The sequence below is a fragment of the Paenibacillus hodogayensis genome (assembly GCF_039536325.1).
Taxonomy (GTDB): Bacteria; Bacillota; Bacilli; order Paenibacillales; family NBRC-103111; genus Paenibacillus_AB; species Paenibacillus_AB hodogayensis.
Genome location: NZ_BAAAYO010000021.1, coordinates 288,358 through 620,814 on the forward strand (window position 1 = coordinate 288,358; position 332,457 = coordinate 620,814).

The window sequence follows — 332,457 nt, forward strand, 5'->3', positions numbered from 1 at the left end:
ATGGGCAAGCTTCCCGTGCGAAGCGATCCTGGTTGACCGCGAGACGGGCAAGTTTTCCGATCCGGAGCAAGTTTCGCCGATCAATCACAACGGCGAGTTTTTCACGGTCAAGGGACCGCTTACGCTTCCCGCTCACCAATCGGGTACGATTCCTTTATTTCAAGCGGGCGCCTCGGATATTGGACGAGATTTTGCGTCTTCGGTAGCGGATGCCATTTTCGCGGCAATGCCCGATCTCGAGTCGGGGGTGGAGCTTCGTCACGATCTGAGAAAAAGAGCGGAAGAGCATGGCCGCGTTCCGGACTCGATCAAGGTTTTGCCGGGACTCTACTTTTTCCTGGCCGACACGCGCGTGGAGGCGCAGGCATTATTCGATGCAACCAACGCCCACTTAAGTACCGAGCGCAGACTGGCTTCGCTGAAATCGGTTCTGGGCCTGGATTTATCCGATGTGGAGCTCAAGGATCGCGTGACGGCCGACATGCTGCCCGACCCGAATCAACCGGTTCGCAGCCGGACGCATGCCGAGCTGCTGCGCAGATATATTAGCAACCATCAGCCTACAGTAGCCGAGGTTTTGGCAAGGCCGGAAGTTGTCGGATCGGCACACTGGGTTTCGGTAGGAACGGTTGAGGATGTGCTGAACGATATTATCCAGCGATTCGAAGCAGGGGCGATCGACGGATTTATAGCGCTGCCGGGCGGGTCGGAAAAGTCGATGGAGTTGTTTTTTGAGCAGTTGATGCCGAAGTTGGTGGAACGGGGATTGTTCAAAAGCGAATATGCTGGCTCGACTTTGAGGGACCATTTAAGTATTTAGCAGCCGGTAGGGATGAAACATAAGTATGCGAGACTATTTGGAGGAAGCCAGATGAAAAGATGGATTTGCTTGATTGTTGCGCTTATTATTTCGATAGGAGTACTGGCCGGATGTTCCGGAGCGCCTGCAGAGAACACGCCTTCCACAAGCGCCAAAAGCGAGCAGCCAAAAGGTGCGAGCACGCCTGAAGCCGGCGAGTCCAAGAAGGGCGCATGGCCAAGAACGATAACGGACTCTACCGGTAATAAAGTAGTGCTCAAGGAACGGCCGGGGCGTATAGCGGTGCTCCATCCCTTGTATTTGGATTACTTTTTCGCGTTGGACACGCCTCCGATCGCCTCGGGCAATGCAGCGAATGTGATGAAGGAATTCGCTACTTTGCAGCCATATAAAGGGAAGGCCGAGATAGCAGACTTGGGCAACGGCAGGGAATTGAATTTGGAGGCGATTATCGCTTCAAAGCCTGATGTGATTGTAACCTTTAAAGGTCATATTGACTCGAAGTATGAAGAGTTAAGCAAGATCGCTCCTATTATCCAAATCGACTATAGCGATAAATGGGAAAATGCAACGATGATATGCGCCCAGATTATTGGCAAAGAGGAATTGGCGGAGCGGCTTATCCAGGAAACCAAAGATATGATCGAGAAAACGAAAGCGCAGATGGGTGATTTGAAGAAGAAAAGTTTTGCCTTGCTGAGGGTGGACGGAAAGTCCAATTTTACCGCCCAGGGGACCGCAAACACGACGTACTATAACGAAACGACGGGCTTTGGTCTGGCGAAGCCGAATGGATATCCGAAAGACGGCGCCGTGCTTTCCCTGGAAGCATTGGTGGAAATGAATCCGGATTATATCATTATCCAGCATGATCTTACCGTTGCAAAGGCAGCGTTCCAAGAAAAGGAAGCTCTGGCCGTGTGGCAATCATTGAATGCCGTGAAAAACAAGCATGTCCTGTTTTTTGATAATTCCCTCAATACAGGCAGCGTTTTGGCTATTCGTTTGGCCGCCGAAAATTTCATGAAATTGGCGGGTACAAAAGACCCGGGCTAAACCAGACAGATTCGAGTAAGTTCGGCCGTCTCGAAGTCAAGCCATTATGAACGAACAAGATGAACGAATTTGAGAACCCTCGTGCGCTTCGCCAAGGGATAGCTTGTTATGTCCAATTATACCAAGAGGACGCGCCCATCCATCCTTTGGCGGAGGCACCATCCAGAAGCAACCGAAGGCTGCCAGCTCGACTTTGAAGCGGTTACGAATTTTCCGAAACAATCTTTTACTCATCAAAAAAAATTGATGGTTGACTGTTTGATATCCATTTGTTACACTGAACACATCAATAAAATTTGATGAATTGCTAAGAAGGTGATAACGTGAACTCCCCGTCAATCGATGATGCAACCTTAAATACGTATGAGCAAAAGTTTAAAGCTTTGTCGGATAAGAATCGTTTAAAAATCATACATGAACTGAATCGAAAAGGGAAAGTTTGCGTATGCGACCTCACTGATCTTTTGGAACTGCCGCAATCTAAGCTCTCTTATCACCTCAAAACTCTGTTGGATGCGAATCTGATCCTGATGGAACGAATTGGAAAGTGGAATTATTATGAACTAAACAAAAAGGAAATCAAAGGATTATTATCAGAAAAGCTATGCTGCATATTTTATCCGGATCCAAATTAAAAAATCTTTTTTTAAATAACGAATCAAAAAAAATTGATGCGTATTTTAGGGAGGCAATGATTGATGAAAAACATTGAATTCAAAGCAGTTACGAATAGCTGCTGTGGTCCGACACCAACCGACTGTTGTTCAGTACCTGCAAACACCGAGGAGTCTCAATTAGTTGGACTATCTTCCGAGCACGCGGGGCTCCCGGTTGCCATCATTGGCGCAGGGCCGATTGGACTGGCTGCAGCAGCGGAATTGGCCAATCGCAATCAGAAATTCATTCTTCTCGAATCTGGGCTCAAGGTTGGCCACAACATCCGAGAATGGGGACATGTTCGTCTTTTTTCGCCTTGGCAATACAACATCAATAAGGCAGCCCGGTCTCTTCTTCTTGACCAAGGCTGGACAGCGCCATCGCCTGACGAACTGCCGCTTGGGAAAGAAATTGTGGAGCAGTATCTCGAACCTCTTGCGAACTTGCCTCCAATTAAGCCGAATATCAGGTTCAATTCTAAAGTCGTCGCCATCAGCAGAAGAGACATCGACAAAATGAAATCTGTCGGTCGCGAGAAACAACCGTTCGTGCTTTATGTGGAGACAGAAGGCGGTACCGAAACAATAGAGGCAAGAGCTGTCCTGGATGCATCGGGGACTTGGGGACATCCAAACCCTTTGTACGCCAGCGGTGTTTGGACCAAAGATGAGCAATCCGTACAGCAGCATGTCTTCTACGGAATTCCCGAATTAACGACCGCAAATCAAGCTAAATACAAAGGCAAGCGTGTTGCAGTGGTCGGGAGCGGACACTCCGCACTGAACACTTTGCTGGATCTGGTACAGCTTAAAGAAGTGGACCCTAGAACCGATCTCGTCTGGATCATGAGGAAAAAACGAGTTGAGGAAGCCTACGGCGGGGAAGAGAACGATCAACTGGAAGCGAGAGGCGAGCTTGGGAGCCGGATACACCAGCTTGTGAATGCAGGTCAGATCCAAGTGATCACCCCTTACCACATTGAACGCCTCAAAAAAATAGGAGAACAAATTCAAGTTTTAGGAACTACGAATGGCGAAAAGATGGAAATTAACGGAATTGATCAGATGATTGTAAACACAGGTAGCCGTCCTGACTTCTCCTTCTTAAGGGAAATTCGACTAAACATCGATCCGACTACTGAAAGCGCCGAGAGTTTGGCGCCATTGATCGACCCGAACATTCATAGCTGCGGGACGGTTAGACCTCATGGTCAGAAGGAGCTGCAACATCAAGAGAATGACTTTTATATCGTCGGCATGAAAAGTTATGGCCGGGCTCCAACATTTCTGATGGCTACCGGATACGAACAGGTCAGGTCCATTGCCGCTTATCTTGCCGGTGATCTCGAAGACGCGGCCAAGATTGAACTTGAACTTCCTGAAACAGGGGTCTGCAGTGTGAATAAATAGCACAGCAAATCTCGTCCTGTTGCAACCAATTAAGGGGAGAGAAAAGTGATGCACAAATCCATTATTGTTGGAACAGGTCCAGCAGGACTGACCGCGGCTATTTATCAGGCTAGAGCTAATCTTAATCCTTTAGTCATCGAAGGCCCACAGCCGGGAGGCCAATTAACAATAACTACAGAGGTAGAAAACTTCCCGGGCTTCATTGATGGAATTATGGGACCCGAGCTTATGGAAAAGATGAGGAAACAAGCAGAACGATTTGGTGCCCGTTTTTTAAGGGGATGGGTTACTGAAATTGAATTGTCTAAACGTCCATTTGTATTAAAGGTTGACGGCATGGAGGATATGAAAGCAAAGTCCATTATTTTATCGACGGGTGCTTCTGCAAATTTACTTGGAGGCATCCCAGGGGAAAAAGAATACATCGGTCGAGGTGTCAGCACATGTGCTACTTGTGATGGTTTTTTCTTTCGCAATAAAAAAGTTCTGGTTGTTGGCGGTGGAGACTCCGCTATGGAAGAAGCCAACTTTTTATCCCGTTTTGCCTCAAAGGTTACGATTGTACATCGGCGTAACGAACTACGTGCGTCAAAAATTATGCAAAATCGAGTCCGGCAAAATAATAAAATCAGTTGGGCACTTAACAAAGAGCCCACCGAAATTATGGCAGATGGTCGGGGAGTGACAGGTCTTCGGGTTAGAAACTTGGAATCTGGAGAGGAGGAAACTATCGTAACTGACGGAATATTTATTGCTACTGGTCATACACCCAATACCGTTTTTCTTAATGGGCAGATTGAAACAGATGAAAAGGGTTATATCAAGGTCATGCCGGGCACAACCCAAACAACAATCCCAGGTGTTTTTGCTTGTGGAGATGTGCAGGATTCACATTATCGTCAGGCCATTACTGCGGCCGGTAGTGGATGTATGGCTGCGTTGGATTGTGAGAGGTTTCTCGAAAGTCCGCCCGCATCATATCCAAGAATAAGAGAGTAGTCAGCATGACTGGAACCTATCACGATTGAATCGTGACTAATAATTGCCGATAGCATTACTGCTTGTTGCTTTTTAATGCCCGTCCATCGATTTGCCGTTTAGCAAATTCCGAGAAAAAAAGAGGACGAGCGTGAGTCGATATTTTTTTTGCACCCCCGCAAAAAAACCGCGAAGCCCGATGCTACGCGGTTTTTCCCCGTGATTAGCCTATTACTTTCATTATTCTTTCATTCCGATTCGCTAAACTGAATGTATGCGGGTGGGTCGAGTTTGTCAGGAGGACAGCTTCGGCGGACCGCTATCGCGATTTCCAATAATGAGGTGGGTTTCATGGATTTCCAATCCCGTTCCGCGCATCAACCCAAAAAAACAGGTCCGTCTCCTACGCCTGCTTCTCCCCAATATGAAGCCGAATCGATAGGAACGGTCGAGTACGGCGGAGGTTTAAGCCGCGGTTCCATGATGTCCGCAGGACACATTATGCAGCTGCAGCGCACGGTCGGCAATCAGGCAGTGCAGCGCATGCTGTCGGGGGTCGCAGGACAGGGAAGGGCGCAGCGGGCGCCCGACCGGACGAGCGACGGGGCCCAGGCTGCCGACGGCCCGGCCTCGGCACGATCCAATGTGATCCAACGAGAAGGGGAGGCTGCCGCCCCTGTTCCGCCAAGCGCCGCCGCGCCAAGAACAGATGGAAATTTGCGCTCCATGGGCGAATACTACACGATCTACAAATGGTTGAAAAGCGAGGCGGAGAAGGCAGGCAAAACGGCATTATTCGGCTACTTCGACAGCCTCGATCCCGGACAAAAGATGACCGCCATTCGTGCGATGGCCGGCAATGCCAGACATCCTGATCTGGATAAAGTGAAAGATACGATGATAACAGGCTTTTTTAGAAAAAGTTTCGATTGGAACCGCTTCTCCGAAGTATCGCGCGAGGCGAATCAGACCGATACAGTCAATTACAATGCCGATCAGGCACGCGACTACGCCAGCTATACGGCGATCGGTACATCGTCCGCCGCAGGGGGAACGGGCGGCAGCGCCAAGATCAGCGCGGAGCTGGGCGCGCGCAGTGCGGTTCCCGTGGCGGCGAATGCCGCGCCGGTGGCAGCCGGCTTAAGCGGCGCAGCCTCGCTCTCTCAAATGTACAACGCCACGCAAAATTACGATTCCAGTCTATCCGCCGCCGACAAAGCACAGCTTGTCGTCGGGGAAGGCGGTGGAGGAGCGGCCGACTTCGCGAGGTTTGCGGCTACCGCCTCGGACGGTCCGACTACAGTGGCGAGCGGCGCGGCTACGATGGCGGCGGGAGTGGGAGCCGTCGTCGGGGGAGCCGCCTATCTGGTCAGCGGCGTAGCCGGGTATCGGGAAGGACGCAAAAATGCGGCCAAGCTGGAAGGGCTGGAGAGCGGCTTCGGCGAACGGGCAGACGACGCACATGCGACCCAGCTCGGTCATGCGGCGCATTTGGGCGCGTCCACCCAGCATTTGAACAAAAACAAGAGCGCCGCGACGGCGGCGAAGGGAGCCCTGATGATCGTCGGCGGAGCGATGCTGCTGGCGGCTGCGGCTTCCCCGATCGGGCCGTTGCTTATTACGGCAGCCGCTATCCTGGGCGGGATCGCCGCAATCATCAAATTTTACAAGAAGAGCAAGCGCAAGGAGGCGTTCGTCGATCGCGTGCTCGACACCGAGACGGAAGCGGCGAAGCCGGAAAATGCCGGTTTGGGCAAAGAGAAAGTCAGACAACGGATGATGGAGGCGCGCGGGTTCAACAGCCTCGATCAATGCTACAGCCAGATCGTAACGGACTTGGCCGGTATGCTGTTCGACGGCGGCGTCAAGGGCGAAGACGAGGAATGCAAACAAGTTCTGGAAGCCATGGGGCTCAAAATCGATAAGAAGCAGCAGAAGCCGAGCAAAGAACTGATCGCCAAAAAATTGAACAATTGACGGAGGTCGCTATGGTCAGTACGGAGAGGATGCCGGATTCGTTCTTGCAGGAATGTTGCCGTTACTATGAAACGGCGGGGCTGACCGTCCGTTTGGCGGAGCCTGCCGAGGAATCCCCCTTTTACTCGTTGCTTGTCCGCTTTGACGACATTGGCGAACGTGGCATGATCGTCGATATGGAACTTTGTTTTGTACCTGGATTGGAACCGTTTGCCCAGGAAGGCGTGTACATTTTACAATCGTTTGCCGTTCTTGCCGATGGCGTACCGGCGGACAAGGCCGCCGAGCTGCACTGTGCGACGGCACAGGTCAACATGCTGCTGCCGCTCGGCGCGTTCGGTTTGTACGAGTCAAGCGAAACGCTTTATTTCAAGCACAACACGATGTTGCATCGCGATTGGTTGACGGACGGGACAGGCGTGAACAAGATCGATACACAGAACGGATTGCTGTTGCACCAATTGCATCAATATGCCGAACGTCTGCTTGAGGTCGCGGAAGGCGAGCGGGCCGCAGAAGCGATATTACGAGACGCCTTGGAGTAGCCGAATTTTCCTAATATGTCCGGCAATAGTTTCAGGGAAAAGCTTCAAATCATCCTATTCGGCACATAAACAAACGTTAAGCGAAGGCCGTCCCGATGTGGGGCGGCTTTTTGGCATAAGCGGATATTGATGAAGGATTCAAGCGACCGGATTGTAAAAAATGAATGGATTCATTTTCTCCGCTTTTATTTGATAGCGTAATGCCCTAAAATGATTGAAATATATCGAAACACTCTATCGGATGCACCGAGGTGGAAATGGCGATAAGTTAAATCGATTTGGCATGGAGTCCAATTAACGAGAAGAGGGAATGAAATGAACGTCACAGTTGTAGAATACAATCCAAATTGGGAAACCGACTATCTGCAAGAGGAACAATCCATCAAGGAAATTCTTCAAGATGAACTAGTGAACAGTTTCCATATCGGGAGTACTTCTGTTCCGAATTTAAAAGCAAAACCGATCATTGACATTTTGCTCGTCTTGAACGATATCTGTGAATTGGATGCTTACTCAACCCGATTTGAAAATCTTGGTTATGAAGTGATGGGGGAATTCGGAATGAAAGGAAGAAGGTATTTCCGTAAAGGCGGAGATGACCGCACTCATCAAATTCACGCTTTCCAGTACGATTCTATTCAAGAAATCGAAAGACATATAGCATTCAGAGATTATCTTCGCCAACATCCGGAAATATGCAAGGAGTACGGAGAATTAAAAAGCAAATTAGCTGAAAAATATCCAACCGACATTGATAGCTACGGCGACGGAAAAGACAATTTTGTTAAAAGAATCGAAAAAGAAGCACTCAAATGGCATTGGACAAATCGCTGAAAAATAGCAATTTGTTACATGAAAAAACCGGTCCCTTTACACTACAAGGAATCCGGTTTTCTTAATCACGTACCTAGAGCGAAGTTGTTGAACTAACGTTTCCGTTAGTGGAATGAGCAATTTAACTCAAATTATTAAAACTTACGTTTATGATAGGAGAGACCTTCACCCTCTTCACAATAGGATTTGAGACTATAAAGGAAAATAGCCCAGTTGTAGTTACATGAGCGATAAAATGGCGTTACTTCTTTCCAGTTCATATGACGTAAAGTAATAAAAGATTTCCCGTTCTTCTCATCAATATCAAAGGAAATAATGGTACCAATCCATTCTGGATCTGAATCTATACACTGCCACACGACTTTTTTATTAGTGATCAATTCCTCTATTCTCATCTTAGTTATATCATTGCTGCCGAATCGAAATTCATTAATAAAGCCAATCTGATTATTGATAATGAGTTCATTGGTCCATATTTCCGACAGTCCCTCAGCGGTGGTTAAAGTTTCATACACCTTCGACGCTGGAACATGTACGGTTTGCAAGTGCTCGATATTTGCCATGCCTTACCCCTTTCTATACCTTGGATATGATACTAACAGTTGATATTTACCTGTCTGCAATAATTTATGCATGATGCTTATGATAACATATGATGAATATAATAGTTTCTTTTGGATTGCTATGTCGCAATTATTGCAATTTTTTGTTCAACCAACCTGTCCGTTAATCCCCCACTGAGTCAGTGTAGTGATGCATAGCATGGCTCTAGGCGCCTTGGTTTCGCTTTTATCAATTGTTGGCAGGACATTGATCAAAGTCGACTTCCCTGACCTTGGCTAAACGGGTGACAAGTCTAATTCCCAACTCGCGTTATGTTGTAGTACCTGGCGGTAGTCATACAACTCATATGAATCGAGAAAGTCCTGTGTTTGTAAACGATACGATTCTTCGGTTCTTAAAAGCACGAATGGCAAAGATGCGGTATAGAAGAATAGGAACCTCTCAAACAAAATGGGCATAAGCTGATACTATATGTCGAAATGAGAGGATGTCTTGTACATGTTTCCTTACCCCCAACCCATTCATCCATTCGCCTATCCCGATTACAGGTTTATACCCCCCGGTTATTATTACTCCCCTTATTCTGAAGGAAGTTGGCCCTGGATCAACGGTACCCTGGAATCGGATGAAAGATACCGTTTCCCCGCACAGCAACGGCTTACCTTCGTGCTCGTGCATGGCTCTTGGGCTGACGCTCACTTCTGGGACGGCGTAGCGGCGGTGCTTCGCAGTCAAGGGCATGCCGTCTATACCCCGGAATACGCAGGTCACGGCAAAGATCCGAACAAGGATGTCACGCATGCGATGATCACGAAGTCCGTGGTTGATTTTATAACGAAACTGAACCTCCGCAACTTCGTTCTCGTCGGGCACAGCTTCGGCGGAACTGTCATCCAGAAGGTTGCGGAACAGGTGCCGGATCGCATCAAGCGCCTCGTCTTCTGGGACGCGTTCGTACTGAATGATGGCGAATCGCTTACCGACGAGTTACCGCCCCAAACGCGACAAGGCTTCGAACAACTCCGAGCCGGCTCGAAGGACGATACGATCATGCTTCCGTTTCCGCTGTTTCGGGATTTGTTCGTCAATACGGCCACATTGGAGGAAGCCAGACAGATGTATGCAGACGTTACTCCGGAACCGGCTAGACCGCTTTTCGAGAAGCTGGATCTTAAAGCGTTCTATGCGTTGCCTACACCGAAAAGTTATGTATATTTTTATCAGGACAATGCGTTGCCGCAAGGAGAGGGCTTCGGCTGGAATCCGCATATGTCCACACGGCTCGGCCAGTTCCGTCTGATCGTTGGCGATGGGGACCACTTTACGGATACTCGCACAAGGCCGGACATGGTGGCGCAGAAAATTTACGAGGCGGGTCGGGACTGACAGACCCTTAACTGCGCATATAGACAACGCGTCGACAGCCGGTCCGAAAGGATCGGCTGTCTTTGCTCAAAACGTCGCTGTGAGCAAGGGAGGGCTGTGCCGTTTTTTGTACGACAAGGGCGTCTCGTTCACCAGCCTGCGGAATTCCCGATAGAAGGAGGAGGCGCTCTGGAATCCGCATTGCTCGCAGATGGCTTCGATGGTCAAATCCGTCTGTACCAGCATTCGCTGGGCAGCCTGCACGCGCTGATGGAGCAGGTACGTTTTGAATCGTTCCCCCATGACTTCCGTAAAGAGATGACGGGCGCGCGAAGGGCTGAGCGACATGGCTTTGGCGACGTCGTCGAGACGTATGTTCTCGCGATAATGCGTTTGCATATAGGCAAGACCTAAGCGGACCGCTGCGTATTTGGCATAAAAAGGCTGCCATACGCCATTCGTTTCAGCGTCGTAATGACGGGCAAGCAACGAGCAGATGTGGAACAGCAAGCTCTTGATCAGCGTGCCGTAAGCAGGACGGCGCTCTGCAAGCTCCTCCTGCATGCGCGCGATCAGCTGGCCGATTTCGCGAGCGACGGGGAGCTGCGCCGGGATGCGATGCACAAACCGATCGCGGTCGTACAGGAACGGGCGGAGCAAGCGGAAATCCAACTGCTCGATCGTCGAGGCATTGAAAAATAAAAACAAATTCGAGCAAGTGAACCCTCTGTACGATTTCGACGTATGCCGCTCGATATGGTTGACAATGACCAGATCGCCCGGACCGATGTCGTATTCCCGGTTTTTGAAATAAAACACTCCTTTGCCGGAAAGGCAGCAGCAAATTTCCAACGCGTCGTGCCAATGCGGAATTTCCGGAATGGTCGGCAGTGTCCATGGAACGAGAGCAATCCCCGTCTCCGCGCTCGGTGCATGGTTGTTCCGTATCGCCTCGACGGACTGAATAATGTCCACTTGTCACAGCCTCCTTGTTGTTAGCCCCTTCACCGTTCCAGTATAGGACCAAATCTTTCGCTATTCAATCCATCCCGATGGAAGCAGCCGTTTTTGGGAGGAAAAGGGACGCTGCCGCCATTGTTGCCGCCCCTAAATGTTTCTAAGATGGAGTTGAGATCGGCGATGGGAAGAGACGGTCGGCGGTTGAAAAAAAGGAGGTCTGTTCTTGACTATGCATGCGACATTGCCTTATCGCTTCGAATTCGATAAGAACGAAGTACAGAACATCGTGGAGTGCAACCGGCAGCACGGCTTTGCCGTCGTAAAAGGGATGCTGCCCGAAGGTATGGTGGAGATGCTGAAAGCGGAGGTGCGCCGTGTGCTTGAGCCTATTGTGCAAGCATCCGGGGTTATTACGCACACGCACACCCATTTCATCGAGCTTTCTCCCGTTTACGCGTCTATGCTGACGTATGAGCCGTATATGCGCATCGCCCGTGCTCTGAACGACGACGAACCGATTACGCTGAACCGTTCCGCCGCCATTTACAAACAAGCGGGCTGCGGTCCGATGGCTTGGCATACGGACTGGGGACCTCTCGAGCACCCGTATGATACAAACGCGGTCCTCAACAATTCGGGCGCCAGCTCCATGTGGTTTTATTTGAACGGCATCGACGACGTGCGGGGAGGATTGGCGATTATCCCGGACTCCCATACGGAGGATTGGGAGGCTCCTGAAGGCTTTGCGTTTACGGACTGGAATAAGTCGTTTTACAAAAAGAACGCCGCACCGGCGCCTCATGTGCGGATGGACGATGTGCCGGGAGCCATGCCGGTCGTCGCCGAGCCCGGCGACATGATTGTGTTTGCGGAACGGACGTATCACGGAGTCTATCCGCATCGAGGAACGGAAACGCGGCTGAGCTGCGGCATGAGCTTCCGCAAACAAAGCTACAAGCCCGGAACGGTATGGCCGCTGCCCGAATCGGCGAAGCAGTTTATCGACTTTTGCCCGCCCGAGATCAAGCCGTTGGTCGATGGGTATATCGGAATGGGAGGGGATTGGAGAAGCGTTCCCCGTTAAAACCTCTTTTTCGCGGGAGCGCCACTCCGGCTAGCGGCGAAGAGCACGGTCGCGAAAGCGGCGGAAACAGGCATCGGGACACGGCACGACCGTTCCGGGCCTGTTTTTCGCTGGGGGAGCAGCCGCCGATTCATGCTTGGCTTTTGGCCTCAGATGCGGTGGCTTTTCCGGTAATGCGACGGTGTCGTATGCTCGTGCTTGACGAACATCCGATGCAAATAAAAGCCGTTTTGGTAGCCGCAATTTTCGGAAATGTGTTCGATCGTCAAATCGGTTTCGATTAACAGTTGTTTCGCCTTGGCCAGGCGAAGCGAGGTGAGATAACTTAACGGATTCATGCCGAAGGAGGCGCTAAATTTTTTGGTGAGCTGCACCGGGCTGATGCCGAGCGCAGCGGCGATATCCTTCAAGTTGAACACGCGGAACGCCTGCTGTTGGATCATGAGCTGCGCTTGATGCATGAGCGGTTCGGGCTTCCGAGCGCCTCCCGGTTCACCGGGCAAGCTGCCTTCCCCACATTCATCGCCATAAATCAGCCATATGTCCTGGATATAATGTTTGTATTTAAGCGCTTTCACTAGAATTGGCCAAGATTTCCACTTTTTCATCACCGTGAAGTTTTGCGCAAGACGCGCCGTGTTGCGTATGCTAACTTTTCCCGAGGGGATAAACGCCTCCCTGTCAGTCCCTTCCAAGAACAGTTCGAAATAATAGAAAGTGAGCGGTGTCACGATCACCCTGCGAAAAGGAGTGTCCGGCGGACAAATGACCACATCGCCGAACGTCGCCGTGCCTCTCGTTTCTCCGATTTCAAAGTCAAAAGAGCCCGATTCGACCATAAACATAACCCATACCTTGTAAATATCTTCATAGTGGAGAAAAGCGTCCTTGTTTTCCCAATAGACGATGCTTCTTACCTGCAAGTTGGATATCAGCGCACCTTGCATAAAATCGCCTCCGAGCTAGTATGGAAATTTTGGATAAATAATGAGCTAATAATGTATATGTTCAGATAGGAACCGTTCATTTATGATAAGTATACAACAGAAAGAACAGATAGACTGAATAAAAATGAAGCAGGTTGGACGCCATGAACCAGTGGAAGGAGGTGATACGGGACAAGAAGCAGCATCGGGGCAAGCAGGATCGTTTCGCCCGAATAACGGGCGGGAAGGAAAAGACGGCTAGGGTAAGCGCTTCTTCCGGATGAACGCTGCATGCCGCATTGAAAGCGTTTACATTTTTAGAAAACTGAACTTGGGGGAACTGGATATGCATTACAAAAGAGGATTATCGGCTGTCGCGCTGGCGCTCATGATCGGAACGACGGCAGCGTGTGGACAAGGCAATCAAAGCTCGAACAACGCGGGTGCCGACGGGTCGAAGACCCAGAATGGAGCAGTCAAGCAGGAAGCACCGCCGGAGCCGGTTACGATTAATATGTTGACAGGCTGGAAAATTACGGACGAGGATTTGGATCAAATTTTCTATAAGCCGCTTGCGGCCAAATATCCGCACATCAAGCTCAATGTGATCACCTCGTCCAACACGACTAATATTACATCGATGATCGCTGCGGGAGAAGTTCCCGATATGCTGCTCACGGGCACCGAGGGCTTTCAGCAGATGTTGGATCTGGGCGTAGCGCTTGATTTGAACGAGCAAATCCGGCTGCAAGGATTCGATATGAACCGACTCGATCCGATTATCGTGCAAACGATCAAAGGTTTCGGCAAAAAAGGTGAGATTTACGCGTTGCCGTATGGCATGAACTATAACGCCTTGTATTACAATAAGTCTCTTTTCGACCGTTTCGCCGTCTCCTACCCGACGGACGGCATGACATGGGACGCCGTCATCGAGTTGGGCAAAAGAATGTCGAGAAACGATGGAGGCGTGCTGTACCGCGGACTCGCCGCAAGCCATCTGGTCAAAATAGCTTCTCCGCTCTCCTTGAACCGTTTTGATCCGGCTACGGACAAGGCCGCCATCAACACGGATCAATGGAAGCGGGCGTACCAAGTATTTCAATCGATTGTTTCGATCCCCAACAACGCGAACGATAAGAAGAACGGCGACGAGCTTAACGCGTTCTTGTACGATAAAACGATTGCCATGTACCCCTATATCGGCTTATTTCATCGGATGGCCGACGCGGTCAAGGGAGGATTGGATTGGGATGTAGTCACGTATCCGACATTTCCGGACAAACCGGGCATATACGGCGAAGCAGACGCTTATTACTTATTCGTCACACCGAAGAGCAAGCATCAGAAGGAAGCTTTCCAGGTAATTTCCACCGTGTTGTCAGATGACGCGCAGCTCTCCGCCTCTAAGAAGGGCACGATTGTAACCCCGTTATTGAAGAAGGAAGTGCGGGACAACTTCGGCAAAGAATCGGAAGTGCTGAAAGGCAAAAACGTGCAGTCTATTTTCAAAAGCCGTCCCGTCCCGTACCATAGCAACCCCAGAAAGTATGACGCTATTGCAGATGCTGAACTGAATGCAGGATCTCTGCAGTTGTACGGCAATGCGAAGGACATCAATACGATCATCCGGGAAACGGAAGAAAAGATCGCGAAGAAGGTTGCGGAGAAAGAGGGCAAGTAAGTTCGGATCATTCGGCAGCAGTCGGGCGAAGGCTGCATGGCTGCAAACGGGAACGTTGCGTAAGCGGACGGCAGCCGTTGCCCGAATTGATTCATGCGAGAGAAGCGGGGAGATAAGGGATGAAGTTGGAATCATTGACATGGACCGGAACGGTCAAACTGGAAAGCCCCGGCAGCCGGTTGACGGCAACCATCGGAGTCGATGAGACGGGCAGGCTTCGCTATGCAGTCGAGAGAGCCGGACGGAAGGTGATCGAACCGTCCGAGATGGGCATTATCGTAGACGGGACGGATTTGGGAGAAGGCGTCCGGATCGGAACGACCAGTAGGGTCGCGATCGACGAAACGTATCGGACGAGAGGGCGTCATGCAATGGCGATCAACCGCTGCGCCGATCTTACCGTCGAGATCAAGCACGAGTCGTCAGAGCAACGATGTGTTGTGCATGCAAGAGCGTACGATGACGGCTTCGCTTACCGGTATATCGTACCGGGAGACGGATCGCGGACAGTGGGAGGGGAACGATCAAGCTGGACGATTCCGACGGATAGCAAAGTATGGTTTTTCGAACGGAATTCCGGCTGGAAGTTGAAGAGCTATGCGGGCGAATGGATACATACGTCTCCGGAGCACCTCTCTATCGTTTCGAGTCAGGGACCGGTTCAAGGGACTCCGCTCGTGCTGGAGTTTCCCGGCCCGTACGGCTATGCGGCACTCATGGAGGCCGCCTTGTACGATTATAGCGGTATGCGGCTTGAAGCCGTAGGCAATCGGACGGTGCGGGCGAATTTTACGGAAGGCGCGGATGGCTTCCGCGTACAGGGACGTATCGTTACGCCATGGCGCGTAACGATGGTCGCTTCGGACTTGAACGGTCTTGTGAACAGCGATTTGATCGAGAACTTGAACCCGCCTCCGCTGCCCGGGTTGTTTGCCGACCCTTCGTACATCAAGCCGGGCCGTTCCGTTTGGCGTTGGTGGAGCCAAGGGACGGGAACGCCGTCGGAAGAACGCGAATATGTCGATTATGCGGTCCGGCTCGGATTCGAATATACGACCGTCGACGAAGGCTGGGAGCTGTGGCCGGATACGTGGAACGAGCTGCGGGAGCTGACTTGTTATGCGGCTTCCCGGGATATCGGGGTGTTCGTCTGGAAGCGGTCCAAGGAAATCGACGATCCGGCCGACGGCTATAAGCAAATGCGCGATTTTTTCGACGCGGTCCGGGAAGCCGGAGTGACCGGCCTCAAAATCGATTTTATCGACAACGAAACGAAAGTCGCGATCGATTTTGAAACGAATGCGCTGCGGCTGGCGGCCGAACGGAAGCTGATGATCAATTTCCATGGCATCTCGAAGCCTACGGGCGAATCGCGTACGTATCCGAACGAAATAACGCGCGAAGGCATTCGCGGGCTCGAGCTGAACAAGATGAAGGAAGGACCGATCCCGGCATTTCACAACGCGGCGCTGCCATTTACCCGGTTCGTTGCCGGACACGGCGATTATACGCCGGTCGGGTATTCGAACCCCGGCCCCACGACTTTCGCCCATCAGCTCGCTACGGCGATCGTGTTCACCTCCCCGCTGCAAGTCATTGCGGACAACCCGGCCGTCCTGCTGGAGGATGAACGGGTGATTCCGGCGCTTGACGTACTGAAGGCGATCCCGCCGGTATGGGACGAAACCGTAGTGCTCGCTCCCAGTGCGATCGCGGAATTAGCCGTGTTCGCCCGCCGTATCGGAGCATGCTGGTTTGTAGGGGCGCTGAATGGTACCGAGGAAACGAGGACAATCGACTCGCTCGAATTAAGCTTCCTCGGTTCGGGACCGTACGAGGCGGTTCTGCTGTCCAGTCCCGAGCCTAAAGCTTTCGAACGGATCGAGCGCATATTGGGCAGCGTGGAACGTTCGCTCGCGGTGACAATGGGGCCGGCTGACGGATTTGTGGCCATGTTCGCGCCTTCCGCCGATAAGGAATGACAAAAGTCCATTCTGAAGGAGGACTATGATGAAAACAAAGACTGCAAGGACGAGCAGGATGAAAGTCGTCTGCTCGGTTGTGCTACTGGCTGCCAGTCTGACTATTGTGCCACTGCAGCCTGCTTATGCCGATGGAGACTACATCGATCAAACCTTTGATCATGCCGCAGTAGGACCCATTTCTGGAAAAACGTTTGTATCCGATGAAACCGCATACGGGGGGAGTTCGACGGTGTGGCAGTTGAGCCAAGCGAACAGTACGGCCATTATCGCCTCGGATACGGGGAACAGTACGCCACATTTGCGCGCACAGGCAGGAAATGTGATTTCTACGGAGCCGACCGTGCAGAATGACGGCGTGCTCGTATTCGAAGCGAGAGTGAAGACGGCGGATGCCCAGACGGCCGCCAATGCGGAAACGATCAAGTTCGTGCTGGACGATACGCAAACGCCAACGCGCAAGAAGCTGTGGTGGCTGTCGCTGTATCCGGATTCGCTTCGTTGGGGAGGCGGGGCCGATTTGGCAACGGCCGGGCTGAAGCTGGTCAGCGGCTTGTCGCCCGATACCTGGTACTATTTGAGGATCGAGTCCAATTTGGCAACGCTGAAAAACAACATTTATTGGGGGACGGACCGCAATGCGCTTGCTCTTGTGAAACAGACGGGGGTGTTTGACACTACGGCGCCGGTATATAACAATCCGGTCAATCCGCGCTTGCGTCTCATGGCCATGAGACAGGTCGCGCTGGACGACATTCGTCTTTATCATGTACCAGCTCCGGAAGATCCGAATCCGCCAACGAATCCGGATGTGATCGATGTCGATACGGTTCCCGAATTCGATGTGAGCGGGAATTGGTTTTGGAGCTCGACGGTCAAAGGCCCGATTCTAAAAAAGCCAGAGACGATCTGGACAACCGAACAGGGCGCTACCGCTACGTATAATCCACCGATCGATCAGATGGGCAACGTGCGGATTTCCATCTACAAGCTGCGCCTAAATGAAAACAATGATCCGAATGTGCAATTCGATATTCACCACGCCAATGTCGTCGATACGGTATATGTCGACTTCACGACGGGGAACACGGGATGGTATGAGCTTGGAACGTATCCGTTCTCGGGGAATCCGCAAGAAGAGTTCGTAAAGCTAACCAAGCTGACAAGAACAGGGAGTACGAGAGCTAGTGCAGTTCGGTTCGAGGTTTTAAACGGCGCTACCGGCAACCCTCCCGTTTTGCAGACCTTGTATGTGAACTCGGACACGATAACGAACAGTGCCATCACGAATCCTCCCACCAAGTTCGAAGATATTGCCGATCATGCAGCGAGGAAAGATATCGTCTACTTATCGAATAAAGGCTACGTTCAGGGCACGACGGAGACGCAATTCGAGCCGAATAAGACCATAAGCCGCGGAGAATGGATTACCGTTCTCGTTCGGGCGATGGGACTTGAAGCGAATGCGGCCGGAAACATCTATCCCGATGTTCCTGCCGGCAGCCAACTTGCAGGAGCAGTAGGAGCCGCTCAAGCGGCGGGTCTGCTTCAGCAGCTTCCGCTTGCAAATGGCAATCTTCAACCGGCCTCCTTTATAACCCGGGAAGAAATGGCTCTGCTGCTGGATCACGCCGTCACGTTCAAGGGAAGAAATCTCGACTGGCTGGCATCGAGGCAGAACCCGTACTCCGGGTATACCGATCTAAGCTCCATACAGCCTTGGGCGAGGAATGCGGTGGAGCGCATCGTCGGTCTAGGCATCATGGGATCACCGGGTGGCGCCTTTCAGCCGGCAGGAACGGTGACGCGCGCTCAGATGGCGGTCATGACGAAGCATTATTTGCAAACGATCGAATGGGCCGGCCCGCCAACGGACAGTAACTGGGAGCTTTCCTTTCAAGACGAATTTGACGGAACCGATCTGGATTGGAACGTATGGAAGCCGCAAAACGGTTTCCCCGGGCATATTCTCTCCAGCCGGTGGAAGGAGAATGCCGTAGTCGAAGAAGGGCTGCTTAAACTGGTGACCAAGAAGGAGCAGCGCGGAGGCGCGGATTGGACCACCGCTTCCGTATGGGTAAAGAGCACGGTGTTCGAGCAGACATACGGGTACTGGGAGGCGAAATACCGGTACGCGGCCGCTACCGGATTGAACCAGTCGTGGTGGATGATCGACGGCGCAGACCCCGGAGCCGCGAACAGCTTGTTCGAGATCGACATCAATGAAGGCCATTACCCCAATCGCATCAATATGAATTTGCATACCTATATCGACGGGGTCAGAAAGCAAAATCAAATCCTGTATCGATCCGAGGATGACCTCAGCGCGGACTTCCATACGTACGGACTGGAGTGGAACGAGCAAGAACTCATCTATTATTTGGACGGGAAAGAAATCGGCCGGCGGCCGGTGGCCAACGCGAACCTTCCGGTCTATCCGATCCTGTCCACGGCGCTGCTGAATGGAGCGGGTCCGATCACCGACGCGCTGGACGGCAAGAGCATGGACGTCGATTACGTCAGAGTGTATCGGAAGAAGCCGGCCAACTTCAACTGAATCTCTTCGCGCCGCAAGTAGCGACGAAGATGGCGTATATTTCAAATGAATCTAGCCCTTTCGCTTCCGAATAGGAAGTCGAGAGGGCCTTTTTTGTGTTCTATGCGCTTCGGCGCAACCGACTAAAACGTAATATGATCATGGCTCCGCTCTTCATTGGAGCGGAACTGGTGCGGGGTGACGCCCAGGATGCTGCGAAACACCTGGCAAAAATAACTGCTGTTGGCGTACCCGATCTGGTGCGCAATGTTCTCCACGGACAAGGGCGTCGTCCGCAGCAGACGAACCGCCTGATCCATCCTGATCTTGGTCAAATACTGCACGGTGGTCAGCCCTGTAAACCGGCGGAACGTCCGCAAAAAATGGTATTTGGACATGCCGGACATGGCCGCGATCTGCTCGAGTCCTTCCGCTTGCGCATAGTTGTCGTGCATGTACATGACAGCATGGACGATAGCGGGAGGCCAGCCTTCCGTATTGGGACGAAACGTAAAAAAGTGCCGGCAGCATTCCATCAGAAAACGATAGCTCATCTCGGAAGCGCGATAGCCGTCCCGAATTTGAAATTGGCTCGCCTGCCGATGAATTTCGAGCAAGGTGCGGATCGGCGAGCTGTCGATATCCAGCGTCAACACATGTCCGAACTGGGACGTGATGCGCTGCCAGCATTCCTCCACATAGGGCCCGTACAGGTTGATAAACAGAAACGCCCACGACTCGCTGTGCTCCGGCAAATAATATTCGTGATCGCTGGGGATTTTGACAAAAATCGCCTCGTTCGGATGCAGCTCATGCACGGCGTCTCGGACCCTGCAACTCCCAAACCCCGACAACGTATATTGAAACACAAAGTGGCCATCCATGCCGCGGCGGGTCAGTCCATGTTGCCGGTATTCCGTTGTAAACCGCTCATCAATGCCGACGGAATCCATCTGCACCAGTGTTCCGGGCGTATTGCGCACAAAACGAAAGCTGAAGCATTGCAGGGAACCATCCGCATAGGATAATTCTTGTTCCGTCGGGATATGCGGCGGAAACCATTGCTTTCCCATTAGCAGCCTCCTCGTTCATGCCAGGAGAGACGGTCACCCGCATGAGCAATTTTGTATTATTTTCAGCAGAAACTTATCGTTGTGATTCGTGAAACAGTTGTTTATATTAAACATATCCTATCATTTACAAATGAGGATGAAAAGCTGAAAAGCGCAATATTACGTGGTTTTTCAAATGTCGATTGGACTGCATCGGCGAGGCCCGGACAGGGAAACCGGCGGGCAACACTACAATCGCATAGAGGGGGAAAGTCGTTCGGACATGACGTATTCGGGCTTATTTGGCATGCACTTTTCAGTAATCGATTTCCAAAAAGGAACTAGCCAATCACACAGATGAAAGGGGATTTTCAAAACCATGACGATCACATCACGCAAAAGCAGCGCCAGCGCAATTGTAGCTTCGGCACTCCTTGCCTCCTTGGCCTTGACCGCTTGCGGCAAGGAAGAGACAAGCAATGTCAACCGCCCGGATCCAACGGAACCGCAAACCAAAGTCGAGGACAACAAACCGGTAACCGTCAGTATGTACATTCATGCCAGCATGGTCGATGACGCGGATTTGAAGACATATTTCATTGAGCCGCTCAAAGCAAAGCTGCCGCACGTAACGTTGGATGTCATTCGCGACGGCAAAGGATTTCAGGTGGAAGAGGTGTTGGCTACGGGAACGTTCCCGGACCTGATCGTCACCAGCAATCCGAATATCCCGATATTTAAAGATAGGGGTCTGGTACGGGATATCTCGAGTCTCGTCCTATCGCATAACATCGACTTGAACCGGATTGACAAGACACTGGTCGATGCGATCAAAATGAACAGCCCGACGGGTGAATTGTACGGCTTGCCATTCCGCCAAAACCTGGGCGTGCTGATCTATAACCAGGATATTTTCGATAAATTCGGTGTCCCGTATCCGACGGATGGCATGACGTTTGAGGAGGTGGTGGAAAAAGCAAGGAAGCTGACGCGTGTCGAAGGGGATACGAACTATATCGGTTACGATCCCGGCAACGTCCCGAACAACGTGTCGACGTCGCTCTCTCTCCCGTTTGCCGATCCGAAGACGCACAAAGCTTCGTTTGACAGCGACGGCTGGCGCACGGTGTTCGAGTTTTTGAAAACGGCGTACGAGGTGCCAAACTTTATCGGGCCGAACAAGGAGTTCAAATACCCGAACGGATTCCAAACGGAAAAACGGATGGCGATGCAATCGACATGGGTGCTCGGCGTCGCCGTTGCGGCAAGCCAAAACAAATACGACGGGATGAAATGGGATCTGGTCGCCAACCCGAACTTCAAAGGGCATGTCGGCGAAGGGCGTGAAGCGGATGTGCATCTGATGATGCTGTCCAAATTGAGCAAACAGCCGGATGCAGCGATCGAGGTCATGAAGGTGCTGCTGTCGGAAGACGTTCAGACCGCCTTCTCCAAAAACGGACGCCGCAGCGTGCTGGTCGATGACGCGATCCACAAGCAATATGCGTCCGGCATCGAGCAGTTCAAAGGGAAAAACATTGCGGGCATTTTCAAAACAAAGCCGATTCGCCCGCATGAAGTGTCGCCATACGATGCGAAGCTGCGCGCCCTGGTGGAAGCGACGAAGCAGGAGTTTGCCATTGGAGGCAAAGATTTAAATACGTATGTGCGTGATTTGCAAGAACAGGCCAATAAAGAGATTGAAGCGATGCGGAAGTAGCGGATAGGGGAGAAGCGCCGGGAGAAACCGACAACGATGTAAAGGAGGAAACATGTATGATCTCATTTGTAAGACAAAAATGGTTGACGATTGTGACTGCCTTGTGCATGCTGCTGTCATTGGCCGGTGGCTTTGCACCGAAAGCAAGCGCGAATGCAGACTCAGGAGCAACGAATATGATCGTTAATGCGGGCTTTGAAGATGTAACAGACGGCATTAAGGCGCTGCCATGGCGAGTAAGCGCGGCATGGGGGACCACGGTTAAGCTGGGGCCGGAATCGGCACACACAGGAAGCAATGGGGTGTCCGTCGAGACAGCGACGAATAATAACCCGTGGGTTGCCCAGCTTATTCCGGTCGAAGAAGGGGCGACATACCGGTTCAATGGATCGGCGCTTATGAAATTGTGCGCGCCCTGGATCCGGACCATCCGATCTATATGGTGGAAAACCAGGCAGACGCGTTTGTTTCGACCGGGCAAGCCACGGATATTTTGGTCAGTGATCAGTACCCGTTCCGCCCAAGCGAAACATTGCCGATTCGCCTTGTCGGCGACGACGTTCGCAAAGCGATTGCAGCGGTGAAGGAAGACAAGCCGGTATGGAGCATCCTGCAGACGTTCCAGTCGGGAGCGTGGAACTATTTGCCGACGATTGCCGAAGTGCGCAACATGGGATACCAATCGTTTTTGGCGGGTGCAAAAGGACTCGGCTTCTATGCGATCACCGATCCGGGATGGCGCTTGAAAGATTCGGTTTTGTGGCCGGGCATGGTCGCCTTCAAGGATGAAATCGGGCTGATGCGCGACTTGCTCGTCGACGGGACGAAAACGAATGAATCGATCGGAAACGATGTTCAATGGGGCGTCTGGTCGAAAGGAAACGCGCAGTATGTAATCGCGATCAATACATCGTCCCAACAGCAGCAGGCGAGCATTCCGCTAGGCCAGACGGGAAGCCGCGTCGATCTGCTCCATGGCGATACGCCGTCGCAATTCGGCGTACTGACAACCGAGCTGCAAGTGACGCTCAAGCCGTTGCAAACTAACGTGTATCGTGTCGTATCCTTAATCGATGATGCGAGTAATGTAGGAAGCACGGTGAGTTCCTTGCAAGCGGCAGGCAGCATCCATGCGCAATTCGCCAGTCAATTGGAATACCGGATGAGCATCATCCAGCTGCTGCTCCGGCAGGGGAATTTTGAACAAGCAGTCTCGTACATCCAGGACTTTATCCGTTATATTCATGATCCGTCCGTCCTTGCACAGCTGCTGATTACACCAGAAGCGGCTGAACAGTTGGGAGGACAGTTAGCGGCATTGCTGCACAGTATGACTCATCAGTAAGCATATGCAAGCGCTTACTTTACTCGCCATCTTTTAAATACGGGGACTGACGGTGCATTTTGCGGTATTCCTTCGGCGACATGCCCTCGAACTGCTTGAACACGAGTCCGAAGTAAGAACTGTCCGTAAAGCCGATCCGCGAACAGATTTCGGAGATAGGCAGGTCGGTAAACACAAGATCGTGCTTGGCTTCGCATACACGGGTATGTGCGATGAAACGGGTTACGGTTTCGCCGGTTGTCTTCTTGAACAAACGACATAAATAGTAGGGCGAAATATAGAAATGTTTGGCCAACGCCTCAAGCGAAATGGTTTCCGCGTAATGGACGGACAAGTAATCGATAATTAGCCGGACGACAGGGTGGTACTCGCCAACATGGTCGGCGGCAGGATGAAGATGGTTGAAGCGGAGAAAATGAATTTCTTCAAGCAGCCGGGTCAGCAATATGCAAATCATTTGCACGAAACCGGTTTGGCGAGACTCGTATTCGACACGCATTTGGACGAGCAGCGCATAGATGCGTGCATGCTGTTGCTTGCACAGCACAAAATGCGCATGCTCGGCCTTATGTTTTGTTCCGAACAGTTGGACGACCTGTTTATTCGTTTCGGGAGTCAGGCATTCAGGCAAAAAGTTAATAAATGAGCGCGTGAAACGATTTCCGGGTGTCGGAACCGATCTATGCATATGCTGTCCATCGATTAAAATCAGATCGTTTCCATGGAAGGTGTGCACGTACTCGCCGTTGATGTAATGACCGGAGCCTTCGTGAAGAAAAAACAGTTCGTATCCCCGATGAGAATGGGCGTCCATCGTGAACTCGGTCGTGGTGTGACGGTATCTCATGAAGAAGGGCAGTTTGTGCAAATGCTTATTGGTAAACTGATCTTCAAATTCGGGCCGATTGCCGGATCGCATAGCTCATCCCTCCCATTGCAAACGATTAGCACCATTTCCTTTTATTTCCGTATCTACTATAAGCATAAAGGAGGTCCGGCGTTTTGACAAGCAATGGGAAGGCGAGCTATGGACGGGACAGTTCCTAGCACGTTGTCAGGCGAGTTCCGGACCGGCCGTGATGCAGTCCAACAGGAGTCCTTCTTGTACGCTTTCGTCCTGAATGCCGATCAGGGTGCCGACATCGGCAGCGGGAATCGTGACCGATACGGTTTGCCAAGTTCCGGTGCCGACACCTTCTACCGTCCGGTTTTGATTCGTTCCGTTAAGTATGAATGTCAGGATGAGACGGTATGCGGCTCCGTTGTCCATTTTGATCCGCGCGTAATATGTTTGCGGGTAGGGCAGCATATTCAGCATTCTGCCTATGGCATTGCCGTTGTGATTACCGATTTTGCGCCGCAACACGACGGTTTGTTTGGACAGGCTGTCGGAGGCGTAATGCAGCCGGCCGTTAATATAGTTTAAATCGGCTGCAAACAGCGTATGGTAGCTGTTATGATGCGCCACGCTTTTGTTTTGCAGACTGCCGAAATGGATGTTGTTCACCAGCAAGTCCGATCCGTACCATTTGAAGAGCGGCCGGATCAGCAGCGTTTCCGTTTTGCAGCTGATGTTATTGATCGTGAGCGAGTTGCGCTGGTTGTAGCTGGTTTCCACAATTGCCGTGTCTTTCTTGGGCGTGCCGTCGAGCAAGATGTTGTTCACGACGACATTTTTGAAGATCGTGTTGGAGGCAAAAACAATGCCGACGATATGCTTGCTTCCGTTCGCCATAGTGTGCAGCTGATGATTGAAATGCTGTAAATTGATCGTATCGAATACGACGTTATCGGTAATGGAGCCCCTGAATATGCAGCGATACTGCCAATCCTGATCGGCTTCCTCGAATGTAGCCGCCCTGACGGTTCCCGTATCCTTGAAAAGGTTGTACGGTGAGCATTCCGCGTTAATGTTGCCGAAGTATGTATGCGTAAATCGCGAACTCCTGCTTTCGATATAATCCCCGTTGCAAACTTCAAACATCAGCTCGCCGAAGCTCAACGCCGAGAAATTGCTATCCGAGTAGTTGTAATGTTCTTCAAAGAGCAGGCAAGGTTTGCTGTAGTCCAGAATCCATCGGAAGTTCATCAGCGGGAAATACAGTTCCCAGCAGCTCTTCAAGGCAAGCCCTGTTCCGTCTATGAAAAGGAAGTTGATATTTCTGAAGACACCGAAGGCCACCCAATCCAAGAAAAGGACGGCCCGCTGCACGCTGTAGATTTCTCTAAAACTCCGCGCGTTGTCTGAAATGTCGCCGTTGAAGGACGTGAAGGTCAAATTGTCCAGCCCGATATCGGTCATATGGTACTTATCGTACGAGTTTTCGGCGGCGCCTTGGGCGAACGGGTCCGAAAAATCGGCCAGACCGCCCAACTTCCATACGTATTGCTGGTTGTTCTGCATCGGCGCAATTACCGTCTTGTTGGCTTTGGTCGCGACAAAGCCGTTGTAGCCGGTAATGTGGATGCCGTTTCTTCTGAAAATATGCGTATCCGAGAAGCACCAGATCCCTTGGGGAATCAGGAGCGTGATCGTCGGATCATTGGTGACGCTCTTACCCCAGCTGTTCAAAAAACGCATCATGTGGGGCTTGTTGTCGTACTTGACATTCTGATTGTCCTGCAGGGACTTGGCTCCGAACTGCCGGAAATTGACCTGGCCGTTCTCAATGACGAGTACCGCTTTCAAACCGTTGTTCAACTGGTGGCAAAGCCCCCCGTTATCGACAAGATTGCTGTCGTTTCGAATGACGTAAGTACCTTGGCCTCCGTCATTGCGATTGTAGTAGCCGAGCGTGACCACAACGTCATTTTCCTTCAGCGCCTCCAAAGCTTTCATCTCCGCAATGCTCGCGGCGTACGTGACTTTCTGCGCTAACCGGCGGACATTTTCATTGATAGCGCTTACGAAATTGGACTTGTCGGCCGTCTCCAAATCATGGAGATCGCCTAATGGATCGTTGGGATTGCCGGAGGCTTGGAGCGTCTGAACCAAGCCGCCCGAGACGACAGCCGCGCCCGCCAGGCCGATCGACGCGATCAGCGCCCGGCGGCTGAACGGTTTGCCGCTTGGCTCCTGTCTTGCCTCCGGCCTTGAATGCCGCCTATTTTCCGCGAGCTCGTTCGGCTTCACACCTTGTTTATCCATCTGTAAATTCCCTCCATATGGTTCAGATAAGCGGCGCTTTTGACGCCAGCTTTCCATGAATTATATAGAATGATGGAGTCGGCCAGCTATAAAGATATTGCTCTATCCTATCAGAAAATTGACTAGTACAAAGTCGGACCTCAAACGGTATCCGCTGACTTTGTATTAGTGCTCTCAGAAAATCAAATTGGACAGTTTGAAATGACGAGCAGCCCTCTCGCTTCCGATTAGGAAGTTGGGAGGGCGTTGTTTGCGTTCGATGAATCTCGCCAAAGCTCGTCCAGCCCCAAATATCCCGGGCGTGTCGTTTTCAGCTCCGCGACTGACTGAACGACATGCTCTTCGAGCCGTTTAGAGGCTTGATCGATATTTCCGGCACGCAGAGCGGCTAAAATCGCTCTATGCTGTTGAGCGCCTGCCGGTATCGGGTCCGTAGTTGCGTGATATTGCCTGTCATAAAAAAGATCGTACAGCATGACATATATATTCGTTTTCTCTAATAACTGATCGGTCATACCGACCAGGAAACGATTGCCGCTCCTACTGACAAGCAGTTGATGAAACAGCTTGTTTGCTGCGAGATAAGCGAGCATATCGCCGCGCTCCAACGCGGCAACTTCGTCCTGGCAGGCGTGTTCCATCCGTTGAAAGTCCGCCTCGGTGAATTGGCCGGCTCCCAGTTCGAGCCCCATCAGCTCAAGCCTGGCGCGCATCTGGTACGCCTCCTGAATTTCCTCTTGCGAAGGCTGAATGACGAAGGCGCCACGATTCGGAACGAGGTCGATCAGCCCCTCCTGCGCCAATCTGCGCAGCGCTGCCCGGATAGGCGTCCTGCTTACCTGCAGCCGTTCCGAAATCGTCGTTTCCAACAGTTGTGTCCCGGGACGGAGCTTGCGCTTCAAAATCGCTTGCTTTAAATCTTCATAGATAACCTGCTCCATAGACGATTTTACCGATTGTGTCATAATGACCCCCTTTGCTTGGAGACATGGCTTCATTATACACCTTTGCTTCCGGCATGATCCACTCTTCCGTTGACGAGAACGGTATCTTCATTTAAGATATTGTAGAACAATATTGTTCTACAATATTCAATGCGGAAGAGGGGCTTCGTGGATGTTACAAGCAAGCGGCTGTACGGAAAGATGCTTAGGTGAACGTAGCGAGGAGCGTACATATGCAGGCTGAGAAGTGGGTCGTTTACGCCCTTTTGGTTCTGAAGGCTTTCATTTATGGATTATCTGTTCTATGGATTGGTAAACTGCTGCAAAGCATCGGGGTCATGGATGTATTAGCCCTGCGTTTTCTTTTAAGCGCGCTGGGCATTCTTGTGTTGGTCCGGCTTGGTGTAATCAAGCTGCGTTTTCAACGGAAGTCCATGAAACTTTTGCTGCTTGTATCCATCTTCGAGCCGATCGGCTATTTTTTGTTCGAAACATTGGGGATTCAGCGAACCTCTACGGTAACGGCCGGCATTATTTTAGCCTTAATGCCGCTATCGGCCCTCGTAACGGAAAGTCTCATTTTGCGGGAGAGAACGACCTTGCTGCAAAAGCTGTTTTTATGCCTCGGGATTGTGGGTGCCGTCGTTATCGTTCTGCTGAATTCAACACAAGGAGGAAGCAGCGAATGGATGGGAATCTTGTTCCTGCTGTTGGCGGTAATCAGCGGAAGTCTGTTTCTCGCCTTTTCGCGCAAGGCTTCGGCTTCCTTTAGCTCCATGGAAATTACGGCATTTATGAGCTTTGCCTCGGCCATAGTCTTTAATGCCATTAATTTGTTTAAGCACGCGATTCAAGGGGACTTGCACCGGTATTTCGTTCCTCTAGGGGATTTTGGCATTTTGAGCGGCCTCCTGTTCCTTGCCTGGATCTGTTCGCTTGCCGCTACGGCCATCAACAATTATGCTTGCTCCAAAATACAAATCTCTTCCGTTTCGGCGCTGGGCGGGCTTACGATGGTCGTTACGGTGCTTGCAGGCGTTATGGTCAATCAAGACCGCTTTACCTTGGCGCACTTGATCGGCACTGTTTTGATTCTGGCCGGCAGCGTGGGGGTCAATGTTTTTGGCGGAAACTTCAGCCGGAAGCAGGGGAGCGGGATGCAAACGGGTATGGAGCATCACGGGAACTAAGCCAATGCGGTCTGCAAGACGAACTGCACACTCTGACGAACCAATCCGCTTACATTCGACTTGCATCAGGATGAACGAAAGCTCCAGGGAAACCGTCCTGGAGCTTTTGCCCTTACCCGCAGGACTGATTCGAGGGAGGCTTGTTCAGATGCGGAATGCGGGGAGCAACAAAATCGGGCACAAACTGTTTCGCTTGCGGGTATGCGGCTGTTTTATACTATAGGGAGGGGGGAAGCAGATGGATTGGCTGACCAAGATGAACCGGGCCATGGATTATATCGAAACGCATTTATCCGGACGAATTGAACTGGAGCAGGTAGCTCAGCAAGCTTGCTGCTCTTCCTACCACTTTCAGCGCATGTTTTCTTTTATTACGAATGTGACGCTGGCCGAATATATCCGGCGCAGACGGCTTACGCTCGCAGCCCTGGAGCTGCTTACTAATGGGAATGCGAAAGTGATCGAGGTGGCGATGAAATACGGCTACGAGTCGCCGGTTTCCTTCGCCAGAGCATTCCAGCAGGCGCATGGCGTAACACCAGCCATGGCACGCCAACAAGGCGTTTCGCTCAAAGCTTATCCGCGGCTTTCCTTCCTCATCTCGATTAAAGGAGAAGAGGCGATGGATTACCGAATGGAGACGAAGGAGGCTTTTGACGTATTCGGGATTGAACGGGTGTTTGATTGGAGCGACGAGACATCTACACCTTCCATGCTATGGCAGGAAAGCGAAGCAAACGGCGAGGTGCAGCGGCTGAGCGAGAATGCGGGACCATTGCCCCCCTTCGTCAATCCCGTCATGGACAACGTACATGGCATTTACAGCTACCGGGAGACGGGAGAGAACACATTCCCATATATGATCGGCGCTTTCAAAGGCGCCGGCAGCACCGCCACAGAGGATTATATAACGGTTACGATTCCTGCCCATACATGGGCGATATTTCCCTCGAAGCCATTCGAGTGGAGCAGCTTTGACGAAACGATCGATACGCTTTATAAGCGTGTATTCTCAGAGTGGTTCCCGACATCAGGCTATGAGCCGGAAGGTACGCAGCTGGAAGTGTTCGGCGATGAAGGCGCGCTTGGTTATTTGGAATTATGGTTTGCGGTTAGAAAGATAATAAAATGAAAGCGAACAAAAACGGATGAGGTGCAAGCAGCATGAATTCCCTTACAATCGTTCCCTACCGTCCCGAGCTCGCGGCCGCAGTCGCTGATATGTGGAACGCCAGCCGCGATGGATGGGGGGGCGGAAGCTCGATGAAGACGGCGGAACAAATCCGTCAGGAAGAAACGAGGTCGGATGCGCTCGTCGTGTACTTGGCGATGGAGGGCGAAACGGTGGCCGGCTATTGCAGTCTGGGAGAATATAAGGAGGAGGCAGGCGCCCTTTACATTCCGCTGCTCAATGTCCGCCCGGAATACCAAGGAAAAAAGTAGGACGGATGCTGCTTGCGCGAGCGCTTGAGCAAACGATGCAGCTCGGCTGGCCGCGTCTTGATTTATATACATGGGGAGGCAACACCAAGGCGGTTCCGCTGTATAAAAAGTTCGGCTTCTTCTGGGAAGATCGGGACGATAGTACGCATTTGCTGAACCTGATCCCGACTGTGCTTTCCACGGAGGCCATCTCCCCTTACTTTGAAGAAATAGATTGGTATCGCGACTCTACTCGCCAAATTGCGGTGGAGCCGGACGGGCGAAAAGAAAACGGCTTTGACTACTTCACCTACTCTTGGGTAAAAGGAGAAACGAGTCTGCGCGTCGAGTTTGAGCGCCAAGGTCGCGGCCTGCGCTTGATCGAGACGGATGACTATCTGCTGTCTGCCGAGGCAGAAAAGCCGGAGCTGGTGTTTGGCCGTGACTATCGGATTCACTACCGGATCATCAATAAATCCGGCAAGCCGCTGCACGTATCGCTTCAGGGAGAATCATCCGATACGATCCGCTTCCATTATGACCGGGAGCTGGAGGTGACGGGGGAAACGACACTGACTGCCAGCTTTTATGTAGATGAAATCACGGAGAAGCAAAGCGTTTGGCGCACGCATTCCTGCGTCTGCACATGCATCCTGATCAACGGCAAAAAAGCATACTTTCGGATCGGGATTGTTCCCCAATTCCCTGCAGCTCTTACCATGCATGTACCGGGCTTCACTTATCCGGGACAGAAAGTCCGGTTTTATTTGGATGTAGAAAACAGCTTTGATGAAGAAGCGGAGTTTTCATTCGAGCTCCCCTCTCGGGCGTTTCTGAATCTCGATGAACGGCAGTGTACTATACAGTTAAAGGGCAAGGGGCGCACTTCGCTGGTATTGACCGCGGATTTGCATGAACACGGCTTTTATGAAGCGAATGTACAGGTGAAAGCAACCCTTGCAGATGGCAGCTCGGTCTCCTTTGCCAAAAAGATTGGGGCCGCATTTACCGGACTGGGCGCGATGCTGGGCGGGGAAACAGAGCTAGCCTGGCACATTCACCACGGCAGCCATACGCTCCGTTTCAACAAGGACAACAATGAAGTGACCATCGTCAGCGGTACGGGTTCACGGCCAACCCTGCTCTCTTATCCGAAAATCGGCAAGCCGTATTCCAGCGAGTTCTCGAAAAAACGTGCCGAACACGTAGACGTTTTCTTCGAAAAGGGAGCGATCGGTATTCGCGTCACGTATTGCTCCGGAGCCTATCCCCAGCTTTCCCTGACCGGAAAGACACGCCTCTTCGGAGACGGCACTGTAGTGCATGAGCTGGAGCTGATAAACCTTTCTGATGAAAAGATTGCGTCAGAGCTATGGCTAGGACAAGGCTTCGCCCATTCTCTTTCCCGCCCCATTTTACCGTATTTAGGGCGTTACGTCGAAGTACCTTCCTCCTACGGTAGCGATGCAGCCTATTGGGATGGAGAGCTGCTCAGTGAAAACTGGGTGTTTGCAAGAGAGGAAGCAAGTCCATGGGCAATGTGCTGGCCGGAGGAGTACCACAGCGATTTTCAAGAATACTTCGGCAGTTTTCACGGCTTGCAGGTGGCTCTGGACACCCGTATTGCGGAATTGGAGCCGCAGGGCAAAGCCATGCTCGGTCCAATCTACGTGATGCACGGAAGCTTTACGGACTGGAAGGAGTTCCGCGCCTTTGCACGAAAAGAAGCAATGCCGGCGGACTTGTCTCTGACTCCTCATCTGGAGCTGATTGCAAACAAGCACAACCCATTCCTTGATCGTGGAGAAGTAGAGGTACAGGTACAAGAGTACAAGCTGCAGCATTTGGAGGGGGAGCTGACTGCTTCATTGGAAAGTGATCCTGCTTCCAGGCAAACGCGCAGCTATACGGAGGAAGAGGAGGCGACCGAAACAAGCTTCTCTTTCGCCGCTTCGGGGACAACGTACGAGCTGGTGCAGGTAGACGGGCATTTCGCCACCCATGCAGCGAGGCTGCGCAGCGCCGTTTTCCCTATCGGAAGCGGCACGGTCACGCAAGAACACGTGGAGGAAAAAGGACAGCGCGTCTTTATCGCCGACAACGGCCTAGTACGCATCAAGGCAGCGCCTGATTTTCATCCCACGCTTTACTCTCTTGCAAGCAGCGGTCAGGAGTGGCTGGCCAGCTCCTTTCCGGAAAGGCGGCCCAAATCATGGTGGAATCCGTGGACCGGCGGAATCAGCAGTTCTATTGAGGAATTGAGAGGATTTTCTCTGGTCAAGGAAGCATGTACAGCGTCATTCGTCGAATTGAAAGACAATCGGCAAAACAGGTGGCAGGGCATCAAGCTGAGCTACACGGTGAACAAGCAGGACAAGCTTCGCGGTCTGACATGTCATCAGTATTACTTGCTTCTGCCTGGGGTGCCGCTGCTTTGTCATACCGTTGAGATCGAGCAGCACACCGGAACCTATTTCGCCGGCAAGAGATGGTCGACTGACATCTTTTTGCAAACGGAAGACACAAGTGATGCCGTTTGGCTGAAAACGATCGGGTCTAACGGCGAGCCATTGAGCTACAAGCTGGCGCAAGGGGAGCTGTCCGTGACCGAAGCCTCCGACTATTTGGTCGGGTCTGCTTCTCGCAAGGATCAGCTGCAAATCGTTACCGATCTGGATACGGCGGAGCCTCAAGTTTACTCCAACAAGGAAGTGGCTGTCGCTTCATTCGTTCGGGAGCTGAACCTGCCCCATACTGGCACGGCCTTTACTGCGCCCCTCTTTTTCCTGTTCGCGGACAAGCCGATTCCTTCCGACTCCTTGTCCGCCTTGCGCGCAATCCGTTTCGAGCATTGATGCCGAGCGCATGGATCCCGCATCGGGAAGGAGACGGTTAGCGGCATAGAAGCCGTTCGTTGTTTGCTCTTCGCGGCGCTCATGATGGAGAACATGAAAGGACTTTAACTTCCACTGTAAAGTGGAAATTGAAGTCCTTTTTTTCGAGAAGAACGGTTCTAGGTAAGAGGGGTTTGCATTTTCAACGTATGGGAAGGGGGATGGCCGACTATTTTTTTGTACATATAGTTGAAGTACGTCTGGTCGCAATAGCCGAGCGATTCGGCAATTTCCCCGATCGTCATCGTACCGGTCAGCAGCAGATCGCGGGCGGCGGAGATCCGGACTTCGTGCATGTATTCGATCGGCGCTCGTCCGGTCACCTCCTTGAACATGGCGGAGACGTGCGCGGGCGACCGGCTGACGACTTGCGCCATGTCGCTTAGGCGAAGCGGCTCGCGGTAATGCTGCACGATATATTGCTGGATGCGCAGGGCCAAGCTTCGCCGGGAGGAGGAGTGGCTGTCGCCGGACCGTTCGCGTTGGACGAGGCCGAGCATTTCCAGTAGAATCCCGCGAGCGATCAAGGCGTAGCCCGGCATTTTGCCGATCCAGTGTTCGTTCAGCAAGGAAAAGCGCTGTTTCAAATAATCGTAGCCCAAAGGACAAATATGCACAAACGGCTCTCCCCGCAAAGGAAGCTCGGCGACCGATAGATCCCTAAAATGTGCGGAGTACAGCTTCAGCGGTTCCGCCGCTTGGTCGGATTGCGCCGAACGCAGCGTGCCTGTCGGGAAAAACAATACGTCCCCCTTGCGAATGTAAACGGTTTCCTCGCCGATCAGATAGGTGGCGGCCCCTTTCGTAACGAGAATGAATATATCGTGCCTGACGATTTTCCGCGGCACCCGCCAGTTGCCGTTGACGGCTTGCTGAAAGGCGATATTGTCGATTTCCATAGCCGCCGCAGCTCCTTCTTATTTGGAATGAACCGTAAAATCACTAAAAAAACAATATGATTACCAATCGTAAACGAGATGCGGCCTCGTTACAATAGGGATAAGAAAGAAAGCCGACAACGAGAGGGGTAAAGCCTATTATGAGCAATCGGGAAATGAACGTCATCGACGTCGACATCCATAATTCGTTGAAATGCGACCAGGACCTGGTCCCCTATTTGCCGGAGCCGTGGAAATCGCGGGTGGAGAGAGCGGGGCTGGGGCTGCCCGGGCACGGCTACCAAAGTCCGATCGGGGTCGTTCGCAAAGATTGCAAGCCGCCTTCGGGTGGGCCGTCGGCTTCCGATCCGCAGTTTCTGATCAAGGATCTGCTCGATCCGTTCCATATCGAGTACGGCATTTTGACCGGAAACTTGATGGGCGTCTCGACGATGCACGATCCGGACCATGCGGCGGTCATCGCCTCGGCTTACAACGATCATCTGGTGGAAAACTGGCTGGAGAAATATTCTCGCTTCCGCGGCTCGATCCTGATCTCCGCTTACGACCCTTTTCTGGCGGCCAAAGAAATCGACCGTATGGCCGATCATCCGCGCATGGTGGGGGTCATCATGGGGAGCGGCCAACGCGCGCCGCTAGGCCAGCGCCAATTCCATCCGATCTACGAAGCCGCGGAGCGCCATGGCCTTCCGGTGGCGATTCATCCGGGTACGGAAGGAGCCGGGGGATCGAATCCGCCGACGCCGTCCGGTTATCCGACACGCTATTTGGAGTGGCACACCGGGTTGTCGCAAAACTATATGGCGCATTTGACCAGTCTCGTCTGCGAAGGCGTGTTCGAGAAATTTCCAAATTTGAAGTTTGTCCTGCTTGAGGGCGGTGTCGCCTGGTTGCCTCATCTGATGTGGAGGCTCGACAAAAACTATAAAGGGCTGCGCTCCTCGGTGCCGTGGCTGAAACGGTTGCCGAGCGAATATATCCGCGATCATTGCTTCTTCTCGACCCAACCGATCGAGGAGCCGCAAGATCCGAAGCATCTGCTCTCCATCTTCGACATGATCGACGCCGAGAACATCCTTATGTTCTCAAGCGACTACCCGCATTGGGACAATGACGTGCCCACAGAAATATTGAAGAGGCTGAGCCCGGAGGCAAAACGTAAAATTTACTACGAGAACGCGAAGACATTATACAACTTGTAGAGCGAGGGGAGTTTGATGACCGTTCATTACGTAGCCGAAGCCGACGATATCGCCGAAGGCAAACGAATTATCGTGGAAGTAGAGGGAAGATCGATCGGGGTTTACCGCGTAAAGGGCGAGCTGTACGCGTTGCACAACAGATGCCCGCACGAAGGGGCACAGCTGTGCAAAGGGCGCATATGCGGCACGACGCTGCCGTCCCCGGTATACGAATACGAGTACGGCCGGCACGGCGAGCTTGTCCGTTGCCCTTGGCACGGCTGGGAGTTCGAGATTAAAACCGGCAAATCCGTGTTCAGCGATAAAGTGCGGACACGCTCCTACAAAGTGCGGGTCGATGCAGGCAAAGTCGGCATTGTCCTATAGATCCGTTTAGGACGAATTAGACGTTTCGGCTCTCGGCTTCCGCTTCTTTGCGCTCCTTGCGCAGCAGCGAAGGCGGATGGCCGGTCATTTTACGGAATACCCGATTGAAGTAGGTCGGGTCGCAGAAGCCCAAGTAATTCGAAATTTCGTGGATCGTCATATCCGACTGGAGAAGCATGTCGCGGGCAACGGAAATCCGCGCTTGGTGAATATAGCCGAGCGGAGTTTGATTGAACACTTCCTTGAAGATGCGAATCACATAATTCGGTGACAGTTGGACAAGCTCGCACAGCTGCTCGAGACGGATGTCCTCTTTAAAGTGTTGGAGAATGTATTTCTCGATTTGACGGGCAATTTTTAATTTGTAAGAAGAAATGTCTTTTCGGCCCAACTCCTGAAGCATGGAGCCGAATATTTCCGAAATGAGCCCATGGCAGACAAATTCGTGGTAGTCGCTTTTGTCCATCCAAGCCCGGTGGAGTGCGTGGAAGCGCTGACGGAAATATTCGGCTCTGTTCGTTTTGAACAGCTCGTACCCTTTCTCGCACCCGTGTGGGGCGGACAGCAGCTTGGAAGGTTCGTCGAGCTGGAAGTGGGTGACGTATTTCTGATGCGGAGGATGCGGCCCGTTCGTGCCGGATCGATAAGGCCCCGGGCGAACGAACAGCATGTCCCCTTTGGTCAATTCGGTTTCGTGGTCGTCCAATTGGAACTGAAACGTTCCCTGTACGACAAAAATGATAACATGCCTCATCGATTTGATTTTGGATCTTCGCCAATTGGGGATTTGGTCGTCAAATATTACATTTTCCAATCGAAGCATTCACAGTCCTCCAGGTCGGCCGCTTGATATTGCCCTCTATCGATGATCTTACAGTCGTTTGCCAAAAAATACAATCACCTTTACATAGTTTTAATAGTGATATCATTAAGATTTTGTGAGAACCTTTATGGTCTTCATCTCGGAAATGTCTAAAATGAAAAGTAAGTCGGGTGGAGGAAATGCCTTGTTTCATCGCGCATTTCCCCCGTGGTTTGGTTTGTTAAACAGAGGGGGAATGCTTTTTGTAGTATTTCGAGAAAAAGTCCATAGAGAAGGACATTTACAAATTGTTAAGCTTTTTACTCATTCATGATTAGCAGTGAACTGGAGGCTATACGGTGTTAAAAAACGATACGGTTGCGTATTATCCGGCGAAGCTCTCCAACACCCATGCGGCAGGGGCGCTTCCCGAGGGCAGAAGGACTCCTCGCGGGTGGAATGCCGTTCGAGTCGACAAAGATGACGGCCTTGTGCTGGATTGGAAGAAGAACGCCCCATTCATGGATTGGCAGAGTGCAGGCGAGGGCAGGCTACGGATTTCGGCAGCGCTCGATTACCGGGAGGCAGGACAGGTAGAGGTGTTTCTGGGGAGGTCGGGTGAGAGGATCGGCAGCTTCGATATTCGTTATGCGTACACGTTCCAGCCGTTCGAGCTCGTTCTTGACGGGGAACGGACAGCGGCGGTTGTTCGCGAAGGCGTGGTGCTGCGGACGAACGGCGAAGGGCGGCCGTTGTGGATATTCGATGAGCTGCAAGGCGACGAGGCGCGCCAGTTATTCGCTCCCCATCTGCTCATCGGAAGGAGCGAGCGGCGGATGGAGCTGTTTTTGCACAGTATCGCCTCGCTGTCCTCGCTGCAGCCCTTCGGCTGGCTTGAAGGCTGTGTGCTGGACGGGCTGTACGCTCTGCGCCAGACGGTTGGAGGGGAACGAATCGATCTGGCGATCGCGAAGCATCTTGAGCAATATTTCAGCGAGGACGGAAGGCTTCTGTATGAAGACCTGCATGGAAAGGTGGCGGACGACAAGCTGACGACCATTGAAGCGACACTGCCGCTCGCGGTCATCGCCAAGCTGCGGGTCGACCATCCTTTCGTAATGCGGGCGATCTCGTTCTGGGAATCGCGATCGGTGGCGGGCGGCGGAGCGATCGTGGACGGCGACACGGTCACGGCGGAAGGCGCGTATACGGTTGCCTATCCGCTGGCCGTCATCGCTTCGCGGCTGAAGCGGGAGGACTTGGCCGAACAGGCGATAAGCGAAATATTGCTTCGCCGGGACGCTCTGACTAGTGGCGAACATTTGTTCTTGAGATACAACCGGAAGATGGGAGCGCATGTGTTCCGCAACTGGTCCAGGGCTTATGCCTGGTACATGCTCGGCATGACGAAGGCATGGCACGAATTGAAGCATGCGGCATTCGGGCACTTGCCGGCGCTCGGCGAAGTGGAGCGGGAAATACGGCGAATCGCCGATGTCGCCTTGCGTTGGGTGCGGCCGGAAGGGCTGTGGACGGCATTTCTGGATGAGCCGGGTACTGGTGCCGAAACTTCCGGATCGGCGGGAATCGCCGCAGCCCTCGCCTTGGGAGCGGGGTACGGCCTGCTGGATCGCCACCATGAAGACGCGGCGGCGAGAACGTTCGCGGCGCTTCAACCGTATTTGACGCCGGACGGCATTTTATCGGGCGTCACCCAGCACAATGCCGGCGGGATCGAGCTGCAACGTTGCGGTTACCGCGTATTGTCGCAGATGGGTATGGGGCTGATGGCCCAATTGTATGCGGCCCTGCACGAATTTAAACGAGCATGAGGCTGGAAATAGGAGAGGAGAGCAGCTGCATGATGAAGCTCAGGGGGAAAAGCGTAAGGTTGACGATAACGGTGCTTGCTTCGGTATCGGTATTGTTCGGATGCGGGACGCGGCAAGACAATCCGGAAACGAACAAGCCGGCGGCGAATCCGATGAAGTACGACGAGGCGTTCTCGATTACCTTTTTTAATGCGACCGGCAGCAATGAAGCATATTTCCGTGAAAATACGGAGCCTTTCATGAAAAAAGTATTTCCGAACGTGACGATCAACTACATTCAAACTGCCAAAGGGTCGACGATTCAGGAATTGATAACGGCTGGGAATATACCGGACATCATGTTGATCAATAGCTCCCAGGTCATTTCCTATAACAATTTGGGACTACTGGAAGACTTGACTCCGCTTGCAAAAACAAACAACGTCGATCTTTCCAGATTCGACGACCATATGATGGAGACGATCAAAAAATTTACCCCGAAGGGCGAGCTTTATGTTCTTCCATGGAGCCATCTGCCGATGGCGCTTTATTACAACAAAAGCATATTCGACAAATTCGGCGTCGCTTATCCGAAAGAGGGAATGACCTGGGACGACGTTGCCGCCTTGACCCGGAAGCTAAGCAGAATGGATGGAGGCGTTGCTTACCGCGGCTTCGATATGAATCGCAGCACCTTTCTCCGGTTAAATCCGTTGTCGCTGTCCTACGTCGATCCGAAGATGGAAAAGGCGATTGCGAATACGGACGGATGGAGGGAGTTCATCACCACATTTTCCGATCTGTATAAAATTCCCGGAAATGAGCTTCCGGCCAAAAGCGTCACCTCCGACCAGGCCTTCTTTAAAGATAAGACGCTGGCCATGAACGTAACGTACGGCAACTTCCCGACTCCGGAAAACGCCGAGATGATCGAAGCGTGGCAATCGATCGATCTCGTATCGCTTCCTATGTTTAAAACGGCGCCGGATACGGGTACTCAATATTCGGGGGCTTCGCTCGCCGTCTCGAAGACAAGCAAAGTGAAGGATAAAGCGATGCTGCTCATAGCCGCCGCCACGTCCGACGAAGCGCAAAAGCACGGAGCCGCGATCGGCAGGTACCCGACTGTGAAAAACAAGGACGTGCTCGACCAGTTCGGCCAAGGCACCCCGCAGCTTTCCTCCAAAAATTTAAAGGCGCTGCAACGGTTGAAAGTAGCGGCCACTACGTTCTCGAGCGAGTACGATGCGGCGACTTTGCCTATTATTACGTCCACGTTCGACGACATTTTGAAAGGGACGGTTGATATGGCGACAGGGCTGCGGGAAGCCGATGAAAAAATGAATGCCAAAATAGCGGAAGAGAAGGCAAAAGCAAAATAAGAAGATTTATTAAGAGACGGCAGATGTAGTGCCGCACCGAACGAATCGACGTTTTTAGAAGTGAAGCTCCATGCCGAGAAAGGCACAACGTGAAAAAAGATAAAGGATGCGTCCCGATGATAGGGACGCATCCTTTATCTTTAGCTATGGTTGCTTACCGTGGTCGGAATATGCCCTTTGGAGCTTCCGATCCCGGCCAGCTTGATTGACAGGCCGCGCAATACGCCGAATGCTCGTTGACCGCCGTCTTTCACCCCCTCTATGCGTTGACGCTTGGAGGGGGTTTTGCTGTCAATCGGCTTGCTGTTGGGAGGGCCTCGTCCCTATGAAATTTGACACGGAGGAACGACATGTGCGACTATTTATGAGTAGGTACTAATATCTGATAATAAAAGGAGGTTCCAAGCTTGAAACACTTTATCATCACCGGTACTTCAAGAGGCATCGGAAAGGCCATAGTCGAACAATTAGCATCTCCGCATCATTTTATCCACTGTATTTCCAGGGAAAGAAACACGGAATTAAAAAACAACAGTAGCAACATCATGCACTATCCGTTTGATTTGAATGAGACCGAGCGGATTGAAGTGGTAATGGACCGCATTTTTAGTTCGATCGGTACATCTAACGTTGAGGGCGTATATTTAATAAACAATGCCTCCATGATTGCACCCGTGGCTTTTATCGATACTGTAGCTATTAACGACATAACAGGCAACCTTACTGTTAATTTACTCGCGCCGATTATTATGACGTCACTATTTATTAAACATACCAATAAGCTGGCAACTGAAAAACGAATAATCAACATCTCTTCTTCTTCTGCGAAACATCATCATCCTGGTATGAGTTTGTATTCAGCGGCTAAAGCGGGTCTTGACGTTTTTTCTCAGTGTGTAGGACTTGAACAAAGCAGCTCGTCCGCTCCTGTTAAAATTGTTTCGATTTGGCCGGGTATGGTCGATACCGCTCTGCAAAGAGAGGCGCGAAGCAAGGACGCAACGGTATTTCCATCTGCAGAGCTGTTTGGAATGTTAAAAGATGGAGGGGTGCTTTCAACACCGGAGGAAACAGCAGTACAAATCATTGATTTTTTGTTTAAAGAAGACTTGGAACATGGGTCCATCGTAGACATTTTTGACTATTCAAGGTTGAACAACTTGGCCTCACCTTCAAGTTGAGGGCTTATCCGTTCATAAATGACCCCGCCGGTGACAGGAATAATCTGCCCGGCGGCATCCCTGCGACCATCCCCGGGCTTATCCTTCTTGAGGGATCGGACATAGCTTCGTTCTTCTTGTATTATTATATATAACAAATATACAATTGAATTAGATGAATCGGGGAAACAGCGCAGATGTTGATCGATTTTTCGGGAGCGCAGGCAGTGCGAATAGTTTTTGCGTGTTCTGAGCAGCATCTTCTGTTATATAGCCTTAATATAAACAACCGCAAGCTTGATTTAGCCGCGTATATCGCGGATTTTTTTTGTTATAAGACAACTGCAAACAAAGACACTTATTGTTTTAATTGAATATACAACATATTTACAATGATATTTATTGATGTTATAATCGCATCAATCCAGTTAAAGCGCATTCATAAATCTGAATCACACCAAGGGGTTTAATGGAGAACACAAAATCAAAGGAGGTGAACCAAGACAAAGACAGCCAAAGTGAAGGAAGGCACAGTGATGAGTTCCATTTTACTCTTAGGAGGGGTATTCCTATGATCAAAAGCACTCCGTTTGTTAAAGCGCTTTCTTTTTTTGTTGCCGGTTCTTTGTTTTCTGGTTTACTGGCAGGCTGCAGCGATCAACGCACTCCCGACCCCGCGTCTTCCGACGTCAAACCGAAAGAGCCCGTTCCTGTCGAGCTTACGTTGACACCTTATTTTCTGAATATGACCGATCAAGAATTTGACCAGGTGCTGATCAAGCCATTAAAGGCGAAGTACCCCCACATCACGTTGAAGATTGTTAAAGATGATATTACCAAAATGGTCATTGCCGGCCAGACGCCCGATATTATTTATTCGGCCAATTCCAGATTTCCCGTTATTCAGGAAATGGATCTTCCCTATGATCTGAGTGAATTGGTAAAAACGCACAAAGTGGATCTTGGCAAATTTTCCAGTCCAAATATCGATTGGATCAAGGAACTTGGCTCGAAAGGTGAAATTTACGGACTGCCGTTTGCGTTAAACCAAATGGCTTTATTTTACAACAAGGACTCCTTCGACAAGCGTGGCGTTCCGTATCCGAAGGACGGTCTGACGTTGGACGATTATTTCGCGCTTGCCAAAAAGATGACGTATTACGAGGATGGCATTCAGTATCGCGGAAGTCTCCCCACGAATCCCGAGTTCTATGCCAGAATGAATTCGTTGTCCTTCGTCGATCCGAAAACCAATAAAGCGTCAATTAACAACGATCAGATCAAATCGATCATGGAGCTTGTTCAGGCATTTTATCAAATACCAGGGATGGTGCAGAATGGGCAGAAGCCGCCAAGCTGGGATAGCTTCACGAAAACGCAGCAAACGGCCATGTATCTGAATTGGATTCCCGATACGGTAGGCTTCATTCAACAAGCCGGATCGACCTTAAACTTCGACCTTGTCGGCGCTCCCGCATTCAAGGATAAGCCCGGATTCACCATTGACCACGGCGCTCAGATGATGATCGTTTCCAAAGCTTCCAAGCATAAAGAAGAAGCCTTTCAAGCAATTGAGTTCTTTGCCTCTACGGAAGTACAATCGATCTTAAACAAACGGAGTCGTTTGACCGTGCTAAATGATGAATCGTTGATCAAAGATTTCCTTTCCGAAGTCGAAGTGATGAAGGGCAAGAACATCCAGGGTGCATTGAAAGTGAAGTCCGTCAAAATGGCGCCTCCGAATCCGTACCACGTCATCGTCGCGGGGAAAATCAATGCGGCGGCCGAAACATTCGTTACCGGACTGAAGGATGTTAACACTTTGCTTCGAGAAACGCAGGAGGAATCGGATAAGGCGATTGAAGAGGAAATGGCCAAGAAGAAGAAATGATGCTGAAGCTTGGAGAATGGAGATAGAGAGAACTACAAAACGAAACCTGCGAAAGCGTTTACTCCAACAAAATACGATTCCATAGCAAGTGCCTCTATCAACGAAGCGCTGAAAGAAATAGTCGAGAAGGGGAAAGACGAGAACACGGCCTTAAGAGAAGCGGATGAGAAGGCGAATCAGCGAATACGCGAGAAAGAAGCCACCGCCAAATAACGATGTTTACACCAAGGAGCGCGATTCGGATGATCCATAAAAATCATATCCAAAAAACGTTGAACAAGCTGAGAAAGCTGGAAAGCATTTACGAAAATCGGATCTACTACAAGGTGGATGAGGTGCAGGTTCGTTATTTTGAAACGGCAGAGCATCTATATACGGTGCCCGGAGAGGAAGCGGAGTGGCTTCCGGCTGACAAGGATCTCGTCTGGGGCGAGCCATGGAGGTCGGCCTGGTTCAAGGGACAATACCGAATTCCTGAGAGCCTTCGCGGTCAAAAACTGTTTGTTCAAGCGAAGACGGATGGGGTGGAAACCTTTTTCTGGGTCGACGGGCGGCCCAAAGGCATTTTCACGCACCCGAAGGATGCCGAAAACCGGGGCAATCACCGGACGCTGCTGCTCGCCGAAGAAGCCGGTGCCGGAGTTGTCTATGAGCTTGCGTTCGAAGGCTACGCCGGCCATCCTTGCGTCGGCACGCAGCCTTATCAGTCGTACGAAACAGGGGATGGAAGCGCGATCCGCTATAAACGGGTATTTCGGTCGATCGACGTTGTGCTTTGCAGGGAGGATGTGCAGGACTTTGTATTCAATCTGCGAACGTTAAATCAGATCGTTCGTTCCGGAGCAGTAGACGATTTTCGCAAAGGGAAAATAATGAATGCTCTGCTGGAGGCGTTCACCTACTTGCTGCAATCCCCGGACGAGGAGCACGAAGAAGAGTGGCGCTCCGGAATGGAACTTGCGGCGAAGACAATCAAGCCGCTGCTGGAACCGAACAACGGTCCGTCAGGACCCCGCGCGGGCTTGATCGGCCATTCCCACATGGATACGGCATGGCTGTGGACCATCGACGAAACGATCCGCAAGTGCGCGCGCACGTACGCCAATGCGCTCAGCCTTATGGAGCAGTATCCCGAATATACGTTCGTGCAAAGCTCGGCTTTTCACGCGGAGCTGATGCGGCGGCATTATCCGGACATTTTCGAAGGGATCAAGCGCCGCGTGGCGGAAGGTCGCTGGGAGCCGAACGGCGGCGTGTGGATCGAATGCGACTGCAACCTCGTAAGCGGAGAATCGCTGGTACGCCAGTTTCTCAAAGGGCAGCGCTATACCAAAGAGCATTTCGGCTACACGGCGGATACGTTCTGGCTGCCGGACACGTTCGGCTACAGCGCGGCGATTCCGCAGATCATGGCGGGAACCGGTATCCGCTATTTTCTGACGACGAAGTTGTCCTGGAACGATACGAACGTATTTCCTTACGATACGTTCGTATGGCAAGGCATGGACGGGTCGAGGGTGCTGACTCACTTCAATACGATTCATTGCTGGCCGGATGCCGAAACGGTGCTGAACCGAATTTACGAGGGTGGAAAAAACGGTATTCAACATCGGCAGGTGAACGATCGGAGACTGGTGTCGTACGGATTTGGCGACGGCGGCGGCGGTCCGCAACACGAGATGCTGGAGATGGCCCGGCGAATTCGGGATACGGAAGGCGTGCCGCGCTCGGAGCATACGACCGTCAGCCGGTTCATGCGGGAACTGGAAGAGACGTCTGTCCGTCCGGCGGTTCATGCGGGAGAGCTCTATTTCGAGGGGCACCGCGGGACGCTGACGCAGATGCATCAGATCAAACGAAACAACCGCAAGGTGGAGATCGCGCTTCGCAGCCTGGAGCTGGCCGAAGTGCTGCACTGGAGCAGCGGCTTAGGCAGGCCGTCGGCACGTACGGCCGAACTGGTTGAATGCATGCTCATCAATCAGTTCCATGATATTTTACCAGGCACTTCCATCCCGGAAGTCCATGACCGCGCCATTCGCGAGGTCCATTCCATCATAAGCGAAGCCGGACGAATGACGGACAATCTGCTCGCCGCAGCAGTTACGCCGGACCCGAACCGGATCGCGGTTCTAAACACGCTCGGCTGGGATCGGAAAGGAACGATCGCCCTGGACATCGAAGACGAAGCCATTCATTCGGCCGACCCGTCACTGTCCAGCCAACGGATTGAAGATGTGTTCGGCAGACGGAAGCTGTTGGTCGGGGGCGTAACGCTGCCTCCACTGGCGGTAACGGAGATCGCGGCAGCGCCGCGTATGGAAGACGAGGACGCATCTCCTTTCCGTTATGACGGCGAGCGGTTGGAGACGCCCTTTGCCCATGTAGTCTTTGACCGGCACGGATATATCGCCTCCTTCGTGGACAAGGCGTCAGGCCGGGAGCTGCGCGGCGGCGGCTATCCGCTCAATGCGTTCTTGTTGGGCGAGGATCTGCCGAACGCTTGGGACAACTGGGATATCGACCGGGATCAGTCCGGCAAAATGCGGCTCCAGACGTCGCTCGAGAGTCGGGAGCTCGCGGCCGACGGTCCGCTGCAGCTGCGCATTCGCAGTGTGTACCGCGTCGGAAAATTGTCTTCCTTGAAGCAGGATATGGTGTTTCACAGCGATACGCCTCGCGTGGACTTCGAAACGGCCATCGACTGGAAGGAGAAACACCGGCTGCTCAAGGTCGGGTTTGACGTCAATATCTTGGCTCCGCAGGCCCGCCATGAAATCCAGTTCGGGTATGTAGAGCGACCGACGCATGACAACACGCCTTACGATCAAGGGATGTTCGAGGTATGCAACCACAAATGGACGGATTTGTCGGAAAATCGGTTCGGCATCGCCCTGCTAAACGATTGCAAATACGGCATTTCCGTATCCGGTTCGGATATGCGGCTCACGCTTCACAAAGGAGGGACGCACCCGGATCCGCGCGGCGACGAAGGGTTGCACGAGGTCGTTTATGCGCTGTTGCCGCACGAAGGGGGCTTTGGCGCGGAGACGGTTATTCGCCCTGCGTACGAATTGAATGTGCCGCCGCTCGCCGTATTCGGCCGCTCTGCGCGTAACGGGGATTCCCTGGTGACGATCGACGCGACAAACGTTATTCTAGAGACCGTAAAACCAGCCGAGGAGGGGGATGCCTACGTGTTGCGCCTGTTTGAAGCGGAGCGTTCCGCTGTAAAGGGAGCGAAGCTGCGCTTCGGCAAGCTGCCGTCCCGGGTGGCGCTCAGCGATATGCTGGAAGAGGAGCTGCAGGATATCGCTTTAGACGGTGCGGAAATTTCGCTCGACTTTCGGGCGTTTGAAATCAAAACGGTAAAGGTTTACTTATGATTTAAATCGACCTCAAACCATCTCGCATTGTACATGCGAGATGGTTTTTTATGGTTTCCGGTAGTTTCACATTCTCCGCCACAACTGACGACAAACCTCGTTCGCTTTGTTTCTGACAGGAGCCCCCACGCAACACCCAGAGAACGTTGTTCATCAATAACGCTTTATGTGCGTCGAGTCTTGGATTAAGTACCCGTCGGAAGATACGAGTGTTTTTGCTTGACAGGAAATTAAACCTGCCTTATATTTAAACATGTAGTTAAATAACCAAATGGTTAAATATAAAGGCGCTCATTTCAAACATTTAACGGAAGGTAGGTTTTCCATTATGGCAACCGTACTGTATATCACAGCAAATCCGAACGATCAAGAAACGTCTTATAGCTTGGCCGTAGGAAAAGAATTTGTAGAGACGTACCGCTCCGCAAATCCGAATGATGAGGTTGTTCATCTTGATCTGTATAAAGATGATATTCCGCAGCTGGATGCCGACATTTTTAGCGGCTGGGGCAAGCTGGGAGCAGGGACAGCGTTTGATCAATTGACCGATGCAGAGAAAGCGAAAATCAGCCGCCTCGCTGAACTGGTGGAACAATTTGTTGCGGCGAATAAATATGTTTTTGTAAATCCGATATGGAACTATTCTTTTCCGCCGGTTATGAAAGCATACATCGACGCTGTCTGCGTGGCAGGCAAAACGTTCAAATATACGGATAAAGGTCCGATTGGCTTGATGAGCGACAAAAAAGCGGTACACATTCAAGCAAGCGGAAGCGTCTTGTCTGCAGGCTCTGATTTTGCGGACTTTGAGATGGGTCACCGCCACCTGGATGCCATTATGAAGTTTTTTGGAGTTCCTAGTTTTGAAGGCATCTTTGTTGAAGGGATGGCTAAGTCTCCCGACCAAGCGCCAGCGATTAAAGAAAAGGCAATCCGCCAAGCGCGGGCAGTCGCACAGAGCTTCTAACGGTTTTGCCACCACGAGCCGAGCGAGTTTCAGGATCCATTCCTGAACCGTTCGGCTCTTATTTCGTTTCGTCCCTCTGTCTTGCCCGATCGGAATTCGCAGATGCCACTTCTTGACAATAGATTAGAATCGGCATAAAATTAAACACATGGTTAAATACGATGATGAACTATTGGATAATGTTTTCCACGTGCTTTCCGATCCGACGAGAAGAGAAATTCTCAGACGTTTGGCTGTCGGAGAGATGACGGTTATGAATTTGGCTAAACCATTTGAAATGTCATTGCCAGCCATTTCTAAACATCTACGGGTGTTGGAAAAGGCTGGTTTGGTTTCGATTCGGAAGGAAGGAACTTACCGGTACTATTATTTAAATCCCAAGACGGTGGACGGAGCGTACGAATGGTTAATGGAATTGAGGAGCTTCTGGACTTCGCAATTGGCTAACCTTGAACATTTTTTGGGCGATCAATCAAAAGAAGACTAGTGGAGGCACCAATTCATGATTACAATGCTGAATGGAAAATTTTTGCTCACGCTGCAGCACGTTTATAACGCGAGCAAGGAAAGAGTGTTCCTTGCTTGGACGAAGGAAGAGCAGTTAAAGCAATGGTGGGGGATTACGGGCTTTACGACGACTATTGAACAAATGGACGTAAAAGTCGGGGGGAAATACCGTTTTCATATGCAAGCTCCGAACGGTAACGTTCATACTTTGGAAGGTCGGTATATCGATATCGTTCCGAATGAAAAGCTATCGTTTACCTGGAAATGGATCAATGAAGGAGACGATTCAGAGGAAACGCTGGTGACGATTCATTTTGTCGAAAAGGACAAGAAGACGGAGCTGGAGATGACGCATTCCGCCTTCTCCACGATGCAAGCGGCGAAAAGACACAATAAAAACTGGAACAACTCCTTAGAAGGCGGCTTGTCGAATTTTTTTTAAAATATAGCCGTATTCCGCAGTCCCAATAAACGTCATAGGGAAACGAAACAAGCTTGGTGAGCTGCCAAGCTTGCCGATGAAGAGACGGCGTTCGCCGCGAGTACGACTCATCGGGTAGATTTGGTCAAAGTCAATCGTTCCAATGCCATTATGAAAGATCGCCCTTAACAGCTTGCCAGCTGATTAAGGGCGATTATTGCGAGAGGCCGATCGCGACTGACCTGCATCAAAAGAAACGAACCTTTTCGGTTACGGTTTCTGCTTGTCATAATTATCTGACGTAAAAATAACGTCATCATTTCCTAACCGAAGAATGATTTTATAATCAGACTTGGTAAAGCTGTTAATCGTGCTGCCAAACATAAAAGAATTATTGTCGCCTTCCAAGAGCGGTGAAGGCAGCACTTGGTACGGTTTTAAGAGGACGCCGACAATCGGTTTGACCCCCGAGCTGTTTTCTTCACCGTAGATCGATTCTGTTCTTACTAACAATGCCTTGCCGTTTGTAAGCTCCATATTGATTCGCCACTGGTCCCCGTCAACACTGGTCGTATAGATGAGATCCTTCTTGCTCACGGGGGAGCCTATGGCTAGAAAATAAGTCAACGCTGCAACAAGTAGCAAAAGTGCTGTAAATCCCGCCAACATTTTTTGGATCGTTTTTTTTCTTACTTTTTTCAGAAAGTCAATTTCCTTTTTATCGGATTGGGAAGAAGTGTTCTCAATGGGAGCGGACAACTTGGCATGAAGGGCACGGCATGCATCGCAGTCCTGCAAGTGTTGACGGATGTCGGTTTCTGTTTCCGCGCTGACCAATCCATCTAGATAACTTGGTAATAGATCTTGGACAATATGGCATTTGGTCATTTATAACACCTCCATAAGCTTTTGTTTTGCTCGATAGAAAGTGACACGAGCCCAGTTTTCGCTTTTTCCGAGTATTTCGCCTATTTCTGCGAAAGAAAACTCGCCTGATAATCGCATATGTACAATTTCCCGCATAGGCTCACTCAATTGGTGAATGGCTCTATACAATTCCATTTTGTTGCTTTGAAGCAGCGTAGCTTCCTCTGGTGACACGTTCGGCGAAGGGATGTACTCGTGCAACTCATGGCTTGAATACTTTTTCTTTTTTTCAAGCTCCTGATACCAAATATGTTTGGCAATCTGGCAAAGCCAAACACTTATTTTGCAGGAGCCGTTGTAAGTATGAATAGAGTATACAGCCCGATAAAAAGTTTCCTCCGTTAATTCCTCGGCTAAATCAACATCATGAGTAAGGCTTAGCAAGTATTTGTAGACGCTTTTTGCATAGTCTTTGTAGATTTTCTCCATATCCTCCGCCACTTTCTCACCCCCTTAACCTATATATCTTAAAAAAATAGATTTCGTTACAATTGCATTAAAATTTTTTTGTTTAGATCATAGGCAATGACAAGTGTCAAAAGAAAAACGATAGAGCAGGGGGTAGCGTTACGCCTAACGGTCTGCGTATCGTGGATTGGGCGCTCCGGCCCCTGCGGGACATGCCACTGAACGATTACGAGAAAATGTCCATCGTCCTTCTGCTGAGCGGCTACGCCCGTAATTTCGGGATGCTTCAGCGGGACATCGATCGCGCCGTTCAGGCCGGCTCCACCGAGGAAGAGTTCAGCGGGCTGAAATATTTGAACCGGAAATGAGCGAGTTCCCCATACTCAAAAGCCCTGCGGCAATAAGGAACGTCAGTTCCTTGGCCTGCAGGGCTTTTGTTAACCGACTCGCTTGAATTGGCTCGTGTACAGCTCGTAGTAGAAGCCTTGCCGCTCCAGCAGCTCCTGATGCGTTCCGCGCTCGATAATTTCGCCGCCGTTAATGACGAGAATTTGGTCGGCCTCGCGGATCGTGCTGAGCCTATGTGCGATGACGAAGCTGGTCCGGCCGCGCATCAGCGATTTCATGGCTTCCTGGATGTGCATCTCCGTACGCGTATCCACGCTGCTCGTCGCTTCGTCGAGAATGAGGATGGCCGGATCGGCGAGTATCGCCCGCGCGATCGTAATGAGCTGGCGCTGCCCTTGGCTCAGGTTGCCGCCCTCCGCCGAGAGCTGCGTGTCGTAGCCGTTGGGCAGCTTGCGGATAAAGGCGTCGGCGTTGGCGAGCTTGGCGGCCGCCTCGATCTGCTCGTCGGTTGCGGTGAGCCGCCCGTAGCGGATGTTCTCGCGGATCGTCTCCGAGAACAAGTAAGCGTCCTGCAAAACGATGCCCAGCTGTTCGCGCAGCTTGCCTTTGTCCCGGTCGCGAAGGTTGATTCCGTCCACGGTAACGGTTCCTTCGTCGATATCGTAGAAGCGCGTAAGTAAATTAACGATTGTCGTCTTACCGGCCCCGGTTGGCCCGACGAGCGCAATCGTCTCTCCCGGCTTTGCGATCAGCGAAACGTTTTTCAGGACGGGCACGCTTTCCTTGTAACAGAACGTGACATTCTCGAAGCGGACTTCCCCGCGTATCGGCTTGTCGTCGTTCGCAGAGGAGTTGTCTTCGTATTCGGTACGAGTGTCGAGCACCTCGAACACGCGCTCCGCGCCCGCTATGGCCGACTGGATCATGTTGAACTGGTTGGCCAGGTCGTTGATCGGCCGGGTAAACTGGCGCGAGTAGTTCAGAAAGCTGACGACGATGCCGATCGTCGTATAGCCTCCAATGGCCATCCAGCCGCCAATCGCTGCGATCAGGGCGAAGCTGATGTTGTTGATGACGTTGTTGACCGGGCCCATTAGGCCGGATAAAATTTGCGCCCGAATGCCTACGTTCCGCAAGCTTTCATTGTGCGTTTGAAATTGCCTCATCGTTTCTTTCTCGCGATTAAACGATTTCACGACCTTCTGCCCGGTTACCGTTTCCTCGATATAGCCGTTGAGCTCTCCCAAGTGACGCTGCTGTGCCAAAAAATGTTTACGCGTCCGTTTTGCGATCTGCCCGGTAACGACCATGGTCAATGGGATGGTGACCAGGCTGACGATGGTGAGCCAGACGTTTAGGCCGAGCATAAGCGCAAGAGCGCCTATGACGGTCAACAAGCTGTTGATGAGCTGGGTTACGCTCTGGTTCAGCGAATTGGAGACGTTCTCGATGTCGTTGGTCGTCCGGCTCATCAGCTCGCCGTGCGTTCGGCTATCGAAGAAACGAAGCGGCAGCTTCTGCAAATGCTCGAACATGTCGCGGCGAAGCTCCTGAACTGTGCGCTGGGAAACGCCGGCCATCACGTAAGCCTGGATCCAGCTCATGATTGTGCTAAGCACGTAGACGCCCAGAAGCGACAAACAGAGCCACAGCAACCCGTCATAATCTCTTGGTATAATGTACCGGTCGATCGCCCGCCCGAGCAGGTAAGGGCCGACCAAAGTGAAGCCCGAGCTTAACGCGGTTAGAATGAAAACGGCGATTAAACCGGAACGCTGCCGGCCGATATAGTTCCACAGCCGCTTCAACGTCGGGCCGAGCTGTTTCGGGCGGACTTTCGGCATCATCCCCCGGGTTCCGGGGCCGCCTCCCATTCCCATCGGCCCGGGTCCCCCTGCAGGCGGCATCGGCCGCGCCCCTGCATCCGCACCCCGATTAGGCGATTCCGCCATGACGAATTTGCTCCTTCCCAAGTTGGGATTCGTAAATATCTTGATAGACGTCGCAATCGCGCATCAACTCGTCATGCTTCCCGATCGCGACGATGCGTCCTTCTTCCATAACGACGATTTTGTCGGCGTCGATGACCGAGGAGATACGCTGCGCGATAACGAGGGTAGTGCTGGCGCCCATCAACTCCTTGAGAGCGCGTTGAATGCGCGATTCGGTGCCAAGATCGACTGCGCTCGTACTGTCGTCCAGAATGAGAATCGAAGGACGGACGAGCAGCGCGCGAGCAATCGACACCCGCTGCTTTTGGCCTCCGGATAAATTGACGCCGCGCTGCCCGATGATCGAATCGTAACCGTCCGGCATCCGCGAGATGAATTCGTCCGCCTGAGCCGCGCGCGCCGCTTCCTCGATTTCCTCCTGCGCCGCCTCCGGCTTGCCGTACCGAATGTTATCGCGGATCGTGCCGCTGAACAAAACGGCTTCCTGCAGCACCATCCCGACTTGTTTCCGAAGATGCTCCAGCTGCATGGCGCGAATGTCGACTCCGTCGATTCGGATCGCCCCGCTGCTCACATCGTACAGCCGGGAGACGAGACTCACGAGCGTCGACTTGCCCGAGCCGGTGGAGCCGAGAATGGCGACCGTTTGGCCCGGTTCGGCCGTAAAGGAAATGTCCGTCAGCTCGCTCCCGCGGCTCGCTTCGTAGCCGAACGATACGCGGTCGAATTCGATTCGTCCCGAGCGGATCACGTTTGTTTTGGCCCCCGCCGCTTCCACGATTTCCGGTTCGGTTTCGAGCACTTCGCGGATGCGGTCGCCGGATGCCTTTGCCCGCGAGACGGATACCATCATCATGCCGACCATAAGCAGAGACGAGAGCAGCTGCGTCACGTAGTTGATGAAGGCGATCAGATCGCCGACGGCAAGCCGACCGCTCCAGTTCAAATCGGCTCCGAACCATAAGACGGCGACGATGCTTGCGTTCATAATGAACATCATGATCGGCATATTGACGGCGACGATCCGCGACGCTTTCACGGCGATGTCGGTAAAATCGGCGTTTGCTTTGCCGAAACGGCTGTTCTCGTAGGCGGAACGTACGAACGCTTTGACGACGCGGATGCCGGACAAATTTTCCTGCAGGACTGTGTTGACCCCGTCCAGTCTGTTCTGCACTTTCGAGAACAAAGGAAACGAAGCGCGGATGAGGTAATACTGGGCGACGAACAACACCGGAACCGCCACAACGAGAATAATGGCGAGCCGGGGGCTCAGCATAAACGCCATAATGCAGCTGCCGATCGCTAGAAACGGGGCACGGACCAGAATGCGCAGCGTCATTTGCACAAGGTTTTGCATTTGCACGATATCGTTCGTCAGCCGCGTAACCAGCGAGCCGGCTTTGAACCGGTCGAGGTTGCGAAACGAGAACGATTGCACTTTGGCAAACACGTCTTTGCGCAAATCCGTTCCAAAATGCTGCGAAGCGATCGTCGAGTAGATGGAGCAGCCGATGCCACCTATAAGACCGATTACCGCGACGACGAGCATGAGCAGCCCCGTCGATCGGATATACGCCAAGTCTCCTTTCATAACTCCGTCGTTGACGATGTTCGCCATCAGCTTCGGCTGCAGCAGGTCCATGAACACTTCCACGAGCATGAGCAGCGGGGCGAGCAGCACCGGGAGCATGTAAGGCTTTAAATAGTTAGTCCATTTGATTTTCGTCACGGCCTCGTTCCTCCTTCGTTTGCCGGCTAATGATCTGCTCGTACTGTTTCACGTTATCGAACATATGCAGCAGCAGACGGCGCAGCAGCATTTTTTCTTCGGGCGTCACCCCTTGCAGCGCATACGCTTCGCTGGCGTTCAGCGCTTCGTGCACTTCCTTCACCGCGGAGCGGCCTTTGTCGGTCAAGTAGACGCGCCATACGCGCTGATCGCTCGGGTCTGCCCGGCGTTCGACATGGCCGTTCTTGACCATCCGGTTCAGCATTACGGTAACGGTGGCGGGCTTGACGCGCATTTTGGCGGCCAGCTCGTTCTGGCGAAGCCCGTCGTGTCTCGAAAGCTCGAACAATACCGGCGGCTGGCCGGGATGCACGTCCTGGTCTTTGAGCGACAGGTGGGAATTGTAGTGATGCTGCCGCATAAGTCGAGCCATCAAGCCCATCAGGGGGGCTTCGGGAGGATGATTCGGTTCCAAACGATATGCGCCTCCTTCATAGGCTATGTATAGGTTTAGCCTCGCGAAAAATCGCAAAAATGGGGAGTTGGAAAATTAGCCGACTAACTATAAGAGTAGTAGGCGCGTCGACAGCTGTCAACCTATTTTCGCCCGAAATGGTGACTACAGTAGCCAGCAGAGCCAGGCGACTGGCTTGCTTCTACTTGCTTATTCATCCGTATTGCGCATGCAAAGCTGCCGGAGATGGAGGATGACGATCTGCTCAATAGTCTCTGGTGTGTATAGCTCGGGGCGAAGCAATGCGAGGATCGTCAAGCCTTCGACGACCGCGGCCAGTCTAAGCGTTTCGAGTTCTATGTCTATCGACGGGGGAAGAAGCTCCGCACTAACCAGTAGATCGAGGACAGTTTTAGTCAGGTGGCGAAGTCCATCTGTGAGCTCGTCTTTTTTAACCTGCAACGTCGAACTTGTGAGGGAACGGATGGCAAATGCCCACCAGACACCGGTTGCAGTTCGTTTTTCTGTATCCATAGGGAGTAGCTCCAAAAGCACTTCCTTCGCGGCTTTCATCGGAATACGGCTTAGCTCCAGCCCCTCTGCCTTGTCGGCTCCTTTCGTCAAATAATAATCCACAATAAATAACAACAGCTCGTCCTGCGTTGAAAAATAATGCCGCAAGGCGCCAGGCGGCAGCGCGGAGAACCGTATCACAAATAGAGGAACTTTCTCTGAAGAAAAACGTGCAGAAGTCTGTATTTACAGAATGCGGACCCTTAAGAGTAGGTTAGGTCAATCTTTATGAAGTATATTGTGTAAACAAGCTTATGCGCGTTTTTTATTGTTATACAACATATGGATTTGGTTTGATGACAGACTCATTCTTTAAAATAGGGCGTAATCCCTCTTGAATATAGGTTCTCCACTAACTTGAAAAATTCTTCCGACGATAAATCCTTTTGACGCTGGAGCCAAAGACGAAATAAAGAAAGGGAAGTTGTCATGTAAAATTCAATGAAGTATGGCGTTAAGGAATGGTTTTGCGGAACGTTTAATTCTAATTGATCCAAATTGATTTCTTTTTTTAAGCGTTTTAAAAAACGGGCACTTCCATAATCACCCAAGAGGGCATTAAGAACCAGGAGATGTTCTCTTTTGTCCAGACAATAGAACGTATCTTGAAACGTATGCATCGATAGCTCTTTATTCGCCATTTCTTTTTTCATGTCATTCAATAAGTCATTTTCAACAGCGTCTAACAATTCGTAAATGTCAGTAAAGTATTGATAAAAGGTGCTGCGGTTATATCCTGACTTATTCGCAATTTCCTGAACCGAAATTTTCTCAATCGGCTTTTGGCTATATAACTCACAAAAAATTTCTACAAACTTTTGTCTTGTTTTCTCCGTTATTTGGGGTTGCTTTTTCATGTTTCCCTCCTACTAGCGAATAAGAATATCATCCGACAAATCATAAAAAACTGATGGTTGATCAAGGAATAATAAAGATTTACAATCACATCATACAACATGTTGTCTGATAATCAAAAGGAAATGGAAAGGAAATGTTAATAAGTAGGGGTGGTTTTAATGTCAGCAAAACAAGATCGAATTTTAATTTTTGGTGCAGGTGTTATCGGGAGCATGTACGCAATTAAGCTCATTGAAGCAGGGTTTGACGTTACCCTGTTTGCACGTTCTAATAGATTTAAATCATTAAGAGAAAATGGCCTGCAATATAAGGAAAAAGGTACGGTTAAATCGATACAAGTGAATGTCATTGATACGCTGGAAAATGACGATGTATACGATTTTATTTTCGTTACCGTTCGTTATGATCGGTCTGAATCAGCGTTGTTAGCGCTAAAAGATAATCAAAGCAAAAATATAGTTACGATGACTAATAATTCAATTGGATTTTCTTCGTGGCTGGATATCGTAGGGGATAGGCTTTTACCAGCTTTTCCCGGCTTCGGCGGACAGATTAAAGATGGAGTATTGCAAGCTCGATTTCTACCAAAGATTATAGTGGCAACTGTATTTGGAGAAATTAATGGTGTAGTGACAGAACGCATAGAAAACCTCGCAAAATTATTTAAAACAGCAAAGCTTCCTTACGTTATTAAAAAGGATATGCAAGCGTATCTAATCACACATTCCGTATCAGACATTGCCATGATGAGCGTTTTGTATTCTGAGAATAAAATAATTGACAAAAAAGCAGTCAGAACCAGAAAGACGGCACGCATAATAACAGTCACTTTAAAAGCGTATCTAAGGGCAATACAAAAAGCTGGCGTTTCAATTGATCCACCAATGCTTAAAATGGTGCTTAAATTTCCAAACTTATTTTTGGATCTTTTCTTTATGACATGGCTGCGAACTAAAATGGTTAGGGATATGATGTTGCCGGATTATGCGAATAATGCTTACAATGAGATTGTTCAGCTGAATAATGATTTAATGAAATTTTTAAGTCAAAATGATATCAAATCGGAAATACATGTTCAGTAATTTTTAATTTATTTTCATTAAATCCTTCAATTGGGCATTTTTTCGTAGCATCCTTGACTAAACTCACGGGAAACGATAATTAAACAACAACAGCGGCAGTCTAAGACTTTATTTATCAAGTCTTGTTCTGTCGCTGCTTTATTTATTAGACCCAGTCTAAAACTTATTTTTAAGAAGCTGATGAAGCGACACTATGATCCGCACGTGCTGGCTGGCACAACCGGATAATTACGTTCTATCGAACGGACAACAATGTTCCTTATTCCTCCCCATTTCCCTTGTTACGATATAGAGGGCATCGAGCCAATTGGGCAGGAGTACGACGTCGTATGCGCCGGATATGAGCTTGCGTTTGATCCGACTCGGCGAACTCGGCGAGAGTTGATGGAAGAGACGAAACTATACCGAGGAGTTAGACATAGGGGGGATATCATGAAAGAGACGAATACGCGAAGTACGCCTCTTAAAGCGATCGTTGTCGGCGCGGGGAACCGCAGCAAAACGTACGCTTCCTACGCACTCACGCACCCGGACGAATTGCAAGTCGTCGGCGTCGTCGATCCGGACGAAATCCGGAGGCACCAGCTGGCGGATATCCACGGAGTAGCCGCGGATCGCAGATTCGCGAACTTGGAGCAGTTGTTCGCAATCGGTCCGATCGCCGAGGCGGCGATCAACGGAACGATGGATGCGATCCACGTGCCGACCAGTCTCCAATTGCTCGCGAACGGGTACGATATTTTACTGGAGAAGCCGATCGGAATTTCCCGGGAAGAAATCATGGAGCTGCACAAGGCTGCAACGGAACGCGGAAGAAAGATCATGATTTGCCATGTGCTGCGGTATGCTCCGTTCTACCGGGAAATCCGCCAGCGGATCGCCGATGGCGTCATAGGCGACATCGTCAACATCCAGACGACGGAGCATGTAAGCTACCATCATATGGCCACCGCTTTCGTCCGCGGCAAATGGAGCAACAAAGAGCAATGCGGGTCCTCGATGCTGATGGCGAAATGCTGTCATGACATGGACCTGCTCACGTGGTTGAAAAGCGGAATTCCGCCGGTCCGGGTGACGAGCAGCGGGAGACAGTTGTTCTTTCGCAACGACAGGGCGCCGGAAGGAGCAGGGACACGCTGCCTGACCGATTGTCCCATCGAGGCGGAATGCCTGTATTCGGCACGCAGGCAATATATCGAGCTTGATCGTTGGGGCGTGTATGTATGGAGATCGATCGAACATCTTGGGCCAACGGCTTCCGTCGAACAGAAGTTGGAATCTTTGCGGACGGATAACCCTTATGGACGATGCGTTTGGCATTGCGATAACGATGCGGTCGATACGCAGTCCGTAGTGGTGGAATATGCGGACGGCTCGACCGCCACCCACAACCTTGTCGGCAATACGTCAAGACCTTGCCGATCCGTGCATATTATCGGAACTAAAGGGGAAATCAGCGGCGTTATGGAGGAGGGGGCCTTTACAATTCGACACCCCGTCTCTGCTGCCGGCAGCGTCTATTCGGAGGAACTTGTCAAGCTGAAAGTGTCGATGGATATGCACGGAGGCGGCGATTTGAGGCTGGTCGAAGACTTCATCCGCATTCAGAGGGGCGAGGAAGCTTCCTTGTCCACGACGTCGCTGGAAGATTCGATTTACGGGCATCTGCTAGGATTCGGCGCGGATCAAGCGATGGGACAGAACACGTGGGTAACTCTAGAAAGTTTGTGAGTATTCGGATCGGAGATGATTCATTATGGCGAAGTATATAAAGATCAGCTGCTTGGGACCGCAGCCGTATCGGATCGACCAGGCCGTCCCTTACCCCGAAGCTGTCGAGATGATGGCGGCTCATTGGCAAAGAGAATTGGATCGGGTGCTGCCCGACCGGCCCGATTTAATCGTAGTACCGGAGGCGTGCGACCGTCCCTACCAGCATCCCATTGAGAAACGCAATGCATTTTACCGGACTAGAGGCAATCGGATTCGCGACTTGTTTGCTGAAAATGCCAAGCGGCATCAATGCTACATTACATACCCGGCTCACATCGAAATGCCTGACGGCACGTGGCGAAATTCGGTGCAATTGATCGGCAGGGACGGGGAAATCGTGGGCTTCTATCACAAAAATCATCTCGTTCCAAGCGAACAGTCGGACGGAGGTATGACCTACGGCCAAGATGTACCGCTCGTGGAGACCGACTTTGGACGCGTCGCGTTCGCCATCTGCTTCGACCTGAACTTCGAGGAGCTTCGGCTGCAAGTGGAGAAGCTGCAGCCCGATCTGATTGTGTTTCCCTCGATGTATCATGGCGGGCTGATGCAATCGTATTGGGCCTACTCGTGCAGAGCCTTCTTTGCCGGGGCGGTTGCGAGCCTGCCCTGTACAATTGTCTCGCCGACCGGAGAAACCGTCGCAACGACTACGAACTATTACCATTTCGTGACGGCGACGGTCAACCTCGACAGTGCGATTATCCATATCGATGACAACGGAAGCAAATTCAAAGAAATCAAGGATCGTTACGGAACAGAAGTAAAGATACACGATCCCGGCTTGCTCGGCTCCGTCCTGCTGTCGAGCGAATCGGACCGGTTTACGGTTCAAGACGTGATCGACGAATTCGGATTGGTCCGTTTAAGCGAATATTTCGATAACTGTCGTCAGCATCGTTGTACGCTGGTACATGAATAATATATTAATGAAGAAACGATTCAAAACAATAGCCTGTTGAGGGGTTCTCAACAGGCTGACCTTACAGATCGTGTGTAGACCTTTAACCTCTCGTTTATTTATTCTTGAACTCGGCGATCACTTTGACCGCTTCTTCCTCGGCGGCGCGCAGCGCGCTGTTCAGATCGGTCTGTCCGAGGGAGGCCGCTATGAAATGCTTCTGGTAAATCGCATTAAGCTGCGAGTAATAAGCCGGTCTGAGGGCTAGCGGAGCGAACTTGTATTGGACGAGCGCATTCCAGTTGCGGTCCTTGTATAGGGAATTTTTACCCAGCTCCTTTTTGACCTCATCGGACGTGACGATCGGCGTGATGCCTTTGCGTGCCAGCTCCTTCTGGTGTTCGTCGGACAGCAAATATTGGATGGCAATCATCGCTGCATCCTTATCCTTGGCCATGGACGTAATCCCGAACAGCTTCGGCGTTGCCATACTGCCGACTCCCGGCTGTCCGGGCAATGGCGGAAGCGCGACTATATCCCAATTCAACGCTTTCAGCTGCTCTTCCCAAACGTTGATCAGCCCGGATTGGTAGGCGAACATCGCTACGGTCTGGTCTTTGACGAACATATCGAGGGTAGGGAAGCCTTTGGTCGCCTGAATCGCATCCTGATAGCCCGGTATTTTGTTCGGCTGCTCGTAGAAATAGTCATAGAACCGTTTCCACCGTTCATCCTTGTTGATCGTCGGCGTATCCGTCTTCGGATCGGCCAGTGGGATGGAGAGCGGGTTCATGCCTTGAATCGTACTGGTGTTGGTACCGAAGCCGAAATATTGCACCCCGCCTTCCTTGCGCGTCAGCTGCTTCGCCTTGTCCCACATCTGCTCCCACGTCATCCCGTCGGAAGGGTAGGGGACGCCGAATTTGTCAAACAATGACTTGTTGTAATAAAGCACCATGCCTTCCAACTGGATGGGCAAAAAATAAGCTTTGCCTTCCGAGCTTTGCTTGACGTACTCTACGGACGCTTGGTCCAGCCTGTTCAAATCGAGCTGATGCGTCTTGATCAAAGCCGACATGTCGTACTGGATGCTGGCCGGATAGGCTTGCGATTCGAAGAATCCCGGACCTTGCATGAAGACGTCGAACCGGGTTTTGGAAGCGAGCAGCGTGTCCAACGACTGGCCCTTGGCGCCGCTCAAAATGTATTTGATCGTGTATTGCGGAAACTTCTTGCGCAGCGCGTCGCCGTACAATCGGTTGAAGTTTTCTTCGGAGTCCCCGTTGGACGTGTAAAAGACGATTTCTGCGGGACCTTCCGCCGCTTTTTTTACCGCTTCCCGCGCGGCGTCATCGGTTCCGGCGCTTTGTTGTGGCGACGCTTCGAGGCCGCAGGCGGCCGTTACCGCGGCGAGCGCAAGGGTTAAAGCAATTCCGGTCATTTTTTGGGCAAGCATCGTGATTTCCCCCTTGATTGATAGGATCCTTATGTCCGCCATCCGCGCAAATCAGGCAAATCGCAATGCCGCAGCATGCCGGGCAATACATATTCGCCGATGCCGGTGTTGTCGTAATACTCCGAACGCACCCATGAGGCGACGGATTCCCATTCTTGGGCGATATCCAGCGGCACGGAATCGTTCCCGAGCAGCGGATGGGCCCATTCCGCGTATACGCCGAAGCGCCCCTCGGCATACAGGCGGATTTTCGCAACGTCTACGCCTTGCAGACTGCGGGCAAACTCGACGGCACGCAGCACGTCATAAGCGCGCAAGGCAGCCAGACTGTCGCCAAGCCACAGCAAATCCATGTTCAGCTTGTGCAAAGTGCCGAATACGCCGCGAAGCGGCTTGCCGTTGATCGCATTCGGCGCGAGCGCCCCGCTGCCGACGACGTCCAGTACGAGGACCATCTCCCCGGCAGCACAGCGGCCGCTAATCCAGTCCTCATGCGCTTGCAGCCGTGTCGTTCCGTCCTCCCAGAGCGCGATCGTCAGCGGACGGTTTGACGGCCCCGGGTTATCTGAGGCGAATAGGAAGCCATGGCCGAACACGCCAGGCTGCGACCACCAGATACTGCTCTGCAAGGTCAGACCTTGCCACGAGCCGAGCCGCTGATGGCGGGGATTCAGGTCGCAGACGGGGCGCGGATCGCGTATACGGCCGCCGAGCCAGGATATCGTCTTCGCCTGCAGCTCCGCTTCGGGCAATCCTTCGCGGTCCCGCTCCAGTTGAGCCAGTCGGCAGTCATTCTCGTGGAATACTTTCCGCGCATCGGGATAATCGTCGACAATTTGCCCGCTCGCCGTGCACCATACGTCGCTTCCTTCCTCTGTGACGAGTCCCTCGGTATTCACCTCGATCGGTTTGCCGAGCAGATGGAGAGAGAAGAACGAGGCGGCCGCCTGGGCTAGCGGGAGCGTGTACATGTGCGGAGATTCGTCCTCCGCGAGCAGGAGGCAGTCGCCGCAGCCGTACATGTCCCAGAACCGTCTGCTTCGCTCTACCGTCCTGCGAGTGCCTTCGATCGGGAAGATGTCGCCGGTGACGGCGAGTACCATGACCGGGCGGGGGGCCATAGCGAGCAAAATATCTTCATGGTCGAAGCCGCAAGCCGACATGTTCGGCCATATTTGCTCTGCATCCTGTGCTTGGCCGGCAAATAAATACGATTCCCGATTCATGATGAACGTCCCGGGAGCGGCGACGGCGATCCGCGGCTCGCAGATCATCGCGAGCGCCGTTTGCGTGCCGCCCCCGGAGCTGCCCGTCATACCGATTTTGGCCGGATCGACCTCGGGACGGGAACTCAAATAATCGACGGCCCGAACGATATCGTGGATAAAATAGCGCGCCAGCCCGTCTCCAAGCGGCCAGCACTGCACGCCAGCATGCTCGTGCTCCGCTACCCGCCGGGCGAACGGCTTGTCGGATCCGTGATCGAGATAGCCGAGCCGTTCGCCTTGACCCATCGGATCGATAGCCAGCACGACAAGCCCGGCGCGCACGAGGCATTGGCAGACATGCTGGTAGCTCGGATACAGCTTGCCTTCCGGGCCGTGGCCGCAGACGAACAGTACCGCTCCGCCTGGCGATACGCGATCGTCTGAAATATACAAGTGCGCGGTCACGTACATGCCGGGCATGGATTGAAAAATAACTTTCTCGATGCGATACCCGTCTCGCTTCGCAATTCCGGTCGTGACCGGGCGAAGCGGCGTGTCCCGGGGCGGCAGGCCGCCGATTCCGGCGAGCAGCAGTTCTCGCATCTGCAGGCGACGGGCTTCCAACTGCTCCGTATTCGCCACCGCATCACGAGCTTGATCTCCGGCAGCAAACGCTTTCAAAGAGTGGTTGTACACGTGGTCCCTCAACTGATCTTTTACATCATGAATGCCGATTCGAAATTGTTCCCAGTCCTGCAGCATTGCTTTCTCTCCCTTTTTTTTCCTTCTTTCATGTCCTTATGGTAATCGATATCTTTGTTCCGTGGTAAGCCAAGTATAGAAGATGCGGAGAGGTCTCGTATATGGCATTTCATAACGGGATGATGTGAATAGATAACTGATTTGGCAGTGCTTTTTCGTGTGATTTGATAACATTTTTGGGGCAGAAATGTTATGATGGAAGCAATGGAAAGCGCAGGGGGGCTTGGAGATGGATATAGTGACGGATACCCGGATTTTGTTGGAGAACGGGGGATGGATAGTGGCGGAGGCGATAGCTGACTCCACCTTCCGGATTCGGATGAATGAAACGGGGCATTTCCCGGAATCGCCTTTGATCCGGTACCAAATTGTAAACGCTAACATCGGGTCGGCAAACGAAAGCCGCTTTGTGGAGGACGGCAACGTCACGGTCGTTCGGGCCGGTAGGGCCATGCTGCAAATCGATGGGAATGATGGGCAGCTTCGTCTGTACGGTCCTGACGGCAAGGAACGGCTGCACACCTGCTGTTCGCCCTGGTCTGGCTCGGCATCGGGTTTCGGAGCACGCTTCTCGCTGAATGCCGACGAGTCCTTCTACGGGCTCGGCAACGTCGTTCCCGAACAGCTGGATCGACGCGGCCTGTGCGTATCGATGTGGGCGGAGCAGAATCTGTGGACGAGCGCGCCCATTCCTTTTCTGATGAGCTCCAGAGGATGGGCCGTCATGGTGAATACGACGTGGCGGCATACGTTCGACATCGGTGCAGCGTCCGATGACATTCTAAGCATAGAAGGGCCATCGGGCGAACTGGACCTGTTTCTTTTCGTCGGAGCCGGATACGCCGAGCTGCTAGAAGCGTATACGGACGTTGCGGGAAAGCCGCAGCTGCTGCCGATCTGGATGTACGGTCTGAATTTCTGCCCGCGAGTACAGTCGAGCGCCCGGGATGTGCTCGACGACGCCATCAAATTTCGCCGGTCCGGTACGCCCTGCGACCTGATCGGACTGAGCGCGGATTGGATGGAGACGGTCAACGACTATTCGACCGCCAAGCACTGGCATCCGGAACGGTTCCCGATTAGTACGAACGATCTTCTCCGACAAGTCTCGTTTATCGGCATCCTGCAAAAGCAGGGTTTCAAGCTTAGTCTGACTCTCGGCTGCGATTACGATCTGACCCTGCTTGAAGAACGGTTGAGCGAGGGGATTGCGGGCGGGGAGGACAACGATTCGGAAGAGGTGTGGTACGATCATTTGCGCAAGTTTGTCGATGACGGTATCTCCGGCTTCGTGCTGAGCTTGAAGAACCCGATGTTTAGCCATCCCGATCGGATATGGGGCAACGGCATGACGAGTGCGGAGCTTCACCATTTGTATCCGGTTCTGCTCGGCAAACAGATGCATGTCGGCTTCCGCCAGCAGACGAATACCCGGCCGGTCATCCATATGGAGAAAGGTTATTTGGGCATGCAGCAGTTTGTGGCCAGTACGGCGGGTACGTTTTATAACGCCAGACATGCGATCGCGGCCATATTGAATTACGGGCTATCCGGTCACGTCAACACGTCGACGAATATGCACCTGATTACCCGCGAGGGCATTCATGCCGATTTTTTGCTCGCATGGTCGCGGATCCACAGCCAAGATCATTTTCATCATCCGGATTTTCTGGAGCAGCCGCTGCACGAGCTATTCCAGAGGTATGCCCGGCTGCGCTATCGTCTCCTTCCCTACTTGTATGCCACGGCGCATGTCGCCGCCCGAACCGGCATGCCGATTACCCGTGCCATGCCTTTGCTGTACCCCGATGATCGGAATTGCCGGGAGTTGAGCAGGCAATACATGCTGGGGGATTTTCTGCTCGTTGCTGTGTATACCGATCAAGTATACTTGCCTGAAGGGAACTGGTTCGATTACTGGACAGGGGAGCGTTACAGCGGTTCGCAGTGGATCAGCTATACCGTTCCTGCAGGAGCGGGCGGTCCTCTATTCGTGCGCTCCGGGGCGATCGTTCCGATGTGGCCGTCGTTAGACTACATCGGCCAAGTGCGGATAGAGACGCTAACACTGGATATTTACCCTGGCCCTCTAGGCGAGTTTATGTTATACGAGGACGACGGAACCACCTTCGACTATTTGGACGGACGTTTCGCCCGAACGAAAATGTCGTGTAAAGCCACTCGTGAAATGACGACCGTGTACATTGCGCGGCGCGAGGGGGATTATTCCGGCATGGTCCGCAACCGCAGCTACGAGCTGATCGTCCATACGGACGGCAAGCCGGCGGCTGTCCGGGTGGGAGGTCAGCGTCGTCCGGATCGGACGAGGAGAATCAAGACGGATCCGTTCCGCAGCTGGCGATACGACCGAGTGGCAGGTACGGTGAGACTGCATGTGGAAGAGAACGGGCCAGGGGAGCCGGATGTGTGCATCCAAATCGTGCATCCGCCAAAGCGCATTCCCACCGTCGTAGGCCACTCCGGGACAGAGGTGGCCGACGTCGGAGGAGGGGAAGACGGAACGGATGAAGCGTTCGTTTCTGCCTTGGATACGGGCGAAGAGCATAGGGCGGAGTCGGCTCTCGAGGCATGGTGGAAGGAGAAAATGAAGACCGGATCGTCGGGTGCGGTTTGGCCGCTGCACGTCATGAATGCCTGCCACCTGATCGTACGGCATACAGAGCGGCGCGGATGGACCATCGAGGACGTATTCGGCGGAGCGGCGGATTCGACAACTATGCTATCGCAGCTGCAATCGTCCGAGCAAGGCTATGAACTGTTGCAGCAGCTCGTAGGTCGGCTCGTTCTACTTTCCAAGGAGCGCCGCCCCGCGGCAAAGCATCCGGTCGTCCGCGAGCTGATCGCCATCGTGGAGCGCGAGCCGGACAAAGACTTGTCGTTGAATACGATGGCCGAGCGATTCGCTCTGCACCCGTTTCACTTGAGCCGCCTGTTCAAGAAAGAAACAGGAGCCGCCTATTCCGACTTCGTCATGGAGATTCGGATGACGAAGGCCAAGAAGCTGCTGAGCGTCGGTCATAAAGTATACGAGACCGCTTCCCTCTGCGGCTTCAAGGATGCCGGAAATTTTTCCAAGGCGTTCAGCAAATATTGGGGCGTCCCTCCGGCGGGTTTCAAAGCGAAGCGCGAGTAAACGGACGGAGAATAAACAGCATCATGAAAAACAGCCTTTGGAGTCATTCCGAAGGCTCGTTTGCATGCTCGAAAGGCACAAAAGGTTAACTTCCCGTCTTGTTTGTCCCATTGTGCGCTTTTGCACGGCGGGCTATTATCGTTTTGAAAGCGATCACAAGGGAAGGGACGTTCGGCAGGGCGACAAAAGCTAAGGTTCACGCTTCGGCGCCTCGGGACGATCTTTAAATTCCAACAGGGGGGATGTACCCATGTTCAAAAAAACGACGGGAAGTTTGGTTGCGGTCACAATGTTAGGTTTGTCTTTGGCTGCTTGTGGAGGCACTGCCGAAGAAGGGGCGTCACCCGCCCCGAGTAACGAGGCGACCACGCCTCCCAAGCAAGCAGAGCCGGTCAATCTGGTCATGCTGCAGGACGGCGCAACGATTACGGACGACGAGTTCAAAAACTTGATTGCCGCGCCGATTCACGCCAAATATCCGAACATTACAGTCGAGATGCGCAGAAACACGGCGGGCGATAAAGGAATCCAGGACTTGATCGCAGGGGGAGATTTTCCGGATTTCATTTTTACGACCTACCCGAGAATTACGCTTCACCGGGATTTGGGAACAACCCACGATTTGACAGAGCTGGTCAAGACGCACAACATGGATCTCGGTAAATTCGATCCGGCGGCAATGGAAACGTCGAGGGTGTACGGCGGCAAGGACAAGTTGTACGCGATTCCGTTCTCGCTCAATTTCTTTGCATTGTTTTACAACAAAGATTTGTTCGATACGTTCGGCGTCACTTACCCGACGGATGGGATGACTTGGGACGATGTGTACGAAATAGCCCGGAAATTTTCGCGCGTAATGGACGGCGTCCAGTACAGAGGCGTGGTTCTTCCGGGGCTGCTGGACCTGAGCACGCAGCTCACGCTTCCCTACGTGAGCCAGACGACCGGAAAAGCGAACGTGGAAACGGACGGCTGGAAAAGACTGTTCGCCATGGTCAAAAAGTTCAACGACATTCCCGGCAGCAAGGGCGGCACGGTCAACCATTTCCTCAAGGACCAAACGGTGGCGATGTCTCCCGGCTACGACGTGCGGATCACCTCGCTGGAGGCGTTAAACAATACGCCGCAGCAGTTCAATTGGGACCTCGTCCAGTTTCCGAGCTACCCGGATTTGCCAAATGTGGCGGGAGCCTCGTCAGGCCATTTCCTGATGCTTTCGGCTTTAAGCAAGCATAAGGAAGAAGCATTTCAGGCGATCGAGCTGCTGACCGGCGCGGAAACGCAAAAACTAATTACGAACAACGGCAGGTTCACCTCGCTGAACGACCAGGCGCTGAAAGAGCTGTATGGCAACACCATCAAATCGCTGCAGGGGAAAAACACGAAAGGCGTATTCAAAAGCAAATTCGCTCCGCCGTATGCGCCTTCGAAATACGACTCGCTGGTTCAGCCTTATTTGAATACCGCGATGACCAAAGTGATCAACGACGAGACCGATATCAACAGCGCGCTTCGCGAAGCGGGAGAAACGGCCAATCGGGATATCGCGGCCAAAAATCAATAGCAAAAAACCAAGACAGGCCCGCTGCCATTGGCGGGCCTGTTTGGTTTACTCTTGAACCATGGGTTGCGCCGGTCCGACGACGGCCGCGCCCGATGAGGCAAACCGGTCGATGAGATCGAGCGGCAAATGGTCGGTCACCAGTTGGCCGTAGTGGGCGACTTGGATGACGCCCTGCGAATCGATCAAAAATTCGGCCGGGATGCGGTGGAAGTTGGCGCCATCCTCACGGGTCAAGGCAAATCCTTCGGACGCCGCTTCGGCCACAACCGTTTCCGTATGCGAATCGCGCATTGTCTCCTGCACTTTTTCCTCCGACACTTCGACGCCGTAAAGGTCGTAAAGGCGAGCATCGGGATCGGCAACCAATGAAAAGGGAGCCTCCTGCCGGCCGACATGCAGCGACAGGCTGGACTCCGGCGATTCGAACACCGCCACTACCTCCAGACCTTGGCTTCGCCACTCTTCGTAACGCCGAATAAAGTGCCGAATCCGCAGGTTGCACAACGCGCAGGCGGAGTTGCGAAAAAACGCAAGCAGCACCTTTCGGCCGCGCATCTCAGACAAAAGTTGGGCCCCGTCGGAACGGGAGATGGCAAAGTCGGGAGCGAACGTTCCCGGGGACAGTTCGTTTTTCATAAATGAGCCTCCTGGCAAGGTTGAAGTCGTCCTCCGTTCGGAGGAACTGCTTTCATCTTACCAGGAAGCTTTTTCTTTCTCTGTGACCGGGTCACCAACAAAGTCGGTCAGCGCATCCCGCCGACGCACTGCGATCCAGCCGCGTCCCGTCTCGATCCAGCCATGCTTCTGCATGCGAGCCAGAATACGGCTGACGACCTCGCGGGCGGACCCTAGCTCGACCGCCAAATGCCGGTGCGTGATCCGGAGCACCGGCTGAGACTCCGACGTCTGCCGGAGAAGCGCCTCCGCTAGCCGCAGGTCGACTGGCATCGACGTTTTGCCGGAGAGCAGGCTGCCCATGCGGATCAGTCCGTCCAAAATATTGCCGAACACGGCGTTTCGCACTGGCGCATACAGCCCGATCCAGCGCAGAAAGGCGCTTTTTGTCACGAACAACGCCGTTGCTTCCGTTTCGGCCGTAATCGTGCCGGGATAATCCCGTTCGCTCAAGCCGCTCAGCACCATCATGGCGCATATGTCACCAGCTGCCAGCCGGTTGGATAACGCCTCGCGCCCTGCTTCGGTCGCCGTCGAGATTCGTACGGTGCCGTCCAGCAGGAATACCGCATATCGGGCAGCGTCCTCGTTGGAAAAGAGGGTCGTTCCAGCGGGGAAAGTACGAATGTGGGGCTGCGCCACCGCCCAGTCCTCCTCGGAAAGAACCCGGAAGCAGGGGAACGTGTCCGCCAGGCGATGCAGCATGGGTATCGTTTGCGTCATGGTCACAACTCCAGTCGAGGCTATTCCGATTCAAATGCCGTCTCCATCTACTATATCTTGCCATCCATTCGGAATCCATTCCGAATGGATGGCAAACGGGTACCGTTTGGATACTTGTTTCGTTCATTCAGGTGTACGGTTTCAAACCATGAGGGACCCGGTATGCTTGGGCCGGAAGCGGCTCGGCGGCATCCCGGTCCAACGGTGAAATTGCCGCGAGAAATGCTGGACCGAGCTGAACCCGAGCCGTCTGGCGATTTCTTCGACCGTCACATCCGTTTGCACGAGCAGCTCTTTGGCCTGCTTGAGCTTCAGCTCGCTTACGTATTGGCGGGGAGAAATGCCGTACACCTGGGTGAAAATTTTCGTGCACCGGTTGCGGCTCATATGGAGCTCCCTGGAAATATCGCTGATGCTTATATCGGAATAAACGGTTGCGGACAGCTTCTGCTCGATTTTATGGGCAATATTCGTTTGGAACAAAGAAGGGGAACGGACATCCGTTTCCTGCCCGCAGGCGGCCTGCTGCTCGTCCAGGCGCAATTGGGCGATTTCCCGGATCAGCAAAAGGCTGTGTGCCTGAAGCGCCAGTTTGCCGGTAAGCTGGCGGATTTTATGATTCGTGTCGGCCGCGGTCGCCGCCTGCGCCTGATTGTCGCGAACGGTTTGTTCCATTTCGCGAAAGCGTTCCGCCAGGCGGGAGCCGTCCGCTTTTTCTTTGGCAATGTGATGGTAGGGGGTGGAATTGAGCATTTTGCGGAAATCCGGATCGTCGATGTCGAAATGCATGTTGAAAAAAGAATAGTTTGTCTCGAAATCGTTTTCAAAACGATGCCGCACTCCCGCCTTCAGGAACAGCCAGTCGCCGGGGCCGAACGCCAGCTTCCGGTTGCCGACCCATACGTGGACGCGCCCGTCCCGACAGTACAACAGCTCGCACATAGGATGATGGTGCTCCCGGTACGTCCATCCCGGCGGTTTGACGCCGAACTGAAAGCCCAACATCTGGAATGTGTAGACCATCCTTTCCCAAAACATTTCCATAACCGATCACCTCCGCCTAAAGTCCGAAACATTCCGCACCATTATATCACGCTATCTCCGATGTGGTAGCTCCGATGTGGGGCTCAAATGGTTAACTTCTCGCTTTGTTTGTCCCCTTATATTCACGGCTCCGGAGAGCTATCATCGAATTTGTAAGCGATTACGAACCTTTGGAGGAGGGAATGGTATGAACGATTTAACGATAAGCAGAAGAAAACTGTTGGCTTCGATCGGGGCGACAGGAGCAGCGGCGCTGCTTTATGGAGCATCCGCGGGAGTGGCCTACGGCGGTGGCGGATCGTCGGTTGGGGGAGCGGTCTACGGCGAGGGCGGCGACGGTTTGCTGCCGGATTCGGGCGCTTGCTGCATCGTCACCACGATAGCGCAGTTGAGGGCGAACACGTCGCCGGTGCTCGGGGCTTCCTACTTCGTGACGGACTTCGGACAGGAAGGGCATTTCTATTACGACAGCGCCGACACGACGACCGCCGACGATACGGGCCTCACGCTTGTCTCCACCTCGGGAGCGAGATTCAAACGGGTGCACGACGCCGGCACGGTCAACGTAAAATGGTTCGGGGCGAAGGGGGACGGTGTGACCGACGATACGCAGGCGATCAACAACGCGATCGGCGGCGGGAGCGTCACTGCCTACATTCCGCAAGGCGTCTACCTGATCAATGCGGACGCATCGGGCATCGGGGATTTTTCCGCCGGCATCGAGGCGAAGGATCATACGACGATCGTGATAAGCCCGCAAGCGGTGTTGAAAGCAAAACCGACGTCCGCCGGTCGATATACGATCATCAACATTTTCGGCAAGCAAAATGTAACCGTCGAGGGCGGCGGGAAAATGATCGGCGAGCGGGACGAGCATACAGGGACGACCGGCGAGCAAGGGTACGCCATTGGCATCGGCGGCTCCACGCACGTGCGGATTCGCAACCTGTACCTGGCCAATTGCTGGGGCGACGGGGCGGTCGTCGGGCAGGACAAGGTAAAAACAGGCAGCAAGGATGTCGCTTTCTTCAACGTACGCTGCGACAACAACCGCAGGCAGGGAGTCAGCGTGACGTACGGAGAGGACGTGCTCTTCGACGGCTGCACGTTCGAGAATACGAGCGGCACGCTGCCCCAATGCGGGATGGATATCGAGCCCGACACAGGAGGGAACTGCCGAAGAGTGACGATCGTGAACTGCCTGTTCCAAAACAACGCCAATTACGGTTTGAGCTTGAACGGGAGAGTCGGTACGGTCGAAAACATCGTCGTCGATTCGAACCGGTTTGTCGGCACGGGCGCATTTAACTCGGTTTGGAACGTTAATAACGTTACCTTCAAGAACAATGTCGTCGACGTGCTGTATACGTATCAGGGGGCCGTTTACATGTCGATTATTAAAAATCATTTGGTGGAGGGGAATTTGATACGCAACCCGAACGGAGTTGCCATGGACGTGAAAACGTCCTCGGGCGTGCAGGTGGTCAACAACCTGTTCACGAATGTGAAATCGACCAGTGTGCGCATGGCGGCGGTTACCCATTGTCAGGTCTTTGGCAATTGCATCGATGAAAGCGGTATTACCGGCGGGACGGATATATCGCTCGCGACGGCGTCGAACTTCAACAGCATCCAGGGCAACATGGTCCGCAATCGGCTGAAAAATGCGGGCACCGCCACGGCGGGCGGCGTCAATTCGATCACTCTGGCGACGACGGCGTCCGCGGTATCGAGCGAATATAACGGGATGCTGCTCTTTGTCGTGGCGGGAACGGGGATCGGACAGAAGCGAAATGTTGCCTCGTATAACGGCACCACGAAAGTTGCAGTTATGACCACGGCCTGGACGACCGTTCCGGACGCGACCTCGAAGTATGAAATCCGCTACGGGTCGGACCATGCGATCAAAGTAAATGCAGCCGAAGACAGCTACAATCGGATTCACGGAAACCAGTTGATCTTTGGGACGAGGTTGCAAAGCTCGACCGGCATTGTCGATTCGGGGACCGGCACGGTCGTAACCGACAATACGTATTTCGATCCCGTTTAAGATTCGCGCGGGGAAGCGGCACTTCCCTTGCAGCAGCCTCGTCGGCGAATGTCGATCCAGCCGATCTGCACCGATATCGAGGTTCGCAGCGAACTGAGCCGTGAACCCGTTCCGCTTCGGTTTCGTCTAATTGGGTAATAATCGGAAAGAGTCCCAAACAAATTCGGAACCGGAGAGGATGGAGAAAAATGAATCGAGAACAAACAAACACCACGCAGCCGAAGCAAACGGCCCGTCATGTTCGAAGCTGGCTGCTGGCTCTCTTCGCGGGAGCGCTGATCGCAGTCGGTCCTGCCGTTGCCGGATTTTCTTCCGCCCCGGCTTATGCGGAAACGGCCAGCCCGCTTGTGGTCGTTTCGCAGCCGTTCGTGATCGACGGAACGCCGAAGGCGCTGCCGGCCGCAAACGTTAACGGCAATACGTATATCGGTTTGCGAGAGTTGAATGAGCAGCTCGGGTTGAAGACGGAATGGAATCCGGACACGCGGATCGGGACGGCAAGCGGGCGGGGACGCACGATGACACTGGGAGCGGACTTCGGCACTTATACGCTGAACGGGCAAGACATCTACGGCTTGCCGGCGATTTTGCAGGACGGCACCGTGTATATGCCGCTGCGGTTTTTGCTGGAGCAGATGGGCTACGGCATTTCGTACGACCCGGTCACGCGTGTGATCGGCATCGAAACGATCGAGGAGAACGCACTAACGATCCAGACGTCGACGATAGCCGACTCGCAGGACAAGCAGACGCTGCTGGTTCAGTACCCGCAATTGGCGGGCTTCGCCAATGCCGAGGTGCAGCAGAGCATCAACGCTTACCTGAAGGAAGAAGCCGAAACGTACGCCGACTGGGGACGCGAGGAGCTGGCCAAGGCGGCGGCTGCCAATGTGGAGTTGGAAGCTAGCGACGAGAGCATCAAACTTCCGCCGGTAAACTACGAGGCCTATTACCGGATCACGTATAACGAGAAAAACCGGTTGAGCCTATACGTCGATTATTATTTGTATACCGGCGGTGCGCACGGCTCGACGCAGCGGCATCCATACACGTTCGATCTTGCGACGGGCAAGCAGTTGTCCTTGAAGGAGGTCGCCGAAAACAATCCCGATTACGTGTCGATCGTCAACGAGACCATCCGTACGCACATCGAAGAAACGGATTTGCCGATGCTCGCGACATTCGAGACGATCGAGCCGGAACGACCGTTTTTCCTCAAAAACGATTCGGTTGTCGTCTATTTCGAGCAGTATGAATACACCCCGTACGCTTCGGGGATGCCTGAATTTGAAACTCCGTTCGAGGCTTTCCGGCAATCATGAAGAAGTCAAACCAAAGGACAGCCCTCGGCTAATGGCCGGGGGCTGAATTTGTTTCGGCCATGGACGGGCCATGACGCGGCGGCACGGAAAGCGATCCTGCGCGGACGGCATACTCGATACCGGCATGGCAGCCGCCGCATGTGAAACGGCCCTGCAGGCTCCCGGTTGGCATGGGCCGGCCGTCTGGCTTCACGGCTCCCTTCATCCGGGCAATCGAGAACCGGCTAGCGACCTGATGACCGCGTGAAGGCTGCTATCGCAGAAAGCCGCGAATTATCCCGCGCGCCGCGCTGCCGGCCGCCGCTCGGGAGCGGGGCCGCTGTTGGGCGAAATTAGGCGAAATAAGTTTACATAATAATTGTTATGTAAATAATAAATACTTTGCTAAAGCACCCAGATGTACCTCCGTACCCGTAACCCCTTGGGCAATACCGTTTGCGGTACTCGCCGAGGAGGTGTCCTTCAGTTCACGAAACATGCACAGGAACGAAATTCAAGCGCTACTCAGGATATCCTTGATAACAGTGAAGTTTTACAAAGATTTATATCATAAATAATTAATGCCATTAACTTATTCCATAACCGGTAGCGACAGAGTTGATTTCCCCATTACACCAACCGCTTCATGTGCGGAGCGTGCCGCATAGAGGGGTTATCTTTTTACGGCTCAATGAAAAGCGGGCAGCATAATCACAGTGCGCTTCGAAGTCGTCGATCGACAGCTCCGCTGGTGGCAGATCGCGACATAGGTCGGGGTGTCGCCGCTCGCGTCGACGATGCACGGCCCCTCCACGCAGCAGTCGCTGGGAAACGGCTATATGGAGTTCTGCAGTTTCCCGAACCGGAGGAGAGGGATGATTATGCTTGCAAAATCCGGCCTAGAGGGGCATGATGAAAGGAATAGTGCTGCAGAGCGCCGGTGAAGCGGGATGGTGGAAGGGGCGGCGATCAACCCGATAGCGGGCGACGGGGATTGGACGGTTCTGTTCGCAGGCGCAAAACAATTCAAACCGGACAGTGTCCGGAGCAGGGAGGCTTGGAGCGGATGCCTGTCATTCGGACTTCGGTATTCATTCGGGCGGAGCCGGAAGTGTGCTTCGATATGGCCCGGTCGATCGACATTCATATGGAGTCGACGTCGCAGACGAACGAAATTGCAGTTGGGGGAAGACGGAGCGGTCTGATCGAGCTTGGCGAAACCGTAACCTGGGAGGCGACGCATTTCGGTGTCAGACAGCGCTTGACGGCGAAAATTACTGCGTTTGACCGGCCGCACCGGTTTGTGGATGAGATGGTCAGCGGGGCGTTTCGGCGCTTCGAGCATGAGCACCGGTTCGTGAAGGAGAACGAGGGTACGCGGATGGAAGACACGTTCGATTATTCGTCGCCCTGGGGGCCGCTCGGACGACTGGCCGATCAACTTTTTCTGTACCGGTACATGGAGCGACTGCTGCTTAAACGGAATCAGTATATAAAAGACTGCGCGGAATAGCAAAAATCCGACCACAGCCCATTCCAGCGGATCGGGTTATGTTTTTTTTAAGCTAATTTTCACTCCTAACTCACAGGGCGAAATATAAATGCCTATCTGAGAGAAGAGCCTGTCATAACCGACCTCCATGGATAAAGAGTGCAACCGGGAAATCAAAAAAAACCTGGACGGTTTTCACCAGGTTCTTTTAATTTGCATATAAACAGACGCGATGATATAATCAGATCACGACTTTTATGGAAAAATGAACAAATTTATGACATCTTACACTTTAAGTGTACCATGCAGGTGAAGTCTTGTCAAATGTTTTTCTCAATTTAACGGTTAGGAGAGATGTTGAATGAGTTCTTTGGTTCTCGGTTTTCAGGAAATGGAAAAAACGCAGCTTTTGCTAGTAGGCGGAAAAGGATTAAATTTAGGGAAATTATCGAAAATGGAAGGAATACAAGTACCGGAAGGATTTTGTGTTACAACGGTGGGATATCAAAAAGCCATCGAACATAACGAGACGTATCATGCTCTGTTGGATCAACTAACCGTGCTAAAAGCAGAAGATCGGGATCAAATCGGCGAAAACAGCAAGAAGATTCGAGAAGTCATTATGGAAGTAGAGATTCCTTCCGATGTTGTGAAAGCAGTGACTCACTATCTCTCACGGTTTGGCGAGGAACACGCTTATGCAGTTCGGTCTAGTGCGACTGCTGAAGATTTACCGCATGCCTCTTTTGCTGGTCAACAAGACACATATTTAAATATTATCGGCAAAGAAGCGATCTTGCAGCATATCAGCAAATGCTGGGCTTCCTTATTTACGGATCGCGCGGTCATCTACCGCATGCAAAACGGATTCGACCACAGTCAAGTGTATGTATCCGTTATCGTTCAAAGGATGGTTTTCCCACAGGCTTCGGGGATTTTATTTACCGCTGATCCGATTAGCTCCAACCGAAAGCTGTTATCCATCGATGCCGGCTTTGGACTTGGAGAAGCGTTGGTCTCCGGCTTGGTATCTGCCGATTGTTATCAAGTACAGGAAGGGCAAATCGTTGATAAGAGGATAGCTGCTAAAAAAATGGCTATCTATGGACGGAAAGAAGGAGGAACGGAAACCCAACAGATCGACCCCGATCTGCAAACGCTTCAAACACTAACTGATCAACAAATCTTACAATTGGCACGCATCGGAAGACAGATCGAAGCTTATTTGGGCTGCCCGCAAGATATCGAATGGTGTTTGGCTGACGATACGTTTTATATCGTCCAGAGTCGGCCGATTACGACGTTATATCCGATCCCTGAAGCGAATGATCTAGAAAATCACGTCTATGTATCGGTTGGCCATCAACAAATGATGACCGACCCTATAAAACCATTGGGATTGTCTTTTTACCTGTTAACGACTCCTGCGCCCATGCGTAAAGCTGGTGGAAGGTTGTTTGTTGATGTTACGCCTATGCTGGTTTCACCTGTTAGTAGAGAAACCCTACTAAATACCTTGGGACAATCCGATCCGCTCATAAAAGACGCGCTTATGACCATCATCAAGCGAGGAGATTTTATAAAATCATCACCAGAAGATAGTAAACAACAGAGCCCCGGTAAAAGCAATAAAGGTATTCCGCCTTCGGCTTCTCAAGCGCAATTCGACAACGATCCGACAATCGTTTCCGATTTGATTGAGAGTAATCAAGCATCGATAGAAGAATTAAAACAAAACATCCAAACGAAATCCGGAGCGGATCTGTTAGATTTTATCCTGGAAGATATTCAGCAATTAAAGAAAATCTTATTTGACCCCAAGAGTTCGGCTGTGTTTATGGCGGCTATGAATGCTTCATCATGGATCAATGAAAACATGAACAAGTGGTTGGGTGAAAAAAACGCAGCCGATACGCTTTCTCAATCGGTACCAAACAATATTACTTCGGAAATGGGTCTGGAACTATTGGATGTCGCAGATGTGATTCGTCCTTATCCGGAAGTCATTGCTTATTTACAACATGTAAAAGACGACAGCTTTTTGGATGCGTTGATCAAGTTTGAGGGGGGACGGGAAACCCGAGACGCTATCTCTGCTTATCTCGGCAAATACGGAATGAGATGTGCCGGAGAAATCGATATTACAAAAACGCGTTGGAGCGAAAAACCAACTACGCTCGTCCCCTTGATTCTTAGTAACATCAAAAACTTTGAGCCTGGCGCCAGCAAGCGGAAATTCGAGCAAGGGCGGCAGGAGGCTTTGAAAAAAGAACAAGAGTTATTAGAGCGATTGAAGCAATTGCCGGATGGCGATCAAAAAGCGAAAGAAACAAAACGAAAGATCGACCTGATCCGGAATTTCATCGGTTATCGGGAATATCCGAAGTACGGCATGGTCAGTCGCTACTTCGTTTATAAGCAGGCTTTAGTGAAAGAAGCCGAACGACTCGTCCAAGCGAACGTTATCCATGAGAAAGAAGATATTTACTACCTCACTTTTGAAGAACTGCACGAAGTCGTACGCACGAATAAACTGGATGACCGGATCATCGGCAAACGAAAAGACGAGTACAAATTATATGAAAAACTAACTCCGCCACGCGTTATCACGTCTGATGGCGAAATCATTGCAGGGGAGTACAACCGAGAAAATCTCCCGGCCGAAGCGATTGCAGGCCTGCCTGTTTCTTCCGGTGTGATAGAGGGGCGAGCGCGTGTCATCTTAAACATGGAAGATGCCGATCTGGAAGATGGGGACATATTGGTCACCTCCTTTACCGACCCTAGCTGGACACCGCTGTTTGTATCCATAAAAGGTCTGGTCACCGAAGTTGGCGGACTGATGACCCATGGAGCAGTGATCGCACGTGAATATGGCTTGCCAGCCGTTGTCGGAGTGGAGAGTGCTACCAAACTGATAAAAGATGGTCAACGAATTCGCGTGCATGGGACAGAAGGGTATATCGAAATTTTGTAATGGCTTTTTCTGCTAACGAGGTGCAATAGTCAATTCCAAAAAGCTGTCGTGACGAACGGCAGCTTTACTTCACTAAAACGGGCAGCATTCCTATAAAGGACAAGCAGGATACAAAGTCACCTTTGGAGGGAGTTCCTTTAAATATTCCTTGACAAGAATATTCCTTAATGGGTATATTGTAATCAACAAGATGAAATCTACACTAAAAAAGGAGATGATTAGACAAGAAGCCATTAATTACAGAGGTGAGCAACATGTCCGGCAATAGTCCGGGAATGGACATAACGATTCTGAGTGCTTTAGCTGAACCGAATCGTATGAATATCGTTCAACTGTTGCGCGACGGTCCTCTGGCCGTGGGCGAAATCGCCGATCGGCTGGGCCTTCGCCAACCGCAAGCGTCGAAGCACTTGAAAGTGCTTAGCGATAGCGGGATTGTGGAAGTGCGAATCGATGCGAACCGTCGGATCTACATGCTCCAGACTGAGCCCTTCCAAGCGATGGATTTTTGGGTGCAGTCCTTCCGGCATCGTATGGAAGATAGGTTTGATAACTTGGACATTTACTTGCGTGAACTGCAGAACAAGGAAAAACCATAACATCATTTCATAGGAGGAGTAATAACAATGTCAGACAATGTAATGGTTTCGAGCGTAGAGAACGATCGAGTCTTGGTACTGGAGCGCGTATTCGATGCGCCGCGCGATCTTGTATTTCGGATGTTTAAGGAATCTGAGCATCTCAAGCGTTGGTGGGGGCCGAAAGGGTGGGAGATCCCGGTTTGTACCATCGATTTCCGTCCGGGAGGCGTGTGGCACTACAGCATGAAGTGCGTTGATCAGAATCAAGGTCAATTTTACGGCATGGAATCATGGGGGAAAGGCGTTTATAAGGAAATTGTCGAGCCGGAGACGATTACCTACACCGATTACTTCTCGGATGCCGAAGGCAATATAAACGAGTCCATGCCAGCGTCGCAAATCACGATGAATTTTATCGATCTCGGCAACAAGACCAAGTTGGTAAGCCGTTCTGAATATGTGTCGGCAGAGGCCCTTAAAACCGTCATGGACATGGGCATGCTGCAAGGAATCACCGAAACGTGGAATCGCCTGGACGAGCTGTTGGAGTCGCTAAAGTAAAGATCCCATAAGTCGACCATCATCGTTAGTTAGAATGAGAAGCTCCGGGCGCCCGTTTATCATTAAGGATCCATGTTCTGTCCTGAGCCAAGGACAGGAATATGGATCCTTTTTGACGTTTTGGGGACGCGAGGTACATTCGAAATCGTATGAATAAGACGAATATCCATGTTTTTAATTGTTATCTTCATTCTCAACCGCTATTGCAAATCCTATAGTTAAGGTGAATCCATTTACTGCCGGAAAGGAGGATAAAATGCGTGAAATACTACCCGCTACTCGTCGTTGGAGCTACCTTTGCAGGAGTGGGCATTGCCATCGCGGCAAAGCGAGAAACTTTAATTGTCGAGCCGTTCTCGCAGCCCGGCTCTGAGTTTATCAGCAGCTACCGCCCGGGCGAGCACTGGGAAAACCCGGCTCGCACTTATCCGGGTAAACGATTACTCGAACAGTTGGAGCAAAGGAACGTGCTCGACGAGAACAAAAACTTGCACATTCCCGCCGTGCTGCCTGTATGGTGCCAATACATCTGTAAGGAGCATCTTTCGCTGCTGCTTATGACCACCATTACGAATATAACGCCGCATCCGGACGGATATGAAGTGACGATGTCGCATACTTCCGGACTGCAGACGATCGTTGCCGGTAGCATTATCGACACGACCTCGCATGGCTTGGTTCACTTAGGCGCGGTTCAGCCCGCTCTTATCAGCAAAAGCATTAACGCGATGATCCACAATCCGGAACCTTCGGGTTCGATGCCTGAACCGTTCGATAAGGATATATCGTTTGTTAAGGGAAGATTCGATTCTGAACTGATTTTGAAAGTGGAGCTGGCTTTCGACGCCGATTGGATCTCCGCAAGGCGAAAGCTGCACGACATATGGAGAGATCGCCCTGAGGCTTTACGTCCCTGGACGATAGCCGCTACAGCAGATACGTTCGAGCTTCATGCCGGCAGAGGAGCTGCGGAAGTAAGTCCGAACTGGCTCCGCCTGCCTTCCTGCGCCTATTCCAATCTGCTGGAGGCGTTTGAAGAAGGGGTGTTGTTCGCAAAACATAAAGGGGTAGAACATGAACCTATCGCAGTGGATCAATAAGCAAAGCATACAGTCAGAGGCAGCAGGACAGCGTTTTGACCGAACCTATGATGTCGTTGTAGTCGGTTTGGGTACGGCAGGGGCGATCGCTGCGATCGCAGCAGGGCAGCTTGGCTTGGACGTACTTGGCATCGAGCAACAGAACAGCATGGGAGGAACGGGCACGAACGGACTTGTAGCGAACTACTACTTCGGTTCCAAGGGCGGCTTGTTCGAGCAGCTCGACGAGCAAGCCAAACAAATCGAGCGGGAAGGCTACATGCTGTACGGGGTGAACGTCGAAGCGAAGAAGCTCGCGTTGGAGCAAGCGGCCCTCCAGGCAGGTGTAGCTATTCATTACGAATCGGTCGTGACTGGCGTTTATACGGACCAGAGGAAGGTAGCCGGTATACGCTGGATCGGCCAAGGCGGTATCCTTGAAGCCGGCTGCCGCATCCTGATCGATTGCTCCGGGGACGCTTCAACCGTTGCCAGGGCAGGTTGTCCGACTCGCTTCGGCAGAGACAGCGACGGGACGACGCACGCTTTCTCCAGTGCAATCTCATTCATCACGAACGGCCGCTTGAAATCATTTTATACGGATTCGGGCTATGTGGATCATACGGATGCGGCGGACCTGTCGAAAGAGCTGATCCGTTCGGCAACTTTGCCGACACATTTGAAAGAAACGTATCACGACGATGTTCGGTTGCTGAAAGTCGCCCCGCAATTGGGGGTCCGCGAAGGACGATTCATTGTCGGGGAAGAAACGGTTACATTCGACCAGTTTGTCCGCGACAAAGGGACGAATAAACCTTTGTTCCATGCCTATGCGAATCTGGACAATCACGCCAAAGACTTCGCGCTGGAAAGCGATCTGCAGCAGGAGTGGACGGTCGTATGCAGCTTGTGGAGTATGAAGATGGCCGTGCCGATCCCTCTCGGGGCGCTAATCCCGCTGGGGCTCGACAATGCGCTTGTCGCCGGACGCAGCTTGGCTGTCGATCACGACATCGCCTCATGCGTCCGTATGAAGCGGGATATGCACAAGTGCGGGGAAATTGCCGCTAAAGCTGCTTATTTGGCGATCCGTCACGATACGACCGTTCGTGATGTTTCGTACGACCGATTGCTTGAAATGCTCGAACAAACGGGTTGCGGCGGCCGGGAGCAATCTGAGCCCGTATGGTTGACAGAATTGTCCACGATTCGGGAGGGGCTGCGCTCCGACAAGCCGGGAATCGCAATCTGGTCGGCCAGAAGAATGGAAACTGCCCTTATCGGCGAACTGACGCAGTGGTGCGAGCAGCGTGAGGATGACCATTTACGCAAGCATAGCGCATTGGCTTTGGCGCTTCTCGGGGAGAAAAGCGCGATTCCGGTGTTGCGTGAAATGGTGTCGGGTCGCGACGATTTTTTACCGAAGACAAGCCACATGTACAGTCAGTTGCGCAGCCATGCAGCCATTTACTTATTGGGCAAGCTGGGCGACGCCGGAATCGTCTCCGAACTAATGCGGATCATGAAAGAGCCGCCAGTCCGGGAGCCGGAAGAAAGCTGGCTGAGCAATAAGTTTATCGTCAGCGCGGAAGATTATCGGTTTCAATATATGTCCTATGCTCTTATGGCTCTGCTGCGGATTGGGGACATTCATGCCGCTTGCCGACAAGAAATCGCCGAATTTCTTCGGCAGGTTGTATTGAACGACCGTTTTAACACGCATTTTCTATTGAACAGCACCCCGGATTACAAGCTCTCGCAGCCGATGACGGAACGCCTGCAAAAGCTGACAGCGGCCCGTCTCGCTTCATGGTAAGATCTTTTTGAGGCTGTCGACAGCCATCACTGAAGCTTATCGGCAAGGGGCGGATCGTTATGGAGCATGAATACGACTATTGGAATCAGTTTCATCCTCATGTCTGGTTGATTACGCAAAGAGGGCTGCCGTTCTGGGAAGAAATGAACTATGAGTTCGGCGAACAAATAAAAATTCATAAGCTATCTTTTTTTTACGGTGGTGCAGGCCGTGTTGTCTATAACGATTTTGAAACAGACCTGTTCCCCGGCATGTTCGTCTATTCTTCTCCCGGCAACTGGGTTCAATTCGTGAGTTCCAAACACGATCCGTTGCAGTTTTACTCGGTCATGTTCAACTTCGCATTGGTGAAATGGGAGGGATGGAATATCCCTTCGCTTCATCGAGACGAGCGGGAGCTGCCGCTTCCAACGATTAGTAACCTGAAGCCCAAAAATCTCGCCACCACCATTGTGCAGCAGATGCATGCTTACTGGAGCAATAAAAAGGTCGGTTACGAATGGAAAGTAAACCTCGGCTTCAAAAATCTTATAGCCGAACTGATCAGCAAGCAAATCCAGGCCAAAGGTGAAGACGCTGCACTCGATATCGTGAATACAGTTATCTCCTATATCAATGAACATTACCACGAAACGATAGATCGGAGCTCGCTCTCCGAGTATGTATCGCTCTCGCACAGCCATTTGTCACTGTTGTTTAAAAAATATACCGGCTGGTCTCCGGTGCAATATATTATCAAGATTCGCATGGATAAAGCGAAGGAATTGCTGCGCGATACCCGCAAAAGCATCAGTACGATCGCTTGCGAAGTCGGATATACAGACCCGTTCTACTTCTCAAGAGTTTTCACAAAGCATACGGGTCTGGCTCCGCGAGACTACCGTAACGCCTGAGGAATGACAAGTTGATAAGGAGAGTTTACAATCATGAGAACGTCGAATAGATGGCGATTTATTGTGCCGGCTGTTGCAATAGCCACGATCGTATCGGGCTGCGGAGCCGGAAGCACTACCAAGGAACAGTCTAACCCCGTAGAGCAAGCCAAAACAGGAATCGATTACAATGAAGCGGTAGAGTTGTCGATTTATGCCAGCAGCTCCTCTTTCACGGAGGAACTATTTAAAACGAGAATAGAGGAGCACGTTCGCAAAAAATTTCCGAACTACAAGCTCAAATATGTCAAACCAGGATCCATGACAGTTCCGGATATGATCGCAACGAACAATGTACCAGATATTTTCTTGTTCGCTTTACCGGAGATGCAAAAAAACTTGTTTCCGAACGGGCTTCAATACGATTTAACGGAATTGATCAATAAGTATAATGTTGACTTGAACCGGTTTGAGCCCGGTCTTTTGCAAACGTTCCGCGAAGTGTCGGGCGAAGGAAAGCTATACGGTTTGCCGGAAAGCACAAATCCACACGTCATGTTTTACAACAAAGACCTCTATGATAAATTCGGTGTTCCATACCCGAAAAACGGAATGACATGGGACGAAGCTTACGAGATGAGCCGCAAGCTGACGAGCTTTCAGGAGGGCGTTTCATACAAAGGGGTAGCGCTTTTCTTTCGTACCGTTCTCTCTAATAACGAAGATTCGTTGCCGCTGATCGATGCAAAAACGGAACGGGCTTCTGTCAATACGGCGCAATGGAAGAAGCAGTTCGATAATCTGAAACGGTTTTACGAATTAAACGGTATGCTGACCGGATACAAGCCCGGATCGGATGGAGGGACCGAGCTGACGTCCTTCTATACGGATAAGAATATGGCTGCCATCGTTTCTCCTTTTTCCGGATACACGAGAGACGGCATGAAGGATATGAACTGGAACATGGTTTCCGTGCCGGTACATTCTGAGAATAAGGGGGTTGGACTGCAGGTAGAGCCTAGAGGGATATTTATTGCAAACACAAGCAAAGTGAAGGAACAGGCCTTCCATGTATTGATGCATGTATTGTCCGACGAGGTGGAATTGGCCAACAGTAAGGCCGGGAAAACGACAAGCTTAAACAATGAAACGATTGTAAAATCGTTCGCCTCCGAGATTGATTTGCTGAAGGGCAAAAACACAAGCGCCGTCTTTTACAACAAAGTTGCTCCCAGTCCCCAAGCTCCCGCATTGTCCACGAACGCCGGCAATTTGCTCAGCAAGGAATTCGACGCAGTCATTCAAGGCAATAAGGATGTCAACACGGCCCTCAGAAATGCGGAGGATACGATTAACAAAGCTATTGAAGAGGAAATTGCAAAAACGCGTAAATGAATTGATATGTGATTCCTTAAACACAACTTAAGCACAATCAGCGGCAGTCTACGACTTATTTTCGAGTCCTAGTCTGCCGTTGCTGCTTTTAAGAAGTCAGTCCAGTCCGCCATAATATTTTTGCGCATGTTGACAAAAGAATGGAGTGAGTCTAATATTATATACGTTAAATAAATCTAACAACGTTAAAGGAGCTGTTGAAGGATGCGTACATTTTCTGTAGCTATTATTGGAGGCGGGCTTGGCGGGCTTGCTCTGGCCCAAAGTTTAAAGAAAAATAATATCGACTTTCATGTCTATGAAAAAGAGCCGTCCACTACATTTCGCCAAACAGGATACCGCATTAAATTGAATCCTAATGGTACCGCTGCGCTTGAAAATTGCTTGCCGAGTCATCTATACGAACTTTATCTCGCTACTTCCGTTATGACCCCGCCCCATCCTGTATTCCTAGACGCTGATTCCTTGAAACCGAGCGGGGAACCTCGAAGAATGAATGATGATCAAACTAAAAAAATCCTTCCTTCCGTGAATCGGTTTACCTTTAGAGAAGTGCTGCTTGGAGAATTGGGTGAAAATATTCATTTTGGCTACCGGTTCACGCACTACGAGAAGTTGGACAACGGGCAAATCAGAGCTTGGTTTGATAATGGGGAGCACATCGACGCAGATATACTCGTGGGAGCTGACGGCGGTGCGTCCAGGATTCGGAATCAATATAAGCCGGGAATTGAAATTTTCGATACGGGAGGTAGGGTATTATATACAAAGGTTTTCTTGGACGAACAACGAAGAAAGGAATTGAACTTACTTACCGGCCCAGAAATGCGAGGAGTCCGGAATCCGGATGAAGAAGCTCCGGCCATGCTGCTTTTTGAGGATATGGCCTTCCAACAGCCTCTGGAGAAGATTACGGATTCCTTGGCTCCTCAGGTGACAATCACTCCGCAAAAAGACTATCTTTATGTTGCATTTGCCGGGTCGCCGGAATGGTTCCAGATTCCTGATGAACAGCTTTTCCATCTAAGCGGTTCAGAATTGTTGCAACTCGCACAAGAGAGAACCCGGGAGTGGCATCCGCAAGTCAAACGCATGCTTGAATTGGCCGAACCCGAATTAACGGGAGTCTACCATCTTCGTAATGTGACGCCATATAAGCCGTGGAAGGAAACGACGCAGGTCGTACTGCTCGGCGATGCTCTACACCCAATGACTCCTGTCGGTATCGGGGGAAATGCGGCATTGTTTGATGCAAGCGAGCTGTCCAGGGAACTGGTTCAAGCGAAAAACGAAAATAAAGAATTGATGGCCGCACTTCGGGATTATGAATTATCCGCAATCCAACGAGGCACGAGGGATGTTCGACTATCTGCGCAAGCTGGCGAGCAGATGTTTAATCAAAAGCCATTGCCAGATGAAGATATGGTTATCGAGGATTAATTTCAGCCTTTCGGCCATACGTTCTCCATCCCATTCGCTTATCTCGTTGCGCTGGTGTTGGGCTTGTTTTACCAAACCCTGGCCCACTTAAGCTATAATAAGGTGTAAAAGAAATGCGATTGGAGCTGACAGAATGAAGCCGCAGCGCAGGCCCCATATATCTGAAGAGAAAATCACAGAAGCTTCTTGGAAGCTGCTTGCTTCCCAAGGTATCGAGCAATTTACGATGAGAAGTCTCGCCACAGAACTCCATGTTCAAGCGCCAACGATTTATTGGTATTTCAAGAACAAGCAAATTTTGTACCAAGCGCTCGCGAACGAAGTCGCACGAGAGATCATTCGCGATCTTCCTGAGACCGGAGCATGGAGGGAACGGCTGCTGGTAAGCATACAAGTCATTCGCCAGAAGCTGAAAAAGTTCCCATGCTCCGCTCAGATTCTCGTGAAGTCGCGTCCCGAGTCCGATTATTTGCAGTTGTTCGACTGCCTGCTGCAACTGATCGAGCCGACGCCGTTATCGGACAAGCAAAAGTTTTCATATATGACTTCTGTGTTCAATTTTGTGATCCATTATGCCATAGACGAGTATGAACAGCGTACGTTGCATTTGACTCTTGAAGATGAGGGCGAATCCGAAATCAATCTCTCCCAATTCAGTCTGATCGAGCGAATGCATGATGCTCAACTATTCAAGTTATTCGGATCTGACGAGATGTTCGAGTCGGGAGTTGCTTTGTTGTTGGACGGGATCGAGCAACGAGTGATCGCCTCCTCGGGAGGGACCGCATAGACATTGGGTGATCTGCGGTTACTACTTGATGATGAAATTCGCGAACTTAATGAGGAGGTGAAAAAATGACCACCATCTATATGGTTAGGCATGCGGAATCGCCGTATACAGAAGGTACCGAAAGAACAAGGGGACTAACAGCCGAAGGCAAGAAGAAGGCCCAAGAAGTTACAAAAGCCCTTATGACTGAAGGGATTAATGGGATAGTATCCAGTCCGTATTCACGAGCAATTCTAACACTTGAGGAACTGGCTCGAATATTAAAATTGGAGATTAAGATTTACGAGGATCTAAGAGAAAGGCAGTTTGCGGGAGAAAATGTTTATATCTCGGATGACGGCTTTATGCCAGCCTTACAACGAAGTTTCAGTGAGCCCGATTTTTCGTTGCCCGGAGGGGAATCCAACAAGGAGTGTCAGCTTAGAGCAGTTGCCGTTTTAGAAACCATTTTGGAACAATTTAAAGGAATGAATATAGCACTGGGAACCCACGGGAATATTATGACTTTGATGATGAATTACTTTGATTCAAACTACGGGTTTGATTTTCTAACTCAAACCAGGAAGCCGGATATTTATAAACTGCAAATAGAAAATCATAAATTAAAAGAAGTGACAAGACTTAAAATTATGTAAGGGAAAGAGCATCTTTCCGAGCAAAGTTGACTGTATCAAGTAATTTTTTCGTGCCAGATGAGCCATGCATTTGGGGGGCTTTGTGCAGTCCTCTTGCGTGGCTCGTCAGCTTAATGGATGAGCGCCGGGGTTTCTTGATCCCCGACTCGTGCTGCGATTTGCTATAAAAACGCCCGTGAGGATGAGTGCAGCACCGATATAGCTGTTTAGTCCGACAATCTCCTTTAAGAAGATAAAGGCAAAGATCGCGGAGAAAATGGGTTCGAGCGAGAATAGAAACCCTACACTGACGGCCGTAGTATACTTTTGAGCGACAGATTGCATAACAAAACCATAAGCGCTGCATATCAGCGCTAAACCAAGAATTGCTAACCAGTGGATAGGGCTATCCGGCAAAATGGGTTTTTCAAACATAAAGGTAAACACAGTGGCATAAAGGGCAGAAAAGCCAAGTTGATAAATGCCTAATTGTAAAGGGTCTACTTCTCGTACAAAATGGTTTGAGACCATAATATGGACAGCATAAAGCAAAGCAGCAATCAAGCAATATAGGGCGCCGACATCAAATGTCAACGGATTGCGAACGGTCATGAGTATGAGTCCAATAGATACGATCACAACTCCAACAATAATATTTCGGGATGGAAGCTTTCGTTGAAGGAACGCTTGAAGGATAGGAACCATCACTACAGTGGTACTCGTCAAAAAACCTGCGGAGGTCGCAGATGTATGCAGCACTCCATACATCAGCATGGCAAAAATGCCTGCCAGTAAAGCACCGGAGATAGAAGCATATTTCAATAGATTCGTATTGATTTTCATCATTTTTTTACCAAAAATCAGCATGGTTACAAGGAAGGCAATGCCGCAACGCAATGCCACAATGGTTGCCGGCGGTATTCCGTCAATGCCGAGCTTCATGAAAATATAAGACAGGCCCCAAGCTATGGATACCGTAGCTAAAACGAAGTTTGCTTGTTTTTGTGTCATTCGAATCACCTTAGCCTCTACTGTCGTGTCATGAACAATATCTTACTCATGTTCAAAACATAAGAAAAGTGAATATATGATATACTCAGAATAAGAATATCTTATGATCGGCTGGAGGCACTATGAAAAAATCGAAATACGAAGTGTTTATGAAGGTCATTGAACTTGGAAGCTTGTCACGGGCCGCAGATTATTGCAATTATTCTCAATCGGCCGTAAGCCAAATCATTATTTCTCTGGAAAATGAGTTTGGTATCAAGCTTTTGAATAGAAGTCATGCTGGAGTTTCGGTTACTTCAGACGGCGAAGAACTGCTGCCGCATATTCAAAAGGTAAGCCAAGCCTATAATGAGCTTTCAGACAAGGTGTCTGAATTGCGTGGAATAGAAAGCGGCCTTATCCGGATCGGAACGTTCTCCAGTATTTCGTGTCATCTGCTTTCCCCGCTTCTTAAAGACTTTAAAATCAAGCATCCGAATATAAAATTTGAACTGATTCAAGGGGACTACCGTCAAATCGAAAACTGGATTTCGGAAGGGACGGTCGATTTCGGTTTTGTGGATTTGCCTACTTGGAGAGAATTTGAAGTGATTCCGATCATGGAGGACCGGATGCTCGCTATTTTGCCCGCCAACCATGCCTATGCTTATGAAGAGTCCGTGCCCTTGAAAATTTTTGAGCAGGAATCCATGATCCTTTTGGAAGAAGGGACAAAAAAAGAAGTGTTAGAAATGTTTCGCCAACATCATATCAAAGCAAAGATCGAATACCGCCTCGATGATGATTACACGATTATTTCAATGGTCGAAAACGGACTAGGTATAAGTATTTTGGCTGAACTTATTCTAAAAAGAACCCAGTACAATATCGTCAGCAAAGAAACATCCCCCAGTTTCTCCCGAAGCATTGGAATAGCCATCAAAAATAGAAAACAAGCCTCAATGGCTGTGAGATGCTTTCTTGATTTTATTGTAGAAAACAAAGAAAGGTATATTCGTCTTGTCAAATAACAGTAGACTTACTGTTCGCAGTCGTTGAACGGGACATGCCGCTTGACAGCTATGCTGCTGAACGATCGATCATTGGATGGTTCATTCGGTCATCATAGTCCATGATGATGTCATAGGGTTCATCTGGCGATGGAGGCGGGGTTTTCCTACAATATAGTTATCCCGATGAAGGCATTTGACGTGAAGGGACGTTTAACCATATGGTGCTTGCAAATGGGAAAGGGATCGCAATTTTGTTGGGGATGGCATGTATACTGGCGGGCTGCCGCGGGGACATCGACGCGAATCGGGCTCGCGATAAGGCAGCAAGTTCGCTGGGCTCGGGTTGGCCCGTCGTTCGCGTAGTCACCAATGGGCTGAACGCCAAATTTCCGGAGAGCACGGATATCAACCGCAATCCGTATATCGAGTACATCCGCAACGGCACCAAGCTCGACGTCCGTGTTACAGCTCCGCCGAGCGAAGGCTTCGACACCAAGCTAAGCGTCATTATGGCGTCCGACGACGTCCCTGACCTGGTCAGCACAAGCAACGCGAGCTGGTTCGTCAACTACGTGAATCGGGGTGAGCTGCTGCCGCTCGACGATCTCATCAACCGGTTTGCGCCACAACTTATGAAGCGAATCCCACAGGAAGCGTGGGACAGCGTGACGATCAACGGTCGAATTTATGCGATTCCGAGCCTGAACGAGGCGCCAGGCGGCTACTTGATGTACGGCCGCAAAGATTGGCTCGATCGTCTCGGCCTCAAGCCGCCTACAACGCTCGACGAATACTATTCGGTAATCAAGGCGTTTGCAGAGCGCGATCCGGACGGCAACGGCAAGCCGAATACGGTCGGCCTTTCGATCCGCGAAAACTTGGGTGGCACCGGTCCGATGTTCGGGGCATTCGGCACGCAAGTATCGTTAACGGCCTGGTATGAGCGGGAAGGCAGACTCGTGAATGGAACCGTGCTGCCCGAAACGAAGGAGGCTTTGGCCTTCATGGCCAAGCTATACGGCGAAAGGCTGCTGGATCCGCAATTTATGTTGAATAAAACGGCAGTGTTCAACGAAAAAATCGCCGCCGGCCAAACGGGACTGTTCGTCGCCTCATGGTCGGATACGCGCGGTCCGATCGAGGACAATCGCCGGAACGACCCGCAAGCGGAATGGATTCCGCTCGATTACCCGACCGGCCCGGACGACCGCAAAGGTACGGGAGCCTCCCAGCTTGTACGGTATTACAGCGTCTTGCCGGCCAAAGGCGGCAATGCCGCAGGCGCGGTCCGTTTGCTCGATTTTTTGTCCGAAGAAGGCTACCGCAGCGTCAAGCTCGGCTTCGAAAACGAAGTGTGGACGCAGATGAACGGCAAGATGGTCATCGATTTTGCCGAGCACAACAAGCATTTCTATCGCGGCATATATTCCAACCTGGCCGACCCCGCCGACCCGCAGGTGACGAGAGAACGGCTAGACGGCTTGGGAACGCAATTCCGTCTGAACGAAAATGTACAGCGTATCCGTGAAAATTTGATCAAAAGCGCCTTTACCGGAACGCCGACGCCGGCGATGGGCAAATATGGAGCCAATCTGGAAAAGGACATGCAGGAGACGTTTACGAAGATCGTCGCCGGAGTGGCGCCTTTGTCCGAATTCGACGCCTTTGTCGCCCGCTGGTACAAGGAGGGCGGCGGCGAATTAACGGACGAGGTGAACGCGTGGTATGCAAACCGCAAAAAATGATTCGTGCAGAAAACGAGGCGTTCGGAAAACGCGAAGGAACAGACAGAATCCTCCGTGGTCAACCGACGCGCGCAAATTAGAAATCGATTTCTTTCATTCATGAAGGGAGGTGAACGCACCATTCTGCCGCAGCGGTGACACGACGAACCGGCGTCAGATTCGGAGCAATGGAAGAAGTAGCGGTAAAACCCGCATGCTTGGACAAACTCGGTGGGCAGATGCGAAAGGGGATTATCGGTATGCATCGGAAAACAGGAACGGCCGCGTTGCTTCTTTTAACGGCTGCAATCGTAAGCGCTTGCAGCGGGGGGGCGGGGATGAACGGGCAAACGTCAAAGGGAGGAGACCAGCCGGATCAGGCTCCGGCTACTACCCCCTATTCCAAGCTCAACCAGCCGCTCGAGCTGACGTACTATTTGAATGCTGGCGGATACTCTCAAGACGCGTTCATGAAAGGAGTCGGCAAAGCGCTGAAGGAAAAATTCCCGAACGTTACTTTCAAGGTGTATTGGCGGGACAAAGGGACGATGCTGGCCGATTTGATCGCTTCCGGCACAAGCATCGACATCATCAATGCTTCATCCGGCACGGTGGCGGACCTTGTGGAGCTGGGACTCGGTCAGGACATCTCCGATCTGATTGCGAGCAACCGCTACGATTTAAGCAAGCTGGAACCGATGGCGGTGGAAGGGATGCGCAAGCTGTCCGGCGGCAAGCTCTATGGGTTGCCGGTGCAAGTCTCCACGACGGCGTTGTTTTACAACAAGGACTTGTTCGATAAGTTTGGCGTGGCTTATCCGAAGGACAACATGAGCTGGGATGAAGTGTACGAGCTGGCCAAGAAACTGACCCGGACCGACGGCGGCAATACCTACAAAGGCTTCGGCGTGTCATTCAGTCATCTCGCGCTGATGAACCAGTATGCGCAGGAATTGATCGATCCGAAAACAGAGAAGGCGGTTCTCAATAACGACAACTGGCGAAAAATATTCAATAATGTGGCGCGGTTTTACCAAATTCCCGGAAACCAACCAACGATCGACGAGCTGAATTCGCCAAGCACGGCGTTCAACAAAAACAAAAATGTCGCGATGATGGCGATGATCGGAGGCTCCTCGTTCCCACCGGAGACGACGAACTGGGATGTCGTGTCGCTGCCGATGCTGCCCGAGGCGAAGGGCGTCGGTTCCGCTCCGTATTCGACCTACTATGCTGTTCCGAACACAAGCAAACACCGGGATGAGGCGTTTCAGGTCATCTCCTGGCTCACCTCCGAGGAATATCAGCAGACATTGATCGATCAAGGCTTTATCCCGGTTCTGAAGAACAAACAGTATAAGGAGCAAATGGGCAAGAACGTGCCGGCATTGAAGGGGAAACATGTCGACGGCGTTGTTCCCGATCAATATGCTTCGCCCATCACGATCAGCCCGTACATGAATTTGGCGACCGCCCCGTTATACGCGGCGTTTAATTCGGTTGCCCTCGGCGAAAAGGACGTCAGCACGGCGCTTCGGGAGGCTGAGGAGAAAGCGAACCTCGACATTGCGGCGAAAAAAGCGGCAAGTAAATAAGGGATGGTAAATGTTGTCGTCGGTTTTCCCGTTCTCCTTTACAATAGATGCTGAATGGTCTGTCTCCCAAAGGAGACAAACGCTGAAAGGAGCACCGGTCGTGACGGAATGGGGACGATGGCTGTACGACAAATTTACGCGCCATATTCAGGTGAGGCTGACCTGTTATTTTTTGCTGAGCTTGCTGCCGCTTGTGGCGGTAAGCTTATACGCCAGCGTTCGCTCCCAAGATATTTTGGAGGAACAAATTTCGCTTAGAACCAAAGCCGCTCTCGATTCGGCGATCGGCTATATCGACCAGGCGCTGCGCAACGTGGAGGAGTTGGCCGAGCTGATCTCAACCGATCCGCAAACGATAGCCGCGATCGAACGCGCCGGCGTCCAGCCTTCCACGGAATCGCTGCTGCAATTCGCCCAGCTGTTGAAAAACATGTCCGGGTTCACGTCGGTCAATCCGCTGCTGTCCCAGCTGTCCATGCTGCTTTCACCGTCGCGGACCCTGTTATCCACCAACTATGGGGGAAAACAGTTCGGGGATTCTGCAGCTTATGACGGCGTGGCCGGACGAATTGTGCAAACGGGCGGCAAGCTTTCTGTACTGAACGTTCCCGAAGATGCGGCCCGGCCCGGCGGCCGCGACGAATGGAACGGCATCTTCGATCCGGCGTACGTGTCGATGGTGCGCTCGATGGACAGGGTGCCGCAGCATGACAAGCCGAATCTGTTGATCGTCACACTCCGCAAGCAAACGCTGCTGGAGCTGATTCGGCCGCTCCTGCCGAGCGGAAAGGCGCGCATTTACTTGTACGCTGCGGGCGGCGTACTCGTGACCAAAACCGGCGGCTCGGCCGCCATCCCCGGCTGGGACGACGGCAGCCGGGATACCATCGTCCGAGCGTCGCCGGAGACGGGCGAGCGGATGCTGATGGTCCGCTCGATGTCGGCGGAGACCGGCTGGTCGGTTGTGTTGGCGCAGCCGGAGGCAGAGTTGAACCTTCCCGCCGCGCCAGTGCGACTGTTCACGTATCTGATCATCGCGATCAGCGTCGTGCTCGCCTTCTGGATTTCGTGGGTCGTGTATCGCAGCATTTCGTCGCCGCTCGAGCGGCTCGCCTTCGGGATGCGGCAACTGCGTACCGGCAATTTGCAAATCCGGCTGGCCGACGGCCGGCAGGACGAACTCGGTTATTTAATCGCCTCGTTCAACCGGACCGTCGAGGACCAGCGCCGTCTCATTCAGGACCATTACGAGCAGCAGCTGTTGCTTTCGAAAACCGAGCTGAAATTTTTGCAGTCGCAAATCAATCCGCATTTTTTGTATAACACGCTCGATTCGATTTATTGGTCGGCCAAGGAGTACGAAGCCGAAGAAATTAGCGAAATGGTGCTGAATTTGTCCAAATTTTTTCGACTAAGCCTGAACAAAGGGCAGGAGACGTTTACGCTCGGCGAGACCGTGCGTCATCTGCACTATTACGTGCGCGTGCAGCAAATCCGCTTCTCGGAGCAATTTTCCGTCGAATACGACATTTCCGACGATAGCCGCGACGTACAGCTGCTCAAACTGCTGCTCCAGCCGCTGGTGGAAAACGCGATACTGCACGGATTCGCCGAGCTGGAGCACGAAGGCTTGTTGCGCGTCGTCGGTCGCATTGCGGATGGCATGCTGCTTGTGGCCGTGGAGGACAACGGTTGCGGAATAGCCGCGGAGCGGCTCGACGACATCCGGAGACGGCTTGATCGACATATGCGTACCGGTCCGTCTTTATCGTTTACCGCTCCGGACGCTGCTGCCGAAGGCGACGATTTGTTCGGCCTGCGCAATGTGGCCGCGCGGATGAAGCTGTATTACGGGGAGCGATCGACGCTTGCGATCGAAAGCGCCGAGGGGATCGGTACGAGGGTAGAGCTGTACGTTCCATTGGACGGGTGCTCAGGCGACTCCGAAAGCGACGATAGTGAGCGGATAAACCGTGCTGACGAAGGTGATGCAAGCGGTGCAGACGATGCGGGGACGGGGGAAAGGGAATGAAGCTGCTGATTGTCGAGGACGAGAAAAAGCTGCGAAACAGCCTGGCGAACAATATTCAGTGGGAGCAGCACGGCATCGAGATTGTCGGTATGGCGGCGAACGGCCGCGAGGCTCTGCAGTGGATTGAATCACGCCGACCCGAGCTGCTGCTGCTCGATATTCAGATGCCGAAGATGAACGGGCTGCAGCTGGCCGAAGCGACGCGCGCGCTGGACCCGACGATCCGCTGTGTCGTCCTGAGCGGTCACGACAGCTTCGCCTACGCGCAGCAGGCGATGACGCTCGGCATCAGCCACTATTTGCTGAAGCCGGCCGGGGAGGCGGAAATTTTGAGCGCCGTGCTGAGTGCGGCCGACCATGTGCGCAAGGAGCTGGAGCAAAAGCACGGCCTAGCGCGGCTGCGCGAGCGCTGGAGTCAAAACCTGCCCTATTTGCAGGAGATGCTGCTGCAGAATTGGATTTCCGGCACGTGGGACGAAGCCGAGCTGGCTGAACGCGGGCGGGAGCTGCAAATCGAATGGCCGGTCGGCTCGCTGCTCGCCGTCGCTGTCGTCGACATGGATGAATGGGACGAGGGGGCGTCGTCGCTGCAAGGCTCGTACCCGATGCTGCAATTTTCGCTTGCGGACATTGCCAGGGAAACGTTGGCCGGCGTGTCATGGCGCGTGTTTCGCGATAGGGAAGGCGCGACCGTAGCCGTATTCGCCGCTCCGCCCGAAACGGGAGCCAACGCGCTATTGCTGCACGTCCATACGGCAGCCGTCAAATTTATCGGAACGGTCCGGGAATGCCTGAAGGTGACGGCCAGCGCCGGCATCAGCGGCGTGGCCGATAGGCCGGTGCACCTGCCGGACTTGTACCGGCAGGCGCGCAGATCGCTCGGGGAGAGGATCGCACACGGCAACGACATCGTCATTCCATACCGCGATTTTGGCGCGGGCGGACGGGATTCGGCGCCCCCGGTATCGCCCCTGAACCGCTTCGAGGCGAGTCTGCAAACCGGCCGTGGTGACATAGCCGGCGGGCTGCTGCGCGAGCTGCTGGCACGGGACGTAACAGAGACGGATTCCTCGTCGGCGGGCGACGTCCAGGAACGGCTCATCGCGTTAAGCGGTGTCGTGGCCCGACTCATTCACCAGCAGGGCTGGTCGATCCGCGACGTGCTAGAGGACGATTTTGAGTTATACGTTCACCTGGACCGGCTGAAGTCGAGGGGTCAGGCGCTCGACTGGCTGTTGCGGCTCGTCGCCCGGTATTGCACCTATTTGCAACGGGAACGAAACACCGCTATCCACGAAACAGTGCGACGCATGCTGGCGATAGTCGACGAACAGATTGGCAAAGATATTACGCTAAACGACGTCGCAGAACGACTGTTCGTCAACTCGTCTTACTTGAGCCGACTGTTCAAGCAGGAGATCGGCAAGCCGTTCTCCACCTATGTCATCGATAAAAAAATGGAGCGGGCCAAGCAGCTGCTGCAGGAAGGGTGCAGGGTGTACGATACGGCCGATCAAGTCGGCTACAAGGATGTCGGTTATTTTTCCCGTTTGTTTCACAAATATTGGGGCGTAACGCCGGGCGAAGTGAAAGACAGCTCACGCTGAGAACGTTTCGTCAAGAAAGCGATGAGGAGGCTGATCATGAGGAAGGAACTGAAGGCGGATATAGCGATAGTCGGTGGCGGGCTGGGAGGCTGCGCCGCCGCGCTGGCGGCGGCGAAAGCCGGCCGGACCGTCGTGATGACAGAAGAAACCGCCTGGATCGGCGGGCAGGCGACCAGTCAAGGCGTTCCGCCCGACGAGCACCGCTGGATCGAGAAGTTTGGCTGCACCGCCTCTTACCGGGCGTTTCGCGACGGCGTGCGCGCCTACTACCGTGCGCATTTTCCGCTGACGGCAGAGGCGCGCGCGGAGCTATACTTCAACCCGGGCGGCGCGCTCGTCAGCCGGGTGAGCCATGAGCCGCGAACGGCATTGGCCGTGCTGCAGCACATGCTGGCCCCCTTTATTCACAGCGGCCGACTAATCGTGCTGACGCGCCACGAGCAAATTGCCGCGGAAACGGACGGGGATCTCATCCGCTCCGTGACGTTGCGGAGCCGGGACAGCGGGGAGCGGATCGTGCTGACCGCACCATACGTGCTGGACGCGACCGAATGCGGCGACCTGCTTCCGCTCGCGGGCATCGAATATGTCGCTGGGTCAGAGTCGCGCAACGATACCGGGGAGCCGCATGCGCTGCCCGGAGCGGCAGACCCGAACGATATGCAGGCCATTACGCATTGCTTTGCGATGGATTATCGGGAAGGGGAGGATCATACGATCACCCGGCCGGACGATTACGCCTTTTGGCGCGAGTACCGTCCGGCGTTTTGGCCGGGGCGGATGTTCGATTGGGTCGGCCCGCACGTCATTACGCTGGAACCCCGACAGTACACGTTGTTCTCGGACGGCGACCTGTTCCCGCTGTACCCGTACCGGCGAATCGCCGACAATCGACATTTTGCGCCCGGCACCTATGAAAGCGATATCACGATGGTAAACTGGCCGCAAAACGATTATTTCATCGGGTCCATTATCGACGTTTCCGCAGAAGAAAAAGAACGACATCTGCTTGCCGCCAAACAAATGAGTCTTTCGTTTCTGTACTGGATGCAGACCGAAGCGCCGCGGCCGGACGGCAAAGTCGGCTATCCGGGGCTGCGACTGCGCGGCGACGTGTTCGGTACCGAAGACGGACTCGCCTTGGCGCCCTATATCCGCGAATCCAGACGAATCCGCGCGGAGACGACTGTGCTCGAGCAGCATATATCGAGGGCGTACCGGAGCGACGGGGCAGAGCGCTACACTGATTCGGTCGGCATCGGCTACTACGCGATCGATCTGCATCCGAGCACCGGCCAGCGTCACTATCTGCATATCGGTCCGTATCCGTTCCAAATCCCGCTCGGCAGTTTGCTGCCAGAGCGTGTCGATAACGTGCTGGCGGCGGGCAAAAATATTGGCACGACCCATATTACGAACGGCTGTTACCGACTGCATCCGGTCGAGTGGAACATCGGCGAAGCGGCTGGATCGCTTGCCGCCTTCTGCGTCGAGCGGGGCGTTCGCCCGCGACAAGTGCGGGCAGATCAGGAGCTGCTCGACGAATTCCGCAAGCGGCTCGTCCGTCAGGGCGTCGAATTGGAGTGGCCGTTCGTCCCGGCATAAGCGAGCGCTGTGGCTGGTATCACCACTTTTTTCTATAGGAAAGGTGCGTGTTTATTCATGAATAGACGTTTCGGTCAAAGAGTCCCATTACCCATACGAGCTGGGGTTGCTCCGGCATGTCAGTCGCTCGTGGAAGACCGGACAAATAACGACTCATTTCACCGCACAGCCGGGTCCGGGAAAGCGCCGTTCACCTGGGGCTGGCTCGCCGTTCTGGCGGCGGTACTGGCTTCTCTCGTCCTGCTGGCGTCCCCGGCGCAAGCCGCGGGAAGTCCGCTCGATATAGTGGTCGACGGGCAGCCGCACGCCGTCGTGCTGATTCCCGAGCCTGCCGGCTTCTCCGGCTCGATCCCCGGTTGGTCTCCGACCGCCTCGAACGGCGGTAAAATCACCTTGTCGAAAGCGGTTGTCCACAGTGGCGCCTACAGCTTGCGGATCGACGACAGCGACGACAAATCGTACGCCATGCAAAGCGATTACGTCGCGGCGGAGGGCGGCTTGTCCTACACGGTTAGCGGCTCCGTATACTTGCAGTCGGGCACAAAGCCGCTCGTATTTATCCGTTTCTATAACGCCAGTCATACGATGCTGGCGCAAAGCTCGGTCAGCGTCGGTACGCTTGGCGGGTGGACCGGCTTTACGCTGACGAAAACCGCTCCGGCGGGAACCGTCTACGCGGCAGTGCTGCTGTACACGGACACGGCGGCCACCCGGCTCGTCTACTTTGACGACATCGCATTGACCGGACCCGGTTCGATCGGGCTGCCGCTCGCCAATCCCGGCTTCGAGCTGCTGTCCGACGCCGCCTCCGGCTTGCTTGTCGAATATGTGCGCAAAGCGACCGGCGCGACGCTTCCAGTCATGACCGAGGCGGGTCTAAACGGCCAAGGGACGGCTTACGCAGGCTTCACGAAGCTGTATGTCGGAGCGACGCCCTCGGCAGGCGACCCCGACATCGTCCTCGGGCTCGATGGGCTGGACGAGCAGGGCTTTCTGCTTCATCCGCACGGAGACGCCATAACCATCATCGGCCCGACGGAGTACGGCACGTTGAACGGGGTAACGGAGTTTTTGGAGCGGTACGTCGGCGTCCGCTGGCTGCTTCCCGGTCCAAATGGAGAGGATGTGCCGATAGTCGACGACCTAACCGTGCCGTGGGAGGACGTTCGGGAGCAACCGGTTTTTGCCAATCGTGTCATCAGTCCGGCATGGGGGGATCCGGCATCACCGGGAAGGACGAAGGAGCTGAATGTCTGGGCGCAACGCAACAAGCTGCAAGGGTTCTACAACCAGCCATACGAATACAAAGAAAACCTGCATGCGCTGTTCCCGGTGGAGAAGTATGGCACGACGCATCCCGAATATTATCCGAACGGGAAGCCGCCCGCAACCGGCGTTACCGCGGGCTGGCAGCCGTGTTTCTCGGTACCGGGAACGGTGGATGCGGCGGTATACGGCATATTGCAATATTTCCAGAACAACCCGGGCAAGCGCTCTTATTCGCTGGGAGTAAACGATACCGGCGGGTTTTGTGAAGCGAATCCGTCCCATCCGAGCTATCCTAACAAAATCAATTCGATGGGTTATGTCGACATGTCGGACCTGTACTACAATTGGGTGAACCAGGTCGTGGAACGGGTGCGGCTGGTGTACCCGGACAAATGGTTCGGGCTGCTCGCCTACCGCGAGGTCAACGATCCGCCTGCGTTCGCCCTGAACGATCACGTGATTCCGTTTGTGACGAAGGATCGGATGGCCTGGATCGACGGGGTTGTCGAAGCGGACGAGCACGCGCTTACGGACGCATGGAACGCGGTAGCCGCGCAAATCGGCTGGTACGACTACATGTACGGTACGCTTTATTTGCTGCCCCGGATCTATAACGGGCAAACGATTGAAAACTGGCAATATGCGGCCGATCATCAGGTGGTTGGCACGTATACGGAGATGTACCCGAACGCCGGCGACGGTCCGAAGGCGTGGCTATTCGCGAAGCTGCTATGGAATCCCGATCGCGCCCCCGAGGCTATGTTGGACGAATGGTATGAGCGGGCAGTGGGGCCTGCTGCCTCAGCGGATTTGAAAGCGTATTTCGATTTCTGGGAACAGTTCTGGACCCAACGGGTGATGGGATCCGCCTGGTTCGAGAAGCGCAAAACGAACATTTATTTCGATTTCCTGAACCATGCGTACTTGAACCTGTTGACTGAGCAGGATTTGCTGGATTTGGAAGATTTGATCGACGCTGTCGTTGTAAACGCCGGCACGCCGCAGCAGCAGGCCCGGGCCCAGTTGTTCCATGATGCATTCGAATACGTAAAACGGACGGCGCGCAGCTTTCCGCGCAAAGAGACGGGGATCACGGATGAAGCAGAAGCGCTTGACATCGTCGACCGGTTGCCCGATTCAATCAACGCGCGTCTGCAGTTGGCCCAGGACCGGCTGGATTTGATGACCGCATTCGAAAGCGAGCCTGCACTGCGCATGATTACAAAGCCGGCGGCGACGTGGTCCGGTTGGAACGGGTTCGAATTCGCCGCGCTTGCCGACTATTTGGCAGTCCGCGAGTCTGGCGGCGGTGCGGTGACCGACGCAGTATACGCTTTGGCTGCTAGCGCCACGCCTTCAAGGGAGCGGAATTACGCGCAACTGCTGCTGAAGGCGAAGGACGGTACGACCGGCTCGCTGACGGCGAACCCGTCGTTCGAGTCTGGCAGTGGCACAACGGCGACCTCCTGGCAGCCATGGATCGACGCGACCGGCACCGTGCAGCGGGTGACCGGGACATATGCCCACAAAGGCTCGGCCAGCCTGAAGGTGGCCGGTTTGAAGGCCGGAGCGAAGCGCGGCGGTGCGATCCAGTCGTTCGCCGCTCAGCCGGGATTGACGGCGGCTTCGGTATACTATTACACGCTCGCAGGCACCGAAACCGGCAATATTCAATTATATGTGTATCCGAGGGACGCAGCGGGCAAACGGCTGGCCACGTACCAGACCATCCGCGTCGATCTCGCCGGTACTGCAGGCGAGTGGTCCGAAATCGGTCTGCTGGAGGAAGTTCCGTCGTCGATTAACGGCAGTGCAGTGGCAGACTTGCAAATTGTCATCGCGATCGACGAGTGCGACGAAATTTATTTGGACGACGCGGCAGTCTATCAACGATGAACAGTGGAAAAGAGGACGATAGCAGATGACCTTGCGAAAGCTGGCCGTCATTACGGCTGAATCGAACGATTTGCTGCAATACTTGCAGCAATTGCACGGCGATATCGAAGTCATTCGCCCGGAGGCGGTCGCATCGGCCGATCTGACGCCGTTTGCTGCGATCGCCCTGCTCGGCGGGGTCTCCGATAAGCCGATGTTGCTGCGGGCTGCGGCGAGGAATGCGGTGGAGGCCGAGCTAAAGGCAGGCAAACGGGTGTTTGCCGAATATGTCGGCAGCATCGGGCATGTCTACAGCGCGCCGCCGGAAAATACGCGGTTCGAACGGCTGGCCGTGTGCGAGGATGGCGTTATCCGTGGACTGGGCCGGGGCGAGCTGCTGGACGATCAGTGTAATATGCGCGTCAAGCCGTATGCGGTGTCTTGCGCGCAGGATACGCCGATATTGCAGTATACGCGAGTTCAGGCTCACGATCGAACGGACGCGGGACCCGAGTTGTGGCAGAACGTGTCCGACCGCGCGCTTTGGTTCGACCGCCCGGACGGACGGCTGTTGATCTGCTCGTTCCGGCTCGCTAACCTCGTTCGGGCCCGCTTCGCTCCGCTGAGTTCGGCGGGCAAGCTCGCCGCTTTTATCGCGGAATGGCTGCTTGGGGAGACGGCGCACCCTGCGCTGCTCCCCGCGGCCTATTCCACCGGACCGGCACGTACCGGGCTGTCTGTGGAGGAACAAATTCGCGACTGCACGGAGCGAGCGCTGCGTTGGTTCGAGCAGTCCGGCGTATTGGTCGATGACGGGGCGGACGGAGCGTTGGAAGGGCCGGCAACGGAGATCGATCCGGACGGACAACAGCGGATGAGCGACATTCGCCGAGTCGACTGCATAGGAGAAATTGCCCTTCCATACATGCTGGAGCATCTGCGAACAGGCGAGGAGCGTCCGCTTCGGGTCGCCGCCAATTTGCAAAACCTCGTCTTCGGACCATTCCTGTGCCGGGATAAGGACGAGCCGTTCTATGGCATGATCCGCTGGACGGAGGAAGCGTGGGGAGTGTGTTATCAGGATGACGCCGCTCGCGCGATGATTCCCCAACTCCTGAAATGCTTGTATATGGATTCATCCGAGCATTTGGACGAAATAACCGCCGCGCTGCGCTTCCTCGTGCGGACAACGGGCACGGACGGCACGAGGGTGTTCCGCACGGTGAACGCCAAACTTGATGCAGAATCGCTGCGGCGATTGGCGGAGTCGCCGGGCAACCTGCCTAGTGCGCACTACAACGCCTATTACCATGCCGCTTTATTATTGGCTTACAAGCTTACCGGGATCGGCGAGTTCCGGGATACCGCGGTGCGGGGATTAACGACGCTCATGACGGCATACCCCGGCACGAAGCGGGAACAAAGCGAGACACAGGAATACTGCCGACTTCTTTTGCCTTTGGCCTGGCTGTATTGGGTGACTGGGGAGCAGGAGCATCGCGGCTGGTTGTACCGGGTCGCGGAGGATTTGCAGCGATTCCGTCATGCGTCCGGCGCCTATGTGGAGTGGGACGAAGGTTATCGCGCGGCGATGCGCCATTCGGCCGGCACCGGCGAAAGCTCGCTGCTGAACGAGAACGGCGATCCGGTTGTCGACTTGCTGTACTCGAATAATTGGCTGCCTGCCGCTTTTATCCAAAGCTATTTTGTGACGAAAGATCCGCTGTTCAAATCGTTATGGGTGGCGCATGCACGCTTCCTTGTCTCCGCCCAGATCAAAAGCGATAATCCGATGATTGACGGGGCGTGGGGCCGGGCATACGATGCCGATAAAAAGGAAGTGTTCGGCTCGCCTGCCGATGTCGGCTGGGGGCCTTGGTCGATTGAATCGGGATGGACCGTGGCCGAAATTGCCTCGGGTTTGCTAATGGGCTTGCTGGAGGAACGACTAATTCCTTTTTACAGTACGGATCACTAGCGCCGCATTCTCTAGTGTTACACATCATATGTGGACATTCGTTTCAGAAAACGGATGTCCTTTTTTTTGAAAAAACGCACCGTCATAGTGTAGGCCACAGCCGTCGCATCGGCATATGCCGAAAAAGCGTCGTTCACCTGTTCGGTGTCTCTGGCGCAAGCGCAATAAAGTAGACAACATAAGTTACATAGTCATTTATTCTCAGGATATCCTCGATAATAGTGAAGTTTTACAAAGATTTATATCATTAATAATTAATGATATTAATTATTTCATGACAGGCAGCGTCGCAATTGCTTTCCCCATTACACACCCCTTCATGTGCCGAGCCGGCCGCATGGAGCGGGTGTTTTTTTGATGCTCATTGAAAGGCGGTCATGCCCAGTTTTTCGAAACAGGATGGTGAAGCAGACGATACAGGAAGGCTGCAAAGAGCTTTGGGGTGCATAATCTATTGACGCTATTAGGAATGTAATACTATTATTAGGATAATCATGGGAATAGCTATATATTCGAGCTCGATTTCGTGTGACACGAATCCGGGAATTGTAAGTATAGAGTCTACAATGGGAACCCAAGCTTTCGAAGAATCCCGACCGCGTACATGGGTGTAAAACTCCGGCCATTAACTTTTAAGGAGTGATAACATGAAGTTCCCTTCGATTGGAGTAGGGCGAATTGTTTTGATCGGCGGTGTTTTAGCGATTGGTGTTGTCCTAGGGTCGCTCACCGTAAAAACTACCACTGCTTCGCTGTTGGATAAAAGGTCAGAGGACACAACTAATTATTCAAAAAATGAGAGCGGTCAAACATATGGTTCAGCAGTAAATGCCCTTACGGCTGAAGAAAAACCGGATTTAATGGAAGCGTATGGAGAAGGTGGAGTAAAGGGCTACGTTCGGAAAAAAGACTTAGCGGGTGAAGACCCAAAAACCCCGGAAGAGGCTATCGCTTTGATGAATAAACAGATAGCAGAAGGCCCGAAAACAATCCCCTTGTACAAAGAAGACGGTAAAACAGTAATTGGCGTATATAAGACCGGTGTAGGTAAAGTGGTTGAGAATCAAAAAGAAGAGCGTTGATTTAGAACTGAATTAAATAAAAACAGCGGCCTTAGACGTAAATGTCTCTTGGCCGTTGTTTTTATTTTGTAAAATTCAGGTTGCCGGGGAAATATCGCTGCGGTCGAAGGGGCTGCTCCTTTTTTCGGGAGTATAGCCCAAAAGTACTATTTTTTTACTCGAATCGTGATATTATAGAATAGGAAAAATTGGGACTGCTACTTGCATATTGCACATGGAGGATGAAATGAATGGTGAAAAATAGAGTATTGATTACTACAACTTCTGTTAATGACTTAATACAACTCGAGCATTACAAAGGAATAGTGTCTGCAAGAGTCGTGACTGGGGTCGATCTGTTCTCAGATATATTTGCCAGCTTAGCGACGTTTTTGGCGGCCGTTCCGCCACGTATCAGAAACAGTTGAAAAGCATTTATGACGAAGTCATGAATCATTTGACCGAGGAAGCCGTTAAATTAGGAGCCAATGCCATTGTAGGAGTGAAGATTGACCATGATGAGGTTTCCGGGAAAGGCAAACAAATGTTCATGGTCACGGCTAACGGAACAGCAGCCTTTATCCCGGAATACAGTCAAGAGAAGGAAATCCCAGCGTCCGAACAGTTGGTCGAGATCTCGTTTGAGAAGTACCAGTACGAACAAAAACGATTGAAATTGATCTTCAACGTCAATCAGGATTACAATGCAATACCGAACTATTGGCAAACCATATTCGAGTACTATTCTCCTGAAATAATGGGGCAAATATTCAAGCTATATTCGGAGACCGATATAGATTACAACAATACGTTTTCCAATGTGTTTGAATATTTCAACGGAGTCGATGAGTCACTTGCTAAGACATTCTTATATCAAAACCTCCAAGATAGAAAAGCGAGGACTATTATTCATCAAGCGAAGCTGACGGACTATGATAGGATCGAGAATATACTCGTGAACAATACGGAATGGATTGTGAAAAAAAATGCGCTCGCCCTGGTTACAGGAGACAAACGCAAGTATCATGCGGACGACATTGCCAAGCTTGAGAAGCTGAAAAGCCTTATCATGACAACGTTTGTTCAACGGGCGAAGTACGATTCAGACAGATGGACCTGCGAATGTGGGAAGGTAAACAAGTCCAATGTCATCTATTGCAAGTCATGCGATCATGACGATCGAGGATTCAAAAAGGGCGAGGTCAGCGTTGAAGAGACTCAGACTAAGCTAACGGAAAAGCTATATGTGTTGAAGCATATTTTCGGGCAGGTATGAGAGTCGAAGCCTATTAGAAGTTGATTGCGAGGTTGTACAGGGCCTTGCAGTCGGAAAAGCGATTTGAAGTCATGCGGCATCTTCTCTTATTTGCAACAGGATTTGCCGCTACTTCCCGATATTTCGAGCTGTCGGAGCTATATCTGCCGGAGGGCAGCAGCTCTCGACCGTGCCGTTCGGAAAGTTTGTCGATTGACCTGTTCTTTAATTGGAACTATACTGTGTAGCAAAGAGGGTGAGTAGAGTGAAAAAAATTAGCAGTCGTTTTTCGATGGCAGTCCATATACTCTCGATGATCACGTTGGACCCGCTATATAGTACAGGCGATCGAATAGCACGAAGCATCAATAGTAACCCTGTTGTAATTAGACGGATCATGGCTCAGCTCAAAAAAGCTGGGTATATTGAAACAAAATCTGGAGTTGCCGGTGCCTCCCTTCGAGTATCTCCCGAAAGATTAACCCTATTGGATATATACCGGGCGGTCGAATCCGTGGAAGGAAACCAGCTTTTCAATTTTCATAAGGACCCAGACCCCAATTGCTCTGTAGGAATGAACATTGAATCGGTTCTTGTACCTCAACTCACTCATGCGCAGATGGCAATGGAACATGAACTGGCTTCCGTTACCCTGGCTCAGATTGTTGAGCAATTACGTACAAAAGCGAATGTAAAATAAAGCTGCTCCCTACGTGCCGTGGAGCAGCTTTATTTTACATTTTTTTAATTTGCGCCAGTCAAACAGTAAGCTGTGCAGGCTCTACATATTCAATAAAACTGCCATCGGGATGTTGTACAAAAATGCTTGGACCAATAGGACCATGCTGATCCCTTATTATAAGGGTATTTTGCTGTTTTAATCTGTTCTTCAATTTGTTCATGGAATCCACGTACACTACGGCACGGAGCGATCTAGCAGGCTCCAATGCCTCCGGACTTCCAGATACGATAACATAAGGATATACTGTGGCTAAAGACAAGCCGGCTTCGGGAATATCCCATCTGCGATCCACAGGTCGGTTCGCAAGAGATTCATAATAAGCAACGGTTTTATCCAGTTGACTGGTAAAAACGGGGATAAAATGATCTGTGATTTTCATAGTAACCTCCAAATTTTAATTTTAACCTATAACCAAGATGGTTATATCAAGTATAGTTATATATAAATATCTTAATTTTGTCAAACTTTTTTGGTGAAGATTCTTCAAGAAAACATGGGATTTAGATGTTTATGAACTCATACTTCGCAGCGCGAAATTGTTATTCGCAATTCGTAATAGATCGATATTTTGGAATAACTCGTCGACACTTCCCCGGCTCAAGTTGTGATAAGGTTGGGATATCCGTTACGACGGAATAGCATCGGACAAAACAAAGGAAGAGGGATCTTGCTATGCGGAACATGGCTAAACCGGCAATGATGTTAGGGGCTGTCGACAAGGGTGGGCCGAAGGCGGTTGTGGTTGGCCAGACCGACCGATGGTCGATCATTCCGCGAATCGGCGAGGCTCCCGCAATCGACGGAAATCTGGATGAGGCGGCGTGGAGCGAGGCATCCCGAATGAGCGGTTTTCGGGCGATTTATATCAACGAGCCTGTGAGCCCAGACATGGACACGGAAGTGCGGTTTGCTTGCGATGACTATTGTCTGTATATCGGCATAGCGGGAACGGGAGCCGTCGGGGCACGCGCGGCGGCGGAGAGGATCGATATTCTTTTGTCCGCCCCGCAGCGGTCTGACCGATTTTTCCATATTCCGCTGGACATCTCGACGGGGACGCGCGAAATGAATACGGTGTACGGACACGGCGTCGCCTTTTTGGAGCATCCGGAGCGCGTCCGTTCCGCCTTACGGCGCGATAGTGAAGGCTGGACTCTGGAGGTCGCGGTTCCCGTTTCTTCCGTCATGGATCGGGAGCCGATGCCGGGCGACGAATGGCGAATCAATGTGATCCGCTGTTCCGGCATTGCGGCTCCGCGACCGCTCAGTTCACTCGTTCCCGTTCGGCAGTCCGCGATTATCGATCTGGGCCTGCCGTCGTCCGGCTATAGCGTGCGAGTCGATATGCTGCCGGAAGGCCGGATGGCCCGGCTGTACTGGCAGCGGCTTCCTGGGAAAGACGAGGCGGCCCGGCCTGAGCCGTGGCTGCCGATTTGGGCCGAGCTGATCTATGGCGGATTTACCGAAAAACGATTGCGTCTGGATGCGAAGGAGTTTGGCGGTTGCGACTTGGCTTCCGCCAAGCTGACGTGGAGAACGCCTTCCGACGAGCGGATCGACATCTCGGAACTCGAGTTGGATGCCGCAGACAGCACCATCGCATTCCGCCACCCGAAGCCGCTCAAGACCGGCTGGTACGAGCTCCAAATAAACATAACGGACCGGGGAGGGCGGCAACGTCTTCTGGTGCTGTCTTTCGACAGCCACGCGCTCATCGAGGCCGGGGAAAGCTTGTACGTCCCGCCACCGGTGGCCGGCGTGCGGATTGTGGTGGAGGAGGAGCCTTCGGAGGAGGTCAGCCGGCTGCTGGAGCTGATCCCGCCGCAACCCGGTTTCATTTTCGGGGGAGACCCGGAGTGTCCGGAATTGTATGCCGGAGACAAGCTGTTCCGCTGGGACCCCGGCGATCCGTTTGCACTCGTTTCGCCCCGCACGGGAACCCGACATCCGAACGAACGGTTCCCGGAGGATAAAGCTTTTGTCGTCCATAACCGCAAGGGGGAAGAGGTATGCGTTCCGTACTTTGAAGATGCCGATGGCAGACATTACTCGCTGACCGGGCTGCTCTGGTACGAGCAGAAAATATATGCTTTGAAGCAGACAAGCAAACTGGCTAAGTATGACCCGCTGGGTGCAGCTAGATTGTTGAACCGGTGGGCCGATGCATACGCAGGCTGGGTCCCGACCAACGATTATCCGTGGGGCTGTTATCCGACAGAAGGGCATGCAGGTCCGCCTTATCATTACTGGGGAGGCGTATGGTCCCGCTGGTCGACCTCCGATCTCGGGGAACTGCGGCATTTGGCGGAGGCGTACGCCGAGGTGAAGAAGACGAACGCGTTCGAGGTACTGAGCGAGGAGACCGGCTTCGACGTCGACCGCAAAATGGTGGAAGGCATGTTCCGGCCGTCGTACGCGTTTTTCGACAGCTTTTCGAACGGAAACCATAACAACGACTACCACAACTGGATCGGACTGATCGCGCTAAGCCGGGCTACCGGACACCCGCGATACATGCACCAGGCGCTGGAGCGAATAAGGCTGTTCGTGGCCAACCGCTTTTTATTCGACGGCTTCTTCGGCGAAGTGTGCGTTTCGTATCATCTCCAGTCGACCGGAGGGCTCCAGGCAACCATGGAGGCGGCAAAAGGATGGACCGATCCGGACGGCTACGTCTCGCCTCGTTCCGGCCAAAGAGCGGACGATCTCGACTTGGAGCGCGATTATCCGGCGCTGCAGGCTTTCAAGCGCGTTATCCGCGGCATAACGTATCCAAACGGACATTATTTTCCGATTCAGGATACGTGGGCTTTCAGCATATCGAGATCGCCGGACCCGAACGGAGCATCGTTGTTTCTACCCGCGGCGGGCATCGCCAGATTGACGCTGGGCTCGGGCGAGCAACAGATGCAGCTATATATGAGCTGCGTCCCGAAATACGGCCACGACCATCTCGATCCGCTCAATCTGGCACTATTCGCCTGCGGGCAGGAGCTTTTGCCGGATATCGGCTATACGCATACGCTGTACCGGCAATGGACGAGATCGACGATGTGCCACAATACGGTTGTCGTGGACGGCAAAGATATGGATCGGAGCAGCGGCGTCGACGGAGGCAGCTTGCGCTTGTTCGCCTCGGCCGGAGCGGACGTACAAGTGATGCGGATGAGTCAGGAAAATGCGTATCCGAGTCTGAGTGAATACGGCAGAGAGGCGTGGCTGATCGGGTTCGGCGGCGATGCCTGTGGGGCCGAGGGAAACGGCCGACACGGTTACGTGGTCGATCTCTTCCGGATACAGGGAGGCACCCGCCACGAATATACGCTGAACGGAGACGCCAACCGCGACAGCATCATGGAAACGAATGTGCCGATGAACCCTTACGGGCCTTATCTGCTTCCTCCGGGAACGAAAGTAACTCCGCCAACCGGCGAACTGGAGCAAGGAGATGCCCAAGGTCATTATTACGGATATATGTATGTGCAGGAAGTACAGAGAGCGGAAATCGGGAATAGCGGCTATGAATTGATGCTGAGAACATCGGGAGAAGGACGGCTGAAGGTAATCGGACTGGACGGCTCGAACGGTAACGGAGAAAGAAGCGAGCTGTTTCTCGGCAAAGCTCCGTCGCTGCGGTCCACTCGTCTGCATGACAAGTCGAAGGATAACAACGTTGAGGCGGTCCGCTATTCAATGCCCAAGCTGGTAGTCCGCAAAGAAGGCGCCGATCTGCGCAGCCGGTTTGTCCATGTGATGGAACCATATGCCGCCGACGGCGATCCGCGCATTATGCGCGCCGAGCTGCTTCGGCCGGAGCGGGCCGGGGAAGGCGCTGTCGCATTGGCCGTCGCTTATGGCATCACGACGGATATTGTTCTCAGTTCCGGTTCTGCCGATCTAAGGCAGCCTCTGGTCGTAGGCGATATCAGCTTGACGGGCGGTATCGGCTTCATCCGGATCGAGAACGGCGAGGTTGCGCAGATGGTGCTGATCGGTGGCACGATGCTGCGCAAGGGCGAGCTCGAGATTCGTGGCGACGGACCGACGGAAGGAGTGATTGATAGCGTGCTGCGTAAGGCAGATGGCGAACCGGTCGACGCTTTGGTCACGAGCATGTCCGTTCCCTACGATGCGACGAGGAGCTGCGTCATCGTGACTCATCCCGACGGGAGTACAAACGGATATCCGATACGCGGCATCGTGCGCGAGGAAGGGCGGACACTCCTGCTGGTCGAGGGTACGGACCCGGGCTTTACGATCCGCGAAGACGGGGGCTCGGAAATGAAGTTTTATCCGTTCAAAAAATGGTGCGGACCGCACCGTTTCCGGATCGATAATGTTGTCCGGCTCCGATGATCTTACGTTCGCAGCGGCGGCTGAGAGCGGAATTGACCGGGCGTCATCCCCATATGTTTTTTGAACGTCTGACAAAAATACGAGGAGTTCGGATAACCCGACCGTTCTCCGACCTCCTGAACGGACAAGGAAGTCGTCTGCAGCAGCAGCGACGCTTGCTTCATGCGGCGGATCGTCAAGAAATCGGTAATGGTCTTGCCGGTCGTTTTCTGAAACAAATAGGAAACGTGATTGGGCGACATATGGGCAACGCGCGCGAGCGCCTCTAGCTGGAATTCTTCCGGGTAATGCTCGTCGATCCATTTCAGGATACGCACGACGAACGGGTCGACCGTTGGCTGCTGCACGTCGGGTTGGCTATAAGACTGCCAGATGGGTTGGACATATTGGAAAAACGACAGCAAAAACAGCGCGTTTCGCTCCAGATCGTCGCTGACGGGACGCGACCGGAAGCGGCGGTCGAAATCCCGGACCCAATAATCCAGCTCTATGGGAGCCGGTATCTGCTGAATTTGCAGAACGGAGTCCGAGTGAAGCAAGTAATCGTGAAATTTATACAGGGATGGAAACGGTTTCAAGAAATCCGAGAAGTAGCTCGGACTGTATTTGAACAGCGACCGGATATAAGGCTGCTCCGGGCCGACCTCCATCTGCTGGTAGTGCGGCTGAAACGGCCGGAAAAAGAGCAGGGAGCCGGATTTCACTTCATACATGCGCTGCTCGACAATCACTTGCCCGGCACCATCGTGAATATAAAAAATTTCGGCTCCGGGATGGAAATGGAACACTTCTTTATAAGGCGCGGCCCGGTCCACGACAAGTTGGAGCTCGATCGGACGTTTCAGCGTATCCGCAAACAGCATTGTTTTTCGCCTGCCTTTGCACAATTCGTAATTGAGCAACATTATAGCAGATATACGGAAGGCCGGCACTCCAAAATACCGCAACGGGAATGGAACCGTCCTTGAAACAAAGAAGCAGGGAGGGATTGCGATGACGAAAACGCATATAAACGTATACGTAACCGGAGGCTCGTCCACCCAAAGCTTTACGCAGGACAAAGCTCCGCTTGCCGGCTGGGGTCAGGCGTTCGGCCCCTATTTCGATGAAAGCGTAACGGTAATCAACCACGCGATTACGGATAGAAGCTCCAAAAGCTTTATCGAGGAGGATCGTCTCGCAGCAATCGACCAAGTCATCGGAGAGGGGGACTACTTGTTCGTTCACTTCGGACACAACGCGCTGCCGCTCGCCGATCGGCTTCGCGGCGGAGTTGTCGCGAAATCGTGAGCGGCGGAAACAAACGTTTAGGCAAGGGGAAGGCTGCCGTATGCCGACGGTGGTCTTCTCTTGTTTGTCGTTCCATCTGCCCGATGAAGCCGGCATGACGACCGGAAGACGGGGCGTTCCGATCGGGAGACGATACGGGCGGACCATAGCTATGAAGCAAAGAGACGGATGCAAACACGGGGAGACGTATTCGATACTTCGCGATATGGGGAGCGACGGATTCGTAATTGAACAACATAGATTCGTGTCTGAACCAAACCGGGCCGTCGCCAAACGTGGTACGCTTGAAGTGTCGAATTTACGGTCCCTTTAGTACGGCGCTTTACTCTAGAGGGCATCGGAAATGCTTCAGTAATCGCCGGCCATCCGGCATCGCAAGACATTCGAATAAGAACCATAGGGGGATCGGGTGTGGTCAAAAAAACGTTGCATTGGAACTTGGCCGTTATCATGCTGGGAAGCGTCCTGACGGCTTGCTCGGGGGGACAGCCGGTGAGCGGCAAAAGCGAAGGGCTGCCGTCCGGTGAGAAAGAGGCGGAGAAGAAGGAGCCGGTCGAGCTTGTCTTCTACATCACGTCGAGCGGGTGGTCGGAAGAACGGTTTATGGAGGAGTACGGGAACGCCGTCGTCGCGAGGTATCCCCATATGAAGCTGAAATTTATTCCGACCGGCAAAGGAACGCTGATTCCGGAGCTGCTCGCCGGCGGTACGACGATCGATGTGGTGATTTCGTCCATCGGAGTCACACAATCGCAAATATTGGACAACAATCTGCAGTACGACCTGACAAGCTTGATCCAGTCGCACAAGCTGGATCTGAACCGGTTCGAACCGACGACGATCGAGCTGATCAAGCTGATTTCGAACGGCGGGATCTACGGGTTGCCCTTGAACAATACAGTCGGCCTGCTGACGTACAACAAAGACTTGTTCGACAAGTTCGGCGTGCCGTATCCGAAGGACGGCATGACCTGGGATGAAACGTACGAGTTGGCCAAGCGGATGACCCGCGTCGAGAACGGCGTCCAATACAGGGGCTTCATCTCCTCCGTCAGCCATTTGTCGCAAATCAACCAGCTCTCGGTCCCTTACGTGGATCCGAAGACGGGCAAGGCGCTCTTCGAGCTCGACGCTAGATGGCAGCGCTTTACTTCCGATCTGGCCCGGTTTTACCAAATACCCGGCAATGAAGTGGATGCGAAGACGGTCAGCTTGGCCGAGCAGTACAAGGCGTTCACGGAAACGAAGACGGTGGCGATGATGGCGCATATCGGCACGCCGGGAGCAGAATTCCAGGCGAACTGGGATATGGTGACGATGCCGGAATACAAGGAACGTCCCGGACTCGGTCCGCAGCCGTATCCGACCTATACGTTTGTGACGTCGTCGAGCAAAAACAAGGAGGCCGCTTTTGAGGCCGCCGCTTTCTTGGCGTCGGAGTCATTCCAGACGACATTGTCGAAGAGAGGGCTCATGCCCGTGCTGACCGACAAGGCGATCAAAGACGTCTATGGGCAGGAGACGGACTATTTAAAAGGCAAGAATCTGATGGCCCGCTTTCCGAAGCAGCTTGCCTCTCCGATGCCGATGACGCCTTACGACGCGATTGCCAAATCGAAATGGGCGGCCCAAATGGACATGCTGATCCAAGGGCAAATCGATGTAAACACGGCTATGCGGGTAGCGGCGGAAGAGACGAATAAAGCGATAGAAGCCGAAAAGGCGAAGAAAAAGTAAAGCTCCGGCTGACGTCCTTTGCGGCGGCAAGAGCGGCTTCGGAAACAGAGAATCGCGATGAGGATAGCGACTTTTGGAGGGAACCGACTGATGAATCAAGCGCGGCAAAATCACGAAATGTTCATTTGGACCCCGTTAATCGGCTTTAACAAGGAGAGCGAGGACAGGGGGGTGGCCGACTATTACTCGACAATCGGATTTCAGCCGGACGGGATCTCCTTGTTTCTGTTCAGTCCCGATATCGTCCATCACCATGAGGACGGCATGGAGTCGGAACGGATACTTCCCCCGGACAATTGCAACTACTACGGCAATGTCCGCAACGAAATACGGGATATTCAGGAGTGGACCAATTTCGAGCTGAGGGAGCTGGTGGCGGGGCTGGAAAGCCGCGGGGCCGCGACGTATATGGGCCTTATGGGGGTATATATCGATCAAGATCCCCGGCATCCGAGCCATTACAATACGGGGCATCGCGAATGGCTCACAGACCATAAGGAACTGATGGGGGTATGGACCATCGGCAATGCGAGTCTGAATGTGCTGAAGCGGTTTGAGGACGGCACGTACTACGAGGATTTTTTTCTTGTCAAGGTACGCCGGGCGCTTCAAGATTACGGCTTCTCCGGCCTGCACGTGGCCGACAACTTCTGTCCGCCGGGCTCCGGCGGCTCGGCGAAAAACGGCGATTATTCCGACGACATGATCGACCAGTTTACGGCTCATACCGGCATCAAGCTCCCGGATGAAATAGGCGCTCCCGTCGATGACCGGGACCGTGAAGGAATCCGAAAACGCGGCACGTACATCTGGAATCGATACAAGCGGGAATGGCTGTCGTTTTTGACATGGCGCTGGGCGGCGTTCTGGGAAAAGGTGTGCCGGGGGCTGCACGAGGACGGCAAGAAGGTGATCGTCAACAATGCCTGGTGCAGCGAACCATTCGAGGCGATATACCGGTACGGGATCGATTACAAAAAGCTGTATGAGGCCGGGGTCGATTATATCGCCGCGGAATCGGTGGCGACGAGCGTGCATATGGCCAAGGAATTGGGTCCGTATCGGATGTACAACTATATGACGATGCCAACGTTGATGAAGGCTTACGTTCCCGAAGGCAAGCTCATCTGCCTGAACGGCGTGAAGGACTCGACCGAGGAATGGAGCACTGTGGGACATTTCGCCTCCAACGTAGAGAGGGAGATTTATTCGCTGACCCACTATTTCGTGCATACGCGTGACGGTTTGAAGCGTTCGATGGATGGCTTCCTCGTCTGTCTGGGAGACGGGCTGACGCGGGAGGAGTGGGCATGGCTGAGAGAACGATGGGATATCGGCTTTGCCGAGCTTCCCCGGACCGTATTGACTCCAACGTTCATTTGGTCGGATCATGCGATGCATGCTTTGCTGCCCGATTACATTGCGACAAAACGCTGGTCGATGCACAAGACGATATATGAATTCGCCAAAGCCGGCGGCCAGATCGGAGCCGTTGCCCGCATAGAAGATTTGGAAACCGTGTCTGGTCCGATTTTCATCCCGAACATCGATCTGATGTCCGAAGCGGAGATCGACCGCATCTCGGCTTACGACCGCGGACCGGTCATTTGCACGAGCCCGTCCGATCGCCGGTTCGGTCTGCCCGGTTCACTGGAGCCCGACATTTCCTTCCAGGATCCGATAGCCGACTTCAAGATGCGCATTTCCGGCTACCGGATGGGTTACCTCGATTATGCCGATATCACGGCGAGTCTAGGCGAGGACGACGGCAGCCCGGATGTGGAGGGCGATCCGCGTTATGCGGAGGACCCGGGAATATGGCGGCTGGACCTCGTCTACCGCAAAGCGTCGACCGGCTTCGTCCAAGCATGCGGCAAGCTGCTGCGGGCGGCTTATGCAAGCGCGGGCGACCTTTCCGCCGATATCGAGCACCCGTTGCTGTCGATGCGGATGAGCGACGGGACGTTTCGGCTCCTGATCGGCAACGACAATCGGCTGCAATATCGGCTGCCGGTCGTGCGGACGAAGCGCGCCGTCAAGCGAGTCGCGAGCAAAAGCAAATTTCCGGCGTTGCCCGTCAAGCGGGTCGACCGGGAGGGCCGCACGATTCTGCCGCGATCGGACCGCTCGCACGAATCGATTGCGAACGGCGGCTTTATCGCCAAAATCCCGCCCGGCGGTATGACGATATTCGACGTGGAGTTGGCGGATGGGGAATGAGAGGAGGCTATCCAAATGTCCGTCATGACTGTAACCGGCAAGGTGAATGCCGATAGCTTGGGTTGGGTACTGCCGCACGAACATGCCTTTATAGACCTGAGAGCGCTTGTTCCCGCGCCGCACAACATCTCGGCCAAAGTGCTGGCGAGGGAGAACGTATCGCTCGCCAACTCGGGCGCGCTGCGTCGGAATCCTTATGCCGTTCTGGACAATGCGGTGATCGACGACGAAGCAGTGATCCGGGAGGAACTGCTTGCGTTCAAGCAAGCCGGAGGCACGACGCTGGTCGACCTGACTTTGCGGGAGATCGGCCGCGACCCGGCTTTGCTCGCCCGTCTGTCGCGTACGCTCGATATCCGCATCGTCGCCGGCTGCGGCTATTATATCAAGGCGACGCATCCTCCAGATATGGACGAGAAATCGGTCGAGTCGATCGCGGAGGAGATGTTGACCGACATCCGGCACGGCATCGACGGAACCTCGATCAAGGCCGGCGTCATCGGCGAGATCGGCACAAGCGAGATCATCTACCCGAACGAGCGCAAGACATTGATCGCCGCAGCCGTCGTGCAGCGGGAAACCGGACTCGGCCTGCACGTGCATACGGACTTGTGGGCAAGGAACGGCTCTGAGGTGGTTCGCATTCTCGTGGGGCACGGGGCCGACCCGGGCAAAATCTGCATCAACCATATCGATGTCGATATCCGGCCCGATTATTTGAAGGAGCTGTTGGACCAAGGCGTTTACATCGAGTTCGACAACTTCGGCAAAGAATTTTATGCCGACCGCAGACACCGCAGCGTACTGAAAGGGCTGTTCGCCCGGGACATCGAGCGAGTGCTTGCGATCAAAGCTTTGATCGACGCTGGCTACGGCTCCAGCCTGCTTGTATCGAACGACGTCTGTCTGAAAACATGCCTGCACCGCTATGGCGGCTGGGGATACGATCACGTCATTACCAATATCGTCCCGATGATGGAGGACGAAGGCATAACCCCGGAGCAAATCCGAATGTTGTTTTGCGACAACCCGGCGGCATTTCTCGACGACGGGAAATAAAGGAGGTACCCCATGAAATGGATCGATTGCAGCTGCGGAATCGGTTATAGAACCGTCAATTCCGACATCGTCAATCACGAGTTTTTCCTGATTCGGGAACAAGTCGAGCAAGCTCGCCACGCGGAGGAACTGCTGGAGATATTGGACTTTTGCGGCATCGCGGGCGCAGTCGTCTACCATGCGACGATGATCGATGTCGATCCCGGCTATGGGAATGCGAAGCTTTTGGAGGAAACGGCCAAAGCGCCGGAGAGGCTCCTCCCGACTTGGACGATTTTGCCCGCTATCACGGACGAGGAATTTGCCCCGCAGCCTCTGTTCGGCCGAATGAAACAAAGCGGCGTACGCCTGCTGCGGGCTTATCCGGAGCGCAATCGCTATTTGCTCAACGCGGTGACGATGGGAGAGCAGCTCGATGCGATCGCCGCGGCGCGTATCCCGCTGTATTTGTCCCCGAGTACGGGGTGGGAGCCTATTTACAGCGTGCTGGAACAGTTTCCCGAGTTGACGGTCATCGTCCACAATTACGGCTTATGGAGCCATGCGCGCTTTTTGTACCCGCTGCTTCGCACGTACCGCAATGTGTATATCGAGTGCGGCGATATGCAGACAGCCGGCGAATTGAAGCATCTATGCGGCAAATTCGGCTCGGAGCGGGTTTTGTTCGGTTCCGATTTTCCAAGCAACAATATGGGCGGCCCGCTGGCGACCGTCATCGGATCGGGGATCGGTCAAGCGGACATTGCGAATATCGCCTTCGGCAATATCGAGCGTTTGTTAAGCGAGGTGCGGCTATGAACAGAGTAGGCATCAAAATGACGAATCCGTCGAAGCTGGCCGAAGAGTTTGTGGAGACCGGCAAACTGGGCAGCCTGTCGATCATCGACATGCATACGCATATGGGTCCGTTTTACGGCACGTTTTTGCCGGAAGCCGGATTGGATCGGATGATCCGCATGATGGATATGGAAAACATCGAGTGGATCATCTCCGCTCCGCACAGCGCCTTGTTCGATCCGGTTGCCGGCAATAGCGAGATCGTACAGGCAATGGTCCAATATCCGAAGCGTATATACGGTTACTACACGTTTAACCCCAATTACCCGGACGGGCTGGAGCGCGATCTCGCCGATTTCGTCCGTCATCCTGGATACGTCGGCTTCAAGCTTTTGCCGGATTACCACAAGTACCCGTTGACCGGCGATAAATTAACGCCGCTGTACGAGTTCGCCAACGATCACGGACTGCTACTGCTCTCGCATACATGGGGCCATAGCCCGTATAACCCGCCGTGGATGATTGCCGAGCTGGCTCGCCGCTATCCGAGGATCCAGTTTCTGATGGGACATTCGGCCCCCGGCGAATGCGACCGGGCGATCGAGCTTGCGGCCGAGCTGCCGAACGTGTACCTGGAGCTGTGCGATACGCATCGGCTGAACGGAATCGTGCGGAAGATGGTGCGGGCCGCAACCTCCGAGAAGGTGCTGTTCGGCACCGACATGCCGTGGTACGATCCGCACTACGGTCTGGGCAGCGTCCTGTTCTCGGGCATCGATGACCGGGAGATCGCCAATATTATGCATCACAATGCCGTCCGCTTATTGGAGGGAATCGGCAAATAACAGAGACATCCAAGCAACGTTCGGAGAGGGGAGCAAGGGTATGAGTGAAGCGATCCATGCAAGACCGGAAGCGTCAAAACAGAGCGAGCCGGAGGTGATCGAATCGTTCGAGGTCGCCAAAGGAAAGGTATTCGGCGATTTGCTGAGCAAGCGGTCCGAGCCGCGTACATTGAAGGTAGGTTTGGTAACAGTCGGTTTTTTCGAATACTGGCGAATGTTCCCGGCTTCTTTTCAGGAAGAGGTCCGCAACGATATGACGCTTGTGTACGAAAACCTGAAGCGGCATGTGAAGCATGTCGTCTGGCCGGGACTGGTGCATACGCTCGATACGGCGGACGCGGCGGGTCGGCGGCTGAAAGAAGAACAGGTCGATCTGGTCGTATATGTGGCCGGCACGTACTGTCCGGACTATATGGCCATCCAGGTGTTGTCCCATATCCGGGAAGTTCCGGTCCTCCTGTTCAATACCCAGGGGTCGAATCGCGTCAATTTGTCGGGAAGCTATGCACATATGATGCGCAACAGCGGTCTGATCGCCAATACGCAGCTCGCCGCCACCTTTCGCAAAATGGGCTGGTACCCGGATTTGAAGGTGGTCGTAGGGGCGCATGAGGAAGAGGCGGCTTATGCTGAAATTGGCGCTTACGTGCGCGCCTACGAAACGTATGTCGGCCTGCAAAGCTTGAATATCGGCGTGATCGGTCATGTGTTTCGGGGGATGTACGATTTCGAGTACGACAAGACGATGATCAAGGGAACGTTGGGGCCGAATGTCATCTCCATCCAGGTGGATCACCTGCTGCGGCAGTTTCGGGAGTCCCCCGAAGACGATATTCGCGAGATTGTCTCGGCAACGAAAAACCGGTTTAACATTGTCGGTCTCGGCGACGACGATATCGAGCGCTCGGCGAAGTTCTACTATGCGCTGCGCAGCACGTTTGAACGGTTCCGTCTGGATGCCGTCACGCTGCTCGGTCAGCACTACACCGAGGAGAAGACGGGGACGACGCCATATTTGGCGAACACGATGCTGCACGAGGAAGGCCGGTATGTGGTCAATACCGAAGGCGACGTCCACGGCCTGATCATGATGTGCATCATGAACCGGCTGACCGGCCAGACGCCGGCATTCGCCGAGTGGGGGGAATACGACGAGACGTTGAATGCGATCCTGATGATCCACCACGGCTATGCCCATACGGGTTACGCGACGGACCGCGGCACGATCAAAGTGAATCGTTCGCCGGAACAGTGGGGCCTGGCGGGGAAAGGATTCGGCTTCGAATATACGCTAAAGCCGGGCATCGTGACTCTCGGGCACCTGATCAACGATAAGGAAGGCTACAAAATGCTGATCGTCCGCGGCAAGGCGCTGCACGTCCCGGACAATATCCCTTGCGAAGAAATTACAGCGCTGATCCAGCTGGAGAGTCCGGTCAAAGCGTTTCTCGCCGCGTTGATCAAGGAAGGGTTCGCGCATCATTGCATTATCGCTTATGGCGATCTGAGCGAGGAGCTGAGCCAGATTGCCCGATTTATGAACATCCGGGCATGCGTGTACTGAAGGTCCGGCGATAGAGCCATGTTTCGGTCATACACATCCAATCCAAGAAGGAGTGAAGGCAATGAGTGCCATTCCGGCCGAAGAATTCGCCGCGAGAGCGGAAAAGCTGAAGCAGCTCATGCGGGAACACGATATTCAAGTATGCTTGATTTACGGGGACGAGTACCGCAAAGAAAACTTGCGCTATATAAGCAATTATTGGCCGTTGTTCGAACGGGGGGCGGCGATCGTACCGCAGGACGGCGAGCCGATCGTGATTGCGGCGCCCGAGGGCGATATGCTTTGCCGCGAAATGAGCGCCTGGACGGATATCCGGCTGCTTCCCGAATTTACGTGCGTAACCGTCCCGGAGGCGATCGATTATCCGTTGGCGCAATATACGAGCTTGCAGGCCATTTTTCGGGAATTGGGCGAAAGGCAAGGGTTGCGGCGCGTAGGCATCGTAGGCATGGACGCGATGTCGGATGCCCTGCTCCATACGATTGAAAGCAGTCTGGACGGCGCGGAAACTGTCGATGCGGGCCATCTGTTCTTCAAGCTGCGTATGACGAAAAGCGAGCATGAAATCGCTTGCCTCCGGCAAGCGGCGGCGATTGCCGACGCGGGCTACCGGCTGATGATCGAGCGGGTCAAGCCGGGAATGACGGAGCTGGAGCTTGCCTCGTTTGCCTACGGCGAATGCACCCGGTTGGAGGCGGAATGCTTGCCGTTCTGCGTGTTGACGAGCGGCGAGCGGGTGAAGACGATCATCGGCAGACCGACGAACAAGGTCATCGAGGACGGGGACATGGTGATGGCCGCGATTGCCGTGCAGATCGAGGGCTATGTGGCCACGATCGGATTCCCGTTCGTCGCCGGCGAGATGAGCGGCGAACAGAGGGCGTTTATCGATATGCTGGTGGAGGCCGAGGAACTGGCTTTGTCCAAGCTGAAGGCGGGCGCGAAGCAAAGCGGTCTGGTACGCGCGGTCAAAGCTTATTTTGCCGACAAAGGCGTTACCCCGTACGACCTGTATCCGCCGCTGCACGGCTGCGGTCTGTCTGAAGCGGAATCGCCGTATCCGGACGAGCATGCCGATGCCGTCTTCGAAGCGGGCATGACCGTGAATACGGATGTCAGTCTGTTCGGCCACCCGCACGGCTCGAACCGGATCGAGGAAAGTTTGATCGTCACGCGAGACGGTTATGAGTCGATGTCGAAGCTGGTGCGGGAGTTAAGCGGCGAGTGGCGCAGGAACAAGGCCGCTTCACCAGGTCAAGCGCTCGAGTAAACAAGACAAGACGTCCGCTCTTCAGTCTGGCGGCGAGAACGGACCAGCGTACAGTCTACCATCTGTTTCATAGAACAAAGGAGGAATGTTGGATGACGGATGTAAGCGGGACAAGGACAGCGTCGGGAGAGCATACGGCGGATGAGCGGATGACCGCGATACTCACTCGAAGAAAGCTGCTTGCTTCGTTCGGGATCACGGGGGCGGCGTTAGCGGCGGCGGCGCTGCTGCCCGGAGGGATACCGGAGGCGGCCGGTCAAGCCGGCAGCGTCGGCATGTCTGTTTACGGAAACGGGACCCCGTACTGCCACGACTGCGTTCGGGACATCACGCTGGCGGAATTAAGAGCGACTCCGGATACGTCGGAAGGATATGTGTACTATGTGACCGATGCGGGACAGGACGGGCATTATGGCTACGATCCGAACGATACGGCCTCATCCGACGACACGGGCTCCGTCGTCGTTTCGAGCACGGGTCAGCGGTTCAAGCGGATCGTATCGGACGGGACGGTCAACGTCAAATGGTTCGGTGCGAAGGGCGACGCCACGACGAACGATACGGCTGCGCTAACGCTTGCAATCGCTTACGCCTCGTCGATCTCCTCTTCGACCAACATACCGACGATTTTCTTTCCGCCTGCCGCGGGGTATGCCGTGGACTCGACGGTGACCGTCCCGGCGAACATGCATATAACGATGGAAGCACCGCTTGTCTATACGGGAACCGCGAATGTCGCATGCCTGGAGATCGGCGGCACATCTTCGATCAACTCGCTGCTGACATTGAAACTGCAGGTGCAGCGGGCCGTCCAAGCCGATTGGCTGAGCGAGGACAGTGTCGGCATCCGGGTGATCAATTGCTACTCCTCCGACATTCATATCGTCGAAGCGAGAGGCTTTACGATCGGCGTCCAATGTCTCGGCGCTTCGGCCGGCTTCGTCTATAACGAAGTGCATCTCGGTGCGCTGACGAACAACAAGATCGCGATCGACCTGACGAATCGCAATGCCGGAAGGGGTATCGGCTGGTGCAACGAGAACGTGTTTCTGAACGGCCGGATCTGGTGCACGAGTACGACGAACCTCGGCATGGGACGCATCGGCGTGCGGATTACGTCGCAGGACGGAACGTATACGAATAACAACAACAACGTATTCTACAAGCCGAGCTTCGAGCTGAACGCCAACCGGGCGAATCCGCAGGAGGCGCTGCCGGTTCTGATCGAACACGGCGCGTTCAATTTCTTTGCGGACATTCGCAACGAAGGCAATAGTCCGGTCACAATCCGGACGTTGAACCAGTCGAACGCCAACGAGCTGCAAGCCGGATACGGCAACGCAAAGGCAGACGATTTGTCCCAGTATCCGTCGACCGTCGTGAAGACTCGTCTCGGCTGACTGATCGAATTCAACGCGATGATCTTCAACTCCGGCCCGCTTCATCGGAAGGCATGTTATTACGACGGAAGCACGGCTGTGCATATTCCGGGCATCGGCTTCGGCTCGTATCAGACGGCGAACGTGTATCCCGCTTATCAGCTAAGCCTGCATGCGGAATATGTGGCTGTCCCCAGCTCCGCGTACGGTGCCCCGGGCGTGTTTGTCGATACGTCGAAGTGCAAAAGGTTCGTCGTCAAGCAAGATTGCGAACCGGGATACGGAGGACGGATTTATCTCGTCTGTTACGATGCCGCCGGGCAAATTTTGACGCAGCCGGGAGGGACTAATCCGGAGCTCTACGTCAAAACGTATGCAAACCGAACCGTATTCTGGCGAAGCAACTATTTCGGCGGCAGTTATTCGACCGGCAGCGACAGCGTAGAGGACTTGTTCTTCGCCGTGAACGACGCGGTGAAACGAGTGAGAGTGCTGTTCTGGCGGGGAAGCGCCGACTTGCGTATGCGCTCGTTCTCCCTGTATGCCTTGGACAAATACTCGCCGGCAGTTTGGTCGGGCTATGATGAGCCCGCGGGCGAGCTGAATATCGGGATCGCCGCTCCGAGCGCCGGAGAGTGGGCGAAAGGGAAAGTAGTGATCAACGCCAACCCGGTGAAGGTAAACGGGACGGGAGGGGCGTATATCGTGGCGGAGTGGCGGAAGGTGACGACGGGCAGCGCGAATGTGCTGGGGACGGATTGGCTCGAGCTGCGAACACCGGTCGGTCCGTAATAGGAGGTTGCCATGGGCAAACAAGGAGCAAGAAACTGGTATATCGTCGACGGCTACATGCCCTACAAAGATAAAGTGGACGAGGCCGCCTTCAAAGGGCATGAAGCGGTCATGATTCTGAACTGTCACGATGTCGACGCGGAGATCGCGATGGACATTTATTACGAGGATCGGGAGCCGGACCAGAACATTCGGATTGTAGTTCCGGCGCGAAGAGTCAAATGCTTGCGTATGGATCAGCCGAACGATATCGGCGGTGTCGTGCTGGATAGACAGATGCAATATTCGTTGCGCTTCAGAAGCGGCATCGAGGTCATTATCCAGTATGGCAGAATGGACATCGCCCAGCCGAATCTGGCTTACATCGGCATGATGGGCTATTCGGAATAGCGGACCCACACATGCAACAAATCGCACATTGGAATCCGCTCGGGTGTACGGGACGAAAGACCCAACCGGGGCACTCGGGCGAAGTCGGCCGAGTTTCACAAAAAATGGCTGTATGTTTTGGAGCGATTATAGCAAGGAGGTTCATGCCAATCTTGTGCATGACGAATGGATAAGAGCTTAATATGAAGGGAAGCCGCAAGGTTTCGCCGAGTTTTTGCGGGATGTGATTTGGGCTTTACTGGATTACATAATGGACGAAAATGGAATTGGTGCGCCGAAGTCTTAAATGACTTCGGCGCTTTTTTTGCGATTTTTGGCGTACCCGGATGTCTAGTCCGAGTCGGGAGGGCTTAAGTAGGATTTTGGGGAAGCGACCGTATATTTACAAAAACATTTCATTCGGAGGTAAGAAACCGTGTTAGAATGAGGGCGATTTGATCCCGGTGCTTCGTGACCGGAAACGAAGGAGGAAGATGATGGGAATGAGGACAGGCTGGAAGTCAAAATGGTTGAAAGCCGCGCTTGCGCTGTCGGTCGCCTTGCCGATTCAGAGCTTGCTTGCCGGAGGCTGGTCGGAAGTCCGGGCGGAGGGGCCAAGCGATCCCGCACCATACATCGAGGCTAAGGTCGTTAATGAAAACGCCGGCAAAAAAGTGCTGTTCGACAATACGCACGAGCAGACGGCCGGCGCCGCGGACTGGGTCATCGACGGAGGGTTTTCGGATTTTGCAAACGCCCTGGCGAACAATGGCTACTACGTCAAGGAGCTTCGCAAATCGGGGCCGATCGAGCTGGCCGATTTGAACAGCTACGACGTTTTTGTCGTGGCCGAATCGAACGTTCCCTACAAGACGAGCGAGCAGCGGGCCATGGAGCAATACGTCAAGAACGGCGGCAGCATCTTCTTCATAGCCGACCATTATAACGCGGATCGCAACAAAAACCGGTGGGACGGCTCCGAGGTGTTCAACGGCTATCGGCGCGGAGCGTGGAGCGATCCGGCAAAAGGGATGAGCGCGGAAGAAAAAAGTTCGGAGGCGATGTTGGACGTCGTCAGCTCGGACTGGCTGGCCACTCATTTCGGCGTGCGTTTCCGCTACAATGCGCTCGGGGATATTAACGCAAACCAAATTGTCCGGCCGGATCAGGCGCTGGGAATTACCGAAGGAGTCTCCAGCGTAGCGATGCATGCCGGCTCCACCTTGGCAATTCTCGATCCGACAAGAGCCAAGGGCATCGTCTATTTGCCCCAGACGAAGGATGCTTGGGCGAACGCGGTCGATCAAGGCGTCTATAACGGCGGGGGCTTCGCCGAAGGCCCGTATGTGGCGGTTGCCAAAACGGGCGCGGGCAAAGCCGCCTTCATCGGCGATTCGTCTCCGGTGGAAGACGCCACGCCGAAATATTTGCGCGAGGATACCGGCGCCAAAAAAACGACCTACGACGGCTTCAAGGAACAGGATGACGGCAAGCTGCTCGTCAATATCATCAATTGGCTGTCCAAGAAAGAAAGCTATACGAGTTTGAACGAAGTGAGCGGGCTTCAACTGGATCAGCCAACCGCTCTGCTGCCCTTCGAAGAGCCGGCCGCGTCGACCGAGCCCCAGCCCGAGCCGTGGGCGGCGCCGAACGCCGGGTACAAATGGTACGACCGGAACACGTTCAAGCCCGGCTCGTACGGAAGCTCGGTCGTCGTCGCCAATCCGGTGTACAGCTTTGTGCATCAAGCCCAGTTGCCTAATGCGGAGGAGTTTCAAATTCGCGTCGCGGCCGATCGGCTTGCACCGAACACTACGGTAACCGGCTTCAGCGCAGGCGTGTATTTGGCCGGCGGGACCCAGGTGGCGATGGTTCGGAATGCGGACGGCACTTGGCCGGCCTCGTACGGCTACAGCTCGGCGTTCAGTTTGACCTCCGACAGAAACGGTTACGCGTTTGCGGATTTGACCGTGCGCATCAAGCCGGGTACGTCGGCCGCGGCCAGCCTGCGGCTGCGCCAAAACGGCAACAATTTGATAACCGAAGCGGTTACGCTGGCTAACGTACCTGCCGAGCCTTTGCCCGGGGTTCCCGATCCGAACCCGTCGACCATTCCGGTAGCGCAGGCGCGGACGAAGCCTTCCGGCACGCTCGTCACGGTCGAAGGCGTCGTAACGACGGAGCCGGGCTCGTTCGGAGGCCAGTCGTTTTATTTGCAGGATGCGTCCGGCGGTTTGTACGTATTCCAGAGCTTGAGCGGATTTCATCTTGGAGATCGGCTGAAGGTTACCGCCTCGACGGCTCTTTACAATACGGAGATGGAGCTGGAAAATCCGATTCAAGTCGTTAAGACTGGCACGGCCGCTCTTCCCGTCCCGGTCGTCGTCTCCTCGATCGCAGACGACAATCAAGGCCAGCTCGTGGAGCTTCGCGACGTAACGATTCAGAATATCGTCTCCGCTACGCCGGCGGGATCGTTCGAGTTTGACGCGGTTAACGGCGGAGTCAGCAACCATATTCGCGTAGATGCCCGCACAGGCTTGACGCAAAGCGATTTTCCGCTTGCCGCCGGGCAAAAAACGAACATAACGGGCGTGGCCTCCATATTCAAAGGCGTTTATCAGCTGAAGCCGCGGGGGATTCACGATTTCTCCGCTCCGGCCGATGGAGAAGCTCCTGTTACGACTCCCGTTTTGTCGGCCAGCCCGAACGCAGCGGGATGGTTTAACCAAGAAGTGACGGTTGGCTTGTCAGCAACCGACAATTCGGGGCAGCCGGTCACGACCCGGTTTGCGGTAGACGGAGCGGCGGAAGCGAATTATTCGCAACCGATCCGTATAGCAGAGGATGGCATTCATACGATCTCTTATTATTCGATTGATGCGGCCGGCAACACGGAAGCGGCCAAAACGCTGCAAGTGAAGTTGGACCATACGGCTCCAACGGTCGAGCTCACGAATGCAGGACGTCCTGTTGCCGACGTATCGATGCAGGACACGCTGGCGTTCGAGGTAAACGGCACGGACCTTTTGTCCGGCTTAGCGTCGAAGAGCCTGCTGCTGGACGGCAAGGTAATCGGCATCGGACAAACGATCAAAGCGTCCGACCTCGGCGCGGGCGCCCATACGGTGACGGCCCGTGTTTCGGATGCGGCCGATAACGCTGCAGAGCGTTCTTATACGTTCCAGGTGCTGGCCGAGCAAGGTCCGGCAACGGGCAAGCCCGGCAAGCCCGTACTGTCGGACGATAGCGGACAGGCGAACGGACTGCGCGACGGCAACTTTACGATCAAGATGAACATGTGGTGGGGGAATAACGGAACGGTGCTCAAGCTGTACGAAAATGGCGCCCTCGCGGCTACGGTGGACTTGAAGGACGCTTCTCCCGCCGCCCAGGAAGCAAAGGTCGCGATTCGCGGCAAAACAAACGGGACCTACACGTACACGTGCGAGCTGACCAACCGTTTCGGAACGACTTCGTGCGATCCTTATACCGTTCGCATAACGGACGCAGCCCCGGGCAAGCCGGTGCTGTCGGAGGACAATTGGGATGGAGACGGCCGATATACGGTCACAATGAACATGTGGTGGGGGACGAACGCAACCGAGTACCGTTTGTACGAAAATGACAAATTGATCGACAGCCGAAGCTTGAAAGCTTCCTCGCCGAACTCACAGACGATGACGACGGCACTGGAAGGAAGGGCGATCGGCACATACGAATACCGCTGCGAGCTCGTTAATGCGGCGGGAGTCACAACGAGCGACAAAATCGTCGTCAAAGTAGTGAAATAACAAGCCGCACCGCTTATGGCGAGGCTGTCCCGAAGGTTTGAACAAAACCTTCTGGGGACAGCCTCTTTTTCATCCATATTAGCCCCGCAGGATGGCCCCGTCGTGCTGATTCCCGAGCCTGCTGGATATCGCCGATCAGATGGAGCGCTGGCTGAATGAACGGGGAGCGGACGGTTTCAACGTTTTGTTCCCGTATTTGCCAGGAGGCATGGACGACTTTGTCGATCATGTCATTCCGGAATTGCATATCCGTTTCAAGTCTCCACCATTTCCGCATCCGGGGGCATAGTGACGGCATCGAGGGGACGGCTTATGTCGATGAAGGGACAGTTCTTACGTCCGCCGGTGTTTCTGCGGGCATTCAGCTCTCTCTTTACCTGGTTGGCCGGATGCTGGATGCGCCGACTGCGCTCCATACGGCGAGATTGATGGAGTACCAGTGGCGTCCGGAACAGTAAATGCGACTGACCGTTGACCACCGGGAGCATGCGGCTATGCATGGCTGTTGCAGGTAAGAGGTCTAGCTAACGTAACATTTGAAGCAAATAACTATCCGTTACGTCAAACATGAAACGCGTATTTCGCTGCTTCTAAGCATCGACATTGCCTTCCGGCTGAATGATGCGGAAAATGCGAGAATCGTGTGAAAAACTATCCCCTTCAATGTTCTCCATTAGGAAGATAATGTGAAAGACAGGGTGTCGCCCGGATGAACCGAGTTAGTAAAAGGGCAATTTCGGCAGGGGGGAGCATTTTATCGGTCATGAACCAATGCTGGATCAGACCAAACTGGGCTGAGCCAAGATAAGCTATAATATAAGCCGCAGGCTGAGCAGACCAGCTAGATTTCGGATGGTCATGCTTCGTACTATTTTCATACATATGCTTTCCAATAAGGTACTGCAGCTGGTCTCTTAATTCGATGGGAGCAGACGAATGAAAGACTGCCTTGAAAAAATAAGTGTAACGGTGCATATAGTCAAACGCTTCAGTGTTGCCGGAAAAGGTAATTGCTCATCCGAAAGCTGCATCAATTTCTCCAGCAGGCGCGTACTGGTATACAAGTTAGCCTTTATGCCCTGGGCGGCGGAATGTATGGTTTAATTGAGAAAACCTTAAGTTTCAGGGGTTGTGTTTACTTGACTAAATGGTCATCCACTATTTACCATATCGTGGTATGATGAGGTTTAGATATTGCTTTGGGATACGAAGGAGTGGGAAGGAGGAGGGATGCAGCGTGTGGGCCCGATGGGGGCGTTATCAGAAAGAACGCATGTTCTGGCGTGTTGTGGGCAGTTTGTTCGTCAGCCTGATTGCACTGGTAATCGTTGTGGCAGCCAGTATGCATCACTTATTTGGGTATACGTATCAGAAAGTGATCGACTATGAGCGCTTCCAGACGGCGGCAGAGCTTGCTGCAGCTTCCCCGGTCATTGTCAAAGCGACTGCAACCGCAGATGCGGCGCCTTACGACCTCCCGTATGATCACTATACGAAAACGAAAGTTACGATCAACGAGGTACTTCAGGATGAGAGCGGTTCGCTGCAGCCCGGCGGAACAATGACGGTGCTAGAACAATATTGGATCAAAGGGCGGGCGATGTTTCCGAAACAAACGGTCTACAATGGCAACTACTATTCGAAGCTGGTTCCGGGTGCATCTTATTTGCTCTATTTAGCGGAAGCGCCGCAGCATGATAGCTACTGGACCGTAGCGTTCCATCAGGGGAAATATAATCTCGATCGCAAAGACATGCTGGAGCGGCGTATGGAGAAAAAGGATCCGCGCTATGGCAGATTGAAGCAGTCGGTGCTGGCGGCGTATGCCGCAAGGCGTGAAACGGCCTCACCGCCGAGTCTATAGAGGGGCAACAGAGTTCATAATGCATCCAAAGCTAGCGAGCAAAAATCATTAACTCTAATGACTTGACCCAGTAAAAGATGGGTCAAGATTACGGCTAACCATTGCAAGGATGTAAATTTGTTTGCATAATATATATTATGTAAACAAAAGCAGCACAAGCTTGAACGCAAAAATAAAGCATGCGAATCATGAAGTTGATTCGTATGCTTTACTTTTGTTACAAGGAACCTTGCGTTCCGCTATCTCGATATTCGCTATCGGCGGTTTCCGGCGGTTTGCCGCGTATCCGCTCCGCACGGGCGGTGATCGATCGGGCATAGTCGGAAGGCGTCATGTCCATGATGCGTTTAAACTGTTTGGAAAAATAATGGAGACTGCTGTAACCGAGCCGTTCGGCGATTTCCGAAACGGTCGCCGAGCCTTCGCGGATGAGCCGTTTTGCCTGCTCGATTTTCAGCCTGTTGAAATATTCCATGACGCCGATGCCGTGCTTCGCCCGAAAAAGCGCTTTCATACGCGTGCGGCTAATCGCGAACTCCTCGCAAAGCTGATCGAACTTGAAGCTGCGAGCGAGATTGTTTTGCAAATAACCAACCACGGAGGAGACGAATTCGTCCCCTTGCTGCTCGACCGAGACGGAAGACAGCTTGGCTTCGTCCTTGCCCGTATCCCCTTTACGGATCAGCTCGATTAGCAGAATTTCCAAGTAATTGCGGATTAACTGATCGCCGCCGAATGCGGCCCCGTTCCGCTTGCTCGGGCATCCGGCCAAATGGGGCGAGTTGATAGGCGGATCGAACGACTGCATCCCTTCCTGGACGATGCGGGACAGCAGCAGCCGCTCATTCTCATGCAGACGGAACGACTTGTCCTCGAAAAAAGCCATGCACGGCGCATTACATTCGAAAGAGAGAATAATGAGATTGGGTGCGGTGCTGTTAAATGCCCTCCCCCCGTGGAACAAGTTCGGCTTGTAGAAAATGATGTCCCCCTGCGTCAAATGGCGCCGTCCCGAGTCCGTAAACACTTCCAGCTCTCCATTATCGATATAGACGAATTCCCAGAAGTCATGCTTTTCCCCGCTCGTGTAAAACCACTTGGGCATCTCTCGGTAATAAAAAGTAACCAATTTGCGAATAGCGAGCTCTTCCCCGAGCACGTATCTCGGACGATCCGAACTTTCCATCACAATCGCTCCCCGACCAAAATGGCAAAAGGTTGGACCCAGGCCGCAAAGCCATACGGCCGGCATGCCCTTATTATATTTCATAGGGTGGCATATTGAAATATAGGGAAAGGGTGGTTGGCATGGAAATGATCCGGATCGGATTAATTGGCTGCGGCGGAATGGGAGGAGGCGGGCACGCCAGCGGCTTGCTGGCGCTCGGCGACCGGGTGAAGGTGACGGCCGTCTGCGATATCGATCCTTCGCGGGCGCAGGCCGCGGCCGAACGGCTGGGGGCCCAGGTTGCGGTAACGGATTACAGAAAGCTGTGGGAGCATGTCGATGCGGTCTTGATCGCTCTGCCTCACGATCTGCATGGCGAGATCGGTCTTGACTGTCTGGAGGCGGGCAAGCATGTGCTGATGGAGAAGCCGCTTTGCAATACCGTGGAGGAGTGCCTCCGGCTAATCGAGAAAGCCGAGAGCAAGCGGCTCGTGTTGATGACCGCGTATCCGGTCCGCTTCTGGCCGATCATCAGGGAGATGAAACGTCTGGTCGAGGCGAAGACATACGGGGAAGCGTTTCATATGTCGATCTGGACCGAGCAGTTCACGCAGTTTCCTCCGGGGCATTGGACCGGTTCGGCCGATCAACTGGGAGGGGGCCAGTTGTTCAGCCACGGTTGCCATTATATCGATTTGATGCTCTGGTTTCTTGGGCGCCCGGTCAAGGGCTTCCATATGGGGACGAATTTTGGCACCCCTTGGATGGAGCGCGAAGGAACGAGCGATCTGGCGATCGAATTCGAGAGCGGAGCCGTCGGCTATCATTTCGGCACGTGGGGTGCACGCGGGACGCGGCTCGGCTACAGTATCCATATTCACTGCACCGCAGGCATGCTGGAGTACAACCGGGCGGAGGGCAAATTGTATCTGCACTCCAACATCGCGGCGGAGAAAGCCGATCTCGACACGTCGTCGAAGACGCGCTTGCTGATGGAAGACAACCATCCCGGCAAAAAGACGCAGTATGAGACGGAGCATTTTCTCGAATGCATCCGGACGGGCAAGCGGCCGTTGACCGACGGTCCGGGCAGCCTGCAGGGGCTTCGGGTCATTTGGCGGCTGTACGAAGCGGAACGCGATGGCAAAGCGGCCGACTTGAGAGGACTCGGATTGGAGGAATACGCCTATGCCGACGCTTAATCGAAGCTTGCTCGGACTATCCGGCCTCGCCGCGGCCATGGTGCTGATTGCCGGCTGCTCGGACGGTAAGGCGGGACAAACTCCTGCCGATCCGGGCGGGGCGAGCGAGAAGAAAAGCGCAGAGCCCGTCGAGCTCGTGTTTCACACAAACTCCGGAGGGGCCGTAGAAGGCTTTAACAAAACGTTCGGGGATCGGATCAGCGCCAAGTTCCCCGACTACAAAATCTCCTACGTCCAGAGCAAGCAGGGCAGCACTCTTGCGGAGCTGATGGCGCAAGGCAAACCGGTCGATATTCTGTATCAGACCGACGCCTACTACTTTGAGCTGGCAGATAGCGCCAAGCTGCAATACGACATGACCGAGCTGGTCAAAAAGCACGGAATCAATCTGGGCGCCATCGAGCCGCAAGTGCTCGAAAGCTTGCGGAAATCGGGAAGCGGCAAATTGTATGCGCTGCCAATAAGCAACTTGACTCAGGTGATGTATTACAACAAAGGCATATTCGATAAATTCGGCGTCCCTTATCCGAAGGACGGCATGACCTGGGACGAGACGCTAGAGCTCGCCAAAAAGCTGGACCGGGAAGAGCAGGGGCAGCAATATTTTGGTTTCGCCGCTTCGCCCGCGCACATATTGGGCAACAACCAGCTGTCCCTTCCTTATGTGGACATACAAACCGAGAAGGCGACGTTTCTGAACGAAGGCTGGAAGCGGCTGATCGACACGTATATCGTCCGCCCCGCGCAAGGTCAAGGTTACCAGAAATATATCGCCGAGAAAAAGAAGCTCCCGTACCGGCTTGAATTTACCGATACGCCGCAAATTGCCATGTTCGTGTTCAACTCCAACTTCCCGTTCTCGATCCCGAATATCGACGCCATCGACTGGGATCTGGTCTCTCTGCCCACATTCGCGGATAAGCCAAAGATCGGGTCGCAATCGATGCCCGTCGTATTCGGCATTACATCCACCTCCAAGCATAAGGACGCGGCCATGGAGGTTATCCAGTTTCTGATATCCGAGGAGACGCAAATCTCCGAGTCGAAAAAAGGCATCATGCCCGTCTCCACAACCGACGCGGCCCGCAAAGCGTTCGCCCAAGATACGCCGTTCAAAAACAAAAACTGGAATGCCCTTTACTACAACCAGATCGCCCCGGGCGTACCCAAAAGCAATTACCAACTGACCGTGGAGAAATCGTTCACCTCGTTCGTCCAGCAAATCGTCGAAGGGAACAAGGACGTAAACACGGCAATGCGCGAGGCGCAGGAGCAGGCAGACAAAATTATCGCCGAAGCCAAGCAGAAGAAATAACGTCAAGCGCCCTCGTCCCTTTTGGACGGGGGTCTTTTCCGCATGCGGTGAAAGTTCTCGACTCTATTCATAGGCTGCAGCGGTGAATCAAACTCCCGACTAAATTGGCAAAACGTTGGCCCTAGGCGGCAAAGCTTTATGCACCCGTTCGATTTACTATAAAGAGAGACCTGACGATAGGACGATACCTGAAGGGCAGCACGGACGGCTCGGGGCAAAACATCGTAGTCGGGCCGGGATCGAGCAGGTTTGGTCAAAGGAGGTGAACATCGATCGGCGCAACGAGCAAAAATCGCCAAGTCAAAGGGATTTTGTAAGCGTTATCATTATGGAAAACTATTATTTGGAGGGAAGATCATGTATGGGTCCAATTCAAATTCGAACCTTATGAGGAAAACCGGACCGGTCGGCGTAAAGGCGGCTCTGCTCGCCTGCTTGCTGTCGCTCCTGCTGCCCTTGCTCGTTCCGACAGCCATTCCACGTGCGTTCGCGGCCGAAATCGGCGACGATCTGATACACAACGGCGGATTCGAGCAGAGCGAAGACTCCATTCCGCTAAGCTGGATCCCATTCCAGAGCTGGAGCAATCCGGAGCTGGCGCTTACGCCAGACGCCGCCCGCACGGGAACGAACGGCTTCCGTATCCAGACGCAGCAGCAGACGAAGCCGTGGATCGCCCAAGACATTGTTGTAGAGGAAGGTGTGACGTACGAATTGTCGGGCTGGCTCAAAGGCTTTGACATGGAAGGAGCCGGCGCCGGCTTCAAGCTGGAGTTTTACAAGAACGGCCAGCGGACGAGCGCCAATCATATACTCGGCTACGATTCGACGTACAGATTATTGCCGCCGGATATAACAGGGGATTGGCAAAACCTGAAGCTTACGTTCACCGCTCCTCCGGAGGCGACGATCCTGTGCCTCTTTGTCCGGCAGTACGGAACGGGCACCGTTTATTTCGACGATATCTCGATCGTGCTCAAAAAGCAGCGGGCCATGATCGAGCTCACGACCGACGAGTCGTTCTATTACGCGGAGCTGACGGAAGGCCGGGTCGGCGCCTCTTTCTTCTCGAAGGATGGACATTTGGAGAACAAGTCGGCGGAAGCGCGCATTTATCGCGAAACGTCGGGCGTTACGATCGCGACGTACGGTCCGGTCGCCGCGGATCAGCCGCTCGACTTTCTATTCGATCCGACGCTCATGCTCAAGAACGAGCCTTATCGCGTAGAGGTCCGGTTGCTGGACGCGATCGGTACGGAGCTGGAGAAGGCCGGGGAGACGGTGTACCGGATTGACAGGCCGACGATGCTTCGCGAGGACGGTACGATCATGGTGGACGGCGAGCCGTTCTTTCCGATCGCGGCTTACCATGTTCGCCGGACCGATTACCCGTATGTCGGCCTTGCCGGGGTCAACACGGTACAGGGCGGCGTCACCGACAAAGTCAGCGTCATGAGGGGCACGCTCGATGCGGCCCAGCAGAACGGCCTGAAGGTGCTCGTCCCGCTCTATGCCAACATGAACGTGAAGGAAAACGTTTATTTGACCCAAGATTTCGTGACCAATCTGAAAGACCATCCGGCTGTACTCGCTTGGATGATTATGGACGAGCCGATTCAGAACAACAAGACGAAGCAGGAGCTCGCCGATGCGTACCGGCTCATCCGCTCCCTCGACAGCAAGCACCCGACCTATATGGTCGAAGCCCCTGCAGCCGCCTACGAGACCGTGTCCAAGCTGACGGATCTGTTCGCCACCGACGTTTATCCGTTTCCGTATAGTCCGATTTCGGCCGTCGGGGAGAGCGCGATCCAGGCCAAGCAAGCCGCGGGGAACCGCAAGCCGGTCTTGAACGTCCTGCAGGCGATGTACAACCCGCCGGTTTGGCCGCATTTGCCGACGATCGGGGAGCTGCGCAATATGGCTTACCAATCGCTGCTGAACGGCGCTCAAGGCATGGCCTATTACTCCTTCAACGAGAACGGCTTCGAGTTGCGGCAATCCGCGCTATGGCCGGGTCTCGTCGAATTCCGCGAAGAAGCGGAGTTGATTGGCGCACTAATCACGGGCGCAGAGCGCATCGGGCATGGACAAGGACAAGATACGTATTGGACGCTGTGGCGGGATGGCGACGAGCTGTATGCCTCCTCGGTCAACACGAGCGGGCAAGCCCGCCAGGTTACCGTTCCTCTCGGCATAACGGGGTACCGTTCCGAACTGCTGTATGGCGATTCGCACACGACCCGGGACGAGCAGGGCGATGAGCTTGTGATCGGACTCGGTCCTCTGCAGTCGCTCACGTATCGAGTTACTCCTTTCCTGACCTTGATAACACAAGCGTCCGACACGGCCGACGGGGCTGCCGGACTGTCGAGCGACGCGTATTGGAGCACGAGAATAAGCCAGCTTGAGGCCAAATCCAACGACATGGCCGCTTCGCTGCAAAGCTCCGTACCGGATATGGCGTCGGTATCGGGAGATGCGGTCGATGCTCTCGGTCTCGTCGGCGAGTTGACCGATTGGGCGGCTCAACTCGCGGACGGAAGTACAAAGCAGCAAATCGTCGCCGCATTGAAGCAAATCGGGCAAGCTCTGTCTCCGATTGCCGGAGCGTACGTCAAGGCGAAACTCGATTTGGCGGGCGGCCGAATCGTCGGTCAGGAGCAGCCTAACGGACTGACGGTCAGCCTTGACAATGGCGCTTCCGTTGATTTGCTGAATGTGCAAGTCACCGTGAACTATCCGGAACCGTTCGGCGCGCAACCGGGCGTTTGGACGAAGCCCCTGCTCGGCAGCGGCTCGGCAAGCTCGGAGACGTTCGACTTCCGAATCGGCTCGCCCGTGCCCCAAGGACGCTACAGCCTGAAGGCGAGCATCGAATTCGAGTACGCGGACAAGCCGGGCATTCCGATATCCGTCGAGCATTGGATTACCTACGACTATATGGATTTACTCGTGGCCGAATCGCTCACACCCGTCATCGAAGCGAATAAAGGCGGCGAATATCCGTTTACGGTAAGCTTGTCCAGCAATGTCTCCCGGGATTTGCAGGTTATGCTCGAGACGGAATCGCCGCCGGGATTCGCGATGCAGCTGCCCGCCGGGCTGACGCTTTCCTCCGGCCAACAAACCGCGGTTACCGGAACGGTTTATTTGCCGGCGGGCGTCACCGACGGCATATACGAAGCCGCGATTCGCGTCAAAGCCGACGGCAAGCTGGTTCGTTCGCTGCCGCTTCCGATTGTCGTAAATCACAATCTGTTGGCTAACGGCGGCTTTGAAAAGGCTACCGCACTCGGCACGGCGCCGGAAGGCTGGGTAATGCGCCAAGGCGTATGGACGCGTGACGCGTCGCACACTGGCGACTACTCCGTCTCTTTGCTGCCGGACCCTTCCAATATTTGGAATATCATAGCATCGGGCATCATCCCGGTACAAGCCGGCAACAAATATGCTTTGCGCGGATGGGTCAAAAACGGCTCGGCAACAGGGGAGGTCGCGATCGGACTCCGACAGAGCAATAACAACAGCTCCACCACGATTAGCTATACATGGAAACCCGTGCAAACTTCTTCGAATTGGACGCTGTACGAGCTGGAAATCATGCCGGCTCCGAACGCCCAATACGTGCAAGTATTTCTGAAGATGGATCAGCAGACCAATGGTGCGGCCTGGTTCGACGATTTGTATGTCGAGGAAATCCCTTATGAGCCCGAATACGCATTCGATGCCGAAGCGGTGCCCGCTGCCGTTGTCGCGAGGGAGGGAGGCCAGTTCCCATTCTCCTTAAACGTGACGAGCAACGTTCCCCGCAGCTTGCAGGTGACGCTCGATGCGGATGCGCCTGCGGGTATGACCGTGCAGCTGCCTTCCCAAATTTCGTTGCCCGCCTATCAGCTGACGACCGTAACCGGCACCGTTTATGTGCCGTCAAGCGTTACCGGCAGCGTGTATCAGGCGACGATTCATCTGACTGCGGAAGGACAGGTCGTCCGCTCCGTGCCGTTCGCGGTCCGGATCGACAGCAATTTGCTGAAAAATCCGGGCTTCGAGCAGCCAAACGCCCAGGCGACGGGACCCGCGAACTGGCTGATGCGGGCCGGCTTGTGGACGCAGAGCGAGAAACGAAGCGGTTCCTACTCCGCCTCCATTGCGCCGGACCCCGGCAATGCGTGGAACATCATCGTATCCGACCTTATCCCGACTGAGCCGGGAAGCCAATATATCGTGCGCGGATGGGTGAAAAACGGCTCGACGACGGGCAGCGTATCTCTCGGTCTGAGACAGGTCAAGGAGGATCTCGTCTCCACCGTCAAATACACGTGGCACGCGACCCGGAACAATACGGACTGGACACCCTATCAATTCGAAGTAACGCCGTCCTCGACGGCCAAATATGTACAGCTTTTTCTTTGGTCGGACGCGGCTGCGAACGGAACTTCTTCGTTTGACGATCTGGTCGTGGAGCGTATTCCGCTTCCTTGACAACCATACCAGCACCGTACGTAAAGAATTATAGGGCGGTCGGGTTATAGAGGTGTGTGATGGACAACCTAAGGATGAGGAAACTCGAACACTCTGGGCTATAAAGATTTATGAACAGCTTCAGTAGAATAAATGCCACGTAAAACGCGGCTATTGGGTTCTATAGGGATAAAGTTCTTGTCACATCGATGTGACAAGAACTTTATCCCGTTGGCGCTCTTTTAGGCTTGTTTCGACCACAGGAGTATGACTGTAAGCTTTGCAAAGTTTACTTTTTTCTCGTAAAACCGTGTCTCTTCGCACCCCACGCAATAATTAACGCAATAAGAAGCAGAATGATTAATACGCTCGGGAACGACTGGACTCCAACGAGCTCCAGTAATGTACCACCTACAATACCTCCGCCGGCGATAGCCAGGTTCCAAACCGTAGTATTAATCGGCATCACGATATCCACGCCTTCTTCACCGCTTGCTTCGGCAAGCGCGGTTTGCAACAGTGTGGCAGCACCGCCAAAAGTAAGTCCCCAAAATGCTACAGCCGCATAAACGAAGGATGCAGATGTGGCACCCGTCCATAGGGCAGCGGACACCAGCAGGAAACCGAGAAGACTGATCAATACGAGCAGGCGTAGGTGACGGTCGACCAGCAGGCCAACGATCCAGATGGAGAAAAGCGCCACGATTCCAAAGACCAGCAAGACTAGGTCAACACGTCCTGCGAGTCCCAAGGGCTCAAGAAACGGTGCAATATACGTATATAAAATATTGTGTGCCAGCATCCACGTCAGCACCACCATGAGAATCGGACGGATCCCTGGTAAAACAAACACCTGACCGATGCTCATTCTTTTATCGGCAGGCTGCCCTGGATAATCCGGCACCTTCCACTGTACCCATGCAAGTAAACCAAGAGTCAGAAGAGACATAAGTCCGAAAACGAGTCGCCAACCGATCAAATCGCCGAGCAGGGTGCCGACCGGTACACCGAATGTAAGAGCAATTGGCGTTCCCACCATCGCGACTGCCAAGGCTCGTCCTCTTAATGTATCGGGTACCATGCGCCGTGCGTAACCGGCAATCATTCCCCATGCAGCACCGGCAGAAACACCGGCGAAAAACCGGGCGATCAGTGTTAGAACATAACTGCTCGACAAAGCGGTTATCGAATTGAAAATGAGAAAACCTACTATGATAGCGAGCAGAAGCGGACGACGCCTGAACCTGCCGGTAAACATGGCAAACGGAATCGCCGCTATGATGGAACCAACAGCATAAGAAGTTACGAACTGACCAGCCATCCCTTTACTAATATTTAACCCTTCGGCGAGATGCGGTAGCAAGCCAGCCGGTATGGTTTCGGTAAAGATGCAAATAAATCCTGTCATCGCAAGTGCGAGTAGTGAAAGCCAGGGGAGTCTGGCAGGGAGGTTGTCCGATTGAACCACACTCGTTGATGATGAAAATTGAGACAAAATAATTCCCCCTTAGAATGAATATACTTATGGATCGTTCGTTCTATATATTAAATTCAATGACCTCCCCTTGTCAATGACTTTTGGATCGATTAGTATAAAAATAATAAAGGGGGTCATTTTATGCCACGAACAGGACGCCCTCGCGCTTTTAATCGTGAGGAAGCGGTTGTTGCTGCGATGCTTCTGTTTTGGGAACACGGTTTTGAGGCCACTTCACTTGCTCAGCTGCGCGCAGCGATGGGAAATATATCGGCAGCGAGTTTTTATGCGGCGTTCGAATCCAAGGAAGGGCTGTTCCGCGAAGCAGTGGATTTCTATATCTCAACTTATGGACAGGTATCGGAAAGTTTCAGGGATAGAAGCGTGACATCGAGAGCAGCCATCGAGGAGGGGTTACGGCGATCCGCACAGATGCAGACAGAGAGGTCGCATCCTCTAGGCTGCTTGATTAATTTGTCCGCTGTGGCCTGTTCTCCTGAGCTGGAACACATCCGAGAGCTGCTCTCCAAGGAACGAGAGAAGGTACGCGGCTGGCAGAAAGATTGTATAGAACGGGCCATAGCAAATGGCGAGCTGCCCGAATCTACGGATATCCTTATGCTGGTTACCTTGTTTGACACCTTTCTTAGAGGGATGTCCTCACAAGCCAGGGATGGTGTTCCTCTTGAAGTAATGAATGCTGCCATAACGCAGCTAATGAGTATATGGGATGGGCTATCAGTAAGGGTGGGGGATCGAAGCAACGTTTAAGATGGGACAAGTCAGGGGAGAGTGATGGGAGGTAGAGAATAAGGGGGTATTATGACGAATGATAAGACCATGCAGCCATACAGCCGCATGTGGTTAGCGAGGAGGGGCATAATGTGTATGTACAGCCGCTAGTGCGGGCGCGCGTTAAGATACGTAACTGGACAAAAAAAGGACTCTTGCGGAGTCCGGTCTTTGTGGAGTTTCTGGTATAGCCCCCTCTGACCTCAACGGCCGGAGGGGGGGTGTATGGGGGCAAGGAGGAATTGCAGGTCGCACTTTAAACTATGCAACAGACGGTACTAAAGACTGGGCGGCAGATTAAATAAGAAATCCTCTCGAAATGACTACCAGAAGAATGAAGAGAACGAGGATGATTGCTGTCGATGTCCCAAAACCTCCACAGCTAAAACCGCCAATTCCGCCAATACCACTCATGCTTATTCACCCCCCCATTTTCCTTTTTAACTACATCCACATCGTATGAGCGAGAATTTATTTGGTTTGGACTGTTGCACACGATGCGAATGATTTAGGTATTTGTTGAAGTTGGGAAATCCGCAGCCATACGACCATCAGGTTACACCTCGACGCTTTTATCCCGCGCAAGCATTACTGTATTCAACCACGTCAACTCCGTCTGCGTCAGCTCACCGCGCGATCCCGATATACCCACCTATGATAGTCCCCAACCAGCTCCAGCAAATACAGGCCGTGCAGAGCCTTACCGCATTGCCATTCTTCCAGCTTCATGATCTCGTCCTCCTCCGAATCCGGCTCCGGGCCGGTCAACTCTTGCCAGTACGCAAGATCGTTCTTGATTTAGCCCTTAATCAGAAGCCGTACCAGGAGGGAGAAGAAGCCCATCTCCCCAATATGGTTCTGTTGGAAACGCTCGAAACGGCTGATGTCGAGATTTGGGATATCTTCAGCCCGGAGGCAAAGGTGTTTATTCGACCAAACGCAAGTCTGAGCGATCTACGGCCGGACATTCACAAAAATGTCCTCGCCTTCCCTCCACGGAAGGTACTTCATGAGGGCGCGTCGCTCAAATATATTACGACAGCCGTTTCTATGCCTGACAGCGACTTTTCCGGGATTACGGGTTTCAAGTTGAGCGGGAGATACCCGAAGGCGATATACGAAGAGACCATCAAGCCGGTATTGTAAGCCAGCAGGGGAGGTGAATATATGTCCACACCTGGAAGAAATGATCATGAGGATCTGGACAGGTATCACGAATCTCATGCTTGTTCTATTCTGATATCATACAATGACCCCTATGAATGGTAGCTGTCGATAAAAAGACCGTAGAATATGGGAAATCATGAATACTGGAAATGAATATATTAATGCAGATGGGGTGGTTGAATGGTTACCATTAATAAGGTATTGGTTGTGAACAGAGGAGACGAAAATGATGGAGAACATTAATGACAGGTTAAAAGAAATACAGCGAAACATTGACGAAATGAATATCGGTGATTTTTATGTCATTAGTACCGACAATGCTGGGAATGTTGTTGTGGCTGGCAGCTTTGATTTTAGCTACTATCACAATATCGAGATTAACTTCCACAAAGTTTCATTTGTTTCTTGTCCTATTAGCCTGTTTAAGATTGATACAATTCGTTTAGCAAGCGAAGAAGAGTCCAAGCAACTCGGTGATTGGTCTTACGGGTATCACGAAGGGACTGTCATTTGTCTTGAGGATAAGGTCTATAAACACAAGTTTTTTCTTGCTTGCTCAAATGTTACTTATACCAAAAGAACAGTCTATTACTATAAGCGGAATGACCTTAAGCATGATGAGACTATAGCGAACTGGGTTCGATAAATAATTGAACTAACGGAGACGATTGTTATAACTGAATTGAGGCTAAGGAGGGTCAAACAATTTGGTATCGTTTCTTCCAAATGCTGAGACGCGATCTAAATGAAAATGTTGAAGGCTGGGAGAATCCAACATTGGAAAGCTTTCTGGAAGCAATGGCTACCTGGTTGTATGATACTGAAACCATTCCTGATACACCAACTTGGGGAACCCTCGCAATTTATTTACTGGCTGATAAGGTATAATTTGAGCGGGATCGATCAAAGAGTCGTTCATTGAATTTTTTCGATTAAGGTGGTTATATATGTCACTTAAACATGTGCCACTCCGAGTTCCTAGCGGTTGGAGAGTAAGATTTAATGAATTTACCGAGGCAGATTCTGACTCTTTTGTTGACGAGTATCATGAGCAATTGTGGGAGTTTAAGGAGGATCTCCTACAGTTTGAGTATGATGATAAACGAATTCTGGATTTAGGTTGGTATCCTGAATTTAATCCCAAAGGGAGATATAAGCTTGTGCTAATTGACTCGGCGAATAATGGAGAACGTGATCGGGAAAATCCCATTTATGTTTTTGAGTCGAGAAATGTTAAGGAAATTATCGAAAAAGTAGAATTTTTATTAACTGAGGTAAGTAACGGTAGGCTTTAAACGGCCGTTCCGTTCATTTGCCTAGGCGGTGTAATATGGGATTTGAATCGCAACTTCGCCTATTACCATAAGAAAACTGGTAAATTGGTTGGTATGGATTCCATTCACCATGAGCATTTTCAACTTAAGGAAGATCATGAAGGACTCAACTAACGGGAACGATAGTTCAACCAAAACAGGTGCAGACCGCCCCGTGGCAGCTGTTCCATATTTATTAAGCTCCAACCCGGATGCTAATTTTATGCTAAAATGGTCTTATTACAATTCGGAGGGAAGCGCCATAATGCGCGAGGCACAGCGGAACCAAATTCGGAATGTAGGCATCTTCGCCCATGTCGATGCGGGCAAAACGACGACGACCGAGCACATCTTATACGAAAGCGGACGCATTCGCACGCTCGGCAGCGTTGATGACGGCACAGCGCAGACGGATTGGTTGGACGTGGAGCGGGAGCGTGGTATTTCGGTGCGCGCTGCGGTTACCCGATTCGTCCGGAACGGTGTTCAGGTGAATCTTCTCGATACGCCTGGACACGTGGATTTCCTGTCTGAAGTGGAACGGTCGCTGCGAGTAATGGACGGAGCGGTTCTGATCGTTTCCGCGGTTGAGGGCGTGCAGGCACAAACAGAATTGATTTGGCAGGCGCTACGAGATCTCCGCATACCGACGATCGTGTATGTCAATAAGCTTGATCGAGTCGGGGCCGACCCTATGCGCACGTTCAAAAGCATCCGCCGCCTGCTGTCGGACGGAGCAATACCGATTCAGGCGCCGATCGGGGCTGAGGAGGATTTTGCCGGATGCGCGGATTTGCTGCGGGAAGAAACGGACACACTCCCAAGTGAGGCCGAGTTGTACCGCGAACTGCTTGTCGAGACGGTGGCCGAACAGGCCGAAGAGTTGTTGGGGCGTTATATCGAGAAAGGGTATCTAACCACGGCAGAGTTACTGCGGCCGATTAAGGATGGTATTTTCCGTTCGGAGCTATTCCCGGTGCTGTTCGGTGCCTCGAATCGGGGGATCGGCATTCCTGAGCTTATGGAAGCAATCTTGCGATGGCTGCCTGGCCCACTAGGGGACTCTGCGGCACCGGTTGCGGGTATCATCTTTAAACTCGAGCGTGACCCGGACATGGGCAGAATCGCTTATGTGCGCTTGTACAACGGCACGCTTCGCAACCGCGATACAGTACATAATGTGACGCAAGATATTCAGGAGAAGGTTACCCAAATCCGGAAAATCGATGTCCGTAAGTCGGAGGACGTTGGAATTCTGCAGGCCGGGGATATAGCAGCGGTTTACGGTTTGAGCCGAGCGCGTATCGGCGATATCGTCGGCACAGCTACAGGAGTTCCCGATGAGCGCAAGCTGGCCGTGCCACTGCTGACGGTGCAGGTGCGATGGCGCAGCGAGGCTGAGTATCCGAAGGTGGTGGCGGCGTTTCAGGAATTGGCCGACGAGGACCCACTTCTCGACGTGCAGTGGCAGCCAGAGGACCGGGAGCTGCATTTGAAGGTAATGGGACCGATTCAGATGGAAGTGCTCGCTTCGGTGCTGAAGAGCCGGTTCGGGCTCGAAGTCGCCTTCGATCGTCCTTCAGTCATCTATAAGGAGACTCCAACCATGGCCGGCGAAGGGTTTGTTGCTTATACGATGCCAAAGCCGTGCTGGGCCATTTTGCGTTTCCGGATTGAGCCAGGGGAAAGGGGGACTGGTCTGCAGTACAGCTCTATGGCGAGGCCGGAACGCCTACTCGAGAGTTACCAGAACGAGGTCGCGCGGCGTGTGCCCGAGGCGCTGCAGCAAGGGCTGCGCGGTTGGGAGGTCACCGATTTGAAGGTTACGCTCGTGGAAGGCGAACATCATGTGTGGCATACGCATCCGCTTGATTTCGTAGTAGCGACGCCGATGGGCATTATGAACGGTCTCGTGAACACCGGTACCAACCTGCTCGAGCCGCTTCTGCATTTTCGCCTATCCGTTCCGGAGGAATACGGCGGCAAGGTCATGACCGAACTCATTGTCATGCGCGGCGAGTTGGATTCGCCGGTGATCCGCAGTGGGCGGTTGGAACTCAAGGGTGTGATACCAGTCGCGACGTCGCTCGATTTTCCGGCTCGGCTCGGATCGATGACAAAGGGGCGAGGCATTCTGTCTACAACGTTTGCGTACTACAGGGAATGTCCGCCGGAAGTTTACGCGGAGCGTAAACGCCAAGGCGTCAATCCGCTAGATCAAGCCAAATATATTTTGTCCGTACGTAATGCACTATGACTGTACTAATGTTTGATCAACTATCGAGAAGAAGAATTTAATAAACAACCAGAACTAGGCTGCCGGCATGAACGCAGCCTAGCCTACGTTCACCTAACGGGCAGCATTCCTATAATGAAGAAATGCGAGGAAAGCTCCCCGCCAAGTTCGAAGCCGCAACTTTGTGTCGTCCCGACAACAATTTCCTTTGGGGTATATATAAGCTAAAAAAATTGATTACATACTTTAGACTTTAACACAAACTACTTCAACCTTAATTATCGGTGTAGACATCGCTAAATTCAAACATGTCGCTCGAGCACAAGACTACCGCGGAGTCGAGTTTGGGAAGTATGTATGCGGTGGAGGGGCAATGGATGTATTTCTAGGTAAGCAAACAAGAATTCATAAAGACTTGGATATTGCGGTGTTTTGGGAAGATAGATATTCGATCGTCGATTTCATGTTATCTGTAGGTGGCTGGAGGGTATTTGAAGCATGTGGCGGCGGCATTATCCACGAATTATTGGATAAACAGCAATCTTTTGAAAAGCGAAATTTATTTTGTTTTACATCAAATGAAAATCGCTGCACATTAGAATCAATCGGTAATGACAGGTACAGATTTGGTTTACAAACAAAGGAACAAAAGGATTTTACCTACGAAATACGAGAGCTCAATAAAGACGTGAACCGGAGCAGGAGGACAATCCGGAAGCCGGGTTGTCCTATGCCATCGACTCTGACTCTGAACAGGGAGCGTCCTGCGAATAGGCGTTTACGACGAGCTCGATAAATTTGTTTGCGGCGACGGGGAGAGGGGCTTCCTTCAAACGTACGATGCCGAAGTGGATCATCGGCAGCGGTTGCTTCAGCTTCACCTCATATAGAATGCCGGCCTTCAGCTCTTCTTGGATAAATTGCTTGACCACGCACGAGATGCCCAATCCGGCTTTGGCAAAATCGATCAATATATCCCGGCTGCCGATTTCGAATGCGGGTTGAAGCGTCAAGCCATGAGAGGCGAAAAAGCGAACCAGTGTTTTTCGGGAAGTCATGTGGGCCGGGAAAACGTTCAACGGATATTGAATCAACTGCTCCAAGGAAATGGTGTTTTCGCAAACGCTCCTATACTTTTCGCCGGCCACGAAACAATCCTGTACGGTCAACACGTTCACGGATGTCATCATGTTGTCGTCTACGGGTGTGCGGACCAGGCAGAAATCGACGGTCCCGTCTCTCAGATGCTGCAAGCAGCCTAGCGTCGAGCCCGTGACCAGCTTGATTTTAACCCCCGGGTAATGCTGCCTGAAATCTTTCAGAAACGGCAACAGCACAAATCGGATGGTAGAATCGCTTGCCCCGATTCTTACTTCCCCGCTGTTCAGATTGACGACCTCACCCATCTTTTTCTCCGCCGACGAAATAAGCCCGTATGCTTGTTCGACAAAAGAAAAGAGCATCTTGCCATCGACCGTCAGTTCGACGCCTTTCGGTGTCCGCACAAACAGATTCAACTGCAAAGCTCCCTCGAGCTGTTTGATCGCCAGACTGGCGCTCGGCTGGGTCATATGCAGCTGCTTGGCCGCTTTGGAAATCGAGCCGGCTAAGGCCGTAAAATAAAAAATGCGGTAAAGCTCCAAATTGATGATGGTTATATCCCCCCGTAATACCCGTTATCCAATATATATATTTTCTTATATCTTACATTCGGGATAAGATGGTTACAAGAACCATCGACTTATTCATCATTCGAAGCGGAGGCGTTCCATTCATGCCAGAACAAGAAGTGGTACTCGGAATAGACGGAGGAGGGTCTTACACCCGAGTCATGGTCAGCGATTTGCGTGGGCGTATTCTCTCTTACGGAAGGAGGAGCATCGTCCATCCATAAAGACGGCAACGCCGCCGAGAACGTGCGCTCGGCCATACGGAGCGCTCTGGCAAACGCCGGATGCCGGCCGGGAGCAGTCAAAGGGCTTTGCGCGGGGGTAGCCGGTTACGACTCCGAGCGGGACTTGGAGTGGGTCGAAACATTGACCGCCGTCGAAGGGTCCGCCCATGGAGGCAGCCGTCTGGCCCTGCTCGTCTGCGACAGGGCGATCGACCAAATCGTCGTAGGCGTGGAAATGCTCGGCTCCTGCTTCCAAAGTGACAGGGTCGCGGTGGCGGGCATCGGCAGCGTCATCAACAGTCCGTACATGAAGTCGGCGCTTGCCGCCAAGCTGGAACACGGGCAAAACAAGCAGTACTGCCTTGCGGACGCTGCGCTTTCCGCGGTGTCCGGTGTGGTGGTAATGGCGCTGAAGCATGTCCGCGCTCCGATCGGCCCGGAAACGTTCCGGGAAATCGGCAAGTACCCCCGATCGGTTTATTGATCATTGGAGAAAAGAGGTTTGACGAGTGGCCGTTCTTATCGAATTTGCCAAACAATCGTTCAAACAGCGTTTCATCTACCGGATGAATGCTTACATGATGGTCGCGAGCTCGTTCGTCGGCTTGATCATCATGATGAGCGTGTGGAAAGCGCTTTATAGCGGAAAGTCGTCCGTAGGCGGCATTACTTACGAGGATATGATTCATTATGTCATCTTGAATATGCTTGTCCAGGCGTTGATTCGGTCGCGGATCGGGCAGAAGGTGGGGGAACGCGTCGAGAATGGCGCCATCAGCATCGATCTCATTCGGCCTGTTTCGTTCAAAGGGTATTTTTTGGCCGATCAGTTTGGCGAAAATTTGTTCAGCTTTGTATTCACGACCTTGCCGGCCGTCTTGGCGGCCATGCTGGTTTGGGGATTTTCCGTGCCGGACAGCGCGCTGCGGGCCGCTCTTTTTGCCGTTAGTCTGCTTGGCGGCATCGTCTTGATGAATCAGATCAACTACATGTTCGGGATGCTGGCGATATGGCTCAAAACCGCCTATTTCATCAACTTCATTACGGGCGCGGTCATATCGCTGTTTGCCGGGTCTTTTGTGCCCTTGTGGTTTTATCCGGATATTCTGCATACCATCAGCATGATGCTGCCGTTTCATCTGGTCGGCTTTCAGCCGATCGCCATCTTTCTGGGCAAGCTGTCCGTCCAGGGGGCCTTCCTAGTCATCGCCGCCCAGGCGGGCTGGCTCGTCCTGTTGCTGGCGATCGAACGGTGGATGTGGAACAAGGCGCAGGCTCAACTCGATATCCATGGAGGGTGAATCGCGATGGAGTACGTTTCTTTATACTGGCGGTTCATCCGGATCCGGTTGAAAGGAATCGCTCAATACCGCGGCGCGTTTTGGCTGAATTCATTGTCGAAAGCATCGCTGTGGATTGTCGAGGTTTTTTTGATCTGGGTGCTGGTGGACCGCTTCAAAAGCATCGCCGGCTGGGGACCTTACGAGGTGATGCTGCTGTACGCCTTGAATTTGGGCTCCTATGCGTTGGCCGGTTTCTTTTTTTATCATCCGTTTACCTCGCTGCCGAGGCGCATCCAGACGGGGGAGTTCGACGAGATGTTGACGAAGCCGCTCAACCCGTTTCTGTATTTGCTCAGCCGGGAGTTCAGCACCGGTTACTTCAGCAATTTGACGGTTGCGCTCGCAGTGATGATCTTTTGTTTTCGCCGGCTGGATCTGACTCTCGGCGTGACGGATGCGCTCTTTTTGGCGCTCGTGCTGCTGGGCGGAGCGTTGATCCAGGCGGCCGCCTTCGTGTATACGGCCGTGCCGGCCTTTTGGATGGTGCAAAACAACAGTCTGGTCAGCCTGATCTTCGATCTGAAAGATTTCGTCAAATACCCGATAACCGCTTACCATTGGATCGTGCAAATCGTGCTGACGCTCGTCGTTCCTTTTGCTTTTATCAATTTTTACCCGGCGCAGCGCTTTTTGGGAAAAGTGGATGAAGGGTTGTTTCATCCCGTATTCCAGTTCATGACTCCGGTCGCGGGAATGGTCCTGTTTGCCGGAGAGTACGCGTTTTGGAAAATCGGAATCCGTCAGTACCATAGTACGGGTTCGTAGAATAAGGGGAATGGCATGACATGGCGCTCATTGAAATGAAGCATGTATCAAAGCAGTTCGAGGTATTGGTTCGGCAGGATCGGTTCTGGGGCATCGTCCAATCACTCTTTCGTCGCGAATACGTAAAGAAGCGGGCTGTGAACAATATTAATCTTACGATCGACGAAGGCGAACTGGTCGGGTATATCGGACCGAATGGAGCGGGCAAATCGACTACGATCAAAATGTTATCCGGCATTCTTACCCCTACCTCGGGGGAAGTGCGCGTAAACGGACGTATTCCGTATGTCGACCGGAAAGAAAACGCGAAACAGATCGGCGTCGTCTTCGGACAGCGTTCCCAATTGTATTGGGATTTGCCGATGCGGGATACGTTCGGATTGTATCAAAAAATGTACAAAATCGAGGACGCCGTATTCAAGCGAAACGTCGAATTTTATACCGAAATGCTGGAAATGCAGGAATTTATCGATCGTCCGGTCCGCCAATTGAGCTTGGGACAAAAAATGCGCGCTGAATTGGCCGTGGCGCTGCTGCATGATCCGAAAATCGTCTATCTCGACGAACCGACCATCGGGCTCGATGTGATGGCGAAAAGCCGGATTCGGACTTTTATTCGCGAAGTGAACAAGGAGAAGAAAACGACCGTCTTGCTGACGACCCACGATATGGACGATATCGAACAAATTTGCAACCGCATTGTCCTGATCGACAAGGGCGCCTTGATCTACGACGGAGCTTTGCACGACTTCAAAACCAATTACAGTCCCGGTCATCTTCTATCCATGCAGTTCGAGGAGGAAGACGTCCGAATCGCGGACGAACGGCTGCAAGTCGTCGGGGAGGAAGGGAAGACGAAGCATATTTTGTTCCGGCAAGACCGGATATCGGTCGGGGAAGCGGTCAGCCTGCTGACGCGGCAATATAAGTAACGGACATACGCCTGAAGGAGCCGAACATCGAGGATATTATCAAGCAAATTTACAGTGGCGAAGCGGAGAGAACGGTACAGTTGATCGGTTGAACCTCCGGGCCTTTGAACTAAGCCAGCTTGGAATACTTTGCCGATGAATTTGTACGTAACGGTACCCGGGAATTTGACGAAAGACGAAATCCTGGAAATCGCCAACAAACTGAAATAAACGGAGATCGTCGATCGAGTCGAAAACCGGTATCCGCTGTAATCGGCCGACCGGCAAAAGTGATATCAATATTACGGTTCCATAAGGCTGGTAAACCCTTAAATCCTTCTACATTGGTAAAATCAACCGGTCCTTATTCTAGTATCCGTATTCGGGTTGTTACTATGGATGGAGCATAATTCAAGTCTTCAGTCGCGCGGTGAAAGACTCCGTGGTTGACAATATTACTTGACGCAAATTAGTAGCTGGTGTACTATTAGTCCGATAATGGCGATGGGAATTAATTAAATAAAACTGACCAGACAACTGGAAGTACATGTAACACTCGATTTTTCGTGTGTTTTATGTACTTTTTTTAATTTCATCGCCCCTTTATCCTTCCGACGGAAACTTGGCTTAGGTGAACTAGAACGAACATCAGGAACCCACACCAAACTTCACTCTTTGTCAAGTTATTTTGTGTTTTCCGTCATCATCATGCAAATCTACTAGGAGGCACGTTTCAATGAAAACACGGCATTTTTTTGGTAAGTTCGCATTTGTGATTGCAATTCTGTTGGTACTGGCGGCATGCTCGAACACTGGAAGTTCGACTTCAAGCACATCCAAACCAAGTGCCGGCAACACACCTCAGCAAACGGATTGGCCGACAAAAAATATTGAATTGATCGTTCCTTTTGCTGCAGGCGGCGTATCCGACATTCTTGCTCGCTCTTTCGCTGAAGCGGCTAAAGGCATTATTAACCAGACAATCACGATTAAGAACGTCGGCGGCGGATCGGGAACGGTCGGCAACTACGAGCTGGTCAAGGCGAAGCCAGACGGTTACACATGGCTCTGGGCGGCATCGGGCCATATTTCTTCGGCTTTGCACGTCACCCCGGCGCAATATAAGAAAGACGATTTTACGATCGTCAACAAAGTCGGCGATATGGTCGTGACCGCCGTCGTTCCTAAGGATTCTCCTTTCAAAACACTTCAAGACTTGATCGTTTATGCGAAAGAGCATCCGGGCGAAGTAACGGTCGGCAATCCGGGCGAGGGTACGGTCGTCGCGATGCTGGCCACCATGTTGGAAGACAGTGCGGGTATCAAGCTGCAGCACGTTCCGTTTCAAGGAAGCGGCACACTCCTTCCGGCTGTGTTAGGTAAACACGTCATGGTAGGCTTCATGAATGTGCCGGAGATTCGCGGTCAAGTCGAAGCCGGCGATCTGCGCGCGCTCGCCGTTATGAGCGAGAAGAGGGTCGACCTGCTGCCAAACGTTCCGACCAGTACCGAGCAAGGCGTTAAAGGCGTCACCGGCGGCGCGGGCCACTTCATTATCATTCCAAACAATGTACCGGGCGACGTTGTTCGAAAAATCGACGAACTAACTAAGGCCGTTTATGAATCGGACAAGTTCAAGCAATTGATGAACCAAGCGGGGTATCAACTCGGCTACAAAACCGGCGCCGACGCCAAGACCGAAGTGGACGCATGGTATGTGACGACGGGCGAGATCTATAAGAAGCTCGGTCAGATTAAATGATGAGCAGGACCGTACATATTGCGCGATTGTTGACCGCGCTACTGTTTTTGGCGATAGGGCTGATTACGCTATGGCACTCCCACGAACTGCCGTTCGGTTCGCTGCGTCAACTGAAACCCGGTTTTTTTCCAAACGTGTTCGGTGGGCTTCTGACGGGCTTAAGCGTCTTGATGCTGATCGGCCTGGTGAGAAACCGGCCGCACCACACGGATGGCGTGGGGGCACAGGAAGCGGACGAGCCTGTTCACTGGAAAGGTTTGTTGTCGTTCATAGGAATATTCGTTCTGTTTTTGGCGATAACGTATGCGCTCGGATTCGTGATAGCGATGTTTGTTGCTTTGGCGGCGTCGGGTTTCGTGCTGGGACTCAGAGGTTGGCGGCTTGCCGTTCTCGCGATTGCAACGACGGCGGCGATCTGGCTCATTTTCGACTTATGGTTGGGGGTTTCTTTACCGCCCGGCATCTGGTTGTAAGCTTCGATTGACGATGTTGGGGGGAGAACGACCGTGACCGGTATGGAAGATATACTTACAGGGATAATGTCTGCGTTTTCGTTCTTTAATTTATTAGTATGCTTGCTCGGGGTGGCGCTCGGCACTCTGGTCGGCGTATTGCCCGGATTAGGGCCGGTAGGCGCGATCTCGATGCTGCTGCCGCTTACTTTCTCAATGGAACCGACTTCGGCGCTTATTCTTGTCGCGGGTATTTATTTTGGAGGGATGTACGGGGGATCCACGACATCGATTCTCGTGAACGTGCCCGGGGAGGCCGCTTCGGTCGTGACGACGCTCGACGGCTATAAGATGACGCAGAAAGGGAGGGCGGGAGCCGCGCTGTCCATCTCCGCAATCGGATCGTTTGTGGCGGGAACGCTGGGCATGGTGCTGCTGACCTTGCTCGCGCCGCCGATCGCCAAGATGGCCTTGAAATTCGGCCCGCCTGAACATTTCGCGATCGTTCTGGTCGGTTTGCTCGTGCTTTCCAGATTGACCGACACCTCTTTGATACGGAGCTACATGCTGATCACACTGGGAGTAGTGCTTTCCTTGGTCGGAATCGATCAGATGAGCGGTTCGCTGCGGCTCACTTTCAATTCGCCTTGGTTGATCGACGGGCTGGACTTTGTGCCGATTATTATGGGGTTCTACGGCATGGCGGAAGTTCTCGGAGCGCTCGAACAGTCGTATCAGAAACCGATCAAAGCGGATCTTTCACTAAAAAAGCTGATGCCCAGCAAATCGGAAATGCGACGCAGCACCGGCCCGATCGTACGTGGAGGCTTGATAGGTTTCGTAATTGGGTTGCTGCCCGGACCGTCCAGCATTATAAGCACATACGCTTCTTACGGCTTGGAGAAAAAGCTGTCGAAGCATCCCGAAGAATTCGGCAAGGGAGCGATCGAAGGCGTCGCCGGGCCCGAATCGGCCAACAACGGCGCCAGCACCGGCGCTCTGGTGCCGTTGCTTTCATTGGGCGTTCCGTTCTCCCCGCTGCCGGCGATTCTGCTGAGCGCATTTATGATTCAAGGCATTACACCGGGACCGCTATTGATCAAAGAGCATGCTTCCTTGTTCTGGGCGCTTATCGCGAGCATGTACATCGGGAATGTCATGCTGCTCGTGCTGAATCTGCCGCTCGTCGGCTTGTTCGCGAAGGTCGCGCATCTTTCTTCGAAGGTGCTGATGCCGATCGTTATGATGTTTTGCATTATCGGTGCTTATTCCGTCCGCAGCAGCATGTTCGACGTCATTGTGCTAATGATCTTCGGCGTATTAGGATATTTGTTGAAAAAAGCGAAGATGGAGCCGTCGCCGCTAGTGCTCGGACTTCTTCTGGGGCCGGTGCTGGAAAATTCGCTCAGTCAATCGGCTTTGATCTTCAGGGGGGACTTGTGGCAATTGTTCAACCGTCCGATTTCCGGCACGCTGCTGGTCGTCGGACTGGTCGTGACAATTTGGCCGATCGTGCGTCGACTGATCCAATCGATCCGGTCAGGTCGGAGCAGAGCCTGACCTACAATAAAGGAATGAGGCAGCTATGGAAATCACGCGGGAACGATACGATGTCGTCATTGTCGGAAGCGGCGGTGCCGGCCTCCGCGCGGCTTTGGCCGCGGCGGAGTCAGGTGCCCGCCCGGTTTTGTTGACCAAAGGCGAACCGCAACGGTCGGGGGGAACCCTCTCCGCTCATTATTCATTTTGCGCAGTATTGCCTACAGCCAAGCCGGGGGATAGCCCAGACGTGTTTGCGAGCGATATTTTCCGATCTGGAGAAGGATTACCGGATCCGCGTCTTGTTCGCGTGCTCGCCGAGCAGGCGGGCGATGCAGTCGCCTTCGCCGAGCAGCTCGGTGTCGCGTTCGATCTGGAGGAAGACGGCTCGAAGCCGCATCTGGGCTGGTTGGCCGGCCATACGCACGCACGGGCGGTACACGTCGGGAACGCCGTTGGCCGCGAGATGGTACGCGTCCTGATGAAGGCCGTCAAACGAGCCCGTATCCCGATGCACGCTTTCACCCATGCGACGGACTTGATCGTGGACGACGGAGTCGTGCGGGGCGTCGCCGCTTATCATCAGCCGAGCGGAGAACTCCGCATGTACGAGGCGCCGGCCGTTGTCGTAGCGACCGGGGGAGGGAGCCAGATTTACGAATTGAACACGAATCCGTTCGAAGCGACGGGGGATGGATACGGGCTCGCGCTTCGAGCCGGAATCGAATTGACGGACATGGAATTCGTCCAGCATTATCCGACCGTAATGGTGTCTCCGCCGGGGGCCAGGGGATTGATGTTCAATTCCGGAATATTGATTCCCCAGGGAGCGCGCTTATTGAACCGCCACGGGGAAGATTTCTGGGACCGGTATGAAGTGGGAGCGTTACTAGACGCGACCCGCGACGTCATGTCCCGGGTCATGTACCAGGAGATCGCCGCTGGCAACGGAACGGATGCCGGAGGCTTGTATATCAGCACGAGGGGAATGGATCCGGACAAATTTCCGCAAATGCAGCAGAGGCTGCTGGAAGACGTTGGCGTAGACCGGGATGCGGTCGACCGGGAAGTGGCACCCGGAGCTCATTATTTCATGGGCGGTTTGCGCATCGAGCCGGACGCGTCGACGAGCTTGCCAGGGGTGTTCGCTGCGGGCGAATGTTCGGGCGGTATCCATGGCGCGAACCGGTTGGCGGGCAACGCCTTATCCGAGAACCAAGTGTTCGGGGCGATTGCCGGACGAAGTGCCGCCGCTTATGCATTGCGCCATCCGCTGCCACCGTGCGCCGGAGCGGATGGAAATGCAATAGAGGAAGCTTTAGAACCGATTCGACGCATACTGAGCCGCGTATCCAAGAGAGAGTGCGAACTGAAGCCAAGCGAAGGCTGGGCGGAGGTTCAAACGCTCATGCAGCGGAACGTCGGCGCGACCCGGACGGAAGAAGGGCTGGAGTGTGCGCTCCAACGATTGTCTTCGATGAGGGAGGAGCTGCCCGAGCGGCTCGGCCTCCGGGAGTCTTCGCTGGCTTATAACAGGGATGCAGGCAAGGCGCTGGAATTGCGCAATATGATCGATACCGGCTGGAGCGTCGCCGCTACCGCGTTGGAACGGCGGGAAAGCCGCGGGGCGCACGTGCGTTTGGACGCTCCAAAAAAAAGCGAGAATTGGGCTTGCAGCTTGGCTATCCGCTTGTCCGCCGGCTCGGGTTGCATCCGAAAACTGCCGAGGAAACCGGGGGATCGGACATGACGAACGAAGCTGTCTTAAGCTGCGAAGTAGCACGCAAGGAATCGGCTGCGGCCGAGGCCGTCTTCGTCTCTTATGCGGTTCCTTATCGGGAAGGGATGACTGTTCTCGATCTGATGCGCTACATCGCTGACGAGCTGGACGGGTCCTTCGCTTTTTACGATCATGCTTGCAAAAGAGGATTTTGCGGTAGCTGCCTGGTGAAAGTCAACGGAACAAACAGTCTCAGCTGCAGGCATCTGGCGCCGGACGGGCCGCTGCGCCTCGAACCAGCTTTGAAAACGACGAAAGATTTTTGGCCAGCCGACTGATGATGGCCAAGAGAGAAGGAGCATGCAACCATGACTACGATATCGATGACCTTCAGAAAGCAAGCCGCATCGCTTCAGCCACAATTAGTCGCGATGCGTCGGGAGCTTCATCGGTTCCCCGAACTGTCGAACGAAGAATACGAGACGACATCCCGAATCCGGGCTTGGCTGACCGAAGCGGGCATACGGCTGCTGGACCTGAACTTGCCGACCGGCGTTTTGGCCGAAGTGAAGGGCGCGCGGCCGGGTCCGACTATTTTGCTACGGGCGGATATAGACGCGCTGCCGGTGAACGAGGAGACGGGGTTACCGTTCGCTTCCGAACAACCGGGGAAGATGCACGCGTGCGGGCACGATTTCCATACGGTATCGATGATCGGAGCGGCGAAGTTGCTTCAGGAGCATGCCGACGAACTGGACGGAACGGTGCGCATCTTGTTCCAGCCGGCCGAAGAGCTGGCTATCGGCGCGCGTGCGGCGATCGAGGCGCGCGTCCTGGAAGGAGTGGCGGCCGTATTCGGCATGCATAACAAGCCGGAGCTGCCTGTCGGTACGGTCGGAATCCGCATGGGGCCGCTGATGGCTTCGGTCGACCGCTTCGAGATCGAAGTCCTCGGCAAAGGAGGCCATGCCGGTATTCCCGATGCCGCCATCGATCCGATCGTGATCTGCAGCGCCATCGTGGGAGCGCTTCAAACGCTGGTAAGCCGGAACGTCAGCCCGCATCATTCGGCGGTAGTGAGCGTGTGTAAGCTGCAGTCCGGTTCGACCTGGAACGTCATTCCGGATTCAGGTGTTCTGGAAGGAACCGTGAGGACGTTTCAGCCCGAAGCGAGGAGAGCGATTCCGGAACGCATGAAGCGGATCGTCGAGAGTGTCGCCGATGGGTACGGGGCGCAAGCGAGGTTGACCTGGACATCGATGCTGCCTGCAGTGAACAACGACGAACGAATGGCCGAGATCATGCAGGTGACCGCGACTGCGCAGGGTCTCCATATCGTGGAAGCCGTTCCGACGATGGGTGGCGAGGACTTCGCCCTTTACCAGGAACGCGTGCCGGGCTGTTTCGTCTGGATGGGGACCGGTGGTACGGAGCAATGGCACCATCCGAAATTTACGCTGAACGAGGACGCCTTAGCGATCGGCGCGTCGTTCTTCGCCGAAGCGGCCGTCCAAGCGCTGAAATCGGTTCGATGAGCGACGGTTCGTTGACATGGGAACAAGTATGCGGATGCGGCAAGGAACCTTCCCGACGCATGGAAACGATTGCCGGACAAGCTTGCCCGGCTTGAACGAATACAGAACTTATCGCATTTTATTCCCGACATCCGACATCTAGAGGAGGACAACAACATGCCGTCACATGTTATCGATATGATCATGCTTCAGAACAATTTCGGTACGGCGGAGATGCGCAAAGTCTGGGCGGACGAGAGCCGGCTCCAGAAGCACCTAGACGTCGAAGCGGCGCTAGCGCTTGCGGAAGCGGAGTTGGGCCTCGTGCCGCCCGAAGCGGCGGAAACGATCGCCGCCAAGGCAAAGGTTGAGCTGATGAATATTGAGGAGATCGCCCAGGAAGTGTTTAAGGTCAAGCATTCCTTGATGCCGACGCTCAAAGCGTTGCAAAAGCTGTGCGGGCCCGAACACGGGGAGTGGGTGCACTTCGGCGCGACAACGCAGGATATCGTCGATACGGGAATGATGCTTCAATTGCAAGAAGCTCACCGCATCATCGTGAGGGATCTTCGCGCAGTTGCCCGCGAGCTGGCCAAGCTGGCGCGCGAGCACCGGGCGACGCCGATAGCGGGACGCTCTCATGGCATGCAAGGGCTCCCGACGACTTTCGGCTTTAAGGTCGCCGTCATGCTCGACGAAGTCGTCCGCCACCTAGAGCGGCTGCGCGAAGCGGAGCACCGGGTGTTCACCGGCGTGCTCAGCGGCGGCGTGGGCACACACGCTTCCTTCGGGCCGCTTGGGCCGGAGGTAGAGCGCAGGGCAATGGAACGGCTGGGGCTGCAGGCTCCGCACATCTGCTGGCATTCGTCCCGCGACCGGTCGGCGGAGTACGCCGGCGTGCTCGGGATGATCAGCGGCACGCTTGGCAAACTGGGCAACGAGTTTTACAATCTGATGCGCACCGAGATCGACGAGGTCGAAGAGCCGTTTACTTCCGGGAAAATTGGCTCCACGACGATGCCGCATAAACGGAATCCGGCCGCACTGGAAGGAATGGCGAGTTTGACCAAGCCGATCCGCTACAACGTCGCCCTCGTCCAGGAATCGATGATCGTCGAGCATGAGCGCGACGCGATGAGCTGGCGTGGCGAATGGATCGCACTTCCGGAAAGCTGTATTTATCTTGCGTCCCAATTGGCTTCCGCCAAAGCAATCCTCAAGGGCCTCGTCGTCAAACCGGACCACATGCTTCGCAACCTGAACTTGCTCGGCGGCTTGCTGCTCTCGGAGCGCGTCATGTTCGTGCTGGCGAAGCCGATGGGCAAGCAAACGGCACACGAGATCGTCTATGAATTGTGTATGAAGAGCGTGGAAGAAGGGATTCCTTTCCGCGAGGCGCTGATGGCCGACGAGCGGATTCGCGAAGCGGTCAACTTAGAAGAGCTGGAAAACCTGATGGATCCGGCGACATATCTCGGCTCGGCCCCGGAAACCGTCGATCGGGTACTGGCCGCAGCCGAAACGGCGGGCTGGCTGCGAGAGGAGGAAGCGGAATGAGCAAGCGGATCCTATCTTGGGGGAAGCTGCAGGCCGCTCCCGGAGAGTACGCCGCCGGAAACGTAAAGGTAGCGGAGCTGTCCCACCGCGGAGCCGTCGAAATGCCTGTTCTGATCGTCAACGGCGAGAGACCGGGACCTTGTCTCTGGTTGAACGGAGCGATCCACGGGGACGAGTTGAACGGTCCAATGGCTATTCGCGGCTTGCTCCCAAAGCTGGACCCTAGAAAGCTGGCGGGTGCGATCGTAGCTACGCCGATCTCCAATCCGCTCGCTTTCCAAGCAAGGCAGAAAAATACGCCGCAAGATGGTCTGGACATGGACATGCAGTTTCCTGGGAATCCAATGGGAACGCTCTCCGAGCGGCTCGCGCACCTATTGTTCGAGAAGATCCGGAGCACTGCGACGCATCTGATCGATTTTCATACGCTCGGCACGCCTTACGACGCGCTGCCTTACACGGTATTCAAGCGTCTGCCGGCCGCTTCGGCGGACGTTTGCGAGCAGGCGGAACAGATGGCTCGAACGTTCGGCGGAACGGCCCATTGCCGCGTCGATTTGGGCGGCAGTGTGAGCGAATTGCCGGGCAATGTGGCCGGGTTCCTCGACGTGCAGTGCCTGAAGCACGGCATCCCGGCCTTTATGTCCGAGCTTGGTTCGGGCGGCCGGATTCAGCCGGAGATGGTCGCCCTGGGGGAAAGAGGCATTCTTGCAGTTATGCATGACCTGGGAATGTGGCCGGAAGCGCCCGAAGCTTGGAAAGGCTACTCCGCGGCCAAGCCGCCTACGATTACGAAGCGCCGGTTTCTCTACGCAGACCGGGGAGGCCTTGCTGTAGACGTCGCCCCGAGCGGCTCTGTCGTGAAGCCGGGGGAGAGGATCTGCAGCATCGTCGATATGTTTGGCACCGTGCAGGAGATTTTCGCCGAACAGATGACTTATATGATCGCTGCCAGAAGTAACCCTCCCGTAGACACCGGAGACCGGGTAGCTTTTGTGGGCATCGAATGGGAGGAGGAAGAACGACTTGGCTGATTTTCGTCAAGCAACCCTAGAGGACGCCCCGGCTCTGCTCGATTTGTCGCTGCGCGCTTACGCGCCGATCCGCGAGCTCGGCATCCACTTCGCAGCTGCGACGGCCGATCTGGCCTTGGTGGAGAAGAACGTCCGGGAAAATATGTGCTTCCTAATGGAAGAAGAAGGCAAGATTATCTCCACGATCTCGGCGAGAATGCCGTGGGGGCCGTCTCCAGGCCCTTATGGCGTCCCCCATCTGTGGTGGTTCGCCAGCGATCCCGACACGGGACGAAGTGGCATTGGCCGCGAAATGATTACATGGGCCGAAGATGCGATGATCCGGGATACGCTCAAATCCCCGGCCGTCTCGCTCGGAACGGCGGACCGCCATCCCTGGCTGATCGATATGTACAAACGGCGCGGTTACGAAATCCAAGGCTCCAACAATTTAGGCAAAGGACATTTGACTGTCTATATGAAAAAAATACTGATTCCGGATATGCCGGGGCAAGGAGGACATTGATGGATCGCTTTACCGTCGACGGGTTGCCCGCATTCGAGGCGCTGCGGAGCCCCGTCATTGATCAGATCGTACGCCATTCGTCCGTCCGCAGCTTCGATCCGGGTCGCGCGCTTCCCGAAGGGCTTGTCGAGACGATGGCTGCCGCGGCGCAAAGCGCGCCGACATCATCCAATTTCCAATCGTGGAGCGTCGTTGTCATCCGCGATCCCGAGCGGAAAAGCAAGCTGCAAGAGCTGTGCGACAATCAAGCCTTTATCGGTCAGGCGCCCTTGTTCCTCGTTTTCTGCGCGGATTCGAGCCGCCATCGGTATGTAACCGAGAAGCAAGGGTATCGTTTCGGTTCCGACTACCTGGAGCTGCTGCTCGTCTCCGTCATTGACAGCGCTCTGGCGGCCCAGAACGCAGCGCTCGCCGCGGAAAGCCTCGGTCTGGGATGCTGCATGGTCGGCGCGATCCGCAACCGGGCTCGAGAAGTTGCGGAGCTGCTCGACCTGCCGAGAGGCGTGTTCGCGACGGCGGGTTTGGCGGTAGGCTATCCTTCCCGACCGGTCAGTGTGAAACCGCGCTTGCCTCAATCGGTCGTCGTGCATGAAGAATCATATTCGACCGAAAACATGAAACGAGGCATCGCTGAGTACGATGAGCGAATGGCGCGATCGGATATTTATATTGGGCGCAGGGTTCGCATTCCCGGCGTGACCCCGGAACCCGAGGAGGATACGGGAGATTACGGATGGGTGGAGCATACGGCGCGGCGGATGGCGCGTGGCAACGATTTTCGTCGCGGGCTGGCGCTTTTCCTTCGAGAACACGGATTCGTAATGGAATAATAGTTTCCCGGATACGTTCATAACTGACATCGCATACAGGAAGGAGCCGGTATCATGAGCACCGTCTTGGGAAGAGACTTGCTGTTTCAACTGCTCCAACATTACGGAGTGTCGCATGCGTTCGGAAATCCCGGCACGTCCGAACTGCCCTTCATCGACGGATTCCCGAAATATCCGGGGATCGAGTACGTTACCGCGCTGCACGAAGCGAATGCGGTCGGCATGGCCATGGGCTACGCCAGACAGACGGGCAAGCCCGGGGTCGTCATCCTCCACGTCGCACCCGGCTTGGCGAATGGTATGGGCAACTTGTATAACGCGTTTCGGGCCGGCATTCCGCTTGTGGTGATCGCAGGTCAGCATCATACCCGCATACTGATCGAAGAGCCGATTTTGGCAGGGGACCATGTCGGCCTCGTGCGCAGCATGACCAAGTGGGCGCACGAGGTACGGCACGCTGAAGAGCTTCCGATCGCACTACATCGCGCCTTCAAAGTGGCTCTGACGCCGCCACACGGCCCGGTCTTCCTGTCAATCCCGTACGATGTCTCTCTGGCGCCGGCGACGATCGACCGGATGGCTCCGTCGACGAAGGTCGCCTCCGGTTTCGTCGCGGAGCAGGCCGTTCTCGAAGAAATCACTCAAGCTCTCCTGACCGCAAAACGGCCGCTTATCGTGGCTGGCGATGGCGTCGGAGATGCCGGTGCCCACGAAGAAGTGGTGCGTCTTGCAGAACTTCTGGGTATCGGCGTGATCGCCGAGGGTATGCCAACGCGGCAAAACGCGGACAATCGTCATCCCCTTTTCCTAGGAACCCTTCCTCTTAACGCCAAGCAAATTCGGCAATCGCTTAGCGGAAGCGATCTACTCTTTTATATCGGCGTTAGCGCCCAGGCGCCTGTGACGCTCTACGATAACGGCGGAAGCTTGGTCTCGCCGGGTACGGAGATGGCTTACCTAAGCGACGATCCGTGGGAGATCGGCAAAAACGTCATCGGCGGCATCGGCGCTTGGGGAGAGCTGAAGGCGAGTCTAGAGGCGTTAATCGCTATCGTAAAAAGAAGTTCCGGTCCATACCGGCAAACGATTGAGGAAAGGCACAAGAAGGTGGAGGCGCTGGCGGGGGCAAGGCGTGAGAGACTGGACACCGCGTTGATCGCTGATCGCGGTACCGGACAAATCTCCGCGAAGCTCGTTGCGGCGGAGCTGGCGAAGCTTCTGCCACAGGACGGCAAGTTCACGATCGTGAACGAGGCGGTTTCGGGCTCATCCGCTTTCTCGGATTACGTTCCTCTCTGGGAACCTAAACAATATACAGCCGGTAAGGGTGGCGGACTGGGTCACGGAGCCGCCCAAGCGGTCGGCGCGGCAATCGCCGAACCGGATCGGATTGTCGTGAATGTGTCGGGAGACGGCACTTTCCTATATTACCCGCAAATTTTGTACAGCGCCGTAAACAGCAAAGCTCGCGTATTGTTCATCATCGTGAACAACCGTGCTTACCATGTGCTGAAGACGGGGATGCAGGCGATGGGCGCTCCGCTCGGTGCCGATTTCCTAGAATGTCTGGATTTGAACGGTCCCGCGAATCTGGTCAAGATCGCGGAAGCTTTCGGCGTGACTGCGGAGAGAGTGACAAAGCCCGACGAGCTGGCCGATGCCTTGCGTAGGGGGCTGGAGGCGCCGGGACCGTATGTACTGGACGTAGCGGTGAAGACCTGAAGGAGGCTGAGATGAACGCGAACTTATATATCAACGGACAATGGATCGAGACGGAGAGGCGGATCAAGGTGGAAAATCCGGCCACGCTGGAAGAGGTCGGAACGGTTGCTTATGCAGGAAAAGAAGAAGCTTTGATGGCGGTAGAGGCCGCGGAAGCGGCGCTTCCCGCTTGGAGAAGCAGAACCGCGGGCGAACGGTCGGCTCTGCTAATGAGATGGCATCAGCTCATTCTGGAAAATAAAGTAGAGATCGCCCGTATCATGACGCTGGAGCAAGGCAAGCCGCTGCAAGAAGCGGTCGGCGAAGTCCTCTATGCGAACAGCTTCGTTTCCTGGTTTGCGGAAGAAGCCAAACGCATCTACGGGCAGACGGTGCCTGCGTCCGCACCGAACAAGCGCATTCTTGTGCTGAAGCAGCCCGTCGGCGTCATCGCCGCAATCACGCCATGGAACTTCCCGGCGGCTATGATCACCCGAAAGGTCAGTCCGGCGATCGCGGCCGGCTGCACCGTCGTCGTCAAACCCTCAGAATTGACGCCGCTCACGGCATACAAGCTGGCCGCGCTCGCGCATGAGGCGGGTATACCGGCAGGCGTGATCAACATCGTGACCGGTAACGACCGCGAAATTGGCGAAACTTGGATGGCGGATGAGCGGGTGCGCAAAATTTCCTTCACGGGCTCAACCCGTGTCGGCAAGTTGCTGATGCGTCAAGCTGCCGACACAGTGAAGAAGGTTTCGTTCGAACTCGGCGGCCATGCACCTTTCATCGTGGCGCCAAGCGCGAATCTGGATCTGGCGGTGAAGGAGCTTATTGCCCCTAAATTCCGCAACGCCGGGCAAACGTGCATGTGCCCAAACCGAGTGTTCGTCCATGAGTCGATCCGGGACGAGTTCGTAGACCGGCTAAAGGCGGAAGTAGAGAAGCTGACAGTCGGGAACGGCATGGAGACGGGCGTGACCATCGGTCCGCTCATCAGTCAAGCCGCTGTTGACAAGGTGAAAGAGCATCTGCGGGATGCGCTATCCAAAGGAGCGAAGCTGGTAACCCCGGAGGATTCGGTATGTGGGAAGGGGTATTTCGTCCGACCTGCGGTCCTCACGGACGTTAGCGACGACATGCTGTGCATGCAGGAGGAAACGTTCGGCCCGATCGCACCGATTGCGACTTACCGGACGACGGAGGAAGTCATACGAAGGGCAAATTCAACTCCATACGGCTTGGCGGCATATGCGTTCACCCAAGACCTTCAAGAGGCTTTCAAGTTCTCGGAAGGCTTGGAGTACGGCATTGTCGGCTTGAACGACGGTTTGCCCGCCACAGCCCAAGCGCCGTTCGGAGGCATGAAGGAAAGCGGCATTGGCCGAGAGGGCGGACACTGGGGCATTGAGGAATTCACCGAGGTGAAATACGTTTCTCTGAACATTGGATGATAAAAAATCGGAGGCGAACTTCTCATCGATCGCCTGCCTAGTTAACCTCCCTTTCATCAAGACTAGATCGTCCCTCTGCCACTGGTATGGTTTTAGGGGGATGATTTGGCTGTAGTTTGCTGTTTATCCGGACAATACATGGGAAGTCTGCGGATGAGAGCCGACCAGCTAAAATGGGAATAACGAAACAAAACGCGGCTATATAGAACGCAAGTAACAAACGAACAAAGTCACGCCAAGCACCAAATGGGGTAATGAATAGTAACAAAAACCCGGTGGTGATGAAAAATGAGTGCTGCAAAAATCGAGCAACTCAATGTGTTCATGAGAGAAACATCAGATAAACGACTTTACGAGAGGTACCTTGCAGTCCGCCTTCGCTTTGAAGGTCACTCGTTTGAGGAGATTGGCCATTTACTCAATCGGACGCGCCAAACAATCAGCCTTTATTGGCAAGCCTATCAGGAGCATGGTCTTGCCGGGCTGGAAATGGACCATTCTCCCGGACAACCGCCGAAGCTCACGAATGAGCAACGTAGTGAGCTCGGCGCCATGCTGGAACAAAAGACACCAGTCGATGTTGGCTTTGAAGCGCGCTATACCTGGACCCTTCCGCTGGTAGCCGAGTGGATCAAGATGACGTACGGCGTCAACATGAGTGTACGTGGCATCAGTGCGATGCTCAAACGGATGAACTTCAGCTTTACCAAAGCGACTTATTCGTTGGCCAAGGCCGATCCGGATGCCCAAGCTGTTTTTCGTAAGCAAACCTTTACTGCGCTCAAGAAACAAGTGGAGGTCGAAGAAATCGATCATCTGTTATTTGAAGATGAATCCATGATCCGTTCCTATCAAGCGCTGCAATACAATTGGTTCCCGCGCGGCAAACAACGTAAAGTGCCGACATACGGCAAGCATGAAGGAGCCAAGTTGTTTGGAGCGATTAACTACGAAACCGGTCAGGTGCATCACCGGGAAGAAGAGAAAGCGGATGTAGCGGCTTTTGTTCGCTTTCTTGAAGATCTTCTCACGGCGTACCCGACTGGAAAAATGGCTCTTGTTCTGGATAACAGTCGAATTCATCATGCCATAGCCTTACAGCCGTTTCTCAAAAAACATCCTCGTTTACAGTTAGTCTTCCTGCCGCCTTACAGTCCAAACCTTAACCCCGTTGAAGGGCTATGGCTGTGGCTCAAAGCAGACGTGGTCAATAACATCTTCTTTGAAAAGTTCTATACGATCAGGCTTCATGTGAGCCAATTCATGAAGCGGATCAATAAGCATCCCATGCAAACCATCGATCGTCTGCTTGTTCGGTTATGATCTTAATTGCGTTCTATATAGTTGTTTTTTTAAAGCTGCGCCTTCATTCCCCTGGGAGAAGGATGACATGAACTGCGGGGATGGGTACGAAAGTTAAAAAAATGAACCAGAATAACGTGGGCTGCCAGCATAAAGACTGGCAGCCCTATTCACGTTCAGATCAGGATTTTTTTCAGATCGAAGTACAAGTACGCTCAGTCATTCTAAGTCCATCCCGAATTGTGGATTGCTGTGACTGTTGATTAACTTTCTGTCCCGCCGGAACGCGGCTCCGTACGCCTCTTTGACGCACTTGGCCGGTTCCTCGCAAAGCCGAACTCTCCGAACGTTCGCTTCATGCACGGCCGTCGGCGCCGCGGCTACGGATTCAATATGCACGCGACCGGCTGCCACCGTACGGATCCGGAAGCCCTCACCGAGCAAACGGCTGTCGTTACCGGTGCGCCTCCAATAGCCGGGCAGGATTGGGATCGTAACTTTCGAGGAAGCGGAGCGTCTAACATAACAAGAAATGGATTTGATGCTACTGAAAGGAAACGAATAGTCATGAAGACTGTTTGCCGGGCATGGGCATTGATGATGGGGAAATACGGTACAATTTTCGGCGTGCAGTGCCCGGAAATCGTCAATGGCGCAATGACTGAAAAGGCCGGGTATATCGTAGCTCTTAAGCGGGATATGGGACAACTGTTGTGGGATCATGTGATGGAGCAGCGCTTTCCGACCAATTCGGTAACGCCGTACTTCGGAGCCGGGGACGAAGAAGGCAATCTCATTTTGGAAACAGGCGGGGGAGTCGTTTCGGTCGGACCCGTCGGCGTGAATTGGTCCTTTCAGAATATATACCCTGCAGGAATCGAAGTGATGCAAGCCGGATTGACTTTGGATGCTTCGGGAAACGTATATGCACTAGTAAGGCCGTCTGTATCCATCTCCGGGCCTTCCTTGTCTTTGCTTTGCCTAGATCGGAACGGAAACCTGCTATGGCGGCAAGACAATGCGGTGCAGGGTGGGGCCATCTGGATGAACCTTCAGATGCTGCCCGGCGGAAAGCTCTACGGAGTGAACTTTTACGATATATATGCATGGGACGAGCAGCAAAAACTATTGGTCCAGATCAAGCAGCCGTCTACGGAGTTACTGGACGCCCTTGATCGTCCGCGCTTTTCAAGAGGTTGGAGTCGGTCAGGCGGATACCGTTCTTATTCATTCTTCATTAAAAAGCTTAGGCCATGTAGACGGAGGCCCGCTAAGCGTGATCGACGCGATCAAAGAAGTTGTTACGGAAAACGGCACCGTCGTATTTCCGACGCTCGTGCAGCGTGATTTTGCCAATGCTTATCGCAATTGGGATATTCACACTTCCCCTTCCGACGTGGGCCATATAACCGAAACGTTCCGTCTGCTGCCGGACAGTTTTCGGAGCGATCAGGCCACGCATTCGGTTGCCGCATGGGGGAAACGGGCGGCCGAACTTACAAGCGAGCATTCCGCCTACGGTCCGCGAATGGGTATTTTCGGCGACTACTGCTTCTCCTATTCGTCGCCGTGGCAGAAGATGTATCTGCATAAAGCGAGAATCGTCTTTATCGGCATCGATACGGTGTACAACACGTTCAAGCATTTTGCCGAGTATGCGCTTGTTGAGCATTATTGCAGTACGATCAGGGACCCCGGAAACAAATGCTTGGCCATGTCGAAAATAGCGAGACATAACGTTCCGGGAGTTTGGCCGTTTCACGATGCGATCAAAACGCAAGCCATGCTGGATGAGCTTGGCCTAGTCGCTTATACGACATGCGGCAACTCGCTTTTCACGAGCGTCAAGGCCGACGAATACGTCGACAAGGTGCTGGAAGTATTTAAGAACAATCCACAACAATGGTTTAACGATGCGTTTCTTGCGTGGCTCGAACAGGATGTAAACCATTAGATGAGTTGAACCAAGAGGAGGAATTTTCATGTTTATCGATATTCATGCCCATGCATACCGAAAGCCGGTACCTTTCGTCGTTCAGTTCTGCACGGCGGAGGAACTGATTCAGCGCTACGACGAGCTGGGGATCGAGAAGGGCGTCCTGCTGCCGGTCGTCAGCCCGGAAATCTATTTCCCGCAAGCCAATGAAGACATTCTGGATATGGCCGAGCAATATCCCGACAGGTTTATCCCGTATTGCAATATCGATCCGCGCGCGTTGACCAATTCGGCGGAGGCTCCGCTCGATAAGGTGCTTGCTTACTATAAGGAGAAAGGCTGCAAAGGGGTCGGAGAAGTAATGCTTAACGCCGAATTGATGGACCCCCTTGTACAAAATTTATTCCGGTGTGCGGAACGGGTAGGCCTTCCGGTTGTCTTCGACGGCTCCGATCAGAAAACGGGAGATTTCGGCTTATATGACGACCCTGGTTTGCCGCAGCTGGAGCATACGCTGCAAAGGTTCCCGAATTTGGCCATCTTCGGGCACGGTCCGGTGTTCTGGGCGGAAATCGGCCGGCTTCGGACTCCGGGAGAACGCTCGTTTCTATTCAACCTGAAGGGCGGTCAAGTGGGCCGATTGCCTAGCGGTCCGATCGAGGAAGAAGGGGTCGTGCCTACTTTGTTCCGCAGGTACCCGAATCTGTACGGAGATTTGTCGGACTTTACGGCTCATAACGCCATAGCCCGCGATCCCGAATACGGTCCGAAGTTTCTCACCGAGTTCCAGGACCGGCTGTTTTTCGGAACCGATATTTGCACGAAGACTATGCCGGTGGATTTGGTCGATACGCTGATTCAATGGCGCGATTCGAAAAAAATCAGCGAAACCGTATTTAATAAAATTGCCCGGGAAAATGCGATCGCATTTTTAGGATTGTAAGATTGGAATCATCCCCGACAAGCTCAAGTGTGCTTGTCGGGGCTTTTTTTCATTGCTGGAGCGTCGGCGACAAATTCAGCGCCGGCTTTAGCCGGCATTGAATTTGTATGTCGAATTAAAGCGCAAAGAGGATGTTGGCGTAAGGGAGCGCTTTCAGTTTCCCGTTGTCGGAGTTCGCGACGATCGTGTCCTCGTAACGGGGAGCCTCGCCGCTATTCCAGCGAAACGTTTCCGAGTACGGACGTACCGGTTCCCTGATCGGCGACCCCGTTGGAATTGTAGAGCGTTGCGGCGAACAGAAGCTGGTTGTTGTGAATGACGTTGTATTTGGCCGACGGCAAGTGCACGCGTATACCGTCCATTGGGCCGTAGCGAATTTCAAATTCGGACGAAGTGTCCGGGGCGACGGCCCAGGCCGGCGTGCACACGGCGGTGTGCGTCGTTCCGTCGTAGGATGAAATTTTTCTTTTTTGTCCCGCGCCGGTTCCGCCAACCAAATAAACCGTCATCGTGTTGTATTCTCCGCTTGAGGCGGAAGCGTCATTGTCCAGCACAATCGAAGCGGTTGTTCCGCCCTGAGCCTGTCCGGCGTGCTTGAACCGGTTTTGCACCGTGTTGCCCTGGATGGTATTGAAGCTTGCGCTGTCCGTCACCATAATGCTTGTGCTTGATGCCGCGTTTCCGCTTTCTTCAATCACGTTGTTGGCCACCAAGCAATATTTGGTGTTGAGGGAAAGCCGAATGGTGTTGGTCGCAATATTGTAGAGATGGTTGTTCGTGACGCTGATCGAGCTTACATTTTCCAGCCAGATGCCGATGCCGTCGCAATTTTGAATCAGGTTTCCCTCGATCGTACAATTGGTCGATTTGCTGATCCACAACGATCGGTTGGTCGAGTCGGACAGAATGTTGCCTTTCAGTACGGTGTTTTGCGTCAGCAGCCCGCTAATACGGGCTTTGGGGCCGATAAGCGTGTTTCCGACAAATTCGATGGTTTCGACCGCTCCTAACGTACCGTTCATCGTAAAGCTGCCGCCGGCGTTGTTTTGGAATAAGCAATTGGCAACGGTCACGCGGCGAACAAAGCTGCCGGGGTCCGGTTCGAGATCAATGCCATGTTCGGGGGCTTGTCCGTGTGTGTTGGCGAACGTACAGCTCTCGATCCGTACGTTCTCGGCGCAAGTGACGCTGATTCCTTGTCTCCGGTTATTGTCGCAGTACACATTTTGGAAGGTGATGTTGCGGGCGGCGTTGCTCTGGGTCAAGTAGTATCCGACCACGGAGGCGTCTCCCCAGCAATCCGCGATATGCAAGTCGCGAACCAGCACGTGGTCCGATCCGCCGATGGCAATGCCGTAACCCCATTGTCCCGTCGTGCCCGAATGCTCGTTTCGCTCTCCGCGAATTTTGCCTCCGCCTTCGATGGTGACGTTGGTTTTGCCGAAAACGTTGATGATCGTATACCTTGGCGTCGCCGCCGGTAGCGCTTTCAATACGGCCGACGGGCTGATCACGATGGTCGTGTTGTCCTTCGCCTGAATGCCCGCGCTCAATTGGCCCACGCTTGTGGCGTCGGCCCGGATCATATACGTTCCTTTCGGAATATATACCGTCACATTGCCGTTGCCGATAGCTGCGTTGATCGCCGCCGTATCGTCGGTCGTGCCGTCCCCCGCGGCACCGAACCATTTCGCGTTTACAAACGACTGCTCCACAATCCGTTTGAAGCGGGCGCCCGATGTCGAGACGAGAACCGTTCCGGTATTGTCAGGCGATGCGGTGTCTGCGGGATCATAAAGGAAAAACCCTTCCTTTCCCGGTTCGGTGACATAATAGCCAACCCCTTCCACTGGGGCTGTTTCCGCCCTTAATTCGCTGATGGTTGTCGAAACGCAATGTTTGGATGCCAATCCACCGCCATAGGTCGCCTGCCAAACCGATTGCTCCACTCCGCTTGTCGCACCAACGGAAGCTTTGTAAAACAGGGTCGCCGCACCTGTGGCGCCGATGGCGGCCAGCAGCTTTCTTCTCGTCAAGTTTGCCATCCTCATGCTCCTCCTTCTAATAATAGAATGAGATACCCGGTAATCGATATCTGAAGATTGCCGCAATTCAAGTATAGAGGACCTCTAGGAGAGCCGTACATGGTATTTGCAGACGGGACAATGTAAGTTTTTAACCAAATCATCGTTCATTTTTCATGTGAATTTTAAACATCGTCGTTTCGCCATGCTATAATGGAGGCAACGGAAGGAGGCTTAGGGATGGGGGAGCGGAAAGATTTCTTGCTATCGCTTGCGAACGGAGGATGGATGCGCGTACAGACGGTTGCGCCAACCATTTTCCGGATCCGGTTGAATGAAACGGGGCTTTTTGCGGAGCCCGCTTTAATGCGTTATCAAATTGTAAGCGCTGTCTTGGGGTTGGAGGAAGATATTGGCGTGATGCCTCCCGCCACCGTCGCGGAACTTCGGACCGAGCAGGCGGTGCTGCGAATGGACGGCAGGGACGGGCAGTTTCGCTTGTTCGGGGCGGATGGGGATGAGAGGGTTGCGACGAGCGCCTCTCCCTGGTCGAGCGAGAAGTCCGGGTTCGGCGTACGCTTTCGGCTGCAGGGCGACGAGGCGCTCTACGGGCTTGGCAACGTAGCCCCGGAGCGGCTGCAACGGCGCGGCCTGCGCGTCGAGATGTGGGCGGAGAAGCAGTTGTGGGCGAGCGCTCCGATTCCTTTCCTCATGAGCTCGTGTGGCTGGGCAGTTATGGTGAATACGACATGGCGCCATTTGTTCGATATTGGAGCTTCGAGCGAAAACGAGCTGCGTATCGAAGGGGCGACCGGGGAGCTGGACTTGTTTCTTTTCGTCGGAGGCGACTATGCGGAGCTGCTTAACGCTTACACGGACGTTGCGGGAAAGCCGTCCCTGCTGCCCATCTGGATGTACGGTCTGAACTTTTGTTCCCGGATCGGGTCCAGCGCTCGCGATGTGCTGGACGATGCGATCAAATTTCGCCGCGCCGGGACTCCGTGCGATCTGATCGGCCTAAACGCCGATTGGATGGAGAAGGAAAAAGACTACTCGACCGCCAAACGATGGCATCCGGTGCGATTCCCGACAAGCGCGAACGATCTGCTGCGACAAGTCTCGTTCATCGGGATTTTGCACAAACAAGGGTTCAAGCTGAGCCTGACTTTGGACTGCGATTACGATTTGACGGTACTCGAAGAGCGGATGGCCCGAGAACATTCGGAAGCCGAACGGGAAGCTCGGAATGACGGTTACAGAGAGGGCGGGGAGCTTCTTCGCGAGGAGTCGTGGTACGATCACTTGCGCAAGTTTGTCGATGACGGTGTATCCGCATTCGTGCTGGACATGATAAAACCGCTGCACGGCGATACAGGGCGAGAATGGGGCAATGGCATGAGCAGTGCCGAGCTGCACAATCTTTATCCGGTTTTGCTCAGCAAGCAAATGTATCTCGGCTTCTTGAAGCAGACGAACAGACGGCCGGCGATCCATATAGAGAAAGGTTACTTGGGGATGCAGCGGTTTGCGGCCAGCACGACGGGGACGTTTTACACGGCGAAGCATGCGATCGTGGCGATACTCAATTACGGCCTTTCCGGTCATGTCCATACGTCCACGAACATGCATCTCATTTCGCGCGAAGGCATCCACGCCGATTTTTTGCTGGCATGGTCGCGAATCAATAGTATGGATCATTTCCAGCATCCGGACTTTCTGGAGCATCCGTTGCACGAGCTGTTTCAACGCTATGCGCGATTGCGCTACCGTCTGATCCCGTATTTGTACTCGACCGCTCACGAAGCCACACGCACCGGAATGCCGATTACGCGGGCTATGCCGCTGATGTATCCGAGAGACCGGCATTGCCGGGAGTTGGACGGGCAGTATATGCTGGGCGATTTTTTGCTCGTCGCCGTTTATACCGAAAGCGTGTATTTGCCGGAAGGAGACTGGTTCGATTATTGGACGGGGAAACGATATAGTGGTCCGTGCCGAGTCGATTGCAGCGTCCCTCCGGAAGCGGGCGGGCCCCTATTCGTGCGCGCCGGGGCGATTATTCCGATGTGGCCGCCGATGGACTATGTCGGGGAGCAACCGGTCGAGACGATAACGTTGGATATATACCCCGGCGCTCACTGCAGCTTTCTCTTGTATGAGGACGACGGCGTCACGTTCGACCACTTGGCAGGGGCTGCCTCCTGGACGCGTATGGAATGCGCGTCGGATCAAGCGGCGACGACGGTGCGCCTCGCAAAGCGCGAAGGGAATTATGCCCGCATGGCGGTCAAGCGCAACTATGAGCTCATTATCCGCGCTAGCGTCAAGCCCGCAGCGGTCCGTGTAGGCGGGGAGAGACTTCCGGACCTGACGGCGCGGAACAAAGCCGATCTGTTCCGCGGTTGGCGATACGATCGAATGGCGGGGGCGGTCAGGCTGCATGTGACGGAAACGGAGTTCGACGAGGCGGGCGTATGCATCGAAATCGTGTATCCGCCGAAAAGCGGCCGTTCGGCCGCCGCTCGCGATGGGGTCAAGCTAAGAACAACGGCGCCAGTCGATCCGTTCGGCGGGCAAACGGCCCGTGCTCATGGCCGGGGGATGGGCGCTGCCGCCGGTGACGGGGGTTGCGCCGCTTCACATGACCTTGAAGCGGACGATGCTTTTGCCGCCGCTTTGGACTCAGGTGAGCTGAGGATGGCGGAATCGGCATTGGCCGTATGGTGGGAGGCGAAAATGAAGCAAGATTCGTCCGCAACCACCGCCGTCTGGCAGTTGCACGTTATGAAAGGCTGCCATCTGATCGTTCGGCAGGCGGAGCAGAGCGGATGGGCCACAGCGGATGCGTTTAAGAGCATGGAAGAGGAAGCATACGAGATGGCGCAACTGCAAATGTCCGAACAAGGCTACGAACTGCTTCAGCGGCTCTTGCGCCGGCTCGTCCGGCATATGGAAGCGCACCGTCCCGCGGCGAAACATCCGGTTGTTCGCGAGCTGATGGAGCTGGCGGAACGGGAGCCGGAGCGGGACTTGTCGCTGAATGCGATGGCCGAACATTTTGCGCTGCATCCGGTTCATATTAGCCGGCTGTTCAAGAAGGAAACCGGCGGCAACTATTACGACTATGTCATCTCGATGCGGATGATGCGGGCGAAGAAGCTGCTGAGGGACGGTCACAAAGTATATGATGCCGCGGCCCGTTGCGGCTTTAAGGATACCGGAAACTTCTCCAAAGCATTCAGCAAATATTGGGGGGGACCGCCGGTCAGCTTCAAACAGGAACGGGACTATGGGGAGCGATAACCTCTCGCATCAAATCACCGATCAAAAGGAGAATGCCAAGCGGTAACGCAGAGATTCGGATCATGTTCTGCAATTTACTTAAACGTTATAGTTTTTATAATGAATTTACGTTTATAAAATTAAGTTATTGAGTTTTGATTTAACGTGTGCTATCCTTGGCTTAAAATACAAGGATGAAGGAAGAGATCGCTTGGTTACGATCAAAGATATCGCCAAAGCTGCCGGAGTCACATATGTAACCGTATCCAGAGCGCTGAACGACGAGCCGGGGGTTGGCGAGAAAACGCGGCAAAAAATTAAAGAGCTCGCGGAGGAAATGAACTACGTCCCGAGCCTTGCGGCCAAGAAGCTCGTTCAGCGTCAGCCGGATACGGTAGGTCTTATTTGGCCGCGAATCAAAGGAATGTTTTTTTTCGATCTCAGCTTCGAGCTGCAGGAGGAAGCGGCCCGCCGCGGCTTGAAGGTCATATTGTCGATGGCGAGACCGGAAGAAGCGCTGCGGACGTTCAACCAATACTTTGTCGATTACATCATTTTTTGGCGGCCGGGTTGGAACCCGACTCTCGAGTTTTTGCAGGAGAAGGAACGGTTTCGCGGAGAGATGCTGCTGCTGGGCGGCTGGAGAACGGATAAAACCCACAGCATTACGATCGACCGGGTCGGCGCATTTCGCGATGCGGTCCGCCATCTGGCCGATCTCGGTCATAAGCGGATTGCATTTGTCGGTATCGATATACCCGACCTCGACAAGTACCACGGCTATATACAATGCATGGCGGAGCTGAAGCTGGATTACAATCCCGATCATACGGTGACCACGGGCGATCCCGATTGGAAATCGAAGCTGGGCAATATGATGCGCAGCGATAACCGGCCGACTGGCATCGTCGTCGATTGCCACGGGACGCTTCATCAAATATCCGGGGAACTGCGCAAGCTGGATATCCGGATTCCCGACGATTTATCGATGGTCGTCTACGACGATACGCAGCTGCAATTTTTCGACGTTCCGCTTACGACGGTCGGCCCTTCCATTACCGAGCTTGCGACAAGATCGTTCGATATATTGACGGGAACGGGCCCGGCGGCCGGGCCGCGCTGGGTAGAAGAAGAGATCAAGTCGAGGCTTACTCCGAGAAACTCGACTATCCCATACAGAGGCCTGTAGAGCCTTAGCTTTTGCGCATCTAGTAATCGGTTACTGTCGGCAATAAAGAAATGCCAATACGAATTTGAAACAGTACTTACAAAATCAGGGAGGGTATCTTCAATGAAGAAAAGCTTGCATATGATCGTCATGCTCACGATGACGGCCGCACTGCTCGGAGCTTGCTCCGGCGGCGCCGGCACAAATGACGGCAAGGAAAGCGAAGGTCAGGGCGCGGAGAAGCCGGTGAAGGACATTACGAAGGAGCCGGCGGAAATTATTTTTTATTCGAACAATGGCGATCCGACGGAAAGCTTCGATTACCGGTTCGGCGATTCCATCCGCAAGAAGTTCCCGAATTATACGATCAAGTACATCATGAAGGGGCAAGGGACGAATTTGCCGGAGCTGCTTGCATCCGGTACGCGTTTCGATATTTTTTTCCAAACGATCGGCAATTTTGAAAGTTCCGCGTTCGACAACGGCATCGAGTACGATATGTCGGGCCTTATCGCCAGCAGCAAGCTCGATTTGAACCGGTTCGAGCCGTCGATCATCGAGGCCATTAAGCAAACGTCGGGCGGCAAAATGTTCGCCTTGCCGATCTCGAACACGAACTTGATTCTGTACTACAACAAGTCGTTGTTCGACAAGTTCGGAGCCGCCTATCCGAAGGACGGCATGACGTGGGAGCAAGTGACGGAGCTGTCCAAGAAGCTGAGCCGCAACGAAGGCGGGACGCAGTATTACGGTTTGACCCAATCGTCGACACATTCGGTGAGAATGAGGCAGTTATCGATTCCGCTGGCGGATTTGAAAACGGATACACCAAGCATCAACACCGATGACAGATGGAAAACGTTTTTCCAAACCGTCTTTATTAACCCCACTCAAGAGGCTAGCGTGAAGGAAGCGATCTCCAAGGAAAACAAGGTGCCGTCGGCGGCGGAATTCGCCAAAACGAAAAATGTCGCGATGTTCAACTATGTCTCCACCCTTATGACCGTCTGGGAAAAAGAGTTCAAGGAGCTCGATTGGGACATGGTGTCCATGCCGACCTTCCAAGATATGCCTGGCATCGGCTCGCAGTCGTATCCGGCTTACTTCGGCATTACGAAGATGGCGCAAAACAAAGAAGCGGCTATGGAAGTGTTGAAATATATGGTGTCGGACGAATTCCAGACCGAGCTTGCCCGCAAAGGCATTATGCCCGTACTCAAAAACGAAGCGATCCAGAAGGAGATGGGCAAGGATTCGCCGTTCAAGGACAAAAACTGGGGGGCCGTCTTCTACAACAAGTTCGCGCCGATCCCTCCGCTCGTTGCATACGAAGCGCAGCTTGCCGGCGTGTATCAAGCATACGGCACGAAGGCGCAAATCGGCACGGTCGATCTGAACACCGCGATGAGACAAGCGGAAGAGGACGCGAAGAAACAGATTGCCGACTTCAAGCAGAAGCAGGGCAAGTAAGCGAATCGGTATGAACGTCGTGCAAAAAGAAAACAAGCCCGTGCATCGGAGTCGATCGCGCGGGCTTCGTTTTCATCACAAACCGTACTTATAACGCTTGCTTAGTCGCCTGTAATACAGCCAAGTTCGGATTGAGAATGCACCAAAATTTAGAATCAATAGTACAAACAAAGTCATGTTTATAATCTGCAATTTATCCAGAGTGTGATTGGACATCAGGTGAATATTTGACCCTATGTTTAAAATATAAAAAATGACCAGTGGAAGAAACATACAAGAATAGGTAATGGCTATGCGCCTAGCATGTTTTAATTGATCTGATTTATCACTGTAGATTTGTGGCTGTTCCTCGCCCATTGAATATTCACGGCTCCATAGGGTCCATTTTTGAATAGATGAATTGGAAGTAAAAGCACTCTTCCAGCCGGCATCTCTGTGAATGTAGAAGTAGCCTTCATCAGCAATATTTTGATAATCGGCACAATAACTTACTTTACGAGGATTTCCCGTTGTAAAATAAAAAACGGTTCCTGTTTTACCAACACGATAAAGATTAAGCCCCTGTTCTTCCATTGCTTCGAGCCACTTTTCAAGCTTATCCGGAGCATACATCCATCCAAGTCTTCTCTTCACAATGAGTTGACCTGAACGTCTTAACCGCTTCTCTTCATCCTTGCTTAGCCTTCTTTCAACTTGCCCCTTCCCCTGCAGTTCCTTCCGTTGTCTGTTTTCTCCGATCAATGTATTGTTGGTCTGATTAATTTTAATAACAGAATAAAGTGCAAGTACCCATAGGGCAATTCCCATTCCTATTGAAAAGTAGGTTAAGAGCCAAAGAGGACTTTCGACAAAATGACCAGGTATATCTTGGAAAAATAATACCGAACCGAGGATAAGATTAAATGCAGCAATGACCGTTAAATAAAGTAAAACACTCGCGAAAATGTACAGCATCGTCCTATTATGTTTGACTATACTCTCGCGTACCGGGAAGGTCTTGATTTGATCCAGAGGTTGTTCATTCGCCGTTACATACCAGTTTCCACACTGCAAAACCATCACCCATCTATCATCTAATAAAACTCTAGACAGCGGATTGGTTTTCATTTTATTGAACCCGATCCGGTACGTTCTTTTTGTTGGCTCGCCTTGCTGAAAGAAAAAATGCCGTGTTCCTCGATTTATTTTTACGACTTCATGACCTTTTTCTGCCATAGAGGAGAGCCACTCTTCGGTTTTCTGCACATCGTAGCTCCAGAATGGCCTAAATACTTTTGTAATCATGAAAACCCTCCCCGTATTTCAATGCATTGTGGTACAGCTCTTTAAGTCTATCGATCTCAGCAGTGATTAATTTATGTCCAATCTCAGTCACTTCGTATACCGTTTTTCGTTCCTCGTCGGCAAATACGGTTATAACCCCGTCTTTTTGCATTTTTGTTAAAGTTCCGTATACGGTGCCTGAGCCTAATCGAATTCGCATATCGGTCATTTCTTCCACGTGTTTAACAATTCCATATCCGTGACACGGTTGAACTAAAGAAAGGAGAATGTAAAACGCCGTTTCTGTCATGGGTACATACTTTTTTAGCACCTTTTCAGTGTCCAGAATAGCCACCCCCCGTGTCTTTGTACCCGTTTGACTATGTCGCAGGTAAATACGTCGTGCTTCGACTATATCACGACGTGACATAGTATTCAACAATAAAATACAAAAAGCAGCGAGATGTCCATGCTGGGAATCCACGGCTTGCGGCATGCGACTCATGATCCGCGTTAGTTGAACGATGGTGGGAAGTTGAGTCAGAATGCGCGGCTGCACTCCTGGCATATATAAATCAGTTGTTGTAAAATGATAGATCGTCGAAAAGGAGGGATGCTCGTGTCTGCCAGAAAAGCCGCCTTACAAACTGTAAGGACAGTGTCAGCAGCCGACCTCGCATGTAGTGAAACCGATTTCCTTGTAGACAAGGTCACAGTAAAAAAAGCGGAAGTAAGAGCGGGGCATCCAATTATCCGACAGGAAGCATCGCGCCCGGCGGGAAAGTCGTTCAGCTCATGCGAAGCTGTCCGAACCTATACTGCGATTTGTCCGCAGGATCGGGGCTTAACGCTTTGAAACGCGACCCCTTGTTCGCCGCGCAGTTTTTGCTTGAGTTCCAGGATCGTTGCGTATACGGTCGGGATCAGTTCGACAATGAGCGGCTTTTTATTTTTGTGGAATCAAGCTGGTACATAGGAGCGAGTCCTCGTTGCATTAATCCCGGATCTCGTTTCATTTTCAGTCGGGAGTTGAATATTCGCCTTCGCCGTAATAAGCTGGTAGCAAGCGGACAAACGTTTCATGCTTATCGAAAGTGAGGATTGCGGATGGATTGCGAGTCTGTGGAAGCGAAGCAGGCGATCGACATTTGCCTGCTAGCCGGCAAAATGATATTACAAAGCGGGGGAGAAACGGTTCGCGTCGAAGATACGATGATGCGCCTGACGTCGGCGCTCGGCTATCCGAACGCGCACAGCTTCGTGACGCCGACGGTGATATTGTTCTCGATCGACGGTCATGAGCCGAATACGCGCATTTTCCGGATTTCGGAGCGTTCAACCGACTTGCGCAAGCTGGCCGAGGTCAACGACATTTCGCGGAAAATCGTCGAAGGCGGGGTACGGCCGGAGGAAGCGTACGAACGGCTGAAGCGACTGGATGAAGAGAAGCGGTCTTATCCCTTAGCGCTGCAGGCGGCCGCCGCGGCGCTCGTCAGCGGCTGCTTCCTGATCATGTTTCGTGGCGGTTGGCCCGACTTCATCCCGGCTGTGCTTGCCGGGGCAGCGGGCTATGTCGCCTTCGTATGGATTCACCGTTTCGTGGCGGTCAAGTTTTTCGCCGAATTTTTGGCGGCCTTTGTACTCGGGGCCATTTCCCGCCTATTTGTCTATTACGGACTCGGGCACGATTTGGACAAGATCATTATTGGCTCGGTCATGCCGCTCGTTCCCGGTGTTCTGATCACGAACGCCGTGCGGGACTTGATGGCCGGCCATCTGCTATCGGGCACGTCCAAGGGAGCGGAGGCGTTTCTCACCGCATTTGCGATCGGAGCGGGTATTGCGCTCGTATTATCCATTTGACCGCATTTTGCGGTAGATAAGGAGGACGGCCTTGGGTATCGATCAATGGGTCACAAGCTTCATTGCTTCGGCGGGATTCGGAATCCTGTTTAACGTTCCCGCCAAACGCCTGGCGCATTGCGGATTTGTCGGCATGCTCGGCTGGATGCTGTATGTGCTGTGCGGTCAGGCCGGGCTTAATGCGATTGGGGCAAGTCTGGCGGCGGCATTTGCGGTCGCCGTCTCGAGCCAGTTGCTGGCGAAGCTGTACAAAATGCCGGTCATCGGTTTCAGCGCGGCTGGCATCATTCCTCTCGTGCCGGGCGGCACCGCCTACGACGCGATGCGCAACGTCGTGGAAAACCATTACGACACGGCGCTTCAGCTTGCGTCGGAAGCGCTGCTTATCTCCGGCGCAATCGCGCTCGGGCTAGTCTTTTCCGAGGTGCTTAATCCGTTTGCGCGGCGCAGGCTCAAACTGTAGGGGGACTCCAAATAGGCAGAGAATGACACATAGAGCGAGCGGAGAGATTTTCTCTTGTTCGCTCTTTTTGTTTTTTGGTTTTGTGCCTTTGCCTTTATACCTTGAACAAAAATACAACTTTTTTGTACGGGTTAGCGAAGTATTGCGATGTCCGCCATGCTATAACTAACTAAACGTTACAGTAGGGGGGATAACCGTTGCAGCTTTCCACGTTCGCACGATCCGATGAAAACATAAGCAGGCTCGGCTTTGGTGCTATGGGTTTGGACGGCATTTTCGGCAAACAAGATGACGATGCCATGATCCGTTCCATTTTGTATAGCTTGGAGAATGGTGTGAATTTTATTGACACTGCCCGAGTATACGGACGATCGGAAGAAATTATCGGTAAAGCCTTGAAGGAATGGAAGGGGGAACGGCCGTTTATCGCTACCAAAGCCGCCGCCTCCGCGACTCCTCATTCGCTTCCGGGAGCAGGCTTTCATTTTCCGGCTCCGGTCGATACGGCCTATCCGCAAGGTTCGATTCGGGCCAGCGTAGAGAAGTCGCTTCAGCAAATGGACATTGACGCCATCGACCTCATTCAACTGCATATTTATTGGCCGCAGTGGGACTCGTCCGACTATTGGATGGAGGAGCTGCTTCGGCTGAAGGAAGAAGGGAAAGTTCGATACATCGGCGTCTCCCTTCCGGATCACCGGCACGATCATGCGATTCCGCTAGTGAGAGCGGGTGTTATCGATTCCGTTCAGACAGTCATTAATATTTTCGATTCCGTGGCATTGGATTGTTTGGTTCCGATCTGTCACGAACATCAAGTAGCGGTCATTGCAAGAGTGATTTTAGACGAAGGCGGATTGACCGGTTTTTTGAAGGAAGATACCGTGTTCCCGAGTACCGATTACCGGTATAACTACTTTGATTGCTTACCGAGACATGTCTATCTGGAGAAGGTTGAACGGCTTCGTCGGTATATCCCGCAATATGCAGAAACCTTGACGGAACTGGCCATTAAATTCGTGCTTCATCATCCCGGCGTAACGGTTGCCATTTCTTCCATGCAGGTAAAAGAATATGCCGCGCAGAACATTGAAGCAAGCCGTAAAGCTCCTCTGCCTGACGATATTTTCGAAACGATGAAGATTCGAGAGCGTTGGATTCGTCACTTCTACCATGCGAGGAGACACTTATGAGAAGTATATCGGGAGACACTCCGAAAGTAGTATGGGCTGAGCTTTTTCCGTCCGAATTCAAAAGCCGGTTGCAGCAATGTCCCCTTGTCTACATGCCGCTAGGATTGTGCGAGCCGCATGGGCAAATTAGCGCATTTGGATTGGACACGTTCAAAGCGGAGCACTTGTGCAGAAGCGTTGCTGAAAAAATCGGCGGCATCGTTGCTCCGACGATGGGTTACCACATCCACGAAGTCGGACCTTCGGCGAGATTTTTGGAAGAGAATGTCGGGGAGAACAACCCGCATATGACGTCCGTGCCTTCCTTTATCTTTTACCATTTTTACCTCTACCAGCTGCGGGCGTTTTATAATGCCGGCTTTCAGCACGCTATTATTTTATCCGGGCATGGCGGTGCTCATCTGCACGATCTTCGAAACATAACGAATCTGTTTATGGAACGCGTGAACATGCGGATTTGGTATGGAACGGATTTCGATTTGACTCAAGGAACTTTCGTCGGCGATCATGCAGGAAAATACGAAATCTCCGCTCTGATGCACATTCGCCCCGACCTCGTCGATCTGTCCAAGAAACCGTTGGAATCTGTGGCAGGCGCCGGGGGGAGGCTTGCTGTCGGACAAGATGCGGAGGAAGCTACGCGAGAATACGGCGAGCAGATCATTTTGGCTTGCGAAGCTGAGTTAACACGAGTCGCTGCCGATCTGAATCGTCAAACCGGACCTAGCGAGGAGATTACCCCGCTCCCTATAGAGCTTATAGAAGAGATCTGGCAGCAGATCGTGCGTTCTGCCGAAAGCAATCCGGAGCAATGGGCGACGTTGCAACCGAGGGCAGGTCAAGAGTCAGTTTCGGAGCTGTCGCGTTGGAAGCCTCACGAGCGCGTACAAATGCAATACGGCTCTGGTGCAAAAGCGAAGGCTTGTGGCCGATGTGCATGTAAAACTTGCAAACTATAGATTATAAAAGAACTCCAGCGACATTCACATGTTTCTGGAGTTCTTTATCTTAAAGAAGGAATAGACAACCCCTCGGTAGTACTCTTAAAGAAGAGGCAATTCATTCAACAGGTATAAGGATAAGCAATAACTAAAGCAGCATTGAACAAGGAGGAGGTGTGGCCAGGGATGACAAATAATTTAACGAACTTCCCGACTTTAAATCAGCCGATGACTAGTGGAACAGTCTCATGGAAATTTGTGCTAAATTCTCAATTTGAAGAATCTTTGGTCAGTAATATTAGTATTGTTCCGACCGTTATGGATCAGTATGTCATGATGAAATTATCCAATGGAGACTGGGAGTTAGCCGGTGGAACATTAGAACCCGATGAAGCTTATTTGGAGTGCTTAAGGCGAGAAGTAATGGAAGAATTGGGAGCTGAATTGATTCATTATCGTATATTTGGTCATTTTGATTGTTTCAATCATGCGAAGGAACCGTACAGACCCCATCTTCCTTTTCCGCATTTCGTAAGAGTTATGGGAACTGGGGAAGTCAACATCGTTACCAAACCATTGAATCCCGAAGGCGGAGAAGAAGTTGTTGCAGTAGAAGTAGTTGATATTGAGGAAGCAGTAAAAAGATTTAAAGAGATGGGTCGTTCTGATCTTGCCGAGCTATATTGGTTAGCCCATCAAATCAGAAATTCAGTTGAAGAATAATGTAATCGGTTCCGCGCCGGTACGCTAGAAGCCCAAATTTCAGAAAGCAGAGGTGTACGGACGATCGCGCATCGGTGTGGCAGACTCCGTTTCTCCATACAGCGTTTTTTAATACCAGGCGGAAAACTTGGATTAAACATTGACTGGTGACCGATTGCGTGCTACTATTAGTCAAATTCGATTATTCCAAGTTAATCTATTTGTTTACTATATTACAAAACCGCGTAGCAGTATGTTTGACCGGACAGCCGGAAGAGATACAACCGTATACATTCGGTCGTATCTCCTTTTTTTTGCCTTCCAGCCGCTAGGGGCCGGGAATCGAACAGCCGATCCGCTACGACAGGGCTGCCCGGCATCGATCGATCAAAGGCCGCAAAAGGCCGTTACCAGCTGTTGGAACGAATCTTGGTCAAGATCATAAAAAGGCAGTTGTCAGATGACATGAACATATATTCGTAAATTGGCCGCCAAAAGGCGGATTTTTTGTGCATGAACATGTTGTGAGTTACTCGGAAGGCGGTCAGAGGCGCGTGAAAAGATCCCTAAGTCTAAAACAGAAAATTTGGCTGACTTATTTTTTAATTTATACAATTCCTTTTCTGATTTTAGGAGGAATGGTTTATTACAACGCCGTTGTGAGTCTTCAGCATGAAATCGAACGAACCAATATGCGCCAATTGGAGCTTGTGCGCGATGAAATCGATAAGCTTATGCAAGAGATGAATACCCTGACTACGCATTTGTCCATGGATCCAGAGTTAACGCCTCTCATGGTTGGCCGAAACGGATACGCTCAACTTGAATCTGTACGTGAATTGGCACGGTATCAATCCTATAATCCCCATCTAGAAGATATCCTCTTATATTATTATGGGAACGAGGAATTGTATTCTACGCTTGGTACGATGTCCAAAGATACGTTGGCGAATGAGTATTATCGTTTTTCCGATCGTGATATATCCCAGTGGTTAGAAGATTCGGATATCATGCTAGGTTCCGAATTCATCCAGGCGGTCAATTTAAAACTTAAAGGCCAGTATTCCAATTTGATTGCCTATGTTTCTCCTATTCCTCAGAATAGCTTTTTGCATTATGGCAAAGTCGTCTTGTTACTCAATGGTGAAAGTTTGACGAATCAGATTGGAAATTTGCTTGGTGATCTTCGCGGAAGCATCTTTGTCTTGGATGAAAGCAAGCGGGTAATGGCGTATAAGAACAGCGGCTTGCCTATAACGGAATCGATGTTGGCGGACGTATGGCAAGAGAACTGGTCGCCAGGCATCAGGCAAATTGCCTGGAATAGCAAGAGCTATTCGCTTGCATATGTCGACTCGGAGCGTACCGGATGGTCGTTCGTCACGCTGATGCCGACGGAGCAATTTCTTTCGCGCGTTATCAGCATGAAGATTGTAGTTTATTTTGTTTTAGCGACCCTCATTTGTGTTGGTATTTTAGGTACTCTGGTCATTTCGAGAAGACAATATAGACCTATCGATCGTTTATTCCAGAATGCGCTTAACATTTTACCAAGATCCGCCGAACAACTCGCTGAAAACGAGCTGGACTTTATCGGGAATACGCTTCGCACCACACATAGAAGCAATTTGGAGTTAATTGAACGAGTTGATTTGCAGAAGGAAATCGTGAAAGAGAAGTTTCTGCTTCATTTGCTGCAAGGCAAGCTCAGCAATGAGCAATTAGAAAAAGGCATTTCCATGCATGACTTATATTTGCAGGGGAACTGCTATTTTGTCCTGATCGTGGATTTGGAGAACGGGCCTATCGGATTGCTTTCCGCCGAGCACAAGGAAGAAGTTTCGCGTATATTGAATCATTTCGTATTCGATGGCGGCGTAGCGTACGGTGCCAAACAGGACTGGGAGACCGAAATGGTACTCATTGTTGCATTGGAAAATGAGTATGAAGATACGAAGCGAATGCGGCATAAGGTGGTGATGGAATTGCAGCAGCGAGTGGTTAGTCGCATTGACGCTCGGCTAACGGTTTCTGTAGGACAAATGTATTCAGAGCCCAAGCTAATCAATCGGTCTTATATCGAGGCTTCGGGGGCAATGGAATACCGAATTCGCGAAGGAAGCGGGGGCGTGATCTTTTTTGACGATATCCAAAACGGGAATCACGATGATTTATGGTATCCGATTGAGGATCAAATCCGGTTCATTCAAAGCTTAAAGCAGGGGGATGCCGGGATTGCAACGGAAACGTTGCGTATTATTATCGAAAGCATCGCGCAACGGGGGCAGTCGCTGCCGATACTACGGTTGAAATACTCCGATCTGATCAATTCAGTATTTAAATTGATGAGAGAGTTGAGGATCGTAGACAACACGGATAAAATTCGCGACATTGCGGAGTTCACATCGCTATCGGAGCTTGAAGTGCTGCTTCGCCATTTGGTAGAGGATATTTGCAATCACGTTGTCCGGAAGCGTGAGAGCAATAATACGCGATTACAGAATGAAGTCATCACGCTTATTCAGTCCCGTTTTCAATCCATTGACTTTTCGCTGGAGCAGCTTGCCATACATTTCAGATTATCTTCATCGTATCTTAGTCGATTTATTAAAGAACAAACAGGGATGACTTTCACCGATTATGTGCAACAGCTGAGGCAAGAAGAGGCGAAAAGGTTGCTAGTCGAAACGGACTTTTCGGTAAAGGAAATTGTTGGACTTGTTGGATACATCGGTGTTTCGAAATACATCGAGAAATTCCGCAAGCAAGAAGGCATTACACCTGGTGAGTATCGTAAGCTTTATTCCAAGAACTAGTACGACGCGACCCCTAATAGGCGGAAATTGTGGAAGAAAGACGGGCTGAAATGCTCGGCTTTCTTTTTTTTACCATGCGGAACATGCTCGATCATCTGCGGAACATCCCGGAATACGGCATGTCACCATCGGAACATTCGAAAATGAACGGTATATTTACGCGTATGGCTCCGGATGTTTATACTTCGTGTGATGAATGTTGCGCCACAGTATAAAGGGGGTGAAGAAGATACACGTATCACGATTGAGTCGGACTTGGCCATTGTACATTTTGGTAATGCCGGCGATCCTTTATTTTATTGTTTTTCAGTATGTACCCATGTACGGCGTTCAAATCGCATTTAAGAATTATGTAGTCACCAAGGGAATATGGGGAAGCGAGTGGGTAGGATTCGCACATTTTGAACGTTTTTTTCAGTCCGTTTATTTCGGTCGATTGATCCGAAATACGTTGCTCATCAGTTTATATCAGTTGGCTTTATTTCCGGTATCCATCATTGTGGCGTTGTCCTTGAACGAACTTTCGAATAACTGGTACAAGAAAACGGTGCAGACGGTTACATATGCGCCTCATTTTATCTCGGTTGTTGTGATGAGCGGGATGATCGTTGCTTTCTTAAGCCCATCTACAGGAATTGTGAACAAATTCGTAGGTTTGCTCGGCGGAGATGCGATCTCATTCATGACCGAACCGGGATGGTTTAAGAGTATTTTCGTGCTGTCTGGCGAATGGCAGAACCTAGGGTGGGGGGCCATTATTTATTTGGCGGCCTTGACTGGGATTAATCCGGAGCTTCATGAAGCGGCGACTGTCGATGGTGCGAGTCGACTTCAACGCATTTGGCACATCAACATCCCTGGGATTATGCCTACAATTATTATCCTACTGATTCTCAATACCGGCAGCTTCATGTCGATTGGCTTCGAACGAGTCTACTTGCTGCAAAATTCCTTAAACCTGGAGGCATCCGACGTCGTTCAAACCTATGTGTATCGAAGCGGACTTATGGAAGGTCAATACAGCTTCTCGAGTGCGGCAGGTTTGTTTAATTCGGTCATCAATCTAATTTTGCTGCTGACTGTCAACCAGATTGCCCGTAAATTCAGCAGCACAAGTCTGTTATAGAGGTGAGCGAATGAACCGCAGTTTGTCAGACAGAATGTTTGTCACGTTCAATTTCGCCTTTACGTTGATTCTGCTGGCGGTGGTCTTATATCCACTAGCTTATATTTTAAGCGCATCTATCAGCAATCCATTGGCTGTCAATTCGGGGCAAATGTGGCTTTGGCCAAAAGGCATTACGTTCGAAGGGTATGCACGGGTATTTCAAAACGCGGAAATCTGGATGGGATTCCGAAATACGCTCCTGTATACGCTCTTGGGCACAGCTATCCATCTTGCCATTTTACTTCCATGTGCTTTCGCCATGTCGCGCAAAGATATGCGAGGCAGAAGCGTCATCCTGGTTTTTCTGCTGGTGACCATGTTTTTTAACGGCGGGCTCATTCCCAACTACTTATTGATTAAAAATCTCGGAATGATGGATAGTTGGTTAGCGATTGTCCTACCCAATGCGATAGGGATTTGGTCCATTATTGTAACCCGAACATTTTTCACCATGAACATCCCGCATGAGCTGCAGGAGGCTGCAGAAATAGACGGTTGTCATCTATTCGGCGTGTTTTTACGCATCGCCCTGCCGCTTGCCGGTCCGATCATTGCAGTCATGTCTTTGTTTCATGCAGTGGGTTTGTGGAATCAATATTTTGCAGCGATGATGTACTTGTCTGATAGGAGTCTGTTTCCGCTTCAACTGATTCTAAGGGAAATCCTGATCCTTCAGGAGATGAACACCACTATGCTCATGAATGGGGATCAGTTGGATAGCTTGGCGGAGCAAGCCAGAATCTCGGACATTCTGAAATATGCGGTGATGATTGTGTCCGCCTTGCCGTTATTGATTGTCTATCCGTTTCTCCAACGCTTTTTTGTAAAGGGCGTGCTCATCGGCTCACTGAAAGGGTAAGAACACAAAGAAAAGAACCATCTAAAAAAGAGGAGTCTACCCATGAAAAAGAGAACATGGCTTCCGGCGATCCTGGCGACGATGCTGGCAGCAAGCGTCATAGCAGGATGCAATGAAACGAATAAGAAGGCAGCTGAACCGGAACAAAAAAAGGAAGCGACTCCGGAAAATTTGAACAAAACGGGATTTCCGATTGTGACCAAGCCTATCACCCTAAAGATGATGGGGGCCAAAACGGCCAACCAGTTAATATGGGGGGAAATGGCGTTTTTTAAGGAAATGGCGAAACAGACGAACATCAATTTCGAATTTGATACCCCTGCAGTCGAGAGCTATAAGGAGAAGTTACGATTGAAATTTGCCAGCGGGAGCTTGCCAGATGTGCTGTTTGGAGCGAATCTGCTTCCGGAGGATGAAATATTATTCGGCAGTCAAGGCCAACTAATCCCTCTGGAAAAGCTCATTGCGAATTATGCGCCTAACCTGCAGAAGCTGCTGGCAGACTATCCGGATATTCGCCGCAACATTACCACCCCGGACGGACATATTTATTCGCTGCCTTTTGTCGATACCCCCGGTGCTTTCGGCGTTTATCCTAAGCTATGGATCAATGAAAGTTGGCTGACGGCCCTGAATTTGCCAATGCCCAAAACCACGGACGATTTGATTACGGTATTGAGGGCGTTCAAGAATGACGATCCGAACAAGAACGGCAAGCAAGACGAAATTCCGATGTCGTTCCATCTGGTCGCTGGCACCGGCATACCCGATATTCAATCGATTCTGCTGAATGCATTCGGGTTTACCGGCAATTTGACGATAGATCGGGACAAAGTGCGCTTTGCGCCATATGAACCGGAATACAAAGCTTATCTATCCTTCATGAATCGGCTCTATGCAGAAGGACTATTGGATAAGGAAGGGTACTCTCAGACGGTTCAGCAAAAAAATGCTAAAGGCAATGGCAACAGAATCGGTGTGTTAGCAGCAGGCGGACCGTTCCAAGTCGTCGGCAATAACCTTGACAAAGACTATAGCATCCTGCCTCCACTAACGTCTGCATTAAATGAAAAACCGTTTGCGATACGAAACAACTATTTGACGAAGGGCACTTTTGCGATTACTTCAAGTAACCCGAATCCGGAAGCGACGATTCGTTGGGTGGACTATCTGTACAGCAAAGAAGGAGCGATTCTCGCCGCGCAAGGGGTTGAAGGCAAGCATTTCGAGTACATCGACAACAAGCAAGGATTGAAAGCTTTGGTTCCGGAGGGTGCGAATCCTGCTGAATTCCGGGGGACGATTTCACCGAATGCGGGAATCTTTATTCCTCGTATTCATGAACCGGTTTCAAAATTAAACGAGTATAAGCTCCAGGAAACAAACCCGTTGAATTATCACATTGCTACGGAAAGCAAGAAGAAGCTCGAGCCGATCGCTAGAGACAGCTACCCATTAACCTATTTCACTTTGGAGGAGCTGCAGCAATTGAAAGTGCTGGAGACCGATATTACAACGTACATCAGCGAGATGTCGGGCAAATTTATTGTCGGTGATGCGTCATTGGACAATAAATGGAATGAATATGTCGCCATGCTAGAGAAGATGAAAGTGAAGCAGTATGTGGAGCTTTATCAGAAAGCGTACGATCGTTGGAAGTCGGCAAGTAAATAACTTCGTGGCATAGGAGAGGAGTTGTTTGTGTGAAGAAGAAGCTGCTGATTGGTGTGTTAGGGTTGTCCACGGTCTGGGGTGCTACGGTTAGCAACGCTGCGCCGATTACCGAGACGGTGAGCTACAGCGGGTTTACGGGATTCACTTCGGTGGATTATACAAGTGAATTTTACGGTTATCAAAAGGCCATGAATCGGGACTTTACGAACTACGGTTTCAATTTCGGCAACGAATCTGCAAATGTGATGAATATCGTCTGGAACAGCAATATGCGGTTTCGCCTTGCCGATGTTGATGGCGACAAATTGGATGATGCGTTGTTTTACGATGTTGTCAGCGGTCAACTCCAATGGTTCCGCGGTTTAGGGAACGGCACCTTTGGAAGTGCAAACACCTTTCAGTGGAATGACGGGAAAAATAGCGCATTTGTCGCAGCAGACTTCAATGGCGACGGTTACGCTGATTTAGCTGGTGTCAAGGTTACCGGCTCCAGCGCCACTATTACAATCAGCTACGGGAACGGATCCGGTGGATTCAGCGGAACCACGATCGCTTCGGGCGTACCGATTTCAGGCGGGCAGATTGTAGCCGGCGATGTAGATGGGGACAAAAAGGCTGACTTCGTCGTCTACACAGGAACTACGGGCTCCATCGATATAGGGTACGGTGATGGTACTGGGCAATTTCCTAGAATATCGAGCACTAGCTGGAACGGAACGATTGTCGGTGGGGAGATTGTGATCGGCGATGTAAATCAGGATGGATTGGCGGATATCGGGCTGTACCGCAGCAGCACGCATTCGACCGGATTTGCGTTCCGTATGGGCAGAGGAGACGGTACATTCGGGCCGAAACCGGGCGAGATCGGTACCAAAAGCGAATATCACTTAATATCAAAGCACACTTGGGACAATGCTTCGGCAATTCCCCGTATCGGTCAAATCAATGCTGACGGAGCAGTGGATCTGGTGGAATTCATTCCTGGCAATTTGTATTTCCGAACAAGATTCGCCTATGGACTCGATGCCTACGATTATTCCGCCCATTTGATCAAAGACGGAACAGGCTATAAGCTTTGGACCGGCGGCCGCTGGAAGACGGTGGATCAGAACGGAGATCCCATTCTCGTGAACAATGAGAATGTGTACGACGGGGATCATATTCTATATTCCCATTCGTCTGACGGGTATCAATGGTTTCGCCAAATCGAGCGGCCGGCCTTCTATAAAGGGGAAGAAGAAGGCTACTCCGGCTGGTGGACGGACAATACGTTGGAGCCCGAAGTCATCAAGGTTGACGGCACTTATTACATGTTCTGGCAGGCGCAAATTTTTCCGGGTCAACAGGTGGATACGGGGGAAACGGCTACGGTATTGGCAGATCGAATTGGGCTCTCTACCTCAAACGACGGGGTAAACTGGACAAGAAAAACCGATCGGGGCGTCGTCATCCATTTGGCTTCTCCCGAATCGACGAAGCTGACGCATCAGGAAATGGTATATGTCCCGGACGACCCCGATGGCAAGAAGTGGTGGATGTATGTGTACTACTATGTGAATGGCGCTGCTCAATCGCATGTCAGAATCCGTTCGGCCGATCCGACAACATTCGATTGGCTGGAGCGTGAAACTGTTACAGGCATGGGGCAGTTGGGCAATCAGATCGGATATGCGAATGAAGCTCCGGGAGGACGGGTGTTCGTCCGCATTTCATTCGTCAAGAACCCGCTTACGAATCAAACCCACCCGACCATCGAGTTGTCGCGGGAAGGACTATTGTGGGTAAGGGATGCCTCGCGTCAATATCCGCTTTTGGCTACCAGTGACGGACCTGCAACAAATAGCAACGTGTACTTTCTTGGTCTGTCTACGATCGATGGTACGGGACAGCTGGAGTATTTGGGCAATGACACATTCCGTGCCCTGTATGTCGCGGCAACCTCAGAGGCGCCGACTCCGCCTAAGATCTTTAAGGCTGAAATCGGGTTAGGCGAGTTGCAATTTACGTTTCAGTGAGAAGTAATCTTAAACGGTGGAGGATCGGATGAAGAAACCGAATGTGCTGCTCATTGTGTCTGATCAGCTGCGCTATGATTGCATCGGATACAGTCGAAAATATCCTGTCCGTACGCCGAATATTGACCGATTGGCCGGTGATGGTGTATGGTTCTCCAACGCCTATACGCATATTCCTTTATGTTGTCCGGCTAGACAAAGCTTGCTGAATGGCAGGCGACCCGAAACGTTCGGGTCGCTCTGGAATTATGATTTGGGTCCCCCAATTCCGGCCTTGAACCCGAACTCGTATTCGTGGCCCAGGGAAATGCAGAGATCCGGTTATGCGACGGCATACCTGGGTAAGTGGCATGTACATCCCACATTCGATCCGACGCATTACGGATATGAGGAATACGTCTCCTTGCAGGACTATAAGCTCTTCCGGGATGAGCGTTATGGTGCGACTGGATACCGCAACGGATTTTTTGGCGAAACGGAACCGGTCCCGGTAGAGGATGCCCGCACACATTGGATGGCAGATCAAACGATCGAGTTGATGAAGCGGTACGAACGGAATCCCGCTGTGCCGTGGCATATCCGCCTGGATTTCGACGAGCCGCATCTTCCGTGCAGACCAAGTGAGCCGTTCGCTTCCTGTTACGATCCGGACGAGGTGCCGAAGTGGGACAATTTCGACGATTCTTTCACGAACAAGCCGTACATCCAAAAGCAGCAATTGTTTAATTGGGGCGTCGAGAACTATGAATGGCCGGATTGGTCCCCGACCGTCGCCTTGTACTATGCGTTTATTAGCCAGATGGACGATGCGATCGGGAAGATCGTCGATTATTTGGATCGATCGGAGATGGGACAGGAAACGCTGATTATCTTTACCGCCGATCATGGCGATATGTGTGGTGCACATAGGATGATGGATAAGCATTGCGTCATGTATCAGGATGTTGTTCACGTTCCTCTGATCATTCGGGGGAAGGGCGTCACCCCCGGACAAGTGAGGGAAGAGATGGTCTATAACTTGTTGGATCTTCCGCCGACGCTTTCCGAATGGACAGGGTTTGCGCCTGGTGATTTCCAAGGACAATCGTTGGTGCAGCTATGTCGAGGATCTGCTCAGGAATGGCGCAAGGAAATTGTCTCTACCTACAACGGGCAGCAGTTCGGTTTGTTTATCCAGCGGATGATTACGGACGGACATTGGAAACTGGTATGGAAACCGACGGATGTTGATGAGCTGTACGACCTGCAAAACGATCCTGCGGAGTTGAACAACTTGATCGGCAATACCGAACTGAAGGGTGTTGTTGCCCTGCTTCGAAATCGGCTTTACGAGATTCTGATGCAAGAAGGCGATACGATGGTAGCGAATCCGTGGATGAAACGCCAGTTGCAGAAAGGGATAAAGCAGTAAGCATCCAAGCTTTCCTCGCTTAACAATGAAAGGGTGAAAACAAGGATGCAACATTCGTTATATGAACGATTCCTAAATCCACCTAATTCATTCCGCGGCAAGCCGCTATGGTCATGGAACGGAGAATTGGATCGGGAGCAATTACTAAAGCAAATCCATACGTTCAAATTAATGGGTTTCGGCGGATTTTACATGCATTCCCGAGTTGGTCTGAAGACCGAATATTTGGGAGACGAATGGATGACGTTCACCCGTGAATGCGCGGAAGAAGCGAAGCGCATCGGAATGGAAGCATGGCTCTACGACGAGGACCGCTGGCCAAGCGGGACTGCTGGAGGCAGCGTGACACAGGAGCCTCGTTACCGGTTGAAATTTATTAAAGTGGATGCGGTTGAACCGGATGCCTTCCAGTGGACGGAAGCCGTAGTTGCAGCCTTTCATTGCCATATGGATGGCATTGCTATCCGACAATGTGTGCAATTGAGGAAAGAATCTATGGAACGACTGCCTCATGAAGGTGCTGTGCTCGTTTTTACCGTGACGGAAATGCAATCGACCTCCTTCTATAATGGCTCGACGTATTTGGACACCCTCAATCGGGAAGCGACGAATCGGTTTCTGGAGTTGACTCACGACAAGTATAATCAGGTGTGCGGAGATCTGTTCGGCAGCCATATACAGGGGATTTTTACAGATGAGCCGCACCGGGGGGCTTTGCTTGATGGGTTCGGGATCCTCAATCCAGACAAGGAAAGACACGCGCCGTGGACCTATGATTTGTTCGACCGGTTTCGCAGCACATTCGGATATGATTTGATTCCCCATTTGCCTGAGCTTTTCTACCGGTTGGACGGCAACGTTGTTTCCCAGGTGAAATGGCATTATGTCGAACTGCTGCAGCGGATGTTTCTCGACAACTTCGCCGTTCCGATGCAAGAGTGGTGCAGGAAGCACGGCCTTCGATTGACCGGCCACGTCCTTCATGAAGATTCGTTGACTGCCCAAACGGCGATGTCCGGTTCGGTCATGCGCTATTATGAATATATGGATGATCCGGGAATCGACGTGCTAACGGAAGGGAATCGCTGCTATTGGATTGCCAAGCAGCTGTCGTCCGTCGCTCGGCAATTTGGAAAGCAGTGGTTGTTCTCCGAACTGTACGGTGCAACCGGCTGGCAGATGTCGTTTCAGGGGCACAAAGCAGTCGGAGATTGGCAGGCATTGTTCGGGATCAACGCTCGAAGCCACCACCTCGCGTGGTACACGATGGAGGGCGAGGCAAAACGTGATTTTCCGGGGACTATCGGACCGCAATGCTCTTGGTGGCAAGAATATGAGAAGGTCGAAACGTATTTTTCGCGAATAGCTGTGGTCATGTCGGAAGGGAAGGCGGCATGTGATGTACTGGTGCTGAACCCCGTCGAGAGCGTTTGGTGCCAAGTATACAGCGGGTGGTCTTCCATGCTTGCGGCGAATTCTCCCGAGGTCATTGAAATCGAACGACAGTACAAGGAATTGTTTCATTGGCTTTCGAGCGCGCAGATCGATTTCGATTATGGAGACGAACATCATCTTTCAAGGTACGGGTCTGTTGAAGCGGACGAATCCGGTGAACCTGTCCTTCAGCTCGGAGCGTCGTCTTATCGCCTCATTATCGTTGCAGGGATGCTGACGATACGTTCTTCTACGCTGCAACTACTGCAAGCATTCCTGCAAGCGGGGGGCCGTGTTGTCATCGCCGGCACGCCGCCGGCTTATGCGAATGCGCTGCCTTCGCAAGCCATCGTGCAGGCTTTGGGACGGGCCATTGATGTGGAATGGAGTCAGGCAGCTATAACGGAAGCCTGTTCGCCATCTCTGCGTGTGCGCGCTCAAGCGAGCGAAATGAAGACAGAGGAGCCTGTTCGGGACATTTATTGCCAGATTCGTAAGTCGGATGACGGATATCTTGTGTTGTTTCAAAATATGGATCGCGGCCGTTGGCTGCGTAACGTGCGTTTACGTTTGAACATTCGGGGTATTGCGGAACAATGGAACGCGCTTACAGGTGAGAGATTACGAGTCCCCGCAACCGACACGGCAGACGGTCTGGATATCATTGCAGATTTCCCTCCGTCGGGAGAGCAGCTTTATTTCGTTCGAACGTTTCCTGACGATTCGGTTCCACTTCAGCCTTCTTATGAAGAGACCGTAGTCAGGCAGTGGACCGGGCCGTTTGCGTATCGATTGAGCGAGCCCAATGTATGTTTGCTTGACCGAGCTGCATACCGAATAGATGACGGTGATTGGCAGGAAGAGGATGAAATCCTTAAAGTGGATCGTGCGCTGCGTGATCATTACGAGGTAGAGTGGCGCAACAATAAAATGATCCAGCCGTGGTACGCTCGCGCACACGGTCAATGGCCGAGCGAGCCGCTAGGCCGTATTTCCCTTGCATTTCGATTTCAAATCGATCATTTCCCCACGGAGGGGCAATGGTATTTGGCGATGGAGCATCCGGAAAATTTCACTATTTTGGTGAATGACGCCCCATTGCCGAATGGTCCGGTACCGGGAGAGTGGGTGGACCCTTGCTTTCAATTGCTCCCTTTGGCTGCCTCCTTGCTCAGTGTGGGCGAGAACCGAATCGTGCTAGAAACGGCATTTCATGAGCGCGTTGATTTGGAAGCCGTCTATATACTTGGGAATTTCGGCGTGAAGCTGCAGAATACGGAAAAGCAGATTGTAGCACTCCCGGAGCGAATGGAAATGGGTGACCTGGCGGAGCAGGGGCTCCCCTTTTACGGGGGGATGATTGCTTTTTTATTCGATGCAGATGAACAACGGGGACGGAGCTATGAGGATCGGACTGCGGATGTCCATATCTTGCGGCTTCCGGCTATTAACGGTGCTTGCGCGAAGGTCGTCTTTGGGAATGGAGGGACACAAACGATGCCTTGGATGCCGTATGAAGCCGATATTACGCAGCCTATGCAAACGGGCGGCAGCTTCGAGCTTCAGCTCTTCTTGACCCGGCGAAATACGTTCGGTCCGCTCCACATGGTACCTGCTCATAGCAACGCATACTCGCCCGATCATTTTCATACCATAAACGATCGTTATTCCGAAGACTATATGCTGTGGCCAGCCGGAATTCCTATGCCGCCGCAGCATATTATAAGGCGCAACGTTTCGCAAACGACTCGTACTTGAGAGAGAGGATTTGGACGATGATTCATGTACCGGCGTTCTGGCATCCCAATCCGTCGCGTGAACAAAATGTGTATGTAGCGTTTCAGACAAAGCTGGTTATTCCTGTGCCGGAGCTTGTAACTCTTCATCTATTTGGATGCGACGTGTACCGCGTTTATTGCGGAGGGAAGGAGATAGGGGAAGGGCCGGCCCGATTCGCCGAACGTTGGCCAGAATACGATGTGTATGCGTTGGACCTTCCGGAAGGGGAGCATACATTGACGATCGTTGCTCACTATTACGGTGTTGCTACACGGATGACTTCCAACAAGCTCCCTCCGTTTGTCCAGGTAGAGGCGATGGACGCAAACGGTCCCATTTCGTTGTCATGGATTTGTCGGGAATTGGATGCTTATTTGCCGATGGGACGCAGAGTGAACGGACAACTCGGTTGGGCCGAGTATTGCGATGTGCGGTTGCTTCCGGATTGGTGCGAGTATGGGGAGGGGGATTCATCAGCCCGTGACGACAAGTGGCAACCTGTCGCTTACAAGGAACCGTGGAACGGTCGAGAGCAACCGGAATATCGCTCTGGAAATCAGGTTGCTTGCCGAAGCATCCCCATGGCCGCCGATTCAATCGGTTCAGGCTTGTATGTGAACCGCTTCGGCTATGAGAAGGACGACCCGCCCGTTCGTTTCCTTCTGCGCGATTTGCAACCGACCCTATCTCCGGATGGAATCTGGTATCGTTTTGACTTCGGCAAGGTCGGGCTGTATCGACCGATTCTGGACCTGAAGCTGCCTGAGGGAACGAAAGTGGAAACCGGGTACAGCGAGTATTTGACGGACGGCAGAGTCATACCGGTCATCACGTATTCCGCCAGCTCTTCTTGCCATGTAGATCGGTGGATTGCACAAAGCGGCAGGCAAACGTTATCGACTTACTCGCCAAGAGGGTTCCGTTTTCTTGAGCTCCATATCGAGGCACCGCCGAACACAATCTTCGTTCATGAAGTTGCCGCTGTGCAAAAGTCTTATTTTGCTACTCCGAGCGGCCGATTTAACAGCAGCGATCCGCTGCTGGATCGGATTTGGAACGTGTGCGTGGAGACGTTGCAGTCTTGCAGCGAGGATGCGCTCACCGATACCCCGACACGCGAACGGGGACAGTGGCTTGGTGATGCCGTAGCGGTCGGAATGGAGACGCTAAGCGTTGCTTACGGCGATCTGAACCTGATCCGCAGAAGCTTGGAACAGGCAGCGCTTTGTCGATTTGACGACGGCATGATTGTGGGTTGCTACCCCGGTCAGATCATTCCCGTCTCTTCATATGCCATGCTGTGGGTGGCTGGATGCCTGCGATACTTCAGGCTATCCGGGGATAAACACTTTCTCCAAACACACTTTGCCGCAGCAAATGATGTCGTCGACTGTTATTTATCGTTTTTGACGGAAGATGGGATTGCTCACTTTCCTCATTGGGACTTCGTGGATTGGGGGCATATCGTCTCAAAGGATAAAGTGAATATTGCGCTTAATGTATTAACGTGGAAAGCGATTGTCGATATTGCGGATTGGGCCGACCTACTAGGTGAAGTAGCGCTGCGTAAGCGTAGGATCGAACAAAAGGATCATCTGGAAGCGATTATTCGCAGGAAAATGACAACTTCTACTGGTATGCTTCTGCCTTCCATTCCGATCGCATGCATAGACGAGGATCATCTACATAGTGAACCGGGATTTCATGCCAATGTGCTTGCACTTCGATTCGGATTGTTCCGCGGCGAAGAGCGAAGGAGTGCCGTCGAACTGGTGAAACGACATATGATGAACTGCTTTCCCAATCTCGGGGACGCCCCGCGTCTCTCTCATCCTGCAGCCAACAATCCGCAGCTCATTACACCTTATTTCGGGCACTTTGCGCTGGCGGCACTACTGGAAGAGAGAGAGACGAGTTTTGTACTGGATCAGTTCAGAACATGTTGGGGATGGATGTTGGAACAGGGAGCCACGACCTTGCTGGAAGTTTTTGACCACCGCTGGAGCCATTGCCATGCTTGGTCGGCATGTCCGTCTTGGCAGTTATCCCGCTATTTTCTTGGTTTCCATGCGAGTGGGGATGGAGATCCTTTGGCTTTCGAATTCAGACTGCAAACTGGAGATCTGAACTATGCTTCAGGCACATTACCGATTATCGGAACTGAACATGCAGTGCGAATTTCATGGTTCCGAAATTCGGAGGGTATCCGATATGAATGCGAGAGCGATCAGGATATTCTTGTCTACCTTCCATCCGATATGCCCTATCACATAGTATTCATCGATGATCATGTGGAAGTTCCGTCGTCTGGATATTTCCATACAAGGGGATTTCGGGCGATTTTGAGTGATCGGCTCCTTTGATAGGAGGTGCCTCGTACCGATTGGGCTCCGATCCGCATGAACAAGGTAACCTCTCAGGTGTTCCCGAATACGTCCGTTGGCGGGCTTTCATGAAAGATCTCTTGGAGCCGATTGGAAAGGATGGCTCCATCATGGATGTTGTGGATAACGAAGTTTTTTTCTTAAGGAATGTTACCTAAGTAAATCAGTGCTACAAAATCTGTATTTCCTAGAGCTAGATCATTGAATGCGGCTCACATAGACTATTATTTCTCAGGAAGTGAGGTTTGTTAAAAATGGTTTCATTAGCACCTATTAAGCAAATCTGCAAACCTAGAGTCGGGCTGTATTCGTTTGGTCTTAGAGCTTATTGGGGGCAATTCCCTGGTACCCGTGAAGTCTCATTGACTACGGTCGGTTTATCGAACTACCTCGGAGCTTATGGAAGCGAAGGTGCAACCGCTCCGCTCGGCTCCAAGGACGCGGGGGAGAAAAGACTGTACGCCCTGCTGCGCAGGATTGAGTCAATCGGGGCGTACGGGACATAAAGAGATTGCAAATGGGCGGCCGCCGTTAGGGGGTCGCCTTTTAAGCGCGAAATACCTATTTGCAACCAACAATACATTTGCTTCGTCAATTGAATAGGGAAATTTTCCATTTGAAGAGGAGAGGACGAATTGAAGAAACATGTTATTGCAGGTGTGTTGTGCGGTGCCTTCTTAATGGCAACAACTTCTGTATTTGCTTCGAGTGTAATTGAAGCAACAAGCTTTCCAAGTAAAGTTACTTTTTTTCTAGCTAACGGACTCTCCAAAGAAGTACAGCTACAGGAAGGCAATGAGGTGCTTGCCTATAATGTTGCTGAAGAGGCTCACTCCGAGCAAGCTTCAGATGCAGATGGGAATAAGTCGCTTGAGGACTCAAGGGAACAGCAGCTGCAAGATATGCTTGTTTTAACTCTACTTCCGCATTTGAAAGAGAAACTTGACGAGGTATACTCAGATGTAATTTCAATACCGCCAGTTATTTCTCCGGATTCTGTAAATGTGAAGAGCATTGAAAGGGTAGCTGCTTTCCGTGGTTTTGATTTTTTAATCACAATAGATGCCCAACCAATAGTCGGTCCTCATATACCTGTCGGCGAAGATGTACTTACCTATCGGATCTCGTCGGATGGAGTTGAGCTTAAACATTTTGAACATCTTAAAGACCCCGATATGGAGGACTTCCTCCCCAATTACCAAAATCTTTTGAAGTAACGGGAAACCAACTATGAGCCGGCGACCTGAATTTTCGTCTTGGGAAGAGTATTTCATGCGACCGCCCGAGCAATATGCTATGAAATGCTTCAGAACATGGATCTCGCCGGTAAGACTGTGATTGCCGATCGAGGCTATGACATGAACAACATCCTGGAACTGATTAAGGAACAACAAGCGGTCGCCGTTCCTCGGCAACAAATCCGTGACAGACAGGAGCGCACCGAGGAACAGGCCCACACTCATGCCGGCTATCAACCAAAGAAATCCTCGCAGAAATCGGGGTTGTTTTGTTTATACGGGACGGTAACCGAAGTCTACTCAACCGGCAAATGAATAGTAATCACTGGTTCGAATAGAAATGTTCCATTGAAGACAATGTATACCATTCACCTTTCTTCATTTTTTATTCACCATTTATCATCAGCCACAATGCAAAATGCTCAAATATAAAGGGTTCCCCATATTAGTTATAAGTGTGTTTATTCGCGCCATACTTTCGTTTTTTCTTTCAGATGAGTAGACGGCGGGACACCGGTGAGCTTTTTAAACACTTTATTGAAATGAGACTGCTCACAGAATCCCAAATATTCGGAAATCTCCCCGATCGTCATCTGCGAGTTGATCAGCAAATCGCGGGCCGCATTAATGCGGATTTGCTGAATGTATTCGGTGATGGTCTGGCCAGTCGCTTGACGGAAGACGGCGCTGATGTAGTTGGGGGTCCGATCGACCTGCTTGGCCAGGGCGGCAACCGTAATCCGTTCGCGGTAATGGTTCACGATGTATTCTTGAATTAGCATGACCAAATTCATCGTAGCAGTGGGAAGCTGATGGGCGTCCGCTTCGTCGTTGACGATTGCCAGCATTTCCAGCAATATGCCGTGGCAGATCGCTTCGTAATATTTCGTCTTCCGCAGCCAATGCTGGGTGAGCAGGGAAAAGCGGTGCTTTAAGTAATCGGCGTTAAACAGCTTCAGATGACGGCAGCATCCCTCCCGCAAAATAGACGTTTTGTCCCCGTCCCCTTCGTAACTGAAATGGGCCACGTACATATGATGAGGTTGATCGGGCCTGTTCTTGCCCGAACGGACTGTTCCTTTCGGTACGTACAAGACGTCCCCGCTGATCAAGGATAGTTCCTCCCCATTTGCCACGTAAGTGAACGACCCGTCGGTGACCAGCAGCAAAATATGGTTTTGCGTTACGCTTTGCGGAAACGACCAATTCGGCTCGCAACGCTCGAAATAGACGGCAACCGGCGAAATCATAGTCTCGACCTCCCGCCTCCATTATAACCCGCATCGTAGTTTTATTCAAAATATTGTTGCCACAATCATGGCTTACGGCCAGATGAATAGCTATGATTAGATTATAAGGGCCCTTATGCATGAGATATAAATTCAAACGCTTGGCTCCTGCTTCCGCACTCCAATCGAGGGAAATGGGAATTTGGAAAAAAGAAAAGGGTGGCTATCTGTTGTTTGTTTAAGCGCTCTCACGTTGTTGGCGGCAAGCTGTAGCCAAAACGCTCCGGCGGGTGACAAGGGGACAAGCTCCGAACGAGGGGAACGCTCCCTCCGCGATCAGCACGGAGCCGGTTACGCTCACTTTCTTTTGTACGTGAACAAGATGGCGGAAACGAAAGTGGTCACCAAATACGACGATACGGTAAAATCGCAGCTTGTCCAGCAATACTTGGAATTCGCCCAAGGAAAAAAAGACGTCAACTCGGCACTTCGTGATGCCGAGCAGGCGATCAATAATAAAGTCCAGGAAGAAAAAGGAAAATGAAATTGACGGGTTTTTATAGGTTTGCGGCAAGGGCCGCAAACCGCCGATATACCAACGCAGAGGAGAGAGAGTCATGCGACAATGGGAGAGGAAACCGGCACGAATTGGCATCGTTACGGTAGGACACGAGCCATACTGGGGGCAATTTCCGGGATTGAAGGAAGAATTGGAAGGCTACGGCAAGCAGTTCGAGCAAATGGTAGTCGGACTAGGAGTGGAGGTGGTGTACGCTGGGTTCGCGGACAACGTGGACCGGTCGTTTCAAGCGGCGCAATATTTGAAGACGCAGGATGTGGATCTGCTGTTTTGCTTCCTGAGCACCTACGTTACGTCCTCCACGGCGGCGACCGTCATTTTGCAGTCCGGCATTCCGGCGGTGCTGGTGGCGCTGCAGCCGCAAAGTCGGCTGGATTACCGTAACACGACCACGTACATGCAGCTTGCCAACGACAACATTTGTTCGCTTCCGGAAATCGGCGGCGTGCTCGTTCGCGCGGGCAAGCCGGCCATGGGGATGGTCGTCGGCACCTTGCACGACGACGAGCGCGCCTTAACCGAGCTAAAGGAATGGTGCCAGGCGGCGAGAGCGGCCCGGGCGTTCAAATACGCCAAGATCGGTTATCTGGGGCATACGTACGAGGGTATGTACGACATGAACTCGGACCCGACGGCATTCACGACCGCGTTCGGGGCGCATGTGCGCATGTTGGAAATGTGTGATTTGGCCAAGCTGGTGCGCGAAGTGAAGCCCGCGGAAATAACCGAAAAACTTGCGGAGATCCACAGTATGTTTACGATCGCCGATCCGTTTATCGATCCGGTTACCCGGCCGGTACGCCAGGAGGATCTGGAGTGGGCGGCACGCGTGGCGGTCGGGATGGATAAGCTTATCGAAGAATTCGATCTTACGGGCATGGCGTATTACTATCGCGGGCTGGATAACAACGAATACGAGCGGATCGGCTCCAACATGGTGCTCGGCAACTCCCTGCTAACCGGCAAAGGCGTGCCGCTCGCCGGCGAGGCGGACTTGAAGACGTGCGCTGCCATGCTGATCATGGAGCGGCTCGATGCCGGGGGCTCGTTTGCGGAGCTGCATCCATGCGATTTCGAAGACAATATTGTATTGGTTGGCCATGACGGTCCGCATAACGTGAAGATCAGCGACGGCCGTCCGGTTATCCGGGGACTGGAACTGTTTCACGGTAAGCGCGGCTCCGGCATCGGCGTCGAATTCAGCATAGCTGCCGGTCCCGTGACGATGCTCAGCATTTCCCAAACCGGCGACGGCAAGTACAAATGGATTGCGACGGAAGGTGAATCGATCAAAGGACCGATCCCGCAAACGGGCAACACGAACACCCGCTGCCAGTTCCGCGTCGGCGCCGCCGAATTTGTCGAGCAGTGGTGCATGGCCGGGCCGACGCATCATTTTGCGCTCGGCGTAGGGCGGATGAATTCGCAACTCGCCAAAGTATCCCGGATGATGGGAATGCCGCTTGAAATCGTTTGATCGGGGGAGGAGAACAAGAAGATGCACGCAGATCGGGAATCGAAATTGGAAAACGATGCGGCGGCAAATACGGGAACGTATGCCGAAGAAGCGGGAGGTAAGCGGCCGCTTCGCCGCGTCTCGCTGGAGATGAGCCTGAAGCCGTTTCGCAGTATGGAGCCGGCGCATATCGAGCAGGTATGCGCCGAGGCTTTCCGGCAATGGCTTCCGCTTATTCGGATGGGGGACATGTGCACCATGCTGCTGTGGGTAGCCGACGGCAGCGAAATATTGGAGTGGGACGGCAACCTGGAACGGGAGGTGGAGTGGGCCAAATACATCGGCTTCGCCAATGAGGAGATGTTCGGCCATACTCCCGGCGACGGCAATCCGATGACGGCAATCCCTTATACGGACAACCCGGCGACGATCACTTACGGCGATTTGCGGGAAATTGCAAGAACCTTGAAGCGCGTTGCCGCCGACCAATTCGGGGTGAAGCTGGAGGTGGGAGCGACCTTCGACGCCGGGCCGGAATTCGCCTATTCCGACTTCAAATACAAGCGGCATCCGGAAATTAACCGCGCCTGGCTGGGCGGACGCGAAATCGCCCTGAAGGCCCACTATACGGTCGTTTGCCCGTGGTCGAAGCTGAAGGCCGACCCGACGCCGTATGCCGGCTTTCCTCAGGGAATCGGGGAAGGAACTTCGTTCGGAACGTTTCTCGGTCGCCAATGTGAAAGCTTTCTCCCCGAGCTTGAGTTTGACTATATTTGGTTTTCCAACGGTTTCGGATTATCTTACTTTCCGTGGACGTACCTCGGCGCAAACTTCGACGGGAGCGAGATGCCGCTTGCCGATTACCGCGAGCTGAGCGGTCTCGTGATGTCGTTCTGGGACGATTTCAAGCGGGAGTGCCCGGGCTTCCGCACGGAGGTGCGCGGAACGAACTACGGCTCGGGCATGGAAGTGGCCAAGGATCATATTCCGTTGCGCGAGCTGTACGACAAGCAGTACCTGGAGTTTCCGCCTCCCAACTCGCCGTGGGCGGCCTTGGACTACGATTTCGGCCTGGAGCTTGCCGGGTATATGTCCCGGATCGCCTATCTTCCGAAGGAAACGTTTATGTTTCGATTTTACGCCAACGATCCGTGGTTTTGGCAAAATCCGTGGTGGGATTTGTACGACCGCGAGCCGCATGACATTTATTGCCCGTTGTCGGTAGGCCGCTTGAATGCGGACGGTCAAATCGAAGGGCCGGGCATCGTGCAAATTTTGACCATCGACACGGAGAAGGGAGAGATGTGGGAGGAAGGGCCGAACGAAGTGATCCCGCATATGCAGCGGGCGCTCCGCGATTTCCCCGACAGGCCCGGCTTGCTGACATGGCTTTACCCGTTCCGGGATTACCAGGAGGCCGTTGCCGAAGACGGCGGTCGGTCGGGGACGATTTTTTTCGAGGAATGGCTGATTCGCAATGCCATCAATGAAGGCTTGCCGCTAAACACCGTTGTGAGCACCGACGAATTCGCCCGTATGGACGAACAGCGGCTTGAGGAGCTGAAGAAGTCCACGGTACTGCTCGTTCCCGGCTCGCTGCTGAAGGGCGCATGGTCCGAACGGGCGGCGCAGTATATTCGCAGTGGCGGCCGGATGCTCGTATACGGCAAGGTGGAAGACGATGAACTGTGCGGGATGCTGAACTTGCGTCATGCGGAAGGCGGCTTCGAGGGAGAAATGGAGCTCGATCTGCTAGTGGAGCGAGCGGATTCGTACCGGCTATCCGGGCCGGCGTTGCGGCTCAAGCACGGCTTGACGATGTCCGACGGAGCGATTGACGAGACGATCGCGCAGCTTGACGATCCGTCGACAACTGTACGTGCCGAGGTCCGGCAAGGCGGCAGCTCCCGCGTGTTCGCGCTGACCCGGGCGCTGCCCGAGTGGCAGGGGGGGCGCGTCAGCTGGGTCAGAGGCTCGCTGCCTTTCGTTGCCGGAGCGAAGCCGAGTAATCTGCCTGTACGGCAGGAAAGCACGTTCGCGGATTCGTCGGTTCTGCTGCGCTACGCGCTTGACGATTTCGGCTGGACGCTGCGTCAAGATCGAGTAGACGCCGGGGCCCGTGCGGTGCTGCTGTTCGTCGCTCGCAGCGACAATGCTTACTGGTTTACCGGCTGCGCCCAAGACACGACGGCCGCTGTCCGGCTGGGCACTCTCGAAGGGGCGCCACTGTTCCCGGGACAGACGGCGTACGTGGAAGACGGGATCGCGGAGTATCGGCTGGGGCGGACGTTCCATGACGAATGCCGCGTCTTCGTGAGGCAGCCGCAGCCCGGAATTGTATTTTGCCAGGAAAAAAGCCCGTATCCGACTCGGTTGAAGCGCACGGTGCGAACGATCGGCGTATCCCGTTTGGAGGAAGCGGACTTAACGATATATCCGCCGCAGGAAGCTTTGCGGAAAGGCTTGGTGGAAATCAGCCATAAAGGGGCATTGTTAGAGCCGGAGCTTCATCCGGCCGGCGATCGCCTGATCGTGAAGAAGGTCAGCGGATCGATCGAGATTTCATGGTAGATTAACCTCATCCTTTATTGAATGGCAGGTGTATGGCGATGAACGATCAACACGAAGCGCAGAAACTGGACCGGGCGCTAGCGATCGGGCCGGTAAGCGATGGCATGTGGCGCTGGCGTTCCGCCGCAGAAGCTCCGTTTTTGCTCACGGGGCTGCCCTGGTTCAAGCAAGACGGCGTTTACCGGCGACTTCCCGTTAAGCCGGCCTACCCGATCCGCGCGGAAGTGGACCGGCTGGCGAATTATCCGACCGGCGCGCAGATCCGGTTTCGCACGGATTCCCCGAAGTTATCCGTCAACGTCGAGCTCGCCGGACCTGCCGGCATGTATCAAATGTCGCCGCTCGTGCAGTGCGGCATCGATTGCTACATCGGTCCCGTGGGCGATCAGCGCTATATCGCCACGACCAAGTTCGACCAAGCGGCGACGGCATACGAATCCATGCTTTTTGAAGCAAAAGGAAACGACATGAAGGACATTACGTTGTATTTGCCGCTGTATCAGGGCGTCAAAGCGATTCATATCGGCGTTGATCCGGATGCCAGCATGATCACGTTTCCCGGCTTTGCCAGCACCAAACGGGTCATCGTGTACGGCACGTCGATCGTGCACGGCGCGTGTGCGTCTAGGCCTGGCATGGCCTATCCGAATATGATGAGCCGGCGCCTGCCGCTCGAGTTCATCAGCCTCGCCTTTTCAGGCAATGCGCAAGGCGAGCCGGAGCTGGCACATCTAATCGCGGAAATTCCCGAGCCAGGCTTGCTCGTGCTCGATTACGAAGGCAACACGCCAAGCACGGAAAGGCTGGCGGAGTCGCTGCCGGCGTTCATTTCCATCTATCGCACCGTCCATCCGGATGTGCCGATACTCGTGATTTCCCAGATCCGGTTCGGCAAGGAGGTGTTCGAAAAGCAATCCCGCTTGGAGCGCGAGAAGCGGCTTCGGCTGCAGCAGGAAATTGTTGAACGGTTCCGCAGCGAGGGAGACCGGAACGTCCATTTCGTGAGTGGGGCTGATTTGCTCGGCGACGATTACGGCGAATGCTCGGCGGACAGCATTCACCCGAACGATCTCGGCTTCAGAAGAATGAGCGACAAGCTGCAGCCCGTCTTTGAGCGGCTGCTGCAGCCGTTGCTGTAACGCCGGCTCCTAACAGCCTCCTTAAGTAAACATAGCGAAGGCCTGCCTGTGCAGGCTTTTTTTGCTTTTGCATGAGAGCTGGTTCTTTCCTGAAAGTGTAAACCAGAATCTAGCAACTGGTGAGCGGCAACTTGACCTGGAGCTTCTGGCGGGTCCGGTGCACGGGCGATGGACGAAGGGGAGTTAAGGCTGTTCTTGCGCCGGGCGGGCAGCCTACCAGACCCTCCCCCTCCACCTCAAGTCGCTTTAGCGGACCTGAACGCGGTCCGGGTAACAAACGGTTAATTGCAGCAGGATTTGTCCCCAGTTCTGTACGCTCCGGTCCATTTGCGCACGCCGCCCATCGTGACCAGGTACAGCATTTTGAGCAGCGAATTGTCATTGGGGAAAATGCTCATGGGGACCAAAAAAAGGAGCCAAGTAAATGGGCTCCCTAGGGGTTAACGATGATAGTTTCGATTTTTATATATCCATGATCTTAGAGTCAATTGTTTGCAGTATTTCTAAGATCAATGGTCGGTAGCGTGATTCCAGCCATTCGCTTACTGAGAAACTCTTCAACTAATTTGGATCTGCTACACTGAGTTGGACAGAAAAAAAGAGGGGGCGTAGAATAGACAAATGATAGGGAGCGGATGAGTCATGTCTCAAGCTAGATGGACATTTACAAATGAGTTTAAGAAGCAGAAGGTCCAGCTATAAGAGAGCGGAAAATCGAGAACGAGTATCGTCAAGGAGTACGACTTAACGGCGTCCGCCTTGGATCGCTGGATTAGCCAAAGCCAGAAAACATGTTCCTTTTCGGCTAAAGACAATCGTTCGCCGGAAGAGAATGAACGCATCGCCTTCCGTACGTGCACAAATACTCAGTATCCGCAAAACGGCAGGGCTAGTCTATGAGGCGATCGCAAGCCTTTCCGTGCGGCTGGATCGGATCCAGATGTTTCATACCGATCGCGGTAGCGAGTTTGACAACCGACTGATTTCGGAGCCACTAGAAACCTTCGGCATTCAGCGCTCGCTGAGCAAGAAAGGTTGCCCGTATGATAACGCGGTTGCAGAAGCCACCTTTAAGATCTTCAAGACGGAGTTCGCCAACCAGCGACAGTTCCACAGCTTGGAGCAGTTGGCTGTCGAGCTCCGTGATTACGTCCACTGGTTTAATGAACATCGGATTCATGGGACGTTGGGTTATCGAACCCCGGCTGAAGTCAGACGATTGCCCTCATAAAAATTGTCCAGTTTAGTGTTGACAATCCAATTCAATAAGAATTTGGCGTCGGAGAAAGGGCGCTAACCACCGGTCTGATCAAGATTGTAGTTAGCAAGCCTCTGCTTGAATATCCTACTTCCCACCTTGCTGCAGCACCAAATTGTTAATTTTTTCTTCGGCATCACGAAGCGCTGTGTTGATGTCAACACCTTCCAGAATGACTTTTTTGGTCGTCTCCGCTGTAATGTAGTTGTTGGCCAAGTAATCCCACTTGGTAACGGGTACCGGATTGGTCGGCGTCGTTTGGAAAGCTGCCTGAATGTTTTTCGATTTGGCGAATGGCAATTGTTCGCCGAATACTTTGCGGATGTTCGGATCTTTCAAAATCGACTTCGTGCCGTTTTTCGAAAGTTCCGTTTGCACTTCATCGGAGGTAAGCACTTGAATGACCTGGAACGCTGCATCCTTATTTTTACTTTGCGCCGTCACAACAGCAACGTGCATATCGTAGAGCTGTCCTTTGCCCGGCGCATCCTTAAATGTCGGATATCCGACCATGTCCCAGTTCAAATCGGGAATTTGCTGAAGGAGAGGGATCCGGTTGGAATGGGCATACATGGCCCGCGTCCTATCTTTTGTAAACGATTCCCAAGCCTTTGCGCCCAGCACGAACTCGTTGCCGGGAATGGTGAACACATCCCGGTACATTTCCAGTACTTTTTTCCATCCATCATTATTGACGACCGCTTTCTTCGTGGCCGGATCGATATATTGGAGGCTCAGTTGCGTAGCCGGACGGAATATCCCGTCAGCATGCAGTCCGCTGTATTGGATGCCTCCCTCGGAGCGGGTCACTTTTTTGGCCAGTTCGATCGCATCGTTCCAAGTCATCCCATCCTTCGGATAAGCGGTGCCGAATTTATCGAATATGTCTTTGTTGTAATAGAGCGCGCTAAAGTTGCTGTTGTACGGAATACCCGCAATATAGGAGCCGCCGGAGACCAACTTGATCGTATCCATGCTACCGTTCTCGAATCGGCCCAAGTCGAGGCCGTGCTTTTTGATCAACGGCTCGATATCGTGGGTAAAGCCCATTGCTACAAGCGGGTCCATGACTTGGCTGGAGGTAAAGATGAGATCGGGATACGTTCCGCTCGCAACCATTTCCTCCAGTTTTTTCTCTTCGTGAGGAGCTATTTTCAGCCTTTCGAACGAGATATGAGGATATTTTTTCTTCACGGGCGTTTCTACGTATCTGTCAAACTCTTCGTCGGACAGCCATACAAATTGCGCCTTAAGCGTTACCGGCTCGGATGCCGCCTTAGGCACTGTTTGAGATTCCGTTTCCGCCGACTTCTTATCGGCACCGCTGCATCCCGCTGCGACCAACACTGTGCCAACTACTGCCGATATGACCCACTTTTTCATTTTTATCACTCCTGTGTAACATGGATTCGAACCTAAAGGGTTCGTTAGGTATGCGCTTTCAATTTGATTCAAATTTTTCAGTTATGAACGATCGCATAACGCCATATATCGCTACCGCGATGTATCGATCGCACCGATACCACGCCCAATCACTCTGCATTACGCCGCAAAGTCCAGAACAGTGCCGCGCTTCCAGCCGGGCAAACTGCGTGTAAGAGAGAAACCGCTTTCCCTACATTTAGACAACACCTCCTGTATATGTTCTCGATGCCGGCATTCGCTCAAGCATCCCGCGGAAATGATACATCAGAATATCTGATACGTTTTCAGTTTAGCCGCAGCAAGATAGCAAAACAATGAATCGTACTACTATTATTTGAGTAATTCTTTGAATTCTATTGGAAGCAGAGATTATTTTCGACGACTGAACCCGGTAGGATATAGTAGGTCGAAAATGGACAAGGATTCCCATAGGCAAAATCTTGACCTCCCCCCATGCTTCCATTGTTGCTCCAATCGTAGTTTAATTCAAAAGATTGTAGTCACAAACATGGCTTGCCGCTGAAGAATTGACTATGCTTAAAAGTATACAACGACAGGCCGGCTTTGCTTGTTCGGTTCTGGCTTCCAAACGGTGGCTCGGCTGCGACACAATTATATGGCCGGTCCGACGCATCATTTTGAGCTTGGCGTAGGCAAATGAATGCGCAGCTTGTCAAAGTGTCCCGCATGATGGGAATGCGCTGGAAATTATCTAACTAAAGGAGAATCCAGGAAATGGATTATTAACGGGAACATGGATTGCGAAACGGTGTCACGGCAGACGAAGCGACGAGCACGAGCATAGCGGGCAAGCCGAAAGCGATGGCGGAAGCGTCAAAGCTTGAAGCCTTTCCGCAGCATGGATCCGGCGCATATTGATGAAGTATGCTCCGAAGCGTTCCGGCAATGGCTGCCGCTCATCCGAGAGGGAGAAACGTGCTCGATGCTGCTGTGGGTCGCCGACGGCAGCGAAATTTTGGAATGGGACGGAAATTGGGAACGCGAGATGGAGTGGGGAAAGGTTCTTCAAATAGATAACCATTCCAATGAACCTGAAGAAGTGATAAAAACCGCACAATAACGACTGTGTCCAATTTCCGCGCCATTTTCTACAATGAAGTTGAAGCCAAATATTGCGGAGGAATGATGGAATGAAATCGCTCGATATCGTTTTCGCGGATAAACAAGTTGTCGAAGTTCGGGAGCAGGAAGTGCCGGCGCTAGCGCCCGAGCAAATTCGCTGCGCCGCCAAAAAATCGCTGATCAGCACCGGTACGGAGACGATCTGCTTGCGAGGAGTGTTCGATCCGAATACGAACTGGGAATCGTGGGTCAAATACCCATTTTACCCGGGATACAGTATGTCGGCCGAAGTAATTGAGGTTGGAAGCGAAGTGAAGGGCATTAAGCCCGGCGACAGCGTATTTGTCGGGATAGAGCACCGGCAGTTTTTCAACGTCCATTATAAGAACGTGATGGTGCTGCCCGATGGGATCGATCACGAGATGTCCGCTTGGACGGCTTTAGCCCGAATTGCGCAGGTCGGCGTCCGACGGGCCGAGCTTAAGCTGGGCGAGACGGTCGGAGTAATCGGACTCGGCATCCTCGGGCAATTAGTCGTGCAATATTTGCGCGCATTCGGGGCGCGTCGTATCGTCGCGATCGACCCTGCATCTTCGTCCCGTATCGAAGCGGCCAAGCGGAGCGGCGCAACGCACCTGCTGCAGACGGATGTGGCAAACGCCCTCGAAGAGGTGAAGCAAATAACCGGCGGCAAAATGCTCGATGTCGTCTTCGATGTGACAGGCCACCCTTCCGTACTGGCACCTGCTACGCTGCTAGTCGGCGAGATGGGCCGGGTCGTGCTGCTCGGCGATACGTCCACCCCTTCCCAGCAGCATCTAGGCCCCCGCGTATTGTCCAATTCCGTCGCAATATTGGGCATTCACGCCAAAATGTCCAGCAACTACAACGGCATAACCGCGAACGACATGAACAGCTTGTACTACGATTATTTGCTGCAAAATCGAATGGATGTAAACCATCTGATTACGCACCGCCACTCCCCGCTGGAAGCGCCGCAGGTGTACGATTGGCTTATGAAGGATCGTTCGTCGGCGCTCGGTGTCATTTTCGACTGGGAAAAGCTGTAGTTGCCATTCTAAAGACGAATGGGGCTGTCCGAAAAGAGGATTTTGCTTCGAAGAGACAACTGCTTACAAAGTAGGAAATAGGTTTTACACAAAGAATGGTTGAGCAGCGCACTATACCTGCTCAACCATTCTTCTTTGTACGCCCAGCAATCGATTTTTGAATGCTGCGTCTTGCTTATTGTACGATTTTTCGTACAAGAGGAATTAATTGGAATCGCTTTAGAGAGAACTTGTGTAAAAAATCGTACAAATCTCTTCATGCTTCATAAGACGTTAGGGACGAAGAGGCTCTCTGGAGCTTCACATCACGTCAAGCACTGATTCTGAGGTTGAGCATTTTTTTTGTTTGGGTACACCTCATAAGCCCTTGCCAATTGAATAAAAATACATTTTTTTCTCCGTCGGTTAAAATGGTGGGCCGGGTGGTATGATGCTCGCGCTTCTTCTGCAGAAAAAGGGGATTCGTTCGACCGTTTATGAACGTGAAAGCAGCGATAAGAACGCCCAACGGGGCGGATCGTTGGACATTCATGAAGATTCCGGGCAGCTAGCGCTTCGAGAAGCAGGGTTACTCGAACACTTTCAGGCGATAGCCAGGTATACAGGACAAGACCTTCGCCTTTTCGATAAACATGGCGAAATCCAAATCAACAATGTTGCGGACGACAAAGTGCCGGGAAACCGTCCGGAGATTGATCGAGGAGTATTGTGCGGACTTCTGCTGAACGCGTTAGAACCCGGTTGCATCCGTTACGGCTACAAACTGGTCGATGCGTTGCCTTTGGGCGATGGCAAACAGGAGTTGCACTTTGAAAACGGACATACCGACATCGTCGATCTTGTCGACGGAGCGGATGGAGCCTTCTCGCGTGTTCGTCCGTCGCTAACGGATGCCGTGGCTGAGTATACGGGGATCAGTCGTGTAGATCTCGGCATCGACAGCATGGCGCATCCTGAGTTGGCCGCCTTTAACTCTCGGGGAAGCATGTTTGCTCTTGGCGATCATAGAGCTATTAGCGGACAACTCAATGGAGATGGCCGTATCCGAGTCGGCTTGTCGTTTAGAGCGGAACGTAACTGGTTGGATACCTGCGAGATTCCGTTTGATCAGCCCGAGGAGGCAAAGCGACAACTGTTGGCTTACTTCGACGATTGGGCAGAGCCGCTGAAAAACTACATTCGTTGTGCCGATGGAGCAGTCACCGCCAGGCGTATTTATACACTTCCCATTGGGCTTAGATGGGATAGCAAGCCGGGTGTTACACTCTTCGGTGATGCAGCGCATTTAGCTCCCCCAGCAGGTGACGGGGTCAATCTTGCGATGCGCGATGCCATGGAGCTAGCCCTTTCGATCATCCTTCACAACGGGGACCTTAACAAAGCGATTGAAGCCTATGAAAACCAAATGTTTGCTTATTCTTCAGGGAGTGCCCGAATGTCGTATGACAATTTTAAGCTCATGTTGTCCGACGATGCTGTAACCAAGGTTAAAACTCTCCTTGAGCAGTTCCTTGCTTAATAGCTATCTGGTCCGGTCTCCGGCGCAATCGTGCTCGGGCTTGTCTTACTCGAGCTGCTGAATCCGTTTGCGCGGCGCAGGTTCAAATTGTAGATGGGACTCCAATAGGCAGGGAAGACAAATTGAGCAAGCAGAGAGATTTCTCTTGTTCGCTCTTTTTGTTGTGAGGACTATTCATCCTCAAAGCAGGACGCTTTAATACAATCGTAATACTTCGCTTAGAGAATTGTAAGAAATTTAGCTTACTCTGCTTTTGCAAGATAATTTAAATGGAGTGTGATAAAGATGATTAGAGGTACAAAAGGCAAGACGTTCATTCTGCTGGTAGCACTTGTACTATCCCTGGCCTTTGCCGGAGTGGCGAGTGCAGCCACGCCCAGGACAATCATGAAAGATGGCATGGAGCTTGTTTACCTGAGACAAGCAGCAGAGATCTATGGCTACAGCGTGAAATGGGATGGCATGGAACAGTCGGTAACATTGATTTACACAGGCAAAATGATGGACAACAAGATGATGGACCAAAAAGTGATGGATGACACGAAGATGGACGACAAAATGATGGACGACACGAAGATGGACGACAAAATGATGGACGACACGAAGATGGATAACGGTATGAAGCAAGTGGGACAAACCATTAAAGTATGGATCGGGTCAAAAAAGAGTATGGTGGACGGCAAGCAGGTTGATCTGGATGCTGCTCCTATACTTGATCACAATAATACTTATGTTACCGCGGTATTGGTAACGAAATATATGAAGCCGTCATCGATGACGGAATGAACATACAGTCTAGCTGAGCATTTTTTTTGGCATGATCTTATCGGTCGTTAGGGGTGGGCCGGATTGAGCGAGCGCGTAGTGGTCGCAGATGACAAATACGAATGTACGGATGAATGCCGCAGATACGGCGATTAACCAGATTATCGATGAGATTCCAGCTGGCTACCTAACATAGAAAAGACGCCGCCCAAACCACTGTGACAGTGTGTGGAGCGGCGTCTTTTGTTTGATACGGGTCAAGCGATTAGAAGGAAAAATATGCAAGTCTGTAGAACCACATAGAACGATTGGAAGCCGAAAGGAGGAGCGAGGGTGAATTTACTATTGGTCGATGACGAACCGCTGATTCGCAAAAATTTGATATCCTCCGTCGATTGGCAAAAGCACGATATTCAAATTGTTGGCGAAGCGGGGGACGGCATAGAGGCGCTCGCAAAGATCGAGGAGCTGCGTCCCGACATGGTCATCATGGATGTGCACATGCCTAGAATGGATGGGATCCAGGTTGCGGAAATGATCAAGGACAGCCCGTATAAGCCGAGCATTATTTTTTTAAGCGGGATCAGGGAGTTCGAATACGCTCAGAAAGCGTTGTTGTTCGAAGCCGAATGTTATTTGCTGAAGCCGATCAAGAGCGACGAATTGTGCGAAATGGTCGAGAAAGTAAAAAACAAGATTTGGCGCGAAAAGTATCGCGACGAATATAGCAACCGGTTGAAGCGGCAAATCGCCGAAAACTTGGATGTGCTGCGGGAGCAATTTTTGAACCGATGGATCCGAAACGAAATGGATGCCGGCGCCTTGGCGGAAAAGTTCGCCTTTTTCGGAATGGATTTGCCAAGCGATGCGTATGTGCTTGCCTTGATTGATGTGGAACAATTGCAGGACGCCAACCGCTCGGAAGAAGAGCGGCAAATGTTGAAGTATACGATCAGCGATCTCGCCCGGAAGGTGACGAGCCACCAACCCGATCGTATTTTGTTCGTCACGTACGAGGAGCAATTGGCGCTGCTCCTGACCGGGGATCATACCGATAGCGGTACGGTTACCGATACATGCACGAGTATCATGAATACCTTATCCGATGTGTTGGACATACGCGTTACGATCGGCGTGAGCCGTCTGGTCAGAAACCCCGGCCAATTGCCAACCTGCTTCAAGGAAGCGCGAGAAGCGCTGAACCATCGATTTTTTCGGAACGGCAGCAGTATTTTGCATATTTCCGATATTCGGGTGAAGCAAGAGGGTCTGCCGGAAATCGTTATCCATTACGAAAACTTGGCCATCAGTCTCAAGCAAGGCAATACCGACCTGATATCGACCGCTCTGGCGGATATTTTTGTGCAAATTCGGGAGCAGCCCTCTCTCGGCTATGATTACGTCATTACCGTTGCACTCCGTATAGCGTCCTCCTTCCTGAGCGTCATTCACGAGCTGGGGTATACGCAAGAAGAGGTTTTCAACGACGGCCCCAATCCGTATATCGAGCTGCTTGGTCAAAAACATATCGCCGATCTGCAGCGATCCGTCGAAACCGTCTCCGAAACAATCGCCGCGTTTATCAACGGCAAAAAAAGCCATAAAAACGCCAAAACGATCCAAAAGGCCAAAGATTACATCGAATCCCAATTAAGCAATAGCGAGCTGACGTTAAAGCTTGTTTCCGAGGAAGTTGCCATGAGCTACACCTACTTCAGCCATTTGTTCAAGCAGCTTACGAACGAAAGCTTCAGCGATTATGTCAATAAAGCAAGAACCAAAAAAGCGAAGGAGCTGCTGGAGTCCTCCGAGCTTCGGGTTTTCGAAGTCGCTTTCGCGGTCGGCTTCAAAGATCCGTATTATTTCAGCCAGTGCTTCAAAACGATGTATGGGCTGGCGCCTACCGAATACAAGAAGAAACATTCGAACCGGGAAGGGGGGGAGCTATGAGGACGTTTTTCGCGTTTCCAAACCATTGGCCGCTGCGAGTACGATTGATCATTCTTTTCTTGCTCATTGCCATCCTCCCGCTTGTTTTTCTGATGCAAGTCTTCTATGCCAATTCCAAAGAAATGATCGTCGACAATTTCACCGCCAATACCAAGCTCTCGCTCGAGATCATAAACAGCAAGCTGGATTCCGTCTTGGACAGCGTGGAGGAAAATACGGTAAGGCTGTATGCGGACCCCAACATCCAAAGCTTGTTGAGCCGCTCGGGCCGCGATGCCGTCGATATCGTCACGTTTAACAACGCGATGGGCTTGATCAACACGATTAAATCCAGAAAAGATATTTATTCGATCGAAATCTACGATCAAGATTTGCATATCAGGGCGCAAACCCAAGAATGGGTGCTGCATGACAATGGAAGCTTGGCTAACGCCGCTTGGCTGCAAGACGTGCTGAACGGTGAAGGCAAGACGAAGTGGGTCAAGGCGCTGCCTAATGGCGGAGGGCATCTGCTGCTCGTATCCCGGGCCATCAACGATTTGATCGCCTTTCGTAATGTGGGGGTCATGCTGCTATTTTTTGATGAGGGCGAGATTCGGAGCATTTTTACGGGGTTGCTTGAACATCCGCTGCAGGTGATATTCGTCGCGGACGAGCACGGGACCGTATTCTCCAGCAGCCGCGAGGAGATGATCGGCAAGCCGCTAACCGAGTTCTACGATCTGCTTCCCGCCTCCGCTGCCGGCTTGGGCCAAAGCCAGGACGCGAGAAACAGGTATTATTACACGACGAATGAAAAAAACGGCTGGCGGATGGTCAACGTCATTCCGAACAAAATGATCGAGCAGAAGCTTCTGCAAACGAAATATTTTGCTCTCGGCTTAATGATGATCGGGATCGCCGTTATCGTTTTTCTATCCGTCGTGACCTCGAAATGGATTACGAAGCCGATCACTTCTTTAAAAAACTTGATGCTCCAAGTACAGGATGGCGACTATACGGTTCGCTCCGATATATATAGACGGGACGAGATCGGCCGGCTGTCGCACGGGTTTAATGTCATGATCAATCGGATAAACGAGCAGATGACGAAAATAGTCGATGAGCAGCAGCAGAAAACCGAATTGGAACTGAATGCGATGCAGATGCAGATCAACCCGCATTTCTTGTACAACTCGCTGGAGATTATAAAAGGCATGGCCGAGCGTCAATCGGTACAGACGATCAGCGAGATGACGTTGAATTTGGCCGGGTTTTACAGAATCGCTCTCAGCCAAGGAAGAGAAGTGATCACGATACGGGACGAGCTGCGGCTGCTCGACAACTATTTGAAATTACAGAGCATGTATCTGGAGCATACGTTCGATTATTATGTCGAGGTAAACGAAGACGCGCTCGATTGCAAAATCTTGAAGCTGATCTTGCAGCCGTTGGTCGAAAACTCGATTCAGCACGGCATCAAGGGGCTCGGCCGCAGAGGATACATCGAAATCGTGGGAAGTGTGCAAGACGACTCCGTCCGTTTCGAAATTACCGATAACGGGCACGGCATCGAAAGCGGCAAGCTGGCCGACATCAATCGATCGCTTGCAGGCAGCGGAGACCGCGATGCCGACAGCTACGGCATTTACAACGTGAACCGGCGCATCCGACTGTTTTACGGCAAAGACTGCGGTCTGCACTATACCAGCATCGAAGGGGAAGGCACGACCGTGACGACCGTTATCGGCAAAATCGAAAAATAACCATGCAAATCGAAATTCACTCTATTCTGATGCCACTTCTATTGCGGTAAAGTTGATTTATCGAAAGCGGATGATCGATTTGGCGGCGGCTCCAAGCCGGAAACGCCTTCTCATCTATCATCATCGATGTAAAAAATTTATAAAAATGTTTATTTCTAATCTTTAGACAAAGTCCTGAATCCGTGAAATGTAAGCGCATTAATGAAGAGAGTCTAGAACAAGGAGGGTCACTATGCAAAAAGTGATGAAGAGCGGCATCGCTCTCGCTTGCGCTTTTTCGTTTGCGCTCACGGCGTGCAGCGGAGGACAGAGCGGAAATAAGAGGAGCGAGCTTTCATCCGGAACGGCCGGCGCCGGTTCGACGGGGAAAAATGTGACGATCGAATACTGGTCCATCCCGATCTATCAGAATGTCGAAGGCGCTCCTTCTCCCAGCTCGGGCGAATGGGAGAAAATGAAAATCAAAGAGTTCGAAGCGCAACATCCGTCGATCAAAATCAATTTTCAACTCATTCCTTTTGACCAGTCGCAAAACAAAATCGGCATAGCGGTCGCGGGCAACAATGCGCCGGACGTCGTCCTGGAATCGGTCGACCGGGTCTTGATGAAGTACGTGGAGAGCGGGAAAAGCGAACCGATCGGCGACTTTATCGAAGACGTGAAAAGCGATTTCAATCCGGAGATGCTGAAAAAAGTAACGCGCGACGGCAAAATTTACGGTGTCCCGGTTACGCTCAATCCCGAATATTTCTTTTTGAACGCCGCTTTATTCAAGGCAAAAGGCTTGGAACACTTGATTCCGAAGGACGACCGGATGTGGACGATCGAGGAGATGCAAGACGCACTCAAGCGGGTTTCCGGTAACGGGGTGTACGGCACCGCCATGTGGGCGGCCAACGAGCAGGGCGATGAAATGAATTTGATGCGCCTTTTCGGAATGGGCGCGGAGCAGTGGGACGAATCGTCCACGAAAATCGTGCTCGATCAATATCCCCAGGCGGTCGACGGGCTGAGCAAACTCGTGAGCATGCTGGACCAAGGCATCGTCGCCCCCGGACCGGCCACCACGGCGGCACTGGACGCGGTGGAGTTGTTCAAGCAAAACAAAATCGCCATGATGCCGTTCGCAAACGGACTATGGTCGCTCGTGGAAGCGGGGAAAAAAGACGGGTCGACCGACCCGAAGGTAGAGCTGTTCGGCATGGCGCCTCCGCATTCCAAAGGAGTCGTCCCGAAAGTCGCATCGGCCATTCACGGGTATCAAGTATTCAAGCAAAGCGATCCGGAAAAGCGGGAGGCGGTCAAAAAGTTCGTGCGCTTCATGATTCAACCCGAACATATAAAGGCGGTGTCGAAATCGGGCAATTATGTCCCCTCCAGACAATCCGCAAGCTATCGGTACGACAACCCGGAAATCCAGGCGGCGATGGATGTCGTCTCCAAATTGCCTTTGGCGAACACGGGCGTATCGTCCCCTTACTTCCTTGATGTCAGAAAAATGTGGTACCCGGAGCTGCAGGCGATCTTGCTCAAGAAGAAATCGCCCGAACAGGCGCTAAAAGATTATGCGAAGAAAGCGAACGATTTCCTGGCGGAGAAGCAAAGGAGGTGATGCAAGTCCTATGAGGGGACAACTTGGCGCCCACAGAAAATGAAGCGGACATTTTCGAAGGAGGTATTTTCAATGGGAAGGTTTACGAGAACGGCAGTAATCGGCCTCGTCACGTTTTTGCTATCGGGCATCGTCATATCGGGACCCGCCGGCGCCGCGCCGCCCCAAGCGGACGACCCGACCGTGCCGGATGTGGTGATCGTGTCCCCGGAAAACAGCGCATGCTTGAAATGGGATCGCAATAAGAAAATCGACGGTGATGAGCGAAAAGGGAATGAGACCGTGCCCTGTCCCTGGTTTCCGTCCATTGCCAAGCTGGCCAACGGGGATCTGTATCTTGCCTACAGTTGGTCAATCAGCCATTCCGCCTACAGCAAAATCGCGGCCAGACGCAGCACGGACAACGGGCTGACTTGGTCTGAGCAAGCCATCATCGTGAGCGATTCGATCGATGACAAAGAGCCGAGCTTGACGGTTCTCCGCAACGGCCATATCCTGTTGACCTACTATGATTACGTTCCCAGCCGGACCCACCGTCGTCAGGCGTATATTCGCCGCTCTACCGACAACGGAGTAACTTGGGGACCGCCGATCATACCCCCCACGCTTTTGTACGACCACCCGAGAGGTTACGCCGCGATTAATGGCGAGATGGTGGAACTGGACAACGGCGACCTCTTGATGCCTATCTACGGACTGCGGAATTACGACGGTACAATGGGCGCTTTCGGTACCTACGTGCTGCGCAGCCGGGACGGCGGGTATACCTGGCTTAAAGCGGATGAACGGGTTGTGATGTGGGACGGTTACGACTATGAAGGCTACTCCTACGAAACCGCAACCGGGTATACCGAGCCGGCGTTGGCCGACTTGGGCAATGGCCATATCATGATGGTGGCTCGTACGAATCGTCCCAAAGGGGACCCCAATACGGACGTCATGAAGGTAGGCCATTCGTACGATTACGGCAACACTTGGAGCACCCCGGCAGACGAACCGACGCTCAAAGGCCATGCTCCCCATTTCCTGAAACTGAAAGGGGGAACCCATTTTCTTACATACGGCGATCGCTCCAACGCATGGACGCAGGGAAGGCCGGTCATCGGGCGGATGTATGTGGATTCCAAAGGCTGGTCGTACACGCAAAGCAAGCTGCTGTACCGCAATCCGGGCGTATTTTCCGATATGGCTTACCCCGGCAGTGTGGAACTGGATGACGGTCGTATCTTTACCGTCTACTACGACCGGGGCGAAGGCATTCTCGCGGGAACGTACACCCGGCCCGATCCGTATCAACTCGACCTGTGGAAAATGTTTCTGAACGGGCAAATCACCTATCAGACGGACATGACCCACACGGCATCCAGCAAACCGATGATGCAGCCTTGGGGACCGCTGGACGGCAATACCTCTTACTGGTATACGGCAGCAAGCGATGCGGGGGCTCCTCCCGTCAAATACTGGCAGCTTTCCTTGGATAAAGCGTATCCGGTCACCGATATAGGCGTCGTGTTGAAGCCGGGTTATCGGGAATCGGCAAGCGTGGACGTTTCGGTATATGGAAGCGGCGATTGGCAAACCGTCCGAAATTATACGATGCAGCAAACCGACGATTACGACTGGACCGCCTTGAGACCGGAGCGGGATGTGAAGCATGTGCGCGTCAACATTACCGATTCCCGAGGCAACGGCGACGCTACCTTTAACGATTTGGCTATTCGGGTAGCTCCGACTACGTTCAATCGATCCCGGTCACTGAAAATGGATTTGTGGCAGATGAAACGCACTGGTAAAGCCGCAATCGGCGGCAATATGAATGCTCTTGACCCGACCGGCTCGCATCCTGGACTAAACCCAGCGGGCCCGATCGACGGCAAAGCCCAGTCCGAGTACGCCGCAACAGCCGATTGCTCGGGCTGCACGGGAACTTGGCAGGTATCGCTGGATCGGCTTTACACCTTCAACAAAGTCGGCTTGATGCTCAAGCCGGGCTACCAGGAATCCGCCGTGGTGGAGGTCTCTGCCGACGGCACCGCTTGGACCCAAGCAGCCGAGCTGAACATGACGGATACGAACGCCATTCAGTACTTGACCTTCTCGCCGACGACGGCCCGATATGTGCGCGTGCGCGTCCCGCAAGTCAGCTCCGGTTCGCCGCAGCTGACCGAATTCGAGCTTTATACCACAAGCCCGATGATTCAGCCTTAAACTTAGCAACGGCGGGGCGCAGCCTTCGGAGAGCGAAGAGCCGCCCCCCGCTCTATCCAACTAGCAATCGGAAAGAATGATACGGGGAGGAAGCGACCATGAAACATGCAGTGGAGATTGGAACAAGAGTAGAAATGTTTGTCGACGACTGGCTGATCGAAGAAAGGAAAGGAACGAAGCTGAAGCTGAATCCCCCGGTCAAACGGGAAGCGGTGCTGGTGCTCGATCGGCCGTGGGAGGACAGCCAAGGCTGCTTTTTTTCCGTCATTCCGGAAAAGGATCGAATCCGTCTTTATTACCGGGGCGCATGCCTTCGCGATACGGACGACGACACGCAAGTGACCTGCTATGCGGAAAGCGAGGACGGTATTCACTTTGAACGGCCTTCCCTCGGACTTTACGATCATGAAGGCTCCAAGGATAACAATATTATGCTGGTCGGGACGGACGCCCACAACTTCGCTCCGTTTCTGGATGCGAGTCCGGACGCTCCGCCGCAATTGCGCTTCAAGGCCATAGCCGGGGTCGGACCGAAGGCGCAATCGATTTTTTTGAATAAAGGGCATTTGAACGGCTATTATTCATCGGATGGCATCCATTGGCACAAGTGGGATGAACCGATCATTTACAACGGAGCCTTCGACAGTCTGAATGTGGCCTTTTGGGATACGAATGTCAAGGAGTACCGCTGCTATTCGCGGTATTTTGAAGATAAAGTCAGATCCGTGCAAGTTGCCTCTTCCGGCGACTTTGTTCATTGGGGGGAGCATCAGCCGAACCGGTATGCCGAAGGCGTTCCGCTCGAGCAATTTTATACGAACGCAACCGTGCAATGTCCGGGCGCCGAGCATATCTACTTGTCCTTTCCGATGCGAATCGAGGTGGAACGCAAAAAGAATCGCAAAAGCATGTATCCTGGCGTTTCCGACGCCGTCATGATGAGCAGCCGGGACGGACACCACTGGGACCGTCCGTTCATGGAAGCATGGGTCCGGCCCGGTACGGACCCGAACAACTGGATCGATCGCAATCAGATGGTGGCCCGCGGCATCGTGGAAACGGCTCCCGACGAATTCTCGCTTTATATCAGCGAGCATTACCGCTGCAACGATAACCGGCTGCGCCGGTTGACCGTCCGGAAGCACGGGTTCGCGTCGGTGAATGCGGATTATGCCGGCGGAGAGTTCATTACCCGTCCGGTCGTCTTCTCGGGCAATCGCTTATTGCTCAATTATTCCACTTCCGCGGTCGGATCGGTGAAAGTGGAAGTGCAGGATGCATCCGGCGTTCCGATTGACGGTTTTTCGCTTCACGATATGGACGATATGTATGGAGATTCGATCGCCGAAGCGGTCAAATGGAACGGAGGACACAGCTTGGAGGAACTGAAAGGGGAGCCGGTCCGATTCCGGTTCGTACTAAAAGACGCCGACTTGTTCTCCATCAAAACGGCAAATTAACGCGGCGCGCCGCGATTGTCCGCGGGCTAAAGGGCCGGGGGGGCGGCGATTCGATAGCTGCCGCATCCGGCTCTTGCCATTCATATAACAGACGAGGATGAGGTGAGGGCGGCATGCTGAGACAAAAGGCAACCGTTGTAAAGGATTCTCCGCCTGCTGCTATTAGAGAACGAAGCGCGGGTTGGAAATGGAAAGAGGTTTTCTCGGGGTACTTGTTCATTTTTCCGAATTTGGCTTTCGTTTTGATCTTTTTTGTTTATCCGCTGTTGGATACGATCAAGCTGAGCTTTTACAAGTCCGATCTGGCGGGACAATCGTTTATCGGTTTGCAAAATTACTTCACAGTATTTTCCGATCCGATCTTCTGGAACTCCCTGAAAAATACGGTTTACTTCGCGATCATCATCGTCCCCGTCGTCGTGGCCGTTTCGTTTACGCTGGCCGCTTTGATGCGGGATATGAGGAACAGCTCGAAAGCGTTTTTCAGAGTCATGTTTTATTTGCCCGTTATCAGCACGCCCGTCGTCCTTACGATGATCTGGTCCTGGATTTACAATACGAATTTCGGCATTTTGACTTATTTCCGCAGCTTGCTCGGCTACGCGCCGACGGAAATATTGGGGACCCCGACTTCGGCGATTCTCGCGGTTTCCGTCGTCGTCGCCACATGGTCGATCGGCCAGCCAGTCATTTTGTATTTGTCTTCCGTGGACGGGATTCCCCAAGATTATTATGAAGCGGCGGAGATCGACGGAGCGGGGCCGCTGCGCAAATTGGTCGCCATCACGCTGCCTCTTGTCGCCCATACGACGCTTTTCGTGACGATTACGACGACCATCGCCGCATTCCAAATCTTTGCGGTCATCTATTTGTTGACCGGCGGCGGACCTTATTACGGTACGGAAACGCTCGTTTACACCATTTACCGGACGGCGTTCAATTCCTACGATTTCGGCCTTGCCTCCGCGCAAGGAGTCGTGCTCTTCGTCATCATCATGGCGATCGCGCTTGTACAGCTGCGATTATTGAAAGTCAAATAAAAAGGGGAGGAAATCGATGAAAGCCGCTATCGTCTTGCGTTATCTCCTTTTAATTGCCGCGTCCGTCGTTTTCGCTTTTCCTTTGTACTGGATGGTGACGGGATCGGTCAAGCCGATGCTGTCCATCTGGTCCATGCCGCCCGAATGGTTTCCGAAGCATTGGCAGTGGACGCATTACGAGAAATTGTTCGGAGAGCTTCCTACGCTCCGATGGATGTGGAACAGCATCTTTACCGGTGTGCTTGCCGTTTTGTTTATCCTGCTTTTTTGTTCGATGGCAGGCTACGCTTTCGCGAAGAAAACATTTCCCGGCAGGGATCTTCTCTTTTTTATCATCATTGCGACGATGATGATGCCGCATCAAGTCATTCTGGTGCCTCTGTATATTTTGATTTCCGACATGAACCTGCTCGACACCTACGGGGGAGTCATTTTGCCCGTAATCGGCTATCCGTTCGGCGTATTTCTGATCCGCCAATTTGTCCGCTACATTCCGGACGAATTGTTTCAGGCGGCCAAAGTGGACGGCGCCAAGGAGATTCGCATCTTCGTGCAAATCGTTCTTCCGCTCATCGGACCCGCTCTCGGAGCGTTGGCGATCTTTTCGTTCCTATACGTCTGGAACGACTATTTATGGCAGCTGATCGTGCTGCAATCGGACGGGATGAAAACATTGCCCTTAGGGATTTCCACCTTGATTCGCCACGAATCGTCCGTCAATTACGGACTGGCGATGGCCGGCGGGACGGTGGCCGCGGTGCCGCTCATCCTCTTCTTCCTATTGTTTCAGCGCAGCTTTATTCGCGGAATTACGCTCGGAACGGACAAATGAAAGGGGAGAAAAGCAATGGTTCAAGCAGCCGTAATCGGCTTGGGGAAAATCGGTCTCATGTACGACATCGTGTCGTCGGAAGGCAGGCCCGGCACTCATGCATTGGCTTATCATCTTCATCCAGAAATCGACTTTGCAGCGGCTGTAGGCGTTCGTCGGGAACAGGGAGAGCATCTGGCGAAGCTGGCTCCGGAGGCGGCTTTCTACTTAAATACGGAAGAAATGCTCAGCCGTCATAAACCGGATATAGTAAGCATTTGCACGCCCGCACACGTCCGGTACGATCTCATCAAGTCCGTCCTCGAACAATCCTCCGCTCCCGTCCTATTTTGCGAAAAGCCGGTAGCCCGATCGATCGAGGAAGCGCGGCGAATTTCCGCTTTGATGGCCGCCCACAAGGGACGGATGCTGATCCCGAACTTATCCCGAAGGTGGAACGAGGGGACGGAGAATGTGCGGGCAAGGATTGCCGATCGCTCTTTCGGCACGCTGAAAAAAATGCATTTGCGCTACACCCGCGGCATTTACAACTCGGGGGCGCATCTGTTCGATTTGGTCCGCTATTTTGCCGGGACGATCGACGAGGTGCAGGTCATCGGGCAAGTTCCCACATCGTTGGACGAGCAGGGCGACTGGACGTACCGGTTTCTTTTCAAGGCGGGGGGAGGTCGGATTAGCGGTTTTGCCGAAGCGTTCGACGATCGGGATGATTACTACATATTCGAGATGGACTTGTTTTTCGACCGGGGAAAAATCGAAATCAGGGACAGCGGCGACGTTATCCGCTATTTCGGAGTCGAGGAGCATCCGCATTTGAAGCCGTTGCATCTTCTCCGTCTCGACCGGGAGGATGAAGGGATGCTCGCCAAATCGAATAATATGCAAAACGCAGTCGCCCATCTGGTCGATGTGCTCGTCCGCAAAGCACAGCCGGTCTGCGCGCTCGAGGACGCAACCTACCCCCTATACGTTGCCGAAGCGTTGATCCGTTCGAACGACAATGGGGGGATAGGCGTCCCGGTCGGGGAAACAAAAACGAGATCCATATAATTCATTTAGCGGACATCCCGATACCCCGAACCCCCGACTGCGCGTTGCTCGTGCAGCGGGGGTTTGCTGCGTTGCGGGCGTGCATGCAAAAGAAGCTTCGGGCATCGATCTGAACGGGACTGTTTTGGGGATATTCGGCCCACGTAAACGTTCTGTTAAACTTCAGCCGTCCCGCATGCGCGGTCAAGCGGACGAAAAGCCCGTCAGATCTCGGCCAAATCCAGATAAACAAACACTTGTGGCATCGACCGCCGTCTTCATAATTTCTTATCCTCCGCTTGATATTCAACTTACATACAACCTGCATAATGAAGCTTGTCAGCAATTTCATACTTCAGGACAAAGGAGCAGACCATGCAAACCAAAGATTGGATCAACCCCGGTTTCACCATGTTGGAGGACTCCCGCTTTATGACCAGCAAACGGCCATGGTTCGGCGAGCTTCCGGCAGCAGTAACGGACGACTATTGTTTCGCCGTCGTGGGCGACCGCTGTGGAATGGCGACCGAGGGCGTGTTTGAGAAAGCGCTCGAGGTGCTCAAGGATTTGAAGCCGGCGTTCGTGCTATCGGTCGGCGATTTGATAGAAGGGTATTGGTCGAACCCGAATTCCGCGCATGAGGAATGGGATGAGCTGGATGCGATGGTTCGCGACACGGGGCTGCCGTTTTTTCCGACGGTCGGCAACCATGATTACAGCAATGCCATGATGGCGGAAGTGTGGAGCGAGCGCAAGGGCTTGGATTATTATGCTTTCCGCGCCGGCAACGCGCTCTACATCACGATCAATACCGAGCGTACGCCGGATGAGCTGCCGGAGGCGTTCGTGAACGTGATCAAAACGATAACGGAGCAAATCAAGCGTGACCCGGCCGGCGCTAAGCAATATCTGAGAGCGTTCGGAGAGGGGATGACGCCGGAGCAGCTCCAAAGCATGTCGCAAGTCAAAATGACGATTGGCGAAGAGCAGTTTTCTTTTATCGAAAACGTTCTGAACGAGCATCAGGATGTATCCTGGACCTTCATCAATATGCATAAACCGGGCTGGAAAACAGGCAGTGAAGAGTTCCGGCGTCTGGAACAACTACTCGCAGACCGTCCGCACACGATATTCGCAGGACACCTGCACGAGCTTGAATATACCCGCGAGGGGAACCGCGAGCGGATCCAGCTCGGCCGTACCGGCGGACTGCCGCACGGGGAAGAGGAGACTGGCGCGAATGCCAACTTGATGCTGTGGGTCACGATGCGCGCCGGCGCTCCGACCTACCGCGTCATTCATCTGGACGGCGTACAAGACATAACGGCCTATCCGCCGCACACAGCCAAACACATAAAGGAGTAGAGGACCATGGAACCTATTTTCTTCGTCCATATCACGGATATTCATCTCAGCAAGCCGGGCAAGCAGCCCTTGTTCGGACTCACGATGTCCGACAAACTGCACCGTGTTTTTACGTACATCGGCAAACTGGAGACGAAGCCGGCTTTTGTCGTCATCAGCGGCGATTTGACGCATGACGGTGATCTGGAGGACTACCGCTTTCTGCGCAGCTTCCTGCAAGAAGAGGAGCGGGCGCTCGGCGTGCCGATCCATGTGGCTCTTGGCAATCACGATACCCGCGAGCCGTTCCGCGAAGGATATCTCGAGGAGGAGCCTTCGGACGCTTCGTACTACTACAGCTTTAGGAACGCCGGGCTGCGCGTGGTCGTGCTCAATACGCAAGTACCGGGCACCCATGACGGGCGGCTGGACGCCGAGCAGCTGGACTGGCTGAAGCAAGAGCTGGCCGAGCCGGCGCCGGTCGGCACGATTCTCGTGCACCATCACCCGGTCGTGCTGACGCCGACGGCGATGATGGACAGCCACTTGCTGCAAAATCCGCAGGACTTGGCTGCGGCTATCGAAGGCAGTGACGTGATCGGTCTGCTGTCCGGCCACATTCATTTTCACAACGTCGGCGCGCTTGGCGGAGTTCCTTGCGCTTCGGCGGACGGCGTCGCATTCGGCTTGGATCCGATAGCGGAAGGGGTCATGCGCATGCTGGACCGTTCGGGCTTCAACTTCGTCCTCGTCAAGAACGGACAAATGATCGTCCAGCCGATGACAATGCCGGGCGAACAGCGTTTACTCGTGGAGTATGATCTGAAGAAGCTGCAGGCAGCGCATAGCTAAATGTGAGATAGGAGAGGGAGAGATCATCGTGATCAGAAAAATCACAACAGCCGGCGTTGTAGCCTTGACGATGCTGACCTCAGCGGCATGCGGAAGCGCGAATCAGGAGAAGGGCGGTTCGGAGAACTCCTCCGGACAACCGACGAAAATTACGTTCTACAGCTACAACCTGGCGATTGCCAGCCAGAAGGAGGGCGTGCTGCAGCTCATTTCCGAATTTGAAGCGGCCCACCCGACGATTAAAATTGATCCGATTGCGATTGCTGCGAACGAAGTCAACACGAAGGTGCAGGCGGATATTGCGGCGGGCTCGCGTCCCGATGTGGCGCAGCTTGTCTTCGACGGGCTGGACTATGCCGTGCAAAATTATGGAGCAAAGGCGCTCGAGGATGTGGTGCCCGCCGATGAACTCAAAAAGAACTTCGAAGGCTTCTCTCCGAACGGGCTGAAGCTGGGGCAGCTCAAGGGCAAAACGTACGGTATGCCTTACACGTTCAGCACGCCGGTCTTATTCTATAACGCGAAAATCTTCCAAGATGCGGGGCTTGATCCGAGCCAACCGCCGAAGACGTGGGACGAAGTCAAACAAGCCGCTTTGCAGATTACGTCCAAAACGAATGCCGCGGGCGTTCACATCCAGGGGATGACCGGCGCGGATTGGGTTGCCCAGGCGCTGGTCGGCAGCAACGGCGGCAAAGTGCTCTCCGATGACCGCAAATCCATCCAATTCGGCGAGCCTGCGGCCGTCGGCGCGATCACCATGTGGCGGGATCTTATCCAGAGCGGCGCTCACGACAAGTTGAACGACGGCGACGTGACGCAATCGTTCAGCGAAGGAAAGCTCGGCATGCTGCTCACGACCAGCGCGCTGCAAAGCGGCTTCATCGCTGCGGCGAAAGCGGGAGGCTGGGAGCTGAAAAATGCGGCGATGCCTTCCTTCGGCAGCAAACCGACGACGCCGGTCAATTCCGGCAGCGCCCTGTTCATTTTGTCCGATGATCAAGCGAAGCAGAAGGCGGCGTGGGAGTTCGTGAAGTTTGTAACCAGCGAACGCGGCTACACGATCATCACGACCAAAATGGGCTACTTGCCGCTGCGTCCCGCCATCGTCGACGATCCCCAATATTTGAAGGACTGGGTCGCGCAAAATCCGCTTGTGAAACCGAATCTGGAGCAGCTTACGCGCCTGCAGCCTTGGGTTTCCTATCCGGGCTCCAAATTCAGCCAAGTAGAATCCACCTTCCTGGATGCCGTGCAAAAATCGCTGCAAACGACCGGCGATATTACATCGATCATGCAGGATGCGCAGAAGCGCGCGCAGACGCTGATTCAATAGCTTGTACGGGATAAGCAGGGCCGCTTCCTTTACGAGGCGGTGCCGCCCCTTATCCGTGGAACATGGAAAGGAGAGAGAAATTCCATGCATAACACGCTTGCAGGGGGAGCGCTCACGGAGCGGTCCAACCCTGTTCAGCGGGTACGCCGCAAGCGCTCGCCGAGCTGGATCATGCCGTGGCTTTACTTGCTGCCAGCGCTTCTGTCCATCGGCTTCTGGGTGTACCGTCCGCTGCTGCAGACGGTTCGGCTCAGCTTCTACGAGTGGAACATGCTGCCAACCTCGCCCCAAGTCTGGATGGGCTTCAAAAATTACCTGCTGTTGTTCACTCTGCCGGATATGAGCCAGGCGCTGCTGAACACGCTGGTGTACACCGTGGGAGTGCTGCCGTTCTCGCTCCTCATCCCGCTCGCCATTGCCATCTCCACCGACAACATCGGCAAACGATCGCGCACCCTGTATCGGGCGCTTGTCTTTGTGCCCATGATCATGGCACCGGTCGCCGTGTCCGCGGTGTGGAGCTGGCTGATGAATCCGATGGGCGGCTTCATCAACAAAATGCTGATGGCGCTCCATCTGGTTCATGATCCCATTCGTTTCTTTTCCGACGCCAACTATGCGATCTGGTCGGTCACGTTCATAACCGGCTGGAAGCTGATCGGCTTCAGCACCTTGATCTTCTCGGCCGCCTTGTCCGGGCTGAACAAGGAGTATGTGGAAGCCGCAAGAATGGACAGAGCCGGCCGCTGGCAAATTATTTGGCACGTGCTGCTGCCGCTGCTTTCGCCGACCATCATCTTCATGGCGATGCTCAGCACGCTGTTCGCGGCCGAATGGAGCTTTACGTACATCAATGTGTTGACGCAGGGCGGACCGATGAACTCCACGACCAATATTTATTACTTGCTGTGGACGTACGGCTTCAAGACGTTCTCCGTCGGATCGAGTTCGGCGGCGGCGGTCGTTGTCGTATTCGGCTCGAGCCTGATCGCGCTTGGTTTTATGAAGCTGTCGAACAAGCTGTCGTTCTACGATAACTAAGGAGGGACGGACGTGAAGAAAACGTCTCTGGCCGTTTCCCGCAAAGCGCTGGCCGGCAAGCATGTCCTGCTGATCGCGCTGAGCTTGCTTGCTGTGTTTCCGTTCTACTGGATGCTGAATACGTCGTTCAAAACGCCCGGCGACATTTATTCGACCTCATTGCTGCCGAAACACTGGACGTTCGACAATTACATTTATGCGTGGAAGGCCATTCCGATGGCGCGCATGATGGGGAACTCGCTGACCGTGGCGATCGTTCAGACCGTTACGCAACTGCTGACGAGCGTGCTGGCTGCCTATGCGTTTACCCGCTGGCAGTTCCGCGGTCAGACTGCGGTGTTTGCGCTCATTTCCCTTACTTGGCTTGTACCGTTCCAGGTCATCATGATTCCGAATTATGTCGTGATCAGCGGCTGGGGGCTGCGCAACCATTTGCTGGGGCTCATTATACCGAACATCGTCTCGGCCTTCGCGGTGCTCCAGATGTATCATTCCTTCAAAATGTTCCCCAAAACGCTGATCGAAGCGGCCCGTCTCGACGGCGCCTCCGATTGGAGCGTGCTGTGGCGCACCATGTTTCCGAATTTGCGGGCGACGATCGCCTCGACTGGTGTCCTCTTGTTCATCTCGGCGTGGAATGACTACTTCTGGCCGCTGCTCGTCACGAATAAACCGCAATTCTCTACGTTACAGATCGGTCTGCAATCCTTTATGTCGACGGAAGCGAATCAATGGGGGCCGATGATGGCCGCTACGACGATGGCCAGCCTGCCGATTCTCGTAATTTACCTGGTTTTGCAGCGACACATTATCGATTCTTTCTTAAAAGGCGGCTTGCGTTAATGAATTCACTTGTACCCGGTGAACGGGAATATCCACAACAAACGGGCTTGGCTAAGCCTTCCTTGGAAAAGTTAGCCTATCAACAAATCCGCGAGCAAATTATTAACGGGCACTATTTGCCCGGCATGCTGCTCTCGGAGAATGAACTGGCCGAACGGTACGGCATGAGCCGGACACCGATTCGGGCGGCAATCTCCTTGTTGGAGACGGAGGGCTTCGTCGAGTCGATCCGGGGGCGCGGCGTCTTCGTGAAAGACATCTCGTTCCGGGAGTTTCACGAGATGTTTGAGGTGCTGTCCTCGCTTCAGCTGTACAGCCTGGACATCGCCGGTCTGCGGCAGCTTAGCTTCGACTTGCCGGCGCTGGAAGCCCATCTGGAGCGGCAGCTGCGCGCCTCCGAGGAGGACGACTACCGCACCTATTATGAAAGCGGGATTCTCTTTATTCAAACGATGCTGCTCGTCGTCAAGAATGCGAGCATGCTGCACATGATCGATCAAATAAAAGGCAAATACATGTTCAAAATCATTTCGTACCGCAAGCTGCATGTCCACACGCTGCCGAAGCCGCAGCAATCGGGGCATTTCAATAAACGCATTTATCAGGCGCTGGCAGCGGGAGACCATGACGAAGCCAAACGGATCGTCCTGGAACTGATTGAGCGAACGCGCCAGCAACTGCAATATTTTGACATCTAGTACAAAGTCAGACCTTCAACGGTATTCTTGGAATAGACTGACTCCCTTGCACCCCAAGGGATCGGGCCTTCCCGAATACACAGGATTAGCTCTGACTTTGTACTAACCGAGCAGTCATCCTATAACAGAAACGGTGATTACACGTGATGAATCCATTGGTGAAAACAGGGGAGCGCATCCTTTCCGTGCAGGGCGCCTATAATGTGCGCGATTTGGGCGGCTACGCGACGAAGGAAGGCGACACCACGAATTGGGGAACGTTTTATCGGGCGGACGGCTTGCACCAGCTGTCGGATGAAAGTCGGGCGCATCTCACGGAGAGGGGCATTGCGAGTGTCATCGATCTTCGGCACGCCAAAGAGGTGGAGGAGAAGCAGAACGTATTTGCGGACTATGCGGGTGTCGACTACCACAACATTTCCTTGATCAATCCGACCTCGCTCGCGAACAGCCAGGTGCGCAGCCTGGGGGACTTGTATATCGGCATGCTGGAAGGCTCGCAAACGGAACTGGCACAGATCTTCGCCTTGCTGGCAGAAAGCGGCGACAGCGCCGTCCTGTACCATTGCACGGCAGGTAAAGACAGAACAGGCGTTGTTTCCGCGCTGCTGCTGGCATTGGCAGACGTGCCGCAGGAGACGATCATCGAAGACTACAGCTTGACGGCCGATTGTTTGACGCCATTGATGGATGAACTGCGTCGCGGTCGTCCCGACGGGATACCGGCGGAGATGTACGAGCATTTTATCGGCTGCGACGCCGGCAATATGGTCATGATGCTGGAGCATCTCACCGAGAAGTACGCGAACGCAGAGGGCTACCTGTGCGCGATCGGGCTTTCAGAGGCGCAAATTCTGGCGCTGAAGGGGCGTTTGGTCGGTTAAGGAAGGCGTCATTTGCGCCGAACATAGAGAGGCACGCCCCTGGTTGAAGAGGCGTGCCATTTTTTCGTGATGCTTTACGCTTCTTCCTGTTTATAACTTAATTATGAATTGCGAAGTCCCTTTATGTGTGTTAGAATGGCAACTAATTAAAGATGTTTAATAAGTGAGGGGTGGAGGAAATAATAAATCAATCTTTTATCAATCCGAAAATGATGGGAGATATGATTCGTCAACATATTCGTGCAACGCTTTATCAAGAAAAAGAGTCGACTAAGGTTGAGATTGCACAAAGCACGGGCATTAGCTTTCCAACAATAAGTAAAACAATCGATGAGATGCAAGATGCGGGTGAGGTGTTGTTGGTTGGTTTGGGCATATCAAGCGGCGGTAGACGACCAAGCACCTATAAGTTGAGTCCCACCTATATGACGGGGCTGGCCGTATGCCTTGAGAAAGATTTCTCTTCATACTTGGTACTTGACTACGAGGGGGAAATCATTCGGCGGGAAATACTTCCTGGGGTGCTGCAAGTCGGCCCTGAACTCCTGACTGAACAGATTGGCACGTTTTTGGCGCTTTACCCAAATCTGCGCGTTCTTACACTAGGTGTCCCTGGTGCAGTGAATAACGGTTGTACATTTCACATTCCTGGCTATGAACGATTTAAGAACTTCAACTTCAAGGCCTTTTATGAGGAGCGCTTTTCTCTCCGGGTCCAAGTTGAAAATGACATGAATGCCACGGTTATCGGTTATTATGACCACGTAGGCAATGATGATTCACTCTCTCTTGTGTACCTGTACTTGGGTAAGAACGGACCAGGTGCCGGAATTATTGTAAATGGGCATGTAATTAGAGGCAGAACTTTTTTTTCAGGCGAAGTTTCTTATGTACCGCTGTCTGGTAATCAGAACTTTGTTCAACTGCTTGATGATGCTTTTGCAACACAGGACATTAATGAGAGTCGTCTAAGGCTTGTGGAAGCCATTAGTCGCCTTGTTGTAGCCTTCACAGCTACTATTAATCCACATAGTGTCATCTTCTGCAACTCAGAACTAACCCATAACGATCTTGTCCAAATTCGACATAAAAGTGCTTCGTTTGTACCTGAAGAGAATCTGCCCGATCTTATTGTTAGTGACTGGCAACAGGATTATTTTCACGGACTGCATCAGATGACAGTGAGAAATATGCTAGTAGTGAATTAAAACGGGGGAACAATTATGAACCGTTCATTAAACAGCCGACAAATTCAATTATGGCGGATTGCCATTTATTTTATTTTTGCCCTCCCTGGTTTTGCTATCGCATCATGGGTATCTCGTACGCCAAATATAAGGGATGCCTTGGGAGCTACAACCGCACAAATGGGGTGGATTATTTTTGGGCTTGCTGTAGGCGCAATAATTGGACTATTGGTTGCCAGCCATCTTATTGCAAATAGGGGCGGGCGATTTGTAATGATAGCGGGCTTAGTGGTGAGCTCGGTTGGACTGATAGTTGTAGGATTGGCTGGTACTTGGTTAACTAGCGGGATCATCTTGTTTTTGGGATTAGCTGTATTCGGTTTTGGGAACGGAATTTGTGATGTAGCGATGAACGTAGAGGGAACGGCAGTTGAGAGAGCCGCTCAAAAGTCGCTTCTAACCGGTTTTCATGCCACGTTTAGTCTGGGTACACTGCTTGGGGCAATGACAGGATCAGCAGCAATTAAAGCGGGTGTCTCCGTTACAGTCCACATGATGTTAGCGGTGATAGTTATTATACTTTCTATTCTATTTTTATACCGACTGGTGCCGGCAGGTACCGGTCAGGAAAATGACGATGATTCTAATGATCCACCAATGAGCGCTAGGGAAAGAATGGCCATATGGAAAGAGCGTCGTACGGTTCTGATTGGTATTATTGTGCTTGGAATGGCTTTTGCTGAAGGATCGGCAAATGACTGGCTACCGCTTATTATGGTGGATGGTTACAAAGTTACGCCAGCAATAGGATCATTCGCTTTTGGTCTATTTGTGGCAGCTATGACGATTGGCCGTGCCGCAGGGGGGATGTTGCTGGACCGATTCGGAAGAGTAGCTGTTCTAAGGGCGTCCGCTCTTTTTGCGATTGCAGGGCTGCTTTTAGTTATAGCGGGGCTGAACTACGGGGTAGCATATATAGGAATTGTGTTATGGGGTCTCGGTGCTGCATTCGGCTTCCCTGTGGGCCTATCTGCCGCAGGAGACGATCCGCGTGGAGTAGCGGCAAGAGTGGGCGCAGTGTCAACTGTTGGTTACCTTGCTTTCCTTGTTGGCCCACCCGTTTTGGGGATTATCGGAGAGTCGGTTGGTTTACTCCGTGCCCTGATTTTCGTTCTTATCGCAGTAACTATCGCTGGCTTGTTGTCACAAGCGGCAAGACCCATTGCACAGGATAACAAAATAAAAAGAGTATGAAGCTCAAATTCCCATAAAGATAGTCCAAAGGTGAAATTGTGAGCATAGCAAGGATGCGGTGGTCGCTTTCACCGAAGGCTACCGCAGTGTGCGCCCAGCGACAGAAACGGGTGCGCGGGCATTGATGCGAGTTAGCTCCTGAACAACTTGACATGACCGCTTGCCTCTCATGGATATGGCGTTAGACCACATGATCCTGTTATTTGCTCATGGGGTGAATGTGGTGCGCTTATGTTTTTTTATGGTATGATCATCATACTAATATATTTGGATGTGTGATATATGGATCTAACCGAGAAAACAACACTACCGCAAATAGCAATTGAACGGATCAAGTTATATATTGTGGAACATGAGCTCAAGGCGGGAGATAAGCTTCCCTCCGTGAATCAATGGATCGATATGTTGAAGGTCAGTCGAACCGTCGTGCGTGAAGCGCTGAAAACGTTGGAGTCGCTTGGCGTTTTGCGGATTAAGGCGGGAAACAGTGGTATTTTTTTGAATGCCCCCTCTCTTAAGCCATTTGTGGACCAGGTATCCTTTCAATGGAAAAATAACGAGTTGAAGCTCAAAGAACTTATCGCTACAAGAAGGGCGCTGGAACTCTGTGCCGTAGAGATGGCCATTGAGCATTATGATCTTGGTCTGTTGGAGCAACTTGATCTAGCAAACAAGCAAATGGAGCAGAGCATTACTGAAAGAAAGCTTCCGATAGAGGAGGATTTGGCATTTCATCGAGCACTTTTCAAGGCGACGGGAAATCAGACATTTTTCGAGTTAAGCAATGTGTTAAGCGAGTTTTTTAGCCAAATCCGAGAGCGGCATTTCGTCGATGTCAGAAATAAGATTACTTCCTTTGAAGAGCATAAGCAAATTATAGAGCAAATTCGGAAGAAGAATGTGGACGAGGCGAAAGCGATCATGAAGAAGCATTTGTTGGTCTTGGATATGTTGATTTCGAACACAGCAGAGCAGTAATGAGCTATGGATAACGGTTACGCCGCTATCATTGTAATAATCTCACCGTTCGCCAATGCAGCTAAATCGGATAAAAGACAGCCTTTAGCCCTTAATGAAGCCCTGTGTCTTTCCCTCCCACCAGATGGTGGGATTTTTTTGTTGTAAAATCGAGTCGGGATGGTATTGACGTGTAATAAATAAAGGTGTATATTATCGGTAACATGGTATGACCATGTTACCGATAATGATGAGCAGTACGAGTAACTACTGGCTTCAGAATCTGTCCAGAGAATAAGGAGAAGGGGGAAACAGAATGAAATTAGGATTCTATTCGGCAATTGGAACGCCGTTAGATGAAGTTGAATCTAACTGCTGCCAAGTCAGGATTTTGTAAGCGTTTACCCTGAGATGCACTAATATGATCACCGCCGAAATCGGGTTCAATGGGTTCGATCCGCTGCAGGCGGTAAATGGAAGAAGTTCATTACATTATAGAGAGAAGGGGAATTACAATGTCAAAAAGAAATAGACCGTTGATGTTGGGTTGTGCCATTACCTTGAGCAGCATTTTGCTTGCTGCATGCGGGGGAAGTAAGCCTGATGTGGGAGAACAGAAGACAACTGCCGTTCCTCAGGAGCCGACAGAGGTATATTTTCTGAGCACGAGTACATATTGGTGGGATGAAGCCACGTTTATGAAAGAATTTGGCGAGCCGCTGCAGAAAAAATATCCTCATATTATTCCTAAAACGGTTAAACTTACCGGGATGAATACGAAGGTCATGGAAGGTCTCATTGCTGCTAAACAGCCAATTGATGTGATTCTTGCCGCCAATGCGAGTTATCTCCTCTATCTGAAACCGTATGAGCTTTCCTCAGATATTGAACCGTTTATCAAGCAAAATAAAGTGGATTTGAATCGGTTTACTCCGGAATTTATTGATATGAACAGGAAGTTGGGCGACGGTAAGCTGATCGGGCTGCCGCTGCAGGATAGTCCAACGCAAATATTGTATAATAAAGGGATTTTCGATAAATTTGGTGTTCCTTATCCGCCCCATGATCAGTGGACATGGGATGAGATGTTTGCTTTGGCCAGCAAGGTGACGCGTATGGATGACAGGAACCAATATTACGGCGTCCGAATGCACTCCACTTTTTTTCGCAGAAATCCCTATTCACTTGAATATGTAGATCCAAAAACGAATAAGGCGATATTCAATAACGATGTCGGCAAGAAGGTAGCCGAGATGTACCTCAAGCAATACGAAAAATCGGATATTCCGGGATTAGCCCCGGATGGAGCGAAAATGTTTTTCGAAGACAGAGTTCTGGCGATGTGGATGGGATTGGGAGCGAGTTACAATACACCGGAACGTTACATAGGGTTGGATTGGGATATGGCACCGATTCCTGTATTGCCGGAAAGAGGCCCTGTAAGCGTGCAGCCCTATCCAGACTATATGTATTTATCCAGCACAAGCAAACAGAAGGAACTGGCCGTGCAGGCGATGGAGTTCTTTACGTCTGATTCATTCCAGATGGAACGCTCTAAGAATGCCTATACGACTCCTCTGAAAAGCAGCCAGATTAAAGCGGCTTTTGGTCAGAACGCCGAACTGTTTAATGGCAAGAATGTAAGCGCTATGAGTCCTTTGAAGTACGCTCCCGTAACTACGTACAATCAGTATACGAACCAGGCGGCAGCAACCATAATACCAAAACATATAAATGACGTGAGGGACGGCAAAACAGATATCAATTCCGCATTGCGCCAAGCCGAGGAAGAAGTAAATAAGTATATAGAAGAAAATCGGAAATAAACGAATCCAAAATCGGTGGAGGTGCGTTTTTGTGATCAAGGATCGAAAAATGTTCATTTTACTGCCTCTTATCTTTTTTCTCTCGTTCTTTTCATTGCAATGGAATGGAATCACGCTGTCACTGCAAGAAGCCGCCGCAGCTGCGGTGGTGGTTCTCGATGATGATGCTTCTCAACTGGCAGGATCGGGGTGGTCGGTAACGAGTGCCAGCAATGGAACTTACATTACAGACCATACCGGCTCCTTGGCAAATCCTGGCGGTGTGACGATGAAGCCTGTCCCTGAAGGTCAATACTTGATCTACGGAGATGAAGTCGCTGCTGCGAATAACAAGTACACGTTTATGACCAAGGTATTTCCGATAGGTGCAGGCCCTTGGCTGTTGGAATTTGATGCTCGGATCGCAGATCTAATTGAAGTAGATGAGGCTCCATCATTAGGGATAATCAGGGGGGTAAGCTTTGAAGTGAAGGCAGCGGGGAGGACAGCAAAGCTAACCCTCCAGCGAGACAAGGTGCTGGTAAAGTCGAGCAGCATTCTGGTTGCGGATTATGAACATTTAATACCTGACGATGAACTGTTTCATCGGTGGGCGATTGCTTACGATGGCAGTGGAAAATTGCTGCTCGCCATGGACGGGATGAAGATCGTTTCCTTCAACGTAGCTAACCCTGTTTCAAGCGGTGCGGACTCACTCAAAATAATCAACGCCTCGATGAATAGCGTATCCGGACATAATGAAATTTACCTGGATAATCTGAAACTGACGGTTGGAGATTTACCGCAGTGGACGCAAGTCGAACCGCGAATTAATGGTTTATCGGTGCTCCCTTACTCTGATTCGCAGGAAATAACACTCGGGGGAGGATTGGATCAAATTCATCCCGACTGGTTGTCCCGAGGAGAGCTGGAGATCAGGACGAAGTTGGTGAAGGACGATCAAATCATTGCTCAGCATAGCGAGATGATTTCTTCTCTCCGATTCCAGACTCCGCTTGCACCTGGGGGACAGTCAGGAATCATGACTGCTGTAGCTGAATTGTATTATAAAAATCGTAAAATGAATGAATTAACGAGTGACTTCTATGTATATCCTTCAGTTAGTAAGGTAAACCCCGGTGATACACTGGTTTCTGTGCCAGGTAGTGTTTACATGTACAGCGATATGCTCTGGCTGGAAGACAGTGAAGGACTCAAGGCAACAAAAGCAGGCTGGAAGACAGGCAAATATCATTATTTGGGCAGTAATGAGGACGAATTGTGGATCGCGAACGAACCGGGCGCCCATTCGTTGGAACTACCGCTGGAACTCCAAGGGCGGTATGCTGTCTATGTCGGTTATGTAGCCAAGGCTGGCGGGTTCCAGGTTTCTTATGGAGAGGAAGCAAGTGGACAGGTTGCAGGAACCACGACAGTGACCGGAACAACTTACGGTCTCAAGGCTATCGAAGAGCAATTTCTATTTGCGGGTCAATTCGATGGAGAACGCATACGGATTACTCCGCTTCCAGATCAGCAGGCTTTCATTACCTATTTTAAGCTTAGAAGCCTGACAGAGGATGAGTTGACGTTGTATGACTCGCCCAACGAAGGCGCTGCTGGCAATCGAACCATCTACAACAATGATGGATTCAGTAATTTCTACCAGGGATTCTTTCCTACGCCAAGCAAGCTGGAGGAAAGAGGGGTCGAGATTTACGCAGGCAAGGATGTCAGGCAGATTGACTGGCAGTTGATGACCACCTTTACTTTAAATCATAATAGTCAGTATGCAGGGATTCCATTTGCTGGATCTGAGGCCTATGAGCATCAGATGAGGGACGGGGATAAGCTGGCACGACAACAAATTACTGCAATCAACGCCAGTGGCCGATCACCGCTGCAGATCGTAGCAGAGAAAGCTGACCAATTAGGCATAAAGACGAATGCTTCAATGCGAATGAACGCTGTCTATAATCCTGCAGTAAACGGATACTTAAACGGTGCCGTCTATGACAATCAAATGCTTCCCTATCGCATAGTGGAGAAGAATGGGACCGTGAATTTCAGAGTTGATTACGGGAATCTCATCGTCCGGGAGTATATTAAAAATGTCCTGCTGGAGGCCGCCGCCTTCCCTGGAGTGGATGGAATAAACCTCGATTTTAGCAGGTATCCGTATCTTTTCGGTTACCAATCCGAACTAACCAATGCCTACCTGCTGCAGTATGGAATCGAGCCGAAAGATGAAACAACCGTTGCAGGGTTGGAACGTTGGGACCATTACAAAGCCGAGGTGATTACGCAGATGCTGCGCGAACTCCGACTGGCCTTGCCAACGAAACAGATCACGGTACGTTTTCCTTACAATGGTTATAAACAATACGGGTTGGATATCGATGCCTGGATCGCCGAGGAATTGGTTGATATGATCATCCCTACTACCCTCAGTCATGAAGAATTTTTTGATATCACTCCATTCGTGGAGGCTGTAGGCAATTCCGCTACCCAATTGTATATCGGTACGACTCATTCCTTAAGCGGGCATGATTTGACGAAGGCGGAAGAAGATTTGATCAAGCAAGGTATTCCAGTCAACCGGGCTAGTACGGCAATGAGCGAGCTGCAATATCGTCTTAGAGCTTACGAAGCCTATCAGGCCGGTGCAGATGGTATTTACTTGTTTAACAACTGGACCGGAAGCAATAGTCTAGATAAGATCGGTGATAAGATCGATATTGAAAAATGGCATTATTTCGCTTACCCTGCTGATTTGGTCACGAATCTGATCGAGGCGGAAGCACTTGTTCCTGGAACCAATTCAGCGCCTAAAACACGCGACCTGACGGTTACCACCCAGGTATACAAAGCGGTTGTGGGTACGTTACGCGCTGCGGATGCCGATGGAGATGAATTAACGTATAGTCTTGTTGAGAACGGTCAGAAAGGAACGGCGAGTGTGACGGATTCCGCCTATGGGACGTTTAGTTATTCGCCCAATACAGGACAGACGGGCATCGATACCGTAACGTATCGTGTTTATGATGGTCGCGAATACTCGCTGCCCGCAACATTAACGGTCATTATTGAACCGATTCAAGTAAACGATATGCGGATGTCCGTGGATCGCTATATGGAAGAGAACGCGATTCAATCCAGTTTTGCAATCAATCTGAAGTATCGGCTGGATATCATTCAACTGCTCTTGAATCAAGAGGCCGGGCAACTGGTGGTTGCTTACATGGAGGATCTTATAAGCTACATCGATGATCCATCCGTTCGAGCTCAGCATCTGATAACCACCACGGCTGCAGAGGAGCTTGGACAGCAAGCGAGTACATTTATTACCGCACTGAAAGCGATGCAGGTATGATACTAGCCAAAGCGTAAACAGAGATGAGAGGAGCATGAGCATAAATATGCAGGTGAGAAAAGAGCTATACGTCGAATCCCCGGATAAAAAAACGACAGATCAGAGATCGCAGCGTTATCTAGACAGTACGGGACTTAGGAGAGTGGAACGCAGGAGCTTGCAAGGTGAATCTGATTGGAGCAATGCAGTATTCGAGCGATTCTCCGATGATAACGGGCGAACCTGGGGGAAATGGCAAGATGTTTACAGCAGAAGTGTTGAGACGAAGGGCGAAGACGAAATCGCTACTTATAATGGGAAAGAGACATTCAATCCGCAATTCGGGCATTTTGTATCAGTTGACATGCGCAGGGTTTTCTTTGACGGCCATCATAAAGCCTATAAGCGATTTTGGGGACATGGCGAAGCAAGTTTTGTTGACCACAGCATGCTGTCGATAAGAAAAGAGGGGAGTGATGAGCGAACAACCGAATTGGTCAAGTATGAGGAAGGCGCCGATTTTGATCCAGATAACTGGAGAAACCCGGCATATACTAACAACAATCGGGCCTATCTTGGTTGCGGTGTCGATGTTCTGGATAACGGCGAAATTATCTTTCCGATTGGCGCTTCCATGCACGCCTGCTTGCGTATTCGCGGCCTTGACGCAGCTGAGATTTTCCCCTCTTGTTCCGAAATCATGCACGGCCTGATTGTTGTTCGTGGCGTATTCAATGAATCTCGCGGGCATTATGACCTTACGTTCTCCCGACCGATCGTGATCAGTGACTTAAAATCTTCCAGAGGGGTAGATGAGCCAGCCGCCATTATGCTGCCGTCGGGCCGGATATTGGCGGTGTTCCGCGGGTCCAATATGGAAAGCAAAAATTGGAACACACGCATCGAACCTGGAACGCCTGCGCATAAGTGGTACTGTTATTCCGATGACGGAGGAAGAACGTTCACCGACCCTGTCCCGTGGCATTTTGACAATCGGGAGGTGTTCTACTCAGCAGCGACCATTTCTGCTTTTGTCAGGAGCATAAAGAACGACAAGATCTACTGGATCGGCAATATTTCTGATCATGCAACCTATAGCAACTTCCCCCGTCATCCGCTCATCATCGCAGAGGTAGACGACCGCGGCTTGCTCATGAAGGAGACAATTACAACGATTGATAAGCGTGAAGAGGGTGATTCCGATAAACTCCAACTATCCAACTTCAGCATCGTACAGGATCGTGAGACCGGAATGATCGAGGTATACCTTGCAAAGCTTGGTCAACGGGAAGGCAATACATTTTGGGCCGACTGTTATCGATATTTTATCGATGTTGATTAATTATGATTTCAATTATTTAATGAAAGAGCATAATACTAGGGAGCTTCCTAGATATTATGCTTCTTTTTTCTGTTTCCTCTTCACAAATCGTTTTTATTTGATGTGAGTATAATCACATAGGCGGAATCTCTTTCTTTATATACTTGGTTTATCCCAGCATATAAAAGTGAGGAGAATTTCATGCTAAGTGAGAGAACGATACAAATCATTAAGTCTACCGTTCCAGTGTTAGAAAAACATGGAATCCATATCACGAAGAGGTTCTACCAACTTCTGTTTACCGCTCACCCGGAGTTGCTGAATATGTTTAACCACGCGAATCAGAGCCAAGAAAGACAACAGGCTGCTCTTGCCAATGTCGTATATGCGGCTGCTCAGCATATCGATAAGCTGGAGACCCTTTTACCGGCAGTGAAGCAAATTGCGCACAAACACCGTAGTCTTGGCGTTAAAGCAGAGCATTATCCGATTGTTGGAGAACATCTTCTTCTTGCTATCAAGGATGTTCTCGGTGAAGCGGCTACAGAAGAAATTTTGCAGGCATGGGCTGAGGCCTATGGTGTCATAGCAAAGGTTTTTATTGAAGCCGAAGCTGAGATGTATCAACAATCAGAGCAGCAACAGGGTGGGTGGACCGGATTTAGAGGATTTCGAGTGGAAAACAAAGTCAAGGAAAGTGACGTCATCACGTCGTTTTATCTAGTACCGCAGGACAGGGGAGCGCTTCCTTCATTTGAACCGGGGCAATATGTCAGTGTAAAGATGGAAATACCGGGGGAAGCTAACACGCATATACGTCAATACAGCTTGTCCGATGCCCCGGGTAAACCTTATTATAGAATCTCCGCTAAACGGGAGGATGCGATCGGAGGAAAGCCTGAAGGAAAGGTATCGGTTTACCTTCACGATCAGATCAATCCGGGGGATATCCTTTGGCTCTCAACCCCGGCCGGTGAATTTACTTTGGACCAGCAGGATTCTAAACCGGTCGTTTTCATCAGCGGAGGGGTTGGATTAACGCCACTGGTCAGCATGCTCAATACGATCGTTGATAACAGACCTGATCGTCCTGTCACATTTATTCATGCAGCACGGAATGGTAACGCTCATGCTTTCAAACAACAAGTGGAAGAAGTTGCTAACCGTTCTCCGCAAGTATCCGTTTATTGGTGCTATGCGAAGCCTACCGATCAGGATAGAGAGATAAACGCTTATGATAGAGAGGGTTATATCGATTTGCCTTGGCTCCAAAAGGTGATTCCGACAAAAGAGGCAACCTTCTATTTTTGCGGTCCCGTACCCTTTATGAAAACGGTGTACGGGTTTTTGAAAGAATGGGACGTGGCCGAAGCCCATATCCATTATGAATTTTTCGGTCCGTCCGGTAGTTTGGAAAATCCGGAAGAGGCAACGCTGAAGAACGTTGTCCCGCAACACGAAGGCTAGGATTGTTTCTTCGTATTCGTTTGACTGCGCAGCAGCCGATTAATGGTCTCGCGACGAAGACCGAGGAATTGTCCAATCTCGTCTTGGGTCAACACATCCGTCAGAGTGGCCGGTGTGATGTAAGAATGGAACCAGGATTGAAGCTTTTGCAGTTTTTTGGCAGGCGAAACCTCGGTTAACTGGTCGATCCGCTGCTGCATCATTCGTAATTTGTCTTGCAACAGCAAAGCGATAGATCGACAACGATCCGGATCTCCATTCAGTTCCTGGTACCACTTCGCTTCTGGCAAAACATCAATCTCGCAGGTAACGAGAGCTATGGCCGTCCCAAAATAAGGGTTGGGGCTAATTAAGGAATGATGAGGTATGATTTCATCGGGCACAATGAGATTAACCAAGATCTGTGACCCGTCTTGATGGACCCGAATAATTTTTAATAAGCCGCTCCTTAGGTGATAAAGAGGTCCTGTTTCTCCCTGCCTAAATAGAGTTTCACCTTTGTGTAGTATCATAAACAGCCTCCATAAGTAAAAATAGCGAAGGCCTGCCTGTGCAGGCTTTTTTGCTTTTGCATGAGAGCTGTTAAATTATATCACTCTTGATAAGCGCAGCGTTCCTCTTTTCTTCCGCCTCAACTCGCGTCGGATAGTCATTGTCCAAGCAAGCCAGACACATGCCACGATTGTATTCCCCGTCATTGCCACCGACCGCTTCAATAAACCCTTCTTTGCTAATAAATTGCAACGTATCCGCATGGATCAAACGCCGAATTTGCTCCGTCGAGTTGGATGAGGCGATCAGTTCCTTACGGTCAGGGGTATCGATGCCGTAATAACAAGGGTTCGAAAATGGCGGCGAAGCGACGCATACATGCACCTCGGTTGCTCCTGCTTCACGCAGCAAAATGACCGCTCGCCGCGTGGTTGTCCCCCGGACAATCGAATCCTCGATCATAATGACGCGTTTGCCTTCGACAACTTTGCGTACCGCACTCAGCTTCATCTTCACGCCTTGTTCCCTCAATTCCTGGGAAGGCTGAATGAACGTCCGACCGGTATATTTGTTTTTAATCAAGCCGAGCTCATAAGGAATGCCTGTCTGCTCCGCATAGCCGATCGCTGCCGAAATACTGGAATCGGGTGCACCGGTCACCACATCGGCATCAATAAACGACTCCATCGCCATTGTGCTGCCCATCCGCTTACGCGCGGAATGAAGGTTAATGCCATTAATATTACTGTCAGGACGAGCAAAATAAATATATTCCATCGCACAGATCGCGCGGCGCTCCATCGGCGCAAAGCGTTCCGAGCGCAGACCGTCCGCGTCGAGCACAAGTAATTCGCCCAGCTGAACATCGCGCACATAATGAGCTCCTACTGTTTCAAATGCACATGTTTCCGAGGAAAATACGTAACCGTCCCCGAGCTCGCCCATCACGAGCGGCCGCAGGCCATTCGGGTCCGACGCGACCAGCATTTTGTCATTGGTCATAATGAGGAAAGCATAGCCCCCTGTAATCCGATGCAGGGCATCCTTGGCCGCCGATACAAAATCTTTTCTGGAGCGAGCGATCAGATGGGCAATAACCTCGGTGTCGCTCGTCGTTTGGAAAATGGAGCCTTGCAGCTCAAGCTCGCGGCGGATTTCCGGCGCATTGACAATGTTGCCATTCGTCGCGACAGCCAGATCACCGTCCCGGTATTTGAAGATGAGCGGTTGCGCATTGGCAATGCCTTTGCCGCCAGCAGTTGAATAACGAACATGGCCGATCGCCCGATCACCAGGCAAAGCTCCAAGCTTCGCCGGATCGAATACTTCCTTGGTCAAGCCCATGCCGCGATGATAGTGAAAACCTTCATTGGCCGTATCCACCGTACAAATACCGCAGCTTTCCTCGCCGCGGTGCTGCAGGGCATGCAGGCCATAATAGGAAAGCATAGAAGCGTTCGGATGACCGAACACTCCGAACACTCCACACTCTTCCCGCAATTTGTCGAACAAATCATCGCGGCCGTTGCCTTCGTTATAATAATTGCCTGTCCATAGCTTCGGCTGAAGTTGAACTGTTTCTTTAGACATGGAATCGCATCCTTCCAATCCTATTCCAGTATTAAACAGATCATTCGAATTCGGGTCAATTTCCAAATATATACGATGCTTTAACCTTCTCAAGCTTATCAATGCTAACACGGCTTGTCAACAATAAAAGCGAACATTATTTAATATAAAAGAAATATAGTTCGTGTTTTATGGGTTTTTTATGTGGTTTATTTCAATTTCAGCCCATTTCAATGCCTTTTTATATGTAGGAGAGCAGGCGTAGCGACACTTTCATGTAACGCTATAACTCGTACAGGGGAGCGGAAGAACTGCATGTGAGCGTGCGCTGGGAAGTTCGGTTGAACTTGTTGGCGAGTAGTTGGCTCATATCATTGGAGGCGGATCGAGGGTAACTTAAAGCGGTTGATACCAGATGGGTTAACAACGAAGCGCTGACAGGAGCATTTGGAATGTAAAGATACGCCCTTCCGATCCTCTAGAGGGACAATTGCAGCAGATCTACAAAAGAACGCTAGTTTGCCGTCAGCCCGATGTTTTTTGCAGCTAGCAGGAACGATAGCACAAAAGGATACCGGAATCAAAATAATAGCGTATTGCCTATAGTCGAATTGGAACCGTTACACGTGAGCGAAAACATACCGGAAGGGTAGCTTGTGGCATTACGCCAGCACAGCGGGGCTGTGTTTGTTTCACGAGAGCAAGCCTAAAAGGCACCCTGATACGACCCGGAAGTCGAAGTAGAGGGTGCCTAGGGTGCAGCCAATGGTCTTCTTCTGACGCTACACGATTAAAGTCTCGCCAAGAAGCAGTGTCTGTAGTCTGTGAGCTTCAAGATCGAGCCTCTCCCACTCCTGATGCAGGCGGGAAAGCGCCTCGTCTGCAGTATCGTCAGCCAGCCTGAAGGCTCCATAGTGCATGGGGATGAAGACTTCCCCCTTAACATCCATAAATGCTTGTACGGCCTCCTCGGGTGTTACATGTTGCATGGACATGAACCACTCCGGCTCATAAGCGCCAATCGGCATCAGCACATATTGCAGACTTCCATAACGCTCGCCAATCTGCTTGAAACCGTCAAAGTAGCCGCTGTCGCCGGCGAAATAAATGCTGCCGTCTTTGCCCCCGGTGGAGTTTCTCTCATCTCCCTCGCCTTCAATGATCCACCCGCCCCAGTGAGAGGTGTTGGTGTCCCAGAGCGTACGGCGCGTCCAGTGCTGTGCGGGCACAAAATGAAACACTGCTCCACGGACCGCAATGCTTCCCCACCAGGGAAGCTCTGTTACGGCCGTAAAGCCCTTGCGCCGCATCATGCCTCCGAGTCCCTCGGGCACGAGCAGCTGCGGGCGGCCCGGCATGGCCCGCAAGGAGCTGACATGCAGGTGATCGTAATGGCCGTGCGACAACAGAATTACGTCGATCTCCGGCAGCTCACTGATCGAGAGGCCCGGCTCCGTGAGCCGCTTGGCAAAGCCCATGCGGGAAGCCCAGACAGGATCGGTCACGATATTGAGACCTGCTTTCTGCAGCAGGAAGGTCGAATGTCCAATCCAGGTAATCGTCGTTTGTTCACGGTTCGTTCGCAACAAATCAAGCTGTTTGTCCGGGCTTTGCGATACAGTAAAGCTGAGATCCTTTACCTTCGCCTTCCGCTCCTTTTGCCACTTGCGCACATCCTGCAAAGAATTAACCTTCGCCTCGGCATTCATATTGGCATATCTTTTTCTGGCCACGCTCCGAGCCTCCCAAATAGGTATATACAAGCATCATAACATGACCTTCTCATGGAGGAAAATTCGGCATACGCAAGATTAACTCGCATAGGACGATACAACGGTAGGAGATTAGGTTGCCAGTCGCCGCTCCTGCCGGAAAACATCTCCCTCATGCGCAAAATGGATGACAACTAAAATAAAACTAGGGAGAGGGGATTCATGTGCTCAGGAAGACAAGTAAACGCCGGAATCGGAACATAACGTCTTTGCCTCAAGAAAAATTAATTAATGCCATAAAATATTAATAATACGAAGTAAAGCCATGGAAGGAAGAGCGATGGGGTGGAGCGGATGAACGAAAGAAAGGTCCGAGTTGCGATTGTCGGTTGCGGAGGCATTTCGTCCAGCCAGTTTATCGGCATCGAGCGGGAACAAAATACGGGGTGACGGACTTCACGGATTACGAAAGGCTGCTCGCCGACCCGGGCATCGACGTCGTCTACCTGCACACTGAGCGGGCTGCTCGCGGAGCAAGCGATCCGGGCCGCCGAGGCGGGCAAACATGTCGTATGCGAAAAACCGCTGGCGATCCGGGAATCAATTCGCAATAGAGGATAGCATTTTAGGATGGTTGGTGAACGCCATACAGATCATATCATTGTTTATGCGTCGCAATTGCGCTAGGGCTTGTCTTTTCAGAGGTGCTCCATCTGTTTGCGCGGCGCAAGTTCAAATGGTAGACGGGACTCCAAATAGGCAGGGAACGACACATAGAGCGACTTGAGAGATTTCTCTTGTTCGCTCTTTTTGTTGCGCGGACTTTTCATCCTCCAAGTAGGTTGTTGAGCACGGAGGCGGATTGTTCCGCCTCCGGCACACGATTAGCCGGCAATATGCAGATCGTTCGTTTTTATGCGGATCATCCGAAAATACGACATTGCTGCGATTATATACGGTACAGGGGTCAGCGGATACACTTGGAGATGGCCGGCACGGTTCGATTGCGCCTCAGGTATAAGCCCGGCAAAGTTATTTGCGGAAAGGAGGTAAAAAGAAAGCGGCGTATTGCTAACAGCTTGTTGCACGATAAGCATATTCGATCCGGAACGAACGATTTGAGCTAGGGGGCTTACCCACCATGAGTAAAAAGCGGGCTGGTCGCGGCGGAAGTCCTTGTGTCCGCCACTAACGGATGATGAGTGGCTGCGAACGGGAACAGGCGGCGATGCGATGAGCCAAACAATTTAAAGCGCTTACTTTTACGTTAAACTACAGGAGATGATGAACATGGATCGTAGAAAAATGTTGGCAGCGATCGGTGTCGCAGGAGCTTCTGCTCTATTGGGGAAGTCGCTGCAAACGGTACAAGCCTCTTCGGTAACGGAAATGGTGTATGGAACAGGCCCTTCTCAAGCGGACGAGGTGAATTATAAGTATGCAAGCGAAGCGGTCTAGCGGAACGAACGGTTGCCGAACGGTTGCGAGACCGGGTTAGTGTCAGAGATTACGGGGCCCGCGGCGATGGGAACACCAACGACACGGCGGCCATCAATGCGGCGATTAATGCCGTTTTTGCGGCAGGGGGAGGCACCGTTTACGTTCCGAAAGGAACGTATCTGATTGATGCCGTACGGCCAACCGGGAATATAGCAGGCGGTGTGCAATTAAAAAGCCGTGTGACGCTTGTTCTTGACCAGGGCGCTGTGCTTCAAGCTTTGCCCAATAACCAAACCCTTACCATGGTTATTGCCATGTTCAATTGTGTCCGTGCAGGTGTCATTGGCGGCACAATAATCGGAGAACGGGACACCCATATCGGGACAACCGGGGAATGGGGCATGGGCATCTATTTGAATAACAGCAAGCAATCGTTTATTCAGGGGGTACACATTCGCAATTGCTGGGGAGATGGAATCTTTGTGCGGGCGTCTTTGGGTACGATTGCCCATTGCGTATGCGATAACAATCGGCGACAAGGCATGAGCATCGTAGACGCCAACGATTTGTACATCTACGACTGTATCTTCCAATTACGAAAGGAACGGCTCCGGAAGCAGGGGTCGATATTGAACCGGACTACACAACGGATCGCATTCGCCATATCGTGTTTGAAAAATGCCAGTTTCTGAACAATGAAGGTCGCGGCTTTGTGGCAGATATTCGGAATAGTGCCGTTTGCGAGCATGTGCAGTTGATCGACTGTGTGTCGCAAGGAAACAAGAAGCATTCTGCTGTCATCTTAACACGGGGAGGTGCCACAACGCGTCATTTTACGTTTCGAGGCTGCCATTTGGAGGACATTCGCTTGGGCGTGACAGCAGGTCTGGAACCGCTCGACTCCATCGTTATGGATCAGGTGACCTGCAAAGGGATTGAGTGTTGGAATGTCCATAGCACCGTGATTGCAAACAGCTTCGTCATCAGCGGCGGCGTCACCTTTCAGGATTCAAGCGATGTCGTCCTGACACAGACGACCATTGCAAACGCTCCTGCAAATGCCGTTTCATTTTTACCGGGCATGAGCAGATGGATCACACTGAATCAGCTTACGATTCGTCAAGCCGTCGGCTCCGGCATCGTAGGTGGCGGGCATCATGGAGCGATCGCCAACAATGTGATCGCCAATCATCAACTGTACGGTATCGATGCAGAACCGAGTCTGCAATCCAATCTTGTAACAGCGAATCGAGTATCGGGGAACGGTACGGCTGCAGTTCGGGGCTTAACGGATCCGAGTCACGTGATCGCCAATAATATCGGCTTCTAATTCAATTTAATAGGGGGTACATACAAATGATACGCAAAAACTTGATGTGGCTGTTGAGTATGTTGGTCGTGACGTCGATGGCTGTCGGCTGCAGTAAAACGGAGCCTGCGGGGACAGTTAATCCCGATGCGCAGCAGCCTGCGGCAGAAAAACAGCCGGATCCGGTGAAGGTTAGTCTTTACATTCACAATAACATTGTCGATGATGCGGATTTGCAGAAGTATATTGTGGAGCCGTTGCAGAAAAAGCTCCCCCATATTACTCTTCAGGTGACTCGTTCCGGTGCGGGAACGACCATCCAGGATGTATTAGCGACGGGGAGCTTCCCGGATCTCATCATCACGAGCAATGCTTACATGACAGAGTTTACGGATGTCGGTTTGCAATCCGACATTGCTAAGGAAATCAAATCGCAAAATGTGGACGTAAGCCGTGTGGAGCCGATCCTGTTGGAAGCCATGCGAATGAACAGTCCGTCAGGCCAGCTGTATGGTCTGCCGATTCGCCAAAATTTGGGCGTGATGATCTACAATCAGGATGTGTTCGATAAATTCGGTGTTCCGTACCCGACCGATGGCATGACATTCGAGCAGGTGGTGGAAACGGCCAAGAAGCTGACACGTATCGAAGGGAATACGCAATATATCGGTTTCGATCCCGGTAATGTTCCGAACAACGTATCTACATCTCTTGCCCTTCCGTTTGCCGATCCGAAGACGCACAAGGCTTCGTTCGATGCAATCGACATGGGTGCTCGGCGTCGCCGTTGCGGCAAGCCAAAACAAATACGACGGGATGAAATGGGATCTGGTCGCCAATCCGAACTTCAAAGGGCATGTCGGCGAAGGGCGTGAAGCGGATGTGCATTTAATGATGATTTCCAGTCTGGCTAAACAACGTGCTGCTGCGATGGACGTAATGAAGATGATGATATCGGACGATGTCCAGAAGATGTTTTCGGAGGATGGACGCCCGAGCGTATTGACGAGCGGGGAGATTCAGAAAAAGTACGCAGCTAATATCGTGCAATTCAAAGGGAAAAATATTGATGCGGCGTTCAAAACAAAGCCGATTCGTCCGCATGAGGTGACGCCGTATGATACGAAATTGAGAGCTTTGGTGGATAATGCCAAATCCGACATTGCGATTGGCGGCAAAGATCTGAACACCTTTGTACGCGATTTACAAGAAAAGGCGAACAAAGAGATTGAAAGCATGTTAAAGAAATAAGGAAAATGTTGTAAAAAGATGTCGCGTAACGCTAACAGGTTGTTGTACGATACGCATATCCAATCTGGAACGAGCGATTTGGGCTGGGGGGCTTATCACAATGAGAAAAAACGGGCTGATCGCTGCGACAGCCCTTTTGTCCGCCGCAGCATGGATGATGTGCGGCTGCGAACGGGAAGCGGGCGGCACCGACGGGACTGATGCGATAAAGAGCGATATGCCCGTGCTGCGGGTGGCGACGCTCGACAACTATTTTTCTTCCAAAAGTTACGCGGATAATTTGCCCGTATGGCGGGAGATCGAGAAGCGCACCGGCGTCAAAATCGCCTGGGAAGTGGTCCCGAGAGATCAGTTCGGCGATGTGATGAGGCTGAGGCTGTCGAAGGGGACGGATCTGCCGGATATTTTCCATATCCCGGAGATCGATCCCGTCCGGCTGGCGGGCAAAGGAACGATTCTTCCCCTCGATGAGCTGATCTCGAAGCATGCCCGAACATTGCCGCCTTTTTGCGTGAACATCCGGAAGTCGACAAAGTGATGCGTTTACCGGACGGAAAGCTGTATGCGCTCGCATCCGTTGTGACCGGTGTCGTCTATACCGATCCGTACAGTCTGATGATCCGTAAAGATTGGCTCGACCGACTTGGACTCCGAGAGCCGACAAATTTGGATGAATGGTACGCCGTCTTGAAGGCGTTCAAGGAACACGACCCGAACGGCAACGGATTGGCGGACGAAATTCCGCTGTTGCCCGATACGGGTCTGAGGGGGCTGATGCTGTTCGGCAGCTCGGTTGGCCATCATTTGTTTTACAGTGAAGGTTTTTATCCGGATGCGGACGGCAAGGTGAAGTACGAATGGCTGTCCCCGGAAACGAAGCGGCTGGTGGAATGGTGGCGCCGCTTGTATGGCGAAGGGCTGCTGGCGCCCGATTTTTTGACGAAAACGCCGGATTCGTTTGTATCCGAGGTGGCGGGAGGGCGTGTAGGCGCACTTAACGGATTTTTGAACACGCGGTCGAAATACGAATCGGGCAACCGCGAGGCCGGCTACCCCGGATCCGAATGGGAGATGACCGCTCCGCCCGGAGGTTTGGGACGCGACGGATTTTATGAAATATACGGCCCTATCAGCTCGTGGTTCGGCATATCCGCGAGCAGTCCGAGTCCGGAGCTGGCGATCCGCTGGCTCGATTATATTTACGCTAGCGAGGAGGGCAGCCGAATCATCAATTTCGGCGTCGAAGGGCTGAGCTTTACGATGTCGGACGGAAAGCCGAAATTTACCGAGTATGCGGTCCACAATCCGGACGGTCTGGACTTGACCCGATTCCTGCGCTCTATCGGGGCGATGCCGACATTGCCGTGGATTCGCGCGGATCATGGCCCCTTGTCGCTTGAGCCGCAGGCGATGCTCGATTCCGATCCGGTCGGGGCGGAGCAGGCTCGTAAAATCAAGCCCTATCTGATCAACTCGATCTCGATCTCTCTCCCTGCTCCCGAGGAGAAAGAAACGGAGGTGCTGTATGGCGAACCGCTGCGCACCTATGTCGATTCGACCCTGATGCGCTACATCACCGGAGCGGAAGCCATCGATTGGGACCGGTTCGAGAAAACGGTATATTCGCTCGGGCTGAAGCACGTGCTTCAGGCGAAGCAGCGGCAGTATGACCGGTATAACGGAGTACCATAACGCTAAAACTTTCCGAGATCCGCGGTGAACGTCACGAACCGCGTCCGTGCATATGCTGCAACGACGCCCGGCGGTATTCACCGGGAGTGATCCCGCATATTTTTTTAAACATGCGAATGAACGAATTGACGTTCCGATAGCCGACCTCGGCCGCCACCTCGCCGATTAGGATATTTTCGCCGGAGCCAAGCAGCTCCTTCGCCTTGCTCATGCGCAGCGCATTCAAATAGTCGGTGAACGTCATGCCTGTTTTGTCTCGGAAATAGGTGGACAAGTAGCTGCGCGACATTTGCAACTGCTCGGCCACCGACTCGAGCGACAGGTCCTCGCGATAATGGCTGACGATGTAATCCAGCACGAAATCTTTGACCGGGTCGTGACGCGCCTTCTTCTCCTGGACTAGCATACAGAGTTCCCCGATCATCCGAGCAAGCAGACGCTCCAGTTGGCCGGCTTCCGTACATTTCCCGATCTGCTCGAAGGGGGAGTGGCGCTCGTCGAAGAGCTTCGTATCGAGTTGGTAGAACAGCAGCACTTTCTCGATTTTTGCGGTAATTTCGCGAGCGAACAGGGCAAACCGATGGGCGCTGGCACCCTTCTCCTCCAGCCGGCGCATGCATTTGCCAAGCAGCTCCAACGCGCGCTCCCGTTCGCCGGCTTGCAGTTGAATCGACAGCTCCTGGTCGTCGGCCGGCGAGATTAGCAGGTCCAAAGCAGGGGCCGAGACGCTCGTAACGATTTGCGTTTCCCCCACGAAGCGGCGCTCCAGCAGCATGCGGCATGCCACCTCGTAAGCGGAGGATAGCTCGCTTGGACCGCACGAATGCGGATAGACGGCCACGGTCAGCAGGAACAGCTCTCGGTCCAGGTCCGCCATTGCCTTCAAACGGCCGAGGACGTCCATCAGCGCTTCGTGGGAAGCATCGCCTCCAATAAGCGTCATCACCTGATTGTGCTCCACCTGCAGCGTGGTCGATTCGGGGAAGCTTTGGCCAAGCTGGAGGGCGATGAGCTCCTGGATATAATAGGACGCCTTTTCGCGTTCCTCTTCGGTCAGCTCGTCGAACTGGTCCGTAAACGTCAGTCTGAACAACAGGAGCCGTAATGGCTTGTCGGTGTCGATCAGCTCGTTGAGACTTTGCTGATGCATGTTTTTCACTTTGCTCAAGTAGCCGTAAGATTTGAGCAAATCGTTCTTCAGATCGAGCCGGGTGCGAATTTCCCGCTCGGAGCGCACGATGGCGTCGATTTGATCTCTGATCCAATCGAGCTCTCGAATGTTGCTTTTTGCGATTCGAGGCGAGCCTTGTTTCTAAAAGCCGGATATCATTTTGCGGATCGGGCGATTGAACTTGATGCTAAGCGCGACCGAGAGCAGGAAGCCGATCAGCAGCGCGCTGCCCAGCACGGCGGCGAGTACGGTGTTTAGCCGCGATATCTGGCTCGCTAAATGCGAGAAAGGGACGATGTTAATGTAGGTGAAGCCGGTGTCGACGCCTTTTCGATAGAACAAGTAATTGTCGCCGATGCGCACATGGCCTTCTCCCGCCGAGAACGTAACGGCCGACAAGTCCACATCCGCCGTATCGTCGTTTCGGAACAGCAGCTTGCCGGCCGAATCGAGAATGACGAAATGGCCGTCGGAGGACACATGGAACCGGTCGAACAGACTGCCCGCGTCGAGAAAGGAAAGGATCGTATAAGAGCCGGATTGGACCGCGATCGGAAACAAATTTCCTTTATCGGAGACGCCGTTGATCGGAATATCGGAATAAAAATGTGCAGCCGGATAGAATCGGAACGTCGAGGCGTTTCCAGGTAGCTCCTTCGCCCAGAAGGCCGTGTCGTAGGTGGTGCTGACGTATTGCTTGACGAACAGCTCCGATGTTTTACCGGTGCCGTTTTTTTCGAGAAAGAACGGACGATTCGCGGCATAGAGGAAGATATTATTAATAAATAACAGCGGATTGCCGGTCAAGGTCCGAATTTTCTCGATCGCCTGTGAGGCGACGTTGTAATCATAGTTGTCCGCACTTTTGTCCAGAGCCGCAATCGGCCGGCTAAGGCCTAGCTGAAGCAGATTGATTTCGATCAGACTGAAATGCTTCTCATAGCTTTCGACCGATTTGGCCATACCAAGCATATTGTAGCTGACGATGTCCTCATGGATGTTGGTTTTAAAGAAAGCAAACGAAAACAGATTGAACGAAAGCAGCAGGACGACCAGCAGCAGGAACGATGAAAGCAGTTTGACGAATAAGGAGTTCCACCTAAGCGAGAGAGGCAAGCGTTTCATTACAAGAGTTTCCTCCTTACGTCTCAGTAATCGATTTCCGTTTAAGCCGGAAAGCGTTTTCCGAATCCCTCGCAACATTCATCTTACAGATTATCCCGATCAGTTCAATAGGTACACTCTGCGCTATCGATCTCAAAATAACGTACCATTTTTCTATGAACAAATCCATCTAAAATTATCCATTCGGCGTCTATTTGATCTCGCAAACATGACGCACCATCCTGTGACAATGCATCATGGAATGAAGGGAGAGGACTTTTTCAGTGGCATAAATGTCATGAACGAAAGGAAGAAACGTTCCCAGTTAGCATAACTGGCATAAGCCCTCTCATTATCCACAGATTAGTCCCTAGATGTCCTTGATGGATGCCGCTTGCGAAATTCTTTCGCGAATGGCTTCTTCAGTTCGTGGGACAAGAAAATCTACCATCATTTCCGCGTTTGCTTGCACTTCCTCGATGAAAGGGCGGAAACTCTTATTATATTCTTGGAACGCAAGTTCAAAATTCCCATGGTTTTTGTTTATAATGAGATTATCTCCGAGAAGAAAGGAAAAAAGATACGATATGGATATTACTCCACAAGAAGAAATCATGATTAAGGCTCTCCGTGAGGCCGTATTACCTCCTTTATTTGTGCTCATACGAATTAGAAATGATATTTCAAATGACACTGTAAATGTTGAAGAGAGCCGAAGAGATGACGTCGTAAAAACATTAGAAAAATACATCGGCCCACTATGGGAAGACTATCATGAGGGGAAGAATGTCAAAGCCAAAGAAAGACCTTAACGAATTAATCTTAACTATACAGTGGCTGCAAACCCGCACCACTTTGATTGATATCATTACGAACGGACAGAAGAGTATAACAACGAGGAAGGAGCAGCCGGCCATCTTAAGAGCCAGTACGTCGTATTGGAATAGTTTCTCATTGCTCAGGAAATAATTGGGATAAACTAAATCGCATATGGCAAAGAGGGTAAGATATGGGAGCGTTTCCGAGAGACTCTGCTGAATTATTATTAATACGTAAGAGTCACGTTGGTCGGAGAAGTCTGCCTAACCCGGCGAACCGGGTAAGGCTGACGGACGAGAAAGACGAGTACGGAGTGCCGCGCGCAAAAGTGACGTTCTTGGGTATTGTCGGGGGCGGTTCTTTAGGAAAAACCTGCGCCCACTCCTCAAAGTGTGAACACGAATGATTCTAGGCTCAAAACAATCATGGAATTATTTCGAAAACAGTACCTTGGTTAAAATCAGCCACTTTCATAGAGCCATAAACCCCTAAATAAAGTCTTGTTTGATTCAGGTTCGTTCCCAAACTAACATAATAAGCCGATTGAGATCCGAAATTATAATCGGTTTCAATAATACTGAAATCATTCTGTATACAATCTGTTTTTACCCTAGTATAGGCTAAAACCCCTCTAACCGGAGATTCTTTACCCCGAGCTAGATCGATAAACACAACGTTCCCCGATAACTCATGGATTTCATTTCCCATATAGGGCTGTACACCCGTAAGTGCAGTGGCTCTAAACTTATCGGTTCGGGGATCTTCATGAAAGTAACTAATGAGAGGTTGAAGACACCGAATTGACGTTTTTACAGCTTCATCGTAATAAGCAATTGTTTTCTCATTCAAAGCCGGGTTTGTAGAGCAGTCTGTTATTATCGAAGTAGGAAAAGCGCCTTCCCATCCCCGCCAGCCAAAGTTCACAAATCCTTCTTGGTCAAGTTCAGAGTTCTCTAAAGAAGCCTTGATGAGCTGGGTAACCGGTATTGGTTTATAATGAACGAATGAAAAAATCGACTCTACCAAGTCCTGACCGACATTCCCTGCGTATTTGATATACTGATTATCATGAAACCTTTGAAATGAAATGCCTGGTATATTGCGAACTCCTTTGGCAATGACCGTGAGCGTTTCCTGAATAAGCACGGGTAACTCATTAAAACGTGTAACTACAGGCGGATTATCGATGTATGTATGCTTCGTGACATCTATTTCAATGATTTTACCTGCGATTTCCATGACATCTTGGCTTAAATTAAAGGGGTCGTAGCCTGATCCGCCATCTCCGGTTGTCAAAACAAGTTTTCTTGTTTCAGGTGAAAAGTTTAGGCTATTGACACCATTATGGTTTAAAAATGGTCTTCTTATATTAAGCAATGTCCGCCGTTTTTGAGGTTGGCCATTCGAATGCAACATCCATTCTTCAACAGTATCGATATGATCGTATTGTATTTCTCTATTTATCCATTTTAAGCTTAATGTTCCAGGATCACACGGTTTAGGCTTAAACGATTCAAAAGTACCTGGAAGAGCACCTGGACCTTGGGTTCCGGCTACTGAATAATGGAGATAAAACAAACGATTATAATAAAATTCGGGATGAAATGCTAGCCCTAGCAATCCCCGTTCATCATATCCACCACTAGAAACACCTAGCTTAATGATTCGCGGGCGAATATCTAAAAAAGTCCTTATAGCTCCGTTTCCTATGTAAAAGATCTCTCCTACCTGGGTTGCAATAAATAATCTTTCGATCGAATCGCCCGGAAGTATAGCTGTTTTCAAAACAGTGGGTAGATTTAGCTTACTAACAATGGGACGCAATCTAACTTTAACTTTTTTCAAGTCAGCTTACCCTCCTTTTTATTGCTTTCTTTTATAAGAATATGATTAGAGCTTATTATTATTACCAGAAGTACCCAGCTACTACGGCAGCGGAGAGTCTTCACTGAATAAGGAAATCATTAACATTCATTGCAACTAAGTCCACCCATTAACGTCTAATGATATAAACATAAAAAGAGGTGCGTTAATGAAAAAATTTGTCGTGGGCTTATGTTTCGGTTTAGCCATTGCATGTTCTTCTATAACATTTGCGTCAGATTCCATCCAGGCGATATTATTTCCTGCCCATTTCGAAATAAACGGAAATAATACTTCCTTGGACGATGATTATAAAGTACTTAATGTAGACGGTCATGCGTACGTTCCGATTCGATTTGTAGCCGAGCAATTGGGTGCAACGATCGACTATGACCAGGAGCAGCAAAAGATTTTTGTCAAAAATCAAAAGCTTGACTTATCGGATCCGGATTACAAGGGGATATTTGTTGGCAATGTAATCTTAACTAAAAACGGTAGCAACACCAAAGTTACCGGTCAATTGCAAATCGAAGGTGTAGGGAGTACCAAAAATTCCGTTGAGGCCGTCCTTATGTTTTATAACGATAACAGTGAAAAAATCGGCGAGGTTGCGATTCATGGAGATGATTTTGGGGTAGACGCTCAAACGTTCGTTTCGGAGGGCTTGGGGGATTTTAGAACGTATTCGACGGTTACGCTCCATGTGGGTCGTGTAAATGGCCATATCATGGGTGCGGCTCCAAGCATCGTATATGAAAACAAAAAAAACAACTTCACCCTCCAGCTTCCCAAGAGCTGGGAGGGGAAATATGATGTGGTGGAAGTCTTAGATGAAGCTTCAAAATTCGAAAATATTAGTTTTATTGATAAAGCAAACAAAGAATACGGGGGAATTGTTTTTTCGATCGGCATATGGACCAAAGCGGATTGGAGTCAGAACGGTCAAACGGCTATGGAAACCGGTCATGTATCGAAAATTGGAGAACGGGGAGACAGAGTATTCGCGATAAGCACTCCAGGCGATGTACAATATGATCCGCACAAGGAGGAGCTAACGGCACAATATAACTCCATGTCGAAATACGTAAATACGATTAAAACCAGTTTTCATGTAAATGGAAAGCTTAGTGACAATGAAGTAAAGGATATTCTCAACCGGCTTATACCGAAGGCAACAGGCGTTTATGGAATGTTTAACGGATCCGGATGGTTTGCGGAAGATGCGACGAAAACCATTCCCGGCGAAGAAGAGTACTCCCTTGTAACCGGGGAAAGATGGAAAACGGGACTGGATACCGAGAACGTCAAATCCATAGCGGATTTAAAAAAAGTAGTAGAGGATGTATTTACAAAAGAGCTCGCTCAAAAGCTATTTTACGCCCATTATCTGGAATCCAAAGATGCAGGCCTTCCTCTGTATAAGGAATATGAAGGGCGGCTTTATGTAAACACAAACAATGGAGGACACGGGTCGGCATCAAAGTATTTCATGGATACCGCCAAGATCATCAGCCAAGAAGGCAATGTTGTTGTCGTTGAGTTCCATACCACCGAGTATGATTCTCCGTACAAAATGACCGTAAAACTAGAAAAGGTAAATGACAAGTGGTTGCTGGCATCGGGTGCGAACGCCGATAATGAAGTGATGATAAACTATGACTATATGTTGAAGTATCAAGGTGAAGGTAGTCTTTGGTCTGCTGCATTAGAAGATACGGTTTGGGACTTCGGAAATGGAAAAAACAAGGTTTACAGTAGGATAATACTGACTTATAAAGGATCCGATATGAAAAAGGTGGGCACAGTAGACTTTACATATGGGAACGCAGGCAATAAAGGAACGGGCTATACCCTAAGTTCAGACGGGAAAATCATATATGATGAGTATGATGATAATATCGTATTGCCTACAAAAGATGACATTGTGAAGGTAGCAGTGGAATGGGACGGAAAACTGGATTCTTTTGTTTTGAGCAATTCTGGGCAAAACCATTAAATAAACAGCATATCTTTACATGTAATGAAGCAGACTTGTGTCGTTTTATGTAGACGCAAGTCTGCTTCATTAATGATATTCCAAGGGCTTATTCACGCCATACTTTCGTTTTTTCTTTCAGATGAGTGGAAGACTGCTCGCAAACCCCAAATATTCGGAAATCTCCCCGACAGTCATCTGCGAATTGATCAGCAAATCGCGGGCCGCATTAATGCGGAGGAGCCGAATTGCTCGGCGACGATTACGGCGAATGATCGGCGGACAGCATTCACCCGAACGATCTCGGTTTCAGAAGAATGAGCGACAAGCTGCTGCACGTCTTCGAGCGGCTGCTGCAGCCGTTGCTGTAACGCAGGCCGTCTTTGCTGCCGGGAAGACGAACGAAATCAAGGGAAAGTTTGGGTAAGGAGGTTGCGACGTTCTTCTGGCACATCATCATGGCGCAATTGAAGCACTCTTGGAAAGCTATAACAAAAACAAAGAAAACTTGCGATTCCAAAAGACTATCCACAGGATGGTCTTTTTCAAACTATGAAGTCTGAAGAAGTGCCTATGGACTTTAGAGGGCCGACCTTGCCCTCCTTATACAAACGAATAGCAATTATAATCGAAAATTGAAAAATAACGGTTCTGGTCTAACTATAAGGTCAACATTTCTTGGCTTATGTTTAGTTAAGAGTTCAACCATTCTAAACCTTCCAAATGGGTTAGCAGAATGAATAACAATCTTTTTTGGGTATGTTCTGTTCTGTACCATGTATTTTACTACTTCGTAACCAGATGGTTTGCCAAAACCTAGATCATGGTCTAATGACAATGCATTTACCTTATTGTCTGTAATCAGTTTTATACATTCGTCGGCAGTTTGAGCATATTTATATCCTTTTGGGCATGGACGTAGATCGTCCAGAAACACATTGATCATGAGTTAGTCACCTACAATGTAAATAACAAAATGTGCTTTATTGTATGAAGCAGCAATCATAATTGTTTGGGCAAATGAATTTGATAAAATTCCAACGGAAAGCCAAGTGGGGGAAAGCTGGAATCGTTGCCGGTCGAAGAGGCCGCAGCATCAGCCGTCCGGTGCGGCGTACTTTCCGTCCGGCTCGAATGTGGCTCCATTGGACCGGTCCAGCTCCACGTGGGTGGTTCCGCGACCGTCGGTCAGCACGAGCATGCGCGAGCCCACGACGGGGACGCGGTCGGCGGTGGTGCGCATCTGTGCTGAGATGACACGAGGAGCACCGTCGACGATGTAACCTACCTCGACCGTGAACATCGGGTAATTAGAGAGCCAGCGGTTCGTGAAGCTCACGACGGTCAGCGTCCCGGCGAATGACGAGCCCTCCGCGCGGAGGCGCTCGATGTCCGACTGACGCCGTCGGGCGTGGGCGATCGAGCCGGGCAACCGCAGGAGCGCGATGGTGGCCCAGAGGGCGAAGCCGGCTCCGATGAGGGCGCCGAGCTCTTGCGGGATCGTCGGCGACGTCGCGATGGCCTCGAGGTCGAAGGGGCGCGACGAATCGCTTGTCAACGTCCAGAGCAAGAGGACTCCCGCATCTACGGCGAGTCCTCCTGCGACCGCGAGCGTCGCGAATAGGCCAGCGACCCTGATCTGTCCGAACTGCTCGATCGCTCGCGAGTACAGTCCGACGGTCACACCGATCGCGACGAACAGCAGCGCCACGGCGACGCACACCGTGACCGGATGACCGAGGAGCATGTTGATCGCCGGTGTCGGCGCCAGGCCGAGCAGGGCGCCGAACGGCACGGAGCCTGTCAACGCCCACAGTGCAGCGGCTACGAGCAACTGCGGCAGCAGCGGAGCCGCGCGTCCGACGCGACGTCCCGGCCGGAGCAGAGTCATTCGTCCGTTCGTGTCCGTGGTGGAGAACAGCGGCAGCGTCTCGATGTGCTCCTGCTGCTCGTGCTCCTGTTGACCCTCCGCAACATTCCTCATCGGCATGGCCCTTCCGAGGAAGATTCCCCCACCATTAGCGGCAGAGGGCGAGTCCTCGCGGCGCGGCCGGGCCGATCAACTATAAAATGGAGGAGTTGAATGTATTGGGGTTCCATTAATCTGTCCGATAGTATTCGTTCGCATTGACGCTGATTATTTGTAGCCATACACACCTTCACCTCCATAATTTTCTAGCTATATTTTACATCAAGTTCTTGTCCTATCACAGAGAGAAATCTAGGTCATTGCGCTAACGGGCAGTTTTTGTTGCAATAAGTGCTATTATAGAGAATAGGCGAGGGAACTGAAGAAGGGGATGTATTTCATAGATGTTTGCTATTATTGCGGATATACACGGAAACTTACCTGCTTTAAAGGCAGTACTCCAAGCAATTGATCAATTAGGCGTAAAGCGTATATTTTGCCTTGGCGACATGATCGGAATTGGTCCGGATAGTAATGAAGTTCTCGATATGTTGTTTTCTAGGGATGATATTTCAATGGTAACAGGTAATCATGATGAGGCTGTTCTGGCATTACTTCATGGCGAAGACTATCCAACTAGTCACTCCAATGTTAGGAATCATCATGAATGGATAGCAAGTAGGATTGATGCTTCCTTTATTGGAAAATTGAAGCGTTTGCCGAGGGTTATAGAACTTACACAAGATAACATTGAAATCTTAATGACGCATTACCACATTAATCAAGAAAAACTGTATGAGCACATCAGTAAAGATCCATTTAGCTCGATTGTGGAACCAAGTCTGGATAATTTATCAAAGTTATTCGCTGATCGTCAAGAAAACCTCATTTGTTTTGGTCATCATCATCCTGTTCATTATGTTAATCACCGCTCTCGAACGTATGTAAACCCGGGTTCGCTTGGATGTAATGATAAACCAACCGCTCGTTATGTACTTGTACATATAGCCGGGAATCAATCAAAGATTGAATTAAACGAAGTTAGTTATGACAATACAGACTTTCTGAAATCCTATTCAAGGTTGAAGGTTCCGGACCGTGAGTTTATCCTAAAGGTTTTTCATGTCGGTCAACTCGGGTAACTTGTTCACTCCGCAACACCTCTGCTTTTTGTGCAGAGGCAAGGATAAGCAAGGCTCGTCGAACCTCCACCGATTCAGTACCTCTGCGGGCGATATGAAGGAGTATTTCCTTCTTCATTCGTTAGCTCGCGAACAAATAGATTCATAGCCAGCTACAATCTCAGATGGGGCACTAGTCATGATGATTAAGCTATCGGATACTATAGTTTTCTTGCCTTGACTACAAAAGTTACAGGAAGCATCTTTGCTTTTTTTGCAAAATCGCTGTTATCGTCCCGCGATTGCATAATTTCATCATCAGATTGCTCAATCATTTGCTCAATGACAAATCCCGCTTTTGCCAACGCATTCACATAGGTGGATAGTTTCCGATCCGATAATGTTAGCGCACCTTCATCAAGAGATACCGAATACCAAGACTCATCGAAATAACATTTTTTAAAAGCAAGCATATTATTTTCTGCAACCACACATTTGTGTACAGGGTGAGACCAACTGAAAATAAATACACCGTCTTTTTTAAGGTAAGAAGCGATCCGGCAAAAAGTACCCTCAAGGTCGGTCGTCCAGCCTATGGCATAAATGGAATAAACAAAGTCAAAATAATCCACTGGTATGCCACATTCTTCTTCCATGGGAGAACAGATCAATTTGGCTGAAAGACCGCATGCCGTCAAATGTTGCGTTGCCTTTTCGATTTGTTTTTCTGATATATCCACAGCCCATAGTTCTGATGCTTTGCGTTCCCCGTGATATTGCAAGGATTGACCGTTTCCACAGCCTATCTCCAGCATCTTTTTCCCGGAGACATCGCCAAAAAGCTGGCATTTTTCTTCTGAGACAAATGCTCCATAAAAAGGAAGCACGATTGCTCCTAAGAAGTCATTTCCGTTTGTATCCCAATAGAAGCTGTTTGTTTTATAAACAGAATTCTTATCCATGTCGACCGAGATCGCACAACCAACCTCGCCAGCGCCTATAATGTTTGTTTTATAAACAGAATTCTTGTCCATGCCGATGCCCTCCCCAAAAGTCTAAACGTATATCACGACTTGCGCGTATCTCAACAACACATATCGAACATGAACACTCTGCGCTATTGATCCCAAAAAAATGTACCATTTTTAGATGAACAAATCCACCTAAAATCATCCATCCAGCGTCATTTGATCTCGCAGACATAGAGCCGATTTTTATTGAATAATGCCTCCCAGAATCCCCGTCAGAACCAAGAGAAAGATCGGATTCATTTTCCATTTTCTTAATACAAATAAAGAACCTGTAAATATAGCTGCGGCAATCCAATCCACATCAGCAACTGCGCTTATTTCTGATTCCCCAAGAAACGTCAATAGCAATATTGTTGAAGCAGCGGACATAATAAGCCCCAGTGAAGCCGACCTCAAGCCTTTCAAAGCTTCTACCACATAGATCGATTTATTGTGTCTTTGGAAAAAGCGATATAGCAAAATAGAAATGCCAACACCTGAAATCACGCAGCCGAATGTTGCGATTATTGCACCTGGTATCCCTGCAATCTGTATTCCAACAAACGTTGAGACATTCACTGCTAAAGGGCCGGGCGTCATTTGCGATATGGTAATGATGTGGGTGAAAATCTGTTGGGATATCCAGTCGTTTTTTTCAATTACCTGTTCCTGAATAAGCGGGATGATTGCGTATCCTCCGCCGATACTGAAGAAACCGATTTGAAAGAAGACAATCACCAGTTGCCATAATTCCCCCATTATTTCTGCCGCCTTTCATTCAGCCACACTCGCATCATGCACAAAGAACAACACACTGCGAGGATAATTGCCACATTGATTTCAAAGATAAAGTTTGCCAAAAATGCCGTCGGAATCACCAGATTAAGAAGTAAAGAACGTTCCTTGATCATCATACTGCACATATCAACAACGAAATCAACGATAAGTGCTGCCACGCCTGCCTGCATGCCTCTCAAAATTGTTGAGATTAAAGGATTCATCGCAAAAGCAAAATAAAATAGGGATATGAAAACTAGTATGACGAGCGGCGGAATAACAGCGGCAATACAACTAATCACAGCCCCCGTCATCCCTGCTGCACGAAAACCTGCGAGTGTTGACAAGTTGATTGCAATTGCTCCTGGTGAAGACTGTGCAATAGCAGCCATATCGACGAGATCATCTTCGCTGAATAGTTTTTTTCTGGTTATAAAATATTTCCGAATCATCGGAACAACAACATATCCGCCACCAAATGTAAATGTGCTGATAAATAAATTTATTCCCAGAAGCCAGATACATAGTTTGGTTCTTTGGCTTATCATCTGATCACCTCCTTATCACCCTTATTATTGAGGTTGTCGAACTATTAGTAAAATGATATTATTTTGCAATAGTGATTAGTTTTACTCATATGAGGAGAAACATAATTATGACGCTTCGGCATTTTGAAATATTGCGGGCAGTAGCAGAAACGGGAAACTTTACAAGAGCTGCGGAAAGGTTATATATCACGCAATCGGCTGTTTCCCATGCGATACGAGAACTGGAGGAAAGGGCAGGGACGGCATTATTTGACCGTTTGTCAAAAAGTGTTCAGCTTACAAAAAGCGGCCGGCTTTTGCTGGAGGAAATTTTACCGATTTTAGCTTCATGCGAAGCTTTAGATGCGCGTATCAACTTTTTGGAAAAACGAGCCCCCCTGCATATTGTTTCCAGTATTACAATTGCAGCTTTCTGGTTACCTAAAATATTGAAAGCCTTTCAAAAAGATTGGCCTGATATACCTATCAATGTCGATGTGGTGAGCGCAGCAAATGCTATTGAAATATTGAGGAACGGTAAAGCTGATATTGCTTTGATTGAGGGTGCGGCTCCCCAAGGTCCTTTTATAAGTATCCCTTTTGCTTCCTATCCGTTATATATTGTGTGCGCTCCGGACTATCTCATCACTCACAGGGAGTTGACTCTGCAAGAATTTTGCACTGAAAAACTATTATTGCGTGAAAAGGGCAGTGCGATCCGCGATACTTTAGACAGTGTTCTTTATTTGGCCGGACATACCGCGCAACCTGTATGGACAAGCGTAAATTCCCTAGCATTGATAGAGGCTGCGAAGGCTGGATTCGGCATAACGATTTTGCCGGATGTTCTTGTAGGTGAGCTGCTCTCGCAGGGGAAATTGATTTCACTGTCTGTTCAAGATCTCTTGTTGAAAAATGATTTGATTGCAGTTCACCATCGAGATAAATATCTGACAGCTCCGTTGAGGGCCCTTCTTTTCCACATAGAATCTACGCAGTCTCTGGGGCCTTAAATGTTTGAAGCTTGAGGTACAAGGGATTCGGTCCATCCCAAGGATACCGTTTAAGGTCTGACTTTGTACCAGAACCATTCTGGTACTTTTGATTTTTAACAGTAGGCCACTTCGTTTCTCGTTCAGCTTGCAGGAGGAGGCACTTATTTGCCTAGTCTCAAGTCGATCGAAGGAGGAGGCTACGGCTCAATCCCGGCGAATAATCCGGTCGGCGCGGAGGCGGGGAAGCAGCTCGTGGATAGGACGGTGCGAGAATTGCGAGACATGTGGGACAAGTGATGAATAGAAGCGGGAAGGGACTGGCACCCGTACTCACTCTTGGAGCGCCAAATAGTATAGTGCCACTTGAAACATCGGGTGAATATTAACCCGAATGGCTCAAATATCGAAATTAAATAGAATCATCAAAATAAGGATATATGACGTAGGTTTCCGAGTTAACAGAGTACGAAAGCTTAATAAAAATACGAAGGCAGCCACCTAGAAAGATCGGCTGCCTGTGCTCAACGGACAGGGTAATTCTAACGAATGGGAAACTTATCAGGAGTATAGTGTACTAAAAACAAGTAATCTTTAGGATTATCGATTATAACTATGGAGGAAGCAGTTTTTCAAACACTTCAGCTGCCTCGGGTCGATCTGAAGACGAATACGGCGGCGATTGTTTCCGACGGCTGGCGGCGGGTGTTTGACGTGATCAAGGCCGCCTCTGCGGCTTTCAAGTATAAATATAGCACTCTGCAAGCTTGTCATTTTCGGCGGAAGCTGACGGGAGGGCGTCCCCAATAACGGCTGTATATGCGCGAGAAATGACTGACATCGGCAAAGCCGCTGAGTGAGGCCGCTTCGTACACCTTCATGCCGGATTCGAGCAGCGCCTTTGCGCGTTCCATACGTCGTTGCATCACATAATCGGTGAATGATAGACCGGTTTCTTTTTTGAACAAGCGGCTTAAGTAGACGGGATGGAAGCCTGCTTGATCGGCAAGCTCTTGAAGCGACAGCTTTTTATGCAAGCTTTGCTGCACATGGGTTATAACCTCGCGGATAACCGGGTGTCCGACCGATTCGGAGGTTTTTATCGCTGCTGCAATAACTTCTCTTGCTAACCGCCGCAGCAACTCCAAGCCTTCCTCCGGAGATTTCGTTTCCAGTTGGGCCAGCGGGTTGTCTGCGATTCCGAAGCTTTGACCGAGACTCCAGCCACGGCGCTCGGCATGACGGACGATCAGCAAGCACCCTTCCAGCAGCAGTACCCGCCAGTTATCGGGTCCGGTGGAAGCCCCGATCCGGTTGCTCCACCAAACGTTCAAGGCTTCGCTCACCTCGTCATAACGGCATGTGTCAAGTGCGATATGGAGCCATCGCTCAGAATCGCGTCGTACTGCGGCGCTACCGTTTCCTTCAATTGGAGAAGGGACTGTATCGCTTCTCCCTATTGCCTGCATGCCGGGTTGTTTGTGAGCAGCGGCGGCGTATGACAGCTCGATCCGCACAGGCTCTCCGTTAACCAAAGACTCCTCCGCATAAATGCGCACAATACCCGTTAGCCGGTCGTACTTCCAGCCGGATAGCGGTTTTTTTTGTGCGGAGCGCGACGTTTGCTCCGGACACCGTTCGCCGTTTAAATGAAGCGAGGCCGGCTTGCTGCCGCTATGTACGAGAATCTCATAACTGCGACGCTCCGGCATGTTTGCATACGCGCCTTCTCTTGGCCAAATCTGCAGGATGGTACGGTCATGGTTTGCATCGCAAAGAAAACGAGTGACTGCCACTTCACCGACCTCATACTGAAACGACTCTCCGTCATCCTCATACAGCAGAGTATCGCTTTGCTCGTAAGGATAAATATGGACAAGCAATCGATCGATAGGTCTCTGACCGACGTATTCCATATCCGGCCACATAGGCAAAATCGCTCCCGCACGCACGAACAACGGCCCGCCTGCGTGTTCCGAAGGGCGGTATTCGATCGTTGCTGGCCCAACGTATCGATCTCCGGTCCAATAGTCAATCCATCGACCTTCAGGAAGATAGACGCGTTCGCTGAAGACGGCTACGAGGAGGTAGTCTCCAAGCATAAACTGTTGGAACAAATTGCGGCAGCCGGAATCGCCAGGAAACATAAGTGGCATTGCCCTTGCGATCGGCATACCTGTGAGGGCAGCGTGATGTGCTGCGGAGTAAAGATAGGGCAGGAGACGATATCTGAGCTTGGCATACATTCGGAATAAATTACGCTGATTGTGCTCCAGAAAGCAAGGATGTCGGAAATGTCGGCCAGAATTACTCTGTGCCCAAGGCTGCAAAAAGCCGGCATGAATGCCTTCAGGAGTATCGACATGAATATGAATGGCCGTATGGACATGACCGGACAAACCGGAATTGAGTGCGGATACAACCGCGGTCGCGCGCAAGCCGTATTTGCCACTTTCGGTAGCGGTAAATTGCTGCATGCCCGTGTAACCAACGACAGCGTGAATCATCGGCCGTTTCCGGGTCTGACTGCGGTATCCGTTGTACATTTGCTTGCCTAGCATAAGAGGGTACAGATTGTGCAGTTCATTGTCATGCATACCGTTCATCCATGACCGGGCAGGTTGTGGCAGCGTTTGATGAACGCTATTGACCTTGAAGGAGTCCACGCCTTCGGAGACGAACTTTCGCACGTAATCAAACCATGATTTTATGGGTGCGTTCCCATCGGTCGAAAGTACACCCACTTGCTGTTCCTCGTATTCAGACAAGTCGTAATTGCATTCTAGCGACAGGCTGAGCTTGAAGCCATGCCGATGAAGGGTATCGATAAAATTAAGCGATCCTTGCATGTCCTGCGAAGAGACGACCAAACGCCGGGTATCCCAGCGTAACGGAGCGGAAGCCTCCTGTCCCGGATCCATCCATCCATCGGCGAGTCCAATCAGATCACAAGGGATGCCCTCCTGGCGGAATTTCAGCGCATCCTCCAAAACTTGCCGTCCGCCCGATTCCGCCGTGCAATAATAGTGCATACCGTAAGCCCATAGCGGCAGAAGACGCGGCTTTCCGGCAATATCGGTATACCGGTTCAGCAGTTCCCCATAGTCCTTGCCGCTATAGAGATAGAAATCAAGCTCACCCTCCGGACCTTCTACCCGGATCTGGTCGCTATCCTGACAACCGATGTCGATCGTATGTTTCCATGTCGTATTCATTAACAACGCCCAGCCCCGGCTGCTCATCACAAAAGGAATCGGAGCATGATAATTCGTTCCGGCTACCCACATATCCACCTTCTGACCGCGCCGTTCGATCCGGTCAGGTGCGACATCTCCCATTCCGTAAATAGACTCGTCGTCGCTAAGGACGAGCCAGACCCCGAAGCCACCGGCGTCAGACGACCATGGCGGAGCCGCAGTACGGAGGCTCATCTGGCTTTGAATCCCGCACCACGTAAACTGTCCGTCGGATAGGGCGATACGGAGCTCGCATTCCTCGGTGCGGACGACAACGGACTCTCCGTCCATGCTTGTCGTGATCGGGCAACGGTGCCCAGACTGCTTAAGGATGCCGTAGCGAATAAGAGCAGAATCGGAGAACGTTCCGCCGCTGGAGTATTGGATCCGAAACGTATGGGACGAAACGGGGCTGACTCGCACCCAGCCTCCTTGATGCAGTTCAAATTGCAAGCTGTTCGATAGCTTATCCGTAATTCTCACCTCCGTTACCTTCATCTTACCACCTGCTGTAACGAATGAGTTATAAATGTTATTAAAACTCATGAAATAAGTTTATTTAGTTATTTGACGCAATGGAAATGTCATCTCAATCACGTATACGGTTTATTGGAACTTTGTTAACCTGATGTTGTAAGCAGCTACATACGATAGAGAGAGGGGAAGCAGAACAAGATGTCGTATCAATTTTCAATCATCGGCTGTCGTCACGGGCATATTTCCAACTTTATCCAATGGATGCTCGACAATGGTCATACTTGCACAGGGATATACGATCCGGAAGATTGGAAGCTGGCGCGCCTGTATGCAGAGAAGTATGGAATACCTCTAGTGGACGAAAGGGAGAAGCTGCTATCGCCTGATGTACAGATTGTCGGCTCCTCCGCGGTCAACAATGAGAAAATAGAATTAATTGAAGCTTGTGAACGGAGAGGCATCCATATTATGCTCGACAAGCCGGCCGTCACGGACCGGTCTGGACTGAAACGCCTGGAAGCGGTCGTAGCACGGGGGAACATTCAAATTGGTCTTATGCTCCCGAAGCGTTTCTCTGGCTGGATGAACGCGCTAAAGAGTCAAATTGACGCCGGTGCAATCGGAAAGCTGGCCCACATTCATATTTCCAGCCCCCACAAGCTGATGCCGTCCACCCGGGATGCGTGGCATTTTTCCAAAGAGCGGAATGGCGGCGTACTGATCGATCTGCTCATTCACGATATGGATTTGCTGCGCTGGCTGACCGGACGTGAGATCATTTTGATACAAAGCGTTCTTGCTAAAAACATGTTACCGGAATATCCGGATTTTTACGACGTGGCATCGGTTCAGGTTGTGATGGATAACGGGACGACCGCACAGCTGTACGCAGATTGGCACACGCCGGGTAACAATACGGACGGACGATTCAGCCGGATCGTTGTCGCGGGTACGGAAGGGTATGCGGAGTGGGATGTCGGTTATGATGCATCAGACGGAAAGAAGAAGAGGCAGCTGCGTATCACCCGAGGGGAAGCACAGGATCAGAATGGTTATGTTGACGCGCAGGCTGAGGTAGTGGTATCAGCCTCAAGTGATTTTATCGATCGCATTAATGGCAAACCGGGTTTATTTACGCACCGCGATATACTAGAAGCTAGCCGAGCCGCCATCGAAGCGGACGAACGAGCCGTACGAAGAACTTGTTATGAATAAATCATCAGGTGACGAGTTAACATCTAATCCGAGTAGGAGATAGTTACATGAACAAAAAACGAAATCAAGCAAGTGTAGGTGCGGCCGTTGTTGGGCTGGGTAGAGGACAAACGCACATCCATGCACTTCTGCGTGCTGAAGGAGCAGAGCTGCTCGCGGTATGCGACAAAAACAAGGAAACGGCAGAACGTTCCGCAGCGCAGCACGGGGTGGATGCTTATACGGATCTCAGCGAACTGCTGCAACGTGATGATATCGATCTCGTACACGTGTGTACACCGAGCGGGCTGCATACCGATATGCTGCTGCAAATCGCCGAGTCCGGCAAACACGCGATTACCGAGAAACCGCTTGATATTACGCTGGATCGGATAGATCGTGCACTTGCCGCATTCGAGCAGCGCAAGCTGCAACTCGGCTGCATTTTCCAAATTCGGCTAATGCCAGCTGTCCGTCATATGAAGCAGGCTGTTGAAAGCGGACGACTGGGCAAGCTCGTATTGGCGAACGCTCATATCGAATTATACAGAACCAAGGAATATTATGAGCAAAACGGAGGCTGGAGAGGAACATGGGCTTGGGATGGGGGCGGCTCGCTGATGAATCAGGCGATCCATACGATCGATCTGCTGCAGTGGATGATGGGTCCGGTCCAATCGGTCATCGGTCACACGCAGGTCAGCACGCACCAAATCGAGACGGAGGATACGGGAGTAGCTCTGCTAAAGTTCGCAAACGGCGCTTGCGGAACGATTGCCGGGACGACGTCAGCATATCCGGGATTTGGCACATCGCTCGATATTTTCGGTGAGAACGGCGGAATCGGGATGCGGAACAACCAAATTTCGACTTGGAAAATCCATGGCGACAACATGGTGGCCGAAGAGGCGGATGTTATCGGAAACGCCGAACTAAACGTTACGAGCGATACGACTAACATTCAAATTCAGGATATGGTCGATGCCGTCCGCTACAACCGCCCGCCGCTTATTACTGGCAAAGAAGGCCGGGACGCTGTCGAGATCGTGCTCGCCATATACGAATCGGCACGTAAGAGTAAAGAAGTTTGGCTGTGTTGACTAGCTAGGGCTTTCTCAACAGTCTACGACCCTTGATTAGAGGGTCTTTTTTATTTTTTTGCTTAGAAAAACGTCATCTGGTGAAGTAAAATAGTGAAAAGTGGAGATATCCCTACGTCTGTTAACCGGGCGGAGGTGCACCTCCAACGTCGGAACGAAATTCAATCTGGAACGGCTACCGGCGGAAACGCAGATTTTATACGCTGGAGGGAGGATACGATATATGCTGGTAAAATCATTGGCTCATTATAAGCATCCCGACAATTTCCCTTTTTGGATTCAGCGAAACCGTCATGACCAAAGAAGCATGCCTCTTTTGCACACTCACGAATTCGTCGAACTGATTTATGTGGAGTGCGGTCAAGCGACGCATTTGTTCCAAGATACTTCATACGAGATCAATAAAGGCGATATTTTTATGATTAACCCGGGCGAGAAGCACGGTTACATCGTCAATGAAGGTCAGACCATCGAAGTGATCAACTGTTTGTTCCATCCGGATTTTATGGCGCCGTATGTGCTTCGTGAGTTACGGTTGGGCGATTCGTTCGATTTTTTTTACGTACAGCCTTTTTTAAATCGCGAAATCAGGTTTAACCACAAGCTGAATTTGGGTGCGGCTGACGCGGACAAAACGCAGGACATTCTGGAGGAATTGCATCAGGAAATGACGCAGCGGGATTCCGGTTATCAAGCTCTAGTGCAGCTGCGAATGACCGAACTGTTCATCCTGCTGTCCCGCTACTACAACAAGGGGAAGCACAAGCTGCAGATCCCTTCTCCGAACGAACTGCTTGTACGTCGGGTCTGTGGTTATGTGGAAAGGCATTACAACCAGAAAATCACGTTGCCGATGCTGTCGAAACTGTTTTACGTCGGGGAGCGCCAGTTAAATCGGCATTTCAATCGGTATCGAGACACCAGTGTATACGAATTTGTGCAGTTCGTCCGGATCGAAAAGGCAAAGCGATTGCTGATCGAAACCGACGACATTGTGTCTGTTGTCGCGCATCGGGTCGGCTATGAGGACGCCGCTTCCTTCGGGAGATTGTTTGTTCGCCAATGCGGTTATTCGCCGGGCAAGTACAGAGAACAGAATAGGTAGCCGCATCGAAACCAGAAAGGATGCTTAACCGTTGTCTGAAGCAGATCGATCCTGGAAAGCGGGAAAGTGACCGGATCCGCACAGTGTCTGTCCTTTTCCGCAATAGCCTCTCCTTTCCGTGTTTTATATAGTAGAGGAAAGCCTGTAGCCCTGACAAGTTCTTCGACGGAAGGACTTGAAGGGAAGAAAGGAGGCCATACAAGTCCTGCATGCGACTTTACTGCAGGGGCAAGGTCTCGGATGGCGAAGCCTATCGTTTCAAGATAAAATGAAATCGCTTACATTTTAGATTCATGACTGATGCGCAAGAGAAACGAAGGAGGACTGTATAGTGGAGAACAAGAGGATGAGTCGCAGGGCTTTGCTCGGTACCGCCACAAGCGCGGGCGCAATGTTGGTAGCGGGCAGCGTGCTGGGCCAAACCCAAGTGCAGGCGACCGGCGGCGAACAAGTGATCGTAGTCGATGACATCACCGCGATGAAAAGCTTGTCATCGCCGGAGGACGGCCAACTCGTTAGGACGCGCGGCTATTTCGCTTCCGGGGACGGCGGCGGGGCCTGGTACTTCATTACGTCAACTGCCAGTTATACCGGGTCGCCGGACGGCTATGTCGATCACGGGTTGATCGCATCGGGCAAAGTCGCCGTATTGGAAATCTCGCAGGGAATCGATATGTTGCAGGTCGGCGTCCAGACGGGCGTCGACTGCACGGCACGAGTCCGGGCCGCGTATGCCAAAGGGGCGAAGAATTATTTCTATACCGGGGACATAGCGCCGGTCATCGATTGCGACGACCCCGCTTATCCGACAACCAAGTTCAACGGGGGCATCCGACCACCGAGCGACAGCACCCATTGGTTCGACGGTCGGTTTCGATTTCAAGCAAAAGCGAGTCCTTACGGCGAGCATGTGCTCTTTAACTTGCAAGGCTGCGAGCACGTTACGATGTGGCGTCCCTGGGTGATCGGGGATATCGGGACCCATACGGGGACCGGCGGAGAGTGGGGGTTCGGTTTTTATATCGCTTCCGGCAGCAAACATGTCGCCATCCATAACGGAACTGCCGAGAGGTTTTGGGGCGATGGATATTATATCGGCGTATACCCGCATAATTCGGCGCTGCCGATCCCCGAGCATATACTGCTTCAGGATTGCATTGCCGATTCCAATCGCAGGCAAGGGTTGTCGATCGTCACCGTCCAGAGTGGACGGATCGTCGGGGGAGATTACCGCAATACCGGGAAGATCGTTTTGACAAACCCGGGTTACGGCATCGATATCGAACCTAACAGTCAGCTCGGGAACAAGATAGACGTATCGCTTATCGATGTCAAGACCAGCAACAACGGACGAGGCGGTCTGCAGCTCGTACCAGGGTTCCTGACCGCCTCGAGTACCGTAAATCCGTTATTTGATGTTTACATCGCCAACTATCGTTCCGAGTCGGACGGTCCGGTCGGGGGGCTTCGCTTCGCCTTTCCCGGACTGAGCGGCGGGGTTAACCTCACGAAAAAGATCCGGGGTTCGATCGTGATCGAGAAGGCGACGATCGTGCGGCCGGCACGCAAAGCGGTGGAGTGGGCGCGTTGGGGACCGAATGCGCCCGAAGTGATCGCGACCGATGTCGCCGTACACGACCCCAACGAAGCGGGCGTTGCCGGCTCTTCCTACCCGCAGGAGCGGAGCGCGTTCTCGATCGATATCGTCGCCTCCCATGTGACGAGCGGTCAAGTCCGTATCGGCAAAATAACGCTAATACGTCCGAGGGCCATCGATACCAGAAGCACGCCGCAGATGCTCGTCCCCTTTTGGGCAAATGCGGCATCCGGGGCGTCGATCAACGGCCTGCACATTATCGATCCGTATTCGGAAAACGACCTGGAAGGCGATCGCGGTTTTTTGCGCCTTAACGTCTCCGACGATAGCCGGCTGACCTATACGGGCCCTCGCCCCAGATACGTACTGAATAACAACCTTACCTTGAGCGGCGGATTGTTCGCAGGGATCGAACTGATGCTCCCGTCCGCCGAAACGGGGACGAAGGATGTGCAACTGCCCGATTCCGCAGTATCGATCGGGTTGGAGTATGCATTCGCCAACGCTTCCCAGTCCGGAGGAAAGATCCGGCTGCTGGCATCCGGATCGGATATCTTGCAGCTGCCGGGAGCGGCCGGAGCGACAAGCTTGCTGATCGAACCGGGCACGGTCTGCAAAGTGAGAGCGCTGCTGCCCGGCGTCTGGTCGATCTGAGCTGCTCAACAGAAAGTAGCCTCTAATCCGCTTCAAAGCGGATTAGAGGCTTTACCGTCCCTGCCGATTTATTTCGCGTTTTGTCTTAGCGCGTTAATCTCTTTCGTCGCCTCTTCCTCCGCTTGGCGGAACAGGGAGTTGATGTCGGTTTGTCCTTGTGCCAGCTGCAAGGCACCGTTTGTATGAAATCTGTCGATGGCGGCGCCGTAAGGCGGAGTTTTAAACGCAATCGGAGCCACCTTGTTGTAAAAAAGGGCCGAATAATTTTTATTGCTGAAGGTGGTTTTGCTGCCGAATGCTTGCTTTACGGTTTCCAGTTTCAATACCGGCATTTGTCCCTTTTCGGATATTTCTTTCTGATACTCTTCGGAAAGCAGGAATTTCAAGGCTGTCATCGCGGCATCCTTGTTCGCGCTAAATGAAGTGATGCCCATCTGGAACGGATAAGGCTGCGCGCCCACACCCGGTTTTTCGCGAAAAGTAGGCAGCGACGCGATGTCCCAATCGATCTGTTTCATTTCCTCGCCCAAGGCGGAGATGAGCCCCGACGAATAGCCGTACATGGCTAACGTTTGGTCCCGTACGAAGGTGTAATGGTCGGGTATTTTTTTCAGTCGGATCGTTTCCGCGCGGGCGATTTCCTGTTCGAACGGACGAACAAACAACGTTTCGAACAACGGTTTCCAAAGCGGGTTGGTATTAATCGTCGGCGTCATCGTCAATGGATCGACGCTCGGCAGCGAAAACTGGTTCTGATTGGCGGTGTTGGCCGGATTTACGGTCAAACCGACGTAGGAGGTGCCGGCTTCCTGTCGGGTCAGTTTTTTCCCCAATTCGATCGCTTCATCCCAGGTCATACCGTTTTGCGGAAAGGGGACGCCGAATTTCTGAAAGAGCGTCTTGTTGTAGAACAAGGTCATTACGTTGTTTTGAATCGGGAATCCGTAGATCGGACCGCCGGCGGCACCATTCATGTAATCCACATAAACCGGATCCAGATCGGACAAGGGGACGTTATGTTTCTTGATCAGCTCGCGCATATCGTATTCCATGCCGCTTTCGATCATATAACGTTCGAAGTTGCCGATGGTATTGAAGAAAATGTCGAATTTCGTACCCGAGGCCAGTAAATCCTGCAACGATGTACCCGTTGCGGCCCGGATGTATTCGATCGTGTAGTTCGGAAATTTTTTTCGCAATGCGTTGCCGAAGGATTGATCGAAGCTTTCTTCGGAGTTTCCGTTATTGGAGTAAAATACAAGCTTGGCTTGTTCATGCTGGCCGTCTTGCGGCGGGGTGTCCCCAGCTTCGCGATTGGTTTCAGCCGGAGCGGGAGTACAGCCGGACGCAAGTACCAGCAGCAAGGCTGCCATGGCAGTCGAGCAACTGACGGCTCGCTTGGCTTTACTTGAAATGGTCGGAATGGGTTTCACGGATTTCACGGATTTCCTCTCCTTCATCACCGATGGTTTGTGATTGCATTCGAATTCAACAACTCTTGGATCGTTACTTTCCGTTGCTCCTGGATCGAGATATTCGCGGCCGCTCCGATGAGCATGGATAGGGCGCCTTCCCAGGAGCCGGCCCGCTGCTCCAACGAATCGGTCGGCTCGTTCTGGACGAACATTTTGCGGATCCGGTCGTCGCTCCCGCCGTGCGAACCCGTTGCTTTTCGGGCTTCATACACGACTTTTTCCCCTTTTTGATTGAAAAGGTGAATCTGTTGCGTTGGTTCGTCCGCTCTATCGCCGGTATAATATTCGCCAGCCTCGATTCTGCCCTTGGTGCCATTGAAGGTGGCGGTCCAATTTTTATACGGGCTATGCGCAACGAGGGAATAATTCAAGACAGTACCTTTCCGGTATCGGACATGGACAGACATCGTATCGTAAATATCGATATCTTCGCCGAACACGCAGCGATCGCGAATGTAGCCGTCGTCCGTCTCGCATTTATGAAAATAGTCGTTGTTGAACGGGTGTTGCGTAATATCGAAATAAAACTCGCACGTGCTTGCAAAGCTGCAATTCAAGCAACGAAAGCCGCGTTCTTCGCGCGTAGGGCCGAAAAAGCGCCGTTCACCGAAGGCGCTTACTTCAACGGGCTCGTCGCGCAGCCACCAATTGGCCAAATCGAAATGATGGGTCGACTTATGGACGAGCAGCCCGCCGCTGTTGCTCATATGGCGATGCCATCTCCGGAAATATTGTGCGCCATGGTTCGAGTCCAAATACCAGTTGTAGTCCACGCTGAGGATGTCTCCGATCGTACCGGCGTCCAGCAGCTCTTTTACCCGCATCATGTAGGGCATATAGCGGCAATTGAAAGCGACCTTGATGTTGCGACCGGTCCGTTTCTCGGCATCCAGAATGGACTGGCATTTCACGGCATCTGTAGTCATCGGTTTCTCGGTAATGACGTCGAGTCCGGCTTCCAATGTCCGGATAATGAAGGAGTCATGCGTACTGTCCATCGTCGTGATCAATACAAGATCAGTGCCGCTCTTCTGCAGCATGCTGTCAAAGCTGTCGTAAACCGGAACATGGCCGCATTCTTCCGCGAGCAAGCGCGCTCTGGACGGATTCTGATCAAAGACGCCTACCAGTTCGACCTCTTCGCGAAATTGTGTGGCCAACGGTTTCACGAGAATATGAGCACGCGCTCCCGCTCCGGCAACCGCTATTTTCTTCAACTTGTACGCCCCCTTGGTTTAATTTGATTTGAATGTACACCCTCAGATTAGCAAGTATGAAGAGGGGTGTGTAGGTGCGTACGATAACCATTGTTTGACGATCGATAATCAACTCCTCTGTTATCATGGATGTTCATAACCTGTCCATCCGTTTGCCAGCGGAATTATCGGATCAGAAAAGGAGAGTGAACGGGACATGTGGAGATACGATGGCGACGGTCCGGCGGTCGATGACGGACACGGCTTGCAAATGGGCTGGTCAAACCGTGGAAAGCTGGCGGCCTTCGCGGTCGCGCCCCGTACGTTTCGCATCCGGGCAAAGGTTGGCGGAGATTTTGCCGAATCGACGCTTCATCGATACGGCATTTTGCGGAAGACGGGCCAGACCGTTGCGACGGAGACGGAAGAAACGGCGCACTCGTTCACCGTAAGTACCGAACAGGCTTGCCTGCGCATCGGACGTGCCGACGGAACGCTAACGTTCTGGAGTTCGGGTAAGGAAAGCTTGCCGCTTACGATGTCGAACCTGACGATCGGCGCGGAAGGGGGATTTGATATCCGTTTTGCCTTGACGGAGGGGGAGCGGCTCTACGGCTTGGGGAATGCTGTGCCCGATCGCCTTCAACTGCGCGGCAGCCGAGCTGTCATTTCGGTCGCGCCAGGCGCCAACCCGGTACCGGTTCCTTTCGTGATGAGCAGCGGCGGTTGGGCCTTATTGATCAATACGACATGGCCGCACGCCTTCGATCTAGGCCAAACGAATCCAGACGAGATGAGGATCACTGCCGAAGAAGGGGAGCTTGATCTTTACGTATTCGGCGGAGACGATTTCCGGGAGTTGTTGGAGCGATACACGGATATCGCCGGCAAGCCCAGGTTGCTGCCGATCTGGGCGTACGGTTTGGCCTACATCCGCGACATGACGACCCATGATCGGGAAGTGCTGGACGATGTGCTGAAATTTCGACAGGAAGGCATCCCTTGCGATCTCATCGGTCTGGGCAGCGGCTGGAACGAAACGGGCAAAGGGGATGCGACGGATATGCGCTGGCATTCGACGCGTTTTTCCGCGCCGACCACCGGCCAGGACCGCTCGTTCACGTTTATGGACATGCTGCAGCGACACGGCTTCAAGCTCGGTCTGCTCATGCACTGCATTAACTATGATCTGACAGCGTATGCGGAAGTTTCTGCGCGCCAAGCAGCCGGAAGCGGAACGGATGTCGCGCCGGAGCCATGGTATGCCCATTTGCGTCCGTTCGCCGGGGAGGGGGTCGTGTCCTTTCGCTTTTCCTCCTACAGTCAGATGGACAGGGAAACGGAACGGGATCAGAAGTGGGCGAATGGCATGAAGGATCGGGAGCTGTGCAATTTGTATCCGGTGCTGCTGGGCAAGCAAACTTATGAGGGGTATGCGGAGCAAACGGGGAAAAGACCGTTTATCCATTGTGTTTCGGGGTATACCGGCATTCAGCAGTTTACTGCTTTGGAATCGGGTAGATACAACAGCGGCGTCGTAGCGGTTGTTCAGGCGCTGAGCATGGGCTTGTCGGGTCATGCGCACACCGCTTCCCATATCAATGTGGATATGCGCGAAAGCATCCATGCCGGTTTTTTGCAGCCCTGGTCGTTTATCAATAGCGGCAGCTACTTCCGGAATCCGTGCGTTCTGGAAAAACCTCTTCGGGACATTTTCCGCAAGTACGCCAGATTGAGGTACCGGCTGCTGCCATACGTGTATGCTACGGCACACGTTGCCGCTCGTACGGGAATGCCTATTGCCAGAGCGATGCCGCTCATGTTTCCGGACGACCCGCATTGCGGGGAGCTGCGGCAGCAGTACATGCTGGGACCGTTTTTGCTGGTAGCCGTTTTTACCGATCGCGTTTACTTGCCTGTAGGCCGTTGGATCAACTACTGGACAGGCGAAACGTTTAATGGCGGACAAACGGTTTCTTGCACAATCCCTGATGAGGCGGGAGGCCCTTTGTTTTTACGAGAAGGCGCGATTCTACCGTTGTGGCCGGAAATGGAATACGTTGGGCAAACGGAGATTAGACGCATGACGCTGCATATTTATCCGGGAGAGCGCAGTCGGTTTACGATATATGAGGATGACGGAATTACGCTGGCCCATGAGCAAGGCCATATGGCCACTACAGAAGTTTCCTGCGAATCGGACGCCGGACAGATCACGGTGAAAATCGGGCCTCGAACCGGAGCGTATGCAGGAATGCCGGACAAGCGGAGCTACGAGCTGTCCGTATTCACCGGCGGCAGACCAGCCGGCATCGAACTGAACGGGATGCCGATGCCGGAAAAAAAGACGGGGGACAAGGCGAAGTCGCGAACCGGATGGCAATACATCCCACATACCCGATGCGTTCAGTTGCAGGTAACAGAGGATGTGCGGACAGGAGCGCGGGTGAAGCTGAGCCTGGACGATCCGCTTGCGAGTCCCTGCAAAGAACGGAGTATGCCAGAAAGAGGTGAAGCGACAGCTACCGCGTCGAGGTCGGTTTCCGACGAGGAATTGATTCTGGGATTGGAGACAATGGACAGGGAAGAGATCGGAATTCTACTGGTGAGCTGGTGGAATCATGAGGGAGACGATTGGCGGCTGCGCCTGCTCCACGGCTGCTCCTTGTTCATCAGCCATGTGAAACGCCGTGGTTGGACGGCTTCGGAGGTATGGGGCAAAGATTTGGAACCCGTGTACACGATGCATCGAATCCGGACACCGGCTCAGGGACTCGCTTTGCTGAGCCGCCTTGTCCGGCGGATGATGGATTTTGCACGCCCGCCGGGCGGCGCTGACATCCACCCCGTAATCCGACAAGCGTTGGCTATAGTGGAGGCCGAGCTGAAGCAAAAGCTTTCTTTACAGCAGGTCGCGCAACGAACCAATGTGCATCCGTTTTATTTGAGCCGCCTGTTCAAACGGCATGTCGGGCAACCGTTTTCCAGTTACATTTTGATGCAGCGGATGAACAGAGCGCGATCGCTTCTGGAATCCGGCATGAAAGTGTACGAAGCGGCCGCCGAAAGCGGCTTTCAGGATCCTAGCCACTTTTCGAGAGTGTTTGCGAAGTATTGGGGCTCCCCGCCTGAAACGTTCAAACGCCCGAGGCGCTTGTAAGCTGACTGGAACAACTATGCAGTACTAAATTTTAATAAGCACCACCGACACCTATCATACGGATATCTGGACGGAACATTCAAGCAGAACGGCAGCTTTCCACGGATCTTCAGAGCATGAATGCTGGGGAGTTCACTCGAACGATCTTAGGGCAAAGACAGTATTGCCATTATGGAAAACGTTTGGTATTATTAATCACGTCGAATAAAACATTTGTATAAAGGTATTATTCAGTTTTTTAATGTATTCTTAGAAAACGTTAAAGTAGGTGCTGAAAGTGAAAAAGTACTCAATTGTCGGAACAGGGGACAGGGCGGCTGCATTCGGAAAACCGATGGCGGACGCTTTTCCAAACGAGGTCGAGCTTGTAGGCGTGTTCGATATCAATCCACTGCGAGCCAATAAGTTCGCGCAGGAGCATGGCGGAATTCCCGTTTATGCCGATTTCGATACATTGCTTGCTCAGAGCGGCGCCGAGCTTTATATCATCGCAACGCCGGATAATACCCATCACGAATACATCATCCGAACGATGGAAGCCGGTTTTGACGTTGTTACCGAAAAGCCGATGACGACAGACAGCGACAAGTGCAAAGCGATATTGGAGGCGGAACGACGTACGGGGCGACAAGTAACGGTCGCCTTCAACTGCAGGTTCATGCCCTATATGGCCCAATTGAAAAAAATCATCGAAGAGGGAACGATCGGCCGGCTGTTGAGTATCGATTTTAACTGGTACCTCGATACGACTCACGGAGCGCAATATTTCCGCCGTTGGCACCGACATATGAATCAAAGCGGCGGGCTGCTCGTTCACAAATCGACCCATCATTTTGATTTGGTCAATTGGTGGCTGGACGATCAGCCGATGCAAGTCAATGCGATGGGAACCCGACAATATTTCGGGCCCGCAAGGGAGCAAAGAGGGGAACGCTGCTTGACGTGCGACTTCACAAAATCTTGCGAACATTATTACGATATTCAAGCCAACAAATATATCCGCGAGCATTATTACGATAACGAGAAGAAGGATTGCTATATCCGGGACAAATGCGTGTTTGGAGACGACATAGACATCTATGACACGATGTCTGTCCAAGTCCAATACACAAGAGGCGCCTTGCTGAACTACACCTTGGTGGCGCACAGTCCTTATAAAAATTGGACCGCCACGTTCAACGGAACGGAGGGGAGAATGGAAGCGGGCGAGTATTTCAGGGGACCGCTAGCCGAAGTGCCCATGCACCAAATTCAAATCTATAACCGCGTTGGGGAGGTGATCAGCCGCCAGACCAAAAAAGCGACGGGCTCGCACGGAGGCGGTGACTACCGTCTTCAACAGATGATCTGCACGCAATCGAAGGATGAACTGCGGCAGCGCGCCGGTTCCATGTCGGGAGCCATGTCCCTGCTAATCGGTGTTGCCGCCAATCGTTCCATTGTGGAAGGAAAGTGTATACGGATTCAAGACTTGCTGGATTGATTCCATTAGACGAGGTGGTAGAATGGTCCCATAACCGCCGTGGATGGCAATGTCCCCGATTCTCATTTATAATGAAAGCATAGACCAGAACTTTCATGAATTGGGTGAATCCGTGGTTACGATTAAAGATATTGCTCAAATGGCGGGCGTCAGTTTCACGACGGTGTCTAAAGCGCTTAACGGCGAACCGGGTGTCCGCGCGGAAACAAGAAACAAAATCATAGCAATCGCCAATAAACTGAATTATGTTCCGAATCTTGCCGCCCGTCGCCTAGTCGACCGCAAATCGGACAGCATCGGCTTGATTTGGCCGAACAAGTCCGGTCTGTTTCTTTATCACTTGTTCGAGCAATTTCAAATCCAGGCCGAAAAGGCAGGATACTCGGTGATGGTTGCGTTAGGAAACCCGGCGGCGGCGGTTCGAACATTCATGAAACATTTTGTCGATACTATCGTTGTATGGCCGACTGCAGAGAATACGTCCCCGGAATTTATCCGGACGAGAGAATCGTTTCAGGGAACGATGGTGATGTTCAACAGTTCTCCAAGTCCTGACTACCATACCATATCCATTGACCGACAAGAGGCGATTCAACAAGCTGTGGATCATCTTTCCGGACTCGGCCACCGCAAGATCAGCTTTATCGGCTACAATTCGGAGAAGATCACAGGGTTTGACCGGGCCGCACAGCTTCTTCAACTAGAAGACCATCCCGACCGTCTCATCTTTACTCCGCAAAACGCTCCGGAATCGTGGAATCGGGTAGCGGATATGCTCCGCAAAACGAAATCGCAGCGCCCGACGGCGCTCATAGTCGACAGCTACATCGCGATGTTCAAACTGCTAAAGCTGTGTAGAATGTGCAATGTGAGGATCCCGGAAGATCTTTCGCTCATCGCCTACGATGATGTTCCGGAACTTGAAGAAATGACAGACATTGTGGTTACGACAGTTGGGCCCAACGTCGAGCATTTGGCGAGCGCGGCACTGGATATTTTGGTCGGACTCGGGCACGGGCATCCCGCGGAAGGCGGGTATCGTCATGTAAAAGTGGCTTCTCAATTGACCGTCCGTGGAACGACCCGACCGGTCTCGGACTATGCTTTGTGACCGACTGCAGGCGTTCGTTCCAAAAGTAAAGCGCAGCAGTTGTTGCATACAGCCCTCTATAGTATTGGAATTTGAGCTTCTCATCCTATATATCCGAGCATCCTTTTCCGCTTAAAACGCGGATTTTTTAGGTTCTTATCCTCGGCCGGCGAATCACTCGGCTGCTTCGTTTACCTACAATGAGTGGGGAGGTTATCCAAGGGAGGATGGAACGTGCTCTGATCGACAAATATGTGCCGCGGCTTTTTTACTCCATGTACTGGAGACGCAAGGACCGTTTTTTGCTTTACGAAGATTTGTGCCGGGAGTGGACGATTTTAGCTGTTGAGGATGGATCGTTTTATTACGAGTTTGGGGACCAGAAAGGAATCGCGACATTTGGCGATTTGGTCGTATGCCCGGCTAAGACCGTTCTGCGAAGAGTCGTCATTCAACCATTAACGTTTTATGTATTCCGGCTGCGGTGGACCGATTTGGACGGGAAGGAAGTGGTGTTCCATTCCGAGACGCCTCTTATTGCCGGTAAAATCAGTTTCCAGAATACGAAGCGGCTCTCCTCCAATTTCGCGATGATGCGAGAGGCGGAGGAGCGGAACGAACGTCATCGTATGACGATCCACAACCATTATGTGCAAGATATGTGGTATTTGTATGGCAAAGAATACAGAAACACGTACGGCCTGTCGTCTGACGAAGCAGGCTGTTCCACCGCGGATCCCGTCATGGTTCAGGCAGCTGCGATGCTGCAGCAGCGGGCGTTCGAGCCGTTTGAATTGAGGGAGATTGCGTCCGCTCTGCAGCTCAGCCCAGCGCGGTTTACGCAAAAATTCAAACAGCAGTTTTCGGTCACCCCGAATCAATATCTTGTTTCTTACCGGTTGAAACGGGCAAAAAGCTTGCTGATGGAAACCAAATTGACCATGAATCAGATTGCGGAATGTATCGGCTACCAGGACGGCTACTATGTCAGCAAAATGTTTCGTAAATATTTTAATGTGACGCCATCGATGTACCGCAGCACACATTCTGTCTAACCGATTAAATTGGATACATTCGCGCGTAAACGGAAGCCATTCATTATGAAAACGATTTCAACTATGCTGAAACAGAAGCGCACCCCCGATGGGAAGCGCCATATTTCATGCAGGGAGGAATCGAAGATGGATGAGCATCAAGCAAACAAATGGGAGGACAGTGAACGTTCTCGTGTACAACTAAGCAGAAGAAAAATGCTTGCTTCTGTCGGCATGGCAGGAGCTGTGCTCGCATCCGGAGCGTTTATGACCGATGTGTTTGCTAAGCCTGCACAGACCGTGACAGAGAATGTGTACGGAACAGGGCAACCGTGGCTGGCGCATTGGGCAAAGCTTGGGGCGGTGAATGTTCTCGATTATGGCGCAAAGGGGGACGGCGTGGCAGACGATACAGCGGCTTTTGCTGCTGCTGCAAGCGAAGGGAAGCCGATTCTCGTCCCGAAGACGGCGGCATGGTATGTGCTGCAAACAACGATTCATTTGACCAACTCGATCATCGGCATCGGAATGCCGGACATTCGCATGCAGCAGCCGGACGGATCGGATAACAAACGGATGTTTTCCATTGTAGGCTATCGCGGAGGCGGCTTGCATATTACCGGTTTACGTTTGGACGGGCAGTATACAGGCGGGGAACTGGGAGAGCAATCGCACTTGCTACGCATCATTGATTCGCGGCACGTCCACGTTCATCATAACGTCCTGGTCGATCCTTACGGAGACTGTGTCTATTTGGGATCCCATAACGGTGTCTCGTTTACGGACCCTTGCGAGCAAATCTACATTTATGACAATGAAATGTCGGGTCCGAGGCGATGCGTCGTTGCAATCGTATCGGCTCGCAGCGTCTGGATTCGAAATAACGTGATGAATCATCCGCACAACTACGTGGCGTGCATCGATATAGAGCCGAATAAAACTTCGACGGGCAAGGAACTGGTGGAAGATGTATGGATTGAGGGGAATACGTTTTACTCCGCCGGGCATTTTGTAAACTCGTTGACGCCAAATGTCGGCCTGCCCAACAAACGGATTACGGTTCACAACAATCAAGGGAGATCCCGTTATTTGTTCCGCTGCAATTCCAATTATGAGGGCAATACCGAAGAGGTTCGCATTACGAACAATTTGTTTTACGGGTCGGTTGGCGAGGCACGGATGTTATCCATCTCGAAAATTTTAAAAGGATTGGTGATCCGCGGTAATCAGGATTACGCGACAGGAGCTCAAGGATGGGTGATTCAAAATGCGGTCGCACCTGTTATTGCTGATAACTGCATCGAGGCAAGCCGGGCTGTTGCGATGGCGTTGTGGAACTGCAAACAAGTCAAGCTGTTTGGCAATCAGATCAAAGATGTGTATTCGTCGTACGGAGCTGTGCAGTTTCTGGGCAATCCTTCGAGCGGGCATCACATTAGCTCCAACTCGCTGGTTCATACGGACTACGGATTTGTGTTCAAGGAAGTGGTGACCGATACGTTATTCGAAGGGAACATCATTGACGCGAAACGGTTTGCGATCAAAATGGAACCGGAGAGCCAACCTTCCGACATCAAGATCACCGGAACCAATTTGTTTACAGGAGAGGGGATTCCTGTCGGGGGCGCGGATGCACTTTCCCGTCTCTATACTCCGGAAGCCATATCGAAAGGGGCCGGGGTCACATGGGCAGACGCCATTCCGGCTTCAGGGACATGGAGTCAAGGCAGCACCGTGATGAACCGCCTTGCACAATCGTCAAGCACTCTGGGGTGGATTTGTGTACAAGGAGGAACACCGGGACAATGGCAGCCGTTTGGCATTGTCGGGGAAGAGCGGCTTGTGCTGAAGGCTCCGGGCGGCAGCCGGTATTCCATCCAAATTGACGACACAGGTACGTTGATGACACAGCCGTTGTAACAGACCCGTATGGGCAGCAGGACAGCAGCACAGCAACAAGTGGTTGGGCAGCGGTTTCCGCAGTTCAACCGCTTGTTTTTCTGCGTACAGCCAAATCTCCTTCATGGTCCCCGGCACCATCATGCAGCGCAGTACTTGATCCTTACTTGCAAATGATGTATATTGTTTTTACATTGACATTACAGCAGGTCTAAAAAAGGAGTAGCCATGTCACCTCGTACCAAAGAACAGAATGATGCGATCCGGGAAATGCGGATGAACCAAATTATGCAAGCGGCTGCGGAAATATATTTGGAGAAGGGCATTCAATTAGAAGTACGCGATGTTGCGGTCAAGGCAGAGCTCGGCTACGGAACCGTGTATCATTATTACAAAAATAAGCACATGCTTTTGGAAGATTTACTGTGGGATGCCCTGAATCGAACGGAGTCGGCAGTACTGCTCGCTTTGACGGGGGAAGGCGGCAGCTTGCTTAAAGCGGAGTCGTTCTCCAGGCTGCTCCTGCGGACGTGTATTCAGGATCCTTCCGTATTTATTTTACTTAAAACGGTTGCGGATAATTTTCATCACTTTCCGGGAAACCGGTTCATCAAGTTGTATGACGAATTTCAGGAACGGATCTATGTGCCGTTTGTAGAAATGATTCGTGAAGGAATCGGCTCCAAATCACCGGAGAAAACAGCTAATTTGATATTTGGCTCGCTTGTTGGATACACAGCATTGAACATCCACCACAATATGCGGAACGAGATGGATGTGGAAGGGATCGTCGATATGATTTTTTCAGGCATACAGTCAAAGGAGAAATGAATGGAATGGTCATCCTGAAATCAAGAGCAGAAATTGAAGAAATGAAAAAAGCCGGCCGAATTGTCGCTGCTTTTCATCAAGCAATTGCAAGCATGATCCGGCCGGGTGTCACGACGCTCGAAATCGAGTCGTTCGCGGTGCGATTCCTGAAGGAGAATGGCGCCAAGGCTTATACGATAGGCTACAACGGCTATCCGTTTGCGACATGTGCGTCTGTCAACGACGTTATTGCGCATGGTTTTCCTAGCCGGAAGCCGCTCAAGGAAGGCGACATCGTCACAATCGACATCGTCGCGGAGGCGGATGGCTGGATCGGCGATTCAGCTTGGTGTTATGCGGTCGGCGAAGTGTCGGAAGAAGCTCTCAAGCTGATGCGGGTAACGAAGGAATGCTTATATCTTGGTATTGAAAAAGCTGTCGTCGGAAACCGGATCGGTGATGTGATGCACGCGGTTCAATCCCATGCCGAGCGAAACGGATTCTCGGTAGTCCTCGATCTGCTCGGTCATGGCGTAGGAAGGAAGATGCACGAGGAACCTAATTATCCCCACGTCGGGAATCCGGGCAAAGGGTTCCGCTTGAAGGAAGGGATGGTTTTTACGATCGAGCCGATGCTAAATGCCGGAAAAGCGTTCATGACGATTGATGCAGACGGATGGACCGCCAGAACCGCGGACGGCTCGCTTTCCGCACAGTACGAGCATACGATCGCCATTACGGCGGACGGCCCGATCATATTGACTTCCTCTTCCTGATTTCTATTTTGCCAGAGTCACACATCCGCTCCGCCTACAATATGATGAGTTTAGAAATCTAAAGAGGTGAGCCCATGGCAGTCGTGAAAGCCAGGAAACAGGATGTTGATATGTTGGCAAGGTTGCTCCGAGCTGAAGCTGAGACCGAAGGCGAAACGGGTATGCTCCTTGTTGGCAATGTTGGCATTAACCGAATAAGAGCGAATTGCTCCGATTTTAAAGGAATCCGGACAATTCCCCAAATGATCAATCAGCCGCATGCGTTCGAAGCGTTGCAACATGGTTTGTACTATCAAAACGCAAGAGAGAGGGAGCGCCGTCTGGCGCAACGGGCTGTGAATGGGGAACGGAGTTGGCCAGGAAAATTCTCCCTATGGTATTTCCGCCCAGGAACGTTCGAAAATCCCGGACCATGTCCGGAAACTTGGTATAATCAGCCGCTCGCAGGACGATTCAGAAAGCACTGTTTTTATGAGCCGACCGCGGAAGAATGTGAGAATGTATATAATACGTTTTAATTTTATAAACGAAAAGAGCTCAGGATCTCTTATCCTGACTTGTCAAAGCCATGTGTACGTTGACAAGGACTTTATCTCATTAAGCGCCGCGTAAATCGCGGCTTTTGTGTTTTATGGGATAAAGTTCTTTTTGGTTTTGACAAAAACTTATTCCATTCCCGACGAACGTTTTTTTTATACGCTGTATCCAATTATTTTCTTTCAAAATTCTTTCATTTCACTATGATAAGATTCAATTCGAGGAACTAGGTCAAGTAAGTATAAACAGCCTAGAGAAACGGCTTTTCGTATTGTGAGGAGTGATGCTAGAGAATTCCAGTACTAGAGAAGGAATAGATAAAAACGAATACTAGGAGGAACCCTTTGTGAAGTCCAAAATACGGACAAGGATGAGATTCGTTTGCCTGCTTCTATTCGCAGTTTTGCTGTATGTTCCAGGCGCTTCAGGCAGAGCGGATGCGGTAGCTACGGGAGTGGCCGACGGCACTTATGATTTCGGCGGCACCTTGGCGGCATATGACAATACCTATAAAAAGACGGGCGACAAGTTTCTTGTGAACAAGGACCTTGTGAAAAGCGGAACCAGCTTATGGCCGCAAACGCAAAAGAACGGGGAGAACCCGGGTTATATGCTGCTCACGGCCGAAGGCACAACGACGCTCGGCAGCTTTACGTTTCAAGATTTGGGCTTTAGCGCCACAAGCGATAACCTGAGGCTTGATTTTATTCATATTACTTTAATGGATGCGGCAGGCGCCACAATCACTACGATCGATAATTATCGATATGGAGGGACCAACCGCGGCGTCGGAAAAAGTACAGTTAAACTTTCGGCGATGTTAAATTTCAATAAGCTTTTTCAGTTCAAGAATGTGAAATCGATTAAAATATTATGGATCTTTGCAGATGACGCTGATCCATCCCGATTAAAGCTGGACAACATCACAATAGCCAATGCGCAAAAGGGTAAATATAATGTTACGTTTAACAGCTACGGCGGTACGGCGGTGAATAGCCAAAGTATATTTTATAACGAGAGAGCAACAGCGCCTACCGCTCCGACGAGGCCGGGCTTCACGTTCGGAGGCTGGTACGCGGACCCTGAATTGACAAAACCGTTCGCGTTTACGACGGCGATTACGGGGAACACGACGCTGTATGCGAAGTGGACAATGATCATGTACACGGTAACATTCAATAGCAAAGGCGGTCCGGCGGTGAGCAGTCAGTCGGTATTCTACGGCGGCACTGCATATGATCCTTCGTATAGTCCTCCGATAGCGCGAACGGGCTATGGGTTCGGAGGGTGGTACATGGATGAAGCGCTGACGCGTCCTTTTGATTTCGACACGGTGATTACAAGAGATATGACGCTGTATGCGAAGTGGACAGCGATCAATTACTCGGTCACGTTTGAAAGCAACGGCGGTACGGCGGTAAACAGCCAGACGGTGAGCTATAACAACAAGGCGACAGCGCCCGCCAATCCGACGCGGACGGGTTATACGTTCGGAGGGTGGTACACGAACACGGAGTTGACGACGGCGTTCACATTCACGACGGCGATTACCGGAAATACGAAGCTGTATGCGAAGTGGACATTGAACAATTACGCGGTCACGTTTGAAAGCAACGGCGGTACGGCGGTGAGCAGCCAGACGGTGGGCTATAACAACAAGGCGACAGCGCCCGCCAATCCGACGCGGACGGGTTATACGTTCGGAGGGTGGTACACGGACCCTGAATGGACAAAACCGTTCGCATTCACGACGGCGATTACCGGAAATACGAAGCTGTACGCGAAGTGGACGTTGAACAATTACACGGTCACGTTTGAAAGTAACGGCGGTACGACGGTGAGCAGCCAGACGGTAGGCTACAACAACAAGGCGACCACGCCTACGGCTCCGACGCGAACGGGCTATACGTTCGGAGGGTGGTACACGAACACGGCCTTGACGACAGCGTTTGCATTCACGACGGTGATTACAGGGGATACGAAGTTGTATGCGAAGTGGACGTTGAACAATTACACGGTAAAGTTTGAAAGCAACGGCGGTACGACGGTGAGCAACCAGACGGTGAGCTATAACAACAGGGCGACAGCGCCTACGGCTCCGACGAAGCCAGGAAATACGTTCGGAGGGTGGTACACGAATACGGGATTGACGACAGCGTTCGCATTCACGACGGCGATTACAGTGGATACGAAGCTGTATGCCAAGTGGACGTTGAACAATTACACGGTCACGTTTGAAAGCAACGGCGGTACGACGGTGAGCAGCCAGACGGTGGGCTACAACAACAGGGCGACAGCACCTACGGCTCCGACGCGAACGGGCTATACGTTTGGGGGATGGTACACGAACACGGGGCTGACGACAGCATTCGCATTCACGACGGCGATCACGGGGGATACGAAGCTGTATGCGAAGTGGACGTTGAACAATTACACGGTCACGTTTGAAAGCAACGGCGGTACGCTGGTGAGCAGCCAGACGGTGAGCTATAACAACAGGGCGGCGGCGCCTCCGGCCCCGACGCGAACAGGCTATACGTTCGGAGGGTGGTACAAGGATGCGGGACTAACGGAAGCGTTCGCATTCACGACGGCGATTACCGGAAATACGACGCTGCGTGCGAAATGGCTGCCCAATTACACGGTCAAGTTTGAAAGCAACGGCGGAACGCCGGTGAGCAGTCAAACCGTAGCCAGCAACAGCACAGCCGCAGCGCCTGGCGCTCCAACCAAATTAGGCCATACGTTTGGCGGGTGGTATACGAACGCGGGATTGACCACACCGGCTTCGTTCGGCACAGCGATTACCGGAAATACGATTTTGTATGCCAAGTGGATACCCCATATATACACGGTCACGTTTGACACTTACGGTGGTACGACTGTGGACAGTCTGATGGTGAGCTACGGCAGCATGGCGACAGCGCCTGCCGATCCAACGAAAACCGGTTACACGTTTGGCGGGTGGTATACGAACGCTGCGCTGACCATGCCGTTCTTGTTCACCACAAGTATTACGGCGGATACGACCCTGCATGCGGGATGGGCGACAGACAGCTTTGCGGTGACGTTCCACAGCAACGGCGGTACGTCCGTAAACAGTCAAGCGGTGAGCTACGGCACCTTGGCCACAGCGCCTGCAACTCCGACGAAGGTAGGCCATACGTTCGCAGGCTGGTATATGGATGAGCATTTGACCGCGCCTTTCCAGTTTACGACCGCGATTGCAGGAGATACCGGGCTGTATGCGAATTGGACCGAGGATGAGTATACGCTCACGTTTGACAGTAAAGGCGGTACGCCCGTCACGGTTATGACAGCAACCTATGACGACCTCATTCTGGCGCCGGTAGACCCAACGAAAACGGATTACGCGTTCGCAGGCTGGCATAGCGATGAAGAGCTGACGGTACCTTTTCCATTCCCTGCGATGATTACAGTCGATACGACGGTGTACGCGAAGTGGGTAGAGGAGCGCTACACGGTTACGTTTGACAGTAACGGCGGCACGGCAGTCACGGTTGTGACAGCGACTTATAACAACACGATCGCGTCACCCGGAGACCCGACGAAAACGGGCTACACGTTCGGAGGCTGGCATACGAATGAAGAGCTGACGCTTCCTTTTGAATTTACATCAACGGTGATCACGGGGGATAGGACGCTGTATGCGAAGTGGACGGAGGAGGAATATACGCTCACGTTTGACAGTACCGGCGGTACGACCGTGAGCAGTCAGCCGGTGAGCTACAACCATACCGCTGTAGAACCTCCAGACCCGACCCAGTCCGGTTTTACGTTTGGCGGCTGGTTCATGAACAGCGGCTTGACCGAGCCTTATACATTTTCGATGGCGATTACGGGGGATATGGTGCTGTATGCGAGCTGGTTGGCGGACAGTTACACCGTAACGTTCGACAGCAACGAAGGTTCGATCACACAAGTGGGAGTGCCTTATAACGGCTTGGTCACAGCACCTGCTGTTCCGGTGAGGACGAGTTACACGTTCGGAGGCTGGTATACGGATGAAGAGCTGACGCTTCCTTTTGAGTTCACAACAACGGTGATTACAGGGGATAGGACGCTGTATGCGAAGTGGACGGCGGAAGACTACACGGTCACGTTTGAAAGTAACGGCGGTACGCCCGTGAGCAGTCAGACGGTGAGCTACAACAACGTAGCCTCGGCACCGACTGATCCGACGAATATAGGGAATATATTCGCAGGCTGGTACACGGACATGGGGCTGACGGCATATTTTTCATTCGCCACGGTCATTACAGGGGATATGACGCTATATGCGAAGTGGGCTACTGATAGCAACGCAGTCACCTTCGACAGCAATGGCGGTACGGCTGTAAGCAGTGTGATGGTGAGTTACAACAGTACGTTCACAGCACCTGCCGATCCGATTAAATCAGGCTATACGTTCGGCGGCTGGTATGTGGACGAGGATTTGACAGCCCTGTTCGCTTTCTCGACTCCGATTATGGGAGATACGACGTTGTATGCGAAGTGGGCGACAGACAGCTATGCGGTAACATTCAACAGCAACGGCGGCACATCCGTAGGAAGCTTGGCGGTGAGCTACAACGGCACGACACCGGCGCCTGTTGATCCGACGAAGGCGGGATATACGTTTGCAGGCTGGTTTACAGACACGGCATTGACGGAATCCTTCACCTTCACGACGGCGATTACAAGCGATATGATGCTGCATGCGAGTTGGACGACGAACAGTTATAAAGTGACGTTCGACAGCAAGGAAGGCAGCGCGGTGAGCAGTCAGGAAGTGGGCTACAACGGCATCGCCACGGCACCGGCAGACCCGGTCAAGGCAGGTTATACGTTCGCAGGCTGGTATGCAGACGACGAGCTTACGGTACCTTTCCCATTCACCACGGTGATCATGGGAGATTTAACGGTGCATGCGAAGTGGGTGACGGACAGCTACGCGGTGACGTTCAATAGCAACGGCGGTACGGCCATTAGCGGTCAGGCGGTGAGCTACAATACCACGGCAACAGCGCCTGCTGATCCGACAAAGACGGGCAGCACATTCGCAGGCTGGTATATGGACGCGGAACTGACGGCACCTTTCTCGTTTGCAGCGATTATTACCGGAAATACGACGCTGTATGCGAAGTGGACGACAAGCAGCAGCGCGGATTTGAGCAGCTTGGTCGTGTCGGACACGATGCCGAACCCGGCCTTTGACCCCGACACGACCTATTATTCGGCAAATGTGTTGAACAGCACCACGGCGGTCACCCTGACAGCATCGGTGTACGACAGACATGCCTCTATCAAGGTGAATAACACGGCGGTAACAAGTGGTCAAGCAACTGAAGTGCTTCTGAACGAGGGGAACAATACGATCGTTGTCGATGTGACGGCGCAGGACGGTTCGGCTAAAGCGTATTCGGTATCGGTAACGAGAGCGCCGAAAGCGCCTGTCGGACTTGAGGGATATGCGGCTGACGGTAAGGTCGCGTTAAACTGGCAAAGCGTGCCGGGTGCCGTGTCCTATAGTGTGTACGGCGGAACGGCTTCCCGTTCCTATGGCGCAATTCCTATGGAGACGGTTAGCGGCGCAACATACAGTTATATGGCATCCGGACTGACAAACGGCACCGGCTATTATTTCACGATTATGGCTAACAACATAGGAGGAACGAGTCTGTACTCCAATGAAGTCATGGCAATGCCTCTCAGTGAGGATGCGAGTCTGGAAAGCTTGCGCTTAACGGACGTTACACTAAGCCCGACGTTTGAGCGAAGCGTATTTTCGTACGAGGCCCGTGTCGCGAACCTTGTTTGGACCACCACGGTAACGGCAATGGTGTATGAGAAAAATGCTTCCGTAATCATTCGTGTGAACGGTATGGAAGTTAGTGATGGTCAAGCAGCCTTGAATGTCGGCAGAAATACGATCGATATCGTGGTCGTAGCTCAGAACGGGACGACGAGCACCTATATAGTGACAGTCGATAGAATGTCTTCCGGGTCTTCCGGGTCTTATCCGTCATACGGCGAGCCTCAAGAAGTTCAACTAATGATTGACGGCCAGTCCTATGATCACTTGGCAAAGGTCACTAAGACAGGGGAACATGAGTTGACGGTAACGATAGATGCTGCCCAAATGCAAGGTTACCTGGATAAAAACGACAACATATCGGTAGTCGGTATGCGCATCTCGTCCAAGGTGGACGACATATCCGTGCTTCTGCCGGGGGACATCGTCAAAGCGATGGAAAGAAAGCATATCGTATGGGAAGTTCGCGCACCTTACGGAGGTTACAGTCTGCCCGCTTCAGAAATAGGAATCGACCGTTTAGTTGCCCAGCTTGGAGCAGAAGCACTCACGAATGTTAACGTACAGGTACGTATCGGCAAGAGTAGTTTCAACTGGGAAAACTGGAATGGAGCTGCAGTTGGAGACGGTATTGTCGGGCAGCCGGTGGATTTTCGGATAACGGCCGCGTATAAAGAACATACAGTGACAGTAAGGGAGTTCTTCTCGTACATAAAGCTGGAAATCCCGCTGCCTGACGGGACCGAACCGAATGAGATCACAACGGCTGTTGTGATGAATGAGGATGGAACGTTTCACCATGTACCTACTTACGTGAGGTCAGAAGACGGGAGACACTTTGCAATTATCCATAGTTTCACAAATGGTGTTTACGCTCTTGTGAAGAATCACAAGACGTTTGCGGATGTGGATAAGCATTGGTCAAAAAATGCAGTGAATGACTTGGCTTCGCGTTTCATCGTGAATGGAATCGATGAAACGCATTATAATCCGGATGGAGCGGTAACACGAGCGGAGTTCGCGGCAATTATTGTGAGAGCATTGGGGTTATCCAATACAGGAGGCAATGCTGCATTTACAGATGTGAAATCCGGCGACTGGTATGCAGGGGTGGTGTCGAAGGCACAGGAATACGGGATCATCGATGGGTATGAGGATGGGTCGTTCCGCCCTGCGAACACGATCACACGCGAGGAAGCGATGGCCCTTGTCATACGGGCAATGAAGCTGACAGGATTGGAAACAGCTATTACTACGACTGATATCGAAGCGACGTTATCCATGTTTTCGGATAGCGAAGCCGTAAGCGCATGGGCTAAACCTGCCGTTGCTTTGGCGGTAAGGAATGGAATCGTCAACGGTACCGATGCTGGATTGATGCCTGCGAGCGATATCACAAGAGCGGAAACGGCTGCCATCGTTCAGCGGATGTTAAGGAAGGCTAAGCTAATTGATTGATTGAATATCCAAAACGATTTATAAAGGACTGTCCGCAGGCAGACATGCTGCTTGTGGACAGTCCTTTCCATATCCATAGGATGTGCAGACAAATGGGAGGTGTCCTTTTCTCTCCCTACGGCTCTCCACACGCTCACCGATACATGAATACAACATGTCGGCTACGAGCTGCTCCACATAATTCGTTTCCACCAGAAACGTTCTTGCGCTATGCAACGGCGATCCCACCTTGATCTGCAAAAAAGTATAAGAAAAATAGCAAGCGGGTGCATGTTCTTTATAATTATAAAGATATACGATACGGATAAGAAAGAAAATAACAAACAAAAAAGTGAAGGAGTCTTGCGAAATGAGCAGCATTTTATCGTACGCGCAGTTGAACGAATTCAAGCAAAAGGGGTATCTCGTTCTCCGCAGTCAGTTCACCCGCGAGGAGACGCAACTGTGGCGAGCCGAATGCAACAGACTGCTCAGCCTGGACGAGAAAATAATAAACCCGCTTAATGTCCGGGTCGGTTTTCGGAAATCCGGCGATACGAATACGGTCGAGAAATTCGACCCGCTGATCGATATTTCCCCGGTGTTTCATGAGTTGGTGAAGGATGAGCGCATCTTGACCCCGCTGCGCGACATCTACCTTGACGAGCCGCTGCTGTTCAAAGACAAGCTCATATTCAAGCTTCCCGGCATGAGCGGCTATACGATGCACCAGGACGCTGCCTACTGGCAAGGGTTTCCGTATGAAGGGCTCATTTCGGTCATGGTCGCGGTCGACGGAGCATCCCGCGAGAACGGCGGGCTGGAGCTGTTCCCGGGCTACCACGACCGGTTCCGCTCCACTCCCGGGGAGCTGCGCAATATGAACGACGCGGAAATCGCCGAGATCGACCTCGGCAAAGGAGAGCTGGTCGAGACAGCTCCCGGCGACATCATTCTGTTTCATTCTCTCGCCCCGCACCGCAGCGGTCCGAATACAGCCGATTACAGCCGAACGCAGCTCTATTTGACGTATACCCCGTCCAAAAACGGGCAGCTGTACAAGGCGCATTACCAGCATTTCGTTCGCTACGGCTCGAGACACAAAACGGACGACGTCATCAAGCAAAATTATTTTTTGTAACGGCCAATATGGCCGCGAGCGGAAAACCGGCAAAACGCGTCGGTTTTTCTTTTTCCACGAGTTACAAAAAAGTATATGCACATTGCGGATTTTATGAATGTTCGTTGTCCCGCGGTAATTGTATGATTAGAAGGAAACAGCAGATCAATCGGACCAAAAACGAAGGAGGGGTTGCTCATTGAAAGCTCTCGATCGGGGCAAGATGAGGACGACAAAGAAGTACATGCTGTGGCTTGCAGGGGGCATCATGTCTTTGCTTCTCGCGGCATGCGGAAGCTCGGGAGGCGGCAAAGAAAATACAGGAGGAGACAAGAGCGCCGAACAGAACGCAGACAAAGGGCCGGTCAAGCTTGTGTTTTACTCCACCGCAGGCTGGTCGCAGGAGGCGTTCAACGAGCGATTCGGCGACGCCATGCGCAAAAAATTTCCGAACTATACGATTGAGTACATCCAATCGGGCCAAGGGGCCGGTCTAGCGGATTTGATGGCCGCCGGACAGCAGATCGACGTATTTTGGCAAGCGGTCGACGTCACGATCCAGCAGATGCAGGAGTACAAGCTGGATTACGATATGAGCGATTTGATTAAAAAGCACGGACTGGATTTGAGCACGCTGGAGCCTTCATCGATCGATGCGGTACGGTCTTTATCGGGGGGCAAAATGTATGCGCTTCCACTAGTTATCAATACGGCCGCTCTTTACTATAACAAAGATTTGTTCGACAAGTTCGGCGTCCCTTATCCGAAGGATAATATGACCTGGGACCAGGTGATCGAACTGGCGAAACGGATGTACCGGACCGACGGCGGCCAGCCTTATTTCGGACTCGGCACTTCGATCACGCACAATTTCAGCCTCAATCCGCAGTCGGTACCTTATGTCGACCGCAAGACGGAGAAGGCGACCATTCTGACCGATCCGAAATGGAAATCGATATTCGAGATTATCGTCGAAGCGTACAAAACGACCGGCGGGACGGCGCTCGGGCCGACGCAGTTCGTACAAAACAAAAACATCGCCATGACCGAAGGGCTTGCCAATCTGTTTCTCAATATGGACATGACCGCGATGAACTGGGACATGGTCACGTATCCGACTTACAAGGAAGCGCCCGGCAAGGCGCCGCAGCCTTACCCGACACTGTTCGGCATTACGTCGACGAGCAAGTTCAAGGACGAAGCGTTCCAGGTGCTCCAGCATATGCTGAGCGAGCAGGAGCAGCTTAGCTTGTCGGAGCGGGCCGTCATCCCCGTGCTGCAAAAAGAGAGCGTACAGAAAGCGTTCGGCACGAAGAGCAAGTACCAAGGCAAAAATTTTCAGTCGATACTGAGCCGGAGATTTTCGCCGATGCCGGATAAGACAAAATACGACTCCAAGGCGCAACCGATCTACAACAAATACGTCCCGAATATCGCCAAAGGCGAAATGGATCTGAACACCGCCTTCCGCAGCATCGACGAAGACATGACCAAAATGATTGCAGAAGAGAAATCAAAATAGTCGTTCGGATTATGGGGGTAAGCGCTCGATCCCATGAACGGGATGAACAATGCAAGCACCCGGCGAAAGAGTAGAAATCGACTTTTCCTTGGGGGCCAGAAATGTAGTACCGAAAAGCACTGCCGACGAAACGTCAGGCTGTGCTTTTTTCTATTCTTGAGAAGAATGCGAACTATTGTTCGTATACAGCGATTATACGTTTAAGTACAAAAAATATTGCCTAAGGACATTTCGCCGGCGGCTCGTCCGTAGTACACTGAAACCAGTATCCGATTGGGTAATTGTGGCGATTACGGCAAGTGTGGGTGCTCACCGTGCCGGTGCAGCGTTGCAGCGGGTTTAACGAGCTAAAGTCGTTTCCCGAAGCAGGATATCCGACGCCGCTACTCGAAATTAGGAGCAGGGCTATGTTGCTGTAGCCGGATGAAATAACTAACGCCGAATGTAGACCATCAATACGGTATGAGAGAGGCTGTGAGCGAAATGGCTGTGGCAACAGGCGGATTGCGCTATGAGTTGGTTGAAGGCTGGGAGAAACTTCCCGAATCGTTTGAGTTTGGCTACACGCATGGCATCGAGGTCGATCATGCGGACCGGGTTTATGTGCTGCATACGAAATCGCCGAATCTGGTCGTTTTTGAGCGCGACGGCCGTTTCGTGGCCGGTTACAATGTGGAAGGCATCGGCAGCGGCGCTCATGGCTTTTATTTGCATCGCGAGAGCGACGGGGCAGAGTATTTGTATATAACCGATACGAATGCGGCTACCGTCATTAAGACGACGCTGCAGGGCGAAGTCGTGCTCCGGCTCAACCCGCCGATACTGCCGGACGTATACGTAGAGGGAAAAGCGTATAAACCGACCGATCTGGCAGTTGCGCCGAACGGCGATATTTTTGTCACAGACGGCTACGGGCAAAACTGGATTCACCACTATTCGGCTGCCGGCGAATATTTGCGCTCCTTTGGCGGTACGGGTAAGGAGCCGGGCCAATTGAAATGCCCGCACGGCATTTCCGTAAAGCTGACAGGGGCGGAGCCGGAACTGTATGTGGCCGACCGAGGCAACAACCGCTTTCAAGTGTTTACGTTGAACGGGGAGCATAAGCGGTTCATTGACCATAACATGGATAAGCCTTGCAGCTTTTACATACGCGACGGCTTGACTTATTTTCCTGACCTCAACAGCCGCATTACGATATTCAACGACGAGGACCAATTCGTCACGCATCTGGGCGAGGATCAGCAGGCGTACAAGCAGCAGGGCTGGCCGAATTTGCCGAAGTCGTATTACCGTCCGGGCAGATTCAGCTCCCCTCACGGACTTTGCGTCGACTCGCACGGCGACATCTATGTGGCCGAATGGATTTCCGACGGCCGGTTGACGAAGCTGAAGCGGCTGAGCTAAACGCGGCCTATACCGCCACGTACATAACGAAGAGCCTTCGCAGCTGCGGCCGTACGCCGTAACTGCTAAGGCTCTTTTTTCTGAAATGCAACGGACTCGCGACAGCGTTTCGAGCCGTAACGAACATCCAGCAAAGGAGGTGCCGATGGAAAGCGGCGGTGCAGAAACAGTTTTTAGTAAGCGCTATCATGAAACTTGTGCGGACTAGACTGGAAACAAACAGGATTCATGAGAGTGCGCGGCAAGCATCAAAGCTCTCCTTTTTTTTGTAAAAATCGATCGACTAATTATTTTCATATTAGTAAAATTGCAAGTATTTTTCAACTTGAGTTGGACTTTTGATTTGAATAAAATCGGAATTAAATCCGGTGCAAAAGTAACTTGCTTTCGGATTTTGAAAGCACTTACAGTTTGACGACAAAGGAGAGAATGCAAGATGCCCGACGAACGTAAAATTAGCAGAAGGACCGTGTTGGCCGCGATCGGCATGACTGGTGCCGCAGCGGCGATGTACGCTTCTTCCATCCATGTGGAGGGAGCGAAGGTTCTGGATTCGGTTTATGGTCAAGACAGCAAGAAAAAGAAGCAGCTCGTTACGGATTCCGTTTTTGCAACAACGGTAGCGGAGCTGCGGGCGGAAACAAGCCCACTTGAGGGGGTTGTTTATGTTGTCATCGACGCCGGGCAGGAAGGATCGTTTCTATACGATGCTACCGATACGACATCCGTCGACAATACCGGAACGGTAGTCGTTTCCGTTTCCGGAGCTCGATTCAAACGCATTCGGGAACCGGGATTCGTGGATGTCCGATGGTTTGGGGCGAAAGGGGATGGGGTGACCGACGATACGGAAGCGTTTAACAAGGCGATCGGCAATGGAGGGGTTACGGTGAACGTCCCGGCGGGTACTTATTTGATCAATGCGGATACAAAACTGCCGGGACAACAGTATGCGGGCATTAACGTGAGGGACGACACAACGATGATTATTAACAAACATGCAACGTTAAAAGCGCGGCCCACAGACAAAAGTCTCTTTCAGATTATCAATATATACGGAAGGAAAAATGTAACCGTAAAAGGCGGCGGAAACGTTATAGGGGAACGTGACCAACATCTAGGTACGACGGGAGAAGGGGGAATGGGTATCGCGGTCAAAGGTTCGGATCGCGTCTGTATTCAGGATCTGTATATTGCGAATTGTTGGGGGGACGGCGCTTTAATTTCCACATTAGGCGCCCAAAGCTCGAGTAACGTATTGGTTCAAAATGTACATTTTTACAACAACCGCCGTCAGGGGGTGACTGTCGGAGGCGCGGATGACGTCGTGTTGCTCCATTGTATTTTTGAGAAAACGAACGGGACGAATCCACAGTCCGGGGTTGACATCGAACCGAATGCCGGTGATGAAGCGTTTCGAATCCGTGTCGCCTCCTGCCTGTTTAAAGACAATGCGAAGCAAGCTTTAATCTTGAACGCGATGAACGGCCCCGTTCGCGATGTGCAGATTGACGACAATCGCTTTCTCGGCTTGCAGCGTGCCATCCAATCCCAACGCGCGTCGGAGGTGAAAATCAGGGGAAATATGATCAACGTCAGTCGCACGGGCGTGTTTGTCCGGTTATGTACAGACGTTCTTGTTGAAGGCAATATGGTGAAAAATATCGATTTCAGCGGAACGGATAATAGCGGGATTGAAGTCCAGGCGTCCAGCGCTGTCCATGTTGCAAACAACCAGTTGTTTAACGTTCGCGGCCCTGCGTTAAAAGTAACGGATGCGCGCCATTGCACGCTAGCCAACAATAAAATAGAGGAATGCGGGCAAGAAAGCAACAAAGGGGATATTTTACTTGATTCCGCGTCCAGCTATAATCATATTCACGGCAACAGCGTTCGCAACCGTCTCAAGCATGCGGGAGCAGCCAAAGCGGCCACAGCAGGTACCCTTCAGTTGGCAGACGAAGCGTCCGCAGAAGACAATGCATACAAGGATATGCTGGTGTTTATTACGAAAGGAATGGGAATCGGTCAGAAGAGGACCATAACGTCGTTCAGCGGCGTGAACAAAATAGCGCAGTGCAGCCCGAATTGGAGTACAGTACCTGACAGCACGAGCGAATACGAAATTCGGTACGGGTCCATTGATGCGATCCATATCGCTTCGAATACAGAAATGTTCAATCGTGTGGAGAACAATCAAATTCTATTTGCGACAATAACCCAAAACTCAACCGGGCTTCTCGATCTTGGGCTTCATACATCAATAAGTGAGAATCATTCCTTCGATCTGATTTAGAGCATATCCCTAATGAATTATTGGGTAATACAAGGGTAGAGGTGATGGACGATGCGAACAAAACCTGGACCTTCGTCTATGGATTCCTTGGACTGCAAGCATATGACGAAATGGAAGGGATCGGCTAGGAAGGGCAGAGTATCGACGGCAGCCTGATTATTGCTTCAGATTATGGACGCATATCGGGAGTCACAATCATTGTTACATTACAAGTCGCGTAAATCGCGGCTTTTTTGTTTAATGTCACAAGCTTCTTGGCATTGAGCGATGACAAGAAGTTTGTGACATTCCCGACGAAAGATGAGATTATCCTTTGCCGAACTCAATCTTGACCCGTTGAGACATGAGAGTGATAATCGCATTTTAGGAATGAATTGAAATCTAAAGAATGAGATCCTGCGAATGTTGTTGGAACTTTAATCCTCGTACACTGAAAAAAATACATCATTAAGAATCGCTTTCGCTTTCTTTACGTTACGTTTATCCAACTTATTGAGCAACTCAATAACTTCGTTCATTTCATCGGAAACTGTTGTTGCCTTGTCAGTGTCTGACTCTACATTTTTGTGCGGCGCTCTATTACTGAGTGCGTTGGATTCTTCGTTTGTCTCCGAATGAATCCATGATGTGTGCAAAGTCTCTTGAAGGACATTGACTAGAAATCGCAATTCATCTTCGTTATACCGTTGCAAGAAATGATTGACCCCGATATCGATTTGATCATGTAGGGTAAATGGCTGAGAAGATTAAAAGCTATCTGAACACCAATAAAAAAGAAACGTATTTGATTGCACTTGGAGCTTCGCATATTTCGGGCGACTCTGGTCTTGTTACATTGCTGGAGAAGGAAGGCTTTAAGGTGGTAAAACAGAAGCATTTAGCAGCATCATTCATAACACTACAGGGCTAACCGTGAGGTCAGCCCTGTTCTTTATTTTTCAAGATAATAAACCACCCACAAATTAGGTAACTTAATATACAAGCGGCAAGACTACTGTCTGGATGCGGCAAACCGACTGTATCGGGTGCGAGGGCATTGTGAATAGGGGACCGCCGTGCCATAATCGAATCATCATAACCATTACTCCGGGTTGGACGTGATCTCTTTGATCGACCTGAACAAGATTTCGTTCCGCGGCAAGCTGCGATCGGCTTTTTTGGCCGTTACGATATTGTCCATTTTAATTACGGGCGTCTTCTCCTATTCGATCGCGGCGAATCGGATGGAGACGAATGCGATGAAGCTGACGCAGGATGCGGTCGTCAAATCGGCGCAGATCGCCGACGAGAAGCTGAGCAAGCTGATGATCGTCATGATGACCTTCATGATCAGTCAACCGTTCCAATCGATGCTCAAGGACGTATTGTTCGGGGAGAAAGGCCAGTATTTCACCCATCTGGCCAATCTGGACAACGTATTTTCTCAAGCGCGAATGGCGGAGCCGCTCATTCATTCGATTTACGTATCGACCCCGATCGGGGAATTTTACCCGCTGTCGATGAACCGCAACCGGCAAACGTCCTTTGCGGATACGCCGTTGTTCGGGCGCGTATCGGAACAGAAGCGGAACGTCTGGGTGGAAGGGCATGAGGACAGCCTGTTTCTGGGCAAGGCGCGCGTCGTGTCGCTTATTTTGGAGCCGATAGCGGATTTTCCGCTTAAGGACGTATATGTAGTCGTCAATATTCGGGAGGAAGGGCTGCGGAAGCTGGTCGCTCCGGATACGGCGGAGATGGCATCACGGTTTCTGCTCGATTCGAACGTCCAACTGGTCGCTACCGAGCCGGATACGTTGGTCCGACAGGCGGTCGGCAGCGGCATCCTGGCTCCTTTCGTTCATAATCGCGATCAGGAGACGGGGTATTCGTCGGAAATACTGAACGGCGATACGTATTTGATCAATTACGCCCGTCTAGGCATCAACGATTGGACGATCCTGTCGATCCAATCCAAAGCCGACGTGCTGAAGGATATGAACGACGTGAAATGGCTCATACTGCTCCTCACCGTCTGCTGCTTTATCGTAACGGTGCTCGTTTCCGATGGGCTCACCCGGTATTTGCTCAAGCCGCTGCTCGGTTTACAAAGAGTCATGAAACGGGTGGAGGGCAACGATCTGACCGCACGCTTCGAAAGCCGTTCGAGCGACGAGCTGGCGCAGGTCGGACACCGGTTTAACCGGATGCTCGAGCAAATCGTGGTGTTGATCGAAGAGGTCCGGCAGGCAGAAGCGAACAAGCGTTCGGCCGAGATCAAGGCGCTGTCGGCGCAGATGGACCCGCACTTTCTATACAATACGCTCAACACGATTTATTGGAAGCTGAAGCTCGGTCAAGTGGAGCCATCGCAGCGGATGGTGGTGGCGCTGTCCAGGCTGTTCCAGATCGGGCTCAATAAAGGAAACGAAATTACGACGCTGGACAAGGAACTGCAGCATGTCCGCCAATATTTGGAGCTGCAAGCGTTCTGCTATGAGAGCTTGTTCGAATACGACATTCAGGTTCGCGTGCCCTGGCTGACGGACCTCGCCGTCCCGCGCATTATGCTGCAGCCACTTGTCGAGAACAGCATTCTCCACGGCTTCGGAGGCATGGAGAGCGGCGGACGCATCACGATCGAGGCGGACGGGGATATGGAGCGGCAACGATGGTTTATTACGGTGAAGGATAACGGACGCGGTATGGACGAGACGACGGTACGCTCGCTGCATAGGCCGGAGCCGGAGAGAGGTTATGCGCTCGGCAATATGTTCAGCCGGCTTCGGCTTTATTACGGCGACGAGGCGGACATCACGATCGAGAGCGCGCCGGACGAAGGAACAACTGTCCGTTTGTCCATGCCCTTGAAAGGAACGAATCCGGATGCACAATCATGAGCAAATCACCCTTTGTATCATAGATGACATCAAAAGCGTAGTAGAAGGGTTGACCGCGATCGAATGGGCGCAGCACGGCATTGCGTTCGCGGGATCGGCGGCCAATGGCGAAGACGGGCTGGAGCTGGTGAAACGGACAAAGCCGGATATTATTATTACCGATATCCGCATGCCGAGAATGGACGGGCTGACGATGCTGCGGGCCATCCTCGAGCTGAGCTTCTCGTGCAAGGTCATCCTGATCAGCGGCTACGCCGATTTCGATTATGCAAAGCAGGCCGTTCAGCTGGGCGCATTCGATTTTGTCGTCAAGCCGTTTACCGAAGAGGATATTACGGAAGCGACGCTGCGGGCGAAGGAGCAGATCGGGCGGGAGCGATCCAGACTGCTGGGCGTCCGGGACTTGGAGCTTAAAGTGCGGGAGAGCATGCCCGTGCTCAGACAGGAATATTTCGCTCTGTTGGTCAACCACCGGACGCCGTGGGAGCTCGCCGCCAAACGTTGGGACTATTTGAAGGTCGATTTGGAGCATCGCGGTTTCGTCGTGCTGCTCCTGGAAATCGATCGGTTTCATGAGCGGGCCTTCGGGTTGTCGGTTCATGATGTGGAATTGATCCGGTTCATGATGCAGAACATTGCGGAGGAGACGATCCGGGAGCATGCCCGAGCGGTCGTGTTCCGGTCCAAAGACAACCGGTTCGTCGCCGTCGTGAACGATCCGGAAACCGCGACGGTGGAGCAAATCGCCGAGAGCTGCTGCCGCAACATCGCGCAGTATACGAAATTTACCGTATCGATCGGCACGGGACGTAGAGTCGAATCAATTAGCGAGCTGCCCGATTCTTATAGACAGGCGAAACTGGCGCTGGCGTATCATCTGTTCACGGAGGGCAATGCGGCGATCGGCTACGATGAAATTCCGCAATCGGACAAGCAAGCTCCTTTCGCGCTGGAGCATAAGGACGAGCTGCTGCTCGCTCTGCGCTCGGGCAACGGCGACCGGGCGAACGCCATACTGGCCGACATCGCCGCGTTCAATACGGTCAAGCCGCGGCCGAATCCGGATTATTTGCTCAGCTTCTATGAGGAATTGGCCGCATCCGCCATCCGCACCTTCTACGAGCTTGTCCCGTTCCCGGATATTCAGCCTGTCGTTCAACGTTTCAAGATGATGCGAGCGGGGCTCGGGCTGACGTTGTCCGGTCTCGAGCAGCAGGTATCGGAACTGTTCAGGGACGGAGCCGAGCTCGTGCGCAAAAACAGCTTGTCCGAAGGACAGGCCATCATCTACAAGTCGCTCGACTATTTGAAGGGCCAGCTTCACCGGGAAGTCACGGTGGCCGAATGCGCCGCGCACGTTCATTTGAGCGCCAGCTATTTTTCCAGCCTATTCAAGAAAGTGACCGGCATGACGCTGACCCAATACGTCTCGGGCGAACGGATTCAGAAGGCGAAGGCGATGCTTGTAAGCGGAGTGCCGGTTCAAGACGTGGCGTCAGCCGTGGGCTACGAGGAACGGCGTTATTTCAGCGACATGTTCAAGAAAATGACCGGCATGACGCCGTCGGAATTCCGGGCCAGCCTTCATCCGGACGGTCCGGATGGGGCAAAACAATGATTTGACATCCCTCGAGAGTGGATCTACCCCACTCTCTTTTTGCTGCAAACGCCCTATACTGACTACAAGGCAACGACAACTCAAACAAAAAGGGGTAAACGCTTATGCTGAAAAAGACGATAGGCTTGGGACTTGGCGCCGTATTGGCCGCCGGACTGGCAGGCTGCGGAAGCACGGAGCCGGTCAAGGAAACGGAAGGCGGAGCGGCGCCGGCGAAGAAGATTATCAAGTATTGGACGGACGACCGCCACGATCAGGAATATATCAAGGAGCTCGTGTCGAAGTTCAATTCCACGAACAAGGACAATATCGAAGTGGAACTGACGATCATGTCGGAAAACTACAACCAGAGCGTGGACATCGCCTTCTCCAGCAACCAGGCTCCTGACGTGCTGCGGCTGAAAAGCGCGAACACCGAAACGTTCGTCAAAAAAGAGTATTTGGCCCCGATCGATTCCTATATGAACGACGCGCTGAACAAAAAGTTTTCCACCGTCATTTTCGACGGAGTAAACCGGTTCGACGGCAAGCTGTACTCCCTCCCGAATACCGGCTTGACGCTGCGGCTCGTCTATAACCAGGAGCTGTTCGAGAAGGCCGGCATCCAGGCTCCGCCCGCATCGCTGCAGGAGATGGTGGAGGCGGCCAAAAAGATTACGGACATCGGCAAAAAGGACGGCATTTACGGCTTCGCCCTGAACTTCAAAAATCCGAAGCAGGCATTCGACCGGTCCGTCCGCGAAATATTGTCGCTCAGCGGCTATCAAGGACTCGGCTACGATCTGAAAACCGGCAAATTCGACTTCGCGCCCTATTCGCAGGTAATGGGCTATTTCAAGCAAATGTACGATAACGGCAGCATCCTGCCTGGAGCCGAATCCCTCGATATCGACCCGCTGCGAGCCCAATTCGCAGCTGGCAAAATAGGCATGTACCTTTCGTTCTCGACCGAGCCGGGCGTATACAAGGACCAGTTCCCTACGAAAGTCAAATGGGCGGGAGCATTGCCGCCGACGATTGACGGCAAGCGGAACGGTACGTCAGAAATCGTATCGGCCGGCACATGGCTCGGCATCAGCAACAAATCGCCGAACAAGGATGCGGCATGGGCGTTCATGCAGTACATGTACGGCGACGACATCATGAAGACATACCATGAGAAAGGCTTCGGCATCGCGGTTGTGCCGAGCATCGCGGAGAAGGCCGGCAAACCCGATATTCCGGGCATGGAGGGATTCCTCGTCGGCAAGCTCGACTCGCTGTGGCCGGTTTCTCCAAACGTGACTCCCGAGGGAGCCAACTACGCGGACGCCTTCTTCAAATACGTGGTAGGCGGCGGCGATTTGCAAAAAATTACCGATGACTTGAACACGCGGTACAACGCGGCTTTGACCAAAGCGGTAGAGAAGGGCAGCGTGCAGGCGAAGCCGGACCCGACGTTTGATCCGGGCAAGCTGCAAGGCAAATAATGGGCGGATTCGGGGCTTTTGTGGAAGATTATGCGAAAGCCCCTTTCGCTTGTCCCGAAAGGAAAGGAGGAGGACTGTATGGCCAAGTGGATGCGACTGCGCGAAAATTCGCTATTTTTGCTGCCCAGCGTCGTGCTCACGCTCGCCTTGGGCATTTACCCGCTGATCTGGGTACTGCGGTATATGTTTTACGATTACCCGGGCTACGGCAGCGAGTTGTTCGTCGGCCTGGACAACTTCAGCAGGCTTGCAAGGGACACGCAATTTTGGGAGTCGGTGCGCAATACGTTTGTTTTCGCCGGCGGCAAGCTGCTGCTGACGATCCCCTTATCGCTTCTTCTGGCGGTGATCCTGAACGGCAAATTGCGGGGACGCAACTTTCTGAGGGCGATTTATTTCATGCCGACCGTTATCAGTACGGCGGTCATTTCCGTCGTGTTTTATATTATTTTCAACTCTTACAACGGCATGGTCAATCAGCTGCTGCTCAAATACCATCTGATCGGGGAGCCGATCGATTGGCTCGGGCCGAAGCACGCGATGCTGACCGTCATACTCGTCGCGGTATGGGGGGCGATCGGCAACTATATGCTGCTGTTCCTCGCCGGCCTGCAGAGCATTCCGCAGGACTTGTACGAGAGCGCGTCGATCGACGGCGCGAATGCCAGTCAGCGATTCTGGCATATTACGGTCCCGATGCTCGGCCCGGTCATGCAGATGATCATTATGCTCGCGATCATTGCCTCGCTCAAAGGCTATGAAAGCATCATGGTCATGACCGAAGGCGGCCCGATCGGCAAAACCGAAGTGATGTACTTGTATTTATACAAGCTGTTGTTCCCCGTATCCACGGGCTCCCCGGTCGATCAACAAATCGGCTACGGCAGTGCGGTAGGCTTCGCGACCGCGGTAATCGTCGGGGCCATTACGGCATTGTACTACTGGTTCAGCCGCAGAATGAACAAAGTTTTCTAAGTCCGGTGAATCGCCGGACTTCCAGAAGGAGGCGAAATTCGCATGAACGGACAAGCGACACTGGCGAAACCGCCCTTGCGCTTATGGTCCTGGATCGGAAGAACGGCGATGTGGCTGTTTCTGCTGGTCATGGCCGTCTTGACTGTGTTCCCCGTGCTGATGACGGTAGCCGGATCGCTTAAAACCAGCGCCGAGCTGATGACTGGCGGCGGCTTGCTGCCGAAGTCATGGCAATTTTCCAATTATGCGGAGGCGTGGAAGCAAACGAACTTCGCCCGGTATACGGTCAACAGCGTTTTCCTTAGTGTCATGTCGACAGTAGGAACATTGCTCGTGGCCGCGATGGCCGCTTATGTGGTCGACCGGCGCGATTTTCCCGGCAAAAGACTGTTCGTGATGCTGCAGGCTTCCACGATGTTCATATCCGTCGGGGCGGTCGTGCTGCGGCCCCAGTTCGATTTGATGGTCAAGCTGCATTTGAATACGACCCTATGGGGTGTCGTGCTCATTTTGGTAGCAGCTCACGCAAGTACATTTTTTATTTTGCTCAGCTTTTTCAAGGCGATTCCGCGGGAGCTGGACGAAGCCGCTATGATGGACGGCTCGGGCTTTACCCGAAGCTTCTTCAAAATCATTCTCCCGCTGCTTGCCCCGGGACTCGGGGTAACCGGACTGTTCGCGTTCCGGCATGCCTGGAACGAATATATACTGCCGCTCGTGTTCACGATGACGAACCCGAAGCTGCAAACGTTGACCGTGGGCCTCGCGAACTTGCGCTACGGATCTTCCGCCGCCATGCAAATTCATCTGATGATGGCCGGGGCATGTCTGTCGATATTGCCGATGCTCGTCATCTATATGATCGCGAACAAATCGTTCATGCAGGTGACGGCGGGTTCGATCAAGGGATAGCACGAAGCCTGACATTGCAAAAGGAGAATAGAAAACGATGAGTCATAATACGATCGGCATCCTGCGCTCCAGTCCGCTTGTGACCCGACATCCGGCCAATCCGCTATTGTCGCCGAAGGACGTGCCATACGGCCCGGCGATGGTGTTCAATGCGGGCGTGGCGAAATATGAAGGCAAATATGTCATGGTATTCCGCAACGATTACGGAGACGCCGAGAAGCAGACGATTTTGCCTTTCAGCACCACGAATTTGGGGCTTGCTACGAGCGATGACGGCATCCATTGGGACGTGAAGCCGACGCCATGCTGGACATGGCACGATGAAGAAGTAATCCGGGTATACGATCCGAGGTTGACCGTCATTGACGGCAAATGCTATATGTGCTTTGCGGTCGATACGAAGCATGGTCTGCGCGGCGGGATCGCGGTAACGGAAGACTTTGACAAGTTCGACATCCTAAGTCTGTCCCTACCGGATAATCGCAATATGGTGCTGTTTCCGGAGAAGATCGGCGGCCATTACGTTCGCTTGGAACGTCCTTTCCCGGTATACAGCCGGGGTGGCGGCGACCGGTTCGACATGTGGATGAGCGATTCGCCCGATTTGCGGTATTGGGGCAATTCCAAGCTCGTGCTCGGGGTCGAGCATGTGCCGTTCGCCAACGACAAGGTCGGTCCGGGAGCACCTCCGATCAAGACGGACAAGGGCTGGCTGACGACATTTCACGCGGTGGATCTCGACCGCAGCCGGGGCAAGAACGGCTGGGAAGCTTCTTGGCAGAAACGGTATACGGCGGGAATTATGCTGCTCAATTTGGAAGATCCGAGCCGCATTGTCGGGATGTCGAATTCTCCTCTGCTCGCTCCCGAGGCGCCTTACGAGGTCGATGGCGGCTTCCGCAATAACGTGATTTTCCCGGGGGGCATGATTATGGAGCCGTCCGGCGAGGTGAAAATATATTATGGCGCTGCCGATACAGTAGAGTGTTTGGCAACCGCGGACGTTGACGATTTGATCTATCTTTGCCTGAAAGGCGAGTAGGCGAGGAGGAGGAGGATGGTTATGAGTTTCGACCGAGTGACATTGCCTGCGGAGAGCATCCCCGTATCCCGCAATGTGGATGTCGTTGTCGTCGGAGGGGGAGCCTCCGGAATCGCGGCGGCGATCAGTGCAGCGGCGAATGGCGCCGACACGCTGCTGATCGAACAAAGAGGATTTCTTGGCGGAATGGGGACGGTCTCGCTTGTCCCGGCGTTCTGCCCGTTCACGGACAAGGAAAAACCGATTATCCGCGGCATTGGCTTGGAACTGATGGACCGGATGAAGCAGGCGTGCAACGCCGACTACCGCAAGGAATACGAGCATACGCTGGACTGGGTACCGATCGACCCCGAGATCCTTAAGCGGGTCTATGACGATGCCGCTCTCGAGAACGGGGTATCGCTTTTGTTCCATACGTTCGTCTATGATGTCGTGTTGTCGCAAGACAAGCGGAACATCGAGGGGATCGTCATCGTCAACAAAAGCGGGCGATCGATTGTCCGCTGCAAGTATGTCATCGACGCGACCGGTGATGCGGATATTTCCGCCTTGGCGGGAGTACCGTTCCAGAAGGGCGGCGAGCAAGGCGAGCTGCAGCCGGGGACGATGTGCTACCTGTTGGCCAATGTGGACCGGCGGCAGTTCCATGCCTTCTTGAAGGAAACCGGGGACACGGAGCAGCTGCACGCCACAGTGGAACGGGCGATCGCGGACGGCGCGCTTCCGGAAGGACGCAAGTCCATTTCCGGCCTGGCCTGGGTCAACGACTACTTGGTCGGCGTCAACTTCGGACACGTGTTCGGCGTAGACGGCACGAAGGCGGAGGACTTGACTCGCGGATCGATCGAAGGACGCAGGCTGGCCGAGCGTCAGGTCCGGTTTTTCCGCGACTTTGTACCGGGCTTTGAGCAGGCGCATATGGTTGCGAGCGGCGAGCAGTTGGGCATCCGCGAGACGCGGCGCATACAAGGCGATTATGTGCTTACGGCGGAAGATTTTATGGAAGCCCGTTCGTTCGAGGACGATATCGCACGGAACGCTTACTATATCGATATTCATTTGGCCAACAGCAAAGGCAACATGACGTTCACTCATTTGCCCCCCGGCAAATCCCACGGCGTCCCTTACCGCGTGCTCCTGCCAATCGGCATTGACAACATGTGGGTGCCTGGGCGGGCCGCTTCATCCGACCGCGCGGTTCAAGGCTCGTTGCGGGTCATGCCGAACTGCTTCGCAATGGGCCAGGCTTCGGGTGCCGCTGCGGCCATGGCGCTGAAGACTTTGGCGACATCGCGCGGCGTGTCCGTCTCCCGTCTTCGCGAGCTGCTGTTGGAACAGGGGGCGTGGCTAGGAGAAGCGCATAGCTACGAGGCCGCGAAGCCATCAAACGCGTAATCGCATTGCGGTTCAGACGGACGGTCACACTGAAGAGGAGTCCTGCTGCCGTTGAGAACGCAAGCTTCATACCCATATTCCGCGCTGCAGAGCACCGGTTATCCGTTGCTCTGTTTGGCGTTGCTTCCAATGCCTTCATTTTGGCATATACGGTTCAGAGCGGTTTGAACCAGACAGGATGCCGTTAGACGGAAGGATGCATGTGCAGATAAGCTTGCTGCTGCATTGGTTTGCCGCAAAAGCCCATGACAAACATGGAAGTTTTATGTAAGATTGAGAGTGGAAGCAACCTGCGGAACAGAAGGGACAAGGATAAGCTGTGTGGACACGCGAACAATTAAAAACGAGAGCAAAGGGCGTTCTGAAGACGTCTTACTGGAAGGCATTTCTGGCCAGCTTACTGCTGGCGCTCGTAAGCGGCGGACTTCCGAGCTGTAATGCAAGCACCGGCGCCGGGGGAAGGCGCGATTGGAACCCGTTTAGCCCGAACGAATTCGGAGGCGGATTCGATGTCGAATGGGACGGGATTTTTATTGCCATTATAGCGATCATCGTGCTGGTAGGAATTGTCGTCTTTTTGGCGGCGCTTGCGTTTTCCATCTTTGTCAGGTTTCCGCTGGAAGTTGGCGTCATGCAGTATTTCAAACAGGCTGCGCAAGACGACGTGAATCTGAATTACTTAGGTTATTCTTTTGGCAAAGGGAAGTATATGCCGATCGTCAAAGGGATGTTATGGGCGAGATTCCTCAATTTCCTGTGGTACTTGCTTCTCTTCATACCGGGCATCGTCAAATCGTATGCATACAGCATGGTCCCCTACATACTGGCAGATAATCCGGAGATCGGCTCGAAGCGCGCGGTAGAGCTGAGCAACCGGATGACCAGGGCCCAGAAGTGGGATATGTTCGTGCTCGATCTGAGCTTTATCGGCTGGTATTTGCTTGGTACGCTCGCCCTCCTGGTCGGCGTTCTGTTCGTCCTGCCTTATACAAACGCGACCAAAGCGGAGCTGTATGTCGTGCTTCGTCAGCAGGCGCTCGATGAGGGGATATGCAGGCGGGAAGAGCTGAATTTGATCTGAAAGAACGGTTTCGCCAAGTTCCTGTACGGGGCTTGGCGGTTTCTTTTTGCCTCGTGATGTAAGCGTTTTACAAAAAGTGCAAAACATCGGACCGATAGGGCAAAGATCAGGTCGGGGCTGTTGGTTTATGATGAATGTACATTCCAAACACATGGAATGAGGTGCAGCAGAATCGGTACGTTTATTGCTCTTATCGATGCATACTCTCGTTCGGACGGACACAACGCCGTCGGTTACGCATGTATGAATGAATAGGGGAGTGACGTGAATGAAAACGAGTCATACGCTGGCAAGTGCAGCAGTCGCCGCTCTGATGGTACTCGCAGCCGGCTGCACCGGGGGGCAATCGGCAAGTACGAACGGGCAGACGGACAAACAGGACGGGCACACAGCCAAAGCGAATCCGGAACCGGTCAAGCTGACGCTGCAGCCGGTTGGGGCCGGTTACTTGTACGAGGAAGATTTTCAGATGATGGTCGCCGAGCCGCTTAAGAAAAAGTACCCGCATATTACGGTCGAATATGTCATGCCCTCCAAAGGCACGATGATCGAGGATCTGGTGGCGGCGAAGACGGTGCCGGACATTCTGCTGTACGGGATCGGCAACTATACGCAATATCGCGATCTCGGCATTTTGACCGACATTACCCCCACGCTGACGAAAATGAAAATAGACACGAGCCGGTTCAAACCGTGGGTGCTTGACAATATCAAGGTCGACGGCAAGCTGTACAGTTTACCGTATGCGATGAATACGAATGCGATTTATTACAACCTCGACCTGTTCGACAAGTTCGGCGTCGCATATCCGAAGGATGGAATGTCCTGGGATGATATCATCGAGGTGACGAAGCGGCTCAGCCGGACGGACAACGGCACGGCGTACAAAGGCTTTATGTATTTGAACAGCTATTGGGTCGGCTACCAGTTGTCGCTGCCGTTCACCGACGCCGCGAAGAAGAAATCGGCGATCAACTCGGACGGATGGAGCCGCGTGTTCCAGATGATGAAAACGATCGATACGATTCCCGGCAACGAACGGGGAAGCCCAGTCGCAGACTTTTACGACAAGCGCATCCTCGCGATGGTCGGCGCCTACAACCTTGTGCCGACGCTCAAGCAGGACAAGTACCAGACGCTGCGCTGGGACGTCGCCGGTTATCCGAGCTTCAAGGAAAAGCCCAACATCGCCCCGCCGGTCGATTTGCATCAGGTTACCATATCGAACAGCACGAAGCACCCGGAGGAAGCGATGCTAGTCGTCGATTTGTTGACGTCCGAGGAAGTGCAGCTCATCAGCGCTCGCCGTACCGGCCGCGCCTCGCCCTTGGCGAATAAGAAGATCGAGCAGGAGTTAGGCGCCGAAATGCCGCTCATCAAAGGAAAAAACGTCACGTCCTTCTTCGCGTCGCAGCCGGCGCCGAATGTCGTCTTCGCGAACGAGGATATCGCGGTGCAAAAAAGCATCGACAAATTTTATAAAGACTACAGCAGCGGCTCGATTGACGTCAACGTGCTGATGCAGAAGATCGAGGAAGACGCGAATCAGGCGATTAGCGTTATTAAAAGTAAGTAATGAGGAAGTACAGGCAGTCCGATCTTGCGATCGGCTGCCTTTCGCGTTTAGTTGACAATGATTATTATTATCATTTATAGTGACTTAGGAACGAACCGGTTTACGTGTGTGTTAAGGGGGAGAAAAGGATGGCACTATTGACCCGATTCAATCATTATCGCAACAGGCATCGCCCTCTTTGAAATGTCCGGACCGCTCGATTTTCGTTTTCAAGTATTTCTCGTTATATTCGGAGACGTCTCCCCACAGCTGCACACGTTCTTCGACATCGAGTCCGGCTTTTCGAAGCGCCTCCAGCTTTTTTGGATTGTTCGTGATCAAAGTGACCGGCTTGATCCGCAGCGTTTTCAATACTTGAATCGCATCGCCGTAATCCCGGGCATCGTCCGCGAAACCAAGCTGCACATTCGCGTCGACGGTGTCATAACCATTTTCTTGAAGAATGTAAGCAAGCGCCTTGCTGAACAGCCCGATGCCTCTCCCTTCGTGATTGGCCAAATAAAACAACGCGCCGTGTCCGTGCTCGGCAATATGCTTCAATGACTGCTTCAGCTGGTATCCGCAGTCGCAGCGCTTGCTCCCGAAAATATCCCCGGTATGACAGATGGAATGAAACCGGATCAAAGCATGCTCGGCCTGTTGAAAATCACCATGGACCAGCACGCTCGATTGCTGCAGCTCGGCTAAGTTCGCAGCGGATAATTTGGCGACGATCCGTTCGAAATCTTCCGTCACCTCGTTGCAGTTCAGCCAGCAGTACCATTGAAACAGATAAGTTTCCCCGAATAGATTAACCGGCAGCTTGATCGGGCCGACGAGATAGATGGCGCCTTTATCCGTTTTGATCAGCTGTATCTTTTGTTGAAGAAGCGAGATCACGTTCGGGTCAAAGCTTTTTACCACAGACATGGGACCGTCTCCTTATTGTTCGGACTTGTGCGCAAATGGCTCGTGCTGTTAATGTGTGCAAAAAATGTCCTGTTATGTGCAATTAAACCAATGCGGGTGCGGCAGCCGATTTTTTGTTGTTAGCGGTCAAAAGCGAGTTATAATGGATACAAGACGGATCGCCACGATCGATATAGCGTTATGAAAGCGGTTTCTTAAGCAATATTGGTCCGTGAAAAGGAGTTGGGACATGGGTAACGATCTGTATAAAGAACCTATTCCGTATCAGGACAGTATGCTCAGCATCAAAATTTCTCAGCAGATACGCGCTTATTTCTCGACGTCTCCGGGAGCCTTGCAGCACTACCATAAAGAAATTGAACTGCTATACGTTCAGGAGGGCAGCTTGGGGATGTGCATCCAAGACGAGCATCATCAACTGGAGCCCGGAGATGTATTGCTCGTCGGCTCGTCCCAGCCGCACTTTACCCAAGGCGTAGCGACAGAAAGAGCCGTTTACTTGACCTTGCATTTCGATCTCCAACCTTATTACGACCCTGCCATGCTGATCTATTACCGATACTTTGCCGAGATCGACAGCCCGTTAAGCCACATCAATCAACTGTTTCGTACAAACGCTACATTTCGCAGCGCTATCGGTCAGGCGATAGTAGATATTTATGGCGAGATGGACAGCCGGTCGAGAGGCTATACGATGGCCGTCAATCTTCTGGTGAAGCAGCTGATGCTGACCATTTTGCGGAACGATCCGGACAAAGCGGCCCAAACTCACGACCGGCTTCCCGCTTATCCGCTTCATCCCGTTTTCGAATACGTAGATCGCCACCTGTCCGACAAAATCGAAATGGAAGCGATCAGCAAGATGATGAACATGAACTACTACTATTTCTCCAAATATTTCAAACGCGTGATGGGTCTTTCCTTTATCGAGTATGTCAATATCCGAAGAATTAAACAAGCGGAGCGGCTGCTTCTAACCAAAGACGCCAGCATTGCCGCAATCGCCGAACAAGTAGGCATTCCAAATATCGCGCATTTCTACGAATTGTTTAGACGGTATAATCGCTGCTCTCCAAAAGAATATATCCAGAAGCTGCCGACTCCGCCTTTACGGAAGTTTGAAGCCCACGAGTAACGGCTGGTCGGGGAGGCACCTTTCCTTCGCTTTAAACCAAAAATGGATATAAAGCAGCCAAAAACGCTAATATCCGAAGGGTCTAAAAAAAACTATGATGACTATAAGCCTTTAACCGAATTGGAGGGGTTGGATGATCAAGCATCGCACAGTTGCCTTAATGGTCGCTCTCCTTTTAGTGCCGAGCTTTATGGTCGCCTGTAGTCAAAAAGGGGGAAATTCGGACGGAGGCGTGCAAAAGGCAGATCAGAGCACGCCAAAAACGGAACCAACCGTGCAGAAGACGGATTACAAAGGAGGCCCGGCCGAGCTGCTTGTGCTGGATATTAACTCCGGCACGACGGACGAGCAATTTCAAAAGTTTTTCCAAGATCCGATTAAAGCCAAATACCAGGACATCAAGCTCACCATATCGCGGGACGGCCTTGACAAGCTGATAGCGGCAGGCACTTTCCCCGATCTTTTGCTGGTCAGCAACGCTTCCTTGGCAACCGTACTGGAAGCCGGCATTCCCGAGGATTTGACGGCTATGACCAAGACGTACAATATCAATCTCGGCCAGCTGGAGCCGGCGGTTGTGCAGCAAATGCAAAAGCTCGGTGATCAAAAGGCATTTTACGGAATGCCGTTTGCCATGAACTATGGCGCGATGGTTTATAATCAAGATATTTTCAATAAATTCGGCATTCCTTATCCGAAGGACACGATGAATTACGACGAGTTGCTGGAGCTTGGCAAAAAGCTGACGCGCACCGACAGCGGTACCAACTATATCGGCGTGATGCCTCCCGACTTAAGACAAATGTACTGGCAATACGGCGTTCCGGTCTTTGACAAAGCCAAAGGAAAAGCATTCTTGACCTCCGATCAGCACGCCAAAGTGTTTAACCAATTGAAGCAATTTTACTCCATCCCCGGCTATATGGAGAAAAGCAATTACATTCATTCGACCGATCTATTCTTTATGGAACAGCGCGTAGCCATGTATCCGAACTGGATTGCCGCATTCATTACGTTCTTTAACAAAGCCGGTAGCAAAGACAAGTTTAACTGGGATTTGACCGCCCATCCGAGCTACAGCGATCGTCCGGGTCTCGGGAAAGAGGTCGACTTCCATATGGCCGTCGTCAACAAATCCGGCAAACACCGGGAAGCGGCTTATCAGGTACTACTGAGCTTATTAAGCGTAGAGGTGCAAACGCAGCTGAGCAAAGCGGGTCGGTTGTCCGTATTGAAAAACGATGACATTCGAAAAGCGTTCGGTTCGGACAGCGATATTTATAAAGGGAAAAATTTGCAAGCGATTTTCAAAGTATCGCCTTCTCCTCTTCCGGAGGCTTCCAAATTCGATCCGAAAATTAACGCTCTCCTTAACGGCGAAGTTTCGAAAAACGTAATGGTGAACGGAACTGATATCAATACGGCGCTGCGAAACGGCGAAGAGAAGGCCAACAAAGAAATTGTCGAAGTCGCTCAGTAGGAACAAACATACGAAGGCCGCCCGGGTAATCCGCGGCGGCCTGTGCGCATTGGATAACGTATTTAATACCGCCGAAAGCTGGATTGAATGAGCAGGAGAAGCTTCTGGAACAAGAGATTGGATTGCGTCCGGGTATCGGGCAAAAGATTGATTTCATGCAGTGATTTGATTTCAGGCTAAATGGACGTAGGTCCTTCAACTCGATAGATCCGGGCGGGGAGCAATGCGGGATCTGCTGATGTCTGCTCCCCAATCCAGCGATCTCCTTGCCTCAATAACGAAATCGTTTGAAAGTTGATTGTAAAATATTGAAGGATATTCTTGAAAAACAAGGACAAAGTTATGGTCTATCAGTCGTTGGAGAGGCAACCAGTGGAGAAGAAGGAATAGCTAGATATGACGAACTTAAGCCAGACGTTGTCATTTTAGACATCGGTTTACCTGGGATTGATGGCATAAAAGTAGCTAAAAAGATTAAGGAAATAGATGAGAATTCAAAAATTGTGATGTGCTCCGCTAAAGGTCAACTCTTCACAATACTTGAGAGCTTACAGGCTGGGGCAAGCCACTTTGTAGTAAAACCATTTAGAGCGGAAAATCTTCTTGAAGTAACATAAGTTCTCTCGGTGGAGGGAGGATTACTCATGAATTATGAATTTAATCGTAATTGGTTAATTGCAAGAAGATTTAGAGAACTTCAAGGTAGTACGCTAAAAGTGCTGTGCTCGAACAACTAGATGATGAACATGTAAACTGGCGACCAAATAGCTATAGCAATAGCATTTCAAACGTAGTGATGCATATTAATGGTTACATAAAGGAACGTATCGAAAAGGGAATCTTGCATAGAGCGATAAGTCGAAGCCGGGAGGAAGAACTAGGAGCAATTACAGTAGCTAATAAGGAATTGCAGCAGCTTATTAAGGAACGATTTGACTTTGTCATCTCAATAATCGAAAGCATTACTGAGGAACAGCTAGAAGCGACTCAAGTTGTGAGAGGTACTGACAGAACAAATTTAGACATGTTACATCAATGTGCTGCTCATTTTTCTGAACACTTTGGGCAGATTTTTTATTTTGCTAAAATAATATTGGGGGAACAATATAAAAGTCTTACGGGACCAATAAAACCCGTATATAAGGATGGTATGCAAAACTCTAATGAATCGTTTGCGGATATGGATTATTATGGTATTATAATGGGTACAAATGTTCTTATTATGGAGAGGTGGCAAACCTTGAAGCAGCATAAATTTATATCGTCCTATTTAGAGTCAGACACCAGCTTCACATGGCTTCGCGGCAATCATCACGGACATTCGACGAGGTCGGATGGCACCGACGAGCCCTTAACAATTATTCGTTCCTATGAGGAAGCCGGATACGATTACTTCGCTCTTTCCGAACATGATTTTTTACTCAGACGAGAAGAACTACAGCCCTATACCAAGATGTGTGTAATTCCGGCCGTTGAGGTCACAGCTAAAGACAAACAAACTCTTCTCTACCTTGGAGCTGACGAAGTACTTCCTGTACGGGCATGGACACCTAAGCAAATTATGGATAGAGTGCATCAGGCCGGAGGACTTTTCATTTTCGATCATCCAAACTGGAAACCCTTTCAAGAATATGCTATGGATCAATTGCTCGATTCAATGGAAGGAATTAAAGGTATAGAAATCTATACTGGGGTTATCGAAAGACTTTACGGACAGGCTTTAGCAACTGATCGATGGGATTATCTGTTGAGCAAGGGATGGAAGGTTTTTGGCCATGGAACGGATGACCAGCATCATCAGAGAGATCAGTTTATTGCTTGGAACTGTGTGCAGTGGCCTAATTCGCAAGCCATTGATCCGAAGGGAATTATCTCCGCACTTTCAGAGGGACGCTTTTATGCTTCAACAGGAGTATCCATTTCAAAAATCGAAACAAAAGATGACAATCAGTGTATATCAATAGATTCCGATGGTGATGAAGTTCATTGGATCTCTCGAAATGGGGTTATATTGAAAAAAGTAAATGGAGGGTCTTCTTCTTTAACCATGAAGGAATTGCGTGAGAATCCCAATTTGCCCAAGAAAGATCTTAGTGAAGCAATATATGTACGTATCGAGTGCTTGGGGCGTGGTAACCGTATTGCGTGGTCCCAGCCATTTTGGATTGTCCCCGAAGAGTGAGGGTATTCTTTTACATGATATTTTTCGCTTAGTATGGATTCAGTAGCCCCAAAAGTTAATTACTGTTCAACGGGAACGTTAGATTAACGAACAGGCTGCAATTGGTACATTTATTACTCATAAAAGGACTCTCCAGACTCGGAGGGTTCTTACATTTTTATCCAAGTGTTTGCGGGTCGTGTCAGCTACGCTGTAATACCATGAGGATGCACCATTTGTCTTGAAGGACATTTCGTTATCGCTCCCAGTCGGTAAAAAAATCGCTTTTGTTGGTGCAAGCGGAGGCGGTAAGTCGACGATTGCCCAAATGCTCGTAAGATTTTATGAGCCGACGGGCGGACGGATTCTTGTCAACGGCATAGTAATTGAGCAAATCGAGCGGAAAGACTGGTGTGACATAGTCAGCATGGTATTCCAAGAACCGTACTTGTTTCCTGATACGATCCGCAACAATATTACTTTTGGCCGCAGCGTATCCAATGAAACTTTGGTGGAGGTTTGTAAAAAGGTCCAAATCTACGATACGGGCCGAATTTATAAGTAAATAAATCAAATGTCTCAGAGAGAAACCAAAAGAAGATTATTCCCAAGTGATAACCAGGTCGCATCGCATTACATGTTCACAAAACCCGTATTTTATACATATGTCTGAAAGCATTGGCTAGTAGTATTTAATCATTATTTAATCATTGTCGGATGACAAGAAAGTTATCGGATTATTGACAAGAATATTATCCGATTATTCAGTCCTCTCCTCACACCACCCAAAGCCGGCAAATAATTAATTTAAAAATAGCACTCAATGCCCGCCAGCGAAAACACCCCGCGCGCTGAGAGCTGTTGCGCGCGGGGGGTAAATACAAAAAAAATTGAATTTTTAATGCAAACCTTATAAATTTTCATTATTAGACGGGAAACTCGCTCCACTCTTTACCATCTAGTAACCGTCCGGTTAAATGTTTATGAACTCCACCCCATTGCTTAAAGAAGAAGGCCACTTCGGAAGCAGCACATTGTACTTGAATGTCTCTAACCCACTGTTCCTCCATCTTTCGTGAACCGGGTCCAGACTCACCGCCAACAATAACCCAATGTATACCTAGTAAATTCAAATCATTAAGCGGACCAATTAACGGTTCGCATGATATGAATCTTACTTTTGCTGGTATTTCGCGTAGAATATCAATTCTGCCGGTTACTCGATTATTTTCTACACTTGTTCCTTGCCAGATGTTGTTTGTCCATTGAACTTTGTGTGATACTTCTAAAGCTCGTTCAGGTCTTTTCGTAAGTATTTGATAAGTATGCATTGGGTGGCTTGCCGATAATGGGAATCCTGAACGTCTCCGCAAGCAAATACGCCTGGAATCGCCGTTTGAGTTGTACCTGGAATGACCTTGATATAGCCTTTTTCGTCTGTTTCAATTTGCCCATTTAGAAAAACATTATTAGGAGTATGGCCCTTAGCAATAAAGACCCCGTCGGCTCTGATAGTTTCTTGTGCTCCGGATTCCACATTTCTGACTCGAAGGCCAGTCACTCCCCGGTCATCAGCCAAAATCTCAGTTGGCTCTTTGCTTAGTGCCCAGCTGATTTTATTATTTTGACGGGCACGATTTTGCATGATTTTTGATGCTCGTAGTTCGCTACGCCGATGTACAATCGTCACTTTCGAGGCAAACCGGGTTAAGAAGTTAGCTTCTTCCATTGCGGAGTCTCCACCACCTACAACCAAAACTTCTTTATTACGAAAGAAAAAACCATCGCACGTAGCACATGTGCTGACGCCCCGACCAATGTACTCTTTTTCCCCTGGAATGCCTCCTAGTAAATTTGCAGAAGCTCCAGTCGATAATATAAGGGATTCTGCTTTCATTTCTTCCATGCCATCCACCTTTAACACAAATGGACGTTTCTCATCCAATTCGACTGCATTTGGACTGCCGAATTGCCTCGACCATAAATCGTCGTCCGTTGCTTTCCCATTCGTTTAAGCACCCCATTTGATTCCCAGTCGCCTCTCCAGCTTCTCCCATAGTGTAAGGCAAGCCGAGGTACATGTCCTTATATACCGCGACTTTGCGAAGAGAAAATGAATGAAGATCGAAGACACCACTCCGATAATAGCTCCCATCATCACATCCGTTGGGTAATGTACACCCGTCCAAATGCGGGAAAACGCAATGCAGACGGCCAAGCCGAGCCATACCCATCCTTCCTTTCTGCGAAACGTCCAGATCGACACGGAAATGACGAATGCACCGATCGCATGATCACTTGGAAATGAAGCGTTGGCCGCGTGCTCAATCAGTTGATGGACCGAATGAACAACGAAGGGCCGGTCGCGGTATACAATATGGCTAACGAGAAAGCCCACGCCAAATGCGGTACATGCCGACGTTAACGCTTCCAGCACCATGAGCCGATTCGTCTTCGAACGGGTCAACCAATAGACAAGGATGCCTATAAAGAATAAGTATTCCGCCTGTTGTGAAAAAAAACGCATAGTGCCGTCCAATACATTTGAATGTCCGGCTAAACCATTAATGAATCGGAACATGTCGTAATCGATTTGCAGTAAAGATATCATCTCGTCCTCCTCCAGTCTCAATCCAGCTTTAATTTAATAATCGATTCACAAGATGCGTCTCCGTGTCCGGAAGGCATGGTAAATCCAGAGCGCTAGTGAAATCGCGATCACTCCTGCTATGAAGTAGCTGACTGGCCGTAAGTATCGATCTACCGTCTGCCAATTGGAGCCGAGCTTGAGTCCTAGAAACGCAAGGGCCCAGTTCCATGGAATGCAACCAAGTACCGTATACAGTATAAATTTCGGGAATCCCATCCGCGCGAGTCCAGCGGGCAATGAAATAAAGGTACGGATGAACGGCAAATTTCTCGTAAAGAAAACGGTCCATTCTCCATATCTCGCAAACCATCGTTCGGCTTTCTCCTTATGGCGTTCTCGAAAGAAGATGTATTTCCCATACTTGCCGAATAAGTTTCTGCCCATAGTGGCGCCCGCGAAATAAGCGATTGCGGAACCTGTGACATTGCCGAGTACCCCGGCAACGACGACCTCCGTTAACGTAAGGCGGCCTTGTCCCGCCATTACTCCCCCGCTCAGCATAATGACTTCGCTCGGAATCGGGATACAAGCACTCTCCAGCGTCATCCCAATAAATATCCCCCAAACACCCATTGTGTTGGCCAACCAAGAACGCCAACCTGTAATGAATTCTAATATCGCATGCATAATCTCATTCCACTCCCGTTCTAGTGATGAATAAAGGACAGCATATGCCATCCTTTTCCAGCCATAACCCCGACGGTTACGAACAGGAATGTCCACATGGCAGCACCGGTATAAGCGCCAATCGCGAATCTCCGATAAGACATGTGGCCGATACCAGCAGAATACGCGGTCAGCAGACGAAAAACGGGGACAAAGTAACCAAATAGAAGCGTCCACTTCCCATGTTTTCTATTCCATGCTTCCAGCTTGGTCCATCTTTCATCGGAAATGCCGATTTTGCGGCCGACCTTCCTAATGATGTTCGGTCCGAGCCATCTACCAAGCATATAAGCGGACGTCATCCCGATGACCGTCCCAAGGAAAGCCGCTGATAAGCCCGTGGCGTACTTCATCGACCCGTGGGCAATCAAAACGCCCATTACAATCATATACGTTTCTTCCGGTACGGGAAGAATCCCCATGACACCGAATACGAACAGGAACAAAATGGGTATAAAGCCCAGATGCAGTAAATAGGCGCTCCAGTCCATCAAACCCGCCCCCTTTGTCTTTTCCTCCAAATGTATAACCCTCCAATCAACAGAAGCACGACAACCGGCATGCCAAACGTGACGATGTTCGCGAGGGCAGGGTCCATAGTCGAATTGCCGATAATCGCGACCGGAATGGACAGACTCGATTGGATACCCTCTAGTTGGGAGGAGACCGCCGTCACGTACAACAAGTAATGACTTATATACACGAAGCGAACCGGCAGTTCCACGGTTTTCGATTCGTGCGGACTCAAAGTACCGATCAAGACCGGCTTATCCGCCCCGTAATCTTCCAGATTAACTGTCATATGCTTGCCAAGATCGGCCATCGTAATATAAGTCATTACATCCGAAATGGTAATGTCAGAGCTGTTCGTAATCTTGGCTCGTATCGTTTGATCGATACCAGGAACTCCATCCACACGCTTGGGAGCAAGCAACTCGACGTTCAGAGCGGAATCGCCGGCATATACGGTAGGCTCCGGGTGAAGCGATATGCCTAACAAAAGGAATAAAGCCAGGACGACAACCGATTTGCGCAACATCATCATTCACCACCCAACAATGTTAATTTCTTTGCGGCAATCCCGAGGCAAATGAATGCCGCCAAGGCGAATATCGGAACCGATAACGAATGCGCTAGCGCGAAACCGATCGACTGCTTGTCGACTAGCAAGCTCTTCATGATTCTCATCACGCCGGATAAAGGACTGACCGCGTCGAGGTAGGACCCGAATCCCGTTCTCTTCATCGTTGTTCCGAGAAAAACGGGCAACACCAGCAAGAAAAATATCGATACCGATAACAAAATCGCGTTTCGGCTCGAATGAAGCAGCGAGGAGATCGAAATCGCAATGGCCGAGAATGCCGCCACGACAAGCGTACCAAAGCCGAACCATACAATGGCAATGATCGGAAATAGCGAAGTTCCTAGGGAAAGGGCGACCATGTACGGCGCAGCGATCGCCGCCACGACCGACCATACACCGAGAATGCCCAACCATTTTCCCGCAATCAAATGAAACCGGGTCAACGGGGCAAGCATCAAGCTTTCCAACGTCCCTTGCTCCTTCTCGCCGGCAACCGATCCCGCGGCGATGATCACCGTGACCAATAACCCGAAGCCGAGCGCTGCTTTCATAAATGTCATTACAATCTCTACCTGAGCGAGCCTGCTTAGTTCCTTTACCGTAACAAAGCTATAGGTTAAAGCACTAAACAAAAACGTGGCGATCAGCAGCCAAATCGCTCCTTTGACCGAAAACAACAGCTCCCTCATTTCTTTACGCAGCATATTCCCATACATGGCTTTACCCCCTGTCCGAAGCGGTCAACTTGAGGAACACTTCTTCCAGCGAAGGAATTTCCCCATCCCGACTATAGTTTGCTTTCAAATCCGTTACCGTTCCTTCTTCAAGCAGCATGCCGTTTTTGACGATCGCAATGCGGTTACAAATTTCGTCAATTTCTTTGAGCAGATGTGATGTGATGAACACAGTAACGTTCGTGTCTTCGTTCAATTCCCGAATCAATTGTTGGATATCTCGTTGTCCTTGAGGATCGAGCCCCAAAGTCGGCTCGTCCAAAATCATCAGTTTCGGCTGATGAATCATCGTTTTTGCAATACCAAGACGCTGCTTCATACCCCGCGAATATTGTTTGACCGGTGAATGCCGTTTGTCCTTCAGACCAACGCGTTCCAACAACTCGTCGGCCCGACTTCCCGCGAGCGAACGGGGCAATCCGTACATGCTCGCAAAGAACAGTAAATATTCACGTCCTGTCATCCATCGGTAAAAACCGTGGGATTCCGGCAGCACTCCAATCATTTGGCGAATTTCCGTTTGCCGTCCGGATATATTAACGCCATCCACCCAAATACTTCCTGAAGTTGGCTCAACAAGACCGGTCATCATCCGTATTGTGGTCGTCTTGCCGGCGCCATTCGGTCCAAGAAAGCCGTAAACGTCCCCTTTACGTACGTGGATGCTCATTTGCCGCACTGCCATAAATCCGTTTTCGTATCTTTTTGACAAAAGCTCTGTTCTTAACATCGTTTCGTCACCTCTCTACCGTTCATCATCGTATTGTATCGAATCAATCTGATAGGACTATAAGAACAATATGAGAAATGGATGAGAAAAAAAGAACCCTCTCTACTGAGAGGGCAAAAATACGATAACTTCCGTTCCTTCATGCTCTTCGCTTTCAATGCGGATTGCTCCGTCATGCCGATGCACGATCGCTCTAGCGATCGATAACCCTAGTCCCGTACCTCCGGTTTTGCGGTGCCGGGCTTGGTCTACGCGATAAAATCGTTCGAACACGCGCGTAAGCTCATCCCGCGGAATGCCAATTCCATAATCCTTTATACGGATTTCAACACCCGGAATAGTGGTGTCCCCGAAGGTTGCTGAAGTCAAGATGAGGTCGATTCGCTTTTGACTGTATTTGATGGCGTTATCCAAGATGATCATTAGCAGTTGCTTAATCTGCACTCGGTTCCCCTTTATCGTTAAGCGGTTGTCTGATGGTATAATCCGGATTTCGCGGTGAAACAATTTTCGCAGCATACCAGCAACCTCTTCACACATCGACACAAGCTCTACTTCCGTTTTGACCATCTCAAATTCATTTTCCAGCTTTGCGAGATCGAGAAGCTGTTGTGCGATCGCTTTCATTCGGACGGCTTCCCCATAAATCGAGTTGACCGCCTCCTGACCGACTTTTTCGTCCTTCAATCCCCACCGCTGAAGCATTTTGGCGTAGCCTTCGATGACCGTTATCGGCGTCTTCAGCTCATGTGACGCATCGGATACGAATTGATGCTGGCGCAAGAAGCTCTGCTCGATGCGATCCATCATCCGATTGAAGGTTGCGGCCATCATATAAAGTTCGTCTTTGCCGCCGTCCGTGAGCGGTATTTTGTGAAAAACAAGACTTTGTTCGATTTCTTCCATCGTTCGAACCATGTTCGAAATCGGCCTAACAATCAATTTGGAAAGCATTACTCCGCTTAGCAGCGAAACGCCGATCGCACATATGGTGGATACGACCAAGATGGAGATCAAAATATTGATGTTACCTTCCAGCACCTCCAACTGCTCAGCCATTTCCAACGTACCTAGCACGAGACCATCATCCTCTTGTATCGGCAGTCGGGCAACTAATATTTGCTCATCGCCTTGACGGTACAGCTCCGTCTCCATAGAACGGACGTACTCTGAATCGACGCTGATCGATCCGTCATCGCTCCGCGCGGACTGCACTACAACTCCATCCCGATTTACGATGCGCAGCAGTCCGTTGTCGGGCAAGAAGTAGGCCAGTGAATCGGACAAATCGCCTTCCAGCAAGTCGGCGGCGGAAAATTTTTGAAGAAGACTCTCCGCCTTGTTAATAAGCAGCTCCCGTTCATTATTGGTGGCTATATGTATAAAGGAAACATACACGATACAATTAACTACAACCAAAATGCCGATTAGCCATATAGAAGTCAACAGCGTTACCTTCGTTTTAATGCTCATTCTCGGACTCCTTGATGGAATATCCGACACCCCTGTAAGTTTGAATCAGTTGGTCGTCAAACGGATAGTCGATTTTTTTGCGCAAATAACGAATATACACATCGACCACATTGGTATCCCCGATAAAATCGAATCCCCACACGTGACTAATAATCTGCTCGCGCGACAAAACCTGATTTCGATTCTCCATCAAGTACAGAAGCAGGTCGTACTCTTTGGGTGTCAAATCGATACGTGCACCGTCCCGTTTCACTTCTCGTGTTTTTTTATGAAGGGATAACCCATTCAAGGTAATCAGAGCTTCGTGATCGATCGTTTCCTTATCCGATAAACGGTTGCTACGAATACATGCCCGTATTCTCGCCAGCAGCTCCTCGATTTCGAACGGCTTCGTCATGTAATCGTTCGCACCCTGGTCCAGTCCACTGACGATATCGGGTATCTCATCACGAGCCGTCAACAAGATGACGGGCGTCCGGATATCCGTTTGTCGGAACCGGCGAAGTACCTCAAGACCATTCATCTCCGGAATCATGATGTCGAGTAGTATCAGATCCCAATTATCGCTAAGCGCCTTGCTCAAGCCACTCTTTCCTGTGTCCGCTCGTCCGACATGAAAGCCTTCATAGCCAAGTTCCAGTTCTAGCAATCGGGCGATGTTTTCGTCATCTTCTACGATCAAGATTTGGAACGACATTACGTTTTCCGTCCTCTCCTATAGTTTTTTGCTGCTCTCATTCCTAACCAATATAGGAAGAACATCATCTTCCCGCAATTAGCACAAACTTTGGATCACGAGCGTGTCACTTGCGCCAGTATTCATATCTTGGCTCACGGTATGGTATCAAAGGCCAGAACTTTCTTACCCTCCAGACAGATAGTATGCCCTCGTCTTCCAACGATATCAGATTTTGTCTTCCTGATTACAAACGACAAATATCACGAGGCGTAAAACGTCGGTTGGATTTTGACAATGCATTCCATCTGACTGGGGTTTTATCTGCTAGAAGATGCGCACTTCGATGCACACCGTTCAACAAAAAAAAGCACTTGGAGTCATCCAAAGCGCTTCGTACCATACTATTACCTTGTAACATACTTTTTGTAGTTGTTTACCTTCGGATGATCCGAACTTGTTTACCGGAAAGGATCTTTCGATCACTTACAATCCAAGTGTGTCCCTTTGAATGTTTTCGTCGGACTGCAACGAAATTGTACTTCTTTGTGGAAAAAATCTTAAATCCTCAACTTTCGCAGCTTTCATTACTGAATAAACTCTTTATGTACAAGGGCAATGTATGGTCAAACACCTTGGCAAGCAACTCCACCTTTTTACTGCGATTACGCTGCAGGGTGGAATCATCAATGATGAACACTTTTACTCGCTTGGACGAAGTAAGCGATGTGAACTGCCGAACCACTCGTCAAGAAGCCAAACGAATGGAGAAAAGCCCGTCATGGACATGGCTGTTTTTAGAACTGATATTGTAAGGATTGTGTTCCGTAGAGTAGCTGGCGTTAGAATAATTCGAATAATCCGTATTGTAGGTAGTGCATCTCCATGTAGACGGTTCTTAGCTGTAGGAAGCAGAGTACTGGCTGCTGAACGCTGCCTATTGGCTAATGGTTTCCGTCTTGTGTCGTCTAGAGGAAATGTTCTGGTATTTAGACGGAGAAGATAATTTTGCAGTTAAAGGTAGTCCGTTCTGGGCTACCTTTTTGATTACTTACTGTTGCAAACAGTCGTTCTCGATCATATTTGACATGACATTAAAGCTTCATCAGTAGCACTCCCGTTAGGATGCCCATTTTAATGGGAAAAATAACGAAATGTCTTGTTAAGCAATATCCTAACGAGAAAACACTAATGAAGGCGGGGGATGAGTGATGGGCACTGAGCTGGTTCAACTGGTTTTATTCCAAAAAGACTACTTTTCGAGACGCAAAAGAATCTTCAACCGAATCCAACTACTAACACGCAATAATATCAAATATATTCCATTAAGGGACGTACTCGAAATATTGGAGTATGATATTAAACGAAGATCTGGGCGCTATATTACCGTAACCGATGGTTCAGAATTGGTGTCGATTCCCCAAAGAGGCAGTGTTGCGATTCGTGAAGGAACTTCCTTCTCCGTCGATTCTCTTGTAAACGATGGCAATACCGCGTATGTCAGTCTCCGCTCCATTAACCGACTATTCAACGTCGGCATAATGAAATGCCCTACCCGAAAACAAGTCGTGATTCGGCAACCCGGTAAGTACATCATTACGATGGCCGGAGATACGTTAAGAAGTCTTGCCAGATTGCTGAACACAACAGTTAAGAAACTTCTTTCTGTCAATAAAAATTTGAAGGAGCCGATACGCCCCGACACCAAGGTCATCATCCCCACAATCGATTTCGATGCCATTCTTCCCGCCGGTACCCGAAAACCCGTGAGGGTTCGACAGCATGTGGAGTTGGCGCCGGCCATACTGAGACTAGGAAGATCTCTGCTCGGCACCCCTTATCGATTCGGAGCCGGTCCATATCCAAGAAGCAAGCGGTTCGACTGTTCCTCTTATACCCAATATATATTTGGCAGGAATGGAGTACAGCTTCCACGAACAAGTACGCAGCAATCCCGACGGGGAAAGCCGATTCAACGAAGCCAAATCGAAGCCGGTGACCTCATTTTTTTTCGGCGCGACAGGTACTCCGATAACAGGGTAGGCCATGTCGGAGTCGACATCGGCAACGGGAGAATGTTCAACACCTATAAATCGCCCCCCGGCGTTACCGTTACGAGATGGAGGAGCCCGTATTGGCTAAAGCGATATATCACAGCCCGTGAACTATTATAATCTTGTAAAGAAGCCAAGGAACAGAGCTAAGCAACTCTATTCCTTGGCATTATTTGCATACATTTAATGTTCACCTTGATCGTTTCCATTATCGGATTCATGACCGGAGGATTGGGAAGGTTTCCCCTGGTTTGATTTTTTAACGGAATCTGGCTTAGTAACGGAACCCGAATTATTAGGTGCTGGTTGTGCTGCTACTTGTCCATTGCTCGGAAGCACGCGACGGGCTGTATTATAGTTCCTGTTCCAATTTCCGGAGTTAAGATCGGAAATGGTGACTCCGCCTTTACCGTACGTGTGTAAAATTTTTCCGTTCCCCATATAGATCGCTACATGGTGAATAGGCGAGTAAAAGAAGACCAAATCTCCGGGCTGCAGCTGATCGCGAGGTACATAAGTTCCCGCTGTAGACTGCTGCCGGGACGAACGAGGAATCGATACACCGTTTAGTTTATATACGTATTGCGTGAACGACGAACAGTCGAAGGTGCTTGTATTTCCGGTTTTAGATCCGAATTTGTAAGGGACCCCCATAAACTGTTGGCCAGTCGAAATAATATTGCTTGCAAGAGACGAAGACGATACGGTGGCTGCATGCGCCGAGTTAGAAGTCAGGAACAAGCTACCGGAAAACATCATAGAAAGACTCATGCTGGCGACAACAACCGCTTTTGCAAAAGTGTGTTTTCTCGTGTTATTCATAATATCCTCCTAGGGTATGGTTTAGGTGATCACCTGCTTATACCGTAACACATTCTGGTCCCCCTAAAATTTGGAGTCGTTCGCTATAAGCTTTTACACGTATGGATTTTCTCGGTATTATGAGAAATCCATTAAAAAACAATTAGACCATTTTTATTGACAAACAAAATTATCATTTCAATATTGTTGAAAATTATTTTTGAAAAGCGCATTCATCCAATTGCAATTTCATCTATCCTTTATCTCGTTGTTCTAAAGAATATCCTCGAGACAATTGTTTCTACAGCAGGATCCGGCACCGGTATGGGTGCCACCGAAGCAGGAAACGGTGCCACTCTTCTTTTTAGTCGAGACCAACTGTTCTGATCTTGATTCATGAAGAAAATATATTTCTCTCTCGGGCATCGTTTCCAAAAGCCAGCTCATTGCGCTGATCGTCTGCTTCATGCTGTCCCCGACTGCTGCTCACGCCTGTTTGCTGGCCGCAGCTGTATGTAATGGGTTGTCATTGTCTTTGTTAGATCCGCCTTTAAGACGTATACTCTTTTGAAGGTTCGGCGACAGTCCATTGGATGGTGATGGTTAATTGCCGCCACGGACTTCGGAATGTCTTCGGGCCTTTTTCCGATGGCTGGCTGAACGCACTCATCTACCGGGGAATACTAGGAGCGGCTGCTGGCTTCGGTGGCGTTGATTCGGGTTTACGGCCTTACCGGTTATTCAACTATCGTATCCGTCGTATTATGAACTAAGCAATAATTTCCCACTCACTTTTTTTAAGCCTGTAATAAATATATCTCTCGTTATCAACCTCGATAATATTTTTAAAAATAAACCCGCATTTTTGTATTACTCTATTTGACGATACGTTACGAAAGAGAGCAATAGCATTAAGCACCTCGACGTTCGTATTTTTAAATAAATACTTGATTAACCCTTGTGCTGCTTGCGTAGTATAACCCCTACCTCTATGGTCCTTCGAAATTGCAAACATGATCTCACGGTTTGGAGTCGGCAATTCGTCTTTTATTCCAGTACAGCACCAACCGATAAAGTCTCCCGTACCTTTCAATATAATTCCCAAACGAAGACGGAGTTCACCAATGTCCCCATCTTCCGATACAGCATTTAGAAACTGTTTGTTTCCTGGAATTTCGTAGTTTATAAACCAATCTTCTTCTTTGCTCCTTAGATACGTTCCAACCTGGCAAGTATTCATGTATTTCAGGTTGCCATGATAAAGAATGGAACTTTTCCAAATCATCAAGTATGTACTCCCTTAGGTAGACATCCTTACAGTCAATCATAAAGAAATTATCTTCGAAAGCATTATTTGCGCTCAATATCTCTTCACCCGCAGTTCAATTGGTATGAGTTTCCGATAGTATCATAACGTACCCCGATAGCCTTATAATTGGTAAAGATAAATTCTTGCTGAGCTGCCCGTTACTTCAATGAACATTGCGGTTAGCATAGAAAGTGGACACCGAATAAGGAACGTTAGATAATTAACGTAACGAA

255 protein-coding genes and 8 pseudogenes (1 of these 263 only partly in view) are annotated in these 332,457 nt (G+C 51.8%); 200 read left to right on the plus strand and 63 right to left on the minus strand.

The window, feature by feature from the left end; translation table 11 throughout:
• The 8 genes from ABD796_RS34285 to ABD796_RS34320 form a co-directional block, all read left to right on the plus strand.
• Nucleotides 1-820, plus strand: the 3' portion of a protein-coding gene (locus tag ABD796_RS34285; protein WP_379116143.1) for an NtaA/DmoA family FMN-dependent monooxygenase. 434 nt of this gene lie to the left of the window's left edge; the window shows 820 of its 1,254 coding nt (coding positions 435-1,254); its start codon lies off the left edge, out of view; its stop codon occupies nt 818-820.
• Nucleotides 821-871: 51 nt separating this feature from the next.
• Nucleotides 872-1,876 (plus strand): ABC transporter substrate-binding protein, encoded by a 1,005-nt coding sequence (locus tag ABD796_RS34290; RefSeq protein WP_344917053.1) that lies wholly within the window; start codon nt 872-874, stop codon nt 1,874-1,876.
• A 323-nt stretch (nt 1,877-2,199) separates the two neighbouring features.
• Complete coding sequence (locus ABD796_RS34295; protein WP_344917055.1) at nt 2,200-2,511, plus strand: ArsR/SmtB family transcription factor; 312 nt, start codon at nt 2,200-2,202, stop codon at nt 2,509-2,511.
• Between the two features lie 63 nt (nt 2,512-2,574).
• Entirely contained in the window at nt 2,575-3,942 is a 1,368-nt protein-coding gene (locus ABD796_RS34300) for an NAD(P)-binding domain-containing protein (RefSeq protein ID WP_344917057.1), read from the plus strand.
• 48 nt (nt 3,943-3,990) lie between these two features.
• Complete coding sequence (gene trxB / locus ABD796_RS34305; RefSeq protein ID WP_344917059.1) at nt 3,991-4,941, plus strand: thioredoxin-disulfide reductase; 951 nt, start codon at nt 3,991-3,993, stop codon at nt 4,939-4,941.
• Nucleotides 4,942-5,271: 330 nt separating this feature from the next.
• Nucleotides 5,272-6,897 carry a hypothetical protein gene (locus ABD796_RS34310; protein ID WP_344917061.1) on the plus strand — a complete coding sequence of 542 codons (1,626 nt, stop codon included), beginning with the start codon at nt 5,272-5,274 and terminating at the stop codon, nt 6,895-6,897.
• 11 nt (nt 6,898-6,908) lie between these two features.
• Complete coding sequence (locus tag ABD796_RS34315) at nt 6,909-7,442, plus strand: hypothetical protein (RefSeq protein WP_344917063.1); 534 nt, start codon at nt 6,909-6,911, stop codon at nt 7,440-7,442.
• Between the two features lie 315 nt (nt 7,443-7,757).
• Nucleotides 7,758-8,276, plus strand: coding sequence for a GrpB family protein (locus ABD796_RS34320; protein ID WP_344917065.1), 519 nt, complete (start codon nt 7,758-7,760; stop codon nt 8,274-8,276).
• A 134-nt stretch (nt 8,277-8,410) separates the two neighbouring features.
• On the opposite strand, the gene ABD796_RS34325 is transcribed toward ABD796_RS34320, so the two are convergent.
• Nucleotides 8,411-8,839 carry an SRPBCC family protein gene (locus ABD796_RS34325; protein WP_344917067.1) on the minus strand — a complete coding sequence of 143 codons (429 nt, stop codon included), beginning with the start codon at nt 8,837-8,839 and terminating at the stop codon, nt 8,411-8,413.
• A gap of 499 nt (nt 8,840-9,338) precedes the next feature.
• Between ABD796_RS34325 and ABD796_RS34330 the strand changes: the two genes are divergently transcribed.
• Nucleotides 9,339-10,226, plus strand: coding sequence for an alpha/beta fold hydrolase (locus ABD796_RS34330; protein WP_344917069.1), 888 nt, complete (start codon nt 9,339-9,341; stop codon nt 10,224-10,226).
• Between the two features lie 66 nt (nt 10,227-10,292).
• Here ABD796_RS34330 and ABD796_RS34335 read toward each other — a convergent pair whose 3' ends face one another.
• Nucleotides 10,293-11,180, minus strand: a complete 888-nt coding sequence (locus ABD796_RS34335) for an AraC family transcriptional regulator (RefSeq protein ID WP_344917071.1) — start codon at nt 11,178-11,180, stop codon at nt 10,293-10,295.
• Between the two features lie 214 nt (nt 11,181-11,394).
• On the opposite strand from ABD796_RS34335, the gene ABD796_RS34340 reads away from it, so the two are divergent.
• Nucleotides 11,395-12,249, plus strand: a complete 855-nt coding sequence (locus ABD796_RS34340) for a phytanoyl-CoA dioxygenase family protein (protein WP_344917551.1) — start codon at nt 11,395-11,397, stop codon at nt 12,247-12,249.
• Nucleotides 12,250-12,398: 149 nt separating this feature from the next.
• On the opposite strand, the gene ABD796_RS34345 is transcribed toward ABD796_RS34340, so the two are convergent.
• Nucleotides 12,399-13,196: an AraC family transcriptional regulator gene (locus ABD796_RS34345; protein WP_344917073.1), complete on the minus strand. Its 798-nt coding sequence runs from the start codon at nt 13,194-13,196 to the stop codon at nt 12,399-12,401.
• A 325-nt stretch (nt 13,197-13,521) separates the two neighbouring features.
• On the opposite strand from ABD796_RS34345, the gene ABD796_RS34350 reads away from it, so the two are divergent.
• From ABD796_RS34350 to ABD796_RS34360, 3 genes are all read left to right on the plus strand, one after another.
• Nucleotides 13,522-14,859: an ABC transporter substrate-binding protein gene (locus tag ABD796_RS34350; RefSeq protein ID WP_344917075.1), complete on the plus strand. Its 1,338-nt coding sequence runs from the start codon at nt 13,522-13,524 to the stop codon at nt 14,857-14,859.
• A 119-nt stretch (nt 14,860-14,978) separates the two neighbouring features.
• Entirely contained in the window at nt 14,979-16,841 is a 1,863-nt protein-coding gene (locus ABD796_RS34355) for a glycoside hydrolase family 97 protein (RefSeq protein WP_344917078.1), read from the plus strand.
• A 28-nt stretch (nt 16,842-16,869) separates the two neighbouring features.
• Nucleotides 16,870-19,398 (plus strand): S-layer homology domain-containing protein, encoded by a 2,529-nt coding sequence (locus ABD796_RS34360; RefSeq protein WP_344917080.1) that lies wholly within the window; start codon nt 16,870-16,872, stop codon nt 19,396-19,398.
• Between the two features lie 122 nt (nt 19,399-19,520).
• Here the strand turns inward: ABD796_RS34360 and ABD796_RS34365 are convergent, their stop codons facing one another.
• Nucleotides 19,521-20,450: a helix-turn-helix transcriptional regulator gene (locus tag ABD796_RS34365; protein WP_344917082.1), complete on the minus strand. Its 930-nt coding sequence runs from the start codon at nt 20,448-20,450 to the stop codon at nt 19,521-19,523.
• Nucleotides 20,451-20,808: 358 nt separating this feature from the next.
• On the opposite strand from ABD796_RS34365, the gene ABD796_RS34370 reads away from it, so the two are divergent.
• Both ABD796_RS34370 and ABD796_RS34375 read left to right on the plus strand, forming a co-directional pair.
• Nucleotides 20,809-22,149 (plus strand): ABC transporter substrate-binding protein, encoded by a 1,341-nt coding sequence (locus ABD796_RS34370; protein ID WP_344917084.1) that lies wholly within the window; start codon nt 20,809-20,811, stop codon nt 22,147-22,149.
• Between the two features lie 406 nt (nt 22,150-22,555).
• Entirely contained in the window at nt 22,556-23,494 is a 939-nt protein-coding gene (locus ABD796_RS34375) for an FIMAH domain-containing protein (RefSeq protein WP_344917087.1), read from the plus strand.
• Nucleotides 23,495-23,513: 19 nt separating this feature from the next.
• On the opposite strand, the gene ABD796_RS34380 is transcribed toward ABD796_RS34375, so the two are convergent.
• The 3 genes from ABD796_RS34380 to ABD796_RS34390 form a co-directional block, all read right to left on the minus strand.
• Nucleotides 23,514-24,413 carry a helix-turn-helix transcriptional regulator gene (locus ABD796_RS34380; protein ID WP_344917090.1) on the minus strand — a complete coding sequence of 300 codons (900 nt, stop codon included), beginning with the start codon at nt 24,411-24,413 and terminating at the stop codon, nt 23,514-23,516.
• A 135-nt stretch (nt 24,414-24,548) separates the two neighbouring features.
• Nucleotides 24,549-26,642, minus strand: coding sequence for a hypothetical protein (locus ABD796_RS34385; protein ID WP_344917092.1), 2,094 nt, complete (start codon nt 26,640-26,642; stop codon nt 24,549-24,551).
• Between the two features lie 227 nt (nt 26,643-26,869).
• Nucleotides 26,870-27,607, minus strand: coding sequence for a GntR family transcriptional regulator (locus tag ABD796_RS34390; protein ID WP_344917095.1), 738 nt, complete (start codon nt 27,605-27,607; stop codon nt 26,870-26,872).
• Between the two features lie 212 nt (nt 27,608-27,819).
• On the opposite strand from ABD796_RS34390, the gene ABD796_RS34395 reads away from it, so the two are divergent.
• The 4 genes from ABD796_RS34395 to ABD796_RS34410 all read left to right on the plus strand — a co-directional run bounded on the left by ABD796_RS34395 (nt 27,820) and on the right by ABD796_RS34410 (nt 33,053).
• A complete protein-coding gene (locus tag ABD796_RS34395; protein ID WP_344917098.1) occupies nt 27,820-28,776 on the plus strand; it encodes a DMT family transporter in 957 nt (318 codons plus the stop codon).
• Nucleotides 28,777-29,014: 238 nt separating this feature from the next.
• Nucleotides 29,015-29,908, plus strand: a complete 894-nt coding sequence (locus ABD796_RS34400) for an AraC family transcriptional regulator (protein WP_344917100.1) — start codon at nt 29,015-29,017, stop codon at nt 29,906-29,908.
• Nucleotides 29,909-29,940: 32 nt separating this feature from the next.
• Nucleotides 29,941-30,219, plus strand: a complete 279-nt coding sequence (locus ABD796_RS34405; RefSeq protein ID WP_344917102.1) for a GNAT family N-acetyltransferase — start codon at nt 29,941-29,943, stop codon at nt 30,217-30,219.
• 5 nt (nt 30,220-30,224) lie between these two features.
• Complete coding sequence (locus ABD796_RS34410; RefSeq protein ID WP_344917104.1) at nt 30,225-33,053, plus strand: GNAT family N-acetyltransferase; 2,829 nt, start codon at nt 30,225-30,227, stop codon at nt 33,051-33,053.
• Nucleotides 33,054-33,211: 158 nt separating this feature from the next.
• Here the strand turns inward: ABD796_RS34410 and ABD796_RS34415 are convergent, their stop codons facing one another.
• On the minus strand, nt 33,212-33,991 hold the full coding sequence (locus ABD796_RS34415) for a helix-turn-helix transcriptional regulator (protein WP_344917106.1): 780 nt from the start codon (nt 33,989-33,991) through the stop codon (nt 33,212-33,214).
• A 140-nt stretch (nt 33,992-34,131) separates the two neighbouring features.
• On the opposite strand from ABD796_RS34415, the gene ABD796_RS34420 reads away from it, so the two are divergent.
• Together ABD796_RS34420 and ABD796_RS34425 are read left to right on the plus strand one after the other, a co-directional pair.
• Nucleotides 34,132-35,193 carry an amidohydrolase family protein gene (locus ABD796_RS34420; RefSeq protein ID WP_344917108.1) on the plus strand — a complete coding sequence of 354 codons (1,062 nt, stop codon included), beginning with the start codon at nt 34,132-34,134 and terminating at the stop codon, nt 35,191-35,193.
• Between the two features lie 15 nt (nt 35,194-35,208).
• Nucleotides 35,209-35,559, plus strand: a complete 351-nt coding sequence (locus tag ABD796_RS34425) for a Rieske (2Fe-2S) protein (protein WP_344917110.1) — start codon at nt 35,209-35,211, stop codon at nt 35,557-35,559.
• 16 nt (nt 35,560-35,575) lie between these two features.
• Here the strand turns inward: ABD796_RS34425 and ABD796_RS34430 are convergent, their stop codons facing one another.
• Entirely contained in the window at nt 35,576-36,382 is an 807-nt protein-coding gene (locus ABD796_RS34430; RefSeq protein ID WP_344917113.1) for a helix-turn-helix transcriptional regulator, read from the minus strand.
• A 338-nt stretch (nt 36,383-36,720) separates the two neighbouring features.
• On the opposite strand from ABD796_RS34430, the gene ABD796_RS34435 reads away from it, so the two are divergent.
• The 9 genes from ABD796_RS34435 (at nt 36,721) to ABD796_RS34475 (ending at nt 47,907) form a co-directional block, all read left to right on the plus strand.
• The gene (locus ABD796_RS34435) at nt 36,721-38,193 is read left to right on the plus strand and encodes a glycoside hydrolase family 88 protein (protein WP_344917115.1); all 1,473 of its coding nucleotides are present in this window, start codon (nt 36,721-36,723) and stop codon (nt 38,191-38,193) included.
• Between the two features lie 29 nt (nt 38,194-38,222).
• Nucleotides 38,223-39,554 (plus strand): ABC transporter substrate-binding protein, encoded by a 1,332-nt coding sequence (locus tag ABD796_RS34440; protein WP_344917117.1) that lies wholly within the window; start codon nt 38,223-38,225, stop codon nt 39,552-39,554.
• Nucleotides 39,555-39,961: 407 nt separating this feature from the next.
• Nucleotides 39,962-40,735, plus strand: a complete 774-nt coding sequence (locus tag ABD796_RS34445; RefSeq protein ID WP_344917119.1) for an SDR family NAD(P)-dependent oxidoreductase — start codon at nt 39,962-39,964, stop codon at nt 40,733-40,735.
• 550 nt (nt 40,736-41,285) lie between these two features.
• The gene (locus tag ABD796_RS34450) at nt 41,286-42,605 is read left to right on the plus strand and encodes an ABC transporter substrate-binding protein (protein ID WP_344917121.1); all 1,320 of its coding nucleotides are present in this window, start codon (nt 41,286-41,288) and stop codon (nt 42,603-42,605) included.
• A gap of 9 nt (nt 42,606-42,614) precedes the next feature.
• Complete coding sequence (locus tag ABD796_RS34455) at nt 42,615-42,818, plus strand: hypothetical protein (protein ID WP_344917123.1); 204 nt, start codon at nt 42,615-42,617, stop codon at nt 42,816-42,818.
• Between the two features lie 29 nt (nt 42,819-42,847).
• Nucleotides 42,848-45,991: an alpha-mannosidase gene (locus tag ABD796_RS34460; protein WP_344917125.1), complete on the plus strand. Its 3,144-nt coding sequence runs from the start codon at nt 42,848-42,850 to the stop codon at nt 45,989-45,991.
• 328 nt (nt 45,992-46,319) lie between these two features.
• The gene (locus tag ABD796_RS34465; RefSeq protein WP_344917127.1) at nt 46,320-46,958 is read left to right on the plus strand and encodes an NAD(P)H-dependent oxidoreductase; all 639 of its coding nucleotides are present in this window, start codon (nt 46,320-46,322) and stop codon (nt 46,956-46,958) included.
• Nucleotides 46,959-47,106: 148 nt separating this feature from the next.
• Entirely contained in the window at nt 47,107-47,445 is a 339-nt protein-coding gene (locus ABD796_RS34470; protein ID WP_344917129.1) for an ArsR/SmtB family transcription factor, read from the plus strand.
• A gap of 15 nt (nt 47,446-47,460) precedes the next feature.
• The gene (locus ABD796_RS34475) at nt 47,461-47,907 is read left to right on the plus strand and encodes an SRPBCC family protein (RefSeq protein WP_344917131.1); all 447 of its coding nucleotides are present in this window, start codon (nt 47,461-47,463) and stop codon (nt 47,905-47,907) included.
• A 249-nt stretch (nt 47,908-48,156) separates the two neighbouring features.
• On the opposite strand, the gene ABD796_RS34480 is transcribed toward ABD796_RS34475, so the two are convergent.
• Both ABD796_RS34480 and ABD796_RS34485 read right to left on the minus strand, forming a co-directional pair.
• Complete coding sequence (locus ABD796_RS34480) at nt 48,157-48,774, minus strand: zf-HC2 domain-containing protein (protein ID WP_344917133.1); 618 nt, start codon at nt 48,772-48,774, stop codon at nt 48,157-48,159.
• On the minus strand, nt 48,775-49,254 hold the full coding sequence (locus ABD796_RS34485; protein WP_344917135.1) for an RNA polymerase sigma factor: 480 nt from the start codon (nt 49,252-49,254) through the stop codon (nt 48,775-48,777).
• A 179-nt stretch (nt 49,255-49,433) separates the two neighbouring features.
• On the opposite strand from ABD796_RS34485, the gene ABD796_RS34490 reads away from it, so the two are divergent.
• Nucleotides 49,434-49,589, plus strand: coding sequence for a hypothetical protein (locus tag ABD796_RS34490; protein WP_344917136.1), 156 nt, complete (start codon nt 49,434-49,436; stop codon nt 49,587-49,589).
• Nucleotides 49,590-49,658: 69 nt separating this feature from the next.
• Here ABD796_RS34490 and ABD796_RS34495 read toward each other — a convergent pair whose 3' ends face one another.
• The 5 genes from ABD796_RS34495 to ABD796_RS34515 form a co-directional block, all read right to left on the minus strand.
• Nucleotides 49,659-51,476: an ABC transporter ATP-binding protein gene (locus ABD796_RS34495; RefSeq protein WP_344917553.1), complete on the minus strand. Its 1,818-nt coding sequence runs from the start codon at nt 51,474-51,476 to the stop codon at nt 49,659-49,661.
• 28 nt (nt 51,477-51,504) lie between these two features.
• Nucleotides 51,505-53,214 (minus strand): ABC transporter ATP-binding protein, encoded by a 1,710-nt coding sequence (locus ABD796_RS34500; protein WP_344917555.1) that lies wholly within the window; start codon nt 53,212-53,214, stop codon nt 51,505-51,507.
• 16 nt (nt 53,215-53,230) lie between these two features.
• On the minus strand, nt 53,231-53,728 hold the full coding sequence (locus tag ABD796_RS34505) for a MarR family winged helix-turn-helix transcriptional regulator (protein ID WP_344917138.1): 498 nt from the start codon (nt 53,726-53,728) through the stop codon (nt 53,231-53,233).
• A 189-nt stretch (nt 53,729-53,917) separates the two neighbouring features.
• Complete coding sequence (locus ABD796_RS34510) at nt 53,918-54,421, minus strand: TetR family transcriptional regulator C-terminal domain-containing protein (RefSeq protein WP_344917140.1); 504 nt, start codon at nt 54,419-54,421, stop codon at nt 53,918-53,920.
• Nucleotides 54,422-54,585: 164 nt separating this feature from the next.
• The gene (locus tag ABD796_RS34515; protein WP_344917142.1) at nt 54,586-55,137 is read right to left on the minus strand and encodes a TetR/AcrR family transcriptional regulator; all 552 of its coding nucleotides are present in this window, start codon (nt 55,135-55,137) and stop codon (nt 54,586-54,588) included.
• Between the two features lie 159 nt (nt 55,138-55,296).
• Between ABD796_RS34515 and ABD796_RS34520 the strand changes: the two genes are divergently transcribed.
• The 3 genes from ABD796_RS34520 to ABD796_RS34530 all read left to right on the plus strand — a co-directional run bounded on the left by ABD796_RS34520 (nt 55,297) and on the right by ABD796_RS34530 (nt 58,915).
• Nucleotides 55,297-56,220: a ketopantoate reductase family protein gene (locus tag ABD796_RS34520; protein ID WP_344917144.1), complete on the plus strand. Its 924-nt coding sequence runs from the start codon at nt 55,297-55,299 to the stop codon at nt 56,218-56,220.
• A 432-nt stretch (nt 56,221-56,652) separates the two neighbouring features.
• Nucleotides 56,653-57,951, plus strand: coding sequence for a Gfo/Idh/MocA family protein (locus ABD796_RS34525; protein ID WP_344917146.1), 1,299 nt, complete (start codon nt 56,653-56,655; stop codon nt 57,949-57,951).
• Nucleotides 57,952-57,976: 25 nt separating this feature from the next.
• Nucleotides 57,977-58,915, plus strand: coding sequence for a carbon-nitrogen hydrolase family protein (locus tag ABD796_RS34530; protein ID WP_344917148.1), 939 nt, complete (start codon nt 57,977-57,979; stop codon nt 58,913-58,915).
• Between the two features lie 94 nt (nt 58,916-59,009).
• Here the strand turns inward: ABD796_RS34530 and ABD796_RS34535 are convergent, their stop codons facing one another.
• Nucleotides 59,010-60,350: an ABC transporter substrate-binding protein gene (locus tag ABD796_RS34535; RefSeq protein WP_344917150.1), complete on the minus strand. Its 1,341-nt coding sequence runs from the start codon at nt 60,348-60,350 to the stop codon at nt 59,010-59,012.
• 29 nt (nt 60,351-60,379) lie between these two features.
• On the minus strand, nt 60,380-62,320 hold the full coding sequence (locus tag ABD796_RS34540; protein WP_344917151.1) for an acetylxylan esterase: 1,941 nt from the start codon (nt 62,318-62,320) through the stop codon (nt 60,380-60,382).
• Between the two features lie 229 nt (nt 62,321-62,549).
• On the opposite strand from ABD796_RS34540, the gene ABD796_RS34545 reads away from it, so the two are divergent.
• A complete protein-coding gene (locus tag ABD796_RS34545) occupies nt 62,550-65,474 on the plus strand; it encodes a TIM-barrel domain-containing protein (protein ID WP_344917153.1) in 2,925 nt (974 codons plus the stop codon).
• Between the two features lie 250 nt (nt 65,475-65,724).
• Nucleotides 65,725-67,038, plus strand: a complete 1,314-nt coding sequence (locus tag ABD796_RS34550; protein WP_344917155.1) for an ABC transporter substrate-binding protein — start codon at nt 65,725-65,727, stop codon at nt 67,036-67,038.
• A 45-nt stretch (nt 67,039-67,083) separates the two neighbouring features.
• Here ABD796_RS34550 and ABD796_RS34555 read toward each other — a convergent pair whose 3' ends face one another.
• The 3 genes from ABD796_RS34555 to ABD796_RS34565 form a co-directional block, all read right to left on the minus strand.
• A complete protein-coding gene (locus ABD796_RS34555) occupies nt 67,084-67,674 on the minus strand; it encodes a peroxiredoxin family protein (RefSeq protein WP_344917157.1) in 591 nt (196 codons plus the stop codon).
• A 57-nt stretch (nt 67,675-67,731) separates the two neighbouring features.
• Nucleotides 67,732-68,436 (minus strand): Crp/Fnr family transcriptional regulator, encoded by a 705-nt coding sequence (locus ABD796_RS34560; RefSeq protein ID WP_344917159.1) that lies wholly within the window; start codon nt 68,434-68,436, stop codon nt 67,732-67,734.
• Nucleotides 68,437-68,577: 141 nt separating this feature from the next.
• Nucleotides 68,578-69,480 (minus strand): AraC family transcriptional regulator, encoded by a 903-nt coding sequence (locus tag ABD796_RS34565; protein ID WP_344917161.1) that lies wholly within the window; start codon nt 69,478-69,480, stop codon nt 68,578-68,580.
• Between the two features lie 187 nt (nt 69,481-69,667).
• Here ABD796_RS34565 and ABD796_RS34570 point away from each other — a divergent pair, with 187 nt between their 5' ends.
• On the plus strand, nt 69,668-71,530 hold the full coding sequence (locus tag ABD796_RS34570; protein ID WP_344917163.1) for a right-handed parallel beta-helix repeat-containing protein: 1,863 nt from the start codon (nt 69,668-69,670) through the stop codon (nt 71,528-71,530).
• A gap of 188 nt (nt 71,531-71,718) precedes the next feature.
• The gene (locus ABD796_RS34575) at nt 71,719-72,852 is read left to right on the plus strand and encodes a PdaC/SigV domain-containing protein (protein WP_344917165.1); all 1,134 of its coding nucleotides are present in this window, start codon (nt 71,719-71,721) and stop codon (nt 72,850-72,852) included.
• 728 nt (nt 72,853-73,580) lie between these two features.
• Here ABD796_RS34575 and ABD796_RS35830 read toward each other — a convergent pair.
• A pseudogene (locus ABD796_RS35830) lies at nt 73,581-73,660 on the minus strand (family 4 glycosyl hydrolase); the annotation flags it as partial.
• 237 nt (nt 73,661-73,897) lie between these two features.
• Here ABD796_RS35830 and ABD796_RS34580 point away from each other — a divergent pair.
• From ABD796_RS34580 to ABD796_RS34630, 11 genes are all read left to right on the plus strand, one after another.
• On the plus strand, nt 73,898-74,344 hold the full coding sequence (locus tag ABD796_RS34580) for an SRPBCC family protein (RefSeq protein WP_344917167.1): 447 nt from the start codon (nt 73,898-73,900) through the stop codon (nt 74,342-74,344).
• Nucleotides 74,345-74,684: 340 nt separating this feature from the next.
• Nucleotides 74,685-77,300, plus strand: coding sequence for a phosphoenolpyruvate synthase (gene ppsA / locus ABD796_RS34585; RefSeq protein WP_344917169.1), 2,616 nt, complete (start codon nt 74,685-74,687; stop codon nt 77,298-77,300).
• Nucleotides 77,301-77,554: 254 nt separating this feature from the next.
• Entirely contained in the window at nt 77,555-77,899 is a 345-nt protein-coding gene (locus ABD796_RS34590) for an ArsR/SmtB family transcription factor (protein ID WP_344917171.1), read from the plus strand.
• Nucleotides 77,900-77,926: 27 nt separating this feature from the next.
• Nucleotides 77,927-78,442: an SRPBCC domain-containing protein gene (locus tag ABD796_RS34595; protein WP_344917173.1), complete on the plus strand. Its 516-nt coding sequence runs from the start codon at nt 77,927-77,929 to the stop codon at nt 78,440-78,442.
• Nucleotides 78,443-78,702: 260 nt separating this feature from the next.
• Nucleotides 78,703-79,542 carry a hypothetical protein gene (locus ABD796_RS34600; protein WP_344917175.1) on the plus strand — a complete coding sequence of 280 codons (840 nt, stop codon included), beginning with the start codon at nt 78,703-78,705 and terminating at the stop codon, nt 79,540-79,542.
• Nucleotides 79,517-81,337 carry an FAD-dependent oxidoreductase gene (locus ABD796_RS34605; protein ID WP_344917177.1) on the plus strand — a complete coding sequence of 607 codons (1,821 nt, stop codon included), beginning with the start codon at nt 79,517-79,519 and terminating at the stop codon, nt 81,335-81,337. Before ABD796_RS34600 ends, ABD796_RS34605 begins: the two co-directional genes overlap by 26 nt.
• Nucleotides 81,338-81,396: 59 nt before the next feature.
• Nucleotides 81,397-82,230, plus strand: coding sequence for a helix-turn-helix transcriptional regulator (locus ABD796_RS34610; protein ID WP_344917179.1), 834 nt, complete (start codon nt 81,397-81,399; stop codon nt 82,228-82,230).
• 33 nt (nt 82,231-82,263) lie between these two features.
• Nucleotides 82,264-83,604, plus strand: a complete 1,341-nt coding sequence (locus ABD796_RS34615; RefSeq protein WP_344917181.1) for an ABC transporter substrate-binding protein — start codon at nt 82,264-82,266, stop codon at nt 83,602-83,604.
• A gap of 204 nt (nt 83,605-83,808) precedes the next feature.
• Nucleotides 83,809-85,044: an FAD-dependent oxidoreductase gene (locus tag ABD796_RS34620; RefSeq protein WP_344917183.1), complete on the plus strand. Its 1,236-nt coding sequence runs from the start codon at nt 83,809-83,811 to the stop codon at nt 85,042-85,044.
• A gap of 133 nt (nt 85,045-85,177) precedes the next feature.
• Nucleotides 85,178-85,834 (plus strand): TetR/AcrR family transcriptional regulator, encoded by a 657-nt coding sequence (locus ABD796_RS34625; RefSeq protein WP_344917185.1) that lies wholly within the window; start codon nt 85,178-85,180, stop codon nt 85,832-85,834.
• 65 nt (nt 85,835-85,899) lie between these two features.
• On the plus strand, nt 85,900-86,469 hold the full coding sequence (locus ABD796_RS34630) for a histidine phosphatase family protein (RefSeq protein ID WP_344917187.1): 570 nt from the start codon (nt 85,900-85,902) through the stop codon (nt 86,467-86,469).
• Nucleotides 86,470-86,574: 105 nt separating this feature from the next.
• Here the strand turns inward: ABD796_RS34630 and ABD796_RS34635 are convergent, their stop codons facing one another.
• Nucleotides 86,575-87,459, minus strand: coding sequence for a DMT family transporter (locus ABD796_RS34635; protein WP_344917189.1), 885 nt, complete (start codon nt 87,457-87,459; stop codon nt 86,575-86,577).
• A 122-nt stretch (nt 87,460-87,581) separates the two neighbouring features.
• On the opposite strand from ABD796_RS34635, the gene ABD796_RS34640 reads away from it, so the two are divergent.
• From ABD796_RS34640 to ABD796_RS34690, 11 genes and pseudogenes are all read left to right on the plus strand, one after another.
• Complete coding sequence (locus ABD796_RS34640) at nt 87,582-88,469, plus strand: LysR family transcriptional regulator (protein ID WP_344917191.1); 888 nt, start codon at nt 87,582-87,584, stop codon at nt 88,467-88,469.
• A gap of 200 nt (nt 88,470-88,669) precedes the next feature.
• Nucleotides 88,670-90,196: an extracellular solute-binding protein gene (locus ABD796_RS34645; protein WP_344917193.1), complete on the plus strand. Its 1,527-nt coding sequence runs from the start codon at nt 88,670-88,672 to the stop codon at nt 90,194-90,196.
• Between the two features lie 239 nt (nt 90,197-90,435).
• Nucleotides 90,436-91,770 carry an extracellular solute-binding protein gene (locus tag ABD796_RS34650; RefSeq protein WP_344917195.1) on the plus strand — a complete coding sequence of 445 codons (1,335 nt, stop codon included), beginning with the start codon at nt 90,436-90,438 and terminating at the stop codon, nt 91,768-91,770.
• 100 nt (nt 91,771-91,870) lie between these two features.
• Nucleotides 91,871-93,802, plus strand: a complete 1,932-nt coding sequence (locus ABD796_RS34655) for a histidine kinase (protein ID WP_344917196.1) — start codon at nt 91,871-91,873, stop codon at nt 93,800-93,802.
• A complete protein-coding gene (locus ABD796_RS34660) occupies nt 93,799-95,409 on the plus strand; it encodes a response regulator (protein WP_344917198.1) in 1,611 nt (536 codons plus the stop codon). The genes ABD796_RS34655 and ABD796_RS34660 overlap by 4 nt, the downstream gene beginning before the upstream one ends.
• A gap of 36 nt (nt 95,410-95,445) precedes the next feature.
• Nucleotides 95,446-97,014 carry an FAD-dependent oxidoreductase gene (locus tag ABD796_RS34665; protein ID WP_344917200.1) on the plus strand — a complete coding sequence of 523 codons (1,569 nt, stop codon included), beginning with the start codon at nt 95,446-95,448 and terminating at the stop codon, nt 97,012-97,014.
• Nucleotides 97,015-97,143: 129 nt separating this feature from the next.
• Nucleotides 97,144-100,179, plus strand: a complete 3,036-nt coding sequence (locus ABD796_RS34670) for a DUF4838 domain-containing protein (RefSeq protein ID WP_344917202.1) — start codon at nt 97,144-97,146, stop codon at nt 100,177-100,179.
• A 25-nt stretch (nt 100,180-100,204) separates the two neighbouring features.
• The gene (locus tag ABD796_RS34675; protein WP_344917204.1) at nt 100,205-102,136 is read left to right on the plus strand and encodes a hypothetical protein; all 1,932 of its coding nucleotides are present in this window, start codon (nt 100,205-100,207) and stop codon (nt 102,134-102,136) included.
• 647 nt (nt 102,137-102,783) lie between these two features.
• Nucleotides 102,784-103,218 (plus strand): peptidase M56 BlaR1, encoded by a 435-nt coding sequence (locus tag ABD796_RS34680; protein WP_344917207.1) that lies wholly within the window; start codon nt 102,784-102,786, stop codon nt 103,216-103,218.
• A gap of 325 nt (nt 103,219-103,543) precedes the next feature.
• Nucleotides 103,544-104,473: pseudogene (locus tag ABD796_RS34685) on the plus strand (YbjQ family protein); the annotation flags it as partial.
• Between the two features lie 244 nt (nt 104,474-104,717).
• Nucleotides 104,718-105,152: an Rrf2 family transcriptional regulator gene (locus ABD796_RS34690; RefSeq protein ID WP_344917210.1), complete on the plus strand. Its 435-nt coding sequence runs from the start codon at nt 104,718-104,720 to the stop codon at nt 105,150-105,152.
• 58 nt (nt 105,153-105,210) lie between these two features.
• Here ABD796_RS34690 and ABD796_RS34695 read toward each other — a convergent pair whose 3' ends face one another.
• A complete protein-coding gene (locus ABD796_RS34695; protein ID WP_344917212.1) occupies nt 105,211-105,573 on the minus strand; it encodes a VOC family protein in 363 nt (120 codons plus the stop codon).
• Nucleotides 105,574-105,866: 293 nt separating this feature from the next.
• Here ABD796_RS34695 and ABD796_RS34700 point away from each other — a divergent pair, with 293 nt between their 5' ends.
• Nucleotides 105,867-109,550 (plus strand): heparinase II/III domain-containing protein, encoded by a 3,684-nt coding sequence (locus ABD796_RS34700; RefSeq protein WP_344917214.1) that lies wholly within the window; start codon nt 105,867-105,869, stop codon nt 109,548-109,550.
• A 2-nt stretch (nt 109,551-109,552) separates the two neighbouring features.
• Here ABD796_RS34700 and ABD796_RS34705 read toward each other — a convergent pair whose 3' ends face one another.
• Nucleotides 109,553-110,413, minus strand: a complete 861-nt coding sequence (locus ABD796_RS34705) for a helix-turn-helix domain-containing protein (protein ID WP_344917216.1) — start codon at nt 110,411-110,413, stop codon at nt 109,553-109,555.
• 130 nt (nt 110,414-110,543) lie between these two features.
• On the opposite strand from ABD796_RS34705, the gene ABD796_RS34710 reads away from it, so the two are divergent.
• The 13 genes from ABD796_RS34710 to ABD796_RS34770 all read left to right on the plus strand — a co-directional run bounded on the left by ABD796_RS34710 (nt 110,544) and on the right by ABD796_RS34770 (nt 127,104).
• Complete coding sequence (locus tag ABD796_RS34710) at nt 110,544-110,840, plus strand: SGNH/GDSL hydrolase family protein (protein ID WP_344917218.1); 297 nt, start codon at nt 110,544-110,546, stop codon at nt 110,838-110,840.
• 411 nt (nt 110,841-111,251) lie between these two features.
• Nucleotides 111,252-112,577 carry an ABC transporter substrate-binding protein gene (locus ABD796_RS34715; RefSeq protein ID WP_344917220.1) on the plus strand — a complete coding sequence of 442 codons (1,326 nt, stop codon included), beginning with the start codon at nt 111,252-111,254 and terminating at the stop codon, nt 112,575-112,577.
• A gap of 90 nt (nt 112,578-112,667) precedes the next feature.
• Nucleotides 112,668-114,797 carry a hypothetical protein gene (locus ABD796_RS34720; RefSeq protein WP_344917222.1) on the plus strand — a complete coding sequence of 710 codons (2,130 nt, stop codon included), beginning with the start codon at nt 112,668-112,670 and terminating at the stop codon, nt 114,795-114,797.
• A 15-nt stretch (nt 114,798-114,812) separates the two neighbouring features.
• On the plus strand, nt 114,813-115,856 hold the full coding sequence (locus ABD796_RS34725) for a phosphotriesterase family protein (RefSeq protein ID WP_344917223.1): 1,044 nt from the start codon (nt 114,813-114,815) through the stop codon (nt 115,854-115,856).
• Between the two features lie 12 nt (nt 115,857-115,868).
• Entirely contained in the window at nt 115,869-116,654 is a 786-nt protein-coding gene (locus tag ABD796_RS34730; RefSeq protein ID WP_344917224.1) for an amidohydrolase family protein, read from the plus strand.
• On the plus strand, nt 116,651-117,478 hold the full coding sequence (locus ABD796_RS34735; RefSeq protein ID WP_344917226.1) for an amidohydrolase family protein: 828 nt from the start codon (nt 116,651-116,653) through the stop codon (nt 117,476-117,478). The genes ABD796_RS34730 and ABD796_RS34735 overlap by 4 nt, the downstream gene beginning before the upstream one ends.
• A 40-nt stretch (nt 117,479-117,518) precedes the next feature.
• A complete protein-coding gene (locus ABD796_RS34740; RefSeq protein ID WP_344917228.1) occupies nt 117,519-119,042 on the plus strand; it encodes a hypothetical protein in 1,524 nt (507 codons plus the stop codon).
• 61 nt (nt 119,043-119,103) lie between these two features.
• Nucleotides 119,104-120,312 carry a M24 family metallopeptidase gene (locus ABD796_RS34745; RefSeq protein ID WP_344917230.1) on the plus strand — a complete coding sequence of 403 codons (1,209 nt, stop codon included), beginning with the start codon at nt 119,104-119,106 and terminating at the stop codon, nt 120,310-120,312.
• Nucleotides 120,313-120,404: 92 nt separating this feature from the next.
• Nucleotides 120,405-121,712, plus strand: coding sequence for a glycosyl hydrolase family 28-related protein (locus tag ABD796_RS34750; RefSeq protein WP_344917233.1), 1,308 nt, complete (start codon nt 120,405-120,407; stop codon nt 121,710-121,712).
• Between the two features lie 78 nt (nt 121,713-121,790).
• Nucleotides 121,791-122,483, plus strand: a complete 693-nt coding sequence (locus ABD796_RS34755) for a hypothetical protein (RefSeq protein WP_344917235.1) — start codon at nt 121,791-121,793, stop codon at nt 122,481-122,483.
• A 12-nt stretch (nt 122,484-122,495) separates the two neighbouring features.
• Nucleotides 122,496-122,873 carry a sensory rhodopsin transducer gene (locus tag ABD796_RS34760; protein ID WP_344917237.1) on the plus strand — a complete coding sequence of 126 codons (378 nt, stop codon included), beginning with the start codon at nt 122,496-122,498 and terminating at the stop codon, nt 122,871-122,873.
• Between the two features lie 476 nt (nt 122,874-123,349).
• Nucleotides 123,350-126,646: an OmpL47-type beta-barrel domain-containing protein gene (locus tag ABD796_RS34765; RefSeq protein WP_344917238.1), complete on the plus strand. Its 3,297-nt coding sequence runs from the start codon at nt 123,350-123,352 to the stop codon at nt 126,644-126,646.
• A gap of 218 nt (nt 126,647-126,864) precedes the next feature.
• Nucleotides 126,865-127,104, plus strand: a complete 240-nt coding sequence (locus tag ABD796_RS34770; RefSeq protein WP_344917240.1) for a type 1 glutamine amidotransferase family protein — start codon at nt 126,865-126,867, stop codon at nt 127,102-127,104.
• A gap of 202 nt (nt 127,105-127,306) precedes the next feature.
• Here the strand turns inward: ABD796_RS34770 and ABD796_RS34775 are convergent, their stop codons facing one another.
• Nucleotides 127,307-127,621, minus strand: coding sequence for a TetR-like C-terminal domain-containing protein (locus ABD796_RS34775; RefSeq protein WP_344917242.1), 315 nt, complete (start codon nt 127,619-127,621; stop codon nt 127,307-127,309).
• Between the two features lie 262 nt (nt 127,622-127,883).
• Between ABD796_RS34775 and ABD796_RS34780 the strand changes: the two genes are divergently transcribed.
• Nucleotides 127,884-128,510: a hypothetical protein gene (locus tag ABD796_RS34780; protein WP_344917244.1), complete on the plus strand. Its 627-nt coding sequence runs from the start codon at nt 127,884-127,886 to the stop codon at nt 128,508-128,510.
• Between the two features lie 217 nt (nt 128,511-128,727).
• Here the strand turns inward: ABD796_RS34780 and ABD796_RS34785 are convergent, their stop codons facing one another.
• On the minus strand, nt 128,728-129,696 hold the full coding sequence (locus tag ABD796_RS34785; protein WP_344917247.1) for an AraC family transcriptional regulator: 969 nt from the start codon (nt 129,694-129,696) through the stop codon (nt 128,728-128,730).
• A 122-nt stretch (nt 129,697-129,818) separates the two neighbouring features.
• Between ABD796_RS34785 and ABD796_RS34790 the strand changes: the two genes are divergently transcribed.
• From ABD796_RS34790 to ABD796_RS34800, 3 genes are all read left to right on the plus strand, one after another.
• On the plus strand, nt 129,819-130,880 hold the full coding sequence (locus ABD796_RS34790; protein ID WP_344917249.1) for a Gfo/Idh/MocA family protein: 1,062 nt from the start codon (nt 129,819-129,821) through the stop codon (nt 130,878-130,880).
• Nucleotides 130,867-132,195: an ABC transporter substrate-binding protein gene (locus ABD796_RS34795; protein WP_344917251.1), complete on the plus strand. Its 1,329-nt coding sequence runs from the start codon at nt 130,867-130,869 to the stop codon at nt 132,193-132,195. Before ABD796_RS34790 ends, ABD796_RS34795 begins: the two co-directional genes overlap by 14 nt.
• A 357-nt stretch (nt 132,196-132,552) precedes the next feature.
• On the plus strand, nt 132,553-136,680 hold the full coding sequence (locus ABD796_RS34800) for a carbohydrate binding domain-containing protein (protein WP_344917253.1): 4,128 nt from the start codon (nt 132,553-132,555) through the stop codon (nt 136,678-136,680).
• Between the two features lie 268 nt (nt 136,681-136,948).
• Here ABD796_RS34800 and ABD796_RS34805 read toward each other — a convergent pair whose 3' ends face one another.
• Nucleotides 136,949-138,154: an MFS transporter gene (locus ABD796_RS34805; RefSeq protein WP_344917256.1), complete on the minus strand. Its 1,206-nt coding sequence runs from the start codon at nt 138,152-138,154 to the stop codon at nt 136,949-136,951.
• Between the two features lie 123 nt (nt 138,155-138,277).
• Here ABD796_RS34805 and ABD796_RS34810 point away from each other — a divergent pair, with 123 nt between their 5' ends.
• Complete coding sequence (locus tag ABD796_RS34810; RefSeq protein ID WP_344917258.1) at nt 138,278-138,907, plus strand: TetR/AcrR family transcriptional regulator; 630 nt, start codon at nt 138,278-138,280, stop codon at nt 138,905-138,907.
• Between the two features lie 318 nt (nt 138,908-139,225).
• Here the strand turns inward: ABD796_RS34810 and ABD796_RS34815 are convergent, their stop codons facing one another.
• The gene (locus ABD796_RS34815) at nt 139,226-139,342 is read right to left on the minus strand and encodes a YjcZ family sporulation protein (RefSeq protein WP_344917260.1); all 117 of its coding nucleotides are present in this window, start codon (nt 139,340-139,342) and stop codon (nt 139,226-139,228) included.
• Nucleotides 139,343-139,699: 357 nt separating this feature from the next.
• Here ABD796_RS34815 and ABD796_RS34820 point away from each other — a divergent pair, with 357 nt between their 5' ends.
• From ABD796_RS34820 to ABD796_RS35785, 6 genes are all read left to right on the plus strand, one after another.
• Complete coding sequence (locus ABD796_RS34820) at nt 139,700-140,074, plus strand: hypothetical protein (RefSeq protein WP_344917262.1); 375 nt, start codon at nt 139,700-139,702, stop codon at nt 140,072-140,074.
• Between the two features lie 250 nt (nt 140,075-140,324).
• A complete protein-coding gene (locus tag ABD796_RS34825; protein WP_344917264.1) occupies nt 140,325-140,741 on the plus strand; it encodes a hypothetical protein in 417 nt (138 codons plus the stop codon).
• Nucleotides 140,742-140,800: 59 nt separating this feature from the next.
• Nucleotides 140,801-140,983 carry a DUF7660 family protein gene (locus ABD796_RS35780; protein ID WP_425566979.1) on the plus strand — a complete coding sequence of 61 codons (183 nt, stop codon included), beginning with the start codon at nt 140,801-140,803 and terminating at the stop codon, nt 140,981-140,983.
• Between the two features lie 59 nt (nt 140,984-141,042).
• A complete protein-coding gene (locus ABD796_RS34830) occupies nt 141,043-141,390 on the plus strand; it encodes a hypothetical protein (protein WP_344917266.1) in 348 nt (115 codons plus the stop codon).
• Nucleotides 141,391-141,673: 283 nt separating this feature from the next.
• Complete coding sequence (locus tag ABD796_RS34835; RefSeq protein ID WP_344917268.1) at nt 141,674-143,665, plus strand: GTP-binding protein; 1,992 nt, start codon at nt 141,674-141,676, stop codon at nt 143,663-143,665.
• A 352-nt stretch (nt 143,666-144,017) separates the two neighbouring features.
• On the plus strand, nt 144,018-144,440 hold the full coding sequence (locus ABD796_RS35785; protein ID WP_379116665.1) for a hypothetical protein: 423 nt from the start codon (nt 144,018-144,020) through the stop codon (nt 144,438-144,440).
• Here ABD796_RS35785 and ABD796_RS34840 read toward each other — a convergent pair.
• Nucleotides 144,373-145,287 (minus strand): LysR family transcriptional regulator, encoded by a 915-nt coding sequence (locus tag ABD796_RS34840; protein ID WP_344917270.1) that lies wholly within the window; start codon nt 145,285-145,287, stop codon nt 144,373-144,375. The genes ABD796_RS35785 and ABD796_RS34840 overlap by 68 nt on opposite strands.
• 204 nt (nt 145,288-145,491) lie before the next feature.
• Here ABD796_RS34840 and ABD796_RS34845 point away from each other — a divergent pair, with 204 nt between their 5' ends.
• The 20 genes from ABD796_RS34845 (at nt 145,492) to ABD796_RS34940 (ending at nt 166,806) form a co-directional block, all read left to right on the plus strand.
• Nucleotides 145,492-146,022 (plus strand): hypothetical protein, encoded by a 531-nt coding sequence (locus tag ABD796_RS34845; RefSeq protein ID WP_344917272.1) that lies wholly within the window; start codon nt 145,492-145,494, stop codon nt 146,020-146,022.
• Nucleotides 146,023-146,047: 25 nt separating this feature from the next.
• On the plus strand, nt 146,048-146,839 hold the full coding sequence (locus tag ABD796_RS34850; RefSeq protein ID WP_344917274.1) for an ABC transporter permease: 792 nt from the start codon (nt 146,048-146,050) through the stop codon (nt 146,837-146,839).
• A gap of 6 nt (nt 146,840-146,845) precedes the next feature.
• Nucleotides 146,846-147,646: an ABC transporter permease gene (locus ABD796_RS34855; RefSeq protein WP_344917275.1), complete on the plus strand. Its 801-nt coding sequence runs from the start codon at nt 146,846-146,848 to the stop codon at nt 147,644-147,646.
• A 35-nt stretch (nt 147,647-147,681) separates the two neighbouring features.
• On the plus strand, nt 147,682-148,578 hold the full coding sequence (locus ABD796_RS34860; protein ID WP_344917276.1) for an ABC transporter ATP-binding protein: 897 nt from the start codon (nt 147,682-147,684) through the stop codon (nt 148,576-148,578).
• A gap of 715 nt (nt 148,579-149,293) precedes the next feature.
• Nucleotides 149,294-150,319, plus strand: coding sequence for a tripartite tricarboxylate transporter substrate binding protein (locus tag ABD796_RS34865; RefSeq protein ID WP_344917278.1), 1,026 nt, complete (start codon nt 149,294-149,296; stop codon nt 150,317-150,319).
• Nucleotides 150,316-150,792 (plus strand): tripartite tricarboxylate transporter TctB family protein, encoded by a 477-nt coding sequence (locus tag ABD796_RS34870; RefSeq protein WP_344917279.1) that lies wholly within the window; start codon nt 150,316-150,318, stop codon nt 150,790-150,792. Before ABD796_RS34865 ends, ABD796_RS34870 begins: the two co-directional genes overlap by 4 nt.
• 42 nt (nt 150,793-150,834) lie before the next feature.
• A complete protein-coding gene (locus tag ABD796_RS34875; RefSeq protein ID WP_344917558.1) occupies nt 150,835-152,331 on the plus strand; it encodes a tripartite tricarboxylate transporter permease in 1,497 nt (498 codons plus the stop codon).
• A gap of 25 nt (nt 152,332-152,356) precedes the next feature.
• Nucleotides 152,357-154,060, plus strand: coding sequence for an L-aspartate oxidase (locus ABD796_RS34880; protein ID WP_344917281.1), 1,704 nt, complete (start codon nt 152,357-152,359; stop codon nt 154,058-154,060).
• Complete coding sequence (locus tag ABD796_RS34885) at nt 154,057-154,368, plus strand: 2Fe-2S iron-sulfur cluster-binding protein (RefSeq protein ID WP_344917282.1); 312 nt, start codon at nt 154,057-154,059, stop codon at nt 154,366-154,368. Before ABD796_RS34880 ends, ABD796_RS34885 begins: the two co-directional genes overlap by 4 nt.
• A gap of 30 nt (nt 154,369-154,398) precedes the next feature.
• A complete protein-coding gene (locus ABD796_RS34890) occupies nt 154,399-155,565 on the plus strand; it encodes an amidohydrolase (protein ID WP_344917283.1) in 1,167 nt (388 codons plus the stop codon).
• Between the two features lie 156 nt (nt 155,566-155,721).
• Nucleotides 155,722-157,101 (plus strand): adenylosuccinate lyase, encoded by a 1,380-nt coding sequence (gene purB / locus ABD796_RS34895; protein ID WP_344917284.1) that lies wholly within the window; start codon nt 155,722-155,724, stop codon nt 157,099-157,101.
• Complete coding sequence (locus ABD796_RS34900; protein ID WP_344917285.1) at nt 157,098-158,135, plus strand: M14 family metallopeptidase; 1,038 nt, start codon at nt 157,098-157,100, stop codon at nt 158,133-158,135. The genes purB and ABD796_RS34900 overlap by 4 nt, the downstream gene beginning before the upstream one ends.
• Nucleotides 158,128-158,640: a GNAT family N-acetyltransferase gene (locus ABD796_RS34905; RefSeq protein WP_344917286.1), complete on the plus strand. Its 513-nt coding sequence runs from the start codon at nt 158,128-158,130 to the stop codon at nt 158,638-158,640. Before ABD796_RS34900 ends, ABD796_RS34905 begins: the two co-directional genes overlap by 8 nt.
• On the plus strand, nt 158,640-159,470 hold the full coding sequence (locus ABD796_RS34910) for a nitroreductase family protein (RefSeq protein WP_344917287.1): 831 nt from the start codon (nt 158,640-158,642) through the stop codon (nt 159,468-159,470). The genes ABD796_RS34905 and ABD796_RS34910 overlap by 1 nt, the downstream gene beginning before the upstream one ends.
• 54 nt (nt 159,471-159,524) lie before the next feature.
• The gene (locus ABD796_RS34915) at nt 159,525-161,192 is read left to right on the plus strand and encodes a thiamine pyrophosphate-binding protein (RefSeq protein WP_344917288.1); all 1,668 of its coding nucleotides are present in this window, start codon (nt 159,525-159,527) and stop codon (nt 161,190-161,192) included.
• 11 nt (nt 161,193-161,203) lie between these two features.
• A complete protein-coding gene (locus ABD796_RS34920; protein ID WP_344917289.1) occupies nt 161,204-162,625 on the plus strand; it encodes an NAD-dependent succinate-semialdehyde dehydrogenase in 1,422 nt (473 codons plus the stop codon).
• Nucleotides 162,626-162,913: 288 nt separating this feature from the next.
• Nucleotides 162,914-163,948 (plus strand): IS630 family transposase, encoded by a 1,035-nt coding sequence (locus tag ABD796_RS34925; protein ID WP_344917290.1) that lies wholly within the window; start codon nt 162,914-162,916, stop codon nt 163,946-163,948.
• Nucleotides 163,949-164,494: 546 nt separating this feature from the next.
• A complete protein-coding gene (locus ABD796_RS34930; RefSeq protein ID WP_344917291.1) occupies nt 164,495-165,274 on the plus strand; it encodes a hypothetical protein in 780 nt (259 codons plus the stop codon).
• Nucleotides 165,204-165,881, plus strand: coding sequence for an AAC(3) family N-acetyltransferase (locus tag ABD796_RS34935; protein ID WP_344917292.1), 678 nt, complete (start codon nt 165,204-165,206; stop codon nt 165,879-165,881). The genes ABD796_RS34930 and ABD796_RS34935 overlap by 71 nt, the downstream gene beginning before the upstream one ends.
• Before the next feature lie 28 nt (nt 165,882-165,909).
• Entirely contained in the window at nt 165,910-166,806 is an 897-nt protein-coding gene (locus tag ABD796_RS34940; protein ID WP_344917294.1) for an amidohydrolase family protein, read from the plus strand.
• Between the two features lie 212 nt (nt 166,807-167,018).
• Here the strand turns inward: ABD796_RS34940 and ABD796_RS34945 are convergent, their stop codons facing one another.
• Nucleotides 167,019-168,851, minus strand: coding sequence for a right-handed parallel beta-helix repeat-containing protein (locus ABD796_RS34945; protein ID WP_344917295.1), 1,833 nt, complete (start codon nt 168,849-168,851; stop codon nt 167,019-167,021).
• A gap of 219 nt (nt 168,852-169,070) precedes the next feature.
• Here ABD796_RS34945 and ABD796_RS34950 point away from each other — a divergent pair, with 219 nt between their 5' ends.
• From ABD796_RS34950 to ABD796_RS34960, 3 genes are all read left to right on the plus strand, one after another.
• Nucleotides 169,071-172,133, plus strand: coding sequence for a TIM-barrel domain-containing protein (locus ABD796_RS34950; protein ID WP_344917297.1), 3,063 nt, complete (start codon nt 169,071-169,073; stop codon nt 172,131-172,133).
• A gap of 190 nt (nt 172,134-172,323) precedes the next feature.
• Nucleotides 172,324-173,301 carry a LacI family DNA-binding transcriptional regulator gene (locus tag ABD796_RS34955; RefSeq protein WP_344917299.1) on the plus strand — a complete coding sequence of 326 codons (978 nt, stop codon included), beginning with the start codon at nt 172,324-172,326 and terminating at the stop codon, nt 173,299-173,301.
• A gap of 102 nt (nt 173,302-173,403) precedes the next feature.
• Nucleotides 173,404-174,750, plus strand: coding sequence for an ABC transporter substrate-binding protein (locus tag ABD796_RS34960; protein ID WP_344917300.1), 1,347 nt, complete (start codon nt 173,404-173,406; stop codon nt 174,748-174,750).
• A 75-nt stretch (nt 174,751-174,825) separates the two neighbouring features.
• Here ABD796_RS34960 and ABD796_RS34965 read toward each other — a convergent pair whose 3' ends face one another.
• A complete protein-coding gene (locus tag ABD796_RS34965; protein WP_344917302.1) occupies nt 174,826-176,034 on the minus strand; it encodes a DUF2812 domain-containing protein in 1,209 nt (402 codons plus the stop codon).
• The gene (locus tag ABD796_RS34970; RefSeq protein ID WP_379120859.1) at nt 176,015-176,323 is read right to left on the minus strand and encodes a PadR family transcriptional regulator; all 309 of its coding nucleotides are present in this window, start codon (nt 176,321-176,323) and stop codon (nt 176,015-176,017) included. Before ABD796_RS34970 ends, ABD796_RS34965 begins: the two co-directional genes overlap by 20 nt.
• A gap of 797 nt (nt 176,324-177,120) precedes the next feature.
• On the opposite strand from ABD796_RS34970, the gene ABD796_RS34975 reads away from it, so the two are divergent.
• The 15 genes from ABD796_RS34975 (at nt 177,121) to ABD796_RS35045 (ending at nt 198,268) form a co-directional block, all read left to right on the plus strand.
• A complete protein-coding gene (locus ABD796_RS34975) occupies nt 177,121-177,876 on the plus strand; it encodes a threonine/serine exporter family protein (protein WP_344917303.1) in 756 nt (251 codons plus the stop codon).
• Nucleotides 177,877-177,907: 31 nt separating this feature from the next.
• A complete protein-coding gene (locus tag ABD796_RS34980; RefSeq protein ID WP_344917305.1) occupies nt 177,908-178,339 on the plus strand; it encodes a threonine/serine exporter family protein in 432 nt (143 codons plus the stop codon).
• Between the two features lie 197 nt (nt 178,340-178,536).
• Complete coding sequence (locus tag ABD796_RS34985) at nt 178,537-179,532, plus strand: aldo/keto reductase (RefSeq protein ID WP_344917307.1); 996 nt, start codon at nt 178,537-178,539, stop codon at nt 179,530-179,532.
• Nucleotides 179,529-180,491: a creatininase family protein gene (locus ABD796_RS34990; protein ID WP_344917309.1), complete on the plus strand. Its 963-nt coding sequence runs from the start codon at nt 179,529-179,531 to the stop codon at nt 180,489-180,491. The genes ABD796_RS34985 and ABD796_RS34990 overlap by 4 nt, the downstream gene beginning before the upstream one ends.
• A 168-nt stretch (nt 180,492-180,659) precedes the next feature.
• Nucleotides 180,660-181,196, plus strand: coding sequence for an NUDIX hydrolase (locus ABD796_RS34995; protein WP_344917311.1), 537 nt, complete (start codon nt 180,660-180,662; stop codon nt 181,194-181,196).
• A 533-nt stretch (nt 181,197-181,729) separates the two neighbouring features.
• Nucleotides 181,730-183,991, plus strand: a complete 2,262-nt coding sequence (locus ABD796_RS35000) for an AraC family transcriptional regulator (protein WP_344917313.1) — start codon at nt 181,730-181,732, stop codon at nt 183,989-183,991.
• 196 nt (nt 183,992-184,187) lie between these two features.
• Nucleotides 184,188-185,117: an ABC transporter permease gene (locus ABD796_RS35005; RefSeq protein ID WP_379120774.1), complete on the plus strand. Its 930-nt coding sequence runs from the start codon at nt 184,188-184,190 to the stop codon at nt 185,115-185,117.
• A 10-nt stretch (nt 185,118-185,127) separates the two neighbouring features.
• The gene (locus tag ABD796_RS35010; protein WP_344917317.1) at nt 185,128-186,018 is read left to right on the plus strand and encodes a carbohydrate ABC transporter permease; all 891 of its coding nucleotides are present in this window, start codon (nt 185,128-185,130) and stop codon (nt 186,016-186,018) included.
• Nucleotides 186,019-186,099: 81 nt separating this feature from the next.
• The gene (locus tag ABD796_RS35015) at nt 186,100-187,692 is read left to right on the plus strand and encodes an extracellular solute-binding protein (RefSeq protein WP_344917319.1); all 1,593 of its coding nucleotides are present in this window, start codon (nt 186,100-186,102) and stop codon (nt 187,690-187,692) included.
• A gap of 29 nt (nt 187,693-187,721) precedes the next feature.
• A complete protein-coding gene (locus ABD796_RS35020; protein WP_344917321.1) occupies nt 187,722-189,707 on the plus strand; it encodes an FG-GAP-like repeat-containing protein in 1,986 nt (661 codons plus the stop codon).
• 28 nt (nt 189,708-189,735) lie between these two features.
• Entirely contained in the window at nt 189,736-191,118 is a 1,383-nt protein-coding gene (locus ABD796_RS35025; RefSeq protein WP_344917323.1) for a sulfatase family protein, read from the plus strand.
• A 45-nt stretch (nt 191,119-191,163) separates the two neighbouring features.
• Nucleotides 191,164-194,310, plus strand: a complete 3,147-nt coding sequence (locus ABD796_RS35030; RefSeq protein WP_344917325.1) for a glycosyl hydrolase — start codon at nt 191,164-191,166, stop codon at nt 194,308-194,310.
• A 17-nt stretch (nt 194,311-194,327) separates the two neighbouring features.
• Nucleotides 194,328-196,694, plus strand: a complete 2,367-nt coding sequence (locus tag ABD796_RS35035; RefSeq protein WP_344917327.1) for an alpha-L-rhamnosidase-related protein — start codon at nt 194,328-194,330, stop codon at nt 196,692-196,694.
• A 656-nt stretch (nt 196,695-197,350) separates the two neighbouring features.
• Entirely contained in the window at nt 197,351-197,932 is a 582-nt protein-coding gene (locus tag ABD796_RS35040; protein WP_344917329.1) for a DUF3888 domain-containing protein, read from the plus strand.
• 141 nt (nt 197,933-198,073) lie between these two features.
• On the plus strand, nt 198,074-198,268 hold the full coding sequence (locus ABD796_RS35045) for a hypothetical protein (protein WP_344917331.1): 195 nt from the start codon (nt 198,074-198,076) through the stop codon (nt 198,266-198,268).
• A 146-nt stretch (nt 198,269-198,414) separates the two neighbouring features.
• Here ABD796_RS35045 and ABD796_RS35050 read toward each other — a convergent pair whose 3' ends face one another.
• Nucleotides 198,415-199,203, minus strand: coding sequence for a helix-turn-helix domain-containing protein (locus ABD796_RS35050; protein WP_344917333.1), 789 nt, complete (start codon nt 199,201-199,203; stop codon nt 198,415-198,417).
• A gap of 181 nt (nt 199,204-199,384) precedes the next feature.
• Here ABD796_RS35050 and ABD796_RS35055 point away from each other — a divergent pair, with 181 nt between their 5' ends.
• The 4 genes from ABD796_RS35055 (at nt 199,385) to ABD796_RS35070 (ending at nt 204,928) form a co-directional block, all read left to right on the plus strand.
• Nucleotides 199,385-199,726, plus strand: coding sequence for a hypothetical protein (locus ABD796_RS35055; RefSeq protein WP_344917335.1), 342 nt, complete (start codon nt 199,385-199,387; stop codon nt 199,724-199,726).
• A gap of 73 nt (nt 199,727-199,799) precedes the next feature.
• Complete coding sequence (locus ABD796_RS35060) at nt 199,800-201,239, plus strand: L-arabinose isomerase family protein (RefSeq protein ID WP_344917337.1); 1,440 nt, start codon at nt 199,800-199,802, stop codon at nt 201,237-201,239.
• Between the two features lie 21 nt (nt 201,240-201,260).
• Nucleotides 201,261-203,789: a hypothetical protein gene (locus ABD796_RS35065; protein ID WP_344917339.1), complete on the plus strand. Its 2,529-nt coding sequence runs from the start codon at nt 201,261-201,263 to the stop codon at nt 203,787-203,789.
• Nucleotides 203,790-203,827: 38 nt separating this feature from the next.
• Nucleotides 203,828-204,928 (plus strand): SGNH/GDSL hydrolase family protein, encoded by a 1,101-nt coding sequence (locus ABD796_RS35070; RefSeq protein ID WP_344917341.1) that lies wholly within the window; start codon nt 203,828-203,830, stop codon nt 204,926-204,928.
• A gap of 246 nt (nt 204,929-205,174) precedes the next feature.
• Here ABD796_RS35070 and ABD796_RS35075 read toward each other — a convergent pair.
• Nucleotides 205,175-205,323, minus strand: a pseudogene (locus tag ABD796_RS35075) (IS256 family transposase); the annotation flags it as partial.
• Nucleotides 205,324-205,805: 482 nt separating this feature from the next.
• Between ABD796_RS35075 and ABD796_RS35080 the strand changes: the two are divergent.
• Nucleotides 205,806-206,159: pseudogene (locus ABD796_RS35080) on the plus strand (transposase); the annotation flags it as partial.
• Between the two features lie 114 nt (nt 206,160-206,273).
• Here ABD796_RS35080 and ABD796_RS35085 read toward each other — a convergent pair.
• Nucleotides 206,274-207,569, minus strand: coding sequence for an ABC transporter substrate-binding protein (locus tag ABD796_RS35085; protein ID WP_344917343.1), 1,296 nt, complete (start codon nt 207,567-207,569; stop codon nt 206,274-206,276).
• A gap of 985 nt (nt 207,570-208,554) precedes the next feature.
• Between ABD796_RS35085 and ABD796_RS35090 the strand changes: the two genes are divergently transcribed.
• From ABD796_RS35090 to hmpA, 26 genes and pseudogenes are all read left to right on the plus strand, one after another.
• Nucleotides 208,555-208,692: a hypothetical protein gene (locus ABD796_RS35090; protein ID WP_344917345.1), complete on the plus strand. Its 138-nt coding sequence runs from the start codon at nt 208,555-208,557 to the stop codon at nt 208,690-208,692.
• Nucleotides 208,693-208,762: 70 nt separating this feature from the next.
• Nucleotides 208,763-209,764, plus strand: coding sequence for a zinc-dependent alcohol dehydrogenase (locus tag ABD796_RS35095; protein WP_344917347.1), 1,002 nt, complete (start codon nt 208,763-208,765; stop codon nt 209,762-209,764).
• Nucleotides 209,765-210,179: 415 nt separating this feature from the next.
• Nucleotides 210,180-211,283 (plus strand): annotated as a pseudogene (locus tag ABD796_RS35100) (FAD-dependent oxidoreductase); the annotation flags it as partial.
• 285 nt (nt 211,284-211,568) lie between these two features.
• Nucleotides 211,569-212,069, plus strand: a complete 501-nt coding sequence (locus ABD796_RS35105; RefSeq protein WP_344917349.1) for a stalk domain-containing protein — start codon at nt 211,569-211,571, stop codon at nt 212,067-212,069.
• 312 nt (nt 212,070-212,381) lie between these two features.
• Entirely contained in the window at nt 212,382-213,998 is a 1,617-nt protein-coding gene (locus tag ABD796_RS35110; protein WP_344917351.1) for a response regulator, read from the plus strand.
• Nucleotides 213,995-215,743 carry a cache domain-containing sensor histidine kinase gene (locus tag ABD796_RS35115; protein WP_344917353.1) on the plus strand — a complete coding sequence of 583 codons (1,749 nt, stop codon included), beginning with the start codon at nt 213,995-213,997 and terminating at the stop codon, nt 215,741-215,743. The genes ABD796_RS35110 and ABD796_RS35115 overlap by 4 nt, the downstream gene beginning before the upstream one ends.
• A 232-nt stretch (nt 215,744-215,975) precedes the next feature.
• Nucleotides 215,976-217,355, plus strand: coding sequence for an ABC transporter substrate-binding protein (locus tag ABD796_RS35120; RefSeq protein WP_344917355.1), 1,380 nt, complete (start codon nt 215,976-215,978; stop codon nt 217,353-217,355).
• A gap of 72 nt (nt 217,356-217,427) precedes the next feature.
• Entirely contained in the window at nt 217,428-219,563 is a 2,136-nt protein-coding gene (locus ABD796_RS35125) for an exo-alpha-sialidase (protein ID WP_344917357.1), read from the plus strand.
• Between the two features lie 98 nt (nt 219,564-219,661).
• Nucleotides 219,662-221,023, plus strand: a complete 1,362-nt coding sequence (locus ABD796_RS35130) for a glycoside hydrolase family protein (protein WP_344917359.1) — start codon at nt 219,662-219,664, stop codon at nt 221,021-221,023.
• A 113-nt stretch (nt 221,024-221,136) separates the two neighbouring features.
• A complete protein-coding gene (locus ABD796_RS35135) occupies nt 221,137-222,063 on the plus strand; it encodes a carbohydrate ABC transporter permease (RefSeq protein ID WP_344917361.1) in 927 nt (308 codons plus the stop codon).
• Nucleotides 222,064-222,079: 16 nt separating this feature from the next.
• Nucleotides 222,080-222,895 carry a carbohydrate ABC transporter permease gene (locus ABD796_RS35140; protein ID WP_344917363.1) on the plus strand — a complete coding sequence of 272 codons (816 nt, stop codon included), beginning with the start codon at nt 222,080-222,082 and terminating at the stop codon, nt 222,893-222,895.
• Between the two features lie 15 nt (nt 222,896-222,910).
• The gene (locus ABD796_RS35145) at nt 222,911-223,945 is read left to right on the plus strand and encodes a Gfo/Idh/MocA family protein (RefSeq protein WP_344917365.1); all 1,035 of its coding nucleotides are present in this window, start codon (nt 222,911-222,913) and stop codon (nt 223,943-223,945) included.
• A 411-nt stretch (nt 223,946-224,356) separates the two neighbouring features.
• Nucleotides 224,357-225,289, plus strand: a complete 933-nt coding sequence (locus tag ABD796_RS35150; RefSeq protein WP_344917367.1) for a metallophosphoesterase family protein — start codon at nt 224,357-224,359, stop codon at nt 225,287-225,289.
• Between the two features lie 6 nt (nt 225,290-225,295).
• Nucleotides 225,296-226,120 (plus strand): metallophosphoesterase family protein, encoded by an 825-nt coding sequence (locus ABD796_RS35155; protein ID WP_344917369.1) that lies wholly within the window; start codon nt 225,296-225,298, stop codon nt 226,118-226,120.
• A 28-nt stretch (nt 226,121-226,148) separates the two neighbouring features.
• Complete coding sequence (locus ABD796_RS35160; protein ID WP_344917372.1) at nt 226,149-227,456, plus strand: ABC transporter substrate-binding protein; 1,308 nt, start codon at nt 226,149-226,151, stop codon at nt 227,454-227,456.
• 84 nt (nt 227,457-227,540) lie between these two features.
• Complete coding sequence (locus ABD796_RS35165) at nt 227,541-228,497, plus strand: carbohydrate ABC transporter permease (RefSeq protein WP_344917374.1); 957 nt, start codon at nt 227,541-227,543, stop codon at nt 228,495-228,497.
• Between the two features lie 12 nt (nt 228,498-228,509).
• On the plus strand, nt 228,510-229,340 hold the full coding sequence (locus tag ABD796_RS35170) for a carbohydrate ABC transporter permease (RefSeq protein WP_344917377.1): 831 nt from the start codon (nt 228,510-228,512) through the stop codon (nt 229,338-229,340).
• The gene (locus ABD796_RS35175; RefSeq protein WP_344917379.1) at nt 229,340-230,038 is read left to right on the plus strand and encodes a GntR family transcriptional regulator; all 699 of its coding nucleotides are present in this window, start codon (nt 229,340-229,342) and stop codon (nt 230,036-230,038) included. Before ABD796_RS35170 ends, ABD796_RS35175 begins: the two co-directional genes overlap by 1 nt.
• 146 nt (nt 230,039-230,184) lie before the next feature.
• Entirely contained in the window at nt 230,185-230,922 is a 738-nt protein-coding gene (locus tag ABD796_RS35180) for a tyrosine-protein phosphatase (RefSeq protein ID WP_344917381.1), read from the plus strand.
• Between the two features lie 221 nt (nt 230,923-231,143).
• Entirely contained in the window at nt 231,144-232,130 is a 987-nt protein-coding gene (locus ABD796_RS35185; protein ID WP_344917383.1) for an ROK family transcriptional regulator, read from the plus strand.
• A gap of 15 nt (nt 232,131-232,145) precedes the next feature.
• A complete protein-coding gene (locus ABD796_RS35190; protein WP_344917386.1) occupies nt 232,146-233,363 on the plus strand; it encodes an MFS transporter in 1,218 nt (405 codons plus the stop codon).
• 282 nt (nt 233,364-233,645) lie between these two features.
• Nucleotides 233,646-234,341, plus strand: coding sequence for a FadR/GntR family transcriptional regulator (locus tag ABD796_RS35195; RefSeq protein WP_344917388.1), 696 nt, complete (start codon nt 233,646-233,648; stop codon nt 234,339-234,341).
• Between the two features lie 494 nt (nt 234,342-234,835).
• On the plus strand, nt 234,836-236,146 hold the full coding sequence (locus ABD796_RS35200; RefSeq protein WP_344917390.1) for an ABC transporter substrate-binding protein: 1,311 nt from the start codon (nt 234,836-234,838) through the stop codon (nt 236,144-236,146).
• Between the two features lie 31 nt (nt 236,147-236,177).
• Nucleotides 236,178-239,498, plus strand: coding sequence for an Ig-like domain-containing protein (locus ABD796_RS35205; protein WP_344917393.1), 3,321 nt, complete (start codon nt 236,178-236,180; stop codon nt 239,496-239,498).
• 46 nt (nt 239,499-239,544) lie between these two features.
• Entirely contained in the window at nt 239,545-240,819 is a 1,275-nt protein-coding gene (locus ABD796_RS35210) for an arginase family protein (RefSeq protein ID WP_344917396.1), read from the plus strand.
• Between the two features lie 180 nt (nt 240,820-240,999).
• Nucleotides 241,000-242,265: an NO-inducible flavohemoprotein gene (gene hmpA, locus ABD796_RS35215; protein WP_344917398.1), complete on the plus strand. Its 1,266-nt coding sequence runs from the start codon at nt 241,000-241,002 to the stop codon at nt 242,263-242,265.
• On the opposite strand, the gene ABD796_RS35220 is transcribed toward hmpA, so the two are convergent.
• From ABD796_RS35220 to ABD796_RS35230, 3 genes are all read right to left on the minus strand, one after another.
• Nucleotides 242,262-242,777 carry a Crp/Fnr family transcriptional regulator gene (locus tag ABD796_RS35220; protein WP_344917400.1) on the minus strand — a complete coding sequence of 172 codons (516 nt, stop codon included), beginning with the start codon at nt 242,775-242,777 and terminating at the stop codon, nt 242,262-242,264. The two genes, hmpA and ABD796_RS35220, sit on opposite strands and share 4 nt — an antisense overlap.
• A 70-nt stretch (nt 242,778-242,847) precedes the next feature.
• Entirely contained in the window at nt 242,848-244,347 is a 1,500-nt protein-coding gene (gene purF / locus ABD796_RS35225) for an amidophosphoribosyltransferase (RefSeq protein ID WP_344917402.1), read from the minus strand.
• A gap of 761 nt (nt 244,348-245,108) precedes the next feature.
• Nucleotides 245,109-246,035: an MBL fold metallo-hydrolase gene (locus ABD796_RS35230; RefSeq protein ID WP_344917562.1), complete on the minus strand. Its 927-nt coding sequence runs from the start codon at nt 246,033-246,035 to the stop codon at nt 245,109-245,111.
• 543 nt (nt 246,036-246,578) lie between these two features.
• On the opposite strand from ABD796_RS35230, the gene ABD796_RS35790 reads away from it, so the two are divergent.
• From ABD796_RS35790 to ABD796_RS35265, 8 genes are all read left to right on the plus strand, one after another.
• A complete protein-coding gene (locus tag ABD796_RS35790) occupies nt 246,579-246,659 on the plus strand; it encodes a hypothetical protein (RefSeq protein WP_379120862.1) in 81 nt (26 codons plus the stop codon).
• Between the two features lie 669 nt (nt 246,660-247,328).
• Entirely contained in the window at nt 247,329-247,496 is a 168-nt protein-coding gene (locus ABD796_RS35235; RefSeq protein WP_344917404.1) for a hypothetical protein, read from the plus strand.
• 23 nt (nt 247,497-247,519) lie between these two features.
• On the plus strand, nt 247,520-248,170 hold the full coding sequence (locus ABD796_RS35240; RefSeq protein WP_344917406.1) for a glycosyl hydrolase family 28-related protein: 651 nt from the start codon (nt 247,520-247,522) through the stop codon (nt 248,168-248,170).
• Nucleotides 248,171-248,352: 182 nt separating this feature from the next.
• Nucleotides 248,353-248,808, plus strand: coding sequence for a right-handed parallel beta-helix repeat-containing protein (locus ABD796_RS35245; RefSeq protein WP_344917564.1), 456 nt, complete (start codon nt 248,353-248,355; stop codon nt 248,806-248,808).
• Between the two features lie 26 nt (nt 248,809-248,834).
• On the plus strand, nt 248,835-249,662 hold the full coding sequence (locus ABD796_RS35250) for an ABC transporter substrate-binding protein (RefSeq protein ID WP_344917408.1): 828 nt from the start codon (nt 248,835-248,837) through the stop codon (nt 249,660-249,662).
• Complete coding sequence (locus tag ABD796_RS35255; protein WP_344917410.1) at nt 249,604-250,038, plus strand: type 2 periplasmic-binding domain-containing protein; 435 nt, start codon at nt 249,604-249,606, stop codon at nt 250,036-250,038. Before ABD796_RS35250 ends, ABD796_RS35255 begins: the two co-directional genes overlap by 59 nt.
• Before the next feature lie 100 nt (nt 250,039-250,138).
• Nucleotides 250,139-250,576, plus strand: coding sequence for a hypothetical protein (locus ABD796_RS35260; RefSeq protein ID WP_344917412.1), 438 nt, complete (start codon nt 250,139-250,141; stop codon nt 250,574-250,576).
• Nucleotides 250,576-251,730, plus strand: coding sequence for an extracellular solute-binding protein (locus ABD796_RS35265; RefSeq protein WP_344917566.1), 1,155 nt, complete (start codon nt 250,576-250,578; stop codon nt 251,728-251,730). The genes ABD796_RS35260 and ABD796_RS35265 overlap by 1 nt, the downstream gene beginning before the upstream one ends.
• A gap of 31 nt (nt 251,731-251,761) precedes the next feature.
• On the opposite strand, the gene ABD796_RS35270 is transcribed toward ABD796_RS35265, so the two are convergent.
• Both ABD796_RS35270 and ABD796_RS35275 read right to left on the minus strand, forming a co-directional pair.
• The gene (locus ABD796_RS35270) at nt 251,762-252,967 is read right to left on the minus strand and encodes a helix-turn-helix transcriptional regulator (RefSeq protein WP_344917414.1); all 1,206 of its coding nucleotides are present in this window, start codon (nt 252,965-252,967) and stop codon (nt 251,762-251,764) included.
• Between the two features lie 75 nt (nt 252,968-253,042).
• Entirely contained in the window at nt 253,043-254,026 is a 984-nt protein-coding gene (locus ABD796_RS35275) for a hypothetical protein (RefSeq protein ID WP_344917416.1), read from the minus strand.
• A 566-nt stretch (nt 254,027-254,592) separates the two neighbouring features.
• On the opposite strand from ABD796_RS35275, the gene ABD796_RS35280 reads away from it, so the two are divergent.
• The gene (locus ABD796_RS35280) at nt 254,593-254,817 is read left to right on the plus strand and encodes a hypothetical protein (RefSeq protein WP_344917418.1); all 225 of its coding nucleotides are present in this window, start codon (nt 254,593-254,595) and stop codon (nt 254,815-254,817) included.
• A 430-nt stretch (nt 254,818-255,247) separates the two neighbouring features.
• On the opposite strand, the gene ABD796_RS35285 is transcribed toward ABD796_RS35280, so the two are convergent.
• Complete coding sequence (locus ABD796_RS35285; protein ID WP_344917420.1) at nt 255,248-256,669, minus strand: PQQ-dependent sugar dehydrogenase; 1,422 nt, start codon at nt 256,667-256,669, stop codon at nt 255,248-255,250.
• 187 nt (nt 256,670-256,856) lie between these two features.
• Between ABD796_RS35285 and ABD796_RS35290 the strand changes: the two genes are divergently transcribed.
• Nucleotides 256,857-258,683 carry a stalk domain-containing protein gene (locus ABD796_RS35290; RefSeq protein WP_344917422.1) on the plus strand — a complete coding sequence of 609 codons (1,827 nt, stop codon included), beginning with the start codon at nt 256,857-256,859 and terminating at the stop codon, nt 258,681-258,683.
• Nucleotides 258,684-259,284: 601 nt separating this feature from the next.
• Here the strand turns inward: ABD796_RS35290 and ABD796_RS35795 are convergent.
• Together ABD796_RS35795 and ABD796_RS35295 are read right to left on the minus strand one after the other, a co-directional pair.
• The gene (locus ABD796_RS35795) at nt 259,285-259,608 is read right to left on the minus strand and encodes a cyclic-phosphate processing receiver domain-containing protein (protein WP_379120811.1); all 324 of its coding nucleotides are present in this window, start codon (nt 259,606-259,608) and stop codon (nt 259,285-259,287) included.
• A gap of 150 nt (nt 259,609-259,758) precedes the next feature.
• Entirely contained in the window at nt 259,759-260,646 is an 888-nt protein-coding gene (locus tag ABD796_RS35295; RefSeq protein WP_344917424.1) for a hypothetical protein, read from the minus strand.
• 329 nt (nt 260,647-260,975) lie between these two features.
• Between ABD796_RS35295 and ABD796_RS35300 the strand changes: the two genes are divergently transcribed.
• Nucleotides 260,976-261,713, plus strand: coding sequence for a metallophosphoesterase family protein (locus tag ABD796_RS35300; RefSeq protein WP_344917426.1), 738 nt, complete (start codon nt 260,976-260,978; stop codon nt 261,711-261,713).
• Nucleotides 261,714-261,913: 200 nt separating this feature from the next.
• On the opposite strand, the gene ABD796_RS35305 is transcribed toward ABD796_RS35300, so the two are convergent.
• From ABD796_RS35305 to ABD796_RS35315, 3 genes are all read right to left on the minus strand, one after another.
• Nucleotides 261,914-262,726, minus strand: coding sequence for a class I SAM-dependent methyltransferase (locus ABD796_RS35305; RefSeq protein ID WP_344917428.1), 813 nt, complete (start codon nt 262,724-262,726; stop codon nt 261,914-261,916).
• A gap of 180 nt (nt 262,727-262,906) precedes the next feature.
• On the minus strand, nt 262,907-263,461 hold the full coding sequence (locus tag ABD796_RS35310) for a chromate transporter (protein ID WP_344917430.1): 555 nt from the start codon (nt 263,459-263,461) through the stop codon (nt 262,907-262,909).
• Nucleotides 263,461-264,027, minus strand: coding sequence for a chromate transporter (locus ABD796_RS35315; protein ID WP_344917432.1), 567 nt, complete (start codon nt 264,025-264,027; stop codon nt 263,461-263,463). Before ABD796_RS35315 ends, ABD796_RS35310 begins: the two co-directional genes overlap by 1 nt.
• Before the next feature lie 107 nt (nt 264,028-264,134).
• On the opposite strand from ABD796_RS35315, the gene ABD796_RS35320 reads away from it, so the two are divergent.
• Complete coding sequence (locus ABD796_RS35320; protein WP_344917434.1) at nt 264,135-265,019, plus strand: LysR family transcriptional regulator; 885 nt, start codon at nt 264,135-264,137, stop codon at nt 265,017-265,019.
• 147 nt (nt 265,020-265,166) lie between these two features.
• Entirely contained in the window at nt 265,167-265,298 is a 132-nt protein-coding gene (locus ABD796_RS35325) for a hypothetical protein (RefSeq protein WP_344917436.1), read from the plus strand.
• 470 nt (nt 265,299-265,768) lie between these two features.
• Here ABD796_RS35325 and ABD796_RS35330 read toward each other — a convergent pair whose 3' ends face one another.
• Nucleotides 265,769-268,732 carry a TIM-barrel domain-containing protein gene (locus ABD796_RS35330; protein ID WP_344917438.1) on the minus strand — a complete coding sequence of 988 codons (2,964 nt, stop codon included), beginning with the start codon at nt 268,730-268,732 and terminating at the stop codon, nt 265,769-265,771.
• Nucleotides 268,733-268,909: 177 nt separating this feature from the next.
• Here ABD796_RS35330 and ABD796_RS35335 point away from each other — a divergent pair, with 177 nt between their 5' ends.
• The 4 genes from ABD796_RS35335 (at nt 268,910) to ABD796_RS35350 (ending at nt 274,361) form a co-directional block, all read left to right on the plus strand.
• Entirely contained in the window at nt 268,910-269,926 is a 1,017-nt protein-coding gene (locus ABD796_RS35335) for a Gfo/Idh/MocA family protein (RefSeq protein WP_344917440.1), read from the plus strand.
• A 47-nt stretch (nt 269,927-269,973) separates the two neighbouring features.
• Nucleotides 269,974-271,005, plus strand: a complete 1,032-nt coding sequence (locus ABD796_RS35340; RefSeq protein WP_344917442.1) for a Gfo/Idh/MocA family protein — start codon at nt 269,974-269,976, stop codon at nt 271,003-271,005.
• A gap of 223 nt (nt 271,006-271,228) precedes the next feature.
• Nucleotides 271,229-272,110, plus strand: a complete 882-nt coding sequence (locus ABD796_RS35345) for a helix-turn-helix domain-containing protein (protein WP_344917444.1) — start codon at nt 271,229-271,231, stop codon at nt 272,108-272,110.
• A gap of 331 nt (nt 272,111-272,441) precedes the next feature.
• Entirely contained in the window at nt 272,442-274,361 is a 1,920-nt protein-coding gene (locus ABD796_RS35350; protein WP_344917446.1) for a hypothetical protein, read from the plus strand.
• A gap of 68 nt (nt 274,362-274,429) precedes the next feature.
• Here the strand turns inward: ABD796_RS35350 and ABD796_RS35355 are convergent, their stop codons facing one another.
• A complete protein-coding gene (locus tag ABD796_RS35355; protein WP_344917448.1) occupies nt 274,430-275,803 on the minus strand; it encodes an ABC transporter substrate-binding protein in 1,374 nt (457 codons plus the stop codon).
• Nucleotides 275,804-275,820: 17 nt separating this feature from the next.
• Entirely contained in the window at nt 275,821-277,053 is a 1,233-nt protein-coding gene (locus tag ABD796_RS35360) for a Gfo/Idh/MocA family protein (protein ID WP_344917450.1), read from the minus strand.
• 196 nt (nt 277,054-277,249) lie between these two features.
• Between ABD796_RS35360 and ABD796_RS35365 the strand changes: the two genes are divergently transcribed.
• The 23 genes from ABD796_RS35365 (at nt 277,250) to ABD796_RS35470 (ending at nt 314,362) form a co-directional block, all read left to right on the plus strand.
• Nucleotides 277,250-280,192: a TIM-barrel domain-containing protein gene (locus tag ABD796_RS35365; RefSeq protein ID WP_344917452.1), complete on the plus strand. Its 2,943-nt coding sequence runs from the start codon at nt 277,250-277,252 to the stop codon at nt 280,190-280,192.
• A gap of 277 nt (nt 280,193-280,469) precedes the next feature.
• On the plus strand, nt 280,470-281,675 hold the full coding sequence (locus ABD796_RS35370) for a Gfo/Idh/MocA family protein (protein WP_344917454.1): 1,206 nt from the start codon (nt 280,470-280,472) through the stop codon (nt 281,673-281,675).
• Nucleotides 281,676-281,787: 112 nt separating this feature from the next.
• Entirely contained in the window at nt 281,788-282,786 is a 999-nt protein-coding gene (locus ABD796_RS35375) for a LacI family DNA-binding transcriptional regulator (RefSeq protein ID WP_344917456.1), read from the plus strand.
• Between the two features lie 206 nt (nt 282,787-282,992).
• Nucleotides 282,993-283,820 (plus strand): helix-turn-helix domain-containing protein, encoded by an 828-nt coding sequence (locus tag ABD796_RS35380; RefSeq protein ID WP_344917459.1) that lies wholly within the window; start codon nt 282,993-282,995, stop codon nt 283,818-283,820.
• A gap of 126 nt (nt 283,821-283,946) precedes the next feature.
• Complete coding sequence (locus tag ABD796_RS35385; RefSeq protein WP_344917461.1) at nt 283,947-285,719, plus strand: hypothetical protein; 1,773 nt, start codon at nt 283,947-283,949, stop codon at nt 285,717-285,719.
• Nucleotides 285,720-285,926: 207 nt separating this feature from the next.
• Complete coding sequence (locus ABD796_RS35390) at nt 285,927-286,529, plus strand: TetR/AcrR family transcriptional regulator (RefSeq protein WP_344917463.1); 603 nt, start codon at nt 285,927-285,929, stop codon at nt 286,527-286,529.
• Nucleotides 286,530-286,534: 5 nt separating this feature from the next.
• Nucleotides 286,535-287,284 (plus strand): type I methionyl aminopeptidase, encoded by a 750-nt coding sequence (map, locus tag ABD796_RS35395; RefSeq protein ID WP_344917465.1) that lies wholly within the window; start codon nt 286,535-286,537, stop codon nt 287,282-287,284.
• A gap of 74 nt (nt 287,285-287,358) precedes the next feature.
• On the plus strand, nt 287,359-287,802 hold the full coding sequence (locus tag ABD796_RS35400; RefSeq protein ID WP_344917467.1) for a cell wall hydrolase: 444 nt from the start codon (nt 287,359-287,361) through the stop codon (nt 287,800-287,802).
• Nucleotides 287,803-288,167: 365 nt separating this feature from the next.
• On the plus strand, nt 288,168-295,094 hold the full coding sequence (locus ABD796_RS35405; RefSeq protein ID WP_344917469.1) for an InlB B-repeat-containing protein: 6,927 nt from the start codon (nt 288,168-288,170) through the stop codon (nt 295,092-295,094).
• Nucleotides 295,095-295,443: 349 nt separating this feature from the next.
• Nucleotides 295,444-296,214 (plus strand): phytanoyl-CoA dioxygenase family protein, encoded by a 771-nt coding sequence (locus ABD796_RS35410; protein ID WP_344917471.1) that lies wholly within the window; start codon nt 295,444-295,446, stop codon nt 296,212-296,214.
• A gap of 178 nt (nt 296,215-296,392) precedes the next feature.
• Nucleotides 296,393-297,715, plus strand: a complete 1,323-nt coding sequence (locus ABD796_RS35415) for an ABC transporter substrate-binding protein (protein ID WP_344917473.1) — start codon at nt 296,393-296,395, stop codon at nt 297,713-297,715.
• A gap of 483 nt (nt 297,716-298,198) precedes the next feature.
• A complete protein-coding gene (locus tag ABD796_RS35420) occupies nt 298,199-299,122 on the plus strand; it encodes an NHL repeat-containing protein (RefSeq protein WP_344917475.1) in 924 nt (307 codons plus the stop codon).
• A gap of 508 nt (nt 299,123-299,630) precedes the next feature.
• Nucleotides 299,631-301,418, plus strand: coding sequence for a right-handed parallel beta-helix repeat-containing protein (locus ABD796_RS35425; protein ID WP_344917568.1), 1,788 nt, complete (start codon nt 299,631-299,633; stop codon nt 301,416-301,418).
• Between the two features lie 733 nt (nt 301,419-302,151).
• Nucleotides 302,152-302,328 carry a TraB/GumN family protein gene (locus tag ABD796_RS35800; RefSeq protein ID WP_379120838.1) on the plus strand — a complete coding sequence of 59 codons (177 nt, stop codon included), beginning with the start codon at nt 302,152-302,154 and terminating at the stop codon, nt 302,326-302,328.
• A 196-nt stretch (nt 302,329-302,524) separates the two neighbouring features.
• Nucleotides 302,525-304,294, plus strand: a complete 1,770-nt coding sequence (locus ABD796_RS35430; RefSeq protein ID WP_379120841.1) for a cache domain-containing sensor histidine kinase — start codon at nt 302,525-302,527, stop codon at nt 304,292-304,294.
• Nucleotides 304,281-305,912, plus strand: coding sequence for a response regulator (locus ABD796_RS35435; RefSeq protein ID WP_344917479.1), 1,632 nt, complete (start codon nt 304,281-304,283; stop codon nt 305,910-305,912). Before ABD796_RS35430 ends, ABD796_RS35435 begins: the two co-directional genes overlap by 14 nt.
• 104 nt (nt 305,913-306,016) lie before the next feature.
• Nucleotides 306,017-307,381, plus strand: a complete 1,365-nt coding sequence (locus ABD796_RS35440) for an ABC transporter substrate-binding protein (protein ID WP_344917480.1) — start codon at nt 306,017-306,019, stop codon at nt 307,379-307,381.
• 78 nt (nt 307,382-307,459) lie between these two features.
• Nucleotides 307,460-308,356, plus strand: coding sequence for a carbohydrate ABC transporter permease (locus ABD796_RS35445; RefSeq protein ID WP_344917482.1), 897 nt, complete (start codon nt 307,460-307,462; stop codon nt 308,354-308,356).
• A 42-nt stretch (nt 308,357-308,398) separates the two neighbouring features.
• Nucleotides 308,399-309,268 carry a carbohydrate ABC transporter permease gene (locus ABD796_RS35450; RefSeq protein WP_344917484.1) on the plus strand — a complete coding sequence of 290 codons (870 nt, stop codon included), beginning with the start codon at nt 308,399-308,401 and terminating at the stop codon, nt 309,266-309,268.
• A 37-nt stretch (nt 309,269-309,305) separates the two neighbouring features.
• Nucleotides 309,306-310,310, plus strand: a complete 1,005-nt coding sequence (locus tag ABD796_RS35455) for a glycoside hydrolase family 130 protein (protein ID WP_344917486.1) — start codon at nt 309,306-309,308, stop codon at nt 310,308-310,310.
• A gap of 21 nt (nt 310,311-310,331) precedes the next feature.
• Complete coding sequence (locus ABD796_RS35460) at nt 310,332-311,705, plus strand: FAD-dependent oxidoreductase (RefSeq protein ID WP_344917489.1); 1,374 nt, start codon at nt 310,332-310,334, stop codon at nt 311,703-311,705.
• Nucleotides 311,706-312,024: 319 nt separating this feature from the next.
• The gene (locus ABD796_RS35465) at nt 312,025-312,786 is read left to right on the plus strand and encodes a DUF975 family protein (protein ID WP_344917491.1); all 762 of its coding nucleotides are present in this window, start codon (nt 312,025-312,027) and stop codon (nt 312,784-312,786) included.
• Nucleotides 312,787-313,054: 268 nt separating this feature from the next.
• Entirely contained in the window at nt 313,055-314,362 is a 1,308-nt protein-coding gene (locus ABD796_RS35470; RefSeq protein WP_344917493.1) for an ABC transporter substrate-binding protein, read from the plus strand.
• 147 nt (nt 314,363-314,509) lie between these two features.
• Here the strand turns inward: ABD796_RS35470 and ABD796_RS35475 are convergent, their stop codons facing one another.
• On the minus strand, nt 314,510-315,271 hold the full coding sequence (locus ABD796_RS35475) for a GTP cyclohydrolase II (protein ID WP_344917495.1): 762 nt from the start codon (nt 315,269-315,271) through the stop codon (nt 314,510-314,512).
• Nucleotides 315,272-315,500: 229 nt separating this feature from the next.
• Here ABD796_RS35475 and ABD796_RS35480 point away from each other — a divergent pair, with 229 nt between their 5' ends.
• The 5 genes from ABD796_RS35480 (at nt 315,501) to ABD796_RS35500 (ending at nt 320,612) form a co-directional block, all read left to right on the plus strand.
• Nucleotides 315,501-316,406, plus strand: a complete 906-nt coding sequence (locus ABD796_RS35480; protein ID WP_344917497.1) for a helix-turn-helix transcriptional regulator — start codon at nt 315,501-315,503, stop codon at nt 316,404-316,406.
• A 133-nt stretch (nt 316,407-316,539) separates the two neighbouring features.
• Nucleotides 316,540-317,886, plus strand: a complete 1,347-nt coding sequence (locus tag ABD796_RS35485) for an ABC transporter substrate-binding protein (protein ID WP_344917499.1) — start codon at nt 316,540-316,542, stop codon at nt 317,884-317,886.
• A 308-nt stretch (nt 317,887-318,194) separates the two neighbouring features.
• On the plus strand, nt 318,195-318,503 hold the full coding sequence (locus ABD796_RS35490; protein ID WP_344917501.1) for a response regulator: 309 nt from the start codon (nt 318,195-318,197) through the stop codon (nt 318,501-318,503).
• Nucleotides 318,504-318,607: 104 nt separating this feature from the next.
• Nucleotides 318,608-320,068: a DUF1572 family protein gene (locus tag ABD796_RS35495; RefSeq protein ID WP_344917504.1), complete on the plus strand. Its 1,461-nt coding sequence runs from the start codon at nt 318,608-318,610 to the stop codon at nt 320,066-320,068.
• Nucleotides 320,069-320,288: 220 nt separating this feature from the next.
• Nucleotides 320,289-320,612: an ATP-binding cassette domain-containing protein gene (locus tag ABD796_RS35500; RefSeq protein ID WP_344917506.1), complete on the plus strand. Its 324-nt coding sequence runs from the start codon at nt 320,289-320,291 to the stop codon at nt 320,610-320,612.
• Nucleotides 320,613-320,973: 361 nt separating this feature from the next.
• Here ABD796_RS35500 and ABD796_RS35505 read toward each other — a convergent pair whose 3' ends face one another.
• From ABD796_RS35505 to ABD796_RS35550, 10 genes and pseudogenes are all read right to left on the minus strand, one after another.
• Entirely contained in the window at nt 320,974-321,378 is a 405-nt protein-coding gene (locus ABD796_RS35505) for a DUF5131 family protein (protein WP_344917508.1), read from the minus strand.
• A pseudogene (locus tag ABD796_RS35510) lies at nt 321,333-321,983 on the minus strand (NAD(P)/FAD-dependent oxidoreductase); the annotation flags it as partial. The gene ABD796_RS35505 and the pseudogene ABD796_RS35510, both read right to left, overlap by 46 nt.
• Nucleotides 321,984-322,058: 75 nt before the next feature.
• Entirely contained in the window at nt 322,059-322,658 is a 600-nt protein-coding gene (locus ABD796_RS35515; RefSeq protein ID WP_344917510.1) for an undecaprenyl-diphosphatase, read from the minus strand.
• A gap of 45 nt (nt 322,659-322,703) precedes the next feature.
• Nucleotides 322,704-323,327, minus strand: a complete 624-nt coding sequence (locus ABD796_RS35520; RefSeq protein ID WP_379120867.1) for a DedA family protein — start codon at nt 323,325-323,327, stop codon at nt 322,704-322,706.
• 17 nt (nt 323,328-323,344) lie between these two features.
• Complete coding sequence (locus tag ABD796_RS35525; protein WP_344917514.1) at nt 323,345-323,884, minus strand: DedA family protein; 540 nt, start codon at nt 323,882-323,884, stop codon at nt 323,345-323,347.
• On the minus strand, nt 323,854-324,405 hold the full coding sequence (locus tag ABD796_RS35530) for a hypothetical protein (protein WP_344917516.1): 552 nt from the start codon (nt 324,403-324,405) through the stop codon (nt 323,854-323,856). Before ABD796_RS35530 ends, ABD796_RS35525 begins: the two co-directional genes overlap by 31 nt.
• Nucleotides 324,405-325,163 (minus strand): ABC transporter permease, encoded by a 759-nt coding sequence (locus ABD796_RS35535; RefSeq protein WP_344917518.1) that lies wholly within the window; start codon nt 325,161-325,163, stop codon nt 324,405-324,407. Before ABD796_RS35535 ends, ABD796_RS35530 begins: the two co-directional genes overlap by 1 nt.
• Before the next feature lie 4 nt (nt 325,164-325,167).
• Complete coding sequence (locus ABD796_RS35540) at nt 325,168-325,911, minus strand: ABC transporter ATP-binding protein (protein WP_344917520.1); 744 nt, start codon at nt 325,909-325,911, stop codon at nt 325,168-325,170.
• A 102-nt stretch (nt 325,912-326,013) separates the two neighbouring features.
• Nucleotides 326,014-327,384, minus strand: a complete 1,371-nt coding sequence (locus ABD796_RS35545) for a HAMP domain-containing sensor histidine kinase (RefSeq protein ID WP_344917522.1) — start codon at nt 327,382-327,384, stop codon at nt 326,014-326,016.
• Nucleotides 327,374-328,081: a response regulator transcription factor gene (locus ABD796_RS35550; RefSeq protein ID WP_344917524.1), complete on the minus strand. Its 708-nt coding sequence runs from the start codon at nt 328,079-328,081 to the stop codon at nt 327,374-327,376. Before ABD796_RS35550 ends, ABD796_RS35545 begins: the two co-directional genes overlap by 11 nt.
• 1,580 nt (nt 328,082-329,661) lie before the next feature.
• On the opposite strand from ABD796_RS35550, the gene ABD796_RS35555 reads away from it, so the two are divergent.
• Entirely contained in the window at nt 329,662-330,234 is a 573-nt protein-coding gene (locus ABD796_RS35555; protein ID WP_344917570.1) for a C40 family peptidase, read from the plus strand.
• 213 nt (nt 330,235-330,447) lie between these two features.
• Here ABD796_RS35555 and ABD796_RS35560 read toward each other — a convergent pair.
• Nucleotides 330,448-330,936: pseudogene (locus tag ABD796_RS35560) on the minus strand (C40 family peptidase); the annotation flags it as partial.
• Between the two features lie 748 nt (nt 330,937-331,684).
• Nucleotides 331,685-332,243: pseudogene (locus tag ABD796_RS35565) on the minus strand (GNAT family N-acetyltransferase).
• Nucleotides 332,244-332,457 lie beyond the last annotated feature (214 nt).

Coding starts and splice junctions, on each gene's coding strand:
- ABD796_RS35315 (WP_344917432.1), bottom strand. CDS start 264,027: ATGATAAGCCAAAGAACCAAACTATGTATCTGGCTTCTGGGAATAAAT.
- ABD796_RS34880 (WP_344917281.1), top strand. CDS start 152,357: ATGGAAATCACGCGGGAACGATACGATGTCGTCATTGTCGGAAGCGGC.
- ABD796_RS35065 (WP_344917339.1), top strand. CDS start 201,261: ATGCACGCAGATCGGGAATCGAAATTGGAAAACGATGCGGCGGCAAAT.
- ABD796_RS34990 (WP_344917309.1), top strand. CDS start 179,529: ATGAGAAGTATATCGGGAGACACTCCGAAAGTAGTATGGGCTGAGCTT.
- ABD796_RS35280 (WP_344917418.1), top strand. CDS start 254,593: ATGGATATTACTCCACAAGAAGAAATCATGATTAAGGCTCTCCGTGAG.
- ABD796_RS34975 (WP_344917303.1), top strand. CDS start 177,121: ATGGATTGCGAGTCTGTGGAAGCGAAGCAGGCGATCGACATTTGCCTG.
- ABD796_RS35050 (WP_344917333.1), bottom strand. CDS start 199,203: ATGATTTCGCCGGTTGCCGTCTATTTCGAGCGTTGCGAGCCGAATTGG.
- ABD796_RS35390 (WP_344917463.1), top strand. CDS start 285,927: ATGTCACCTCGTACCAAAGAACAGAATGATGCGATCCGGGAAATGCGG.
- ABD796_RS34810 (WP_344917258.1), top strand. CDS start 138,278: ATGCCACGAACAGGACGCCCTCGCGCTTTTAATCGTGAGGAAGCGGTT.
- ABD796_RS35060 (WP_344917337.1), top strand. CDS start 199,800: ATGCGACAATGGGAGAGGAAACCGGCACGAATTGGCATCGTTACGGTA.
- ABD796_RS35135 (WP_344917361.1), top strand. CDS start 221,137: ATGCTGAGACAAAAGGCAACCGTTGTAAAGGATTCTCCGCCTGCTGCT.
- ABD796_RS35290 (WP_344917422.1), top strand. CDS start 256,857: ATGAAAAAATTTGTCGTGGGCTTATGTTTCGGTTTAGCCATTGCATGT.
- ABD796_RS34430 (WP_344917113.1), bottom strand. CDS start 36,382: ATGCTTCGATTGGAAAATGTAATATTTGACGACCAAATCCCCAATTGG.
- ABD796_RS34370 (WP_344917084.1), top strand. CDS start 20,809: ATGACGATCACATCACGCAAAAGCAGCGCCAGCGCAATTGTAGCTTCG.
- ABD796_RS34860 (WP_344917276.1), top strand. CDS start 147,682: ATGAAGCATGTATCAAAGCAGTTCGAGGTATTGGTTCGGCAGGATCGG.
- ABD796_RS35195 (WP_344917388.1), top strand. CDS start 233,646: ATGGATCTAACCGAGAAAACAACACTACCGCAAATAGCAATTGAACGG.
- ABD796_RS35305 (WP_344917428.1), bottom strand. CDS start 262,726: ATGGACAAGAATTCTGTTTATAAAACAAACATTATAGGCGCTGGCGAG.
- ABD796_RS35385 (WP_344917461.1), top strand. CDS start 283,947: ATGGATGAGCATCAAGCAAACAAATGGGAGGACAGTGAACGTTCTCGT.
- ABD796_RS35125 (WP_344917357.1), top strand. CDS start 217,428: ATGGGAAGGTTTACGAGAACGGCAGTAATCGGCCTCGTCACGTTTTTG.
- ppsA (WP_344917169.1), top strand. CDS start 74,685: ATGAGTTCTTTGGTTCTCGGTTTTCAGGAAATGGAAAAAACGCAGCTT.
- ABD796_RS35265 (WP_344917566.1), top strand. CDS start 250,576: ATGCGTTTACCGGACGGAAAGCTGTATGCGCTCGCATCCGTTGTGACC.
- map (WP_344917465.1), top strand. CDS start 286,535: ATGGTCATCCTGAAATCAAGAGCAGAAATTGAAGAAATGAAAAAAGCC.
- ABD796_RS34425 (WP_344917110.1), top strand. CDS start 35,209: ATGACCGTTCATTACGTAGCCGAAGCCGACGATATCGCCGAAGGCAAA.
- ABD796_RS34520 (WP_344917144.1), top strand. CDS start 55,297: ATGTCAGCAAAACAAGATCGAATTTTAATTTTTGGTGCAGGTGTTATC.
- ABD796_RS34340 (WP_344917551.1), top strand. CDS start 11,395: ATGCATGCGACATTGCCTTATCGCTTCGAATTCGATAAGAACGAAGTA.
- ABD796_RS35545 (WP_344917522.1), bottom strand. CDS start 327,384: ATGAGCATTAAAACGAAGGTAACGCTGTTGACTTCTATATGGCTAATC.
- ABD796_RS35200 (WP_344917390.1), top strand. CDS start 234,836: ATGTCAAAAAGAAATAGACCGTTGATGTTGGGTTGTGCCATTACCTTG.
- ABD796_RS34710 (WP_344917218.1), top strand. CDS start 110,544: ATGACGAAAACGCATATAAACGTATACGTAACCGGAGGCTCGTCCACC.
- ABD796_RS35455 (WP_344917486.1), top strand. CDS start 309,306: ATGAGTCATAATACGATCGGCATCCTGCGCTCCAGTCCGCTTGTGACC.
- ABD796_RS34970 (WP_379120859.1), bottom strand. CDS start 176,323: ATGACAGAAACGGCGTTTTACATTCTCCTTTCTTTAGTTCAACCGTGT.
- ABD796_RS34400 (WP_344917100.1), top strand. CDS start 29,015: ATGGATTGGCTGACCAAGATGAACCGGGCCATGGATTATATCGAAACG.
- ABD796_RS35335 (WP_344917440.1), top strand. CDS start 268,910: ATGTCGTATCAATTTTCAATCATCGGCTGTCGTCACGGGCATATTTCC.
- ABD796_RS34350 (WP_344917075.1), top strand. CDS start 13,522: ATGCATTACAAAAGAGGATTATCGGCTGTCGCGCTGGCGCTCATGATC.
- ABD796_RS35235 (WP_344917404.1), top strand. CDS start 247,329: ATGGATCGTAGAAAAATGTTGGCAGCGATCGGTGTCGCAGGAGCTTCT.
- ABD796_RS34345 (WP_344917073.1), bottom strand. CDS start 13,196: ATGCAAGGTGCGCTGATATCCAACTTGCAGGTAAGAAGCATCGTCTAT.
- ABD796_RS35420 (WP_344917475.1), top strand. CDS start 298,199: ATGGCTGTGGCAACAGGCGGATTGCGCTATGAGTTGGTTGAAGGCTGG.
- ABD796_RS35555 (WP_344917570.1), top strand. CDS start 329,662: ATGGCCGGAGATACGTTAAGAAGTCTTGCCAGATTGCTGAACACAACA.
- ABD796_RS35165 (WP_344917374.1), top strand. CDS start 227,541: ATGCATAACACGCTTGCAGGGGGAGCGCTCACGGAGCGGTCCAACCCT.
- ABD796_RS35260 (WP_344917412.1), top strand. CDS start 250,139: ATGAGAAAAAACGGGCTGATCGCTGCGACAGCCCTTTTGTCCGCCGCA.
- ABD796_RS34815 (WP_344917260.1), bottom strand. CDS start 139,342: ATGAGTGGTATTGGCGGAATTGGCGGTTTTAGCTGTGGAGGTTTTGGG.
- ABD796_RS35230 (WP_344917562.1), bottom strand. CDS start 246,035: ATGAATGCCGAGGCGAAGGTTAATTCTTTGCAGGATGTGCGCAAGTGG.
- ABD796_RS35155 (WP_344917369.1), top strand. CDS start 225,296: ATGGAACCTATTTTCTTCGTCCATATCACGGATATTCATCTCAGCAAG.
- ABD796_RS35180 (WP_344917381.1), top strand. CDS start 230,185: ATGAATCCATTGGTGAAAACAGGGGAGCGCATCCTTTCCGTGCAGGGC.
- ABD796_RS35145 (WP_344917365.1), top strand. CDS start 222,911: ATGGTTCAAGCAGCCGTAATCGGCTTGGGGAAAATCGGTCTCATGTAC.
- ABD796_RS34795 (WP_344917251.1), top strand. CDS start 130,867: ATGCCGACGCTTAATCGAAGCTTGCTCGGACTATCCGGCCTCGCCGCG.
- ABD796_RS35445 (WP_344917482.1), top strand. CDS start 307,460: ATGGCCAAGTGGATGCGACTGCGCGAAAATTCGCTATTTTTGCTGCCC.
- ABD796_RS34995 (WP_344917311.1), top strand. CDS start 180,660: ATGACAAATAATTTAACGAACTTCCCGACTTTAAATCAGCCGATGACT.
- ABD796_RS35185 (WP_344917383.1), top strand. CDS start 231,144: ATGATTCGTCAACATATTCGTGCAACGCTTTATCAAGAAAAAGAGTCG.
- ABD796_RS34700 (WP_344917214.1), top strand. CDS start 105,867: ATGCGGAACATGGCTAAACCGGCAATGATGTTAGGGGCTGTCGACAAG.
- ABD796_RS34570 (WP_344917163.1), top strand. CDS start 69,668: ATGAACGATTTAACGATAAGCAGAAGAAAACTGTTGGCTTCGATCGGG.
- ABD796_RS34325 (WP_344917067.1), bottom strand. CDS start 8,839: ATGGCAAATATCGAGCACTTGCAAACCGTACATGTTCCAGCGTCGAAG.
- ABD796_RS35460 (WP_344917489.1), top strand. CDS start 310,332: ATGAGTTTCGACCGAGTGACATTGCCTGCGGAGAGCATCCCCGTATCC.
- ABD796_RS34595 (WP_344917173.1), top strand. CDS start 77,927: ATGTCAGACAATGTAATGGTTTCGAGCGTAGAGAACGATCGAGTCTTG.
- ABD796_RS34495 (WP_344917553.1), bottom strand. CDS start 51,476: ATGCCGCCTGCAGGGGGACCCGGGCCGATGGGAATGGGAGGCGGCCCC.
- ABD796_RS35475 (WP_344917495.1), bottom strand. CDS start 315,271: ATGTCTGTGGTAAAAAGCTTTGACCCGAACGTGATCTCGCTTCTTCAA.
- ABD796_RS34635 (WP_344917189.1), bottom strand. CDS start 87,459: ATGACACAAAAACAAGCAAACTTCGTTTTAGCTACGGTATCCATAGCT.
- ABD796_RS35150 (WP_344917367.1), top strand. CDS start 224,357: ATGACCAGCAAACGGCCATGGTTCGGCGAGCTTCCGGCAGCAGTAACG.
- ABD796_RS34395 (WP_344917098.1), top strand. CDS start 27,820: ATGCAGGCTGAGAAGTGGGTCGTTTACGCCCTTTTGGTTCTGAAGGCT.
- ABD796_RS34630 (WP_344917187.1), top strand. CDS start 85,900: ATGACCACCATCTATATGGTTAGGCATGCGGAATCGCCGTATACAGAA.
- ABD796_RS34750 (WP_344917233.1), top strand. CDS start 120,405: ATGACGGATGTAAGCGGGACAAGGACAGCGTCGGGAGAGCATACGGCG.
- ABD796_RS34355 (WP_344917078.1), top strand. CDS start 14,979: ATGAAGTTGGAATCATTGACATGGACCGGAACGGTCAAACTGGAAAGC.
- ABD796_RS34450 (WP_344917121.1), top strand. CDS start 41,286: ATGATCAAAAGCACTCCGTTTGTTAAAGCGCTTTCTTTTTTTGTTGCC.
- ABD796_RS34315 (WP_344917063.1), top strand. CDS start 6,909: ATGGTCAGTACGGAGAGGATGCCGGATTCGTTCTTGCAGGAATGTTGC.
- ABD796_RS35340 (WP_344917442.1), top strand. CDS start 269,974: ATGAACAAAAAACGAAATCAAGCAAGTGTAGGTGCGGCCGTTGTTGGG.
- ABD796_RS34540 (WP_344917151.1), bottom strand. CDS start 62,320: ATGCTGCAGGACTGGGAACAATTTCGAATCGGCATTCATGATGTAAAA.
- ABD796_RS34830 (WP_344917266.1), top strand. CDS start 141,043: ATGTCACTTAAACATGTGCCACTCCGAGTTCCTAGCGGTTGGAGAGTA.
- ABD796_RS34790 (WP_344917249.1), top strand. CDS start 129,819: ATGGAAATGATCCGGATCGGATTAATTGGCTGCGGCGGAATGGGAGGA.
- ABD796_RS35410 (WP_344917471.1), top strand. CDS start 295,444: ATGAGCAGCATTTTATCGTACGCGCAGTTGAACGAATTCAAGCAAAAG.
- ABD796_RS35030 (WP_344917325.1), top strand. CDS start 191,164: ATGCAACATTCGTTATATGAACGATTCCTAAATCCACCTAATTCATTC.
- ABD796_RS34560 (WP_344917159.1), bottom strand. CDS start 68,436: ATGACGCAAACGATACCCATGCTGCATCGCCTGGCGGACACGTTCCCC.
- ABD796_RS35175 (WP_344917379.1), top strand. CDS start 229,340: ATGAATTCACTTGTACCCGGTGAACGGGAATATCCACAACAAACGGGC.
- ABD796_RS34640 (WP_344917191.1), top strand. CDS start 87,582: ATGAAAAAATCGAAATACGAAGTGTTTATGAAGGTCATTGAACTTGGA.
- ABD796_RS34310 (WP_344917061.1), top strand. CDS start 5,272: ATGGATTTCCAATCCCGTTCCGCGCATCAACCCAAAAAAACAGGTCCG.
- ABD796_RS34620 (WP_344917183.1), top strand. CDS start 83,809: ATGCGTACATTTTCTGTAGCTATTATTGGAGGCGGGCTTGGCGGGCTT.
- ABD796_RS34465 (WP_344917127.1), top strand. CDS start 46,320: ATGGCAACCGTACTGTATATCACAGCAAATCCGAACGATCAAGAAACG.
- ABD796_RS34580 (WP_344917167.1), top strand. CDS start 73,898: ATGCCTGTCATTCGGACTTCGGTATTCATTCGGGCGGAGCCGGAAGTG.
- ABD796_RS35210 (WP_344917396.1), top strand. CDS start 239,545: ATGCAGGTGAGAAAAGAGCTATACGTCGAATCCCCGGATAAAAAAACG.
- ABD796_RS35320 (WP_344917434.1), top strand. CDS start 264,135: ATGACGCTTCGGCATTTTGAAATATTGCGGGCAGTAGCAGAAACGGGA.
- ABD796_RS35105 (WP_344917349.1), top strand. CDS start 211,569: ATGATTAGAGGTACAAAAGGCAAGACGTTCATTCTGCTGGTAGCACTT.
- ABD796_RS34660 (WP_344917198.1), top strand. CDS start 93,799: ATGAAGCTGCTGATTGTCGAGGACGAGAAAAAGCTGCGAAACAGCCTG.
- ABD796_RS35295 (WP_344917424.1), bottom strand. CDS start 260,646: ATGAGGAATGTTGCGGAGGGTCAACAGGAGCACGAGCAGCAGGAGCAC.
- ABD796_RS34575 (WP_344917165.1), top strand. CDS start 71,719: ATGAATCGAGAACAAACAAACACCACGCAGCCGAAGCAAACGGCCCGT.
- ABD796_RS34900 (WP_344917285.1), top strand. CDS start 157,098: ATGAGCAAGCGGATCCTATCTTGGGGGAAGCTGCAGGCCGCTCCCGGA.
- ABD796_RS34950 (WP_344917297.1), top strand. CDS start 169,071: ATGGGGGAGCGGAAAGATTTCTTGCTATCGCTTGCGAACGGAGGATGG.
- trxB (WP_344917059.1), top strand. CDS start 3,991: ATGCACAAATCCATTATTGTTGGAACAGGTCCAGCAGGACTGACCGCG.
- ABD796_RS34920 (WP_344917289.1), top strand. CDS start 161,204: ATGAACGCGAACTTATATATCAACGGACAATGGATCGAGACGGAGAGG.
- ABD796_RS34535 (WP_344917150.1), bottom strand. CDS start 60,350: ATGCTTGCCCAAAAAATGACCGGAATTGCTTTAACCCTTGCGCTCGCC.
- ABD796_RS34720 (WP_344917222.1), top strand. CDS start 112,668: ATGAATCAAGCGCGGCAAAATCACGAAATGTTCATTTGGACCCCGTTA.
- ABD796_RS34645 (WP_344917193.1), top strand. CDS start 88,670: ATGGTGCTTGCAAATGGGAAAGGGATCGCAATTTTGTTGGGGATGGCA.
- ABD796_RS34530 (WP_344917148.1), top strand. CDS start 57,977: ATGGCGAAGTATATAAAGATCAGCTGCTTGGGACCGCAGCCGTATCGG.
- ABD796_RS35095 (WP_344917347.1), top strand. CDS start 208,763: ATGAAATCGCTCGATATCGTTTTCGCGGATAAACAAGTTGTCGAAGTT.
- ABD796_RS35010 (WP_344917317.1), top strand. CDS start 185,128: ATGAACCGCAGTTTGTCAGACAGAATGTTTGTCACGTTCAATTTCGCC.
- ABD796_RS34875 (WP_344917558.1), top strand. CDS start 150,835: ATGGAAGATATACTTACAGGGATAATGTCTGCGTTTTCGTTCTTTAAT.
- ABD796_RS34960 (WP_344917300.1), top strand. CDS start 173,404: ATGAAGAAAAGCTTGCATATGATCGTCATGCTCACGATGACGGCCGCA.
- ABD796_RS35250 (WP_344917408.1), top strand. CDS start 248,835: ATGATACGCAAAAACTTGATGTGGCTGTTGAGTATGTTGGTCGTGACG.
- ABD796_RS35480 (WP_344917497.1), top strand. CDS start 315,501: ATGGGTAACGATCTGTATAAAGAACCTATTCCGTATCAGGACAGTATG.
- ABD796_RS34910 (WP_344917287.1), top strand. CDS start 158,640: ATGGATCGCTTTACCGTCGACGGGTTGCCCGCATTCGAGGCGCTGCGG.
- ABD796_RS34665 (WP_344917200.1), top strand. CDS start 95,446: ATGAGGAAGGAACTGAAGGCGGATATAGCGATAGTCGGTGGCGGGCTG.
- ABD796_RS35550 (WP_344917524.1), bottom strand. CDS start 328,081: ATGTCGTTCCAAATCTTGATCGTAGAAGATGACGAAAACATCGCCCGA.
- ABD796_RS34735 (WP_344917226.1), top strand. CDS start 116,651: ATGAACAGAGTAGGCATCAAAATGACGAATCCGTCGAAGCTGGCCGAA.
- ABD796_RS34930 (WP_344917291.1), top strand. CDS start 164,495: ATGAAGACTGTTTGCCGGGCATGGGCATTGATGATGGGGAAATACGGT.
- ABD796_RS35470 (WP_344917493.1), top strand. CDS start 313,055: ATGAAAACGAGTCATACGCTGGCAAGTGCAGCAGTCGCCGCTCTGATG.
- ABD796_RS34695 (WP_344917212.1), bottom strand. CDS start 105,573: ATGAAAATCACAGATCATTTTATCCCCGTTTTTACCAGTCAACTGGAT.
- ABD796_RS35485 (WP_344917499.1), top strand. CDS start 316,540: ATGATCAAGCATCGCACAGTTGCCTTAATGGTCGCTCTCCTTTTAGTG.
- ABD796_RS35005 (WP_379120774.1), top strand. CDS start 184,188: ATGTTGCGCCACAGTATAAAGGGGGTGAAGAAGATACACGTATCACGA.
- ABD796_RS34765 (WP_344917238.1), top strand. CDS start 123,350: ATGGGAATGAGGACAGGCTGGAAGTCAAAATGGTTGAAAGCCGCGCTT.
- ABD796_RS34415 (WP_344917106.1), bottom strand. CDS start 33,991: ATGGAAATCGACAATATCGCCTTTCAGCAAGCCGTCAACGGCAACTGG.
- ABD796_RS34360 (WP_344917080.1), top strand. CDS start 16,870: ATGAAAACAAAGACTGCAAGGACGAGCAGGATGAAAGTCGTCTGCTCG.
- ABD796_RS35785 (WP_379116665.1), top strand. CDS start 144,018: ATGGATGTATTTCTAGGTAAGCAAACAAGAATTCATAAAGACTTGGAT.
- ABD796_RS34475 (WP_344917131.1), top strand. CDS start 47,461: ATGATTACAATGCTGAATGGAAAATTTTTGCTCACGCTGCAGCACGTT.
- ABD796_RS35025 (WP_344917323.1), top strand. CDS start 189,736: ATGAAGAAACCGAATGTGCTGCTCATTGTGTCTGATCAGCTGCGCTAT.
- ABD796_RS35330 (WP_344917438.1), bottom strand. CDS start 268,732: ATGAAGGTAACGGAGGTGAGAATTACGGATAAGCTATCGAACAGCTTG.
- ABD796_RS34835 (WP_344917268.1), top strand. CDS start 141,674: ATGCGCGAGGCACAGCGGAACCAAATTCGGAATGTAGGCATCTTCGCC.
- ABD796_RS35310 (WP_344917430.1), bottom strand. CDS start 263,461: ATGGGGGAATTATGGCAACTGGTGATTGTCTTCTTTCAAATCGGTTTC.
- ABD796_RS34915 (WP_344917288.1), top strand. CDS start 159,525: ATGAGCACCGTCTTGGGAAGAGACTTGCTGTTTCAACTGCTCCAACAT.
- ABD796_RS34500 (WP_344917555.1), bottom strand. CDS start 53,214: ATGCTCCCGGTGCTGCTCGCCCCGCTGCTCATGCTCGTGGAAGTGTTC.
- ABD796_RS35120 (WP_344917355.1), top strand. CDS start 215,976: ATGCAAAAAGTGATGAAGAGCGGCATCGCTCTCGCTTGCGCTTTTTCG.
- ABD796_RS35535 (WP_344917518.1), bottom strand. CDS start 325,163: ATGTATGGGAATATGCTGCGTAAAGAAATGAGGGAGCTGTTGTTTTCG.
- ABD796_RS34945 (WP_344917295.1), bottom strand. CDS start 168,851: ATGGCAAACTTGACGAGAAGAAAGCTGCTGGCCGCCATCGGCGCCACA.
- ABD796_RS34545 (WP_344917153.1), top strand. CDS start 62,550: ATGGATATAGTGACGGATACCCGGATTTTGTTGGAGAACGGGGGATGG.
- purB (WP_344917284.1), top strand. CDS start 155,722: ATGCCGTCACATGTTATCGATATGATCATGCTTCAGAACAATTTCGGT.
- ABD796_RS34925 (WP_344917290.1), top strand. CDS start 162,914: ATGAGTGCTGCAAAAATCGAGCAACTCAATGTGTTCATGAGAGAAACA.
- ABD796_RS35085 (WP_344917343.1), bottom strand. CDS start 207,569: ATGAAAAAGTGGGTCATATCGGCAGTAGTTGGCACAGTGTTGGTCGCA.
- ABD796_RS34650 (WP_344917195.1), top strand. CDS start 90,436: ATGCATCGGAAAACAGGAACGGCCGCGTTGCTTCTTTTAACGGCTGCA.
- ABD796_RS34380 (WP_344917090.1), bottom strand. CDS start 24,413: ATGCGATCCGGCAATCGGCCCGAATTTGAAGATCAGTTTACCAATAAG.
- ABD796_RS34525 (WP_344917146.1), top strand. CDS start 56,653: ATGAAAGAGACGAATACGCGAAGTACGCCTCTTAAAGCGATCGTTGTC.
- ABD796_RS34440 (WP_344917117.1), top strand. CDS start 38,223: ATGATGAAGCTCAGGGGGAAAAGCGTAAGGTTGACGATAACGGTGCTT.
- ABD796_RS34390 (WP_344917095.1), bottom strand. CDS start 27,607: ATGACACAATCGGTAAAATCGTCTATGGAGCAGGTTATCTATGAAGAT.
- ABD796_RS35435 (WP_344917479.1), top strand. CDS start 304,281: ATGCACAATCATGAGCAAATCACCCTTTGTATCATAGATGACATCAAA.
- ABD796_RS34745 (WP_344917230.1), top strand. CDS start 119,104: ATGAGTGCCATTCCGGCCGAAGAATTCGCCGCGAGAGCGGAAAAGCTG.
- ABD796_RS34460 (WP_344917125.1), top strand. CDS start 42,848: ATGATCCATAAAAATCATATCCAAAAAACGTTGAACAAGCTGAGAAAG.
- ABD796_RS35505 (WP_344917508.1), bottom strand. CDS start 321,378: ATGCATACTTATCAAATACTTACGAAAAGACCTGAACGAGCTTTAGAA.
- ABD796_RS34740 (WP_344917228.1), top strand. CDS start 117,519: ATGAGTGAAGCGATCCATGCAAGACCGGAAGCGTCAAAACAGAGCGAG.
- ABD796_RS34890 (WP_344917283.1), top strand. CDS start 154,399: ATGACTACGATATCGATGACCTTCAGAAAGCAAGCCGCATCGCTTCAG.
- ABD796_RS34405 (WP_344917102.1), top strand. CDS start 29,941: ATGAATTCCCTTACAATCGTTCCCTACCGTCCCGAGCTCGCGGCCGCA.
- ABD796_RS34610 (WP_344917179.1), top strand. CDS start 81,397: ATGGAGCATGAATACGACTATTGGAATCAGTTTCATCCTCATGTCTGG.
- ABD796_RS34800 (WP_344917253.1), top strand. CDS start 132,553: ATGTATGGGTCCAATTCAAATTCGAACCTTATGAGGAAAACCGGACCG.
- ABD796_RS34775 (WP_344917242.1), bottom strand. CDS start 127,621: ATGCACCGTTACACTTATTTTTTCAAGGCAGTCTTTCATTCGTCTGCT.
- ABD796_RS35255 (WP_344917410.1), top strand. CDS start 249,604: ATGAAATGGGATCTGGTCGCCAATCCGAACTTCAAAGGGCATGTCGGC.
- ABD796_RS34300 (WP_344917057.1), top strand. CDS start 2,575: ATGAAAAACATTGAATTCAAAGCAGTTACGAATAGCTGCTGTGGTCCG.
- ABD796_RS34385 (WP_344917092.1), bottom strand. CDS start 26,642: ATGGATAAACAAGGTGTGAAGCCGAACGAGCTCGCGGAAAATAGGCGG.
- ABD796_RS35450 (WP_344917484.1), top strand. CDS start 308,399: ATGAACGGACAAGCGACACTGGCGAAACCGCCCTTGCGCTTATGGTCC.
- ABD796_RS34965 (WP_344917302.1), bottom strand. CDS start 176,034: ATGATTACAAAAGTATTTAGGCCATTCTGGAGCTACGATGTGCAGAAA.
- ABD796_RS34605 (WP_344917177.1), top strand. CDS start 79,517: ATGAACCTATCGCAGTGGATCAATAAGCAAAGCATACAGTCAGAGGCA.
- ABD796_RS35795 (WP_379120811.1), bottom strand. CDS start 259,608: ATGATCAATGTGTTTCTGGACGATCTACGTCCATGCCCAAAAGGATAT.
- ABD796_RS35015 (WP_344917319.1), top strand. CDS start 186,100: ATGCTGGCAGCAAGCGTCATAGCAGGATGCAATGAAACGAATAAGAAG.
- ABD796_RS35090 (WP_344917345.1), top strand. CDS start 208,555: ATGCTGCTGTGGGTCGCCGACGGCAGCGAAATTTTGGAATGGGACGGA.
- ABD796_RS34785 (WP_344917247.1), bottom strand. CDS start 129,696: ATGGAAAGTTCGGATCGTCCGAGATACGTGCTCGGGGAAGAGCTCGCT.
- ABD796_RS35035 (WP_344917327.1), top strand. CDS start 194,328: ATGATTCATGTACCGGCGTTCTGGCATCCCAATCCGTCGCGTGAACAA.
- ABD796_RS35140 (WP_344917363.1), top strand. CDS start 222,080: ATGAAAGCCGCTATCGTCTTGCGTTATCTCCTTTTAATTGCCGCGTCC.
- ABD796_RS35220 (WP_344917400.1), bottom strand. CDS start 242,777: ATGATACTACACAAAGGTGAAACTCTATTTAGGCAGGGAGAAACAGGA.
- hmpA (WP_344917398.1), top strand. CDS start 241,000: ATGCTAAGTGAGAGAACGATACAAATCATTAAGTCTACCGTTCCAGTG.
- ABD796_RS35070 (WP_344917341.1), top strand. CDS start 203,828: ATGAACGATCAACACGAAGCGCAGAAACTGGACCGGGCGCTAGCGATC.
- ABD796_RS35345 (WP_344917444.1), top strand. CDS start 271,229: ATGCTGGTAAAATCATTGGCTCATTATAAGCATCCCGACAATTTCCCT.
- ABD796_RS35540 (WP_344917520.1), bottom strand. CDS start 325,911: ATGTTAAGAACAGAGCTTTTGTCAAAAAGATACGAAAACGGATTTATG.
- ABD796_RS35045 (WP_344917331.1), top strand. CDS start 198,074: ATGAACAACATCCTGGAACTGATTAAGGAACAACAAGCGGTCGCCGTT.
- ABD796_RS35115 (WP_344917353.1), top strand. CDS start 213,995: ATGAGGACGTTTTTCGCGTTTCCAAACCATTGGCCGCTGCGAGTACGA.
- purF (WP_344917402.1), bottom strand. CDS start 244,347: ATGTCTAAAGAAACAGTTCAACTTCAGCCGAAGCTATGGACAGGCAAT.
- ABD796_RS34410 (WP_344917104.1), top strand. CDS start 30,225: ATGCTGCTTGCGCGAGCGCTTGAGCAAACGATGCAGCTCGGCTGGCCG.
- ABD796_RS34885 (WP_344917282.1), top strand. CDS start 154,057: ATGACGAACGAAGCTGTCTTAAGCTGCGAAGTAGCACGCAAGGAATCG.
- ABD796_RS34855 (WP_344917275.1), top strand. CDS start 146,846: ATGGAGTACGTTTCTTTATACTGGCGGTTCATCCGGATCCGGTTGAAA.
- ABD796_RS34480 (WP_344917133.1), bottom strand. CDS start 48,774: ATGACCAAATGCCATATTGTCCAAGATCTATTACCAAGTTATCTAGAT.
- ABD796_RS35530 (WP_344917516.1), bottom strand. CDS start 324,405: ATGATGTTGCGCAAATCGGTTGTCGTCCTGGCTTTATTCCTTTTGTTA.
- ABD796_RS34725 (WP_344917223.1), top strand. CDS start 114,813: ATGTCCGTCATGACTGTAACCGGCAAGGTGAATGCCGATAGCTTGGGT.
- ABD796_RS35425 (WP_344917568.1), top strand. CDS start 299,631: ATGTACGCTTCTTCCATCCATGTGGAGGGAGCGAAGGTTCTGGATTCG.
- ABD796_RS34470 (WP_344917129.1), top strand. CDS start 47,107: ATGGTTAAATACGATGATGAACTATTGGATAATGTTTTCCACGTGCTT.
- ABD796_RS34365 (WP_344917082.1), bottom strand. CDS start 20,450: ATGGGAAAGCAATGGTTTCCGCCGCATATCCCGACGGAACAAGAATTA.
- ABD796_RS34760 (WP_344917237.1), top strand. CDS start 122,496: ATGGGCAAACAAGGAGCAAGAAACTGGTATATCGTCGACGGCTACATG.
- ABD796_RS35380 (WP_344917459.1), top strand. CDS start 282,993: ATGGAACGTGCTCTGATCGACAAATATGTGCCGCGGCTTTTTTACTCC.
- ABD796_RS34590 (WP_344917171.1), top strand. CDS start 77,555: ATGTCCGGCAATAGTCCGGGAATGGACATAACGATTCTGAGTGCTTTA.
- ABD796_RS34625 (WP_344917185.1), top strand. CDS start 85,178: ATGAAGCCGCAGCGCAGGCCCCATATATCTGAAGAGAAAATCACAGAA.
- ABD796_RS34615 (WP_344917181.1), top strand. CDS start 82,264: ATGAGAACGTCGAATAGATGGCGATTTATTGTGCCGGCTGTTGCAATA.
- ABD796_RS34490 (WP_344917136.1), top strand. CDS start 49,434: ATGCCACTGAACGATTACGAGAAAATGTCCATCGTCCTTCTGCTGAGC.
- ABD796_RS35130 (WP_344917359.1), top strand. CDS start 219,662: ATGAAACATGCAGTGGAGATTGGAACAAGAGTAGAAATGTTTGTCGAC.
- ABD796_RS35800 (WP_379120838.1), top strand. CDS start 302,152: ATGGCTGAGAAGATTAAAAGCTATCTGAACACCAATAAAAAAGAAACG.
- ABD796_RS35515 (WP_344917510.1), bottom strand. CDS start 322,658: ATGATATCTTTACTGCAAATCGATTACGACATGTTCCGATTCATTAAT.
- ABD796_RS34550 (WP_344917155.1), top strand. CDS start 65,725: ATGTTCAAAAAAACGACGGGAAGTTTGGTTGCGGTCACAATGTTAGGT.
- ABD796_RS34420 (WP_344917108.1), top strand. CDS start 34,132: ATGAGCAATCGGGAAATGAACGTCATCGACGTCGACATCCATAATTCG.
- ABD796_RS34705 (WP_344917216.1), bottom strand. CDS start 110,413: ATGCTGTTTGCGGATACGCTGAAACGTCCGATCGAGCTCCAACTTGTC.
- ABD796_RS34825 (WP_344917264.1), top strand. CDS start 140,325: ATGGAGAACATTAATGACAGGTTAAAAGAAATACAGCGAAACATTGAC.
- ABD796_RS34680 (WP_344917207.1), top strand. CDS start 102,784: ATGAAGTTCCCTTCGATTGGAGTAGGGCGAATTGTTTTGATCGGCGGT.
- ABD796_RS34555 (WP_344917157.1), bottom strand. CDS start 67,674: ATGAAAAACGAACTGTCCCCGGGAACGTTCGCTCCCGACTTTGCCATC.
- ABD796_RS35400 (WP_344917467.1), top strand. CDS start 287,359: ATGGCAGTCGTGAAAGCCAGGAAACAGGATGTTGATATGTTGGCAAGG.
- ABD796_RS34940 (WP_344917294.1), top strand. CDS start 165,910: ATGTTTATCGATATTCATGCCCATGCATACCGAAAGCCGGTACCTTTC.
- ABD796_RS34565 (WP_344917161.1), bottom strand. CDS start 69,480: ATGGAAATGTTTTGGGAAAGGATGGTCTACACATTCCAGATGTTGGGC.
- ABD796_RS34675 (WP_344917204.1), top strand. CDS start 100,205: ATGACCTTGCGAAAGCTGGCCGTCATTACGGCTGAATCGAACGATTTG.
- ABD796_RS35440 (WP_344917480.1), top strand. CDS start 306,017: ATGCTGAAAAAGACGATAGGCTTGGGACTTGGCGCCGTATTGGCCGCC.
- ABD796_RS34290 (WP_344917053.1), top strand. CDS start 872: ATGAAAAGATGGATTTGCTTGATTGTTGCGCTTATTATTTCGATAGGA.
- ABD796_RS34865 (WP_344917278.1), top strand. CDS start 149,294: ATGAAAACACGGCATTTTTTTGGTAAGTTCGCATTTGTGATTGCAATT.
- ABD796_RS34330 (WP_344917069.1), top strand. CDS start 9,339: ATGTTTCCTTACCCCCAACCCATTCATCCATTCGCCTATCCCGATTAC.
- ABD796_RS34515 (WP_344917142.1), bottom strand. CDS start 55,137: ATGAAAAAGCAACCCCAAATAACGGAGAAAACAAGACAAAAGTTTGTA.
- ABD796_RS34730 (WP_344917224.1), top strand. CDS start 115,869: ATGAAATGGATCGATTGCAGCTGCGGAATCGGTTATAGAACCGTCAAT.
- ABD796_RS34870 (WP_344917279.1), top strand. CDS start 150,316: ATGATGAGCAGGACCGTACATATTGCGCGATTGTTGACCGCGCTACTG.
- ABD796_RS35300 (WP_344917426.1), top strand. CDS start 260,976: ATGTTTGCTATTATTGCGGATATACACGGAAACTTACCTGCTTTAAAG.
- ABD796_RS35275 (WP_344917416.1), bottom strand. CDS start 254,026: ATGAAACGCTTGCCTCTCTCGCTTAGGTGGAACTCCTTATTCGTCAAA.
- ABD796_RS35190 (WP_344917386.1), top strand. CDS start 232,146: ATGAACCGTTCATTAAACAGCCGACAAATTCAATTATGGCGGATTGCC.
- ABD796_RS34320 (WP_344917065.1), top strand. CDS start 7,758: ATGAACGTCACAGTTGTAGAATACAATCCAAATTGGGAAACCGACTAT.
- ABD796_RS35365 (WP_344917452.1), top strand. CDS start 277,250: ATGTGGAGATACGATGGCGACGGTCCGGCGGTCGATGACGGACACGGC.